The 330,716-nt window shown below is 54.4% G+C and carries 313 protein-coding genes, 2 tRNA genes, 2 rRNA genes, 3 pseudogenes and 1 riboswitch; of the genes and pseudogenes, 121 read left to right on the plus strand and 199 right to left on the minus strand.

What is annotated here, in order from left to right; genetic code table 11:
- Positions 1-11 precede the first annotated feature (11 nt).
- From ELY25_RS03100 to ELY25_RS03130, 7 genes are all read right to left on the minus strand, one after another.
- Positions 12-1,544: ribosomal RNA gene (locus ELY25_RS03100) — 16S ribosomal RNA — on the minus strand.
- 330 nt (positions 1,545-1,874) lie between these two features.
- Positions 1,875-2,873 carry an adenosine deaminase gene (locus ELY25_RS03105; RefSeq protein WP_126949830.1) on the minus strand — a complete coding sequence of 333 codons (999 nt, stop codon included), beginning with the start codon at positions 2,871-2,873 and terminating at the stop codon, positions 1,875-1,877.
- A gap of 30 nt (positions 2,874-2,903) precedes the next feature.
- Positions 2,904-4,628 (minus strand): thiol reductant ABC exporter subunit CydC, encoded by a 1,725-nt coding sequence (cydC, locus tag ELY25_RS03110; RefSeq protein ID WP_126949831.1) that lies wholly within the window; start codon positions 4,626-4,628, stop codon positions 2,904-2,906.
- Positions 4,618-6,282 carry a thiol reductant ABC exporter subunit CydD gene (gene cydD, locus ELY25_RS03115; RefSeq protein ID WP_126949832.1) on the minus strand — a complete coding sequence of 555 codons (1,665 nt, stop codon included), beginning with the start codon at positions 6,280-6,282 and terminating at the stop codon, positions 4,618-4,620. Before cydD ends, cydC begins: the two co-directional genes overlap by 11 nt.
- Before the next feature lie 15 nt (positions 6,283-6,297).
- The gene (gene cydB / locus ELY25_RS03120; protein ID WP_126949833.1) at positions 6,298-7,299 is read right to left on the minus strand and encodes a cytochrome d ubiquinol oxidase subunit II; all 1,002 of its coding nucleotides are present in this window, start codon (positions 7,297-7,299) and stop codon (positions 6,298-6,300) included.
- Positions 7,300-7,301: 2 nt separating this feature from the next.
- Positions 7,302-8,717 (minus strand): cytochrome ubiquinol oxidase subunit I, encoded by a 1,416-nt coding sequence (locus tag ELY25_RS03125; protein WP_126949834.1) that lies wholly within the window; start codon positions 8,715-8,717, stop codon positions 7,302-7,304.
- A 204-nt stretch (positions 8,718-8,921) separates the two neighbouring features.
- Positions 8,922-9,899, minus strand: a complete 978-nt coding sequence (locus tag ELY25_RS03130) for a calcium/sodium antiporter (protein ID WP_126949835.1) — start codon at positions 9,897-9,899, stop codon at positions 8,922-8,924.
- A 188-nt stretch (positions 9,900-10,087) separates the two neighbouring features.
- Here ELY25_RS03130 and ELY25_RS03135 point away from each other — a divergent pair, with 188 nt between their 5' ends.
- The 8 genes from ELY25_RS03135 (at position 10,088) to ELY25_RS03170 (ending at position 18,461) form a co-directional block, all read left to right on the plus strand.
- A complete protein-coding gene (locus ELY25_RS03135; protein WP_126950118.1) occupies positions 10,088-11,428 on the plus strand; it encodes a paraquat-inducible protein A in 1,341 nt (446 codons plus the stop codon).
- On the plus strand, positions 11,428-13,098 hold the full coding sequence (pqiB, locus tag ELY25_RS03140) for an intermembrane transport protein PqiB (RefSeq protein ID WP_126949836.1): 1,671 nt from the start codon (positions 11,428-11,430) through the stop codon (positions 13,096-13,098). Before ELY25_RS03135 ends, pqiB begins: the two co-directional genes overlap by 1 nt.
- 13 nt (positions 13,099-13,111) lie before the next feature.
- Positions 13,112-13,708, plus strand: a complete 597-nt coding sequence (locus tag ELY25_RS03145; RefSeq protein ID WP_126949837.1) for a PqiC family protein — start codon at positions 13,112-13,114, stop codon at positions 13,706-13,708.
- A gap of 304 nt (positions 13,709-14,012) precedes the next feature.
- A complete protein-coding gene (locus ELY25_RS03150) occupies positions 14,013-15,260 on the plus strand; it encodes a DEAD/DEAH box helicase (protein WP_126949838.1) in 1,248 nt (415 codons plus the stop codon).
- 78 nt (positions 15,261-15,338) lie between these two features.
- Positions 15,339-15,842, plus strand: coding sequence for a hypothetical protein (locus ELY25_RS03155; protein ID WP_126949839.1), 504 nt, complete (start codon positions 15,339-15,341; stop codon positions 15,840-15,842).
- 6 nt (positions 15,843-15,848) lie between these two features.
- The gene (locus ELY25_RS03160) at positions 15,849-17,045 is read left to right on the plus strand and encodes an MFS transporter (RefSeq protein WP_126949840.1); all 1,197 of its coding nucleotides are present in this window, start codon (positions 15,849-15,851) and stop codon (positions 17,043-17,045) included.
- A 37-nt stretch (positions 17,046-17,082) separates the two neighbouring features.
- Positions 17,083-18,153: an asparaginase gene (locus ELY25_RS03165; RefSeq protein ID WP_126949841.1), complete on the plus strand. Its 1,071-nt coding sequence runs from the start codon at positions 17,083-17,085 to the stop codon at positions 18,151-18,153.
- Between the two features lie 68 nt (positions 18,154-18,221).
- Entirely contained in the window at positions 18,222-18,461 is a 240-nt protein-coding gene (locus ELY25_RS03170) for a DUF2789 domain-containing protein (protein ID WP_126949842.1), read from the plus strand.
- A gap of 12 nt (positions 18,462-18,473) precedes the next feature.
- On the opposite strand, the gene ELY25_RS03175 is transcribed toward ELY25_RS03170, so the two are convergent.
- Both ELY25_RS03175 and ELY25_RS03180 read right to left on the minus strand, forming a co-directional pair.
- On the minus strand, positions 18,474-19,142 hold the full coding sequence (locus ELY25_RS03175) for a TVP38/TMEM64 family protein (protein ID WP_126949843.1): 669 nt from the start codon (positions 19,140-19,142) through the stop codon (positions 18,474-18,476).
- Positions 19,135-19,551 carry an SRPBCC family protein gene (locus ELY25_RS03180; RefSeq protein WP_126949844.1) on the minus strand — a complete coding sequence of 139 codons (417 nt, stop codon included), beginning with the start codon at positions 19,549-19,551 and terminating at the stop codon, positions 19,135-19,137. Before ELY25_RS03180 ends, ELY25_RS03175 begins: the two co-directional genes overlap by 8 nt.
- A gap of 195 nt (positions 19,552-19,746) precedes the next feature.
- On the opposite strand from ELY25_RS03180, the gene queC reads away from it, so the two are divergent.
- From queC to ELY25_RS03200, 4 genes are read left to right on the plus strand one after another with little or no spacing between them, the layout of a single operon-like run.
- Positions 19,747-20,457 carry a 7-cyano-7-deazaguanine synthase QueC gene (gene queC, locus ELY25_RS03185; RefSeq protein ID WP_126949845.1) on the plus strand — a complete coding sequence of 237 codons (711 nt, stop codon included), beginning with the start codon at positions 19,747-19,749 and terminating at the stop codon, positions 20,455-20,457.
- Positions 20,457-21,101, plus strand: coding sequence for a 7-carboxy-7-deazaguanine synthase (gene queE / locus ELY25_RS03190; protein WP_126949846.1), 645 nt, complete (start codon positions 20,457-20,459; stop codon positions 21,099-21,101). Before queC ends, queE begins: the two co-directional genes overlap by 1 nt.
- Positions 21,101-21,934 (plus strand): 6-pyruvoyl trahydropterin synthase family protein, encoded by an 834-nt coding sequence (locus ELY25_RS03195; RefSeq protein WP_126949847.1) that lies wholly within the window; start codon positions 21,101-21,103, stop codon positions 21,932-21,934. The genes queE and ELY25_RS03195 overlap by 1 nt, the downstream gene beginning before the upstream one ends.
- On the plus strand, positions 21,931-22,215 hold the full coding sequence (locus ELY25_RS03200; RefSeq protein WP_126949848.1) for a YkgJ family cysteine cluster protein: 285 nt from the start codon (positions 21,931-21,933) through the stop codon (positions 22,213-22,215). Before ELY25_RS03195 ends, ELY25_RS03200 begins: the two co-directional genes overlap by 4 nt.
- Before the next feature lie 13 nt (positions 22,216-22,228).
- On the opposite strand, the gene ELY25_RS03205 is transcribed toward ELY25_RS03200, so the two are convergent.
- Positions 22,229-26,128 (minus strand): ATP-binding protein, encoded by a 3,900-nt coding sequence (locus ELY25_RS03205; RefSeq protein ID WP_126949849.1) that lies wholly within the window; start codon positions 26,126-26,128, stop codon positions 22,229-22,231.
- A 30-nt stretch (positions 26,129-26,158) separates the two neighbouring features.
- A complete protein-coding gene (locus tag ELY25_RS03210; protein ID WP_126949850.1) occupies positions 26,159-26,815 on the minus strand; it encodes a MiaE family protein in 657 nt (218 codons plus the stop codon).
- A 529-nt stretch (positions 26,816-27,344) separates the two neighbouring features.
- Between ELY25_RS03210 and acnB the strand changes: the two genes are divergently transcribed.
- Positions 27,345-29,948 carry a bifunctional aconitate hydratase 2/2-methylisocitrate dehydratase gene (acnB, locus tag ELY25_RS03215; protein ID WP_126949851.1) on the plus strand — a complete coding sequence of 868 codons (2,604 nt, stop codon included), beginning with the start codon at positions 27,345-27,347 and terminating at the stop codon, positions 29,946-29,948.
- A gap of 184 nt (positions 29,949-30,132) precedes the next feature.
- Positions 30,133-32,019: a glycerophosphodiester phosphodiesterase family protein gene (locus ELY25_RS03220; RefSeq protein ID WP_126949852.1), complete on the plus strand. Its 1,887-nt coding sequence runs from the start codon at positions 30,133-30,135 to the stop codon at positions 32,017-32,019.
- Between the two features lie 92 nt (positions 32,020-32,111).
- Here the strand turns inward: ELY25_RS03220 and ggt are convergent, their stop codons facing one another.
- A complete protein-coding gene (gene ggt, locus ELY25_RS03225) occupies positions 32,112-33,902 on the minus strand; it encodes a gamma-glutamyltransferase (protein WP_126949853.1) in 1,791 nt (596 codons plus the stop codon).
- Between the two features lie 116 nt (positions 33,903-34,018).
- The gene (gene ppsA, locus ELY25_RS03230; protein ID WP_126949854.1) at positions 34,019-36,391 is read right to left on the minus strand and encodes a phosphoenolpyruvate synthase; all 2,373 of its coding nucleotides are present in this window, start codon (positions 36,389-36,391) and stop codon (positions 34,019-34,021) included.
- Positions 36,392-36,633: 242 nt separating this feature from the next.
- On the opposite strand from ppsA, the gene ppsR reads away from it, so the two are divergent.
- Positions 36,634-37,467, plus strand: a complete 834-nt coding sequence (gene ppsR / locus ELY25_RS03235; RefSeq protein WP_126949855.1) for a posphoenolpyruvate synthetase regulatory kinase/phosphorylase PpsR — start codon at positions 36,634-36,636, stop codon at positions 37,465-37,467.
- A gap of 11 nt (positions 37,468-37,478) precedes the next feature.
- Here the strand turns inward: ppsR and ELY25_RS03240 are convergent, their stop codons facing one another.
- The 4 genes from ELY25_RS03240 to ELY25_RS03255 all read right to left on the minus strand — a co-directional run bounded on the left by ELY25_RS03240 (position 37,479) and on the right by ELY25_RS03255 (position 40,388).
- Positions 37,479-38,057 (minus strand): hypoxanthine-guanine phosphoribosyltransferase, encoded by a 579-nt coding sequence (locus ELY25_RS03240; protein ID WP_126949856.1) that lies wholly within the window; start codon positions 38,055-38,057, stop codon positions 37,479-37,481.
- A 57-nt stretch (positions 38,058-38,114) separates the two neighbouring features.
- The gene (gene nagZ, locus ELY25_RS03245) at positions 38,115-39,131 is read right to left on the minus strand and encodes a beta-N-acetylhexosaminidase (RefSeq protein WP_126949857.1); all 1,017 of its coding nucleotides are present in this window, start codon (positions 39,129-39,131) and stop codon (positions 38,115-38,117) included.
- 74 nt (positions 39,132-39,205) lie between these two features.
- Complete coding sequence (locus tag ELY25_RS03250; RefSeq protein WP_126949858.1) at positions 39,206-39,733, minus strand: L,D-transpeptidase; 528 nt, start codon at positions 39,731-39,733, stop codon at positions 39,206-39,208.
- A complete protein-coding gene (locus ELY25_RS03255; RefSeq protein WP_126949859.1) occupies positions 39,711-40,388 on the minus strand; it encodes a TetR/AcrR family transcriptional regulator in 678 nt (225 codons plus the stop codon). The genes ELY25_RS03250 and ELY25_RS03255 overlap by 23 nt, the downstream gene beginning before the upstream one ends.
- Positions 40,389-40,653: 265 nt before the next feature.
- Here ELY25_RS03255 and lexA point away from each other — a divergent pair, with 265 nt between their 5' ends.
- Positions 40,654-41,331 (plus strand): transcriptional repressor LexA, encoded by a 678-nt coding sequence (gene lexA / locus ELY25_RS03260; RefSeq protein WP_126949860.1) that lies wholly within the window; start codon positions 40,654-40,656, stop codon positions 41,329-41,331.
- A gap of 128 nt (positions 41,332-41,459) precedes the next feature.
- On the opposite strand, the gene purU is transcribed toward lexA, so the two are convergent.
- Entirely contained in the window at positions 41,460-42,314 is an 855-nt protein-coding gene (gene purU / locus ELY25_RS03265) for a formyltetrahydrofolate deformylase (RefSeq protein WP_126949861.1), read from the minus strand.
- A gap of 284 nt (positions 42,315-42,598) precedes the next feature.
- Between purU and ELY25_RS03270 the strand changes: the two genes are divergently transcribed.
- Entirely contained in the window at positions 42,599-44,179 is a 1,581-nt protein-coding gene (locus tag ELY25_RS03270; protein WP_126949862.1) for a ribonuclease J, read from the plus strand.
- Positions 44,180-44,211: 32 nt separating this feature from the next.
- On the opposite strand, the gene moaE is transcribed toward ELY25_RS03270, so the two are convergent.
- The 10 genes from moaE to ELY25_RS03320 all read right to left on the minus strand — a co-directional run bounded on the left by moaE (position 44,212) and on the right by ELY25_RS03320 (position 52,031).
- The gene (gene moaE / locus ELY25_RS03275; protein WP_126949863.1) at positions 44,212-44,667 is read right to left on the minus strand and encodes a molybdopterin synthase catalytic subunit MoaE; all 456 of its coding nucleotides are present in this window, start codon (positions 44,665-44,667) and stop codon (positions 44,212-44,214) included.
- Positions 44,668-44,670: 3 nt separating this feature from the next.
- A complete protein-coding gene (gene moaC / locus ELY25_RS03280) occupies positions 44,671-45,471 on the minus strand; it encodes a cyclic pyranopterin monophosphate synthase MoaC (protein ID WP_126949864.1) in 801 nt (266 codons plus the stop codon).
- A 4-nt stretch (positions 45,472-45,475) separates the two neighbouring features.
- Positions 45,476-46,036, minus strand: a complete 561-nt coding sequence (gene mobB, locus ELY25_RS03285; RefSeq protein ID WP_126949865.1) for a molybdopterin-guanine dinucleotide biosynthesis protein B — start codon at positions 46,034-46,036, stop codon at positions 45,476-45,478.
- Positions 46,037-46,097: 61 nt separating this feature from the next.
- Positions 46,098-47,330, minus strand: coding sequence for a uracil-xanthine permease family protein (locus ELY25_RS03290; RefSeq protein WP_126949866.1), 1,233 nt, complete (start codon positions 47,328-47,330; stop codon positions 46,098-46,100).
- 91 nt (positions 47,331-47,421) lie between these two features.
- The gene (gene upp / locus ELY25_RS03295; protein ID WP_126949867.1) at positions 47,422-48,051 is read right to left on the minus strand and encodes a uracil phosphoribosyltransferase; all 630 of its coding nucleotides are present in this window, start codon (positions 48,049-48,051) and stop codon (positions 47,422-47,424) included.
- A 99-nt stretch (positions 48,052-48,150) separates the two neighbouring features.
- Positions 48,151-48,834, minus strand: coding sequence for a uracil-DNA glycosylase (ung, locus tag ELY25_RS03300; protein ID WP_185856074.1), 684 nt, complete (start codon positions 48,832-48,834; stop codon positions 48,151-48,153).
- Positions 48,827-49,315, minus strand: a complete 489-nt coding sequence (gpt, locus tag ELY25_RS03305; RefSeq protein WP_126949868.1) for a xanthine phosphoribosyltransferase — start codon at positions 49,313-49,315, stop codon at positions 48,827-48,829. The genes ung and gpt overlap by 8 nt, the downstream gene beginning before the upstream one ends.
- A gap of 8 nt (positions 49,316-49,323) precedes the next feature.
- Positions 49,324-49,869 (minus strand): adenine phosphoribosyltransferase, encoded by a 546-nt coding sequence (locus tag ELY25_RS03310; protein WP_126949869.1) that lies wholly within the window; start codon positions 49,867-49,869, stop codon positions 49,324-49,326.
- A gap of 38 nt (positions 49,870-49,907) precedes the next feature.
- Positions 49,908-51,206 (minus strand): NCS2 family permease, encoded by a 1,299-nt coding sequence (locus ELY25_RS03315; RefSeq protein WP_126949870.1) that lies wholly within the window; start codon positions 51,204-51,206, stop codon positions 49,908-49,910.
- Between the two features lie 198 nt (positions 51,207-51,404).
- Positions 51,405-52,031, minus strand: coding sequence for a riboflavin synthase subunit alpha (locus ELY25_RS03320; RefSeq protein WP_126949871.1), 627 nt, complete (start codon positions 52,029-52,031; stop codon positions 51,405-51,407).
- Positions 52,032-52,507: 476 nt separating this feature from the next.
- Between ELY25_RS03320 and ELY25_RS03325 the strand changes: the two genes are divergently transcribed.
- The 4 genes from ELY25_RS03325 (at position 52,508) to ELY25_RS03340 (ending at position 55,622) form a co-directional block, all read left to right on the plus strand.
- Positions 52,508-53,551, plus strand: coding sequence for a methionine ABC transporter ATP-binding protein (locus tag ELY25_RS03325; RefSeq protein WP_126949872.1), 1,044 nt, complete (start codon positions 52,508-52,510; stop codon positions 53,549-53,551).
- Positions 53,532-54,185 (plus strand): methionine ABC transporter permease, encoded by a 654-nt coding sequence (locus ELY25_RS03330; protein ID WP_126949873.1) that lies wholly within the window; start codon positions 53,532-53,534, stop codon positions 54,183-54,185. Before ELY25_RS03325 ends, ELY25_RS03330 begins: the two co-directional genes overlap by 20 nt.
- Positions 54,186-54,289: 104 nt before the next feature.
- Positions 54,290-55,081 (plus strand): MetQ/NlpA family ABC transporter substrate-binding protein, encoded by a 792-nt coding sequence (locus ELY25_RS03335; protein WP_126949874.1) that lies wholly within the window; start codon positions 54,290-54,292, stop codon positions 55,079-55,081.
- Positions 55,082-55,151: 70 nt separating this feature from the next.
- Positions 55,152-55,622 carry a GAF domain-containing protein gene (locus ELY25_RS03340; protein ID WP_126949875.1) on the plus strand — a complete coding sequence of 157 codons (471 nt, stop codon included), beginning with the start codon at positions 55,152-55,154 and terminating at the stop codon, positions 55,620-55,622.
- Positions 55,623-56,076: 454 nt separating this feature from the next.
- On the opposite strand, the gene ELY25_RS03345 is transcribed toward ELY25_RS03340, so the two are convergent.
- Positions 56,077-56,153: transfer RNA gene (locus ELY25_RS03345), tRNA-Val, on the minus strand.
- Between the two features lie 19 nt (positions 56,154-56,172).
- Positions 56,173-56,249 (minus strand) — tRNA-Val (locus ELY25_RS03350).
- 178 nt (positions 56,250-56,427) lie between these two features.
- Here ELY25_RS03350 and ELY25_RS03355 point away from each other — a divergent pair.
- Entirely contained in the window at positions 56,428-57,501 is a 1,074-nt protein-coding gene (locus ELY25_RS03355; protein WP_126949876.1) for an endonuclease/exonuclease/phosphatase family protein, read from the plus strand.
- Between the two features lie 24 nt (positions 57,502-57,525).
- Here ELY25_RS03355 and ELY25_RS03360 read toward each other — a convergent pair whose 3' ends face one another.
- Positions 57,526-58,902: a class II fumarate hydratase gene (locus tag ELY25_RS03360; RefSeq protein ID WP_126949877.1), complete on the minus strand. Its 1,377-nt coding sequence runs from the start codon at positions 58,900-58,902 to the stop codon at positions 57,526-57,528.
- A 327-nt stretch (positions 58,903-59,229) separates the two neighbouring features.
- Here ELY25_RS03360 and ELY25_RS03365 point away from each other — a divergent pair, with 327 nt between their 5' ends.
- Positions 59,230-59,604 (plus strand): phasin family protein, encoded by a 375-nt coding sequence (locus tag ELY25_RS03365; protein WP_126949878.1) that lies wholly within the window; start codon positions 59,230-59,232, stop codon positions 59,602-59,604.
- Positions 59,605-59,669: 65 nt separating this feature from the next.
- Here ELY25_RS03365 and hda read toward each other — a convergent pair whose 3' ends face one another.
- Complete coding sequence (gene hda, locus ELY25_RS03370; protein WP_126949879.1) at positions 59,670-60,374, minus strand: DnaA regulatory inactivator Hda; 705 nt, start codon at positions 60,372-60,374, stop codon at positions 59,670-59,672.
- Positions 60,371-61,483 (minus strand): AI-2E family transporter, encoded by a 1,113-nt coding sequence (locus ELY25_RS03375; protein ID WP_126949880.1) that lies wholly within the window; start codon positions 61,481-61,483, stop codon positions 60,371-60,373. Before ELY25_RS03375 ends, hda begins: the two co-directional genes overlap by 4 nt.
- Positions 61,484-61,681: 198 nt before the next feature.
- On the opposite strand from ELY25_RS03375, the gene purM reads away from it, so the two are divergent.
- Both purM and purN read left to right on the plus strand, forming a co-directional pair.
- Entirely contained in the window at positions 61,682-62,749 is a 1,068-nt protein-coding gene (gene purM / locus ELY25_RS03380) for a phosphoribosylformylglycinamidine cyclo-ligase (RefSeq protein WP_126949881.1), read from the plus strand.
- Positions 62,746-63,486 (plus strand): phosphoribosylglycinamide formyltransferase, encoded by a 741-nt coding sequence (gene purN, locus ELY25_RS03385; RefSeq protein WP_126949882.1) that lies wholly within the window; start codon positions 62,746-62,748, stop codon positions 63,484-63,486. The genes purM and purN overlap by 4 nt, the downstream gene beginning before the upstream one ends.
- 90 nt (positions 63,487-63,576) lie before the next feature.
- Here the strand turns inward: purN and dcd are convergent, their stop codons facing one another.
- The 4 genes from dcd to cobA form a co-directional block, all read right to left on the minus strand.
- The gene (gene dcd / locus ELY25_RS03390; protein WP_106375323.1) at positions 63,577-64,143 is read right to left on the minus strand and encodes a dCTP deaminase; all 567 of its coding nucleotides are present in this window, start codon (positions 64,141-64,143) and stop codon (positions 63,577-63,579) included.
- Between the two features lie 9 nt (positions 64,144-64,152).
- Positions 64,153-64,953: an iron-sulfur cluster carrier protein ApbC gene (gene apbC / locus ELY25_RS03395; protein WP_126949883.1), complete on the minus strand. Its 801-nt coding sequence runs from the start codon at positions 64,951-64,953 to the stop codon at positions 64,153-64,155.
- A gap of 148 nt (positions 64,954-65,101) precedes the next feature.
- Complete coding sequence (locus ELY25_RS03400; RefSeq protein ID WP_126949884.1) at positions 65,102-66,265, minus strand: coiled-coil domain-containing protein; 1,164 nt, start codon at positions 66,263-66,265, stop codon at positions 65,102-65,104.
- A 153-nt stretch (positions 66,266-66,418) separates the two neighbouring features.
- The gene (gene cobA, locus ELY25_RS03405) at positions 66,419-67,201 is read right to left on the minus strand and encodes a uroporphyrinogen-III C-methyltransferase (protein WP_126949885.1); all 783 of its coding nucleotides are present in this window, start codon (positions 67,199-67,201) and stop codon (positions 66,419-66,421) included.
- Between the two features lie 295 nt (positions 67,202-67,496).
- On the opposite strand from cobA, the gene ELY25_RS03410 reads away from it, so the two are divergent.
- From ELY25_RS03410 to ELY25_RS03425, 4 genes are all read left to right on the plus strand, one after another.
- On the plus strand, positions 67,497-68,393 hold the full coding sequence (locus ELY25_RS03410) for a GGDEF domain-containing protein (RefSeq protein WP_126949886.1): 897 nt from the start codon (positions 67,497-67,499) through the stop codon (positions 68,391-68,393).
- A gap of 37 nt (positions 68,394-68,430) precedes the next feature.
- Complete coding sequence (locus ELY25_RS03415) at positions 68,431-68,769, plus strand: 4a-hydroxytetrahydrobiopterin dehydratase (protein WP_126949887.1); 339 nt, start codon at positions 68,431-68,433, stop codon at positions 68,767-68,769.
- On the plus strand, positions 68,770-69,960 hold the full coding sequence (locus ELY25_RS03420) for an amino acid aminotransferase (protein WP_126949888.1): 1,191 nt from the start codon (positions 68,770-68,772) through the stop codon (positions 69,958-69,960). It begins immediately after the preceding gene.
- 222 nt (positions 69,961-70,182) lie between these two features.
- Positions 70,183-71,667, plus strand: coding sequence for an NCS2 family permease (locus tag ELY25_RS03425; protein WP_126949889.1), 1,485 nt, complete (start codon positions 70,183-70,185; stop codon positions 71,665-71,667).
- A gap of 15 nt (positions 71,668-71,682) precedes the next feature.
- Here ELY25_RS03425 and ELY25_RS03430 read toward each other — a convergent pair whose 3' ends face one another.
- The 3 genes from ELY25_RS03430 to ELY25_RS03440 form a co-directional block, all read right to left on the minus strand.
- Complete coding sequence (locus ELY25_RS03430) at positions 71,683-72,969, minus strand: MATE family efflux transporter (RefSeq protein ID WP_422822368.1); 1,287 nt, start codon at positions 72,967-72,969, stop codon at positions 71,683-71,685.
- A gap of 146 nt (positions 72,970-73,115) precedes the next feature.
- Complete coding sequence (locus tag ELY25_RS03435) at positions 73,116-73,694, minus strand: YceI family protein (protein WP_126950120.1); 579 nt, start codon at positions 73,692-73,694, stop codon at positions 73,116-73,118.
- A 119-nt stretch (positions 73,695-73,813) separates the two neighbouring features.
- A complete protein-coding gene (locus ELY25_RS03440) occupies positions 73,814-74,371 on the minus strand; it encodes a cytochrome b (RefSeq protein WP_126949891.1) in 558 nt (185 codons plus the stop codon).
- A 359-nt stretch (positions 74,372-74,730) separates the two neighbouring features.
- Here ELY25_RS03440 and ELY25_RS03445 point away from each other — a divergent pair, with 359 nt between their 5' ends.
- Complete coding sequence (locus ELY25_RS03445) at positions 74,731-75,009, plus strand: hypothetical protein (RefSeq protein WP_126949892.1); 279 nt, start codon at positions 74,731-74,733, stop codon at positions 75,007-75,009.
- 102 nt (positions 75,010-75,111) lie between these two features.
- Here ELY25_RS03445 and ELY25_RS03450 read toward each other — a convergent pair whose 3' ends face one another.
- The 15 genes from ELY25_RS03450 to leuC form a co-directional block, all read right to left on the minus strand.
- Positions 75,112-76,311: an O-succinylhomoserine sulfhydrylase gene (locus ELY25_RS03450; RefSeq protein WP_126949893.1), complete on the minus strand. Its 1,200-nt coding sequence runs from the start codon at positions 76,309-76,311 to the stop codon at positions 75,112-75,114.
- A 41-nt stretch (positions 76,312-76,352) separates the two neighbouring features.
- Positions 76,353-77,873, minus strand: a complete 1,521-nt coding sequence (purF, locus tag ELY25_RS03455) for an amidophosphoribosyltransferase (protein ID WP_126949894.1) — start codon at positions 77,871-77,873, stop codon at positions 76,353-76,355.
- Between the two features lie 113 nt (positions 77,874-77,986).
- Positions 77,987-78,559 carry a CvpA family protein gene (locus tag ELY25_RS03460; protein ID WP_126949895.1) on the minus strand — a complete coding sequence of 191 codons (573 nt, stop codon included), beginning with the start codon at positions 78,557-78,559 and terminating at the stop codon, positions 77,987-77,989.
- A gap of 3 nt (positions 78,560-78,562) precedes the next feature.
- The gene (locus tag ELY25_RS03465) at positions 78,563-79,243 is read right to left on the minus strand and encodes an SPOR domain-containing protein (protein ID WP_126949896.1); all 681 of its coding nucleotides are present in this window, start codon (positions 79,241-79,243) and stop codon (positions 78,563-78,565) included.
- Between the two features lie 34 nt (positions 79,244-79,277).
- Positions 79,278-80,570 carry a bifunctional tetrahydrofolate synthase/dihydrofolate synthase gene (gene folC / locus ELY25_RS03470; RefSeq protein ID WP_236995636.1) on the minus strand — a complete coding sequence of 431 codons (1,293 nt, stop codon included), beginning with the start codon at positions 80,568-80,570 and terminating at the stop codon, positions 79,278-79,280.
- Positions 80,551-81,558, minus strand: coding sequence for an acetyl-CoA carboxylase, carboxyltransferase subunit beta (accD, locus tag ELY25_RS03475; protein WP_126949898.1), 1,008 nt, complete (start codon positions 81,556-81,558; stop codon positions 80,551-80,553). The genes folC and accD overlap by 20 nt, the downstream gene beginning before the upstream one ends.
- A 91-nt stretch (positions 81,559-81,649) precedes the next feature.
- The gene (gene trpA, locus ELY25_RS03480; protein WP_126949899.1) at positions 81,650-82,453 is read right to left on the minus strand and encodes a tryptophan synthase subunit alpha; all 804 of its coding nucleotides are present in this window, start codon (positions 82,451-82,453) and stop codon (positions 81,650-81,652) included.
- Between the two features lie 22 nt (positions 82,454-82,475).
- A complete protein-coding gene (gene trpB, locus ELY25_RS03485) occupies positions 82,476-83,735 on the minus strand; it encodes a tryptophan synthase subunit beta (protein WP_422822369.1) in 1,260 nt (419 codons plus the stop codon).
- A 77-nt stretch (positions 83,736-83,812) separates the two neighbouring features.
- Positions 83,813-84,454: a phosphoribosylanthranilate isomerase gene (locus ELY25_RS03490; RefSeq protein ID WP_126949900.1), complete on the minus strand. Its 642-nt coding sequence runs from the start codon at positions 84,452-84,454 to the stop codon at positions 83,813-83,815.
- On the minus strand, positions 84,451-85,386 hold the full coding sequence (gene truA / locus ELY25_RS03495) for a tRNA pseudouridine(38-40) synthase TruA (RefSeq protein ID WP_126949901.1): 936 nt from the start codon (positions 85,384-85,386) through the stop codon (positions 84,451-84,453). The genes ELY25_RS03490 and truA overlap by 4 nt, the downstream gene beginning before the upstream one ends.
- 28 nt (positions 85,387-85,414) lie before the next feature.
- A complete protein-coding gene (locus ELY25_RS03500; RefSeq protein ID WP_185856076.1) occupies positions 85,415-87,136 on the minus strand; it encodes a type IV pilus assembly protein FimV in 1,722 nt (573 codons plus the stop codon).
- A 181-nt stretch (positions 87,137-87,317) separates the two neighbouring features.
- Complete coding sequence (asd, locus tag ELY25_RS03505) at positions 87,318-88,430, minus strand: aspartate-semialdehyde dehydrogenase (protein ID WP_126949903.1); 1,113 nt, start codon at positions 88,428-88,430, stop codon at positions 87,318-87,320.
- Positions 88,431-88,559: 129 nt separating this feature from the next.
- A complete protein-coding gene (gene leuB, locus ELY25_RS03510; RefSeq protein WP_126949904.1) occupies positions 88,560-89,639 on the minus strand; it encodes a 3-isopropylmalate dehydrogenase in 1,080 nt (359 codons plus the stop codon).
- A 107-nt stretch (positions 89,640-89,746) separates the two neighbouring features.
- Positions 89,747-90,394, minus strand: a complete 648-nt coding sequence (gene leuD, locus ELY25_RS03515; protein ID WP_126949905.1) for a 3-isopropylmalate dehydratase small subunit — start codon at positions 90,392-90,394, stop codon at positions 89,747-89,749.
- A 3-nt stretch (positions 90,395-90,397) separates the two neighbouring features.
- Complete coding sequence (gene leuC / locus ELY25_RS03520; RefSeq protein ID WP_126949906.1) at positions 90,398-91,849, minus strand: 3-isopropylmalate dehydratase large subunit; 1,452 nt, start codon at positions 91,847-91,849, stop codon at positions 90,398-90,400.
- Positions 91,850-92,009: 160 nt separating this feature from the next.
- Here leuC and ELY25_RS03525 point away from each other — a divergent pair, with 160 nt between their 5' ends.
- A complete protein-coding gene (locus ELY25_RS03525; protein ID WP_126949907.1) occupies positions 92,010-92,888 on the plus strand; it encodes a LysR family transcriptional regulator in 879 nt (292 codons plus the stop codon).
- A 13-nt stretch (positions 92,889-92,901) separates the two neighbouring features.
- Here the strand turns inward: ELY25_RS03525 and ELY25_RS03530 are convergent, their stop codons facing one another.
- On the minus strand, positions 92,902-93,312 hold the full coding sequence (locus ELY25_RS03530) for a VOC family protein (protein WP_126949908.1): 411 nt from the start codon (positions 93,310-93,312) through the stop codon (positions 92,902-92,904).
- A 69-nt stretch (positions 93,313-93,381) separates the two neighbouring features.
- The gene (locus tag ELY25_RS03535; RefSeq protein ID WP_126949909.1) at positions 93,382-93,804 is read right to left on the minus strand and encodes a GFA family protein; all 423 of its coding nucleotides are present in this window, start codon (positions 93,802-93,804) and stop codon (positions 93,382-93,384) included.
- 322 nt (positions 93,805-94,126) lie between these two features.
- On the opposite strand from ELY25_RS03535, the gene ELY25_RS03540 reads away from it, so the two are divergent.
- Positions 94,127-95,443 (plus strand): hypothetical protein, encoded by a 1,317-nt coding sequence (locus ELY25_RS03540; protein ID WP_126949910.1) that lies wholly within the window; start codon positions 94,127-94,129, stop codon positions 95,441-95,443.
- Positions 95,444-95,553: 110 nt separating this feature from the next.
- Here ELY25_RS03540 and ELY25_RS03545 read toward each other — a convergent pair whose 3' ends face one another.
- Entirely contained in the window at positions 95,554-96,075 is a 522-nt protein-coding gene (locus tag ELY25_RS03545; protein ID WP_126949911.1) for a zinc ribbon-containing protein, read from the minus strand.
- A 162-nt stretch (positions 96,076-96,237) separates the two neighbouring features.
- Here ELY25_RS03545 and leuS point away from each other — a divergent pair, with 162 nt between their 5' ends.
- The 5 genes from leuS (at position 96,238) to ELY25_RS03570 (ending at position 101,828) form a co-directional block, all read left to right on the plus strand.
- On the plus strand, positions 96,238-98,823 hold the full coding sequence (leuS, locus tag ELY25_RS03550) for a leucine--tRNA ligase (RefSeq protein WP_126949912.1): 2,586 nt from the start codon (positions 96,238-96,240) through the stop codon (positions 98,821-98,823).
- Positions 98,820-99,314: an LPS-assembly lipoprotein LptE gene (locus ELY25_RS03555; protein ID WP_126949913.1), complete on the plus strand. Its 495-nt coding sequence runs from the start codon at positions 98,820-98,822 to the stop codon at positions 99,312-99,314. The genes leuS and ELY25_RS03555 overlap by 4 nt, the downstream gene beginning before the upstream one ends.
- On the plus strand, positions 99,311-100,378 hold the full coding sequence (holA, locus tag ELY25_RS03560; RefSeq protein WP_126949914.1) for a DNA polymerase III subunit delta: 1,068 nt from the start codon (positions 99,311-99,313) through the stop codon (positions 100,376-100,378). Before ELY25_RS03555 ends, holA begins: the two co-directional genes overlap by 4 nt.
- 103 nt (positions 100,379-100,481) lie before the next feature.
- The gene (locus tag ELY25_RS03565; protein ID WP_126949915.1) at positions 100,482-100,886 is read left to right on the plus strand and encodes a PA2779 family protein; all 405 of its coding nucleotides are present in this window, start codon (positions 100,482-100,484) and stop codon (positions 100,884-100,886) included.
- Between the two features lie 12 nt (positions 100,887-100,898).
- The gene (locus ELY25_RS03570; protein ID WP_126949916.1) at positions 100,899-101,828 is read left to right on the plus strand and encodes a PA2778 family cysteine peptidase; all 930 of its coding nucleotides are present in this window, start codon (positions 100,899-100,901) and stop codon (positions 101,826-101,828) included.
- Positions 101,829-101,940: 112 nt separating this feature from the next.
- On the opposite strand, the gene sthA is transcribed toward ELY25_RS03570, so the two are convergent.
- From sthA to ELY25_RS03615, 9 genes are all read right to left on the minus strand, one after another.
- Positions 101,941-103,332, minus strand: a complete 1,392-nt coding sequence (sthA, locus tag ELY25_RS03575; protein ID WP_126949917.1) for a Si-specific NAD(P)(+) transhydrogenase — start codon at positions 103,330-103,332, stop codon at positions 101,941-101,943.
- Positions 103,333-103,410: 78 nt separating this feature from the next.
- Complete coding sequence (gene nqrM / locus ELY25_RS03580; RefSeq protein ID WP_126949918.1) at positions 103,411-103,665, minus strand: (Na+)-NQR maturation NqrM; 255 nt, start codon at positions 103,663-103,665, stop codon at positions 103,411-103,413.
- Between the two features lie 226 nt (positions 103,666-103,891).
- Complete coding sequence (gene nqrF, locus ELY25_RS03585) at positions 103,892-105,124, minus strand: NADH:ubiquinone reductase (Na(+)-transporting) subunit F (RefSeq protein WP_126949919.1); 1,233 nt, start codon at positions 105,122-105,124, stop codon at positions 103,892-103,894.
- Between the two features lie 69 nt (positions 105,125-105,193).
- Positions 105,194-105,811 carry an NADH:ubiquinone reductase (Na(+)-transporting) subunit E gene (gene nqrE, locus ELY25_RS03590; protein ID WP_126949920.1) on the minus strand — a complete coding sequence of 206 codons (618 nt, stop codon included), beginning with the start codon at positions 105,809-105,811 and terminating at the stop codon, positions 105,194-105,196.
- A gap of 1 nt (position 105,812) precedes the next feature.
- Positions 105,813-106,481, minus strand: a complete 669-nt coding sequence (locus tag ELY25_RS03595) for an NADH:ubiquinone reductase (Na(+)-transporting) subunit D (RefSeq protein WP_126949921.1) — start codon at positions 106,479-106,481, stop codon at positions 105,813-105,815.
- A 2-nt stretch (positions 106,482-106,483) separates the two neighbouring features.
- On the minus strand, positions 106,484-107,302 hold the full coding sequence (locus tag ELY25_RS03600) for a Na(+)-translocating NADH-quinone reductase subunit C (RefSeq protein WP_126949922.1): 819 nt from the start codon (positions 107,300-107,302) through the stop codon (positions 106,484-106,486).
- On the minus strand, positions 107,302-108,528 hold the full coding sequence (locus ELY25_RS03605; protein ID WP_126949923.1) for an NADH:ubiquinone reductase (Na(+)-transporting) subunit B: 1,227 nt from the start codon (positions 108,526-108,528) through the stop codon (positions 107,302-107,304). Before ELY25_RS03605 ends, ELY25_RS03600 begins: the two co-directional genes overlap by 1 nt.
- On the minus strand, positions 108,528-109,877 hold the full coding sequence (locus tag ELY25_RS03610) for a Na(+)-translocating NADH-quinone reductase subunit A (protein WP_126949924.1): 1,350 nt from the start codon (positions 109,875-109,877) through the stop codon (positions 108,528-108,530). Before ELY25_RS03610 ends, ELY25_RS03605 begins: the two co-directional genes overlap by 1 nt.
- A gap of 313 nt (positions 109,878-110,190) precedes the next feature.
- Positions 110,191-111,651 carry a glyceraldehyde-3-phosphate dehydrogenase gene (locus ELY25_RS03615; RefSeq protein WP_126949925.1) on the minus strand — a complete coding sequence of 487 codons (1,461 nt, stop codon included), beginning with the start codon at positions 111,649-111,651 and terminating at the stop codon, positions 110,191-110,193.
- 311 nt (positions 111,652-111,962) lie between these two features.
- Between ELY25_RS03615 and mfd the strand changes: the two genes are divergently transcribed.
- Positions 111,963-115,412 carry a transcription-repair coupling factor gene (gene mfd, locus ELY25_RS03620; protein ID WP_126949926.1) on the plus strand — a complete coding sequence of 1,150 codons (3,450 nt, stop codon included), beginning with the start codon at positions 111,963-111,965 and terminating at the stop codon, positions 115,410-115,412.
- An 82-nt stretch (positions 115,413-115,494) separates the two neighbouring features.
- Entirely contained in the window at positions 115,495-116,622 is a 1,128-nt protein-coding gene (locus tag ELY25_RS03625) for a L,D-transpeptidase family protein (protein ID WP_126949927.1), read from the plus strand.
- A 101-nt stretch (positions 116,623-116,723) separates the two neighbouring features.
- Here the strand turns inward: ELY25_RS03625 and ELY25_RS03630 are convergent, their stop codons facing one another.
- The 6 genes from ELY25_RS03630 to ELY25_RS03655 form a co-directional block, all read right to left on the minus strand.
- On the minus strand, positions 116,724-116,987 hold the full coding sequence (locus ELY25_RS03630; protein WP_126949928.1) for an Lpp/OprI family alanine-zipper lipoprotein: 264 nt from the start codon (positions 116,985-116,987) through the stop codon (positions 116,724-116,726).
- Between the two features lie 209 nt (positions 116,988-117,196).
- Positions 117,197-117,826, minus strand: coding sequence for a L,D-transpeptidase family protein (locus tag ELY25_RS03635; RefSeq protein ID WP_126949929.1), 630 nt, complete (start codon positions 117,824-117,826; stop codon positions 117,197-117,199).
- A gap of 157 nt (positions 117,827-117,983) precedes the next feature.
- A complete protein-coding gene (locus ELY25_RS03640) occupies positions 117,984-118,448 on the minus strand; it encodes a 2-hydroxyacyl-CoA dehydratase (protein ID WP_126949930.1) in 465 nt (154 codons plus the stop codon).
- Between the two features lie 112 nt (positions 118,449-118,560).
- Positions 118,561-119,022, minus strand: a complete 462-nt coding sequence (locus ELY25_RS03645; protein WP_126949931.1) for a DUF6586 family protein — start codon at positions 119,020-119,022, stop codon at positions 118,561-118,563.
- Positions 119,019-121,646 carry a type I DNA topoisomerase gene (gene topA / locus ELY25_RS03650; RefSeq protein WP_126949932.1) on the minus strand — a complete coding sequence of 876 codons (2,628 nt, stop codon included), beginning with the start codon at positions 121,644-121,646 and terminating at the stop codon, positions 119,019-119,021. The genes ELY25_RS03645 and topA overlap by 4 nt, the downstream gene beginning before the upstream one ends.
- 317 nt (positions 121,647-121,963) lie before the next feature.
- Entirely contained in the window at positions 121,964-124,702 is a 2,739-nt protein-coding gene (locus tag ELY25_RS03655) for a DUF3141 domain-containing protein (RefSeq protein WP_126949933.1), read from the minus strand.
- Positions 124,703-124,951: 249 nt separating this feature from the next.
- Here ELY25_RS03655 and ELY25_RS03660 point away from each other — a divergent pair, with 249 nt between their 5' ends.
- Both ELY25_RS03660 and lipA read left to right on the plus strand, forming a co-directional pair.
- Complete coding sequence (locus ELY25_RS03660; RefSeq protein ID WP_126949934.1) at positions 124,952-125,935, plus strand: LysR family transcriptional regulator; 984 nt, start codon at positions 124,952-124,954, stop codon at positions 125,933-125,935.
- 158 nt (positions 125,936-126,093) lie between these two features.
- The gene (lipA, locus tag ELY25_RS03665) at positions 126,094-127,146 is read left to right on the plus strand and encodes a lipoyl synthase (RefSeq protein WP_126949935.1); all 1,053 of its coding nucleotides are present in this window, start codon (positions 126,094-126,096) and stop codon (positions 127,144-127,146) included.
- Positions 127,147-127,229: 83 nt separating this feature from the next.
- On the opposite strand, the gene lipB is transcribed toward lipA, so the two are convergent.
- From lipB to ELY25_RS03720, 11 genes are all read right to left on the minus strand, one after another.
- Positions 127,230-127,889: a lipoyl(octanoyl) transferase LipB gene (gene lipB / locus ELY25_RS03670; protein WP_126949936.1), complete on the minus strand. Its 660-nt coding sequence runs from the start codon at positions 127,887-127,889 to the stop codon at positions 127,230-127,232.
- A complete protein-coding gene (locus ELY25_RS03675; protein ID WP_126949937.1) occupies positions 127,890-128,201 on the minus strand; it encodes an HP0495 family protein in 312 nt (103 codons plus the stop codon).
- 56 nt (positions 128,202-128,257) lie between these two features.
- Entirely contained in the window at positions 128,258-129,463 is a 1,206-nt protein-coding gene (locus ELY25_RS03680; RefSeq protein WP_126950122.1) for a D-alanyl-D-alanine carboxypeptidase family protein, read from the minus strand.
- A gap of 56 nt (positions 129,464-129,519) precedes the next feature.
- Positions 129,520-130,518: a septal ring lytic transglycosylase RlpA family protein gene (locus ELY25_RS03685; protein WP_126949938.1), complete on the minus strand. Its 999-nt coding sequence runs from the start codon at positions 130,516-130,518 to the stop codon at positions 129,520-129,522.
- A complete protein-coding gene (gene mltB, locus ELY25_RS03690) occupies positions 130,515-131,540 on the minus strand; it encodes a lytic murein transglycosylase B (protein WP_126949939.1) in 1,026 nt (341 codons plus the stop codon). The genes ELY25_RS03685 and mltB overlap by 4 nt, the downstream gene beginning before the upstream one ends.
- A 43-nt stretch (positions 131,541-131,583) precedes the next feature.
- The gene (gene rodA, locus ELY25_RS03695) at positions 131,584-132,744 is read right to left on the minus strand and encodes a rod shape-determining protein RodA (protein ID WP_126949940.1); all 1,161 of its coding nucleotides are present in this window, start codon (positions 132,742-132,744) and stop codon (positions 131,584-131,586) included.
- A gap of 3 nt (positions 132,745-132,747) precedes the next feature.
- On the minus strand, positions 132,748-134,655 hold the full coding sequence (mrdA, locus tag ELY25_RS03700) for a penicillin-binding protein 2 (protein ID WP_126949941.1): 1,908 nt from the start codon (positions 134,653-134,655) through the stop codon (positions 132,748-132,750).
- A gap of 72 nt (positions 134,656-134,727) precedes the next feature.
- A complete protein-coding gene (gene rlmH / locus ELY25_RS03705; RefSeq protein WP_126949942.1) occupies positions 134,728-135,195 on the minus strand; it encodes a 23S rRNA (pseudouridine(1915)-N(3))-methyltransferase RlmH in 468 nt (155 codons plus the stop codon).
- Positions 135,192-135,578, minus strand: coding sequence for a ribosome silencing factor (gene rsfS / locus ELY25_RS03710; RefSeq protein ID WP_126949943.1), 387 nt, complete (start codon positions 135,576-135,578; stop codon positions 135,192-135,194). Before rsfS ends, rlmH begins: the two co-directional genes overlap by 4 nt.
- Before the next feature lie 78 nt (positions 135,579-135,656).
- Positions 135,657-136,328, minus strand: a complete 672-nt coding sequence (gene nadD / locus ELY25_RS03715; protein WP_126949944.1) for a nicotinate-nucleotide adenylyltransferase — start codon at positions 136,326-136,328, stop codon at positions 135,657-135,659.
- Complete coding sequence (locus ELY25_RS03720; RefSeq protein WP_126949945.1) at positions 136,325-137,632, minus strand: glutamate-5-semialdehyde dehydrogenase; 1,308 nt, start codon at positions 137,630-137,632, stop codon at positions 136,325-136,327. The genes nadD and ELY25_RS03720 overlap by 4 nt, the downstream gene beginning before the upstream one ends.
- A 179-nt stretch (positions 137,633-137,811) precedes the next feature.
- On the opposite strand from ELY25_RS03720, the gene ELY25_RS03725 reads away from it, so the two are divergent.
- The 3 genes from ELY25_RS03725 to ELY25_RS03735 are packed head-to-tail and all read left to right on the plus strand — an operon-like array spanning position 137,812 to position 141,011.
- On the plus strand, positions 137,812-138,660 hold the full coding sequence (locus ELY25_RS03725) for a hypothetical protein (protein ID WP_126949946.1): 849 nt from the start codon (positions 137,812-137,814) through the stop codon (positions 138,658-138,660).
- On the plus strand, positions 138,657-139,586 hold the full coding sequence (locus ELY25_RS03730) for a diguanylate cyclase domain-containing protein (protein WP_126949947.1): 930 nt from the start codon (positions 138,657-138,659) through the stop codon (positions 139,584-139,586). Before ELY25_RS03725 ends, ELY25_RS03730 begins: the two co-directional genes overlap by 4 nt.
- Positions 139,587-139,613: 27 nt before the next feature.
- On the plus strand, positions 139,614-141,011 hold the full coding sequence (locus ELY25_RS03735; RefSeq protein ID WP_126949948.1) for a bifunctional DedA family/phosphatase PAP2 family protein: 1,398 nt from the start codon (positions 139,614-139,616) through the stop codon (positions 141,009-141,011).
- A 5-nt stretch (positions 141,012-141,016) separates the two neighbouring features.
- Here the strand turns inward: ELY25_RS03735 and ELY25_RS03740 are convergent, their stop codons facing one another.
- From ELY25_RS03740 to mpl, 3 genes are read right to left on the minus strand one after another with little or no spacing between them, the layout of a single operon-like run.
- Positions 141,017-141,637, minus strand: coding sequence for a LysE family translocator (locus tag ELY25_RS03740; RefSeq protein WP_126949949.1), 621 nt, complete (start codon positions 141,635-141,637; stop codon positions 141,017-141,019).
- Positions 141,634-142,290: a flavin prenyltransferase UbiX gene (locus ELY25_RS03745; protein WP_126949950.1), complete on the minus strand. Its 657-nt coding sequence runs from the start codon at positions 142,288-142,290 to the stop codon at positions 141,634-141,636. Before ELY25_RS03745 ends, ELY25_RS03740 begins: the two co-directional genes overlap by 4 nt.
- Positions 142,287-143,672: a UDP-N-acetylmuramate:L-alanyl-gamma-D-glutamyl-meso-diaminopimelate ligase gene (gene mpl / locus ELY25_RS03750; RefSeq protein ID WP_126949951.1), complete on the minus strand. Its 1,386-nt coding sequence runs from the start codon at positions 143,670-143,672 to the stop codon at positions 142,287-142,289. Before mpl ends, ELY25_RS03745 begins: the two co-directional genes overlap by 4 nt.
- A 251-nt stretch (positions 143,673-143,923) precedes the next feature.
- Between mpl and ELY25_RS03755 the strand changes: the two genes are divergently transcribed.
- Positions 143,924-144,313, plus strand: coding sequence for a glutaredoxin family protein (locus ELY25_RS03755; protein WP_126949952.1), 390 nt, complete (start codon positions 143,924-143,926; stop codon positions 144,311-144,313).
- On the opposite strand, the gene ELY25_RS03760 is transcribed toward ELY25_RS03755, so the two are convergent.
- Complete coding sequence (locus ELY25_RS03760; RefSeq protein WP_236995637.1) at positions 144,310-144,645, minus strand: hypothetical protein; 336 nt, start codon at positions 144,643-144,645, stop codon at positions 144,310-144,312. The genes ELY25_RS03755 and ELY25_RS03760 overlap by 4 nt on opposite strands.
- Positions 144,646-145,086: 441 nt before the next feature.
- Here ELY25_RS03760 and ELY25_RS03765 point away from each other — a divergent pair, with 441 nt between their 5' ends.
- From ELY25_RS03765 to pepQ, 7 genes are all read left to right on the plus strand, one after another.
- Positions 145,087-146,658, plus strand: a complete 1,572-nt coding sequence (locus tag ELY25_RS03765) for an ABC transporter substrate-binding protein (RefSeq protein ID WP_126949953.1) — start codon at positions 145,087-145,089, stop codon at positions 146,656-146,658.
- A gap of 156 nt (positions 146,659-146,814) precedes the next feature.
- Positions 146,815-147,864, plus strand: a complete 1,050-nt coding sequence (locus ELY25_RS03770) for an ABC transporter permease (protein WP_126949954.1) — start codon at positions 146,815-146,817, stop codon at positions 147,862-147,864.
- Entirely contained in the window at positions 147,861-148,802 is a 942-nt protein-coding gene (locus tag ELY25_RS03775; protein WP_126949955.1) for an ABC transporter permease, read from the plus strand. The genes ELY25_RS03770 and ELY25_RS03775 overlap by 4 nt, the downstream gene beginning before the upstream one ends.
- A gap of 7 nt (positions 148,803-148,809) precedes the next feature.
- On the plus strand, positions 148,810-149,826 hold the full coding sequence (locus ELY25_RS03780) for an ABC transporter ATP-binding protein (protein WP_126949956.1): 1,017 nt from the start codon (positions 148,810-148,812) through the stop codon (positions 149,824-149,826).
- Positions 149,823-150,890 (plus strand): ABC transporter ATP-binding protein, encoded by a 1,068-nt coding sequence (locus ELY25_RS03785; protein WP_126949957.1) that lies wholly within the window; start codon positions 149,823-149,825, stop codon positions 150,888-150,890. Before ELY25_RS03780 ends, ELY25_RS03785 begins: the two co-directional genes overlap by 4 nt.
- A 49-nt stretch (positions 150,891-150,939) precedes the next feature.
- Entirely contained in the window at positions 150,940-151,863 is a 924-nt protein-coding gene (locus tag ELY25_RS03790) for a LysR family transcriptional regulator (RefSeq protein WP_126949958.1), read from the plus strand.
- 50 nt (positions 151,864-151,913) lie between these two features.
- A complete protein-coding gene (gene pepQ / locus ELY25_RS03795) occupies positions 151,914-153,212 on the plus strand; it encodes a Xaa-Pro dipeptidase (RefSeq protein ID WP_126949959.1) in 1,299 nt (432 codons plus the stop codon).
- 51 nt (positions 153,213-153,263) lie between these two features.
- Here pepQ and ELY25_RS03800 read toward each other — a convergent pair whose 3' ends face one another.
- Both ELY25_RS03800 and ELY25_RS03805 read right to left on the minus strand, forming a co-directional pair.
- On the minus strand, positions 153,264-154,040 hold the full coding sequence (locus ELY25_RS03800) for a TatD family hydrolase (protein WP_126949960.1): 777 nt from the start codon (positions 154,038-154,040) through the stop codon (positions 153,264-153,266).
- Between the two features lie 126 nt (positions 154,041-154,166).
- On the minus strand, positions 154,167-154,778 hold the full coding sequence (locus ELY25_RS03805; protein WP_185856078.1) for an OmpW/AlkL family protein: 612 nt from the start codon (positions 154,776-154,778) through the stop codon (positions 154,167-154,169).
- Positions 154,779-155,355: 577 nt separating this feature from the next.
- On the opposite strand from ELY25_RS03805, the gene ELY25_RS03810 reads away from it, so the two are divergent.
- Positions 155,356-156,210 carry an AAA family ATPase gene (locus ELY25_RS03810; RefSeq protein ID WP_126949962.1) on the plus strand — a complete coding sequence of 285 codons (855 nt, stop codon included), beginning with the start codon at positions 155,356-155,358 and terminating at the stop codon, positions 156,208-156,210.
- Between the two features lie 3 nt (positions 156,211-156,213).
- On the plus strand, positions 156,214-157,395 hold the full coding sequence (locus tag ELY25_RS03815; RefSeq protein ID WP_126949963.1) for a vWA domain-containing protein: 1,182 nt from the start codon (positions 156,214-156,216) through the stop codon (positions 157,393-157,395).
- 21 nt (positions 157,396-157,416) lie between these two features.
- Here ELY25_RS03815 and ELY25_RS03820 read toward each other — a convergent pair whose 3' ends face one another.
- Positions 157,417-157,986 carry a hypothetical protein gene (locus ELY25_RS03820; RefSeq protein WP_126949964.1) on the minus strand — a complete coding sequence of 190 codons (570 nt, stop codon included), beginning with the start codon at positions 157,984-157,986 and terminating at the stop codon, positions 157,417-157,419.
- A gap of 159 nt (positions 157,987-158,145) precedes the next feature.
- Here ELY25_RS03820 and ELY25_RS03825 point away from each other — a divergent pair, with 159 nt between their 5' ends.
- On the plus strand, positions 158,146-158,538 hold the full coding sequence (locus ELY25_RS03825; RefSeq protein WP_126949965.1) for a RidA family protein: 393 nt from the start codon (positions 158,146-158,148) through the stop codon (positions 158,536-158,538).
- Here ELY25_RS03825 and ELY25_RS03830 read toward each other — a convergent pair.
- Both ELY25_RS03830 and ELY25_RS03835 read right to left on the minus strand, forming a co-directional pair.
- Positions 158,535-159,986 carry a cobyric acid synthase gene (locus ELY25_RS03830; RefSeq protein ID WP_126949966.1) on the minus strand — a complete coding sequence of 484 codons (1,452 nt, stop codon included), beginning with the start codon at positions 159,984-159,986 and terminating at the stop codon, positions 158,535-158,537. The two genes, ELY25_RS03825 and ELY25_RS03830, sit on opposite strands and share 4 nt — an antisense overlap.
- A 185-nt stretch (positions 159,987-160,171) precedes the next feature.
- Complete coding sequence (locus ELY25_RS03835) at positions 160,172-161,548, minus strand: cytochrome P450 (RefSeq protein WP_126949967.1); 1,377 nt, start codon at positions 161,546-161,548, stop codon at positions 160,172-160,174.
- 430 nt (positions 161,549-161,978) lie between these two features.
- On the opposite strand from ELY25_RS03835, the gene ELY25_RS03840 reads away from it, so the two are divergent.
- The 7 genes from ELY25_RS03840 to ELY25_RS03870 all read left to right on the plus strand — a co-directional run bounded on the left by ELY25_RS03840 (position 161,979) and on the right by ELY25_RS03870 (position 168,820).
- Positions 161,979-162,899: a glutaminase gene (locus ELY25_RS03840; protein ID WP_126949968.1), complete on the plus strand. Its 921-nt coding sequence runs from the start codon at positions 161,979-161,981 to the stop codon at positions 162,897-162,899.
- Positions 162,900-163,122: 223 nt separating this feature from the next.
- Positions 163,123-164,160, plus strand: coding sequence for a substrate-binding domain-containing protein (locus ELY25_RS03845; RefSeq protein ID WP_126949969.1), 1,038 nt, complete (start codon positions 163,123-163,125; stop codon positions 164,158-164,160).
- Positions 164,157-165,173 (plus strand): ABC transporter substrate-binding protein, encoded by a 1,017-nt coding sequence (locus tag ELY25_RS03850; RefSeq protein WP_126949970.1) that lies wholly within the window; start codon positions 164,157-164,159, stop codon positions 165,171-165,173. Before ELY25_RS03845 ends, ELY25_RS03850 begins: the two co-directional genes overlap by 4 nt.
- Positions 165,174-165,175: 2 nt before the next feature.
- Positions 165,176-166,066, plus strand: a complete 891-nt coding sequence (locus ELY25_RS03855; protein WP_126949971.1) for an ABC transporter permease — start codon at positions 165,176-165,178, stop codon at positions 166,064-166,066.
- Positions 166,063-166,851, plus strand: coding sequence for an ABC transporter permease (locus tag ELY25_RS03860; protein ID WP_126949972.1), 789 nt, complete (start codon positions 166,063-166,065; stop codon positions 166,849-166,851). The genes ELY25_RS03855 and ELY25_RS03860 overlap by 4 nt, the downstream gene beginning before the upstream one ends.
- Positions 166,852-166,905: 54 nt before the next feature.
- On the plus strand, positions 166,906-167,997 hold the full coding sequence (locus tag ELY25_RS03865; protein WP_126949973.1) for an ABC transporter ATP-binding protein: 1,092 nt from the start codon (positions 166,906-166,908) through the stop codon (positions 167,995-167,997).
- On the plus strand, positions 167,990-168,820 hold the full coding sequence (locus tag ELY25_RS03870; RefSeq protein WP_126949974.1) for a phosphodiesterase: 831 nt from the start codon (positions 167,990-167,992) through the stop codon (positions 168,818-168,820). Before ELY25_RS03865 ends, ELY25_RS03870 begins: the two co-directional genes overlap by 8 nt.
- Here ELY25_RS03870 and ELY25_RS03875 read toward each other — a convergent pair.
- Both ELY25_RS03875 and ELY25_RS03880 read right to left on the minus strand, forming a co-directional pair.
- Positions 168,809-169,312, minus strand: coding sequence for an O-acetyl-ADP-ribose deacetylase (locus tag ELY25_RS03875; protein WP_185856079.1), 504 nt, complete (start codon positions 169,310-169,312; stop codon positions 168,809-168,811). The two genes, ELY25_RS03870 and ELY25_RS03875, sit on opposite strands and share 12 nt — an antisense overlap.
- 20 nt (positions 169,313-169,332) lie before the next feature.
- Positions 169,333-170,196 (minus strand): bifunctional transcriptional activator/DNA repair enzyme AdaA, encoded by an 864-nt coding sequence (locus ELY25_RS03880; RefSeq protein ID WP_126949976.1) that lies wholly within the window; start codon positions 170,194-170,196, stop codon positions 169,333-169,335.
- Positions 170,197-170,357: 161 nt separating this feature from the next.
- Between ELY25_RS03880 and ELY25_RS03885 the strand changes: the two genes are divergently transcribed.
- On the plus strand, positions 170,358-170,951 hold the full coding sequence (locus ELY25_RS03885; RefSeq protein WP_126949977.1) for a LysE family translocator: 594 nt from the start codon (positions 170,358-170,360) through the stop codon (positions 170,949-170,951).
- Here the strand turns inward: ELY25_RS03885 and ELY25_RS03890 are convergent.
- Positions 170,937-171,770, minus strand: coding sequence for a helix-turn-helix transcriptional regulator (locus ELY25_RS03890; RefSeq protein WP_126949978.1), 834 nt, complete (start codon positions 171,768-171,770; stop codon positions 170,937-170,939). The genes ELY25_RS03885 and ELY25_RS03890 overlap by 15 nt on opposite strands.
- A gap of 156 nt (positions 171,771-171,926) precedes the next feature.
- Between ELY25_RS03890 and ELY25_RS03895 the strand changes: the two genes are divergently transcribed.
- Entirely contained in the window at positions 171,927-172,742 is an 816-nt protein-coding gene (locus ELY25_RS03895) for a DUF1206 domain-containing protein (protein WP_126949979.1), read from the plus strand.
- Between the two features lie 9 nt (positions 172,743-172,751).
- The gene (locus ELY25_RS03900) at positions 172,752-173,354 is read left to right on the plus strand and encodes a YqaA family protein (RefSeq protein ID WP_126949980.1); all 603 of its coding nucleotides are present in this window, start codon (positions 172,752-172,754) and stop codon (positions 173,352-173,354) included.
- Positions 173,355-173,360: 6 nt separating this feature from the next.
- Here the strand turns inward: ELY25_RS03900 and ELY25_RS03905 are convergent, their stop codons facing one another.
- A complete protein-coding gene (locus ELY25_RS03905; protein WP_126949981.1) occupies positions 173,361-173,678 on the minus strand; it encodes an antibiotic biosynthesis monooxygenase family protein in 318 nt (105 codons plus the stop codon).
- A 124-nt stretch (positions 173,679-173,802) separates the two neighbouring features.
- The gene (locus ELY25_RS03910; protein ID WP_126949982.1) at positions 173,803-174,225 is read right to left on the minus strand and encodes an MAPEG family protein; all 423 of its coding nucleotides are present in this window, start codon (positions 174,223-174,225) and stop codon (positions 173,803-173,805) included.
- A gap of 151 nt (positions 174,226-174,376) precedes the next feature.
- Between ELY25_RS03910 and ELY25_RS17965 the strand changes: the two genes are divergently transcribed.
- The 4 genes from ELY25_RS17965 to ELY25_RS03925 all read left to right on the plus strand — a co-directional run bounded on the left by ELY25_RS17965 (position 174,377) and on the right by ELY25_RS03925 (position 176,553).
- Positions 174,377-174,826: a DUF6597 domain-containing transcriptional factor gene (locus tag ELY25_RS17965; protein WP_236995638.1), complete on the plus strand. Its 450-nt coding sequence runs from the start codon at positions 174,377-174,379 to the stop codon at positions 174,824-174,826.
- A 5-nt stretch (positions 174,827-174,831) separates the two neighbouring features.
- A complete protein-coding gene (locus ELY25_RS17970; RefSeq protein ID WP_236995639.1) occupies positions 174,832-175,179 on the plus strand; it encodes a helix-turn-helix domain-containing protein in 348 nt (115 codons plus the stop codon).
- Between the two features lie 51 nt (positions 175,180-175,230).
- Positions 175,231-175,686 carry a carboxymuconolactone decarboxylase family protein gene (locus ELY25_RS03920; protein WP_126949983.1) on the plus strand — a complete coding sequence of 152 codons (456 nt, stop codon included), beginning with the start codon at positions 175,231-175,233 and terminating at the stop codon, positions 175,684-175,686.
- Positions 175,687-175,809: 123 nt separating this feature from the next.
- Complete coding sequence (locus ELY25_RS03925; RefSeq protein ID WP_126949984.1) at positions 175,810-176,553, plus strand: class I SAM-dependent DNA methyltransferase; 744 nt, start codon at positions 175,810-175,812, stop codon at positions 176,551-176,553.
- A 49-nt stretch (positions 176,554-176,602) separates the two neighbouring features.
- Here the strand turns inward: ELY25_RS03925 and ELY25_RS03930 are convergent, their stop codons facing one another.
- From ELY25_RS03930 to ELY25_RS03965, 8 genes are all read right to left on the minus strand, one after another.
- Entirely contained in the window at positions 176,603-177,007 is a 405-nt protein-coding gene (locus ELY25_RS03930) for a DUF4019 domain-containing protein (RefSeq protein WP_126949985.1), read from the minus strand.
- An 82-nt stretch (positions 177,008-177,089) separates the two neighbouring features.
- Positions 177,090-177,488, minus strand: coding sequence for a fosfomycin resistance glutathione transferase (gene fos, locus ELY25_RS03935; protein ID WP_126949986.1), 399 nt, complete (start codon positions 177,486-177,488; stop codon positions 177,090-177,092).
- 160 nt (positions 177,489-177,648) lie between these two features.
- A complete protein-coding gene (locus ELY25_RS03940; protein ID WP_126949987.1) occupies positions 177,649-178,137 on the minus strand; it encodes a YehS family protein in 489 nt (162 codons plus the stop codon).
- A gap of 84 nt (positions 178,138-178,221) precedes the next feature.
- Positions 178,222-178,644: a tetratricopeptide repeat protein gene (locus ELY25_RS03945; protein WP_126949988.1), complete on the minus strand. Its 423-nt coding sequence runs from the start codon at positions 178,642-178,644 to the stop codon at positions 178,222-178,224.
- A gap of 178 nt (positions 178,645-178,822) precedes the next feature.
- Positions 178,823-179,554, minus strand: coding sequence for a glucose 1-dehydrogenase (locus tag ELY25_RS03950; protein ID WP_126949989.1), 732 nt, complete (start codon positions 179,552-179,554; stop codon positions 178,823-178,825).
- A 181-nt stretch (positions 179,555-179,735) separates the two neighbouring features.
- On the minus strand, positions 179,736-180,032 hold the full coding sequence (locus ELY25_RS03955) for a GNAT family N-acetyltransferase (protein ID WP_221885487.1): 297 nt from the start codon (positions 180,030-180,032) through the stop codon (positions 179,736-179,738).
- A gap of 250 nt (positions 180,033-180,282) precedes the next feature.
- Complete coding sequence (locus ELY25_RS03960) at positions 180,283-180,549, minus strand: putative quinol monooxygenase (RefSeq protein ID WP_236995640.1); 267 nt, start codon at positions 180,547-180,549, stop codon at positions 180,283-180,285.
- A gap of 35 nt (positions 180,550-180,584) precedes the next feature.
- Positions 180,585-181,109, minus strand: a complete 525-nt coding sequence (locus tag ELY25_RS03965; protein WP_236995641.1) for an MSMEG_1061 family FMN-dependent PPOX-type flavoprotein — start codon at positions 181,107-181,109, stop codon at positions 180,585-180,587.
- A 522-nt stretch (positions 181,110-181,631) separates the two neighbouring features.
- On the opposite strand from ELY25_RS03965, the gene ELY25_RS03970 reads away from it, so the two are divergent.
- Complete coding sequence (locus tag ELY25_RS03970) at positions 181,632-183,143, plus strand: mechanosensitive ion channel family protein (protein WP_126949990.1); 1,512 nt, start codon at positions 181,632-181,634, stop codon at positions 183,141-183,143.
- Positions 183,144-183,230: 87 nt separating this feature from the next.
- On the opposite strand, the gene ELY25_RS03975 is transcribed toward ELY25_RS03970, so the two are convergent.
- From ELY25_RS03975 to ELY25_RS03995, 5 genes are all read right to left on the minus strand, one after another.
- Positions 183,231-183,683 (minus strand): GNAT family N-acetyltransferase, encoded by a 453-nt coding sequence (locus ELY25_RS03975; RefSeq protein WP_126949991.1) that lies wholly within the window; start codon positions 183,681-183,683, stop codon positions 183,231-183,233.
- A gap of 51 nt (positions 183,684-183,734) precedes the next feature.
- Positions 183,735-184,493 carry a class I SAM-dependent methyltransferase gene (locus tag ELY25_RS03980; RefSeq protein WP_126949992.1) on the minus strand — a complete coding sequence of 253 codons (759 nt, stop codon included), beginning with the start codon at positions 184,491-184,493 and terminating at the stop codon, positions 183,735-183,737.
- A 40-nt stretch (positions 184,494-184,533) separates the two neighbouring features.
- Positions 184,534-184,911 (minus strand): VOC family protein, encoded by a 378-nt coding sequence (locus ELY25_RS03985; RefSeq protein WP_126949993.1) that lies wholly within the window; start codon positions 184,909-184,911, stop codon positions 184,534-184,536.
- A 3-nt stretch (positions 184,912-184,914) separates the two neighbouring features.
- Positions 184,915-185,637 carry a carbon-nitrogen hydrolase family protein gene (locus ELY25_RS03990; RefSeq protein ID WP_126949994.1) on the minus strand — a complete coding sequence of 241 codons (723 nt, stop codon included), beginning with the start codon at positions 185,635-185,637 and terminating at the stop codon, positions 184,915-184,917.
- Between the two features lie 114 nt (positions 185,638-185,751).
- Entirely contained in the window at positions 185,752-186,177 is a 426-nt protein-coding gene (locus tag ELY25_RS03995) for a VOC family protein (RefSeq protein ID WP_126949995.1), read from the minus strand.
- 96 nt (positions 186,178-186,273) lie between these two features.
- Between ELY25_RS03995 and soxR the strand changes: the two genes are divergently transcribed.
- Together soxR and ELY25_RS04005 are read left to right on the plus strand one after the other, a co-directional pair.
- Positions 186,274-186,732, plus strand: a complete 459-nt coding sequence (gene soxR, locus ELY25_RS04000; protein ID WP_126949996.1) for a redox-sensitive transcriptional activator SoxR — start codon at positions 186,274-186,276, stop codon at positions 186,730-186,732.
- Positions 186,733-187,030: 298 nt separating this feature from the next.
- A complete protein-coding gene (locus ELY25_RS04005) occupies positions 187,031-188,227 on the plus strand; it encodes a DEAD/DEAH box helicase (RefSeq protein WP_126949997.1) in 1,197 nt (398 codons plus the stop codon).
- 132 nt (positions 188,228-188,359) lie between these two features.
- Here ELY25_RS04005 and rho read toward each other — a convergent pair whose 3' ends face one another.
- A complete protein-coding gene (gene rho, locus ELY25_RS04010) occupies positions 188,360-189,313 on the minus strand; it encodes a transcription termination factor Rho (protein WP_126949998.1) in 954 nt (317 codons plus the stop codon).
- 401 nt (positions 189,314-189,714) lie between these two features.
- Here rho and ELY25_RS17975 point away from each other — a divergent pair.
- The 5 genes and pseudogenes from ELY25_RS17975 to ELY25_RS04045 form a co-directional block, all read left to right on the plus strand.
- A pseudogene (locus ELY25_RS17975) lies at positions 189,715-190,566 on the plus strand (IS3 family transposase); the annotation flags it as partial.
- Positions 190,567-190,622: 56 nt separating this feature from the next.
- Positions 190,623-192,104, plus strand: coding sequence for an iron-containing redox enzyme family protein (locus ELY25_RS04030; RefSeq protein ID WP_126950000.1), 1,482 nt, complete (start codon positions 190,623-190,625; stop codon positions 192,102-192,104).
- 7 nt (positions 192,105-192,111) lie between these two features.
- On the plus strand, positions 192,112-193,050 hold the full coding sequence (locus tag ELY25_RS04035; RefSeq protein WP_126950001.1) for a methyltransferase: 939 nt from the start codon (positions 192,112-192,114) through the stop codon (positions 193,048-193,050).
- A gap of 88 nt (positions 193,051-193,138) precedes the next feature.
- Positions 193,139-193,426, plus strand: a complete 288-nt coding sequence (locus ELY25_RS04040; protein ID WP_126950002.1) for a type 1 glutamine amidotransferase family protein — start codon at positions 193,139-193,141, stop codon at positions 193,424-193,426.
- A gap of 18 nt (positions 193,427-193,444) precedes the next feature.
- Positions 193,445-193,630 carry a Type 1 glutamine amidotransferase-like domain-containing protein gene (locus tag ELY25_RS04045; protein ID WP_260579412.1) on the plus strand — a complete coding sequence of 62 codons (186 nt, stop codon included), beginning with the start codon at positions 193,445-193,447 and terminating at the stop codon, positions 193,628-193,630.
- 3 nt (positions 193,631-193,633) lie between these two features.
- Here the strand turns inward: ELY25_RS04045 and ELY25_RS04050 are convergent.
- The 7 genes and pseudogenes from ELY25_RS04050 to cbiE all read right to left on the minus strand — a co-directional run.
- Positions 193,634-193,831: pseudogene (locus ELY25_RS04050) on the minus strand (IS110 family transposase); the annotation flags it as partial.
- Positions 193,832-194,006: 175 nt separating this feature from the next.
- On the minus strand, positions 194,007-194,753 hold the full coding sequence (locus tag ELY25_RS04055) for a S1 family peptidase (RefSeq protein WP_126950004.1): 747 nt from the start codon (positions 194,751-194,753) through the stop codon (positions 194,007-194,009).
- A gap of 562 nt (positions 194,754-195,315) precedes the next feature.
- A complete protein-coding gene (locus ELY25_RS04060; protein ID WP_126950005.1) occupies positions 195,316-195,756 on the minus strand; it encodes a YtoQ family protein in 441 nt (146 codons plus the stop codon).
- A 79-nt stretch (positions 195,757-195,835) separates the two neighbouring features.
- A complete protein-coding gene (cobF, locus tag ELY25_RS04065; RefSeq protein WP_126950006.1) occupies positions 195,836-196,600 on the minus strand; it encodes a precorrin-6A synthase (deacetylating) in 765 nt (254 codons plus the stop codon).
- Positions 196,597-197,394 (minus strand): precorrin-4 C(11)-methyltransferase, encoded by a 798-nt coding sequence (gene cobM, locus ELY25_RS04070; RefSeq protein ID WP_126950007.1) that lies wholly within the window; start codon positions 197,392-197,394, stop codon positions 196,597-196,599. Before cobM ends, cobF begins: the two co-directional genes overlap by 4 nt.
- The gene (locus ELY25_RS04075) at positions 197,391-197,798 is read right to left on the minus strand and encodes a cobalamin biosynthesis protein (protein ID WP_126950008.1); all 408 of its coding nucleotides are present in this window, start codon (positions 197,796-197,798) and stop codon (positions 197,391-197,393) included. Before ELY25_RS04075 ends, cobM begins: the two co-directional genes overlap by 4 nt.
- On the minus strand, positions 197,795-199,003 hold the full coding sequence (gene cbiE / locus ELY25_RS04080; RefSeq protein ID WP_126950009.1) for a precorrin-6y C5,15-methyltransferase (decarboxylating) subunit CbiE: 1,209 nt from the start codon (positions 199,001-199,003) through the stop codon (positions 197,795-197,797). The genes ELY25_RS04075 and cbiE overlap by 4 nt, the downstream gene beginning before the upstream one ends.
- Between cbiE and ELY25_RS04085 the strand changes: the two genes are divergently transcribed.
- Complete coding sequence (locus ELY25_RS04085) at positions 199,002-199,742, plus strand: cobalt-precorrin-6A reductase (RefSeq protein ID WP_126950125.1); 741 nt, start codon at positions 199,002-199,004, stop codon at positions 199,740-199,742. The genes cbiE and ELY25_RS04085 overlap by 2 nt on opposite strands.
- Here ELY25_RS04085 and cobJ read toward each other — a convergent pair.
- The 9 genes from cobJ to ELY25_RS04130 are packed head-to-tail and all read right to left on the minus strand — an operon-like array spanning position 199,731 to position 211,669.
- A complete protein-coding gene (cobJ, locus tag ELY25_RS04090; protein ID WP_126950010.1) occupies positions 199,731-200,480 on the minus strand; it encodes a precorrin-3B C(17)-methyltransferase in 750 nt (249 codons plus the stop codon). The two genes, ELY25_RS04085 and cobJ, sit on opposite strands and share 12 nt — an antisense overlap.
- Positions 200,477-201,214 (minus strand): precorrin-2 C(20)-methyltransferase, encoded by a 738-nt coding sequence (locus tag ELY25_RS04095; protein WP_126950011.1) that lies wholly within the window; start codon positions 201,212-201,214, stop codon positions 200,477-200,479. The genes cobJ and ELY25_RS04095 overlap by 4 nt, the downstream gene beginning before the upstream one ends.
- Entirely contained in the window at positions 201,211-201,840 is a 630-nt protein-coding gene (locus ELY25_RS04100; RefSeq protein ID WP_126950012.1) for a precorrin-8X methylmutase, read from the minus strand. Before ELY25_RS04100 ends, ELY25_RS04095 begins: the two co-directional genes overlap by 4 nt.
- Positions 201,830-202,999, minus strand: a complete 1,170-nt coding sequence (locus tag ELY25_RS04105) for a cobalamin biosynthesis protein CobG (RefSeq protein ID WP_126950013.1) — start codon at positions 202,997-202,999, stop codon at positions 201,830-201,832. The genes ELY25_RS04100 and ELY25_RS04105 overlap by 11 nt, the downstream gene beginning before the upstream one ends.
- Positions 202,996-206,841, minus strand: a complete 3,846-nt coding sequence (gene cobN, locus ELY25_RS04110; protein ID WP_126950014.1) for a cobaltochelatase subunit CobN — start codon at positions 206,839-206,841, stop codon at positions 202,996-202,998. The genes ELY25_RS04105 and cobN overlap by 4 nt, the downstream gene beginning before the upstream one ends.
- Positions 206,841-207,941 carry a cobalamin biosynthesis protein CobW gene (cobW, locus tag ELY25_RS04115; protein WP_126950015.1) on the minus strand — a complete coding sequence of 367 codons (1,101 nt, stop codon included), beginning with the start codon at positions 207,939-207,941 and terminating at the stop codon, positions 206,841-206,843. Before cobW ends, cobN begins: the two co-directional genes overlap by 1 nt.
- Entirely contained in the window at positions 207,928-209,346 is a 1,419-nt protein-coding gene (locus ELY25_RS04120) for a cobyrinic acid a,c-diamide synthase CobB (protein WP_126950016.1), read from the minus strand. The genes cobW and ELY25_RS04120 overlap by 14 nt, the downstream gene beginning before the upstream one ends.
- Positions 209,346-209,939: a cob(I)yrinic acid a,c-diamide adenosyltransferase gene (cobO, locus tag ELY25_RS04125; RefSeq protein ID WP_126950017.1), complete on the minus strand. Its 594-nt coding sequence runs from the start codon at positions 209,937-209,939 to the stop codon at positions 209,346-209,348. The genes ELY25_RS04120 and cobO overlap by 1 nt, the downstream gene beginning before the upstream one ends.
- A complete protein-coding gene (locus tag ELY25_RS04130) occupies positions 209,936-211,669 on the minus strand; it encodes an AAA family ATPase (RefSeq protein WP_126950018.1) in 1,734 nt (577 codons plus the stop codon). The genes cobO and ELY25_RS04130 overlap by 4 nt, the downstream gene beginning before the upstream one ends.
- 401 nt (positions 211,670-212,070) lie before the next feature.
- Here ELY25_RS04130 and ELY25_RS04135 point away from each other — a divergent pair, with 401 nt between their 5' ends.
- The 3 genes from ELY25_RS04135 to ELY25_RS04145 are packed head-to-tail and all read left to right on the plus strand — an operon-like array spanning position 212,071 to position 214,856.
- A complete protein-coding gene (locus ELY25_RS04135) occupies positions 212,071-213,126 on the plus strand; it encodes a FecCD family ABC transporter permease (protein ID WP_126950019.1) in 1,056 nt (351 codons plus the stop codon).
- A complete protein-coding gene (locus ELY25_RS04140; RefSeq protein WP_126950020.1) occupies positions 213,123-213,914 on the plus strand; it encodes an ABC transporter ATP-binding protein in 792 nt (263 codons plus the stop codon). Before ELY25_RS04135 ends, ELY25_RS04140 begins: the two co-directional genes overlap by 4 nt.
- A gap of 51 nt (positions 213,915-213,965) precedes the next feature.
- Positions 213,966-214,856, plus strand: a complete 891-nt coding sequence (locus ELY25_RS04145; protein ID WP_126950021.1) for an NAD-dependent epimerase/dehydratase family protein — start codon at positions 213,966-213,968, stop codon at positions 214,854-214,856.
- Between the two features lie 176 nt (positions 214,857-215,032).
- Here ELY25_RS04145 and ELY25_RS04150 read toward each other — a convergent pair whose 3' ends face one another.
- From ELY25_RS04150 to ELY25_RS04240, 19 genes are all read right to left on the minus strand, one after another.
- Positions 215,033-215,797, minus strand: coding sequence for an ABC transporter ATP-binding protein (locus tag ELY25_RS04150; RefSeq protein ID WP_126950022.1), 765 nt, complete (start codon positions 215,795-215,797; stop codon positions 215,033-215,035).
- Positions 215,797-216,777, minus strand: coding sequence for a FecCD family ABC transporter permease (locus ELY25_RS04155; RefSeq protein ID WP_126950023.1), 981 nt, complete (start codon positions 216,775-216,777; stop codon positions 215,797-215,799). Before ELY25_RS04155 ends, ELY25_RS04150 begins: the two co-directional genes overlap by 1 nt.
- Entirely contained in the window at positions 216,777-217,646 is an 870-nt protein-coding gene (locus ELY25_RS04160; protein WP_126950126.1) for a cobalamin-binding protein, read from the minus strand. Before ELY25_RS04160 ends, ELY25_RS04155 begins: the two co-directional genes overlap by 1 nt.
- Before the next feature lie 34 nt (positions 217,647-217,680).
- Positions 217,681-219,486: a TonB-dependent receptor domain-containing protein gene (locus ELY25_RS04165; protein WP_126950024.1), complete on the minus strand. Its 1,806-nt coding sequence runs from the start codon at positions 219,484-219,486 to the stop codon at positions 217,681-217,683.
- Positions 219,487-219,622: 136 nt separating this feature from the next.
- Positions 219,623-219,832, minus strand: a riboswitch (cobalamin riboswitch).
- 444 nt (positions 219,833-220,276) lie between these two features.
- Positions 220,277-220,978 (minus strand): hypothetical protein, encoded by a 702-nt coding sequence (locus ELY25_RS04170; RefSeq protein ID WP_126950025.1) that lies wholly within the window; start codon positions 220,976-220,978, stop codon positions 220,277-220,279.
- A gap of 77 nt (positions 220,979-221,055) precedes the next feature.
- Positions 221,056-221,913: a tetratricopeptide repeat protein gene (locus ELY25_RS04175; protein WP_126981423.1), complete on the minus strand. Its 858-nt coding sequence runs from the start codon at positions 221,911-221,913 to the stop codon at positions 221,056-221,058.
- Positions 221,914-222,029: 116 nt separating this feature from the next.
- Positions 222,030-223,037 carry a tetratricopeptide repeat protein gene (locus tag ELY25_RS04180; RefSeq protein ID WP_236995642.1) on the minus strand — a complete coding sequence of 336 codons (1,008 nt, stop codon included), beginning with the start codon at positions 223,035-223,037 and terminating at the stop codon, positions 222,030-222,032.
- Positions 223,037-224,038 carry a tetratricopeptide repeat protein gene (locus ELY25_RS04185; RefSeq protein WP_221885412.1) on the minus strand — a complete coding sequence of 334 codons (1,002 nt, stop codon included), beginning with the start codon at positions 224,036-224,038 and terminating at the stop codon, positions 223,037-223,039. The genes ELY25_RS04180 and ELY25_RS04185 overlap by 1 nt, the downstream gene beginning before the upstream one ends.
- Positions 224,039-224,062: 24 nt before the next feature.
- Positions 224,063-227,308, minus strand: coding sequence for a hypothetical protein (locus tag ELY25_RS04190; protein ID WP_126950027.1), 3,246 nt, complete (start codon positions 227,306-227,308; stop codon positions 224,063-224,065).
- Positions 227,305-228,126: a DUF4123 domain-containing protein gene (locus ELY25_RS04195; protein ID WP_126950028.1), complete on the minus strand. Its 822-nt coding sequence runs from the start codon at positions 228,124-228,126 to the stop codon at positions 227,305-227,307. The genes ELY25_RS04190 and ELY25_RS04195 overlap by 4 nt, the downstream gene beginning before the upstream one ends.
- Positions 228,111-230,186, minus strand: a complete 2,076-nt coding sequence (locus ELY25_RS04200; RefSeq protein ID WP_126950029.1) for a type VI secretion system Vgr family protein — start codon at positions 230,184-230,186, stop codon at positions 228,111-228,113. Before ELY25_RS04200 ends, ELY25_RS04195 begins: the two co-directional genes overlap by 16 nt.
- Positions 230,187-230,347: 161 nt before the next feature.
- On the minus strand, positions 230,348-230,779 hold the full coding sequence (locus tag ELY25_RS04205) for a bifunctional adenosylcobinamide kinase/adenosylcobinamide-phosphate guanylyltransferase (protein ID WP_126950030.1): 432 nt from the start codon (positions 230,777-230,779) through the stop codon (positions 230,348-230,350).
- Positions 230,731-231,384, minus strand: a complete 654-nt coding sequence (locus tag ELY25_RS04210; protein ID WP_126950031.1) for a histidine phosphatase family protein — start codon at positions 231,382-231,384, stop codon at positions 230,731-230,733. The genes ELY25_RS04205 and ELY25_RS04210 overlap by 49 nt, the downstream gene beginning before the upstream one ends.
- Positions 231,321-232,091: an adenosylcobinamide-GDP ribazoletransferase gene (locus ELY25_RS04215; RefSeq protein WP_126950032.1), complete on the minus strand. Its 771-nt coding sequence runs from the start codon at positions 232,089-232,091 to the stop codon at positions 231,321-231,323. The genes ELY25_RS04210 and ELY25_RS04215 overlap by 64 nt, the downstream gene beginning before the upstream one ends.
- Positions 232,088-232,624: a bifunctional adenosylcobinamide kinase/adenosylcobinamide-phosphate guanylyltransferase gene (locus ELY25_RS04220; protein ID WP_126950033.1), complete on the minus strand. Its 537-nt coding sequence runs from the start codon at positions 232,622-232,624 to the stop codon at positions 232,088-232,090. The genes ELY25_RS04215 and ELY25_RS04220 overlap by 4 nt, the downstream gene beginning before the upstream one ends.
- Positions 232,608-233,714 carry a threonine-phosphate decarboxylase CobD gene (cobD, locus tag ELY25_RS04225; protein ID WP_126950034.1) on the minus strand — a complete coding sequence of 369 codons (1,107 nt, stop codon included), beginning with the start codon at positions 233,712-233,714 and terminating at the stop codon, positions 232,608-232,610. The genes ELY25_RS04220 and cobD overlap by 17 nt, the downstream gene beginning before the upstream one ends.
- Before the next feature lie 42 nt (positions 233,715-233,756).
- Entirely contained in the window at positions 233,757-234,713 is a 957-nt protein-coding gene (gene cbiB, locus ELY25_RS04230; RefSeq protein WP_126950129.1) for an adenosylcobinamide-phosphate synthase CbiB, read from the minus strand.
- Between the two features lie 5 nt (positions 234,714-234,718).
- Positions 234,719-235,765, minus strand: a complete 1,047-nt coding sequence (cobT, locus tag ELY25_RS04235) for a nicotinate-nucleotide--dimethylbenzimidazole phosphoribosyltransferase (RefSeq protein WP_126950035.1) — start codon at positions 235,763-235,765, stop codon at positions 234,719-234,721.
- 110 nt (positions 235,766-235,875) lie between these two features.
- A complete protein-coding gene (locus ELY25_RS04240) occupies positions 235,876-237,348 on the minus strand; it encodes an efflux transporter outer membrane subunit (protein WP_126950036.1) in 1,473 nt (490 codons plus the stop codon).
- 174 nt (positions 237,349-237,522) lie between these two features.
- Here ELY25_RS04240 and ELY25_RS04245 point away from each other — a divergent pair, with 174 nt between their 5' ends.
- The 10 genes and pseudogenes from ELY25_RS04245 to ELY25_RS04290 all read left to right on the plus strand — a co-directional run bounded on the left by ELY25_RS04245 (position 237,523) and on the right by ELY25_RS04290 (position 249,761).
- The gene (locus ELY25_RS04245; protein ID WP_126950037.1) at positions 237,523-238,578 is read left to right on the plus strand and encodes an efflux RND transporter periplasmic adaptor subunit; all 1,056 of its coding nucleotides are present in this window, start codon (positions 237,523-237,525) and stop codon (positions 238,576-238,578) included.
- Positions 238,579-238,587: 9 nt separating this feature from the next.
- Positions 238,588-241,740, plus strand: coding sequence for an efflux RND transporter permease subunit (locus tag ELY25_RS04250; protein ID WP_126950038.1), 3,153 nt, complete (start codon positions 238,588-238,590; stop codon positions 241,738-241,740).
- Positions 241,741-242,002: 262 nt separating this feature from the next.
- Positions 242,003-243,895 (plus strand): phosphogluconate dehydratase, encoded by a 1,893-nt coding sequence (gene edd, locus ELY25_RS04255; RefSeq protein ID WP_126950039.1) that lies wholly within the window; start codon positions 242,003-242,005, stop codon positions 243,893-243,895.
- On the plus strand, positions 243,892-244,860 hold the full coding sequence (gene glk, locus ELY25_RS04260) for a glucokinase (RefSeq protein WP_126950040.1): 969 nt from the start codon (positions 243,892-243,894) through the stop codon (positions 244,858-244,860). The genes edd and glk overlap by 4 nt, the downstream gene beginning before the upstream one ends.
- A 71-nt stretch (positions 244,861-244,931) precedes the next feature.
- Positions 244,932-245,087, plus strand: a pseudogene (locus ELY25_RS04265) (PfkB family carbohydrate kinase); the annotation flags it as partial.
- A gap of 137 nt (positions 245,088-245,224) precedes the next feature.
- Entirely contained in the window at positions 245,225-245,989 is a 765-nt protein-coding gene (locus ELY25_RS04270) for a FadR/GntR family transcriptional regulator (RefSeq protein ID WP_126950041.1), read from the plus strand.
- Between the two features lie 85 nt (positions 245,990-246,074).
- A complete protein-coding gene (gene dgoD, locus ELY25_RS04275; protein WP_126950042.1) occupies positions 246,075-247,223 on the plus strand; it encodes a galactonate dehydratase in 1,149 nt (382 codons plus the stop codon).
- Positions 247,224-247,254: 31 nt separating this feature from the next.
- Positions 247,255-248,226 carry a 2-dehydro-3-deoxygalactonokinase gene (locus ELY25_RS04280; protein WP_126950043.1) on the plus strand — a complete coding sequence of 324 codons (972 nt, stop codon included), beginning with the start codon at positions 247,255-247,257 and terminating at the stop codon, positions 248,224-248,226.
- Positions 248,227-248,268: 42 nt separating this feature from the next.
- Positions 248,269-248,877: a 2-dehydro-3-deoxy-6-phosphogalactonate aldolase gene (locus ELY25_RS04285; protein ID WP_126950044.1), complete on the plus strand. Its 609-nt coding sequence runs from the start codon at positions 248,269-248,271 to the stop codon at positions 248,875-248,877.
- Positions 248,874-249,761: an SMP-30/gluconolactonase/LRE family protein gene (locus tag ELY25_RS04290; protein ID WP_126950045.1), complete on the plus strand. Its 888-nt coding sequence runs from the start codon at positions 248,874-248,876 to the stop codon at positions 249,759-249,761. Before ELY25_RS04285 ends, ELY25_RS04290 begins: the two co-directional genes overlap by 4 nt.
- Positions 249,762-249,853: 92 nt before the next feature.
- On the opposite strand, the gene ELY25_RS04295 is transcribed toward ELY25_RS04290, so the two are convergent.
- The 8 genes from ELY25_RS04295 to gap form a co-directional block, all read right to left on the minus strand.
- A complete protein-coding gene (locus ELY25_RS04295; RefSeq protein ID WP_126950046.1) occupies positions 249,854-251,449 on the minus strand; it encodes a solute:sodium symporter family transporter in 1,596 nt (531 codons plus the stop codon).
- A 217-nt stretch (positions 251,450-251,666) separates the two neighbouring features.
- Positions 251,667-252,329: a bifunctional 4-hydroxy-2-oxoglutarate aldolase/2-dehydro-3-deoxy-phosphogluconate aldolase gene (locus ELY25_RS04300; RefSeq protein ID WP_126950047.1), complete on the minus strand. Its 663-nt coding sequence runs from the start codon at positions 252,327-252,329 to the stop codon at positions 251,667-251,669.
- 32 nt (positions 252,330-252,361) lie between these two features.
- Complete coding sequence (pgl, locus tag ELY25_RS04305) at positions 252,362-253,027, minus strand: 6-phosphogluconolactonase (protein ID WP_126950048.1); 666 nt, start codon at positions 253,025-253,027, stop codon at positions 252,362-252,364.
- A 1-nt stretch (position 253,028) separates the two neighbouring features.
- Complete coding sequence (gene zwf / locus ELY25_RS04310) at positions 253,029-254,534, minus strand: glucose-6-phosphate dehydrogenase (protein ID WP_126950049.1); 1,506 nt, start codon at positions 254,532-254,534, stop codon at positions 253,029-253,031.
- Positions 254,535-255,107: 573 nt separating this feature from the next.
- Positions 255,108-255,842 (minus strand): anti-sigma factor, encoded by a 735-nt coding sequence (locus ELY25_RS04315; protein WP_126950050.1) that lies wholly within the window; start codon positions 255,840-255,842, stop codon positions 255,108-255,110.
- The gene (locus ELY25_RS04320; protein ID WP_236995643.1) at positions 255,839-256,447 is read right to left on the minus strand and encodes a sigma-70 family RNA polymerase sigma factor; all 609 of its coding nucleotides are present in this window, start codon (positions 256,445-256,447) and stop codon (positions 255,839-255,841) included. Before ELY25_RS04320 ends, ELY25_RS04315 begins: the two co-directional genes overlap by 4 nt.
- Before the next feature lie 109 nt (positions 256,448-256,556).
- Complete coding sequence (locus tag ELY25_RS04325; RefSeq protein ID WP_126950051.1) at positions 256,557-257,078, minus strand: DUF3455 domain-containing protein; 522 nt, start codon at positions 257,076-257,078, stop codon at positions 256,557-256,559.
- A gap of 185 nt (positions 257,079-257,263) precedes the next feature.
- Positions 257,264-258,268 carry a type I glyceraldehyde-3-phosphate dehydrogenase gene (gap, locus tag ELY25_RS04330; protein WP_126950052.1) on the minus strand — a complete coding sequence of 335 codons (1,005 nt, stop codon included), beginning with the start codon at positions 258,266-258,268 and terminating at the stop codon, positions 257,264-257,266.
- Between the two features lie 257 nt (positions 258,269-258,525).
- Here gap and pyk point away from each other — a divergent pair, with 257 nt between their 5' ends.
- Both pyk and ELY25_RS04340 read left to right on the plus strand, forming a co-directional pair.
- Complete coding sequence (gene pyk / locus ELY25_RS04335; protein WP_126950053.1) at positions 258,526-260,004, plus strand: pyruvate kinase; 1,479 nt, start codon at positions 258,526-258,528, stop codon at positions 260,002-260,004.
- A 3-nt stretch (positions 260,005-260,007) separates the two neighbouring features.
- Positions 260,008-260,481 carry a methylglyoxal synthase gene (locus tag ELY25_RS04340; RefSeq protein ID WP_126950054.1) on the plus strand — a complete coding sequence of 158 codons (474 nt, stop codon included), beginning with the start codon at positions 260,008-260,010 and terminating at the stop codon, positions 260,479-260,481.
- A gap of 20 nt (positions 260,482-260,501) precedes the next feature.
- Here ELY25_RS04340 and cra read toward each other — a convergent pair whose 3' ends face one another.
- Positions 260,502-261,482, minus strand: coding sequence for a catabolite repressor/activator (cra, locus tag ELY25_RS04345; protein WP_126950055.1), 981 nt, complete (start codon positions 261,480-261,482; stop codon positions 260,502-260,504).
- A gap of 210 nt (positions 261,483-261,692) precedes the next feature.
- Here cra and ptsP point away from each other — a divergent pair, with 210 nt between their 5' ends.
- The 4 genes from ptsP to pgi all read left to right on the plus strand — a co-directional run bounded on the left by ptsP (position 261,693) and on the right by pgi (position 269,136).
- A complete protein-coding gene (ptsP, locus tag ELY25_RS04350; protein ID WP_126950056.1) occupies positions 261,693-264,590 on the plus strand; it encodes a phosphoenolpyruvate--protein phosphotransferase in 2,898 nt (965 codons plus the stop codon).
- Entirely contained in the window at positions 264,590-265,555 is a 966-nt protein-coding gene (gene pfkB / locus ELY25_RS04355; RefSeq protein WP_126950057.1) for a 1-phosphofructokinase, read from the plus strand. Before ptsP ends, pfkB begins: the two co-directional genes overlap by 1 nt.
- On the plus strand, positions 265,555-267,291 hold the full coding sequence (gene fruA / locus ELY25_RS04360; RefSeq protein WP_126950058.1) for a PTS fructose transporter subunit IIBC: 1,737 nt from the start codon (positions 265,555-265,557) through the stop codon (positions 267,289-267,291). The genes pfkB and fruA overlap by 1 nt, the downstream gene beginning before the upstream one ends.
- 183 nt (positions 267,292-267,474) lie before the next feature.
- A complete protein-coding gene (pgi, locus tag ELY25_RS04365) occupies positions 267,475-269,136 on the plus strand; it encodes a glucose-6-phosphate isomerase (protein ID WP_126950059.1) in 1,662 nt (553 codons plus the stop codon).
- 107 nt (positions 269,137-269,243) lie between these two features.
- Here pgi and ELY25_RS04370 read toward each other — a convergent pair whose 3' ends face one another.
- Both ELY25_RS04370 and ELY25_RS04375 read right to left on the minus strand, forming a co-directional pair.
- On the minus strand, positions 269,244-269,678 hold the full coding sequence (locus ELY25_RS04370; protein ID WP_185859197.1) for a GNAT family N-acetyltransferase: 435 nt from the start codon (positions 269,676-269,678) through the stop codon (positions 269,244-269,246).
- Between the two features lie 323 nt (positions 269,679-270,001).
- The gene (locus tag ELY25_RS04375) at positions 270,002-270,598 is read right to left on the minus strand and encodes a GNAT family N-acetyltransferase (RefSeq protein ID WP_126950061.1); all 597 of its coding nucleotides are present in this window, start codon (positions 270,596-270,598) and stop codon (positions 270,002-270,004) included.
- A gap of 115 nt (positions 270,599-270,713) precedes the next feature.
- On the opposite strand from ELY25_RS04375, the gene ELY25_RS04380 reads away from it, so the two are divergent.
- Positions 270,714-271,640, plus strand: a complete 927-nt coding sequence (locus ELY25_RS04380) for a hypothetical protein (RefSeq protein WP_126950062.1) — start codon at positions 270,714-270,716, stop codon at positions 271,638-271,640.
- A gap of 222 nt (positions 271,641-271,862) precedes the next feature.
- On the opposite strand, the gene ELY25_RS04385 is transcribed toward ELY25_RS04380, so the two are convergent.
- On the minus strand, positions 271,863-273,302 hold the full coding sequence (locus ELY25_RS04385) for an alkaline phosphatase (protein ID WP_126950063.1): 1,440 nt from the start codon (positions 273,300-273,302) through the stop codon (positions 271,863-271,865).
- A 231-nt stretch (positions 273,303-273,533) separates the two neighbouring features.
- Between ELY25_RS04385 and ELY25_RS04390 the strand changes: the two genes are divergently transcribed.
- Positions 273,534-274,619 (plus strand): PA0069 family radical SAM protein, encoded by a 1,086-nt coding sequence (locus ELY25_RS04390; RefSeq protein ID WP_126950064.1) that lies wholly within the window; start codon positions 273,534-273,536, stop codon positions 274,617-274,619.
- A gap of 101 nt (positions 274,620-274,720) precedes the next feature.
- Here the strand turns inward: ELY25_RS04390 and ELY25_RS04395 are convergent, their stop codons facing one another.
- The 4 genes from ELY25_RS04395 to ELY25_RS04410 form a co-directional block, all read right to left on the minus strand.
- Positions 274,721-274,951: a hypothetical protein gene (locus ELY25_RS04395; protein WP_126950065.1), complete on the minus strand. Its 231-nt coding sequence runs from the start codon at positions 274,949-274,951 to the stop codon at positions 274,721-274,723.
- A gap of 10 nt (positions 274,952-274,961) precedes the next feature.
- Positions 274,962-276,146, minus strand: a complete 1,185-nt coding sequence (locus tag ELY25_RS04400; RefSeq protein WP_221885413.1) for a Na/Pi cotransporter family protein — start codon at positions 276,144-276,146, stop codon at positions 274,962-274,964.
- A 261-nt stretch (positions 276,147-276,407) separates the two neighbouring features.
- On the minus strand, positions 276,408-276,575 hold the full coding sequence (locus tag ELY25_RS18160; RefSeq protein ID WP_185859200.1) for a S4 domain-containing protein: 168 nt from the start codon (positions 276,573-276,575) through the stop codon (positions 276,408-276,410).
- 76 nt (positions 276,576-276,651) lie between these two features.
- Positions 276,652-276,858, minus strand: coding sequence for a hypothetical protein (locus tag ELY25_RS04410; protein ID WP_126950066.1), 207 nt, complete (start codon positions 276,856-276,858; stop codon positions 276,652-276,654).
- Positions 276,859-277,129: 271 nt separating this feature from the next.
- Here ELY25_RS04410 and ELY25_RS04415 point away from each other — a divergent pair, with 271 nt between their 5' ends.
- Positions 277,130-277,441 carry a winged helix-turn-helix domain-containing protein gene (locus ELY25_RS04415; protein ID WP_126950067.1) on the plus strand — a complete coding sequence of 104 codons (312 nt, stop codon included), beginning with the start codon at positions 277,130-277,132 and terminating at the stop codon, positions 277,439-277,441.
- A 21-nt stretch (positions 277,442-277,462) separates the two neighbouring features.
- Here ELY25_RS04415 and ELY25_RS04420 read toward each other — a convergent pair whose 3' ends face one another.
- Genes ELY25_RS04420 through coxB form a run of 4 tightly spaced genes read right to left on the minus strand, consistent with a single transcriptional unit; the run spans position 277,463 to position 283,607 of the window.
- Positions 277,463-279,670 carry a heavy metal translocating P-type ATPase gene (locus ELY25_RS04420; RefSeq protein ID WP_312845170.1) on the minus strand — a complete coding sequence of 736 codons (2,208 nt, stop codon included), beginning with the start codon at positions 279,668-279,670 and terminating at the stop codon, positions 277,463-277,465.
- Complete coding sequence (locus tag ELY25_RS04425; RefSeq protein WP_126950068.1) at positions 279,661-280,017, minus strand: hypothetical protein; 357 nt, start codon at positions 280,015-280,017, stop codon at positions 279,661-279,663. Before ELY25_RS04425 ends, ELY25_RS04420 begins: the two co-directional genes overlap by 10 nt.
- Before the next feature lie 3 nt (positions 280,018-280,020).
- On the minus strand, positions 280,021-282,549 hold the full coding sequence (ctaD, locus tag ELY25_RS04430; RefSeq protein ID WP_126950069.1) for a cytochrome c oxidase subunit I: 2,529 nt from the start codon (positions 282,547-282,549) through the stop codon (positions 280,021-280,023).
- Positions 282,546-283,607 carry a cytochrome c oxidase subunit II gene (gene coxB, locus ELY25_RS04435; RefSeq protein WP_126950070.1) on the minus strand — a complete coding sequence of 354 codons (1,062 nt, stop codon included), beginning with the start codon at positions 283,605-283,607 and terminating at the stop codon, positions 282,546-282,548. Before coxB ends, ctaD begins: the two co-directional genes overlap by 4 nt.
- 35 nt (positions 283,608-283,642) lie before the next feature.
- On the opposite strand from coxB, the gene ELY25_RS04440 reads away from it, so the two are divergent.
- Positions 283,643-284,104 (plus strand): DUF2231 domain-containing protein, encoded by a 462-nt coding sequence (locus tag ELY25_RS04440; RefSeq protein WP_126950071.1) that lies wholly within the window; start codon positions 283,643-283,645, stop codon positions 284,102-284,104.
- A gap of 21 nt (positions 284,105-284,125) precedes the next feature.
- Here ELY25_RS04440 and ELY25_RS04445 read toward each other — a convergent pair whose 3' ends face one another.
- From ELY25_RS04445 to ELY25_RS04480, 8 genes are all read right to left on the minus strand, one after another.
- On the minus strand, positions 284,126-284,551 hold the full coding sequence (locus tag ELY25_RS04445) for a CopD family protein (protein WP_126950072.1): 426 nt from the start codon (positions 284,549-284,551) through the stop codon (positions 284,126-284,128).
- A gap of 83 nt (positions 284,552-284,634) precedes the next feature.
- A complete protein-coding gene (locus ELY25_RS04450; RefSeq protein ID WP_126950073.1) occupies positions 284,635-285,435 on the minus strand; it encodes a DUF2797 domain-containing protein in 801 nt (266 codons plus the stop codon).
- A 34-nt stretch (positions 285,436-285,469) separates the two neighbouring features.
- A complete protein-coding gene (locus tag ELY25_RS04455; protein WP_126950074.1) occupies positions 285,470-285,754 on the minus strand; it encodes a YeaC family protein in 285 nt (94 codons plus the stop codon).
- A 10-nt stretch (positions 285,755-285,764) separates the two neighbouring features.
- Positions 285,765-286,616, minus strand: coding sequence for a rhomboid family intramembrane serine protease (locus ELY25_RS04460; RefSeq protein WP_126950075.1), 852 nt, complete (start codon positions 286,614-286,616; stop codon positions 285,765-285,767).
- Between the two features lie 253 nt (positions 286,617-286,869).
- Positions 286,870-287,856: a metallophosphoesterase gene (locus tag ELY25_RS04465; protein WP_126950076.1), complete on the minus strand. Its 987-nt coding sequence runs from the start codon at positions 287,854-287,856 to the stop codon at positions 286,870-286,872.
- A gap of 2 nt (positions 287,857-287,858) precedes the next feature.
- Positions 287,859-288,782 (minus strand): NAD(+) kinase, encoded by a 924-nt coding sequence (locus ELY25_RS04470; RefSeq protein ID WP_126950077.1) that lies wholly within the window; start codon positions 288,780-288,782, stop codon positions 287,859-287,861.
- Positions 288,783-288,936: 154 nt separating this feature from the next.
- On the minus strand, positions 288,937-289,806 hold the full coding sequence (locus ELY25_RS04475) for a carboxylate/amino acid/amine transporter (protein WP_126950078.1): 870 nt from the start codon (positions 289,804-289,806) through the stop codon (positions 288,937-288,939).
- Positions 289,807-289,892: 86 nt separating this feature from the next.
- A complete protein-coding gene (locus tag ELY25_RS04480; protein ID WP_126950079.1) occupies positions 289,893-290,450 on the minus strand; it encodes a YqaE/Pmp3 family membrane protein in 558 nt (185 codons plus the stop codon).
- A 244-nt stretch (positions 290,451-290,694) separates the two neighbouring features.
- Between ELY25_RS04480 and ELY25_RS04485 the strand changes: the two genes are divergently transcribed.
- The 6 genes from ELY25_RS04485 to ELY25_RS04510 all read left to right on the plus strand — a co-directional run bounded on the left by ELY25_RS04485 (position 290,695) and on the right by ELY25_RS04510 (position 298,486).
- Positions 290,695-291,102: a CBS domain-containing protein gene (locus tag ELY25_RS04485; protein ID WP_126950080.1), complete on the plus strand. Its 408-nt coding sequence runs from the start codon at positions 290,695-290,697 to the stop codon at positions 291,100-291,102.
- Between the two features lie 252 nt (positions 291,103-291,354).
- On the plus strand, positions 291,355-291,714 hold the full coding sequence (locus ELY25_RS04490; protein ID WP_126950081.1) for a hypothetical protein: 360 nt from the start codon (positions 291,355-291,357) through the stop codon (positions 291,712-291,714).
- Between the two features lie 30 nt (positions 291,715-291,744).
- The gene (locus ELY25_RS04495; RefSeq protein WP_126950082.1) at positions 291,745-292,584 is read left to right on the plus strand and encodes an AraC family transcriptional regulator; all 840 of its coding nucleotides are present in this window, start codon (positions 291,745-291,747) and stop codon (positions 292,582-292,584) included.
- A 144-nt stretch (positions 292,585-292,728) separates the two neighbouring features.
- Complete coding sequence (putA, locus tag ELY25_RS04500; protein ID WP_126950083.1) at positions 292,729-295,920, plus strand: bifunctional proline dehydrogenase/L-glutamate gamma-semialdehyde dehydrogenase PutA; 3,192 nt, start codon at positions 292,729-292,731, stop codon at positions 295,918-295,920.
- A gap of 292 nt (positions 295,921-296,212) precedes the next feature.
- A complete protein-coding gene (gene putP, locus ELY25_RS04505) occupies positions 296,213-297,703 on the plus strand; it encodes a sodium/proline symporter PutP (protein ID WP_126950084.1) in 1,491 nt (496 codons plus the stop codon).
- Positions 297,704-297,859: 156 nt separating this feature from the next.
- Positions 297,860-298,486 carry an OmpW/AlkL family protein gene (locus ELY25_RS04510; RefSeq protein WP_126950085.1) on the plus strand — a complete coding sequence of 209 codons (627 nt, stop codon included), beginning with the start codon at positions 297,860-297,862 and terminating at the stop codon, positions 298,484-298,486.
- Positions 298,487-298,611: 125 nt separating this feature from the next.
- Here ELY25_RS04510 and ELY25_RS04515 read toward each other — a convergent pair whose 3' ends face one another.
- Positions 298,612-298,944 (minus strand): YqcC family protein, encoded by a 333-nt coding sequence (locus ELY25_RS04515; protein ID WP_126950086.1) that lies wholly within the window; start codon positions 298,942-298,944, stop codon positions 298,612-298,614.
- A gap of 287 nt (positions 298,945-299,231) precedes the next feature.
- Between ELY25_RS04515 and ELY25_RS04520 the strand changes: the two genes are divergently transcribed.
- The 4 genes from ELY25_RS04520 (at position 299,232) to ELY25_RS04535 (ending at position 302,228) form a co-directional block, all read left to right on the plus strand.
- Positions 299,232-300,266 carry a DUF3549 family protein gene (locus ELY25_RS04520; RefSeq protein WP_126950087.1) on the plus strand — a complete coding sequence of 345 codons (1,035 nt, stop codon included), beginning with the start codon at positions 299,232-299,234 and terminating at the stop codon, positions 300,264-300,266.
- A 37-nt stretch (positions 300,267-300,303) separates the two neighbouring features.
- Positions 300,304-300,744 carry an ATP-dependent zinc protease family protein gene (locus ELY25_RS04525; protein ID WP_126950088.1) on the plus strand — a complete coding sequence of 147 codons (441 nt, stop codon included), beginning with the start codon at positions 300,304-300,306 and terminating at the stop codon, positions 300,742-300,744.
- Positions 300,745-300,784: 40 nt separating this feature from the next.
- Entirely contained in the window at positions 300,785-301,693 is a 909-nt protein-coding gene (gene rimK, locus ELY25_RS04530) for a 30S ribosomal protein S6--L-glutamate ligase (protein WP_106375944.1), read from the plus strand.
- Positions 301,694-301,781: 88 nt separating this feature from the next.
- Positions 301,782-302,228, plus strand: a complete 447-nt coding sequence (locus ELY25_RS04535) for a hypothetical protein (protein ID WP_126950089.1) — start codon at positions 301,782-301,784, stop codon at positions 302,226-302,228.
- Between the two features lie 3 nt (positions 302,229-302,231).
- On the opposite strand, the gene ELY25_RS04540 is transcribed toward ELY25_RS04535, so the two are convergent.
- The 15 genes from ELY25_RS04540 to ELY25_RS04610 form a co-directional block, all read right to left on the minus strand.
- Positions 302,232-302,951, minus strand: a complete 720-nt coding sequence (locus tag ELY25_RS04540; RefSeq protein ID WP_126950090.1) for a SanA/YdcF family protein — start codon at positions 302,949-302,951, stop codon at positions 302,232-302,234.
- Positions 302,952-302,969: 18 nt separating this feature from the next.
- Positions 302,970-303,539, minus strand: coding sequence for a putative Fe-S cluster assembly protein SufT (gene sufT / locus ELY25_RS04545; RefSeq protein ID WP_126950091.1), 570 nt, complete (start codon positions 303,537-303,539; stop codon positions 302,970-302,972).
- A gap of 8 nt (positions 303,540-303,547) precedes the next feature.
- Positions 303,548-304,813 (minus strand): cysteine desulfurase, encoded by a 1,266-nt coding sequence (locus ELY25_RS04550; protein WP_126950092.1) that lies wholly within the window; start codon positions 304,811-304,813, stop codon positions 303,548-303,550.
- Positions 304,814-304,839: 26 nt separating this feature from the next.
- On the minus strand, positions 304,840-306,183 hold the full coding sequence (gene sufD, locus ELY25_RS04555) for a Fe-S cluster assembly protein SufD (RefSeq protein WP_126950093.1): 1,344 nt from the start codon (positions 306,181-306,183) through the stop codon (positions 304,840-304,842).
- Positions 306,180-306,929 (minus strand): Fe-S cluster assembly ATPase SufC, encoded by a 750-nt coding sequence (sufC, locus tag ELY25_RS04560; protein WP_018917498.1) that lies wholly within the window; start codon positions 306,927-306,929, stop codon positions 306,180-306,182. Before sufC ends, sufD begins: the two co-directional genes overlap by 4 nt.
- Before the next feature lie 79 nt (positions 306,930-307,008).
- Positions 307,009-308,451, minus strand: a complete 1,443-nt coding sequence (gene sufB / locus ELY25_RS04565; RefSeq protein WP_126950094.1) for a Fe-S cluster assembly protein SufB — start codon at positions 308,449-308,451, stop codon at positions 307,009-307,011.
- Positions 308,452-308,567: 116 nt separating this feature from the next.
- Positions 308,568-309,032: an SUF system Fe-S cluster assembly regulator gene (locus ELY25_RS04570; RefSeq protein WP_126950095.1), complete on the minus strand. Its 465-nt coding sequence runs from the start codon at positions 309,030-309,032 to the stop codon at positions 308,568-308,570.
- A gap of 243 nt (positions 309,033-309,275) precedes the next feature.
- Positions 309,276-309,611: a zinc ribbon domain-containing protein YjdM gene (locus ELY25_RS04575; protein ID WP_126950096.1), complete on the minus strand. Its 336-nt coding sequence runs from the start codon at positions 309,609-309,611 to the stop codon at positions 309,276-309,278.
- A 77-nt stretch (positions 309,612-309,688) separates the two neighbouring features.
- Positions 309,689-310,165, minus strand: coding sequence for a YbhB/YbcL family Raf kinase inhibitor-like protein (locus tag ELY25_RS04580; RefSeq protein ID WP_126950097.1), 477 nt, complete (start codon positions 310,163-310,165; stop codon positions 309,689-309,691).
- A 61-nt stretch (positions 310,166-310,226) separates the two neighbouring features.
- Positions 310,227-310,784 carry a hypothetical protein gene (locus ELY25_RS04585; protein WP_335808158.1) on the minus strand — a complete coding sequence of 186 codons (558 nt, stop codon included), beginning with the start codon at positions 310,782-310,784 and terminating at the stop codon, positions 310,227-310,229.
- A gap of 28 nt (positions 310,785-310,812) precedes the next feature.
- Positions 310,813-311,184: a thiol-disulfide oxidoreductase DCC family protein gene (locus ELY25_RS04590; RefSeq protein WP_126950098.1), complete on the minus strand. Its 372-nt coding sequence runs from the start codon at positions 311,182-311,184 to the stop codon at positions 310,813-310,815.
- Positions 311,185-311,281: 97 nt separating this feature from the next.
- The gene (locus tag ELY25_RS04595) at positions 311,282-312,583 is read right to left on the minus strand and encodes an arsenic transporter (RefSeq protein ID WP_126950099.1); all 1,302 of its coding nucleotides are present in this window, start codon (positions 312,581-312,583) and stop codon (positions 311,282-311,284) included.
- Between the two features lie 13 nt (positions 312,584-312,596).
- A complete protein-coding gene (gene arsH, locus ELY25_RS04600; RefSeq protein WP_126950100.1) occupies positions 312,597-313,325 on the minus strand; it encodes an arsenical resistance protein ArsH in 729 nt (242 codons plus the stop codon).
- Positions 313,322-313,735 (minus strand): arsenate reductase (glutaredoxin), encoded by a 414-nt coding sequence (gene arsC, locus ELY25_RS04605; RefSeq protein ID WP_126950101.1) that lies wholly within the window; start codon positions 313,733-313,735, stop codon positions 313,322-313,324. The genes arsH and arsC overlap by 4 nt, the downstream gene beginning before the upstream one ends.
- A 6-nt stretch (positions 313,736-313,741) precedes the next feature.
- Positions 313,742-314,077: an ArsR/SmtB family transcription factor gene (locus tag ELY25_RS04610; RefSeq protein ID WP_236995644.1), complete on the minus strand. Its 336-nt coding sequence runs from the start codon at positions 314,075-314,077 to the stop codon at positions 313,742-313,744.
- Between the two features lie 169 nt (positions 314,078-314,246).
- On the opposite strand from ELY25_RS04610, the gene ELY25_RS04615 reads away from it, so the two are divergent.
- Positions 314,247-314,717 carry a flavodoxin family protein gene (locus ELY25_RS04615; RefSeq protein ID WP_126950103.1) on the plus strand — a complete coding sequence of 157 codons (471 nt, stop codon included), beginning with the start codon at positions 314,247-314,249 and terminating at the stop codon, positions 314,715-314,717.
- A gap of 50 nt (positions 314,718-314,767) precedes the next feature.
- Here the strand turns inward: ELY25_RS04615 and fadA are convergent, their stop codons facing one another.
- Both fadA and fadB read right to left on the minus strand, forming a co-directional pair.
- Complete coding sequence (gene fadA / locus ELY25_RS04620) at positions 314,768-315,946, minus strand: acetyl-CoA C-acyltransferase FadA (protein ID WP_126950104.1); 1,179 nt, start codon at positions 315,944-315,946, stop codon at positions 314,768-314,770.
- Between the two features lie 24 nt (positions 315,947-315,970).
- Positions 315,971-318,148 carry a fatty acid oxidation complex subunit alpha FadB gene (fadB, locus tag ELY25_RS04625; protein ID WP_126950105.1) on the minus strand — a complete coding sequence of 726 codons (2,178 nt, stop codon included), beginning with the start codon at positions 318,146-318,148 and terminating at the stop codon, positions 315,971-315,973.
- Between the two features lie 272 nt (positions 318,149-318,420).
- On the opposite strand from fadB, the gene ELY25_RS04630 reads away from it, so the two are divergent.
- A complete protein-coding gene (locus tag ELY25_RS04630; protein WP_126950106.1) occupies positions 318,421-319,575 on the plus strand; it encodes a DUF5924 family protein in 1,155 nt (384 codons plus the stop codon).
- A 75-nt stretch (positions 319,576-319,650) separates the two neighbouring features.
- Positions 319,651-320,103, plus strand: a complete 453-nt coding sequence (gene slyA, locus ELY25_RS04635; protein ID WP_126950107.1) for a transcriptional regulator SlyA — start codon at positions 319,651-319,653, stop codon at positions 320,101-320,103.
- Positions 320,104-320,122: 19 nt separating this feature from the next.
- Here the strand turns inward: slyA and ELY25_RS04640 are convergent, their stop codons facing one another.
- Positions 320,123-320,683: a preprotein translocase subunit YajC gene (locus ELY25_RS04640; protein WP_126950108.1), complete on the minus strand. Its 561-nt coding sequence runs from the start codon at positions 320,681-320,683 to the stop codon at positions 320,123-320,125.
- Positions 320,684-320,829: 146 nt separating this feature from the next.
- On the opposite strand from ELY25_RS04640, the gene ELY25_RS04645 reads away from it, so the two are divergent.
- On the plus strand, positions 320,830-321,282 hold the full coding sequence (locus ELY25_RS04645; RefSeq protein ID WP_126950109.1) for a universal stress protein: 453 nt from the start codon (positions 320,830-320,832) through the stop codon (positions 321,280-321,282).
- A 66-nt stretch (positions 321,283-321,348) separates the two neighbouring features.
- Here the strand turns inward: ELY25_RS04645 and ELY25_RS04650 are convergent, their stop codons facing one another.
- Complete coding sequence (locus tag ELY25_RS04650; protein WP_126950110.1) at positions 321,349-323,268, minus strand: ATP-binding cassette domain-containing protein; 1,920 nt, start codon at positions 323,266-323,268, stop codon at positions 321,349-321,351.
- Positions 323,269-323,413: 145 nt separating this feature from the next.
- Between ELY25_RS04650 and ELY25_RS04655 the strand changes: the two genes are divergently transcribed.
- Both ELY25_RS04655 and ELY25_RS04660 read left to right on the plus strand, forming a co-directional pair.
- Positions 323,414-324,265, plus strand: a complete 852-nt coding sequence (locus tag ELY25_RS04655; protein WP_126950111.1) for a TatD family hydrolase — start codon at positions 323,414-323,416, stop codon at positions 324,263-324,265.
- Positions 324,266-324,278: 13 nt separating this feature from the next.
- Positions 324,279-324,758 (plus strand): hypothetical protein, encoded by a 480-nt coding sequence (locus tag ELY25_RS04660; protein ID WP_018917523.1) that lies wholly within the window; start codon positions 324,279-324,281, stop codon positions 324,756-324,758.
- Here the strand turns inward: ELY25_RS04660 and ELY25_RS04665 are convergent.
- Complete coding sequence (locus ELY25_RS04665) at positions 324,755-325,339, minus strand: elongation factor P hydroxylase (protein ID WP_126950112.1); 585 nt, start codon at positions 325,337-325,339, stop codon at positions 324,755-324,757. The two genes, ELY25_RS04660 and ELY25_RS04665, sit on opposite strands and share 4 nt — an antisense overlap.
- Positions 325,340-325,463: 124 nt before the next feature.
- Between ELY25_RS04665 and ELY25_RS04670 the strand changes: the two genes are divergently transcribed.
- The 3 genes from ELY25_RS04670 to ELY25_RS04680 all read left to right on the plus strand — a co-directional run bounded on the left by ELY25_RS04670 (position 325,464) and on the right by ELY25_RS04680 (position 328,710).
- On the plus strand, positions 325,464-326,897 hold the full coding sequence (locus tag ELY25_RS04670; RefSeq protein ID WP_422822367.1) for an MATE family efflux transporter: 1,434 nt from the start codon (positions 325,464-325,466) through the stop codon (positions 326,895-326,897).
- A 3-nt stretch (positions 326,898-326,900) separates the two neighbouring features.
- A complete protein-coding gene (locus ELY25_RS04675; protein WP_236995645.1) occupies positions 326,901-327,902 on the plus strand; it encodes a DUF3080 family protein in 1,002 nt (333 codons plus the stop codon).
- Between the two features lie 112 nt (positions 327,903-328,014).
- Complete coding sequence (locus ELY25_RS04680; RefSeq protein ID WP_126950114.1) at positions 328,015-328,710, plus strand: hypothetical protein; 696 nt, start codon at positions 328,015-328,017, stop codon at positions 328,708-328,710.
- 91 nt (positions 328,711-328,801) lie between these two features.
- Here ELY25_RS04680 and tusA read toward each other — a convergent pair whose 3' ends face one another.
- Complete coding sequence (gene tusA / locus ELY25_RS04685) at positions 328,802-329,053, minus strand: sulfurtransferase TusA (protein ID WP_126950115.1); 252 nt, start codon at positions 329,051-329,053, stop codon at positions 328,802-328,804.
- Positions 329,054-329,082: 29 nt separating this feature from the next.
- On the opposite strand from tusA, the gene ELY25_RS04690 reads away from it, so the two are divergent.
- The gene (locus ELY25_RS04690) at positions 329,083-329,370 is read left to right on the plus strand and encodes an antibiotic biosynthesis monooxygenase family protein (protein WP_126950116.1); all 288 of its coding nucleotides are present in this window, start codon (positions 329,083-329,085) and stop codon (positions 329,368-329,370) included.
- Positions 329,371-329,374: 4 nt separating this feature from the next.
- Here the strand turns inward: ELY25_RS04690 and rlmM are convergent, their stop codons facing one another.
- Both rlmM and rrf read right to left on the minus strand, forming a co-directional pair.
- The gene (gene rlmM, locus ELY25_RS04695; protein ID WP_126950117.1) at positions 329,375-330,445 is read right to left on the minus strand and encodes a 23S rRNA (cytidine(2498)-2'-O)-methyltransferase RlmM; all 1,071 of its coding nucleotides are present in this window, start codon (positions 330,443-330,445) and stop codon (positions 329,375-329,377) included.
- Positions 330,446-330,593: 148 nt separating this feature from the next.
- A 5S ribosomal RNA gene (gene rrf, locus ELY25_RS04700) occupies positions 330,594-330,709 on the minus strand.
- Positions 330,710-330,716 lie beyond the last annotated feature (7 nt).

Consider the following 330,716-nt stretch of genomic DNA (forward strand, 5'->3'; position numbering starts at 1 on the left):
GACGCATCGTTTAAGGAGGTGATCCAGCCGCAGGTTCCCCTACGGCTACCTTGTTACGACTTCACCCCAGTCATGAACCACACCGTGGTGATCGCCCTCTTGCGTTAGGCTAACCACTTCTGGTGCAGTCCACTCCCATGGTGTGACGGGCGGTGTGTACAAGGCCCGGGAACGTATTCACCGTGACATTCTGATTCACGATTACTAGCGATTCCGACTTCACGGAGTCGAGTTGCAGACTCCGATCCGGACTGAGACCGGCTTTCTGGGATTGGCTTACTCTCGCAAGTTCGCAACCCTTTGTACCGGCCATTGTAGCACGTGTGTAGCCCTACCCGTAAGGGCCATGATGACTTGACGTCGTCCCCACCTTCCTCCGGTTTGTCACCGGCAGTCTCCTTAGAGTTCCCACCATTACGTGCTGGCAAATAAGGACAAGGGTTGCGCTCGTTACGGGACTTAACCCAACATTTCACAACACGAGCTGACGACAGCCATGCAGCACCTGTCTCTGCGTTCCCGAAGGCACCAAGGTATCTCTACCAAGTTCGCAGGATGTCAAGGGTAGGTAAGGTTCTTCGCGTTGCATCGAATTAAACCACATGCTCCACCGCTTGTGCGGGCCCCCGTCAATTCATTTGAGTTTTAACCTTGCGGCCGTACTCCCCAGGCGGTCGACTTATCGCGTTAACTTCGCCACAAAGTGCGCTAGGCACCCAACGGCTGGTCGACATCGTTTACGGCGTGGACTACCAGGGTATCTAATCCTGTTTGCTACCCACGCTTTCGCACCTCAGTGTCAGTGTCAGTCCAGAAGGCCGCCTTCGCCACTGGTATTCCTCCCGATCTCTACGCATTTCACCGCTACACCGGGAATTCTACCTTCCTCTCCTGCACTCTAGCTTGACAGTTCCGGATGCCGTTCCCAGGTTGAGCCCGGGGCTTTCACAACCGGCTTATCAAGCCACCTACGCGCGCTTTACGCCCAGTAATTCCGATTAACGCTTGCACCCTCCGTATTACCGCGGCTGCTGGCACGGAGTTAGCCGGTGCTTCTTCTGCGAGTGATGTCTTTCCTGATGGGTATTAACCACCAGGCGTTCTTCCTCGCTGAAAGTGCTTTACAACCCGAAGGCCTTCTTCACACACGCGGCATGGCTGGATCAGGGTTGCCCCCATTGTCCAATATTCCCCACTGCTGCCTCCCGTAGGAGTTCGGGCCGTGTCTCAGTCCCGATGTGGCTGATCATCCTCTCAGACCAGCTACGGATCGTCGCCTTGGTGAGCCATTACCTCACCAACTAGCTAATCCGACATAGGCTCATCCAATAGCGGGAGCCGAAGCCCCCTTTCTCCCGTAGGACGTATGCGGTATTAGCCTGGGTTTCCCCAGGTTATCCCCCACTACCGGGCAGATTCCTATGCATTACTCACCCGTCCGCCGCTCGTCAGCGTCTAGCAAGCTAGACCTGTTACCGCTCGACTTGCATGTGTTAAGCCTGCCGCCAGCGTTCAATCTGAGCCATGATCAAACTCTTCAGTTTAAAATCATTGTGATCCTTACTCGTTACCCGAAGGTAACAAAAGCGGATCAAACTTGGCTCAAGGTTCAAACGAATTATACTGTGATACTCCGAAGAGTATCGCTGTGTTCGCCTGCCTTGATATTTGGTGACTTGTCACCCTCATCGGCAAACGCCCACATGAATTACCTGATCAAATTGTTAAAGAGCTATCGGAGGGCGTTGCCCGTTCGATGTGGGGCGTATTCTACCCAATTTTCTTGACGGGTCAACAGCTTTTTTGAAATTACTTTAAAGCGCTAGCGTAGCCGTGCAAAACGCCTAGTTCATGGTCACTAGCAGCCAGCAAAGTTAGCATTCGATCACATCAAGACGTGCCAGCAATTCCTGGCGTCTGGATTCAGAGGTGAAGGCTTCTTTCACGGCATTACGGTTAAGTGCCTGGAAAGCTTCCTCATCCCAACCAAATGCTTGAGCACAGGCAATATGATTGGCCAACAGCCCACCGCCGAAGTAAGCGGGATCATCCGAGCTAATCGTTACATTAAGCCCCTTATCCAGAAGGGCAGGCAGTGGATGATTGGTTAATTCATCAACCACTTTCAAACTTACGTTGGAAAGAGGACATACGGTGAGCACCGTTTGCTGCTGATAAAGACGCTCCACCACGTCATCCCTTTCCAGACAGCGGATGCCGTGGTCTATGCGGCATACATCAAGCAAGTCCAATGCCTCAATAATATAAGAAGCAGGCCCCTCTTCGCCCGCATGAGCCACCCGTGCCAAGCCTAACTCTTTGGCACGCTCAAAGACCGCAACAAATTTTGACGGCGGATGATCACGCTCGGCGCTATCCAAGCCAACTGCATCAAGCTCATCCCAGTAAGGCGCGGCCTGCTCTAGCACCTGAAGCGCTTCTTCGGCAGGCCGGTCACGTAAAAAGGCCATGATCATTCCGACACTTAAATCTAAAGATTGCTCAGCCTCTTGCTTGGCACGTAGCAATCCAGACATAACTACATTCAATGAAACGCCACGTTGCAGATGTGCTTGAGGGTCAAAATGCATATCGATATGCACAACGCCTTCACTGCTTGCACGCTTGAAGTAGTCCATAGCCAGGTCGTAAAAATCCTGCTCAAAACAAAGAACACTCATGCCCTGGTAATAGAGATTCAAGAACCCTTGCAGATCCTTAAACTGATAGGCTGCCTTGGCTTCGTCAACCGACAGGTAGGGCAATTCAATACCATTGCGCTCTGCCAGCTCAAACATGAGCTCGGGTTCTAGGGAGCCCTCAATATGTAGATGAAGCTCAACCTTGGGGAGACTACGTAAAAAATCCTGCATAACTTATCCTTAGCGCTCACTGTTAGCGCATTAATTCCCTGGGCCCAGCTTTCCAGCACTTAGGTGCCAGTGGTGTTTTACCTGTTGTGTTAACAAACTTGAACCATGGTGCACAAAAAATATCGCGGTGCGTCCTTCAAGCCAGTGCGAAAGCGTATTAGCGACCGTGTTAGCCGTGGCTTGATCAATAGCTGCAAATGGCTCATCCAGGATAACCACCGATGGATCCATCAAGAGAAGCCTGGCTAGCGCAACTCGCCTGGCCTGACCTCCGGAAAGCTGTTGACCCCGCTCACCGACCGACGTTTCCAGCTGGTGTGGCAAAGATTTCACCCACGTATCGAGTGCTACGGCTTCAAGCGCCTCCCAAAGCGCTTCCTCGCTTGCATCCGGGTTGCCAAGCCGCAAGTTGTCTTCCAGCGACGCATTAAACAAATCCACTTGCTGGGTCAGCAGTACAATACGCTGCGAGCGCTGCTTCTCGGACACGGCGGCAGGTAAACAGCCACCTATATTCACCTCGCCTTGAGAGGCCACAAGCCGCCCGGTTAAAAGTGCCGCCAACGTACTTTTACCTGCCGCTGAATGGCCCGTAATAATAGCTTTCTCACCAGCACCCAACTGAAAAGAAACGTTTTCAAGGGCAGGCATTATATTTGAAGAGTAACGATGCGTTACCGCCTGCACCACTATATCGAGCCCTTCTAGTGGTAACGATTCCTTCTTGAGCAAGGATACTGCAGACCCAAGCCCATTTAATCGCTCGGCTGCAGCAACACTTCCCCCCACACGGGCAAACGCGCCGGGAAGCTGCACAAACACTTCGTTGATACCCAGCAAGATGAGCAGCACCATAACCAGAATTGGCCCAGCAAGCGTACCATCGGTCACCACAAGACCTCCTAGCCAAACAACACCTAGCAATAAAAGCCCGGTGACCACACTGATGATGCTATTGCCTAGCGCTATGCATTTGCCTAACCGGCGTTGATTATTTAGCGCCGCCTCTTCATGCGACTCAATTTGCAGTCGATGCCAGGCAACACTGCGATAAGCGATAAGCTCAGCCGACGCGTGCAATTGATCAACCACAAAACGCCGTAAGCCTTCCTGATCGGCTACCTGTCTATGGCTAGCCGCAAATCCCAAACGGCCCATTCCATAAGTAAGGCCTAGCCAGAGAATAAACAGCACGCCTACTGATGCCAGCGCGATACCAGGCAGCCAAATCGCAATAAAGAGGTTAACCCCCACAATAACAAGCAAGCTGACAACCGGAGGCATCAATAAGCGGAGATACAGATTGTCCAGTGCATCAATATCAGCGGTTAAACGCCCCAACCAATCACTGGCACGATGTCGACGTAGCTCGGCTTCATCCAACTGCATCAGCTGCCCAAATACCCGATATCGCAAATCCGCCAAGAGGCGAAGCACCGTATCATGGTTATAAAGGCGCTCTATATAGCGGGCGACCGTACGTAAAAGGGCAAAAAAACGTATCCCGCCCCCCGGCACATATACATCAAGCCTTGACGGTATGCCCAGAAGTAAGGCGATACCGGCCAAGGCACACGCCGTGATAAACCAGCCGGAAAGTCCTAGCAGTGAAAGACCCGCGGCAAGTGTCAGCCAAATCAGCAACGCACCTACTAAAAAACGTCGGCGCCGTTTCACCATCAAAGCGACCCACGGCGACAACGCATCACGGGTCTGAGAAAACATTTTTAATGATGAGCGCACTTCATGCTTCATGGCGCACCTCTTCTAACCTGCCTGCCCGCAGTTCAAAATGCCGCTTCGCTGCTCTGATAGCCGCAGGATGATGGGTTGCCATAATCAGTGTACGCCCTTGGGCCGCCCATTTAAGCATCGCCTGAATAACCGCTTCCTCAGTGTCTCTATCCAGACTGGCGGTAGGCTCATCCAGCAAAATAAAATTGGCCTCACTCAAGTAAATACGCGCCAAGGCCAGCCGCTGGGCCTGACCACCTGACAAGCCTATTCCACGCTCGCCGATTAGCGTTTCCAGGCCATCAGGCAGCTGAGCAAGCAACGCCCCCAGCCCCGTCTGGTCAAGCGCCCGCTGCATTTCTGCTGTATCAGCCTCCGGGTTAGCCAAGCGCAAGTTGTCCGCCAAGCTTCCATGCAGCAGAGCTGGCTGCTGGTCTAGCCACGCGTAACATGGTGGTGTTAGTTCAAACACTCCCTCAGAGGGGCTTAAAAATCCGGCCAGGAGTGCCAGAAGCGTCGATTTCCCGCTTCCTGAAGGGCCGCTAATGGCAATTATATCGCCATGGTTTATCGTTAAATTCACAGGCCCCAGCACTTGGCCGCGGGCTGCATACTCGACAGAGACATTTTTCAATACAGCGATACTGCTTTCATTTGAAGGCTCAATAAACGCGCACCGTTGGATGCTTGATTCATTAAGAATCGTCACCAGACTTTCCGCCGCCCCGAGCGCTGTGGCGCGATCATGATAATGCTGGGAAAGGGTTCTTAAAGGCTGAAAAAACTCAGGCGCCAGTAGCAAGACCGCCAACCCTGAGAAAAGCGTCAATGAAGCCGTAGGCCCATAGTCAATATACCCAAGCAGGCCAAAACCTACGTACATTGCCACGACGGCAATCGCCACCGAGGCAAAAAATTCCAGTACGGCAGAGGATAAAAACGCCAGGCGCAAGGTGCGCATACTCAATTGCCGATAGTCATCGGTCGCCCACCACACGTCTCTGTGGGCACTTTGTGTTCTTCCAAAAAGCTGGAGTGTCGCCATCCCACGAACACGATCAAGAAAATGCGCAGAAAGCCGAGCTACCGCTGCAAACTGATCGCGATTGACGCGCTCCGCCCCCATACCTACCAGTGCCATAAAGAGAGGAATGATCGGCGCGGAAATCAATAAAAAGATCGCCACCAGATAATCCAGTTTGAGCACCACGCATAGAATCACCAACGGCAAAAGTAAAACAATCCGTTGCTGTGTATAAAAACGCGAAAAGTAGCCGTCGAGCGCTTCGATATTTTCAACGGCCTGGGTCGCCAAGGCGCCGCTTTGGTGATAAGCGAGCCATACTGGGCCGAGCGCCCAGAACTTATCCAGCATCTGGCGACGCGCATAGCGGCGTATGCGCAAGCTTGCTTCCAGGCTAATAACCTCCTGCCCCCACTGACATATGCCACGCCCTATGACACAAAGCGCCAGCAGGGCCAGAACATTAACCAACTGATAAGGCGTTTGATGGTGAACTATCAGTTGCTCTACCAGCCACGCCACGCCCACTACAATGATAACTGTCTGCACACCTGCCAAAACGCCAAGAAAAGCGGCGAGATATAATCTTCGCCGCTCTAAGGTTGCTAACGTTTTTAACCAGGAGCGCGCGGTTAACGGCTGCTCCGTCATCTTGCTGCCCCTGACTTAATGATACCCCTCACCCACACGTACCTTGCCGCGAAACACCCAATAGGTCCATGCGGTATACATAAGGATGACAGGGATAACAAACAGCATACCGATCAGTAGGAAAAGTTGCGACCCAGGCGCTGACGCCGCATCCCACAATGTGTAGTTGGGCGGAACAATCATGGGCCATTGACTTACAATCAAGCCAAGATAGGTAAATACGTAGATGCCGATTGTGGCGAGAAAGGGATAGCTCTCACGGCGCTGCTTCACCGACCGGAAGACCAGGAAGGCAAAGAAAAGCGCCATCGCAGGAAAAATCCAGATCAAGCGTAGATTACCGAACCAGCGCTCCCAGACGACCTGATTCACAAAAGGCGTCCAGATACTGACGATCGCGAAGACCACAAGCACAATGCCCAGCAACATGGGAGTGATTTTATAAGCCCAATCCTGAATATGACCTTCTGACTTAAGAATCAGCCACGTAGAGCCCAAAAGTGCATAACCCGCCATTAGCCCTAACCCCGTTACCACCGTAAATGGGGTTAACCAATCAAAGGCACCACCAGTATAAACAAAATCTTCGGTTTGAAAGCCTTGAATATAAGCACCGACCACAACACCTTGTGCAAAAGCAGCGATCGCAGAACCCCAGGAAAACGCCCGGTTCCACCAGTGGCGGTTACGACGTGATTTAAACCGGAGTTCAAATGCAACGCCCCGAAAAATAAGCCCGGCCAACATTAAGAAAACGCCGATATACAGTGCTGGTAAGAAAATCGAGTAAACTAACGGAAAAGCCGCCAATAAGCCTGCTCCACCTAAGACTAGCCATGTTTCGTTACCGTCCCATACCGGCGCCACAGAGTTCATCATGACATCGCGAGCGTCTTCATCGGGCGCAAAAGGAAAAAGAATACCTAAGCCTAAGTCAAAACCATCCATTAGCACGTACATAATAACGCTGAACCCGATAATGACAGCCCAGATAATCGACAGATCAAACGTTTCCATGATTAGCTCCTCACCGGATCGACGTCATCATCAAAAGGGGTATGGGCAGCAGAAAGAGGCCGCTTAGGACGATCAGCATCCCTATCAACCGACGCATGCTCATGCGCAGGCAGCATACCGTTACGAACAACCCGAGTTAGGTAATAGACACCGGCGTAAAAGACAACAGCATAGACCAATACATAACCAATCAAAGTGAACAACGCCATCCACCCTGTCAGCGAAGGGGTAATACCATCAGCGTGGGACATAATGCCGTATACCAGCCATGGCGCCCGCCCCGACTCGGTCACAATCCAACCGGCTAGCACCGCAATAAACGGCAATGAAATCATGCCAACTAGTGTTTTAAGAAATAAGCGATTCTCGTAGATGCGATCTTTACGGCGCAGTATCAAGCCAGTGAAGGCAGTGGCAATCATCAATAAACCAATCCCCACCATCACCCGGAACGCCCAGAAAACAATCATGACCGGTGGCTGCTCTTCAGGGGGCGCTTCGCTAATGCCCGGAATTTCCCCATCAATCGAGTGAGTAAGAATCAGGCTTGCAAGGTTTGGAATTCCAACAGCAAACCGGTTCTCCTGGGCCTCTTGATCAGGTAAAGCAAACAGTAGTAATGGTACGTTGGTAGCTGTCTCCCAATGTCCTTCTATTGCAGCCACTTTGGTAGGCTGGTACTCAAGAGTATTTACGCCATGAAAATCACCTACCACCGCCTGGAGAGGCGTCAGAAACAGTAGCAGCCACAAACACATTGAAAGCGCCCGCCGATTGGCTTCCGGGTCGCGGCCACGCAGTAAAAACCAGGCACTCACCCCAGCCACCACAAACCCACCGGTAATAAAGGAAGCGATGGCCATGTGGGAGAAGCGATAAGGGAAAGAGGGGTTAAAGATTGCCTCGCGCCAGGAAGTCACGTGGAAGCGGTTATCGATAAGCTCAACACCTGCCGGTGTATGCATCCAGCTGTTTGCTGACAATATCCAGAAAGCTGAAATAAACGTACCGATCGCCACTATCGTCGCTGCCATTAAATGGATGCCTTGAGGGACTTTTCCACGACCAAAAAGTAATATGCCCAGAAAGGCTGCTTCAAGAAAGAACGCCGTGACCACTTCATAACTTAGCACTGGGCCTATAAAATTAGAGGCTGCTAAGGAGAAGTTGCTCCAGTTTGTCCCGAACTGAAAGGACATGACGACCCCCGACACAACCCCCATCCCGAAGACCACCGCAAACACTTTCGTCCAAAACAGCGCCAAACGATCCCAGGCAGGGTTTTGCGTTTTGAAAAATAGCCCTTGTAGCAAGGCTATGTAAGAGGCCAACCCGATGGTAAACACCGGGAAGATTGCATGGAAAGAGACGACGAACGCGAATTGAATTCGCGACAGCACCAAGGGATCGAGTTCCATTACACGCTCCTAAGACCTGAATTAATATCCTGTTCATGGTTATTACAAGCTTAGTCGCGCCACATAGGCACCGCATTTTAGTTATAAGCCCTAAGCTTATTCTTTACTTATGTTGCCATCTTACTGCCTTTATACTCACTATACATTGCCCCACCTTTCTCAAAACGTGTCTCATTGACGCACGTCAAACAACACCGCAATTTATCAAGATAGAACAACAATACTGACCATATAGCCGGTATAAGCAATAAACAGGGTAAATAACACGCCACCCTCTAAACGGTTAATGCGGCGAGGCCGGCCGCGCCAGGAAAACGCGAACAGAATCATTAGAAGCGTCATGCATGTCATGATGCTCCAGTCACGCACCAGCACTTCTCGCCCGGCATCGATAGGCGCAATGACCCCAGCAAGGCCCACCACAGCCAAGCTATTAAACAGATTCGACCCCACCACGTTACCCAGTACCATATCGTGCTCCTTGCGGCGCAGAGCACTGATGGATGACGCAAGTTCGGGTAGCGAAGTCCCCACCGCCACGACCGTAAGCCCGATAATCAGGTCGCTGACCCCAAAACGCTGTGCGATTTCCACGGCGCCCCACACCAACAGGCGCGAGCTAACAATCAGCAGTACCAAACCAATAAGCGTCCACATGATGGCCTTACCGCGCGACATTGGCTTGCTGTCTAGCGAGTCGGCCACATCGCCAATCAAGGGGTCATCGGCTGACTGTTTTTTTGAGCGAACAATGCTTACGGTAATAAACACAACCAACACGACCAGCAAAATGGCCGCTTCCCAGCGCGACACCCAGCCATCCCAAAGCATGCCCCCCGTAATCAGCGTGACCAGTACCAGTATCGGCATCTCTTTACGAATCACGCTGGAGTGCACGGCCAAAGGAGCAATCAGTGCTACAAAACCCAGCACCAGGCCAATATTGGCAATATTGGAACCATAAGCATTACCCACCGCCAGGCCCGGGTTGCCTTGTAACGCCGCCAGCACTGATACCATCATTTCAGGAGCAGACGTGCCAAAACCGATGACCAGCATGCCGATCAGCAAAGGAGACAAGCCCAGCCAGCGTGACGTTGCAGCGGCGCCGTCCACGAACTTTTCCGCACTCCAAATCAGCAGTACCAGCCCGATCACGACACCTACTAGGGGAAGTAACATTTCATTTCCTTATTGACAGAATATTAGGCACTATCGCGGCTGCATCCTTGACTAAGAGGATACGCTGGTCAAGCGCTGATATAAGCTAGTATTGAAGTATTAAGTAATTGACAGTCAAGTAGGCAGCACCGTATTAGTTTTACTTTAAATTCGAAGTGAGAGTGTCGCATTTGCCCCACTACCGTTTAATGAAACGCCCTGCGCTACTGATCAACACACCGTTGGTGGACCGCTTACCTCCTGAAGCGCGTGTTCAGCGCAGGCGTTTACGCGCCTGCCATGAGTGTGACTGGGTTTCAGCCCTGCCGCCACTTGGCTCAGGAGAGAAAGCCAGCTGCCCACGCTGCGGGCATGTTCTGGTAAAACGTCATCGTTACCCTGCCCAACGTAGCATGGCACTTGCTATTGCAGCACTCATCGCCTTGCTAGTGGCTGTATCGTTCCCTTTCGTCAGCTTCAGTGTCAGCGGCGTGAGCAATCGTATCGAGCTTTCCCAAACGGCCACCACGCTCATTGCCTTTCACCAGCCAATTGTTGGCATCATTGTCATCATGACGATTGCCGTGCTACCCGCCATTTATTTACTTAACGTCATCTGGTTGCAGCTAGGCCTTTTACATGGCAAGCCACTGTATTTTAGTCGCGATATCGCTCGTTCACTGGCTCATTTAACGCCCTGGATGATGGCGGATGTATTTATCATCGGGGCGTTGGTCAGTTTGATCAAAATAGCGGGCATGGCGGAAATTGAGTTGGGCGTTTCGTTTTGGGGGTTTTGTGTATTTACCATTCTATTGTTGATGACAATTCAGTCTATTGACGCCGACTGGATGTGGTTTTCGTTAGAAGGCGAACCCCTGGCCCCAGAAAACACACAAACAGGCGCCACGGCCGCTAGCCAGCATTTAACGGGTTGCCCTACTTGTGGGCTAATTAACGCACTGCCCCCTGGCCGGAAGTCTCGCTGTATACGCTGCCATGAAAAACTCCACCCCCGGCTGCCAAATAGCCTTCAGCGCACTTGGGCGCTATTAGGCGCGGCCACGATAATGTACATACCGGCAAATGTTTACCCCATCATGACCACGACAAGCCTTGGTCATAGCGGTTCGTCCACGATTGTTGGTGGTGTGGTCGAATTAATACAGATGGGCTCCTGGCCGGTGGCCGCCATTATCTTCATTGCCAGCGTTATCGTTCCGGTAGGCAAGCTATTGGCGCTTTCCTGGCTGTGTATTGCCGTACAGCGCAGCGATAGACCCAACAGCATCAGTCGTACCAAACTTTATCGGATTACTGAATTTATCGGCCGCTGGTCGATGGTGGATGTCTTCGTGGTCGCCATTCTGGTCGCCTTGATTCGCGCCGGCTCACTGATGTCCATCACCCCAGGGCCGGCAGCACTGGCGTTTGGTTCAGTGGTGGTTTTAACCATGCTGGCCGCCATGACATTTGACCCCCGCTTGATATGGGACGCACCCCAAGTAGATGCATCCCCATCAGATCATAGCCATCCAGGGAGCCATTAATGGGTAACGAAACCCCGACTTTCAATGAAGAGCCTGATCTCAACAAGGCCAAGTCTTCACGCCAAACACGTCTTTCGCCCATCTGGATAGTACCTATAGTAGCCATCATCATTGGCTTATGGCTGGTGTACGATAATTACACTAGCCGTGGCACCGTGATTACCTTAACCATGAATAACGCCGAAGGCATCGAAGCAGGCAATACGTTAATTCGTAGCCGCAACGTTGAGATTGGGTTTGTACAAAGCGTGCAGCTTTCCGATGACTTAAGCCATGCTGTCATTACAGCGCGCATTCAGCCTCAGGCGGACTCCATGTTACGTGAGGATAGCCGCTTCTGGGTGGTCAAACCGCGTATTGGACGTGAAGGTATTAGTGGCCTGGGCACCGTGCTATCGGGCGCTTATATTCAGCTAGAACCTGGAAACTTAGAAGAGCAACGCCGTGAGTTTCCAGTTAGTGATGCCCCACCGGTCGCTACAGCGGGCATGGCTGGACTTAACATCAGCTTAATCAGCCAACTGGGCAACTCTCTACGCGTTGGAGATCCGATCTCCTACCAAGGTTACACCGTAGGTCGCGTGGAAGAGACCAGCTTTGACCCGGAATTGCGTACGATGCACCACCAGATCTTCATTGAGGAGCCTTACGCACAGCTTGTAACGGACAGTACTCGCTTTTGGACGTCCAGCGCTGTCGATTTCCGCCTAGATGCCAATGGTTTTCGAGTGAACGTAGAGTCGTTTGAAGCCTTGCTGGGCGGTGGTGTAACCTTCGGCGTGCCAGAAGACTTACCCATGGGGCGTCCGGTTGAACCAGGTGCCCAATTCAATCTTTATAGTGACGAAGACGATGCACGAGAAGGTACGTTTAACCGGTATCTGGAGTACGTGCTTCTAGTGGATGAGACAGTACGTGGCCTGTCACGCGGCGCGCCGGTTGAATTTCGTGGTGTGCGCATGGGCACCGTAGCCGCTGTTCCCTGGAAGTTTACCGCCGCCCAGCCTGATTCTCGTGCCCGTTTCGCCATCCCCGTGCTGATTCGCATTGAGCCTCAGCGCATGGGAATTGAAAATAGCGATATTGATCTGGATGAGTGGGAAGCACGTTTTAATCGCATGTTTGCCCTCGGGCTTCGCGCCTCGCTTAAAAATGCCAACCTCCTAACCGGGGCGCTATTCGTAGACCTTAATTTCCAGCGCGATGCGGATGCACCGTACATAGCTGAAACGTTTTCTGACCGCACGGTTTTCCCGACCGTAGCCGGTGGCTTTGCCCAGATTCAGGCGCAGATAACCGATCTGTTGGATAAACTAAATGCCCTTGAAGTGGAACCCCTGCTGGCCGGTCTGGATCGCAACCTGCAAGCTTCGGAAAGCATGTTGAATGAAGTGCGCGAGGTAAGCACCTCACTAAACCAGCTGCTTAGTGACCCTGACACCCAGGCAGTCGGCGGCAATCTTAACGCCACCCTTGAAGAACTGCGCGGTACCTTGCAGGGCGTTTCGCCCTCCTCACCGGCATATCAGGATTTAACCTCAGCTATTGAACGCCTGGATCGGTTGATGCGAGACCTGCAGCCGCTGACCCGCACCCTAAATGAAAATCCGCGGGCACTGCTGTTTGATAATCTGGATACTCAAGACCCCATACCGCGTGCACCGCGCTAAGAAGGATAACGCCATGCGCCTATTACATTTGAAGTGTTTATCGCTAATCGGCTTATGCCTTGCACTGGCGGCCTGTGCAAGTAGTGTGACGCCACCCGCACGTTACAAGCTGCCGGAAAGTCAGCTGGTCAATACGCCCAGCAACCCTCAGGGCACGCTGCAAGTACGCGCGCCGCGCCTTGCCCACTATCTGGATGTTGACGGCATCGTCATGCAGTTGGATGACATCACGCTTAACGAGGCGCGTGAGCATCAGTGGGCGGAAAGCATTGGTCGTCAGCTAGCACGCAATTTGCGCACACAGCTATCGCAAGCGCTGCCCTCCATTCGCGTGATACGAGATGATGGTGGCCAGCCAGGAGCGCTTACCCTGCGCATTGATGTCGACCAGTTTCAGGGGCGTCATGACGGAATCGCGGTTGCAAGTGGCCAATGGCAGTTACGCAATCCTGATGATGAGCTTCTGGTAATGGAAAGCTTTTCTGCTCAGACGGCATTGGATGATGATGGCTATCCTGCCCTGGTACGTGCGCTGAGCGCCAGCTGGGACAAGGTTGCCAAACAAATTGCTGACCAGATAAACCAAGGCCGTTATTTCACTGAACGTTGATTGAGCTTGAATACTCACGCAATCAATCCTGACGAGAATGCCCGCTTGGTAACATCTTCATGTTACACTGCGGGCATATTTTGAATGCCGATATTACGTTGTCCCCATTGCCCAATGCCCGTCTCTTCCATACTGATCACATAAATTCATGGTCATACGTGGCTAATCAACGATCATCGCGGCCTAGCGAATTATCTGGCAAACTTCGCTGCGCGACGGTAATCATCCTCGCCTTTTGTAAAAATTACGCCTAATGCAATGCTTTAATAAAGCGGTTGCCCTATTAGGCAATTGCGGAGAACGCATGAGCTTTTCTGAACTTGGTTTGCACGACGATTTATTACGTGCCATTACTGCACAAGGCTATACCCAGCCGACCCCTATTCAATTAAAGGCCATTCCGGTTGTTCTGGAAGGCCGTGATCTGCTTGCAAGCGCCCAGACAGGCACAGGTAAAACGGCAGGCTTTACGCTTCCCATGCTGCAGCGACTTTCTGGCGGCAAGCGCCCAGGAAAACGCCAGGTTCGCGCTCTGGTACTGACCCCCACGCGAGAGCTTGCTGCTCAGGTAGGTGAAAGTGTGGCCGCTTATGGCCAACATTTGGCACTGCGTTCACACATTATTTTTGGTGGCGTTGGTCAACAGCCCCAAGTGGACGCGCTTAAAGCGGGTTTGGACGTCCTTATTGCCACACCAGGTCGTCTACTGGATTTACAGCAACAGGGCTATGTAGATCTTTCAGCCGTTGAAATCCTGGTACTTGATGAAGCCGATCGCATGCTGGACATGGGGTTTATTCACGATATTAAACGCCTGCTACGCTTGGTACCCAAACAGCGTCAAAATCTGCTGTTCTCTGCCACGTTTTCAAATGAAATTCAAACACTGGCCCAGCAACTGCTCAACAACCCGGCCCTGATTGAAGTGGCACCCCGTAACACGACAGCAGAGAAGATCGAACAGGCTGTTTACCGCGTCGACCGAGATAAAAAGCGCGAACTTCTGGCGCACCTGATTCAACGTCATGGCTGGTTTCAGGTATTGGTATTTACCCGCACCAAGCATGGCGCCAACCGGCTTGCCGAGCAGCTGTCCAAGCAGGATATTCCGGCCATGGCCATTCATGGCAATAAAAGCCAGGGTGCGCGTACCCGTGCTCTAGGTGCGTTCAAAAGCGGCGACCTGCAAGTGCTGGTAGCGACTGATATCGCTGCACGCGGGCTCGATATCAGTGAGCTCCCCCACGTCGTCAACTTTGACTTGCCTAACGTGGCCGAAGATTACGTACACCGCATCGGGCGTACCGGTCGCGCGGGCAGTAACGGCGAAGCGGTTTCCCTTGTATGTGTGGATGAGCACGGCCTGCTGGGCAATATTGAGCGCCTGATCAAGCAGAACCTTCCCAAGCATATTGAACCAGGCTTTGAGCCCGACCCCAATGCCAAGCCAGAGCCCATTGAGAACGGCCGTCGTCAGCCTCAGGCTCGCCGTAAGCCCAGTCGTGAAGCTGCAAAACCCAGCGGTGAACGTCGCCGCCGCGCACGCCGCTAGCCCGCTGACAAGGAATATGCGATGGTTACCCCCTCGCATATTCTCATGCGTTGAATAAAACATTATCAGGGAGCGATCATGTCCTCGTCTCAATATATTGCTGAATATCGTCAGTGGCTTACCTTTCAGCGCCAGGAACAGCTTAGCCGTGAGCATCAAGGCGTTTCGCAACGTTTAGAAGATGCCCGTGCCTCCTCTAAACAGGTGGTGCAGGCCTATCGTAGCATGGCCGAAAAAGCCTCCAACGAAGGCGCCTGTTACCGAACGCTATTCTTGCGTGAGCGCGATAACGAACAAGCACTGCCGTGTGAAGGCTGGCTGTTTATCAGGCGCGTACTTAGCGAAGACAACAGTACGCGCGTTCGCGCTACGCTGATTGAAACCTTTACCTTGGAAGACGGCATCATGGCCCCGGGTGACAAACCCGCTCAGAAAGTCACGCTTGAGATATTCGATAAGATCGATATCAACAAGGGCATGCGTACCAGCGTGCGTGTTGACTGTCTGGAAACGCCTAAGGACTACCACTTCATCACATTACTTGATGCCGTGCGCGGTGATTTACGCCCTTACCTCAAGTAAAATGTCATGTTAGCCCGTCGTTCGCTTACCTTTATCTTACTGATGATCGTGGTGGGACTGAATTTGCGTCCCGCGCTCTCATCAGTCGCTCCTTTGCTTGCTCGATTGCAGGAAACCGCTGGCCTTTCGGCTGCCGCCGCAGGCGTGCTTACTACACTGCCAGTGCTTTTTTTAGGCTTAAGCGCTCCACTCGCTCCGCTACTGGCGCAGCGCTTAGGTAGTGAGCGTGCGCTTAGTGCCGCATTGCTACTGCTGGCGGCAGGCTTGATACTTCGCGGTTTACCACTACCTGGAGTGCTGTTCATTGGCTCAGCCATGGCGGGCGGGGCTATCGGTATTAGTGGCACCTTGTTACCTGCCCTGGTCAAGCGCGAACTGCCTGAAAGTGCCGACTTACTGACCGGCCTTTACACCATGGCGCTCTGCCTGGGGGGCGCCCTAGGCGCCGGACTTAGCGTACCCCTTACTCTGTGGTTAGGCAGCTGGCAGGCAAGTTTAATGAGCTGGTCGCTGCTCGCCCTGATCGCCCTTATAGTTTGGCATTTTCAGATGCCCAACACGCATGCTCAAGGCACAGTTAAAGCACCTTCAGGCCTTCTGCGGCTATTGAGCAAACCGCTGACGTGGCAAGTTATGTTGTTTATGGGTATTCAATCATCCATGGCCTACATCGTGTTTGGCTGGCTGCCTACGCTGCTAATTGATCGTGGCTACGATGAAGCCAGCGCAGGGTGGACCATGGCAATTTCCATCATGTGCCAGTTGGCCTCAGCCTTGGGTGCGCCCTGGCTTGCTCGTCTGGGCCATGACCAACGCCCCGCCTTACTACTGGTACTCTCTTGCACGGCGCTGGGACTTTGGATGCTGCTGATTGCGCCTTTAGTCTGGAAATGGCCAGGCGCCGTTTTCCTAGGCCTGGGTCAGGGCGGAAGTTTTAGCTTGGCACTTAGCCTTTTAGTATTGCGAACCTCAAACTCGCGCCTAGCGGGCCAGCTATCCGGTCTGGTTCAGGGAGGCGGCTACGTAATTGCAGCTCTTGGTCCTTTTGGCGTCGGGCTACTACTACAAGCGGGTATTCACGCCGACTATATTGCCTGGCTACTAATTTTCTTAGTAGGTGTCTGCTGTGGCTTTGCTCTTCTGGTTGGGCGCAAGCGTCAATTGGACGACCAGGACGGCGTACTAAAGATTCATTATCATTAGCCTGGGCCTATCTCCAGGTGCGTTAGGAAAATATGCGATGAGTACATTCTCACCTTTAGCCAACCCTACCTCTCGGCATGAGCGCCTGCTGGTTATTTATACCGGCGGTACGATTGGCATGCAGCAGACAGCCGGCGGGCTGGCACCGGGCGGGAATTTTGCACAACGTATGGCCGCTGCCCTGGGCAAACTGCCTGTTGACCAGCAGCAATCGCTTCCCGCCTATGATGTTATTAGCTATACCTCTCTGATTGATTCCAGCGCGGCCACTCCGCTTAACTGGCAGCAGCTGGCCCGCGATATTGTCACCCGCTTGACCGACTATCGGGGTTTTGTGGTCATCCATGGCACCGATACGCTGAGCTGGACTGCCTCAAGCCTAGCCTATCAGCTGCAAGGCCTGGACAGGCCGGTGGTGTTAACCGGTGCTATGCTGCCACTGGAAGCGCCTGGTGGCGATGGTCTGAACAACCTTCATGGCGCATTACGGTTTGCCGCTCAGTCCGGGCTTCAGGAGGTCGCCGTTTATTTTGCCAATCGACTGATGCGTGGCGTGCGCTCGGTAAAGCAGCATAGTGAAGCATTAGCCGCGTTTGCCACACCCGGCTACCCACTATTGGGCGAACGCGTAGGTAACGACTTCGTTTATTACCCAAGCCAGGGCCTGGGTGTTCAGCAGCGCGGAGCACCGCGCTTTGAATTGCCCGATTACCAGGGCATTCATCAAGGCGAAGTGGTTCGCATAGCGCTTTGGCCGGGTATGGCCGCATGGCAACTGGCCGCATGGCTAGGCGATTCGCGCGTTAAAGGCGCCGTATTACAGCTTTGGGGGGCAGGCAACCTGCCGGACGACCCGGCTCTGCTGGATGTACTTGCCGAAGCAAGCGGTGAAGGAAAGCTGTTGGCAGCCATAACTCTCTGCCCAGAGGGCAGTATACACATGGGCGCCTATGCGGCTGGGCAAGGGTTAGCCGATACCGGAGTTCTTTCAGGCGATGCCATGACGCCGGAGGCCACTTACACCAAGCTGGTGCATCTTCTAGCCCAACCGGTTGGACTGGACATACAGCGGCAGCGTTTTCTAACAGCACTGGTGGGTGAACGCTAGACGCTTTGGCGAAATCTATAATCTACGCTATGGTTAACAATGGTAACCAATTGATGGAGCGTATTTTTATGGAAAAGCCAGTACATTTTTTCAGTGATCTATTTGAACAGCTGGGCCTTTCATCCGATTCAGATTCGATTGAGCAGTTCATCAAGCATCATCGTCCCCTGCCAGCAGATATGGAACTTGCAGAGGCCCCCTGCTGGAATGAAGGCCAAGCTGAATTCCTGCGCGAAGCAATTGAAGATGACGCTGACTGGGCGGAGCTGGTTGACCATCTGGATGTAGCCATGCACCAAGATAATTAAGCTCTCTTTGTTTTAGCTTTTTTTGGGCGCCGCTTCAGAACGGCGCTTGAACCAAGCCCCCACAAGCAAAAGTAGGGTGAGCGCCACGAGCGGCAATAGGACCTCAAATTGCAGAGCATCCTCCTCTTCAATGGCTTCAAGCGCTCCGTATATCGCACTGCTATAAACACCCCATTTTACTGATAGTCCCAACGCCGCCGCCAATAAAAATATCGACAGAGATATGCGACTCAACCCCGCTGCAAAGTTAATCACCGCATGGGGAAAGCCTGGCAAGACACGAAATGCACACTGAGTTAACAGGTCACTTCTCGCTTGAAGCGTTTGCGTGACGCGAAGGGTTAAGCCTTTCGGCTTCCATCTTGTACCGGTATGCGCTGCCAGCTGATACCCTCCGAACGCACCGGCCACACTGCCAAGCGTTAACAGGAGAGTGGCCATCAGCGGCGGGTAAAAGGGGGCTATTAGCCATAACCCGATACTACCGGGCAAACCAACCGTCACGGTAAGTGCCGTCAACACGACGACCCCAGCTATAACCGCCGGATGATAGGTGAACTGCGATACCCGATGCTTGATAGCCATCAAATCCGGGGAATACCATTGCCATAAAAAGATCAGCAATGCGATACAAGCAATGCTTCCCGTCCACTTCCAAAAGCGAAGTGAATGGTTACCCATTCAGGCGCGCCTCAACACGCTCAAGAATCTGTCGGCTGACTTTACCCACTAGCGGCCTGGCGGCTTTATTGACAGCTTTTTCCATTAACCGATTACGGATTTCATAGCTGAGGGTCAGTGAGACTTCGGTACCCTCCGGGACTTCGCGCAATTCATACCGTCCCTGGTTTTTGACGCCATCCAGTGATTCCCAGGCGAGCACATGGGGCGGCTGAATTTCGGTTACTGCTACCTCAAACGCCCAGTCCATCCCCACGGCGCGCACGTTCCAGCGATAATGATCGTTACCCAACGAATCAATAGAGCGTATTAGATCCGAGTAATCGGCAAAATCCTCTACTCGACGCAACAACTCAAACACGCGCTCAGGCGGCGCATTGACGATTTCACTGTGTTCTATGATGGCCATGGTTCCCTCTAAGCGCTCAAAACTATGAGCTTAGCATGTAGCACCAGCTAAATATCAAACGAGAAGTAGCAACCCATAAGACTACGGCTGGTCAGATGCGTTCTCATTGCGTAAACTTTCGCCCTCCCGGACCGGACCCCGGCATTTTGTGCAGCATTCGCGCACAAAAAATTCTCCGATTAAAGAGTATCGAGTATGTCTAACACTTCTTCTACCTCTCCCGTATCACCGACAACGGTTGTCATCTACTCAGGTGGCATGGATTCCTACACGGTTCTTCACCGTGCCATTCGTGAAGGCTTGAACGTTCACGCCCTATCCTTCAATTACGGCCAGCGCCATGCTCGCGAACTAGATGTCGCCACGCAGGTTTGTCAGCAGCTGGCGATCCCTCATCAGGTCGTCGATATCCGTGCCATTCACGGCTTGATTGATAACTCAGCGCTCACCAACTCTGATAAAGCCATGCCTAACGGCGACTACGCAGATGATAATTTGCGTTCGACCGTTGTGCCAAATCGCAATATGATCCTGCTGTCGCTGGCAATTGCCAAGGCCGTCAATATCGGTGCTGGCCGGGTGGATTATGGTGCCCACGGCGGTGACCACGTGCTTTATCCTGACTGCCGGCCCGAGTTTGTCGAGGCCATGAACCAGGTCGCAGGCATCGCCAATTTCGAACCTGTAACGTTGCATGCACCCTATCTGAAAGCCACCAAAGCGGAGATTCTGCGCGACGGTCTGTCAATGGGACTTGATTACCAGCACACCTGGACCTGCTATGAAGGGCGTGAGCTTGCCTGTGGCACGTGCGGCAGTTGCCGTGAGCGTCTGGATGCCTTTGCCACCAATAATACCGTCGACCCGCTCGCTTATGCTTCTCACACCGGCCAGGCAGACTGCTGATGTATCATGTTAAAGAAGCGTTTTACACGCTACAGGGCGAAGGTGCCCAAGCCGGACGCGCCAGTGTTTTTTGCCGCTTTAGTGGCTGCAACCTGTGGTCAGGACGTGAAGCAGACCGTGCCCTGGCAAAATGCACTTTCTGCGATACCGATTTTATCGGCACCGATGGGATCAATGGTGGCCGCTTTGCTAGCGCAGAGGAACTCGCCGATCACATTCATGCGCTTTGGCCACAAGGCGCCGAAAAAGCCGTGCCTTACGTTGTGTTTACCGGCGGAGAGCCGCTGCTGCAGTTGGATAGTCCTTTGATCGTCAAGCTGCATAGCCTTGGCTATGAAGTGGCAGTGGAGACAAACGGCACCCTACTCCCCCCACCGGGCATTGATTGGCTATGCGTTAGCCCAAAAGGTAGCAATCCCTTGGCGATCACTCGTGGCAATGAGCTAAAGCTTGTGTATCCGCAGGTAGATGCGCCCCCTGAGCAGTTTTCTGACCTTGCGTTCGACCACTTCTTTTTACAGCCCATGGATGTGAGCCCACTGGCGCTGCAAACCGATACGATTGTCCAGGCAACCGACTACTGCATGGCCAATCCGCAATGGCGCCTTTCTCTTCAAATGCATAAAATCGCAGGGTTTAACTAATGGCTTTATTTGTAAATCAGTTAACCCATATCGACGTTTCTTTATGGTGTGCAGAACGCGGCCTGGTTGGCTGTAGCTGGCAGGTTGACGCACTTTTAGAAGGCGAGCTGGGTGAAGACGGCATGCTGTTCGATTTTGGCGAAGTTAAGCCATGGATCAAAAGCACCCTGGATAGTGGCCTTGATCATACGCTTTTAGTACCCACTCAGGCACCGGGCATTAACGTTACTGAATGCGCCGAGGGTCTGTGCGTTCGTACAACGTCGCCTTATTCCATGGAAGTGCGCGGTCCAGCCGAAGCCTTCAGTCTGCTTCCCTGGAAGGCCATCACGCTTGAACAAGTAGCCGAGCACTTAAGCGCCGAGTTGACTGAACAGCGGCCTGCCAACGTCGACTGCGTGACGCTTACTTTAAGCGATGAAGTCATTGAGGGCGCGGCCTATGGCTATACTCACGGCTTGAAGCGTCACCTAGGCAACTGTCAGCGTATCGCTCATGGGCACCGCTCGCGTCTAGCGATCTGGCAGTCTGGCGAGCGTCAACTGGCGCTGGAAAAGCGCTGGGCAAGCTGGCTGGATAATCGCTACCTGCTTGAGCAGGCAGATATTGCCGCTCAAGGTAACGAAGTGCTTACCTGTCGCTACCAAGCCGCTCAGGGCGACTTCATGATTAGCCTGCCGACCAGCCGTTGCGCCGTATTGCCAAGCCCCACTACGGTTGAAAATATCGCACTATGGCTTGCCCACAGCATCACCAATGAAAGCGGCCAAGCAACTCGCGTGCAGGCATTTGAAGGTATCAACAAAGGAGCGTTTGCAGAAGCTTCGCCATGAGTGAGCCCACGATCATCATCAAACAAGAGGCAGGCTGCCGGGCGGGTTGCGGAGCCTGCTGCATCGCGCCATCCATCAGCTCCGCGATCCCCGGGATGCCGAACGGCAAGCCCGCCGGGGTTCGCTGCATTCAGTTGGATGAGCACAACCTGTGCAGGCTTTTTGGTGACTCAAGAAGGCCCACGGTTTGCGGCAATTTTCACTTTGATATGAGCGTTTGTGGCGAGCACCGTGATCAGGCGCTCGCCACGCTAAGCTATCTTGAAGCGGAAACAAGCTAGTACGGTGGCAACACTAACTATCAACTCCAACCGGCTGGGCCAGGCGACGGTCCAGCAGGCTCACCCAACGCACCAATACCGGCGCATCGCTATGACTGACGTCACTCAGCAAATGCCGAAACGCATCCTTTGCCTGAAGGTCGCCCGGCTCAATATGGGTAAGCCAAAGCTCCAACGCCGCCAGTTCATGATGACGGTTGCCATGCTCGCGCGCCTGGTCGATCGCCATCTTTGCAAGCGCCCTAACCTCACTGGCCGGATGATCAAGCTGATGGCGGACCTTGGCCAGTAGCGTTGCCAGCTCAGGCAAGAAGAGCGTGGTCCTTTCCCGGGCAATAATCAGGTACTGATCGAGATAATCTTCCGCTGCCTCCAGTTCCCCAAGCGCCATACAGGCATCGACATACCATAGTGAAGGCCGCTGATAGCGATCGCGCCCTTTTAACTCGGCCATTTGTTCCAGGCTTTCGCGTATCTGAACAAGCCCATTGGGGTCCCCTGCCAAGGCGCGTTGCCAGCCTATTACCCCTTGAGCAGATACCTGCCAAAGCTGCAAATCAGGGGTGCCACTGATGGCGATTGCCCGTTCGGCCTGCCGCGCCGCCAGATGGACATGGCCCAGTTGACGATAAAGCGCCGCGGCAAACATAAACGCCATTGCCAAGGTACCTGGGTGGCCGATTTTTTCAGCAAGGCGTAGCGCTGCCGATACCTGGCGCTCTGCGCGCTGGTAGTCGCCCCGCAAACACAGCGCCCACCCTTGGAAACAGGCGGCCGTTACCTGGGGGTGATCCGAAAACGGCAGCCACTCGATCATCATCTGTGCGTTCAGCGGGTCAATTTCATCCAGGTGATCGTGGGCCTGCTGAATACGTCCTGCCCAGTATTCACACTGGGCGCGGGCATAATCAGCCAGCCGCTGATAGCGAGGATCTTCCAGACGCTCGGCAATATCGGCAAGGGTCGAGGCCAATGCAAAGGCATCGGCATGGGCATAGCGCTGGCTGCGCCCTACCCATAGCCCCCACTTGACCAGAAACACCTGTTCCAGCTCTTCTGGGTCGTCCAGTTTATCGCTACCCGACTCACGCAAGAGCTCCCGAGCGCGTACAAAGCTTTCATGGGCTGTGGGTGAGCCGTGTCCTTCAAGGGCGAAGGCGGCCTGGCCGCGCACTGTGAGTAGACTAACTTCGCGCTCTATTTCGTGCTCAACGTGGCGTAGGCTGGCAAGTCCGGCATCCGCCATACGTAGCGCGGTTCGGTTAGCGCTTACCTTGAGCGCCTCACGCGCCGACAGTTCGAAATAACGCGCACCGCGTGCATAGTGACCGCTTCTGCGCAGATGCATGGCAAAATCGCCAGGGTGGCGGCTGATCCACACGGGGAAACGCTCTTCGATCAGCGTTACCACCTGCTGGTGGAGTTTGACGCGAACATCCCGCGGGCAGGAAAGATAAGCCGCTTCCTGAAGAAGCTGGTGAATAAACTGATATTCCTGTTCACCAGCCTCCTTGTTGACGGGTTCAATAATTTCCAGCTGACGCATATGCTCGATAGCCTGTGCCAGCCCGACAGGTTCCCAACCGCTACATTCGAGTAGAAAATCCAGCCGAAAGCGCTTGCCCAGCACGGCCGCCACATGGGCGATTACCCGGTCAGCTTCCAACTGATCGATACGGCTGGCCAACAAACCAAGCAGCCCTTTGGGCAGTTCATTGAACTGAACGCTACGCCCTTCACGGCGGTCCATATCCAGGCGCCGACAGATCTCCTGCATATACAGGGGGACACCATCGCAGCGCTCGATAATCTGATTGCGCAGCCTAGGGCTCAAATGGATACGATAGCGGCGCGATAGCTGGGAAAGCAGGCGCGATGACTGCTGAACGTCCAGCCTGCCTAAGTTTATTTGTTGGTCCCAATGGAGCTTTACGGGCAGCGCTTCACGGCCATGGTGGCTGGCAATCAGCATAAAGGCAGTATTGATAGGCAAGCGCGCCTGAAGTCCGGACAGTACCTTGAAGGAGGGCTCGTCAATCCACTGTAGATCGTCGATCATCAGCGCCAGCGTACGCTCTTTGGTTTGATGATCGATTAACCGATGCAGCAGTTGAACGACCAGTTCAACGGCTTCACCATTCTGGGCAAGCTGGGTGATTTCCTGGACATCGCGAACGCCGAGCGCTTCTTCCAGCAGATGCTGGCGCCCCTGCTCCAATGGTTTTTGCTCAAGCTTGGCCTGCAGGGTATGCAGGCTATCAAGCGTAGGCGGCGCATCGAGGTACCAGGCCACTAAATTACGCGCAATACCATAAGGCTCAAGCACGGATAAGCGCGTGGTCGGCTGCCAGCAAATGACGGCGTCACGGCTCAGCTCAAGCTGACGAAACCCAACCATCAGCGCCGACTTGCCCATTCCCGACGCGCCCCGTACCAGCACGCTCTGGCGAAGCCCGATACCCGCGCGGGCCAGCGCATCACGTAATGTACGCAATGAGGTTTCGCGACCCACCAAACTGGGTGGCAACGCATCTCGGCCGCCTTCATTCTGACCTAGCACCAGTGCGCGCAGGCGCACGCGCCCATCACTAGCCACCAGCCGAGATACTAGGCGCGGCTGCAGGTCGAGTGCAGGCGGCATGTGCTGGCTAGCTTCCTGAGAAATTACCAGCTCACTGCCTTCTGCCGCACTCATCAGCTCTAGCGCTACCTGGGTGACTTGGCCAAGCGGGTCTGCCAACTGGCGCTCTGCCAGATATACCACACGGCCACTGTTCAAACCGGCCGCCAGTTCAAAAATGGGAGGCTCGCCCTCACCTTCCCAGTGGCGCGCCGACTCCTGGGGTAGCGCCTGCTGGCAGTGCTCGTAAAGGGCAACAAGCTCTGCAAGCTGGTGAGCAGGTCCATGGGTACCAAAGCAGGCAAGCCCTAGCCCGCCCGTGGCGCCTGGTAGCCAAAACCCGCCCAGGTGATGACACTGCTGCTCCAACCACCGCAGCAGTTCAAGTTGCAGCGACAGGCAGTGACGCGTAGCGGCCCGCTCCTGCCAGTCGCCCTTGAGGCGTAGCCTAATCGCCATGACAGACAGCTGGCGAAGCTCAATCTCTTCATCGCGCAGTGGCTTGCTGTCGGCGGCCAGCACTCGTGAAAACGCCCCTTGGGGGCTCATCGCACGCGGGTCGTGAGAACCATCGGACCAGTAGCTGGCCAGTTGTAAAAAACTGGGTTCAGGCTGCTGCCCTGAAAGCGCCAACAGCTGCAAATAACCGTTGTACTGCTCGTGTGCTGCCGCTATCTGATTTTGCTCGGCAAGCTGGCGCACCAGCCGCTCGTGAAAAGGCGCGTAGCCTGAGAAACGGCTTACCAGCCCCTCCAGCATCGCATCAGGCGCATCATCGTGAGCCTCCAGCACCTGCTCGGCAAAACGAATCACACGCTGGCGCCATTCGTTACGCACCTGTACCAGCCAGCGCTGGAACTCGCTGCAGCTAGTTAACTGAAGCTCTTCAACCAGATCCCCTTGATAGCAGGCCAATACCGCCTCAAGAGTGGTGAGATCTCTTGGCCCTTCGAGCAGCTGCTGCAGTTCGTGCAGATCAACCCGCCAGGTAGACGGCAGCTGAAAGGCGATCGTCTGGCGCGACACATTGAGCACCTGATCGGCACTGCCGCCCAGGGAATGACGTAGACAGTGCAACGCATGACGCAGGTTGGTTCTACCTGATGAGAGACCCTGATCAGGCCACAGCAGCTCGGCTAATGCCGCGCGATTAACCGGCTGGCGATGAAGTAGCAAGTACACCAGCAGCGCTTTGACCTTGTCATAGCTAAAGTGGGTCAGCACATCATCGCCCTGGGAGAGGGAAAAATGGCCAAAGAGGATTAGCTGATCAGACTCACGAGCATCGCGCATGATACATATCCTGCCTAGGCTAGCGGCATGTTAAGCAGGTACACCGCTATGAAAACGAAAAGCCGTATCGGGTGAGGTTATCAGCTCTGCTTCACGGGCCACAAAAAAAGCGATTCTTTCATCGATTGACTCGCTGGTTTGCTGGCGCGCAAGCAGTAGATAGTCTTCAAAATGACGCCCTTCAGACTTCACCAACGTGCGATAAAACTTGGCAAGCTCCTCATCCAGATAAGGGATCAATCGCGCAAAGCGCTCGCAGCTGCGGGCTTCAATCAAGCCACCAATGATAAGTACGTCAATCAAGCGCTCAGGATCATTGCTGCGCAAGTGACGCCGCAATCCTTCGGCATAGCGCGAGGCCGTCAAGTGGCGGTAGGCAACGCCCCGTTTTTCCATCAGCCCGACTACCTGCTCGAAGTGGAGCAGCTCTTCTCGCGCAAGCTGTGACATCTTGCTGAGCAAAAGCGGCTGGTCTACATAACGGTAAAGCAGGCTCATGGCCGTTGATGCGGCCTTCTTTTCACACTGCGCATGGTCAATCAACAAAATTTCAGGATTATCCATTGCCCAACGAAGCCAACTCTCTGGCGTTTCGCAGGCCAGAAACGCGTTTAAACTTTCTGGCAGTAGATCATCAGCCTTAAGCCCATGACCCGCCGTTTTCAGTTCAGTTAAAGGTATTGACATAACATTCTTCCGAGCGCTTATCCCACTATTGTACATATCTAAACGCCTCTGGCGCTCTACCTATCCTTTTTGGCTATACCGATCAACCAAGACACATGATCCATCGGCTACATCTCATGTTACCTGTGTTTACATAGTGCAGCGCTAATAGGGGAAAATAAACCGCGCTTGTAATGAAGCCATGTATTTTTCTAAAGTTAACGCTATAGACCTCAATCTATGGTAACCCGATGTAATGTCTATAACACCCATAGTCCTGTAAGTGCTGGATGTCTGCCCTTACAACATTTAGTTAAATCGTTAGGAAAATCAGTAAAAAGTCGCTCTCTTAGCTGCGCCTTCTCCCTCCTCAACACAAAGTACAAGTTTGGGCTGATGCCTTCTTCTTAACATTGTCGACAGTTTCCCGTAGAATCCGTGCCATCCAACCAGACGCTGTTTGTCAAGCGTATGTCATGTGGTCGAGCGCACGCTCCAACACCTTGAAACTGTGTGTTCGCCACCATAAAGCAGATGAGAGGGCCCCAACGTGCTTGAAGCATATCGCCAACATGTCGAGGAACGCGCCGCTGAAGGCGTACCAGCCAAGCCTTTAACCGCCGAGCAAGTTGCCGCCTTGATTGAGCTGCTAAAAAACCCACCGGCCGGTGAAGAAGAGTTCATTCTTGATCTAATTACCAACCGGGTTCCGCCGGGTGTTGATGAAGCCGCTTACGTTAAAGCAGGCTTTCTTACCGCCATCGCTAAAGGCGAAGCCACTTCACCGCTTATCGACAAGATTCATGCGGTCAAGCTTTTGGGCACCATGCAGGGCGGCTATAACATCGTTTCCATGGTAGAGCTTCTGGATAATGAGGAACTTGCCCGTGAAGCCGGCGAGCAGCTCAAGCACACTTTGCTGATGTTTGACGCTTTTCACGATGTTGAAGAGCGCGCCAAGAACGGTAACAACGTTGCCAAAGATGTTATTCAATCCTGGGCTGAAGCGGAGTGGTTCCTCTCCAAACCAGCCTTGGAAGAAAAAATCACCCTGACCGTTTTCAAGGTACCAGGGGAAACTAACACGGATGATCTCTCCCCGGCACCTGATGCCTGGTCGCGTCCGGACATCCCGCTGCATGCCAACGCGATGCTTAAAAACGAGCGTGACGGGATTTTGCCTGAAGTACCGGGCACCACCGGCCCCCTCAAGCAGGTCGAAGAAGTTAAAGCCAAGGGTTTCCCGGTTGCCTACGTAGGCGACGTGGTAGGCACCGGCTCTTCGCGCAAATCAGCCACCAACTCGGTGCTGTGGTTCTTTGGCGACGATATGCCGTTTGTACCCAACAAGCGTGCGGGTGGTTTCTGCTTTGGTAGCAAGATTGCCCCTATCTTCTTCAACACCATGGAAGACTCCGGCGCCCTGCCTGTTGAGATGGACGTTTCCAAGCTGGAAATGGGCGATGTTATCGACGTCTATCCCTATGAAGGCAAGGTGTGCAAGCACGGCACTGACGAAGTGCTAACAACGTTCGAACTCAAGACCCAGCTGATTCTGGATGAAGTACGTGCTGGCGGCCGTATTCCCCTGATCATTGGCCGTGGTTTGACCGGCAAGGCGCGCGAATCTCTGGGCCTTGAACCTTCTGACGTGTTCCGTCTTCCTGACCAGCCCAAAGATACGGGCAAAGGCTTTACCCTGGCACAGAAGATGGTCGGCAAGGCCTGCGGCATGGATGGCGTTCGTCCGGGCATGTACTGCGAGCCCAAGATGACTACCGTTGGTTCCCAGGACACCACCGGCCCGATGACCCGTGATGAGCTGAAAGATCTGGCCTGCCTGGGCTTCCAGGCGGATCTGGTCATGCAGTCATTCTGCCACACCGCCGCTTATCCGAAGCCTGTTGACGTGGACACCCACCACACGCTGCCTGACTTCATCATGAACCGTGGCGGCGTATCGCTGCGTCCTGGCGACGGTATCATCCACAGCTGGCTGAACCGTATGCTGCTGCCTGATACCGTAGGTACCGGTGGCGATTCACACACCCGCTTCCCGCTGGGCATCTCATTCCCTGCAGGCTCTGGCCTGGTTGCTTTCGCAGCAGCTACCGGCGTTATGCCACTGGATATGCCAGAATCCGTACTGGTTCGCTTTAAAGGCAAGCGCCAGCCCGGTGTTACCCTGCGCGACCTGGTTCACGCCATTCCGCTTTACGGTATCAAGCAGGGCCTTCTGACTGTTGATAAGGCCAACAAGAAGAATGCTTTCTCCGGCCGGGTACTGGAAATTGAAGGTCTTGAAGATCTGACCGTCGAGCAAGCATTTGAGCTTTCCGATGCCTCAGCCGAGCGCTCTGCCGCAGGCTGCACCATTACACTATCTGATGAAAGTGTGACGGAGTACCTGAAGTCCAACATCACGCTGCTGAAGTGGATGATTGCCAACGGCTACGGCGATGAGCGCACGATCAGCCGTCGTATCGAAGGCATGGAAGCATGGCTTGCCAACCCGAGCCTGATGCGTGCCGATGCGGATGCCGAGTACGCTGAAGTCATCGAAATCGATCTGTCAGAGATCAAAGAGCCTGTACTTTGCGCGCCTAACGATCCAGACGACGCTCGTTTACTGTCTGAGGTAGCGGGCGAGAAAATTGATGAAGTGTTTATCGGCTCGTGCATGACCAACATTGGTCACTTCCGTGCAGCGGGTAAACTTCTTGAAAAGCAGCCTGCAGGCAGCCTGAAAACTCGCCTGTGGCTGGCACCGCCGACCAAGATGGATCAGCACCAGCTGACCGAAGAGGGTTACTACGGCATTTATGGCCGTGCAGGTGCGCGCATGGAAATGCCGGGATGTTCGCTGTGTATGGGTAACCAGGCGCGCGTTGCAGCAAAAAGCACCGTTGTGTCTACGTCTACACGTAACTTCCCGAACCGCCTGGGTGATGGTGCCAACGTGTACCTCGCCTCAGCGGAACTAGCCGCCGTTGCTGCGGTTGAAGGTCGCCTGCCAAGCGTTGAAGAGTATCAGCGTTACATGAGTGAATTTGACGCCATGGCGGGAGAGATCTATCGTTACATGAACTTCCACGAAATTGAGGAGTATCAGAAGATTGCCTCAAACGTGATTCCGGTTGCTCAAGAAGCGTAACCACCCCATCGCCGATGCTCGCACCATCGCAGAAGAGATGAACGTTCATTACTTCTGAGTCGATGACCGAACGCCCCACACTTTTAAAGTCGTGGGGCGTTTTTATTGCTGTCCCAATGGCACGACTTGCGAAGACCCTTAGATACTGCCACGCTGTTAATTCATCCTCATGATTTAAAAGACAATGCAGCCATTGACCCAGCTTGGCTCTGCCTTACTTAGAACACTTCGCGATCATCTACGCCCTTTGATTGCCTACCACTTGTTCTTTACCCTGCTTGCCTCCGCTCTTTTACTGCCCTTGATTGGGTGGGCGACGCGAGGCCTGCTTGCTCAGCTTAGGCGGACAGTCGTTACCAATGATGAACTGATCAGCTTGCTTTTCAGCCCGCTCGGGCTTATTGGCATGCTGGTGGTTCTAGGCTTCACATTTCTGATTATCTACTGGCAGCAGGCCGGCATGCTGCTGGTCGCCGTACGGCCCAAAAGCAACCACTATCGGCTTGCCTTTGAGGCGCTCTGGCTAAGCGTTCGCCGCCTTCCGGCACTGGCCGGACTGGTCATCCTGCAGGTAGGAACACACCTGCTGCTGCTGGCACCTTTCATGGTCGCCTTGGCCTGGCTTTACGGTATGTGGCTAGGCGGCATGGACCTCTACTACCTGCAGCGTGTCAAACCACCAGTGCTTTGGTACTTTATTGCCTGCGCCTTGCCGCTGGCACTCGCCTGGATGGCCCTTGCCGCAAAGCTTTATCTGCGCTGGCTATTAGCCCTGCCTCTGGTGGCCCTTGAAAACTGCAGCCCGATTCGCGCTTTAAAGCGTAGCGTTCACTTAACACGGGGCTGGCATCGCTCTATCGGCGCGGCCGTGCTAATTGTGTTGCTGCTGGTTATCTCCCTGCCAATTATCGCTACGCTTACGTTTGATAGTCTGGTTACCCCCCTGCTTCGGTGGCTGCCGGAGCATAATGCCCTGCTGATCCCCGCCATGTTCGCCTACCTGACCAGTTATCTGCTGTTAACACTGGCTATTACGTTTATCGGTATTGTGGCGAATGCGCTACTGTCAGCCTGCCTGTATCTTCAGTTGGCTCATCAGGAAATGCGCCCAGCGCCTCCATCGGCAACGGTAACATCCGGTAGGTTTGCCTGGGCTGTTGAGCTTAGCGTACTGCTATTTGCCGCACTGCAAGCCTGGTGGATTCTGAATAGCTTCGAGCTGCGTGATAACGTCCAGGTGATTGCCCACCGCGGCAGCTCGATGGTTGCCCCGGAAAATACCCTTTCCGCTGTGGAGCAGGCCCTGTTGGACAAGGCTGACTACGTGGAGCTTGACGTTCGCTTGACTGCGGATAATCAAGTGATGATCTACCATGACCGCACGCTTGCCAGGCTGACCGGGGATAACCGGGAGTTCGATGACCTGACGCGGGAAGAACTCGCCCAGTACGATATAGGCAGTTGGTTTGGCGATGCTTTTCAGGGCGAACCAATTGCAGGCCTGGATGAGGTATTAACGCGTGTGCGCGGCCATGCCGGACTGATGATCGATATGAAAGCATCACCGGGAGCAGAGCAGACACTGGCTGACGCCGTTATTGACCAGCTACATAAAGAGACGGATATCCGCTACGCCTGCTGGGCTGCTAGTACGGATGCCATAGTGGCCCATGGGCAGTGTGGCTTTCCCAATGCGCTAATGGATATGCGGGTCGCGACCATGTCGCCTGCGCTGGTCAGCTACATCAAGACCCACGCACCTGAGCTTCGAGTGACGTTACTTGCCCAGCTTATTTTACCCGGCACGTTGGATCGCCGGGGATTTGACGCATTGGGGCTGCGCCATAATCGTATTAGTGAAGAGGAGATTCGCCTAGCCGCGCTTTATGGTTATGAGGTACATGCCTGGACGGTTAATGATCGGGCGCGCATGTCGACCCTGATTGACCTGGGGGTAGATGCAATTATCACGGACTATCCTGATCGCCTTCGTGAACTTATTGAAGAGCGGCATACGTTAAGCGACGGGGAGCTGCTGCTGGTTAAGCTGCGTAACTGGCTGCGCCAGTAAGTACCATGCAAAAAGCAAAGCGCTGTATCAAGTAACTTGATACAGCGCTTGTCATATCATCAGCCAAATCGTGGAGGCTTTTCGGAGACGGCTTAGTCGCCCATTACCACGCCTTCGCGACGCGGGTCAGCCCCACCAAACAGTGTACCGTCTTCCAACTTGCGGATAGCCTGAAGACCGCTTGTCAGCTCACGCTCGCTAACCGTATGGCCATAATTCTCCAGGGCTTGCTTGGTGGCCTCAGGAAAGCGTCCTTCTTCCAGATAAACATCACCGCCTGTGGTAATGGCATGGGGCAGGTTAAGTGCTTCCTGAGCGCTCATTCCCCAATCCCGCATGGCGATCAGGGTACGTGCCGTATAGTGAATAATCGCAGCACCGCCGGGGGAGCCTAGGCTTGCCACCAGGTTGCCACTCTCCCGATCAAAGACCAGCGTGGGGCTCATGCTGGAACGAGGGCGTTTGCCCGGTTCCACACGATTGGCAATGGGCTCACCATCAATCTCAGGGGTAAAGGAGAAATCGGTCAGCTCGTTATTGAGCTGATACCCACCCGGTAAGCCTGTCCCACCATCAGCCATGATGCGTGAACCAAACGCCTGTTCAATCGAGGTCGTCATGGCAATCGCGTTCCCGTCACCATCAATAATGCTGATATGGCTGGTACCGTACTCGGGCTGGTCCGGTTGCGATGCCCAGGTAACATTCAGTTCGCCTGGATTACCCGGCTCCGCGCTATCGCCAAGGCTGGTGTCGCTGATCAGCTCGCTGCGCGTGGCCAGATAATCTGGCGCCAGCATCAGCGACCAGTCACCACCCGGTGCGTCTACAAAATCCGGATCGCCAATATAGCGCCCACGATCAGCAAAGGCCAAGCGTGAGGCTTCAAGGAACTGATGCAGCCAGCCACTGCTTGATACACCGTTATCCAGCGGCGCTTCCAGCAGAGGCTGCTGATCCAGCATGCCAAGTATCTGCATTACGGTGATATGCCCTGATGACGGCGGCGGAAAACCACATACTTCCCACTGCTGCCATGGCGTGCACATTGGCTCTCGTTCAACGGCTTGATAACCCGTTACATCTTCAATGGTCATGCTGCCTGGGCGTACCGCATGGCTTTGCACTCGGCTGACCAGATCCTCGGCCAGCGCACCCTCATAAAAGGCCGTACTACCCTGCTCTGCAATACGGCGCAATACTTCAGCCAGCGCCGGGTTCTTAAGCGTATCGCCCACCGCCAGCGGCTCGCCATTTTCATTATAGTAGAACTGCCCCGCTAGCGGATCATTGGCTAGCGCTTCGTCACTGGCGATACTGGTGTGCAGACGTTGGCTTATTGCAAAACCTTCCTCGGCAAGCGTAATCGCCGGTACAAATAACTCCGCCCAGGCTAATTGACCATGCTCCCGATGCGCCTGCTCGAGCATACGCACAGTACCCGGCACACCGACTGAAAGCCCGCTGGCGACGGCATCCATAAACGGTAACGGCTCGCCATTTTCCATAAATAGCTCGCCCGTTGCTGCCGCAGGTGCCGTTTCACGGCCATCATAAGCCTGCACATCTTTCCCGTCGTAATGCATTAAAAAGGCGCCGCCACCGATACCGCTGGACTGCGGCTCCACCAGGGTCAGTACCATTTGCACGGCAATCGCCGCATCAACGGCATTACCACCTGCTTTAAGCACCTGATAACCCGCATCAGTCGCCAGCGGGTTAGCCGCTGCAACGGCAAACGATTCGGTTGCCCAACCGGGCTTTTCTTCGTAACCCGAGCCAACTTCCGGCGTTATGGAAGGCGCTTCATAGCTGAACCCAAAACTATAAAACGGCACCAACAGCAATCCTGACAGCGTCAAACTTGCCTTTACTGGGGACATCACAACATCCTCTTGTGTGATAGAAACATCAAGGCCGTAGCCACAACAGCGTAGCCTATAAAACGCCAGTGCCCGGCACAATGGCCGGGCACGAAATTACCAATCAATTATTAGCGCTAGCTAATGGTTTCGCCTGCGAGCATGAACCAGGTTTCGAGCACCGCATCCGGATTCAGGGATACAGAATCTATTCCCTGCTCCATCAACCATTTAGCCAGCTCAGGGTGATCGGAGGGGCCTTGTCCGCAAATGCCCACGTACTTGCCTTGCGCTTTACAGGCCTGAATGGCCATCGCCAGCAGCTTTTTCACCGCAGCATTACGCTCATCAAACAGATGCGCCACAATGCCTGAATCACGATCGAGCCCCAGGGTTAGCTGGGTCAGGTCGTTGGAGCCGATCGAAAAGCCGTCGAAGTGCTCAAGGAACTCGTCAGCCAGTAGCGCGTTGGCTGGCAGCTCGCACATCATGATCACTCTCAGCCCACTATCGCCGCGCTTCAAGCCGTTTTCCGCGAGCAGATCGACGACCTGCTTGGCTTCCTCTGTGGTACGTACGAACGGCACCATGATCTCAACGTTATCGAGCCCCATCTCTTCACGTACGTATTTCAAGGCGCGACACTCAAGCTCAAAGCAGGGGCGGAAAGCATCCGAGATATAACGCGAAGCGCCCCGGAAGCCCAGCATGGGGTTCTCTTCACCCGGCTCGTAGAGCTTCCCGCCAATCAGGTTTTCGTACTCATTGGACTTGAAGTCGGATAGCCGCACGATAACTTTCTGCGGATAAAATGCCGCTGCCAGCGTTGAAATACCTTCAACCAGCTTATCGACGTAAAAGCTGACCGGATCAGTGTAACCTGCCGTGCGCAGATCAATAACCTGCTGCAAGTCAGACGGTAGCGTGGCGTAATCTAAAAGCGCTTTGGGGTGAACGCCAATCATGCGGTTGATGATGAACTCAAGCCTCGCCAGTCCAACGCCCGCATTAGGTAGGCTAGCAAACCCAAACGCACGGTCCGGGTTGCCCACGTTCATCATGATCTTGAACGGGATTTCGGGCATGGCGTCAACGCTTGATACCTTACAGTCAAAATCCAGAAGCCCTTCATACACGTGCCCGGTATCGCCCTCGGCGCAAGACACGGTGACATCAGTGCCTTCTCTCAACTGCTGGGTAGCATCACCACAGCCAACTACCGCAGGAATGCCCAGCTCACGGGCGATAATCGCCGCGTGACAGGTACGGCCGCCGCGGTTGGTGACAATCGCTGAGGCCCGTTTCATGATCGGTTCCCAGTCAGGATCGGTCATATCGGTCACCAGAATGTCACCGTCATGAATCTTATCCATCTCCTCCGGGCTCATGACCACTTTTACCGTGCCACGACCAATCCGCTGACCGATGGCCCGCCCGGTAATCAGGGTACGCCCCTTCTCGCGTAGCTGAAAACGCTCAAGTTTGCCGCCTTCCTGCTGGGAGACCACGGTTTCAGGACGCGCCTGCACGATGTAAAGCTTGCCATCATCGCCATCCAGCGCCCACTCGATATCCATGGGCCGCTCGTAGTGCTGCTCGATGGTGACCGCCTGCCGGGCCAGATCCATGACCTGCTGATCATTAATGCAGAAACGTGCACGCTCGTTGAGCGGCACATCTACCGTTTCAACTGACTTACCCGCACTCGTGTCCTGGCCATACACCATCTTGATCAGTTTGGAACCCAAGTTGCGACGCAACACCGCCGGGCGCCCCGCCGCCAGGGTGGATTTATGCACATAAAACTCATCAGGGTTAACGGCTCCCTGCACCACCGTTTCACCCAGGCCCCACGATGCGGTAACAAATACGGCATCTCGGTAGCCCGATTCGGTATCCAGGGTAAACATGACGCCTGAGGCACCGGTTTCCGAGCGCACCATTTTTTGAACGCCAGCCGAAAGCGCAACATTCTCGTGGGCGTAGCCGCGGTGAACACGGTAGGAAATAGCGCGATCATTAAACAGTGAGGCAAATACCTCATGAACCGCGCGTTTGATATTGTCGAAACCTTTGATGTTCAGAAAGGTTTCCTGCTGGCCTGCAAAGGAAGCGTCGGGAAGGTCTTCAGCCGTTGCCGAGCTGCGAACCGCCGCTTTTAACTGCGGGTGCTTGGCCTGCAGCTGCTCGTAAGCTTCGCGTAGTGCACTTTCAAAGCTGGGGGGCAACGGGGTATCGATCACCCACTGACGAATATTACGGCCCGCTTCCGCCAATGCGTTCACGTCGTCTACATCCAAACGCGCCAGCGTGCTATTGATGCGCTCGTTTAATCCTTCATGGGAGAGGAACTCACGGTAAGCATGCGCCGTGGTAGCAAACCCACCGGGAACGGTAACCCCGGCGTCGGACAGGTTGGAAATCATTTCACCAAGTGAAGCGTTCTTGCCACCTACACGCTCAACATCCGCCATGCCCAACTGATCGAACCACAGAATGTACTCTTCCACGCAACCCCCTCGCGTTAAGACGTTGATACAGTTTCTTAAACTGCTAATCATTGATCGTGTCACCCTAGCACCGTGGCACTATATTCGCCATTGGTCTAATAGCGAAGGGAGTGGAGGATTTTTACAACATAAGGGGTTTATAGCCCGATTATGTAGTCGACCGGACCGTCGTAGTTGTTAAGTTGTGCTTGGCGAATGGGCAGATCACAATAGTGTATCTACTCACTTTTGCGGGTCTAGTTATGAAACGAACAGCTTTTTTTATTTCTGATGGTACCGGCATTACCGCTGAAAGCCTGGGCCGAAGTCTTCTAGCGCAGTTCAGCGGTGTCGAAATCAACATGCTGACCAAGCCTTACATCGATACGCTTGAAAAAGCCCAGGCGCTTGCCAAGATCATCGAATCAACCGCCGCGCATGATGGGCAACAGCCGATTATCATCGACACGATTGTCGATCAGCAGATTCGTGATGAGATACGCAAGGCGCCAGGCTTCAAAGTCGATATCTTTTCGACTTTTCTTGAACCCCTGGAACAGGAACTTGGTACGCGCTCATCCTACAGCGTCGGCAGAACGCACTCGATTGGAAGTGATGATGTGTATATGGACCGCATTCACTCGGTACATTTTGCGCTGGATAACGACGATGGCGCCCGCACTCATCAATATGATAAAGCCGATATCATTCTGGTAGGCGTATCGCGCTGTGGCAAAACGCCCACCTCGTTGTATCTGGCGCTGCAGTTTGGTATTCGGGCTGCCAACTACCCGTTGACCGAAGATGACCTTGATGAAGACGGTACGTTAAAGCTGCCCAAGGCACTGGTGCCGCACCGTCGCAAGCTGTTTGGCTTAACCATTGATGCCCGGCGGCTATCAGCCATTCGCAACGAGCGTCGCCCTAATAGCCGCTATAGCTCAATGGATCAGTGCCTGCAGGAAGTAGAGCAGGCTGAGGCACTGTACCGCATCCTGCATATTCCATTTATCGATACGACGCGTTTCTCTATCGAAGAAATATCGACCCGCATGATTGCGGAAGCCGGTCTGGCGAGACGCTTTTCACCTCGCTAGGCCCACTTTCGCTACATGCCTTTTGGCGCAAAGATACCCGGTGCATTACGCCAGTAGCCTTTGTAATCCATGCCAAACCCGAATACATAGCGATCCGCTACTTCCAGGCTGCAGTAATCAGCCTTCAAGCCCGGCACCGCTTTGCGGTCATGTTGTTTGTCCACCAGCACCGCCGTCGTCACGCTGGCCGCCTGAGCTTCCTTGCAGTAAGCAAGAATCGCGGCCAGTGTAGACCCTTCATCGAGAATGTCGTCCACAATCACCACATGGCGCCCGGCCATGGGGACTTCAGGCGACACACGCCAGAACAGCTCACCGCCGCGCAGTTCGTTGCGATACCGGGTGGCGTGCAGGTAATCCACCTCCAGCGGAAAGCCCAAACGGGTCAACAGATGCCCGGTAGTGATCAACCCCCCGTTCATGACGCAGTAGAAAACTGGCAACTTGTCACCCAGATCTTTGGTAATGGCTTCTGCCATACGGTCAAGGGCACGCTCAACCTGCTCCTGGGAAATCAGGCAGTCAGCGTTATCCATCAACTGACGCATGGAGTCCAATGACTCAAGGGATTCTTTATCCAGTTTGGACATGGGGTTACTCCCAAACACCGTAATGGTGTTACAAAAATAGAAAGGATTCAGGCAGGATCAAGCGTGGTCGGTGAGAGCTTCTAGCCTTGCGTGAGCACGCCGCCAACGGCCTAGCGCGGTAAGCGCATCCAGATCCGGCCGGGCGCGCCCGTAGCGCAGTTTCGCGGGGCGCTTGTTGGTGATTCCCTGACAAGCCTCGATCACCTCAAGCGCAGCTGCTCGGTCATTGCAAACCAAGAGCATATCGCAACCCGCCGTTAAGGCGGCCGTCGCACGTGCGCTAGGGCCACCCGCTTCATGCGCGCCTGCCATGCTTAAATCATCAGAAAAAATACAGCCTTTGAAGCCTAACGACTCGCGCAGCATGCCAAGCCAACTGGGCGAAAACCCGGCTGGTCGTGTATCAAACGCCGAGTAAATCACATGCGCAGGCATGATCCCATCAAGCTGGGGGGCAAGCTGACTGAAAGGAACCAGATCACGCTGTTTGATCTCATCCATAGAGCGCTCGTCCACCGGCAGCGCCACATGAGAGTCAGCGGCAACACCACCGTGACCAGGGAAATGCTTGCCGATGCCGGCCATACCCGCCTGGTGCAACCCATCTATGAAGGCAGCGCCTAAACGGGCAACGTGCAGCGGGTCTGTGCTAAAGCTGCGATCCCCAATGACACTGGAGATACCGCTTTCCACATCAAGTACTGGTGCAAAGCTAATATCCAGCCCACACGCAGCCATCTCCATGCCTAGCAGCCAGCCGGCTTCGGTTGCCAGGGTAAGTCCCTCCTCCTGATCCTGCGCAAAGCGCTCACCGATGCGCGCCATGGCCGGCAAACGGGTGAGCCCCTTTTTAATACGCTGAACGCGACCACCTTCCTGGTCGACCGCCAGTAGCAGATCGCCGCGCACTCGCCGTATATCACTGCATAGCTGGCGCACCTGGTAGGCATCTTCCACATTGCGGGCAAAGAGGATCACCCCGCCCACAGCGGGTTCAAGCAAGAGGCGCTTTTCAGCAGCGGTCAATTGCGGTCCTTCCAGGTCGAGCATGACCGGGCCAATAGGTTGCGTCATTATCAAGAATCCAACAAAAGGGCCGACGATTTTAGACGATCAACGCAGAGTGTCAAAAACCTTGTTCACCAAGGCTAACTTCCACTGCCATGCAGCCATACCGGAGTGCCCGGCAAAGCACACTCGAAAAGATGCAGAAGATCCTGATTACGCATACGAATACAGCCATGGGAAGCCGGCTTACCCATGGGTTGATCCGGCGGCGTACCGTGCAAATAGATGTAGCGACGCTGGGAATCAACCTGACCGCCACGATTGACGCCTTTTTCCAGCCCACAAAGCCATAAAATGCGCGTCAGAATCCAGTCACGTTCTGGATGGGCACTGGCCAACGCTTCGGAAAAGACTTCGCCGGTCCAGCGGCGGCCGCGGAACACCACATTTTCAGGCAAGCCATCGCCAATGGATGCTCGAACGTAATGCCAGCCATGGGGAGTCCGACCGCTACCCTCCTGCTGACCAACGCCTGCCTCGCCGGATGAGATATCACACTCAAAGAGCATTTCACGCCCCTGCCACCAGCGTAGCTTCTGCTGTTCAATGTCGATCTCGACCCACCCATCCTGAGAGGGCGGCAACTCAGCTAACGTGGGCGTTCGCATGGTGCTCCTCATTGATGTCAGGTGGTAAAGGGGCGTTCATGGCAGCAACGACAACTGGCCGCAGGCGTCGTACCAGATCACGCACAGTCACCTGTTCCTGATAGTCTTTGGAAGCGATGTCACGCAAGGCGTCCAGGCCCGATAAGGTAAAAATAACCGTACCCAGCATGAAGTGCAGCCGCCAGAAACGTTCGGCATCGGGCAAATCCGGTGTAGCCTTGCGCACAAGCTCAGTAAAGCGGGTGAATACATCGCCATACTGCTCCTGAATATGCCGCCGCAAATGCCCCTGGGCCTGGCTATAGGCCAAACCAAGCAAGCGCATAAACACCTTCAGGCTATTGCGTTCAGCTGGCACGGCCAGCACCGTGCTTGCCATGGTTTCAAGCAATTCTTCAAGCGGAATAGTGCTGTCTGCATAGCGGCTTTCAAGTTCATCAAGGGCGCTATGAAAACGCTGGGTAAAGGGATCTAGGTAGCGTGAAAAAACCGCCTGAATAAGCGCCTTCTTAGAACCGAAATGATAGTTCACAGCGGCCAGATTCACTCGCGCCTTACTAGTGATGTTTCGCAGCGACGTTTCGGCAAAACCACGCTCTGCAAACAGCACTTCGGCGGTATCCAGAATGCGTGACACCGTATCAGATTGTGCCATTACGGCCTCCGGAGAAACGAGTGTTTAAAACAAGGCAAAATAGTATGCCATAACACTAGTGTGCTCAATCACAGATATGTGAACGGGCTTTAAAACACCCCAAAGGCTGATTCGGATAAAATAAACCCACGTAAACTACTGCTATGAGCTTGATAACTTGATTTTTTTATCCATATACTGGACAGAGGAACATACTGTATACTTAAACACATACTAATCATGCAGGCAGATACCGACTGTCTTTTCATCATTTATGGAGTTTGGTATGTCGCGGCCACTCACAGCACGTCAACAGAATGTTTTTGATTTTATCGTAAAGACCATGGGTGAGCTCGGCTACCCGCCCACGCGCGCTGAGATCGCCAAGGCCCTTGGGTTCCGCTCACCCAATGCTGCTGAAGAGCATTTGCGCGCGCTGGAACGCAAAGGCGTTATTCGCATTATTCGCAATACTTCTCGAGGGATTCGTCTGCCCAATCAGGAAGTCCATGAAGTAAGCGAAACTCCTGCCCCTACTACCCTGCATAGCAGCGAACTACCGCCTGTCGGATTACCGGTCATTGGTGAAGTTGCGGCAGGCAACCCTATTCTTGCCGCTGAGCATATTGATCGCTACTGCCCGCTGCCTGCAGAGTACTTCACGCCCAAAGCAGACTACCTGCTACGTGTGCGCGGATTATCCATGAAGGATGTGGGTATTCTGGAGGGCGACCTGTTGGCCGTGCACCGTACCGAGCGCGTTCGAGATGGTCAGATCGTGGTAGCCCGGATAGAAGATGAGGTGACCGTCAAACGCTTCAAGCGACAGGGTCATCAGGTGACGCTGATTGCCGAAAACCCTGATTTTGCGCCGATTGAAATTGACCTGCGCACCCAATCGCTGGATATCGAAGGCGTGGGCGTGGGTGTTATTCGCGGCGGGAGTGGCCAGGCGCTCGGCTAGTCGTCAGACCCGCGCCAGCCAGCACAGCCGTATTAAATGCAACAGGCGGGTAGTCACGTTAAGTGCTACCCGCCTGTTGCGTTAAGCCCGCCAAGGTTTTAATCACCCCAGCCGGTTATGCTATCTAACTAGCTGAAGACCACCGTCTTGTTACCATGAATCAGCACGCGATCTTCCAGGTGCCAACGTAACCCACGCGCCAACACTGCCTTTTCCACGTCGCGACCAAAACGCACCAGATCGGTCGGCGTATGACAGTGGCTCACCCGGTGAATATCCTGCTCAATAATCGGCCCGGCATCCAGCTCTTCGGTCACGTAATGACAGGTTGCGCCGATCAGTTTCACACCGCGCTCAAAAGCCTGGTGATAGGGCTTGGCACCGGCAAATGATGGCAAGAAGCTGTGATGGATATTGATGACCTGTCCGGCGTATCGCTGGCATAACGCCGGCGGCAGGATTTGCATATAGCGGGCCAGCACTACGCAATCCGCGCGTGCCATATCAATGTGTTCCTGAACCGCAGCAAACGATGCCTGCTTGTTAGCCGGGTCAACCGGCACATGGTGATAAGGAATGCCATACCACTCGGCAATCGAGCGCATATCTTCATGGTTGGAAATAACACTGACAATGTCGCAATCAAGTTCCCCAGCCTGCCAGCGATAAAGCAGGTCCACTAAGCAATGAGATTCGCGAGACACCATCAGCACGACTCGACGGCGCTGTTGGGTATCCACCAGCGCCCACTGCATGGTGAACTCCCGAGCAATAGGCTCAAAGGCGGTGCGCAGCGTTTCTGCTGACATGCTGAGCGAGTCCGCCAATATCTCATAACGCATGAAAAAACGTCCCGTTTGCAGGTCCGAGTGCTGGCTGGCTTCTGTGATCGAGCCGCCCTGCTGGGCAATAAAACTGGATACACGGGCAACAATCCCCACCTGATCTGGGCAGGAGACGACTAAACGATAATAGTGGGACATGACAGGTGCTCTTGACATAGTTACTTTTGACATAGTGCAACGGCACAGCAAAAACCTGACTGATGACGCCGTCGTAAAATAGAACGACTAGTGTACCGGAAGCGCTTTCGTGAAGCATCGTTATCAAACGTTGTGATCATTGTTCGAAGCCCCTGCCTTCCGTATAGTTGAGGCATTACTTTTTAGGCTTTTCATAACTGATGCATCCACCACGCGTTCAACTTCGTCCCCGTCGCCGACCTCCCTTGCGCCTACTGCCGCTGGGTGGGTGTGGTGAAATTGGTATGAATCTAACGCTGTATGGATACAACGATCATTGGATCGCTGTCGACTGCGGCATGATGATTCGCCAGGATCTGCCCAACTCACCTCTTCAAGTGCCCAACCTGGAGACAGCTGATGCCCTCAACATCACACCACAAGCGCTGTTTATCACCCACGGTCATGAAGACCATATAGGTGCAGTTGCCTGGCTTTGGCCCAAGTGGAACTGCCCCATCTATGCCACACCACTAGCCGCCGGTTTACTACGCCTGAAGTTTGCCGAACATCAATTAAGCAGTGCCGCCATCAAGGTTATCGAGCTGGGTGAAGCCAGAGAAAGCGCCCCTTTTACTGTGCGCTACCTGCCTCTCACCCATTCGATTCCCGAAAGCTGCGCACTCATGATGCTGATTGGCGAGTACCGCGTGTTGCATACAGGCGATTGGAAACTGGACCCCGAGCCAATGATTGGCGCCCCTATTAACGCCAGCCACTTTCAAGCGTTAGCGCCGGTTGACTTGCTGGTTGGCGACTCCACCAATGCGCCGATGCCAGGTCATTCGGGCAGCGAGGGTGATGTTGCCCGGGCACTTGCCAAAACACTGAGTCAGTGCGAGGGACGTGTCGTCGTTTCCTGCTTTGCCAGTAATCTGGCGCGAGTACTGGCAATTGGGCAGGCTGCCCAACAGTGCGGCCGGCGCATTAGCTTAATGGGCCGTTCCATGGAACGCATGGTCAGCATTGCCCGGGGCCTTGGCTATCTGGATGACCTACCGGCTTTAGTGCCCCCGCACGATCTGGGCTATTTACCCCCCGATGAAGTTGTCATCATTGCTACCGGCAGCCAGGGAGAGCCACGCGCGGCACTTCAACGTCTTGCTCAGGGCAGGCACCCGTTTATCGAACTGGAACCTGGCGATAACGTTATTTTTTCTGCCAAGGTTATTCCTGGCAATGAGCGCCCTATTGAGCAGCTTAAAAAACGCCTTACCCAGCTTGGGGTGAGCATTTTTGATGAAGCCAATCACCCTGAGCTGCATGCGACCGGCCACCCTGCCCAGGAAGAATTAAATAAGTTTTATCAGTGGGTAAGGCCCAAGCACCTTATCCCCGTGCATGGCGAAGCCCGTCATCAACAGGCGCATCAGGAAATTGCCCAGGCTTTAAACATTAATGCCCCTCTGGCGCCCGTGAATGGCGACATGCTGGTGCTGGATGGTCAGGGGCTAACTTGTGAAGCCCGCTATCCTCAACCGCCCTGCATTATCAATCAGAACAACGTGGTGGCACACCCAGGATTAGATAATACTAAGGCGACAGCGCGCCGGGGCAGCTTATACCTTGCCCTCCCCGTCACTGCCAGTGAGACAGGCTGGTGGCGTATCGGCCGCCTGATGCTGGATAGCAGTAGCGCGAGCCCACTGGACGAAGACAGCTTCAGTGAGTGGTTGGATGATCAATTAGAAGAAATCGAGGCCGAAACCCTGGCGGATTTACGCTTTGCACTTCAACCGCGCTTAATTCACTGGCTGACAGAACATATGCAGCATATGCCCGAGGTGCATTTACAGATCATGGCAGCTGAAGCGCCCACCGCCTGACCATAATCAGCCAACTGGCCAGGCGGCAAGCACTACGCCCAGCGGGCGGCATCCTGCATATCGGTTGTACGCTCTTTTACCCAGTACTCGCCATTGGAGGAGTGCTCTTTTTTCCAGAAAGGTGCCTGGGTTTTTAGAAAATCCATGATGAAGTCACAGGCTTCAAACGCCTCACGACGATGGGCACTGGCGACCAGTACGCGAACAATTGGGTCACCGGGTGTCAGGTATCCTACTCGATGAACGATATATACCGCCTGTAACGACCAGCGCTGCCAAGCCTCTTCACCAATACGCTCCAAAGTACGCTCAGTCATGCCTGGGTAGTGCTCAAGGGTCAGGCCCGTGACATCAGGCGTTTCATTGAAGTCACGCACCAGCCCTGTAAAGCTTACAACCGCGCCAATATCCGTTCGTTGTGCCAGCGTTTGTTCATAGCCATCCAGCAAAGAAAACGGCGCTGACTGAATACGCACCTGGATATTCATGGTTCAGCCTCCTGTCACCGGCGGAAAAAAGGCCACTTCGTCTTCATCGGTAATGCGCGCGGCATCATTGGCCATTACCTGATTGATCGCACAAAGCGTTCGCTGATCAGAAAGTACGCTAAAACGTCGGTCTTGTTGACTCAACGCCATCTTTAAACCGGCAATATCCCGACTGGGTACCTGCTTCAGATCCAGCACAGTGTCGCTTGCTCCAACCCGTTCACGCAACTCCGCTAGAAACTTGACCCGAACGCAAGGTGAAGCGCAGCGCTCACCCAGCGTCACTTCCCCGGTAGCACCTTCGCCTGTCACGATTGGCGCGGCCCTTGATGGCTCACGCTGATAATCGCCTCGCATGCCGCCCTGCTTACTTTCAAGCTGAACTGCTTCGATTCGCATGCCCTTATCCACGGCTTTACACATATCGTAAAGGGTCAGGCACGCAACGGAGACTGCCGTCAGCGCTTCCATTTCAACGCCAGTACGCCCGTTTAGACGACATAGTGCTGTCACCTTAACGCAGCCCGCCTCATGATCAATATCAAATTCAACCGACACCTTGGAAAGCGCCAGCGCATGACACAGAGGAATCAGCTCATGGGTACGCTTGGCAGCCTGAATACCTGCGATACGTGCTGTGGCAATCACATCACCCTTGGGCAGCTTGCCATCGCTTAGCAGCTTGAGCGTTTCAGGCTGCATCATGATCCGCCCGGACGCCACGGCTTCACGGCGGGTTTCCTGTTTATTGCCAACATCGACCATGTTAGCTTCACCACGTGTATTGAGGTGGGTTAGCTGCATGTTGTCACTTTTCATTTAAAACCACACTATCAGGTTGAGTGCCTACCCACGAAATCACCCAGCGAGTAATCGCTTCAATATCGTTAAGGTCAAGCCTTGCCACATAAGGAGCAAGCGCTATGGGGGAATCCTTTTCAAGGGCTGCCGCCTGCAGCATCCCATCCTCAAGCAGAGAAGCATCCCCCACGCCTTCACGGTATAAGGCAAGCTTGGGAATAGGCCATGCCTTAAAGCCTTCCACAATCACCAAGTCGGGCTGATGATAGTGCATCATGGCCAGTAACGCGTTTAAATCAGGCTCTGACTGGCCGGGCGTTTCCTGCATCAAGGCATAGCGTTTGCCTGAGGCCACCAGCATAGGGGAAGCGCCTGCACTGCGGAGCTCATAGCTATCTTTGCCGGGCTGATCCACATCAAACTCATGATGGGCATGCTTGATAACCCCAACGTTCAATCCCACCTGGCGCAAGCGTGGCAGCAGCTGAGTTAAAAGCGTTGTTTTCCCCGTGCCGCTCCAGGCGGCAATACCCAGTACGGGGAACGCGGTAGCTGTCTCGCTTACCATAAAACGCTCCTTCTGGTTATCATTCGCATTCATTAATTGAGGTGCAATCGTGTAACGGTTGTTACTCACCCTCTTTTTCAAGCGGTAATAGCCAGTTTAAAGCAATACCTACTAATGCCGCCAAACTCACACCCTGCAGGGTAAACTGCCCGCCGCCAAACTGCATCCCACCGATTCCGAAAACAAGAATCAGTGATACCACGACCAGGTTACGCGGTGCCGTGAGCGACTGGCCGGCACGCACCAGCGTATTCATACCCACCACGGCGATGGAGCCAAATAGTAATGTCATAATACCGCCCATGACGGGGCCGGGAATGGTTTGCAACAGCGCCCCCAGTTTGCCTACAAAGGCCAGCACGATGGCGATAATCGCCGCGACGATCATGTAGTTAGGATTGAAGGCTCGGGTAAGCGTTACTGCGCCGGTCACTTCGGAGTAGGTAGTATTAGGCGGCCCACCAAACAGTGCAGCGGTTGTGGTAGCTAGGCCATCACCTAGCAGCGTACGGTGTAGGCCGGGTTTTTCCAGATAGTTTTTACGCGTTACCGAGCCAATCGCCACCATATCGCCAATATGCTCAACGGCTGGCGCGATCGCGACAGGAATCATGAACAGGATGGCAGCCCAGTGAAAACTTGGCGCGGTAAAGCTTGGCAGCGCAAGCCAAGCGGCTTCATGCACAGGGGTAAAGTCGACCACTCCCATGATCAGGGCAAGTGCATATCCGGTAACAATCCCCCCCATAATCGGAATCAGGCGCAGCAAGCCACGTCCAAAAACAGCCAACACCAAAGTAACCAGAAGGCTGGCCATGGACAGAAATATCGCCTGACCATAACCGATAATATCACTGGTTTCACCGGTTGCCATGCTGACCGCCACAGGCGCCAGCGCCAAGCCAATCACCATGATGACAGGCCCTACCACGACCGCGGGCAACAAGCGGTTAAGCCAGCCGGTACCACGCACGCGAACCGCCTGCGAAATGGCGACATAGACAAGCCCCGAGGCCATCAAGCCGCCCATCGTGGCCGGCACGCCAAAGCTTGCAATGGAGCCCTGAATGGGCGCAATAAAGGCAAAAGATGAGGCCAGAAATACCGGCACTGCCTTTCGCGTAACCGCATGAAACACCAGCGTACCGGCACCGGCCGTAAACAGCGCAACGCTTGGGTCAAGCCCCGTGAGCAGCGGCACGAGTACCAGCGCACCAAACGCCACAAACAGCATTTGCGCCCCGGTCAGCAACACCTTTGACCAGGATTCAGGCCGACTGGCAGCATCATTCATCGTATAACTCCTAGAGGGTTGTTATTCGTATAGAGAAGGCAAAAAAATGCCCCCAACGCCGAAGCGTAAGGGGCACTATCAGATCAGGTGCCTAGCGGGTTCCAAAGATCTTATCGCCGGCATCACCAAGGCCCGGCACGATATACCCCTTCTCATCGAGGCGGTCATCGATCGAGGCGGTATAGATCTCGACATCCGGGTAGGCATCCTGCACCCGTTTGATACCTTCGGGCGCGGCCACCAGAACAATCACTTTCATGGACTCGCAGCCACGCTCACGCAGCATATCAAGCGTTGCTACCATCGAACCGCCGGTGGCCAGCATCGGATCAATCACGATCGCCATGCGCTCTTCAATATCATTGGCGAATTTCGAGAAATAAGGCACCGGCTGGAACGTCTCTTCATCGCGGTAAAGCCCCACAACGCTGACCCGCGCGCTAGGAATCAGATCCGTGACGCCTTCCAGCATACCTAAACCGGCCCGCAGGATAGGCACGACCGTTACTTTTTTACCTTTCAAACGACGCGTAGCAATCGGCTCGCCATTCCAGCCTTGAATCTCATGCTCTTCAAGCTCCAGACCCTTGGTGGCTTCGTAGGTCAGAAGTTTGGCCACTTCACCCGCCAGTTCGCGAAAGCTCTTGGTGCTCAAATCAGCTTCGCGCATTAGTCCCAGCTTATGTTGAACAAGCGGATGGTTAATGGCGTAGACACTCATGGGGCTTCCTCACTGCAGGGGATATCAGGATGGCAACGCTTGCTGCCATCTTCAGGCATACAAAATTGCGCGCCATTCTACCTGTATCTGACCATCAGGTTAAGCGCTTTCCGGCAGTTGCCACTCAATAGGCGTGCGCCCCTGCTCTTTCAGGAACTGATTCGCCTGGGAAAACTGGTGATTACCAAAAAAACCACGGTGTGCCGACAGCGGCGAAGGATGAGGAGACTCTAAAACCAGATGACGCTGCTGATCGATCAGCGCCTTTTTCTGGCGTGCATGGCTTCCCCATAACAGGAACACACAGGACGGTGCATGCTGGCTAACGGTTGCGATGGCTTTGTCAGTGAACTGCTCCCAGCCTTTTCCCCGGTGAGAGGCAGCATTGCCCTGCTCAACGGTCAACGCGGTATTCAATAGCAGCACACCCTGCTCTGCCCAGCTTACCAAGCTGCCGTGCTGTACTGTCGTAAAGCCTACGTCGCTTTCCAGCTCTTTATATATGTTGGCAAGCGACGGGGGTACTCGCACCCCCGCCTGAACGGAAAAGCTTAACCCATGGGCCTGATTGGGTCCGTGGTAGGGATCCTGCCCCAAGATAACGACTTTCACTTCATTCAGTGGTGTCAGCTCAAAAGCACGAAACCAGTTGGATGAATGAGGATAAATGATTTTTTTAGCCGATTTCTCCTCGGCCAAAAATTGCTTGAGCGACTTCATGTAGTCGGCGTCAAACTCATTCCCGAGCCATTGGCCCCAGTCGTTAGTCAGTGGATTAGTCATAATTCCTTTTAACTTGATCGACAAGCGGCTCAACATACGCAATACCCATATCCCATGGGAATTGGATCCAACACTGCTGAGCTACTTCAGTAAGATATTGGTCCACTAAAGGACGCCCTTCTGGCTTAGCATAAATAGTCACAAAATGGGCTTTTGGCAACATTTCGCGCACGGCGCGTGCGGTCTTACCGGTATCCACCAGATCATCTACCAGCAGCCAGCCTTCCCCATCATGCTCAACACCCTTCATGATATTCAGGCCGCCTTGATCCATGTGATCATAGCTTTTGATGCACACGGTATCGATCAGGCGGATATTAAGCTCACGAGCAATCAGAGCTGCTGGAATCAGGCCACCGCGGGTAATTGCCACAATGCCTTTGAAATCACGCTCGATCATTTGATGACAGAGCTGACGCACATCACGATGCAACTGGTCCCAGGAAATCGTGAAGTGTTGGTGATAGCGTTCGCTGCTCATGAGAGGCGTTACTCGTCTTCGTTGAAAGAACATACCGCGAATACGCCAAACCCAGCGTCGCGAATTTTTTGAGAACCGCCCAATTCGGGCAAGTCGATGATAGTGGCAGTCTCTACTACCTGCCCACCACAACGCTGGATAAGGTTGGCAGCTGCCAGCATGGTGCCACCGGTGGCGATCAGATCATCCATCAACAGGATGCGATCGTCTTTTTGAAAGGCATCGGAATGAAGCTCGACTTCAGAGTGGCCGTACTCCAGCGTATAGGTTTCGCTGACGGTCTTAAAAGGCAGTTTGCCTTTCTTGCGCACGGGCACGAAGCTGCAGCCCAGTTCGTAAGCAAGTGGTGCGCCGATAATGAAGCCGCGAGCATCAATCGCTGCGATAGCATCCAGGTTCATTTCCTGATAGCGGTGCACGAAGCTGTCAATCAGCTTGCGAAACGCCGCGCTGTTCTGCAACAGCGGGGTGATATCGCGGAAATTGACGCCCTGCTCGGGCCAGTCAGGAACGGTGCGAATAACCGACTTGATGTAGTCGCCGTAGATGCTCATCGCGTCTCTCATAAATTAATAATAAATAGCCTGGGCATTTAGCTCAGGAATAGGAACTTCGCTGCAAACAGTAGTGCCAGAATCACTACCGCCGGATTTAGATCGCCAAACCGGCCTGACAGCGTCTTGATACCCACAAAGCTGATAAACCCTAAGGCAATGCCGTCAGCAATGGAGAACGTAAGGGGCATGGCCAATGCGGCAATTAAAACCGGCGCGGCATCGGTCGGGTCTTCCCAATTGGCATGAGCCAGACTACCCGCCATTAGAACCGCCACGTACAAAAGCGCGCCAGCCGTTGCATAAGCTGGTATCGAACCTGCCAGGGGAGCAAAGAAAAGACTGATCAGAAACAGAACTCCGACGACAACGGCCGTCAGTCCCGTACGTCCGCCTGATGCAATACCCGCCGTTGATTCAATATAGCTGGTCGTCGTTGAGGTACCCAATGCCGCACCCGCCATTGAAGCGGTACTGTCTGCCATCATGGCGCGCCCGATACGCGGCAGCTTACCGTCTTTATCAAGCAGTTTGCCACGATGGGCAACGCCCACCAGGGTGCCCGACGTATCGAACAGATCCACAAACAGAAAAGCGAAAATGACGCTTAACATGGCTACATCTAATGCGCCCATCAAATCCATCGCCATAAAGGTAGGCGCAACCGAAGGCGGCATGGACATGACACCACCGTACTGATTGTGACCCAACAGCATAGCCATGACAGTAATGCCCAGAATGCCGATCAGAACGGCCCCTTTTACACGCAGGTAGGCAAGTGCGGTAATCACGAAAAAGCCCAGCAGCGCATAAAGAGGCGCGGGCTCGGAAAGATCACCCAAGGAAACAAACGTTGCCGGGTTAGCCACCACAATGCCTGAATTCTTAAGGGCGATCATGGCAAGAAACAGCCCGATACCCGCGGCAATTCCCAAGCGCAGTGACATCGGGATTGAGTTGATGATCCACTCACGAATCTTGAAGATACTCAGCAGGAAAAACGTTAGCCCCGAGAAGAAGACTGCCCCGAGTGCGGCTTCCCAGGTGTACCCCATGCCCAGCACCACGCCATAGGTGAAGAAGGCGTTAAGCCCCATGCCCGGCGCCTGCGCGATAGGATAATTGGCCCATAGCCCCATTACGAAACAGCCAATCGCAGCCGCGACACACGTCGCCACAAAGACGGCACCGTAGTCCATTCCCGCTTCCGACAGAATGCTGGGGTTCACGAAAATGATATAGGCCATGGTCAGGAACGTCGTGATCCCGGCGACGACCTCCGTCTTCACATTCGTGTTCAGCTCAGTCAGCTTGAAATAGTTGTCCAGAAATTTCATGAATGTTTTTATCCTTCGCGCAAACGCAGAATGCGTCCCCTTGGAGCGAGAAAAGCCGCACATATTACCGAAAGGTACTGCGTGATGCGAGCACCTGACGCGCAGCCGGTTCAGGCAGTATCGCTACCGCCAGTATTTAAGCTAGCAATCTTCAGGCCATGAACTAACCAATCGGTCAACGGGCATGCAACCGACTACTTATAAACGCTTGGCCAATACACGCTCGACCGTTTCGACAATTACCTGAGTCTGGGGGTCAATCTCGATATTGACGTCATCGCCAGGCGCACGCTCGTTTAAAATAGTGCGAGACAGGGTCTCTGGAATCAGGTTAACGCTAAATTCAATGCCGCTATCATCTGCAGCACGGCGCACCTCGCCAACGGTCAGGCTGATACCGTCGACACCGATATACCCTTTTTCAAAGACAAAGCGGCCAATGGTGTCAGGCAAGGAAAACCACAGCCTGCGATTGTTAGGGGCTTCTTCGATAGCAACGACCTTGGCCATACAAATAATGTGACCAGACATTGAATGCCCGCCAATTTCATCGCCAAACCGAGCGGCCCGCTCTATATTGACGCGCTCTCCAACCATGATTGCACCAAGATTAGTCAATCGCAGCGTTTCACGCATCAAATCGAAGCTGACGTTATCCCCGTCAATGGTCGTTACGGTCAAGCAGACACCGTTATGAGCGACAGAGGCCCCTATTTCCAGCCCCTCGCGCATGGCAGGTGGTAACGCCACCACATGGGTTCGAAACTCTTCAAGTTCATGGACCTCAACGACTTTAGCGGTACCCTGCACGATCCCGGTAAACATAATAAAACCCCTGATAAGCTGGCCTAAAAGGCGCCTATTCAAACACGAATGATTAAAGGCGCAAGTTTACGCTTATACCTTGTGTGTTGCGCCCTTCAAATATGTCTTTCTATATGCCTTTCAAATTTGAAGCAGCTTAGTCGTCTTCGCATATTATGAAGCAATTAATAAAACCGTTCTGAATACATAACCCAAAGGTTCAAATTAGCCGCTTACTGCCTCTTCAATGACTGCAGGCGTAAACACACCGGTTTCAATTGACAAAAATGAGGCCGCTCTTTAGACTTTTGGCCCATGTAATGACGCCGATTTGTACCCAGATTGCGGGCGTCCACCAAATCAATGATTTGGTGAAGTGCAGCTAAAAGGGTGTGTCCAGCGTTGATGGCCACCCGTAAGGGTGGCCTTTTTTTATTCTTCTTCCCTATGCCTGCTCCCTCGCACTCCTTCTTAGGCCTCCTATTAAGGCAGACGCCATGATTGAACTTAGTAACGTCAGTAAAACTTATGGCAGCGGCGAAAGCGCCGTTCATGCCCTCAAGGATATCAATTTACACGTGCCCAAAGGCACTATTCACGGTGTCATCGGCCTATCGGGCGCCGGTAAATCAACTTTGATTCGCTGTGTTAACCTGTTAGAGCGCCCCACCCAAGGCAGCGTAACGGTCGATGGTCAGGAAATGATGCGCTTAAATCGTAGCGCCCTGAACCAGGCACGCCACCGCATTGGCATGATCTTTCAGCACTTTAACCTACTTACTACACGCAACGTGTTCGACAACGTCGCTCTCCCGCTTGAATTAATGGGTGAAAAGCGCAGCGCCATTCAAAGCCGCGTTTTACCCCTGCTTGAGATGGTCGGCCTAGCCGATAAAGCCAAGCAGTATCCCGCCCAGCTTTCAGGGGGTCAAAAGCAGCGCGTTGCCATCGCTCGTGCGCTTGCCAGCAAGCCCAACGTCTTATTGTGCGATGAAGCGACCTCTGCGCTTGACCCGCAAACCACAGGCTCGATTCTTGAACTGCTACGCGATATCAACCGCCAGTTGGGTATTACCATTTTGCTGATTACCCACGAGATGGAAGTGGTCAAGTCCATCTGCCATCGAGTGAGTCTGATTTCCAATGGCCAACTGGTGGAAGACGCCGAAGTGGGTGACTTTTTCACCGCCCCTGCCACAATGCTTGGGCGTGAATTTCTTAACGACTTCCTTCAGCTCACGCCACCGAAAGAGCTAATCGAGCGGTTGGGCGATACATCGAGCGAGAATACGCACCCGGTGGTGCGTCTGACGTTTTCAGGCGATGCCGTCTCAACCCCGCTTATTTCCCGTTTAGCGCGAGAGTGCAATGTGGACGTCAGTATTTTACAAGCCAAGGTGGAGTCCATTCAGGATCGCACCCTAGGGCTCATGATTGCCGAACTGCTGGGCTCTGAGGCCCAGACCCAGGAAGCCATGGCTTATCTTCAATCACATCAGCTACACGTAGAGGTACTTGGCCATGTCCAGCGCACTGTTTAATCTTATTTTACAGGCCACGCTGGATACGCTTTATATGGTGGCGATTTCCGGTGTGATCTCGACCCTGCTGGGGCTTCCACTTGGCGTGATGCTGTATGCCACGCGCCCGCGCCAGATTCTGGCTCAGCCGGTGCTTAACCGGACCCTGGGGATTATTACCAATGTGGGCCGCTCGATTCCTTTTATTATCCTGATGGTGGCGATCATTCCGTTCACCCGCATGCTGGTCGGTACCTCAATTGGAATCAACGCCGCCTCTGTCCCTCTTACCATTGCGGCTATTCCTTTTGTGGCACGTTTGATAGAAGGTGCGCTTAATGAAGTTTCGCCTGGCTTGATTGAATCCGCCCAGTCAATGGGCGCGACACCCTGGCAGATTATCTGCAAGGTCCTCATTCCCGAAGCAAGAGGTGGAATCATTACGGGTTTGACCATTACGCTGGTAACACTTGTCAGCTATTCCGCTATGGCGGGTGCTGTGGGCGGCGGCGGCTTGGGCGACCTGGGCATCCGCTATGGGTATAACCGCTTCAATCCGACTATCATGCTGATTACCGTCGTTATTCTCGTAGTGATGGTGCAAGCTTTTCAAAGCTTCGGCGACTACTTGGTTCGCAAGAGTGATCGCAAATAAGGATAGTAAGGGCCCATGCGCCCTTATAACAAAAACACATTAGACTTATTTTTTTTATTCCAGCATTATTAGGTCATAGTGGTATAACGCAATAGGAGATTTTCATGCAAAAACTTATCATCGGTAGCCTTACCGCTTTGGCACTGTCTGTTAACGTTGCGAATGCTGAAGCTCGCACACTGAAAATGGGTACCGTTGCAGGTCCTGAAACCGAGGTAATGGAAGTAGCTGCACGCATTGCCAAGGAAGAGTACGACCTCGACGTAGAAATCATTGAATTTACCGATTACGTAACACCTAATGCAGCCCTGGCCGATGGCAGTCTAGACGCCAATGCCTACCAGCACGCGCCTTACCTGAACGCCATGGTCAATGATCGCGGTTACGATCTTGCCGTAGCAGGTTATACCTTTGTTTATCCGATCGGCGCTTACTCAGAAAAATTTGAAAGCATTGAAGATTTGCCTGACGGCGCACAAATCGCCCTGCCTAACGACCCTTCCAACGAAGGACGCGCGCTGATCCTAATGCACAATCATGGCCTGATTACGCTCAACGATCCGGAAAATCTTGAAGCAACGCCGATTGATATTGCTGAAAATCCGCGCAATTTCCGCTTCCGTGAAATCGAGGCTGCCCAGCTGCCCCGTGTATTGCCTGATGTAGACATGGCTTTCATCAACAATACGTTTGCACAGCCTGCCGGCCTGGAACTTGACGATGCACTCATCAAGGAAGGTCCGGAATCGCCCTATGTGAACCTGATTGCCGTACGCGGCGGCGACGAGGACCGTGAAGATATTCGCCAGTTGGTTGATGCATACCAGCGTGATGAAGTCGCGGCTAAAGCAGAAGAGCTGTTCAAAGGCGCCGCCGTTCCGGGCTGGACTGAATAAGCTATTTAAAACCAGCAATACCTTCAGGCCAGCCTTAGCGCTGGCCTGATGCGTTCAGAAAGAGATCACCATGCCATCTACTGATTACACGCTATTGAACCGCCAGCTGGAAGCATTACTGGATACCCGTGACTGGCTTACCAACAGCGCTCAAACCTGTGCCTTCATCAAACAGGAAATTGCGGATTTAAACTGGGCAGGATTTTATCTTCAACGCCAGCCAGAAGTGCTCGGATTGGGGCCTTTTCAAGGCAAGCCAGCCTGCCACCCGATTCCGTTCAGTAAAGGTGTCTGTGGCGCTGCAGCGCGCCAGCAGCGCACTCAGCGAGTCGATGATGTACACGCCATAGCGGATCATATTGCCTGTGATGCTGACTCACGCTCGGAGCTGGTTATACCCGTCGTTATTGAGGGCTACCTATGGGGAGTTCTGGACTTAGACAGCCCCCTACCGGCACGCTTCACGTCAGATGACCAGGCAGGGATCGAAGCACTGATAGCTACCTTTCAACGCCAGACGGATCTGCCACGCAGCGTTTGAGCATTCAGTGATAGGTGTGAAGATGAATGGTACAAAAAGCGCGAAAAATAACATCACTCATGGATAGCTCAGCCCCGCGTCGCGCTTTGCGCAACGTTTGGTTAAGTATTTCCTCAGCCTTTTGACGACTGAGCCCTAGCTCTTGGGCTGTTTTGAAATAGTCCTCGAGCTCGGCGCTTTCGATATCACTGCTAACAGGCCGTATGCCTGCTTGCACGCCCATTCGACTGCCCAGTGAAGTAAACCAGTTAGGTATTACGTTAAGATACATATTTCCATCCTTGAAGTATGCTTGTTAGCAGGTTAGTTCAACACCCTATAAAATCCAGCACGCTATCCAACACAAAATTCTTGTGCAGATATTACACACGGCATGTTAAGGAATTGTGGATGGGAGAACCAGGCTTATGGGCAAACAACTAAAAAAGCCCCGTGCTTAAGCACAGGGCTAATTTGGTAGGACCAGGCGGATTTGAACCGCCGACCTCCACGATGTCAACGTGGCGCTCTAACCAACTGAGCTATGGTCCTGAAAAAAGGGTTGCGATAATGGTAGGACCAGGCGGATTTGAACCGCCGACCTCCACGATGTCAACGTGGCGCTCTAACCAACTGAGCTATGGTCCTGTCTTGCAACGGATGCGTATTCTACTTAGTTATCACCATATTGCAAGCAACATTTTTCTTTCGCAATAACAGATTTACGTTCTATATGCCGATAAAATCGCCCCTAACAGAAAGAGTTTAACTTTTTGAAACTTAGAAAAAACAATTCTGAAATTCTCTTACCGTAGGGAGATAGAGAATGCTTCCCCCCTTAATTGCGTCTTTGACGTTGATACTGCTCGTGGCCACATTGGTAGCGCGCATCCCCTTGCGCTGGTGGTGGATCCGCTGCTTTGAATTTCCAAGGGTGCAAATGGCTATTCTTGCGCTTATTTGCGCTCTGGCAGGCCTTATATTGCTTGATTCAGGCACTTGGCTTTCTATCACCTGGGTTTCGGCGCTAATTACTGTTGGCCTTCAATGCCGTTACATTCTGCCCTGGACACGCTTATGGCGCGTTCAGGTAAACAAAGCGGATAAAGATGCGCCTAAAGATCAGCATATAACGCTATTGATTGCTAACGTTTTAATGTCCAATCGCCAAGCGGACGGGTTAATCAACATGATCAATCAGCACCAACCGGATATCATCTTAACCCTGGAGTCGGATCAGTGGTGGCAGGACCAGCTCGATCCTCAACTTGATGAGACCTGGTGTTACAGCGCAAAGGTGCCGTTAGACAATCTTTACGGCATGCACTTATATTCACGTTTGCCTCTGAAAAATACCTCTGTCAAATGGCTAATTCAGGATGATATTCCCTCCATTCATACACAGGTGACGCTTGAAAGCGGCGATCACATTCGCCTTTACGCCGTTCACCCTCGCCCTCCTGCCCCAGCAGAAAGCGAGAAATCATTATGGCGTGATGCCGAGCTTCTATGGGTCGGGCAGGAAGTGCATGAGAAACCTCTCCCGACATTGGTTGCAGGCGACCTTAACGACGTCGCTTGGTCGATCACTACGCGGCTATTCTGCAGGGTTAGCGGCATGCTGGATCCTCGGCGTGGTCGGGGCATGTTTAGCACCTTTCACGCCAAGAACCCTCTGCTGCGCTGGCCTCTTGACCATATCTTCGTTACCAATCATTTCACGCTAGTCAATATGCAGCGGCTTGAAGCTTTTGGATCTGACCACTTTCCCATTGTGGCCACATTCTGCTACTGCCCTGAACGTCAAGACGAACAGGAAACGCCAGATGCCAATCGCGAAGAACGCGAGGAAGCTAAGGACACTATTCAACAGGGTAAAACTGAGAAACAGGAAACCTGAGCTGGCTGTTTCTCAGCCTGCCTGTTACTCAGGCACTCCGCCCTGAGTCAGCACCAAGGGATCAAGCAAGCGCTCCAACGTTTCGCGGTCAAGATCAGTCTCCTCCTCGGCCACATCGATAATGGGGCGCCCGGCCTGGTACGCTTTCTTGGCGACCGCTGCTGCTGCGTTATAGCCAATGACACTATTGAGCGCGGTCACCAGTATCGGGTTCCGAGCGAGCGGGCCTTGCAGGTTATCCTCACGAACCTTGAACGTGGCAATAGCTCGATCAGCAAGTAGGCGCGACGTATTACTCATCAGCGTGATAGAGGTAAGCAGATTGGTCGCCACCAGTGGCAGCATGACATTGAGCTGGAAATTACCACTTTGCCCGGCCACCGTAATGGCGGTATCCAAGCCAATGACCTGGGCCGCCGCTTGAGCTGCTGATTCAGGGATCACCGGGTTGACCTTGCCCGGCATGATCGAGCTGCCCGGCTGCAGGGCTTCAAGCTCAATTTCACCCAGCCCTGCCAGAGGTCCTGAATTCATCCAGCGCAGGTCATTGGCAATTTTCATGACGACGCAGGCCAGCCCTTTTAACTGCCCAGAGAGTTCCACAGCCGCATCCTGTGAGGAGAGGTTAGCAAAAAAGCTGTCGTTAGGGGCAAACGGCAACCCTGTCTGCTCGCTTAGCTCTTTAGCAACCTGCTCGGCAAACCCCTCAGGCGCATTGATCCCCGTACCTACCGCAGTCCCCCCCTGCGCTAAACGGCATAGCCTGATCATGGCGCTATCCAACCGTTCAATCGCCTGGCCGATTTGGCTTGACCACGCGCCTAGCTCCTGGTCCATGCGCAGCGGCATGGCATCCATCAGGTGTGTGCGCCCGGTCTTGACCACATGCTTAAGCTCACCCGCCCGCTGGTCAATACACGCTCTTAAATGCTCCAGAGCGGGGCGTAGCGACCCATTGACCGCAATAGCGGCTGATACATGGATCGCTGTGGGAATGACGTCATTACTTGATTGCCCCATATTGACATGATCGTTCGGCGTTACATCGACCCCTTCACGACTCGCAAGCGTAGCTAACACTTCATTGACGTTCATGTTACTTGAAGTGCCTGACCCCGTTTGAAACACGTCAATGGGAAAATGTTCATCGTGTTCGCCGTTAATCACCTCTTGAGCGGCTTTTTGAATAGCGCGGGCTCTAGCATCATCAAGCAGCCCCAGCTGCTGATTGACACGGGCGGCGGCTAATTTAATACGCGCCACGGCATGAATAAAAGCGGCTGGCATAGGCGTATAAGAGATAGGAAAGTTATTGATCGCCCGCTGTGTTTGCGCGCCGTAAAGCGCATTGGCAGGTACGTTCAACTCACCCATGCTGTCACGTTCAATCCGAGTATCCATCTATCAACCTCCTTTAAATAGCAATCAATCTTATTTACAGATGATCACATCGGCAAGTCCATTCGCGGTAATGTCAGCTATTCAAGCTAGTCGCTCTTATTGATCGGGTAAATAAATACGTAGTCTGCTATTTGAAATACCTTTTTATCTCTTATAAATATCTTCTTATCAAGTATGTTGCGGTGCACAAAAACGGCTGCTATGCTGCCATACAGATATACCGACTAGTCAAAATTAGCGGTAAGCGACGTGATTACCTTAAAGGCGGTGAAACGTGGCTATTAGATGCTTACTATCGAGCGCCTTGTTGCGATTCAGGAGTTTTAAATGAACACTTTCAATACCAATGAAATGAACCAGCAGTTCGATAACGTTTTCATGGCCCCTGCACGTGCTTATGCAGCGCTGACTATTGATTACGCCGAAAAGATGCTGAACGCGCAAATGGAAGCGAGTCAGGCTTATACAGATGCTGGTATTCAGCAACTGCGCCAGCTGTCCTCTGTAAAAGATCCTCAGGAACTGCGCCGCTATATGGAAGGCCAACAGCAGGTTGTTAAGCAGATGGCCGAGCGTGCAAAGGGCGATGCCGATAAAGTCGTGTCTCTTCAACAGGACTACTTTCAGAAAAGTCAGAAGCTAACACAGGAAAGTGTTAAGCAGGCTCAAACGGCTGCCAGCACAATGCGCCAGCCAGCTTAACTTGTTAACTATATAAATATCGTATGGTCATAGGCACGCTCGCAGGTTTACCCAGCGGTCGTGCCTTACCAATGTAAGGCAGACTTGACGAAGGGAATCGTTAACTTTCGCTTGGCCGAAAGCGATGCTTGGTCAAGCGTTTCAATAGCACGGCAAAGCTCTCCCAACTCCCTTGGGCCACGGTGCAGAATATAACGCCCAACATCATCTGGCAGCTGCAATCCTCTGACATTCGCGCGCAATCTGAGTGCGGCCAGTCGATCTTCATCGTTCAAGGGATGTAGATGAAAGGTCACTCCCCAAGTTAATCGCGAGGCAAGATCCGGCAGTGCAACGTTAAGCTGGCGAGGCGCGGCACTTGAGGCAATCACCAATTGCTTTCCTGCATCACGCAGTCGATTGAAAGCATGAAACAGCGCTTCCTCCCACCGTTTTCGCCCCACGACATACTCAAGATCATCGATAGCCACTAGGTCCAGGCGCTCAATATCTTCAAGCATGAAGGGCGGAAAATGGCCAAGATCAGTCAAGGGTAGATATAGCGCACGCTTGTCGGCATCGGAAGCCGCATGGCAGGCCGCCTGAAGCAGATGGCTTCGTCCACTACCTGGCGCCCCCCATAAATAGATAAAGGGTTCCGAATTGCTCTGGAATTGCCGGGTCAAATGTTCGACCAGTGATGCATTTGTCGCTGAAGCGTAATAGTTATTAAAGGTTGCATCATCCCGCAACCCCACTCCTAACGGCAACTGTGCCGGCATTCGGCTCATGATGACTCCCTTTCGTCGTGACGACCTAGCCCATCATGGTGGTTTAAAGGCGTTAATGAGCGTTGTTCAGATTTATACAGCGTGCTCTGCTTGTAACGATCGTTCAGCTCCCGGAGAAGCACCATGAAAACGGCAGCCGCAGGTAATGCTAGCAGTACGCCGGTAAACCCAAATATATTGCCACCCGCTAACACTGCGAAAATAACTGCCACAGGGTGTAAACCAATTTTATCGCCTAGGAGTTTAGGCTGCAGTATGACACTTTCCGCTGCCTGACCGATACTAAATACCACGATCACACCCAGCACTGCCCACCACGTACCGAATTGAAATAGCGCGACAATTAGCGCAACTGCAATACCCACAATAAAGCCCAAAAAAGGCACAAAGCTGACGACTCCGGACACAAACCCGATGAGCAAACCAAAATTGAGTCCCATCAGCGTTAGCCCAGTGGCATAGATAATTCCCAGGCTTAACATGACCAGTAATTGTCCTCTTAAGAACGAGGCCAGCACTTCATCACAACGTCTGGCCAGACGAAACGTATCATCCGCCCATTGGCGCGGCACTAGGTTTGCAATGTTACTCAGCATCCGGTTCCAGTCGAGAAGCAGATAGAAGGTCACGACGGGAATCAGTGCGATATAGGTGATCCAGGTCATGAATGCCATCCCTGAGCGCCCGATATGCCCAAGCGCCTGGGCAAGGTAGCTGCCTGCATCGCGCCAGTTCTCCACAAGCACTTCACGCACGTTGGTAATTTCGGCACGCAGATCGTAGCCAGTCCACTCCTGAACCTGGGGTGCCAGAACGGTTTCCACCCAAGTGAAAATCCCGGGCACGGCGTCACCCAACTGCTTGATCTGCTGTACTACCAGGGGTATGAAGATCAGCAGGCTTGCACTCAGCACAATCAGCAATACCAAAAATACAAGACTTACGGCTAGCGGGCGCTTCATGCCCAGGCGTTGAAAATAGTTGGTCAACGGATCAGCCAGATATGCCAGCACCATACTGGCCACAAACGGCATAAGCACTGAGTTGAGCAGATAGATTAAACCAAGCGCTACCACCAGCAGCACAACTCCCAACCATGTGTTTCGCATTATCTGACTCTCCTTCCTGGATCCATCAATCGCGGTTTACGCACTGAATAATAACAAAAGTTACCCTAACAAAGACCTTACCTGCATACCGGCGGTGCGGCTCACGTCGCTGAGTGTTACAATCCGCTGCAGTTATTGCCCAGCACTGGCCAATGCGCCAGCACTACCCGTACTGCTATAGGCTTCACAGGAACTGTCATGACCGAGACTTCCACTTCTCCGGCTACCCCTTCACTCAGCTATAAGGACGCCGGTGTCGATATTGATGCCGGAAACGCCCTAGTTGACCGCATCAAACATGTTGCCAAGCGCACCACTCGCCCTGAAGTAATGGGTGGTCTAGGCGGCTTTGGCGCCCTATGCGAGTTACCCGCTGGCTACAAGCAGCCGGTTCTGGTATCGGGTACCGACGGGGTGGGCACCAAGCTGCGCCTGGCAATGGATCTTGGCAAACATGACACCATAGGCATCGACCTGGTCGCCATGTGCGTCAATGACCTGATTGTTGCCGGCGCCGAGCCACTGTTGTTTCTTGACTACTATGCCACGGGTAAGCTGGATGTGGATATTGCCACAGACGTTGTGACCGGCATCGGCGCAGGTTGCGAGCTGGCTGGCTGCGCGCTGGTAGGTGGCGAAACGGCCGAAATGCCGGGCATGTACGAAGGCAGCGACTACGACCTTGCTGGATTTTGCGTTGGCGTCGTGGAAAAGTCTGAAATTCTAGACGGCAGCAAAGTAGGCGAAGGCGATGTTCTGCTTGGGCTGGCCTCGTCAGGCCCCCACTCCAACGGCTACTCGTTGATTCGCAAAATACTCGAGGTCAGCAACGCCTCCTTGGATACCCAGGTGGATAACGCCCCTCTTGGCGATGCGCTGATGGCACCAACGCGTATCTACGTAAAATCTCTGCTCTCCCTGATGCGTGGTACCTCGCTTTCCGTTCATGCTCTCTCTCATATTACAGGCGGCGGACTGCTGGAGAACATCCCCCGCGTACTGCCTGACAACCTGGCGGCCCATATCGATATCAACACCTGGCAGCGCCCAGCCGTGTTCGATTGGCTTCAGGCGCAGGGTAATGTTAACGAGACCGAAATGCACCGTGTACTCAATTGCGGGATCGGCATGGTGGTTGTAGTGCCTGCTGAAGAAGCTGAGCAAACCATGGCGCATCTGCAGGCTCAGGGTGAAACGGTCTACCGTATTGGTCATATCATCAAGCGCCAGGATGAAGCGGTCGTGCTGGAGAACCTATCAGCATGAGCGGTACCCAATACAGCGATACGATAACCGATATGGCGCCAGAGCCTGTTGGCGCTCGCCGTGTGGTGGTGCTGATTTCAGGCAGTGGCAGTAATCTTCAGGCGCTGATCGACGCGCAGTCTCATGATCGTTTAGGCGGCGAGATTGTGGCCGTTATCTCCAACGAGCCCGATGCTTACGGCTTGAAACGTGCCCACGAAGCGGGTATCGAAGCGGTTGCTCTACCCCATCGTGAATATGATAGCCGCGATGCGTATGACGGCGCCCTGATCAAGGTTATTGAGCGTCACGAACCCGATCTGATTGTGCTGGCTGGCTTTATGCGCATTCTGACGCCGCGCTTTGTCCAACGCTTTCTGGGCCGGATGCTTAACATTCATCCTTCCCTGCTTCCCGCCTATCAAGGGCTTAATACCCATGCGCGGGCTCTGACGGATAAGGTAACCAGCCACGGCTGTAGCGTACACTTTGTCACTGAAGAGCTGGACGGGGGCCCGGTAGTGCTTCAAGCCGAACTCGCGGTCAGTGTCGACGATACCCAAGACACCCTCAAGGATAAGGTTCATGCCCGCGAGCACTTGATCTACCCTATCGCCGTACAGTGGTTTCTCGAAGGACGGCTTCAATACAGTGCCGAAGGCGCCAAAATGGATGGTCACCTCCTGCCTCCCCATGGCATGCGGCTTTCGCATGAAGACGCCGCTGAAGAGCTGGATGAAAACATTGAAGAAGATTAACCCTCAAGCCTAGGTCAATCGTTAACGTCAACTAAAAAGCCCTACGGGAAACCGTAAGGCTTTTTAGGTTATCTAAGCACGGTTGAGCATTTAAGTACGCGGCAAGGTAACACCACGCTGCCCCATGTATTTACCGCCCCGGTCTTTATATGAGGTTTCGCACACCTCATCAGATTCTAAAAACAGCATTTGCGCAACACCTTCATGGGCATAAATCTTGGCGGGCAAATTGGTCGTGTTTGAAAATTCAAGCGTTACATGCCCTTCCCACTCCGGCTCAAGCGGCGTGACGTTAACGATAATACCGCAGCGCGCATAGGTAGATTTGCCGAGGCAGATCGTCAGTACATTACGAGGAATTCGAAAATACTCAACGGTTCTTGCAAGTGCAAATGAGTTGGGGGGAATGATGCACACATCCCCTTTTATATCCACGAAGCTCTTGGCATCAAACGCCTTGGGATCGACGATGGCCGAGTGAATATTGGTGAACACCTTGAATTCATCAGCGCAGCGCACATCGTAACCGTAGCTTGAGGTGCCGTAGGAAATGACCCGCTGGTCATTTACATAGCGAACCTGCTCGGCTTCAAACGGTTCGATCATGGCATCGCTTTGCGCCATGCGACGAATCCACTTATCAGATTTGATACTCATGCGTTACTTTTACTCACTAAAAGAAATTGTGGGGCCATCGCTTTCGCTGGCACTCACTGATTGGGCAACCTGCCTGGCAATCTCTGCAAACGTCTGACTTATCGAGCTGTCAGGCTCTGACACGACGCTTGGCTTTCCCGAGTCCGCCAGCTCGCGAATCGACAGGGTCAACGGCAGTCGGCCCAACACCGTCGTCTGATACTCTTCGGCAATAAGATCGCCACCGCCCGTACCGAAAATGGCAGCTTCATGGCCACAATTTTCACAGTGATAGAGGCTCATGTTCTCGACTACCCCAAGCACCGGAACATTCACTTTACGGAACATCTCGATGCCCTTGCGGGCATCCAGCAGGGCAATGTCCTGAGGAGTAGTAACAATCACCGCTCCGGAAACCGGCACCTTTTGTGCCAGGGTAAGCTGTATATCCCCGGTACCAGGTGGCATGTCAATCAGCAGAAAATCGAGATTGTCCCATTGGGTCTGAGTCAGCATCTGCTGAAATGCGCCTACAACCATCGGCCCACGCCAGACCATCGCCTCACGGGTATTGACCATGAACGCCATCGACATCGCCTGCAGGCCGTGCGCCTCTAGCGGCAGGAACTTGTTGTCGCCCGTCGCCTGTGGGCGCACGCCTTCTTCAACACCAAGCATTTGTGCCTGGCTCGGCCCATAAATATCGGCATCCAGCACGCCCACCCGGTATCCCAAAGCAGAAAGCGCCAGCGCCAGATTGACGGTAACCGTCGACTTGCCAACGCCGCCTTTTCCCGATGCCACTGCGACAATATGTTTAACACCGTCCATTTAGTCGCACTCCTCATGTATAGGTGAATCGTTTGCTTTAATGAGATGATACTCGCTGAGCGCACTTTCATAAACCAAGAAACCAGAAAGCGGATGCTGGAGAGCCAGCATCCGCTTGTGCGGCTACCTGAAAGATCAGGTAATAGAATTATTGACTGCTGTTTTGTTGCTGATTGCCGTCAGCGTCATTGGCCGCTTCCTGGCTCTCCTCACCCTGTCCGGATTCGGCCTCGCCCGAGACGCCGCCTTCAGAGGCTGTGTCTTCTTCCTGACCGGCGAGCGTAGGCACTTCGTCGGTGGCAGCGTCATCCACGCTGCCCAGGCGCTGGTCAAGCGAGGAGAGCTCTTCGCGCCACTCGCCAAGCTGGGTTTCCAAACGAGAAAGCTGCTCTTCACGTGCCTCGATATCGCTTTCGACATTGGCTACTTCGTTACGGCCAATATCCAGCGCTACCATAAGGTCGTCCATTTCACTACGCACCTGGATCAGGCTTTCGTCTTCCTGTTCACGAAGTTCTACCAGTGAATCGACTTCGTTTTGCAGCTCGTCGCGCTCACTAGTAATCGATTCACGATTACTTTCTAACTCATCCAGCTCGCTTTGTGCTGACGATATTTGCTCTTGCAGGTCACTCAACTCTTCATTGGCCTGACTAATCTGTTCTTCAATATCAGCAAGCTCCTCTTCCGCGCTGCCTAACGCATCAATGGCCTCCTGACGCTGCTCTTCGGCTTGCTGACGAGCAGTTTCAGCCTCCCGACGGGCTTCATCGGCACTCTCACGCGCGTCTTCAACCTGTTGAAGCATGGATTGCGCTTCATCACGCGTAGTGACGATTTCATCCCGCTCATCGCGCAGCGATTGCATATCACTTTCTGCGTTTCCAAGCTCCTGGGTTAGCGAATCCACCTCTTGCTGAAGTGAGCTACGCTCAGCTTCCAGCTCTTCCAGACGCGTTTGGGTTGAGGTTACCTCATTTTGCGCGCTTTCAAGCGTAGCCATCGCTTCGTTACGCTGCTCTTCAAGGGACGCTATTTCTGCCTGCATGTCAGCCAGATTGGTTTCGGCCTGATCAATCTCTTGAATGCGACGACTGTAGCGGCGATTGTCCTGCTCCATGCTTGCCAACTGCGACTCAAGCGTCTCGATACGGTCTTTATGGGTATTGGCATTGGATTGCGCCATGATGGCCCAGATAACCGCGATAGCGGCGATGCCTGCTATTGCCCTGACGCGGTTATCCTTAAACAGGGTCTTTGTATCCAACCGATTTGCTGGAACTTGAGGCTCCGGGCGGTCTGCTTCTGACATTCTGCGTCCCTCTCTATCTTAGGCTACCCAAATCAGCAGCGTTAATTGTGCGTACATTTTGTAACGTTCATTATTAGCATACACAGCAAATGGCATCTCGCCAGTCGTTAGCGAATTCAACGTATTAACGCTGGCTCTACTCAACAAGGTAGATCATTTTTGCGGGCTTAATGCAGGCGGGTGAGCACCTTCAAACCATGTGAGCCTTGAATGCAGCGCCACTACGCGACCTACAATCAATAACGCTGGTGATTGGATCTGGCCCGCGATCAACGCATCTGGAAGCGAGCTCAGCGTCCCCACATGGGTTTGCTGCGCCCCGGTTGTGCCTTGTTCGATAATTGCCAAAGGCGTATCAGGCGCCAGGCCATAGGCTATCAGCTTGCGGCATATGGTTTCAGCACTGCTTAGCCCCATATAAAAAACCAGTGTCTGCCCCGGCCGCGCAAGCCCCTCCCAATCAAGTGCGTATTCATCATCAGCTAAATGGCCAGTGACAAAATGAACGGCCTGGGCATAATCTCGGTGGGTAAGGGGAATGCCAGCATAAGCCGCGCAGCCGGATGCAGCGGTAATACCCGGTACAACTTCAACCGCCACATTATTGGCGATGAGTGCTTCCAGCTCCTCGCCGCCACGGCCAAATATGAAAGGGTCACCGCCTTTAAGCCTGACCACCTGCTTGTCTTCTTTTGCCCACTTTACTAACGTTTGACTAATTTCTGGCTGCGGGACACTATGCAATGAGCGGGACTTGCCAACATAAAATCTCTGCGCACGGCTTGGTATCAAAACCAGCACATCCGCACTAACCAGCCTATCATAAAGAACGATATCAGCTTGCTGTAACCGGTTATAAGCCTTGATCGTTAATAGCTCGGCGTCGCCAGGTCCAGCGCCTACTAAACTGACTAAACCGCTCGCCTTTCCTAACATTTTATTACTCACTTTGTTTCTGCACTGTATTTCATGGTTTGGCTCCTTAAACTAATTTAACAATAAAGACAACAAACTTAATTAATGACGCTAAAATTACTCAAATAAAAAACGCTCTTTATGTATAATACTTTAACAAAAGATAATAAAAATTAGCGTTATATCCATACTGAATTAACTTATGTCAATTTAATATTAATAATACGTTAATTTGTCAGCAATAGCTTACAACCCTGTTACGTAAACAAGGCTAGTCTTTACAACCAATTTTTGACGTTCGTTTGGAGCTTCGCGTATGTCCGGGATAGACATGCCTACACCACTAAGCGCTGACAGTCTTGTCCCGCTTATACCTGGGGTCATTTTTCAATTTTATCGCTCATCCAATGGGCATATGAAATTTCTTTACCTGGAAGGTGGTGGCGATGCATTGGAACATATTGATCGCGATCAGCTAGCCCATGACGCAGGTGTACTACTTGAGCCATTGACCGGCAGTGAATATCCCAAGGTTATGTCAGCGATTGAACGCTCAGCGCGCTGGATGCTGCCGCTCACTACACGCTTTAGACTACCAACCCCCAATGCCAAGTCACAGTGGATAGCGGTCTCTGCCCAGCCTTCGCCTGCCTCTGACGGTGTGCTCTGGACCGGTATGATGATGGATATCACTGATCAGGTTATCGAGGAGCAGCGGTTGCGCCGGCTCAGCGATACCGATGCCCTTACCGGATTACCCAATCGCCGCAAGCTGATGAAGCACCTCACTCATCTGGCGTCATTGAGTGCCCGCCATGGCACTCCTTTATCCATCATGATGATCGATATTGATCACTTTAAATTAATTAATGACCGCTGGGGGCATTTACAAGGCGATGAAGTATTAAGACAGCTAGCCACTAAAATGAAAGCATTTGTTCGTCGCGAGGATATGGTAGCCCGCTTGGGCGGTGAAGAGTTTATGGTAGCGCTGCCATTAACGTCGCTTCAGCAATGCCACCAACTTGCTGACCAATTACGCGAAGCTGTCTCACAGCACGATTTTAGCGTAGGTGCGGGTGAAGTTACGCTTAGTATTGGCGTGACAGAGTACCGGTGCGGTGAACAGCTGCAGAATTTAATTGAACGTACCGACCAGGCTCTTTATAGCGCCAAGGACGTTGGCCGGGACTGTGTTTGCCTTCTGACGTAAAAGGTACCGATAATTGTCTGATCAAGGAGGGTTGGCTATGTCACTACTGGCTAATAGCGCTTGTAAACCGTGTCATAAAAATGCGCCGCCGGTTAATGCGAGCGAGCGACAAGCGTATCTTGAGCAGTTACCAGAGTGGCGGATTGTCGAGCACGATGGCATCATGAAGCTATCACGAAGTTTTTCGTTTCGTGACTTTGCCAACGCACTGGCATTTACGCAACGCGTTGGCGAAATAGCCGAGCAGGCTGGACACCACCCCGTTATTACCACTGAGTGGGGTAAAACGACTGTAGTGTGGTGGACTCATCAAATTAACGGCCTGCACCTTAATGATTTCATTCTTGCCGCCAGAACCGACGAGGTAGCTGAGTAAATGTTTGAGCATATAGAGCGAGTCCCTGGAGATGCCATTCTCGGACTGATAGAAGCTTTCAAAAAAGATACCAATCCACAAAAGGTTGACCTGGGCGTAGGTGTTTACCGCGATTCCAAGGGAAATACGCCGGTAATGCGCGCCGTCAAGGAAGCCGAAGCTCGCCTGCTCAAGAATGAAAGCACCAAAACCTACATTGGTTCTCATGGCGCTCCGGCTTACAGTGATGTCGTACTACCCATGGTACTGGGGAGCGACTCACCGGTATTGGCTGCCAAACGCGCAAGCGCCACTCAATCTCCTGGTGGTACAGGCGCTTTACGCTTGGCGGCAGACTTCATTGCTGCCCAGTTACCCGGCAAAGGCATTTGGGTAAGTGACCCTACCTGGCCGAACCACCACGGTATTTTCACCTCCGCCGGCATTGAGCTGCATAAATACCCCTATGTAGACGCGGATAACCGCCTTGATTTCTCTGGCATGTTGGCCGCGCTGAAAAAGATTCCTGAAGGTGATGTGGTAGTACTGCATGCGTGCTGCCACAACCCGACCGGGTTTGATCTTTCTCAAGAGCAGTGGCAAGAAGTGCTGGGTGTTTTGCGTGAGCGCAAGCTGTTACCGCTAGTCGACTTCGCTTACCAGGGCTTCGGCGAAGGTCTGGACGAAGACGCTTACGGCGTACGCCTGCTGGCTGAAAAGCTGGATGAAGTGATTATCACCAGCTCCTGCTCCAAGAACTTCGGCATTTACTGTGAGCGGACAGGCTGTCTTATCATGGTCGCTAAAGACGTCGAGCAGATGGAGAACGTGCGCTCTCAGGTCGCCATTGTGGCGCGTGAAAACTATTCCAACCCGCCGGCTCACGGTGGCGCCATTGTCAGCGAAATCTTGGGCGATGCCGAGCTTACGGCCATGTGGCGTGAAGAGCTGACCGAAATGCGCGATCGCATTAATACGCTGCGTCGTGACTTCGTCGATGCCTTAAAGCCTTACGGGCTTGATCAGAAGTACGCGTGCGTTGCTGAACAGCGTGGCATGTTCTCCTATACAGGCCTTACGCCTGAACAGGTGGACCGTCTGCGTGATGAGTTTGGTATTTACATGGTTCGTTCTGGCCGCGCTAACGTAGCGGGTTTCTCACATGAGAACCTGCCTTACCTTGCCAAAGCCATTGCGGCGGTTAACGACTAACCGTTTGCTTTATGCATGCCAAAACGCCCGGGCTATGCCTGGGCGTTTTTGTATCTTGGGAACCGTTTTATTGTTGTGTACAATTGTTCGCTTGCCGCCAGAGCCTGGGGCGCCCGTGCGGCGTCCTATGCAATGTAATACCTGACCGATCAGTCAAACCTGAACCTTAGCGGTCGGCCGATCAGTATTGCGTTGTGAACATCCTATTCGATGAGGCCTTCCATGGCGGCAGCCATTACACGCTATCCCTGGTATAAAAAAGAAGATACTGACGCGTTCTTCGCACTTTTTCAGAACAATATTGCTAACTTTATTGTTATTGCGATCACCATGCTGGGCATGGGATTTCCCGCCTCCATTGTCTATGGCCAGGTGCTACCGGGAGCGGCTATCGCGGTAATGGTAGGCAACTTCTACTACGCCTGGAGTGCAGCTAGGCTGGCACGCAAGGAAAACCGCACCGATGTCACTGCCCTCTCGTACGGCATTTCAACACCGGTCATGTTTGTATTCCTGTTTGGCGTGCTGCTGCCTGCCAAACAACTAACCGGCGATGTCGAGCTTGCCTGGAAAGTCGCAGTTGCGGCTTGTTTTATTAGCGGCGCCATCGAAGCGGCTATCAGCGTCATTGGCCGCTGGGTTCAGTATCACCTGCCGCGTGCGGCCATGCTGGGTGCTGTTGCAGGCGTCGCGCTTACGTTCATAGCAGGCGAAATGCTGTTTAAAACGCTGGAAGTGCCCGTTATCGGCCTTTTAGTATTGGCGATTATCATTGTGGGGCTTGTCGCGCGGGTGAGCATGCCTTTTAAACTGCCTACGTCATTGTTTGCAATTGTTATTGGCACCGCAATGGCCTACCTGATTGGCGATGCAGGAAGCGAGCGCTTCAGTGATGCGTTTACCCACCTGGGTTTCTACCCACTGCTACCCAACCTGGCCTGGCTTGAAGGCCTTGGCCTGTTATTTACGGGCATGCTGGCAGTACTGACCGTGGTTCTTCCCATCACGCTTTACAACGCTATTGAAACCATGAACAACGTTGAAGCAATGGAGGCGGCCGGAGACAAATATGACGTACGCGAATGCCAGGCGGTCGATGGCGTTGGCACGATGATAGGTGCACTGTTTGGCGGCGTTTTTCCTACCACCGTCTACATTGCCACCGTAGGCGCCAAATGGATGGGTGCAGGCCGCGGCTACAGTCTTCTCAACGGCGCAGTTTATGCGATTGCCACTATGACCGGCTTAATTGCCGCTCTGGCCGCCATCATTCCGGTTTCGGTTGTAGCGCCTATTCTGGTTTTTGTTGGCATGTCGATGATTGCCACTGCGTTTCAAGCCAATGACACGCGCTATTACCCAGCAGTGGCGCTTGCCATGCTGCCTTACTTCGCCAACTACATCATGACCCGGTTTAACCGCGGTGCAGGCGAGGTTGTCAGCGACATTTCCAGTGCCATTGTGGTGATGGGGCAAGGCGCTATGTTCATGGCAATTCTTTTGGGTGCAATGACCGTGTCTGTCATTGATCATCAGTTTCGGCGGGCGGCGGCGTTTGCAGCCATTGCGGCAGGCTTTTCGTTTATTGGCCTGATGCATGCCCCAAAACTTGCCTTCAATGCCGCGCCTGAATTTGTAATGGGCTATTTGGCAATGGCCCTGTTATTTATATATTTTTCTTTTCAGGAGGCCTCGCACAAGCGCTAACCCATTCCACCCCTATTAGGCGTTATATCCCGCCTGCCGTTGCGGGCGGGATAATATACGCTTCAACACTGCCCAGGCCGTCAAGCCTGCCAGAACATTACCCAATGCTGCACCACTGGCCAGGCCCCACCAGCCAAAAAGCTGTGAGCCTATCCATAAACAGGGCAAATAACAGATGAACAGCCGTGCGCTGGAAAGCAGCATGGCGCGCAGCGGCCAGCCCAGCGCATTACCCGCCGACACGACTAGCATACAGACGCCAAGTGCTGCGTAGCTTGGCAGCAAAAAACGAATCAGCAGCGTTAGCTCACTTTGTACGTTAGGTGTCCCCGCCAGCGCCATGGCAAGCCACGGGGCGCATAGCGCAAGCAACAGGCCAAGCGTTAGCTGCCATACAATGGCAACTTTCAGCGCTAGACGCATAAGCTGCTGGATTTGCCCCCAATCGCCTGCGCCATAACAGCGACCCAACCAGGGAGGAAGCGACATGGTCATGGCGAGGATTACCATTAAAGACAGGGTCTCTAAACGGCTAGCCAATCCCCAGGCCGCCACCTGGGTATCACCCAACCCGGCTACCACTGAAATGGTTAGCATTCCGGCCAAGGGTGGCATCAACTGGCTGACCATGGCCGGTGCGGCAATTCCCAGATAGGGCCGCCAGGAGCGCTTTGCCTCCTGCCATATCCCCATATGCGTCACCCACTGCATGCGTATAAGTTTATGAATGGTAATTATCAGGCCCAGCGTAAAAGCAATGCACGTTGCCCATGCGGCTCCCGGTAAGCCCCATCCATCCCACGAGCCAAAACCAAAGATGAACAGCGGATCCAATACCAGGTTGGCAATGCTGCTCAGCACCATCATTTTGCCCGGAAGCCGGGTATTGCCATGGGCACGGAACACGCTATAGATAAAATAAAGCAGTGCCCCTAGCCATGCTGAAAAGAGCTGCGGCCCCCAATAGATGCGGATGTAGGAAAGCGCAGTGGTGTCCGCTCCTAGCTGGCGGAAAATGGGCTCATAAAAAACCCATAATCCGATACAGATAATGCCAATGATGGCACCGCCAGCAATGAGCACCAGACTGCTCAATCTTTTCGCGCGGGCATGCTCATTCGCGCCCAAGGCGCGCGATATGAGTGCTGCAATCGCAATTCCCATCCCTACCTGGATGCCGATGATTAAAAACGAAAGCGGAAAAGTAAACGACTGCGCAGCCAAGGGAGCCGTACCTAAACGAGCAATAAAAGCACTATCCACAAGTTGAAAACCTAATAGCGCCAACACACCGATTGCCATCGGCCATGTCTGGCGCCATAAGGTTATTGCCAACTCGCGCTGCTGCAAGGGATGGGACAAGCTCAAAACTCCTGTGATCAAATCATGCTGTTATAAACAAAAAAACCACCACCCAACAAAGGTGGTGGCGTTTTTACTATAAAAGCTTACTGACGAATACCTTCGAACGTCACGTAAAGCTCAAGCTCATGCATCGGCTCAGGGAAATCGCTCATGTCGATGCCAAAATCACTCAGCGTCAGCGTCGTCTTGCCTTCAAAACCAGCGCGGTAGTTGCCCCATGGGTCGTCGCCTTCACCAATTAGGGTAACCGGCATTTCGATTTCCTGGGTTTCACCGTGCAGCGTCAGATCACCGGTGAGAACACCTTCGTTATCCCCAGTTGATTCAAAACCAGTTGATGTGAACGTGGCGGTCGGATACTCGCTAGCGTTCAGGAAGTCGCCGCTTAGAATATGGCGATCACGCTCGGCATGGTTGGAATCCAGGCTGTCTATCTGAACTTCAAACTCTACAGAAGAGGCATCCAGGTCATCGGCATCATAAGTGAACTGGCCGTCAAACTCCTTGAAACTACCCAGCAGATAGGACATGCCCAAGTGGCTGATCTTGAACTGAACGAAAGCGTGCTGACCTTCGGTATCCACTTGATAGTCGGCAGCCTGCACCTGACTCAGGGGCACCAGCAACGCAGCAGCAATGGCAGATGCAGTCTTTTTCAACATCATCAATATCTCCTTTCTTTCCATAATAGGCGCTACGAGTATAGTGTGGTCGCAGCGTTCGAAAACTCGTTTCTTCAAGTTCTGCCGGCACGAGATTTCCAACCCCAGCAGTGTCACATTTACATTTTCCGGGGGCGATGCACTGGATTGATCATTCGGATCAGCGTATCGCGCTTATTGATCCAATGGTGCTTGAAGGCAGCCAGTGCATGGCCAGCGGCCAGAATGACAAGCGTAAGCGCGCTATACCAGTGAATATCGCCAGCGATGCTGGCCTGGTTCGGCAATCCGTAGACCAAAGCGGGTACATCAAACCAGCCAAACACACTAATGCTACGCCCGTTTGCCGTGGAGATCAGATAACCACTGCCCATGACAAGCAGCAAAATCACATAAAGCGCAATATGCCCCACATGTGCAGCCAGCTTTTCAAGACGGCTGCCTTCACCTGCCGGCGTCGCCTGCATCAAACGCCAGATAATTCTCGCCACAGTGGCCAGCAGCAGCAAAATTCCAATCGAGCGATGCACCCAAGGGCCCAAGTTATACCAACTATCGTAATAGCCAAGCCCGGTCATCCACCAACCAAGTACGAACAGTCCAATAGTCACCAAAGCACTTAGCCAGTGAAAAAAAATACTCACCACTCCCCAGCGCATGCGTGTGTTACGCCACATCTTTTTTTGTTCCTTATCGAGCCGCCAGCTATTCCATAAGGTTACCGGCCAGCATGTACCATTAATATTAGGCAAACCGTGAATTTATCAGCAGAGCATACTGATAAGTGGCGGATACGACTGCTGAAAAAAGCAGAATACTTCATTCGTAAAAACCACTGAATAACCGGCTAACGGCTTTTATACACGCTCACTCCTGTGCTTCTAAGCGAATCTCTCTAAATCATTCGAAAAATTAGAAATTAACCTGTAATTTTAATCAATTTTATTATTTGTTTTGCGCGCTTAATATTAGCGCATGTCCTAACACGACACGTCATAACGACTTAAAACTGAATTTGTATTAGAGAGCGCCACTCATGAAAAAACTTACTCTTATCACTGCTATTGCCATGACATTCACCTCTACTGCTGTTCTAGCGGAACAGGGCTCTGGTGAACTCAATGAAATCGTTCACGCCAGCTCTTCAGCTAGTCACAGCGTTGGCGACCTTTACATGACGCCAGCTGATCTGCCGCTTGTAAATGGCGATGCTGCGAAAAACCGCGTTATCGCCCCGAGCTCTGAAGCTCATCACTCAACCAATAGCGATGATCAGTTTGCCCAGGCAGACCTGCCGCACCGCAACGCTTCTTGAGGCAGGTAACCGCTGTTGTTTGAAAGGCAGTTAGAGCTTGCATTTCTTAAGCGCCAAAAAAACCCACCGCAAGGTGGGTTTTTTCTTTGGTCGTACCGTTTTTTAGCTAGCGGCTAGCGCGTCCAGGCCGCGAGCCAGGTCATGCTGAATATCCTGCTGGCTTTCAAGACCAACGGCCACGCGAATTAACCCAGGCGAAATACCGGCTGCTTCTTTTTGGGCATCCGATAAACGGCCATGTGTTGTAGTAGCGGGATGGGTGATGGTGCTTTTGACATCGCCCAGGTTACCCGTAATGGAGAGTAAACGGGTAGCATCAATTACCTGCCAGGCGCCTTCTTGCCCATTGATGACTTCAAACCCCAATACAGCACCAAAACCTTTCTGCTGGTGCTTGGCAAGTGCATGCTGTGGATGCGTTTCCAGACCGCTGTAATGCACCTTACTTACCGCTGGGTGCTGATCCAACCAGCGAGCCAGCGCCATCGCATTTTCACAATGGGCTTTCATACGCAATGAAAGTGTTTCCAGCCCCTTGGTGAATATCCAGGCATTAAAGGGGCTCAGACATGGTCCGCAAGTGCGCACTACGCCAAAAATTTCTTCCAGCACATCGTGCTTACCTACCACAGCGCCGCCAATGGCCCTGCCCTGCCCATCCAAGTACTTGGTGGCCGAATGAATGACCAGATCGGCGCCCAGCGCGATGGGTTGCTGAAGCGCCGGAGTCAAAAAGCAGTTATCAATCGCCAATAAGGCATTGTGCTGTTTCGCCAGCGCAGCCAAAGCCGGTATATCCGCAATTTCAGAAAGCGGATTGGAAGGCGTTTCAGCAAATAATAAGCGCGTTTTAGACGTAATAGCCGCTTCCCACGCTTCAAGATTGGAAAGCTCTACATAACGCGTGGTAATTCCAAACTTGCCCAAGTACTTATCAAACAAGCTAACGGTAGAGCCAAACAGCGAACGCGAGGCAAGAATTTCATCGCCTGCCGATAACAGCGCCAGTGCTGTAGACAGAATGGCCGCCATGCCCGAGCTTGTGGCAACACAGCGCTCCCCGCCTTCGAGTGCCGCTAGGCGCCGCTCGAAGGTATGTACGGTCGGGTTGGTAAAACGCGAGTATACGTTGCCGGGCTCTTTTCCACCGAACTTGCGCGCCGCTTCAGCGGCGCTTTCATAGACGAAGCTGGAAGTCGGAAAAATTGGTTCCGAATGCTCTTGCTCAAAGGTGCGTTGGTGGCCTGCACGAATCGCCAGCGTCTCTAACGACCACTCATCCTGTTGGCTATCATTGTGCATGGACGTACCCCTTATTTTCAGTAAGCGTCAGTGACCAGAAACTAGTCGTCGAGATCATCATCCTGATTGTGCATATCCACCAGTGCATGATCGCCGGCGCTCTGATCCTTGGCAGAATCGTTGCGGCTTGCTTCAAGCACTGCCAGATAGGCCTCGTCGATGTCGCCCGTCACATAGTTGCCATCAAAGACCGAGCAGTCAAAGGCTTCCATTTCCGGATTGACTTCGCGGCAGGCATCTTTCAGATCTTCAAGGTCCTGATAGAAGATGCGGTCTGCACCGATAAGCTCGCCTACTTCATCTTCTGTACGGCCGTGAGCGATCAGCTCGGCGGCAGCCGGCATATCAATACCGTATACGTTTGGATAGCGTACCGGCGGCGCGGCTGATGCAAAGTAAACCTTGCGGGCGCCGGCGTCACGGGCCATCTGGATAATCTGCTTACAGGTAGTACCACGTACGATGGAGTCATCCACGAGCAGGACGTTCTTGCCCTTGAACTCAACATCAATCGCGTTGAGCTTTTGACGTACTGATTTTTTACGCTGGGTCTGGCCCGGCATGATGAAAGTCCGGCCAATGTAGCGGTTCTTCATGAAGCCTTCGCGGTACGTCACTCCAAGGTGCTGTGCCATTTCCAGCGCAGAGGTGCGTGACGTATCGGGAATCGGGATAACCACGTCAATGTCGTGATCCGGCCACTCGTTGAGAATGCGATCACCAAGCTTGCGCCCCATCTGCATCCGCGTGCCGTAAACGTAAGCTCCGTCCAGGATAGAGTCGGGGCGCGCCAGATAAACGTGCTCAAAGATGCATGAGCGCAATAGCGGGCGATCAGCACATACCTGGGTATGGAACTGTCCCTGCATATCGACAAAGATAGCCTCGCCGGGCCCCAAATCACGCTCTAACTCAAAACCACCAACGTCCAGCGCGACTGATTCAGAGGCAATCATCACATCCTGACCGGCATCCGTTTGGCGAGTACCAAATACAACCGGGCGAATGCCGTGAGGGTCACGAAACGCCACCATACCAAAACCGTTAATGATCGCGACCGCTGCGTAGCCGCCTTTGCAGCGCCGGTGGACTCTACGTACGGCATCAAAAATATCTTCCGCTTCCAGGTGCAGGCCCTGCTTGCCCAGCTCATGGGCAAACACGTTAAGCAGCACTTCAGAATCGGAGCTGGTATTGATGTGACGCAGATCGGTCGAGAACAGCTCTTGCTTTAACTGCTCAGAGTTGGTCAGGTTACCGTTATGCGCCAACGCAATACCGTAAGGAGAGTTGACATAAAACGGCTGGGATTCCGCTTCGCTTGAAGAACCAGCCGTTGGATAACGTACGTGGCCAATGCCCAGGTTACCCTTGAGGCGAGCCATATGGCGGGTGTGAAAAACATCGCGCACCAGCCCGTTACTCTTGCGCAGTAAGAAGCGTCCCTCGCTCCAAGTCATCATGCCGGCAGCGTCCTGGCCCCGATGTTGAAGTACGGTCAGGGCATCGTAGATTCCCTGATTTACCGCTTGCTTGGCCAGAAGGCCGACTATACCGCACATTCAAGTTACCTCGCTTTAGTGCCATGGCTTGCCGAAACAAGCCCGTACGTTCTTGAAACTTTTCAGACTGCTTTTAATGTCGGCTCTTACGTTTCGACAGGTAGCAGCAGATACTACTGACTATCCATTGACGGAGGCGTAAACCCATCTCGCGTGCGAAGGTCAGGCAATGATATATCGCGTAGTGAAGCAGGCGCTTCGGGAAGCTCACGCTCCCATTGATCCAGCTGGCTGACCGCCCAGTCGCGTAATTCGATAAAGGTCGGACGTAATGACGCCTGCTGCCATGCCTGAAGCTCAGCCAGCGGTGTCAGCGTAATTAGTACCGTCGCCACTAGCAGTATTACCGCACCACGTGCGATACCAAACGCCGCCCCGGCAAAGCGATTCAAAAGCCCCATACCCACCCATTCTACCGCAGCGTGCACCAGACGGATAACAATTCCGCAGAGGAGAATGACGGCAAAAATCACTAGCGCAAACGCTAATACCAAACGGGCATCGAAACTCTCGATAAACCCGCTCATCAGTTCGGCGACCGGCTCGGCAAGCACGCGGGCGACCATCAACGCAACTACCCATGCACCGAGCCCTAATGCTTCTCTTACAAAGCCACGCACAAAACCTGACAACATCGAAAGCGCAAGTACAGCCAGGAAAACAGCATCAATCCACGTTAACGCCATTGTTTAATCTCTTACCCGTACTAAAAGGCCCTGCACATTGGCCCGCTGCTTGATTAACGCCATCGCGGCTTCGCCATCTTCAGAGGAGGCATAAGGGCCTACCAACACCGTCGTTAAATTATTATCACGCTGACGCTGGAAAACACTGAACCCTTCATCTGAAAGCTGACTTCCAAGCCGCCTTGCATTATCGGCATCACCAAAGCTGCCTACCTGAACAGCCCACTCGCCCTGCTGGGCTGATGTGGGGCCAGAAGCACTTGAGGAGGATGAACTACCTTGGCTACCACTGCCTGTTGAACTGTTGGCAGCCACCAGGTCGGCAATCGGATCATTTTGTGGCGCCGGTTCGCTGGACGACGAACTCGGCTCCTGATTTGCCGTAGCCGTTTCACTGGGCGCATCGATTTGATCGGTTTGCGGCAGTGCAGGAGAGGCGTTGATCGGCGCATTCAGCTCATCGCTGCCCGTTACATTATTGGATGAGGGAGGGCTAACCGTCGACGGCATTTGGGGTGCTGCAACGTCACGGCGCGCCGTTTCAACTGGCTGTTCGATAATAAAAGTGGGCTGAGGTCGCTCTTCACGAGGCGCGGGGTCGCTCATCAGCCAGGGTACAAAAATCGCCAGCAGGGCAAGCAAGATCACGATACCACTGATGCGTTCTGTTTTACCGTATTTCATTATCTTCTCCCTCAAGCGAGCTATGCCTTAAAAGCTACTGGGCCTGTGGCAATGGCCGAGCTAGCAGGGCTGCGACTGTAAAAAAGGACCCGGTCACCAAAACACGATCATTGGGAGCCAACAGCGGTGCCAACGCCTCGACACCTGCTTCAGGAGAATCAGCACAGCAATGCACGCATCCGCCCTGCGCGGTAATACGCTTGGCAAGCTCATCTGCCTTACGCCCGCGTTCGCCATCAAGCGTGACACACACCCAATCCGTAATACGCGGCGCAAGCGCGGCGATCACGCCATCAGCGTCTTTATCGTTTAGCATGCCAATCAGCGCCCACTGACGGCCGCCTTCTGGCGGTGAAGGCAAACGGTATGCCAGATAAGCCGCGGCATGGGGATTATGCCCTACATCAAGACACCACTGCCCTAGCCACTGCATCCTGCCTGGCAACTGCACTTGCGCCAGGGCGTTTTGCGTGGCTTTTTGCATTAATGCAAGCCCCGTCATTGCCAATGCTTGAAGCGCTGTCGCTGCATTATCGATAGGAAGGCCAGGGTCTGGAAGCGCATCTAGAGAAATCGTATCTCCCTCGGAAGTCAAACCATGCCAACACCAGGGTAAATTGCCCTTACTGTCCGCACTATGGTTAAACGCAAGGCCCAGCCGGTAAACAGGCGCTGCCAACGCAATGGCCGTATCAGCTACGCTGCTGGGCAACGACTGGCTACCCAATATGGCTGGCCGCAAAGGCCGAAAAATACCTGCCTTTTCAAGCCCGATCTGTGATATATCGGTTCCCAAAAAGCTGGCATGATCCTGAGCTATCGTGGTGACCACGGCCACATCAGCATCAATGATGTTCACAGCATCAAGACGCCCGCCCAAGCCGATTTCAAGTACCGCCAAGTCAAGGTTCTCCTGAGCCAGACACCAGAGGGCACACAAGGTGCCTGCCTCAAAATAGGTAAGGCTTATCTCGGGCGCTTGCAGGCGCGCCTGTTCAACGCGCTCGAAGCCCTCAACCAAAGGCTGATCCTTGATTTCCTGCCCGTCTATTTTAACGCGTTCGTTATAGCGCAACAGATGGGGGGAGGAGTAAGTGCCTACGCGAAGGCCATGACCACGAGCAACAGCATCTGCTATGGCAAGGGTCGACCCCTTGCCATTGGTGCCGGCGACCACCACCACCTGTTTGGCAATGGGGTTTTCAAACAACCCCATACGCTCAGCAACGCGTGAAACGCGCTCAAGGCCTAGATCAATCTCTGCAGGATGCAGGGTTTCTAAATGCTGAAGCCATTCAGTCAAGGATTTAGGCATTGCGGTAGGCATCATCGCTCTTGTCGATTGAATCCGTACCGGCCACATCACGGATAGCGTCAGCATCATTGGTGCTAGCGGCTTCTGCCGCTAGTGGCTCAGCCAGGTCGATATTTTCAACGGCATCATCGGCATTTACTAGTGAATCATGATGCGTCAGCTTACGTAGTACGCCGCCTACACGCATCCGCATTTCGTGACGATGCACGATCATGTCAACCGTGCCGTGCTCCAACAAAAACTCGCTGCGCTGAAAACCTTCCGGCAGCGTCTCACGCACGGTCTGCTCGATTACCCGCGGGCCAGCAAAGCCGATCAGCGCATTAGGTTCGGCAATATTCAAGTCGCCCAGCATGGCAAGAGAAGCAGAAACCCCACCAAATACAGGGTCGGTCAGCACGGAGATATAAGGTACACCCGCCTGCTTGAGTTTTTCGAGCGCAGCCGATGTCTTCGCCATCTGCATCAGTGAAAACAGTGCTTCCTGCATACGCGCACCACCTGAAGCGGCAAAGCATACCAGAGGGATGCCTTCATCCAGAGCAATGGTGGCGGCACGCACAAACTTCTCGCCGACCACAGCACCCATGGAGCCCCCCATGAAGGTAAACTCAAAGGCCACGGCCACGATGGGCAGTCCATCCAGCTCACCGCGCATGGCAACCAGGGCGTCTTTTTCGCCAGTATCTTTTTGCGCTGCTGTCAGGCGGTCTTTGTACTTCTTGGAGTCACGAAATTTCAGACGGTCAGTGGGTTCAAGCTCCGCTGCAATCTCTTCGCGTCCATTTTTATCCAAGAACCAGTCCAAGCGTTTACGTGCGGTCAATCGCAAGTGATGGTCACATTTAGGACATACACTGCTGTGCTTCTCTAACTCAGGAAGATAGAGAACGGCTTCACACTTGGGACATTTGCGCCAGAGGCCATCGGGCACGTTAGCGCGACGGTCTTTACGCTGGATACGCCCCATGGAGGGCACTATCTTGTCTAACCAGCTCATATCAAAAAGGCTTCCATTTACGTCAATGCCTGGTAACGCCAAGCTTGATGAGTGTCGTCAATCAATACAGTCTAGACGATGAGGGGCAGCGTCAGGCGTCCATCGCAGTTCGCATCTCTGCTAGTACGCTGTTCAGCTGGCCCGCGATAATTTCGGGTGTTTCGGCATGCTCGGCAATACGATTCACTAACGCACTGCCCACAATCACCCCATCGGCCACTTTAGCCACCTCTGCAGCCGTGACGCCGTCGCGAATACCGAAGCCAACACAAAGCGGCAAATCAGTCATGTCACGCAGCGGCGCCAGATGTTCGGCAACATCGCTAGCATTAAGCGTTGCCGCACCGGTGACACCTTTAAGTGAAACGTAATAAAGGTAACCTTCACCGTGGGCGCATATTGTAGCGGCTCGCGCATGAGAAGTGGTAGGCGCGATAAGGAAAATCGCTGCTAAATTACGTACTTTTAATAGCGGACCGAACTCATCGGCTTCTTCCGGCGGCATATCGACCACCAGAACACCATCTACACCAACCTCAGCGGCCCTATCGGCGAAGGTTTCATAGCCAAGGCGCTCAATCGGATTCAGATACCCCATCAACACTACCGGTGTAGTGATATCGGCCTGGCGAAACTCAGCCACCATATCCAGCAGATCCACCAGACGAGTACCCATCTTAAGCGCTCGCTCACAGGCTTTTTGAATCACCGGACCATCCGCCATGGGATCTGAAAACGGTACACCAAGCTCAATAATATCGGCACCCGCCTCTACCAACGCATGCATGAAGCCAACGGTATACTGGGGTGCCGGGTCGCCTGCGGTAATGTAAGGGATCAGAGCCTTGCGGCCCTGTTGCTTAAGTTCACTGAAACGCTGATCAATACGGTTCATGTCTGCCCTTAAAAAGCTGCCCTTAAAATTCGATGCCATCAATTCTGGCAACCGTCATGATGTCCTTGTCACCCCGCCCTGAAAGATTGACCACGATGTGCTGGTCAGAACGCATGGTGGGAGCCAATACCTTGGCATGAGCCAGGGCATGGGCGGACTCGAGCGCAGGCATAATGCCCTCCATCTGCGTTAGCTCGCGGAAAGCCTCCAGCACTTCCTTATCGTTTGCGGCCACATAGTTTACCCGCCCTACGTCTTTCCATAGTGCATGCTCCGGGCCAACGCCTGGGTAATCGAGCCCTGCAGAGATCGAATGCGTATTGGATACCTGCCCCGCTTCATCAGACATCAAGTAGGTGCGATTGCCATGCAGCACGCCCCTTGGGGCGTTAGAGGAAAGCGGTGCGGCATGCCGGCCGGTCTCAACTCCATCGCCGCCCGCTTCAACGCCATACATCGCAACGGCATCATCCTCGACGAACGGATAAAACAGCCCGATTGCGTTAGATCCACCGCCGACACAGGCGATCAGCGCATCAGGCAAACGACCGATCTGCTCAAGCGACTGACGCCGCGCTTCGCGCCCCACCACCGCATTGAAGTCGCGCACCAGCTGGGGGTATGGGTGCGGGCCTGCCACCGTACCTATAATGTAGAAAGTCGTATCAACGTTGGTTACCCAGTCGCGCAGCGCTTCATTCATGGCATCTTTCAAGGTCCGAGTACCCGATTCTACCGGAATGACCCGTGCGCCCAGCAAGCGCATGCGATAGACATTGAGCTTTTGACGCTGTACGTCTTCAGCGCCCATATACACGTCGCACTCAAGGCCCAGGCGTGCGGCAACTGTTGCCGTCGCCACGCCGTGCTGACCTGCACCGGTTTCAGCAATAACCCGCGGTTTGCCTGTTTTCTTGGCCAGAAGTGCCTGACCAATCGTATTGTTTACTTTGTGAGCGCCCGTATGGTTTAAGTCTTCACGCTTTAACCAAATCTGTGCGCCGCCCAGAGACTCGGACCAACGCTTGGCATGGTAAAGCGGCGACGGACGCCCGACATAATGGGCAAGATCGTAATCAAACTCGGCCTGAAAAGTAGGATCGTCGCGCAGACTTAAGTAAGTTTTCTCCAGATCTTCCAACGCATAGCTTAAGGTTTCGGACACAAACCTACCGCCGTAGGGGCCAAAATGACCGCGGGCATCCGGCATTCGGGTCAGGTCGTTGAACCGGGTTCCAGAAGCAGTTTCGTGAGCACCAGTTGCTGAGACAGTCACAGAGATACCTCACAGATTGCCAGCGCAGGCAAATATTGAAAAAACGGGGTACGCAGCTGAACAGGGGCAGCTGCGCGGCGTGCTTAACGAGCGTCGGCCAACGCTACTTGATTTGCAAACATAGCCATTTTTTCGGCGTCCTTACAGCCAAACGTACCTTCAATCCCGCCTGAAACATCAACGGCATAAGGGGTAACCTGATCCACGGCTGACGCAATATTGGCAGCCGTTAGCCCGCCAGCGAGAATAACAGGTTTTGCTAGATCTGCGGGAATTCTCGACCAATCGAACACCTCGCCAGTGCCACCCGGCACGCCGGGGCGATATGCATCCAGCAGCAGTGCCTGGGCGCCATGATACTGGGTGGCTGCCTGGTGCAGATCGATGTCATCACGCATTCGCAGCGCCTTCACCCAAGGGCGATCAAACTGAGCACAAAATGCCGCAGACTCATTGCCATGGAACTGAATCAAATCCAGATGCGGCAGGCAGGCATTTATTAACTCAGCAGGCTGATCAACAAAAAGCCCTACGCGGGTAACAAAAGCAGGTACAGCGCTTGAAAGCGCCACTAGCTGGTCATAAGTGATCGCCCGAGCGCTTTTGGGCCACATCACAAAGCCCAGCGCATCAGCACCCAGCATGACCGCGCGCTCAATATCTTCAGCCCGGGTCAGGCCACAGAACTTGATACGCGTCCGCTTTTGCCTGCCAATATGATTCATGAAATCTCCTGCGCTCGATCTGACGCTTTTTTAGCGAAGGTAAGCTTACGCCGCGCAGCCACCCGTGGGCTGTCAGGAAGCACTCGTTCGCCCGTCCACTCGCCGGTAAAAGCGAGCAAATTAGGTCCTAACGGCTCTTTAGGCAGATCAAAGCGCTCATCATAGAGCGAATCGACAAAATGCAGCCCACTAGCGGAAGCCGTTACATCTCCAAGCTTACGATTCCTAAGTGCCAGCAATCGTTCAATATAGCCTTCATCCTGAGCACCACGCCCCACGCTTATCAGCGCCCCCGCGATATTGCGAATCATATGGTGCAAAAACGCATTGCCCTGAATATCAATCATCACTAGCGGGCCGTAGCGCCTCACATCCACAAAATGCATCTGTCGCCACGGTGTCTTTGATTGACAGCCCGCCGCGCGAAAGCTTGAAAAATCGTGCTCACCTACCAACGCCTGGGCAGCACGATGCATGGCATCAGCATCCAGCGGGTCCCGGCACCATGTAACGTTATTGCGCTCAAGCACAGGTCGACTAATCTGGTTGAGCACCAAATATCGATAGCGTCGGCCTAATGCCCCCAAGCGTGAATGAAAGTCGTCTGATACCGGCTTGATCCAGCGCACTGCCACATCGCGAGGCAAATTCGTGTTTGCGCCAAAAATCCAGGCTTTTTCAGAACGTTCAGCAGGCGCATCAAAGTGAATGATCTGGCGCGTGGCATGAACACCTGAATCAGTACGCCCGCTGGCATGGATCTGTACAGGTGCATTGGCTACCTTCGCCAAGGCATCTTCTAAAGCCCCCTGCACGGAAGCGGCATGCTTTAAGCGCTGAAAACCGCAAAAGCGCGAGCCATCGTATTCAATGCCCATTGCCAAGCGGCCTTTCAGCGGCTGTGTTTCGTCAAAGTGGTAGAACAGGGTCATTAAGCCACATCGTTAAGAGTTCGAAAGGTTAACTATTATCCCGGCCCGGAGGCTTGAATGCTACCTCTTCAATTTGCCACTGAACTTGCTGCGTTTTGTTTGGCGTATTACCCCCTATAGAGGGCGCCGACGGTGTTGAACTCGCATGTACAAAACCGGATGAATCAACTGCATCATTAACTTCTAAGCGATAGCCGGTTAAAGGTACATCATGATTGACGGGCTGGTTTTTCGATACCAAAGGTTCAAGGCGCTGCTCTGCCAACCCGGCTGCCTGACTTCGGGAAAAATCAGCGCTTTCTGTAGGCTGCTGTATATCGGCATCACCTGAGGCCATTTCATGGTCAGCATGTTTCCCAACAGGCGTTGCCTGACTGGTAAAAGAGTAACGCACATTTGTTTTGCTCTTACAAAATAACGGTATATTCGGTGATTGGGATTGGAATGCCTGTTGATGAGGCGTTACAGCATCAGGGTTAAAACGAACGGGCTCAGTAAGAGAAGCACCCTCCCAATACTGCTTATGATCTTGCTCTTCACCCTCCCGCTGCTTTCGAAGCCATATCAACCCAACCAGAAGAAGTACTAACGCCAGGCTAATCAGCGGCCACTGATAGCGCTCCAACCCGGCAGTCAGCAATTCGCTTGAATGTTCGCCGTGCTGGTCAATATGCACCGGCTCGACAGGCAACCCAGCACTTGCGGGCGCTATTGCGTCAGGTAAGGCAGCCTGATATTCATTCATGCGTTCTCTGAGTGCACCGACACTTTCACGTAGCTCTTCAAGCTCCAGGCGCAGTTGCTCACGCTCCGCTTGTGCCTGCTGCAAGTTTGCCTGGCTTTCGTTCAGCTGTGCTGCAAGCTCAGTAATGGCACTGCCTTGTTCAGTCCCCTGGGTTGATTGAGGCACGGCCATAGGAGCTAACCGGGTTTCGACTTGGTCACTTGCCTCTTCTACATACTGAGAAGCAGGTTGAGCAGTATGATGCTGTCCATGGGCAATCATTGCCTGTACAGCCTGAGCGGCATCAGTTTGTGTGGGCCCATCTAACTGTGACACATCAGGCACATTCAGCGTCTGCCCTGCACGCAAGCTATTGATATCATCCGCTGGAAAAATAGACGGATTTGCCTTCACCAGCGCCAGCATCATTTGCGGCACGCTGATATGGTCAGGCTTACTGCGCTCGGCAATTCGCCATAGCGTATCGCCCTCCAGCACCTCTACGCTTTTCACTCCATTGACGGTATTTGAATTAACTGACGCAAGCGCACTATTGGATGGCGCTGCGACGTTGGTGCTTACGGCAGCATCTTGGCTGATGGTATTGCGCGCATAATCCGGCGGATCAAATAGCAGCGTCACGGGATGTGTTAGCTGGCCCTCCGGGTAATCAATTATTAATAACAGGTCGAGCCAGGGCGCCGTGATGGGCTGGGACGAGCGCACTATAACCTGACGAACATCCTGCTGCTCCTGCAGTTCGAGATGCACATTATCGATAACGGGCGTCCACTCTAGCCCTGCAGCGGCGAAAGCTGGCTCCTCGCTGATGGCAACATCAAGCTTATCCAACGAATAAGAATCTGAATCATGCAGAGGTATGGTTGCGGCTAACGGTGCCTGCAAGGGGGAGGTAACCGAGGCAGGCCCCAATTCAAGGGCTAGGGTACAAAAACTAGCGGCGCCCAGTACAAGCAAGGTGAGCAGTTTACAGGCTATATGCAATGGCAAAGTTTTTCTAAACACGTTATTGATTAGCTCCCTGCTATGTTGCAACAATGCTTGCCCTCCAAAACCCCAATTATACTTAAAATATGCATTAGAGGTTAGCGCATACTCTGCTCCATACAGAAAACATGCATGAACAATCGCCCACAAAAAACGGGGAGCTTTTAGCTCCCCGTTTAGACCCTCATACCACGCTAGATTATTGCTCGCGCAAAATCTTCAACATGCGCTTGAGCGGTTCAGCAGCACCCCATAAAAGCTGATCGCCTACGCCAAACGCTGAGAGGTATTCCCCCCCCATATTGAGTTTACGCAAACGACCGATCGGGATATCCAACGTACCGGTGACGGCAGCGGGCGTTAAACCTGCAACCGTAGCCTCTTTATCGTTGGGAATCACCTTGACCCACTCATTGTGCTGGGCAATGCGCTCTTCAATTTCGTCAAGCGGCACATCCTGCTTCAGCTTGATGGTAAAGGCCTGGCTGTGTGAACGCATGGCACCGATACGCACGCAAAGACCATCAATCGGTACGGGGTTTTCGCCACGGCCCAAGATTTTGTTGGTCTCAACGAAGCCCTTCCACTCTTCACGGCTCTGGCCGTTCTCAAGCTTGCTATCGATCCAGGGCAGCAGGCTGCCGGCGAGCGGTGCGGTGAAATTTTCAATCGAGAAGTCATTGCCACGCATCGCGGCGGTCACTTTATGATCAATTTCCAAAATCGCGCTGGCAGGATCGGCCAGTTCGCTGCTAACGCTATCGCGCAGCTGGCCCATTTGATTGAGTAGTTCGCGCATGTGCTTGGCACCCGAACCGGAAGCCGCCTGATAGGTCATGGAGGTCATCCACTCGACCATATTGGCTTCAAACAGGCCGCCTAGCCCCATTAGCATTAAGCTAACAGTGCAGTTGCCGCCCACAAAGGTCTTGGCGCCCTTGGCAAGCTGCGCATCAATCACCTTGCGGTTAACCGGGTCAAGTATGATGGTGGCTTCGTCTTCCATACGCAGCGTGCTGGCCGCATCAATCCAGTAACCCTGCCAACCGTTTTTACGTAGATCCGCGTATACCTGCTTGGTGTAATCGCCGCCCTGGCAAGTCACGATCACGTCCAGTGCTTTTAAGTCGTCAAGGGCAAACGCATCTTTTAACGGAGGTACGTCTACGCCGATGTCGGGGCCGGGCTGGCCTACTTGGGAGGTGGTAAAAAAGACCGGCTCAATACCGTTAAAATCACCATCTTCCTGCATGCGCTGCATCAGCACAGAACCAACCATGCCACGCCATCCCACGAAACCGACTTTCAACATGTGAAGTCCTCCAGCAAAGAATGAGACCCATATTATACACAAAACTTATAAATGACGTCGGCCACCCCGTTTGAGTGGCCGAGCCGTCATACTTTTCAGATCAACTAGTTAGCACGCTTTAAAACGCTCTTAACATTTTGAAAATGCGGCCAATACAGCATCGCCCATCGCATCGGTGCCTATGGTCTGCATACCTTCGGAGGCGATATCCGCAGTGCGCAGGCCATCGTCCAGTACGCTGCCCACGGCGGCTTCTATACGTTCTGCCATGGCCGTTTCGTTAAGCGAATAGCGCAGCATCATGGCAACAGACAGCATCATGGCCAGCGGGTTGGCAACATTTTGCCCAGCGATATCCGGCGCGCTACCGTGGCAAGGCTCATACATACCTTGGCCGCTTTCATTCAGCGAGGCCGAAGGCAGCATACCGATGGAGCCGGTGAGCATGGCGGCGGCGTCAGAAAGAATATCGCCAAACATATTGCCCGTCACGACGACATCGAACTGTTTCGGCGCACGTACCAGTTGCATCGCGGCGTTATCCACGTACATATGCGAAAGCTCAACGTCCGGGTACTCCGGCGCCAACCGTTCCATTACCTCGCGCCACAGTATGGTGACTTCCAGCACGTTTGCCTTGTCCACCGAGCAGAGCTTCTTGCCGCGCTTTTGGGCCATTTCAAACGCTACACGGCCAATACGTTCAATCTCGCTTTCGGAGTAAACGTAGGTATTAAAGCCCACACGCTCACCGTTGCGCTCTTCAATCCCCCGCGGTTGGCCAAAGTAAATGCCGCCGGTCAGTTCACGCACTATCATGATATCCAGACCTGCCACCAATTCAGGTTTCAGGCTGGAAGCGCTGGCCAACTGCGGATAAAGCATGGCCGGGCGCAGGTTACCAAACAGGCCCAGATTCTTGCGCAGGCCCAACAAGCCTTTTTCTGGACGTTTGGAAAGATCTTCGATCTTGTCCCATTTGGGGCCACCCACCGCGCCAAGCAAAATAGCGCTTGCTGCCTTGGCTTTTTCAAGCGTTTCAGCGGGCAGCGGCTCACCGTGCACATCGTAGGCCGAGCCGCCGACCAGTGCTTCTTCAACGTCAATATCCAAACCCGCTTCCTGGCAGGCTTTTAACAAGCGCGCGGCCTGAGCCGCGATCTCTGGGCCAATACCGTCGCCGGGTAACAGAAGCACCTTATGGGTCATGTTAAATCCTTAATATAGAGTCAGCACGGCTTGCCGCCGCTTAGCGCGTTGCAATGCGCGCTATGTATGTCTTTTTAGCTATTTTAAACGGCTTTTATGTGGCTATATCAGGCAGGCTGACGGAACAGCCAGGGCCGCGCATCTTTGTGTTTCTCCTCAAAGGCACGGATTGCATCCTCGTCTTGCAGCGTAATGCCGATATCATCCAGGCCATTGAGCAGGCAGTGCTTACGGAACGCGTCCACCTCAAACTCAAGAATTTCGCCACCCGGCGTGATTACCCGCTGGTTCTCCAAGTCAATATCCAGCTGGTAGCCTTCGTTAGCATCAACGCCAGCAAACAGGCGGTCGACTTCCTCTTCGCTTAACGTGATCAGCAAGATGCCGTTTTTAAACGCGTTATTGTAAAAAATATCCGCAAAGCTTGGTGCAATGACGACTTTAAAACCGAAGTCTTCCAGTGCCCAGGGCGCATGTTCACGCGAGCTGCCACAGCCAAAGTTGCGCCGGGCCAGCAACACCTCAGTTCCTTTAAAGCGCGGCTGGTTCAGCACGAAATCAGGATTCAGCGGGCGATTGGAGCAATCCTGCCCCGGCTGCCCTTCATCTAAATAACGCAACTCATCAAACAAGTTAACGCCAAAGCCCGTTCGCTTGATCGATTTCAAGAACTGTTTGGGAATAATTAAATCTGTATCAACATTAGCGCGATCAAGCGGGGCAACCACGCCTTCAAAACGAGTAAACTTTTTCATGGCTTAAGCCTCCTGAGCGTGGATAGCATCGTTGGCGGATAAACTGCGTACATCAACAAAGTGGCCTGCAATCGCTGCCGCCGCCGCCATTGCAGGGCTAACCAAGTGCGTACGACCGCCATACCCCTGGCGCCCTTCGAAATTGCGGTTGGAGGTCGATGCGCAGTGCTCGCCTGCGCCCAGCTTATCGGCATTCATGGCCAGGCACATGGAACAACCCGGCTCGCGCCATTCAAATCCAGCGTCGATGAAGATTTTGTCCAGGCCTTCGGCTTCCGCCTGACGTTTCACCAAGCCAGAACCCGGCACTACCATAGCGAGCTTGATCGTATCGGCCACTTTATTGCCTTGAGCAACCTTGGCGGCTTCACGCAAATCTTCAATACGCGAGTTGGTGCACGAACCGATAAACACTTTATCGAGCTTGATATCGGTGATTTTCTGATTGGCGTGTAACCCCATGTATTCGAGCGCGCGGGTGTGGCTGCGCTGTACCGTTTCATCCAGCGCGGCCAGGGGATCAGGCACCTGGCCGGAAATACCCGTCACCATTTCAGGGCTGGTTCCCCAGCTGACCTGCGGCTCTATATCTTCGGCTTTCAGAGTCACTACCTTATCGAACGTGGCATCGTCATCCGATACCAACTGACGCCAGTCAGCCACCGCCGCTTCCCACTGCTCAGCAGTCGGCGCGAAGGGACGCTCGGCCAGGTAATCGATAGTAGTGTCGTCGACGGCAATCAAACCCACCCGGGCACCAGCTTCAATGGCCATGTTGCACACGGTCATGCGGCCTTCCATGGAAAGTGAGGCAATCGCGCTGCCGGCAAACTCAATCGCGTAACCCGTGCCGCCTGCGGTTCCAATTTCTCCGATAATCGCCAGCACCACGTCTTTTGCGGTTACACCGAGGCCAAGCTCACCTTCCACGCGCACCTGCATGTTCTTCATTTTCTGCGCCAGCAAGCATTGAGTCGCCAACACGTGCTCGACTTCGGAGGTGCCGATCCCGTGGGCCAGCGCACCAAACGCACCATGGGTTGCCGTGTGGGAGTCGCCGCATACCACGGTCATACCGGGCAGTGTCGCGCCCTGTTCCGGCCCTACTACGTGTACGATGCCCTGGCGCGGGTCATTGATCTTGAACTCTTCGATACCGTATTCAACACAGTTGTCATCCAGGGTTTGCACCTGAATCAACGACACTGGGTCTTTAATCCCGCTGTTGCCTTCTGCGCGCTCTTTCAACGTGGTAGGCACGTTATGGTCTGGCGTCGCCAGGTTGGCATCCAGGCGCCATGGTTTACGCTTGGCCAGGCGCAGACCTTCAAAAGCCTGCGGGGAGGTCACTTCGTGAAGCAATTGACGGTCAATATAAATCAACGCAGTGCCATCATCGCGCTGCTTCACCAAGTGCTGATTCCAGAGTTTGTCGTAAAGGGTTTGACCTGACATATGGCTCTCCCGGGCAAGCGCCCTGCTAGTTTTTGCGCTGACGTCTGTGCGCCAGTGATGCAACGAGTGTTACGCGTGTCGCTCATAAAAGCAATTCATGTTATTTATAGATACGATTCCATACTGGAATACTAGCTAGAACTTTGCGACGGAACCTCACATGGATACCCAAAGCTTACAGGCGTTTTTAGCCGTTGCTGAAACTCAAAGCTTTTCCCGGGCTGCCGAGCAGCTCTACCTAACCCAACCTGCGGTCAGTAAACGAATTGCCACGCTAGAATCACAAGTAAGTACGCGGCTGTTTGATCGGATAGGCAGGCGCATCTCGCTTACTGAAGCCGGCCATTTATTACTCCCCCAGGCCAAGCGGATTCTTTCAGCAGTGGAGGATAGCCGACGCGCGCTTGCCAATCTTTCTGGTCAGGTCGGTGGCCGGTTAACGCTGGCGACCAGCCACCATATTGGCCTGCACCGCCTGCCGCCCATTCTCAAGCACTATACTCAGCACCATCCGGAGGTTGAGTTAGACCTGCACTTTCTCGATTCAGAGTTCGCTTACCAAGGCGTACAGGATGGCACGCTTGAACTCGCGGTGGTAACGCTTGCACCCCATCCTATTGAACAACTCCATGTGGTTAAGCTCTGGCGTGACCGGCTATGCTTTGTTTGCGCCCCAGACCATCCGTTAGCTCAAACCCCTGAACTCACGCTTGAAATGCTATGCCAGTATAAATGCGTACTGCCTGGAGCGATGACATTTACCCGCACGTTGATTGAACAACGGTTTGCCGAAGCCGGACTTACCCCGCCGGTAAGTATGGCGACCAACTATTTAGAGACGTTGAAAATGATGTGCAGCGTCGGGCTCGGCTGGAGCCTGTTACCCGAAGGCATGGTGGACAGCGAACTGGTCGAGCTAAGCATCGATACCGCCCCGATATACAGGCCGCTCGGCTACCTGGTGCACACCAACCGCACGCTTTCCAATGCGGCAAGGAAAATGATTGATGCGCTGGAAGCGACAGTGGAAAAAGGCTGAATGATTGAAACAGCTATACCTCTTCTACAAGCGCATCGTATCCATCTCCCAAAAACTGAACAAAGCAAAACCCATGCCCAAAAGGGTCAGCCATAAGCGCAAGCTTTCCCCATTCTTGAGTCGTAACGGGCTTTTCGATTTTTGCGCCAGCAGAAACTGCCCTCTGAACGGCAGTCTCTATATCATCGACGACAAAATCCAAATGAACGGGAGTCCAGTGCCGTTCGTAACAGCGCTGTAGGCGGGTGTCAGGTGCAGCAATTGAATCAGGTGATTTCATAAGCAGGTAGATCGGCGATGAGCTGCCTAACATCTCAACCCCGAATACGCCAAAACGGCGCCCAACATGTAGTTCAAACGCCGAACGGTAGAAGTCGATTGCCTTTTCAAGATCGTCAACATCGATATTGACCAGCAAACCCATCTTTCCTCCTGATTAACCGTTTTCACTTCAGCCTGTTCGGTGGATATATACTTTAACGCTACTTTTTGCTTACGAATTGTTTGAATGCTGAGCGAACACCTCTTCCTCGGTTAGCATGTGAGTATTGTTTGCAAAGGTGTAAAAGTCGGGCTTCTGGTCGATAAAAATCTGTTCGGTAAAGGCCCAGTCGCTACTCTTCAGCAAACCGACAGGAATGGCATAGTGTTCTTCCTGCTTTAATCGATAAAACAGATGCGTACCACACTGCTTACAGAACCCGCGTTCAGCCCACTCGGAGGAGCTAAAGGTCGCGATATATTCTTCGCCCGTAAAACTTACGCCACGAACAGGTTCGGCAGCAAAAAGAGGCCCGCCACCCCACCTTCGGCACATTGAGCAGTGACAAATGCTTATATGATTATCTGGCATGGTGATAGTCACGCCCACAGCACCGCAAAGGCATTTTCCTTGGTGTTGCATCTCAGAAGCCATGACCGCCTCCCAAGCGTCTATAACTACTGGCTCATGAAAAGTACCGGACTCTCATCGCTTAGATCATCACCTACTTTATATAGTCAACAAGTTTTCAGCTTGCCTACTATTTTCATAGCTAAGCAACAATGGCCGGACACAAAGGTATTGCCCTAACTGGCCTGCCCTTCAACCCTCCGGCTTAACCGCCGCCCCCATCCGTTCAGCAGCTAGTTCCTCGCCTAATGGTTACTACGCGCTAAAAACCACATTATCAAACGACTGACGCTAGCCTTACTGCGTAAATCCTATTAGCCTGCTAATTCACTCATAAGGGCTTGGCATGCAAGAAACCACTTTTCGGCAGCGCTTGGCGGGCGTACTAATTCTGCTTGGGTTAATCGCTCAAATTTTGGGGTTTACCGGGTGGGTGCCTACTGCACACATGGTGAGCTATTTGCTGTGGTTGGCAGTGGTACTGTTGTGGCGGGATATTCCCAAGCGCTCGCGGATCCAGGCGGGGGTATTAATGGGGCTAGGCCTATTGATGCTGTTAGTGGCACGTTTTGGGTATAACGCTTACGTGGATTGGCCTGCCATGTTGCAGGGCAACGCTTTTGTCGCCGCGATGCTGGTCGGCGTCAGCTTTATCTCGCTGGTGGGTAAACAGCAGGGCCGGAAAAAAGCGCCAGGTAAACGGTTAACTGGTAGCGGTGGCATTTTACGTACGTGGCTGGGCGTGCATTTTCTAGGCACTATCTTAAATATGTCGACGATTATCATGGTGGGTGATCGGTTGGCGCGTTCAGGCCCTCTTTCCATTCCCCAGTATCTAGCTCTTAACCGCGGGCTTTCCAGCGCGGCCACATGGTCGCCTTTTTTTGCTTCCATGGGCGTGGTGATTGCTCTTGCACCTGGGATGGAATACTCCTACGTGGCGCTGTTCGGCTTGCCGCTTGCCCTGGCATCGGGGCTGCTTACCACCTTGGAACTTGGCCGCCGGTTTGATCTTAGCGAGGTTTACGGATTTTCCCTGGCGCCGCGTAGCCTGCTAATGCCAGCTATCATAGCCTTACTGGTGATGGTGTTTCATTTCTGGCTAACGCCTGAGCTTTCCATCGTCGGGATTATTACCTTTTTAATCCCCACTGTTGCCTTGCTATATAACTTACGTGACGGCCCTCGCTATACACTGCGGCGCATCCATCAACACACGACTAACCGCTTACCCGCCATGCGCGGGGAAATCTCGCTATTTTTAGCCGCAGGGCTTCTGACACTTGGGCTTTCAACGCTGGTAGCCGCCGTGGCGGGCAGTGAATGGACGCTGTTTGAATCCTTTGGTGCGCCACAGGGCATGGCAAGTTTTATCGGGATTGTGCTGAGCGCCCTGGCAGGCCTGCACCCGATTATTGGCGTTTCGGTGCTGGCTTCCATGGTGAGCTTGCAAGGCGGCGAGCATACCCTGTTTGCATTTGTTGGGCTGTGTTCCTGGGCCGTGGGTACCAGCGTTGGGCCGTTATCGGGCATTAACCTAACGCTACAGGGGCGCTATGGAATTAGCGGCTACCGTATGATGAAGAACAATCTGTTCTATGCAGCCATCATGAGTTTGCTTACGCTGGGTTCGATTGCTGCCATGAGTTATCTGGTAACGTAACGCTCGACGCTCGGCCATATACGCGAGACGTTAGAAAAGCGGGGGCAGCCCTTTTGGATGCTGCCCCCGCCTGGTTACGCTTAACGGATGACTTATGGTTCGTCAGTTTTTCAGGTATCAATAATTTTATTGGAAAATCGGTAGAAATAGCGATGACCACACTGGTGACATGGCTCCAGGCGTGTCACGTGAGGTAGGCTTACCTGAGCATCACAGTGCACACAGGCCATCAACCCCGGGGCGGCTACTTCACCTTCACAGTAATCGGCCCGGGCGGCTTCGAGGTTTTCATCAAAACGTTCGCGCTCGACCACGCTGCGGTCGGCAATGGATAAAAGCGATTCCGCCACACGACGCGAAAGCCCGCTGATATCAATACCTAGCCACGTGGCCACCTGCATGCCGGTATCGGCCAGGTAATGGCGCATGTCTTTCAGGTCGCGTTCAACCCAAGCGCGTAGCAGGGCCAGCTCGTCTTTGGTGTACTCTTCAAGCTCTGCTTCAAAAGCGACTGCGTCGTCTAAATCCTTTTGCAGATTGTCCCAGGTTAACTCGTTTGCGCCATCCTGCATGCGCTCCAGCAAGCGTTCGTAGCCTTCCCGCAAGCGGTGGTCATTATGTTGTTCACTCATGGTGCCTCTCCTTTTGTCGACGCAGGTGTTTCCCATCATCAGCTTGCCGTTCAAGGATACCCCTTCATAGGATACAATCGACATTACTTATCTGACAGTTGTCATCTACCATTCACTATTGCGCCCATATTGGGCGAATACGCCAAGGCATTAAATAAACCGATGGACGCACACTACAGCCCTCGTGAAATTGAACGTGACGCCCAGCAGTACTGGGACAAACATCAGTGCTTCAAAGCAGTAGAAGACGCGAATCGCGAGAAGTTTTACTGCCTATCCATGTTCCCCTACCCCAGCGGCAAGCTGCACATGGGCCATGTGCGTAACTATACTATCGGTGACGTTGTCTCTCGTTTCCAGCGCATGCAGGGTAAGAATGTCATGCAACCCATGGGTTGGGACGCCTTCGGTATGCCCGCAGAAAATGCGGCGATTCAAAATCAGGTGCCGCCTGCCGAGTGGACCTACCAAAACATTGATTACATGCGTAACCAGTTGAAGGCATTGGGCTTTGCCTACGACTGGAGCCGTGAATTTGCCACCTGCGATACCAGCTACTATCGCTGGGAGCAGTGGTTCTTTACCAAGCTGGTGGAAAAGGGCTTGGTCTACAAGAAGATGTCCACGGTGAACTGGGACCCGGTTGACCAGACTGTACTTGCCAATGAGCAGGTCATCGATGGCCGCGGCTGGCGTTCAGGCGCTCTGGTTGAGCGCAAGGAAATCCCGCTGTGGTTCTTGAAGATCACCGATTACGCTGATGAGCTTCTGACTGATCTGGACAAAGTAGAATGGCCTGAACAGGTCAAGACCATGCAGCGCAACTGGATTGGAAAATCCCGTGGCGTCGAGCTGACCTTTGATATCGAAGCGGCCGACGGCAGCGCGGCCGAGCCGCTGGCGGTTTACACCACTCGCCCAGATACGCTATTAGGCGTTACCTATGTGGCGGTTGCCGCTGGCCACCCCCTTGCCAAACAGGCAGCGGAACAGAACAGAGAGCTGGCAGCATTTTGCGAAGAGTGCGCCAAAGGCGGCACCTCAGAAGCGGAAATGGCCACTAAAGAAAAACTCGGCATGGCGACCGGACATATGGCGGTTCACCCGCTGACCGGCGATAAAGTACCGGTTTATGTCGCCAACTTTGTTCTTATGGAGTTCGGTACCGGCGCCGTTATGGCCGTACCGGCCCACGACCAGCGCGACTGGGAGTTTGCCACCAAGTACAGCATTGAAATCAAACCGGTTATCGCTGATGAAAACGGCCAAACCCCGGACCTTTCCGAAGCAGCATTTATCGAGCATGGCAAGCTGATCAATTCCGGTGAGTTCGATGGTCTTGAGTTCGAGCAGGCTTTTGACGCCATTGCCGCCAAACTCGCTGGCATGGGCCGTGGCGAAGTAAAAACCAACTACCGTCTGCGCGACTGGGGCGTTGCTCGTCAACGTTATTGGGGCGCGCCAATTCCGGTTAAATACGGCCCGGAAGGCCAAACCGTGCCATTAACCGACGAGGAGCTTCCGGTAGCGCTTCCCATGGAAGTCACCGTCGACGCTTCAGGTTCGCCGCTTAAGAAAATGCCCGAGTTTTCCGACCTGGGCGACGGCTGGGTACGCGAAACCGATACCTTTGATACCTTTATGGAATCATCCTGGTACTTCGCACGCTTCTGCTGTGCCGACAACCACGACGCCATGCTGGATGAGCGTGCCAACTACTGGCTGCCGGTCGATCTTTACATTGGCGGTATCGAGCACGCAATCCTGCACTTGCTGTACGCTCGCTTCTTCCACAAGCTGATGCGCGATTTTGGTCTGGTGGAGAGCGACGAGCCCTTCCAGCAGCTCCTGACTCAGGGCATGGTGATCGCGGAAACCTTCTACCGTACGCAAGATAACGGTGGCAAACAGTGGTTCAACCCGGCGGATGTGGAAGTCAAGCGTGATGAAAAAGGCCGCCCGTTAAGCGCCATCTTGATGAGCGACGGCCAGCCGGTCGAGATGGGCGGCATCGAAAAGATGTCCAAGTCAAAAAACAACGGCGTTGACCCGCAGTCGATGATCGACAAGTTCGGCGCCGATACGGTGCGCCTGTTTATGATGTTTGCCGCCCCGCCCGAGCAGTCGCTCGAGTGGTCTGATTCCGGCGTGGAAGGCGCGCATCGCTTTCTCAAGCGGGTCTGGCGTCAGGTCAGTGAGCATCTTGAAGCGGGTACACCGGGCGAGCTGAACTCTGATGCGTTGAACGACGACCAGAAGGTGCTGCGCCGTAAAACCCATGAAACGATCAAGAAAGCCAGCGATGATATTGGCCGTCGTACCACCTTCAATACGGCTATCGCTGCCGTAATGGAGCTTTCCAATGCAATTGGCAAGTTCGAAGATACCTCTGAACTGGGCCTGGCGGTTAGCCGCGAAGCGCTAGAGGCCTGCGTACTGCTGTTGTCACCTATTACTCCCCATGTGTGCCACCAACTGTGGCAAAACCTGGGACATACTCAGCCGGCCATCGAAGCTCGCTGGCCCACCATTGATGAGGCCGCCCTGGCTCGCGACAGCATCGAACTGGTGGTTCAGGTAAACGGTAAATTACGCGCTCGTCTGGAAGCCCCAGCCAGTGCGGACAAAGCAGCCATCGAGAAGCTCGCGATGGAAAACGACAACGTCCAGCGTCACCTGGAAGGCAAAACGGTGCGTAAAGTCATCGTTGTACCGGGCAAGCTGGTAAACATCGTGGTAAGCGGATGAACCGACGCACGTTTCTAACCACCAGCATCGCCGCTTCAGCGGCGGTGCTACTCAGCGGCTGTGGCTTTCATTTACGGGGCGCCGGCTCGGTGCCTGAACTGCCTGCGCTGGCTCTTGAAGGTGACAGCAATAGTGCCACTGCACAGCACCTGCGCGTGCGCCTACAACAAATGGGCACGGAAGTAACCCCGAGCGCGCTCTGGCGCGTCACACTGGGAACACCTTCCATGCTACAGCGGCGTATCGGAAGCGACAGCCGATCTAGCCGGGAGCATGAGCTGACGCTCAGTACCACGCTTTCGGTACAGCAGCGTGATACAAACGCCTATGCGCTTAATAACGCCACCGTGGCCGTTAGCACACGCATTCGGGTCAATGATGACGACCTCCTGAATCGGGAAACGCTGTTTCAAGAAGCCGAGCAAGTACTGACTCGCCAACTGGCCCAGCGTATTCTGGAGCGTCTTGCTTATATTGAGGGTTTTGAGTGAAGGTCTTTGCCGACCAGCTGCCAGCGGCCCTTGCCAAAAAATTGCCCAAGGTAGTGATTGTAGGCGGCGATGAGCCGCTACAGCACCGCGATGCCTGCGATGCCGTGCGGGCAGCCGCTCGGCAAGCAGGTATTGAGGAGCGCGAAGTGTTGGATGTTGACGCCAATTTCGCCTGGAGCCGTTTACTGGAAGCGGCCAGCAACCTCTCGCTGTTTGCCACCAGCAAACTGATGGAAGTACGTTTAGGTACGCACAAGCTTGGCCAGGAAGGCAGTAAAGCCTTAGCGCAGTACGCTGAGATGCTTGACGGCAGCGACGATGTGCTGCTTCTCAGCATGGGCAAATTGGATGCCAAGCAACAGAAAAGCGCCTGGTTCAAGGCGCTTGATAAGCACGGCCTGTTTGTTCCCGTATGGCCCGTAGATAATTCGCGCTTGGGTTATTGGCTGCGTGACCGTACAGCACTGCATGGGTTACAGATCGATCTGGAAGCCGCACGGCTTCTAGGTGAACGTACTGAAGGCAACCTGCTGGCGGCCGATCAGGAGCTGCAAAAGCTGGCGCTTATTCACCCTCAGGGTACACGCCTGAATGTTGAGAGCATTGCCCAAGGCGTGGAGGACAGCTCACGCTATGACGTGTTCAACCTGGCGGATGCCTGTCTGAAAGGTGAGCCTAGCCGCGCCTCACGCATAGTGCAGGGACTGCGTAGTGAAGGGGTTGAAGCGCCTATTGTGCTTTGGGCGTTAAGTCGTGAACTGCGTACCCTGCTCTCTTTGCATCAGCATCTGGATCAGGGGCAAAGTTTTGAACATGCCTGTAAAACGCAAAAGCCGATGATCTTTGATAAGCGCCGCCCCGCTTACCAGAAAGCGATCAAGCGACTTTCCATGAAGCGCTTACACAAGCTTTTATTGATGGTCCAGCGGCTTGATCTCGCGGTTAAAGGCGCCTCTGCAGTGCCTCTATGGCCAGGCCTGCACGACTTGGCAATGACCATGGCAGGCGGCAAAGGCATTCTTGCTGAAACTGCCTGGACCTATCGCATTAGTGCAAATAATTAGTATCTTGCACAATTGACTTAAAACCCATGCGTTTTATTTCTATACTCTTGATTCCAGCAGTAAAATGCTTAGCCTCTCTGACTAGTCTATAAGGAAGAAGACGATGAAAACATTGCGTGCTTACCTCTCTACGCTGTTGATTGCCGCTCTGGTAATTACCAGCCTGCCAGTTGCTGCTGCACCTGTATCTCCCCAATCGATGGATCTAGTATCAACCCAGTCAGTTTTGGTCAGTGACCGTGCTGGCTCCGACCGTGAACGAATCAATGAGATCCTTGCCCGTGCCGACGTACAGGAGCAGCTGATCAAGCAGGGGGTCGATCTCGACGAAGTGGATGCGCGTGTTGCCGCTCTGAGCGATGTCGAAGCACAACAGATGGCCCAGCAGCTTGAGCAGCTTCCTGCGGGTGCAGGTGGAGGCGTTATAGGTGCCCTGTTTGCCGTTTTCATCATCTTGCTGATTACTGATATTCTCGGTCTGACCGATGTTTATCCGTTTACCCGCTAAGCTAGATCACTGATGAAAACATTGCTTTCCAACGCCCGCTTCGCGGGCGTTTTCGTGTTTGCCCTACTGCTTTCGGCCTGTGCCCAGAGTCCGGTACTGCTCGATAGCACCTACGAATCCCTCACACCCCAGATAGAGAACCGCGAGGTGCCGTTTTTCGCTCAGAGCGAGTACCAGTGCGGCCCGGCAACGCTTGCTATGGTGCTCAACTATCAGGGTGTGGATACCAGCGTCGATGAACTGATCCCCCAGGTCTTTCTGCCGGGACGTGACGGTAGCGTGCAGCCCGAAATGCTGGCAACTGTTCGCCGCCATCACCAGCTTGCCTACCCTATTCGTGGCACCATGGATGCACTTCTGGGGCATCTGGAAGCGGGCGATCCGGTGGTGGTCATGCAGAACCTGTCGCTGCCTATCTATCCCATGTGGCATTATGCGGTGGCAATCGGCTTTGACCTGCCTGAAGAAACCATCGTTTTACGCAGCGGTGAGCGCAAGCGCCATACGCTGTCGTTTAGCCGTTTTGATGCGACCTGGGCACGCAGCGACCGCTGGGGCTTTATTGTTGCCAACCCCGGCACGCTGCCGGAAGGTATTACCGCGCGTAACGCGGTAGAAGCCATTAGCGCCTACGAAGAAGCCCACGGGCCAAAAGAGGCACTTACCAGCTGGCAAGCGCTGGTCGAGCACTATCCTGGCGATCCACTTGGGCAGTTCGCCCTGGGTAATGCCCTTTATGCCGATGGCCAGCCCGAAAAAGCGATTGCCGCCTTTGAAACCGCTACCCAGCATGATGCTTATATGGGTGCCGCCTGGCTTAACCTGGGGATTTTGCGGCTGCAGCAAAATAAACCCGAAGAAGCGCGTAACGCCTTAATGCAAGCAGCGTCGATTGAAGGCAGTTGGCAACAGCGCGCTCAAGCGTTATTGAATGATGTTTAAACGTGAGGTCCAAGGTAAGGGTTAGCTTTAATCCAAAACCTTTGACAAATACACTTAACCCTGCAAAACAAAAAGGGGCCATTTGGCCCCTTTTTGCGTATAAAGCAATACGTTAAAACACTCGATTTAACCCATTTTGCGCCGCTACGCGATACGCTTCGGCCATAGTGGGATAATTGAACGTCGTATTCACAAAGTACTTGAGAGTATTTGCCTCGCCCGGCTGCTGCATAATAGCCTGGCCGATATGCAGAATCTCGGAGGCCTGATCCCCAAAGCAGTGAATGCCGAGAATTTCCAGCGTATCCTGATGGAATAGAATCTTCAGCATGCCCACGACATCGCCCGTGATCTGAGCTCGTGCAGTATCCTTGAAGAACGCCTTACCCACTTCATAGGGCACCTTGGCTTCGGTTAACTCGCGCTCGTTAGGTCCAAATGAACTGATTTCAGGAATGGTATAGATACCGGTCGGCACATCACTGACAAAGCGGTACTCTTTATCAAGCAATTCGTTGGAAGAGTTAAGTCCCTGATCATAAGCGGCGCTGGCAAGGCTTGGCCAGCCAATCACATCACCCGCGGCATAAATATGCGGAATTGCCGTGCGGTAGTGCTCATCAACATTTAGCTGCCCACGGCTATTTGCCTCCAGGCCGATATTTTCAAGACCAAGGCTATCTGTGTTACCGGTGCGCCCGTTCGCCCACAGGAAAGCGTCAGCGCGGATTTTTTTACCCGATTTCAATTGCACCACAACGCCTGATTCATCGCCTTCAACGCTTACGTAATCTTCGTTATGACGAATCAGTACGCCATGCTTACGTAAGTGATAGGAGAGCGCATCGCTGATTTCATCATCCAAAAAGGACAGCAGGCTATCGCGGTTATTGATGAGGTCAACTTTCAGCCCGAGCCCTGAAAATATTGATGCATATTCACATCCGATAACACCAGCCCCGAAAATCACTAACGTCCTTGGTGTATGGGAAAGGCTTAATATAGTGTCGGAGCAGTAGATACGTGGATGGCGAAAATTGATATCCGCCGGGCGATAGGGACGCGAGCCTGTCGCAATGACGATTTTTTTGGCGACGAGTTCTTCCATGCCTTCGTGCTGGCCACGCACAACGACCGTATGCTCATCCTTGAAGCGGGCAATGCCGTGGAACAGGTCAATACGATTGCGCGCATAAAAGGTGGTCCGCATTTCCACCTGTTTGTCGATCGTCCCGCGCGAGCGCTCCATTACTTTAGGGAAAGAGAACCAGCGAGGCTCACCGATATCGCGGAACATGCGGTTAGTGTTAAACGCCATGATCTGCTTGACCTGATGGCGCAACGCTTTGGAAGGAATGGTGCCCCAGTGAGTACAGTTACCGCCTACCTGCGTCTGCTTTTCGATAATTGCTACACGCTGCCCATGTTTGGCTGCATTAATCGCTGCACTTTCGCCCGCCGGACCCGTACCGATAACCACGACATCATAATTGTGAACCGCCATACTCGCTGCGTCTCCTTGTTCCCAAAAATTAGGCGCAGCGGATCACTCGGCTGCGCCTCACTATTTCCGTACGTTAGGCTAGCGACGAGTGGCTTCGTAGCCTAGGTCTGCCCCACGGCTTTCGTCGCTACGACGACGTACGCTACCCCGCTTACGGTTCTCTTCCTCACATACTTCGTCTTTACCACCGCAAATGTCACAACCGTCTTTCATACCGATTTGGTTCAAGCCTCCGCATGAACCCGCAATAGGTTTGCGGCCCATTAAAACACCTACCGCCATTGCGCCCATGATTAGCGCCATAAAACCAAATACCAGTAGCCAGATTGCCATATGAATCTCCCAGCATTGCTATTAAAGCCTTACCTGCAGACAACCGTATTACAATTAAGTGCCCTACGGTTATACGCTGTTAGCTTATTGTACCTCAGCGGCGGCCGACTTATCAGCGTCACTACCGCTTTTAACGTATTGCCTATAAACGCGCATATAAACAAAAGGGCCAGCCTTACGGCCAGCCCCTTATGCCCGAAGGCAAACTGCAGCGTTAAGTAAGTACTTAACCGCCGAAGTCATCCAGCATGATGTTTTCAGGTTCAACCCCTAGATCCAGCAGCAGCTTGATCACGGAGGCGTTCATCATGGGCGGCCCACACATGTAGTACTCGCAATCTTCAGGCGCCGGATGGTCCTTCAGATAGTTCTCGAAGAGCACGTTATGGATAAAGCCGGTCGGACCTTCCCAGTTATCTTCAGGCTGCGGATCTGACAGCGCCAGATGCCACTCGAAGTTGGGGAATTCTTCAGCCAGCTGATCGTACTCTTCGTTGTAGAAGGTTTCACGCCAGGAGCGTGCACCATACCAGAAGGACATTTTGCGATCAGATTTCAAACGCTTCAGCTGGTCAAAGATATGGCTACGCATCGGCGCCATACCGGCACCACCGCCGATAAAGACCATTTCTGCATCGGTATCCTTGGCGAAGAACTCACCAAACGGCCCCATTACCGTCACCTTGTCACCGGGCTTCAGGCTAAAGACATAGGTAGACATAAGGCCAGGCGGATGGCTGCTGCCCGGAGGCGGCGTGGCGATACGGATGTTAAACTTGAGGAGACCCTTTTCTTCCGGGTAGTTCGCCATGGAGTAGGCGCGAATCACTTCCTCGTTGTTCTTATGGGAAACATCGAACAGGCCGAATTTTTCCCAGTCGCCACGGTACTCTTCCTCGATATCGAAATCCGAAAACTTGATATCGTAAGGCGGTGCCACCAGCTGCACGTAACCACCCGCGCGGAAAGCCACTTCTTCACCTTCCGGCAGCTTGAGGTTCAGTTCCTTGATGAAGGTAGCGACGTTGGGATTAGCCGTTACTTCGGTTTCCCATTTCTTAACGCCAAACACCTCTTCAGGCACTTCGATCTTCATGTCCTGCTTAACAGGCACCTGACAAGAGAGCCGCCAGCCCTCTTTCTTTTCACGCATGGTGAAGTGTGACTCTTCGGTAGGCAGGATTGAACCGCCGCCCTCTTCCACGCGACATTTGCACTGGGCGCAAGAACCACCGCCACCGCAAGCAGAGGAGAGGAAAATACCGTTTGCTGCCAGCGTATTCAAAAGCTTGCCGCCGGCCTGAGTCTGCAGGGTATGTTCAGGGTCGTGATTGACCTCGATGGTCACGTCCCCGCTACTCACTAGCTTACTGCGTGCTGCCAGAATGATCGCCGTTAAACTGATAACGATGATCGTGAACATGACAACACCGAGCAAGATGATAGTTGTATCAACCATATCGGTTTCCTATTGCTAAGGTTTCCTGTAACCCGGCGATGCAGCACCGCCGGGAAAAACCGGCCCCGATTAGAGCTGAATGCCCGAGAAGGACATGAAGCCCAGCGACATCAGACCCACGGTGATGAACGTAATACCTAGACCTTGCAGGCCGCCTGGTACATCGCTGTATTTCAACCTTTCACGAATACCTGCCAGAGCCGTAATGGCCAATGCCCAACCAACACCGGATCCAAAACCGTAAATAGTGGCTTCACCGAAGTTGTAGTTACGCTCAACCATGAACAGTACGCCACCTAGGATGGCGCAGTTTACGGTGATAAGCGGCAGGAATACGCCCAGTGCGTTGTACAACGCAGGCACATATTTATCCAGGAACATCTCAAGGATCTGCACCAGCGCTGCAATAACACCGATGTAGCTCAATAGCCCTAGAAACGAGAGGTCGATATTCTCAGCACCACTGATACCTGTCCAGGAGAGCGCACCTTCCGCGAGCAGAAGATTGAACACCAAGTTATTAACCGGCACTGAAATAGTCAGTACCACAATAACTGCAATGCCCAGGCCAAACGCTGAGGAAACCTTCTTAGAAACCGCTAGAAAGGTACACATTCCCAGAAAGAATGCCAAGGCCAGGTTCTCAACGAAAACCGAAGCGACGAAAAGGCTTAAATAGTGTTCCATGTTACACAGCCTCCTGTGGCTTGGAGTTTTCTTTCATCTTGAACTCGGTATCTTCTACCTGTTCGGGATTGACTGAGCGCAGCACCCAAATCAATAGCCCGATAATAAAGAAGGCAGAAGGCGGCAATAACAGCAGACCGTTTGGTACGTACCAACCGCCGTTTTGAACCGTCGGCAAGATAGTAAAGCCAAACAAACTACCCGCACCCAGCAGCTCACGGAAGAAACCCACGACCAGCAGTACGAAGCCATAACCTAGGCCGTTACCAATACCGTCTAAAAATGACATGCCCGGCGTATTGGACATGGCAAAGCCTTCCGCACGCCCCATTACGATACAGTTGGTAATAATCAGACCCACGAATACCGACAGTTGCTTCGACATTTCATAAGCGTACGCTTTGAGGATCTGATCAACCACGATGACTAGAGAAGCGATAATCGTCATCTGTACAATAATACGAATCGCGGACGGAATATGGTTCCGGATCAGCGATACGAAGAAGCTTGAGAGCGACGTTACAAAAATAACGGCCAGGGCCATTACCAACGACACGCTCATGCTGGTGGTTACCGCCAGTGCAGAACAGATACCCAATATCTGAAGCGCAATCGGGTTGTTCTGGAAGATTGGCGCTATTAAAACGCTTTTTGCATTTACGTCCGCCATGATTAAGCCCCCTCACCGTCTTCGAAGTCAGTATCGGCGTTTTCGGCGTTTTCAGACTCAGTACCGCTGCGGAATTGCGCAAGGTATGGACCGAAACCTTCTTCGCTCAACCAGAATTGCAGCATGTTGGTAACACCATTACTGGTGAGCGTAGCACCGGATAACGCGTCTACTTCATTTTCACCACTAGCGTTTTTGCTCAGGCGGATGGCCGGTGAGAGGTCGCCCTCTTCATCGTAAATCTCTTTACCTTCCCACTGGGCCTGCCAACGCGGATTGTTTACTTCACCACCCAGGCCCGGCGTTTCGCTGTGGTCGTAGTAGGTAATACTGATAATGGTATTACCGTCACCTTCGATCGACAAGAAGCCCATCATCCGGCCCCAGAGACCTTGTCCACGAATCGGCAAAACGATTTGCTCGGGCTCATCTTCATTGCCTACCAGGTAGACAGTGGCGTAGTTTTCAACGCGCGTGAGTCCCGCAATGTCACGATCGCCAGACAGCGTACGGCCAGTTGCCGGATCACGTGCGGCTTCAAAGCCATCAAACTCATCAGGATCGAACTCATCGGTATATTCGCCGGTTTCAAGCTCGACGACACGCGAAGTGATCTGCTCCCGAAACGCTCCTTCCACATCCATACCCGGCTCGTATAGACGCGCCACGTTAAGAATGTTGGTTTTACGATCCAATTCCTGATTGAGCTGCTGTGCAGGACGCAGTGCCACGGCGGCCGTCGAAACGATAACCGAGCACACAATACACAACGAAAACGCCACAATCAGAATCTTCTTGATTGAGTTATTACCTTGTGCCATTAGGCAGTCTCCTCGGCCGGTACGCCAGTACGCTTGATACGGCGCTTGATATTGGCCTGGACGAAGAAGTGGTCAATCAATGGTGCAAACAGGTTAGCAAAGAGAATCGCCAACATGATGCCTTCGGGGAAGGCTGGGTTAACCACACGAATCAGCACCGTCAGTACACCAATTAGCGCACCAAATATCAAACGGCCCTGGGTGGTCATGGAAGCAGAGACGGGGTCAGTCGCCATAAATACCATCCCGAACGCGAACCCACCTATCACGAAGTGCCAGTACCAGGGCATGGCAAACATTGGGTTGGTATCTGAACCAATTAGATTCAACAGCGCGCTGCTCGCGACCATGCCAAGGAATACACCCAGCATGATTCGCCACGAGGCTATTCGTGTATACAGCAGCACTAGTGCTCCGATCATGATCGCAAGCGTTGACACCTCACCCACCGAGCCTGGAACAAAGCCAAGGAAGGCGTCCCACCAGCTAAAGGTATTGGTCACTGCATCCATGCCGTCCTGGAACGCTATGGAAAGTGCAGTCGCCCCTGTGTAGCCGTCAGCCGCTACCCAGATTTCATCGCCAGAAATTTGCGCCGGGTAGGCAAAGTAGAGGAACGCACGACCGGTAAGCGCTGGGTTCAGGAAGTTTTTGCCTGTACCGCCAAAAATCTCCTTACCAATAACAACACCGAAGGTGATGCCAAGCGCTACCTGCCAAAGTGGAATGGTCGCTGGGAGAATCAGCGCATACAGCACCGAGGTCACGAAGAAACCTTCGTTGACTTCGTGGCCACGCTTGACCGCAAACAACACTTCCCAGAAACCACCAACGGCAAAGGTTACCAGGTAGATAGGCAGGAAGTACGTGGCGCCCAGTAAGAAGTTAGACCATAAGCTGTCGGAGTCATGCCCCCCTGCCAGGGTCATCAAAATGGCTTCACGCCAGCCACCCATGGAGGCATAGCCTGCATCGATTGCCACGTTCGCCTGCCAACCCGCGTTCCACATACCGAAGAACATGGCTGGAAAGGTGCATAGCCAAACGGTGATCATGATGCGCTTTAGGTCGATACCATCGCGCACATGAGCCGTGGTTTTAGCAACGCTGGGCGGAGAGTAGAAAATCGTGTCTACCGCTTCGTAAAGCGGATAGAACTTTTCATATTTCCCGCCTTTATGGAAATGCGGCTCGAGACTATCGAGTGTTTGTCGAATACCCATCATCAGGCCTCTTTCTCGATCATGGTGAGGTTGTCACGCAGGATGGGGCCGAACTCATATTTGCCTGGGCAAACATAGGTACATAGCGCCAAATCCTCTTCGTCTAACTCAAGACACCCGAGTTGCATGGCAACTTCAATGTCGCCCACGATCAACGAACGCAGCAGCTGAGTCGGCAAGATATCCAGTGGCATGACGGTCTCGTACGAACCCACTGGCACCATGGCTCGCTCGGAACCATTAGTAGAGGTGGTCGGTGCGTAGTTACGCAGGCCTTTAATGCGGGAAAGATAAATACCCAGAACCGAATGGCGATCTGCACCTAGCGACAGCCACCCCATTAAAGCACGCTTGTTGCCCTCTTCAAGCAAACTGATTTGATTGCTGAAGCGTCCCAGGTAGGTCAGGTTTCCCTCAGCTGTAAAGCCAGAGAACACCGAACCGGAAATCACGCGAGTGTCGTCGGGTTTGATGACTTCGCCTGCCAGGAGTTCCTCGGTGCTTGCACCCATGCGGGTACGCACGAGCCGCGGTTTCTCAGCGCGTGGACCACCAATAGCCACCACACGGTCAGTGCTCAGCTTGCCTTCGGCGAACAGCTTGCCGAACGCCATGACATCCTGATAACCGATGTGCCAGACTTTTTTATGCAGCGCCACTGGCGAAAGGTAGTGAATATGCGTGCCTACCAGGCCAGCCGGATGCGGACCAACAAAGCTTTCGGCTCTCACGCCCTCAATATCCCCGCCAGGGATATTGTCATCAGTACCCATGCACAGGAAAACGTTGCCCTCGGTCAGGCGGGTTAGCACCTTGAGGCCGTCTTCAAACGCTTGGGTATCTTCGTTGATGATAACTGAAGGGTCAGCACTTAGCGGATGAGTATCCACAGCCGTTACAAAAATATCAGCAGGAAGACTGTCGATAGCTGGCGTGCGTGAGAAAGGACGCGTACGTAGCGCTGTCCATAATCCTGATTCAACCAGTTGGTCGACGACTAACTGACGGTCAAGTTGCGCTAAAGTAGAACGCTCATGAGAGGCGAATGTCATCGCTTCTTCATTTTCGTCGACTTTAATGACCACAGAGAGCAGGCGACGCTTTTCGCCACGGTTTATTGCAACTACTTCACCGCTTGCTGGTGCCGTAAAACGCACACCCTCAACTTTCTTGTCGGTAAAAAGCAGTTGGCCCAGTTTGACCTTGTCCCCTTCCTGAACTTCCATGGTTGGCTTCATGCCAACATAGTCAGTACCCAGGATTGCCACGTAACGCACAGGCTGCGCATCTTCAATACGCTGCTCGGGCACTCCCGTGATGGGGAGATCCAGGCCTTTTTTGACTTCGATCATAGTCTCGCCCAGTTGATGGATCGGATATACGAAGGTAAGGGGTTCGAATGCTTATTTCCTGCCCAGTGAATTCTTATTTTCTGTCAGATTGTTACCAGTCAGGCCCAAGCACTGCTTGAACCACCCCGAAAAATCTTACGCATTATAAAGATAAGCGCGGCCAATGACCACATCCCTGATGCTCTCAAAAAGTGTTATACGCCTATCAATCGCAATTGATTTTAAAATTAAAAACGCCACCCGAAGGTGGCGTTATAAAAATCCGGCTTGATAAAAAAAAGCCGTTTGACAAACCATTTATCCTATAAAGGCATCATGCGAGGTGCGGCAACTTCAAAAACTGCACGTTCGACATCTGCTGCAGGATGCGGATTACTTGACAGCTGTAGCCAAACTCATTGTCGTACCATACGTACACAACGACATTATTGTCGTTGGCAATGGTTGCTTTCGCATCCACGATGCCAGCATGGCGATTGCCAACGAAGTCCGATGAAACCACTTCGGCAGAATCCACATAATCAATCTGCTTTTGATAAGACGAATCGATGGACATGCGGCGCAGATAATTATTCAACGCATCGGCATCGGTTGGCTTATCTAGCGTCAGGTTTAAAATGGCCATGGAAACATTCGGCGTCGGCACACGAATCGCATTGCCGGTTAGCTTGCCTTCCAGTTCAGGTAGCGCTTTTGCCGCTGCCTTGGCCGCACCCGTTTCGGTCAATACCATGTTGAGCGCCGCACTGCGGCCGCGACGATCACCTTTATGATAGTTATCAATTAGGTTCTGGTCGTTGGTGTAAGCGTGTACCGTTTCAACATGCCCGATCGCAACGCCATACTCATCATTGAGCACCTTGAGTACGGGCACGATGGCGTTAGTGGTACAGGAAGCGGCCGACACAATACGGTCATTGTCACCAATGGTCGTGTGATTAACCCCGTAAACGATATTTTTGATATCGCCTTTACCCGGCGCGGTCAATAGCGCCTTGGCAGCGCCCTTGCACTCCAGATGCTGGCCAAGGCCAGCCTCATCACGCCAGATCCCGGTGTTATCAACGATTACAGCATTATCAATGTCATAGGCGGTGTAGTCGATTTCGCTAGGTGAATCAGCGTAGATCACCTGAACAATATTGCCGTTAACAGTCAACGTACGCGCTTCGGCATCAACGGCTATAGTACCCTCAAAGGGCCCGTGCACAGAGTCACGACGCAGCAGGCTGGCACGTTTTTCAAGATCCTTGGCAACATCACCACGCCCACGCACTACAATGGCCCGAAGGCGTAATAGGTTGCCACCACCAGCCTTTTCAACCAGTACGCGTGCAAGTAAGCGGCCAATACGACCAAAACCGTAAAGCACGACGTCCTGCGGCTCGCCCTTGCTAGCTCCCGGCTTATAACCGTCGATAATATCCTTCAACTCGTTACGTAAAAACGCGTTGAGATCACTACCGCCCTTCCTTTTAAACATGACCCCAAGTTTGCCCACGTCAACATGGGCAGGCCCCAGGTTAAGCGCGCTCATGGCTTCAATGATGGGGAACGTGTCCTCAACCGAAAGCTCTGTACCTTCAATCTTACGTACAAACCGGTGATCCTTCAGAATCCGGATAACCGACTGATTGATCAGCGAGCGCCCAAACATGGTGGCCACAACATTGTTCTGGCGATAGAGACGGCCCACCAGCGGGATCATCTGCTCGGCCAGGGCTTGATTGTTTTGCCATTCCTGAAAAACGTTCTCGAGAGCTTGCTGACTCACGTGCGGCCTCATACGGTTATGAAAGATAGGGTTATGAAATACAAAGTTATAAAAATATGGGTTAAGTAACCGAAACTAAAAAATCATCAACCCAACAAGTAGTAACCAGGATATAGATGCATTATCCCGGCCTTGCTACCGGGTCGCAATGAATGGATAGTCGCACGCCATGTAGGGGTATTACAGAAAATGGCATTTGACTACAAACTCAAAATAGACTCTACCTTAAACTGCCACGGGTTAGCCCTCTGACTGAAAGTAGTCATCGTGTATGATCCTTATTCCGTTTCAGCGCAAAACGATACCTGACTATGCCATCATTTTCTCTGCTCGAACCGCCCCAGCCACAAGGGACTCGTGACACGCTTTACTGGACAGCGCCGCCGGGCAGTGCGTCTGCATTGGCGCTCGCTCAGGTAGCAGCTAGCGCTCCCCTACTGGTGATTACTCCCAATACGGCCAGCGCCCAGCGCCTTGAGCAAGACCTGGCTTTCTATAGCGACGTGCCGGTGCTTCCTTTTCCCGACTGGGAAACGCTGCCTTACGACAGTTTCTCGCCACACCAGGACATCGTTTCTGCTCGTCTGCGCACGCTGCGTCTGCTTCAAGATGGTGTGCGCGGCATCGTACTGGTGCCTATCAATACACTAATGCAGCGCCTGGCTCCCGTGTCCTATATCGCCGGGCGCGTAATGACCTTAAAGGCGGGTGCCAAACTCAACCGTGAGACATTTAGAGAGTCATTGACGCGTGCTGGGTATCGCGCGGTAGAGACTGTCTACGAGCCCGGTGAGTACGCCATGCGCGGCGCCCTGATCGATCTTTTTGCCATGGGCATGGATGAGCCGATCCGTATCGATCTGTTCGACGATGAAATTGATACGCTGCGGCACTTCGACCCCGGCAACCAGCGCTCGACTGACAAGGTAGGCGTCATTGAACTGCTTCCTGCTCATGAGTATTCGCTCAGCCGCAGCGCAATTGCCTGTTTTCGCGAGCAATTTGAAACCCTGTTTGATGTCGACCCACGCCAATGCCCGCTGTATAACGATGCGCTTAAAGCGATCCCCTCGCCGGGGCTTGAGCACTATCTACCGCTATTTTTTGATGAAACCGCCTCACTGTTCGATCATGTCACTGACGACACCCGGGTAGCCTTGCTACCCGGCGTTTTTGAAGCTGCCGAACAGCACTGGCAGTCTATCGAGGCGCGCTACACCAACTTGGCCGTTGACCCCACTCGGCCGCTGCTTCCTCCTCACCGGGCGTTCTTTCCGGTAAGCGATGTATTCTCGGCGATTAAAGCTCGCGCGCGTATCGAGCTAACCGAAAACGAAGGGCAGCGCCATGCCCTGACGCCAGAGGCCAAGGCACTCCCCCCGCTGGCGATAAACGCTCGCGCAAAGCAGCCGCTGGGTGAATTAAGTAATTTCTTAAACAATCAGCCCGATCTTCGGATACTGTTTGTGGCTGAGTCCCGGGGCCGCCGTGAAGCGCTTGAAGAGATACTCGCGCCGCTAACACTCGCGCTGCCCTACGTGGAGAGCTTTCACGCCTTTCTAACCAGCCAGCATGCCTACGCGATTACCGAAAGCCTGGTCGATAGCGGCCTGTGGCTTACCCAACCACACATCGCGGTCATCAGTGAAACGGAGCTGTTTGGTGAGGTGGTACGCCAGAGCCGCCGACGGGAAAAGGCTACTGATGATAACGAGCTGGCAGTTCGCCATCTTTCTGAGCTGCGCGAAGGCGCCCCGGTGGTTCACCAAGCTCACGGCGTAGGCCGCTATTTGGGGCTTGAGACGCTGTCTGCCGGCGGCCAGGCCAACGAGTTTCTCGCCCTTTCCTACGCAAACGGCGCCAAGCTCTACGTTCCGGTGGATAGCCTTCACCTTATTTCCCGTTACAGCGGCGCCGACGACGAACTGGCACCGCTGCATAAACTGGGCTCGGATCAATGGGAAAAAGCCCGGCGCAAGGCGGCCGAGAAGATTCGCGATACGGCCGCCGAGCTGCTGGATGTTTACGCTCGGCGTGAAGCCCAGCAGGGGGTTGTCTATGAATCCCCCGGCGAGGAGTACGTGCGCTTTGCCGCCAGCTTTCCGTTTGAGGAAACACCCGACCAACAGGCGGCCATTGAAGCCGTCATTGACGACATGGTTTCCCCCCAACCCATGGATCGCGTCGTGTGCGGCGATGTGGGGTTTGGTAAAACGGAAGTCGCCATGCGCGCCGCCTTTCTGGCGGTACAATCAAACCGCCAGGTCGTGGTGCTGGTACCCACCACTCTGCTTGCCCGCCAGCATTTTGAGAACTTCCGCGATCGTTTTGCCGATACGGCGGTGAATATTCGCCTTATCTCCCGCTTTACGGCGGGCAAGGAGATGACGCAAACGCTTGAAAGTATCAAAAATGGTCAAACCGATATTGTTATCGGTACCCATAAGCTGCTTTCCAAAAGCGTTGAGCTACCCAAGATAGGGCTTCTGATTATCGATGAAGAGCACCGTTTTGGCGTTGCCCAGAAGGAGAAACTCAAAACGCTTCGCGCTGAAATCGATATTTTAACCCTGACCGCCACGCCCATACCGCGCACGCTCAATATGGCGATGAGTGGTATTCGCGATCTTTCGATTATCGCCACACCGCCTGCTCGGCGCCTGTCGGTCAAAACCTTTGTACAGCAACGCGACAAAAGCATTATCAAGGAAGCGCTGTTGCGCGAAATACTTCGCGGCGGTCAGGTCTATTTTCTGCACAACGAAGTCAAGACCATCGAAAATGCCGCTGAACAAATCCGCGAGCTGGTACCGGAAGCTCGGGTGGCCGTAGCACACGGGCAGCTGCCTGAGCGTAGCCTTGAGCGGGTGATGTCGGATTTCTACCATCGCCGCTTCAACGTACTGGTCTGCTCAACCATTATTGAAACCGGCATTGATGTGCCCAGCGCCAATACCATCTTGATTGAGCGCGCCGACAAGTTTGGCCTGGCCCAACTCCACCAGCTTCGTGGCCGCGTAGGGCGCAGCCACCACCAAGCGTATGCCTACCTGCTCACACCTCCCCCCAAGGCCATGACCCGCGACGCGGTTAAACGCCTAGAAGCCATTAGCGCCTCCGACGACCTTGGCGCTGGCTTTACGTTGGCAAGCCACGATATGGAAATTCGTGGAGCGGGCGAGCTTTTAGGCGATGAACAGAGCGGCCAGATGGAAACTATCGGCTACTCTTTATATATGGAAATGCTAGACCGGGCCGTTAAAGCCATTCGCGCAGGCAAGACGCCTAATATCGATATGCCCTTCAATACCGGTGTGGAAATCAGCCTAAACTTACCCGCGCTGATCCCAGACGACTATATTCATGATGTACAGCAGCGTCTTGTGATGTATAAGCGCATTGCCAATACGCAAAGTGACAATGAACTGAAAGAATTACAGGTTGAGCTGATTGACCGCTTTGGCCTACTTCCGCAGCCACTCAAGAACCTGGTACGCCAAACCCGGCTGCGCCAGCGCGCCGAGCAGTTGGGAATCAGCCGAATTGAAGCCGGCGAAAGCCGCGGCAGAATATTGTTTGACGGCACAACGAAGATTGATCCATTGACCCTAGTGACACTGATTCAAACATCGCCGCAGCACTATCGCCTGGATGGTTCAGATACTTTGCGATTTGAATTTAGCATGGAAACCCATGACCAACGTTTTGAGCAGGTGGAGTCGCTTTTAAGTACTCTTAATCAAAAAGTAGCGGCGGCGTGAACCTTGGGGCAAACTGGTAGTAAGCAACCTATGTTTGCCCGTTTACGCGTACTAGCAGTGCACTAACTTATTAGGAACGACCATGAATACTCGTCTAAAATTCAACCTTTGGGGACCTACCAGCCTGGCGGTTTTACTGGCAGCCTCCCTTACCGGTCCTGTGTATGCGCAAGCAACACCCGAGCAAGTAGAAAACGCTTCAGCGATCACCAGCGAAGCACTGGCAGGTGCTGAACAAGTGATTAATCAGCCCCAGCGCGAGCTTCCCCGCGGGCATTTTCGGCTACCGGACCAGGGCGACATCATCGGTGAGTACTACACCGTGACCGTTGCTGACCATGAAGAAACCCTGATTGATATCGCTCGTCGCCATAACATTGGCTACGAGGAAATACGTATGGCCAACCCGAATGTCAGCATGTGGGTACCCGGCGAAGGTACGGAAGTCGTGATTCCGGCCCGTTACATTCTGCCGCCCGCCCCGCGCGAAGGCATCGTGGTCAATCTGTCCGAACTGCGTTTGTACTACTATCCCGCTGACAAGCCCGGCATCGTCGAGACCTACCCGGTAAGTGTTGGCCGTGAAGAGTTCGCAACGCCGGTAGGTATCACGCGTACCACCATCAAGGTTAAAGACCCTGCATGGGCACCACCTGCCTCCATGCGCCGAGAAGCGGCAGAGCGCGGCGAGCCGGCACCCGCCGTAGTACCACCCGGCCCTGACAACCCCTTGGGCGAGCACGCCATTCTGCTTGCCATGCCGAGCTACCTGATTCACGGCACCAATCGGCCTGACGGCGTCGGCATGCGCGCTAGCCGCGGCTGTATCCGCATGTACCCGGAAGACATCAAGTCGCTGTACGAGCGCTTGCCAAGCGGTACTCAGGTCAATCTTATGGATGCCCCTTTCAAAGCTGGCTGGGACTCAGACGGCACCCTGTTCGTGCAGTCGTATCCGCAGCTTGAAGAGAACAAAGGCGACTTCGAACCGCTGATCAATGCCATTGAGCGCGTGGACGCACTGACTGAAGATCAGGTTGAAGTAGATTACGAGAAGGTGAAACGCGCCGTAGAATCACCCGACGGCCATTTTATAGCCTTGTATGGCCCTCAGGCACCGGCACCGGAGGAAGAGACACCTGCCCAGCGCAACGGTCTTTTTGAAGAAGTTGAGCTCAGCCAGGTACAGTCTGATGAAGACGATGCTTGAACGAATGTATTGATCACCCATAAAAAACCCCGCCGAGGCGGGGTTTTTTACATCTTCAACGAACCGCTGAGCAAAATTCTTGCCCAGTGGTCCAAGCAGAATTACTTCTGCATGGAGCGCTGGAACTGACGGTTCATTTCTTCGCGGCCTTGCTCAGACATCTGCAGAGCAGCTTGCGCATCGCGCTGAGCTTGGTTTGCAGTGTTCAGAGCTTGAGAAGCCATGCTGCGTGCTTCTGCGGCATCAGCCTGTGCAGATTCAGCAGTCATGCGAACTTCTTCCAGAGCGCTGGTAGAAGCACAGCCAGCCAGAATTGCCAGAGAAGCGGCAGCGGCGGTCATTTTCAGAGTAGTCTTCAAAGTCATAATGTTCTCCTTGAGTCTTCCTTGGATACAACGTTAATGGTATGACAAAGTCAGGCTAAATGCTTAGCTCAATTTTGTCTACCTGCGGTGCAGGTTCCTTACAATGACTTGTGCTTATGCACGCTAGTCAAACGCTGTTTTATAATAGACCACAGCGCTTGTCTATAGCCACTTGTACAAAACCTCGTACTTCCTTCAACAACATAAGACTAGCGGATAACAACGCGAGTGCCAACATCAACGAGTTCTGCAACTCGCTCAATTTGTTCATTTGTCACTGCCACGCACCCTTGAGTCCAGTGGTAGCGACCATGAATGTCGGGATCCGCGCTTCCGATGCCGTGAATTCCAATTGCCCCACCCAACGCGGTATCTTGCGGTGGATGACCATAACGACGGTAGTAGTCGAAATAGGCCTCATAATCGCCTTGCGAGTAGATGCCTTTCTCTAACGCCATTCTTGCATGGGCCGGCGTAGGATAATCGATACCGAGGAATATATGCCACCGACTTTCGTAATTAAATCGATTAATCCGAAATTCGCCTAGCGGTGTTACGTTGTCGCCTCTGACTCGCTGAGTCTTGGCACCCGATCGCCCCAGTGAAATGGGCCCATAGTGCTCAATCAACGTATCGCCGCGATAAATGCTCAACGTCGACTGGCTATCATCAACCATCAGCCATAATTCGCTGCTGTAACGGGGAATATGTGCCCGTGACAAGAGCGTTTCCACCAGATCTGTAGGTTCGGTGTTAAGCGACACATTCGACGCAGCAGCGCTTGCAACAGCTGGCCAGCTTAGAGCTAGCGCTAAAAAACGGCGGCGGTTTAATGGCATTAATCAGCCCTCAATACAGGCCAGCTGACCGCTGACCAACTAAGCATTTCCGGGGGCTTTTATAACCTATAACCACCGCGTCTGTCAGTGATAAAACACAACTTTTTATCGCAAGTTATGACAAGATCGTGTCAATCAAACGCCATTCAACGTAGCGCTAGATATCTTCAAACTCTTGCATGCTGGTAACCAGCTTGCGCGTCTGAGCCTCATGCCCTTCTGCCAGAGAATTAAAAAATGTGGCTTCAGGTTCGATTCTCGACCGCAAGGCGCGATGCTCATAGAACTTCTGTAACCTTGTATGCGTTTCGACCGCAGCTCGGGTAATCTCATCCACCGATCCCTCGACCGATTTTTCGGCCATCTGCTCAAGCTCAGGCGGCTCGGGGAAATCGCTAGATTCATCAAACCATGTTTCCAGTACTTCCTTATGATCAGTACCATCGTGGAACAGCCCATTAAGGCCTTTCTGCATCTGAATTTCCTGGCTTGCCAGGTAGGTTAACGCCATTTGCAGGCGCTCATTATCCGTTTTGTCGGCCGCTTCGCTGTACTGCTGGGCCATTCGCCTGTGAAAGCCTTCTGCCCACTCAATGAGATCCTTCACCTTGTTATAACGCATCCTTGTCTCCTCTCTGCCTTACCAATAACGAAGTAGGGCCATTATGAAGATAATGGCCAAACCTTTGATGCTGGAAGTTCAGGGTAGTTCATTTGAACCGTTGAGGGGTGTTTTACCATTCAAGACTGGTTTCTCTGAGCGCTGCTATCTCGAGTTTGGCGGCTTCAAGGCAAGCCAGCAGCTGTGCAGCCGGATCCGTTTGGCTACCCACAGCAATCATTCCAGGGTTGGCAGACACGCGCCTGGCGGCACCCTCGCTGCTGTGCAGCTGCTCAAGCTTGCTAACCAACCAGCCAAGCCAGCTTTCAGGCTCATGCATTACGTCACGCAGGCGCTGTAATTCAGCCAGCTGAGGCCCATCATTTGCCAACAGCTCGCGCCAGGCGTGGCTTTCGAGTCTTGCATGCTCAGTCACTTCGCGTAACAGCGAGACCAAGGCCAGCTCGAAGAGCGCCAGGGCGCTCTCTTCCAGCGCCATTTGGCGAGCCGGCGCATGCTCATCCTCCCCGACCGGCATGCTCATCAAGAGTTCAGCTTGATAAAGCAGCTGGTTAGTACGCGAACGCGGACTCATTTACGCTTATCCTCCACGTGCCATTTCCCGGCTTCATAGGTGGCCTTCCATCCGGTAGCCTTGCCCTCTTCATCGGTCATCACGTACTGCTCTTTACTCTTGCGCGAGTAGCGAATCTGCGCAGGTCGGCCATCGGGGTCTTCACTGGGTGCCTCAAGAATAAAATGATACTTCTCAGGCAGCTCAGCAGCATGAGCTTTAAGCTCTTTCACCAGCGGCGGGCGCGTTTCGCGATTTTTGGGGAATTTACTCGCTGCCAGAAACAGCCCGCTTGCCCCATCGCGCAGCACGTAATGGTCGTCAACCTTCTGGCAGGCAAGCTCCGGCATGGAGATCGGATCCATTTTCGGCGGTGCTACCTCGCCGCTTTTCAGCAGCTTACGGGTGTTCTTGCACTCGCTGTTGGTACACCCGAAATATTTGCCAAAACGCCCTGACTTGAGCTGCATTTCCGAGCCGCATTTATCGCATTCGATAACCGGGCCGTCGTACCCCTTGATCTTGAACTTGCCCTGCTCGATCTCATAACCATCGCAATCAGGACTATTACCACAGATATGCAGCTTGCGGGTTTCATCAATCAGGTAGTTATCCATCGCTGTACCACACTTGGTACAACGGCGCTTGGCGCGCAGCGCGTTGGTTTCTGCCTCTTCACCGGCATCCGCTGCCACGGCTTCTTCGCCGGGGATTAGGTCAATGGTTGTCTTGCAACGCTCCTTTGGCGGCAGGTTATAACCACTGCAGCCCAGGAATACACCCGTGGAGGCGGTGCGAATCTGCATTTTGCGCCCACAGGAGGGGCAATCAATATCGGTGGGCACCGGCTGATTGGGCCGCATGCCATCTTCACTTTCCGCCTTGGCAAGTTCATCGCGAAACTCGCTATAGAAAGCATCCAGCAACGCCTGCCAGTTACGTTCGCCCTCGGCTACTTCATCCAGGCTATCTTCCATGCGCGCGGTAAAAGAGAAGTCCATCAGATCCGGAAACGACTCTTTCAAGCGTTCGGTCACGATATCACCCAGCTTCTCAGCGTAGAAGCGACGGTTTTCCAGCTTCACGTAGCCACGATCCTGAATCGTGGAAATGATCGAAGCGTAGGTGGAGGGTCGACCAATTCCCTGTTTCTCAAGTTCCTTGACCAGGCTTGCCTCGGTATAACGTGCAGGCGGCTTGGTAAAGTGCTGCTGGGGGTCTAACGCTTCCAGCGTCATACGGGTGCCCTTGGGCAGATCCGGCAGGCTCTGATCTTCATTTTTACCGCTGGGCTTCATCACACGGGTATAGCCGTCAAACTTCAGCACGCGCCCTTTCGCCCGCAGATCGTAGCCATCCACCTCGACACTCAACGTACTCGACAGGTACTCCGCCGGAGTCATCTGGCAGGCCACGAACTGACGCCAAATCAACTCGTACAGACGCTCGGCATCGCGTTCCATACCGGCCAGATCGGTGGCTTTGCGCTCAACGCTTGAGGGGCGAATGGCTTCGTGAGCCTCCTGGGCGCTCTCTTTGCTGCTATAGCGATTAGGCGCCTCAGGTAGATAGCGCGCGCCATACTCATTGCCAATAAACTCCCTAACGCTTTCCACGGCATCCTTGGAGAGATTGGTCGAATCGGTACGCATATAGGTAATGTAGCCGGCTTCATACAGGCGCTGGGCCATGGTCATGGTCTTCTTGACCGAAAAACCCAGACGGCCGCTGGCGGCTTGCTGCAAAGTCGAGGTAATGAAAGGTGCCGTCGGCTTGGAGCTTGTGGGCTTATCTTCCCGGGAAGTGATTGAAAGCGGCGCTTTGCGCAGCGCTTCGATACTTGCCATGGTGTCTTTTTCGGACGTGGGTCGATATGCCTTGCCGTCATGCCTGGCTAGCGCAAAACGGACCAGCTCGCCCTCTGGCGATACCAAGTCTGCATGCACGTCCCAGAACTCTTCGGGAATAAAGGCTCGAATATCTCGCTCGCGCTCGACGATCAAACGCACGGCCACGGATTGGACACGCCCAGCGGAAAGCCCGCGGGCAATCTTGGCCCACAACAGCGGTGAAAGCATGAAACCCACTACACGGTCCAGAAAACGCCGTGCTTGCTGGGCTTCAACTCGAGGAATGTTCAGCGCTCCGGGCGCTTTAAATGCATCCTGGATGGCATTTTTGGTGATTTCGTTAAATACCACTCGCTTATAGCGGCTATCGTCACCGCCAATGGTCTCGCGAAGGTGCCAAGCGATGGCTTCCCCCTCGCGGTCCAAATCCGTTGCCAGATAAACGGCATCGGCCTTTTCAGCGAGTTTCTTTAACTCGGCCACTACCTTCTCTTTGCCGGGCAGCACTTCATAGTGCGCTTCCCAGCCATTATTTGGGTCAATACCCATACGCCGAATCAACTGATCCTGGCTCTTGCGCTTTTTGTACTCTGCCTTCTCTTCCGCCGACATTTTACGTGTTGCCGCGGCTTGGCGAGCGCGCTCCTTGGGGTCGGAAGCTGCCTTGCCCGAGCCGCTGGTCGGCAGGTCACGAATATGACCCACGCTCGACTTTACGATGAAATCGCTGCCGAGATACTTATTAATCGTCTTCGCTTTAGCTGGCGACTCAACGATGACCAGTGACTTGCCCATAGTGCTCCACTTATCTATTGCTTGGACTAATCAGCCCGCGCCTGAAAACAGTACCGCATGGGTTGAAGGAAAAATGGCTGCAAAAGAACCAGCTTTTTGCAGCAACCGACATAAACATACGGATGAAAAAATGCGCCTACCCTACCCCAGCCCTTGACTAAGCGCCAGTAGCAACCGAACAGTAGAGAACAAACCTGACTTTTTTATACCGGGTAGCTAGACACTAGACCGACGCTTGCAGATCAGCAACCCGCCGTTGCCCAGAAAACAAAACGCCCCTGCGTTTCAGCAGGGGCGTAGATAAGCAGAAAAGCTACTTATCGCTTACGCGGCGTCTTGAGATGCGCAATATCAGCCGCGGGCTTTGTAGGCTCAGCAGACTTTTTATCGGCAGTCTTGGCAGCGGGCTTGGCAGGCTTAGCAGGCTTTTTACCGCCAGTCTTAGCAGCGGTTTTTTCAGGCTCAGCAGGCTTTTTATCGGCAGCCTTAGCAGCGGACTTTTCAGGCTCAGCAGACTCTTTCTTTTCAACCGGCAGCTTAGTCGGCCCTTGCTTAACAATCGCCTTGGTTACAACTGGATTATCTACCGTGGCGCTTGCCGTCGCTTTTTCTTCCGCTTCCGGTTTTTTGGCTTCAGGCTTGCTATCGGCCTGAGCCACCGACGCTTTGGAGGCTGCCTTGGCGGACGCCGCCTTAGATGATGCAGGCTTGGCTGTAGCTGACTTGATTGCTGGAGACTTAGTTGTTGAAGATTTAGTTGTCGAGGATTTAGACGCTGCAGTTTTATCCGTTACAAACTTGGAAGGACGCGCCTTATCAAACAACGCTTTTATTTGCGTAAAGCGTTCTGAAGCATGCTCTGAGAGTTCACCGCTTGCCGCAAATACATGCTCGAGATTTTTAATATGCGCATCTATGTCGCTGCTACTTTGCCCAGCTAACAGCTCAGGCAGCGTATTCAGGGCCTGCTCACGATCAAGCTTCAAAATAGAGAACTGCTCACGCACCAGTCGCTTGAAGTCAGACAACTTGATGCCCGGCTCCAATTCCGCTCTTGATGCACGCAGCCGCTTGAAGTTGCGCTCATCTGTTGCTGGTGCACCGCCCAACACATAAATCAACGAGCGCATGATAGCTTCGTGCGGCCCGCCTTTAGCAATTTGATCGCGTAGTTCATTCTGGCGATTGGCCAAAAAGCGACGATGCTCTGGCTCAGCGCCCGGGCGCCTACGGTGAACATGCGCATCACCATGAAGCCCTACTGCCGCTTGAAGCAAGGGTTGGCCATAAATATCCATAAACAGCCGTTCAGTAGTGCTATCGCGCAAATCGCGCATGGCATTCAAAGAGGCGACAATATGATCAGAGCCCATGGTTTCAAGTGCTTTGAAAAGATTGTCCTCCCCCACTTCATGACGGTTTTTACGCACGGCATCAGCCATTACCGGCAACGGCACTGATAACGGATTACGATCCGACAACAATTTATAGCCCAGGCGAATAGGATGCATCCGGCGGATAAATCGTGCGGCTTCCGGAGTCATGACTGCCTGCAACCAGGGTTGCACATAGATCCGGTACAACCCCAGGTTAATTTCTGAAAGACGGGCAACCGTGGCAAAGCGCCGATCATCATCGGCATTGTGGTGCACTTCCTGGTCTAGTTCTTCGAAATTACGTGGAGTAAATTCCAGCAGATAATCGCGCTCATAAAGCGAGGCATCACTACTGTCCGATGCCTGCGTTACCGTTGTTTCATAAAGTCCCGGCGGCAGCACATCGATGTAATCCATGTTGGCAGTAAATTCGGAATGCTCTTTACGCGAGACACTGCCCGATACAAAGATACCTAAATGGCCAGTGGTATCATGCATGCAGTAAACAATCGTCTGGTCGTTGGCCATGATATCGTCGGTATCTTCGTAAAGATCGCGAATCCAGCCCAGCGCTTGAGGCGGCGGCGTAATATCATCACCACGAGAGCAAAACACCACCACGGGTGAACGCAGATTACGCAAGTCGATACGCCGCCCATCTCGGGTTACCAGCTGCGCGGTAGACAATCGATTACCTACAAACAAGTTATCGACTATGTATTGGATCTCTTCACCGCCCAGCACCACATGTCCGCCCCACCAGCGCTCAAAGTCAAGATAACGCTGGCTTTCAGTATCCACATTGGCATAAAGGTGGTACTGCTTTTTCCAGTAGGTATTGGCCGGGTTCAGGCGCTCAAAGTTCTGCACCAGCCAGGCACCATCGAACAACCCGTTACCCATATCACTGGTGAACGCCGTTACCCAACTGCCGCCGGTCATGCCACCGGTATAGCGCATGGGCGCATTGCCATGCTCCCCTGCCCAGTAAGAGAGCGGCGCCCCAGCAATCAGAATAGGACCAAACACATCTGGCTCAAGCGCGGCGGCCATCATCAATTGCCAGCCTGCCTGGCAGTTACCCACCACCATGGGTTTTTCACAGATTTCTGGATGAAGTCCGATCACATGACGTAAAAAGGCAATTTCAGCCTCAACAACATCCTCAACGGTTTGGCCCGGTTCAGGATAAGGCAAGAAACCGATAAAATAGCAGGGGTGGCCAGCTTTCAAAGCCACGCCTAGCTCACTATCGGGCTTGAAACCGCCGATTCCTGGGCCGTGGCCCGCCCGCGGGTCAACCACGACAAAGGGACGTTTCTTAGGGTCAATTACCGTACCTTGCGGCGGTAGAACACGGAGCAATTCATAATTGGTTGGCTGAGGCAGCGTACGTCCATCCACCAATACTTCTGTTTCAAACCCGAGTACATTGGGTTTGGTTTGCTCCATATGCTCCAGGTACTGGTTGCCGCGTTCACGCATTACATCCAAATAAAGCACGCTGCGCTCAACGCTATCGTGCCAGTAGTCGGTCGCGGCGCGCCCAATTCCAAAAGGATCCATCAATGAGGTCAAGACGTCACTGCCTGGCAGTAGCGCTGCGGTGTCATTCGACGTCCCCGACCAGGCTTTTAGCCACGGGTTAGCGGCGAGCAGTGGATTGGCAAGAAAATTCATAGGGTCTCCCTAGAAGGAATGCGTTGGCGATCAACCCAAAAGCCACAATGCTGCGATGCAATATAGTTTAGGCCACTCCTTGGCTAACGTCGATGATTAGCGCTACCGATTTTATGCCGATTGTGTAACTCACCGTTGTATCAGGCAAACATGGCCAAACAGTGATAGCATTTTCATTTGGCGCTAGTGGTTTAGTACACCGCTTGTGTCATTCGCTGCCGGAGGCCGATTTTTCAGAGGTTGTCATGTATGTCATCCCCTACGCTGCTTAACCGCTTAACGTTTCGCCAGCTACAAGTATTTCAAGCGGTACATCACCAGCGTTCTTATTCCCGCGCGGCCGAACAGCTAGGATTAACTCAGCCTGCCGTTAGTGCACAGATTCGTCAGCTTGAACAGGCTCTGGGGCAGCCACTTTTTAAATATGCAGGCAAAACCCTGCATGTGTTGCCCGCAGCCGATACGCTGGCACTGTCTACCCGGGAAATTTTCGGTCAGCTTTCACGGCTGCAAATGAATTTGTCGGATATTAACGGCAAGATAACAGGCGAGCTGAACCTGGCAGCCGTTTCATCCGCGCAGTACATTGTCCCGTATATACTGGCGCGCTTTCGCGCTCGTTATCCGGATATTCACGTACGTCTCAAGGTCTGTAACCGTAGTCAAGCGCTTGAGCGTCTGGCAGAACAGCAAGATGACCTGGTGATCATGGCCATGGTGCCTGAAGATGATCGTCTGGCGGTCATGCCGATTATCGATAACGAGCTGGTAGCCGTGGTATGGCCCGAGCACCCCTTGCTCGAGGCACCCTCCCCAAGCCTTGCGGACTTTGCGCACCACTACGTGTTGATGCGCGAACCCGGCTCCGGCGTACGCAATGCGTTTGAGCAGCTGGCGGCTTTTCAGAAAGTGGCGCTTTTACATCACATTGAGCTTGGCACCAATGAGGCGATCAAGCAGGGTGTGATGGCACATTTAGGTGTAGCGGTACTGCCCCGGCTGGCGGTACGCCTTGAGCTTGAACAAAGGCTACTGTTTGAACTGGCGCTACCTGATTTTCCCATCCGCCGTTCCTGGTGTACGGTTTACCGTCGAGAGCGTTTTCCTACCCCGGTGGCTGAACTTTTTTTGCGCTTTGTTCGTGAGCATTTGCCGGAGTACCAGCAACATTTCAAGGCACCTTTAAGCCCGCTGCCCAGCCATGGCGTGGCCTGTCTGCCGATAGCGCCATAGCAAAACCCGACAGTGTCTTGTTAATCACCAGATATGTTACATTACACCTACTACCTACGTATTAATTGGCAACGTATTATTCGGCATGACTTGAGGGGCAAGCGCTTACCTGTTAGTGATAAGCCCTGCCTGCCGCACAGTAGAGAGGCTCTATTCCCATGAGCAACACCCCCTCGCAGCGTGTTCCCAGCGGTCAGAAGTTTCGCAACGAACATGGCATGACGGTAATCAAGGATGGCATGAAGGTGCGCAACGCGCAGGCCGAAGCCCCATCTCTTGAACGCAAGCCCAAATGGCTACGCGCCCAAATTCCCGGTGGCGAACGCTTTGAAGCAGTCAAACGCAACGTTGCCACCCATCGCCTAAGCACCGTGTGTGCAGAATCGCATTGCCCCAATATGGGCGAATGCTGGAGCAACGGTACCGCGACCATTATGTTAATGGGCTCTGTATGCACCCGGGCCTGCAGGTTTTGCGCGGTCGATACGGGCAACCCCAAGGGCTGGCTGGATCATGAAGAACCTGAGAATACCGCCAAGTCGGTAGAACTGATGGGGCTTCGCTATATTGTTTTAACCTCCGTGGACCGTGATGATCTTGAAGACGGCGGCGCAACGCACTACGCCAGCTGCATCCGCGCTATCAAGTCGCGCACACCTGAGGTAGTCGTTGAAGCACTGACGCCGGACTTTGATGGCGAGCTTGCTGCCATCGAGCGCGTCGTGGACTCGGGCCTTGAAGTGTTTGCCCAGAACGTCGAAACCGTTGAGCGCCTGACCAGCCGGGTGCGTGATCCGCGGGCAGGCTATCGCAAGACCCTGGACGTTCTGGCCTATGCCAAGAAGCATCGTCCAGATGTGATCACGAAAACCAGCCTCATGTTAGGGCTTGGCGAGACTGACGAAGAGATTCTGCAGACGTTTGACGATCTTCGCGAGATCGGCGTGGATATCGTGACATTAGGCCAATACTTGCGCCCCACAAAAAACCATTTGCCTGTCGAGCGCTGGGTAAGCCCCGAGGAATTCGATCGGTATCGTGAAATAGGCCTTGAGAAAGGCTTTATGGAAGTGCCTTCCGGCCCGCTTGTTCGCTCAAGTTACCGTGCTGACCGGGTATTCGAGAAGAACAACTTGGGCCTTGCCTCGCCTGCGAAGGTACCTGGTCAAGAGCCTGACCCGAACATTATCCCCTCCCTGAACGTTGGCTAGGCTTTTTTACGCCTGACAAGCAAACGCCGCCGCAATGTTAAGCACTGCGGCGGCGTTTGCTTGTGGATTGCACAAGCGATTGACTAATCTGTCATATCAATGGCAACTAGCTGTCGATTCAACTGTGACGCCAGTGCCGATGCTAGCTGCCGGCCCACCTGATGTTCAGGGGGCAATGTTGCCAGGTCTGCCAGCCGGGTAACCGCCATACCGGCATAGCCGCATGGGTTGATGCGCCCAAACGCAGACAGATCACCATCCACGTTGAGCGCTACGCCATGATAACTTGCTCCGCGGCGGATACGCAGGCCAAGCGAGGCAATCTTGGCTTCCCCCATCAAGCTTTTAACGTAGACCCCCGGCGCGTCCGGGCGAGCATGCGCCTCAATGCCATAACCGGCCAATAGGGCAATCACCGCATTCTCAAGCGCGGAAACCAGGTCACGCACACCTATCTTACTGCGCCTTACATCCAGCAACGGGTACAGCACTACCTGCCCTGGTCCATGGTAAGTCACCTGCCCACCGCGGTCGGTCTGCACCACCGGTATATCGCCAGGCATCAATAAATGCTCAGGCTTACCCGCCTGGCCCTGGGTAAACACAGGGTCGTGCTCAACCAGCCAGAACTGATCCGGCGTCTGGCTATCCCGCGTATCCGTCAGCGCTCGCATATCCTCCCATACGGGAAGATAAGGCTTACGCCCCAGGCAGTGCAGCTCAATAGGTGCCAAGGCGCTCATCTAGACCACCATATGTACACGACCGGTTGCCTTCAGCTCATCAAACAGCTGGTTTATCTGCTGTTCGCCAGTAGCGCGGATGGTTATACGCACCGACTGAAAACGACCGGTACGACTATCGATTACCTGAAGCGTTGATTCGTCAAAATCCGGGGCATGCCGCACCACAATCTGACATACGCAGGCGGGAAAATCCTCGGCGGCGTCCCCGACCACTTTCAAGGGGTAATCACAGGGGAAGGTGATTTTGGGCGCCTCTGGCGCCACCGGCTCGCGCAGGTCGCGAACCCCTTTCTGGGTACCCTTTTTCATCTTTGGCCTTCTGCTTGACGTAAAATTTGGCCCAGGCAGCGCCTAGGCCGGGCAGATTAATCAGTAAAGTTGGCAATCAGTCCGCTGAAGAAGCGCTGAATCTGATCAAACAGACGCTTGAACAGGCCACCCTCTTCAACGTTCTCAAGGGCGACCAGCTGGCGGTCGCCAACCATCTCTTCACCCAAATACACTTCCAGTGTTCCCACATCATCGCCAACGGCGATAGGCGCCTGCAGATCTGAGTTCAAGTTAAGGCGCGCGCGCAGCTCTTGATTACGGTTGCGCGGTAACGTCATAGAAACTTCTTCGTTTACGCCCACACGCAGCTCATTGATGTCGCCACCCCATACGCGCGGGGTAGCAAGCACGGCGCCACGCTCGTAAAGCTTCATGGTTTCATAAAAGCGAAAGCCATAACTTAAGAGCTTCTGAGTTTCCTGAGCCCGCGCCTCTTCAGAGTTAGTGCCCATGACGACAGAAATAAGCCGCATACCGTCGCGCTCAGCAGAAGATACAAGACAATAGCCTGCAGCGTCTGTCCAGCCAGTTTTTAGGCCGTCAACGGAAGGGTCACGCCACAGTAGGCGGTTACGGTTAGGCTGGTCGATTCCACCATAAGAGAAATGACGCTGTGAGTAGATGGCATAATGTTCAGGGTAATCATTAATGATATGGCGTGACAGCAGTGCCATATCACGAGCCGTCGAGTAGTGATTCTCGCCTGGAAGACCTGTTGCATTCTCAAAATGCGTATTTTCCATTCCCAAACGTGCCGCATGCTGGTTCATTAGATCAGCAAAAGGGGCTTCACCACCTGCCAGATGCTCAGCCATGGCTACACTTGCGTCATTGCCTGACACAATAATAATACCGTGTAACAGGTCATCTACGCGGACTTGGTTGCCCACTTCAATAAACATTTTCGAGCCACCGGTCCGCCAGGCGGTTTCACTGATATTAACCAAGTCCTCAAGCTTGATGGTGTCTCGATCAAGCTCACGTTCCACTAGGTAAGCGGTCATCAGCTTCGTTAGACTTGCCGGTGCCAAACGCTCATCCGAATTGTGCTCGGCCAAGATGCGCCCGCTGTTGGCGTCCATCAATATCCAAGAGCTGGCAGCAAGCTGAGGAGCAGCTGGAATAATGGTCTGCGGCTGGGGCTGCGGTATTTCCTGAGCCGCAGCCGGTAATGCAACCGCCGTTATGGCTGCAAACAGGCAGAGTTGGGCAGATCGGCGAATCGACACAAATACATTCATCACTAACATCTCGCTTACAAAAATCGGCGCCAGGCACCAAAAGTATAAAAAGTGAATTATCTCACGATAAAGGCTTGAGGGAAGCCTGCTTGGCGGAGTTCTTCACGCGCTCGTGTTTCTTGAGCAGGCCCAACTGGCCCCACCTGAACACGATGTACGTTCGCATCGCTCATCACACGCACCCCATGGGGTAATTCGTTTTCCAAACGCTGCTGAAGCTGTTGCGCACCCTCAGCGCTACCCAAGGCAGCAATCTGTAGATAAATGGCCCCTTCCGCCTCATTGCCCAAGGGCGAAGCAGGCGATGAAGCTGGTTGCACAGGCGCCGCCTGCGGCGCAGGCACGCGGCGCGCCTGCTCACCGGGTGCAGACGAAGCTGCTGGCGTACTGACAGCGGCAGATGCCGCTCGTGCTGGTCTGCCGCGCTCGGCTAACCAGAGTGCCGGGTCGACCGCTTCGACCTTTACACGCCCGGTGCCATTATCCAGTATCCCTAAGCGTGCAGCAGCGGCATAGGAAAGATCAATCTCTCTGTCACTATGAAAAGGCCCCCGATCATTAACCCGCACAATCACGGATTGGCCGCTATCCAGACTGGTCACACGAGCAAACGTGGGCAGCGGTAACGAGCGATGAGCCGCCGACATTTTATACATGTCGTAGATCTCACCGTTAGAAGTTGCATAGCCATGGAATTTCTCGCCGTACCAGGAAGCGGTACCCTGCTTGGCATAGCCTGAGGCGTCAGGCATTACATGATACGTTTTGCCCCACACTTCGTAGGTAGGGCGATTGCCCGCCCGCGAATGCGGTTCAATACGTGGCTCGGCATCGGGTACGCGAGATACGTCCGGCGGCTCAACGGGATAAGCATCGCCATTCATGGCATAACGACCGCCACTGGTACCTGCACCGCTACTAGCAGTGGATGCAGCAGGCTTGGCCTGGGAAGGAGTATCCACTCGCTGGGTTTCACGACTGGCGCACCCGCTGATCAACGCCACAAGGGCAATGGCACTGCCTACCCGCCACGTCATTCTTTGCAACATTTTCATCCCTGTTCCTCGACCTGACTTTGAATGGCCTCGGCTAACTCTGTTACCGCCATGGCATACAGGTGGCTATGGTTATAACGCGTAATGACATAAAAATTCTTTTCGCCCAACCGGTAAAGCGTGCGCTCCTCGTCCACTTCCAATGCCAGAGGCACAACGGGCAATTCATCGGCAAGCGGTTGCTTGGGCTCTATACCGGCGGCTTTCACATCAGCAACAGTGATACTGGGGGCCGACGTTTGATTGAATGTTAGGGCTTCGGGAAGTTCGGTAGGCCCAGTTGCTTCGTGATAAATGGCGCCATCACGCTGCCAGTCGTGTTCGGCGAAATAGTTGGCTACGCTGCCAATGGCATCGACCGGGTTTTCCCACAGATCACGAAACCCATCATCGTCAAAATCAACGGCGTAAGCCTGGTAGCTGGTTGGAATAAACTGCGGATAGCCCATGGCACCTGCATAGGAGCCGTAAAGCGCTGCGGGCTCAACTTCCTGTTCAAAGGCAATCTTTAAGAATGCCGCCAACTCACCTCTGAAAAAGTCGCCGCGGCTGGGATGATAAAAGGCCAGCGTTGCCAAGGAGTCCAACACACGGTGTTGCCCCTTATAACGGCCGTAATAGGTCTCTACACCGATAATGGCGGTAATAACACTCCCCGGCACGCCGTAAACCTCCTCCGCGCGAGCCAAGGTATCTGCATAGGTTTCCATAAAAGCAGCGCCTTCTGCGATGCGCTGCTGGTTTAGAAATATATTGCGATACTCAAACCAACGCAGACGGCGCTCCGCCGCCCCTTCCATGGCATCCAGCACGCCCTGGGAATAGGTGGCCTCAGCAAAAGCATCTTGCAGCCATTTCTCTGGCACACCTTGTGTGGCCAGCTCATCAATCAACTGCTGAACGCGCTCATTCTCCTGAAGGTCTATTGACGAATGTTCTTCCTCGGCTTGAACTGCGGGGGCTGAACACACCAGTAGCGCGGCGATAAGGTAGCCGCCTGCTTTATTTCGGACCCTGTTCATCAACTCACCACTCCTTTGAAAACGCGTCGTCTTTATCGAGGCATCAACGTGGCAACAGCCGACGATGGGCATGGATGGACATGAGAATACCGAACCCAGCCAACAAGGTCACGCTAGAGGTGCCGCCGTAACTGACCAACGGTAGCGGCACCCCCACCACGGGCAAAATGCCGCTGACCATTCCCACATTCACAAATACGTAAATAAAGAAGGTCAGGATAATACTGCCTGCAAAAAGTCGTCCAAATGTATCCTGTGAAGAGGCGGCAAGCCATACCCCCCGGCCGACAATCATCACGTACAGCGCCAGCAACACCAGCATGCCAACGAGCCCAAACTCCTCGCCTAACACCGCAATGATAAAGTCGGTATGCCGTTCAGGCAGAAACTCCAGCTGTGACTGGGTGCCTTCAAGCCAGCCTTTACCCCAAAGCCCGCCGCTGCCAATCGCCGTTGTCGACTGAATAATGTTCCATCCTGAACCTAGCGGGTCGCTTTCAGGATCGAGAAAGGTGAGTACTCTCTGACGCTGATAATTATGCATATTCATCCACAGTAACGGTACGCATGCGGACAATAGTGCGACGACAAATGCAATAAGGCGCCACGACAGTCCCGCCAGTAGCACCACAATAACAGCGGCACTTGCCACTAGTAATGAAGTCCCCAGATCAGGCTGAATGGCCGTCAGCACAACCGGCAGGCCGATAATAATCGCGCATACCACAATATCTTTCAGCCGTGGCGGAAGCTGACAGCGATTCAAATAGGCGGCCACCATCAATGGCACCGCCAGCTTCATCATTTCAGAGGGCTGAAACCGGATAACGCCGGGAATTTCCAGCCAGCGCTTGGCTCCCATGCCAATATCGCCGGCAATTTCCACCGCCAGCAGCATGGCAACGCCGATCCCATAGGCAAATGGCGCCCAGCGCAGGAAAGTAGTGGGTGAAAGCTGGGCTAGAAATACCATGACCACCATGGCAAAACCGAAACGCATAGCCTGTGCAACCACCGACTCAATTCGCTGACCGGAGGCGCTGTAAAGAACCAACAGTCCACCAGCCATTAGCACAATGAGAAGCCCTAACAACCATGGGTCCAGGTGAATACGTTCCCAGATGCTCTTACGCCGCGCTATGCCACTGTCAGGTGGGCGAACAGGATGGCGGCGCAGAGGGCGCGTCAGGGTCTGCCAGGCCATAAATTAGTCGCCCTCCACATTGGCGGTATCTTCTTCGAGAACTTCTTTAATATCGTCCGCGTTTGGAGCTTCATCTTTCAAAAGCCACGCATCGGTCATTGCGCGCGCCAGATGGGCTGCATGAGTACTGCCCCCGCCCGCATTTTCAACGATCACCGAAACAGCAATCTGTGGGTCTTCAACCGGTGCAAAGGCCATGAACAGAGCATGATCCCGCAAGCGCTCTTCAAGCTCATCAGCGTTATAACGCTGGTCCTGGCCAAGTGAAAACACCTGGGCGGTGCCTGACTTGCCCCCCATGCGGTACTCAAGCCCAACCCCGGTTCGCCGGGCAGTGCCTTCGCTGCCGCTGATCACTTTTTCCATGCCGCTAAATACACGACCCCACCAGGCGTCATTTTCAAGGTGAATATCGTCCAGGGTATTGGGCAAATCGTGGGGCACCAGTTCATCACCAATTTCCAGCGCCAGGCGTGGTTTTACCCAATGACCGCGATTGGCCAATGCCGCCGTGGCGCTGGCCAGTTGCAGCGGGGTTATCTGCCAATACCCCTGCCCAATACCCACAGACAGCGTTTCGCCAGGGTACCAAGCCTGGTTGAAACGCTCACGCTTCCACTCTCGTGAGGGCATTAGGCCACTGCTTTCGCCCTGCACATCGTGGGCAACCCGCTGGCCAAAACCAAAGCCGCTCATACGCTCGTGGAGCTTATCGATGCCAAGGTCGTGGGCCAGGGTGTAGTAATAGGTATTGTTGGACACGGCCAGCGAGCGTTCCATATCCACCCTCCCATGCCCCCAACGTAGCCAGTTACGATAGCGACGCGAGTCATTGGGCAGCTGATAGTAGCCGGGGTCGTTGATTGTGCTATCTGGCGTGACAACACCTTCAGTAAGCCCCGCCAGGGCCAGAAAGGGCTTGATGGTCGAGCCTGGTGGATAGTGCCCGCGAATGGAGCGGTTGAACAGCGGCAAATCCAGGTCTTCCTGCAGGGCGCGGTAAGAGACAACGTCAATACCGGTGACGAACTGATTACTATCGAATCCGGGCGTCGACACCATGGCCAGGATTTCGCCAGTGGCCGGGACGATCGCCACAATCGAGCCGCGCCGGCCATTCATCAGCTCGTACGCTAGTGTTTGCAGCGACTTATCGATGGTGAGCACCAGGTTTTCACCCGGCACGGGGTCTGTTCGTCCCAGCTCCCTCAATACGCGCCCACGGGCATTGGTTTCGACCTTGCGAAGCCCTGCCTCACCGTGCAGCTCTTCTTCGTAAAACCGCTCGACACCTGTTTTACCGATAAAGTGCGTACCCGCATAGCGTCCTGCATCCAGCGTTCGCAGTTCTTCAGCATTGATTCGCCCCACGTAGCCCAGGGTGTGGGCCATCACCTCAGCATCTGGGTAGTAACGCAGAAGCTGTGCCTCGACCTCAACACCCGGCAAGCGATGACGATTCACCGCCAGGCGTGCGATTTGATCCTCGCTAAGATCACTCATCAACAGCGCTGGTTGGAAAGGACGCTGACGCTGGCGAGAGCGCACATTAAATGCCTCGATATCTTCCTCAGGGAGTTCCAGAAGTTCGACCAGTAGCGCTAATGTGTCCTCAAGGCTATCGACCCGCTCACGTACCAGCGTCAGATTATAAGTGGGACGATTTTCAGCGAGCAGCACGCCGTTTCGATCATAGATCAGGCCCCGATTAGGGGGTAATGGCTCAACTCGCACGCGGTTTTTTTCCGAGCGTGTCGTATAGATTTCATGCTGAACAATTTGCAGATAAGCCAAACGCCCCACCAGGAGGCTGGTAAGGGTAATAACCACTAAAACGGCAAGCAGCGCCCTGACACGGAAAATACGCAGCTCTTGCTCGGAATTTTTTAGCGTGTCACGGCGCTGAGGCATGGCAACAGAGAACTCTTAAATCAGTCGATTGACGTTACAAAAGCCGACATATAACACCGTCTATATACACCGTTAACGGTGATAGGGATGGCCAACCAGCAACGTCCAGGCACGGTAAAGCTGCTCAGCAAGTATAATGCGAACTAATGGGTGTGGCAGTGTCAGCGGAGAGAGTGACCAGGCTTTATCAGCCATTGCCGATAATGCAGGTTCAAGTCCATCAGGACCACCGACCAGAAGGACGATATCGCGACCATTCATCCGCCAGGCATCAGCTTCCTGAGCCAACTGCTCGGTAGTCCAGGGTTTCCCCTTTACCTCAAGCGCTACAACATATTCGTCGCCACGCAGCTTATCGCGAATGCGCTGCGCCTCCTGGGCACGCGCTTTCACGATATCTGCGTTCTTGCCGCGCTGACCAAGTGGGATTTCTTCTATTTCAAGGCTGAAATCCCGAGGGAGCCGTTTACGGTAGGTTTCAATGCCTTCTTCAACCCATGCCGGCATTTTGGTACCTACCGCTAACAGCCGGATCCTCATGACATGCGAGCTCGCTCTTCAAAATGTTCAAACGACTCGTCAGGTTTAAAACCATCGCTTGGCAGATCCGACCAAAGGCGTTCCAGATCGTAAAGAGCGCGGGCTTCGGGCAACATGATATGGACAACGACATCGCCCAGGTCCACCAGTACCCAATCGGCGTTATCGCCGCCTTCAACGCCACGCGGCTGCAGGCCTGCTGCCTTGGCTTTTTCAACCACGTTTTGCGCCAGTGCTGCAACATGACGGGTAGAGGTACCGCTGGCGATCAGCATAAGGTCGGTGACCTCGGTCAAGCTGGAAACGTCCAGTTGGGAAATATCGCGTGCTTTTAGTTCTTCTAACGCATCAAGCGCTAGGCTTTTCAGTGTATCGATGTGCATGACTCCTGAAGACAACCCCATGTGGTAATCGGCTGATAAAGTCGGCCATTGTAACGGCTTCTATCGTGACTGCCAGCGCTATTCGTCATGTTGGGAAAAGTGTTGATAAAAGCCTTTTTCTTGAATAGCTTCTTCAACCGCTTCCGGAAGCAAATAACGTACGCTTTTGCCTTCACTAAGCCGTTCACGAATATAGGTCGCTGAAATCGCCATCATGGAGGGTAACGTCAGCATTAATACTCCCCCGCTTGGGCGCTGCATCAACGAATTCGCACCTTCGACTTCAAATGAGCCAACCAGTTCATTTAATTCTTCAGGCCAAGGCGCTTGATAGCCAGGACGCGCCATGACAACAAGATGGGCCAAGGACAGCAAGTCACCCGCCCGATGCCATTGGGGAAGACGCAAAAAAGCATCAAACCCAATAATCATGACCAAACGAGCCTGCTCACCATACTCGGCGCGCAGTTCAGCTAGCGTATCAATGCTATAGGAAGGCCCTGCGCGGCGAAGCTCACGACAGTCGGCATAAAGTCCCGGTGTCGCACCAATGCCAGTCTTCAAAAGCGCTAATCGCTGTTCGGCCGATACCTGTGGCACACCGCGTAATGGCGGCTGGGGCGCCGGTATCATATGTAACCGGTCCAGCCCCAGCGCTTCGCGCACTTCCAGAGCGCTACGAAGATGGCCGTGGTGAATGGGGTCGAACGTCCCCCCAAGCATGCCGACCTTTATTACTTGAGAGTTCATTGCCGAACCTGGCCGTCTCCAAATACGACATACTTGCGCGTGGTCAGGCCTTCCAGGCCAACCGGCCCTCGCGCATGCAGCTTGTCCGTCGAAATACCAATTTCTGCCCCCAGGCCGTACTCAAAGCCGTCGGCAAAACGCGTTGAGGCATTAACTATGACCGAACTCGAATCCACTTCAGCCATGAAGCGGCGCGCCAAGGAGTAGTCCTGGGTTACGATGGCATCCGTATGGTGAGAACCATACTGTTCAATATGGGCGATCGCATCATCCACCCCATCAACGACCTTGATGGCTAGAACAGGGGCAAGGTATTCGGCGTACCAGTCTTCCTCTGAGGCGGCAAGCGCCTGAGGCAGCAAGGCACGAGTGCGCTCGCAGCCACGCAGCTCAACGTTATGTTCAGCGTAGGCGCGGGCCAGCTCGGGTAAAATCAGATCCGCAACTGGCGCATCCACCAGCAGGGTTTCCATAGTATTACAGGTGCCGTAACGGTGCGTCTTGGCATTTACCGCAATCGCCAACGCCTTAGCCGGGTCTGCAGTGGTATCAATGTAAACGTGGCAGACACCATCCAAGTGCTTGATGACCGGCACTTTGGCCTCCCGGGAGATGCGCTCGATCAGCGACTTTCCGCCCCGTGGAATAATCACATCCACATACTCGGGCATGCTGATAAGGGCACCTACTGCGGCGCGGTCAGCGGTCGCGACAACCTGAACGGCACTTGCCGGCAGACCTGCGTCTATTAGCCCTTGCGTAATGCACTCGCTGATAGCCGCATTGGATGCACTTGCCTCAGACCCTCCTCGCAGAATACAGGCATTACCTGACTTCAAGCACAGGCTGGCCGCTTCCAGCGTTACGTTGGGACGCGATTCATATATGATGCCAATCACGCCTAGCGGCACGCGCATTTTACCCACCTGAATACCACTTGGCCGATAGCTCATATCATCAATCTCACCAACTGGGTCAGGTAGCGCCGCCACTTGGCGAAGACCTTCAATCATCGCATCAATTCGTGCGTCACTAAGCGCCAAGCGGTCCAGCAGCGCGCTATCCAGCCCGGCCTCCTTACCTCGCTGCAGATCCTCTGCATTGGCGTTCAAAATACGCTCGCGGGCGGCGGCAAGCTTTCCGGCTATTGCGTCAAGGGCGCGGTTTTTGACACCGGTTTCAGCGCGACGCAACGCACTAGCTGCCAAACGTGCCGCCTTACCCAGCGTCTGCATGTACGCTGGGACATCGCCGGCAGCAAGTTGCTGCTGGGCCTTATCGTTAAACGGTGCTAAAACGCTCATGCTGTCTCCCTATTATCGTCGCGCTAGCGGTTTCGCTTGGCAATGGTGTTTCATGGTTAACAATATATTACGCTACTTAAACGTTATAATGAGTACCCTGAGTTCCGAATCTCAGTCATCCGTCTAGCGCATGTGCTGATCGGATAAATAAAGTTATTAAGGGTGAATAGTAAGCCACCATGCAAAGCAAATACAAAATCCACCTGCTGAAAGCCAATTTATTCGCTGCTTCTGGCGTACTCGCCGTTTGGTCATTATCAGCCCCTCCGCTTGCGGCACTGATGCTGTGGCTATCGCTCAGCTGGCTTTGCATTACCGCGTTACTGCTGGATTTCAGCCATCGCCATTCCCACGGCTTGCCCTGGCAAGTAGTGCCCGGTGTGCTTTTGCTTGGCATGATTGCTGTCGCGCCAGAAAGACACAGCCTACTGATATGGGCATGGGCCGCCGTTTTCATGCTTCCCCAGGCGAAGTGGGTGTTTATATTTAATGCCTGTGCGGCCACACTCAGCTGGATACTTTTAGCGCCAATATTAAACTTTCCGGAGTGGGTGTTAATGCTTCTTCTATTGGCCATACTAGGCGTTTTGGCACTCTCCAGGGCACGACAGCTTGTGGATATGAATGGTGCTATTCGTCAGCGCTCACGCTTGATCCCAGGAGTAAATCTTTGGGCGGGCGAGCAGCTACTGCGTGATTTACCCCGCGAGCAAACCCGTTCAGAGCGTGAGGTTATCCATGCCGAACTGTTTATCTTGCAGGTCAAGCGCCACCAGCTCTGGTCAACAGCAAAAAAGCTCTGCGAGCTTACCTACAGTTTTGAAAATGCTTACCGCCTAAATAATACAACGCTGGCAAGCCTTATGTTGTCACGTTCGGCTCAGGAGGCGGAGACTCGACGCCAACAGTTACAAGCAGCTTTTCCTGATAACGCCTTCAGCCACCACCTCCCTCTAATTGATATAGAGCCCTCCACTGTTACGCTGGAGCAACTTGGCGAACTTCCCCAAGCGCGGAGTTCGAAATGACCAGGCGCCTTTTTCCCAAGCGATTAATGACACTGGCTTATAGCGCCAGCTTAGTACTGATGATGGGTTATGCCTTATGGCTTTATGGCATGGGTAATTACCAAAGCTTGTCGATTCCGGCATTTCTGACTCTGCTGTTGCTCGCGGCCTTACTGCTACATCTAGGGCAAACTACCAAGGGATATATTGCTCAAGTATTACTATTGGTGGGCACTTGTTTGGCCGTCCTGAATGCGATTTTCAATTATCCATATGCGTCAATTATGTGGCTTGGCTTGCCCATGGCGAGTGTTTTTTTACTCTTGCCTCTTTGGACGGCACTGGCGCTGGCCAGCCTGATCGGGCCATTGGTATGGCTTGCTATTTCCCATCCACCGCAGCCTATCTCTTTCTTGTTTGGCTATATAACGCTTCTTTTGCTATTAGCCTTACCCCGCTGGGAACATGCCCGCCATAAGGCCCTGTTGCATGTAACAGACCCCAATGACAGCGACTGCGATGCCTACAATATCGATACCTTAAAGGAGCGCTTGCATAATGAGTATCAGCGGGCTGCCATGCTGAATAGGCGCCTAGCCGTACTAGTAATTCATTTACCACAGCTTGATATGGCAGAAGAGCAGTTTGGAGCCCGGGCAAAAATAGCCTTGCTTAACACCTTATGCAGCGAAGTGAACGCCCGCTGTCGTGATCATGACGTACTGGGGCGTGCCGGCGATGCTACCTTTTGGCTGGTATTGCCTGATACCAGCGAGAGCGGTGCGCTGTTAGTACGTGAACGGCTACACTATTCGCTTTCCCAATGTGTATTGATTGAAACTGGCCAGCTTGAAGCAAGGATTGCCGCTTGTTTGCCTCGTAAAGAGAGCTTTGAGCGCTATGTGCACCGCCTGAATGCCCGTGCCAATGCACTAGCAAACGGGTGATGACTTAATGTTATTTAGGAGTTCTTTGTGTCTCTAGCCGATACTCTCTATCAGCTCTCGCTCTCCCCTATAATGTTACTTCTGGTGATTTTACTGATTTCCCTGGCGGAATCCTTAGCCCTGGTTGGGCTACTGGTGCCGGGTGTTGTGCTGATTACCGCTGCGGCCTCGTTGGCGGGCCATCAATCTGTCGATTTGCTCTGGGTAATGCTGGCCGCTTTTATAGGGGCCATCCTGGGTGACGGCATCAGTTTCAGACTGGGTTATCACCACCGACAACAGATTACCCAGCGCTGGCCACTTTCTGCTCACCCTGAGTGGCTGGGTCGGGGTGCACGTTTTTTTGAACGTTACGGCCTATATTCCGTTTTTATTGGCCGTTTTGTGGGGCCGGTTCGGCCGGTTATTCCTCTGGTTGCGGGCATGATGCGTATGTCACCTCGCAGTTTTTTATGGGCCAACGTTGGCTCGGCCGTGCTATGGGCACCAGCCTATGTACTACCAGGCTATCTTCTGGGGCGCACTTGGCAGGATCATCTCGACTTGCCGCCTGGTATCAAGACTGCCCTGATAATCATGGCAGCCATCGTCGTCACACTAGCGGTCGTGTTTTCCTGGGGACGCGCGCAGGTGGGTCGCCATGGACGTGTCTACCTGGCAATTGCCCGGTTAGCCCGGCGAGTGCCATCAATGCGCCGCCCCTGGCTTGCCATGAGTCAATCGGGCGAAGTGCCGATCGCTTCGCTGCTTCTGTTTATTGTGGCCTTGACCAGCTTGTCTGGCTGGACACTGCTCGTCGTTCACCACGACGGTCCTTTGATGATCGATCTCTACGTCCAGCGTCTATTCATATGGATCGAGAACGATATCTTCATTTCGGCGGGCCTTGTGTTCGCCAAGATAGGCGACAAGCTAGGCATTGCGGTGCTTTTATTGCCTTGGGCAGTATGGATGGTTAGTCACAAGCGGTTCGATGCTTTAGCGCATTGGAGCGCAGCGGTGGGTGGTATCGCGCTTCTGAATACCTATGGAAAAGCTTATTTTGGCCGCGCGCGGCCTGATACACCTGATTACCTGACAGGCTCCCTCTCCTACCCAAGTGCTCATACCTCAACGTCTGTAGTTGTGCTTGGATTATTGGCAGCGTTCATCGCCTCTGAGATTCCACGCAAGCAGCGAGCATGGGTTTACTGGACGGCTATTATACTGGCCGTTCCCATGGCCCTTTCCCGGCTGGTAATCGGCGTACACTGGTTCAGCGATTTGGTGGGTGGTGCACTTCTTGGTCTGGTGCTATGTGCACTGGTTCGCTTGAGCTGGCAACGCTATCCACGCAAGCCACTAAGGCCCTGCCCATGGCAGCTTTTAGGGCTTGCCTCGCTTGTATTGATTAGCGCCAGAGTCTTGTTTTTTCCGCCGGTGTGAAGCGGCTAGCCCAGCGCCAGCCAGAGGCCCACGCCTATCATCAGGGAGCCAGCAATACGGTTTAAAAGCCGCACATTGCCACTTTTACCCAGCGTTTTACGCAATGTTTTACCGCCTGTGGCATACACCAGCATGCTGGCAAACTCGATCATCAAGATAACTGCAATCAGCAGTAGCAGCTGGCTGCCAAGCGGGCGGTTGCTGTCTAGAAAAGGCGGTAGCAAAACCATAAAAAACGCCCAGCCTTTGGGGTTGGCAACTGCCGTGACAAAACCCTGCATGGCCAATTGCAGGCGCCCTGCCGCAGGCCCGGCGTTAAGCTCACTGGGAATGGCCATACGCCCCCGAGAACGCCACATCATGATGCCCAGATACATCAAGTAAGCCCCGCCTACCCATTTAAAAGCCGTAAAGAGTTCAGGCTGGCTTAGCATTAGCGCGGCAACGCCCGCCCCAGCTGCTGCAGCCACCAAGCCTACGCCGATAAGCTCGCCCACCATCATCCAAAGTGTGCGCTTAACGCCCTGGGTCATTCCCAGCACCATAGCAAGCGTCATGCACATGCCAGGGGTAAGCGAAACAAATAAAAAGGTGGGTATGAAGATCGAGAGCGTGGCCCAGGTCATGAATTATCCTTAGCGGGACTTTCTGCGCCTGTTTCTGGCTCGCCCCAACGCGGCATCAAAGTATGCTGAATTCCCAACTGATTAAGAATTCTCGCAACGATAAAATCAATAAGATCATCAATAGAATGCGGGCGATGATAAAAACCGGGGGCAGCGGGCAGAATCACAACGCCCAAGCGGCTTAACGCCAGCATATGTTCCAGATGAATGGGCGATAGCGGGCTCTCCCTGGGCACCAGCACAAGGGTGCGCCGTTCCTTGATTGCTACATCTGCCGCGCGCTCGATCAGGTTATTGCTTGCACCAGAAGCCACGGCTGAAAGCGTTCCGGTCGAACATGGGCAAACCACCATGGCGGAGGGCGCGCCTGAACCAGAGGCCACCGGGGCCATCCAGTCTTCGCGCCCAAAGCAGCGTATCTGGTCAGGCGCGGCGCCGCTTTGCTCGCTTAACGCCTGTGCCAGACGTTCCGGTTGCGCCGGCAGGTTGATATCGGTTTCGGTAGCAATCACCATGTGAGCTGCCTTGGAAATCATGACCCATACTTCATGACCCGCCTCGACCAATACATCAATCAGGCGCAGCCCGTACTGCGCGCCGGAAGCGCCGGTCAAGGCCACGGTAATAGGTTTTTTGAAGGGGGTGTCATTCATGCTCCGAACTCCTTGGCCGTCAAGGCATGCAGCAACCGTTCATGCACTCCTTCAAAGCCACCATTGGACATTACTACGATGCGGTCCAACGGCTCAGCCTGGCTGACCACCGCACTCACCAACGCATCAATATTACGATATAGGTGCGCGTTGGTGCCCTGCTCGGCCACCAGGGATTCCATCGACCACTCAATATCCGCGGGCTGATACCAATACACCTGGTCGGCATCATTGATGCTTTCGTTCAACCGGTCGCGCAGTGCGCCCAAACGCATGGTATTGGAGCGCGGCTCGATCACCGCCAGCAGGCGACCCTTGGTCGTGGTAGCGCGCAGCCCTTCAAGCGTCGCGGCAATGGCCGTAGGGTGATGGGCAAAGTCATCAATGACCTGCACCCCATTAACTTCTCCCCGCACTTCCTGGCGTCTTTTAGGCGTTTCAAAGCGAGCCAAAGCAGCACAGGCACGCGCCAGATCCACCCCACACTTGTGGGCGGCGGCCAGCGCCGCCAATGCGTTACGCGCATTATGCGCGCCGCTCAACGGCCACTCGACAACGCTGTCTTCTTCGCCGTGGTCTGCACGGTGGATAACCTGGAAACGGCTGGCATCGGGGCGCTCCAGACAGAGTTGCCAGGCACTTTCAGGCTTCTCACCAAAGTGCTCAATCGGCGTCCAGGCCCCCATGGCCAACACGCGCTCAAGCGCGGGCTGTTCATCCGCTACCAGTAGGCGTCCCTGGCTTGGCACCGTGCGAACCAAATGATGAAACTGACGCTCGATGGCGGCCAGGTCAGGAAAGATATCCGCGTGATCAAACTCAAGATTGTTGAGTACAGCGATATCCGGGCGGTAATGAACGAACTTGGAGCGCTTGTCGAAAAAGGCCGTATCGTACTCATCGGCTTCCACGACAAACGGTCCTTGCGGATCGCCCAGGCGCGCCGAAACCCCAAAGTTACGCGGCACGCCACCAATCAGAAAGCCTGGCGCCTGACCGGCACTCTCCAGCAGCCAGGCCAGCAGGCTAGCAGTGGTGGTTTTACCGTGGGTGCCGGCGATCGCGATGACTCGCCGCCCCGGAAGCACATGCTCAGCAAGCCACTGAGCGCCCGAGGTATAAGGCAAACCGCTATTGAGAAGCGCCTCTACCTCTACATTTCCCCGAGACAGTGCGTTGCCCACGATCACCAAATCGACAGAATCGCACAGATGCTCTGCCCGGTAGCCTTCCATCAGCGTGATACCCGCCTCAGCAAGCTGAGTACTCATTGGCGGATAGACATTGGCATCCGACCCGCTGACCTGGTGGCCCTGTTCGCGCGCGAGTAGCGCAAGGCTACCCATAAAGGTGCCACAGATACCGATAATATGGAGATGCATGGTGCGCCCCTGACAACGTAATCAACACTGCATTGAAATAGCAGGAAAGACTAGCACGACCGGCCTGATTGCTCATCCCTAAGGGCTGGTTTTAACGCACAAAACTGATCATGACGCGAGCAGAACCGCCCTTAAGCGTGCCATCAAAGTGACAAATGCTCGTGATTGTTGCAGGATGCGCGCATCTCTTATTGGCTAATCACTTATTTACAAGCGTTGACCGCGCCTATCGGTCAGCGAAGGAGCTTACCGTGCGCGTATTGATTCGCTATTTTTTCCGGGGTGTTCGTTTGGTGCTGGCACCGGTAATGATTATTTCGGAAAAACTCACCACGCCAAGTGCCCTGGAGCGCGCACCGGCCGAACAGGCACGGGTTGATGAGGCTTGCCAGCGCCTGGCCCTTTACCAGTTCAGAACCTGCCCGTTTTGCATCAAGGTGCGTAAAGAAATCGCCCGGCTTGGACTAGACATTGAACTGCGGGATACCCAGCAAGATCCCGCGCATAAGCAGGCGCTGATAGAAGGCGGCGGTCAGCCGAAAGTACCCTGCCTGAAAATCAACCACGAAGACGGCCATGAAGAGTGGCTCTATGAGTCAGACGATATTAACCGCTGGCTGCATCAGCGATTTGGGGTCTAGAACTCTGCCCGGTAGGCTTCAACATCAAAGTGAACATTGATCATGATTTCTTCATCCGGATCCTGTACAGCATCCATGCTGTTTTGCAGTGCCATTGAGCCCTGAATGTGGCCTGCAATATGCAGCAGACGCCCCTGCTGTTCAAAATGGCTTATTGAGACGTCAACGCTGCCACCCTCTGACGTATAAAAAGGCGGGGTGGCTGCGCTGCTGATTAGCTGAATTACCTGGGCATCGACAAGTTCGCCATCTTCAATTCTTAAATGCATGGATAGCGCCTCTCGGGCGTCCCGGCTATCCGGATCAATAAAGCCCATAATTGTGATGTCCATTTGCTCGCCTGTTTCCACATAGGCAGCGCTTGAGTCCTGACCTCCATTCAAGACGAACCATTCGTATGTCTCACCTTCAAGCGTTCCTTCTATACTTGATGCGTGAACGGATAGTGGAAGCAATCCGGCTATCATTAGCGCAGCCCATCCCTGTTTTTTCATCATAACCTTCTACTTTTGTGTACCTTGAGAACCGGCAACTAAACGATCGTTTACTTTTTATCTACAACTTTCGTCTAATAGACTGATCATTGACGGCCGTTAATAGCTTGATCATTGAGTAGATGAATAGAGCCTGTCATTATTTCGATTGTGCGACGTATTGCCCTCTCTCTATGTTAGTAGCATAGCTTACAAGCTGACCGTGTCTGTTTTACTGGCTCTATATAGCTTTAGGCGGTAAGGCGAACAATAAAACCATCAAAAAAAATGGGAACAATCATGACGCTTAAGAAAACGTTACTGGCTTCTATTATTGGGGCGACCATGGTGGGTGGCGCAATGCTACCGCTAACGGCAAGCGCAGAAACCCTGCGTATCGGCTACTCAGCCGACCCGGAAACCTTAGATATTCATGAGCAGCTTTCTGGCGGCATGCTGCGCTTTTCTCACCTTGCCTTTGACCCGCTGGTTCGCTGGACAAAAGACTTCGATTTCGAACCGCGCCTGGCTACCGAGTGGGAACAGACCGACGATACCCATATCCGCATGACGCTGCGCGAAGGTGTCACCTTCCATTCCGGTAATGAGTTCACTGCCAAAGACGTCGTGTGGACCATTGAGCGTCTGCAAGAGAGTCCCGATTACAAAGCCATATTTGAGCCGATTGCCAGCGCCGAAGCCATCGACGACTACACGGTAGAAATCACCACGACCGAGCCGTACCCACTGATGCTGAACCTGGCGACCTACATCTTCCCGATGGATAGCCAGTTCTATACCGGCGAAACGGATAACGGCAATGACAAGGCTGAAATCGTTAAAGCTGGTAACTCGTTCGCCTCGCGTAATATTTCCGGTACTGGCCCCTTCCGCCTGACTGACCGCCGCCAGGGCGTGCGCGTTGACTTTGAACGCTTTGAAGATTACTGGGATACCGAAACAGAAGGTAATGTTTCCAGCATCGTGCTGACCCCGATTTCTGAAAATGCTTCACGCGTGGCAGCCTTGTTGTCCGGCGGCGTTGATTTCATTGATGCCGTACCGCCTAACGACTTGGAGCGCGTACGCGAGTCTGGCGACGTGGAACTGATTGAAGTTCCCGGCACCCGCATCATTGGCTTCCAGCTCAACCAGGAAAAAGTTGAAGCATTCCAGGACGTTCGCGTTCGTCAGGCCGTTGATCTTGCCATCAACCAGGAAGGCATTGCAGACCGCCTGATGCGCGGTTTCGCAACTCCAGCGGGGCAGTTCTCGCCGGAAGGCTACTCAGGCCATAATCCGGATCTGGTGCCGCGCTATGATCTTGAGCGCGCCCAGGAGCTGATGGCGGAAGCAGGTTATGAAGATGGCTTTACAGTCGACATGATCGCGCCCAACAACCGCTATGTTAACGATGCACAGATTGCTCAGGCTGTTGCCAACATGCTGTCGCGCATCAATATCAGAGTTAATCTGCGCACCATGCCGCTGGCGCAATACTGGCCGGAGTACGACACGCGTCAGTCCGATATTGCCATGCTCGGCTGGCACTCCGATACCGAAGATAGCGCCAACTTCTTCCAGTACCTCTCTTTCTGCATTGATGATGAGACCGGTGCAGGCCAGTACAACTACGGCAACTATTGCAATGAAGAGATCGATGCGTTGGTAACCGAAGCCGATAGCGTCACCGATCTTGAGCGCCGTAATGAAATGCTGCGTGAAGCCGAAGCCATGCTGTATGAAGATGTCGGTTTTGTCATGCTGCACTGGCAAAATCTGGCCTACGCCGCGGCTAACGGCGTTGACATTGAGCCGGTGGTCAACGCGATCGACTTCCCTTACCTGGGTGATCTAGTGATCAGCCGCTAAGTCTATTGAACGTCTCGTAAGCTTTAATGCAAGGATGCTTCGCTCTCCAGGCAACTGGAGGGCGAAGCCCTTGTTATGTCCAAAACAGCGGTAACGCGTTTAAAAAACTTACCGATAGACCCTTTGTTAAACACTATTACATAGGTGGCGTACGCCATGATTGCCTTTTTAATCAAGCGGCTGATGCACGCGGTATTGGTGATGTTCGTCATCAGCGTGCTGGCCTTCGCCATTCAGGACAACCTGGGTGACCCGATACAGCAGATGGTGGGCCAATCGGTCCCTGAGAGCGAACGCGATGCCCTTCGCGAACGTCTAGGCCTGAACGACCCCTTCATGGTTCAGTATGTACGCTTTGCCAAAAACGCAGTACAGGGGGATTTCGGGTACTCGTACTTTTATCGTGAACCCGCGCTCGGTGTGATTGCTCGTCATTTACCGGCAACCCTTGAGCTGGTGTTTGCCGCCACGCTGATCATTGTGCTGCTCTCGGTGCCTATCGGGGTATATAGCGCGATCAAGCCCCGCTCCATTATCTCGCGATTTTTTATGGGCGCATCGATTATCGGTATTTCCATTCCGGTATTTTTGACCGCCATCGTGCTCATTCAAATATTTTCCATCGGCATCACCGTGTCCATCTTCCCTGAGAGCACTGGCTGGGGTGCCTGGCTGAACGGCTTTTTCTCCACCCAGGGCAATATGCCCTCGTTTGGGCGCGGCTATGACCTGGTGCATGTCGTCGGCCACTGGGATACCAACCTTGCGACCTGGAACGGACTTCAGCATCTGGTATTGCCGGCCATTTCACTGGCCTCCATCATGCTGCCGCTATTTATCCGCCTGATTCGCGCCGAAATGATGGAAGTATTGCAGTCAGAGTACGTCAAGTACGCCCGCGCCAAGGGTATTTCCATGCGCCGCGTCTACTTCGTGCATGCGCTGAAGAACACCATGCTGCCGGTCATTACTGTGGGCGGCGTACAGATCGGTACCATGGTGGCTTACACCATTTTAACCGAGACCGTATTCCAGTGGCCGGGCATGGGCCTGATGTTCCTGGATGCGATCAACCGTGCCGATATCCCGCTGATCGTGGCCTATCTAATGATTGTCGGCGTCATTTTCGTGGTGACCAACACCATCGTGGATCTGATCTACGGCTTTGTGAACCCCACTGTAAAACTGACTGGTAAGCCCGCATGACGATGACAACGAATAAGGCACCCAGCCGCCTGGATCGCTTTCGCGACTCTTTTGTGTGGTACAGCTTCAAGCGCGACCGCACCGCGCAACTCTGCCTGGCCGTTTTTCTCTGCCTGGTCGTGGCCGCCTTCTCGGCGCCTTTGCTTGCCCCGACCGACCCGTATGATCTTCGCCAGATCGATATCATGGCCTCAGAACTGCCGCCTTTCTGGATCGATGGCGCCGACGAGCAGTATTCACTAGGTACCGACGCCCAGGGCCGCGATCTCTGGTCGATCATTCTTTACGGCACCCGCGTGTCGCTGCTGATCGGCTTTGGCGCGGTTATCCTCCAGGCCCTGCTAGGCGTAACCTTTGGTCTGATGGCAGGCTATCTGGGTGGTCGCGTGGATGCCTTCCTGATGCGCCTTGCCGACATCCAGCTGTCGTTCTCGACGTTGATGGTGGCGATTGTGGTAGGCGCTGTGGTTAAAGCAACCCTAGGAGGGGCTTTTTATAGCCAGTACGCCGTCTTGATGTTGGTGCTGATTATCGGCTTGGCCGAGTGGCCCCAGTACGCCCGCACGGTACGTGCCTCGGTATTGGCGGAAAAGGGCAAAGAGTATGTAGATGCTGCCCGCGTCATGGGGCTACGCAGCAAGCGGATCATGTTCCGACATGTACTGCCCAACACCTTGTCGCCGATTTTCGTTATTTCCACCGTACAGATTGCCAACGCGATTATCTCTGAAGCGGCGCTGTCATTTTTAGGTCTCGGCATGCCCGAAACCCATCCATCGCTTGGCTCATTAATCAAGGCAGGGTTTGACTACATTCAGTCAGGCTCTTGGTGGATCACGCTGATCCCCGGTGCGGTACTGGTGGTGCTGGTGCTGTCTATCAATCTCCTGGGCGACTGGCTACGCGATGTCATGAACCCACGACTCTATAAAGGCTGAGGACACCATGGCATTACTTGAAGTTTCCCAGTTAGATGTACGCTTTGCCTTACGCCAAGGCGAGGTCAAGGCAATACGCGATGTGAGCTTTACGCTTGAGCGTGGTGAGCGTTTGGGTATCGTGGGTGAGTCCGGCGCGGGTAAATCGGTCGCCGCCTTTTCGCTTTTGAACCTGATTTCCAAACCGGGGTTCATTGCCGGTGGCAGTATTCGTTTCGAAGGGCAAACGCTGAACACCATGTCAGAACGCGGCCTGCGAAAAATTCGCGGCAACCGCATCTCGATGATCTTTCAAGACCCGATGATGACCCTGAACCCGGTGTTATCTATCGGCGAGCAGATGGTCGAATGTCTGAAGGCACACCGACGCATCTCCTCGCGGGACGCGCGCGCCATTGCGTTGGATAAACTGCGTCAGGTGCAGATTCCCTCACCGGAAAAGCGCCTGGACCAGTACCCTCATGAGCTATCCGGCGGGATGCGCCAGCGAATCATCATTGCTATCGCCCTGCTGCTCGACCCGGACATCATCATCGCCGACGAGCCGACCACCGCACTGGATGTCACCATCCAGGCGGAGATCATGGCCCTGCTGCTGGATCTTTGCGAACAGCACAATGTCGGCCTGATTCTGATCACTCACGATCTCGGTGTGGTGAGCCAGGTCACCCAGCGCATGCTGGTCATGTACGCCGGCCGGGTCATTGAGCAGGGCCCCACGCGGGAAATCATCAACGACCCGCAACACCCCTACACCCAGGGGCTGATCAACGCCCTGCCCCAGATGGCGACACCGGGTGAAAAGCTCAACCAGATTCGCGGCAGCATGCCCTCACTTTCCAACCTGCCCAGCGGCTGCGCCTTTCATCCACGCTGCGACTTTATCAAGCGCGCGGATGGGCAGACACGCCCCGCCTGTGTCGAGCAGGTGCCCGGTTTTGTCCAGACCGGTAACTGTCTGGCGGCCTGTCACATGGTGGCCGAGCTGCTGGAAGATCGTCGCTTGAAGGAGGAGAGCCAATGACTACTCAGGCAAGTGCGGCGGCTGAGAATCATATTCCCGCTGAAAACATCGAAACCGCCACTCCGCTGCTGCAGATTCGCGATCTGAAAAAGCGCTTCTCGCTCTCCGGCGACTTCCTCGAGCAGCTGCGCTTCAAGGGCGGCAAGCTGGTGCGCCATCAGGAACACGTGCATGCTATCAACGGCGTGAACCTAGATATTAGCCGCGGCGAAGCGCTGTGCGTAGTAGGCGAATCCGGTTGCGGAAAGTCCACCGTGGCGCGCACGGTCATGGGGCTTTTGAGCCCTTCTGAGGGCGAGATCCACTACGACGGCCAGCGGATTGATCATTTGAGCTCGCGCCAATTGCTGCCCTATCGCAAGCGCATGCAGATGATCTTCCAGAACCCGTACGCATCGCTGAACCCGCGCATGACCATTCAGCAAACCCTGGAAGAGCCGCTGCGCCTGCACCACCCCAAGTGGAACCGCCAGCAGATCGCCGACAAGGTCGAAGAGGTGATGCGCTCGGTAGGTATCGACCCGGACTGGGGTAAACGCTTTGGCCACGAATTTTCTGGTGGGCAGCGCCAGCGTATTGCTATCGCGCGCGCCCTGGCCGTCGACCCCGAATTCATTGTTGCTGATGAACCCATTTCAGCACTGGACGTGTCGATTCAGGCTCAGGTGCTCAATCTCCTGATGGAGGCGCAGCACGAACGTAATCTCACCTATCTGTTTATTACCCACGATCTGGCCGTGGTAGAGCATTTTGGCACGCGGGTAGCCGTCATGTACCTGGGCACCGTATGTGAAATAGCCACAACAGCCACGCTTTTCGCCAAGCCGCGCCACCCTTATACCCAGGCGTTGCTCTCCTCCATTCCCCGCCTGGAGGATGACCGCCCTCAGCATATCCGCCTGGAAGGCGAAGTGCCGACACCGGTTAACCTGCCCAGTGGCTGCGTGTTCCACGGCCGCTGTCCGTATGCCAACGCGCGCTGCCGCCAGGAGATCCCGCTTTTGCAGATGCAAAATGACGGCACTCGTGTTGCGTGCCACGCTGTGGAAGAAGGCCGCTTATGAATCGCGGCGCTTTACTAGCGAAGCAAGCCCCATTACTGCGAGGTAAGGCATGGAAATTCGCTGGCTAGAAGACTTTATTGCCCTGGCCAGAACACGGCACTTTTCACGCGCAGCGGATGATCAGCACGTTACTCAGCCCACCTTCTCTCGGCGGATCAAGCTTCTGGAAGAGGAAATGGGGGTCACGTTGATCAACCGTCAGACCCTGCCGCTTTCCCTGACCCCGGCCGGTGAAGAGTTTCTTACCCTGTGCGAGCAGGTCACTGACCGAGTACGCTTAACGCGGGAGCGTTTGCGTGAAATCAATGCCGGTCAACAGCGGCGCATCATGGTGGCCGCCCCGCAGAGCTTGCTGGCCCATTTCTTGCCCGAATGGCTGTCATCTACCGGCTGGCAACATCAGGTCCAGCCCTATCTGCGAGCCACCGGCTGGGTAGCCCACGACTATTTCCAGGCGCTGGCACTCTCCGAGTGTGATCTGGCGATTTGCTACTGGCCTGTTGGGCGCTGCGATCTGGATATCGATACCAGCGCCTGCAGCTACCGGGTTATTGGCCATGAGCGGCTAATCCCCGTGACCGCGGTTACCCCTGAGGGGGAACCCTGCACGGCGCTGCCCGGGACGCGTCAGCAGCCTTCGCCCTGGCTTGCTTACCCCAAACGGGGTCTGCTCGGTTCGGCGATAAAGGCTCATTTGGCCCGGCTGCCCCAAAGCACGCACCTGATCGCTCAAAGCGAAAATCTGTATGCTGCTGGCATTAAGGAACTACTTCTACTTGGCTATGGCATGAGCTGGCTACCTGAGCGCAACGTTGCCGCTGAACTTGCCGAAGGCAAGCTGGTAAGAGCCGGGGACAACCGTTGGGATGTACCCATGGAGCTGCGCCTGTATCGCCATCAGAAGCAGCATCATGCCGAACTTGACGAGCTTTGGAACGCACTTCCCTCTTCACTGAGTTACTCACGTAGCTAGACACATCGTTAAAAAGACAGTTAATAAAACAGTTAACAGGATACGTCTGCATGTCAGCGACCTTATTTAATCAACAGTTAGACCATATTGCCCACCTGCAGCGCGAATACGAAAAGGTGCTGGCAGAACATGGTTTCGACAGCCTGGGCATCTATAGCGGTCACGCCGCCATGCATTTTGCTGACGACCATGCCGCCTCGTTTCAAGCGTATGGGCACTTCATGCACTGGGTGGGCCTGGCTGAAGTACAGCACAGCTGGCTGGTCATTCAGCCCGGCAAGCGCCCGCAACTTCATCTTTATGCACCCGATGATTTTTGGCATCTCACCACTAAGCTGCCTGACGAGCCTTGGGTATCCGCGCTAGACGTTCAGTTATGCACCACCAAGCCGACACCCGCTCTTAGCGGCCAGGCGGCTATCATTGGGGATGTGCAAAGTCTTTCTGCCGATATACAACAAGCGTTGGGTGCTGAACGTTTCCCCACGGCACTTATCCAGAGCCTGGATGAGCTGCGTGTGTTCAAAACGCCCTACGAGATAGCCTGTTTGCGCGAGGCAAACCGTTTGGCAATCGCTGGCCATCAGGCCGCCCAAGCCGCCTTTATCGGCGCCTCCGGCGAGCTGGATATCCAGCTTGCTTATCTGGCGGCCAGCCGTCAGCGCGAATCACTGGTGCCGTACCAGAATATTATCGGACTCAATGAGCACGCTGGCGTATTGCATTATCAGCACTATGACTTAAGCCCGCCCAAGCAGCGCTACAGTCTACTGGTCGATGCCGGACGGCGGTTTAGAGGTTACTGTGCGGATATTACGCGCACCCATGCAGGGCCTGATGCGCCATTTTCATTTGAAGAGCTGATTACGGCACTGCATGGCTTGAAAGATGAGCTGGTTCAAAGCATTTCACCAGGCGTGGGTTTTATTACTCTGCATGAGCGAATGCACGCACACTTGGGAGAGATTCTGGTAGCGCATGATCTTTTCAGGGGCAGCCCAGAGCAGGCAGTAAAAGAGGGGGTTACGCGAGCATTCTGCCCCCATGGTTTGGGGCATTTACTAGGGCTTCAGGTTCACGATGTAGCCGGTTTGCGCCACCCTGACGGCTCGCCTGCTCCGGCGCCGCAAGACCATCCGGCCCTGCGATTAACCCGTACGCTACGCCCAGGCATGGTGGTAACTATTGAACCGGGACTCTATTTCATTCCCATGCTTTTAGAACCACTTCGCGATACGGCGCCTTCGATCAACTGGACGCTGGTCGATCAGTTACTGCCCTGTGGCGGGATTCGTATCGAGGATAACGTGGTGGTCACCGAATCCGGCTTCGAGAACCTGACGCCTTGAGCCTCCCAAGCTCGAAGGGGTTGTCCCTCTGGCGCTGACGGCTTTGACCGGTCAGAGCCTGAAAAGCCGGCGGGTATTGTCGCGAATGGCCTCGGCGATCTCCTCCGGCGACTCTTCGCGAATCTCACAAAGGCTATTCCAGACGTGGCGAATACGCTCAGGGCGATTGGGCTCGCCCTGAAACCCCTGCACCGGCATATCCGGCGAGTCGGTCTCGAGCAAAAGCGATGAAAGCGGCAGACGCGAAAGCGTTCGGCGGGTCTTGGTGGCCCGCTCGTATGTTAGCGTGCCGCCCACACCGATAAAATACCCAGCCTCGATGAAAGCCCGTGCCTGCTGCTCGCTACCGGCAAAACCGTGCACCACCCCGGTTCTTGGCAGCTCGATTCGTCTTAAATGCATCGAGAGCTTGTCGTGGGCGCGCCTGGAGTGGAGTATTACCGGCAGCTCGAACTCACGCGCCAGACGCAGCTGCGCTTGAAGCAGCGCCTCCTGCCTTTCGAACTGCGGGTCGTCGATGTAAAGATCCAGCCCGACCTCCCCGATCGCTACCAGCTTGCTGGGCCTTTGGCGAAGCCACGCCTCGAGCCGGTCGAGATGCGCCTCTTCGAACTCGCCGATTGCCATCGGGTGAATGCCGAGCGCGGCGTAAACTGGATCGAAACGCTCGGCCAGTGCCATCACACCGTCGAAGCGCTCGGCCGTTACGCCCACCGCGATGATTTTTTCGACCCCGGCCTCGCTCGCCCACGCAAGACTCTGCGCTTCATTACCCGCGAAGGGGGGAAAATCGAAGTGGCAATGGGTATCAACGAAGGATGTGGTCATGTGGCTACTCCTTTACCGTTAGAGATTACCGTTCGAGATAGCTTAATAATTGGGTAAATCGAGCATACACAAAAACGCCCGGCGTTTGCCGAGCGTTTCGAGGTGACTAACGTCAATCAGAGAGCGTTAGAAGCGCAGCGTTACGCCGCCGCCAACCGTTACCGGATCCATGTCGACTTTACCAACAGTTTCGCCACCGGTACGGATATCAGAGCTTACGTCTGCGTAGCTTGCATAGCCGTTCAGCGATACGTTATTAGTAATCGCCAGATCAAGGCCGACCTGACCAATGGCACCGTAGCTTGATTTAACGCTTACATCGCTCGGCTCGCCGGAGAAACGCGTGTAATTTACGCCCGCACCAACATATGGCTGAACGCGTGAATCCATGCCGCCCAGCGGGTAGTAGTTCACCAAAAGGTTGACCGGCATACGGTCAATGCTGCCAATACCGCCCGCAACATCCGTATTCAATTCGTGCTCAAATTTCTCGGAGCTGTTCAGCTCAACGCCTACTTTATCGGTAAATAGGTAGCCGGCACCGAATGTGAAACCGCTTTCGCTCTGCACGTTGAGAGAGTCGCCGAGCACATTACCGTTACCTGAACCAGTATCAGTCTTTGCGTAGCCGCCACGAACAAATACATCGCCCGCGTTGTTATAGGCAACTGCTGCCTGACTTGCCAGAGCAAAACCAGCAGTAATCACAGCGGCTGAAATCAATTTTACGTTGCGCATTTGGTTTATCCTCGTTGCGTTTTAGCTGGGGCTAGCGCCGGACAACCGGCTTACCTATACAATATATACTACTCGAACAGTGTTTCCAAATTCGTTGTGGAGTTTTTGTCATAGGTTGATACAAATTGAATGTTTATTAAGCACAAAAAAAGACCTCCCGAAGGAGGCCTAGGTGGAGCACGCCAGCTCACTCTATGTACCGTGCGGAAGAATTCCGCTGCGGTATCGCAAAGAAGGGAAAGCCATCTATGACTGCCGATAACTCTATTCATTTGCTGCTTGCCTAATATATTGCGAACTGCGTGCCATATTTTTAAAAATGCATTAAAAACATAAGTTTATAAAATATAATAATCTTTTCACCTTTACGACCTACAGCCGATCTCCATCTGTTGCACCAGTACTGCTCATATAATTTAGATTTTGCTTCATTAAAGTACACACCTGGTTTGCCAGTCTGAGCCAACACGTTATATAGCGTTAGGCACGACACCTTGGCCTGGGTTGGCTCTGTCGCTTACCCTCACGTACACTTGTTTGAATCTGCTAATTGACTCAACCAGCCGAGGGCCTTTCCATGGCGTTTGAATCCACCTCTTCATACATTGCTACTGACGCTTTGAAACAGGCGGTAAACGCAGCCGTCATGCTGGAGCGCCCGCTATTAATAAAAGGCGAGCCTGGCACGGGTAAGACCTTGCTGGCTGAAGAGCTGGCGGCCTCCCTTGGTACTCAACTGATCACCTGGCATATCAAATCCAGCACCAAGGCGGCTCAAGGGCTTTATGAGTACGACGCTGTCAGCCGTCTGCGCGACTCCCAATTGGGCGTTGAGGGGGTAGAGAACGTTGCCAATTACATCAAGCCCGGCAAACTGTGGGAAGCTTTTACCGCCAGTGAACGAGTGGTACTGCTGATCGACGAGATCGATAAGGCCGATATCGAGTTTCCCAACGACTTGCTCCAAGAGCTGGATCGCATGGAGTTTCATGTTTATGAAACCGGCGAAACCATCCGCGCGGAGCTTCGTCCGATTATTGTCATCACATCCAACAACGAAAAAGAGCTGCCCGATGCTTTTCTGCGGCGCTGTTTTTTCCACTACATCGACTTCCCTGACCGAGATACTCTACAAGCCATTGTCGATGTGCATTTCCCCGATATCGCCCCGAAGCTTGTCAGCGAAGCGCTGGAGGTATTCTTTGAGCTACGTGACGCCCCCGGCCTCAAGAAAAAACCCTCCACTTCTGAATTGGTCGACTGGCTGAAACTGCTGATGGCCGACGAACTTGCCCAGGAAGCGCTCTACCACCGCGACCCCGTCAAGGCACTTCCACCTATGGCAGGTGCACTAATTAAAAACGAACAGGACACTCACCTGCTCGAGCGCCTGGCATTTATGCTACGCCGTCAGAAAGGCTCGGGTCGTTAAGGCATGTTTATTGGCCTGTTTGAAACGTTAAAACGTGCCGGAGTGCCCGTTTCACTGCGTGAACTGTTAGACCTTCATGCCGTGGTAGAGCGCGGCGTGGTGTTCGCCGATATGGAGGCGTTCTATCAGGTGGCACGCACAGTCATGGTGAAAGACGAGCGCTATTTTGATCGCTTCGACCGTGCATTTTCCGCCTGGTTTACAGGTCTCGAAGATATGGACGCCGCCATTGATGCGCTAATCCCGAATGACTGGCTGCGTCGCGAGTTTGAAAAGCAGCTTACCGATGAAGAGAAAGCCAAGATTGAGTCTCTGGGCGGGCTGGAACAGCTGATTGAAACATTTAAAAAGCGCCTGGAAGAGCAAAAGGAGCGCCACGCAGGCGGAAACAAATGGATTGGCACGGGAGGTACCAGCCCGTTTGGCGCCTATGGCTATAACCCCGAAGGGATACGAATCGGTCAGGATGGTTCACGTCACCGTCGCGCCACCAAGGTATGGGATGAGCGACGCTTTCGCGACTACGATGATTCCCTTGAGCTTGGCACGCGCAATATCAAAATGGCACTACGGAGGCTGCGCAAGTTCGCTCGCCAAGGGGCTTTGCAAGAGTTCGATGTCGATAGCACCATTCGCGAAACCGCCCGGGATGCAGGCCTTTTAAATGTGCAAATGCGCCCGGAACGCCATAACGCCGTCAAGGTATTGCTGTTTCTGGATGTAGGCGGTTCCATGGATGACCATATTCGCGTTTGTGAAGAGCTGTTCTCAGCAGCCCGCTCTGAATTCAAGCACCTTGAACACTACTACTTTCACAACTGCCTATACGAAGGCGTATGGCGACATAATTCAAGACGCGGTAACGAGCGCATCCCGACCATGGATGTGCTGCACACTTACGGCGCTGATTACCAGGTCGTCATCGTAGGTGATGCGGCCATGTCACCCTATGAGATCACTCACCGGGGCGGTAGTGTTGAACATTTCAATGAAGAGCCCGGCGGCCTATGGCTGAAACGTCTTTGTGAGACATTTCCCCATCTGGCATGGCTTAACCCCATGCCGCCTCGCGCGTGGGAATACACCTACTCTACCCAGTTGATTCAGAAGCTTATTGGCGGGCGTATGTATCCGATGACCCTTGATGGGTTGGAAACCGCCATGCGCGAACTGGCTAGAAAGTAGCCTCGCCCATGGCGGAGAGCGTCATGCGTTAAGAAACGCTGGAAATTGATTCAGGCCGTTCAGAAAATCCTGCTTGGCGCTTTCAAAGGCTTTGGCATCATGCTTGAAGCGGCGCAGGATCAGCGCTTCATCAAGTGTCACTGTTGCCGCCAGCTCTTCCTGGCTACCGGCTGGATGGCGTACGCTCAAGCCAATTCGCTTGTGGTCAGCACCATTGAACCAGCGTTTGATACCACACGATTGATAAAACGCTTCAAGTTCGGCGCTATCGACTTCGACTCTGAGCGGCGCCTTTAACGTCAGCTCGCTTATCAGACGCTGTTTGGCACCGTTAGGCTCAAGCTCGCAGGCATGGGTGAGTGTCATACCCTCGCCTGTTTCATCGAGTACCAAAAGCGCTAATGCCTGTGGCTTACCCGCTTTATCAACACCTGCCAGCAAGCGGGCTACTTCTTGTTTGAACAGCACATTGCGCGCACCGGTAAATACTACCAGCGGCGTCAGGCCAGCTTTCTGACCATAAACCTCTGCGCATAGACGCGCTAGACAGGCATCTCGCTGCCCCGCTTCTTTAATCTGAACTACCTTCATTACGCTCTCTTTAAACGGTTGCGATCAATGTCAGCATGTTAACGCCCGCAAGCCTAGAGGAAACCACCGCTTCACACCAGCCACATTTCATCAATGTGAACGCATTGGCGTATGTATAGTCGCAAGGTGGCGTGCCCATTTGGCTACCCAGGAGGCTCAATGCCCCAGTTTATTAACGATCCCACCTTACCTAAGCCCAGCTTTCCAGGAAGCCACTTAGTGATTGACGACCACTACGTGTTTATTTCCGGTTTAACCGTGGCTGACCTTTCCAACGGCAATGCAGCGCTTGGCGATATCAAAGAAGAGACGCGACTCATCATGCGCGAGCTTGAGCGTATGCTTAAGCAGGAAGAAGGCAGCTTGGGCGATGTGGTGCGTGTGGATATTCACCTAACCGATTTAAACCATATCAACAAAGTGGATTCTATTTACGCTGAATTTTTCAAGCCTGGTCGCTACCCTGCACGCACCTGTACCGAGTCTTCAAACCTTTGTGGCGGCGGAAATATAGAAATTACGCTGATGGCCAAGCGCGCGAAACGCGATTAGGCGTGACCGACCAGCGTCATGATGGCCTCCATATCCAAATGTGCCTCTAGCGTATCAGCCAGACGATCTAGCTCCTGCTCACGGTGAGCTAGGTAATCTACTTGTACGGCGTCAATCATTCCCAAGCGTTTCAATAGCGCCTGGCAGGCATCGGGATGGTCAAATAAGCCGTGCAGGTAGGTGCCCATTATTTGCCCATCATCACTGATGGCGCCTTCATCGCATTCTTCAATTATGAACAATGGATTCGCCAATGCAGCCCCTTCGCTAACCCCGTTATGAATCTCATAACCAGTCACGCGAGCTCCTTCAGGAAGCAGCTTTCCCGCAACATTGCGAAGCTGCTTGCCTGCTACCATGCGTGTAATAAGCGGAAGTAAGCCAAGCCCCGCTACACGCCCTGGCTGACCTTCAAGGCCTTCAAGGTCCTCCACCCACTGCCCCAGCATTTGAAAACCACCGCAAATACCTAATAGTTTTCCCCCATAGCGCAGATGCCGCTTGATGGCCTCCTCCCAGCCCTGCCGTTTAAGCCACCCCAAATCACTGGCCGTGCTTTTACTGCCTGGCAGGATAATCACATCGGCTGGTGGAATGGGCTGGCCAGGGCCAATCATATGCAGCGCTACCTGTGGGTGCAGGCGCAACGGGTCAAAATCAGTATGGTTACTGATACGCGGCAGCGCAGGTACCACCACGGTTAACGGCGCCGCTTGCGTCGTTTTCTGGGTCAGGCCCACGCTATCTTCAGCATCCAGCAGTAACCCTTGCAGATAGGGCAAAGTACCAAAGACACGTTTACCCGTTCGCGACACAAGCCATTCAAGGCCTGGGTTAAGCAGGCCGATATCGCCGCGAAAACGGTTCACGATAAAGCCCTGAGTGCGTGCCTGCTCGCTTTGGCTGAGTAGTTCAAGTGTTCCTACGAGCTGAGCAAACACGCCCCCACGATCGATATCACCAACCACAATCACAGGACAATCAGCCGCCTCGGCAAAGCCCATATTGGCAATATCGCCCTTGCGCAGGTTGATTTCGGCGGGGCTGCCAGCACCTTCGGCAATAATCACGTCAAAGCGCTTTTCAAGCGCCTGCCAGGCAGCCATCACGCTCTCTTTGGCGGTTTGCTTGAAGGCATGGTAATCCAGCGCATCCATGTGACCGTAAACCTTGCCACGCAGAATAACCTGCGCGCCCCGATCACTTTCCGGCTTGAGCAACACAGGATTCATATCGCTATGGGGGGCAACGCCTGCCGCTTGAGCCTGCAAGGTGGTAGAGCGGCCAATTTCTCCCCCATCTTCAGTCACGGCACTGTTTAGCGCCATGTTTTGGGGTTTAAAGGGAGCAACGGATATGCCACGACGTTTCAAAACACGGCATAGCCCAGCGACTACCGTGCTTTTCCCTGCATCTGAGGTAGTGCCTTGAATCATTAAGGTGGCCATGCGCCCTGCTCCATGCATTCATAAACTCAAAAGAGGGCGAAACTTTAGCGAGCGTCATGCAAGGATGCAATGCGCCTGACTAACGACACAGAAAAGGCTAAGCCATAGAACCCCAGGCAGCGGCCAGCAACCCTGGGCGCTGCCTATAGCGGGCTTCATCGTGATTAACGATTAAAAAAACATTTCTATAACGCGGCGCTTTCCTGGTTTGATGAAGAATCAGCTTGTTTAACACGAAAGCAGAGATGGAAATTGCTCAAAAGCGCAGGCATTGGTTCATCTGCTGTCAGCCGGTCCGATGGGTCTAAACGGAACTGATGATTTCTCATCATGGCTGCCAGCACGGCACTGGTCACCAATAGAACGATATGCCTTCCGGGGCAAATACCGGGCCCTCCGCTAAAGGGTAATAGTGGCCAGTGTTTAAGCTGCTCAGGGTCTAGCCATATTTCTGGCGCAAAGCGGTTAGCCATATCCAGCTGGCGATCGTCCCGATGGAAATAAGGCGCATGAATAAGCAACGTGGTGTTCGTTGGCATTTCGCCCTGCGACCAACATGTCCGCTCGGTTGTTTCGCGCAGAATAAGAGGCGTTGTTGGCCAGAGCCGTAAGGCTTCCAGCACACAGGCTTTTAAGAAGGGGTTATCGGATTGGGGATGAGGCTTTTGATCAGCCTCTGCCTGGGCCAGTTCCGCCTGCTTCGGGTGGGCACAGAGTAACGCCAGCGCTCGAAACGTTGCCATGCCGGCAGGCTCAAAAGCAAACAGCCACTGGGGCATCTGGTCCAACGGCTTCGCCTGGCTTTGAGTCGCGTAGTCTGATAGTTTCGCCGCCAAGCTATTGGGCTCAGCCTGATCGACATAGTGCGCTAAACGGTCGTGGAATTTTCTCCGTAAACGCTTGCGCTTAGGGCGCATAAAGCCCCAGTTAGCCGCCTTGCGCAGTTGAACAAGCTCTTGAGTGAGTGGGTCATCATCCCGGGCAGCATCTCCCAGTACTACGCGGCGGACTATACGATTCCAGGCATTAATAAATAGTGACCAGTCCAGCTTATTATTATGCTGATGAACGGTCTCTAGCAGTGCTTGTACTTCCTGCTCAGCTACCTGGGAAAAATGCGCAGAAAAACTGTGCATGGGGCAGCCACTTTGTAAGACCTCCTCGTTTAAACGCCGCCTTTCTTCGCGGGCTTTACCATGAGAGATCAACGCCATATCCGGTTCAAAATGAGACAGTGCGCTCTTTTTTGCTGACTCCGCCGTCGCGAAGGGTTCAGGCGTCTCCTCCATCACACGATTAGCGTCTTCTGGGTCCAACACCAACGCCATGGGCTTGAAAGGCGTTTTAAAAAGTAACGGGCCTTTGCCATATTTATTGTTAAACGCTTGCACTTGTTTAACGGAGCGCTTGTCCAACGCCCAATGCTCAGCCATGTGCATGACGCCTGGGCGGCGGATGATTACCCCTTTAGCAATATTGGGGGCCATTACCTTCAATAAGAACGATAGCGTTTCGCTAAACGATGCGGTAGGTAGTGAATCGGTGACGGTTTCCTTTACCATTGGCGCTCTCCTTGCAACAACTTCTTTGAGAGTTAATTCTAGATGGCACTTAATACTGTACAAGCTTAAAACTTTTAAACTATAAAATTCCAATAATTATTAAGATACGCTGACTAACTAGTAAGAGTGAGGGGAACTAGTAAAATTATTTTTTTAAGTAACCACTCGATTATAAGAGGTTAGTTGATCTATCGACTTGAGCTAGAATAAAGGTGTTCCAGAGTCCTAGTCTGCTTTGCCAAGCTGAATAAAATTCCAAGGGCACCTACTATCAAAAAAAACCATGAAATTTAAATAACCGCTTCAGCTGCTATTCATACTACCTAGCAGCATACTTTACACACGCTAGCCCTACGCGCTTTCTAACAGACAACTCCCTTGTTTTCGGTTACGGTAGCGCTTTCCTTTATCTGAAACCAAACGGCTATAAATGCAAGATTTACTCAATGAGATCGCCGATGCGATGGCCGCCGAAACCGAGCGTGGCAAGGTTGCAGACTATATCCCCGAGCTTGCTCACGTGGATCCTCAACAATTTGCCATTTCTCTTGCCACCGTTAAGGGTGAGCGCTACTCAGCCGGCTGTGCCTCTACCCCTTTCTCAATTCAGAGTATTTCGAAGGTGTTCACGCTGACGATTGCACTGGGGAAAATGGGTGATGCGCTTTGGTCCAATGTAGGCCGTGAGCCATCAGGTGACCCGTTTAACTCTATCGTGCAGCTTGAGCATGAAAGCGGCAAACCCCGTAACCCGTTTATCAATGCCGGCGCCATTGCTGTGGTCGACGCCATCATGATGGGCCATGAGCCCAAAGAGACGCTTGCCGAACTACTTAGCTTCGTACGCTATATCGCTGATGATGAAAGCATTTGCTTTGACCATGTAGTCGCCGCTTCTGAAATGGCACACCGTGACCGCAATGCATCCCTTGCTCACTTCATGAAAGCTTTTGGTCGCCTGCGCCATGACGTTGATAAAATCCTAGGCACCTATTTCCACCAATGCGCCATCGCCATGAGCTGCGATCAGCTCGCCCATGCAGGGCTGTTTCTGGCCTCTGATGGCGTCAACCAGCCCAGCAATATTCGTGTGGTTTCTCCGCAACGGGCCCGGCGTATTAATTCGCTAATGATGATGTGCGGTCATTACGACGCATCTGGCGAATTCGCCTTCCGCGTCGGGCTGCCGGGTAAAAGCGGTGTAGGTGGCGGCATTCTAGCGATAGCCCCGGGTCAAGGCTCAATTGCCGTCTGGTCCCCGGGCCTGGATGACTACGGCAATAGCCTGCTGGGTACAAAAGCGCTTGAAATGTTTGTTCAGCGTACCGGTTGGTCGGTGTTTGGGCATTGATCCGATAGTTTTTCCTCTCTCAAGTCATTTTTTACAATCTGGTTAGCGGTTAAAAATAAAAGTATTCCTATCAACCTAACCAGATAATATTTCGCGGGTGGTAAAACCGCCGTCAATTCCCTGCCAAATTTATATCCCTTCGACATCAATTCGTCACAATCCCTCGCTAGGCTGGCACCTAATCAATGAGATCGATCTCATTTCACCGGTAACAGGTACTAGCATGGCAGACTTACTCAGCGTGGCAAAACTCGCCGGCGTTTCTCGGGCAACGGCCGCACGCGCTTTCTCAACACCTGATTTAGTACGCGATACAACGCGGGAAAAGATCTTCCATGCGGCTCAACAGCTTGCATTTAGGCCTAACAAAGTAGCTCAGCAGTTGCGCTTACAAACAACGCAAATGATTGGCGTCATGGTGCCTAGCCTTGATAACCCGGTTTTTGCTGAACAGCTTCAAGCCATGGAGGTGGCAGCCCGGGCCTGCGGCTATTCGCTTATCGTCACGACGAGCGAATACGATGCCAGTCGTGAGAACGAGATTGTCGAAGAGATGCTACGCCAGCGGGTTGATGGTCTAGTGCTAACAGTGGCTGAAGCTGATAAAAGCGCTGTGCTTACTCAGCTACATCAAGAAACCACGCCTTGTCTGCTTGTTTATAATCCTCCTGGCAACAGCGGCTTTCCCTCTGTCGGCGTGGATAACCACGCCGCTAGCGAAGCCGCCACCCGCTATCTCATTACACTGGGCCATCAGCAAATTGGGATGGTCGCCGGGCCATTATTGCAATCTGACCGTGCACGACAGCGCTATGAAGGTTATTGCCTCGCCATGCAGGCGGCTGGGCTTGCGCCCAGTCCACTCATTGAAATGCCACGCCACACCCAGGCAGACCTGAAAAGCCTAGCGCCGCATTTGCACGGCGACAACGCGCTCAGTGCGTTGATCTGTACTAATGATCTGCTCGCTATCAGCTTGATAGGCGAACTTCAACGAGCCGGGCTTTCGGTGCCTAACGATCTATCTGTTATGGGGTTTGACGGCATTGCCCTGGGAAAATATGTCTACCCATCACTTTGCACCGTTGAGCAGCCCCGTGCGGATATTGGTCGTGCAGCCATTCACACGATGCTGAACATGATTCAGGGTGAAAGACCCGTTCTTACACCCCTGCCCTATGTATTACGAAAGGGCGAAAGTGTCGGAGCTCCGACAACCAGAAAGACCCCACCAGGTATTTCATCGAGGAGTGTCGCATGAACGTTAAGCATCTATATAAAGCGCTATTGGCCACTACGCTTATTAGCGCTTCAAGCGGCGTGATGGCTCAAAACAGTGATAACGCTATATGCTACAACTGCCCACCCGAGTGGGCAGACTGGGGCACACAGCTACGCCTGATTGAGCAGGAAACAGGCATCCGGGTGCCACAGGATAATAAAAACTCCGGGCAGTCATTGGCACAGCTAGTGGCAGAAGCCAATAGCCCCGTTGCGGATGTGGTCTACTACGGGGTGACGTTTGGTATTCAGGCGATGGAAGCCGATGTAGTTGCGCCTTACCAGCCGGCACACTGGGATGAGATTCCTGAAGGACTGAAAGACCCTAACGGTAACTGGTTTGCCATCCACTCAGGCACCCTTGGTTTTATGGTTAACGTTGATGCTTTAGATGGCGCCCCCGTGCCTACCTCCTGGGCAGACCTGCTCAAACCTGAGTACCGGGGTATGGTGGGTTATCTTGATCCCGCCAGCGCTTTTGTTGGTTACGTGGGTGCAACCGCGGTCAATCTGGCGATGGGCGGCGATCTTAACGACTTCACCCCCGCCATTGATTACTTCAACCAGCTCGCCGATAACGCTCCCATTGTTCCGAAACAAACCAGCTACGCTCGCGTGCTTTCCGGTGAAATTCCGATTCTGCTGGACTACGACTTCAACGCTTACCGCGCCCGCTATAGCGATGGCGCCAACGTTGACTTTGTGATTCCTGAAGAAGGCAGCGTCGTTGTGCCTTACGTCATGAGCCTGGTTAAAGATAGCCCTAACCCGGAAAACGGCCGTCAGGTGCTTGATTTCGTACTTTCTGATCAAGGGCAGGCGGTGTGGGCAGATGCTTATCTACGCCCGGTACGCGAAGAGGCTATCTCAGAAGAAGCCCGCAGCGTATTTCTACCTGATAGTGATTACGCCCGCGCCGTTACGGTGGATTATGACGCCATGGCGAATGCCCAGCGCAACTTCTCCGATCGGTATCTTTCGGAGGTTCGTTAATCATGACAGCAATATCCAAGCAGCCCTTAGGGGCTGCTTATTCAGCAACTCAAGCGATAAGTCAAACCCCGAAACGTAAAAACCTCATTGCGGTATTCGCCTTAGCGCCAGCACTAGCCGTATTTTTTGCTTTTTGGCTGCTGCCGTTTTCTCGCTTGATTCTCATGGGCGCTGAAGCCGACCGTAGCAGTGGTATCAGTGCTTATCTCACCATTCTTACCCACCGCCAATACTTAATTAGCCTTGTCACCACCGTCACCATCTCCATTACCGTCTCACTAGCCGCTGTGGGTATCGCAGGTATTGCCGGTTTCTTTTTGGCGCGTCACCGTTTTATAGGTAAGTCAACGCTGGTCGCGATTCTCACCTTTCCACTTGCCTTTCCAGGCGTGGTAGTGGGCTTTTTAGTGATTATGTTGGGCGGTCGTCAGGGTGCTCTGGCTCAATTGAGCCTGTGGTTATTCGATGAGCGCTGGATGTTCGCCTATTCTCTTGCCGGGCTCTTTATCGGCTATCTCTATTTTTCCATTCCACGCGTCATCACCACGGTAATGGCGGCTTGTGAAAATTTAGACCGAAGTCTTGAAGAGGCTGCCCGTTCATTGGGCGCAAACTCGTGGCAAGTCACTAAAGATGTCATCGTGCCGGGTATTGCGCCCGCCCTACTTTCGACCGGCGCTATCTGCTTTGCGACCAGCATGGGAGCATTTGGTACCGCTTTTACGCTCGGCACGCGGCTGAGCATTTTACCCCTCAACATCTACGGCGAATTTACCAACTACGCCAACTTCGCCATGGCAGCCGCCCTGTCGGTGGTACTTGGGCTGATCACCTGGGTCGCATTAAGCCTGGCCCGCAAGCTGGCGGGCGGCAATGTAGGAGCCCCCGTATGAATCCACGTATTCGATTTGCCCTGCAACTTAGCTTCACTCTGCTGGTTTGTCTTTTCATGATTATTCCCATAGCCATGTCGGTAATGGCCGGGCTTACCGAGAACTACTTTGTCGGCCTTAAAAGTGGTTTGACGCTGCGCTGGGTAATCGAGGTATGGCAGCTTTACTCCGATACTATCTGGCTCTCTATCAAGCTAGCCCTAGCCTGCCTGGTGATTACAATACTGATTGGTGTGCCTGCAGCTTATGGCTTGCTACGCAGCCGCCGTCGCTGGGCCAATGCGATTGAGGAATTGCTCCTGTTGCCGGTGGCCGTGCCAGGCCTTGCCACCGCCCTCGCTTTACTACTTGCCTACGGTAGCTATCGGGAGTTTCGCGGGAGCTGGCTATTCATTCTGGTGGGTCATGTACTTTTCACCCTGCCATTTATGGTGCGCGCCGTGCTTTCCGTCATGCAAACCGCGCGCCTCCCGCTGCTTGAAGAAGCGGCAGCAAGCTTAGGGGCCAATTTTCGGCAGCGCTTTTTTACGGTGGTGGTTCCCAACTGCCTTAGCGGCATTTTGGCGGGCGCGCTGATGGTCGTCACCCTATCGATTGGTGAGTTCAACATTACCTGGATGCTGCATACCCCGCTGACCAAAACCCTTCCGGTAGGACTAGCCGATAGCTATGCCTCCATGCGCCTTGAAGTGGGTTCGGCCTACACCCTGATCTTTCTAGTAATGATTGTGCCGCTGCTGGTGGCAATTCAATGGGCTGGGCGGCTTTCCAGCCCACGCCGCTAACCACCCAGAACGTCTCACTCGACCCCGACGCCAAGAGATAATCCCGAGACCGATATGAGCTCATCTGTCAGCATCACCCTTACCCAATGCAGCCGCACTTTTTCAGGTGGTCACACGGCCCTGCAACCGCTAGATCTCCACGTTAACGCAGGGGAAACCTTGGTATTACTTGGGCCGTCTGGATGTGGCAAAACCACTACCCTGCGCATCATCAGCGGCCTTGAAAGCCCGGATCGAGGCGGGCGCGTCCAATTTGGCGAACAGGATGTGACTGCCCTACCTATTGAAAAGCGCGATGTCGGAATGGTGTTTCAGAACTACGCCCTGTTTCCCAATATGAGTGTTGCCGACAACATCGCCTACGGTTTGAAAATACAGCGCTTGCCCCGTTCTGAGACTGAACAGAGGCTTGCCGAGGTCATGCGCATGGTGGATCTGGAAGGCTTTGGCGAGCGGCGTATTGATGCCCTGTCAGGTGGGCAAAAACAGCGCGTTGCCCTGGCACGCGCCATCGCCGTTCGCCCCAAAGTGCTGCTGTTTGATGAACCGCTTGCAGCCCTGGATGCCAAGTTGCGCGACCGGCTACGCCTGGAAATCGGTCAGTTACTGCGCGAGCTGGGCACAACCGCAGTTTATGTAACTCATGATCAAGACGAGGCAATGGCCTTAGGTGACCGTATTGCGGTGATGCAGGCCGGGCGCATTGCGCAATTAGGCACACCCCAAGAGATATACCACCAGCCCGCCAACGCGTTTGTGGCCGATTTTATCGGCGCGGTGAATCGCTTAGAAGTCATCGGTAAGGGTGCTAATGGTCAACTTACGGTACAAGGCGGTGAGTTGACCGCACCTCATCTACAAGAGGCACAAAGTGTTTACTGTCGCCCGGAAGATATCGAAGTCGTCGCATTACCTAACGCCCAGGTGAAAGGCCGCATTCTACAAAGTATTTTTCTAGGTCAGTCGCAGCAGTTAATGGTCGATACAGGTGGCGCTACGCCGCTACAGGTTAAAGCTTCATCGCGCCAGCACTGGCCCATCGGCACTGCTATTGGCTTGGCGCTGCCGCCTCAAGCGCTTTTTCATCCAGAGTCAAGCCATTCAGAACTAGCCGCCGCAAGCGCCAAGGAGCAGGCCAATGGGTAAATCCTGCCTGATCGCTCAAATCAGTGATCCGCATATCAAGGCTGGTGGGCGCCTTTCCTATCGTAAAGTGGATACTGCCAGCGCTCTGAGCCAAGCCATCCAAACGCTGAATCAGCTGACGCCACGCCCCGACCTAGTATTAATTAGCGGTGATCTGGTCGATTTTGGCCACCCGGATGAGTACGCAACGTTCAAACAGATCCTGGCGGATCTAACGCTGCCGGTTTACCTGATTCCCGGTAATCATGATGACCGCCATCATTTACGTGCGGCTTTTCCCGAGCATGACTATCTCTTTCAAGACTCTCACTATTTACAGTGGGTAATTGATGACTACCCAGTACGCCTAGTGGGGCTCGACTCCTCCGTGCCGGGAAAACCTTACGGTGAGCTAAGTGAGGCAAGCCTGCGCTGGCTGGATGCAACCCTGGCAGAGCAGCCACAAACACCGACTCTGGTCATGCTACATCATCATCCGTTTATCAGCGGTATTGATCATATGGATCGCCAGCCTCTTAAGCAGACCCGTGAGCTGGCTGATGTAACTAGCAAGCATGCTCAGATAGAGCGTGTACTGTGTGGGCATGTGCACCGCACTATTCAGGCTCGTTTTGGAAACACACTAGCCATCAGTTGCCCTGGGGTTTCTCACTACGTCAGCCTGGATCTAACGCCCGACGGTCCTTCCCGTTTCCAATTAGAGCCGCCGGGGTATTTGTTACACCAATGGTCAGCAGAAGCGGGCATGGTGACGCACCAAGGGTTTATCAAACAATACCCCGGCCCTTATCCGTTTTACGACGCTAATGGCCTAATTGACTAACGCAGCCTCATACACGGCCAAATCCTTGGCGGAAAAGCAGCAGAACGTAACCGTATCAACAGTAGAGCCCTGTTTCAGCGCCTCACTTACCGCTGAGACGGCAATCCGTGCAGCCTCTTCGATAGGATAACGGTATACGCCCGTGCTTATGCTTGGAAACGCCACCGAGCGCGCGCCAACCGATTCAGCTAGTGCCAAGGAGCGCTGATAGCACGATGCCAGTAACTCAGCTTCACCGCGTGCTCCGCCATGCCATACCGGGCCAACGGTATGAATGACGTAGCGTGCCGGTAGTTTAAAGCCCTCGGTTAGCTTGGCATCCCCTGTGGGGCACCCACCTAGCGCCCGGCACGCTTTAAGCAGTTCAGGCCCTGCCGCACGGTGGATGGCGCCATCTACCCCTCCACCGCCCAATAGCGACGTATTGGCAGCGTTGACAATGGCATCAACATCCAGGGTAGTAATATCAGCTTGAATCGCGGTGATGTTCATATACAAACCTCCTTGAGTAGCTAGTACGCGGTTAACAGCTCGGTTTCGGGCTCAGGTGCCTGCATCTGGGCGATCTCCCACGCTTGCACCATCTGCTTTTTAGGCAAGCCCCAGCGGTAACCACCTAACGCGCCGCTTTGTTGAATAACCCGGTGGCAAGGAATCCACAGCGCAATGGGGTTAGCACCCACTGCATTCCCCACGGCTCGCGACGATTTAGGCATGCCCAATGCCTGGGCAATATGCGTATAGCTTGCCAGCTGGCCTTCAGGAATGGTGAGTAGCGCCCGCCATACGGCAATCTGGAAATTAGTACCGGTCACGTGAAGCGATAATGTACTGGGCTTGGCTTTAGACTTTGCAAATAGCGCTTCAACCACATACGCCGTCACCTCAGGGCGATGATTAAGCGTGCTTCGCGGCCACTCTTTGGCAAGTCGCGCCAGCAGTTCATCGGCGCTCGTGGCATCCACAAAGCCCATACGGCAAATGCCGCGCGGCGTTACCGCTACCAGCACGCTACCTAGAGGCGTCGCATGCACGCCGTACTCTATATGTACGCCTTCCCCATGGCGCTTATGCTCGCCAGGGGTCACCGCTTCCAGCTGCACAAAGTGATCGTAAAGCCGCGAGCCACCGCTCAACCCAAGCTCGTGAGCCACATCAAGTAACGCGCGGGGTTTTTTTAATAGCTGCTTCCCTCGCTCCAAGGTCAGGGCCTGTAAAAAGCGCTTGGGCGAGATACCGGCATAGCGGCAGAATAGACGCTGAAAATGGTAGGCACTTAAGTGGACATGAGCGGCGACCTCCTCCAGGCTGGGCTGCAGTACGGCTCGTTCCACCATATAAGCCATCGCCTTTTCGATACGCGCGTAATCATCCATCGCCGGCTCCTTTGATTGATATCCAAGCACTCTTATCCAAGCACTCTGTAGCGTAAGCGCTTCATGCCAGATTGCCGACCCGAATCTTGCGCACCTCAATTTTATGCAATACGCCACCCCAACGTCATCTCACACTCCTCCTACTGTTTTGGAGGATCACCATGAGCGTTTCACTATTACTACCCATGTCAGCCTTTGCCCTTGCAGCGTCTATTTCTCCTGGGCCGGTGAACCTAGTGTGCCTAAGTAGCGGTACCCACTACCCTATCGCAAAAGGATTAATCTTTGTCACCGGTGCCACACTGGGGTTTATAGCGTTGTTTCTAGGGGTTGGCGCAGGGCTTTACTCTTTGCTTACCACAGTACCACTGCTAGAAGTGTTGCTCCGCTGGGCAGGGGTGGCGTTTCTGCTTTATTTAAGTATCAAGCTAGCAATGGATGATGGCAAACTACCAGAACAGGCATCAGCAAAAGCACCGGGGTTTATGACGGGTGCTTTAATGCAGTGGCTAAACCCCAAAGCGTGGCTTGCCTCAGCTTCAGGGATTGGAGCTTATACAAGCGGCAATGACCTAACACAGATAGCGATGTTCGCGGCGCTCTATCTGCCTATCTGTTGGTTATCATTGGCCAGTTGGGTATATGCAGGTGCGTCTTTAAGACGCTATATGCAGAATCCTCGGTTCTTGATGACCGTTAACCGAGCTTTAGCCGCGCTACTGGCTGCTAGTTGCGTGCTCTTAGTGCTCGACTAGCGTTTGCCGATACTGATTCGGCGTGGCCGCCACTAGCCGCTTGAAAGTTCTTTGAAAATGCGGCTGATCGTTAAAACCTGCGTTGAGTGCCGCTTCTACAATGGGCTTTCCCTGTTTAAGCTCTTGCTGCCCTAGCTGTATACGCCGGTTAATCAGGTAAGCATGAGGCGTTAAACCATAGTGCTGCTTGAAAGCACGAATCAAGTGTCCAGCACTATACCCTGAGAAGTCGCATATTTTATCAAGCGACAGTTCGCAAGCGGCATTCACATTCATATACTCAGCCACTGCCCGTAATTCTTCAGGCGCTTTATGTTGTGATTGATCATGCGTTTGATCTAGCGCATGCATCACCTCAAGCAGGTAATCGACAAGGGCTGCCTGCTTTTCACAAATACGCCGCTGGCTATTTAGCAAGCAGTCAGCCATTGCCAAGTAACGATCAAAAAGCCGTGGTTTAGATATCACCGCCGTTTTGATATCTAGCCACTCGGGAAATGCCAACAAACCTGCCCGATAACGCAAATCAGTCAGCCACTGCGTATCCACATACAGCATCAGGTAAGCCCAGGGCTCGTTCTGAATAGGATTACACGCATGCACCCAATGAGGGTTCATTAAAACCAGATCGCCCGCGCTGATGGCATAGGCCGCATCACGGTACTGAAACGTACTTCTACCAGCGGTTACCGCCCCCAACGACCAGTGCTCATGGCTATGTAGCGCATAACAAACCTGGCGGGCATCATTAATCTTGCGCAACTCCACATAGGGCATCTGTGGGTCACGCCAAAATAGCGGAGAGCATAAAGACGGCATACGCAATTACTCTAACGGTAAAAATGGTACTGGAAGTAACCACGCGATCAAATCTTCCCAACTGATCACCAGCTAGACAATAGTAGGCCACTGAACCACTATAAGTAACCGCTTTATACGGATATTAAACAACGCCATTTCAGTCAGGAGGACAACATGGCCAACCGAACACCTGTGCATGATCATCGGGATGCTATTACCCTGTTTGCACGTATGGGTTATGCGGCACGCGGCGTTGTCTATCTTCTGGTCGGCGGCCTTGCCGCACTTGCCGCATTGGGTGAAGGGGGCCAGACCGAAGGCAGCCGTGGCGCTCTGGAAAGCGTTTTAACCGCACCTTTTGGCAAGATACTGTTGGCAATCATTGCTTTGGGTCTTATTGGCTACGCGATGTGGCGCACCATCCAGGCGGTCAAGGATGCTGATCATCACGGCACTGATGCAAAAGGCCTCGCCATTCGGGCAGGCCTAATGGTCAGTGCCGTCACTCATATACTGCTGGCCTTCTACGCCGCCAGTCTGATCTTTCGCTTGGGTGGCTCTTCTGGTGATTCGGGTGGATCTGAAGGCATCGTCAGCTGGCTTTTGCAACAGCCTCTTGGGCGCTGGTTGGTCGGTGCGGTAGGCCTAGCCATTATCGGTGCAGGGATTGCCCATGGTATAAAAGGCCTGAAAACCAAATTTGATAAAAACTTCGATATGCCGGTACATATTCAGCGCTGGGCCTATCCGGTGTGCCGCTTTGGGCTCACCATACGCGGCCTGGTATTCGTGATTGTGGGCAGCTTCTTTCTTATTGCCGCCTATCAGATAAGCCCTAGCGAAGCAGGCGGTACAGAAGAGGTATTCAGTACGCTGCGAAGCCAGGCCTATGGCCAGTGGCTGTTGGCATTTGTTGCTATTGGGTTATTCGCGTTTGGCGCCTATAGTGTATTAGCTGCTATTTATCGCCGTATTAACCCAGCGATGTAGACCTCGCCCATGGCCATTGCATCAAAACGTATGAAGGCGTGGATTGAACGCATAAACGGTTCAAAGAACATGCTATGGCTACTGGGCGTTCTTTCGTTTTTGGAAACCATCATCCTGCCCATTCCTCTTGAGCTGATGATGATTCCCCTGATGGCCAGCAACCGATCGCGTATCTGGTACATGGCGGCGGTTACCACCGCGGGCTGCCTTGTCGCGTCGCTGGTCGGCTACGGGGTAGGCATGCTGCTATTCCAAACGATAGGCACTTGGTTTATTGATTTCACGGGTATACAGGATAGCTTCCAGGCCTTCCAAACCTTTTTTAACCAATACGGTTTTGCCTCCATATTGGCTATCGGCATTTTGCCGATCCCCTTTCAGATAGCAATGATTACCGCGGGACTTTCAGGCTACCCGATTCTGTTGTTCGCCTTGGCCGCTCTGATTGCTCGCGGCCTGCGCTATTTCGGCCTAGCTTGGCTTGTCTACCGCTTTGGTCACGACGTACTCGTTCTCTGGAAACGCCATGCGCTGATCACAAGCCTTGTAGGCGGCGTGGCGGTACTATTGCTAGTGCTTGGGCTGCAGCTTTTATCCGGACTGGTGATATAGGCAGCCCTAAAACCCGTAATTCCGCTCCACTTTGGCAATCCGGGTTTTAAAGTGCTTATACCACTGCCGATGCCCCAATCGCTGGGCTTCTTTATGCTCAGCATGCGCCTTCCACGCTTTGATCGAGTCAAGATCCGCCCAATAGGAAACGGTAACACCCACCTCATTTCGAGCCGATTCCACACCTAGAAATCCTGACTGCTGGGCAGCCAGTTCAACCATGCGTACCGCCATCTCATCATAGCCATCTTCGATATCCGTACGCACAGAGGTAAAAATCACCGCGTAGTAAGGCGGTTCAGGAGTGTTGGCAATATTGGGCATGGGCTTAATACGCTATTAAAATTAACATGTTATAAAAAATACTTTCCATCGTAATCAATATCAAACTGCCAACAGTATTATAAATAAAACGCCCTCATTTAAGAGGGCGTTTTAGCAGCAACTGTTAGATAAGTACCGTTAGTATCTGAATGCACATAATGATCATGCATAAGATCCCCACACCATAGGAAATCGTTCGCCAAGGCTGAAGCGCGTTCAGATAACACAGCGTGTGGCAGTAGCGCGAAGCGGTAAATAACATAAAGAGCCACATGGCGAGCCCTGAAGAGGCGCCCACCAGAACGTAAGCAACGCCCAGTCCCAGAAAAATGGGGATATTCTCCAGATCATTCGACCAGGCTTTGCTGGCCTTTTGCACCTGCGGCAACTCCTCTTGCGCAGGCGACTTGCCCGCCATCGCCGCATCCTCCGGCGTTTTAAAGGTCATTTTCGTGATGCGATGAAAGCCCTGATATAAAGACGTGGCAAACATCTTCGCAAACAGCAGCACCGTCGCCAGCGCATACCAATAAACGGCCTCATCCATAATGCCTCCGGTAAGATTTAGTCCTAGTTAACACATGATTGCGTAGTGAGAGCTTCACTGCTCAAGCATAGCCACTTTCCGAGTCTATGTGTTTGCTGTTTAATACAGGTCATGCGATGAAGCCCGTTCATCAACGAAGCAGGTTGCCACCATGGCCAACTTTATCCTGCCCGGTAACGCCGCTTATTTGAATTTTCAGCAGCGCTTACCCGCCCCAAGCCTTCGCCCGTGGGTACAATGTCTTTGGTCGATGGGCGGGCAAAGCCCCCTTGCGCCTCCCATCGTAGAAAAGCTTTACCCAGATGCAGGCGCCAGCCTCACCATCAAGCTGGCCAGCGCTCGCCCGATCATTACGCTCTGCTTTAACAAGCACACCCTGCTTGAGACGTTTGATCCTTCCATCACCCGCCTGGGTATTCGGTTCAAGCCGGCCAGTGTTTATAGCCTGCTTGGCCTGGTCCCGGAGCAGTTGATCGATGCGCACTTAAGCCTGGGCGATGATATAAAACCTTTCTGGATGAGTAGTTTGACACCAGTGTCGAACGCTTTCATTCGCTCGACACTCGGCAGGCACTCGACCTGCTGGAAACATGGCTGCTGAATTTAATGGAAAGCCGGGCCCCTGCCCAAAGCCGCACCCCAAGGGTCGTTCAAGCCATCCATCAGCTCCAGCTCCCGCCCAAGCAGTTAGCCGCCCATCTAGGGTTTACACCACGTACCCTCGAGCGCAGGTTGAAACGTGAAGTAGGCGTCTCGCCAGGCGCGCTGGTGGCGTATGCGCGCCTTGAACGAGCGCGCCAGTGCCTGCTTGAAACCAATCTGCCTCTATCGGAAATAGCCTTGCACTGCGGCTATTACGATCAGGCACATTTTACGCACTCTTTTCAAAGCCTGACCTATGAAACGCCGGCCATTTACCGCAAGCGAAAATTGTCGCAAATTTACAAGGCGTAGCGCGCGCACCTTTATAAGCTGAGGCCTTCATCAATCAACGAGGTCACCGTCATGTCTCAGCGTATTGCTCAACAAGCCGTCTACAAGATGATGCCACGCCTTGCCAAGCATTTAGTGCCCTTGGGCGAAGTGATGCCCGACAGTGCGGTAACGCCCACCATCATTCACCTGGTCAAATTACGCGTCTCCCAGATCAACCAGTGCTGCTTTTGCCAGCATATGCATACCCAAGAGGCCAGAAACGATGGCGAGCATCAGGTAAGGTTGGACGTACTGCCCGCCTGGCGGGAAGCCCCCTGCTTCAACCAGCAGGAACGCGCCGCCCTGGAGTGGGCCGAAGCCCTTACGTTAATCAGCCAACAGACGATTAGCGACAGCGCCTATCAGAATGCTCTGGCCGCGTTTGGCGAACAGGACCTTCTTGAACTGACCACGGTGATTCTGGCCATTAATAGTTGGAACCGGGTCGCGGTGAGTATACAGTTTGTGCCCGATATCTCGCTATAAACCGAAAAAGGCATCGCAAGCCAGTGGTACGGGCTGCGATGCCTTGATTAAGCGCTCGGCTTCTCAAAGCCAACCCACTCGTTTACTATGCGCCACCCTCAATCCTCAAGCTCCCAGGCCGCCATGTCCTTTAACGCCCTCTATACCGATCTTTCCGGCTATTACGATTTAATGTGCGAGGACATCGACTACCCGGCGCAAAGTAACGCGGTTCGCAGGCTTCACCAAATTTTCGGTAACGGCGGCAATGCTCACCTTGATCTCGCCTGCGGCACCGGCCCCCACGTTCGTCATTTTATTGATCATGGCTACTTGAGTAGCGGCTTGGATATCAACCAGCCCATGCTGGATATCGCCGCCATGCGCTGCCCGGAAGCCCAGTTTACGTGCCAGGATATGGGTAGTTTTAACGTAAGCGACCCGCAGGATCTAATTACCTGTTTTCTGTATTCAATTCACTACAGCGACGGGATTGAAAAGCTCAAGGCGTGTATTGCTAGCGCACACGGTGCTTTAAAGCGTGGCGGAGTTTTCTGCTTTAACGCGGTCGATAAAGACAAAATCGATAACGATCTGTTTGTGAAACACACCGCGAGAAAAGCTGACGATGTATTCACGTTTCGCTCGGGGTGGTATTACAGCGGCAGCGGAGAAAAGCAGGCTCTCAAACTCAGCATCGAAAAAACCAACGCGCGCGATACCCAGATATGGAACGACGAACATCCCATGGTAGCGGTTAGTTTTCCTGAGTTAATTACCCTTCTTGAGCGCTATTTCGAGGTTCATGTATTCGAGCATAACTTTGAAGCCATTACGCCCTGGAACAATACCTCGGGGAATGCCATTTTTGTTTGCGTGAAGATTTAACCCTTCGCGGCGCCTGCATATAGCTATTCAGTAGCGTTACTGGACTCAGTTACTGGACATAGTAGCCGCTTACTTTCCAAACGCCTTCTTCAAAGTGTGGCGTAATGGTCTCGGTAATGTTGGGCTTATTTGAAAACCGCGTTTGATAGGTGAATTCCCGGTAATCGTTTTTAGGCGCGCCGGGCATCGAGGTTTCATTGATAACCCGTGTGCGGCGCCGAGATTCCACCGTTCCGAAATCACGACGTGCCGCGCTAATGGTCCGTTCCAGCATGTTGGGTGAAAGCGGGCGTTGCAGCAGAGGTGAGGCTTTTTCCCACGCCAGTTCATATTCGCCGCTATCAATTGCTTCAAGCCATGCCAGTACTGCTGCTTCTGCCGCATCGGTATTCGCCTGGGCATAGGGCGCTAGCAGTAACAAGGTTGTGATGAAACAGGTTAACGTTTTGGGCATGGATAACTCTTGGCGGTGATAAGAAAGTTGATGGACTTAAGTAATTATCGGAACCAGGAGCAATTTCTTTAGAAGTAAATTATTACAACCAGACAAGGCCGCTATACGGTTTTGATTTTAGAGCCTCTAAACGGCTTTCCAGCCCGCCCACGTGAATTTCCAGCTTATGGCCATCAGGGTCCAGTATGTACACCGAGCGCCCTTCGCTTTTATTCACTTTCCACTGTGGCACGCCTGCGTCTATCAAACGCATACAACAGGCATCAAAATCCGAAGCCGCAATATCGAAGGCAAAGTGGGTGTAGTCATTTTTTGGACATGGCTCATCGCATGAGAGGCACAGCCATAAATCGCCAGCCGACAGGTAAGCGCCACTTTCCCATTTCACATAGCCTTTCAGCCCTAGTACTTGAGTGTAAAAGTGCAGTGAGCGCTCTAAATCGCTGACGGCCAGGGTAATATGGTTCAGTCCAGTAATCATCGATATCTCTTTTATCACTCAACCATGAACCAGCTTTGGGGTGGGCTATTCAGGTACAACATGGGTAGCGTTAAAGCCAGTACCCACGTTGCATTAATGGCCCGGCAAGACAGATAGCAAACTCCCCTGCCCTATCGGCTACTGCTGCAGTTCTATAAGTTCAGGATGCTGAACCTGTGCCGCCGTTCGCATCTGGGCGTTGCTGGTGCTGAAGACCCATTAGGAAATTGCGAAGCACCTGGTCTTTACACTCACGATAATTTTTATGACTGGGTTTGCGGAAAAACGCGCTTAACTCATGCTGACTGATAATAAAGCCTGCCTGCTCGAAAATACCTAAAATATCGTCAGCTTTTAAATTCAGGGCAATGCGCAGCTTCTGGAAGACCATATTATTATTCAAATTGCTTTCAGGCGCGGGCTGCTCGCCGTCGCGTTTGCCACGTTTGTAACTGATAAACCCATTAAGAAACGCAGCCAGTTCCTTATCCCTCATTTTGAGGAAGCCTTCATCTTCTTCCTTTTTCAGCCACCCAGATACCTGCTCAGCGGTCGCCTCAAACTCTGCCAACGAAAAAATTTTCAATACGGCATTATCTTTTAAATCAAAGCAATAGCGTATGCGGCGCAGAATATCATTATTGGTCAAAATACAGCTCCTAGTCTTAGGGAAACCCAACACGGTCAATGGTTACATCTATCATGGATATTTCCATGTTTATCACACAGCTGACTAATCAGCCGTCAGCTGTTCAAGCAGCTCATCAATTTCTGCCTTAAGCTCTTTGTCTTCAATCTTGTTAGCACTTATTTGCGCATTTTGAAGACTTTGAATGGCCGCGTCCGTCTGACCCAGTTCAACCTGCATGGTGGCCATGGAAAAACCGATGGACGACAGGTGATCTTTCGAATTGGCCGCCTCAGCCTTTTTCAGGGCTTTTTCATAGATCGCCAAGGCGTCTTCCAATTCCTCGGTAAAGTCCGCCAGCGTTTCCCACTGTTCCGGGTGATCTTTGTCGGTATTCTCGTGCTCGATACAAATAGCCCTCAGCTCTGCATAAAGTGCTTCGAATGTCTCTCGATCATCTTTTGCAGCCGCTTTCATTAGCTTTTCAGCCAACTCATAAACAGACTTATAAATTTTGGTATTAATCACGGTAACTACCTTGAACAGTAAAATGTGAATCGACTTATAAACGTTACGACGATAAATGGGGGCGAGGCCAGCCGTCGATAATTATCAGCGCGCGCCATTATACCCCTGAAGCATAGGCTCAGGCGTTAGAACCGACAAAGCAACAAAATCAAAAGGCGGACACGAGTTTAGGTTAAGCCTACCGACCGCCCGCAACATCAATAAACGAACCCGTCACATAGGAGGCTTCATCAGAGAGTAGCCACACAATGGCTTGGGCCACTTCTTCCGGCGTGCCACCACGCTTTAAAGGAATTTGTGGCGCTAGCCGCTCAACCCGCCTCGGCTCACCGCCATCAGCGTGCATATCGGTGTGAATAAAGCCCGGTCGCACACTGTTGACACGGATGTTTCTGGCAGCAAGCTCAATGGATAAACCCTTGGTCATCGAATCCATTGCCCCTTTGGAGGCGGCGTAGTCGATGTACTCAAACGGCGAGCCGGTACGCGCCGCAGCGGAAGAAACGTTGACGATAGCGCCCGCCCCCTCGGCCTGGTGGATAAACGCCTTCGAACATAAAAAAGCACTCATCACGTTAGCGTTCAGCACCTTCTGAAAACGCTCAGGACTGATATCGGCAAGCGCGGATTGGGTAAACAGGATACCCGCGTTATTGACCAGATGCGTTACACGGCCCAGCCGCTGCTGCGCCGCTTCAAACAGTGCCTGTACCTCATCTTCCGCCGAGACATCTGCCTGGAAAGTCATGGCACTGCCGCCTGCCTCAGTAATACGTGCCGCCACCGACTCCGCTGCTGGTTGGTTTTTCACGTAATTAATACAAACGGCGTATCCTTTGGCAGCTAGTAGTAGCGAGGTTGCCGCGCCGATACCGCGTCCACCGCCGGTTATGATAGCGACCTTGTTCATCAAAACTCTCCTGTACGCTAACCAATCTCTAAATGGCTGGCAGCGCTTGCAACAACAACGTCATCATATTGCTAAACGACCGAACGATGGTGAAACAAACAATCGTCTATCGGTAATATCATTGATCCCGCATGCCCGCTGTGAGTATCCAGTACCACCAGGCCCTAATCTCGACCTGGATTTACGCCAGATCTCGAGCAACCATTAACACTTCGTCAGCGGAATATAGATTTGAAATCCTTGCCACGACCTCAGCACCGAGCGTGTTTCTATACAATTTTTGGGCATGATTATCGGCTCTTGTGCTTACTAAAACGCTCTTGAGTACGGAATTTTTCAAAGCGAGCTGTTTTTTAACCAACGGCAAAGAATCGATGATCAATTGTCGACCAACGCCGTTACCCTGGAAATCAGGCATAACTGCTAGCTGCTCAAGCTCCAAGACAGCTTCTGGACGAAACCCACTTTTTTGCGCCAAACGATGTATCCGTAGATATTTTCACCACTTGAAGCAACAAAAACCAAATAGCGAGGAAACGCACTTAAACTGCACTCTAGCCAATCAAATGAGTAATTCTGCCTTGGAAAGGCTAACGTGTGTACCAACGCCGCACCGACCAAGTCATCTTTAGTCATTAAACGAATAACCAATTTTTTCTCCTGATCAAAACAAAAAGCAGCCAACTCGATATATAAAAACAGTGAATCCTATATTTATTGAAAATTTATTATTTCGTAATGGCGCTCCGCGTTACGGTTAGCTTGCCCCAATCGGAGCTTGCCACACGCCACTGATGGTGCTCGAAAGCGCTCTGGTCCGCAAACTCCTCAAAAACGTCAAAACGACAGGGGTCATTTTTGTTCTGAACGACTTTGAACGTGATACAGCCAGGTTTTTCAAGAGTAAGGCAACAATAATTGGCCAATTCCCGATTAACAACCTCGATTTCGTTATTTGGAACCTGAATATAACCTTGCAACACGACCCTACTCATACCGACTACCTAAAAGAAATTGATTAAAAGGTCCGTTAAAGGTCTTGTTGATAACGGGCTTCCATAGCCTCTTGCGATTCAGGCACCTCTTTTATGCCAAGCTGGTCGTTAACCATACTTCCCAGCGTAGGTAACGTATCCCGGGCAATAACCGAATCGGGTGACCAGAGCTTCGAGCGCATTAACGATTTTGCGCAATGCAGGAATACTTCTTTAACACTGATTTCGATGCAAGCTTTAGGCGGATTCTTATCGCCTGAGAACAGCGCCAAATATTCAGTTTGGGTAGTAATACGTGCCTTGCCATTGACTCTAAGAGTTTCCTTAACACCCGGTATTAAAAATAAGCATCCTACTTTTCCAGTTTCCACCACATTCAGCATCGTGTCTAAGCGATTATTACCTTTACTGTCGGGTATCACGATACAGTTCTTATTGATGACTTTCACAAAACCAGGGCTTCCTCCACGAGGCGAACAATCTGGGGCCCCCGATTTTGAATAGGTCGAAAGCAGTACAAATGGCGAGTAAGCAATAAACTGGTTGGAATGATACTCCAAAAAACTTATCTGCTTATCTATAGCACGCTGTTTTGGTCGCCATAAAGCCCCCTCAGCTCTTCTTCGGAATCAATGTACATATCCCACCTTGAATTGAATTCGCTTATCAAAAAAAGACCCATAATATCGCCTCATGGTTACAAAAAAATAACCTAATCAAGGCTAAATAAAGCCAATGCGAGAGGCCAGCTTCCAGTAGAAGCTGGATGGAAGATGCGGTAGTCAATTTCTAGCTAATTCACGATTGCCCCAAAGCAGCTTGACGACGTGCCCTTTCGCCCACGGTAAACAGCTACGATGCTGTAGCCGCTTGCTCCAGAATAAAAGCAGCATCGTAGTTGGCAGATAACCGTTATCAAATGGTTACCCGCGGGGCGAATGTTTTGATTACTTCACAAGTAAACGCCTATACGGAAAAACCCACTAGACTGAAGTTGGCGCAGCGCTATTGAACAGCCGATAGACCTGATAAGCCAACGCCCTATAAATGGTCAGTGTGTCAGTACATAAACAAGGATGGTTATGGCCGCTTCTTTTACCCTTTTAATTGCACGCAAGGCGCTTCGAGCGTGTGGTCAGTTACTCTTACTGCTGGGTATGCTTTTGGGAGTGTCGGTTCACGCCGAAGAGAGTGCTCCCCTACCTGCTAACCCCGGCGGCGTAGCCCCCGATAATGCTCAGATTGAAACCACCCCGTCACCACTTAAGGATGAAGAGATTCGTCAACGTATCAGCGGCATTTTCTCTGAAATCGATGGGCTCGGGGCAGTCGAGGTCAGCGTTACCCAAGGAGTCGTAACGCTTGCAGGAGAAACGGCCAACGACAGAAAAGCCCAGCAGGCAGTCGGCCTGGCCAATCGATTGACCGACGTGGTGACAGTGGGCGACCAGATCGAGCGCACGCTGGATGTTCAGGATAATGTCGCCACCGCCTACCAGGGCTTACGGGCGCGGGGCCAGAACCTGCTCAGGGCGTTGCCTCTTTTATTGGTGGGCTTTGTGATATTTGGCCTGGTCGCCTGGTTCGGCGCCTGGCTATCCAACCGAAAGAACCTGTGGCAACGGCTGACGCCCAACTCCTTTGTGGCCGAGTTATTGGCACAAACCATCAAGGTAATTTTCATTATCCTAGGGCTTATCATGGCATTAAGCCTGATAGGCGCCGAGACGGTGATCGGCACCCTGCTGGGCGGCGCTGGGGTGATCGGTATTGCCATTGGCTTTGCCGTCAAGGACACGATCGAAAACTACATTGCTTCCTTGATGCTCAGCATCCGCCAACCCTTTCAGGCGCGTGATCATGTAGTCATCAACGATAGGGAAGGCATCGTGGTCCGCCTGACCTCGCGCGCCACCATTCTCATGACGCTGGAGGGGAACCAGCTACGCATTCCCAACGCCGACGTTTTCAAGGGCATCATTCTCAATTACACCCAAAACCCGGAACGTCGCTTCAATTTCGAGCTGGGCGTGGACGCCAATGACGACCCCCTGGCCGCCATCAAGGTAGTCCTCGATGCTCTGCAGGCATTGGAGTTCGTGCTGAACGAGCCCAAGGCCGTAGGCGTTATCAAAAACGTTGGCGACTCCAATATCGTGCTGGAGTTTCTGGGATGGGTAGACCAGTCCACGACCGACTTCGGCAAGGCACGCAGCATTGCCATTCGTGAAACCAAGCACGCTCTGGAAAACCAGGGGTTCAGCTTACCGGAGCCAATCTACCGCTTGAGTTTCAATCCTGAGCTTGAACACGCACTGGCACACTTTCAGGGCGACAGCGCAGGTTCACTCAACCCTGACGTGGCGCTGACACCGGCCACGCCTGATTCTCAAACAGCCATTCGGCCTAATACAATTGATGGTAGAGATAAACAGCAGGCCAAAGCGCGTGCGAAGCAGATATTGCGCGGCCACGAAGCGGATGAGGTGCTGGATGCCCGCCCGGACGAAAGGCTGATGAAAAAGGTAGAACAGGAAATTGCGGAAAATTCCAATGAAACCGATTTATTGAATAAGAATTCTCCGCGAGAGTAACCATGATCTATGCAGCAAAAAATTAACGATCAAAAATGCTTTTGAATACCCTGATTTTCGGGGGTATCGTTGAGCTTAGGGTAAGCTCTACCATTTAAACACTACGTACAGCCGCAGCGCATCTTGATGCTGCATACCATTTTCAAAAATGGGTTCAGGGTAATGATCTAAAAAATGGTTTTTAACTACCCGATCAACCCTGAACCCATGGCGCTGATAATAGGTAAGCTGATACCCAAAGGTGCCAGTACTTAACTCCACCCGCTGCATATTCTTGTTTTTCAGCTCACCCAAGGCGAAGCGCAGCAGGCCAGAGCCCAACCCTTGCTGCTGGAATTGTGGATATACCGCGATATTGAATATTTCAGCAGTGTTGTTACTGATGGCCTTTGCGACACACGCCCCGGCAATTTTTCCATCAAGTTTTGCAGCAAAGCACCAAGCGCCATCTAAGTAAGACGCGATGTTCTGCTCAGAAGGATCTGCTTCGAGTAAAAGCTGGATGGGAACAGCGCTGGCATTGACCTCTAGATAGTCCATTCTTATCTCAAGCCCATAACGCCAGAGTTCAGTGATATCGAGTTGCAGCGTTCATGGCCACGAATATTGGCTACCTGTGTATTCTAGAATTTCGTAAGAATAGGCATACTTGAACGCGCCTGTGATGTCGATTCCTGAAAGTTCTTTACGCAATTCAGCCGTTATCGCATTAAGGGTCCTTCCCTTACGCGCCGCCTCTTCAATATTGGATTGAGTAGATAGATAGCCGATCAGCGGTTCAAGCGTAAACTCTATTGGAAGCCATCCGCTTTCACTGGCAATAACGGAAAGCCCTTCATCATCTGCCAGCGTCATATCATCAAATCGATTACGTGGCGGAGATGGGTAGCGCTTAAAATACTCGTTACGAAGCCAATTATTAAACTGTTCAGAGGTGGTATGGCCCGCGAATGCGAAATTATAAATGAGCCAGACAGCCCCAGGGTTGGACGCGGCTTTATAGGAGGCAATCGCCCGCGTGTCATCAAACCAATGAAACGCCATACACGTAGAGATGAGGTCGAAACGACCTTGTTGGGGAAGGTCAGTGTAGTCCGCTTTTCTAACAGAGAGGCCACGCTTTTGCGCTATTGCCAGCATCTCATCGGATGAATCAATACCAATCACCTTCTGGCCAATAGCTAGCAGTGGAACGGTAGAATCACCGGTGCCACATGCCACATCAACCACACGTTCAAAGTGCCTACCCTGCAAATGCTGCTGTATTTTTTGAACGACAGCTTGATGGGTTTTGGGTCGATATTGATCGTACCGCTCACCCATACCACTCTCTGTGAAGTACTGGGTCATGTGTGTTCCCTGTGCAGCTGGTGGTTAGCTGGCGGTATGCTTACCTATGACAAACAGCCTCTATATTGTAGCCATCCAATTCGAGAATAAAGGCTGCATAATAGTTTGCATGGTAGTTAGGCCTGTAACCCGGCGCGCCATTACATTGGCCACCACACTTTATTGCCGCCTCGTAGAAGGCGTTAACTTCATCATGTGTTTTGGCGCGAAAAGCGATATGGCTTCTGGGTGAATGAGGCGTTGCTTCTGAAATCCAAAAATCACCTCCAGGATCATCGCCCATACTTTCTTGCGAGCCAAACCCTGCGGATGTGCCAAAATCCAAGCAGATTTTGTAGCCGAGAGTTTTAAGAACCTCTTTATAAAACGCTCTACTCGTCGCAATGCTAGATACGTTGATTCCTGTGTGATCAATCATTATTCAAATGCCTATCGCTGTTTCGCTGACGGTGTCCAGCACCAAAATTCCTTCGGCTTCTGAATGCAATTGAGCAAGCAGCTCACCATGGGCATTCCAAGCAGCCGACTGACCGACGCTGATAAAATCATCGCAGGGCCCAACACAGTTTGCCATGATCACCGACATACTATGCCGCTTCGCCACTTCTGGATAATGCACCATGGCCTTGGCAAGTCCACCGGCTGGCTTGGCAACGCTTGCCAAGTAGATATCCGCAGACATCGCCGCTACCTCGTCCGCGTGGCTCATTTGAAGCGATTCATAACAGATAGCAGGCGCCAACTTATAGTCATCGTGCTCAATTACTAACTGCTTATTACCTGGTACAAAATAAGAAGTTTCATCGATATGTAACTGCTGTTTTGCGTAAAGACGACGGGGTGTGCCCGGCGAGAACCACACCATGCCAATCTGTACTCCCATATCAACGACAATAGGCATACCAACGCCGATGAGCATATTATGCTGTGCGCTACATTCCTGAAGCACATCCAACCGATGATCCGCCCACCCAATCGCTAGCGAACTTGCAAGACGCGGTTCAAATCCGGTAAGTGAAAGTTCTGGAAAGAAAACGACCTCAGCCTGCTGAGCTGCCGCCCGTTGTATAAATTTAAGATGTTTAGAGAGATTAGCCTCTATATCTCCAGTGACGGGGTGCAACTGCGCGGCACATAGCTTCATTATTGAAGTCCTTTAATCCAAACCTACCGCCGCCCGATAATATGGGGAACCTAATTTATTGGACGATGGGTGCCAAAGGCACCCGATCATCTTTACACAGTAATGCACTGCTGATTACAACGCATCGCGATTTAAATTACGCTCTGCCGGTATATCACTCAGATACTCCACAAACTCCACCTCAAACCCGGCCGGGTCAACGAAGTAAACGTTTTTACGAAACGGCTCGGTGGCACCCGGTTTAGCAACAGCAAAGCCCGCGTTATTTAATCGAGCCACTACGGCATCCAGGTTATCGGTCACATAAGCAAAGTGAGCCAAACCAACATTATGGCCTTCCAAAGCACGGTTTTGTCCTTCGCCATGATCGCTTAACGCCAGGTAATGCCGGTCATCACCAAAGTGCACCCACTTGCGCGGTTTGCCGTACCACTCGCCATGCCCCTCATCGCGTATATGCCAGTGAGGGAAAGCGGCGCGGTAAAAAACCAGCATGGCATCCATATCAGCAATGACCAGATTCACGTGTTCCAAGTACATGTTGTTCTCCTTGCGTGGGTTCGGATAAAAGGTTAAAACCTCAACCTAAGTTGAGGTAAAGTTTTTTTTGAACCAGCAGAAAAAAATGGAGCGAAAATGGCGGAGGCGAATTGGAGTGTCGGCAAGGTAGCCAAGCGCTGCGGCATTAATATCAGCGCCCTGCACTTCTATGAGCAGCAAGGGCTGATCCAGAGCTCGCGCAATCCGGGCAATCAGCGGCGTTATAAACCAGAAGTGCTAAGGCGCATATCAGTAATCAAAGCCGCGCAGAAGGTTGGCGTCAGCCTGGACGAGATCAAGAAAGCTTTCGAGTCACTGCCCAATAACCGCACACCCACGGTGGAAGACTGGCAGCAGCTTTCCAGGAATTGGCAGCGCATGCTGGATGGCCGTATTGCCTACCTGCAAACGCTGCGTAATAACTTGAGCGGCTGTATTGGCTGCGGGTGTTTGAGCATGACCAACTGTCCGCTGTATAACCCGGATGATCAACTGGCTGAGCTGGGTAGCGGACCGGTGCTTTTGGATCAGGCGGAGGAGAATGCTCGGTTATAGTCTAAAAACCCTTATCTATGTTGGATGAAGTACTTTATTTGTTTCTATAAAAAGCTATTTGATAAAACTAGTTATGACCCAATGCACGGCACTCAAAATGAATAAAATAAGATTATAAAAAGCACTATAGCAAATTACTTAGAATTCATTGTAATGAATGCTTTAAGTTCATTACATAAATCGCCATTCAATACTATCAAGTCAGTTTCACTATTCGAGCAACGAACGGCTGCTTTTACGCTATACTGCATCACTTTTTCTTTTCGACACACTTTACGACACCCTGTCAGAGCTTCCCATGCCCTTTGCAAAACTAGGCTTATCCAGTCCTCTGGTTCAAGCGATTACCGAACTAGGCTACAAAACGCCAACGCCCATCCAGGAACAAGCGATTCCTGTCATTCTCTCGGGCAAGGACCTAGTCGCCACCGCCCAGACCGGAACGGGCAAAACCGGGGCCTTCGTTCTGCCTTTGCTGGAACGCTTCAGTACGGCAGGCGAACTACGCGGCAAACGCATCCGCGCGCTGATACTGGTGCCGACCCGTGAGCTGGCGGTTCAGGTCGAAGCCAGCGTGGCGCAATACGCAAAACACCTGAATTTAACGTCCATGGCCGCGTACGGGGGCGTAGATACCGCACCACAGAAAGAGCGCTTGATAGAAGGGATCGATATTCTCGTCGCCACGCCGGGCAGATTGCTGGATTTGGCTCATCAGCGTGCGGTGCACTTCGATGAACTTGAAGTCATGGTGTTGGACGAAGCGGACAGAATGGTCGACATGGGCTTTGTCGATGATATTCACAAGGTCATCGTGCGTCTGCCGGAAAAACGTCAGAACCTGTTGTTCACGGCCACAATGACCAATGAGGTTCGGGCGCTGGCTTTTGACTTTTCAGACAGCAAGAAGACCGAGCTGGCGGCGGACATCTCCATTTCTCCCAACGTCCGCGCCGCCGCCAGCATCAAGCAATGGCTCATCACGGTCGATAAGGACACCAAGTCCGCCCTGTTGAGCCATTTGATCAACGAGAATGAGTGGGATCAGGCGCTGATTTTCGTCGAGAAAAAACACAGCGCGGCCAAGCTGGTTGCCCAACTGGAAAAACGCGGCATCACCGCGGATTCCATCCATGGCGGCAGAAGCCAGGCGATGCGCGAAACGGTATTGGGTCAGTTCAAATCCGGCGAACTCAAGTATCTGGTCGCGACAGGGGTTGCCGCGCGCGGCCTGGATATTGGGGAACTGAGCCGTGTGGTGAATTACGATTTACCCTTTCCGGCAGAAGAGTACATCCACCGTATTGGCCGAACCGGCCGTGCGGGTGCCACGGGTGAAGCCATCTCCCTGGTCGACATCAGTGACTTCAAGAACCTTTGTGCCATTGAAAAGCGGTTAAACAATATTATCGAGCGCAAAGAAGTTGAAGGCTTTCCGGTTCAAAAGGCAGTACCTGTTTCACACCTGAACCATGTAAAAAAAGATAAACGTTAATACTGAACCAGAAGCTCACCTTTTGAACGAATAAAAGGGTGAGCTTCACTACTACAGCTACAGCTTTTGCAATCAGGATCCATTTCAGCAGCACATGAGTAAACGCTGAGCCATCAACGTTTCCCCTAACCTCTAGGCGGGTGAAAACGCATCCAGCAGCTCGGCATTGGTCGGGTATTTCTCCAATAGCTCAAACAGCTTCTGCGCCCCTTCGATTGGTTTGAGCTGTGTCAACGCTCGACGCAATGTCCGTACTTTTTCGATATCCTTAGCATCAATCAAAAGCTCTTCTCGGCGGGTGCTGCTCTTGGCGATATCGATGGCCGGAAAAATCCGTTGATTGGCCACTTCGCGTGACAGCACGATCTCCATATTGCCCGTGCCCTTGAACTCCTCGAAAATCACCTGATCCATACGGCTTCCCGTATCCACCAGCACGGTGGCCAGAATGGTGAGCGACCCGCCGTTTTCGATCTTTCGCGCGGCGCCGAACAGCTTTCGGGGTATTTCCATCGCTCGGCTATCTAACCCACCGGACATGGTACGGCCATTGCCCCGCTGCTCGGCGTTATGAACGCGCGAAAGCCTCGTCAGCGAATCGATCACGATCATCACATCGTGCCCCTCGCCCGCTTGCCTACGCGCCGTCTCAAGAAGCTTATCGGCCATTTGCACATGATGGGTGTAGCTTTCGTCTGAAGACGATGCATGTACTTCTGCCGAGACACTGCGCTTAAAATCTGTCACTTCTTCAGGGCGCTCATCAATCAGCAAGGCATACAGCTTTATGTCAGGATGAGCTTCTGCCACGGCCTGACAGATATGTTTTAACATCGTCGTTTTGCCAGAGCCTGGCGGTGCAACAATCAACCCACGCTGGCCCATCCCGATGGGCGTAATCAAATCCATCGCCCGCACGCTGCGCTGGCTGGAACCAAGCTCTAAATGAATGCGGGGGGAAGGATGAATAGCGACGCCATTTAAAAAACGTTTTTCGGGATCGTCAGAGAATTGATCTTCCACTTCGTCGGCGGGCTTGGCGTCTATCTCTCTCTTTACCTTCAAACCTAGTATTTTTCTCGCCATAATCTCGATGGATCGCCTTGAGTAACCTGAATTTATAGAATAGCTGCATCATAGGCCAGCCGACCTGTCGCGCCGTTGCGGTATTTGGTATGGAAAACGGATAAGTCTAACTTGTGCTCAATTAGATAATACACCGCGTGCTCAAAGGTACCCGGTTGGAGCTAATTTTAGTAGTTGATCAACATCATGGCGTTCTGATCGTGGATGCAGGACTTGAAGCGCGGCATGCTGACCACTCCTCGCCTGTATTTCCGATCCTACTAAAAACTAGGCTTCAGCGGTTTTTTCTACAGTCTCAACGCCCACATTGCGGCTGGCTTAAAGCGTAGTGGAAAACCAGTTCGTCAAGAGGCGCTTGTTATGTGTATATTTTATTGTTGTAGAGGTCTACTTTCGGCCAGAAGAAGACCTGGCTGATCGCTTTAATGTGTCGATTACTGGGTGTAAGCCGCAATGCCTACTATAGGTACAGACGGCGCCATCAGAGCCAACCGCCAGCCCCTGAACACCAAGCGATGTTGGCGGCGGTCAAAGCATTGCTGAAGCGAGTGGCTACAGCTACGGGGCGAGGCGAATGAAACGGGCGCTCGATGCTTTGGGTTACCCGGTGGGCCGCAGGAAAGCCCGATCACTGATGCGCGAGGCGGGCGTTAGAGAGCGCGCTACCGTAAGAAATACAAGATCACGACCACCAGTCAGCATAAACAGCCGGTATTTGAAAATGTGCTGAAGCGAACATTTACGGTGGCGGAGCCGAATCAGGCTTATGTATCAGATATTACGTATATTTGGACGCAAGAGGGCTGGCTATATCTGGCTGTATATAGTGACCTGTTTAGTCGGCGAGTCGTGGGCTGGAGAATGGGATCGAGGATGAATGCTCGTCTGGTCACTGATGCGCTGCACATGGCCTTCTGGCAGCGGCGGCAAGCAGCAGGCTTGATCGTGCATTCAGACAGGGGATCTCAATACGCAAGCAACGCGTATCGCTGCTTGCTAACAGCCCATGGCTTTGTCGGTAGCATGAGTCGCAAAGGCGATTGCTGGGATAACGCAGTGCAGAAAGCTTTTTTGCCAGCCTTAAGAAGGAGCGTGTCCAGTGGACCCATTATCAAACCCGGACTGAGGCGCAGCAAGATATTCTGGACTATATTGCGATGTTTTATAACAGTCGGCGGCTACACTCATATTTAGATTACACCAGCCCCAATGATTACGAATCAGCAATGGCAGAACTAAAGAAAGTCGCTTAACTGGGGTGTCACAAATTGGTTGATCATTCCAAGGATATGAATCAGAGGACATAGAGATGACGTATTCCTTATCGACCAACATTCAGTTGGTGGCGCCCTCACACTCCCCGCCTCAGCAAGAGGGTAGCAAGCAGCTTTACTTCGCGCTGTTAGAGGAACGCGGCGGCATAGCGGGCCAAATCGGCGAATTGGAACGTTCCACATCGCGCTCCTTCTTGCTGGAACAACTTAACGTGGCAGCTGAGATCGACGTAGGCTTTCCCACCGAAATGCAGTCATTGCCAAGTATGTTGCTCAACGACCACGATCAAACGGCACAGCGTTACCGACACTACCTCGACGGGCGACACGCCGGCTCGCCGCGTCGCTACTTCAGCTGCCGCTCGCATGCGATGTACTTTCTTCGCACGGTTGCGCCCACGAAGCTCGTGGACGGCGCTTGGCTTTATGGCTTGCTGGAGCGCTGGCAGGACTCGCGGATCTCGCCGCTTATCCAAACCTATCTTGAAGAACTCGGCTGCGGGAATGCGCTGCAAAACCATGTGGTGCTCTACAAGCAATTGCTCGCCCGGTATGGTTGCGATAAGTGGCAAGATGGCCCCGACGAGCACTTCACTCAAGGTGCCGTGCAGCTCGCGCTGGCCCACCACGGCGATGAATTCTTACCGGAACTGATCGGTTTCAATCTCGGCTACGAGCAGTTGCCGCTGCACTTGCTCATCACTGCCTACGAACTGAACGAACTCGACATCGACCCCTACTATTTCAGCCTGCACGTGACCATCGACAATGCCTCAACCGGGCACGCGCGAAAAGCGTTGCAAAGTGTGCTCGATTGCATGCCGAGAATCGGCAATGTGGCGGAGTTTCATCGTCGCGTTGGTAACGGCTACCAGTTAAACCACGTCGGCATGGGCACCCCTCAGGCAATCAAGTCCTTCGATCTTGAGCAAGAATTGCTGCGGGTTTTCGCCGATAAGGCTTTGATCGGAGAAAAACTGCATTCGGACTATTGCCTCGTCGCGGGCCGGTCGGTGAGCGACTGGCTTTCTTCACCGGACGAGATTGCAGATCTGCTGAGGGCATTGCAATCCGCTGGATGGATCCGGCGCGGTGAGAACCCAGAGCAAAGCCGCTTCTGGCACCTGTTGATGGATGAGCAGGCGCCCATGTTCGGCGTCTTCAACGGCTACGAGCAGCAGCTTCTGCGGGACTGGATCCTGGACGATGCTGGGAAGATGTCGACGACGCGAGCCATCAACCGGTTTCGCAGGCGCCCCACCACAGAACATGTCGAGGGCGCACCCACTGCGATGCAAAGTGGCACCACAATAGCCCAAATCATAGCCCACCACGCCCGCGAGGCGCCGAGACTCGGCGCCTGCGCAGATGTTGATGCCCTTTTCCAGCAGTTGGCCGGGGTCGACTCCAAGGCGGAGGCGTTCGCAGTGTTAAGCGGGATGCTCTCGCCAGCTAACCACCCTACCCCCGCGGGCCTTGCCGCAACGAGGCTCTACACCGATCTTTTCAGCAGGTAACGTTACCATGACCAGCGATAATCTCTTGCATTTCGCGATGGCTCTCAAAGCTACCGGGTACTCATTCACCACCGTCACACCGGCGACCCACGCTCGCGTCAATTCACGGTTGAAAAATGCCTGGGCACACAACGCAACGGATGTTTTCGGTTGGAGTCGCCCCTTCCGGGAGGATGCTATATCTCCCCAACTTTTCGAGGCGATGCGCAATGCGGAGGTGCTGGTTACACAGGGCGAGGGCTGGGTCTCGCGAGTGCGTGCGTCGACGCTACGCGGTCAACTCTTTCTGCACTCGGCTTATCCGACAACGGCCTCTGACGCTATTTTCTTCGGACCAGACAGTTACCGCTTCGCCAACGCAATCGCTCAATATCTTTCAAATAACCTGGCCGGTGATGCGCGCGTCCGGCGCGCCGTCGATATCGGCTGCGGCGCCGGCCCTGGAGCTGTGATCGTGGCACTTGAACGGCCACAAGCCGACGTATTTGCTGTGGACATCAACGACATGGCCCTAAGGTATACCGCTGTTAACGCCCAGCTAGCGGGTGCACGAGTGGTGGTTCAACACTCTGATTTACTTGACGGCATTGCCGGAGACTTTGATTTAATCGTCGCCAATCCTCCTTACCTGCTCGACGCACAGGAGCGCACCTATCGGCACGGTGGCGGCAGCTTCGGCGAAGGACTTTCCTTAGCGATTGCAGGTCTGGCGCAAACGAGGCTGGCCCCCGGTGGCACGCTGCTACTTTATACGGGGACGACCATCATTGACGGCACGGATCAGTTCCTCGCGTCGCTCGCTCCAATTCTCGGTGATTCCTCCCTCGAATGGGACTACCAAGAAATCGACCCTGATGTGTTCGGCGAAGAACTGGCCGAGCCTGCCTATGCAGAAGCTGATCGCATCGCAGCGGTTTTACTCACCGCCCGCAGGACAAGGTCGTGAAGATTCTCACTAGCTGGTTCCTGCGTGGACCGAACATCTATCGCGCGTGAAGTTTCCACATTACCCAGTGCGAACTAAGAGCGGAGGAATGATGACAAAAGAGTCCAGCGATGCTTTAGGCGAACCGCGCACCGGTCACCTCGTGATCGTGGGCGGCCACGAGAACCGTATAAGTGACAAGGTCATTCTTGAGCGCTTTGTTGAACTGGCCGAAGACCCAGAGGCGAATATCTTCTTGCTCACCGCGGCAAGCGACGAGCACGATGAAATGAAGGGTATTTACGAAAAGGCCTTCACCAAGCTCGGCGTGAGCCACCTGACGACGTCGAACATAAAAACTCGCGAGGATGCCTGGAACGATGCGACAGCGGCCTAGGTTTTCGAAGCGGACGACATCTTTATGACCGGTGGCGACCAGAAGCACCTGATGGCCCTGATTGGCGGTACCCGCATCGACCAAGCAATGCGTCGCGCATTATTTGAACGGGGAGCTTGCATCGGCGGCACCAGTGCCGGGGCTTCAGCCATGTCGGAGCACATGCTCTTCGATGGTACAGATGACTTACTGACGCCCTTCTAAGTGTCAAGTGGCGATTTGCGTCTGGTTGATCTCCCGATGACGGCTGCGCAGCACATAATAGAGCTCCCGGGCAATATAGCGTTTCAGGCATCGGCTGGCTTCCAGCTTGGAGTGGCCCTCTGCCACCCGCCGGGCAATGTATGCCTGTGTGTCGGCATCCAAGCGTAGTCGCCCGATGGCGATGATATGCAGCGCACTATTTCATGATGCTATAAACCTAACTTCGGTCACCGGCGGTTGTTTAGAGGTTCTCACGATAATGGTGGCCGTCGTCCGCTTTCGGCCAGAAGCGGACGTTGAGGCAATGCTGATATAACGCCCGCATTTGCGGCTGGTTTGGAGCGCAGTGGAAAACCAGTCCGGCAACATGCGCTTGTTATGTTTTATCATTCCAATGGTCTGCCCCTTCAAGTAGGACTTCGATTGTTTCTTTGTTCTTACTGGGATAAACCCCGTTTTCTTGTAGCAGAACCAATAATGGCTCAATTGACAATGCTGATGAGTAGCCTAGTTCTTCTGATTGATTATTCATAACTAAGGACTCAGTAAGTACGCCTAGTAAAAAACCATATTCGCTTATTACTGGCCCTCCACTATAACCACCTCGGCCCATGTTAGATATTATGAAGTGAGGGTGTGGGCCATTATACTTATCCACAACTGCATTTACCTCACCCTCCGATGCGAGTAAAACCGGTCTATTAGAAAAGGGAATAGGAGGGAACCCCATCAGTAAAACCTTAGAGAGCACCAATTCATCACCAATCCAGTCATCTAGATGTCCACCAATCTCTATATGATCAGTTTGCTCAAACCCTTCGGGTGAGCCCACAATGGTTGTTTTAATGAGGTAGTGGGAAAGGTCCAAGTTGGTTTTTATTATTGCTAAATCAATTTTTTCATCGCTGTGACAAATGACTTTTTCTATCTCCAGATTCTGGCCGCAATATTCTGAAACTATCTCTTCGATTTCACCGTCATTGATAACATGCGCTGCCGTAGCAAGCCATCCATCACCAATATGAAACGCTGACCCATTACTCAAGTCACCTGCTTCTGTCCTCACAGTAATTCGAACCATTGAGTATTTATAGGTTTGAAATAAGTGTGTGAAGTTGCTCACGATACTTCCTTAAAACATAACAGTGATTATACATCCTTCTACATAACCTGAATGAACCCGACGGCGCATTCATTCAGGTTATGCCGCCTTTCATTCACGATCTATCCCATTGAAATTAAATGAAATGAAGTATAAATAGGCAGCGTAACATAGATTATCGTGCCGGCTGCATAACACGGCTGAATCAGCATGCCGCTTTCGCCGGGAGGGCCGCTTTGGGTCGGAAGCAGACTGTTCGCTGCAGCACATAACAGTAATTATATAGCCAGCCAAAAACACCACAACCCATTATTTTATATAGCCATACACTAAGAATATGGCTACATACCCAAAGCTCGCATGCCCGCTCGTTTTGCCTATCCAATCATACTCTATTGATAAATTTTACTTAGGTCACAGTTGAAATTTGATGCATTGGGTAGCAATAGGCCTGAGGTGAGGTATTAGTTTTGGTGCCGTTATCATCGCGCGCTAAATCGTGCTCCTACGGGGGTGGCGGTGGCTCATTCTGGAAAGGTAGGCTGCAGGCCGTGGTGAGCCTGCAGGTATTTCAGGGCTTAGCTTACGCTTTCAACACGTACTTGAGAGTTTCAACCACTTGATCGGTAGTGGTGCACCAAGCCTGTGCCCCGGCATCTACTTCCTTGAGCGGGTGAACGATGTCATCGCTGTGCAGGGTAATGTAGGGCTTGGCGAGTGCGGAGCAGTAACCCGCATCGAACGCGGCATTCCACTGCTTGTACTTGTCGCCGAAGCGCACGACGGCCAAATCGCTTTGCTCGATCAGCGTGCGGGTGCGGATGGCGTTGATCTTGGAGGATTGGTGGTCGCGCCAGAACGGGTTGCTCTGCTCGCCCAGGTGATCGCCGGCAGCGTCACTGGCGTCGTGGTCGGTGACCGGAGCGGTAAACACGATATCCAAGCCTTCGGCTTCTGCGCCGCGCTGGATCTCGTCGCGCCAGTCGGTGTGGATCTCGCCGGAAAGGTAAACGTAAAAGCTCATGGCTTGCTCCTTAAATGATGGCTATCAATTAACTAGATAAAGTCATTTTATGGAAAAACATTCCATATTAATACCGGCGCTATATCAAAGGCTGTTTAGCTAACAGATAAATATCCATAATCCAGCCGTGTTCTTCACGTAGCGCGGCGCGGTGCTCGATAATCTCGTCGCTTACCTCGCTTAGTGGACCTTTGATCAAACACTGCTTATCCATGCCCAGGTACGCACCCCACCAGATGTAGGTGTCAGCTTTTGGCAACGAGGTAAACGCCCCGCCGCTGTCGAGCATCACGGCCACGGTGGCGGCGTCTTCAGGCCAGCCGCGTTCGCGCAGGCGGCGGCCGGTGGTGATTTGGATGGGTTCGGCGAGCGCATTCAGGGGAATTTTATGCTCGGCGGTGAGCACTTGCAGGCTGGTGATGCCGGGCACTACCTTGACCTCAACGGCGCGGCCGCTATCCGTCAGGCGCTTGGCGATGCGTAGGCTACTGTCATAAAGCGAGGGGTCGCCCCATACCAGCATGCCGACGTGGCCACCGTTTGGCAGGTGTTTATCCATCAGTTCGGCCCACACGCTGGCAATGGCGCTATGCCACTCGTCTACTGCGCTTAGGTACGCACCCTTGGCATCGCGGGTGGGTAAGTCGAACTCGACGATGCGTATACTGGCCGCTTGATCAAGCAGTTCGTTGCAGAGCACGCGGCGCAGGTCGATAAGGTCCGATTTCGCCTCGCCCTTGCGCGGTAGCAGAATCACGTCGGCCGCGTTCAAGGCGCGCACCGCTGCGAGCGTTACGTGGTCCACGTTGCCGGTGCCAATGCCGATCAGCGAAAGCGTGATCATGCGCCGCCCTTTTTATCGCTGCTGGCAAACGGCGAATCCGCCGACTGGGGGCGAAAGCGGCGGTCGTAGCCTACCGCGTACAGGCTGCTTTCCTGGAAGTCTTCGGATTCGAGTACCGGCCCTACCAGAATCAGCGCCGTGCGCTGGAGCGTGTGGTCGATCAGGGATTCCACCGTGGATAAGCGCCCGCGCACCACGTGCTCGTCCGGCCAGCTGGCCCGCCATACAATCGCCACCGGGCACTCTTCGCCGTAATGGGGCGTCAGGCTTTCCACTACCTGGGCCAGATTGTGGATGGAGAGGTGAATAGCGAGCGTGGCGCCTGTGCGGGCGAAGCTGGCCAGCGTTTCATTTTCAGGCATGGCGCTTGCCCGCCCCGGCGTGCGGGTCAGCACCACGGATTGCGCCACGCCGGGTAGCGTTAGCTCCTGGCCGAGCGTTGCCGCCGCAGCGGCGAAGGAAGGCACGCCGGGGGTCACGCTGTAGGGAATATCAAGCTCTCGCAGGCGGCGCAGCTGTTCGCCCATGGCGGACCACACCGAGAGATCGCCGGAGTGCAGCCGGGCGATATCCTGGCCTGCGGCGTGGGCGGTTTGAATTTCCTGCATGATTTCATCAAGTGACAGCGGCGCGGTGTTGATGATGCGCGCGCCTTCGGGGCAGTGCTTGAGGATTTCTTCGGGTACGAGCGACCCTGCATACAGGCATACCGGGCAGGCGGCGATCAGGTCGCGCCCGCGCAGCGTTAAAAGATCCGGCGCGCCGGGGCCTGCGCCAATAAAATGAACCGTCATAATCCAACTCCTTGCGCCGCTGTCATTGCCACCGCGGCCGTGGCCTTTCTATCGTCTGAAACCCTGCGCGGGCCTAGAAGCCGCGCCCCGCTACCCGCGGCCAGAAGCGCCACGGCTTCTGCCACACTGCCGGTGCCTTTTTCGCGCAGGCTGTAGGCAGAATGGGTCAGCGTGGTAACGCTGGCTAGCGTTGCATCCGCGACACCAATCACCGGCATGCTGCGGGCGTGCCCCAGCGCTTGAACCAGTGGCAGCATACTGCGAGCCGCTGCCAACCGGTCGATAGGGCCGTACTGGGCAATCAACTGATCCAACACCTGTTCGAGCGAATCACGCGTTGCCTGCTGGCGAAAGCCAAACCCTACGATTTTCAACGCCTGCCTAGCCACTGTTTGCTTAGTCATCTAACGCCACGCCACTGAACAATCGGGTAGCTGGCTTTCCAGCCCCGGCGGGTGCCCATGGGTGCTGCGTGGGCCAGCTCTAAACGCAGCAGTTCCCCCCCCGCCTGTTGCTGCCAGTGCGCCAGCAACGCTTCGGATTCCAGCGTGACCGCGTTGGCCACTACTCGCGTGCCGCGAGGCAGGCGCTGCCATAAAAGATCCAGAAGCGCTTGGGAAAGCCCGCCGCCGATAAACACCGCATCAGGCAGCGGCGCATTCTCAAGCACCTCCGGTGCGTGGCCTTCGTTTATCTCCAGCCAATCGACCCCCAGGTTTTGCGCATTGCGGCGTGCCCGGGCGGCGCGCTCCGAGCGCTGCTCAAAGCCGATGGCCTGATTATCCGGATGGGCCAGCAGCCACTCGATGGCAATGGAGCCAGAGCCCGCGCCGATATCCCACAGCCGCTCGCCGGGCTGGGGGGCAAGTGCGCAAAGCGTCAGGCTGCGCACGGCCTGCTTGGTGATCTGCCCATCGTGCTCAAAAAAGGTATCGGCAAGTCCCGGCGTCAAGGGGATTGCGGGGCCGTTACCCGCCACCTCGATACCCACCGCCACCGGGTGGGCGATATCCTCGGGTAGCGCGTCCTCTATGCGCAGCGTGCGAATGCGCTCATCGGCACCGCCCAGGGCTTCCAGCACGTTAAGCTGGGAATCCGCAAAACCGCATGTTCTCACCAGCGCGGCCAGCTCCGCCACGGCAGCGCCATCGCGTAACAGCACCAGCAGGCGCTGGCCGTTTTGCAGGTAGGGCCGAAGGCGGGTCAGCGGTTTGGCGTGCAGGCCAAGGCAAGTGCAGCGCTCAAGCGGCCAACCCAGCCGGGCCGCCGCCAGGCTAAAGGTTGAGGGCGATGGCACGGCGATCCATTCGCTGGCATCCAGGTGGCGCGCCAGGCTGGTGCCTGCCCCAAACCAGAACGGGTCGCCGGATACCAGCATAACCACCCGGCGGCCGCGCTCGTTGAGAAGTGCGGGAATGCCATCTGCAAACGGCACCGGCCACTCGCGTATCTCGGCCGTTAAGGGGGGAAGAAGGCGCAGATGGCGGCGTGCGCCAAACACGATCTCGGCGCGCTCGAGCTGCTCGTAGCTTGCCGCTGTGAGGCCCGCTGTGCCACTCTCCCCCCAACCTAATAGTGTGAGCCACGGAGCCTTGTTAACTAAAGCCATGATAAACGTCCTGATTCTTGGGGGTACGAGTGAGGCCAGTGTGCTGGCTAGCGCTATTAGTGAGCGCGAAATTCCGGCTATCTTCAGCTATGCGGGCCGCGTCAAGGCGCCTAAAGCACAGCCGCTGCCCACCCGTGTAGGTGGCTTTGGCGGTGTTGCTGGTTTGGTGGCCTTTATCAAGCAAAACCAAATCACCCATATTGTTGATGCGACACACCCGTTTGCCTCGCAGATGAGCCGTAATGTTCTGAACGCTGCCATGCAAACCGGCGTACCGGCGATTGCCCTGACGCGCCCCGCCTGGGCGCCAAGCGCGCATGATAACTGGCAGAGCGTGGCAAGTATTGAGGAAGCGGTTAGGGCCCTTGAGTGCCTGCCCCAGCGCGTGCTGCTCGCCATTGGCCGCATGCACCTTGCCGCGTTTGCCGCGCAGCCTCAACACCACTATGTGCTTCGCCTGGTCGACGAGCCAACCGCCTCGCCGCCGCTTCCCAGCTTCACCACTACGGTGGATAGAGGCCCGTTTACTCTGGAAGGCGATTTAGCGCTGCTCAAGACCCAGCGGATCGAGCGCATCGTGTGCAAAAACGCGGGTGGCAACGGTGCTTCTTCCAAGCTCGAAGCCGCCCGCACGCTTGGCCTGCCGGTCGTGATGATCGAACGCCCTGCGCTGCCCGCGCGCCATGAAGTGCATAGCGTCGATGAGGTGCTGGCCTGGCTTGAACCCTCACACGGCTGAGCGGGGCGTATACACCAAGGGAGCGCCGTCGCGCTCGATCAACCGCGTTTGCCGGGAGCCGACAATCACCAGCGTGCGCATATCGGCCATATCGGGCGTGGCATCCTTAAGCGTGGTGACGTTAATCGACTCTTCCGGCGTAGACACCGCACGGGCGAAGACGATCAGCCGCTCGGGTTCGCACGCTTCACGCAGCACGTCCAGCGTGCGCTCGAACCCTATCGGGCGCGACTTGGAGCGCGGGTTGTAGAACGCCATGGCGAAGTCGGCTTCCGCCGCCAAACGCAGGCGCTTTTCGATCAGCGCCCAGGGCTTCAAGTTGTCGGATAAATTGATACAGCAGAAATCATGCCCCAGCGGCGCGCCCGCGCGGGCGCTGGCCGCCAGCATGGCGGAAATACCCGGCAGCACCTGAATATCCAGCGCGCGTAAGTCCTTGTCGCCGGCTTCCAGCGCTTCGAACACCGCACTCGCCATGGCGAACACGCCGGGGTCGCCGGACGACACCACCACCACCCGGCGGCCCTCGCGCGCCATGCGTAGCGCGTGGTCGGCGCGGCGAATCTCCTCGCGGTTGTCCGAGCCGTGTCGGGTCAGGCCCGCGCGCGGCGCTACCCGGTTAACGTAGGGCACGTAGCCTACTACATCGGTCGCCTCTAAAAGCGCGGCGGATACCTCGGGAGTAATCATGGCGTCTGCCCCTGGCCCCAGGCCGACGATTTTTAGCCAGCCGCTCATGGCCGCCTCCCGTTACCGTGAATCAGTACAATCGAGAAGTACGGCACGCTCTCGCCCACCTCGACAAGCGGCAAGACACGCTGCTGCTCCATGGCGGCGTACTCGATCAGCCACGCCTGGTTTTCCCGGCCTGCCTGAGCAAGCGCGCGGCGCAGCTTGTTCAGATTACGGCCAATCTTCATGACCACCAGTGCGTCTGTCTGCGCGATGTTTTCAGCCAGCATCTTCTCGGGCAGCGTGCCCATCAGCACGGTGAGAATATCGTCGCCCCAGGTGATGGGTTGCCCGGTGGCCGTCCAGGCGGCGGACATACCGGTAATCCCAGGTACGACCGACACCGGCACCTGGTTCAGCAGCCGCGTATACAGGTGCATGAACGAGCCGTAGAAGAACGGGTCGCCTTCGCACAGCACCACCACGTTACAACCGGCGTTGGCTATCTCGATCAGTTGGGCCACGCAACGCGAGTAAAACTCTGAGAGCAACGCGTTGTACTGTGGGTCTTCAAAAGGGATCTCCGTGGTTACCGGGTACTCCATGGGCAGCTCAATGGCGCCGGGCGCGATTAGCCCCTCAACAATGCTGCGCGCATGGCCCTTGCGGCCCTTTTTACGAAAATAGGCAATATGCGTGGCGCCACGAATCAGCCGATCAGCACGCACGCTCATCAAGTCCTGGCTGCCCGGCCCCAGGCCAACGCCGTAAACAGTGCCCTGTGTGGATGCCTGTGTCATTCGACGCGATCCGCCATGGCGTTGATGGCCGCGACCGTTACCGCACTGCCGCCCAAACGGCCACGTACGATGCAGCTGGGAATGGCGGGCGTTGCCCAAAGCGCTTCCTTGGATTCGGCGGCCCCTACAAAGCCTACCGGGCAGCCAATCACCGCTGCCGGGCGCGGGCTGCTCGGGTCTTCCAGCATATTCAAAAGATGAAACAGCGCGGTGGGTGCGTTGCCAATCGCCACCACGGCGCCTTCCAGATGCGGGCGCCATAGTTCCAGCGCTGCGGCCGAACGGGTGTTCGCCATTTCCTGGGCAAGGTGTGGCGTGCGCTCATCGTTCAGGGTGCAAATAATCTGATTATCGGCGGGTAGCCGCTTGCGGGTGATGCCTTCCGAGACCATGCGCGCATCGCAGAGAATCGGCGCGCCGCGTTCGAGTGCTGAACGCGCTTTATTGACCGCGTCATTTTGAAAATGAATATGCGCGGCAAGCTCGACAAGCCCGGCGGCGTGAATCATGCGCACGGCAACGGTCTCTTCCTCGGCAGAAAAGCGCGCAAGGTCGGCCTCGCTGCGGATAATCGCGAAGGATTCCCGGTAAATCGCCGGGCCGCTTGTTTCATACTTATAGGGCACCCAAACTCTCCAAATATTCGACGACCTCAGTCTCGGTGAGGCCTGTCTTAACGGGCGTGCTCTGCGCATCACCCTTAACAATAAGATTGAATCGGCCTGCCTGACCGACCAGGCACACGTCGGCCGATGAACGGCGGGCGCATCCCTTGGCGCAGCCGGATATATGAACGCTATGTCTTTTAACTTCGGGCACCAACCGCCTGGCGAGCGGTTGGGTGGCAACGCTTGCCTGAGCACAGTAAGGCGCGCCGGGGCAGGCATCCATCAATAAGCGCGTATCCCGATTGTCGCTGATCAATCCTTCAACCGGCCCACTTGCGCCCTTGACCCATAAACGCCGCCACGGTGTTACGCGTACATAGCTCACCGCCACAGGCGTTACGGCCGCCCGCAATGCAGCAGCGGCTGCGCGGCCAAATGGCAGCCCGTAAACCATGCCCGCTTGATACTTGCCAAGCGCCAGCGCCGCGCCTGGCATTTCACCCGCACTTACACAAGCGCTTGCGGAGCGCATTTTAGCAGGTGACCACGCGGGAAGCGGCACTTTATGCTGCCGCATCCGCCCGACGTCATTTCCGCCGCTTTCCACAAACCAGTGCGTCAGGCGTATTAAATGCTCAACGGCAGCCTCAATAGAGCCAACTGGCGTGCCGCATGCATGGCCTTCAGCGCGCACCAGCAGCCCCCCTTCTGTTGAGCGCTCAACTCGAAAATCTGCGGAGGTATCGCCCAGCACCGGACCCTCGCCTGCATCAATGGCGATGCCGACTTTGCTGGGCATCACGGCTAGTTCGCTGCCTCGCGCCTGTAACAAGCAGGCGAGTTGATGCGTCTCATCGCCCGCCTGCCAGCTGGGCGCCAGCAGGCATTGGGGCTGCTGCTCACTGGTAGGGTCCGCACTGACCAATTCATGCGCGGTCAAAAATTCCATTAGCGGCGGCCACGTGGCTTCCGAAACGCCGCGCAGCTGAATATTGGCTCGGCTGGTTAGTTCAATCAGCCCATTGCCATAGGTTTCTGCCGCGTCGCACAGCGCGAGCACCTGCGCTTTGGAAAGCTGCCCGAGCGGTGGGCGCACGCGCACTAGCCAACCGTCGCCGGTTTCCATGGGCCGCCAAGCGCCGGGGCACCAGCCTTTGATCAGCGGACTAATGCTCATAAACTGGCGGTTTCCCTGGCTTCGTCCATTTCCAGCAGCAGGTCTTGCAGCGCTTCGCCGTGCTCGCCGGGTTCCTGCCACATGCCGCGCTGGGCAGCTTCCAGCAGCCGCTCGGCCATCTCTTCAAGCGCTGCGGGGTTGTGCTCACGTAAAAACTGTTGGTTGGCCTCATCCAGTACCAGCGCTTCGCTCACCTGAGCGTACTGGTAATCCGCGACCAAGTCCGTGGTGGCATCGTAAGCAAACAGATAGTCGACCGTGGCGGCCATCTCAAACGCCCCCTTGTAGCCGTGTTCACGCATGGCGTTGATCCACTTGGGATTCAACACCCGTGAGCGAATGACCCGGGCAAGCTCCTCTTTGAGCGTGCGAATTTTGGGCACAGCGGGGTTGGCGTGGTCGGCGTGATAGATCTCCGGCGCCCGGCCAGCAAGCGCGCGGGTAGCGTTGGCCATGCCGCCCTGAAAGGCGTAGTAGCTGTTGGAATCGAGAATATCGTGCTCGCGGTTATCCTGATTCTGCATCACCGCATCCAACCCTTTGATCTGCTGCTCAAAGGCGCCACGTGCGGCGGTGCCGGAATCCGCAAACTGCCCGTAAGCGTAGGCGCCGGTGCCCAGGTAGGCCTCGGCCAAATCATCAGCCTCACCCCAGCTACGGTTTTCGATCAGCCGGTTCAGGCCGGCGCCATACTCGCCGGGCTTGCTGCCAAAAATACGATAGCTCGCTTCCTGGGCGGCCATTTCGGCACTTAACCCTTGGGCTTCAAGGATGTGCTGGCGTTCAAGCACGGCGGAACGAATGGTGTTGCTATCGCCCGGCTCGGCATAATTGGCAACCGCTTGTACCGCGGCATCAAACAGGCGAATCACATTGGGGAAGGCATCGCGAAAGAATCCGGACACCCGCAGCGTGACATCCACCCGTGGGCGGTTAAGCAGCATCGAAGGGATTACTTCAAAATCGATCACCCGCTGAGAGCCCAACGACCATTTGGGCCGCACCCCTATCAGCGCAAAGGCCTGGGCGATATCGTCGCCGCCGGTGCGCATGGTCGCGGTCCCCCAAATGGAGAGCCCCAAGCGGCGCGGGTAGTCGCCGTGATCCTGCAGGTAGCGTTCGACAAACGCCTGGGCGGATTTTTCGCCCAGCGTCCAAGCAGCAGGCGATGGGATGGAGCGGTTATCCACGCTAAAAAAGTTGCGCCCGGTGGGCAGCGTATCCAGCCGCCCCCGGCTGGGCGCGCCGCTGGGCCCGGCGGGTACAAAAATCCCCTCAAGCCCATCCAGCAAAGAGCCAATTTCCATCTTTACGCCCTGCTGCATGGCAGCCCACAGCTGCTCGCGAGCAAACGCAAGCTGTTCGGCCGTGGCAGGATACGCCTGAGCAAGCGCTGCCAGATTACCCTGGGCCAATACGTAGTCGGTCACCAGCTCCTCGGCGAGGAGCTCCAGCCGCTCGCGGGTATCGGCGCCGGTTCGCCAGGCAGCGGTTAGCTTGCCTGCCAGCACAGCCGGTTTAGAGCCAAGCCAAGGCTCGCTGCCCGCCGCCAGCGGGTCGAAGCTCTCACCCAGCGTCAGGTCAGCGGCCAGATTGTGCAGCAAACCGCGGCTTGCCACGGCTTCACCACGCGGCAGCCTTAAAAGTGCTACCAGCGTGGCCGCACGTTTTTTCTCGGGCGGAAGCTCACCCAGTATGTGCAGGCCGTGGCGAATCTGGGCTTCCTTGATATCGCACAGAAACGTGTCCAGCTCGTTGAGAATTTCGCTGTCACAGCTGCTATTCACCGCGTGGGCAAGTTCTTGATCTATGCCGGTTGCCCGCAGGTGGGCCAATATCTGTTCACGAATCAGCGCCTCGCGACGCGGGTCCATGTCCAGTGCTTGATAGTACTCATCGGTAAGCGCTTCAAGCTCGGCCATGGGGCCGTAAAGTTCAGCGCGCGCCAGCGGCGGCATCAGGTGGTCGATAATTACCGCCTGGCTTCTGCGCTTGGCTTGGGCGCCTTCGCCGGGGTCATTGACGATAAACGGATAGAAATGCGGCATCGGCCCGAGCGCAATATCCGGCCAGCATTCGGCGCTTAGCGCGGTGCTTTTACCCGGCAGCCACTCAAGATTACCGTGCTTGCCCACATGAATAACCGCCTCAACCTGATAGTGCTCGCGCAGCCAGAGGTAAAACGCCAGGTAGCTATGCGGCGGCGCCAGCTCAATATCGTGGTAGGACTGGGTCAGGTCATCAATAAAGTCGCGCTCGGGCTGGATGCCCACGAAGGTTTCGCCCAAGCGGATACCCGAAATCATTAGCCGCCCCTGACGGCATTTGGGGTCGTCTTTCGGCGAGCCCCAGCGGGTGCATATCGTTTTCTGAAGCGCGGCGGGAAGGGTTTGGAACCAGGCCAGATAATCCTCAACGCTGATACTTTGCCAGCAGGCGCGCTGATCCAGACTGTCATGATCGTTAGTAACGGCGCCCTGGAGCAGGCGAATCAGCGCATCGCCACTTTCCGGCAATTGGCTTAGCGGATAACCGTCACCTTTCAGGGCATTTAAAATTTGCAGCGTAGAGGCCGGTGTATCCAGCCCTACTCCGTTACCGATACGCCCATCGCGGTTGGGGTAGTTGGCCATAATTAGCGCGATGCGCTTTTGAGCATTGGGCGTTTGGCGCAGCGCGCAAAACCGCCGGGCCAGTTTGGCCACAAAGGCAGCGCGTTCTGGGTGCAGCGTGTGGTGCGTCACCGAAAGCTGGGCACGAGCGTTATAGTGAACTTCGGCTTTAAACCCGACAGCGCGGGTGATAATCCGCCCGTCCATTTCGGGCAGCACCACCTGCATGGCGACATCGCGGCTATGCAGCCCGGCAGCCATTCCCTGCCAGTCATCCAAGGTGCTGCTGGCGAGTATCGCCTGTAGCACCACGGGCCGCCCGACAAAAAGGCTTTCATGAAGATTGCTGCTCAACTCATCTGCTGCACTGGCGTCATCGGCGGTACGGTTTACCGAAAAGCTGGTGGTATTAACCACCAGCATGGCGCCGGTTTGCTCGATGAGGTGATTGGCGAACGCGATGCAGGGGCCTTCTTTTAGTGAGGCCACCGCGACAGCTAACGGCTCAAGCCCTTCGGCTTTTAGCGCATCGATCATGCCGTCGAGCACGGCGGTGTTCGCGCCTTGCAGGTGGCTTCTATAAAACAGCAGCAGGCACACCGGGCGCTCTGCAATACGCTGCGCGCGCCACTCGCTTAGGCTGACCGCCTGCTGGCCGTTAGCTTGGGGTGCGTAAATTACCGCCGCCGGAATCACTTTAGGCTCTTGCCACGCATACTCATGCGCCAAGTACTCATGCGCCAAGCATTCGCTTCCGATAAAGCGCAGCAGCTGCTCGGCGTTATCCACGCCGCCTTCGCGCAAGTAGCGCCATACGCGGTAGGCATCGTCAAAGGCAATGCTGGAGTCTTCCAGCAGGGCATCGTCTGGGGCGTCGCAGCCGGGCACCAGAATCAGCTGACGCTCGGGTTTCGCTGCCACCCAAGCCAAAAGCCGCTCGTAGCCGTATTGCCAATAGCCCTTTCCGCCCAGCAGCGACACCACCACCAAGCGGGCTTTTTCCAGCACGCGGTCTTCGTAAAGATCAAAGGCCGCCGGTTTCACCAGGTTCATCCAGTTCGCCAGCCGCACCGAGGGGTAATCATCGCCCAAGCGATCAACCGCCTGAGCCAACGCCGACAAGTTACTGTCAGCGGCGGACATAATCACAACCTCAGCGGGGCTTTGCTGCAGGTCGATGATGCCTTCATCATCAACAAAGCCCCCCGGTTTGGCAGCGAAAAGATGCATTAGGCGTTTACCAACCGCTCAGCGCTGACGAGCGCTGCGTGAATCTCATCGTTATTCAGCGTTTTACCGATAATCACCAGCTGAGTCTGGCGCAGCTCGTCCTGGCGCCATAAACGGTCAAAATAGCCGTCCAGGCGCTCACCTACGGCCTGAATAACCCGGCGCATGGGTTTACCCGGAATGGCCGCAAAGCCCTTGGCGCGATAGATCTCTTGGGTTTTCAGCAGATATTGAAGCTTAGCCGCCAGCTCATCGCCATCGACTTCACCCAGCGTAATCACGCAGGAGTCAAAGTTATCGTGGGCGTGATCGTGGTGGGCGCCTTCGGCATGGTGCTTGTCGTGATGGTTGGTAATCTTGTCGATATGCTCTTCACTGGCCGCGCCAATGCCCATTAAGGCTTCTAGCTGGGCCGTGTCGGTGGCCAGCGTCTGGTCGATAAACAGCGTTTTGACCGATGCGGGCACCCGCGCCTGTACCAGCGCTTCAACGCGGGCTTTTTCGTCGGCGTTAAGCAGATCGGTTTTGCTAACCAGCACTAAATCCGCGGCGCTTAGCTGATCGTCCAGCAGCTCGCGCAGGCTGGGGTCGTGATCCAGGCTGTCGTCGGCCAGGCGCTGGGCGGCCACTTTTTCTTCGTCGTTGGCAAACCGCCCCGCAGCTACGGCAGGCCCGTCGATCACGGTAATAATCGCATCCACGGTGCAGTGCTGACGCACTTCCGGCCAGTTAAAAGCCTGCACCAGCGGCTTGGGCAAGGCCAGCCCGCTGGTTTCGATCAGGATATGGTCGATATCATCACGCCGCGCCACCAGCTTTTTCATCACCGGCAGAAACTCTTCTTCCACGGTGCAGCAGATACAGCCATTGGCCAGCTCGTAAATACTGCCGTCTTCACCGGAGGCGACTTGCTCGCCCTCTTCACAATCCAGCGCACAGCTTCGCAGCAAGCTTGAGTCGATATCCTGCTCGCCAAACTCATTGACGATAACCGCAATCCGCTTGCCGGTAATCTGGCGCAAAATATTGGCAAGCAAGGTGGTTTTGCCACTGCCTAGAAAACCGGTCACAACCGTGGCGGGAATTTTATTTAACTGCATGCGAGGATTCCTCAATTTGGGGGCTTGCGGCCGTGGCCTGCGCAGAAACGGATAGTACTGAATCGTGCGGCGCTGAATCGTTGCCAAGACCGTGGCTAAAAAGACGCGCTACCGCAGCAGGATTATTCGGGAAAAACAGGTGTAAGTAGGTCGCCGTCAGGCGCCCGGCACGGTAAATCGGCTCGCCGGGCGCTGGGTGGCGCTGGCGGCGCCCGTAAGCCATTGGCTCAGGCGTTTGCTCGGCCATGGAGCGATGGTGAGCATGGCCACGAACCGGCCCTTCGGGCAGCTCGGCAGTTTGCATCCCTTGGCAGCCGCGGCGCCCACGCATGGCGCCGTGCCCCGGCAGTAAGCCGAGCATGGTGTGAGTGGTCTCAGCGTAGTCGGTCAGGGTTTCCAGGCTATACAACATGCCACCACACTCGGCGAGGATGGGTTTACCCGCGCTAAAGAAGCCTGTAATGGCATCGCGCATGGCGGTGTTCGCCGCAAGCGCCTGCGCGTGAAGCTCAGGGTAGCCACCGGGTAGCCAAAGGGCATCGCACTCGGGCAGTTCAGCATCGCTCAGTGGAGAGAAAAAGCGCACGTGCGCACCCATCTGCGCCAGCAGGTCCAGATTAGCCTGATAAATAAAGCTGAACGCCGCATCCCGGGCCACGCCTATCGTCTGTCCAGCCAGTGCCTGCGACACAGCAGCTTGCGCCTCAGTAGAAGCACTAAAGCTGACCGGCGAAAGCGTGGCGAGCGCGTTCAACAGGCCTGCGGCTTCCAGCGCCTGCGCCGCGGCTTCAAAGCGAATTTCCAGATCGTCGCGGATCTCTTCCGCCTGCACCAGCCCTAGATGGCGCTCGGGAAGTGCCAGATCAGGGTCGCGTGGTACGGCGGCCAAAAACGGAATGGCTGCGGGCAACGCGCCTTCAATCAGCTCACGGTGGCGCTGGGAGCCGCAGTTATTGGCAATTAGCCCAGCAAACCGGATATCGTCACGAAAGCCAGCCAGCCCCGTTACCAGCGCGGCGGCGGTTTGGGCCATGCCTTTAACATCCATCACGATGGCCATGGGAATGCCGAATAGCGCGGCTAGATCAGCGCTGGAAGGCTCACCGTCAAATAGGCCCATGGCGCCTTCCACGAGAATTAAATCGGCTTCAACAGCGGCTTCATAAAAGCGCTGGCGGCAGTAGGCTTCGCCTGCCATCCATAAATCGAGCTGGTCGACCGGCTGGCCGGAGGCCTGGGCGAGAATTTGCGGGTCCAGATAATCTGGGCCGGTTTTAAATACTCGGACGACTTTTCCTTGGTTGCGCAGCAGCCGCGCAAGCCCGGCGGTTACCGTAGTTTTACCCTGGCCTGACGCGGGTGCCGAGATAAACAGTGCGGGGCAGCTGGCAGAAGGCGTGCTCATCAGTATTCGATCCCCGCCTGGGCTTTGACACCGTCGCGAAACGCGTGGCGCTCATCCTGCACGGTGCTGATGGTGTCGGCGATTTCCTGAAGCGGCTGGGCCATGGTACGCCCGGTAATAATCACATTCTGGTGCGCCGGGCGGCGCTGCAAAGCTTCTACCACCGGCACCGGGTCCAGATAGCCGTACTTGAACATGTAGCTCATTTCGTCCAGCACGATGATGTTATAGGCCGGGTCTTCCAATAGCCCCTTGGCGATTTTCCAGGCGGCTTCGGCGGCTTGTATATCGCGCTCGCGGTCCTGGGTTTCCCAGGTAAAGCCCTGGCCCATGATGTGCCAGTCAAGCCTGGGGTGATCGCGAAAGAACAGGTATTCGCCGGTTTCGCGCCGCCCTTTAATAAACTGAATGACTGCGCCTTTCTGACCATGGCCCAGCGAGCGTGCCAGCGTGCCTAACGCGGAGCTGCTTTTGCCCTTACCGTTGCCTTTGAGCAGGATTAACACCCCGCGCTCTTCGGTGGCACGGCTGATGCGCTCGTCGACCACCTCTTTTTTACGCTGCATGCGGTTTTGGTGATTGCTATCGCTCATGCTGACTCCTGGGTGGGCAGTGTCCAATACAAGGCGCCCAGCTGCTGGGCAAGGCGCGCCGCCTGGCCGCGTTTGACAAAAGAGTGTTCGGTATCCATCACCACGCAGTCGCCGAGCTTCGGCAGGTCTGAAACGGATTCACGGGTGCGCCCGTCGGTGATCAAGTAGGTGCGTATATGCAGGCCGGGCTCACGCCGCTGCCACTGGCGAATCAACCGCCCCGCCTGGGCGACCGCTTTACGCAGCGGTGTACCGCCCCCGCCATCGGCGCTATTCAGCGTGGCCTCCAGGCTTTTGGGTGCACGCTGGCGGGTTAGTAGCGGTGTCACCGCATCGTTGCCAAAACCCAGCACGGCCATCTGCTCCCGAGCGACATACGCCTGGCGGGTCAGGCTATCCACCCAGCCCTTGGCCTGGCCCAGCAGGCGCTTACCCAGCGTCGAGCCGGAGGTATCCAGCAGCACCAAGTGCAGTACCGGCTGCCCGGCGCGCGCTTTACGATAGCGAAGCTGCCGCCAGGGCCACTGGCCGCGATTGGCGATCAGCGTGGAAAACCAGTCCGGCCGTGAGGTAAGCGCAGCATTAGCTCGCCCCTGGCCCAATTCACCGCCCTTGCGCGTACCGCCGAGTGATAGCGGCTGCTTAGCCGCAGGCCGGTTGGTTGGGGTAGGCAGGCGTAGCGCGGGGAGGTCAAGCGGCTGGCTATCCAGCATGTTGTGCGCCAAGGGCGGCATGGCGCCCCACTGACCCTGCTCGTCTGAACGTCTATCGGCAGACGACTGGCCGCCAGAAGGTTTTTCATTTGGCGTGGATGAAGGCGGCGAAGAAGATGGCGGCGTTGATGGCGGTGTCGCTTCTTCACGCGTACGCCGATGGGCCAATACCCACGACTCAACGGTATCTACATCTTCCTGGCTGATCGTATCGCCACCCCGCCAGGCGGCATGAGCCTGGGCTGCACGGTGCCAGGTGACATCGGCACGCAGACCTTCGACCCCTGACTCCTCGCAGCGCCGGGCGATATGCGCGTAGACCCAGGCAGGCGCCGTTACCGTGGCAAGCGCATGCCGGGCACGCTCGATGCGTTCACGCAGGGCTACCTGCTCAGCGGCGTAGTCAGCGATAAAGCCAGCGGGGTCGCGGTCAAAGGCATCGCGCTGCTGCACAATGGCGATGCGTTCTTCGATACTCATGGAAGCTGGCTGTTCAAGGCAGAGGCCAAAACGGTCCAGAAGCTGCGGACGCAGTTCCCCTTCATCCGGGTTCATGGTGCCAATCAGGCTAAAACGCGCCGCGTGGGAGTGGCTGAGACCGTCACGCTCGACGATATTGACTCCGCTTGCGGCAACATCCAGCAGCAGGTCGACTAGGGTATCAGCGAGCAAGTTGACTTCATCAACGTACAAAACGCCGCCATGGGCTTTGGCCAAAAGCCCTTCGTGAAAAGTGGCTTCGCGCTCGCTCAATACCTTTTGAAGGTCCAGGCTTCCGGTCAGGCGGTCTTCGCTGGCGCCCAGCGGCAGAGTGACAAACGGTGACCTCCCCCCTTTTTCGGATTCGGGAAGCAATTCCGCCAGCGCGCGGGCGAGGGTCGACTTGGCGCTACCCCGCGGGCCGCTGATAAGGACCCCGCCAATGCGCGGATTAATCACGTTCAAAAGCAGCGCTTTTTTAAGCGATGCCTGGCCGACGACGGCGGTAAAGGGAAACTCGACCACAGGCATCACCATGGGCAAAAGGAACATTGACTTGATTTAACAAGGAGATATTAAGCGACTAAACGCTAGAACAAGCGAGTAAAGCTCATACTTTACAAGCGCGTAAAGCTAATACATTAAGCGACGCATGGACACTGCAATACACGTGAAAGTTATTCATCACTGACAAGAGAATAACGATAGAGCCAAACGCCGCGAAAGTGGCTACAATAACCGCGCATTATAGAGGATGGCACCAGGTGGAAGCCACCTCGCCACTTCAGCAAGTCGTCAATATCAAAGGTTTTTAGTGCTTTATCCTCGCATCTTCGGCAGTCTGTCGAGCTTTATGTCCATCGGTACCCGGAACACCATCTCATGAAGCTCGCCCCCGCCCTATTTGATACGCCTTTCACACAATGAAAGCTATCGCCATGCACAGCACCCCAATGGCGCGCACCCAGGCGCACTGGCTTTGGCTTGCGCCCTTGGTGCTGCTGATCGCGCTGCTTGCCGGTACGGCGATTGGTGAAACGTCGATACCCGTGGATACGATTCTCAAGGTATTGGCCAACCATCTTCTGGGGGCCGACTACGCCGTTGACCGAATTGATGCAGGGATTATTTGGAACTACCGGCTAAGCCGCGCCATCGTCGCGTCTTGCTGCGGTGCTACGCTTGCTCTGGCCGGGGTTGTGCTTCAGGCGTTACTGCGCAACCCCTTGGCCGACCCGTACTTGATGGGCATTTCAGCCGGTGCCTCAACCGGTGCCGTGGCGGTCACGGTGGCGGGCCTTGGCGCGGGTGCTTTTACGTTATCTGCCGGGGCATTTGCGGGTGCAGGGCTTGCATTTGGCTTGGTGGTACTGCTTGCCCATGCGGCCAGTAGCGGGACCGGCGGTGGGCGCAGCACTCAGGCGGCCGGGGCCATTATTCTGGCGGGTATCGCAGGTTCTCAGCTGTTTAACGCGCTGACCGCATTTATCATCACCAAGTCAGCCAGCGCCGAGCAGGCGCGTGGCATCATGTTTTGGCTACTGGGCAACCTTTCCGGCGTGCGCTGGGACGATGCAGCCATCGCCTTCCCTGCGGCCCTGGGCGGCCTGCTGATTTGCCTTTGGCACCGCCGCGCATTGGATGCCTTTACCTTTGGCGCCGACAGCGCGGCTTCCATGGGCATCGCCGTGCGCCCGACCCGCGGGTTGTTAATTATCGCGGTGGCGCTGGTCACGGCCATTATGGTGTCGATAGTGGGCGCCATTGGCTTTGTGGGCCTGGTCATCCCTCATGCCATGCGTTTTATCGTGGGTACCCAGCACACGCGCCTGGTGCCCGCCTCGGCACTCGCCGGCGCGGTGTTTCTGATTGGATCGGATATTCTTTCGCGCACGCTAGTGCCCGGCCAGGTGCTGCCGATCGGAGTGATTACCTCGCTGATTGGCGCACCTGCGTTTGCGCTTATTCTTGTTCGCGGTACGAGGGCCCAATGAAATTAACCGCCGAACAGCTGGGGTGGAGCGTTCATGGGCGAACGCTTTTAGAAGACGTTTTTCTTGACGTTGCGCCCGGCCAGACCTTTGGCCTGATTGGCCCAAACGGCTCCGGTAAAACCACGCTATTACGCCTGCTGGCAGGCTTGAACAAACCCAAAAAGGGCCACGTTCGTATCGACGGCCAGCCCCTCGCCAAAATGCGCCAGCGGCATATCGCCCAGTCAGTCGCGCTGGTTGAACAGCAGGCGGAAACCACCGATAGAATTTACGTGCGCGAGGTCGTGGCACTTGGCCGCACGCCTTTTCTTTCGGCGCTTCACCCCTGGTCTACTCACGATGACGCGATTGTGGGTCAGGCGCTGGATGACGTGGATATGGCGCATATGGCGGGCCGGCTTTGGCACACGCTTTCCGGCGGCGAGCGCCAGCGCGTGCATATTGCCCGGGCGCTTGCCCAACAGCCGAAAATTCTGCTACTGGATGAACCCACCAACCACTTGGATATTCGCCACCAGCTGTCGATTCTTGAGCTAATCAGGCAGTTGCCCATTACCGTAGTGATTTCTCTGCACGACTTGAATCAGGCCATGGAGTGTGACCGCATTGGCGTGATGGACGGTGGGCGGCTGATCGCCAGCGGCCAGCCACATGACGTGCTAACCGCCCAGCGGCTGCAGGAAACGTTTGGCGTGCATGCACATGTGCTGGATGACCCTGTTGATGGCAAGCGAATCATGCGTTTTCGCAGTGCAGTCATCCCACCGTCCTACAGCGCCGGTGGGTAGGCAGTTTCTTTGCTAAGGTGAGGAGGCCTCTCCATTGATTAAGGACTTCCCATGCGCTTGTTATTCACTGGCGGTAGCGGCAAGGCTGGCCGTCATGCGACCGCGTATTTGCGTGACCAGGGTCACAGCATCACCAATCTGGACTGGGTAGCGTCCGATGTGCCGGGCATCACCACGCTGAAGGTAGACCTGACCGACGCGGGCCAGGTGTTCAATGCGTGCCAAGCTTACGCCACTTTCGATGAGTTGGAGCCAGGCACTGGAATGCCACGCTACGACGCCATCGTGCACTTTGCCGCTATCCCCGCCATTCTGCACCGCCCGGATAACGAAACCTACCGTATCAACACGCTAAGCACCTACCATATTCTGGATGCTGCCACCCGGCTGGGCATCCCAAAGGTAATCTTTGCCTCCAGCGAAACCACCTACGGCATCTGCTTTGCCGATGGTGAGAAGCTGCCAGCCTACCTGCCTATCAATGAAGAACACCCCACTGTGCCGCAAGACAGCTACGCCATGAGCAAGGTAGTCAACGAAGTAACCGCGCGTTCGTTTCAAGCGCGCTCAGGCATCGACATTTACGCCCTACGTATCAATAACGTGATCGAGCCTCACGAATACCGCCAGAACTTCCCGGCGTATATGGATAACCCGGCGCTGCGCCGACGCAACATCTTCGCCTACATCGATGCCCGCGACCTGGGGCAGATGGTCGACTGCTGTCTGAAAACGGATGGCTTGGGCTACCAGGTATTCAACGTTGCCAATGAAGATCTATCGGTAGGGCTTACCAGTGCCCAGGTGATTGAGCGCTTCTATCCTGGCGTGCCTGTACAGCACGCAATGGGAGAATATGAGACGTTCTACAGTATCGACAAAGCGCGGCGCCTGGTTGGTTTCAAACCGCGCCACTCCTGGCGAGCTGAGCTGGAGCAGTAAGCCAACACTTCTTATCATCTCAGAAAAAGGTTCCAAGATTTTTGGCCAGTACAGCAGGGCTACGCGCTTGGCAACATGCCTAGTGCGTAGTTCTACTGACTGCACCGCCGGGGCCATCTATCGTACTATCGACTATCGTAAGAACCGCCACTCCCCCCTCACGCGGTTAGCGTCCTCTATATCGGCACAAATACCGGCGCACCATTGACCTCAACGACCGTGAGCCGCTGACGGTAGAGCGCTTCGAGCCTACCGGCGGTTAGCAGCCTTTCCCGTGGTCCCCACTTGGCTTCCCCATTAGGGTACAAAAGCAGTATCTGGTCGCACCACCGTGCGGCTAGATTAAGATCGTGCAGGCACATCACTACGCTCTTTCCTTGCTTCGCCTGCTCAGCCATTAACTCCATGACCGCACTTTGGTGATGGAGATCCAGATGGTTGGTGGGCTCATCAGCAAGCCAAATGGCAGGATCTTGAGTAAGCACGGTGGCCAGGGCAACGCGCTGGCGCTCGCCGCCGGACAGCGTGTTGACCAAACGCTCGCTTAAAGAGGCGATATCCAGGCAGGCCAATGCCTGCTCAGCAAGGGTGTAGTCAGCGCTATTTTCCCGCTGCCAGGCGGAAAGAAACGGGTGACGGCCAATCAGCGCTGTTTCCAGCACCGTGGCCGGAAAGCTGTCCATCCGCTCCTGAAACACAACCCCTAACGCTTGAGCGACCTGACGGCGACGTAGCTTGGCAAGCGGCACTTCATCGAGATAAACGCTACCGGAGCGTGGCGCTCGCAACCCCGCCAGGGTATGCAGCAGTGTCGATTTACCCGCGCCATTAGGACCCAACACGCCCCACACTTGCCCCGGCTGAATGGTTAAATTCAGCGGCGTGCCACTTAACCGATTGGGCACATCGATCACCAACTGCTGAGTGGTCAATATGGTCATTAGCGGCTCCGGTGGAGCAGAAACAGAAACGTGGGTACGCCCAGTAATGCGGTAATCACCCCAACCGGTAGCTGCTCAGGGGCAATCATGGTACGCGCCAGAGTATCGGCTAACACCAGCAGCGTGCCGCCCGCCAGTGCGCAGGCGGGTAGAATCAGCCGCTGGTCGTTGCCCAGCAGCAAACGCAACATATGGGGTACCACAAGACCCACAAACCCGATGCTGCCGGCGGTGGTGACCGCTGCGGCCGTCAGCAGACTGGCAAGAATATAAATACCCCACTCCATCGGGCGCACGTTAACACCCAGTGCAGCGGCCTGGGGCGCGCCACGGGCCAGCACGTTGAGGCTTCGCCCTAAAGGTACCAGCAGTAGGCATACCGCTATCAGTAGTAAAAGCGGCGGCCAGGGAGTGCGTGCATAGGAAAGATCGCCCATCAGCCAATACAGCATACCCGGCAGCCGCTCGGCAGGACTCATCGCCAGTATCAGCGTAATCACCGCCCCCCAGCCCGAAGCAACGACTATCCCAGTTAATAGCAGCCTTGCAGGGCTCCAGCCGCCACGGCCATGCGCCAAACCAAATACCAATAATGTTGAAAATAGAGCGCCGATAAATGCCGCCCCCGATACAAAGAACCCGCCCAGACCCACCAGCATGGCTGCCAGCGCGCCAATAGAAGCTCCGCCAGAAAGCCCCAGCACGTAAGGGTCAGCCAAAGGGTTGCGCAGCAGTACTTGCATCAGCGCCCCGGCTACCGCCAGCAAGCCGCCGACTGCAAACGCAGAAAGCGCCCGGGGCAAACGCAACTCCCACACCAGCGTACTGGCTAAAAGCTCACCCTGCCCCTGGGCGACCGCCCATAGCTGAGCAGTGGAAAGCGAGGCACTGCCCATACTTATCGCAAACAAAAGGGCAATCAATGCGGCCAACGCAAGCAGCCCTAACGGCATGCTGGAATGGCCCCGTCCCTGTCTCATCAAAGGGCTTCACGCTGTTGGCGAACGCTATCCAGCTGTTCGCAGAGAATTTTTGTGCCCTCTACCAAGCGAGGCGTAGGGCGCTGAATCAGTGAAGGCGGTACAAAAAACAGGTGGCTGTTGGCCACCGCCACAAGGTGTGAGTACTGCTCCCAGTGGGTCAGCCAGTGGCGGTTCTCCTCGCCCATTCCGCCGGCCACGATTGCCTCGGGATTAGCGGCCAGCACGGCCTCATCGTCCAGGCGGGGTACCAGGCGAGGCTGCTCGCCCACCACGTTAACCGCACCACACAGCTGCATCACCTGGCCAATAAGGTGTTGGTCATTCACACTCATTAGCGGCTCATCCCATACCTGATAGAAGGTAGTCACCGGCTCGCGCTCGGCGTAACGCGTTTTTAGCAGCGCTATCTGATGGCGAAAGTTATTCGCCACCTGCCGACCGGTCGCCTCGGTACCCGCCAGGCGCGCCAAACGCTCAATAGCGCTCGCCACGCCTTCGATAGTGCGAGGTTCGATATAAAACACCGGCATCCCTAACGCTTCCAGCGTTTCCAGCTGCTCGGCCGGATTGCCGGTTACCCAACCAATAACCAGGTCCGGCGCCAGACTTATCAACGCTTCAAGATCAATACGGGTATGGCTGCCCACCGAGGCAACCTGCTTTGCCTCGGGCGGATAATCGCTATAGGAGACCACCGCCACCACCTGCTCACCCGCACCGGCGGCGTAGGTAAGCTCGGTGGCACCCGGCGACAGCGTGGCGATGCGCCGGGCGGGGTTGTACAGGCAGACTTCGCGATCGCGATCATCCATTACGCAGCGCGCGTGATGATTCGCCTGCGCCATACTCGCAGGCACTAATAGCATGAGGATCAGCGCCGCTCGCGCCACGTTATGTAACTTATTGACCAAAATGAACACTCAGAAAACCTGCCCGTCCTGCATTTAAATAGTCGGCGCCGTCAAAGGAACGCGTTGTCACGTAATCCTGATCCAAAACGTTCTCTAATGTAAGGCGAGCACTCCACAGTGGAGCAAACTGCCAGCCGGCGCGCAGATTTACCAGCCCATAACCACTTAGCCGATCCTGGTTTTGTGCATCACGATAGCGGTGGTTTTGGGCGACCCACGAACCGCCCAGCGACCACTTGTCCAATTCGCGGTCGATATCCAGACGCACGCTTTGCGTGGCGCGATTCTGCAGCCGATTGCCCGTTAAGCGGTTTTCCGGGTCGGTATAAGTGAGAGCCGCGGCAAGCGTCCAATCATTGATCTCCACGCCGCTGGCAAGCTCTACTCCACGAATCCGTGACGAAGGTACATTGGACTGAACGCCCTGCCCCGCAATCAGATTATCAATATCCGTTTGATAGAGAGCGGCATCCCAAAACCACTGCGCGTATTGGCCACGAACGCCCGCTTCAACGGTTTCAGAGGTTTCAGACTCAAGGTCCGGATTACCAAACCCTGGGTAGTAAAGCTGGTTATACGTCGGCGCGTTAAACGCCGTGCCATAGCTGGCCCGCAAGGTATGGTTGTTATCCAGCGCGTAGCCTGCTGCCAGGCTGCCGGTAACTTCATCGCCATAAGCTTCATTATCATCGAAGCGTAAGCTGGCTTGCAGCGTTAGCGGTGAAAAATCCAGCAGCGCCTGGGTGAATACGGCTTTATTGCTGCGGCTGGTTTCATCATATTCAATGGTACTGTCTATCTTGTCCTCGCTGTATTCAGCGCCTGCGATCAGCTCGTGAGACCCCGCGGTAAAGGTATTTTCCCAGCGCGCAGTGCTAATCTTGGTGTTGAATACCGAGTCGCCAAAGCTTGCAAAATCATCGCTCTCATCGCGGGATTCACTCAGCGTGAGGCGGCTGTGCCAGTCGCTTGTGATCGGCAACTCGCCATAAATACCGGCTACTTGTTGAACAAAGTCGTTTTCACCGCCGTCGTATTCGTTGTTACCCCGAGCACGTAGCGCAAGGGCACCCACCTCAGCGCCATTTTCAAACGTATGCGAAACCCGCGCCAACGCAGAGGTATTGTCGTAGCCTTTATCTTCGCCATCGCGACGAACCGGCTGGCCATCGGTAGTAAAGTGGCTGCCCGCAAAGCTGTAGCGGGTACCGCCTTCGCGACCGCTGATTCCCGCGCTTACTCGCTGAGTATCGAACGAACCGCCGCCTATCGAAAACCTCGGCTGCGGCCCCTCTTCGCTCGTTTGGGGTGTAAATAACTGCACTACCCCGCCAATAGCATCGGCACCGTACAGGCTACCCCGCGGGCCGCGCACGATTTCAGCGCGCTCAAACATGCGCGGGTCAAGATACGACCAGGCGGCCCCACCACTGGTGGCTGAACGCAAACGAATGCCGTCAATTAACAGCACGTTTTGGCCGCTTCCGGTACCGCGAATATACACGCTGCTGTTTTTACCAAAGCTGCCGTTAGTGCTGACATCCACCCCTGGCTGGCCGCGAAACAGATCGGTAATACTTACCGGGTCTTGGCGGCGCAGGGTAGCTTTATCCAACACAGTAACTGAGGAAAGGCTTTCATTTGCCGTACGTGGTGCCAGTGCGGCGGTAACCACTACCGGATTAAGAGTGCTTTGCGAATCTGCTTGAGCGTTTGGCGCGTCACTCTGAGCAACGACCACGGGAGATACAACCAACGCAGCGAGCGCGGCAGAAACAGGAAGATAGTTAGGCATGAGAAGGTACCTTACGCACTGTGCCAACCCGCACAGTGTGGTTTTTTTAATCGTCAAGCGCAGGCACTACAAGGGAATAGCAGGAATTCACTAATCGCCTTGAGAGCGCCCACCGCGTCTTGGCATGTTCGGCTTTTATAGCCCTCTCTCTCAGGCCGGTCTCCGGGCTGACAAGCGAAGCAGACTTATGCTTCCAAGCACTCACCTTCCCATGCGTTTATATATTGCACAGTGGTAACGAGGGCTCTTAACTTGATCACCGTTGCGGGGGCAGCGTTGGATTTAACACCAACTTCCCGTTTCACCAGCGGCCTTGGCCGCCGACACCTGAAAGAGCGCGTAAACTAGCAAGTTGCTATGTTGGGGTCAATTTTGTGCTTGATACTAATATTCGTAAAGCGGCGGGAATTTCCCATAACTGCATCCTTCTTCCTTCGCGGCCTCTGCCTCTTCACTCAGCGAATAGGCGGGCATCGCCGACGTTAGGACAACGACGGCGGTGAGTGAGCATAGGATGCGATGGAGCGGCTTAATCATTAAAACCATACTCCTCAGGAAAACTGGTGAGAGGAGGCTCGTGGGTTAACCAATGAGCATTGAACTCAACGGCCCCTTCGTTCCGCCTTGGGCTACTCAGCTTTCTAGCGCTCGGTCAGTGAATTGGCTTTCCAAGGCAAGTTGTCAAAGGCGTTAATGTCATCTGGTGCATTGAGTGGAAGTTAGGGCCGAAAAACTCGAAGATTGCTCAAGCAAGGCCACACCAGCATGCAGCCACCTGCATTTGATATTATCAGTTCAAATAGCGACGTTGCCTGGATTGAATCATTTCAGTTTTCACCATTCTCGCCCGTGTTTCTTCATTGCTGCACTCCTCTGTACTGCAAATAGACTCATTAAAATTATATCGTCCCAAGTTATCTGAAGCTGCAGTATAAAACTCGTCTGCGGAATAATAGTCACCCTTCTGCTGATAGGCCTTGGCAACCTCCAACTGAACGATAGCTACACTGAGCGTATTAACAAGATGTGGAATGATGGCTTCTGCATTGTCGACATCGCCCTGCCTTGCCAATGAAATACCATACCCTTCCAAACGGCTATTTCTAGCTTTAGAAACGGGAAGTGTGTTTAATTCAATAAACCTCACTTCGTATTCAGTAAGCTCAGTAGATGCTTCTGCTTTAACCTCGTTCGCCTGATCCAGGATATCCTCAATAGTTATGCCTCCTTCCAGAGTAGGGTTGCTTTGTATTTCTTCTCCCTTGCTGGTAGTCGCATACTCTGTGCGGAGTATCTCAATTCTGTGGCTTGCTTGGCTATAAAGGGATAGCTTGTCGGCAATCGCTGCCGTACTGTCCAGCGAGTTAATTTCATCGACGTTCTGCATCAAATCGTTATATAGCGCTTTTGATTCCCGAGTCTCTTTTGAACAGCCTGCCAGCAAAAAAAAGGACATAACCAGGATTAGCATTGCACCGCTTGATACCTTCATTTATTATCCTGCAAAATAAAGTTCATTAAAATTAATAACATAATTAAAGAAACAGACCTGAAGATTATTTAGTCATATCATGGACCAAAGAATTTCATCGGAAAATAGGAAAGTGGCGGCTCACGGTTGAGCCACTCCATCATTCTGCGCTCACCTTCCTCGCGCTCTTCAGGAGTGATCTTTCCCGAATCTTCAAAATAGTGAAGCGCGTTTTCAACGTGTATATTCGGCGCCTCTTCATTCACCGCCAAGAGAATAGCCCACCCCTCGGCCGGGTCTTGTTCCACCTGACAGATGGCGTTTCTCTTATCGCTAGGCTCTATGTAACAATAGGCTAACCACTGTCTGGCGTTGATATGCCCGGCGTTAGAAGCGCTTGTCATCCATTCCCAAGCTTCGTCATCGTTTCCTTGCTCATGCAGAAGGCGTGATAAGCTGCTCATCGCACGTGGATATCCAGCTTCCGCGGCCCGACGAAACCATCCTTCGGCGGCGTTTAAGCGACTTGCCTCGTCTGGGTAGTTACTCTGGTCATTGCGTATCCGCCCTCCTAGCTTAAGCTGTGCTTCGACATTGCCTGCTTCCGCTGACTTTTCCAGCCAGTAAAGAGGTTCGTCATCGTATTCCAGAGTGGCGTAAAGTGGGTACAGCGCAAACATGGCTTCAATATCGCCCGCTTCAGCACGCTCCAGAGCAATGGAAACAGCTGACTCTATCCAGTTCTCGCCTTCGTCTGGACATATCTGATGCCTTTCACAGGCTTCGCGCAGGTACAGCATGGCATACACTTCACCTTTCTGAGCGGCACGATACAGCCATTCCTGAGAGTGGCTGATATGACCTAAATAAAACATTGCGTCAATATCGCCCGCTTCTGCTGCCTTCTCCAAATAGGGAATACTCGCTTCTCGCTGATGAGCATTATAAAGCCGCATGCCTTCATTTTTTGCAGTTTGGGCCTCTTCGTTCAACGCCCACGCCGAAGGCAACGTTAGTGCTACTAAAGCTAACCCTGCTAAAGTGGCAACTGTCGTAAATCGTTTGAATAACATCATGGACCAAATTTCTCGGGGAAATAGGAGAGCGGCGGCTCTAGGCCCAGCCACTCGTCTTTCATGCGTTCGCCTTCGGCGCGTTGTTCGGGGGTAAGGCTATCGCGATAAGCGCGAAGAGCATTCTCGGAAGACGTGCCAGGTACCTCTTCATGAATAGCAAGAAATATGGCCCACCCTTCGGCAGGATTTGGCTCGGGGGCTCCTCGGCAGAGTTCACGGCCGCCTTCGTTGGGCGCAATATTGCAAGCTGCCAGCCAACCACGTCCATTCATGTGGTCTGCTTCAGATGCTCTGGTCATCCATTCCCAAGCATTTTCGGGCTGGTCCAAATGATTTAGCGCTGAGGCGAGATTGTTCATCCCAGGCGCATACCCATTTTCAGCGGCTCGGCGAAACCATACCTCGGCGGCCTCCAAACGCTCTGTATCGCTACTGTAAGCATCATCACGTGCGCGTTTGCCCAGCGTGTTCATGGCCCAGGCATTGTCTGCCTCGGCCGCGCGATTCAACCACGTAAGCGCTTCTTCTTCGTCAGGGTCTTCCACGTAGTAATAAATGTAATAAAGTGCCGCCATAGCTTCCCGGTCGCCGGCTTCCGCTTTGGGCAGCGTGAGTTCGAGTGCCTCCTGCGGCCAGTCATCGCCGTTTTCCGGACAAACGCCGCCCAGCTTGCAAGCGCCGCCATCGAAGAGGCGCAGCATAGCGTAGGGGTCGCCGTGTTGGGCAGCTTGGTAGTACCAGTCCAGCGCGGCCTGGGTTAGCCCCATATGACGCAAGCGATCAACTTCTCCTAGATAATACATCGCCTCCGCATCACCCACTTCTGCGGCTATTTCCAAATAGGGTGGGCTCTTTGAACGTTGGTGTGCGTTGTAGAGCCGCATACCTTCATCTTTGGCGGCTTGCGCTTCCTCGTCCAACGCCCAGGCTGGTGGTAGCGTTAACAGCGTTAAGAGCAAGCTGGCTAGTGTTACCAGAAGGCCAGCACGAGTCAGTAACATCATCAGGGGCCAAACTTCTCGGGGAAATAAGAGAGCGGCGGTTCTAGGCCCAGCCACTCGTCTTTCATGCGTTCGCCTTCGGCGCGTTGTTCGGGGGTAAGGCTATCTCTATATGCACGCAATGCGTTTTCAGAAGACGTGCCAGGAACTTCTTCATGAATAGCAAGAAAGATAGCCCACCCTTCGGCAGGGTTTGGCTCGGGGGCTCCTCGGCATAGTTCACGGCCGCTTTCATTGGGCGCGATATTGCAAGCGGCCAGCCAACCACGTCCATACATATGGCCTGCTTCAGACGCTTTGGTTATCCACTCCCAAGCCTCCTCAGGCTGGTCCAAATGGTTTAATACAGAGGCAAGATTATTCATCCCCGGCGCATACCCTACTTCCGCCGCCCTACGAAACCACATTTCCGCTGCTTCCAGTTTTTTCGTATTAAGCTCGAAAGCATCACCTTCATTACGTGCTAACTCACCCAACCAGTTCATGGCATTAGCATTGCCTGTCTCGGCTGCCCGGTAGAGCCATTTTAGCGCCTCTTCTTCGTCCGGCTCTTCTACGTAGTAATAGATGTTGTAAAGCGCCGCCATGGCTTTCGGGTCGCCCGCTTCAGCTTTGGGCAGTGTGAGTTCGAGCGCCTCCTGCGGCCAGTCATCGCCGTTTTCCGGGCAAACATCACCAAGCTCACAGGCTCCGCCGTCGAACAAGCGCAGCATGGCGTAGGGCTCACCGTGCTGGGCGGCTTGGTAATACCAGTCCAGCGCAGCCTGTGAAAGACCTCGGCTAAGCAATCGATTCGCTTCGCCCAAATAATACATCGCTTCCGTATCGCCACTCTCGGCGGCAATTTCAAGTGGCGGCTGCATCCTTTCCCACTGGTGAATTCCCCATAACCGCATCCCCTCCTCTTTGGCGGCTTGCGCTTTTTCGTCCAACGCCCAAGCAAGCGGTAACTGTAACGGTATCAAAAGCAAACAGGTCAGTGCCGCGAAAAGTTTTGATCGCATGAGGTGATTCCTTAGTCGCTTACGTTACTGAGTAGTACATACTGCGGTTGCTAAGCCTGCGACATACCGGCGATAGTTTCGTTTTGCGATAGGCACATCTGGATTATTTGTGCCTGAAGTCCGCTCCATGAAACCTTCCAAATCACGTTTACGGCGCTCGTAGGCATGACTGGGATCATCATGCCATGGCTGACCATCATCGCCCATCCGAATGAGAGCCTTGGCAAACAGGTACTGCGAGGGAGTGGGGGCTTCCTGGCTAAAACGACATAGCGAGCCGTAGACTCCGGTTATCACCCCGTCCACGATCCACCCCAGACAGTTGGCAATGGCGATTTGCTGAAAGTCTAATGCCTGCTGGGCATTGAATGACTCTACACTACCGCGGCTTCTACCTCTTCCGGGCGCTTCGAATTCGAAAGCTCGCGGTTCGCTGATTAGTAGATATAGCAAAGCCCCTAGCGCCTCGGGCATTAGTTGCTGAACCCAGCTACGCATCTGTTCATGCCGCGGATCGTTGGCAATAACGTAGGCAATCGGCCCCGCATTCTGCCCACCCGTCATGGCGCGGTAGATCTGCTCAATGCCGGCCTTGCCGCGTGCGGCGAGAAGTCCTACGTTCAGCAGCGTCGTGGCGGCGAGATAACCGAGAAAGCCAAGGGTTTCGTAGGCTTCTTCGTCGATCCATTCGGGCTGAACGTAGTTGTTATCCACCATGGCGCGGTGGAGCATGGTGAGCCATAAATCCAGGCTATCCACATCCAGATCAATCGCCAGCGACCCGCCAGCGCCTTTACCGACGACCAGTCGGGCGCTCATGACGAGGGTGAATTTACCGCCCTGCATACGTAAAAGAAAACCGGCCTTCGCTCCTATACCGATGGACGCTTCTACTCCCAACTTGGCATTGCCGAGGCTGCGCCACCCCGTGACCGACCGACGCGAGCCTTGCATGGCAAGTTCTGATAACGCAGCGCGTGTCGGCAGCAGGCGCTGCAGATTTTCCGGTGGTTCCCAGTGCAAGGCGCAGCGTGTTTCGATGCCCAGCTTGGCACCTGCAAACGCATCGAACTCCGCGCCTTGGGCTTCGCGCTTGGCCCAATCTACCCCGGTGATGCTTAGCCCATCTTTATCGAAATCAAACCCCAGCTCGCTTGAAAGTACCGCGCTGGCTCCGGCAAACCCTTTGGCCACCGCATCGAGCACAACGGTATAGCGCCCCAGGTTGCGCGTTTCATTACGTTCGGCCAGTTCGATATTGACCGGCAAGGCCTGAGACTTTTGGGGCAGCACCAAACGCCCCAGAGGCAGTTCGCCCCGTGCCAAGCTGATCGTACCTTTGCCTTCCCACCCGTAAGAGAGTTTTGCAGCGGTCTTATTCTTGTCATTCAAGGACCACTCACCGGCCGTATCTCGTGCAAGCTCCAGTTGGTCATTGCGCGTGACGCTGACACCTGATTTTTCCTCGAACGTCAGCTCACCATCAAAAAACGTAAGACTGCCGGACTGCGCCTCAGCATTCCAAGGGGCATCACGCTCATCTTCTGACCGCTCTTCGTTAAGGTCAAATTGCGCCATACCCACCAGTCGCAGCATTTGTGCTTGTGCACTGGTATCAAAAAGCCTCAACGATTCACGGCCAGGGCCGGTAAAGAGTATCTTTTGAAGAGCCTCTCCCCAGCGGGTTTTGTTATCCCCCGTTAGTGACTCCACCTCGTAATGGTGGTGTTCCAAATAGGAGAAGAGGTTGTCTGGCTGGAAAAAACCCAATGTGTCTTCGTGCCAACTGAGCTGGTGCTCGATTCTCTCGCAGCCACGCGAAGCCAACCATTGGGTGAGCGCCGTTTCAGGCGCTTCCCATAAGGTGGCAGGCAGTACGCCATCGGCGCTGAGCGACTGATTCAAACGTTCGCGTTCAGTTTCTGACATCAGAGGCGCCAGTTGCCATAGACTGATGTGGCTTAGCGACTTTTCCCCCAGCGGCGAGCTAAACTCGCGAAGCGGGAATTCGCGGCGTACGAGCCGCTCGATTTTACGTTTTTCGTAACCTAGCGAATGCCGGTCGTCATTCAGGTTCGTGTTCCATATCAGGACCCTTCCCGGCTCCATCTGCTTGACCGCCCCGCTGGCCGCTTCAAACAGCTCATCCAGCTGATCATGAAGTCTTGCGTACTGCTGGCGCTCTTGTTCGAAGAGAAAAACGGGCAGTTGAGCACGACCTGCTGTACCGGACTCCCATTCGCTTAGCTTTTGCTCTACCGACTCATTGAGCTCAGCGCTTTCTTTCAATAAGCGGCAATAGGTATCGAAGCCGTTTATGCCACCCTTTACATTTGAACCTCCACCAGAGGCGCTGGAGAGTGCAAGCTCTGGCGTGGCAATGCCAAGTGCAGCGAGTTTTAAAATGCTTTCTAGATAATCGTGATACTTTCCTGTTTGATGTTCGTTCAACTGCTGAACATAACCTACAAACTGACAAGCCTGCGCGGCCTCGACGGGCGGGTTGGATTCGCATAGTTGAATGAAGCGTTGATACTCTGCCAAGACGTCCTGAAGTGAAAAGGGAGTCGCAGGCCCTTGGCTGCCCCGATTGAAGTGGTACTGCCTCTGCGCCTGCTCGCGGCATACGCGATACGTTTCCAAGGCTTGGGCGATCTCACCTTCCCAAGGACCGTAATACGCCTCGCCCTCAAGGGAGTAGCCCTGCTCCTCCGCCCGCGCTACGCCCTGCTGGTAGAGTGTGCGTAGCTCGCTTTCAATATCACTGATTTCACTACCCGAAAAATAACCGGCAACATGAAGCAACATGCCGGGCGTGCTTAGATCCCAGAGTAAGTCCAGCAGGCCCTCCTCATGAGCGATTCGCTGCTGTGCAGAGGGTATATCTTCGGACGTGATCGCGACTAGCCGGTTGAAATTTTCAATATATCGCTGGCGTTCGGACTCATTAAGAAAGCTTTCCGCCCTGCTGGGAAGCAGACACTCCATCAAACCGGCCTCATTCGTCAGAAGGTCAAGACGGGTCTTTTTATCCTCTGTGCTTGCCCACTCCCTCAAGGTTTCAGATGCTTCCATCAACGCATCTGAAACCTCTTCAGTAAGTAACCAGAATGTCCGCGTTCCCGGTATATAAATAATATCGGCCCAGCAGTTCTTTTCGCACACATGCGAGGCATTCTCTCCCGGGCTTTCGCCCTCCGAGGCTGGCGGCTCGAATACATTGACCACTACAGGGTTCAGACGACGCTCCGAGGGTTGCGAGGCACTCATACAAAATGCTCCAGTTGCTGTACCTTCTGACGTGATGGAACCGGCTTATTCAATGCTTCTTTTATTTGAGTACCCAGCACCTCGCGCTCACTTGTCATTATCGGCAATAACCGTTTCAGGTGATCGGAGCGAGTGATACCAGCTTCCATTAAGACCTTCATTTTATTTAACCAAGGGGTTCGCACACAGCCAATAGGCATATTCGTCATACGGCTCAACCACCAGGCCTGCTGGCTCTCCTTCAACGCTGCTTCCATCTCGTTGGTCAGGTGTCCTTCATCGCTCGTGTTAGACGTTTCGGCTCCAGCCTGCCAAACAAGCCACTGGCCTTGTGGTGTGGGCGTTACTACCAGCTGAAATAGGCTCAACCAGTGTTCGTAAACGCTAAGTGGGGCACTGGCGAGTAGAGCCATCCATACCGCAGGCTGCTGTAGGTTGATGAGCGACTTTCCGCCGTGCGGGTCGGCTAATACGAACAGCAAGCGCAAATGGTCGGCGAGGCTTTGTAGGGTTTGGCCTGCCGAGGGAAGGCACACCCATCCCAGGCGCTTTTGGCAAAGCGCTTCAGCGTAGTGCCAAGCCTCACTCCCCTCATCGATTTCCACAAGCCAGGGGCTGGCTTCCAATAGCGGTGAAAGCGCGGTGCCCGCAAACAGCGTCATGAATTCCTGCTGCCCCGCACGCCCGAGTATCGAGCGGCACTGCTCCGGCGCGCGCCGCTGATCTAGCACCACGTAACCGCGTTGATCCGAGGCCATTCCCGCGAGGCTATTAACGCTTCTTGAGCGTTCGGCGAGTTGACTCAACCAGCCAGACATGGGCAATCCTCACGGGTGCACTGGGTATCATTGATCTTGCCGCACAGCGGCATGATGGCCGCGTCGCTTAGCTGGTAGTCCTTGAGCTTGGGCAGGGAGGTTGGCGGAATGGCTTCATGAACCTCCGCCAACGCATGCCCCGGCAACAGCGGCCCTTCAGCAGCCTGGCCGGTACCATTGCCGGGGCTACCGCCGGCGTTCACTTTGACGTTAGGGCCTGAAATAGTGACGCCACCGCCGTCCAGTTTGAGGAAGCTGCCGCCGGCATTCAGGGTCAATTCGCTGCCCGCTTCGAGTACCACCTTGTGGCCGGCTTTGATGTGCAGCTCGCGGCCGCTTTCGCTCAGCCAGGCCTGACCTGCATTGATATGCAGCGTGCCTTGTACGGTAAGGTGTTGCTGGCCTTCGGTATGTTCGAAGCGGTTGCCATGCACCGTATAGCGGTCGTCGTTATCGGTTTCGCTGATGCGGTCGTTGTGCACCTTGAGGAAGCTGTCGTTACGAATTTCTTCAACACGGTCGTTAAGCGTCAGAAGCTCCAGGTCCTTCTGAGCGTGGAGCCAGATCTGTTCCTCGCCCGCTTCGTCTTCAAAGCGCAGCTCATTAAAACCTTCGCCCTTGTGGCTCTGGGTGCGCAGCACCGCGCGGGTCTTGTGTTCGGGTAACGGGTACGGGGCGGTGTTTACTGCGTGATAGGTACGCCCGGTCACCAGCGGCTGATCGGGGTCGCCCTCTAAAAATGAAACAATTACTTCGTGGCCAATACGCGGGATGGCGATGCTGCCGTAGCCTCCTCCCGCCCAGCCTTGGGCGACGCGCACCCAGCAGCTGGCGGTTTCATTAGGTTCGGCGTAACGGTCCCAAGGGAACTGGACCTTCACCCGGCCGTGCTCGTCGCAGTGAATCTCTTCGCCTTCCGGCCCCACCACAAACGCGACCTGGGGGCCGTCCACGCGGGGTTTGGGGTTGGGCGTGGCGCGCCAAGGGGCATCGCCGGGCATTAGCGTGACCTGGTTGACGTAACGCGTCATGCCGCCCGATTCGTTACTGCTGATACTGTCCTCTTCCAGCGCCTGGGGTTGTTCGCCTACGTGGTGTATTGCCACCACCTGCCAGTCGCGGTTGAGGCTGTCGGTGTCGTGGTCGGTCAAGCTAAAGCGCACACCGGGGGCGAGTTCCGGCAGATCGCTTTCGGCACTCGCCGTGATGGCGTCGCGGCGCAGCTGCTCCAGGCGAATGCGGGTAAACGGTTTACCCGAGGCATCCTGCTTATAGCGCCCCGGGTAATCAAAATGCTCGTAGTCGGCTTGCTGGCCGTGGGCTTCCACATTGCGGCCTAAATGCTCATGCAGCTGGGCGTAGGCGGGTTTCTTGAAGCTGTAATCTTTTAATGTGGCAGTGGCCGCCGCTACGCGGGCGGTGTGGCTGAGTTTGCGCACATGGCGCGTGGGCGCGGTGCCGCCAGCCCGGCTGTGGTAGGTTCGCTCGCCCAGGTTCGCCAGCACTTGAGGATCATCGGCAAATACCAGCCGGTGGGCGCTCTCTTCAAATTCATGAAAGTAGAACAGGCCCTCTTCAGCAGCAAGGCGTTCGATAAACGCCAGGTCGGTCTCGCGGTACTGCACGCAGTACTCACGCTCCGGCAATTCTCGGGTGACGGCAAAGGCCACATCGGTAATACCGCGCTCGTCACACAGGGTGTTGATAATGGTTAGCGGGTCGACTTTCTGGAAGATGCGCGAGTTGTGGCGCAGGGAAAGCCGCCAAAGCGCGGGGCGCAGCACCAGAGAGTAGAAGGTGCGCCGATGCCCCCGGTCGCCGCGGCCAAACTCGCTGACGATGCCGTGCACCTGTCGCAGCGCTTCACCATCCTGCCAAACGGTCAAGCTGGCTTCGCGGTCGAGCAGCTCGGCAGCGTTCAGGCTGTCGTTGCGGCTGGCCAGGTTGAGCACTAATTCAAAAGGCTGGGAGAGCGCCTCACGATGGGTAAAATCGATCACTGCGACATCATTGACGCTAGGTAGCGTTAATGTGAATTGTAGGCCCGTACCATTAGCCATTATGCCGCTCCCTGGATCGTGACAAATAAATGAAAAACGACCAGAGTAGCGACACCCAGCTGAAGGACAACCCCTTAACTACCCAAAGCGATGATATCCTACAGAAAAATAAGAGATCTCTTACAAAAACCGGCAGCAAAGCGTATTAATAATACATAGCGCTAATTATTTAGCGCCTGCACCAGCCCATGACGCACATACCAAACGTGTTCGGCACACTCAGCGGCATCCTGGCAAAACCAGCCATTCAAATCACGCAGGCGGCGCTTTTGATGTTCTATGGGCACAATTCCTCGGCCGATATCGTTAACGATGATGACCAAGGCTGCTTGCTGTGCTTTGGCTGATAACTGCAGCTCGTTCAAATCGTCGCACCAATGCGCTCGCCAGTCGTCACTGCTTGCGTCCGACTCTATGGATGCCGACAACCAATCCAGCACCCCATGAATAATGAGCGGTGTGCTGGGCAGCATAACGCTGGTACATTCCCGTAAGCGTTGTCCAGGCGCCATTCGCCACCATACCGCGCTGGGAAACCACTTTTTTACAATGTTTCGCTTACCGGCACAGGCACCGCCGATGAACAGTTGCATAACCACTCTCCTTTACCGCACATGCCTGATTGATATGTTAGCTGCCAGCGTCTTCCCTGAGCTTGAAGCACCGCACCTTCCCAGAAGTCGATGGTTTCAAAACGCCTACGCAGCTCACGAATAACGCCGCCGTGGGTAATTACCAGAATTTTCCGGTACCCGTGCTCTCGAGCGTCAACAGCCATATCAGAAAGCCACGCCTCCAAGCGGGTGCGCAGCTGGGCGGCTGACTCGCCGCCGGGAATCTGTAGCTCACCAACGCTATCCACCCAGGCACGGTAATGTGGCAAATCTTTTAATTCGTCGTACACCTTACCTTCATACTCGCCAAAATTGAGTTCACGCAGGCGGGGTTCCAAATGGTGCGGCATGGATGGCTTGGCGGCCTGAATCCACTCAAGGGTTTGCTGACAACGTTTAAGGTCACTTGAATAGATGGCATCAAAGCGCTCGCTGACCAGTGCGTCCTTGAGCGCCAAAAGACCTTCTTCGGCATCGGGAAACAGTAGCGGTATATCATGCTGGCCTTGATAGCGGCGCTCTAAATTCCAGGCGGTGATGCCATGACGAACCACCACCAGCTCAACATTAAGCCCATCAGCCATAGCTCTCCTCCTTCAATGGTTGCCCCCACCATATCACCATTAATGCCCTGAAATAATGTCATTAATGCCCACCGGCTAGCCCCCACGTAGGCGGCAATCGCCACCAGCGCCCACATTAGGCCCGGCCAGAAAAAAGCAAGTAACAGCAAAGGTGTCAGCGCCAGTGCCACATCCCATGGGCTAAGCGACTGCTGCCAGGCCCACGCCATTCCTTTATGCTGGGCACAGGGGGTCAAGACCAGTAACGCCGCGCCGCCCCAGCGGGCCAGGCTGGGTAGCACGGCTAGCCACCAGAGCGGCGCGCGGTAGTGCAGCAGCGCCCACAGCAAAACGCCTTTCCAGGCCAGCAGGAAAAACAGCGCCAGTATGCCGAAGCTGCCAACCTGCGGGTCTTTCATGATTTCCCAACGGCGCGCCAGTGGCTGATTACTGCCGAGTGCATCGGCCAGGTCCATCACCCCATCCAGGTGCAAACCACCACTCAAGGCCACCCACAAGCTAAGTAGCGCAAGTGCAGCAATCGGTGTAGGTGCGTTTTGCATCAACAGCGCCAGTAGTGATAGCAACCCACCCAGCAAAAGCCCAACAAGCGGATAGGCGCGGATAGCCCAACGGCGGGTTTTGGGTGTCCAGGGGCAGGCTATGGGTACCGGCAAACGGGTTAAAAATTGCAGTGCAAGAACGCCACCGTAAAGCACACTCTTCACAGAGAACCATCCTTGGGTTTCCACTCAATGGTATGCCCGGCAACGACTTCAAGTACCGAGTCCGCCTCGACCGTCAGCCAGCAATGCAGTGACTGTAAAAAGGTCAAATACTGCCAAACCTCTTGATTGCGTGGGAGCAGATCTTCATTAAGGTCGTTGGAGACCAGCACCAGGTGTATGCCGCGTGAACGTGCATCCTGTACGCTCTTTACTAAAAGCGCCTTGCCCTGGGAGTCGGTTAATCCGCTGGCATAGCGAGTCTGACTTGCCCAAAGCGTCAAACAATCCAGCAGCACGGCAGCGCCGTTTGGAACGCTAGCAATAGCCTGATCAATCGCGACCGGCGCCTCAATGGTGATCCACCGGGCATCCCGGGCGCGTTGATGGCGTGCCACTCGGGCGGCCATCTCAGTGTCATAAACCTCTGCAGTGGCAATGTAATAGCAGTTACCGCCGCTGGCGGCCTTTATTACGTGCTGCTCGGCCACCTCACTTTTTCCGGAGCGGGTGCCGCCACTAACAAAGACAATCATTCAATACCTTTAATAGTCGAAGGTTCGCTTCTGAACTACGTAGTGCAATGCGCACCCAATCGCCGTCCAGGCCAGCAAAATTGTGCGTATGACGAACCAATAGGCCACGTTGTAACAGTCGTTCAAAAAGTACGTTACTGCCAACCCCACGCGCGCGCAAAGCATTATTAGGCCGAACCAGAAAAAAGTTGGTCGTGCTGGGTACTACTTCCAGCCCCTTTTCGACAAGTGCTGCGGCCATGCGAGGATGCTCATGCCCAAGCCAGGCGCGGGTGCGTTCAGCAAATGCCTGGTCGGCGAGTAGCGGCGCCACCAGCTCAGCCGCCATTTGGTTAACGCTCCAAGCTGGTTGGTGCTTGCCTAACGAACGGATGATTGACGCACTTGCCAGCACATAGCCCAATCGCAATCCTGGCAAGGTGAAAAATTTGGTCATTGAGCGTAGCAGCAGCATATGTGGGTGATCCGCCAACAGCGGCGTCAGTGATGCTGCTTCGCCACGCCCTACCGCCAGATCGATAAACGCTTCGTCAACCACCACCCGGCAATTGATAGCCGCCGTACGTGCCAGAAGCGCCTGCATGTCATCAAATGAAATCAGCGTGGCGGTCGGGTTATTGGGCCGACACAGAAATACCACATCAATGCCTTCAAGAGCTGCCATGAAAGCATCGAGATCAAGTGCAAACGCGGGCGCCGGCAAGGTAATGGAGGTCACCGGCATGTGGTAGGCGTGACAGGCCCGCGCGTACTCCCCAAAGCTGGGTGCCAGTACACCCGCCCTTTGCCCGGCGTGAAGGGCGGCTGCCAGAAAAATGGCCTCAGCCCCACCGTTGGTTAATAGTACCTGCTCGACAGCCACCCCGTGATAAGCCGCAATGGCTTCACGGGCGGCGCCGTAGTCCGGCTCGGGATAGTGCTTCAAGGCTAATAGCTGGCTACTTAACGCTTCAGCGACCCATTCGGGCGGGCCGAGGGGGTTCAGATTGGCACTAAAATCCTCTAGCGGATGATCTGGCGACAATCCAAAGCGCTGCAAAAGTGCTGCTGACTGGCCGCCATGACTTGGCCATGGAGGCTTGCTTAGCATAGATAGTTGGTCATAAATAGTTGGTCATAGATAATTGGTGGCTCACGTTAGCAACACCCAGAATAATCCCATCAATCCCGTAAACAGCAGCCAGCCCATATGCATCAGTGAAATGGTGGTGCCAATATGCGCCACACCCAGCGCCACAAAGGGTTCGCCCAGCGTAGCACGACGGGAAATAACGCCTTGATAGGCATTAACACCACCCAGCTGTACCCCAAGCAAACGCGCGACCATAGCCTCTGGCCAACCTGCATTGGGGCTTGGATGGCGCGGCGCCTCACGGCATGTGGCCCGTAACGCGCCACGCCAGCGCAGCGGCCTGTTGCCCACCGTCGCTAGAATAACGCCGCCCACCCACAGGCACAGCGCCGTTAATCTTGCGGGTAGCCAGTTGGCAATATCATCCAATTTAGCCGAAGCAAAACCAAAATCTTCATACCGCTCGTTACGATAGCCCACCATGGAATCAAGCGTGTTGATCGCCTTATAAGCCAGCGCCAACGGCGCACCGCCTATTACCGCAAAAAACAGCGGCGCCGTAATACCATCCACCGTGTTTTCTGCCACGGTTTCCACTGTGCCCCGAGTAATTTCCGCTTCATCAAGTTCTGCCGTATCACGCCCCACTATCATGGAAAGTGCTCGCCGTGCGCCTGGCAGATCGCCCTGCACAAGTGGTGCCGCTACTGCACGCCCCGCATCTGCCAATCCTTTAATGGCAAGCGTGGTGGCTAACAGCCACAGCTCAGCAGCCAGCCAAAGCCAAGGATGAATGGCAGCCAACAGCGCAAGCACTGCCCAGCTGAGTCCCCATACGCTCATAACCACCGTCGTGGTGAGTAGAAAGCCACGTCGTTTGCGCTGTGTGGGAGCCCCTTGATTCAAGCGCTTTTCCAAAAAGCTGATCATGCGACCGATGAAAACGACCGGGTGTGGTAACGAACGTGGATCGCCTATCAGTAAATCCAGTCCAATCGCGAGGGCGATAAGCAGCATCAAGCTCACGAAGTTTTATCCGCGATACCTGCCGAGGTGAACGTCGCCATTTCAGCCATCATGACGGTGGCAGCCTGAAGCAACGGGAACGCCAATGCGGCACCACTGCCCTCGCCCAGGCGCATACCCAAAGCGAGTAGCGGTGTTGCTTCAAGCGCGTCTAGCACTACACCATGCCCAGGCTCTTCAGAGCGATGGCCGAAAACAAGATAACCGCGCACGGCGGGGCAAATTCGGCAGGCGGTAAGTGCCGCGACACTCGCAATAAAGCCATCCACAATGGCGGGCAGTCGATAAGCGGCTGCGGCGAGATAAGCACCGGTCATGGCGGCAATTTCCAGCCCGCCCAAAGCAGCCAGTACGCTTAACGGCTCATAGGCTTCATAATTACGCGCCGCTAGCGCTCGCTCGATGACTTCGATTTTATGTCCTTGCTGTTGGCTATTAAGCCCCGTGCCGGCGCCGACAACCTTTTCAACTGCCGTGCCGGTAAAAGCCGCCAGCATGGCGCTGCTAGCCGTGGTGTTGGCGATCCCCATTTCACCCACAATTACGCTACGACAGCCCGCTTTTCGCGCTCGCTCGACGGCACGAATACCTACTTCAATCGCAGCCTGGGCCTGCTCTGGCTGCATGGCATCTTCAGTAACGATATTCCCCGAAGCGCGACGCACCTTATCAATGATCACCCTTGGAGCCTCAACGTCGCTGACCACGCCCACATCCACCACTTCCAGATGCGCATTGATTTGGCGAGCAAATACGTTGATCGCCGCCCCGCCATTGGCGAAATTGGTAACCATCTGCGCCGTTACCGCCTGGGGAAACGCGGAGACGCCTTCAGCGGCCACGCCATGGTCAGCGGCGAACACTATTACGCCAGGTGGTGTAATTGAAGGCGCAAGCTCACCGCTGATTTCGCTAAGCTGAATTGCCAATTGCTCCAGCATCCCCATGCTTCCGGGCGGTTTGGTAAGCGTGTCCAGATAAGCCCTCGCCCTATCGCCAGCAGCGCAATCAACAGGTTTTATCTGGGCAATAAGGGAATGCATAACAGGCTCCGGCACGTCGCAAAATGAAACAGATAATTAAGACAAAATGATAACAAACGTTATAACTCGAAGACTGCTCTTTCATCGTCGTACCGACAGTTTTTTTGCCGTTAACTAGAAGGCGTTTGAGCTTGCGTGGGTATATTGGCCTGCCACCCGCCGCCTAGCGCTTTAAATAACGTGGCGGTCGCTGCCAAACGCTCTCGCCGTACATCCGCACGATCGAGTTGGGCCGAAAGCAGCGAGCGCTCAGCGTCAAGGCGTTCCAGCATGTTGGTTTGCCCTTGCTCGTGCATCAGCACCGCCAGATCCCGAGCACGCTGTACGGCTTCAAGCTGGGCGTCTGCCGCCTCAGCCCGCTGCTGGCTGATATCGTAGGTATACAGCGCATCGCGCACTTCGTTAAAGGCGGTGAGCACAGTCAATCGGTACTGGGCGCTTGCCTGCTCCACCTGAGCTTCGGCGGTCTCCACATTGGCACGGGTGCGGCCGAAATCCAGAAGCGGACCAACGATCGAGGCCCCAAGCCCCCAGGAGCGGGCGTTGTCGGTAAAAAGATCGCTCGAGTCGGCCGCGACGCTAGCGATGGAGGCGTTCAGGTTGATCGAGGGAAGCCGGGCAGCTTCGGCCACACCCACCTGGGCATTGGCGGCAATCAGCGTAGCCTCGGCAGCGCGAATGTCCGGGCGGCGCTGAAGAAGCTCTGAGGGCAGAAGGTGCGGTAGCCGCCGGGGTTCGGCAATCTCCTCCAGATGCGTATCGCCGTAATCAAGCTCGCTCATCAATTCACGTGGGGTAAGCCCGACTAGAATCGCTAGCGCCCCTTTCAGCGTTTCCACTTGCTGCTTCACCTGGGGAAGCTCGGTGCGCACGCCACGCCACTCGGCCTCGGCCTGGCGGAAGGCGAGCTCACTGATATCGCCCACATCAAAACGCAACTTCTGCAGGCGGTAGGTTTCCTCGTAGGTGGCTTCTGTCTCCTCGAGAATCTCACGCTGATACTGGGCGCTCTTGAGATCGAAATAGATGGTGACCACATCAGCAATTACGCCGATTTCGGCGGCATCCCGGGCAAACAGGCTTTCGCTGAACGTGGCCAGCGCCGCCTCCCGCTGACGGGCGAGCCGCCCCCATAGGTCAAACTCGTACTCGAGACTTCCTGCCAGGGAAAACTGATTGCTGGTCGAAGTGATCAGATCCTGCACCGGCTCAATGTCGATAGGAATGGACGCACCGGGGGTACGCTCGCGGGTAGCCTCGGCCTGATATCCTACGCTTGGAAACAGTTCTGCGTCGGCAAAGCCAAGCTGAGCGCGCGCCTCTTGTATTCGCGCCAGTTGGACGGCAAGTTCCAGGTTATCTTGCGTGGCGCGCTCTACAAGCTTGGTGAGCGCCGGGTCGTCGAACTGGTGCCACCAGTTGCGCCATTCGCCGCGCTCGGCTTGGTTAAGCTCGATATGCTCGGGCCAGGTCTCGGGAAGCTCGAGCTCCGGCGTCTGGTAGTCTGGCCCTACCATGCAGCCACTTAGAAGCGCCGCCAGGGCAACGCCGAACCAGCGGCTTTTTCTGAATCCCTTCTTCATCAACTCTCCTTTTTTCAAAAGCTTAGCCGCACGCACTTATTAAGTTCACTTCAAGGTTTATCATCTGGAAAATTTAAACGACTGTTCGCCACTTTTTAAGCCACCTACTATAGTAGGTGGCTGGCGTAATACCACCACCATTGAACCATGTTAACCGCTTGCAGGGAGGCACGCATGAAGCCGGTTTTTTTAGGGATATTTTTACTCATTGCACCTTTGATAATAACCGGCTGTGGTGATGACGAAGAGCAGCAAGAGCGCCCCGCTCAGGTAGTCAAACTCGTCGAGGCGAGCCAGCAAGAGATCTATCCCGGACGACGTTTCGTAGGCCGGGTCGATGCCCGAAGCACGGTGGACTACGCCTTTCAGGTGGGCGGGCGAATTACCGAGTTTCCCGCCATACAGGGGGCGGTAATACCCCAGGGCGAACTGATCGCCCAGTTGGATCAGACCGACTACGTATTGCAGGTGCGCGCTTCTGAGGCCGAATATGAGCAGGCCCGGCGCAACCTGAACCGCCAGCGCAGTCTACGCGCCCAAGGGGCGGTTTCCCAGGCGGCGCTCGATGGTGCCATTGCCGAGGCCGAGCGTGCCGAAACCCAGCTCGACAGTGCCCGCCAGGAGCTTACGTACACCACGCTCAACGCGCCGTTTGATGCGCTGATCGCCCGGCGTCTGGTCGAGAACTACACCACCGTCCCACCCAATACCGAAGTCGTGCGCATCCAAGATGTTTCGGAACTGCGCGTTCGCTTCAACGTGCCCCAAGCCATGATGCAGCACCTGGAAAACGGACGACACTTCAGCGCCGAGGCGGAGATCGCCACCCTCCCGGGCCAGCGCATCCCCTTGGAGTACCGTGAGCACATTACCGAGCCCGACGAAGTCGCCCAGACGTTCGAGGTCGAGTTCGCCCCGGTAGGCAATGGCATTATCGCCCTGCCCGGCACCACTGCTACGGTCTACATTCAACCCGAAGCACAGATTGACAGCCCCTTGATCACCCTTCCCAGTAGTGCACTGGATAATGACGCAGAAGGCGAGTTTCAGGTGTGGGTGTTCGACCCCGACGAAGGAGTGGTCAACCCCCAGCGCGTCAGCGTCGGCGAGATGGTCGATGACCGGGTGATGATCACCGCAGGCCTTGAAGCTGGCACGCGGGTGGTGGCCACCGGCGCGCATCTGTTGCGCGACGGCATGCAGGTCAAGCCGCTCGACGCCGCGCTATAAGGGGGCCACATGGATATTGCAAAGCGTTCGATCGAGAAACCGATCAATACCTGGCTGATCGTGGTGATCTGTCTGTTTGGCGGCATCTGGGGGTTCAATACCGTCGGCAAGCTTGAAGACCCCTCTTTTACCATTCCTTACGCCATCATCAATACCCCCTACCCCGGCGCCACCGCCGAAGAGGTCGAGGAGGAGGTCACCGAGCGTTTGGAGCGCGCGATTCAAGAGATGGAGCAGCTCGATGTACTCGACTCAAAATCGCTGCCGGGCCGCTCGGAGATTCAGGTCGAGATTCAGGACACATACGGCAGCGATGAGCTGCCGCAGATTTGGAACGAGCTGCGTAACAAAGTGAACGATGCCCAGGCTGACCTACCTCAAGGCGCTCTTGACTCTCAAGTGAACGACGACTTCGGCGAAGTGTACGGCCTTTTCTATGCGGTTACTGCCGAAGGCTTCTCTACCCGCGAGATTCGCGATATCTCAACGTTTCTGCAGCGCGAACTGCTTGCCGTACCCGGGGTTGCTCGGGTGAGCACCACCGGCGAGCGCGAGGAGAGTATCTACATCGATATCTCCAACGAGCGGCTGACGACCTTGGGCATTCCTATCGAGCAAGTGATCAACACCATTCAGACCGAAAACGCCGTGGAAGATGCCGGTACGCTACGCGTAGGTGATCGTCAGGTGCGCTTGGTAGCACGCGCCAACATCGACAGCACTACACTTCTGGAGTCCATCCGCATCGGCCGCCCCGGCACCACCGAGCAGGTCGCGCTTGCCGATATCGCCACCGTCTACCGCCAGCCGTCGGACATTCCCGACCATGTCGTGCACTACAACGGCAAGGCCGCCTTTACGCTTGGCATCGCCGGTATTGCTACCGAAAACATCATCGAAATCGGCGAGGCGGTAGAAGCGCGTATGGAGGAGCTTCAAAGCCGCATTCCCCTAGGCGTAGAGCTGAACCCGCTTTATGAGCAGCACAACGTGGTCAACGACGCCATCAACGACTTTTTGATTAACCTGGCCATGTCGGTAGCCATCGTGATCGGCGTGCTGTGTCTGGTCATGGGCTGGAAGGTCGGCATGGTAGTGGGCAGTACGCTGCTGCTGACCGTGCTGGGCACGCTGTTTGTCATGGGTATTTTCAATATCGAGATGGAGCGCATCTCGCTGGGCGCGTTGATCATCGCCATGGGCATGCTGGTGGATAACTCTATTGTGGTGGCCGAAGGCATGGTGACCAATATTCGCGATGGCATGAAGGCTAAGAAGGCGGCCAGTGCCGCTGCCAAGCGCGCCCAGATGCCGCTGTTCGGCGCCACCCTGATCGGCATCATGGCTTTTGCCGGCATCGGCCTTTCCAACGATGTGACTGGGGAATTCATGTTCTCCCTGTTTATCGTCATTCTCGTGTCACTGATGCTGAGCTGGCTGCTGGCACTGACCGCGACGCCGCTGTTCGGTTACTACCTGCTGCGCAAAAAAGGTGAAGAGGACGAAGACGAGAACGAAAAAGAGGAAAGTGCGGACAACAGCGGACAGCAGACAGAAAGCGAGAAAGAAGACAAAAAGGGTGAACAAAACGACGCGGACAGCGAAGACAGTTACTACGGCGGTATTGTCTACCGCACCTACCGAATGCTGCTGCTGGCCGCCCTCAAGATACGCATTATCACTGTAACGGCCCTGGTAGTGTTAACCGGGGTATGCATGTGGGCGTTCACGCTGGTGCCTCAATCCTTCTTTCCTGATTCGAGTACACCGCTTTTCTTTATCAACTATGAGCTTCCCCAGGGGACTGATATTCGCGCCACGCTGCGCGATGTTGGAGAGATTGAGGCGTATATTCTCGAACATGAAGACGTGGTGTCGGTGGCAAGTTTCGTGGGCCGGGGGGCGACACGCTTCATGTTGACCTACTCGCCGGAGCAGCCAAACACCGCCTACGCGCAGTTCATCATCCGTACCAACGAGCTTGACGTAATCGACTCGCTCGACCGGGAGTTCTACAAGGAACTCAACGAACGCTACCCTAACGCCCAAGTGCGCACCCAACGGCTTCAGTTCGGCCCTGGCGACGGCGCGGATATCGAAGCGCGCTTTCAGGGCCCCTCGCCTGAGGTGTTGCGCGAGCTTGGCGACCAGGCCCGACGACTCATGGCGGCCAACCCGCTGTTGATTGATGAGCGTATCGACTGGCGCCAGCAAGAACTCATCGTGGCGCCGATCATCAACGAGGAGCGCGCGCGCATCGCCGGTGTCACGCGGGAGGATATCGCCCAGACGCTACAGTTCGCCTCCTCCGGCATTCGCGCGGGCACCTACCGTGAGGGCGAGCACCTGATCCCTATCACCGTTCGTGCCCCTCAGGCCGAGCGCGACAACGTGGCGCTTTTGAGCGACCGCCAGATCTACAGCGAGGCGCAGCAGCAGTTCGTGCCGATCACGCAAGTGGTCGATGGCTTTGAAATACGCTCCGAGGAGGCGCTGATCGAGCGGCGCAACCGCGTTCGTACCCTGACGGTGGGCGCCGAGCCCGACAAAGGGTATACCGCTGCCCAGGCGTTTGACGCCGTGCGTTCGGAAATTGAGGCTATCGAACTACCGCCGGGCTATACGCTTGAGTGGGGTGGCGAACACGAGAACTCGGGTGACGCCCAGGAGTCGTTGGGCCAGCAGCTACCAGTAAGCTTCTTGATCATGGTACTCACCTCGATTCTGCTGTTTGGCAAGCTCAGACAGCCGCTGATTGTATGGCTGGTGGTGCCCATGTCGGTCTGCGGGGTCGTCATCGGCCTGCTGGTCACCGGCCTGCCCTTCTCGTTTACCGCCCTTCTTGGCATGCTGAGCCTTTCAGGCATGCTGATGAAAAACGCCATCGTGCTGGTAGATGAGATCGACGAGCAGATACGTTCGGGCACCGCGCGCTTCACCGCCCTGGTCGATGCCAGCATCAGCCGCCTGCGGCCGGTCTTTCTGGCCGCGGGCACGACGATACTGGGCATGATCCCGCTGTTATGGGACGCGTTTTTCAACAGCATGGCAATCACCATTATGGGCGGGCTGCTCTTTGCTTCCATACTGACCCTGATCGCCGTTCCTACGTTCTATGCGATGTTCTTCGGTATCAAGCAGGACGAGGTCGATAGTCAGTAGCCTTTCCCAGGCCACACACGCCATAGCATGCGTGGCCTGGAGGCGTTTGATGTTGCCATCTTGGATTATACTAAGGTGTGTAAGCGAACAGTTTACTTGCTCCATACTTACTTACACCTAGCCTGGTTTTATTAGCAAACGTCATATCAAGTAGTAATAAAACCAAACGAATAACCTATTATATTTTTTATTTACTTAAAGCTGCTTAAAAATATGTAAAATAACTACACAAGCCGTCCGTTTTCATCATGCAGAGGTCCTTATGCCGAGCCCAACACCTGCTACGTTACATCCTACCGTCGCCCAGGTTACCCAACGTATCCGCGAGCGCTCCCGGCATCGGCGGGCGCTTTATGAAGACCACATGGCCGACCAGCATAGACAGGGCGTGCATCGTGGCGAACTCTCTTGCGGAAACTTGGCTCACGGCTTTGCCGGTTGTGACGTGCCCACCGACAAGAACCGCCTCAAGCTCACCAATAGCGCCAACCTGGGCATCGTATCGTCCTATAACGACATGCTTTCAGCCCACCGGCCCTATGAAGACTACCCTGCTATTATCAAGGAAGCAGCACGCGGCATGGGCTCAACCGCCCAGTTTGCCGGCGGCGTTCCGGCCATGTGCGATGGCGTAACCCAAGGCCAGCCCGGCATGGAGCTATCGCTTTTCTCCCGGGACGTGATTGCCATGGCAACGGCCGTAGCGCTTTCCCACAACATGTTTGATGCCACGCTGTATCTGGGAATCTGCGACAAGATCGTACCAGGGCTATTTATAGGCGCGGCACGCTTTGGCCATCTACCCGCCATGTTCGTGCCTGGCGGCCCGATGACCACCGGCCTGCCCAACGATGAAAAAGCCCGCGTTCGCCAGCTCTATGCCGAAGGCAAAGTCGGCCGTGATGAACTTCTGGAATCTGAATCCCAGTCATATCACAGCCCTGGTACCTGCACGTTTTACGGCACCGCCAACTCCAACCAGCTAATGATGGAAATGATGGGCTTGCACCTGCCGGGCGCGTCGTTTGTTAACCCCGGCACGCCGCTTCGCGAAGCGCTCACCCGCTACGCTACTGAACAGGCCATTCGCAATACCGAGCAAAGCGGCAACTACCGCCCGTTCTACAAGCAGATTGATGAGCGTGCCATCGTCAATGCCATGGTTGGCCTGCTGGCCTCTGGTGGGTCTACCAATCATACCCTGCACCTGGTTGCCATGGCGGCCGCGGCGGGTATCACTATCAACTGGGATGACTTCACCGAGCTTTCTGCCGTGGTGCCCAGCATGACCCGCATCTACCCCAACGGTCAGGCGGATGTGAACCACTTCCAGGCAGCTGGCGGCATGAGCCTGCTGATTCGTGAGCTGCTTCAAGGCGGCCTTATCCATGCCGACATTCCTACCGTATTCGGCACTGACATGACTGCCTACACCCAAGAGCCATTCCTTGAAGACGGCAAGCTCACCTGGCGCGAAGGCCCTGAATCAAGCCATGACTCAGAAGTACTCCGCCCGGTCAGCAATCCCTTCTCGCCAACCGGTGGGCTTACCGTGCTCGACGGCAACCTGGGCCGTGGCGTGATCAAGATTTCCGCCGTCAAGCAGGCACACCGTATTGTTGAGGCACCTGTTCAACTGTTTGATGACCAGAATCAGGTAAAAGCGGCATTTGAATCCGGCCAGCTGGATCGTGATGTCATCGTGGTAGTCCGTTTCCAGGGCCCTAAAGCCAACGGCATGCCGGAGCTTCACAAGCTCACCCCGTTTTTAGGCGTACTCCAGGATCGCGGCTTCAAGGTTGCCCTGGTCACCGATGGGCGTATGTCGGGCGCGTCAGGCAAAGTGCCGTCAGCCATTCATGTGACGCCTGAGGCGGTTGACCGGGGGCCGCTCGCCAAGCTTCAGGACGGTGACATCGTGCGCCTGGACGCCGAAACCGGCGAGCTTAACGTACTAGTGGATGCAGCTACCCTGGCTGCCCGCCCCTTTGCGCAGGTCAATCTCGAACACAGTCATTTTGGCATGGGGCGCGAGCTATTTGGCGGCTTCCGCCATCTGGCAGCCAGAGCCGAAGAAGGCGCGGGCGTGTTTGGCGGTTTTGAAGCCGACGTCCTGTCTCGGGAACTGGAAAAGATCGAGCAGGAGGACCAATGAGCCGACCGGCCCTCATTGGCGACATCGGGGGCACCAATGCCCGCTTTGCCCTGGTAACCCCAGGGCAAACGTCGCCTCAGGATATTCTTAACCTGCCCTGCGCCGATTATACGGGTGTGGTAGAGGCTGCTCAGGACTACTTGAGCCGCGTGGGAGCCACCGGCAGCAGCGCGCCTGTTGAGGCCTGCCTGGCGTTTGCCTGCCCGGTGCATGCCGAGCAGGTCAAGATGACCAATAACCACTGGCAGTTCCTGAAACAGGATGTACAGCAGGCACTGAACCTTTCTCTTTTCAAGGTAATTAACGATTTCACTGCTCAGGCGTTAGGCATTCCTCACGTGCCGGATCAGGATCTGGTTAAGGTAAAGTCAGGCACCACCCAGGCACATGCATTGCGCCTGGTAATCGGCCCCGGAACCGGGCTGGGCGTGGCAGGCGTTTTCCCCAGCCAGCGTGCTTGGATACCGCTTCCCACTGAAGGCGGTCATGTGACGTTTGCACCAACCGACGCCCACGAACGCGAGCTTCTTGATGAATTGCAAAAGCATTATTCGCGGGTCAGCGTTGAGCGGCTGCTCTGCGGTCAGGGTATCGTGGATATCTATACCGCTTACTGTGCTCTTGAAGGCGTAAATCCAGGCTTTACCGCGGCTGCCGAGGTAACTCAGGCTGCCAATCAGGGTGATACGCTTGCTCGGCGTACGCTGCAACGGTTCTTGAAGATCCTTGGCGATGTCTGCGGTGACACGACGCTCACTATGGGTGCGCGTGGCGGGGTATATCTTTGCGGCGGCATTATCCCGCGCCTGCTGGACTGGCTTCCAGAAAGCGGCCTGTGCGAGGCGTTTATCAATAAGGGGCGCATGCATGCCTACAATGCCGATATTCCCATCTGGGTGGTTACCCACCCTTGGACAGGCCTTTTAGGGGCTGCCGAAGCACTGCATAATGAGGAAGTGTTCTAATACGCGGGCCGGCCAATATAATATTTTGCTTGATACAACAACGTTTCCTAAGAAAACAAAAGGAACGCCCCATGGTTTCAGTGATTGCTTTTGGCGAAGCGCTGGTCGATATGCTTTCAAGCCGCCTGGGACACGCATTTGATCAACCCGAAACCTTTACCCTCTATGCAGGCGGGGCGCCTGCTAATGTAGCAGTCGCTTGTGCACGTCTTGGCATACCCAGCCGCCCTACCCCCCCATACTGACATCAAGGCGCTACGCTCGAGCTGATGAAAAAATTGCCCGAGGGGCAACTTTCGTCGGATTGATAAAATGTCAGACATTTAATAAGCTCTAAAAATACCCGGCTACCAAGAGACGTGCCATGACGTTGGACGCCTTACCTGCCCACCAGGGCGGGGCTGAAAACTTAGCCAGACTATTGGCCCGCGCCCTGCTGACCGGCCACTGGCAGCCGGGCGACGTGTTTCCTAAAGAACTGGATATCGGCCGGCATTTTTCCGTCAGCCGCAATCAGGTACGCAATGCGCTGGCAAGCCTTTCAGCTGCCGGACTATTGGAGCGAACCGCCGGGCGCGGTACCCAGGTACGCGCCATGAGTGAATGGCACCTGCTGGACCCGCTAATGAGCGAATGGATGACGGGACTCATAAATCTTGACCCGCAACTTGTGCGTGCAATCTACGCGTTTCGCTTTTCAGCCGAGCCTCTGGTGGCGGGTCTGGCCGCCCAGGCCGCCAGCGCTGAAGATATTGCCCGGCTTGAAGCCGCTTTTGAAGGTATGCAGCGCTCGGCAGGCCAGCCAGCAGCCCGTCACCAGCATACCGAGTACGACGTGGCTTTTCATGATGTAATCTATCAGGCCACGCATAATCTCGTCTGGCGCCAGATGGGTTATTTGTTGCGCCCATCAATCATGGCGCTTGTGCATCGTTCCCAGCACGATATCAAAACCCTGGACGATAGCTTGGCCCGTCATGGCCATGTACTGAAAGCCATTCAGGTCGGCGATGCGACTGCTGCCGAAACAGCAGCCCGTGAGGTGCTGCGGCGCACGGCTATCGATCTGGGCATTGTGCCCGACACGCTTTCCGATGGGGCTAATTTGTCCTCTTCAAGACATATGTAAGGTTGGCTGGCTAATTGATGCCTCGCCCTTACATTTTTACTTACCGCCTGCCGTGCCACGCGGCCCACCATGAGGATTGCATCGCATGAAAATTACCCGCCTGAAGACATGGCAAGTACCACCACGCTGGCTATTTCTTAAAATTGAAACGGATGAAGGCTGTTACGGCTGGGGCGAACCGGTGATTGAGGGTCGTGCTGCTACGGTTGAAGCTGCAGTACATGAGCTTTCCGACTACCTGATCGGCCAGGATCCACACCGTATCGAGCACCTCTGGAACACGCTTTACCGCGCTGGTTTCTATCGCGGCGGACCTATTCTGATGAGCGCCATCGCGGGTATCGACCAGGCGCTTTGGGATCTAAAAGGACGTGATTTGGGCGTGCCTGTCCACCAGCTATTAGGCGGCGCGGTACGCGACAAGATGCGCATGTACGCCTGGACCGGCGGTGACCGCCCAAGCGAGGTAGGCGCAGGCGCCAAAGCGCTGGTGGAAAAAGGCTTTACCGCATTCAAGATGAACGGCACGCCCGAGATGCAAATCGTCGACTCGCACCGCAAGGTCGATGAAGCCGTGGCCCGGGTGGCCGAAGCACGCAACGCCGTTGGGCCTGATGTGGGTATCGGCATTGATTTTCATGGCCGTGTTCACCGCCCCATGGCCAAGGCACTACTGCGCGAGCTTGAGCCCTATCACCCCATGTTTGTCGAGGAACCCGTTGCACCAGAACACCTGCCTTGCCTGAAAGATATTGCCGGTGGGCTGGGCTATCCCTTGGCAACCGGTGAGCGTTTGCATACGCGCTTTCAGTTCCGCGACCTGCTGGCTGATGGCATGATCGATATTATTCAACCGGATATTTCCCACTGCGGCGGTATCAGCGAGGGGCTGAAAATTGCCGCGCTCGCCTCGGCTTATGATGTGGCATTGGCCCCCCACTGCCCACTTGGCCCGCTCACCCTTGCCGCCTCTCTTCAATTGGATGCCGTCAGTCACAATGCGTTTATCCAGGAACAAAGCATGGGCATTCACTATAACCAGGGCAACGATGTGCTGGATTACCTGGTGGATAAGACGGCACTGAGTATTACCGACGGCTTCTGCGCCATTCCCCAAGGTCCTGGCCTGGGTGTTGAGATCGACGAAGCCTTTGTGGAAGAGCGCGCCAAAACCGGCCATCGTTGGCGCAACCCGGTATGGACCCATGACGACGGCTCCATCGCCGAGTGGTAAGCCATGCGATCTTAATCAGGAGAGTAGCCAAATGCATACCGATACAGATGCACTAGCGCCCCTGGCCTGGATTGCGGTGGATTGGGGCTCGAGCAATCTGCGCGCCTGGGCCTTGGATCAGCGCGATCAGGTCATCGCCGAAACCAGTAGCGACAAGGGCATGCTTTCGCTTAAGCCCGATGAATACGAAACCGAGCTAAAACGCCTGGTTAGCCCATGGCTGTCTGACAGTGACCAGATCGATGTGATGGTATGTGGCATGGCGGGTGCCCGTCAGGGCTGGCTGGAAGCTGCCTATCTACCGGTACCCACCGCGCTCGACAAGCTCAGCCAGGGCGCCGTTATGCCCCGGCTTGCAGACAATCAGCTGCGTGTTCATCTGCTGCCGGGTCTGAGCCAGACTCGTAGTGCCGCGCATCCTTTCGATGTCATGCGCGGAGAGGAAACCCAGCTTGCCGGGCTAGTGGCCGAGACATCGGACTTTTCAGGTCTCGCCTGTCTGCCTGGCACCCATGCCAAATGGGCTACCCTTGAAGCAGGCACGGTGATGCAGTTCACCACTTACCTGACCGGCGAGCTTTATCAACTGCTGGCGAACCAGTCGGTCCTCAAGCACTCGGTGGGCAACGACGATCTTAATGATCCGGCCTGCCGCAAGGCTTTTATCACCGCGGTGAGCGAGATTTATGCAGCCCCGGAAACGTTCAGCAGCCGACTGTTTGAACTGCGTGCCCAGGATTTGCTCGATGGTCGACTGCCTTCCGGTGACGCCCGTGCCGCCGTTCTAGCAGCCCGGCTTTCGGGGCTGGCCATTGGTCTTGAGCTCACTGGTGCCTGCCGCATGCCAGCAGCTGACGGGCCGGTTACACTGATTGGCAATCAAGCATTGTGTCAGCGTTACCACGTGGCGCTGAATTCGATTGGCTTGCAGACCCGACATCTGGATGGCGATATCGCCGTACTGGCAGGTCTGCGCCTCGCCCACCGGGCCCTAACAGCGTAATACCGCCCTTCTGGGTGCTAATTGATAATGGAGAGAGTGTCGATGACGTTGCCCTTGATTGGTATTTTGCGTGGGGTTAAGCCTGACGAGGCGGTAGATATTGCCCGTGAGGTGCTTGAGGCTGGTATTACGCAAATTGAAGTGCCGCTTAACTCCCCCGACCCGTTTACCAGCATTAGCCTGCTCGTGGAAGCGTTTGGCGAGCGCGCCGTGATTGGCGCAGGTACGGTACTTATTCCCGAGCAGGTACGCGAAGTATATGACGCAGGCGGGCGCCTGATTGTTTCGCCCAACTGCCGCCCCAGCGTGATCGAGGAAACCCGCCGTTTGGGTATGGCTAGCTGGCCGGGCATTGTCACGCCTTCTGAAGCGTTTGATGCCATTGATGCAGGTGCCACCGGGCTCAAACTCTTTCCAGCGGTGCAGGTCGGGCTGGAGGGCATGAAGGCAGTACGCGCGGTGCTGCCAAGCGGCACACTGCTTTACGCTGTGGGCGGCGTCGGCGTTGATAATTTTACCGCCTGGCGGGCAGCGGGCGTTGATGGTGCCGGGTTAGGAAGCGCCCTGTACAAACCGGGCCAGACGCCTTCTGAAGTAGGCCGTCAGGCTAAAGCGTTAGTGGCCGCCTGGGAAGCGGGAGCGCAGGCATGAATAATATTCCCACGTGGCAAGCCGAACTTGCCGTGGATTCACGCTGCGAATTGGGTGAAGGCCCGCAATGGCACGCCAGCCGCGAGCGGCTTTACTGGTGCGATATTCTAGGCAAACGCCTGCATTGGCTCTCTCCCGGCACGGCAAAGCACGGCCATCATCCGCTTGACCAGAAGGTCTCGCTTGCCGCCCCGCTTGACGATGGCGACCTGTTGATAGTCGGCGAACATGCATTGAACCGTTTTAACCCAGACAGCGGGCATATTGAGAAGCTTTGCGATTTCGAATCAGACAACCCAGTGACGCGCAGCAATGACGCTCGCGTTGACCGCCACGGCAGCCTATGGCTTTCCAGCATGGGTAAACAGGCCGAACCTGAGGCAGGCAGCCTTTACCGGCTGCATCGCGGAGAACTCTGCAGGCTGCGCACCCACCTGACCATTCCTAATGCGCTGTGCTTTTCAGCCGACGGGAAAACGGCGTACTTTACCGACACGCCCACTGGTCAGGTCATGCGTTGGGCACTGGATGAGCAGGGCTGGCCCGTGGGCGAGCCGAACCACTTTGCCGACTTTTCCGAGCATGCGGGCAACCCGGATGGTGCGGTAATGGATAGCGAAGGCTGTATGTGGCTGGCCCTGTGGGGTGCGGGCGAGGTAGTTCGCTTAAACACTGTGGGCCAGGTGATCGGGCGTGTTGTACTGCCGGTCAACCAACCCTCCTGCCCCGTGTTTGCAGGGCCTGACCTTAAGACGCTGTATATCACCACGGCCCAAGAAGGGCTAAGCGCCGCGCAGCTGGGCCAAACGCCCACCGCAGGTTCTCTTTTTTCAGTTCAGACCGGTATCAAGGGGTTGGCTGAGCCGCCGCTGCGACTGGCCTAGCGCATCCTATAGCGGCTCTTTAAACCAGAAAGCCCCATGAGCGTTCACTCACGGGGCTTTTCTGATGGCTTGTTATTGAATCAGTACGGTGCTTAACCGGCGAAGCTTATATACATAACGATAACCAGCACCACAAGCGCAATGCCGGCGGGTACTGCCCCTTTCCAGGGTGTCAGATCAACGTCACCGGTATGCTCCTGCACCCAATCGGTCTCGCGGGGGCGCAGCTTGCCAATAATCAGCATGACCGCGACCAGGAGCACAAACACCAACGCCACGAAATGGAACTCGTGCATCACCTGGGGCAGCAGGGTAAACGGGGGTACAAAGTAGCCTGCGGCGATCAGCAGACAGCCGCCAACCAGCGCGATCTTTGCCGCCATGGGCGGTACACGCTTGGTCAGAAGACCGACAATGACGACTGCAAGAATGGGAATGAAGTAGATCGCGTTCATTTTCTGTAAATAGCCAAACAGGCTATCCTGCCCGGCCAGCAACGGTGCGATGATCATGGTGATAACGGCCATGATCCAGCCAAATACCTTGCCCGACTTCACCACCTGCTCTTCGGTTGCATCCTTGTTCAGCACGCCTTTGTAGATACCCAGGCTGAAAATAGTGGTGGTACTGTTAAGCGCCGAATTGAACGATGAGAGAATCGCCCCGACCATTACCGCAGCAAAGAAGCCGGTCAAGTAAGGCGGCAACACATTGAAGACCAGATGCCCATAGGCTTCATCGGCACGCACGCCCTGGTCGGCGTAAAGGTGATAAGCAATGATGCCTGGCAGCACCAGGTACAGCGGCCCCAACAGCTTGAACAGGCCCGTCAACAGCACGCCCTTCTGGCCTTCGGCCAGGTTCTTGGCGGCAAACGTGCGCTGAATGATCTGCTGATTGGTGCTCCAGTAGAAAAGGTTGATTAAAAACACCCCGGTAAACAGCGTGAAAAACGGCACCTGCTGTTCAGCGCCGCCAATTGAATTAAGCTTTTCAGGATCGCTCTCTTTAAGAATGCTCCAGCCTTCCATGATGCCGGTGCCGCCACTCACTGCCTGAAGCCCAAAGTAGACAATTACAAAGCCGCCAATCAACAGGCCAACACCGTTTAGCGTGTCGGACACCGCCACCGTACGTAGCCCGCCAAACAGGGCGTATATCGCGCCAATGATTCCTACGATCCACACCGTTAGCCATAAAAGCGTGGTAGATGACTGAATGCCAGTTAACCCCGGCAAATCCAGCATTCCCTGAAGGCCTATCGCTCCTGAGTAGAGAATGATCGGTAACAAAATCACTGCGTAGGCAATCAGGAAAATAATATTGGTAATCAGCTGGGTGTCTTTATCAAAGCGAATTTCCAGCAGCTGAGGTAGTGTGGCGATACCGCTTTTCAAAAAGCGCGGCAGGAAAAACAGCGCAAGAGCCACAAGCGCAATCACGGCGACCACTTCCCATGCCATCACGCTCAAACCATCGGCAAAGGCGGCCCCGTTAAGCCCCACCATCTGCTCGGTGGAGAGGTTCGTCATTAACAGCGAGCCCGCAATCAGCGGAAAGGTAAGCGAGCGTCCGGCCAGGAAATAGCCGCTGGTGCTTGAGTGATCATCACGGTGCGTAATCCGCCACGTGACAAAGGCGACCAGACCTGTAAAAAACAGGAAAGACGCCAGAGTCAGCATATGCATATTGGCTTACTCCATCTTGTAAGGGGAATCTGCGCGCTCTAAGCTAAGCGCACCTAAATGTCTGACATATTAGCAATAAGTTTAATAGACTCGCGTTTGACGTGTTATCCGCCTTTGGTCTTAGCAATTTGCTTGATTTAGAACATAAAAAAACCGGACAGGCTTAACCTGTCCGGCGAGTAATCAATGGCAGACTTACTGCCATGCATGGCTGCTCTTAACGATGAAAACGCTCGGCGACCTCTTGCGCCAGCTTGCGAATGCCGTCCCAGTCCTCAGCCTCGACCAGCTTGCTGGGCGTGAGCCAAGAGCCGCCCACACACATGACGTTGGGCAGGGACAGATAGGATTCGGCGTTATCCACAGTAATGCCGCCCGTAGGACAGAACTGCGCACCGGGAATCGGGCCGCCAAACGCTTTAAGCGCCTTGGCGCCGCCGCTGGACTCTGCCGGGAAGAACTTGAAACGGCGATAGCCATACTGCCAGCCGGTCATCAGCTCAGATACGGTTGAAACACCGGGCAGCATAGGCACGGGGCTTTCAATACCGTAGCGGTAAAGTGCTTCCGTCGCGCCCGGCGTCACGACAAAATCTGCGCCCACTTCTTCAGCCTGGCGGTACTGGGCCGGGGTCAGTACGGTGCCAACCCCGATACTGGCTCCAGTCAGCTCTTTCTTCATACGCTTGATCGCTTCAAGCGCGCAGTCGGTGCGCAGGGTAATTTCCAGTACGCTTAAACCACCTTCCACTAAGGCTCTGCCCAGCGGTACGGCATCCTCGATACGCTCAATGGTGATGACCGGAATTACTTCCGCCTTGTGACAGATACTGTCGAGTTCGGCGGTACGCGTTGAGGGCAGCTGTTTATCGATTGACATGAGGTGTCTCCAGATAATGTGTTGTTTGATCGTTAAGGCGCCCAGTAAATGGCTAGCGGGCAGGAGAGGAAGGCGCGTATCGGCAGTTGTCGAACATCATCGCCATTCAACGCGTTCGCCAGCACGGTGCGCTTGTCATCACCGGTAATATGCAGAATAAGTCGGTTCGCCTTATGCAGGCTTGCCGCAGAAAAGGTGATTCGCGGCTGGGGCTGGCTGGGGGTACGCACCGCCACCAACGTTTCATCGGTTGCCAGTGCCAGCCCCAATTCCTGGCTATCGGGGAACAGCGATGCCGTATGCCCATCACTGCCCATTCCCAGAATCACAACGCTTGCAGGCCAGGCAAGCGATGCCGTGCGCTCGGCTACTTCCGCCACGCCCTCTTCCGGCGTTGATGCTTTTGAGGTCAATGACACAAAGTGCGCGGCCGCCGCGTTACCTTGCAGCAGGTTATCCCGCACCAGCTTGGCGTTGCTGTCGCTGCTGTGTTCATCTACCCAGCGCTCGTCTGCCAAGGTGATATCGATACGCTCCCAGGCAAGCGGCTTGGCTGCAAGCGCCTTGAAAAAAGGTACTGGCGTAGAGCCACCGGAGACGATCAGCAGCGCGCGCTGTTGGCGTTCCAGATCTTCGCTCAGGGCTTGCGCTACCGCTTCAGCAAGCTGCTCGGCAAGCTTTTGACGTGCTTGTGTCATGTCAGTAATCCTCGTACCAGCTGCGGCCATCCTGGGTAATCATGGCAATCGAGGCCACCGGCCCCCAGGAGCCTGCCGGGTAGCGCCGGGGCGGCGTCTCGCGCGCCTCCCAGCCTTCGATCAACTGATCGCACCAGCGCCAGGCGTGTTCAACCTCATCGCGGCGCACAAACAGATACTGCTGCCCTTTCATCACTTCCAACAGCAGTCGTTCATAGGCATCCGGAATACGCGATTTGGGGAAGGCGCTGTTGAAATCCAGGTGCAGCGGGCCGGGGCGCAGCCGCATGCCTTTATCCAGGCCGCTATCCTTGGTAAGCACCTGAAGGGCAATCCCCTCCTCCGGCTGCAGACGAATAATCAGCTTGTTGGAGGCAATGCCACGCTGGTCCGGATCAAAGATATAATGCGCCTGCTGGCGAAAGTGAATGACGATCTGCGAGAGCTTTTCAGGCATGCGTTTGCCGGTACGCAAGTAGAACGGCACGCCAGCCCAGCGCCAGTTGGACACTTCAGTCTTCATCGCCACGAAGGTCTCGGTCTGGCTCTGGGTATTGGCGTCCTCTTCCTCTAGATAACCGGGCACGGACTGACCATCGCTGGTACCGGCAATATACTGACCGCGCACCACGTCGCGGCCCAAGGCCTCACCGGTAAAGGGTTTAAGCGCCTTGAGTACCTTGACCTTTTCGTCGCGGATGGCATCGGCATCCAGGTTGGAAGGCGGGTCCATAGCAATCAGGCAGAGTAGCTGCAGAAGATGGTTCTGGACCATGTCACGCAGCTGACCCGCCTCATCGAAATAGCCCCAGCGGCCTTCAATGCCAACCTTTTCGGCAACGGTAATTTCCACGTGAGAAATATGGTTCTGATTCCACTGAGTGCCAAACAGCGGATTGGCAAAGCGCAGTGCAATCAGGTTTTGAACCGTTTCCTTACCTAGGTAGTGGTCGATCCGGTATACCCGCGACTCAGGAAAAACGGCGCCAATCGCATCGTTGATCTGCTCGGAGGACTTGAGGTCATAGCCAATGGGTTTTTCAACTACGACACGCGTATCGTCATCCAGACTGCCACTGGCATGAAGGTTATGGCAGATATCACCGTAAATGCGCGCGCCAACAGAAAGATAGACCACCATGGGCCGCTCGGCGCCTTCGCGCCATTGGCGGATGGCGTCATACCCTTCCGCGGTGGTGAAATCGAGCTGGCGATAGTCCAGGCGCTCAAGAAAACGCTCGAAACTCGCTTCGTCGACCTCGCTGCTTTTCAGCCGTTTGCGCAGCGCACCGCTTACCAGCTGACGAAAGGCCGTCACATCGTGCTCCTGGCGCGCCAGCCCCAGAATACGCGTGCTTTCCGGCATCAAGCCTTCGCGATCAAGGTGGTACAAAGCAGGAAACAGCTTGCGCATGGCAAGGTCGCCCAATGCTCCAAACAGCGCCAAATCAATGGCATGATCACGTCCACCTAACGGGGCGCCTGGAGAGGCATATGACTTGCTCATCTCTGCTCCTATGTATCGCCAAGCCATTTTGGTAGTTAGATTACCTAAAACCTACCTAAATAGCGGCCTAAAATGCAATATTAAATGTAATTTTACTACAAAAACAGTCATAGGTAAGTGTGGAAGCTTTATTACCCAGTATTTGTATTCACTCTACGTTTTGGCCAGGCCTCCGACCACCCCATCTCAATGAATTTGGCTTCTCACATTGATATTAGTATTTCAGACAATGGCGATGAGCCTGATCATTGAGCGCCTAACAGGTTAACCTGTGCTTTAACGCGCCTTCATGACATTTCTTTGAAAGCAAATTGCCCACGTAGCTATTAACACCAAGGCTTTACCGCAGCAAAAGAGTTATATCTGAACATATTAGAAAGTGTGCCTTCGTGTTCAACAATCGCTGCGTCTGCAATGCGAAACGCCTACTACAGGCTGGTTTGAGCTTCTTTTATAGTTTGTTATCTGGAATGTGGGGAGGCCCAGGCAACCTATAGCGGGAACATCGCCAAAGGTTGCGAGCATAGCGCCCCCGTTTAGAATTGACGCCAGACCTGTTCGCGCAAACGTTCGCTAAATTTCTACCGCCCTACCGATAAACTCGATGGGCCCGGTAGGCAAGCCGGTTGCCGAGCCGGTTTCCTCTTCAAGCGTCAGCTCAAACAGCTGATTGTCTTGAAGGGGTGGCAGCTCATCCAGATTGACGTGGATGGGCCTGCCTGGCTCCACCAGCCCAAGCGATACCGGCGCCTGCCAGTCGTCCGCTTTTGTCCAGAACTCAAGTGCCTTACCCTCTGGCACTTCAAAGGTACCCAGCGGTATCAATTGAATGCGCTGTCGGGTTGAGGCTTGCACGACCCAACCTGCCGACTGTGTTTGTGGCGCTAGAAGCACCACCATATATTCAGGCGTGGCGGGCACCGGCGAGTCTTTAGCTAGAAGAATCCCCATCACCAAGGCAGCCGCAAGCCCAAGTCCTGCGGCACCACGCCATGCCGGCAGGCTATTAAGTAGCCGCGGGCGCGCAGGCCGATTTTTTGCAGTCTGCGCAACAGGTGTGTGATGAACGGGCGCCTGAGTTTTCAAGCTGCGCTTTATACGCGGCCATAGGTAATCAGAAGGAGGCATCGGCTCGGCAAGCGCCGAATAGGGTAAAAAACGCTCTTCCCAAGCCATGACTGCTTGTTGTAACGCTTCATCGTGCGTCAGCCGCTCTTCTACAGGCTGGCGCTCGCTGAGTGATAACGTGCCAAGTACGTACTCACCGGCCAGCGTATGGACATCTTCATGCTTATCAACGCCACTCATGCCATACACTCCCGTAAACGTAGCAGGCTGCGCTTTATCCAGGCTTTCACGGTGCCTAGCGGCGCGCCTGTATGCGCGGCTATTTCCGCATGACTAAGGCCATCCACGTAGGCGTGAAGTACGCAGTTGCGTCGTTCTGTTTCTAGCTCTTGAAGGCAGGTGTCCATACGCTGGCCCGTTTGCCAGTCAAAAGCCTCATCGACACGTAAGGCATGCTGAAACGTTTCATCATGCTCGAATTCGGCAGGGTCGCTGTGATCGATATTGATTTCACGATCACGGTAGCGAATCGCGTTAAGGGCAAGATGGCGGGCGACGCTGAAAATCCAGGTGCGTGCCGAGCCTTTGGAAGGGTCAAAACTGGCGGCTCGCTGCCAAATATTTAGACAGGCATCATGCACAATATCTTCCGCCATGCCGCGATCTTTCACGATTCGAATCACGACCCCTAGCAAGACACTACCCTCTTGCAAGTAGAGCTGATGCAGGGCGTCATGGTCGCCGCGAGCGCAGCGTTCAAGCACGGCGGCATGGTCAAATTCGTTGGCTACGTCTGTCACATCGACGTTTTTCACACCTTCGTTTGTCACACCTTCGTTTGTCACACCCTGGCTCCCTGGCTAGGCGTCGATACCGTTTAACGCGTCCAGACAGCATAGCCGCTAGGGGCACTGCACACGAGCCCCTAGCGTAACTTAAATTAATACTTGGAGCTTATTCAGCTGTCCAGAAAATATAGTCAGCCTGATAGGTCACCACCGCAGTAGCACCGTCATGATCGCTATCACAGGTAACGTCCGGCGCTACACCGCCCTCGGTATTCAAGCGTTGAATGTAGCTAACGCCTGTCATTGCACCTTCACCTTCAGCAGGGTTGGCTTCTACCAATTGAAGGGGAATGTTGCCGTCACCGTTGGGTGCGGTCGCTAACTGGGTACCGGTGATTTTAGAACCGTCCAGCGCCTCCCAAGTAGCCGGGGGGCCGTAGTAGCTGCCTACCTGACTGCCATCGTTATCATTTAGCGCGGCATGAGGACCTTTGAAAACCCACGCCATATCACCAGAATCATTGGTTTCACACATATAGGTAATTGCGCCGACCCCTACGGTTTCGAGCGCAACGGTGTTGCCGTCCGGTACTTGGACATCCGCTGGCGTTTCGGCCAGAGCGGCATGACTGAAGGATGCGATCAGAGCTGCACCTAGTGCGGTACGCGTTAGATGTTTAATGGTCATATTCAGTCTCCTTAAGGATTATTATCAACCACCGTAAATAGTGGCTGTATAGGGAATACACGCGAGGAGACGTTTTGGATGCAGTCTTTTTAAAATTTTTGTAATTACGCTAAAAAACAAAAGGGCCGTTGCGTAAACGGCCCTTCTAACAGCGCTGAGAATACAGCTAATCGAACGCTAAACGCTTACTCAGCGGTTGTCTGCATGGCGATCGCCGTATCCAGCATGCGGTTGGAGAAGCCCCACTCGTTGTCGTACCACGCCATCACTTTAACCAGGCGCCCGTTCACACGCGTATGGTTAGCATCAAATGTCGATGAATGTGCGTCATGGTTGAAGTCGATAGACACCAGTGGCTGAGCATTCACCGCCAGCACGCTCGAATTGGCGGCCGCTTTTTCGATGATCTGATTGATCTCTTCCTTGCTGGTGTCACGGCCTGCGGTAAAAGTCAGGTCCACTAACGACACGTTGATTACCGGCACACGTACCGCCAACCCATCCAGCTTGCCTTCAAGCTCGGGCAGTACCAATCCAACCGCGGCGGCGGCCCCGGTTTTGGTCGGGATCATGGAGTGCGTCGCGCTACGTGCGCGGTACGGATCTGAGTGATAAACGTCTGACAGATTCTGATCATTGGTGTAGGCGTGAACTGTGGTCATCAAACCGTTTTCGATACCCACCGTATCGTTTAACGCTTTAGCCACTGGCGCCAGGCAGTTGGTTGTGCAGGATGCGTTGGATACCACCTTGTGTTCGGCAGTCAGCACGCTGTCATTCACCCCGTAGACAATCGTCGCGTCAGCATCAGAGCTGGGCGCTGAAATCAACACCCGGCTGGCGCCCGCTTCCAGATGCTTGGCGGCGGCCTCGCGCTTGGTAAACAGCCCCGTGCACTCCATGACCAGATCGATATTCATGGAGGCCCAGGGAAGCTTGGCAGGATCGCGTTCTGACGAGATAGCAATGCGGTCACCATCGACACTGATACTTTCCGCATCGTGCTCTACAGTGAAGGGAAAATGCCCATGCACGGTGTCGTGGCGCAGTAGATGTGAATTTAACGACGGGTCGCCAAGATCATTAATCGCCACCACCTGAATCTGCTCGCGGTAGCGGTTTTCATAAAGCGCTCGAAGTACGTTACGACCGATCCGGCCAAACCCGTTAATAGCAACTCTGATAGTCATACTGACACCTCACGCTCAGTGGTGAACGGCTTCATTTCGGTAAAAAAATTACCAAAAAGACACTTTAATGACGCCTTAAAGGCTCAAAAATGGCTGAAACCGGTTATTTCGCAACTACTTAACCATTCATATGTAGTAAAATTACTATATTATAACCGAGGCCGTCTATACCTTCATCATGACAATTGCATCAATATTCTGATCCCTGACAACGCTGGTTTTTACGATTTATTAGCAATATTTAAGGAGAACCCGTCATGAATTCATCGAACTCACCTATGCCGCTTCGTCGTACCAAGATAGTTGCCACATTAGGTCCTGCCAGCGACCGCCCAGGCGTGCTTGAAGCGATGATCAAAGCGGGGGTCGACGTAGTTCGCCTTAACTTTTCTCACGGCTCGCCTGACGATCATCGCCGCCGCCTGCAGGACGTTCGCGATATTGCGCAGCGCTTAGGCAAATGCGTTGCCGCGTTAGGCGATTTGCAGGGCCCCAAAATCCGCATCGCTCGCTTTGCCGAAGGCCCTATTCATTTAGAAGCGGGGCAGCCGTTTATTCTGGATATGGCGCTCGACACCCATGCTGGCAATAGCGAACGCGTAGGCTGCGACTACCCGGCACTGATTGATGATGTCTCCCCCGGCGACCGTTTGCTGCTGGATGATGGTCGCGTGGTATTGGATGTGACGTCCATTGCAGGCCAGGAAATACACACCAATGTGCATGTGGGTGGCAAACTCTCCAATAATAAGGGCATCAATAAGCAAGGCGGCGGCCTTTCCGCCCCGGCCTTGACCGACAAGGATCGAGCCGATTTAAAAACCGCCGTGGAAATCGGCGTGGATTATTTAGCGGTTTCCTTTCCGCGCTCGGCGGCCGATATGCAGGAAGCACGTGCATTGCTTGGCGAAGAAGGTAAGGAAATTGGCCTGGTTGCCAAGCTGGAGCGTGCCGAAGCGGTTGCGGATGACGAAACGCTGGATGGAATTATCATCGCCTCAGAAGCAGTAATGGTGGCCCGTGGTGACCTGGGCGTAGAAATAGGCGATGAAGCGCTGATTGGCACCCAAAAGCGCATCATCAAGCATGCCCGTACGCTTAACCGCGCAGTGATTACCGCGACCCAAATGATGGAGTCGATGATCGAGTCGCCGCTGCCGACCCGTGCCGAGGTGTTCGATGTGGCCAACGCCGTGCTGGATGCCACCGACGCCGTCATGCTTTCCGCAGAAACCGCCGCTGGTGAGTTTCCGGTAGAAACCGTTGAAGCCATGGACCGGGTTTGCCTGGGCGCCGAGCGCGAGCGGCTGGCGCAGTCGTCCGGTCACCGCATGCATGAAGGTTTTGAGCGCATGGATGAAACCATCGCCCTTTCGGCTATGTACGCCGCCAACCATTTAACCGGCGTCAGCGCGATTGCCTGCATGACCTCCACCGGTTATACGCCGCTTATCGCCTCGCGCATTCGTTCAGGTTTACCGATTGTCGGCCTGGCCCATAGCCCCGTTGCCCAGCGACGCATGGCACTTTATCGTGGTGTGGTTTCACTTCCCTTCGATACCACGCAGATGGAACCCACCGAGGTAAACCAGGAAGCGCTAAAATTGCTTAAAGCTTATGGATTGGCACGCCCCGGCGGACATATCATTCTTACTCGCGGCGACCATATGAATGCCCATGGCGGCACCAATACCATGAAGATTATCGCCATCGAGCCGGAAACCTTAGGAGAGTAATCAATGAACGATGCCCGACCGCCTCGCCAGGCACTGCGTACCCTACCCGCTCAAAAGCGTATTGCACTGATTGCTCATGACGGTAAAAAAGAGGAGCTTTTGGAGTGGGCCGCACGCTGGCAGGATACGCTGTGTCAGCATCAGCTGATGGGTACGGGCACCACGGCCGCACGCTTAACCGATCAATTAGGTCTAACGGTTGAAGGATTAATGAGCGGGCCACTGGGCGGCGACCAGCAGATTGGGGCACGCATCGCCGAGCAGAGGCTCGACATGCTGGTGTTCTTCTGGGACCCGTTCGCTCCGCAGCCTCACGACCCCGATGTCAAAGCGCTGCTACGCCTTGCCGCGCTGTGGAACGTACCGGTAGCCTGCAACGCAGCGAGTGCCGACTTTATGCTGTCTTCGCCCTATTTAAGCGAAAGCTACGATATGTCGATACCTGACGCCAACGCCTGGGCCAGCGCCCGCGCTTAATGTTTTCGCTTAAGCGGACTTTAAGCCCGCTTGAAAAGATGCCGTTTGACGACCCGCTGCCCGACGCTACGACTGCCTTGGGCAGCTTCTAAAACGCTATTTAGCGTTAACGCCGCAATCTGGTCATAATCCTGAAGTACCGAATTGACTGGCTCGGGCAAAAAATCCAGCAGGCGATGATCGCCAAAGGTGGCCAGCCGGATATGTTTGGAAAGCCCGCCGCGCTCTAAAAACGCATCGAAGACGCCTTCCATCAAGGTATACGAAGCCGTCACCAGCGCATCCACATCCTCGGGTTCGTCAAGTAACTGCTGCGCAAGCGCCATTGCCTCACTGCGCTCGTAGCGCTCTGCGCTCAAACAGACCGCTTCAATGCCCTGCTCTTTCAAGGCGGCCTTAAAACCGGCTCGGCGTTCACGGCTAATCGAAAGCCCCGGCATAGCATCCAACCAGGCGACCCGCCGAGTGTTTTCGTTAAGCACCGAGCGCGTTAACTTTTCGGCGGCGTCGTAATCATCGCTGACTACACTAACAAAATACTGGCGATCAAGCCCTCGGTCCACGCCCACTATGGCCCAACCGTCGTTGGCTAAATCCACGTAAAACGGGTCGTCATCAGACAGGCAGCTGGCAGTAATCAGCACCTCGCAGCGTTGGGCACGCAGGGCTAACGCCAGGGCGCGCTCGCTTTGTGCGCAGTCATCTGAGCTTACAATCAGCAGCCGATAGCCTTGCTCTCGAGCGCCACGCTCCAGGCGTTTGGCCAGGCGAGCATAGCTGATATTTTCCAGATCAGGAACAATTAACCCCAACAAGCGACTTGCCCCCCGGCGCAGCGCCGCTGCCTGAGGGTCGATCTGGTATTGGTGCTGGCGAACAACGGCCATCACCTTTTCAATCGTGGCCGCACTGATACGACGCTGTTCCGCCTGCCCGTTGATGACATAGCTGGCCGTGGTGCGCGAAACGCCAGCAAGCCGGGCAATATCAGCTAATGTCATGATTTTTCCTCATATAAGCCTGCGAAGTGTAACAGCGCCTTGACTACACCCCCACCAAAGTCTAAAAACACACCCCTTGTACCCTTTGCTGAATCGTTTCAGCATATCATCATAAACCACAGGCATCGTTCAATCCGAAAACTCGATGCGCCAACGCACGCTTGCGTCGCGGTCGAGTCGCTACCGGACTCGTCTTTACAGGAGAAATGCATGCTTACACTCGGCCCTAATGACATCTTGCTGAATCGCCATGCCGACAGCTGGCAAGCGGCACTGGATGAGGCCGCCCGGGTGCTGGCTGACGCGGGGCTGGTCGACTCAGCCTACCGCGACGGCTTGCATGCCCGTGAAGCGCAGTCATCTACTTACTTGGGTAATGCTATTGCCATTCCCCATGGCACACCGGAAAGTCGCCAGCACGTTAAACGTACCGGCGTTCGGGTGCTACAGTTTCCTAAAGGCGTTGACTGGCACGATGGGCATCGCGTTTACGTGCTGGTGACCATTGCGGCGCAAAATGACGAGCACTTGGATATCCTGCGCGCGCTGACTCACGTACTCGACCGTGACGGCGTGGCAAAAGCGCTGGCGGCGGCAGGCTCAGCTGAAGAGGTTGCCCGCCTGCTCTCCAAGTCCGTTCCCACGCCTAAGCTTGATAGCGACACCCTGTGCCTGCAGTTTCCCGCCCAGAGCGTTCAGGAACTGGCCGTGGCTGCCGCTGCCCGCTTGCGCCAGAGCGGCTGCGTGGATAACCGTTTTATTGCCGATATTGCTGAACAACCGCCGGTGTGGCTAGGCGATGGCTTCTGGCTTGCCAGCAGCGCCAGCGGAGTCGGACAACCGGCGCTGGGTATTGCCACCCCGGCTGATTCGCACCTCACTGAAAACGGCCATGCGCTACACGCACTGTTCTGCCTTGCCGCCCAAGGCGACTATCACCGCCCACTGCTGGAACAGCTTCAGGCCGTGCTTGAAAATACCCATAGCCAGGCGCTGCTGGAGGCTTCTACTTCGCAGGTGCTGGCTCAATTAGCGGGCGAAACCGCCAATACGCATACCCTGCGCGTACGCGTGCTAAACCCCCACGGCCTGCACGCTCGCCCGGCCAAGCAGTTGGTGCAGGTAGCGCGCGCCCAGGCAGTCCCGGTGAACGTGCGCCTGGAGGAAGGCAGCCCGGCGAGCGTTTCAGCGGCAAGCCTGACCAAGGTAATTGGCCTGGGCGCACGGCGCGGCCAGTGGCTGGTACTTTCCGCCGAAGGCAGCGAAGCCCCGCAGGCACTTGCAGCAGTAGCCCGCGCCATTGAAAACGGCCTTGGCGAGAAGGTAACACCCTTCGACAGTGGCCGCGAACGCCTGACGCCCCAGCACACACATCAGGAACCCGCCGTTGAACCGCTGGCAGCGGATACGCCGCATACTGCCATTGCGGCTTCGCCAGGTCTGGCGATTGGGCCGGTGTTTGTGATTCGCCCCCAGCATTTTGATTACCCTGAGCACGCCGCTAACCCGGACCGCGAGCTGACCCGACTGCACAATGCGGTTCAGGAAGGTATTGCTCAGTTGGAAGCCTTGGTGCGCAATGCCGCTGGCGGCGAAGTTGCCGATATTCTCTCCATGCATGAAGAGATGCTGGACGACCCCGAGCTTCACCGCGCCGCCGAAGACGCCATTCGCGAAGGCCGCACGGCAGAAGCCGCTTGGTGGGATGCCATTGAAACCGCCGCCCACGCCCAGGAAATGCTGGCTGACCGCCTGCTCGCCGAGCGCGCCGCCGACCTGCGCGATGTAGGCCGCCGGGTGCTGAGTATTCTATGCGATATCCAACTGCCCGAGCCGCCCGACCACCCCTACATTCTGGTGATGGATGATATCGGCCCTTCTGACGTTGCCCGCCTGGATACCTCACGCGTACGCGGCCTGCTGACCGAGCGCGGCGGCGCCACGGCCCATAGCGCCATTCTGGCCCGTGCGCTGGGTATCCCCGCGGTAGTAGGCGCAGGCAAAGCGGTCATGGCGCTGACCAATACCAGCATGATGATCCTGGACGGCGAGCGAGGACGAGTGATTCCCTCACCTTCAGAGGAGCGCCTACGCCGCGCCGAACAGAACCTGCTCGATCTGCGAGAGCGCGAAGCCGATGCCTGGGAGCAACGCTTTGAAACGGCCCAGACCCGTGACGGCCATCGCGTTGAAGTCGCGGCTAACCTGGGTAACACCGCCCATGCAGAAGACGCCGTGGAGCGCGGCGCTGAAGGCGTCGGCCTGCTGCGCACCGAGTTCCTGTTTATGGCACATTCAAGCGCGCCGGACCTTGCCACGCAAACCGCCGAGTATCGCCAGGCAATCGATGCATTAAACGGGCGCCCGCTGGTGGCTCGCACTCTGGATGTGGGAGGCGACAAGCCGCTTCCCTACTGGCCGGTGCCCCAGGAGGACAACCCATTCCTGGGTCTGCGCGGTATTCGCCTGGCGTTGACCGAACCCGAGGTACTTGAAACCCAGCTGCGCGCCCTGCTGATGGCGGCAGCTCCGGTAGCGGGTTCTGAAGATATGCCGCGCCCCCTGCGTATCATGCTACCCATGGTCAAGGACGTGGCCGAGTTCCGTGCCGCCAAGGCAATCTTTGATCGCCTGCTGACTGAAATACCCACAGGCGAACGTGCAAGCGACGTGCAGCTTGGTGTGATGATCGAGATCCCCTCCAGCGCCCTGCTGGCCCCCACGCTTGCCGCCGAGGTGGATTTCTTCTCGGTCGGTACCAACGATCTCACCCAGTACACCTTGGCGATCGACCGCGGCCATCCGGAGCTATCCGCCCAGGCTGACGGCCTGCACCCGGCGGTCCTGCGCTTGATTCAGATGACCGTTGACGCCGCCCACGCCCAAGGTAAATGGGTAGGTGTATGTGGCGAGCTAGCTTCTGATACCGCGGCTATCCCGGTGCTGGTGGGCCTGGGTGTCGATGAGCTTTCCGTCAGTGCGCGTCAGATCCCATTGGTGAAGGCGCGCCTGCGTGAGTTCGATTTGAGTGAGGCTCAGGCAAGTGCCCAACTGGCACTGCGTCAGGCCACCAGCGACGGCGTGCGTGATGCGCTGGAGGCACGCTAATGGCTCGCGTGATATGCATCACCCTGAACCCCGCATTGGATCTGGCATTTGAGCTTGAAGAGTTAGCCTTGGGGGCGGTTAACCGCCCCAAACACGCCCAGCTTGAAGCTGCTGGAAAAGGCGTTAACGTCGCGCGGGTACTGGCCACACTCGGCCATGATGTCGTGGTAAGTGGCTTTTTGGGCCGTGATAACGATGGCCCCTTCCAGCTCGCGTTCAAGCACATGGGCGTGACGGATGCATTTGTCCGCGTGCCAGGAGAAACGCGCATCAATGCCAAGCTGGCAGAAAAGAGCGGCCGGGTGACGGACATCAACGGCCCAGGCATTGGAGTCGATGCAGAGCAAGTGGGCATTCTGCTCGGCGCCATTGAACAGCAGCTAAACGACACCTCGGCAGACGCCATTCTGGTCGCCGGAAGCCTGCCCCCTGGCCTGAGCCTGGCAACGTTTGGTGAGCTTTTAACCCGCTTGAAAGCGACCGGTATACCGCTTTGGGTCGATACCAGTGGTGAGGCCTTGCTACGCGCTATTGAGATAGCCCCCGAGGCGGTCAAACCTAACGAACTCGAACTCGCCGACTGGGCCGGTAGCACGCTTGAGAGCCACGCAAGCCGGGTTAACGCCACCACACGGCTTAATCAAGCAGGTATAGGGCAGGCATTACTTTCTGCTGGGGCCGAGGGCGTCATCTGGGTTAACGCACGCGGAGCCTGGCAGGCAATACCTCCCAGCGTTCAAGCAGTCAACACCGTGGGCGCTGGCGACACCTTTGTGGCGGGCATGCTGCACGGTTTGCTCAGCCACCAGGGCGAAGAAGAAACCTTGCGTTTTGCCACGGCCCTCTCCGCCGAATCCGTCCGTCATGTTGGCGTGGGCACGGCCCAGGCTGACGACTTCTCCTTACTCTTAGAACGTACTCGGGTACGGCACCTGCACACAAGCCACACCGAGGGAGCCCTTTGATGAACGTTATTCTAATTACCACCTGCCCCAGCGGCATGGCTACTACCTTTCTTGCCGCCAAACGCCTGGAACAGGCGGCAAAGCGCCAGGGCTGGCAGGTTCATGTGGAAATGCACAGCGAACTGGCGCCGGTTGAGTCCGCCAGCGCCGAGCAAATTGCCCATGCCGATTTAATCGTGGTCGCCGGCGAGCAGGTGCCAGCCCCTGAACGCTTCACCGGCAAACGCCTGTATCAAGCTCCTATTACCCAGGCGCTGCCCGACCCCGAAGCGTTTCTAGCTACCGCCAAGCGTGAAGCGCCCCTTTATACACCGCCGGAAACAGCCCCGGTAACCGCTACCTCTACTGCCAAAGGCGGGCAGCGTATTGTCGCGGTAACCGCCTGCCCCACTGGCGTGGCTCACACCTTTATGGCCGCCGAAGCGCTGGCCGAGGCAGGCAAAGCGCTAGGCCACTCAATCCGTGTGGAGACTCAAGGCTCGGTGGGCGCGCAGGACAAGCTGACTGATGACGAAATTGCCGCCGCTGACGTGGTAATTCTGGCCTGCGATATCGAAGTAGACCCCACCCGTTTTGCGGGCAAGCGCGTTTACCGGACTTCTACCGGCACGGCGCTGAAAAAATCTCAAGCCACCATTGAAAACGCCCTGGCCCAGGCCAGCGTAGAAAGTGCCGGTAGCAGCGCATCCTCTAGTGAAAGCAAAGGTCTCAAAGAGAAAGGCGTATATAAGCACCTGCTCACCGGCGTGTCATTCATGCTGCCCATGGTCGTGGCGGGTGGCCTGCTGATTGCCCTTTCGTTCATGTTCGGTATTGAAGCGTTTGAACAGGAAGGCACGCTGGCCGCGGCGCTTATGCAGATTGGTGGCGGCACCGCCTTCGCGCTGATGATTCCGGTACTGGCGGGCTACATCGCCTACTCGATTGCCGACCGCCCGGGTATCGCGCCAGGCATGATCGGCGGCATGCTGGCCGCCAATATTGGCTCCGGGTTTATAGGCGGTATTCTAGCGGGCTTTCTGGCGGGGTACGTTGCGCTGGCCATCGCGCGTCATGTGAAGCTGCCCTCGAGTGTCGAGTCCCTCAAGCCGATCCTGATCATCCCGCTGATCGCAAGCCTGGTCACCGGGCTTGTAATGATCTACGTGGTGGGCGAGCCGGTGGCGGCGTTGTTGAGCGCGCTGACCAGCTTCCTGGCCTCGATGGATTCCACCAACGCCGTTCTGCTGGGCATTCTACTGGGTGCCATGATGTGCTTTGACCTAGGCGGCCCAATCAATAAAGCGGCGTACACCTTTGGTGTGGGTCTGCTGGCGTCAGAAACCTACGGCCCTATGGCCGCGATCATGGCCGCAGGCATGGTGCCCGCCATCGGCATGGGTATCGCAAGCTTTGCCGCGCGCTATAAGTACTCTCAACCCGAGCGCGAAGCGGGCAAAGCCTCGTTTGTCCTGGGCCTGTGTTTTATCAGTGAAGGCGCCATTCCGTTTGCGGCAAAAGATCCGCTGCGCGTTATTCCCTGCTGCATCGCCGGCGGAGCGGTTACTGGCGCGCTCTCCATGCTGGTAGGTGCGAAGCTGATGGCCCCCCACGGTGGTATCTTCGTGCTGTTAATTCCCAATGCGATCACCCCGGCGCTGCTCTACCTGGGTGCGATCGTGGCCGGCTCGCTGATTACCGGCCTGAGCTACGCCTTCATCAAGCGCGGCGCGACCCAGGTGGCCGTGACCAGCTGACACGAACGCCGGCGTGATACCCGCCAACCCAGAAAGCGCCTTCCGCACCGTTTTATTACGTTGAAGGCGCTTTTTTTATGCCCAGCGGTTGTTCCTGGAGGCGCTTTATGTAGTATTTTTACACAATAAACAGAGTAAAGGCGCCAAGCTCCAACTGCCTCATCGACAAGGAAATTTCACCTCATGTTCCAGCTCACCCGAAGCGTCACCTGGCAGACCCTCGAACGTCTGCGCGACAAGACCCACAACGACCGTATTCGTGACTACTTCACCGCCGACCCGCAGCGCTTCAAGAAGATGAGCCTACGGGTGGGCGGGCTGTTTCTGGACTACTCCAAGCACCAGGTGTCCGACGAGGTGCTGGCCAAGCTGATCGAACTTGCCGACCACTCCGCGCTGGTCCAGCGCCGCGCGCAGATGTTCTCCGGCGATATCATCAATGTCACCGAGAACCGCCCGGTACTGCACACGGCGTTAAGGAATCTGGGCGATGAGCCGGTGTACGTGGATGGCGACGACGTGATGCCAGAAATCACCCGCACTCGCGAGCAAATCAAGGCGTTTTCCGAGGCGGTGCGCAGCGGTGAGTGGAAAGGCTACAGCGGCGAGCGCATTAAGGACGTGGTGAATATCGGCATCGGCGGCTCGGACCTAGGGCCCAACATGGCGGTGCGCGCGCTGCTGAAATACCGCCACCCGGAACTGCACTTCCACTTCGTCTCCAACGTCGACGGCACCCATATCCAGAAGGTGCTGTCGCGCCTGGATCCGGCCACCACGCTGTTTATCGTCTCGACCAAGACGTTCTCCACCCAGGAAACGCTGTTAAATGCCAAGACGGCACGGCGCTGGTTTGTAGAAAACGCCGGTGACGATGCCGATGTAGGCGCCCACTTTGTGGCCGCCTCCACCAACCGCAAGGCCGCTATGGAATTCGGCATTCGCGAGGAGAACGTGTTCGAGTTCTGGGCCTGGGTGGGCGGGCGCTACTCCATGTGGTCATCGATCGGCCTGCCGATTGCGCTCTCCATCGGTTTCGAGGGCTTCATCGAGCTGCTGGAAGGCGCCCACGAGATGGACCGCCACTTTATCGAGGCGCCCTTCTCCCAGAACATGCCGGTACTGATGGCGTTAATCGGTATCTGGTACATCAATTTCATCGGCGCCGAAACCCAGGCCATCGTGCCCTACGATCAGGCGCTCAATCAGCTGCCATCGTTCTTGCAGCAGTTGGATATGGAATCCAACGGCAAATCGGTGGATATCTTCGGCCATCCGGTCAACTATAAGACCGGCCCGATCGTGTGGGGCCAAACCGGCTCCAACGGCCAGCACGCCTTCTTCCAGCTATTGCACCAGGGTACGCGTTACGTGCCGATTGATTTCATCGCCTCGCTCAAACCCGAACCCGGCGTGGAAGACCACCACTTCGCCCTACTTACCAACATGCTCGCCCAGGCCAACGCCTTCATGGAAGGCAGCCAAGGCGACAGTAAAGAACTCAGCCAACACGACCCTTACAGCTGCCCCGGCAACCGCCCGTCAAGCACACTGCTGCTGGATGAGCTAAACCCGAAAAACCTGGGCGCACTGATCGCGCTTTATGAGCACAAGGTGTTCGTGCAGGGCGTGATCTGGAACATCAACTCGTTCGATCAGTGGGGCGTGCAGCTTGGTAAGCGCATCGCCGGTGAAATCAGCGAACGTATTGACACCAATGCCGCAGATTTTGATGCCTCGACGCAGGGGCTTTTGGAGCTGGTACGGGCTCATTTTCCGAGTGGTGTTGCGGAGGAGAATGGTCAAGCCGAAGACAGTAAAAAGGCGGGTAAGAAAAAAGGTTAGGAGGCTTTAGAAGCTGAAATAAGAAGTGAGCAAACGTCCTGGCTGAATAAATAGCCGGGACTTTTTTGAATAGGCAGCGTTGATCTCGCAAAGGCTGTAATTGCTAGCTAGATAGCTTCCATCCAGTATTGATCTTGTGTCTCACCACATCTTGTAAAACCCAGCCGTTCGTATAACGCAATGGCACGGCTCTGCTTCAAGACCCGAAGCCGCAAAGACATGCCTACCGCTTGTGCCTTTTCCAATTCCTGACGCACAACTTGCGATCCAATCCCCCGCCCCTGATTTTCAGGAGCAAGAAATATCTCTCGCAGCTGAAGAAACGCCCCTTCGTTTGTTACCCAAACTGCACCTACTGATGTGCCGTTTAGCTGTAAGACTTCAAAACCACCTTGGTGCCATTTTTCGTCAAAAGCTGACCTTTGAAGCTTACCTTCCCAAGCGCCAAACTGGCACTCGACCACCTCTTGGTAGGCGTTTGAATAGGCACTCCAAACGAAATCTAGGTCACTCTCCACTGCTATCAATCTGGCAATTTGCATTTTTATACCGCCTAAATCGATCACTGGAAGCTTAATGTAAACATGGCATAACGCACGCATCTGAGGCTGGTTTGGAGCGCAGTGAAAAACTAGTCCAACAACATGTACTTGTTAGAAAAATATACTGTATATAGCTGAGCCAATCCCAGCTGCACTTGCTAAAAGCGTCAAAACCCAATTTTTTGCAATGTACTCCAATATGATTTTCGGATGAATGCCGAAAGCGTCTCGTCACGCTGCATTGGTTTTGATGCTTCCATCAATAACTCGACCAAGAATATTTGCAAGTTCATGAGTGTGCAGTCAAGCCAGCGCCCTATAGATTAGCTACGTGGCTGGTCTAATAAATAGTTAAGATGCGCGCGTACTTCTGACCACTCTCCCTTGTGCAGGCTATACATCACCGTGTCACGAATGGTGCCATCACAACGCAACTTGTGGCCGCGGATAACACCATCCTTTTTAGCCCCCAGGCGCTCAATAGCACGTTGGCTTGCATAGTTGAAGTTGTCGGTGCGCCAGCCAACCACATTACAACCCAACGTATCGAACGCATGTTCTAACAGCAGCAGTTTGCAGGTGGTATTGATATGGGTGCGCTGCGCGCGTTTGGCATACCAGGTGTGGCCAATTTCTACTCGGTTTTCATCGGGTAAGATGTCGTGATAACTCGTAGTACCCAGCACTATACCGCTGGCCTCGTCGATGACGGCAAAGGCGAAGCGGTGGCCTTCCTCACGACTCTTCAATGCGGTATCAATAAAGCCTCTTGTCTCAGCGGGCGTAGGCACTGAGGTGACTCGCAGATTCCACAGCTCACCATCGGCGGCGGCAGCGCTCAGGCCAGCTTCATGTTCGTGCGCTAGTGGCTCAAGCTTTATACCATGCGCGGTAAGAGTGACAGGACTCACATAAGTCATCTTTATCCAAATGCCTCTTATGCCTAACGGTGGAAAAAACTATTAATAGTCGATCTTACTAAAGTTAGATTCGCAATAGCCGATAATTTCTATTAATAAAAATGAGGGATCGGCCATGAAAATCGGATTTTCCAGCTTTATTATGATGGATTCTCGGCGCGAGTCGTCGCCCGCCCCAGTGGTGTCTCGGGTGGCAAGTCAGAAGAGCCCGATGACTGCAACACCAGACGCTGACGATGCATTTACCAAACGCCTAAAAAAGCAGAAAGAGGCGTTTGAGCAGTTGGCGGCCCTGCCCAGCCCTAAAGAGTCAGCGATGCAGAGTGCTTCGCAGAAAGCCGGCTTTTTAAAGCAGCGGCTGGAAACGCTTAAAGCGATGATGCGCTTTGCATCGCCAGAACAGCTTAAATCCATGGCCAAGGAGCTTAAAAGCATTGCTCGCGAGCTGGGCGTGGCAGCGCGACAGTTAAGTGATAGTGGCGGCGGTAACGCTACCCCTTCTGTAACAGCCACAGTAACGAGTGCCCAGCCAGCAGGCAGCGTTCCCTCAACATCTTCCGCAGATAGCGCGGAAAATGACGGAGCGAATGCCGAAGCAGACGCCCAGGCGGCAAACACAACACTTGCCAACGCTGAAGCGGCCGTGTCTACCCATGAGGATGACGAGCAGAAAGAGCAGGCGCAGGATTTAACCCCTTTGGCCGAGAGCGCGCCAAACGAATCCACAGCGCTCGCTACTTCACAGCCGCAAGAAACTCGTCGCTCTCAGGACATCAGCGCCAGCGAGCATGCCCTGCGCGGCATTTTGATCGATGCCAAAAAAGAGCTTCAGGAAGCCATCAACGAGCTGAAGATTCGCCTGAGTGAAGAGGATAAAGACGCTCGCCGTGAGCTTAAGAAGGCAGAAGAAGATATGGGTAAACTGGACCGCACGCTGGCCCAGTCAACCTCCAATGCGCTCTACTCTTCGCTAGGCCAAATGCTGCCAACTGCTGTAAGCAGTACCAGGGTAGCCATTGGCAGTATTAGTGTGGAAGTGTGACTGAAATAATCGCTAAGTGGCACCATGCTTTTACTTGACGAGCCCCACTGATTCAAAAAAAATGCTGGGAATTTTATTGAATTTATAAGGTATTTACGACTGCCAGCACCTCATCACTACTAACACCAGCATACCTTGCCGTTGGCATCCAGATACAACATCGCCCCGGCTTAAAGAAACCGGGGCGATGTGGGCAGTGTTATTTCTACTTTTAACGAAGTTTTAGTTCGTGTTATCTGTCTCAATACCCATGGCATTCATTGCTGCGCGGAAGACATCGGTGTTGTCGATCCGGTGCTGATAGGCGTCATCCACGTCGTAAGTGGCCAAGCCGTCATCACGTTCAGCGATGTCGTTGAAGAACTCAGCGCCAGCGCCTTGGGCGTAGAGAGGTACCAGTTCACGGGTGTGGTTATCCGTGTGCCAGCGCACCAGCGGCAGCGCTCCGGCTCCTTGGCTTACCACTGGGCTGTAGGCGTTGGTATCTGAATCCGGCCCCTGCAACAAGCCGTTACCGTGGTCCGTCGTGACGATGATCATCGTCTCGTCCCAGTTGCTGTTCTCTTCTACCCATTCTACAGCAGCTTCGACCGCCTCGTTGAAGTCGACCTGCTCTTCAATGATACGCGGCAGATTGTTGGCGTGAGCGGCCCAATCAACGGCGCCGCCTTCCACCATCAGAAAGAAGCCATCATCGTTACTCTTCAACGTTTCTAGCGCACCAAGTGTCAACGTCGGCAAGCTAGGAACATTTTCAATTAAGTTACCAGCGGAAACGCCTGGACGGTTGAATTGCAGCGTCGCATTATTTTGAAATACACCGATGATTTTGTCGCCAGTAAGCTCAAAGCTACCATCGGCCAGCGATTCAAAATCATCTCGGCTTTCTATCAGTTGGTATTCGGTTTCACCGTTGACTAAACGATCCCACATTTCCCGGCCACCTACGTAGCGGAAGGCGCCTTCGTCAGGAGACTCCACTTCCTCGCCAGCGGCATTGTAGTAAGGATGACCTGCACCAAACACAACCGTTGCCAGCCCAGATTCGATAATCTCCTTACCCAACTCTGAGTATTTATTACGGCTGGGGTTGTGGCCCAAGAAAGCGGCTGGCGTGGCATGGCTAAGTTGTACAGAAGACACTACACCCAGCGCCCGGCCACTCTCCACCACGTACTCACCAATATGTTTTAACGGCTCGTCGTCGTTGGACCAGTTAATCGCGCTGTTGTAGGTCTTATTACCTGAGGCAAGTGCCGTACCGGCGGCGGCGCTGTCGGTAAAGTTCTCACGGGCATAGTTGTAACCCGCGAAATAGCCTTTGTAGTTGGTAAGATCACCTTCGTACCCGGTGCCTTCCACCTGTTCATCCGACCAAAGCTCAGCGGGGTCGAAGGTAATGGTCCCTTCATCGCTTTTGGTAGGTTCTTTGGAAGTGTTCAGCGGATGCGTTGCAGTAAAGACCTGTACGTCGAAGTCGTCATAAATCTCATGGCCCAGCGCACCATGACGGTAATGGCTAGCGGCACGGAAAGTTTCAATACCCGCACCGTCGGTGATCATCAGAATCACGTTTTTAGCCGCGCCATCTTGTGCAAATACCGGCGTAATCATGACCGACGCCAGTGCCAACGTGAGTGCATTCCGCTTAAAATTTTTCATTTTCATCCCTAAGGTAAATTTAACTAACTCGATATTTGAATTAGCTTAGCCTTTGAAAATGTCATTTCCGTGAATGCTAATGAAGTAGGTTCATTTTTTTCTAATAAGTAAACGGCAAAACCAACAACCTTTCAGAGGCGCTCTTGTCGGACAGTTGCTTAACTAAAGCTTGCGCACTTAAATATGCTACTTATACTGTACATATAAACATATGCAAATAGAGGCAAGCGTATGGCGTCTCTTGGTAAACCGCCCACACAAACCACCGTGCATAAAGGGCGTGGGGCTACCTATGACCCACATAACCGTTTTGCGCCAACCCATAGCGTGGCAGAAGACGACGGCTGGTGGTGGGAAGAAGCTTCAACAACGCGGGCAACGGAAGTACGCGAAGAAACCAGTAAAAGTGCGCTTTCCTGGAATAATTCACCCGACCTCCCTTTTGACCGCTCGCTGAACCCTTACCGAGGCTGCGAGCATGGCTGCGTTTACTGCTATGCCCGACCCTCTCATGCCTATTGGGATCTCTCCCCAGGGCTTGATTTTGAAACCAAGCTGATTGCTCGCAACGGCTTGGTCGAGCGCTTAAGCGAAGAGTTTTGCAAGCCTGGCTACGTTTGCCGGCCTATTAACCTTTCTGGTAATACCGATTGCTACCAACCGTTGGAGGCTGAGCGTCTGTTAACACGCCAGCTGCTTGAGCTGTTGTTGGCATGCCGCCACCCGGTCACCATTGTGACTAAAAGTACTTTGGTATTGCGGGATATTGATCTGCTGGCCGAAATGGCTGAACACCGCTTAGTACGCGTTTTCGTTAGCCTGACCAGCCTGGATGCCAACATGAAACGCACTCTGGAACCCCGCGCGGCATCGCCTCAAGCGCGTTTAAAAGTCATCCGCGAGCTTAATACCGCGGGCATACCTGTAGGCACCTTGGTAAGCCCAGTTATACCGGGGCTTACCGACCATGAAATAGAGCGTATTCTAGAAGCCGCCAGCCGCGCAGGTGCACGAACGGCCACCTGGATGCTGTTACGTTTGCCCCACGAGGTCGCGCCACTTTTTGAAGCCTGGCTTGAAGCCCACTACCCTGAGCGTGCTGCCAAAGTAATGAGCCTGATGCGCCAGTGTCGAGGCGGTAAAGCTTACGATGCCCAGTTTGGAAAGCGCTTTCGCGGAGAAGGTGTTTTTGCCGATATGATCGCCCAGCGCTTCAATCGCGCCAGCCGCCAATGGAATTTTCAATCCCGCACTGAACAGGGACTCAATACGCGCGATTTTCGCCCGCCCAATGCTCAGGGTGATCTTTTTTACTAGCCCACAAAAAGGCATTTGCTTGGCTCACTTCCCAATGGTGGGAGGCGTGCCAAACAAATGCCAACGAGTAAACAGATTGTTTTGTTCGCTATCTGTAGCGCTTATCTGGGCCGATGACGTAGCTCACTGAGCACCAGGGTAAAGAAATTACGAATTTCGTCCATTTTGGGACGCGCTTCTTCAATAAGCGTATCGAAAGGCTCTAGTTCACGCTCTTGCGCCTCTCGCTGGGCAATCTCTTCTCTTATTTCTTCGATCAGCTCGGAAGAGTCATCCAGCATGGACTTAAGTTCAGCGGTCGATGTTGAAATAATCTTGTGATGGGTCGTCATGGGTTTTACCTCAAAGCAGCGTAGTAAACGCAATCAGGATGGCCGGTATGGCAATAAATACGCCTAATACCCAAGCGGCAGCTAATACTTTTCTTTCTGAGGCAATACGGCCTAGCCACTCGGCTCCTTTGACAGGCAAGGGTCTTAAAAACGGTAGACCGAAAATCACGGCAACAGCGAATAGGTTAAAGAAAAGGTGAACCAGAGCGATCTCAAGTGCCAGTATGGCCGTCGCTCCGGTAACCGCGGTGGCAGCAAGCAGCGCCGTAAACGTAGTGCCAATATTAGTCCCTAACGTAAAGGGATAGATCTGGCGTAAAGAGAACGTCCCGGAGCCCGCTAACGGCACCATTAAGCTTGTGGTGGTTGAGGACGACTGCACTAGAAACGTTACCATGGCGCCGGAGGCAATACCTGTTATAGGCCCGCGCCCAATCGCGTTATGCATGATGTTTTTCGCGCGCCCGACCATCAATACTCTCAGCAACGCCCCGATATAACGAATCGCTAAAAAAATCACGGCAATGCCAAAAACGATCATGGCGATGCCACCTGCGATGGTGGGCAGGTTCATGGCCACATTTTCAACGGTCGAGGTAATCGGCCTTGTTGCCATACCGATAATGTTCACGCTTCCCATGGAAAGGTCCGCATCACCATAAAGCATGGACGACGCACTTAGTGCCAGCTTCTCAAGCGGATGAAAGATAATTTCGATAGGCAGGAAAACAGCCACGGCCAGCAGGTTAAAAAAGTCATGCACCGTTGCCGCGGAAAACGCCCGGCGAAATTCAGCTTTATCGCGTACATGCCCAAGGCTTACCAGCGTATTGGTGACCGTTGTACCGATATTCGCGCCCATGATCATGGGTACTGCAGTGGCAACCGGCAGCCCACCGGCCACAAAGGCCACAATAACGGAGGTAACGGTGGAAGATGACTGAATCAGCGCCGTGGCAACAATCCCGATCATCAGCCCTATAAAGGGGTTGACTGCAAACTCAAACAGTTGAGCGGCGTGCTCACCTGCGGCAATTTTGAAACCATTGCCAATGATTGATACTGCACAGATCAGAAAGTACACCAGCAAGGCAAGCGTGAGCCACTGCCTTAGCGTACCTTTGCGCCTTACCTTTACCCTTCTCCTCTGGTCGGGTAACACCTCTTGCACAGCGCTATTGATATTTTCGGCCATTGCCACATCCTCATGAAAGGAAGAACGCACGTATAACCCACCCGCTCCTTCAAAGAATGGCGGCTATAAGTGACATAGGCGTGACAGCTGAGTGGCACTATGATGTTACGGTGAATAAATACTGCTCATCGCGTGCAAGGCTAAGCAAAGGCCGCTTCATTCCTGAAGCGGCCTGTCCACCTACGTTTACCCGCGCTTGAAAAGGCGAAAGTGCTTTTTACCTTTCTACAAGATCCAGTATTGATCGAACAGCGCAAATACCTAGCTGAGTGGCCCTTGCTTGGCGCACCCGCCGTTGATGCGCACGGCGTTCTGGTCAATCAATTCCCGGGCCTGGCGTTTGGATGAGATACGCTGGCTAACAGGCTGATCACGTTGTGAAGGCTCGGAATGATGTAGCGGTTTATTGCCCCACTGCTTACGGCACAACGCGGTCAGCAGCTCAACATAGGCTCAAGATGACGGGCGACTGAGGCAGAGAACCCATCATCATGCGCTAGCAACCCTAGATAGATAACACTCCAAAGAGCGTCGCCCAGACGAATCGCAAGACAACGTTCATCCTACAGCCGGTTCGCTGATAGAAGTTGCTGGCGTATTCGTTATGCCCGGCAGGCGGTATCACATCGGCCATACGTAGCACGCCCTGGCGCGGGGCATGGTCGAGCGCTACCAGAAAAGGGTCCTGCGATAGTCCTGCAGTAAGTAACACTGAAAAAGCAGCTCACGACGCTCGGGAATGGAATCGAACAGGCAGATAGGATGCTTGCCAGGCCGATGCCCAATGAACACTGCACAGTCGGAGTGAATGATGGCTTTGAGCAGCGCCGTCAGCCGTGAAGCGCATCAATCGTTTGGGCCAACGCATGCGGCATGGCGTCTTTTAAGAGCGTGTGCATACGTATTAAACGGTGGCTGTGGCAGAGGGCGTTCAGTATGCTTTAGTCCGCGCTCATTTATAAGGCAATCACACGGTAGATTTTATGACCGATTCTCTCAGCAAGACAAAATCCAGCTTCTATCGCCGCCTTTACGTGGCTTATCTGATCGATCAGGGGGTTTCTAGCGTGCCTGCGCTCGTGAGCACCTGTGGCATGCCGCGACGTACGGCTCAGGATACCATCGCCTCGCTTGCCGAGCTGGATATTGAATGCCAGTTTCAACCGACACAAGGCGAGCGCCATAACAGCGGTGAATACCGGATTATCAGCTGGGGCCCCATTGACCCGGCCTGGGTCAAGAAGCAAGCAAAACCGCTGGCTGACGCTCTTGGCTACCCGGTTATCACTGCTTAATAGATCTGCCTGCTCAACAGATCAATCGCGCCAGGCAAGCCGTGCGGCGTTGAGCGTAACGCTCAATGAGCTGGCGACCATAGCCAGCACCGCGACCAGCGGGGGAATGGCCATGATAATGACAAGCCCCAACGCCAGCGTGTTATATACCGCCGAAAGGGTCATATTCTGCAGCATGACACGGCGGGTAGCCCGGGCAGTGGCAAGCCCTTCGACCAGGCTCGAAATTCCGGGCTTGAGCAGGTGTGCCGCGGCTCCTTCCCGAGCAGCATCACTAGCGTTGAAAGGCGCCACACCAATATCGGCGGCAGCCAGGCTTAGTGTGTCGTTAACCCCATCGCCTATAAACATCACGGGGCTTGGCAGTCCCTGCACCAAGCGGGCTTTCGCTTCTGGCGAGCGCTCTGCAAAGCAGGCATCTGGCGCCAATCCAAGGCGTTCAGCCACTGCTTCGACCGCACTTGGCCGGTCCCCGCTCAGCATGACCACCCAGTAATCGGCCTGCAGAAATTGGATACTTGGCGCGGCGTCTTCATACGGCGTGTCTTCAAGGTAGAAGCTGCCTAGCCAGCCCTGGGCGTCAGCTAGCATTACTTCAGAAGCTGCCCGGAGGGCGGTGTCGGTTCTATTGGGAGGTGTCACAATACCCTGACTATTTAGAAAATGCTGGCTGCCCAGCCAAATATCGCCATATTCTGTTAAGCGAAGTTGAATACCTTGCCCAGGCACATCTTTTATTACGCTAGCTTCGGACGACACAGGTGCCGGGTCGGAATGCGCCCAACGTTTGAGCGCCTGGGCCAAAGGGTGCTGGCTGTTGGCCGCTACCTGATAAAGCCTGTCTTTAAGCGCTTTTTCGGTTACCCCTTCACGGCTTGCCCAGTTCACAAGCAAAGGCTCGCCTTGTGTCAGCGTGCCGGTCTTATCCAAGGCAATGGCTTTTACTCTAGCTAACGTTTCAAGCGCTGCCGGATCGCGCAAGGCAATGCCTTGATTTAAAAGTCGCCCACTACCTGCCAGACTCGCCAAGGGCACGGCTAGCCCTACCGCACAAGGGCAGGCTACTACCAGGACTGAAAGCGCTCGAACGATGGCATCTTCTAGCCCAAGCCCCATCAATAGGCCTACTGGCAGAGTAGCTACCCCCAGGATCAACGCCACGGGACTTAGCCAGGCAGCAAACCGGTCGGCAAGTTTTTGCAGCTCACCCTTTTGGGTCTGATAGTGGCGCATCTGGTCACGAAGGCGGTCCAGGCGGCGCTGGCCTAGGACGTGAGTGACCCTAATAACGACATCAGCACTACCCAGTAGCCGACACCCGGCATAAACTGGCTCGCCTTTAGGAAAGTGGCGAGGCGTGCTCTCGCCGGTTAATGATGCCGTATCTATCCAGGCGGCCTCTTCCAAAACGCCGTCCAGCGAAATAATTTCGCCTGAACTGAGCATAGCCCGCGAGCCTGGTAGAACGTCGGCTAACGATTTGACCCGCCACTGGGTATTCTCCCAAATCATGGCGTCATCGCTTGGCTGGGGCAGAACATCCAGAGCTTTTAACCCGCGATGGCGGCATAACGTTTCCACTAACCGCCCACCTAGCAGCAGCACGATCAGCATGACGGCCGTATCAAAATATACCTCTGCCGAGCCGCGCCATAAAAGACCGACCGACACCCCGACCGCCGACCAGACGCCAAGCGTTACCAGCACATCCATACCCGGACGCTTGGCGCGCAGCGTGCGCAGGCCCGCCCGGTAAAACGGCCAACCTGCAAACGTTACCACCGGAATAGAAAACGCTCCCGACACCCAGGCAACGACCCATTCAATCGTTGGGTTGGGCAATGCTCCTGCGTAAATCAAGAGTGACGCTAGCATGGTCCACATGCCGAATACCGAGCCTACCAGCAAGCGTAAACTCAAATAACGGCTTTCCTGCTCCAGTCGCGTATGCGCGTCAGCATGAGCTTCAAGTTCGGTTAAGCGATAACCCAGGCGCTTTACTTTAGGCGCCAGCGCTTCAAGCGAAATGGCCTCGGCACCTCCTTTTACCCACAGCGTTGCGCTTGGGTAATGAACGCTAATACGCTCAATCCCCTGTCGATGGGTAAGGACACCCTCTACTGCCAGTGCACAGCTAGTGCACCACATACCGTTTAGCGTGTAGAGGGCTTCATTAGTATCTGGCTCGCCAGTCACCTGCATCGGCTGTTGTTTACCACTTACAGACAAGGCGGCAGGCCAACCATCGGTGCAGCGACAAACGCCACCGCTAAGGTAGAAAATACATAAAGCCATGCGGAAACAAAGGCATTGAAGTGCTTCCGCCCTTTATGCTGCCTAGCTTCCTGGAAGCATCCCCAAGCAAGCCCTGCCAGCAGCAGCGCTGTTATTAAGCTCCCCACTAACAGGGTAATATTGATATGGGTGAATGCGCCTTGGCCGGGATCCGGCGGCATCACGGCGCAGGCGACCGAGAGCCCGCCGTAAATGGCGATAAACCAGATACTCCAAAGAATCAGCCCACCCACGAAATGGCCTGGATGGGTAAGGTGTAGTCGCTGCACCATTGCTTTCATCCCTTAGCCTCCAATCACTCGTGGTAAAACAGCCAGCGCAGCAATCAGTATCCAGAACACCACGACGTTATAGCGCCAGAAGTAAGCGACCACTACAGGCTCAAACGGCGCATGAGCACCCACATAGCGGTAGCCAACTCGCATGCCTTGTAGTAGGGAAATCACTGCCCCCAAGGCGCTATGCAGCAATGCGTAGTACAGGCCTACCATCAAGATGGCATCGTGAGAGGTTTCGGTAACGGCTAAGTTGGCGTTCCACATCACCCATAAAATCAGCACAAACTGTAAGCCACCTAAAAGTGCAGCCCCGTAAAGGCGCATCGCCAGGCCCTTATCCAACTGTTTACGTAACCTGCGTACGCTGCTCTCCATCAGCGCCGAGCCACCCAGTAACGCGATACCTGCTACAACTAGCGCAACCAGCGAAAGCGGGGAAGCGTCAGGCATGCGCCACTCCGGCGATACGGTCCATAAATAGAACCAGCCGAAGAGATAGGATAGAAAGAAGGAGCCGTTGGCTATCATCGCCGTGGTCATGGCCCATAAACCGGGGCCATCCATGGTACGCGAGTGGAGCGGAGGATCGCCGGGCATCACCTTAGCATCGGGGGCTGCTTTAGGATGAGCACCGTTTTCCCACGACCAGCGCAACAGAAAACCAATGGCAATTACCACACCAACCCCGGCCACCGGGTACCAGCGCAGCAGCAGGCTGATACACACCACGGCAAGTGCCATGGCCGCAAATAGCGGCCACCAGGAGTTGCTGGGCACGTGAATGATTTCCCGGACCTTACCGGTCAGTGGGTCGGTACCCCAAAGCTCACGACGTCCGTGACTGGCTGTGGCCAGGCCGTGCCTGCCTTCCTGCATCTCCCGAGGGAGCTCTGGATGTTCCCAAAGTGGGTGACGCGTTTCGATTGGCGGCAAACTCACGAAGTTATAGGGGCTTGGGGGCAGCTGGTTGGCCCACTCCAGCGTATCGGCGTTCCATGGATTGGTTTTTGCTGGCTTGCCATAGCGAAAGTGCAAGGCAATATCGATAAGCACCATGGCAAAGCCCGCCGACATGACGAAACCACCAATCGAGGAAATCAGGTTGAAGATATCCCAGCCAAACCCGGTATCGTAGGTATATACCCGGCGAGGCATACCTAACAGCCCCGTCCAATGCATAATCAGGAAAGTGACGTTAAAGCCAATAAACACCAGCCAGAACCCCCACTTACCGATCGTTTCAGACGGCATACGTCCGGAAAACAGTGGCAGCCAGTAGTAGATCCCGGCCATAAGCGGAAACAGCATCCCCCCCACTAGCACATAATGCATATGGGCAACCACAAAGTGGGTATCATGCACCTGCCAGTTGAAGGGTACCAGCGCCAGCATGACACCGGTCAAACCACCACACACAAAAATCACCAGAAAACCGATGATCCACAGCATAGGTAGCTTCATTTTTGGCTTGCCAAGCCACAGTGTGGCCAGCCAGGCAAATATCTGAATCCCGGTTGGAATCGCCACCAGCATACTGGCTGCCGAGAAAAACGCCTGGGCCAGCTGAGGGATGCCCACGGTGAACATGTGGTGAACCCACAGGCCGAAACTGATGAACCCCATGACGGTAATCGCAAAAACGACCCAGCCATATCCTACGATAGGCCGCCCGGCAAAAACGGGAATTATAGTTGCTACAATGCCCGCAGCCGGCAGGAAAATGATGTAAACCTCAGGGTGGCCAAATAGCCAGAAAAGGTGCTGCCAAAGTACCGGGTCACCGCCGCCTGCAATATCAAAGAACGGCATGCCCACCGCGCGTTCAAGTTCAAGCAAGATACTGCCCAGAATCAGCGGTGGAAAGCCTACGACAATCATTAGCGCCATGGCCAGAATATACCAGGCAAACAGCGGCATCTTGTGAAGCGCCATGCCTTGGGTACGGGTGCGCAAAATGGAAACCACCAGTTCGACACCCGCCGAAAGCGCTGAAATCTCGACAAAGGTAATGCCCAAAAGCCAGAAATCAGACCCAAGCCCAGGCGAGTATTCGCTGCTACTCAGCGGCGTATACATGAACCAGCCGCTGTCGGGGGCCATTTCCAGCACCATGCTGAAGGATAAAATGATACCGCCAAACAGGTAACACCAGTAGCCCAACGCGGTTAGTCGTGGGCATACCAGATCGCGTGCGCCAATCATTTTGGGGATCATATAGATCGCCAGACCTTCCAGAATCGGAATGGCGAACAGAAACATCATCACCGTACCGTGCATGGTGGTGACTTGGCTATAAATCTCCGGGGTCATGAAATTCTGATCGGGCGTGGCAATTTGCGTGCGTATCAGCATCGCCAAGATGCCGCCAATCAGAAAAAATGCCATCCCCGTGACCATAAACCGAAGGCCAAGTGTGGTGTGGTTAACGATGGTTAATGCTTTTAAACCCTTTGGGTTACCCCATACCTCTGAGAGGTCGTCATGTAACTTTTGAAGATCTTCAGGGCCCGTTGCTTCACGATCTATCGTACTCATGGGGTCAGGGTCTCCAGCCAAGCACCCAGGGACTCCAAGGTGGCGGTATCCATATAATTGATTGACGGCATTTTGTTACTCGGTTTAAGCGTTTGGTGATTTTCCAGCCAATACTGAATAGCGCCCTCTTCCATAGGCAGTACGCCCCCCCCCAGCATGGGGCGTGCGCCGATATCAGAAAGATCAGGACCTATGGTCGCAGTAGAAAGACCGGCAACGCTATGGCAGGCCGCACAAGTGGAAACGAAAGTCTCGCGCGCTTGGGAAAATTCATCATTCGCTACGGCCAGCTCAGCCAAACGCTCTCCCTGACGATCTGCCAGCCACGCCTCAAACTCCTCGCGCCCAACGGCTTCGACGTAAAGGTCCATATGCGCATGTTGGGTACCACAGAACTCTGCACACTGAGCGTCAAAGATGCCTGGTTCATCGGCTTCAAGACGAATCACGTTAACGCGCCCCGGCAGCATATCTACCTTGCCGCCTAATCGGGGTATCCAGAAGGCGTGGATAACATCAGCAGAGGTCACATGAAAATCGACAGGCTCCCCTGCCGGCATGATGAGCTGATTCGAGGTGACCACCTCGCCGCCGGCAGCGCCCGGGTAGCGAACTTCCCACCACCACTGGTGGCCAATGACTTCAATGACTTCAGGTGGTTCGCTTAACGGCAAAGGCAGCATGCGCTTGCCGGCCGGGATGCCAAACATGAGAAGCGCACTAACGCTAAACACAGGCAGTAAAATACCGCCCCCGATAATCCAGCGCCGGGCAATTTTACGCTCTTGGGCAGCTGTGTGTTCGTGGTGTTTGCGCTTGAACGCATAAAGCCACAGCGCGATAACGCCGATAAATACGACCGTGAAAAATGTCAGCATGACCCACCAGACAAGCGCGACATCTCGTGCAGCTTGCCCAGCGGGGTCTAGAATAGATCTATCGCCTGCGCACCCTGCTAATACCAGCATGGTCAGCAACAGTATTAACCGGTTGACCCGCCGCAGCGCAACACGTTGAATACACGGTGAGGCGACGTGATATAAATAGCGTTCCCTCATGTTGTTATCCCTTTTTCTGCCCACAGGAAGTGATTATGGCAAACCCCAATAGGCGTACAATTAAAAGCCGCGCAGCGCTTGCTGGCCACCCGCTGCATCCGCTGATGGTTCATTTTCCCGTTGCAGCACTCATGGCCCTCGTGGCCTGCGATTTGGGTTACTGGTATACCGAAGACCCGTTTTGGCTGCGTGTTGGCCTTTGGCTGGCGGGCATTGGCGCGCTGGGCGGCTGGTTTGCAAGTATCGCAGGCACCATTGACTTGGTGAGCGTGGGGCAGATTCGCCGTTTGATTACCGGTTGGAGTCACGCCATTGTAGCGGTGGTCATGCTTTCGCTTGCCTCGCTTAACTGGCTGATACGCTTTACTGATCCCGATCTGGTACTGCCCTGGGGTATCGCCGTATCCGTGGTAACCGCAGGCCTTGTTGCCTTGGCGGGTTGGCTGGGAGGCCAGTTGGTGTATGAACACGCGGTGGGTGTTGAGGTAGAGGAGTAATAAGGTAGGGATCATGGCGGGTTAGCTCCAATCCAGCGGTTTGGCCAATACAAAACCCAAAACGCTGATAATACCCGCCAACGCCAGCAGCAGCGCCACTATTGACGCGATTTTTACCCCTTTATAGATCCCCATTTCCAAACGCAAAATAAGCCATCCACAGCTACCGTGGGCGGCTACCATGGCAACGACCGCCCCCAGCTTGAGCACCAGCCATCCGCCCACCAGGCCATGAATCAGAAATAACAGGGTGCCCGAAAATATGGCAATCAACGCTGCCGGTGTTGCCACGGAAATATAAAAAAACCGCGGCATGGGCGGAGAACCCTGGGCAAAGCCGGCATCTTTACGCAGCTGTAGTGAATAGCTAAGTAATGCAGGCAGATACAGAAGAGAGCCGCACCAGATAACGAGCGAGGCTATATGCAGCAATTTTAGCCAGGGCATTTAAGCTTCCTTGCGTGGCGTTGGGCTTAGGTAAGTTGTTCTTCCTTTACTTTAGCCAACACTTGGCACTCTGGCTAGGCGATTTACGTCAGGGTAATTTCATAACCCGTGAATTTTCTGAGATTAATTACTCCGCTATCCAGAATTAGATACTGCCCTTTAATCCCTTGTAGTATGCCTTCGACTCGGGACTGTTTATCAAAATTATGGGATACCACCTTTCGTGGAAAAACCTCGACCGGATAGTGAAACGCATAAGGCGTTTCATCCAGTGCACGAATTGCGTCCTTTCCATGCAGGTCCCGCAGCTGATTCAAGCCATCGCTAAGCGTTTCTAGCAGGCGATCACGCTCAGCACGTAAATCAAGCGACTCCACCTCCCCTTTCAGCATGGCCCGCCAGTTGGTTCGGTCGCTTACCTGTTCTTTGAATAGCATCTCGACAAACCCTGACTGCTGGCGTGTGTTGACCTCCAGTATAGGGAGCGCCTGGATAGCGCCTTGGTCTAGCCAACGGGTGGGCATCTGGGTTTTACGGGTGATCCCCACCTTGAGCCCTGAGGAATTAGCCAGATAAACAATATGCGGCTGAAAGCAATGCTTTTCGCCCCACTCGGGCTCACGGCAGGTACCCAGGAAAAAGTGACAGGTTTCCGGTTTCATGATGCAGGTATCGCATTGGGCCAGTCGCTTGAAGCAGGGGTAGCAATAGCCTTGAGCAAAACTTTTCTTGGTTGCCCGACCGCAGTGCGTACAGGCAATCGCCCCGCTCCACTCAAGCGATATCGGTGTGCCGATTCGCTCATTAAGGGGAACCTGATGCTCCCCTGCGCGCAAATGATAGACCACTTGAGCATCCTGGCGGCTTGGCAAGGTAGCCGCCATTTTGCTTAAACATCCTTGAATCTGGTTGAACACTTCAATCACGCGTTGCATCCCGAGCCAGACCCGCCATTTCCGGTGTGACATTAGCGCCTGAAGAGGCTGCCCCGCAGGTGCGCTGCTCAAGATAGCCCACACGGTTCTCTTCAGGTACGTTATTTTCAGCCTCGTAACGTATGACCGCTTCCAGACAGAGCTCCGTTTGCTCCTGGGTCAGGAAACGACCGTCGGGCCATTTGCGTAGCGATACCGCCTGCTTGAGACTTTCATAAATCGCAGGCGTCATCTGGTTAATCATTTTATCGAAGGTCATATCGCTCATTGAAAGCCTCTCAATTTTTTCTCAAACGTCGGGACGAATAGTACCAACCCGTCACAAGCCCCACGAGTAGCCCACCCAAATGCGCCTCGTTGGCCACGTTGCCAAAACCTACCGAACCCGCCAGATCTGTCATGGTGAATACCATCCACCCCAACATGAAAACCACCAGCATTTGAGGTACAAAAAATCCGCTGTAGGGTACGCGGCGTGACATTAACCAGACATGCCCCAGTAGGGCATAAACGACGCCTGACATACCACCAAACAGCACCGTCCCCGTCACGTACTGAGCAAGGTTGGCGCCAATCCCCGCCACCAGGATAAGCAGTAGCATGGTTCGGCTGCCCTGTAGCGCCTCGATCTGACGCCCAAAATACCACAGCCACATCAGGTTGAAGATGAGGTGCATCCAGCCAAAGTGTAAAAATGCCGGAGATAGCAGCCGCCATACCTGCCCAGTTCCTAACGCGTCGGCTAAGCTGCCATACATTAACTGATTGTTACTAACGCTGACCGGCACGATGGTAAGTGCCGTCATGAGACTGTCGCCCAAAAGTCCTATCAGCATAAAAATCACCAGACTGATGGCAATAGCCATCGCGGTGACGGGAACCTTTCTGAGTGTGGCTAACGTACTGACTTGTGTATGAGAGTGTTTAGCAGGCTGATCCAGAACAAGCGGCTCACCGCGTTCCCAGCGTACAACCAGCGCCTTGAGCTGCTCGTGCTGGCGCGGATCGGCTACCCACAATAAAGGGCCATCGGACTCTTCGGTAATACGGTGGCCGATTCGATAATGCCAAAGTGCCTTGCGCAGCTCTTGGGTATCGTCGCCACTTGGTAAACGCACAACGGGGTGCATAGTCTCTCCCTGTCAAAACCTTCGCCCATGCAAAAGGGATATTTCAGTTCAGTAAACAACCGGTCTTTTTACCAATGAACCGCTCTCGATAAAGGGGAATAAAAAGCACAAACCAAAAAAATCCGGCGGAGGGGGCCGCCGGATCAAAGCAAGGGATCATTCAAGGGAACACCTACTCTGATAGCCGACTGCACAGTTAGTTCAGCCGTTTTGAAAAAATAATGTAAGCAGTTGTAACGACGAACAACATATGTTAATAAAAATCGTTCTTATTCAAATCCGTGCACTCGCGATCCTCTTTAACCACTTGAATCCACTCAAAGTTATCAGCACTTAGCTGTGTTTCCCCACTCCAACGATAGGCTACCAGTCGGCCATACTTCACCGCACTATAATCCAGACAGGCGATATTCTGGGTCGGTAACGCCGGAATTCCTTCACACCAGTAGTGGCCAATAAAAAGCGGTGGCTCATCGGGGCCGTAGTAGCTCAAGCGCTGATGCTCATGTGGGCTTAGTGGGCGCTTTTCCAAATCGCCCGGCAGATTATCGGGCTGAAACACCACGTCGCCCCACTGCTCGGGATGGGTGGCCCAGAAATGTGCTCGAAAGCTTTGCCGGGTATAACCATCACCGGATTGAATAGCCATGCCGCTCGGCAGGGGAATATTCGCCCCACGGGTCAGTCGGTCAATAATTTGGTAGGCCTGGGTGGAGGTATCGGTCGACTCTATTAGAAAGTGGTTATCGATACGCCCATCCGGAAAACGCTTTTTCAACTGCTCAATAAGCGCATCGTCCCAGCACGCATGCACGACGCGGATGCCATCCATTTCCAGAAAAAGCGGTAGCGTTTTAAACCAGGCCAGCGTGTCATCCCACTCATTGGAGTAATCCTGGTACTGGGCCAGCGTATCTTCGATGATACGGTTATGACGTGGCGTATGCTCGCGAAGCCAGCGTTTGGCACTGCCGGGCGGCGCCGGGTGGGTATAGGCCAGCGCATTGTGTTCGTGATTGCCCATGACAATATACGCCTCACCCGCTTCCACCATACGCCGGGCCACGGTAACGGCCAAACGAATGCGCGGGCCCCGGTCAATCAGATCGCCTAGAAAGATCACCTTGCGCTGCGGATGTCGGTACAAACCGCCCTGCTCGCGGTAACCCAGTTTTTCCAACAGGGCTACCAGCGTTGCACCGCAGCCATGAACATCGCCAATCAGGTCGTAACCCGCCATGCTTAATCTCCCAGCCGGTGGCTCCAACCAAGTTTACTGCGCAGCACCTCATAGAAATTATGTCCAATGGGATGCACAAGTTTGATGCGCTCGGCCTTGCGCTTGATCACCAGTACGTCATCTGGCTTGGCTACGGCCCGGGTCTGTCCATCGCAGCTTATATGCGGGTACGCCTGATTGGTTTCTCCGATATGAATGCGGATCTCACTGGCCGCATCCACCACGATGGGACGGCTTGAAAGCGTATGGGGAAACATGGGAACAAGCGTCACGACATCGAGCTTGGGGTGCATGATGGGCCCCCCGCCGGAAAGCGCGTAAGCGGTTGAGCCGGTGGGAGTGGCGATAATCAAACCATCACTACGTTGGCTATACACAAACTGGCCATCAATAAAAAGCTCGAACTCAATCATGCGTACGGCTTTACCGGGATGCACGACTACTTCATTCAGAGCATCGCCATTGCCTACCGCAACGCCATTACGGTAAAGCACCGCATCCAGCAAAAAGCGCTCTTCTATCTCGAATTCACCGGCCAAGACTTCGCCTACCCGGCTTTCCAGCTCATCCGGCGAGATATCGGTAAGAAACCCCAACCGCCCGCGGTTAACGCCCAAAATCAGCGTGCCACTTCGGCAAAGCGTGCGGGCCGCACCCAGCAGGCTACCATCGCCACCAATCACAATGACAAGATCGCAAAGCTCGCCCAGCATGCGGCGGCTCGCTTCGGGCTGGCCGTGATGAGGAATCACGGTTGCCGTACGGTCTTCGACCAATACGTGATAGTTATGTTCGACAAGGTAGCGAATCAACCGCTGTAGCGAATCCACGACTTTTTCACTTCCCAAGCGACCAATCAAGCCGATCGTTTTAAAGGGTCGGGTATTCTCCTGGTCGGGTAACGGCCTTGACGTTGGATTCAGCATGGACGGCTCTCACTAGCATCAGCTTCCTATTATGGAGCTACCCAGGGTATCGGGCAAATAGACTTAGCCAAATCATGACAACCACTTAATAAGAAGCCGCCTGATTAGCATCCTCGCTTGCTCATCTGTCAGAGTCGCCCGCCGACAAAACATCTCAGGCAATAGCCGTGTTGCGGCGTGAGAGCCACCAGTGGTTCAGCCAAAGCGATGCGCCCATAATTAATGCGCCTATCAGCAACCGGATGATATCTGCATCGCGATTCCAGATAAGCAGGTTGACCAGAAGCCCCGCCGGAATGAGTGCGTTGTTCATGATCGCCAACGTGCCCGCATCAACTTTAGTCGCGCCCTGATTCCAAACAAAGTAGCCAGCCCCTGAGGCCATTAGCCCAAGCCACGCCAGCACGCCCCACTGGATGGGGGTAGCTGGCAGAGCGTCACTATTGCCAAACAGCAGGTAAGCAGGTAGCGCGACCAGCATGGCGCCAATAAAGAACCAGCCAAACACATTGTGCCAAGCCAGGGTGGGCGGTAAATCAGCGGCTAGGCGACGATAGCCGACCTGACCAAGGGCGAAACATATATTTGCACCCTGCACCACGAGAAACCCGAGCCAAAAGCCGCTATCAATACCATCGTAGCGAATCACCGCAGCGCCTACGACGGCCAGCAGCGCGGTGAGCAGGTAAACTGGCGTGAAGCGCCCGAACATCAGATCGTCCAACAGAGCAATGTAGACCGGGGTAAAGATCGTAAACAGCAACACCTCGGGCACTGAAAGCAGTAAAAACGACTGGTAAAAAAAGGTGTACATGACGCCTAGCTGTATAGCGCCCAGTGCCATCAGCGCCAGGCGCTGTTTACCGCGCAGCAGACTGGGCCGTAAAAAAGGCAAAAAAACCAGCATCGCCAGCGTGACCCGGACGAGCACTGCAAAATAGCTATCAACCTGACCGGCCAGATACATGCCAATCAATGAAAAGGAGAACGCCCAAAGCACTGTTATGCTTATTAGATAATTCATGTAAACCTCATTTTATGAAATGGTTTACGCGAATTATACGGACTTCTTCTCACCTGCCAACCAGTAAACTACCATTTAGTTATTGGTTAACGGCGCATAAGCCAGATAAATGCATGGATAACCCCGGGCACCCAGCCAAGCAGTGTTAATACAACGCTCATTAATACCCGTTTGGCGCCAGCTCCCGTTAAGCCTAACGCAAGCGGCGGCAGTAATACGGCAAGCGCCATATAGGCTACTTTAAGTGCAACAGGTTCGGGCGCGGATAAATCCGCTGCGGGCGTCTCAATGCTGGGTTGAGTGGCTCTTCTAGTAGCGTTCGTTGACTCAACTTTTGGCTTTGCGGTTGGTGACTGGGGCGGCGTAAAGTGGCCTACCGCGCTTTTAGGTGAAGGCGACGCTGATTCCGCCTGCAGCTTTCGGTGCGCCTGCTTGTCAATTTTCTGCTCCAGGCTGGCGGCGTCCTCGGCAATATCATCGTGATGACGCTCCCAATCTTCCCAATCATGAGGTGTGCCCGACTTGGGTCGCTGCATGCCGGCACCCCGAGCGCGCTCCCAGGCTTTCTCTTCCAGCGTATTAGGGCGATCAGGTTCTCGGTCAACGCCTACACCCTTACGGTTAAGGTACTCACGTGCATCCATGTAAGACTCCTTGATTGAGTGATAACTCAGCGTTGAATTTTAGAGTGCCTGCCAGCAACGGGCGCGGCTAATTAAGCTACCTTTATAAAATCAGCTACCACCATAAATTCAATACCCGCAATAGCAACGCTAAAGGCTATGTCTTAAGCATTATTCCACCACCGCGCAAACATTGCGCTCAGCCACTTCCCTTACCAGTACGCAACAATGATCTATATAAACCCTGTGCGTAAGGAGTGCCAAGATGCGTCAACATACCCCCCACACTGTTCGCGATATCATGTCCCGAGATTGTTACCGCGTATCCCCCGCCACCTCAATTACCAATCTGGCACAGGGGCTTGCGCTTCATCGTCTGCCAGGTGCGCCGGTGGTTGACAGCTCGGACCGGTTGATCGGTTTTATTTCTGAGCAGGATGTTATTGGCCGCGTACTTGACTGCCTTTATCATGACCATGAAACGCCTCTGGTACATGAGCTGATGCGTCAGGAAGTGCTGACCACCACGCCTAACAAGTGCGTGACGGACCTTGCGCAGGAAATGATGGGCAATAAGCCCAAGGTTTACCCCGTGGTTGAGCAGCAACGTCTGGTGGGTATAGTAACGCGACGTGATATTCTACTGGCGTTGCTCACCATTCGCTGCCATTAAAGGGCTCCGGACGACTTGCCCGCCGTATACTATTCAAGATCAAAAAAAACCGCTGCTTGAAAAAGCAGCGGAAACAAGGGATCGAAAAACAATAGCTAGGACAACACTATTAGCGACTGCTATCGCTACGTTGCCTGTACTACTTAAGACACTAAACATCGAAAAAGTTCGCCAATCTGGAAAATTTTCGTCTCACACGACGCGCGCGTATACTAGACCACACTATGAATAACGGCGGTTAGGAGTGAATGCATGGCGCTATACCTTCTGGTATTGGGGGTTTGCCTACTCGTGATAGGTGCCGTGCTGTTGGTACTAATGACCGTAGGCACACCCCGCTACCGCACTGAACCCAAAGACCTGGTGGCCCTTTTCGATAAGGCGCTCAATAGCCAAGTAGGCGAAACCGAATGGGATGCCATTATTGGTTACCCGATACGCCACGATGAGTACCTGGAAGGCGTTCGCCGTCGCGCCTCACACCTGATGGATTTACATGGTCGGCGCTGGCAGGTCGCCCAAGGCAAGCCGCTTTTAAACGCCGAAGGACAAGCGGAGCTGCAAGTATTACGTGACCATCTAGCGGCCCATACGGCGTTGCGCCAGAAATGAGACCTTGAGCAGCGCCAGGAGATGATTCGCATGCCGTGCACCATTCGCAAGATACCGCTGGATAGCGCCACTCATCATCACGCACATGATTTTCATCAAATTGTGATTACCCTGTGCGGCTCTTCAGAGTTTGAAATCGAGGGACTGGGGGGGCGTATAAATGCTTTTTCGGGTTGTATCGTGCCTGCCAACCATGAGCATTACTATGCAGGCCACGGGCATAACCGCCAGCTGATTCTCGATTTGCCAGAAGATGCACCCGCCTTGACCGGTGAACATCGTGAGCTAGTGGCGCTGTTTGATGCACCGCGCTTTTTTGCCCTGGATACACCCTTGCGCCATTACCTTGCGTTTATGGAAAGCGAACTGGCCCAAGGATTTGACACGTCTATCACCTCTTTTCAGCAGGACAGACTGGCGGCGACGCTGCTTGGGTCTTTAAAAGCGCGCCTTGGCAATATCACTTCTGTCTGCCAACGGCGCATTGATATTACCCAGATAGATCGCTTTATACGTCACCACTTGGCCGATACGCTGAGAGTCGCGGATTTGGCCAAACTGGCCTACTTGAGCGAGGCGCACTTTTCCGAACGCTTTCGTGCCCAAACCGGGCTTTCGCCCTGGCAGTATGTCAAGCGCCAGCGGCTGCATGCCGCTCGCCAACTGATTCTTCAAAGCCGTCTGCCGTTAACCGATATTGCCATTCAAACCGGCTTTGCCAATCAAAGCGCGCTTTCTCATGCCTTCAGGCGTAGCTATGGCGTGTCGCCGCGTACATTACGCCAAGGTGCTTCGGCGACCATCACACCCGTCTCTCCACCAAGAGGACAAAGCCCGTTAACCTCACCAATGCATGCTACTAAAGTTTAAAGTGGCGCATGCTTGCCATGAAATTGACACGTTTTGCCAAGGAAACGACATACACCAAAGCGCATAGCACTCTACATTCGAGCGCTAACTGGGCGTAACTGCCCGACTACCTATTCGCTTTAATTTGGATTCATGGGGGCCTCAATGCTCAACGCTAAAAAAATGCGTGACTCTGCCACCTGGCAAACTGATCTCGATACGCTGATGGCCCAGGTGAGCGACCACTATTTAGTGGACGAAGAAGCCTACGTCGGTGAGCTGATCAAGCTGCTGGACACGGATCGAGAAGATTTTGCCCGCATTGAGGCCAACACGGCGTCTTTGATCCGCGATGTCCGCGAGATGGACACCGCTGTTGATACCATCGATGAGCTTTTACAGCAGTACAGTCTGGATACCCATGAAGGCCTGATGCTGATGTGCCTGGCCGAAGCCATGCTGCGCATTCCTGATAAAGTCACTGCGGATGCCTTGATTGAAGATAAGCTTGGCCCGGCTGACTGGCAATCCTATGCAGGTAAAAGCGACTCGTGGATGGTAAATGCTTCTACCTGGGGCCTGCTGATGACCGGTCGCGTCTTGAAGCTGGACCACCCGCGAGATGGCCAGCCCGCCACCTTCATCAACCGCATGGTCAACCGTATGGGCGAGCCTGTCATTCGCCGCGCGATGGTTGAAGCGATGAAAATCATGGGCAAGCAGTTCGTGCTGGGCCGTGATATCAATGAAGCGCTCAAGCGCTCCAAACCCCTGTTCAATAAAGGCTACACCTACTCTTACGATATGCTGGGTGAGGCCGCACGTACGCGCGATGACGCTAAGCGTTACTTTGATGATTATGCTCGCGCCATTGAACAGGTGGGCAAAACCTCCCAGCGCTTAAGCGATAAAACACCCAAGCCGTCGGTCTCGATCAAGCTTTCAGCGCTTCACCCCCGCTACGAGTTTGGCCGCCGCGAGCAGGTGCTGGTAGAGCTGGTCGATACGGTCATCAAGCTGGTCACCAAGGCCCGAGAGCTGAATGTGGCCGTTACTATCGATGCCGAAGAAGTCGACCGTCTTGAGCTGTCACTGGAAGTGTTCCGCGCTGTGTACGAAAGTAGCGCAGTCAAGGGCTGGGGTCATTTTGGTCTGGTGGTACAGGCCTACTCCAAGCGTGCACTGCCCGTACTGCATTACCTTAACCGCCTAGCTGACCAGCAAGGTGATGAAATTCCGCTGCGTTTGGTAAAAGGCGCTTATTGGGATAGCGAAATCAAGGAATCCCAGCAGCTTGGCGTAGACGGCTACCCGGTTTATACCCGCAAGGCGTGCACCGATGTTGCCTATTTGGCCTGTGCCCAGTTCCTGCTGTCTAACGACACCGTAGGGCGTATTTTCCCGCAGTTTGCGACCCATAACGCTCATACGGTTACCACGATTCTTGAGCTGGCCAATCACAACAGCCGCCCGTTTGAATTCCAGCGTTTGCACGGCATGGGTGAAGCCCTGTATGACGCAGCGCTGGCTCGTGCGCCTAAAGGAACTTACTGCCGCATTTATGCACCGGTTGGCGCCCACAAAGATCTACTGCCCTACCTGGTTCGTCGCCTGCTGGAAAACGGGGCCAACTCTTCGTTTGTTCACCAGCTGGTTGACCCTGAAGTGCCGGTCGAGTGGCTCTGCCAGCATCCGATTGAAGCCCTACGCAAGCAGAAGTCGTTAACCAATACGCGAATTCCGCTGCCCAAAGATATTTACGGACCCAAGCGACGCAACTCGCGGGGCGTCAATCTGAATATTCGCAGCCACTTCTATCCATTGATGGATAAAATGGCCGCCTTTATGGACAAGCAGTACCCAGCCAAGCCGCTGCTGGCGTTTGATGTGGCTGACGATGCTGCCAACACGCACAAGGTAACGTCACCCTTTGATCGCCGCCAGACCGTGGGCAGCGTTCAGTGGACCACCAAAGAGCAGGCAACCAAGGCGCTGGATGCGGCGTGGGAAGCCTTTCCACGCTGGGAAGCAACCCCGGTTGCCGAGCGCGCTGCGGTACTGCGCCGCCTGGCCGACCTGATGGAAGATAACATGCCGGAGCTTATGACCCTTTGCTCGCGCGAAGGCGGCAAGCTTCTAACGGACGGCGTGGATGAGATCAAGGAGGCTGTCGACTTCTGCCGCTACTACGCCATGCGCGCTGAAGAGTCGTTTGGCGAGCCAATTGATCTGCCTGGCCCCACCGGCGAATCCAACCGGATGATCATGGGCGGTAAGGGCGTATTTGCTGCGATCAGCCCGTGGAACTTCCCGGTGGCTATCTTCTGCGGCCAGATTGTCGCCGTGGCGGTATCGGGTAATACCGTGCTGGCCAAACCTGCCGAGCAGACGTCGATTGTTGCCCACCGCGTGATTGAGTTGCTGTACGAGGCGGGTCTACCACGCGATGTGGTTCAGCTCCTACCCGGCGATGGCCCGACCGTGGGTAGTGTACTGACCTCCGACCCGCGCATTACCGGCGTGGTATTTACCGGCGGCACAGATACGGCGCAGATCATCAACCGTGCCCTCGCCGCTCGTGAAAACGCGCCGTTACCCACGCTGGTGGCAGAGACCGGTGGTATGAACGCCATGATCGTCGACTCAACCGCCCTTCCTGAGCAGGTCGTGGTCGATGTCATTCAATCAGCGTTCCAGAGTGCTGGACAACGCTGCTCGGCCCTTCGGGTGCTTTACCTTCAGGAAGACGTTGCCGACCGCGTTATCACTATCCTGAAAGGCGCAATGAACGAGCTGCGCATTGGCGACCCGCGCGATTTGGGTACCGACGTTGGCCCGGTAATTGACGAAGAAGCCCGGAAAGGCCTGCTTGAGCATATCGAAAAACTTAAAGGCGAAAATCGCTTGGTAGCCGAAACGCCAATGACCGCCGAGCACACCCAAAACGGCACCTTTGTAGCGCCGGTGGCTTTTACCATCGACAGTATTAATGCATTAACCCGCGAGCAGTTTGGCCCTGTGCTGCACATTGTGCGCTATAAGGCCAGCGAGCTTGACCGGGTGATCAACGATATCAATGGCCGGGGCTATGGACTGACCTTTGGGGTACATAGCCGCAATGAATCCTTTGCCGCTGAAATAGCGCAGAAAATTCGTGCGGGCAATGTGTACATCAATCGTAATATCATTGGGGCCGTAGTGGGTGTCCAACCCTTTGGCGGGCAAGGGCTTTCAGGTACCGGCCCCAAAGCAGGCGGGCCGCACTACCTGCAGCGCTTTGTCACTGAAAAAACCGTCACCAACAACACGGCTGCCTTGGGCGGTAACGCGTCCTTGCTGGCGCTAGGCGATGAGTAAATAGCTCATCATAATAACGAACCTGAACTCCTCAAAAAGGATCTCTCATGGTTGAAAATAATAGCGCAATTGCCTTTACGTGCCCCCTCTATAGGAGGGGGACATTAGGCATAGGGAACGATACATATAAACGCCCGAATACTCTTATTGACGACAACTTCGGCGAACGCTCGAAGCGTTATAACGCGAATAAGAAACAGGGTTAACAACAATAAGCCTGTGCACCAACAGGCTTTGCTCGGTAAGCGCCTTACCTGACAGCGCTATCCGACTTGATAAACGGGAGAATTTCATGGCTATTGGCGTTTGGATCAGCCTTCTTGCTTACTTTGCGCTCATGATTGGCATCGGCCTTTATGCTATGCGCACATCGACATCGACCTCTGAAGATTACGTACTGGGTGGCCGAACCCTGAGCCCTAAGGTAGCAGCCCTTTCGGCCGGCGCGTCAGACATGAGCGGTTGGCTGTTGCTGGGACTACCTGGCGCGATGTTCGTGTCTGGACTGGGCTCGGCCTGGATCGGTATCGGTCTGTTCGTGGGTGCCTTCTTTAACTGGCTGCTGGTCGCACCGCGCCTGCGTGAGCAGACGGTTCACTATGGCAATGCGATCACCATTCCTGCTTTTCTGGCAAACCGGTTTCCGACGCGGGCACTCTCACTGAGAACGGTATCTGCGATCGTCATCGTTATCTTCTTCGCAGTTTACACCGCCTCCGGCCTGGTGGCTGGTGGCAAGCTGTTTGAAAGTGCCTTTGCCGGCGTTCTCAACATTGGTGGCCTGAGCGATTACGGTACGGGCATCATCGTCACACTGGGTGTGGTACTTGCCTATACCGTGGTGGGCGGCTTTCTGGCCGTGAGCATGACGGACTTCGTGCAAGGCTGCATCATGATGCTGGCGTTGATCATCATGCCGGCGGTCGTACTTTTTGGTGAAGGCGGCGGTGGTTTCACTCAGGCGTCGCAGACGCTTAACGAGGTCGATCCCACCCTGCTATCGTGGACGGATGGACTGACCTTTATCGGCTGGCTCTCTGCAGTCACCTGGGGTTTAGGTTATTTCGGGCAGCCTCACATCATCGTGCGCTTTATGGCTATTCGACACCTAAAGGATGTGCCTACTGCGCGTAACATTGGTATGGGATGGATGGCTATCTCCCTGATCGGTGCGGTTTCGCTTGGCATCTTTGGGCGGGCCTACGCCATCCGTAACGGCATGGAGATTCAGGACCCGGAAACGATCTTTATTATCTTGGCAGAACTGCTGTTCCACCCGCTGATTACCGGGTTCCTGTATGCGGCTCTTCTGGCAGCGGTCATGAGTACTATTTCCAGCCAGCTACTGGTGGCATCTTCATCGCTAACCGAAGACTTCTATCGCCTGTTTTTGAACAAGCAGGCATCAGAAAAGCAGACCGTTACTGTCGGCCGTATCAGTGTTGTGCTAGTAGGTCTGGTGGCAGCCTTTATCGCCTCTGACCCCAACTCTCAGGTACTTGGCCTGGTCAGTAACGCCTGGGCAGGCTTTGGTGCGGCGTTCGGCCCGGTGATTATCCTGTCGCTGATGTGGTCGCGCACCAATGGTGCGGGCGCGATCGCAGGTATGGTCGTCGGTGCTGTCACTGTGATGGCTTGGATTGCCCTGGGCTGGAATGGCGAATTCATGGGTGGCCCCGGCGTCTATGAGATCATTCCTGGTTTCATCGCCTCCTTCATTGCCATTCTGCTGGTAAGCAGCATGACTACCGATGCGGGTGAATATCAGCATATCGAGCGATAGATGAAGAGTCAGATATGATATTTCAAGGCCACCTTCGGGTGGCCTTTTTCATGCGTTCATTGCGCTGAATCAATAATGTTCACCCGTCATGACGATACCCTTTATTCATAAGTCACTAACACTTATCGAGTAACACCAACAGCGAGGAGCAACGTCATGCGCCATCTATACCTTCCCAGCTTATTAACCATGGGGTTTGCCACAGCCACCTTTGCTGCAAGTAGTCAGGCATTTGCCTATGGCGCGGGCGACTTCTTTACCCGTATAGGGGTCGCTAAAGTGGCCCCCAAAAGCCATAACGGAGACCTTGCCGATGGCGCCTTTTCGGCCGATGTGCAGGATAAAACCGGTTTTGCCTTTACCCTTGGCTACCGTTTCCACGACAAGCTTGGGCTTGAGCTTCTCGCCGCTCGTCCGTTTGAGCACGATATTGCACTTAATGGGGATAACCTGGCGTCAACTAAGCATCTTCCCCCTACGCTGACACTACAGTATTACCCGCTGGGCGGTATCCAGTCTCGGGTGCAGCCGTATATTGGCGCAGGCATCAACTACACGCGCTTTTCAGATGAGCACCTGGCGATTGGCGAACTTGATTTGGAAAACTCCTGGGGGGCAGCAGGCCAGGTGGGCATCGACCTTCTCATAGACGGTCACTGGGCACTTAATGCGGCCGCGTGGTACCTGGATATCAATACCGATGCCACTATTAACGGTGCGGCTGCAGGCTCGGTGGACATTGACCCGATAGTAGTGATGGGCGGACTCAGCTATCGCTTTTAGTGGATGGTCAAGCGAACCGATATCCAGGTGAATGTTATCTAGATGAATGCGTGGCTAGATGAATGCGTGGCTAGATGAATCTGCCCTACCGGGCCTGACATTGCCCGGGCCCGGTAGCTTAACAACTAGTTATCCGTGACTAGCTGATCGACCTTCTCAAACGCCCTCACCACCAGAAACTGGTCGCTGGAGCGCACTTTTTCCTGGATAAGGTAGGCGGCAATTGCAGGAGCCACTTCACACTTGGCAGGCAGCGGCGCATTGGCATCAATAAGCGCATTGAGCCGGGCGACAAACACAAAGCGCACCCATTGGGGTAGCGACATGGTATCGATGCAAAAGGGCTCCTGGCTTGCAAAGGCGCTTGCCTCAGGAGTTTCGACACGCCATAAGTTGGCGGCCTTCATGGCGGCTTCAAGCTCAAGAAGCGCGGTTTGAAGCTGTTGATGGACGCTCATTAAACACCTTAATTAATCAGTAACGGTTCACCCCCTATTATCCCAACTCTATGCTCGAGTTGCTACTTATACCCAGCAATTGGCACTTACCCACCGATTCACAGAAAACCTGCAAGAGCCTGTGGATAAACTATGGAAAGGTGTCGCCAGCGCTACTCCCAGAAGGCTTCAATGAAGTTGTTCATTTTTTGATCACTCTTATAATAAAGCAACGATTTATCGGCTCTTTCGGCTGACACTGCGAAGTGGGCAAGGTAGAGTGCAGGCTTGAAATGCGGAAGGACATCATGCAACCGATTCAAACCATTGATGAGTTTTTTACACGCAGCGGCGCCGAGGTTTCGCTCTACCATATGGGGCGGCGTGTTACCCCCTGCTCACGCGAGACGCTTGCCGAGTTTGAGCAGGGCCAACGCCCATGGCCAGAACCCTGGCAAAGCCAGGCGCGCATTGCCGCCATATTCCGGTTGGGAGATATGCCAGAACCCGCCATTTGGTTTCTGGCATTGCCACTGGATGAACAAGGTATGCTCTCGCCTGCCCAGCGTGACGGCTTCTTAAATCGGCTGATAGAAACACTAGGTAGAAATGTTTCAAAAGTGGGCCACAATGCTAAAGACGTGGACCATTTTATGAAGGATAATCCGCTCGCTTTCACGCCGAGCATTACCTTCCAGGCGATGCTTAATGCTTATGCAACCCTAGAGCGTAATTTACCCGCAAGCCAGCATTTTGAACCCGTTGAAGCCTACCTGACCGGTCAGCAACAGATCGACTGGCAGGCACTGGGTTTACAGGGAATTGCTGATTTTACAGCACGTTTAGATGATGCCCTGACCGACGCCTTGATCACACGGCTTGCAACGCTACCCACTAGCGTTGTGCATTCACTCTGCTACTGTTTAGAGCATCAGCCGCTTTCAACAGCGATGGCGTTGGCGCTTCGCGACGTGGGGGAGCAGGCGGCAAGCCAGGGAGACATGGAAACGTTGTGTGCCTGCATTCGTGCAGTAGGCAGCACTAATCAGCCTGAAGTAGGCGATTGGTACACGAGTTTGTTGGCCGACCCGCATGCTAGCGGCCCGGATGTCATGGCGGCCATCGCGGGGCGAGGCTGGCTTTTACTGGAAGACGCACAGCGTTTACCACTTTTCCTGAACCGCTTGGCAGAAGATGAACGCACTAATTTTGCGGCGGTGGTTCGAGATATTGCTTTGATACCCCGCTTACGCCTGCCGGTAATGCTAGCGCTGCGGGATGCCCCGAGCGGCTCGGCCATTCAGCATCGCCTGGCGACAATGACACAAGCGACGAGCCGCTAAATAAATGGTGTTATCAACGAATTTCAAGGAGTAAGCCGTGAAGGAACTACCCTATCAGGCTAAAGCGGTTATCGGCCGCCGTGAAATGGTGACGTTGCCTGAGCTGGGCCTTCATCTATGCTGTAAGGCAGATACGGGTGCGCGAACATCAGCGTTGCACGCCGAAGAGATTGAAACCCATGAAGACGAACACGGTCAGCTGTGGGTAAGCTTTATTACGCATAGCGGTGGGCCAACGACACCGGAACACCGTCTTAAACTACACCTTCATGACCGGCGCCGGGTTACCAGTTCTAATGGACACAGCGAGTGGCGCTATGTGATCCGCACGCCGATGCAGATGGGCCAGCTGAACTTCCCTGTTGAGCTTACCCTGACGGATCGCAGTAATATGCGCCACCCCATGCTACTCGGACGCCGCGCCATGCGTCGCCTGCTGGTTGCCCCAGGCGCAGCATTCTTACATGGCGAGCCTTGACTTATTAATGATTAGCCCTTTTTTTGGCCCGGAGTCCTGAATGCACATCGCCCTACTTTCTCGTAATCGCAACTTGTACTCTACTCGTCGTCTTATTGAGGCCGCCGAGGTTCGGGGCCATACGGCACGCGTGGTCGACACGTTGCGCTGCTACATGAGCATTGCATCGCATCATCCTTCAATTCACTACAAGGGCCAGGAGATCGAACCGTTTGACGCGGTCATTCCGCGGATCGGCGCGTCGGTTACCTTCTACGGCTGCGCGGTGTTGCGCCAGTTTGAAATGATGGGTACCTATGTCATCAACGACTCGGTGGCGATCACCCGTTCACGGGACAAACTGCGCTCGCTGCAGCTTCTGTCACGCAAGGGGCTGGGGCTACCGATTACCGGTTTTGCCCACTCACCTGATGATATCCCCGACCTGATTACCATGGTGAAGGGCGCCCCGCTGGTCATTAAACTTCTGGAAGGTACGCAGGGGATTGGTGTAGTACTGGCGGAAACCAATCAAGCGGCTGAGTCGGTCATTCAGGCCTTTATGGGCATGAAAACCAACATCATGGTGCAGGAGTACATCAAGGAAGCGCGCGGTGCTGATATCCGTTGCTTTGTAATTGGTGACAAGGTCGTCGCTTCGATGAAACGCCAAGCGGCAGAAGGCGAGTTCCGCTCCAACCTGCACCGTGGCGGTACCGCCAGCGTTATCCGCATTACCCCTGAAGAACGCTCGACCGCGATTCGGGCCGCAAAAGCCATGGGGCTTAGTGTGGCGGGGGTTGATCTTCTGCGCTCCAACCATGGTCCGGTGATTATGGAAGTTAATTCTTCACCGGGTTTACAGGGTATTGAAAGCTCCACAGGCAAAGATATCGCAGGCATGATTATCGAGCATATCGAAAAGAATGCCTCGCCTGTACGCAAAGCCCCACCCAAGCCTAAAGGCTAAGGGAAAAATCAAAAAATAATCCGCATTAGGGGTGGCAAATCGTCGCTGCCACCCCCACAATCTGCGTCACCGAAGGAGGTAGACGCTCATGTTTCTCGACAATCGCCAAGTGGCGATGGACAGCGTGCTGGAAGCGCTGGCCGACAGCATTGATTATTTCCAGGATAATATCGAACGCCTGCGTCCCTCGCTGCGTGATGCATTAAAGCCGCACTATACCGCGCGCTTGAAACAGATGCGCAAACTGCAGGAGCTTGCCCGCGCGCATTTAAAGATGCTGCCACGCGATGCTGACGTTGAACGCGATGACTTTTTATGGCTTTGGAGCCGTTTGAAAAGCTTTGTAGGTAATGACAGCCAAGTATTGATTAACGAGCTGTTAGAGCAAGAGCGTGTCTTGATGCAGGCTTTATCCACCCTGTTTACTCATCCCTTGCCCGATCCTATCGAGCCGGTTGTGGATGAGTGCATGCAGGGCTGTCGCAAACTGATACGTGAGCTTTACGACTTGCAGAAACGTAAAGCACGGCGTTAATGGCTATTGAACGTCTGCCTCTAGAAAATACAGCGTCGGTGCGTGGTTTGGCTCGGCGTTTTTAAGGTCGATAGGCTCTGCCGGACCTAAGAAGTAAGGCTTCCTGGCCCACACGTAAATATCTCCCAACGTCGCCACCCGGGCCACCCATTCACGCATCCGTAAACGCCATTCACCGGCCGCTGGTTTATCTTCTGCCACACAGCCGGTCACATCCATGCCCAGCGAACGGCCAATAAAAATGGCCCGTGGCAGATGCCAGCTTTGAGTTACCAGTAGGGCTTGCTCAAGCTGAAAAACATCCCGGGCACGCACCAGCGTGTCATAGGTACTAAACCCTGCAAAATCCATGGTGAGTTGCTCAGCAGGCACGCCGCGCCGATGCAGGTCGCGCCACATGGCGCGTGGTTCGTTATACGCCTGAGTACGGTTATCGCCTGAGAGCAGTAGATGTAACACGCGTTGCTCAGCAACAAGTGTGGCGGACGTTCGCATGCGAGCATGAAAATGCGGATTGCGTAATCCACTGCGCGTCCAATGGGAAGTACCAAAGACAATACCCACATCGGCGGACCGACACTCAAGCACCTGCTTATCAATATAACGCGCTGTTGTGGTAAGCACCCATACATTGCCGACCAAAAACAACAATGCCGCCAGCAGCAGCAAGGCTCCTAGCGACATCAGCAGGCGTTTTACCCATCTTAACAGCACGCTGTGCATCGTTTAGCTCAACAGCGCTTAAAACATGCCGAGCTCAAGCTTTGCCTCATCGCTCATCATGTCGCGGCTCCAGGGTGGGCTGAAAACAATTTCGGTATGCACTTTATTGATTTGTGGCGCCCCCAGGATCTTATTGCGCGCATCAGCGGCAATCACATCGCCCATACCGCAACCCGGTGCGGTTAGGGTCATGCGAATCGTCACCATTCGCTCTCCGGTAATCAACCGCTCAATGCGGCATCCGTAGACCAGCCCTAAATCCACAATATTGACAGGAATTTCCGGGTCGAAGCAGGTGCGTAGCTGATCCCACACAAACTGCTCTATTTCCTCTTCGCTTGCGCTTTCATGCAAGGTTGGACGTGGTAGCGACTCCAGCCCCAAAGCATCCAGGTTACGCCCTTCTACAAGATAAAGGCGCCCTTCATAACCGACGCTGACCGAGCTGCCCTTGGCCTGCATAACGCTCACTACGCTATCTTCCGCCAGGGTTTCCGTTTTGCCAAACGGAATCGCAATCGCCTCCACATCGCGTTGAAGCGGCAATTTCTGGCCTCGCTCGAGGCTTGCGATTTGCTCGATATTCATAGGTTTCCTTAACGCACCATACCAATGACGCGATTGAGAGCGGCCACAAAGGTGTCTACTTCATCCAGGGTATTATACGCGGCAAATGATGCACGGCACGTAGCATCCACCCCAAAATGATGCAGCAGCGGTTGAGCGCAGTGATGCCCGGTCCGAATCGCCACGCCAAGCTGGTCAATTAGCAGGCCAATATCCTGCGAGTGTGCCCCATCGACAACGAACGAAAGCACACCAGCCTTGTTAGGTGCCGTCCCCAGGATACGCAACCCGTCGATAGAGGAAACCGCCTGCGTCGCGTGCTGCAGCAATACGTTTTCCCACTCGCCAATCGCCGCGATACCCACGCTTTCGACCCACTCCAAGGCGCGCCCCAGAGCAATCACTTCGGCAATGGCAGGCGTGCCCGCTTCAAACTTGTGCGGAATGCCGGCGAAGGTGGTACCTGTATCAAACGAGACGGTCTTGATCATCTCGCCCCCACCCTGCCAAGGTGGCATGGCTTCAAGCAACGCCTTTTTACCATACAGCACGCCAACGCCTGTCGGACCATAAACCTTATGCCCTGAAAAGGCATAAAAGTCAGCATCGATATCCTGAACATCTACCGCTTGATGGGGCGTAGCCTGGGCCCCGTCCACCAGAATGAGCGCGCCTTGCTGATGCGCGAGCGCCGCCATCTCTTTTACCGGGTTGATAGTACCCAGTGCATTTGAGACATGATTAACAGCTACCAGCTTGGTACGTTCGCTAAGCAGCTCACGATACGCCTGCATATCCAGCGCGCCAGTCTCATCAACCGGAATCACCTTGATGGTGAAACCTCGTTCGGCTGCCAGAAGCTGCCACGGCACAATATTGGAGTGATGTTCAAGCAGCGAGACCAGGACTTCATCACCCTCGTTGAGGTTAGTGCGCCCCCAAGTTTGGGCCACCAGGTTGATCGCCTCAGTGGTGCCGCGGGTAAATATGATCTGCCGCGGATCTTCTGCATTTAGAAACGCCTTGACCCGCTGGCGTGTGCCCTCGAAAGCCGCCGTCGCCTCATCGGCCAGCGTATGCAGGCCGCGGTGAATATTGGCATTGTAGCGAGAGAAGTAAGCGCTAAATACGTCTATCACCTGTTGCGGCGTCTGGCTGGTGGCCGCGTTATCCAGATAAACAAGCGGCTTGCCGTGAACTTCCCGGTCAAGTATCGGGAAGTCCTGACGTAGCGCCAGCACGTCATAGGGCGGCTGAGCGAACCCAGTGGCATTATCAAGGGCAATTGACGACATTCATCACTCCTTTACAGACGTTGTGCCTAGTCGTTGAGCGCGACGGCAGTTTCCACCAGCCCAGCCAGGTTGAAACGCTCGGGAAGCTTGCCGGCAACCGCCAACTCTACACGCTCGGCAATGGCATCCAGCGTCACCTTTTCCAGCACTTCGCCAGCAAACGCCAAGGTCAGCAACCCACGCGCCGTGGCTTCATCAATACCCCGGGTACGCAGCGCGTAGATCGCTTCTTCGTCCAGCTGGCCGGTAGTAGTGCCGTGCGAGCACTTGACGTCATCGGCGTAGATCTCAAGCTCAGGCTTGGCATCAATCTGGGCGCGGTCAGACAGCAGCAGGTTCTGGTTACTCTGAAAACCTTCAATCTTCTGGCTGTCGCGCTTAACGTACACCTTGCCGTTGAACACGCCGTGGGCGCGGTCGTCCAGAATGCCCTTGTAGTTCTCGTTGGAGAACGTTAGCGGCGCGTTGTGATTAACCTTGGTGTGGTTATCCACATGCTGGCGACCTTGACCGAAGAAAAGACCCAAGAAGTTGGTTTCGGCGCCCTGACCGTTAAGATCACTGATCAGGTCGTTGCGCACCAACGCTCCACCCAGATTCAAGTTATAGGAGGTATAGCGCGTGTCACGGCCCTGCTCGACGTGCATGCTAGCCACGTGCATGTCGAGCAGCGGTGCTTCCTGCAGCTTGTAGTGATTAAGGATAGCGCCGCGATCCAGCATGAACTCACCAACCACATTGGTGAAGTTGGCTGCATCCTGGTCACCGCAGTAGTGCTCGATCAAGGTAGCTTCACTGCGCCCGCCAGCCTCGACCAGGATACGCGGGTGGCTCATCACCGGCGTGCCGTTGGCCCGAGAGAGAAACTGCAGCAGGATGGGCTTTTCGACCACCGTACCTGGGGCGATACGTACCACGGCGCCCTCTTCCATAAAGGCAGTGTTAAGCGCTGCGAAAGCGGAGAAATCAACACCGGTCAGGCGCCCGAGCGGCCCACCTACCGCTTCGTGATTTTCGCTAAGCGCCTTGGAAAGCGGCAGCACGTGCACAGTTTCAGGCAGCGCATCCACGTCCGAAAGCGCAGGCGCATATACGCCGTCCACAAACGTCAGCCGGTACGCATCAACCGGCAGCGTCAGCGCGGCGGCCTGGGCCGGCGAGAAATCCGCATTATCGGTCAACGCGAAGTTACCTTGAGCGATGCTGCGCACGTCGGTGTATTTCCACTCTTCATCGCGGCGGGTCGGGAAACCCAGCGCTTCAAAGCGCGCTGCACCCGCCTGACGGCGCGCGGCGATCCAGGAAGGCTCCGTTTCGCGCTGCTGGCTACGCGTTTTCAGCGTGTCCAAAAAGGTTTGCGTATCGCTCATGCCGCAGACTCCTCGATACCTTCGTATCCGTTGGCCTCAAGCTGCTTGGCAAGCTCGGCATCACCCGTTTTAACGATTCGACCATCCACCAGGACGTGGACTTTGTCTGGCACGATATAATCAAGCAGGCGCTGGTAGTGAGTTACCAGCAGAATTGCCCGCTCTTCAGCGCGCAGGCTGTTGACACCGTCGGCCACCACTTTCATGGCATCGATATCAAGCCCTGAATCGATTTCATCCAGCATGGCGAGTTTGGGCTGAAGCACCAGCATCTGCAGGATCTCGTTGCGCTTTTTTTCGCCGCCGGAGAACCCTTCGTTAACGGCACGCTGCAGGAAGCTGGCGTCCATTTTCATGAAGCCGAGCTTCTCTTTTACCAGCTTCATGAACTCAGGCGCCGGCATGTCCTCAAGGCCACGAGCTTTACGCTGAGCGTTAAGCGCAGACTTCAGAAGGTAGATGTTCTTGACCCCCGGGATTTCGACAGGGTACTGAAAACCCAGCAGCAGGCCCGCCTGGGCGCGCTCTTCGATTTCCATTTCGAGTACGTCTTTGCCTTCAAAAGTGATACTACCCTGGGTGACTTCATAGCCATCTTTACCGGCAATCACCGCTGACAGGGTGGATTTACCCGCGCCGTTAGGACCCATAATGGCGTGCACTTCGCCTGCATTGATGGTCAGGGTCAGGCCCTTGAGGATTTCTTTATCTTCAACGGTGACGTGTAAGTCAGTAACTTGCAGCATAATCTTAAACCTTCTAATTCTGGCGAGTCGCTGGCGCGACGCGTATCAAAGTAATTTGTACGGCAAACCGGCTAAACGATTAGCCCACCGCGCCTTCCAACGTCACGTTCAAGAGCGCTTCCGCTTCTACCGCGAACTCCATCGGCAGCTCTTGGAAGACGTCTTTACAAAAACCGTTCACGATCATGCTGACCGCGTCTTCTTCAGAAATACCACGGCTACGGCAGTAGAACAGCTGGTCTTCACCAATTTTTGAGGTGGTGGCTTCGTGTTCAATAGTGGCCGTACTGTTGCCAATTTCCTGATAAGGGAAAGTATGCGCGCCACACTTGTCACCAATCAGCAGCGAATCACACTGGGTGAAGTTACGTGCGCCTTTGGCACGCGGGCCAATTTTTACCAGGCCGCGATAGGATTGATCACTTTTACCTGCCGAAATACCTTTGGCCACGATATAAGAACGCGTGCCTTCACCGATGTGAATCATCTTGGTGCCGGTGTCTGCCTGCTGGCGGCCGTTGGTCACGGCAACGGAGTAGAATTCACCGATACTGTCTTTACCGCGCAGCACACAAGAAGGGTATTTCCAGGTAATGGCTGAACCGGTTTCCACTTGAGTCCAGCTGATGCGCGAGCGCTCACCGCGGCAGTCACCACGCTTGGTCACAAAGTTGTAGATACCGCCCTTGCCGTCTTCATCACCGGGGTACCAGTTCTGTACGGTGGAGTACTTGATGTACGCATCGTCTAAGGCAACGAGCTCAACAACCGCCGCGTGCAACTGGTTCTCATCGCGCATTGGTGCTGTACAGCCCTCCAGGTAGGAGACCTGAGCGCGGCTTTCGCAGATAACCAGCGTGCGCTCAAATTGACCGGTATTGGCGGCGTTGATACGGAAGTAAGTGGATAGTTCCATCGGGCAGGTAACGCCTTCTGGTACAAACACGAACGAACCGTCGGTGAACACCGCCGAGTTAAGCGCGGCAAAATAGTTGTCCGCCACCGGCACTACGGTGCCCAGGTACTGTTTGATCAGATCGGGGTAGTCACGGATCGCTTCAGAAATGGAGCAGAAGATAACCCCGGCTTCGGCCAGTTCTTTCTTGAACGTGGTGGTGACGGATACCGAGTCAAATACGGCATCAACGGCCACACCGGCAAGCGCTGCACGTTCATGTAGCGGAATGCCCAGCTTTTCGTAGGTTTCCAGAAGCTTGGGGTCAACTTCATCCAGGCTTTGTGGGCCATCCTCCGGGCGCTTGGGGGCGCTGAAGTAGGAAATAGCCTGATAATCGATCGGCGGGTAATCCAGGTGCGCCCAGGAAGGCTCTTTCATGTTCAGCCACTGCCGGTAAGCGTCAAGGCGCCACTCAAGCATCCACTCTGGCTCGCCTTTCTTCTTGGAGATAAAGGCAATGGTATCTTCATCCAGGCCAGGAGGAAGAGTGTCGCTTTCGATATCGGTTACAAAGCCATCTTTGTATTCGCGACGAACCAACTGTTCCATTTCTTCAGTTGCCATGGTGTTACCCTCCGGGCAGTTGGTGGCGAGGTTTCCTCGCCGTCAATAAGGATAAATTGCCTACTCGTTTTCGATCTGCGTATTCAAGGTCCAGACTTTCAAGGTCTAGTTAAGATCTAGGCAGACACAGCCGACAGGCTGATACTTTGAATCGGTAATTGCACAGGCAGCTTGAGGGGCGAGGACGCCGCCAAGTGGGCCAGCGTCACGCTTTCCAGCAGCGTTCGAATAGCAAGCGACACGCGCTGCCAGTTATCCGCCACCCCGCAGGTGGCCGCCAACTCACACTCACCCTGCGCCTGGCTGCACTCGGTCATCGCTACTGGCCCTTCGATAGCCGAAATAATATCGGCCGCCGTAATCTGGGAGGCGGGTCTGGCGAGACGATAACCGCCCTGAGCGCCGCGCTGGGATGCCAGAAGCCCTGCCCTCACCAGCATTTTAAGTGTCTTGCTAACCGTGGGATGCGGCAACTGCACGGCTTCAGCGAGATCAGCCGCAGCGTGCGAAGCCTGCGGATGACGCGCAATCTGCGCCATTACCACAGCGGCGTAATCCGTCAGCCGAGAAAGCTTTAGCATATCGACTCCCATTGATTAGTCAGCCAGCAAACTGGTGTGCGTATTAATTGGGTACCATTTTAGTCCTGTATAAAATTGATGTGAAGCCCTAACGTACAATCATTGGCAAATTAGCCTAATTCTTAGCACGTTCGATGCAGATGGCATCAAAAACATCAATCATTATCATTTAAAAATTCAATTGGCCTATCGCAATAAAAAAAGCCTACCCACTGTGGGATAGGCTCTATAGTCAGAAAGCCATTACGCCTTCTTTACAAACTCTGATTTGAGCTTCATGGGACCAATGCCGTCGACCTTGCAATCGATATCGTGGTCACCATCGACAAGACGAATATTCTTTACCTTGGTACCTACCTTCACTACTAGGGAGCTGCCCTTTACCTTTAGGTCCTTGATAACAGTGACGCTGTCGCCGTCAAAAAGTGGATTGCCGTTAGCATCACGTACGCTTGGCGCGTCATCAGCGGCATCGGCTGTCTTTGACCACTCATGGCCACACTCCGGGCACACGTACTGCAGACCGTCATCGTACGTAAAGGTTGAGGCGCAGGAAGGACAATTAGGCAGTTCGTTCATGGGCGGCTCCATCGCGGGCAATAAGAAAGCGATGGAGCCTACACGGAATGGGCAAAATGCTCCAGCCTGAGAGGCTATCAGTCCCGCTGGTAGGTGCCCACCAGGCGGTCAATGCCTAATAGATGCGGCTCCACTTCTTTCAATAGCTCGGCGACGCTTAGCCCTTCGGGCAATGCCGTTTGGTGAGCCAGCGCCAGCACCAGAAAGTAGTAAAGATGCTTGCCGTGCCCTTGTGGGGGCATCGGGCCGCCGTAACCAGGCTTATCAAAGTCATTGAGGCCGGATGTGCCCATAGGCGTATTCTCATCCAGCCCGCCAATATCGCCAGGTAGGTTATAAAGCGTCCAGTGAATAAACCCATAGCTGCCGTCTTTAACCAGCGGTGCATCGGGGTCATGACAGATAACTGCAAAGCCCTTGGTGCCTTCAGGCACGTTATGCCAGGCAAGCGGAGGGGATACATCATCACCCTCGCCTGTATAGCGGGCCGGAATCGCTTCGTGCTGTGCAAAAGCCGTACTGGTAACTTGCATGGATGATAGTGCGAATGCCATGTATTTCTCCTTGGGTTAGCCAATCACTCGTTCTACAGAGTGGTATGAAACAGCCAGGGCATCAACGCTGATTCAGATAGCCCGCATTTTGCTGCCACCACTGCTGGGCGATCTGCACATTTTCGGCGTTGCCTGATGGCTCCAGAACGGTAGGCAATTTTACGTAGTCGCCCCCTGTTCTTGCCATCAAAAGCGGGTCTTGGGTGGCCAGCTGGAGCGCATAGAGCACCAACATTTGCTCGTACTCATCCGAGGCATGCAGTTGGGAAAATAATAAGGGTACCGCCGGAAGGCCAATCTCCCCTAACCGTTCAGCGGCGATATACCAGATACGCGGATTATCGCGATCGCCATAGGTGGAAACAAAGCGGCGATCCGCCAGCCGGCTTACATAATAGGAAGCTTCCTCTTCCGGGCTTACAAATAGTGGTGGCTTCCAGTCAGTGGCCGACCCCGTAACAGGATAGCTGACAGACGCGGCGGCAGGCACTGGCTGTGAAGTTGGCACATCAACCGCATTGGATGTAGCTGGCGAAGCGGCGCGCTGATTTCCTGCACATCCGGCTAAAGCCAAGCTCCCCAATAGTAGGACATACAACACTTTCTGCTGCATATTCATGTTCCCTTTGCACTCCCTATGCACTTTTTCAAGACCAACGGCCCTGCTGCTTTAAACGTCGTTTTACCCAGCTGTCATAAAGCACCCGAAGCCCTGGTTTGATGAGGGGCAGACCAATTAACCAGGCAAGGGGGCGTAAGAGTAAAACACGCGCCATCAGCACGCGGTAGGCGTCGACTCCTTCGATGATATGCCCATCGGCCTGCTCGATATGCAGCGATTTCAATGCCGCTTCAGGCGCTATTCCCTTGGCGCGTAATGCATCCTCATACTCACCGACATCGCACCAGTGAATATCACGTGCGCTCTCCCCTGCCCAGCGCTCATAGCGCCGCCGGTCCTTCCGGCAACTGGGGCAAACCGCATCGTAATATACATTGATAAAAGCGTGCTTGGGCATATGGGCTCAGGGTAATTTTTACCGGTTAAGTGTGGCACTTCTCCTGCACGACGCAAACCACCATGACACGCTTCATTTCAGTGACGGTTAAGCTTGGTTAAAGCATTGGCAGCCAGAAAGCCAAAGCGATCAAGGTCGCGAGCAGTACCGGTGGCGTAATTACCAAGCCGATTTTCATGTATTGGCCCCAGCCAATCTTGTACCCCTTGCCCGCCAGCACGTGCAGCCAAAGAAGCGTGGCAAGACTGCCGATCGGCGTGAACTTGGGCCCCAGATCGTTACCAATGACATTGGCATAGATCATCAGCTCTTGAGTTGCCGCGGGTACCTGCGCCTGGTCGATCGCCAGCGCGCCGACCAGCGTTGAGGGCATATTGTTCATGACAGAGGCCACGATTGCCGAAAGAAAGCCGGTGCCCAGGGTCGCAACAACGTCACCCTGTTGCGCTAGCCATTCAAGCGCCAGAGCGCCGTAATGGGTCAGTCCCGCATTGCCAAGCCCGTAAACGACGAGGTACATACCAATCGAGAACAGCACGATCTGCCAAGGTGCACCGCGCAGCGCGCCCGTTACAGAGACGACGGCGCCACGCCCTTGTTGCCACCATCGCCCTGCAATGACCATCAAAAGAACCGCTGCGGCTCCTGTCACAAAGGCGATAGGAATACCTAGCGGCGCCGTCACGAAATAAGCAACAAGTAGTGTCGCAAGCAAAGGAAAAGCCGCTTTGAATACCAACGGGTCCTTAACGGCCAAGCGCGGTTCGTCTAGATTCTCAACGGGATAGTGTTTAGGGATTCGACGACCAAAGACAATCCACAGCACGCCAAGCGTTGCCGCCAGAGAAACCAGGTTCACCGGTACCATGACCGCTGCATAGCGATCAAAACTGATATTGAAATAGTTGGCACTGACGATATTGACGAGGTTGGAAATTACCAGCGGTAGACTGGTGGTATCGGCGACAAACCCCGTCGCGATGATAAAGGCTAACGCCGCTGGCGGTTCAAAGTTCAGGCGTAGCAGAATGGCGATAACAATCGGAGTCAGCAGTAACGCCGCGCCATCGTTGGCAAAGAACGCAGCAATCACAGCACCCAATATCACGATCAGAGGGAAAAGCAGGTGCCCTCGCCCATTCCCCCAGCGCGCCACATGGAGCGCCGCCCAGGCGAAGAACCCCGCCTCATCTAAAATCAGCGAAATGATGATCAGCGCGACGAACGTGAAGGTGGCATCCCAGACAATATCCCACACCACGACAACATCGGATAAATGCACCACCCCCATTAGCAGTGCCACTAGAGCACCGCCCAGCGCGCTCCAACCGATACCCAATCCTCTTGGCTGCCATATCACCAGAACCAGAGTGACGACAAAAATAGCCAGTGCCAACATGAAAGGTCCTTAGTCAGTGAGTGGTTTGGTTAACGCGACGAGAGAGTTCTTCTGCACTTTCAACACGCTCTGAATAGCGATCGGTAAGATAGGCAGACCTGCCCCGCGTCAGCCATGTGAACTTCACTAGCTCTTCGCAAACATCGACGATACGCATATAAAGCGGGGAAAGCTTCATACGCCCGACGTCGTCAAATTCGGTGAACGCTTTGGGTACGGAAGACTGGTTGGGGATAGTGACCATCCGCATCCAACGCCCTAGAATTCGCATCTGGTTGACGGCATTAAAGCTCTGGCTTCCGCCGGAAACTTCTATCACTGCCAGAGTTTTACCCTGAGTAGGCCGAACGCCGCCCAGCGATAGAGGTATCCAATCGATTTGCGTCTTCATGATGCCCGTCATTGCACCATGGCGTTCGGGACTGACCCAGAGCATGCCCTCAGACCATTGGGCAAGCTCGCGCAGTTCTTGTACTTTCGGGTGGTCAGTGTCCGCGTCGTCTGGCAACGGCAAACCCGACGGATTAAAGGTACGTACTTCGCAGCCGTACCAGCGCAGCAACCTCATCGCTTCTTCGGATGCCAAGCGTGAAAAAGAGCGTTCGCGCAGAGAGCCGTAAAGCACCAGAATTCTGGGTGGATGGCGCGGCGCGTCAGACCCCGCTAAGGCATCTACGTCGATCGGCTGCAGCTTCTGCGGGTCAATATTAGGCAGATCGTCGAAGCTGACAGGCTCACTCATTGGTGACCTCCATCGACGCGCACAACGTCACCGTCCTCTTTGGTAAACGTGGTTATCGGGTTGGTCAACAAATCAAGCACGCACTCCGAAGGCCGGCACAGTCGTGCGCCTTTTTTGGTTATCACGATCGGCCGGTTAATCAGAATCGGGTGTTCTATCATGGCATCAATCAGTTGATCATCGTTTAGCGTCGGGTCGTCGAGATTGAGTTCTTCAAAGGGGGTGCCCTTACGACGCAAGAGCTCACGCGGGGTAATCGCCATCATCGAAAGCAGCTCGATCAGCCGTTCGCGACTGGGCGGTGTCTTGAGGTACTCGATTACTTCGGGCGCCTCACCTGAGGCTTCGATCATGGCAAGCGTATTACGCGAGGTACCGCACGCGGGGTTGTGATAAATGGTCGTTTTCAAGGGCTCTCACTCCTTATCGTCATGGGTGCAACATTCATCGAATGCCGTCAAGAACGGCTTGCACACTTCTGGATGACCCGCACAGCAATCACGAACCAGGAAGTTCAGCATTTGTTGCATGTGTCCCAGACTGGCACGATAGATAATTGAACGGCCCTGCCTGCGTGATACGAGCCATCCTGCCCGCGCCAGCACCGAAAGATGTGCCGACATCGTGTTATGTGGCACCGCTAACTGGCGCGCAATTTCACCCGCAGGAAGGCCCTCGGGTTCATGGCGTATGAGCAGTCGAAACGCTTCAAGGCGCGTCTCTTGAGACAGCGCGGCAAAACTGTCAGTCACGTTTTTAATTTCCATATATCCAGAATAATGGACATATTTATATATAACAATTTTTTTCTGCGCGTTATTGGAAACGCTAAATTAAAGCCTGCTCAACTCCCACTTCTTAACGCTACTTGCCGCGTATTAAGCAGTAACGTCATCAATGCCTCATTAGCTGGAGACCGATATGACCGAAAGTAAAAAACTGCTGATCATTGCTCACGCGCCTTCTGAGAATACCCAAAAGATGTGGAAGGCCGTCATGGATGGCGCGTCTAATTCCGATATAGAGAATGTGCAAGTGCAGTCGCTTCCTCCACTTCAAACACAACCCGAAGACATTATTGCAGCCGATGCGATCATTCTGGGTACAACCGAAAATTTGGGCTATATGGCGGGCTTGATGAAGGACGTATTTGATCGGTGCTACTACCCATGTCTGGATAAGACCGAGGGGCTGCCGTTCGCCTTTTATATTCGGGCTGGCCATGACGGTACAGGCACCCGCCGAGCGATTGAGAGCATTACCAAGGGGTTGCGCTGGCGGTTGGTGCAAGACCCGCTGATTTGTCGGGGAGACTTTCAAGCGGCGTTTCTTGATCATTGCGAGGAGCTGGGATTAGCCATGGCGGCCAGCCTGGAAGCAGGTATTATCTGAGCGAACTATTCGAAAAAAACGGCGCCCAAAGGCGCCGTTTGGAGGCGTGCTTACTTCAAACGCTCAAACACGGTCGCGACCCCCTGCCCCATGCCGATACACATGGTAGCGAGACCCAGCGTAGTATCGCGCTGCTGCATGACGTTCAGCAGCGTGGTGCAGATACGCGAGCCTGAGCAGCCCAACGGGTGACCCAGCGCGATCGCGCCGCCGTGCAAGTTGACCTTTTCGTCCATGGCATCCAGGAATCCCAAGTCTTTGAGTACCGGCAAGCTTTGCGCTGCAAAGGCTTCATTGAGTTCTACGGTTTGAATATCATTAGACGAAAGGCCAGCGACTTTCAGCGCCTTTTTAGAGGCAGGCACCGGGCCATAGCCCATAATCGAGGCGTCACAACCCGCCACACCGGTGGAAAGCACTTTTGCAATAGGCGATAAGCCTAACGCCTGAGCACGCTCGTAGCTCATTACCGCCATGGCCGAAGCACCCACTGAAAGCGCTGACGACGTACCCGCCGAGACGGTACCACTACGTGGATCAAACACCGGCTTAAGCTGGGCCATGGACTCAAAACTTGCATCGGACCGGATCACTTCGTCATTTTTGACCAGCACTTTAAACCCACGCTGGTCATGACCTTCAATGCCAATAATCTCGTTATCGAAGCAACCTTTCTCCATGGCCGCTTGAGCACGCTGGTGAGAGCGCACGCCAAACTTGTCCTGATCCTCCCGCGTGATGCCGTGCATTTTACCCAGCAACTCAGCGGTCAGGCCCATCATCATGGATGCTTTAGCGGCGTATTTACTGATCGCCGGGTTCACATCGACCCCGTGCGCCATGGGCACGTGCTCCATGTGCTCAACACCACCAATGATATAGAAATCGCCCATCCCCGCCTTGATATTGGCGGCCGCAATATGCAGAGCGGTCATTGACGAACCGCACAGACGGTTAACCGTTTGCGCAGGTACCGAGCGGGGAATACCGGTCATGATTGCCGCGTTGCGAGCAATATTCATGGCCTGCTCAAGGGTCTGATTAACACAGCCCCAGATCACATCATCTACTTCAGTGGGGTCCAGATTGGGATTACGGTTGAACAGCGCCTGCATGACCGCAGCGGACAGGTTTTCTGCACGCACGTTGCGAAATGCGCCGTTCTTGGCCTTTGCCATGGCGGTACGTACACCGTCGACCACCACGATATCTCGGGAATTCAAACTCATCGTATTGCTCCTGTTCGCGGTGATTTAGACCTGGGCAGAGGCGGTATAGAACTGTTCGTTATTCTGAGCCATCTGGCGCAGTTTCTCGGTAGGCGCATAAAGCGGGCCAAGCTCTTCTGCCAGACCATCTGCCAGCTTGACGAATTCAGTAACGCCCATGGCATCAATGTAGCGCAGCGCACCTCCCCGGAAGGGCGGAAAACCGATGCCATAAATCAGCGCCATATCGGCTTCGGCAGGCGTATCCACGATGTTGTCTTCCAGGCAGCGTACCGTTTCCAGACACAGCGGCACCATCATGCGGGCGATAATGTCCTCGTCAGAAAACTCTTTTTGCTCCTTGGCCACTTCCTTGATCAGCGCGTACGCCTGATCATCGCTGACCTTCTTGGGCTTGCCCTTCTTATCCTCTTCGTAGGCATAGAAGCCCTTATCATTTTTCTGGCCCAGGCGGTCGTTTTCATACATCACCTGAATGGCGGTTTTGCCATCACGCGCCATACGATCCGGGAAGCCTTCCGCCATCACTTCATTGGCGTGAACTGCTGTGTCCATGCCGACCACGTCCAGCAGGTAAGCAGGCCCCATCGGCCAGCCGAACTTCTCCATGACTTTATCAACGCGCTGGAAATCGGCACCCTGCTCTACCAGAAAGCTAAAGCCACCAAAATAGGGGAACAGCACGCGGTTAACCAAGAACCCGGGGCAGTCGTTGACCACAATGGGTGTCTTACCCATTGCCCGCGCATAGGCAACCGTGGCGGCAACCGCTGCATCAGAGGTTTTTTCACCGCGAATAACTTCGACGAGTGGCATACGGTGCACGGGGTTGAAAAAGTGCATGCCGCAGAAGTTTTCCGGACGTTTAAGGTTCTGGGCCAAGCGGTTGATCGAAATAGTCGAGGTATTAGAGGCAAGAATAGTATTTTCACTCACCATGCCTTCGACTTCGGTGAGTACGGCGTCCTTCACCTTGGGATTTTCCACCACGGCTTCGACCACTAGATCAACATTGCCGAAATCACCATAAGAGAGCGTGGGGCGGATATTGGTCAGTTTTTCAGCCATTTGCTCATTGGTAAGCTTTTTGCGCTCGACCTGTTTGGCAAACAGCTTGCGGGCTTCTTTCAGGCCCAGTTCAATGGCCTCATCCTTAATGTCTTTCATCAGGATGGGGGTACCTTTGGAGGCGCTTTGGTAGGCGATACCGCCTCCCATGATACCTGCCCCCAGCACAGCCGTTTGCTTGACCGGCTGGGCCTGTTTTTCGTACTTGCTGGCTTTTTTCTTGACGACCTGATCGTTCATGAACAGGCCGACCAGGTTAAAGGCCACGCTGCTTAGCGCCAGCTTGGCAAAGGCTTTCGCTTCGATTGCCTGGGCGCGGCCACGCTCTTCACCTGCGCCTTTTTGAATAACCTTGATGGCTTCGATCGGCGCGGGATAGTGCGGCCCGGCCTTACCGGCAACGTACCCTTTGGCGGTTTCAAATGCCATCATCTGCTCGATGGCGTTGAGCTTAAGCGGGCCTTTTTTCTCCGCTCGGCGCGCCTGGTAATCAAGCTCTCCGTTAATGGCACGATCCAGAATATCCAGCGCCGCCTCATCAAGCTGTTCGGCGCTAACCACCGCATCCACGGCGCCTACTTTCAAGGCCGCATCGGCACGGTTTTCAGTGCCACCGGCAATCCACTCAACCGCATTGTCAGCGCCGATTAACCGCGGCAAGCGCACGCAGCCACCCCAACCCGGCAGAATACCCAGCTTGGTTTCCGGCAGGCCAATTTTTGCCTTTTCACTCATTACGCGAAAATCGGTGGTCAGCAGCACTTCGCACCCGCCACCCAGCGCCAGGCCATTGATGGCCGAAACCGTCGGGAAAGGAAGATCTTCAATCCCGTTAAAAATATCGTGTACCTTGAGGTTCATCTCTTCCAGGTACGCTTCGCCTTTAGTGAACAGGCTGTGAAATTCGGTGATATCGGCGCCGACGATGAAAGCGTCTTTGCCACTGCCGATAACCAGACCCTGCAGGTCAGTTCCCGCCTGGAGCGCGCCTACCGCTTCTCCTAGCTCGGTGACAACAGCGCTGGACAGCTTATTGACAGACTCACCCTGTAAATCAAAAGTGAGCTGTGCGATGTGATGGCCACCCAAGGTGTCACGACGCTCCACCGTGATGGCGTTGCCTTGATAGATCATCCGTGCTCTCTCCACAAGTTTGGACTGGCGCCCCTGTCAGCAATTTCTCAGCAGGCTCGCCGACATTTCATACGGTCGTTTGATCACGTAAGCTTGGTTGAGTTGCTGAACAACGTCAACCCCTGACTTTCGGCTAATCTTTACGCGCCTATGGCTACTACAGTACGCCTAAAACTCCTTGATTAAGCATCTTTTATGACGATTGCCTAACGGTCGTCGACATTTATAAAAAACCCTAGGATCATGTCTTTTTTATTCATGGGTAAGAATTTATGGGTGCACTGCTGACACCTTCGCGCGTCAAGGCCATTCAACAGTTTGTCGAATGCTGGGTTGAACGGCTCAAGCCTTGGAGCTGGCTATGGCCCCCAATGGCGTTTGCCGCCGGATTGGGTAGCTTTTTTCTGGTGGATCGTCAGCAGTGGCTAGGCGCAGCATTGGCGCTAGGGCTTCTCTTTACCTGGGTTTTGTTACTTTCTGAAAGTTTGATAGGCCGCTGGTTAGCGCGGCGCGGCCACCCCACTCTTCCAAAAGGCATCACAACGTTCATTGCCCAGATGATTCACCAGGAGACGCTGTTTTTTACCCTGCCGTTTATTCTGATTACCACGGTATGGAACAGTGGCCAAACCCTGTTTGCCGTGTGTGTGATTGGCATGGCTTTGCTATCCATCATCGACCCGCTCTATTACAAGGTAGCAGGAAGGTGGCGCAGCCTCTATTTCGCCTTCCATGCGCTGTGCGTGTTTTTGGTGGTTCTGGTAACGCTGCCCATCATGCTGCACCTGACCACCGGGCAGAGCCTGTTTCTGGCCATGGCGACAATGGTGCTCGTGGCAACGCCCAGCTTCTGGCATTTGCTGAAACGCCGCTCATTAAAGCGCTGGTGTGTCTTTTTGGGATTAACCCTGATGCTGGCCTATGCGGCCTGGTTAGGCCGTATTTGGGTGCCACCGGCAAGCCTGTGGATGACCAGCACTGCACTTTCACCTTCACTTAATATTCAACAGCGAGAGCCCCAAGGGACCATTGCGCTGACCCCACAAGCCATTCGTGAAAACGGCCTTTATGTGTATACCGCGATTCGTGCCCCGCGTGGGTTAAGTGAAACCATCTACCATGCATGGCGGCATAACGAACAACCGATGGATACCGTCAAGCTGGATATCAGTGGTGGACGTGAGCAGGGTTACCGAGCTTGGAGCCACAAGCTTAACTTCCCTGCTGACCCTACTGGAAATTGGCGCGTGGACATCATGACTGATAGCGGCCAACGCCTGGGGCTTATTCGCTTTACGGTATCGGAAGACCCTCAAAAAGCCACAATAGCCGATAGCACCATTCGCCCCAGCGGGCTAAGCGGGATCGATTTACGCCGTTTTGTGCCGGATGGCCGTAACAGCACTGATGAACAAGAGCGCGACTAATGCGCCCTATGTCTTGCAATCAACGCCATAGCTAATGACAATTCACGTACTTCCCCTTTTAGCAGCGAGTTGCCCATGGCTTCATCGATTGGTTTTCGTTTAGCACGCCTGCCGCATTTGTGGCGCTCAATTCTGGACCGAAGGCTGGCCCCACTGGGGCTTACTCAAACCCGCTGGGTCACGCTTTATCACATCTGGCGTCTGGGCGAAGGTCATCCGCAGTGCGACTTGGCCCGAGTGATTGGCGTAGAAGCGCCTTCGCTTGTGCGCACGCTTGGCCAGCTTGAAGAACAGGGCTTGGTTGAGCGTCGCGCCTGCGATAATGACCGCCGCAGTAAACGTATTTACCTGATGCCTGCGGCCATGCCGCTTCTTGAGAAAATTGATAGCGTTGCCCAGGAAGCACGTGCCGAGATGTTTGCAGGCCTCAGTCCCGAAAATATTGAGCAATTGGACGAATGGTTATCCTTGATTGAATCCAATGGGCTTGCCATTCAAGCCCGGGACCAGGAAACGCCGGTCGAATAACCGGCTGGCTGAACACGGTTTAACGCTCACCTGCCTGATTGGGTGACGAAACGTCTCCTTTCTTCGAACTAGTCGATGTTTTGATCGATTGATCAGCTAACCCACCCAGCGTGCTACGCAGTTGATTGAAAGCTGCTGCGTAGACGCTAAAGCGCTCAGCCGTTTGCGATTCCCACCACCATAACGTCAATCCGTTTGGCGTTGACTCTACCACCAGCGCATCCTGAGGCAGTCGCTCCAAAAGCTCTTGCAACATTTGTGCGGCTGACTCGGGCAGTGGCCTAAGCGGTGCAATACGCCAGCGCCAGCCAGCACAGTAGGTATCCAAGGCACTGCTTGCATGGCTATCACGTACTAACAGGAAATCTGGGCCTGGGGCTTCTTGAGGGTAATACCATCGGTAGGCCGGCATGGTGCCCTTGAAATGGTGCAGCGGTGGCTTTTCGAGCTTCACGCTCGCGCCTTCATCGGCGGCTCTGGCGCGCAGAGTTCCTTGACGCTTCTGGCGCGGGCTGGGTTTTAACCACATGACCGGCGCCATGACGAACATCAAGACGAAGCCAATAATTAACCATTCCATTGCTAGTTCAACCTCACTTAAGCCACACTAAACAGGTAATTCGTAAAACCATGACGTAGATCGTTGTGAATACAAGATACGCCACCTAAAGTAATAATTATTAAACAAGAAGTTTCTCTTGTTACTCACTGCTGAGGAGACATGTCATGAGCTACCACCATATTCTGGTCGCCGTTGACCTCACCAAGGACTCACACAAGATTCTGGAGCGTGCCATTGCTATTGCTGAGCGTAATAACGGTGCCAAGATTTCGATCATGCATACCCTTGAGCCGCTTGGCTTTGCCTACGGCGGGGATATCCCGATGGACCTTACCAGCATCCAGGACCAGCTTGATGATCACGCCAAGTCGCGCCTAGCTGAAATTGCAGCCCCTCATATAGCCCTTGCAGATCAGCATGTTGTGGTCGGTATGCCAGATACTGAAATCCATCGCTTTGCCAGCGAACATAACGTTGATTTAATCGTGGTGGGCTCGCATGGCCGCCATGGGTTTGCTCTGCTTTTGGGTTCTACTTCCACTGGCGTATTACACGGTGCCCAGTGCGATGTGCTGGCGGTTCGGGTGGGCAATAAAGGCGAAAAAAGCGTTGAGTAACCGCTTTACGCACTGATAACTCTTACTAAACAAGGCGCCTGATGGCGCCTTGTTTGCATTTTGCTCTCAATCACCCGCAGCCATGGCTTCAAGTTCCATCCAGCGCTCCATAGTGGCTTCCAGCGTGTGTTGAACGCCTTCTAACGCCTGCAGTTTGGCCGTCACCGTCGAGGTGTCTTGCTGATAAAAAGCTGGATCGCCAATCTCCTGCTCAAGCGCTTCTACTTCGCTTTCCAGACGCTCAATTTCACCGGGTAGTGCATCCAGCTCGCGCTGCAATTTATAAGACAGCTTGGCCGTCTTTTTAACCGGCATGGCCGCGGGTGTTTCGGCTACCTGCTTGGGCGCCTGCGAAGTGGGTTCGGTTTTCTGCCTTGCCGCCCCTTCCCAAGGCGCCGGTGGAAGCGTACCCCCTTGACGAATCCAATCGGTATAGCCGCCTACATACTCCCGTACCTTACCTTCACCTTCAAAGGCCAGCATGCTGGTCACTACGTTATCCATGAAGGTTCGGTCGTGAGAAACCAGCAGCAGCGTGCCGTCAAAGTCGAGCAGCAGCTCTTCAAGCAGCTCCAGGGTTTCCATATCCAGATCGTTGGTCGGCTCATCGAGTACCAACACATTGGCCGGCTGGGTAAACAGCTTGGCCAACAGCAAACGATTGGACTCACCACCCGAGAGCGCTTTCACCGGCTGTCGCACACGTTCAGGGGTAAACAGGAAGTCTTGCAGGTAGCTCATCACATGGCGGTCCTTGCCGCCAACGCTTACCCGGTCGCTGCCCTGAGCCACGTTGTCATAAACCGTTTTTTCCAGCTCCAGTCCGGCACGAAGCTGGTCGAAGTAGGCCACTTTGAGGTTGGTGCCCAGCTGTACGCCACCTTCGGTTGGCTCAAGTTGGCCAAGCAAAATTTTCAATAGCGTCGTCTTGCCCGCCCCGTTACGCCCCAAAAAGCCGATACGATCACCCCGCATGACTTCAAGGTTGACGTTGTCCAGAATCACGTCATTGCCAAACCGCTGGGTAACTCCTTTAAGTTCAACGACCCGCTTGCCGGTACGCTCACCGCGATCCACCGTCAGGTTAGCTGTGCCTTGGCGCTCGCGTCGCTGGCTGCGCTCGTTACGCATGGCTTCAAGTGCGCGAACGCGGCCCTCATTACGGGTACGCCGCGCCTTGACACCTTGACGTATCCAGGCCTCTTCCTGCGCCAGCTTTTTATCAAACTCGGCGTTCTCCCGCGCTTCGACTTCAAGCTCATGTTGCTTGCGGGCCTGATACTCTTCGTACTTACCGGGATAGCGACCCAGCTGGCCACGATCCAGTTCCAGAATATTGGTCGCCAGCTTGGATAGAAATGCTCGGTCGTGGGTAATCAGCAGCACCGCGCCGTTAAACGCCAACAGCTGTTCTTCAAGCCAGGCAATCGTGTCTAGATCCAGGTGGTTGGTCGGCTCATCGAGCAATAACAAATCCGGCTCGGAGACTAATGCGCGAGCCAACGCCACACGACGACGCCAGCCACCGGAAAGTGAGTTCATCTCAGCGGCGGGCGGCAAACCAAGGCGAGTAAGCACTGTGTCGATACGCTGATGAAACGACCAGCCATCGATAGCTTCCAGCCGCGTTTGCAGGGTTGCCATGCGGTCCATGTCGGGGTCGGGATCATTGATCAAATGATCGTATTCTGAGAGCAGCTCGCCTGCCTCCGGCAACCCCTGGGCCACCATATCAAAAATCGTCATGCCCGATGATTCAGGCAGTTCCTGCGCCAAGACACCGATTTTCAGACCCGGTGCACGCCAAATGGAGCCGTCATCAGGGAGGATATCCCCAGCTACCAGTTTCAGCAGGGTGGACTTGCCGGTGCCGTTGCGCCCGACCAGCGCCAGCCGCTCGCCTTTTTCAACTGTCAGGTCAGCGCGATTGAGCAGTACATGGGTGCCGTAGGCGAGTTGCAGCTGTTCGAGTCGTAACAGGGTCACGCGGTGTCCTCCTTAATCGTGAGGCGCACAGTGTAACGCATGCGCCCTCTAACCGTATGATCCTTTCATATCTACACCGCTTGTTAGTAGCTGCTTGCGCTTGGCGGTACAATAGCGTTTTGCCATTCCGATTAAGGGGTGATGTTTGGCTTCATCAACTGCTGATAACGTTTTACCTGAAGCGCTTCAGTTTCATTCGGCCTCGCCGCTGGTGGATATTGGCGCTAATTTGACGCACGAAAGCTTTGATCGCGATCTTGGTGATGTCATTACGCGCGCTCAGGCCGCACAGGTCAAAACACTGATCGTGACCGGCACGGACTTGGCCCATGCCGAGCAGGCGGTAAACCTTGCAAAGCAATACCCAGGCTTGTATGCAACGGCGGGCGTTCATCCGCACGATGCAAGCGGCTGGAATGCCGAACTGGCGCTCAAGATGAAGGCACTGCATGCGTTACCCCAGGTCGTTGCCGTGGGCGAGTGCGGGCTGGATTTTAATCGCAACTTTTCCACGCCAGCCGAGCAGGAGCATGCGTTTGAAGCGCAGCTGGCGCTGGCCGTGGAAAGTGGTCTGCCGCTTTTTTTACACGAGCGTGATGCAGGCGTGCGAATGCGCGAGATACTCACCGTCTGGCGCGATGATATTAGCGACGCTGTCGTGCACTGTTTTACCGCTGACCGCGATACGCTGCACGGCTATCTTGATCTGGATATGCATATTGGCCTGACCGGCTGGATTTGCGACGAGCGTCGCGGCCATCATTTGCGCCCATTGGTTAAAGATATTCCGCTGGAGCGGTTGATGGTGGAAACCGACTGCCCTTACCTGCTGCCACGCAACCTGCCAGCTAAGCTAAAGGGGCGCCGCCATGAGCCAGCACTTCTACCGTGGATCGTAAAAGAAATTGCCCAGTGGCGCGGCATCAGCGAAGCTGAACTAGGCAGTGCCACGACACGAACTGCACAGCGTTTTTTCCGCCTGCCCACAGAATCTTGAAAGGAGTACGAGCGTGGCTGATTACCCAGGATTTATTGCCATTGAAACGGGCGAAGACGACGGCCTTCCCCTCGCCATTGCTTGGTCACTGCCCGATGGGCGCGTAAAGGAAACCTTGATTCAACCAGACGACAGCTGGATCAAGGAAGATACCAATGCCATGGGCGCTTATAGCATCGAGGAGCTTGAGAGCCTGGGTGTTAGCCCTCTTGAGGTAATTCGCGAGCTCGAGAACGACCACTTTTCGGCAACGCTTTACACAAGTGATAACGGCGATGAAGAAGCCGCACTTGCAAGGCTGTTTGATACTTATGGGCTGGACCCATTTGTCGAGCTAGCCCCTGCCCCGGTGCTCTACCCTTCTCTTGAGCCGGGCGAATGGCATCGCCAGCGACGCGAGACCTTCAGCGAGCTGGGCCTGGAACCCATGCGCCCAGAGCATGAGCTTGAAGTCATGCTTTCCTTGCACCAGCGTTTGACCGATACGGATTAAGCATTAACAGCCACAGGCGCTTGCTCCAAGACCGTCTGGCCTTGGGCAATCGCAGCGGCAAGTGACTCTTTACGCTGATAAAACGACGTCAACGCCACGTAAAGGGCGTTGGCGCGCGTGGGCAGGCCTTCTCGCAAATAACGCTGCTTGCGAGCGTTTACCTTCTCGGCAAATGCGGCACGATCCACTTCAACATCGCCCCCCAGGTTGTCCACGCTGACATGAAAGGTACGCCCACACGCTTCAGCAAACAGTGATTCCAACGCCTGAGGGGAAATTTCGGCTTGCTCAAAAGCGCTTTGCTCCTGGGCATTGCGCCCATCGGGCAAATACCAGTAGCCATAGTCTTCCAGCTGACGGCGCTTGGTACCTGCAATACACCAGTGGCTGATTTCATGCAGGGCGCTGGCGTAAAACCCCCGCGCAAAGATGATTTGATGATAAGGCGTTTGTTCATCAACAGGCTGATAAAGGGGTTCATCCTTACCGCGCACTAACCGGGTTTGGTAGCGCGGCATAAAAATGCCATCAAAGAGTGCCGTAATGTCTTCAAGCAACCACTTGTCTTGTGTGTGAACCACAATATCCTCGTTATTTAAGCCCTTTTTGCCTAGTATAACGGCCCTCGTTAGGTAGGCTGAAGTCTAAACGGCAAAAACCAGCGAGTCCTGCTAATCTAGCGGCGTTTTACAGCTTACTTTACTGATGGAGAGCCTTTCCTTGGCCCGCTTTGCTAACGACATCAAAACCACTTATTGGCCCGAAACTCGTGCCTTGATTGCCTTGGCGCTGCCCATTTGTGGCGCGCAGCTCGCCCAGGCGGGCATGGGGGTAGTCGATGTCATGATGACGGGACGCTTTAACGCTACGTCGCTGGCAGCGGTATCCGTGGGTACAAGCTTATGGGCACCGCTGATGCTCTTCATGACGGGTACACTCATGGGGCTTACGCCGATTGTGGCGTATCATCTCGGCGGGCAGCGCAACGATGCCATTCGCCCAGCAGTACATCAGGGATTATGGGTAGCTTTAGTACTGGGCATTATCGCCGCGATTCTGCTTAGAACCAGCGTCATGCCCATTTTCGAATTAATGGATGTACCGGCTCAAGTTGCTCAGGATTCAGCGGCCTATCTTTCCGCTGTGGCGTTCGGCATGCCCGGTATTGCGCTTTTTCAGGCATTACGTGCTTTTTCGGATGGCATGAATCATACGCGGCCATCGCTGTGGATCAGTGTCATTGGCCTTCTTGTGAATATTCCAGCTAACTATTTGCTGATTTACGGCGGCGATGGACTGGTTGGCCTGCTGGGCAGCGGCGTGCCTGATAGCCTGCAGCAAATTCCGGCTATGGGCGCCTTTGGCTGCGGTATCGCGACCGCTATCTCCATGTGGACCATGATGTTCACCATGCTCCTGTATACCCGCCGTGGACGTGCTTATAAAAACGTGTCTCTATGGCATCGCTTTACTCCTCCACAGCTGGTAGGCATTAAAGAACTTATCTTTGTGGGTATGCCGATTGGCGTGGCCATTTTTGTTGAGGTTACCCTTTTCACTTTAATCGCCTTATTTATCGCAAGCTTAGGAGAGGTAACCGTAGGGGCTCACCAAATCGCGCTAAGCTACACCTCTATTTTGTTTATGTTGCCGCTTTCATTAAGCATGGCGCTGACAGTTCGCGTAGGTAATACATTGGGCCGGCATCGCCCGTTCCTGGCCCGTCAGGTCGCGTGGAATGGCGTCGTGGTAAGTGTGCTCATTGCGGCCTTCAACAGTCTCTTTTTGTGGATAACGGCAAAGCCGGTGATTGCCCTGTATACCTCGAACTCAGAGATACAGGCGCTCGCGCTTTCCATCGTGGCGTTAGCGGTTATCTTCCAGCTGTCCGATTCGCTTCAGGTAAACCTGGCTGGCGCTCTACGAGGCTATAAGGACACCCGCATCGTGATGGTTATTACCGTACTTTCCTATTGGATCGTGGGTCTGGGCGGCGGGCATTGGCTGGGAACTCATGGCATCAACGGTGTGTCTGAACCGCTCGGGGTTCACGGGTACTGGATCGGTTTGATTGCCGGATTAAGCACTGCAACAGTTCTACTCGGTTGGCGTTTAAAATGGATTAGTCGACAGGAGTAATAGATGCCTTACGCAATGAGGGCGCTGGGTTTGTTTACGCTCAGTACAAGCATGCTGTTAGCTGGCTGCCGAGGAAATAACGCCGAACAGCCCTGGATTGCGTATCATCAGCAGCTGTCAGAAGACTTCTCTTCATCGCTAATTGAGCGCGCCGACATTGAGAATATTGGCGCATTCCCAGAGCAGCGTGAAAGACTTATCCCCGTGGCAGAAACACGCGATGGCATGCTCAATATCTATGCGCTGCGCGAATGTCAGATTACCTCCCTGATTGCCGCGCGCAACAATCAACTGGGCCGTGTTGCCCCGCCCAGCCAGCACTGGCTTTATGAACGCGAGCTGTGGCAGCGTTTGAATGCCTGTTGGAACAGCGGCATTCCGGATAGCCTAAGCCCTGAAAATCGCGAGCGCTTTGAGCAGTTGATGCAGCTGAAAACCGCACAGCTGCCTGCCGTTAGCTGGAACGCGATTTTTGATTCCGAGGAGTGGGTCAAGAGCTTTTCTCGAGCAAGCTACGCCCAGGATTTTCGTCACGTTCCAGATATGGACCAGTCGCTCGCCGCTGCAAACTATTTACAGCAGATGGTAGATGCCCAGTTCAGCCAAGCATGGAAGCAGGACTCTTCTCGCCTGGAAAATCACCTTAAAAATCTTTACAAGCGCCCGCTAACCGCTGAAATACTGCGCACCTTACAGCTGGCTACCCAGCGTTTGAATGAAGCCAGTGGCTACCTAGCCGCCCATGAGGCTGCAGCTGAAACCTGTCTGTCTGCCTGGAATAGTAGCAGCGAGCTTGACGACTTCGAGCATAGCGCCCACAAGTGGCTGACGGTCATAAACAGGTTAATTACCAGCCAGCCTGTTGAACCACCCGAGGCAGTTCGCGCTTACCAAGCGCGTTGGCTTTCACTTGATAGTCAACAGGCCCCATGGCAGCAATTTCTTGAAGCTAAAGCAGCTCATGAAGCACTTAGGCAAGAGCACCCAGCTTGTACAGGCAATTAAAAATTCGCCAACCTCTTAACCTTGCGGGCAACCTGTGCTATTGGTGAACTATGCAGCAGGCATTATTCACTATTTGCCAATGTCATGACCACGCAGCACAAGGAGGGACATTATGGGCACATCCCAGTCACCCCGCTCTGCCCAGGTCATCGACCTGGACGCCATGCGTCAGCGTCAGCAGGCGCAAAAACACTTGGTTCGTTTAGCCCCCGAGCTAGATGGACTCGAAATGGTGTACCGGCTCGCTGCGAGCCCCGATACTTATTACGGTATGCCAATTCTGGCCTGGGGGTTACGAGAAGATGGTAATGTTGTTGGGTTGGTACCGTGGATGGAAACCCTGACCGCTTGTCATGACGTGAATAGCCAGGATAATGGCTATTTTATTGGCTATCGCGACCCGGAAACAGAAGAGATTTTCGACACGCCGCCTGATCATAAATACTATGAGCTAACCGCCGCCGCCGATTACTTTGAGTACGAAGCCTCTGGTGAAGTAACGCTTATTCAACAACTCCCCGATACGCTAGGTACACATGCACTTTGCATGAACCATCCCAACGCGCCTTGGCAGATGAAACCGGTATACGGGTGGCGTTTATATAGCGATGGATCGATTGATGCCCTGCTAGCTGATGAAGAAAAGGCCACAATGACGCCAATTCTACTTGGCGACAAATGTCTTTATAGCGCTCGCTCCTGCCACAAAAGCATATATTTCTTTCAGCGCCATATTGCCAATCGTATTCTGGAAGAAGATCCTGCCACCCTTGAGGCGCTCGCCATGATGGTGGTGCCCAGCGAATGAGTTGCTAGCCACAATACTGGTTTACCAGAATGAAACCTGCGTGAGGCGATACTCTATTAGTCGACTTTAGCCAAACGCAGGCTCTACAACATTAAGCTAAACGTATAAAGTAAACATAGCTGTCGGCTAACTCGCTCTGTTGAATAAGCTCATGCCCCAGGAATTGGCAAAATTTGGGTACATCGCGGGTGGTCGCCGGATCAGTTGCAACGACCTTGAGAACCTGGCCAGAGCGCATATCGCGCACCTTGTTATGCATTAGCATGATGGGCTCAGGGCAATACAGCCCACTAGTATCCAGCAGAGTATCGTGGTGAGGTAAGGCGTCAGTAGTGTCAGCCATTCATATTCTCGGTTTAGGAAATAGATAGCATGATTAAAGTTATCATCGAACGACGTATTATGCCCGGCCTCGAAGATGAGTATGAACTTGCCGCACGCGAAGCGATGCGTATTTCTTTAGGCATCAGAGGCTTCATTGGCGGTGAAACGCTGGTACGGCTTGGGCATACCGATCGTCGCTTGATGATTACCAAATGGCGCGACTTACGCGCCTGGAAAGAGTGGCACGCCAGTGAAGCACGTGCCAGTGCCATGCAACGTATCTTACCGTTATTAACTGAAGACGAAACCATCCAAATCTACGAAGCTGGCTACTGATCTTTTAGTGTGCCAATCTAACGTGTACGGTTACTTCTTCACGATCATGATAAAGATGCCTGCACGTTATTTTGGCGCGCACACCAGCATTTTCAAGCGCATCTTCCAGGCTCGTCAGGCAGCGCATTACTTCATCCCACCGCTTTTTCATGGGCAGCTTCAGATTAAAAATGGCTTCCCGGCACCATTTACGGGTTAGCCAGCGCTCTACCATTGCCAAAACGCGGACGGGCTTGTCTACGATATCGCATACTAACCAATCCAGCCGTTGAGGCGGCTCCCAGGTAAACCCATCTTCTTTTAGATGATCGATCTGGCCGGTCGACATTAACTGCTTATCCATTGGCCCATTATCGATGGCATATACGTACATGCCACGTTGCACCAATTGCCACGTCCAGCCGCCAGGTGCTGCCCCTAGATCTGCCGCCTGCATATGGTCACTCAGGCGATCGTCCCACTCTTCACGCGGAATAAATTCGTGCCATGCCTCTTCAAGCTTAAGCGTAGAACGGCTTGGCGCACGCGTTGGGAAGCGCAACCGGCGAATCCCGTTCAGTAATTCACTACGGTTACCCGGAAAACTCATCCCCAGCTGAACACGATCACCATCGGTCCAGAAGATATGCAACCGCCGCGCACCGGCTTTGCCCCGCAGTGCACCACGTTTCTTCAACATGCTTTGCAGCGGTTTGGTAAGCGCTTTAATCAGCCCAGCCAACGCTTTGCCATCATTGGTATCGGGCGTTTCATGCCAGATTTCTTCAAAGCTCCAACGGCTGGCTTTTACCTGCTCGAGAATCGCGGTAAGACGATCATCTCGCGATAGGGTAAGCGCAGGCAAGGCGGCAAGACTTTGACGGGCAAAAATCAACTTATTGAAGGCCGCTTGCCGATGTAGATCATTAATGGGTTCGTCGTCTGTTCGCATAAGGCTCACCCATCCTTCCCCATAAGCGGGATTGCAGGGCACGTCGTGGCGGTTGGCATGATGCTGCATTTCTGCCAATGCATCATTTTCAAAACCCGGACGGCAGTAGACTAGCCACGACGTAGGTACCGTTTCACTCACCATTTCACCTCATTTGCGCCCAACACATTAAGCCAAAGTCGCCTAATGTACTCATTGGGGACGCATCATAGCATTTATCCAGCGCTATTTAATTTGTTCGTCCAAACAAAAAGCCCCGAACACAGTGTGCTCGGGGCTTTTCTTAATAAGTGCCTGACGATGACCTACTCTCGCATGGGGAGACCCCACACTACCATCGGCGCTAAGCGGTTTCACTACTGAGTTCGGCAAGGGATCAGGTGGTTCACGCTCGCTATGGTCGTCAGGCGTAACT

The sequence above is a fragment of the Vreelandella populi genome (assembly GCF_003989825.1).
In the GTDB taxonomy this organism is placed as follows: Bacteria; Pseudomonadota; Gammaproteobacteria; order Pseudomonadales; family Halomonadaceae; genus Vreelandella; species Vreelandella populi.

Bases quoted from the DNA above. Each gene is read 5' to 3' on its own strand.
- ELY25_RS03105 (WP_126949830.1), bottom strand. From the start codon at position 2,873: ATGCAGGATTTTTTACGTAGTCTCCCCAAGGTTGAGCTTCATCTACAT.
- cydC (WP_126949831.1), bottom strand. From the start codon at position 4,628: ATGAAGCATGAAGTGCGCTCATCATTAAAAATGTTTTCTCAGACCCGT.
- cydD (WP_126949832.1), bottom strand. From the start codon at position 6,282: ATGACGGAGCAGCCGTTAACCGCGCGCTCCTGGTTAAAAACGTTAGCA.
- cydB (WP_126949833.1), bottom strand. From the start codon at position 7,299: ATGGAAACGTTTGATCTGTCGATTATCTGGGCTGTCATTATCGGGTTC.
- ELY25_RS03125 (WP_126949834.1), bottom strand. From the start codon at position 8,717: ATGGAACTCGATCCCTTGGTGCTGTCGCGAATTCAATTCGCGTTCGTC.
- ELY25_RS03130 (WP_126949835.1), bottom strand. From the start codon at position 9,899: ATGTTACTTCCCCTAGTAGGTGTCGTGATCGGGCTGGTACTGCTGATT.
- ELY25_RS03135 (WP_126950118.1), top strand. From the start codon at position 10,088: ATGAAACGCCCTGCGCTACTGATCAACACACCGTTGGTGGACCGCTTA.
- pqiB (WP_126949836.1), top strand. From the start codon at position 11,428: ATGGGTAACGAAACCCCGACTTTCAATGAAGAGCCTGATCTCAACAAG.
- ELY25_RS03145 (WP_126949837.1), top strand. From the start codon at position 13,112: ATGCGCCTATTACATTTGAAGTGTTTATCGCTAATCGGCTTATGCCTT.
- ELY25_RS03150 (WP_126949838.1), top strand. From the start codon at position 14,013: ATGAGCTTTTCTGAACTTGGTTTGCACGACGATTTATTACGTGCCATT.
- ELY25_RS03155 (WP_126949839.1), top strand. From the start codon at position 15,339: ATGTCCTCGTCTCAATATATTGCTGAATATCGTCAGTGGCTTACCTTT.
- ELY25_RS03160 (WP_126949840.1), top strand. From the start codon at position 15,849: ATGTTAGCCCGTCGTTCGCTTACCTTTATCTTACTGATGATCGTGGTG.
- ELY25_RS03165 (WP_126949841.1), top strand. From the start codon at position 17,083: ATGAGTACATTCTCACCTTTAGCCAACCCTACCTCTCGGCATGAGCGC.
- ELY25_RS03170 (WP_126949842.1), top strand. From the start codon at position 18,222: ATGGAAAAGCCAGTACATTTTTTCAGTGATCTATTTGAACAGCTGGGC.
- ELY25_RS03175 (WP_126949843.1), bottom strand. From the start codon at position 19,142: ATGGGTAACCATTCACTTCGCTTTTGGAAGTGGACGGGAAGCATTGCT.
- ELY25_RS03180 (WP_126949844.1), bottom strand. From the start codon at position 19,551: ATGGCCATCATAGAACACAGTGAAATCGTCAATGCGCCGCCTGAGCGC.
- queC (WP_126949845.1), top strand. From the start codon at position 19,747: ATGTCTAACACTTCTTCTACCTCTCCCGTATCACCGACAACGGTTGTC.
- queE (WP_126949846.1), top strand. From the start codon at position 20,457: ATGTATCATGTTAAAGAAGCGTTTTACACGCTACAGGGCGAAGGTGCC.
- ELY25_RS03195 (WP_126949847.1), top strand. From the start codon at position 21,101: ATGGCTTTATTTGTAAATCAGTTAACCCATATCGACGTTTCTTTATGG.
- ELY25_RS03200 (WP_126949848.1), top strand. From the start codon at position 21,931: ATGAGTGAGCCCACGATCATCATCAAACAAGAGGCAGGCTGCCGGGCG.
- ELY25_RS03205 (WP_126949849.1), bottom strand. From the start codon at position 26,128: ATGCGCGATGCTCGTGAGTCTGATCAGCTAATCCTCTTTGGCCATTTT.
- ELY25_RS03210 (WP_126949850.1), bottom strand. From the start codon at position 26,815: ATGTCAATACCTTTAACTGAACTGAAAACGGCGGGTCATGGGCTTAAG.
- ELY25_RS03220 (WP_126949852.1), top strand. From the start codon at position 30,133: ATGCAGCCATTGACCCAGCTTGGCTCTGCCTTACTTAGAACACTTCGC.
- ggt (WP_126949853.1), bottom strand. From the start codon at position 33,902: ATGTCCCCAGTAAAGGCAAGTTTGACGCTGTCAGGATTGCTGTTGGTG.
- ppsR (WP_126949855.1), top strand. From the start codon at position 36,634: ATGAAACGAACAGCTTTTTTTATTTCTGATGGTACCGGCATTACCGCT.
- ELY25_RS03240 (WP_126949856.1), bottom strand. From the start codon at position 38,057: ATGTCCAAACTGGATAAAGAATCCCTTGAGTCATTGGACTCCATGCGT.
- nagZ (WP_126949857.1), bottom strand. From the start codon at position 39,131: ATGACGCAACCTATTGGCCCGGTCATGCTCGACCTGGAAGGACCGCAA.
- ELY25_RS03250 (WP_126949858.1), bottom strand. From the start codon at position 39,733: ATGCGAACGCCCACGTTAGCTGAGTTGCCGCCCTCTCAGGATGGGTGG.
- ELY25_RS03255 (WP_126949859.1), bottom strand. From the start codon at position 40,388: ATGGCACAATCTGATACGGTGTCACGCATTCTGGATACCGCCGAAGTG.
- lexA (WP_126949860.1), top strand. From the start codon at position 40,654: ATGTCGCGGCCACTCACAGCACGTCAACAGAATGTTTTTGATTTTATC.
- purU (WP_126949861.1), bottom strand. From the start codon at position 42,314: ATGTCCCACTATTATCGTTTAGTCGTCTCCTGCCCAGATCAGGTGGGG.
- ELY25_RS03270 (WP_126949862.1), top strand. From the start codon at position 42,599: ATGAATCTAACGCTGTATGGATACAACGATCATTGGATCGCTGTCGAC.
- moaE (WP_126949863.1), bottom strand. From the start codon at position 44,667: ATGAATATCCAGGTGCGTATTCAGTCAGCGCCGTTTTCTTTGCTGGAT.
- moaC (WP_126949864.1), bottom strand. From the start codon at position 45,471: ATGCAGCTAACCCACCTCAATACACGTGGTGAAGCTAACATGGTCGAT.
- mobB (WP_126949865.1), bottom strand. From the start codon at position 46,036: ATGGTAAGCGAGACAGCTACCGCGTTCCCCGTACTGGGTATTGCCGCC.
- ELY25_RS03290 (WP_126949866.1), bottom strand. From the start codon at position 47,330: ATGAATGATGCTGCCAGTCGGCCTGAATCCTGGTCAAAGGTGTTGCTG.
- upp (WP_126949867.1), bottom strand. From the start codon at position 48,051: ATGAGTGTCTACGCCATTAACCATCCGCTTGTTCAACATAAGCTGGGA.
- ung (WP_185856074.1), bottom strand. From the start codon at position 48,834: ATGACTAATCCACTGACTAACGACTGGGGCCAATGGCTCGGGAATGAG.
- gpt (WP_126949868.1), bottom strand. From the start codon at position 49,315: ATGAGCAGCGAACGCTATCACCAACACTTCACGATTTCCTGGGACCAG.
- ELY25_RS03310 (WP_126949869.1), bottom strand. From the start codon at position 49,869: ATGAGCATCTACGGCGACTACATCAAGTCGGTTATTCGCACCGTTCCT.
- ELY25_RS03315 (WP_126949870.1), bottom strand. From the start codon at position 51,206: ATGAAATTTCTGGACAACTATTTCAAGCTGACTGAGCTGAACACGAAT.
- ELY25_RS03320 (WP_126949871.1), bottom strand. From the start codon at position 52,031: ATGTTTACCGGGATCGTGCAGGGTACCGCTAAAGTCGTTGAGGTCCAT.
- ELY25_RS03325 (WP_126949872.1), top strand. From the start codon at position 52,508: ATGATTGAACTTAGTAACGTCAGTAAAACTTATGGCAGCGGCGAAAGC.
- ELY25_RS03330 (WP_126949873.1), top strand. From the start codon at position 53,532: ATGTCCAGCGCACTGTTTAATCTTATTTTACAGGCCACGCTGGATACG.
- ELY25_RS03335 (WP_126949874.1), top strand. From the start codon at position 54,290: ATGCAAAAACTTATCATCGGTAGCCTTACCGCTTTGGCACTGTCTGTT.
- ELY25_RS03340 (WP_126949875.1), top strand. From the start codon at position 55,152: ATGCCATCTACTGATTACACGCTATTGAACCGCCAGCTGGAAGCATTA.
- ELY25_RS03355 (WP_126949876.1), top strand. From the start codon at position 56,428: ATGCTTCCCCCCTTAATTGCGTCTTTGACGTTGATACTGCTCGTGGCC.
- ELY25_RS03360 (WP_126949877.1), bottom strand. From the start codon at position 58,902: ATGGATACTCGGATTGAACGTGACAGCATGGGTGAGTTGAACGTACCT.
- ELY25_RS03365 (WP_126949878.1), top strand. From the start codon at position 59,230: ATGAACACTTTCAATACCAATGAAATGAACCAGCAGTTCGATAACGTT.
- hda (WP_126949879.1), bottom strand. From the start codon at position 60,374: ATGAGCCGAATGCCGGCACAGTTGCCGTTAGGAGTGGGGTTGCGGGAT.
- ELY25_RS03375 (WP_126949880.1), bottom strand. From the start codon at position 61,483: ATGCGAAACACATGGTTGGGAGTTGTGCTGCTGGTGGTAGCGCTTGGT.
- purM (WP_126949881.1), top strand. From the start codon at position 61,682: ATGACCGAGACTTCCACTTCTCCGGCTACCCCTTCACTCAGCTATAAG.
- purN (WP_126949882.1), top strand. From the start codon at position 62,746: ATGAGCGGTACCCAATACAGCGATACGATAACCGATATGGCGCCAGAG.
- dcd (WP_106375323.1), bottom strand. From the start codon at position 64,143: ATGAGTATCAAATCTGATAAGTGGATTCGTCGCATGGCGCAAAGCGAT.
- apbC (WP_126949883.1), bottom strand. From the start codon at position 64,953: ATGGACGGTGTTAAACATATTGTCGCAGTGGCATCGGGAAAAGGCGGC.
- ELY25_RS03400 (WP_126949884.1), bottom strand. From the start codon at position 66,265: ATGTCAGAAGCAGACCGCCCGGAGCCTCAAGTTCCAGCAAATCGGTTG.
- cobA (WP_126949885.1), bottom strand. From the start codon at position 67,201: ATGTTAGGAAAGGCGAGCGGTTTAGTCAGTTTAGTAGGCGCTGGACCT.
- ELY25_RS03410 (WP_126949886.1), top strand. From the start codon at position 67,497: ATGTCCGGGATAGACATGCCTACACCACTAAGCGCTGACAGTCTTGTC.
- ELY25_RS03415 (WP_126949887.1), top strand. From the start codon at position 68,431: ATGTCACTACTGGCTAATAGCGCTTGTAAACCGTGTCATAAAAATGCG.
- ELY25_RS03420 (WP_126949888.1), top strand. From the start codon at position 68,770: ATGTTTGAGCATATAGAGCGAGTCCCTGGAGATGCCATTCTCGGACTG.
- ELY25_RS03425 (WP_126949889.1), top strand. From the start codon at position 70,183: ATGGCGGCAGCCATTACACGCTATCCCTGGTATAAAAAAGAAGATACT.
- ELY25_RS03430 (WP_422822368.1), bottom strand. From the start codon at position 72,969: ATGGCAATCGGTGTGTTGGCGCTATTAGGTTTTCAACTTGTGGATAGT.
- ELY25_RS03435 (WP_126950120.1), bottom strand. From the start codon at position 73,694: ATGTTGAAAAAGACTGCATCTGCCATTGCTGCTGCGTTGCTGGTGCCC.
- ELY25_RS03440 (WP_126949891.1), bottom strand. From the start codon at position 74,371: ATGTGGCGTAACACACGCATGCGCTGGGGAGTGGTGAGTATTTTTTTT.
- ELY25_RS03445 (WP_126949892.1), top strand. From the start codon at position 74,731: ATGAAAAAACTTACTCTTATCACTGCTATTGCCATGACATTCACCTCT.
- ELY25_RS03450 (WP_126949893.1), bottom strand. From the start codon at position 76,311: ATGCACAATGATAGCCAACAGGATGAGTGGTCGTTAGAGACGCTGGCG.
- purF (WP_126949894.1), bottom strand. From the start codon at position 77,873: ATGTGCGGTATAGTCGGCCTTCTGGCCAAGCAAGCGGTAAATCAGGGA.
- ELY25_RS03460 (WP_126949895.1), bottom strand. From the start codon at position 78,559: ATGGCGTTAACGTGGATTGATGCTGTTTTCCTGGCTGTACTTGCGCTT.
- ELY25_RS03465 (WP_126949896.1), bottom strand. From the start codon at position 79,243: ATGAAATACGGTAAAACAGAACGCATCAGTGGTATCGTGATCTTGCTT.
- folC (WP_236995636.1), bottom strand. From the start codon at position 80,570: ATGCCTACCGCAATGCCTAAATCCTTGACTGAATGGCTTCAGCATTTA.
- accD (WP_126949898.1), bottom strand. From the start codon at position 81,558: ATGAGCTGGTTAGACAAGATAGTGCCCTCCATGGGGCGTATCCAGCGT.
- trpA (WP_126949899.1), bottom strand. From the start codon at position 82,453: ATGAACCGTATTGATCAGCGTTTCAGTGAACTTAAGCAACAGGGCCGC.
- ELY25_RS03490 (WP_126949900.1), bottom strand. From the start codon at position 84,454: ATGAATCATATTGGCAGGCAAAAGCGGACGCGTATCAAGTTCTGTGGC.
- truA (WP_126949901.1), bottom strand. From the start codon at position 85,386: ATGACCCTGTTCTACCACTTTGACGAAACACAGCCGCTGAAAGGCCGC.
- asd (WP_126949903.1), bottom strand. From the start codon at position 88,430: ATGTTGAAAGTCGGTTTCGTGGGATGGCGTGGCATGGTTGGTTCTGTG.
- leuB (WP_126949904.1), bottom strand. From the start codon at position 89,639: ATGACCCATAAGGTGCTTCTGTTACCCGGCGACGGTATTGGCCCAGAG.
- leuD (WP_126949905.1), bottom strand. From the start codon at position 90,394: ATGAAAAAGTTTACTCGTTTTGAAGGCGTGGTTGCCCCGCTTGATCGC.
- leuC (WP_126949906.1), bottom strand. From the start codon at position 91,849: ATGTCAGGTCAAACCCTTTACGACAAACTCTGGAATCAGCACTTGGTG.
- ELY25_RS03525 (WP_126949907.1), top strand. From the start codon at position 92,010: ATGGATACCCAAAGCTTACAGGCGTTTTTAGCCGTTGCTGAAACTCAA.
- ELY25_RS03530 (WP_126949908.1), bottom strand. From the start codon at position 93,312: ATGGGTTTGCTGGTCAATATCGATGTTGACGATCTTGAAAAGGCAATC.
- ELY25_RS03535 (WP_126949909.1), bottom strand. From the start codon at position 93,804: ATGGCTTCTGAGATGCAACACCAAGGAAAATGCCTTTGCGGTGCTGTG.
- ELY25_RS03540 (WP_126949910.1), top strand. From the start codon at position 94,127: ATGCAAGAAACCACTTTTCGGCAGCGCTTGGCGGGCGTACTAATTCTG.
- ELY25_RS03545 (WP_126949911.1), bottom strand. From the start codon at position 96,075: ATGAGTGAACAACATAATGACCACCGCTTGCGGGAAGGCTACGAACGC.
- leuS (WP_126949912.1), top strand. From the start codon at position 96,238: ATGGACGCACACTACAGCCCTCGTGAAATTGAACGTGACGCCCAGCAG.
- ELY25_RS03555 (WP_126949913.1), top strand. From the start codon at position 98,820: ATGAACCGACGCACGTTTCTAACCACCAGCATCGCCGCTTCAGCGGCG.
- ELY25_RS03565 (WP_126949915.1), top strand. From the start codon at position 100,482: ATGAAAACATTGCGTGCTTACCTCTCTACGCTGTTGATTGCCGCTCTG.
- ELY25_RS03570 (WP_126949916.1), top strand. From the start codon at position 100,899: ATGAAAACATTGCTTTCCAACGCCCGCTTCGCGGGCGTTTTCGTGTTT.
- sthA (WP_126949917.1), bottom strand. From the start codon at position 103,332: ATGGCGGTTCACAATTATGATGTCGTGGTTATCGGTACGGGTCCGGCG.
- nqrM (WP_126949918.1), bottom strand. From the start codon at position 103,665: ATGGCAATCTGGCTACTGGTATTTGGTTTTATGGCGCTAATCATGGGC.
- nqrF (WP_126949919.1), bottom strand. From the start codon at position 105,124: ATGGTTGATACAACTATCATCTTGCTCGGTGTTGTCATGTTCACGATC.
- nqrE (WP_126949920.1), bottom strand. From the start codon at position 105,811: ATGGAACACTATTTAAGCCTTTTCGTCGCTTCGGTTTTCGTTGAGAAC.
- ELY25_RS03595 (WP_126949921.1), bottom strand. From the start codon at position 106,481: ATGGCGGACGTAAATGCAAAAAGCGTTTTAATAGCGCCAATCTTCCAG.
- ELY25_RS03600 (WP_126949922.1), bottom strand. From the start codon at position 107,302: ATGGCACAAGGTAATAACTCAATCAAGAAGATTCTGATTGTGGCGTTT.
- ELY25_RS03605 (WP_126949923.1), bottom strand. From the start codon at position 108,528: ATGATGGGTATTCGACAAACACTCGATAGTCTCGAGCCGCATTTCCAT.
- ELY25_RS03610 (WP_126949924.1), bottom strand. From the start codon at position 109,877: ATGATCGAAGTCAAAAAAGGCCTGGATCTCCCCATCACGGGAGTGCCC.
- mfd (WP_126949926.1), top strand. From the start codon at position 111,963: ATGCCATCATTTTCTCTGCTCGAACCGCCCCAGCCACAAGGGACTCGT.
- ELY25_RS03625 (WP_126949927.1), top strand. From the start codon at position 115,495: ATGAATACTCGTCTAAAATTCAACCTTTGGGGACCTACCAGCCTGGCG.
- ELY25_RS03630 (WP_126949928.1), bottom strand. From the start codon at position 116,987: ATGACTTTGAAGACTACTCTGAAAATGACCGCCGCTGCCGCTTCTCTG.
- ELY25_RS03635 (WP_126949929.1), bottom strand. From the start codon at position 117,826: ATGCCATTAAACCGCCGCCGTTTTTTAGCGCTAGCTCTAAGCTGGCCA.
- ELY25_RS03640 (WP_126949930.1), bottom strand. From the start codon at position 118,448: ATGCGTTATAACAAGGTGAAGGATCTCATTGAGTGGGCAGAAGGCTTT.
- ELY25_RS03645 (WP_126949931.1), bottom strand. From the start codon at position 119,022: ATGAGTCCGCGTTCGCGTACTAACCAGCTGCTTTATCAAGCTGAACTC.
- topA (WP_126949932.1), bottom strand. From the start codon at position 121,646: ATGGGCAAGTCACTGGTCATCGTTGAGTCGCCAGCTAAAGCGAAGACG.
- ELY25_RS03655 (WP_126949933.1), bottom strand. From the start codon at position 124,702: ATGAATTTTCTTGCCAATCCACTGCTCGCCGCTAACCCGTGGCTAAAA.
- ELY25_RS03660 (WP_126949934.1), top strand. From the start codon at position 124,952: ATGTCATCCCCTACGCTGCTTAACCGCTTAACGTTTCGCCAGCTACAA.
- lipA (WP_126949935.1), top strand. From the start codon at position 126,094: ATGAGCAACACCCCCTCGCAGCGTGTTCCCAGCGGTCAGAAGTTTCGC.
- lipB (WP_126949936.1), bottom strand. From the start codon at position 127,889: ATGAGCGCCTTGGCACCTATTGAGCTGCACTGCCTGGGGCGTAAGCCT.
- ELY25_RS03675 (WP_126949937.1), bottom strand. From the start codon at position 128,201: ATGAAAAAGGGTACCCAGAAAGGGGTTCGCGACCTGCGCGAGCCGGTG.
- ELY25_RS03680 (WP_126950122.1), bottom strand. From the start codon at position 129,463: ATGAATGTATTTGTGTCGATTCGCCGATCTGCCCAACTCTGCCTGTTT.
- ELY25_RS03685 (WP_126949938.1), bottom strand. From the start codon at position 130,518: ATGAAAATGTTGCAAAGAATGACGTGGCGGGTAGGCAGTGCCATTGCC.
- mltB (WP_126949939.1), bottom strand. From the start codon at position 131,540: ATGAACAGGGTCCGAAATAAAGCAGGCGGCTACCTTATCGCCGCGCTA.
- rodA (WP_126949940.1), bottom strand. From the start codon at position 132,744: ATGGCCTGGCAGACCCTGACGCGCCCTCTGCGCCGCCATCCTGTTCGC.
- mrdA (WP_126949941.1), bottom strand. From the start codon at position 134,655: ATGCCTCAGCGCCGTGACACGCTAAAAAATTCCGAGCAAGAGCTGCGT.
- rlmH (WP_126949942.1), bottom strand. From the start codon at position 135,195: ATGAGGATCCGGCTGTTAGCGGTAGGTACCAAAATGCCGGCATGGGTT.
- rsfS (WP_126949943.1), bottom strand. From the start codon at position 135,578: ATGCACATCGATACACTGAAAAGCCTAGCGCTTGATGCGTTAGAAGAA.
- nadD (WP_126949944.1), bottom strand. From the start codon at position 136,328: ATGAACTCTCAAGTAATAAAGGTCGGCATGCTTGGGGGGACGTTCGAC.
- ELY25_RS03720 (WP_126949945.1), bottom strand. From the start codon at position 137,632: ATGAGCGTTTTAGCACCGTTTAACGATAAGGCCCAGCAGCAACTTGCT.
- ELY25_RS03725 (WP_126949946.1), top strand. From the start codon at position 137,812: ATGCAAAGCAAATACAAAATCCACCTGCTGAAAGCCAATTTATTCGCT.
- ELY25_RS03730 (WP_126949947.1), top strand. From the start codon at position 138,657: ATGACCAGGCGCCTTTTTCCCAAGCGATTAATGACACTGGCTTATAGC.
- ELY25_RS03740 (WP_126949949.1), bottom strand. From the start codon at position 141,637: ATGACCTGGGCCACGCTCTCGATCTTCATACCCACCTTTTTATTTGTT.
- ELY25_RS03745 (WP_126949950.1), bottom strand. From the start codon at position 142,290: ATGAATGACACCCCCTTCAAAAAACCTATTACCGTGGCCTTGACCGGC.
- mpl (WP_126949951.1), bottom strand. From the start codon at position 143,672: ATGCATCTCCATATTATCGGTATCTGTGGCACCTTTATGGGTAGCCTT.
- ELY25_RS03760 (WP_236995637.1), bottom strand. From the start codon at position 144,645: ATGGACATCACAATTATGGGCTTTATTGATCCGGATAGCCGGGACGCC.
- ELY25_RS03765 (WP_126949953.1), top strand. From the start codon at position 145,087: ATGACGCTTAAGAAAACGTTACTGGCTTCTATTATTGGGGCGACCATG.
- ELY25_RS03770 (WP_126949954.1), top strand. From the start codon at position 146,815: ATGATTGCCTTTTTAATCAAGCGGCTGATGCACGCGGTATTGGTGATG.
- ELY25_RS03775 (WP_126949955.1), top strand. From the start codon at position 147,861: ATGACGATGACAACGAATAAGGCACCCAGCCGCCTGGATCGCTTTCGC.
- ELY25_RS03780 (WP_126949956.1), top strand. From the start codon at position 148,810: ATGGCATTACTTGAAGTTTCCCAGTTAGATGTACGCTTTGCCTTACGC.
- ELY25_RS03785 (WP_126949957.1), top strand. From the start codon at position 149,823: ATGACTACTCAGGCAAGTGCGGCGGCTGAGAATCATATTCCCGCTGAA.
- ELY25_RS03790 (WP_126949958.1), top strand. From the start codon at position 150,940: ATGGAAATTCGCTGGCTAGAAGACTTTATTGCCCTGGCCAGAACACGG.
- pepQ (WP_126949959.1), top strand. From the start codon at position 151,914: ATGTCAGCGACCTTATTTAATCAACAGTTAGACCATATTGCCCACCTG.
- ELY25_RS03800 (WP_126949960.1), bottom strand. From the start codon at position 154,040: ATGACCACATCCTTCGTTGATACCCATTGCCACTTCGATTTTCCCCCC.
- ELY25_RS03805 (WP_185856078.1), bottom strand. From the start codon at position 154,778: ATGCGCAACGTAAAATTGATTTCAGCCGCTGTGATTACTGCTGGTTTT.
- ELY25_RS03810 (WP_126949962.1), top strand. From the start codon at position 155,356: ATGGCGTTTGAATCCACCTCTTCATACATTGCTACTGACGCTTTGAAA.
- ELY25_RS03815 (WP_126949963.1), top strand. From the start codon at position 156,214: ATGTTTATTGGCCTGTTTGAAACGTTAAAACGTGCCGGAGTGCCCGTT.
- ELY25_RS03820 (WP_126949964.1), bottom strand. From the start codon at position 157,986: ATGAAGGTAGTTCAGATTAAAGAAGCGGGGCAGCGAGATGCCTGTCTA.
- ELY25_RS03825 (WP_126949965.1), top strand. From the start codon at position 158,146: ATGCCCCAGTTTATTAACGATCCCACCTTACCTAAGCCCAGCTTTCCA.
- ELY25_RS03830 (WP_126949966.1), bottom strand. From the start codon at position 159,986: ATGGCCACCTTAATGATTCAAGGCACTACCTCAGATGCAGGGAAAAGC.
- ELY25_RS03835 (WP_126949967.1), bottom strand. From the start codon at position 161,548: ATGGTAAAGGAAACCGTCACCGATTCACTACCTACCGCATCGTTTAGC.
- ELY25_RS03840 (WP_126949968.1), top strand. From the start codon at position 161,979: ATGCAAGATTTACTCAATGAGATCGCCGATGCGATGGCCGCCGAAACC.
- ELY25_RS03845 (WP_126949969.1), top strand. From the start codon at position 163,123: ATGGCAGACTTACTCAGCGTGGCAAAACTCGCCGGCGTTTCTCGGGCA.
- ELY25_RS03850 (WP_126949970.1), top strand. From the start codon at position 164,157: ATGAACGTTAAGCATCTATATAAAGCGCTATTGGCCACTACGCTTATT.
- ELY25_RS03855 (WP_126949971.1), top strand. From the start codon at position 165,176: ATGACAGCAATATCCAAGCAGCCCTTAGGGGCTGCTTATTCAGCAACT.
- ELY25_RS03860 (WP_126949972.1), top strand. From the start codon at position 166,063: ATGAATCCACGTATTCGATTTGCCCTGCAACTTAGCTTCACTCTGCTG.
- ELY25_RS03865 (WP_126949973.1), top strand. From the start codon at position 166,906: ATGAGCTCATCTGTCAGCATCACCCTTACCCAATGCAGCCGCACTTTT.
- ELY25_RS03870 (WP_126949974.1), top strand. From the start codon at position 167,990: ATGGGTAAATCCTGCCTGATCGCTCAAATCAGTGATCCGCATATCAAG.
- ELY25_RS03875 (WP_185856079.1), bottom strand. From the start codon at position 169,312: ATGAACATCACCGCGATTCAAGCTGATATTACTACCCTGGATGTTGAT.
- ELY25_RS03880 (WP_126949976.1), bottom strand. From the start codon at position 170,196: ATGGATGATTACGCGCGTATCGAAAAGGCGATGGCTTATATGGTGGAA.
- ELY25_RS03885 (WP_126949977.1), top strand. From the start codon at position 170,358: ATGAGCGTTTCACTATTACTACCCATGTCAGCCTTTGCCCTTGCAGCG.
- ELY25_RS03890 (WP_126949978.1), bottom strand. From the start codon at position 171,770: ATGCCGTCTTTATGCTCTCCGCTATTTTGGCGTGACCCACAGATGCCC.
- ELY25_RS03895 (WP_126949979.1), top strand. From the start codon at position 171,927: ATGGCCAACCGAACACCTGTGCATGATCATCGGGATGCTATTACCCTG.
- ELY25_RS03900 (WP_126949980.1), top strand. From the start codon at position 172,752: ATGGCCATTGCATCAAAACGTATGAAGGCGTGGATTGAACGCATAAAC.
- ELY25_RS03905 (WP_126949981.1), bottom strand. From the start codon at position 173,678: ATGCCCAATATTGCCAACACTCCTGAACCGCCTTACTACGCGGTGATT.
- ELY25_RS03910 (WP_126949982.1), bottom strand. From the start codon at position 174,225: ATGGATGAGGCCGTTTATTGGTATGCGCTGGCGACGGTGCTGCTGTTT.
- ELY25_RS17965 (WP_236995638.1), top strand. From the start codon at position 174,377: ATGGCCAACTTTATCCTGCCCGGTAACGCCGCTTATTTGAATTTTCAG.
- ELY25_RS17970 (WP_236995639.1), top strand. From the start codon at position 174,832: ATGGAAAGCCGGGCCCCTGCCCAAAGCCGCACCCCAAGGGTCGTTCAA.
- ELY25_RS03920 (WP_126949983.1), top strand. From the start codon at position 175,231: ATGTCTCAGCGTATTGCTCAACAAGCCGTCTACAAGATGATGCCACGC.
- ELY25_RS03925 (WP_126949984.1), top strand. From the start codon at position 175,810: ATGTCCTTTAACGCCCTCTATACCGATCTTTCCGGCTATTACGATTTA.
- ELY25_RS03930 (WP_126949985.1), bottom strand. From the start codon at position 177,007: ATGCCCAAAACGTTAACCTGTTTCATCACAACCTTGTTACTGCTAGCG.
- fos (WP_126949986.1), bottom strand. From the start codon at position 177,488: ATGATTACTGGACTGAACCATATTACCCTGGCCGTCAGCGATTTAGAG.
- ELY25_RS03950 (WP_126949989.1), bottom strand. From the start codon at position 179,554: ATGAACAAGGTCGCTATCATAACCGGCGGTGGACGCGGTATCGGCGCG.
- ELY25_RS03960 (WP_236995640.1), bottom strand. From the start codon at position 180,549: ATGAGTAGGGTCGTGTTGCAAGGTTATATTCAGGTTCCAAATAACGAA.
- ELY25_RS03970 (WP_126949990.1), top strand. From the start codon at position 181,632: ATGGCCGCTTCTTTTACCCTTTTAATTGCACGCAAGGCGCTTCGAGCG.
- ELY25_RS03975 (WP_126949991.1), bottom strand. From the start codon at position 183,683: ATGGACTATCTAGAGGTCAATGCCAGCGCTGTTCCCATCCAGCTTTTA.
- ELY25_RS03980 (WP_126949992.1), bottom strand. From the start codon at position 184,493: ATGACCCAGTACTTCACAGAGAGTGGTATGGGTGAGCGGTACGATCAA.
- ELY25_RS03985 (WP_126949993.1), bottom strand. From the start codon at position 184,911: ATGATTGATCACACAGGAATCAACGTATCTAGCATTGCGACGAGTAGA.
- ELY25_RS03990 (WP_126949994.1), bottom strand. From the start codon at position 185,637: ATGAAGCTATGTGCCGCGCAGTTGCACCCCGTCACTGGAGATATAGAG.
- ELY25_RS03995 (WP_126949995.1), bottom strand. From the start codon at position 186,177: ATGTACTTGGAACACGTGAATCTGGTCATTGCTGATATGGATGCCATG.
- soxR (WP_126949996.1), top strand. From the start codon at position 186,274: ATGGCGGAGGCGAATTGGAGTGTCGGCAAGGTAGCCAAGCGCTGCGGC.
- ELY25_RS04005 (WP_126949997.1), top strand. From the start codon at position 187,031: ATGCCCTTTGCAAAACTAGGCTTATCCAGTCCTCTGGTTCAAGCGATT.
- rho (WP_126949998.1), bottom strand. From the start codon at position 189,313: ATGGCGAGAAAAATACTAGGTTTGAAGGTAAAGAGAGAGATAGACGCC.
- ELY25_RS04030 (WP_126950000.1), top strand. From the start codon at position 190,623: ATGACGTATTCCTTATCGACCAACATTCAGTTGGTGGCGCCCTCACAC.
- ELY25_RS04035 (WP_126950001.1), top strand. From the start codon at position 192,112: ATGACCAGCGATAATCTCTTGCATTTCGCGATGGCTCTCAAAGCTACC.
- ELY25_RS04040 (WP_126950002.1), top strand. From the start codon at position 193,139: ATGATGACAAAAGAGTCCAGCGATGCTTTAGGCGAACCGCGCACCGGT.
- ELY25_RS04060 (WP_126950005.1), bottom strand. From the start codon at position 195,756: ATGAGCTTTTACGTTTACCTTTCCGGCGAGATCCACACCGACTGGCGC.
- cobF (WP_126950006.1), bottom strand. From the start codon at position 196,600: ATGATCACGCTTTCGCTGATCGGCATTGGCACCGGCAACGTGGACCAC.
- cobM (WP_126950007.1), bottom strand. From the start codon at position 197,394: ATGACGGTTCATTTTATTGGCGCAGGCCCCGGCGCGCCGGATCTTTTA.
- ELY25_RS04075 (WP_126950008.1), bottom strand. From the start codon at position 197,798: ATGACTAAGCAAACAGTGGCTAGGCAGGCGTTGAAAATCGTAGGGTTT.
- ELY25_RS04085 (WP_126950125.1), top strand. From the start codon at position 199,002: ATGATAAACGTCCTGATTCTTGGGGGTACGAGTGAGGCCAGTGTGCTG.
- cbiE (WP_126950009.1), bottom strand. From the start codon at position 199,003: ATGGCTTTAGTTAACAAGGCTCCGTGGCTCACACTATTAGGTTGGGGG.
- cobJ (WP_126950010.1), bottom strand. From the start codon at position 200,480: ATGAGCGGCTGGCTAAAAATCGTCGGCCTGGGGCCAGGGGCAGACGCC.
- ELY25_RS04095 (WP_126950011.1), bottom strand. From the start codon at position 201,214: ATGACACAGGCATCCACACAGGGCACTGTTTACGGCGTTGGCCTGGGG.
- ELY25_RS04105 (WP_126950013.1), bottom strand. From the start codon at position 202,999: ATGAGCATTAGTCCGCTGATCAAAGGCTGGTGCCCCGGCGCTTGGCGG.
- cobN (WP_126950014.1), bottom strand. From the start codon at position 206,841: ATGCATCTTTTCGCTGCCAAACCGGGGGGCTTTGTTGATGATGAAGGC.
- cobW (WP_126950015.1), bottom strand. From the start codon at position 207,941: ATGCAGTTAAATAAAATTCCCGCCACGGTTGTGACCGGTTTTCTAGGC.
- ELY25_RS04120 (WP_126950016.1), bottom strand. From the start codon at position 209,346: ATGAGCACGCCTTCTGCCAGCTGCCCCGCACTGTTTATCTCGGCACCC.
- cobO (WP_126950017.1), bottom strand. From the start codon at position 209,939: ATGAGCGATAGCAATCACCAAAACCGCATGCAGCGTAAAAAAGAGGTG.
- ELY25_RS04130 (WP_126950018.1), bottom strand. From the start codon at position 211,669: ATGGTGATGCCTGTGGTCGAGTTTCCCTTTACCGCCGTCGTCGGCCAG.
- ELY25_RS04135 (WP_126950019.1), top strand. From the start codon at position 212,071: ATGCACAGCACCCCAATGGCGCGCACCCAGGCGCACTGGCTTTGGCTT.
- ELY25_RS04140 (WP_126950020.1), top strand. From the start codon at position 213,123: ATGAAATTAACCGCCGAACAGCTGGGGTGGAGCGTTCATGGGCGAACG.
- ELY25_RS04145 (WP_126950021.1), top strand. From the start codon at position 213,966: ATGCGCTTGTTATTCACTGGCGGTAGCGGCAAGGCTGGCCGTCATGCG.
- ELY25_RS04150 (WP_126950022.1), bottom strand. From the start codon at position 215,797: ATGACCATATTGACCACTCAGCAGTTGGTGATCGATGTGCCCAATCGG.
- ELY25_RS04155 (WP_126950023.1), bottom strand. From the start codon at position 216,777: ATGAGACAGGGACGGGGCCATTCCAGCATGCCGTTAGGGCTGCTTGCG.
- ELY25_RS04160 (WP_126950126.1), bottom strand. From the start codon at position 217,646: ATGCTATTAGTGCCTGCGAGTATGGCGCAGGCGAATCATCACGCGCGC.
- ELY25_RS04165 (WP_126950024.1), bottom strand. From the start codon at position 219,486: ATGCCTAACTATCTTCCTGTTTCTGCCGCGCTCGCTGCGTTGGTTGTA.
- ELY25_RS04170 (WP_126950025.1), bottom strand. From the start codon at position 220,978: ATGAAGGTATCAAGCGGTGCAATGCTAATCCTGGTTATGTCCTTTTTT.
- ELY25_RS04175 (WP_126981423.1), bottom strand. From the start codon at position 221,913: ATGCGGCTTTATAATGCTCATCAGCGAGAAGCGAGTATTCCCTATTTG.
- ELY25_RS04180 (WP_236995642.1), bottom strand. From the start codon at position 223,037: ATGATGTTACTGACTCGTGCTGGCCTTCTGGTAACACTAGCCAGCTTG.
- ELY25_RS04185 (WP_221885412.1), bottom strand. From the start codon at position 224,038: ATGCGATCAAAACTTTTCGCGGCACTGACCTGTTTGCTTTTGATACCG.
- ELY25_RS04190 (WP_126950027.1), bottom strand. From the start codon at position 227,308: ATGAGTGCCTCGCAACCCTCGGAGCGTCGTCTGAACCCTGTAGTGGTC.
- ELY25_RS04195 (WP_126950028.1), bottom strand. From the start codon at position 228,126: ATGTCTGGCTGGTTGAGTCAACTCGCCGAACGCTCAAGAAGCGTTAAT.
- ELY25_RS04200 (WP_126950029.1), bottom strand. From the start codon at position 230,186: ATGGCTAATGGTACGGGCCTACAATTCACATTAACGCTACCTAGCGTC.
- ELY25_RS04205 (WP_126950030.1), bottom strand. From the start codon at position 230,779: ATGCAACTGTTCATCGGCGGTGCCTGTGCCGGTAAGCGAAACATTGTA.
- ELY25_RS04210 (WP_126950031.1), bottom strand. From the start codon at position 231,384: ATGGCTGATGGGCTTAATGTTGAGCTGGTGGTGGTTCGTCATGGCATC.
- ELY25_RS04220 (WP_126950033.1), bottom strand. From the start codon at position 232,624: ATGATTGTCTTTGTTAGTGGCGGCACCCGCTCCGGAAAAAGTGAGGTG.
- cobD (WP_126950034.1), bottom strand. From the start codon at position 233,714: ATGCTAAGCAAGCCTCCATGGCCAAGTCATGGCGGCCAGTCAGCAGCA.
- cbiB (WP_126950129.1), bottom strand. From the start codon at position 234,713: ATGCTGCTTATCGCCCTCGCGATTGGACTGGATTTACTGATAGGCGAT.
- cobT (WP_126950035.1), bottom strand. From the start codon at position 235,765: ATGCATTCCCTTATTGCCCAGATAAAACCTGTTGATTGCGCTGCTGGC.
- ELY25_RS04240 (WP_126950036.1), bottom strand. From the start codon at position 237,348: ATGAAGAAGGGATTCAGAAAAAGCCGCTGGTTCGGCGTTGCCCTGGCG.
- ELY25_RS04245 (WP_126950037.1), top strand. From the start codon at position 237,523: ATGAAGCCGGTTTTTTTAGGGATATTTTTACTCATTGCACCTTTGATA.
- ELY25_RS04250 (WP_126950038.1), top strand. From the start codon at position 238,588: ATGGATATTGCAAAGCGTTCGATCGAGAAACCGATCAATACCTGGCTG.
- edd (WP_126950039.1), top strand. From the start codon at position 242,003: ATGCCGAGCCCAACACCTGCTACGTTACATCCTACCGTCGCCCAGGTT.
- glk (WP_126950040.1), top strand. From the start codon at position 243,892: ATGAGCCGACCGGCCCTCATTGGCGACATCGGGGGCACCAATGCCCGC.
- ELY25_RS04270 (WP_126950041.1), top strand. From the start codon at position 245,225: ATGACGTTGGACGCCTTACCTGCCCACCAGGGCGGGGCTGAAAACTTA.
- dgoD (WP_126950042.1), top strand. From the start codon at position 246,075: ATGAAAATTACCCGCCTGAAGACATGGCAAGTACCACCACGCTGGCTA.
- ELY25_RS04280 (WP_126950043.1), top strand. From the start codon at position 247,255: ATGCATACCGATACAGATGCACTAGCGCCCCTGGCCTGGATTGCGGTG.
- ELY25_RS04285 (WP_126950044.1), top strand. From the start codon at position 248,269: ATGACGTTGCCCTTGATTGGTATTTTGCGTGGGGTTAAGCCTGACGAG.
- ELY25_RS04290 (WP_126950045.1), top strand. From the start codon at position 248,874: ATGAATAATATTCCCACGTGGCAAGCCGAACTTGCCGTGGATTCACGC.
- ELY25_RS04295 (WP_126950046.1), bottom strand. From the start codon at position 251,449: ATGCATATGCTGACTCTGGCGTCTTTCCTGTTTTTTACAGGTCTGGTC.
- ELY25_RS04300 (WP_126950047.1), bottom strand. From the start codon at position 252,329: ATGTCAATCGATAAACAGCTGCCCTCAACGCGTACCGCCGAACTCGAC.
- pgl (WP_126950048.1), bottom strand. From the start codon at position 253,027: ATGACACAAGCACGTCAAAAGCTTGCCGAGCAGCTTGCTGAAGCGGTA.
- zwf (WP_126950049.1), bottom strand. From the start codon at position 254,534: ATGAGCAAGTCATATGCCTCTCCAGGCGCCCCGTTAGGTGGACGTGAT.
- ELY25_RS04315 (WP_126950050.1), bottom strand. From the start codon at position 255,842: ATGAGTGGCGTTGATAAGCATGAAGATGTCCATACGCTGGCCGGTGAG.
- ELY25_RS04325 (WP_126950051.1), bottom strand. From the start codon at position 257,078: ATGACCATTAAACATCTAACGCGTACCGCACTAGGTGCAGCTCTGATC.
- gap (WP_126950052.1), bottom strand. From the start codon at position 258,268: ATGACTATCAGAGTTGCTATTAACGGGTTTGGCCGGATCGGTCGTAAC.
- pyk (WP_126950053.1), top strand. From the start codon at position 258,526: ATGAATTCATCGAACTCACCTATGCCGCTTCGTCGTACCAAGATAGTT.
- ELY25_RS04340 (WP_126950054.1), top strand. From the start codon at position 260,008: ATGAACGATGCCCGACCGCCTCGCCAGGCACTGCGTACCCTACCCGCT.
- cra (WP_126950055.1), bottom strand. From the start codon at position 261,482: ATGACATTAGCTGATATTGCCCGGCTTGCTGGCGTTTCGCGCACCACG.
- ptsP (WP_126950056.1), top strand. From the start codon at position 261,693: ATGCTTACACTCGGCCCTAATGACATCTTGCTGAATCGCCATGCCGAC.
- pfkB (WP_126950057.1), top strand. From the start codon at position 264,590: ATGGCTCGCGTGATATGCATCACCCTGAACCCCGCATTGGATCTGGCA.
- fruA (WP_126950058.1), top strand. From the start codon at position 265,555: ATGAACGTTATTCTAATTACCACCTGCCCCAGCGGCATGGCTACTACC.
- pgi (WP_126950059.1), top strand. From the start codon at position 267,475: ATGTTCCAGCTCACCCGAAGCGTCACCTGGCAGACCCTCGAACGTCTG.
- ELY25_RS04370 (WP_185859197.1), bottom strand. From the start codon at position 269,678: ATGCAAATTGCCAGATTGATAGCAGTGGAGAGTGACCTAGATTTCGTT.
- ELY25_RS04375 (WP_126950061.1), bottom strand. From the start codon at position 270,598: ATGACTTATGTGAGTCCTGTCACTCTTACCGCGCATGGTATAAAGCTT.
- ELY25_RS04380 (WP_126950062.1), top strand. From the start codon at position 270,714: ATGAAAATCGGATTTTCCAGCTTTATTATGATGGATTCTCGGCGCGAG.
- ELY25_RS04385 (WP_126950063.1), bottom strand. From the start codon at position 273,302: ATGAAAAATTTTAAGCGGAATGCACTCACGTTGGCACTGGCGTCGGTC.
- ELY25_RS04390 (WP_126950064.1), top strand. From the start codon at position 273,534: ATGGCGTCTCTTGGTAAACCGCCCACACAAACCACCGTGCATAAAGGG.
- ELY25_RS04395 (WP_126950065.1), bottom strand. From the start codon at position 274,951: ATGACGACCCATCACAAGATTATTTCAACATCGACCGCTGAACTTAAG.
- ELY25_RS04400 (WP_221885413.1), bottom strand. From the start codon at position 276,146: ATGGCCGAAAATATCAATAGCGCTGTGCAAGAGGTGTTACCCGACCAG.
- ELY25_RS04415 (WP_126950067.1), top strand. From the start codon at position 277,130: ATGACCGATTCTCTCAGCAAGACAAAATCCAGCTTCTATCGCCGCCTT.
- ELY25_RS04425 (WP_126950068.1), bottom strand. From the start codon at position 280,017: ATGAAAGCAATGGTGCAGCGACTACACCTTACCCATCCAGGCCATTTC.
- ctaD (WP_126950069.1), bottom strand. From the start codon at position 282,549: ATGAGTACGATAGATCGTGAAGCAACGGGCCCTGAAGATCTTCAAAAG.
- coxB (WP_126950070.1), bottom strand. From the start codon at position 283,607: ATGAGGGAACGCTATTTATATCACGTCGCCTCACCGTGTATTCAACGT.
- ELY25_RS04440 (WP_126950071.1), top strand. From the start codon at position 283,643: ATGGCAAACCCCAATAGGCGTACAATTAAAAGCCGCGCAGCGCTTGCT.
- ELY25_RS04445 (WP_126950072.1), bottom strand. From the start codon at position 284,551: ATGCCCTGGCTAAAATTGCTGCATATAGCCTCGCTCGTTATCTGGTGC.
- ELY25_RS04450 (WP_126950073.1), bottom strand. From the start codon at position 285,435: ATGGCGGCTACCTTGCCAAGCCGCCAGGATGCTCAAGTGGTCTATCAT.
- ELY25_RS04455 (WP_126950074.1), bottom strand. From the start codon at position 285,754: ATGAGCGATATGACCTTCGATAAAATGATTAACCAGATGACGCCTGCG.
- ELY25_RS04460 (WP_126950075.1), bottom strand. From the start codon at position 286,616: ATGCACCCCGTTGTGCGTTTACCAAGTGGCGACGATACCCAAGAGCTG.
- ELY25_RS04465 (WP_126950076.1), bottom strand. From the start codon at position 287,856: ATGGCGGGTTACGACCTGATTGGCGATGTTCATGGCTGCGGTGCAACG.
- ELY25_RS04470 (WP_126950077.1), bottom strand. From the start codon at position 288,782: ATGCTGAATCCAACGTCAAGGCCGTTACCCGACCAGGAGAATACCCGA.
- ELY25_RS04475 (WP_126950078.1), bottom strand. From the start codon at position 289,806: ATGAATTATCTAATAAGCATAACAGTGCTTTGGGCGTTCTCCTTTTCA.
- ELY25_RS04480 (WP_126950079.1), bottom strand. From the start codon at position 290,450: ATGGATGCACGTGAGTACCTTAACCGTAAGGGTGTAGGCGTTGACCGA.
- ELY25_RS04485 (WP_126950080.1), top strand. From the start codon at position 290,695: ATGCGTCAACATACCCCCCACACTGTTCGCGATATCATGTCCCGAGAT.
- ELY25_RS04490 (WP_126950081.1), top strand. From the start codon at position 291,355: ATGGCGCTATACCTTCTGGTATTGGGGGTTTGCCTACTCGTGATAGGT.
- ELY25_RS04495 (WP_126950082.1), top strand. From the start codon at position 291,745: ATGCCGTGCACCATTCGCAAGATACCGCTGGATAGCGCCACTCATCAT.
- putA (WP_126950083.1), top strand. From the start codon at position 292,729: ATGCTCAACGCTAAAAAAATGCGTGACTCTGCCACCTGGCAAACTGAT.
- putP (WP_126950084.1), top strand. From the start codon at position 296,213: ATGGCTATTGGCGTTTGGATCAGCCTTCTTGCTTACTTTGCGCTCATG.
- ELY25_RS04510 (WP_126950085.1), top strand. From the start codon at position 297,860: ATGCGCCATCTATACCTTCCCAGCTTATTAACCATGGGGTTTGCCACA.
- ELY25_RS04515 (WP_126950086.1), bottom strand. From the start codon at position 298,944: ATGAGCGTCCATCAACAGCTTCAAACCGCGCTTCTTGAGCTTGAAGCC.
- ELY25_RS04520 (WP_126950087.1), top strand. From the start codon at position 299,232: ATGCAACCGATTCAAACCATTGATGAGTTTTTTACACGCAGCGGCGCC.
- rimK (WP_106375944.1), top strand. From the start codon at position 300,785: ATGCACATCGCCCTACTTTCTCGTAATCGCAACTTGTACTCTACTCGT.
- ELY25_RS04535 (WP_126950089.1), top strand. From the start codon at position 301,782: ATGTTTCTCGACAATCGCCAAGTGGCGATGGACAGCGTGCTGGAAGCG.
- ELY25_RS04540 (WP_126950090.1), bottom strand. From the start codon at position 302,951: ATGCACAGCGTGCTGTTAAGATGGGTAAAACGCCTGCTGATGTCGCTA.
- sufT (WP_126950091.1), bottom strand. From the start codon at position 303,539: ATGAATATCGAGCAAATCGCAAGCCTCGAGCGAGGCCAGAAATTGCCG.
- ELY25_RS04550 (WP_126950092.1), bottom strand. From the start codon at position 304,813: ATGTCGTCAATTGCCCTTGATAATGCCACTGGGTTCGCTCAGCCGCCC.
- sufD (WP_126950093.1), bottom strand. From the start codon at position 306,183: ATGAGCGATACGCAAACCTTTTTGGACACGCTGAAAACGCGTAGCCAG.
- sufC (WP_018917498.1), bottom strand. From the start codon at position 306,929: ATGCTGCAAGTTACTGACTTACACGTCACCGTTGAAGATAAAGAAATC.
- sufB (WP_126950094.1), bottom strand. From the start codon at position 308,451: ATGGCAACTGAAGAAATGGAACAGTTGGTTCGTCGCGAATACAAAGAT.
- ELY25_RS04570 (WP_126950095.1), bottom strand. From the start codon at position 309,032: ATGCTAAAGCTTTCTCGGCTGACGGATTACGCCGCTGTGGTAATGGCG.
- ELY25_RS04575 (WP_126950096.1), bottom strand. From the start codon at position 309,611: ATGAACGAACTGCCTAATTGTCCTTCCTGCGCCTCAACCTTTACGTAC.
- ELY25_RS04580 (WP_126950097.1), bottom strand. From the start codon at position 310,165: ATGGCATTCGCACTATCATCCATGCAAGTTACCAGTACGGCTTTTGCA.
- ELY25_RS04585 (WP_335808158.1), bottom strand. From the start codon at position 310,784: ATGAATATGCAGCAGAAAGTGTTGTATGTCCTACTATTGGGGAGCTTG.
- ELY25_RS04590 (WP_126950098.1), bottom strand. From the start codon at position 311,184: ATGCCCAAGCACGCTTTTATCAATGTATATTACGATGCGGTTTGCCCC.
- ELY25_RS04595 (WP_126950099.1), bottom strand. From the start codon at position 312,583: ATGTTGGCACTGGCTATTTTTGTCGTCACTCTGGTTCTGGTGATATGG.
- arsH (WP_126950100.1), bottom strand. From the start codon at position 313,325: ATGAGTGAGCCTGTCAGCTTCGACGATCTGCCTAATATTGACCCGCAG.
- ELY25_RS04615 (WP_126950103.1), top strand. From the start codon at position 314,247: ATGACCGAAAGTAAAAAACTGCTGATCATTGCTCACGCGCCTTCTGAG.
- fadA (WP_126950104.1), bottom strand. From the start codon at position 315,946: ATGAGTTTGAATTCCCGAGATATCGTGGTGGTCGACGGTGTACGTACC.
- fadB (WP_126950105.1), bottom strand. From the start codon at position 318,148: ATGATCTATCAAGGCAACGCCATCACGGTGGAGCGTCGTGACACCTTG.
- ELY25_RS04630 (WP_126950106.1), top strand. From the start codon at position 318,421: ATGGGTGCACTGCTGACACCTTCGCGCGTCAAGGCCATTCAACAGTTT.
- slyA (WP_126950107.1), top strand. From the start codon at position 319,651: ATGGCTTCATCGATTGGTTTTCGTTTAGCACGCCTGCCGCATTTGTGG.
- ELY25_RS04640 (WP_126950108.1), bottom strand. From the start codon at position 320,683: ATGGAATGGTTAATTATTGGCTTCGTCTTGATGTTCGTCATGGCGCCG.
- ELY25_RS04645 (WP_126950109.1), top strand. From the start codon at position 320,830: ATGAGCTACCACCATATTCTGGTCGCCGTTGACCTCACCAAGGACTCA.
- ELY25_RS04670 (WP_422822367.1), top strand. From the start codon at position 325,464: ATGGAGAGCCTTTCCTTGGCCCGCTTTGCTAACGACATCAAAACCACT.
- ELY25_RS04675 (WP_236995645.1), top strand. From the start codon at position 326,901: ATGCCTTACGCAATGAGGGCGCTGGGTTTGTTTACGCTCAGTACAAGC.
- ELY25_RS04680 (WP_126950114.1), top strand. From the start codon at position 328,015: ATGGGCACATCCCAGTCACCCCGCTCTGCCCAGGTCATCGACCTGGAC.
- tusA (WP_126950115.1), bottom strand. From the start codon at position 329,053: ATGGCTGACACTACTGACGCCTTACCTCACCACGATACTCTGCTGGAT.
- ELY25_RS04690 (WP_126950116.1), top strand. From the start codon at position 329,083: ATGATTAAAGTTATCATCGAACGACGTATTATGCCCGGCCTCGAAGAT.
- rlmM (WP_126950117.1), bottom strand. From the start codon at position 330,445: ATGGTGAGTGAAACGGTACCTACGTCGTGGCTAGTCTACTGCCGTCCG.